Here is a 450667-nt window from a genome sequence, read left to right as displayed (position 1 = left end):
GGGCGGTCGTGGTGCGGGTGTCTGCGCGGCCGCCGCTCGATCTCGCGGTCCTCCGCCCCGAGCCGGCGGCGAGGCCGCCGCCGCTCCCGGTGATGGCGCCGCCGCCCCCGCCGCCGCGGCGGGCGGAGGGCCACGCGGATCTCGGCGCGGTGAGCGCGGCGCTCCGTCCGCCGCTCTCCCGCGCCGCCACCGCCGCCTCCATGTTGCGGCTGCTCCTCACCGACGGTGCGCGGGCTCACGACGAGCTCGACCGGCTCGAGGCGGCGCTCCGGGATCTCGAGGGGCGCGTCGGCGCGCTCGCCGCCGCGGGTGCGAGCGGCCCGGGCGCGACCCGGGTCCTCGATCTCGCCGCGCTGGTCCGCGAGCTCCTCGCCGCGCCCACCGGGCCGGTCCGGATCCGCGCGGCGCTCGTGCCGGCACGAGCGCTCGCGGACGAGGGTCGCCTCCGCGCGGCGCTCCGCGAGGTGCTGCGCGCCGCCGCCGAGGCGCTGCCCGCCGGCGGAGAGCTCGCGGTCTCGGTGCAGCCGCGGGGCGCGTCCGCCGTCCTGGAGCTCGCCTCCGCGGCGCTCGCGGCGGACGGCGGCGTGGCCGCGATCGCCCGCGCGCTGCTCGGCCCGGAGGGCGGGCGCGTGGAGGTGGAGTCGGTGCCGGGACGCGGCGCGCTCTGCCGGATCGCGCTCCCGTCCGCGCCGCGGGCCGCGCTGCGGCCCGCGTGATCGCGACACCTACATGCCGTGAGCTCGCGGCCGGATCCTTTGACGCCGGGGGGAGGGGCCGATAGCATCCTCGCCGGTCGCCCCAGGCGTCCGTCCGTCGCGGACGGGCGTTCGCGGGGCGCGCGCCCCGGGAGTCCGCGATCGTCCGCCTCGGCCACATCAGCGATCTCCACGTCTCGGATCGGTCCCGGTACCCGCGCAACGGGTTCACCGCGCGCGAGTGCGAGAAGCACTCCGCGCGGCTCGCGAAGGGGCTCCTCGACGCGCTTCGCGAGGTCGGCGTCGATCACCTCGTCGTCACGGGCGACGTGACCTTCTCCGGAGAGTCCCGCGAGTTCGAGCGCGTCGCGGATCTACTCCGGCCGTTCGCCGAGGCGGGGAAGCTCACGGTGGTCCCGGGCAACCACGACGTCTGGACCGAGGACGCCGTGGAGACGGCGCGCTTCCTCCGCGCGCTCGGCCCCGACGGCCGCGGGATGAAGAAGGCGGCCCCGTCCTATCCGCACGTCGTCCCGCTCGGCGCGGACGCGGTCCTGGTCGCGCTCGACAGCGCGCGCTACGGCGACGATCCCTGGACCACCCCGGGCCGGCTCGGCTCGGAGCAGCTCAAGGCGGCGCGCGAGCTCGCCCGCGAGCACGCGAAGCAGGGGCGGGCGGTGCTCCTCGCCTTCCACCACCACGTCGTCCTCCCGCCAGAGCGCGTCGACTCCGACGCGCACGTCGCGCGGATGCCGCTCGCGGACGCCGACCAGGTGGTCCGGCTCGTCGCCGAGCAGCCCATCGCGGCCGTGCTCCACGGCCATCGCCACACCGCTTTCCGCGTCGACCTGCCCGGCGCGGAGGGGCCGACCCCCGTCCTGTGCGCAGGCTCCGCCTCGCGGGTCGCCGACGAGCCGGTCCGTCGCGCCCGCGCCTACGTCTACGAGATCGACCGCTCCGGCGTGCGCAGCGTCGAGGCGCTCGTCGCGGGCCTGGAGTGATCGCATGAGAAAGCTGCTCGTCGTCGCGGTGCCCGCCGGGCTCGCGATCCTCGCCGCCGCCCTGGTGCTCTCGTCGTTCAGGAGCCGCGCCGACGCGGAGGCCTCCCGGCTCGAGCGCGCGCGGCTGAAGCGCGAGTTCGCGGAGCGGGCGGCGGTCCTGCGGGCGCTCCCGCCGGACCGTCCGGCCGAGTGGCAAGGCGAGGTCGTCGCCCTCACGCGCTGGTACCAGGACGAGCTGCAGGCGATCCGGAACCGCTACCCCGAGGTGTCCCCCGCGCCGGGCGCCCTCGCCGCCGCGGAGGAGGACAGGAAGGGGAAGATCGGCGAGAAGGAGCGCGCCGCGATCGCAGACTTCCAGAAGTACGCCGATGGCCGCGCGAAGCTGCTCCGCGAGGGCGCGTACGGCGCGGTGGGGTCGGCGGAGGCCGCCGGGCTCCGCCTCGATCTCGTCTCCGTGGAGTCGGGCGCCGGGCCGGAGGGCACGCCGGGGCTCCGCGTCGACTTCGCCCTCTGGGGCGCGCCGCGGTACCTGGAGCGCGAGCGGAGCGGGGACAAGACCGTCACTCGGACCGTGACGCCGGTCGCGTTCAAGAAGCTCGCGGTGCAGTTCCTCGACGCGAAGGGGAAGCCGTACGGCGAGATGAGCGGCGCCGGCGAGCCGTACCAGAAGCTCGCCGATCCGGAGCGGTTCGTGGAGGACTTCCCGCCGGGCGTGCTGTTCGGGACGTGGTGGCTCGAGCTCCTGCCGCGCGAGGCGGCGACGGCCCAGGTCTCGCTCGAGGTGGACGTGCGCGGCGCTTCGGGCGCCGTCCGCCCCGCGACGTTCGCGCTGTCCTTGCCGGTGCCCGAGGGCTGGAAGATCCCGCCCGGCGCGACGTACCAGGCCGAGGTCCGGGAGGCGGCGCCGCCGCGGCCGTAGCGTCCAGTGCCCAGGGCGAAGAAGAGCGCCGCGGACGCGGCCAGGAAGCCGCGCAAGGCCACCGCCCGCAGGGCGGCGAGGGCGACTGCGCCTGCGCTGCCGGATCCGTCGGGCGACGCGCCGCTCCACGAGCTCTCGCGCGACGCGCTGTCGGTGCTCCTGTACGTCGCGCTCCTCCCGGACGAGACCCGCGCGATCGTGAAGGAGCTGGGCGTCTCCGTGCCGGGGTTCCGGACCGAGGCGCTCTCCGACGTCGAGCGGTGCGACGTCCTCGCGGACGAGATCCGCGCCGCGCCTACCACACGCGCCCGCGTGCTCGACCCGCTCCGGCGCGCGTTCGGGCGCCCGCCGCTCGTCGCCGTCCCCGCGGACGGCGTGGTGGCGGACGATCTCCTCGCGGTCGGGTCCTCCGATCACGGGCTCACGCTCGCGCTCTGGCGGGTCCTCGCCGATCCCGATCCCGCGGTCCGCGCGCGCGCCGCGCCGGTGCTCGAGCAGCTCGTGAAGGAGTACTACGGGCCGGCGCCTGCGCCCGCCGGCGGCCGCGGTGCGCCCTCGCCGGCGCCCGCGGACGGCGCAGCGGCCGAGGCGCGCGTGATCGAGCTCGAGAAGGAGCTCGCGCGCGCGGAGGAGCGGATCGCGTCGGCGCGCAAGAAGGCGGAGGAGCAGCGGGAGAAGCTGCAGGAGTGGCTGAAGGAGGCGCGCGCGCGCGCGGCGCAGGCGGTCGACGAGGCCGCCCGGGCGCGCGAGGCCGCCGAGGCGGCGGCGCGCGCCCGGGACCGCGCCGAGGCCGCGCTCGCCGCGGCGCAGGCCACCGACGCCGCCGCCGAGGCGCAGCGCGCCCGCGCCGCGCTGCGCGACGCCGAGGGTCGCGCGCAGGCGCTCGAGGGGCGCGTGGCGCGGCTCCAGCAGCGGGTGGAGGAGCTCGAGGCCGAGCTGGCGACGGCGCGGACCGCCGCGGGTGCCGGCTCGGAGCGCGTCGCGCCCGTCGCGGCGGCCGCCGACGCCGACGAGCCGGAGGACGCGCCGGCATCCTGGCTGATGCCCGTCTACACGCGCGAATTCTACGACTCGCTCGAAGGGTGGGATCGGCGCATCCAGCGCGCCGCCTTCAAGCAGGCGAACCTGCTCGCGCAGGACCACCGGCACGGGAGCCTGCGCGCGCTGCCCCTCGAAGGCCTGCCCGGATACTACCGCGTGCGGGTCGCGACGGACGTCCGGCTCCTGTACCGTCGCGGCGACCGCCAGAACGCCATCGAGATCCTGTCGCTGATCGATCGCGAGGACCTCGACCGGTACGTCCGGCAGGCGAAGACGCGGCAGTGAGCGCCGGAGCGCCCGGGGAGCTCGATCGCCCCTCGCAGATGGAACGCGCCGGAATCGACGCCCGCGCGGGGCGCCGATCCGGCGCGAAGCCGAGGGGCTCGCAGCTACTCGAGCCCTTCGAGGTTGTCCGCGACTTCCTCGCTGCGAGGCGCGGCTTCCTCTCCTTGCGCCGCGGGGCGCCGCCCACGGCGGCTCCGCGGACGCGGCTCCTCCGCCGCGGAGAGCTCCTTCCCCGCTGCGAGCAGCTTCGCCCACGCTTCCGGCGTCGGACTCGCGCGCGCGGCCCCGAGCGCGTCGCGGTACGCCGTCCTGGCCGCTTCGAGTCGCGCGTTGACCTTCGCCATCTGCCCCCCTCCCTCGCAGGAACTTCGCCCGGTTTCCGCTCGAACCTCTGCGGAAGATAGGCGCAGTGCGGAGGCAAGGTAAGCCGAAGGCCTACCGGCCCTCATGGGCGAAGCCCGACCCGGGAAGCAGGCGTCCGAGGCGGCGACCGGTCTCAGCCGAGCTTGCGGTAGATGCCCACGACGACGCCGAGGATCATCGTGCTCCGGAAGTCCGACTCGCGCACGTAGATCGGCGCCATCCGCGGGTTCGAGGGCTGGAAGCGCACGCGATCGCCCTCGAAGTACACGCGCTTCACGGTCGCCTCCTCGTCGATCATCGCGACGACGATCTCGCCGTCCTCGGCGTGCAGCTGCTTCTTCACGAAGACGTAGTCGCCGGGGAGGATCCCGTCCCCGATCATCGAGTCGCCCTGCACGCGCAGCCCGTAGACCTTCTTGTTCGTCCCGAGGAGGAACGAGTCGACCTGGACGGTGTCCTCGATCCGCTCCTGCGCGAGGATCGGCTGCCCGGCCGCGACGCGGCCGATGATCGGGATCTCGACCATCCGCGCGCCGGGGCGGCCCGCAGCGCGCGTGATCGGGACCACGTTGCCGGCCGGCGCCCCGTCGCCGCCCAGCGCCTCGCGTGCCGCCGGGGTGGGGATGAGCGCGCGCGACTTCACGGGATCGCGCGTCAGGTAGCCCTTGCGCTCGAGCGCCTTGAGGTGATCGTTCACGCCGTTCGTCGAGCGGATGTCGAGCGCCTCGCCGATCTCGCGGATCGTGGGCGGGTACCCGCAGTCCTCGATCTGCCGGGCGATGAAGCGGAGCACCTCGAGCTGCCGGTCGGTGAGGCCGTCCATGTAGGGTCACCTCCTGAACATAGGTATCCTGTCACGGCGTTCAGCCGCTTTCAAGAAAACGTCGCCGCGGGCGGCAGGTGGTCGTTGCCGGGCGCGCGGCGGACCGCTACCGTCCCGCCGTGCCTCCCGCCCTCGGCGCCGCCATCGGCCTCGGCGTCCGCGCGCTCCTGCGCGAGGGGTGGCTCGTCGCCGCCGGGCTCGCGGTCGGCATCCTGCGGCGGCTGCTCGCGGTGCCCGCCCTCGCGTTCGCCTGGGGGCTCCTCCTCGAGGCGGCGGTGCTCGCGGCGCGATCGCGACCGCTCGATCTCCTCGCCCCGGTGGAGGGCGTGCTCGCGGCGGCGACCTCGCAGCGCTTCCTCGCGATCGCCGCCGGCCTCTGGCTCGCCGGCGTGCTCGCCGGCGCCGCGCTCCGGCTCGCGTTCCTCGCCGGAGCGGCGCCGGTCCTCGCCTCCGCCATGGCGAGGGCGCCCGTGGGCGCGGACGGGTTCGCGGCCGGCGTCGCCTGGGGCTTCCCGCGGGTCCTCGGGACCGCGCTCCTCGGCCTCGCCGCCGAGCTCGGGGGCGGCGGCTTCGCGGTCGTCCTCGCGCTCGGGGCCGCCCGGATCACGGCCGCCTCGGGCCACGCCTCGCCGCTGCTCGCGGCCCCGGTCGCGCTCGCGCTCACGCTCGCGGTCGCCGTCCCCATCGCGCTCTCCGCGGCGGTCGACGGCGCCGTGGCCCGCGCGGCCGTCACCGGCGAGGGGCCGCTCGTCGCGTTCGCGGCGGCGACGCGCCGGTTCGTGAACCGGCCCGGCGCCTTCGTCCTCGGCGCGATCACCTTCGCGGTCGTCGCGGGGCTCGCCACCGCGTCCGTCGAGGCGACCGGCAACGCGCTCACGGCGCTCGCGGACGGCGCGTCACCGCTGCTCCTCGCCGGGCCGGGGCTCCTGATCGCGGCGCTCGCGACCGCCGTCGGCGCCGCCGTGGACCTCGCCTGGCTCGGGACCGTCTCGGCGCTCGCCTGCGCGGAGGGATGATCTCCCGGGGCTGCGGCCCGGCGCGCTCGCCTCGCCCGCGCGCCTAGCGCTGCAGGAACCGCCGGACGGAGATCTTCCGGAGCCGCAGCGTCGCGACGTGGTAGAGCGCGGCCGCGCCCGAGAGCAGCGCTGCGACCGCGAGGGCGCCGATCCAGAGCACCGGGCGGCCCCCGGTCGCGAGCACCACGAACGCGCTCACGGTGAACCCTGCCGCGAGGAGGCCGAGGAAGATCATGACCCCGAGCGACCGGACGTGGCCGCCGAGCCGGTCGATCGCGTCCGAGTGGACGTTCACGCGGAACTTGCCGCCCTCGAGGTCCACCAGGATCTGCGAGAGCTGCGCCGGGACGTCCTCGGACAGCGCCTGCAGCTTGAGGAACGACTTCATGAGGACGCCCGAGGCGTCGCTCGGGTTGAACCGGGAGAGGAGGAGCTCCTTCGCGTAGGGCAGGCCGACGTCGAGGATGTCGAGCTTCGGGTAGAGCCGGCGGATGATGCCCTCGACCGCGATCGACGCCTTGGCGAGGACCGCGTACTCCTTCGGGATCCGGATGCGGTGCCGCACCGCGAGATCGAGGAGATCGCGCAGGAGCGTGGCGGTCCGGATCTCGTCGAGCTTGAGGCCGAGGTACCGGTCGAGGATGCCGCGGATGTCCTCGCGGAACTCCGCGATGGGCGTGTGGGAGTCGGGGACGCCGATCCGGTTCAGGATCCGGGCCACCGACTCCGGGTCGCGCAGCGCCACGGCCACGATGAGGGTGACCAGCGCCTCCTGCTGCGCGCGCGTGAGGCGGCCCACGAGGCCGAAGTCGAGGAGGGCGATCCGGTTCCCGGGCAGCACGAGGATGTTCCCGGGGTGCGGGTCGCCGTGGAACAGGCCGTCCTCGAACAGCTGCCGGAACGCGGCCTCGATGATGTTCCGGGCGACCTGCTCGAGGTCGAAGCCCGCCTCGGCGGTCACGTCGGAGACCTTCACGCCCTCCACGTAGTCGAGCGTGAGGATCGTCGACGACGAGAGCCCGGCATGCACTCGCGGGACGACGAGGAACTCGCGGCCCGTCGACTTCGCCGCCATGGCCTGCGCGTTCCGCGCCTCGTTGGTGAAGTCGAGCTCCTCGTGGACCGTGCGGTCGAACTCCTCGATGACGCCGGTCGGCGTGTAGACGCCGGTCTCCTCGACGACGGCCTCGAGCAACCGCGCGAGGTCGTAGAGCAGGGCGAGGTCCGACTCGACCTGCTCCCGGATCCGGGGCCGCTGCACCTTCACGACCACGGCCTCGCCGGCGTGGGTGACCGCCCGGTGCACCTGGGCGATGGACGCGCTCGCGAGCGGCACGGGATCGAGCTCCGCGAAGACGGCCTCGACCGACCTCCCGAGCCCCCGCTCGATCTCGCGCCGGACCTCGGAGATCGGCACCGGCGGACAGTCGTCCTGCAGCGCCTCGAGCTCCTCGATCCAGTGTGCGGGGAGGACGTCGGGCCGGGACGAGAGGAGCTGGCCGAGCTTGATGAAGGTGGGGCCGAGCTCCCCGAGCATCGTACGGAAGCGGGCGGCGGTCTTCCGGTCGGGCGGGGGGAGGGGCTCGCCGGGCGGCGGGGCGTCGCGGCCGAGCACGTCCCGGAGCCGCATCCGCTCGACGTACGCGCCGAAGCCATGGCGGACCATCGCCGAGGAGATCTGGCGCAGCCGGTTCAGATCCTGGAAGGCCCTCCCCAGCATCGGCCCGCGACTCTAACACCGCGATCCGGGGGTCGCCACGCGCACGTGCAGGGGGTGGGGGGCTCGGTGTAGAACCGTTCGCCCATGCCGGAGATCGCCCAGGCGCACACGCCGATGATGCGGCAGTACCTCGAGACGAAGGCGAGGTACCCCGACGCGCTCCTCTTCTTCCGCCTGGGCGACTTCTACGAGCTCTTCTTCGAGGACGCGCTCACCGCGTCCGAGGCGCTGCAGATCACGCTGACGGCGCGATCGAAGGGCGACGACAAGGTGCCGATGTGCGGCGTGCCGCACCACGCCGCCCGCGGCTACGTCGCGAAGCTCCTCGAGAAGGGCTTCAAGGTCGCGATCTGCGACCAGGTCGAGGAGCCGGGGAAGAACACGATCGTGAAGCGGGAGGTGACCCGCGTCGTCACGCCGGGCATGGTCCTCGACGATCAGGTGCTCGACCCGCGCGAGGCGAGCTGGCTCGGCGCGGTCGCGCTCGCGGAGGCGGGCGGTGGGCTCGCGCTCCTCGACGCGTCCACCGGGCAGCTCCAGTGCGGCGAGGTGAGGGACGACGGTCGGCTCGTGGACGAGCTGCGGCGCGCCGGCGTCCGGGAGCTGGTGTTCGCCCGCGGCGCCGACGCGGCGCGGGTGGACGCGATCGCCCGCGCGGTGGGCGTCCCGGCCGCGCGCCGCGACGACGCGGAGTTCGAGCGCGGCGAGGAGAAGCTCCGGCGCCACCTCCGCGTGGCGTCGCTCGACGGCTTCGGCGTCGGCGGGCTCGCGGCGGGGCTCGCCGCCGCGGCCGCCGCCCTGGCGTACCTCTCCGACACCCAGCGCGCCGCGCCGGCGCACGTGGACCGCATCGCGCGGCTCCGCACCGACGACGTGCTCCTCCTCGACGAGGCGACGCGCACGAACCTCGAGCTCGAGCGCACGCTCTCGGGCGGCCGGAAGAAGGGGACGTTGCTCGCGCTCCTCGACCGCACCGTCACCGCGCCCGGCGGCCGCCGCCTCGCGGAGTGGCTCAGGTACCCGCTCACCGATCTCGATCGCATCGGCGCGCGCCTCGACGCCGTGGAGGAGCTGGTCGGGTCGGCGGTCGCCCGCGAGGACCTCGCCGCCGCGCTCCGCCCCGTCGCCGATCTCGAGCGCCTCCTCTCGAGGCTCGTGCTGCGGCAGGGCAACGGTCGCGATCTCCGCGCGCTCTGCGGGGCGCTCCTCGCGCTCCCGGCGCTCGCGGACCTCCTCGCCGCGCGCGGCGCCGCGCTCCTGCGCGAGGCCGGCGCGCGGCTGCGCGGCCTCGAGGCGCTCGCGGCGCACCTCGACCGGGCCGTCGCGGAGGAGCCGCCCCCGACCCTCCGGGAGGGCGGCATCGTCCGGCGCGGGTTCTCCGCGGAGCTCGACGAGATCGTCGCGATCGCGGACGACGGCAAGGGCTACATCGCGTCGCTCGAGGCGCGCGAGAAGGAGCGGACCGGCATCGGGTCGCTGAAGGTCCGCTTCAACAAGGTCTTCGGGTACTACCTCGAGGTCACGAAGGCGAACCTCCACCTCGTGCCGAAGGAGTGGGAGCGGCGCCAGACGACCGTGGGCGGCGAGCGGTTCGTCACGCCCGAGCTCAAGTCGTTCGAGGAGAAGGTCCTCACCGCCGAGGAGCGGCGGTTCGCGCTCGAGGAGCGCATCTTCGAGGACCTGCGGGCCGCGGTCGCCGCCGAGGCGGCGCGGATCCGGACCGCGGCGGACGCCGTCGCGGAGGCGGACGCGGTCCTGTCGCTCGCCCGCGTCGCGGCGGAGCGGGGCTACGCGCGGCCGACGGTGGACGACTCGGAGGTGCTGGAGATCGTCGACGGGCGGCACCCCGTGGTCGAGGCGGTGCTGCCGGACGGGCCGGCCGGGTTCGTGCCGAACGACGTGCTCGTCGCCGCCCGCGGCGCGCCGGAGTGCGAGGGGCACGGCGCCGTGCTCGTCATCACCGGCCCCAACATGGCCGGCAAGAGCACGGTGATGCGCCAGGCGGCGCTCGTGACGCTGCTCGCGCAGATGGGCGGCTTCGTGCCCGCGCGCCGCGCGCGGGTCGGGCTCGTCGACCGGATCTTCACCCGCGTCGGCGCGTCCGACGACCTCGCCCGGGGCAGGTCGACGTTCATGGTGGAGATGACGGAGACCGCCGCGATCCTCCACAACGCGACGCGCCGCTCGCTCGTGGTGCTCGACGAGATCGGCCGCGGCACGTCGACGTTCGACGGGGTCTCGATCGCGTGGGCGGTCGCGGAGCACCTGCACGACGCGAAGGGCTGCCGGACGCTCTTCGCGACCCACTACCACGAGCTGCAGGACCTCGCCCGCGAGCGGCCGGCGGTGCGGAACCTCACCGTCGCGGTGCGGGAGGTCGGCGATCAGGTCGTCTTCCTCCGCAAGCTCGTGTCGGGCGGCGCGTCGCGCAGCTACGGCATCGAGGTGGCGAAGCTCGCGGGCCTCCCCGCCGAGGTGCTCGCCCGCGCCCGGGAGATCCTGAAGAACCTCGAGTCGATGGAGGTCGACGAGGGCGGGCACGCGGCGCTCGCGCGCGGGCGCCGGCGGAGGCCCGACCCGGCGAGCCAGCTCGGGCTCTTCGCCGCCCCGGCCGATCCCGCCGCGGGCGAGGTCGCGAAGGACCTCCGCGGCCTAGACCTCGACGCGCTCCGCCCCCTCGACGCGCTGAACCTGCTCGCCGCGTGGAAGAAGCGGCTCGGGTAGAAAAGAAGGAGGCGGCCCGCTCGCGCAGGCCGCCTCCGTCGCATTCCCAGGCTTCAGGCTGCTGCGATCACGCCTTCTTGTGGCACTCGGCGCACTTCGCGGGGCCCTTCGCCTCCTTCTTGTGGCACTCGACGCAGAGCTTGTGGGCCGCGTCCTTGCCGATCGGCTCCACCTTCTGCGGCACGGCCGGGTGGCAGGCCTCGCACTTCTGCGCGGCGTGCGACTTGTGGTTGAAGGTGACGTCCCCCTGCTTCGCCTTGAGCGTGAGGGCCTTCGCGGGCGCCTCAGCGGCCATCGCGGTGCCGACGGCGAGGACCGCCGCGACCACGAAAGAAAGCACGAGCTTCATGTTGTTTCCCCTCGGTCCAATGGTCGACGGGGGGATTCCCGTCGCGAGGCGCGGACTCTAGCGCGCTAGGGAGATCGGCCGCGTGTGGCAAAGCGTCCGGGGCGTGAGCGTGTACCGGGGCACGCGCACGCGTAAGACGATCACGTACACCAAAAGAAAACGGGGCCGGTCACCCGGCCCCGCTCTCTCGATGGCGACGATGCGACTGCGTTACGCCTTCTTGTGGCAGTCAGCGCACTTCGTCGGGCCCTTCGCCTCCTTCTTGTGGCACTCGACGCAGAGGGCGTGGGCCTTGTCCTTGCCGAAGCCCTCGATCTTGCCGCCGGCCGCCGTGGCGTGGCAGGTCTCGCACTTCAGGCCGCGCGCCTGGTGAGCCTTGTGCGGGAAGGTCACGTTGCCGGGCTTCGCCTGGAGCGTGATGGTTTCCGGGCCGGTGCCGGCCGCGAAGGCAGAGGTGGCGACGACGACAGCAGCGAACATCGCAGCGAAGTACTTGGTCACTTGAGGCGCTCCTCGGGTTCGGGGGCGGACCAGCCCGCCCGGAATACGGACGCGGGACTTTACTCGAAATTCAGGGAGCGCTCGGAAATTTTCGTCCGGATTGTCGCACCCCGCCCAGGCTGAGAACGCGTCTCAGGAGGCGAGTTCCAGGAGGGCAGAGACGAGCTTGTCGATGCCCGCGGCGACGGGGGCGATCCAGGGGCCGAGCATGTAGGCGGGCGTCGACACCACCTTCAGCCGCTCGTCCACCACGATCTCCTCGACGCGGCACTCCACGTGTCGCGCGCCCCAGGACTCGATCGCGGCAGCCGTCTCCGCGTCGTCTCCGATCGTGACCTTCACCTGCTCGCCGCCGAGGAGCTTCGCCGCGAGCACCGGCGCGATGCAGACGAAGCCCATCGGCTTCCGCGCCGCGCGCATCTCGCGGACGAGCCGCTCGACCTCGGGCAGGACCTTCATCTTCCGGCCGTCGATCGCGAACGAGCAGAGGTTCTTCGCGACGCCGAAGCCGCCGGGGAACACGAGCGCGTCGAGGCCCGAGGCGGAGACGTGCGCGAGGTCGGTGATCTTTCCGCGCACGATGCGCGCGGCCTCGGTGAGGACGCGGCGCGACTCGCCCTCCGCCGGCGCGCCGAGCAGGTGATCGACGACGTGGCGCTGCTCGATGTCGGGTGCTGCGGCCACGAGGGCCGTGCCGCGTCGGTCGAGGGAGAGGAGCGTGCACACCGCCTCCTGGATCTCCGCGCCGTCGAGGAACCCGCACCCCGAGAGCACGACACCGACCCGCTTCTGGGAAGCCATCGGACACCTCCGAAGGAGAGGACGGATCTTACGCCCGCCCGCGCGGAGGTTTCGCGCCCCGGTCCGGGGTCGCCCGAAAATTGGACGCCGATATCGACCTCGGTGACAGTCGGGCTCATGGGCCGCCGCCCGCTCGCCCTCGCGCTCCTCGTGCTCACGCTCGCCCCCGGGGTCGGGGGCGCCGCGCCGCGGCGCGCCGCGCGGACCCCGAACCGGCCGGCGGCGGCGGGGCGCAAGCCCGAGGCCCGGCCGGCGCCGGGCCCGCGCGCCATCGCCAAGGGCGCGGCCGGCTCGCCGCAGGCGCAGCGCCCCCCGACGCTCGCTGAGGCGCGCGCGGCGCTCGCCGCGCTCGTGCAGGACCGCACCCGGCGTCGCTTCCGCCACCACTGGGAGCGGGCCATCGCGGGCCTGCTCCGGGCGGCGCGCGGCCCGGACACCGCGCCCGCGCTGCTCGAGGCGGCGCGGGCGCGCTACGCGCTGTACCGCTGGTCGGCGATCGAGGCGGACCGCGAGGCGGCCATCGCTCTCGCGACGCGCGCGGCGCGTCACGGCGCGAAGGACGGCGCCGCGCTCGCCGCCGCGATCCGGCGGGAGGCGGGCGACGATCACCCCGCCCACGCCGCCGCGGTGAAGAGGCCGCCTTCGGCGCCGGTCCGGGCACCCGCGCCGAAGGCGTCGACCCGCGCCACGGGGGCGAGGCCAGCGACCGCCGCGGCGGCACCGGCTCCGGCCACCCCGGCTCCCGCAGCCCAAGCCTCGGCCGTCGCGGAGGAGGAGGAGGACGACACGGTCGAGTCGCCGCCCGATCCCGCCCTCGAGGCGGCGGTGCGCGAGCTCTCGGCTCCCGCGCACCCGCGGCCGCTCGGCGACTCCGGCGGGGCCGGCGCGGCGACGGTGAGCGACGTCCGCGCCTGGTCGAGCGGAGACTACACCCGCGTCGCGATCTACCTCTCTCACTGGGTCGGCTGGCAGAAGCAGGAGCTCCCGGCCGAGGGCGATCGCCCGCGCCGGCTCGCGGTGGATCTCCGGCCGGCGACGCTCTCCGGCAAGGCGGAGGCACGGCCGATCGCGGGCGATCAGGTCGATCGCGTGCGCACGGCGCAGAACGACTCGGAGACGGTCCGCGTCGTCCTCGACCTCGCCGGCAGCGACGCCGTGCAGCTCTTCGCGCTCGAGGATCCGCCGCGCCTCATCGTCGACGTCGGCGCGCATCCCCGCGGGCGTCCCGCGGTCGCGGAGGCGCCGCACGAGGCGCCCGCGTCCGGCGGCGCGCCGCGGCCGGCCGACGTGGCGGCGGCGGCCCAGCCCGTGCCCGCGCTCCTCGAGGAGGCGCCGCGCGGCCCGATCCGGCGCATCGTCGTGGACGCGGGCCACGGCGGCTACGACCCGGGCGCCATCGGCCCGTCGCGCGTGCGCGAGAAGGACGTCACGCTCGCGATCGCGCGGCGGCTCGCCAGGAAGCTCCGCGCAGACGGCTTCGAGGTGATCCTCACCCGCGACTCGGACCGGTACCTCGCCCTCGAGGAGCGGACCGCGCTCGCCAACACGGCGCGCGGCGATCTCTTCGTGTCGATTCACGCGAACGCGCACCCGCGCCGGAGCCTCACCGGCGTCGAGACCTACTTCCTGAACGTCACCGACGATCGCTACGCGGCGCGGCTCGCCGCCCGCGAGAACGGCATCGGCGGGGAGGGGCAGGGCGAGGTCGCGCGCATCCTCACCGACCTCGACGCGAAGGCGAGCGCGGGCGTGTCCCACCGGCTCGCGCAGCTCGTCCAGCGCGAGGTCTGCACCGGCGTCCGCGCCCGGGTCGGGGGGGTGCAGGACCTCGGCGTGAAGAGCGCGCTGTTCTACGTCCTCCTCGGCGCGCGGATGCCGGCGGTGCTCGTCGAGACCGCGTTCATCTCGAACCGCGACGAGGAGCGGCGGCTCGCCTCGCAGCGGTACCAGGACGAGGTCGCCGCCGGGGTCGCGCGCGCGGTCGTGGCGTTCTCCCGGACCGACGCGCGGGTCGCGGCCGCGCGCTGAGGGCGACGCTGCCCGGGGTCGGGGCGCCTGCCGGGAATCGGGGCAGCGCGGCCGCGGGTCACGCCGCGCCCGGGCATCGCGGTCGGCGGGCGGGCGGCGGAGCCGACGCTATACTGTTCCGTCCATGCCTCCTCCGCCTCCCGCCGACGCACTCACCAGCCTGCCGGCCGCCGCGCCCTTCGAGTTCGAGACCAAGGTCCAGGACCTCCCGCCGCTCACCGGCGACGTGAAGGCGGACTTCGCCGCGCAGCGGCGGTTCGTCGAGGAGGTCCACCGGGAGGGCGGGAGCGGCCACACCGTGGTGCGCCTGCAGAGCGCCGCGATGGACCGGATCGTGGGGGTCCTGTGGGACCGCGCGATCGCCGAGGCGGCGAAGGCGCAGCCGCGCTCGCCGGTGTCGCTCGTGGCGCTCGGCGGCTACGGCCGGCGCGACCTGGCGCCGTTCAGCGACGTCGACCTGCTCGTCCTGCACGGCGAGGGGAAGCCGGACGCCTTCGTGAAGACCACGGCCGAGCGCCTCGTGTACGCGCTCTGGGATCTCCGGCTCGAGGTGGGCTACGCGGTCCGGGATCTCAAGACCTGCGATCACATGGCCTCGGAGGACCACACGGCGCGCACCGCGCTGCTCGACCTGCGCTGGCTCGCCGGGGATCGCGACCTGTACCGCGAGCTGGAGCGCGAGGAGCTGCACGGCCTCTCGCTGGCGAAGGTGGAGAAGTTCCTGCAGGACAAGCTCGACGAGATGCGCAGCCGCCGCGAGAAGTTCGGCGACTCGCTGTACCTGCTCGAGCCGAACGTGAAGGAGTCCGAGGGCGGGCTCCGCGACCTGCAGTCGGCGCTGTGGCTCGCGCGCGTCCGGTTCAAGGTGGCGGGCATCACCGAGCTGCTCAACCGCGCGCTCCTGCCCGAGCGCGAGATCCGCGAGATGCGCCGGGCGCGCGACTTCATCTGGCGCGTCCGGAACGAGATGCACTACCTCGCCGGTCGCAAGTGGGATCAGCTGACCTTCGACGTCCAGCCGCAGGTGGCCCAGGCGATGGGCTACCGCGACGGCGAGAGCGGCACCGCCGTCGAGGAGTTCATGCGGCACTACTACCTCGCCGCGAAGACGGTGCTCGTGGCGTGCGACGCCATCGTGGATCGGTGCCTCGAGCCGGTCACCCAGATGGGCTGGCGGATGGTGCCGCCGCCGGCGGCCCAGATCGGCGCGGAGCGGCCGGTCCCGGTCCTCCGGGGCCAGCCGCCGCGCGCCGCGGATCGGTTCCTGCCCGGCGGCGAGCTGAAGGTGTTCCGCGGGCGCCTGACGGTCATCGACAAGGACGCCCTCCGCCGCTCGCCGGCGGCGCTCGTCCGCCTGTTCAGCGCCGCAGATCGCGAGCACCTCGACCTGTATCCGTACGCGCGCGATCTCGCGGCGCAGGCCGCGGCCGACCTCCCGCCGGAGGCGGCGAGCGACCCGGAGCTGAACCAGGAGCTGCTCGCGTGCTTCACGCGCCCGGGGACGCGCGGGCGCTTCCTCTCGCTGATGCACGAGATCGGCGTCCTGCCGCGCGTCCTGCCGGAGTTCGGGCGGATCACGGCGCGCCGGCAGATCGACGTCTACCACGTGTACACGGTCGACGTTCACACCATCTTCGCCGTGCGAAGGCTGTTCGCGCTCCGGTGCGGCGACGTGAAGGAGGAGGGGCTCACGGAGGTCATGCAGCGCCTCCAGCGGCCGCTCGGGCTGTACCTCGGGACGCTCTTCCACGACATCGGGAAGGGCGGCGGGAAGGACCACTCCGCCCGCGGCGCCGAGATCGCCGCCGAGGCCTGTGTCCGCATCGGGGTCGATCCGGCCGACGCCGCCGACATCGAGTGGCTCGTCGCGAAGCACCTCCGGATGAGCGCCATCGCCCAGCGGCGCGATCTCTCGGACCCGGAGCTCATCCACGCGTTCGCCGAGGAGGTCGGGACCATCGACCGCCTCGAGAAGCTCTACCTGCTCACGTACGCGGACATGGCCACGGTCGGCCCGCGCACCTGGACCGAGTGGAAGGCGCGGCTCCTCCGCGAGCTGTACCAGAAGACGCACGAGGTGCTCGCCCGGGGTGAGCGGCGGCCCGAGCCCGGCACCGCCGAGGCCGCGGGGCGCGAGCTCGTGTCCGCGGCGCTCGCCGAGCGCGCGCGGTGGTCCGCCGAGGATCGCGGCCGCTTCGTCCAGGCGATGCCCGCGCGCTACTTCCTGACCGTCTCGCCGGCCCAGGCGCCGCGGCACCTCAGGCTCCTCGAGCTCGGCCGGGAGGCGACCGCGGCCGCCTCGATCCGCCACCACCCGCTCCTCGGCTACTCCGAGATGGCGCTCACGGCGCGCGATCGCCCCGGGCTCCTCGCCACCATCGCAGGCGTCCTCGCGGCGCACCGGATCGACATCCAGCACGCCGAGGTCTTCTCGACGCCGGACGACCCGGCGCTCGGCTGGCTCGCCGGGCGGGCGCTCGACGTCTTCGAGCTCCGGGGCCCCGAGGAGTCCGCGGTCGAGCCCGTCCGCTGGCGCGCCGCCCGCGCCGATCTGGTGCGCGTCCTCTCGGGCGCGGAGGGGCTCGACGCGCTGCTCGCCCGCCGGCTCCGCGCCTCGGCGCTCCCCCAGAAGCCGCTGCCGCGCGTGCCGACCAAGATCGTGATCGACAACGACTCGGCGCGCGGCCATTCGGTCGTCGACGTCTTCACCGCGGACCGGGTGGGCCTGCTGCACACGCTCTCGCGAACGTTCTTCGACCTCGGCCTGTCCGTGGACCTCGCCCGCATCGCCACCGAGGGCCACCGGGCGGCCGACGCCTTCTACGTCCGGACGGCGGAAGGGCGCCGGCTCGAGGGCGAGCTCGCCGCGAAGGTGGTCGAGGCGCTCCAGGCGGCGCTCGCGCGCCCCGAGTAGCCGGCCCGCCAAGATCTTCTGCACCAGACGGGCGCTCTTCCCACCGGGGGTGGAAAGAGCGCTTGCGGGGACGCTCCGGAAAAGATCCGGGATGGCGCGCCCTTGTCCAGCCAGCCGGCCATGGACACCATGTTGCGCGGGCGGTCGGGGTAGGGGAAGGGAAGCAAGCCTCGCATGAAGCGCTTCATCCGGATCGGGGTCGTCACCGCCTGGCCCGACGACGACTGGCACTCGCAGCGGCTGCTGTCGGCCCTCGGAAGACGGGGCGAGGCGATCGCGATCGATCCGGCGGCGCTGGCGGCGGTCGTGGAGGGCGAGGACGTGGCGGTGACCGCAGCGGGGCGCGCGCTCGGGGAGGTGGACGCGTTCGTCCTCGCGCGCGGGCTCGGCCGCGCGGGCGACCCCGACGTGCAGTTCGAGATCTATCGCGCCCTGGAGGGCGCCGGGGCCATCGTCGTGAACCGGATCGAGCCGCTGCTCGCGGCACAGGACAAGTTCCGCACCTCGTGGCTGCTCGCGCGCGCGGGCGTGCCGACTCCTCCCGCCGCGGTCGTCCAGTCCGCCGAGGCGGCGGATCGGGCGCTGGCGACGCTCGGCGACGCGGTGATGAAGCCCGTCGCCGGCTCACTCGGGGACGACGTCGCGCGGGTCGGCCGCGACGCCGAGGGGCGCCGCGCGATCGCCGAGCGCGCCGCGCGCGACGGGGCGCTCTACCTTCAACAGTACGTGCCCCACCCCGGACGCGACCTCCGCGTCTTCGTGGTCGGGGGAGAGACCCGGGCGGCCATCACCCGTCACGCGCCGCCCGGGGAGTGGAGGACGAACGTGGCGGGCGGAGGCCGGGCGGAGTCCACCGACTGCCCGGACGCGGTGCGGCAGGTGGCGGAGGCGGCGGCGGCGGTGCTCGGCCTGGACTACGCCGGCGTGGACCTCGTGATCGGTGACGACGGGCCGACCGTGATCGAGGTGAACGGCAACCCCAGCTGGCGGGGGATCCTCGAGGCGACGGGCCTCGACATGGCGGACGCGATCGCCGAACACGTGCTCGGCCGGGCCCTGCGCGGCCGTATGACCAGCGACCACATTGTTCGTGAACCGACGGGGGCGACACATGGCTGAAGAGAAGAAGGGCGGCAGCAAGGGAGCGATGACGGTCTCCGAGGCCGGTCGCAAGGGGGGCGTCCGGGTCCGCGAGACGCGGGGCCGGAAGTTCTACGAGGAGATCGGCAAGAAGGGCGGAGAGACCGTGAAGGCCGAGCGCGGCCGGAAGTTCTACGAGGAGATCGGGAAGAAGGGCGGCGACACCGTGAAGGCGGAGCGTGGGCCGCGCTTCTACGAGGAGATCGGGAAGAAGGGCGGGGAGACCATCAAGGCGGAGCGGGGCACGCCCTTCTACGAGGAGATCGGCCGGAAAGGCGGGCACAAGGTCCGCGAGCTGATCGAGAAGGGCAAGGCGGGCGGCGAGGAAGAGACGGGCGCCGGCCATGGCGAGGGCGGCGAGCGGTAGTCGCCGAGACGGAGGGGGGACGGAATGGCGGACCAGGAAGAGAAGGGCGCGCGCCGGGCAGAGCCGGAGGAGGGTCGCCGCGGGATGACGGTCTCCGAGGCGGGACGCAAGGGCGGCATCGCCGTCCGGGACGAGCGCGGCCACGCGTTCTACGAGGAGATCGGGAAGAAGGGCGGCCAGAAGGTCCGGGAGCTCATCGAGCGCGGAAAGAATCGCGGGTAGGACCCGGGAACCGGCGGTGTGGACCTGCGCCCGTCCGGCGAGAGCCGGGCGGGCGCCCGCTTTCGCGCGGCAGCGCGCGCGTTGACCGTCCGCCCGGGCGCTTGCTAGCTTCTTCGGAACCCGGAAAGGTCGGTGCACCCGGATGCCGCAACCGGTCGAGCCGGAGGTCGCCCGGCCGCGCGTTCTCGCGATCGATGACGACGAGCCGCTGCTGGAGGTCATGAAGGAAGTCCTCCGCGCGAACGGCTTCGACGTGGAGACCGCCCGCCATGGGTTCCTCGCGGGCTACCTCGTCGGTCACTTCCGGCCCGACGCGGTCCTCCTCGACCTGATGATGCCGGGACTCGACGGGTTCGAGGTGCTTTCGCTCATGCGACGGCGCCCCGACGCGCGGACGATCCCGGTGATCGCCTGCACGTCGCTCCGGGGGACGGAGATCGAGGGGCGCATCGCGCTCGCCGGGTTCGAGGCGTACCTGCGCAAGCCGCTGGACTTCCGGGCGCTCGTGGAGCTCCTGCGCACGATCATCCCGGCGGCCCGCGACGCGCGGGGCGGTTGACGGGAGGGGCGGCTCGCGGAAACTTGGGGGCGCGCGTGAAAGCTGCTAGATCCGCGCCCTATGCCGGCCGCGCCCATCGTCGAGATCGACCCCCTGCACCCGCAGCCCCGCGTCGTCGAGCGCGCCGTCTCGGTCCTGTCCTCCGGCGGGCTGCTCGCGTACCCGACCGACACGTACTACGGCATCGGGTGCGATCTGTTCGACAAGCGCGCCATCGAGCGGATCTACCAGCTGAAGGGCATCCCGAAGACCCAGGAGCTGTCCTTCGTCTGCCAGGACCTCGCGGAGATCTCCCGGTACGCCATCGTCGACAACGCGGCGTATCGCGTGCTCCGGCGGAAGGTCCCCGGCCCCTACACCTTCATCCTCCCCGCGACGCGGCTCGTCCCCGACCTGGTGCTCAGGCGGCAGAAGACGGTCGGCATCCGCATCCCGGACAGCCCGATCGCGCTCGAGATCGTCCGCCGGCTCGGCCATCCGCTCATCTCCACCTCGGCGGCGACCCCGGGCGGCGACGTCCTCATCGACGCGAAGGACATCAAGGAGGAGCTCGGGCACGGGCTCGACCTGATCCTCGACGGCGGATACAAGCCGAACGAGCCGTCGTCGGTCATCGACCTCTCGGGGCCCGAGCCCGTCGTCCTCCGCGCCGGGAAGGGCGACGTCTCGGATCTCGTGGTGTAGCGCGCCGCGAACTGGACGGGGCGCCGCCTGGCGATATCGTCGCCGGTGATGTCGCCGCTCGAGCCAGCCCTCGATCTCTTCCTCGCCCACGTCCGGGTGGAGAAGGGGCTCGCGGAGAACAGCGTCGAGGCGTACGGGCGGGACCTCCGCCGCTACGTCGAGCACCTCGGGAAGATGGGGATCACCGCGTGGGAGAAGGTCTCCCGGACGGAGATCCAGGCGCACCTCGCGGAGCTCGTCCGGACCGGCCTCTCGCCGCGCTCCCAGGCCCGGGCGCTCTCGGCGATCCGGTCGCTCCACCGGCTCCTGTACGCCGAGAAGCTCACGCCCGCGGATCCGTCGGACGAGATCGACGCGCCGCGCCCCGGGCGGCGGCTCCCTTCGCTGCTCTCGCAGGACGAGGTCACGGCGCTCCTCGCCGGCCCCGACGTGCGCCGCGCCGCGGGACTGCGCGACCGGGCGATGCTCGAGATCCTCTACGCGACGGGGCTCCGCGTCTCGGAGCTCGTCGGCCTGCAGCTCAACGACGTGAACCTCGAGACGCGGGTCCTGCTCGCGCGCGGCAAGGGGAGCAAGGAGCGCCTCGTGCCGGTCGGCGCACCGGCCGCCGAGGCCGTGAAGGCCTACCTCGCCGTCGCCCGGGAGCGGCTGCTCAAGGGACGCCGCTCGAAGGACCTCTTCGTCACGCCGCGGGGGGCGAGGCTCACGCGGCAGGGCTTCGCGAAGCTCCTCGACCGCTACGCGCGGCAGGCAGGCATCCGGCGGAAGATCTCGCCCCACAAGCTCCGGCACTCCTTCGCCACCCACCTGCTCGCGGGTGGCGCCGACCTCCGGGCGGTCCAGGAAATGCTCGGGCACGCCGACGTCTCGACGACGCAGATCTACACCCACGTCGATCGGACCCACGCCCGGCGCCTGCACGAGCGCTTTCACCCGCGCGCGTGAGGTCTTGCGGGGGTGTCCGGGGGCCCGGGGTGGAAACCCGCGGCGCCGCGTGTTCTTCCGGTCGGCGACGCCGGTGCGCCGGCCGGGCGGGCGGCCGCCGACCGCGTTGACCGACCGGCCCCGCGCTGCTAAAGAACCGCTTTTCCTTTTCGAGGCTTACGTGTTCGGTCCGGACGTTCTCCTGCGCGCCGTGGCGCTGCTCATCCCGATGATCCTGTCGCTCACGGTGCACGAGTTCGCGCACGCGTGGAGCGCCCGGATGCTGGGCGACGACACGGCCGAGCGCATGGGCCGGCTCACGCTGAATCCCCTCCCGCACATCGATCCGTTCGGGACCGTCCTCCTGCCGCTCGTCGCCCTCATGAGCCCCGGGGTACCGTTCTTCGGGTGGGCGAAGCCCGTCCCGGTGAACCCGGCGCGCTTCCGCCAGGGTGTCAACATGGGCGCGGGGATGGCGCTCACGGCGATCGCGGGGCCGCTCTCGAACGTCGCGCTGGCCGTGTTCTGCGCCGTGCTCTACGGGCTCGGGTTCCGGTACGACTTCCTCGCCGGCCAGCCCGGGATCGCGTTCCTGCTCGACCGGATGATCTCGCTGAACATCGTCCTCGCGGTCTTCAACATGATCCCGATCCCACCGCTCGACGGGAGCCGCGTGATCGACTGGCTCGTGCCGTACCGCCACCGGCCGGTGTGGGAGACGGTCACCCGGTTCGCGCCGTTCCTGCTCGTCGCAATGTTCGTGTTCGCGCCGTACGTGCTCGCCGGCCCCGTGTCCGCGATGAACGCCCTCCTCGATCGGCTGCTCTTCGTCGTCGCCGGCCGCCCCGCCTGATCCCCATGACCACCCAGCCCACGCGCCCCACCATCGTCAGCGGCATGCGGCCCACGGGCCGCCTCCACCTCGGCCACCTCCACGGTGCGCTCGCGAACTGGGTGCGGCTGCAGGACGAGGCCGAGTGCTTCTTCTTCAGCGCCGACTGGCACGCGCTCACGACGAACTACCACGCGCCGGAGATCATCAAGCAGTCCGAGCGCGAGATGTTCGTCGACTTCATCGCGGCCGGCATCGATCCGCAGAAGGCGACGCTCTTCGTCCAGAGCCACGTGAAGGAGCACGCCGAGCTCTTCCTGCTCCTCGGCATGATCACGCCGGTCGGCTGGCTCGAGCGGTCGCCGACGTACAAGGAGATCCGCGAGAACATCACCGACCGCGATCTCGCGCTCTACGGGTTCCTCGGCTACCCGGTGCTCATGACCGCGGACATCATCCTCTACAAGGCGACGCGCGTGCCGGTGGGCGTGGACCAGGTCCCGCACCTCGAGCTGTCGCGCGAGATCGTCCGCAAGTTCAACTTCCACTACGGCGAGGTCTTCCCCGAGCCGCAGCCGATGCTCACCGCCGCGCCGAAGATCCTGGGCACGGACGGCCGGAAGATGTCGAAGAGCTACGGCAACACCATCGACCTCGGGGAGAGCGTCGAGTCCACGCAGAAGAAGATCATGGGCATGGTCACCGACCCGGCGCGGAAGCGGCGCCAGGACCCCGGGAACCCCGACGTCTGCGGGATCTTCTACCTGCACAAGGTGACGAGCGAGGCGGACACGATCACCTGGGTGGACCAGAACTGCCGGACGGCCGGCATCGGCTGCGTCGACTGCAAGAAGAAGCTCCTCGAGAAGCTGCTGCCCGAGCAGGAGCGCATGCGCGTGCGGCGCGACGCGCTCCTCGCGCGTCCGAAGGACCTGGACGACATCGTCCAGCTCGGGACCGAGAAGGCGCGCGCCGCCGCGGCGCGCACGATGGACCAGGTGCGGAAGGCGATGAAGCTCGAGTAGGACTGGACGGGGGCGGTCCGCCGGGATGGCCAGGCAGCACACCGAGGAAGCCGCCGAGAGCGGCGCGGAGGCCGCGGCCGCCCGGGCCGCCGCGGACGCGTTCCGCGTCACGCTCCCGCCGCTCAAGCCCGGCGAGCCGCCGTTCGAGGGGCCCCTCGACCTGATCCTCCACCTCGTCAAGGAGCACGAGGTCGATCTCTTCGACATCCCCATCGCGAAGATCACCGAGAGCTACCTCGCGACGCTCGAGGCGATGCGCGAGCTCGACATCGACATCGCCGGCGAGTTCCTCCACATGGCGGCGCAGCTCATGCTCACGAAGAGCAAGCTGCTCCTGCCCCGCACCGAGGTGGCCGAGGACGCGCCGAACGCGGACGACGCGGGCGTGGACCCGCGCGCGGAGCTGGTGAAGCGGCTCCTCGAGTACCAGAAGTACAAGGCCGCGGGCGAGGAGCTCGGGAGCCGGGACATCCTCGAGCGCACGGTCTTCACGCGGAAGGTGCGCGCGGAGCGGCCGGCGCTGCCGGAGGGCCCGGAGGGGCTCGCCGACGTCTCCGTCTTCAAGCTCATCGAGGCGCTCGACCGCGCGCTGAAGCTCGCCAAGCCGGAGCACACGCACGAGGTCGTGACCGACCGGCTCACGATCAGCGACGCCATCGCCCGCGTCGCGGACGTGCTCCGGCTGCAGCGCCGCGCGAGCTTCGAGGAGCTGCTCGCCGGCCCGGCGGAGCGGCGGAACACCAAGGCGAACGTGATCGCCACCTTCCTCGCCATCCTCGAGATGGCGAAGCTCAAGCTGGTCCGCATCTACCAGGCCGCGCTCGACGAGGCCGGTCCCGGGGCGGAGATCCTCGTCGAGGCGAAGGACACCCTCGGCGACGACGTGCCCTCGGGGCAGGAGGACTATCGATGACGGCGCATTCCGACGGCTCGCCCGGGCCGACCGCCGCGGCCGAGGAAGCGGCCGCGCAGCCGGCGGAGGCCGAGGCCGCCGCGGGCGTTCCGGCGACCGCGGCGCCCGATCCGGGCGACGGCGCGCCCGTCGCGGCGCCCGCCGCCCCGGCCGTCTCCGCCGACGAGCTGCAGGCGCTCCAGGCCGCCGAGGAGGCGAAGGCGGGCGACCCCGCGCTCGACGAGGTGGAGTCCGCGGACATCGACGTCGCGGACGACAAGGAGGAGCCGTTCGAGAAGCTCGCGGCGGCCGCGAAGCGGCTGTCGGCGGACCGCGTCCGGACGGTCGTCGAGACGCTGCTCTTCCTCGCGGAGAAGCCCCTCACGACCGAGGAGATCCGGCTCGCGTCGGGCGTCGAGGTGGAGCGCATCGAGAAGGCGCTCGACAAGCTCTCCGGCCACTACCGCGAGGGCCCGTGCGGCATCGTCCTGCACGAGGTCGCGGGCGGCTGGCAGCTCCGGACCTCGCCCGACAACGCCGACTTCGCGCGGCGCTTCCTCAAGGTGAAGCCGCAGCGGCTCACGCGCGCGGCGCTCGAGACGCTCGCGATCATCGCGTACCGACAGCCGGTGACGCGCCCCGAGATCGAGGAGATCCGCGGCGTGGACTGCGGTGCGGTGGTGAAGGCGCTCCTCGAGCGGCGGCTGATCAAGATCCTCGGCAAGAAGGAGGAGCCGGGCCGGCCCATGCTCTACGGCACCTCGAAGGAGTTCCTCGAGTTCTTCGCGCTCAAGGACCTCGCCTCGCTCCCGACGCTCCGCGAGTTCCACGAGCTCTCCCAGGAGCACCGGTCCATCGTCGAGAAGGACGCCCCGCAGGAGCCGATCCCCGCGGGCATCGCCGGCATCGTCGAGGACCTGCAGGATCCCACCGCGCGCGCCGCGCTCGAGGCGAAGCGCGCGGAGGCCGACGCGGCGCTCGACGAGCTCGAGCGCGCCATCGAGGCGGCGGACGAGAAGACGCGCGCGGCCCAGTCCGCGCTCGGGGACAAGAAAGAGGACGAGCCCGAGCCTCCGCCGGAGGCCCCGCCCGCGGCGGGGGGCTAGGGATGGCCGAAGAACGGCTCCAGAAGTTCCTCGCCGCCTCCGGGGTGACCTCGCGCCGGAAGGCGGAGGAGCTGATCCTCGCCGGCCGCGTGAAGGTGAACCAGCAGCGCGTCACGACCCTCGGGACCAAGGTCGATCCGGACCGGGACCTCGTGACCGTGGACGGCGCGCTCGTCTCGCGCCCCGAAGAGCACGCCTACTACCTCCTCTACAAGCCGTCCGGCTGCGTCACGACGGCGTCGGATCCCGAGGGACGCCCGACGGCGCTCGACTACCTCCGCGGCGTGCCCGGCCGCGTCTTCCCGGTCGGGCGGCTCGACTACGACGCCGAGGGCGCCGTCCTCCTCACCGACGACGGCGAGCTCGCGAACCGGCTCGCGCACCCGCGGTACGGCCACCGGCGGGTCTACCTCGTGAAGGTCCGCGGAGATCCCGAGGCGGAGGCGCTCGAGCGGATGAAGCGCGGCGTTCGGCTCGAGGACGGGCCGGCGCAGGCGCTCGAGGTCGCGGTGCACGAGCACGCGGAGAAGAACGTCTGGATCCGCGTCGTCGTGGGCGAGGGGCGCTACCATCTCGTGAAGCGCCTCTGCGAGGCCGTCGGGCTCCAGGTGCAGCGGCTCTTCCGGCCGGAGTTCGGCGGCGTGACCGTCGAGGGTCTGCGGCCGGGGACGTTCCGCCCGCTCTCCGCCGACGAGGTGCACGCGATGCGGCAGCGGGTCGGCCTCGAGACCGGCACGGCCGCGCCCGGGCCCTCGGTGGCGATGCTGCCGAAGGCGGCGCGCCGGCACGGTCATGGCCCGCCGGCGCCGCCCTCGGCTGCGCCCCCCCGGGGCGCGCGCGGCGACGATCGCGACACCTCCACCGCCCGCGCCGAACGCGACGACCCGCGGGGCGAGGGGCGCGGCGCGGCGCGGGGCGATCGGCGCGGAGACGCGCGGCCGGAGCGCCGCGGGGAGCCGAGGGGCGAGCGCGCCGAGGCGCGCCGGCGCGCGGGTGGCCCCGGCGCGCGCCCGCGGGCCGGCGGCGCACGTGGCGGCGGCGAGCGTGGCGGCGGCGAGCGGGGCCGCGGCGGCGGCCGCCGGCGCCCGAGCCGCTAGCGCTACGCGGGGTGGCCCGGCGCCGGCCTCGTCCGCGCCGCCGGCTTGCAGGTGCTCACGCCGACGAGCCGGTACAGCGGGCAGAACCCGACGAGCCCGGTCGCGAGCGGCACGAACCCGGCGAGCCCCCACATCGAGTGCGGGCCGAAGAACACGAGCGCGATGAGGGACAGACCGAGGACGATCCGGATGGTGCGGTCGAGGGTGCCTTCGTTCGTCATGGGTGTTTCCTCCTCGTCCATGGAGAGTCCCGGCGGCCCGGGGAGGATTCACGGCGCGCCGGGTGGACCCGCTCGGGACGGGGGCGCTTGCACGCGGAGGCCGGCGCGGCGACCATGGCGGGCCGACATGCCGACCCGGAACCTCCTCCTCGCCGCCCTCCTCGCCGCGCTCGTCGCGTGCGGTCGGCGCGGCGACCTCGACGCGGCGGATCCGGAGCGGCGCGCCGCGGCGGTCCGCGCGCTCGGAAGCGGCGACGCCGACCTCCGTCCGCTCCTCGTCGCGCAGCGGGACGCCAGCGCGCTCGTGCGGCGTGCCGCGGCCGAGGTGTTCGCGGCGCGCGGAGGGCCGGCGGCCGCGGACGCGCTCGGGAAGCTCCTCTCCGATCCGGACCCGGGAGTCGTGTCCATCGCGGCGCGCGGGCTCGCGGGGATGGCCACCGTGCCGCGGGCGAAGGCGGACCTCCTCGCGGCGTACGCGGGGGCGTCCCCCGCCGGGCGGGCGGCGATCGCCGATGCGCTCGAGGCGATCGGGACCTCCCTCCGCGAGGCGGTCGACACCGAGTCGCGGCTGCTGTGGGAGCGGAACCTCGCCGCGCTCGCCGCCGAGGGCGGCGCGGAGCGCGGCGGCGCCGCCGAGGAGCTCGGAGTGAGCGGGCGCGCCGAGGCGGTCACGCGGCTCCTTCCGCTCGTGGATCCGAACCGGAACCCCGATCGCGCGCTCGCCGCCGCGGCGGCCCGCGGCCTCGGCGAGGCCGGGGACTGGTCCGCGCGCGGCCACCTGGAGATGCTCCTGCGCGAGGGCGATGCGGGCCTCGCCGAGGCCGCCGCCGCGGCGCTGGGGCGCCTCGGCGATCCCGGCGCGGCCGACGCGCTCGCGCGCGCCGGCACGGGCGGCAGCGCCGGTGTGGCGGCCGCGGCCGTCGAGGCGCTCGTCCTCCTTCCGGAGGCGCCGGAGGTGGCGCTCGCGCTGTGCGAGGTCTCGTACCGGACCAGCGATCCCGCGGTCGCGGCCCGGGCGGCGCGCCACGCCCGGCTGCGCGAGGCGGAGTGCCCCGAGCGGCCGTTCCTCGCGCGGATCGGCACGCCCGGCGCGCCCGCGGCGCTCGCGGGGCTCGCGGAGCTCGGGCTCCCGCCCGCGGCCGCCGAGGCCGCCGCCGCGCGGCTCCTGCCGCTGCTCGATCCCGCACGCGGAGACGCCGCGACACGGATCGCCGCGGCGCGCGCGCTCGGGCGCCTCGGGGCGCCCTCCGCGGGGGCGCCGGTGAAGGAGCGGGCGGCGGCGCTCGCCGGGCGCATGCGCGACGCCCGCGCCCGCTGGATCGCCGCCCCGCTGCCGACGGCGCCGGCGCCGGGGTTCGAGCGCGGGGGCGAGCAGCGCCTCGCGGCGGTCCTCGCGCACGCCCCCGGTCCTCCGCAGGGCGCGGCGGGCGCGCTCGAGTTTCCGGAGTGGATGGACGCGGTCCCCCCGCAGGCCGCCGACGAGCTCGGTGCGCTCCTCGCGGCCGCCGGCCGGCTGCGAGCGCCGGGCGCCGAGGCGCTGCTTCGCGGCTTCGTGGAGGATCCGGCGGCGGCCGTCCGCGGGGGCGCCGTGGAGGGGCTCGCGGCGCTCGGGTCGGACGCCGCCATCGGCGCGGCCACGCGCGGGCTCGAGGACCGGGACCTCGCCGTCCGGACCTCGGCGGCGCGGGCCCTCGCCGCCCTCGGGCCGCGCGGCGCACCCCCGCTCGCGCGCGCCGCGGAGCGAGCCCGGGGCGCTGAGCCGGCGTGGCGCATCACGCTCGCGCGCGCCCTCTCCGACGCCGGCGCGGCCGAGGCGGTCCCCGCCCTGGCCGGGCTGCTCGAGGGCCCGTCCGCGCCCGCCGCCGCCATCGCGCTCGCCCGCCTCGGCGCCCCCGCGGCGCGGGAGCCGCTCGTCGCGCTGCTCGCGAGCGGCTCGGGCGCGGGCCAGGTCGAGGCGATCGAGGCGCTCGCCACCCTCGCCGCGCGCGACGCGGGGGACGCCATCGCCGCGCACCTCACGAGCGACCGCCCCGAGGTGCGCGCCGCGGCGGCCCGGGCCCTCGGGCGGATCCGGCACGAGCCGGCCTCGGCGCGCCTCGAGGCGCTCCGCAGCGACTACGCCGCCCGCGTCCGGCGCGCCGCGATCGAGGCGCTCGCGAAGCTCCCCGCCGGCGCGCCCCGCCCGCGGCGGTGACGTCTACGGCGCCGCCGGCGTGGGCGGCATCGGAGGCGGCACGGCGGTCGTGGGAAGGGCGCCGGGCGGCTGGCCGAAGCGCGACCGGATCACCGCGCCGAACGTGAGGAGCCACGCGGCGAACGAGGCCATGGCCCCGAGCACCGGGATCGACGTCAGCACGGCGTAGATCGCCGTCCCCACCGCGAGCTGGAGGACCATGGTCCGCCGCTGCTCGGGGAGGGGCAGCGCGCGGCCGACGTGGAACACGAGGGCGGTGAGCCCGAGCACGCCCGCGGCGATCACCGCGATGACCTGGACCGGGATGAGCAGGATCCCGACGATCGTCACCAGCAGGAGGACGACGAGGAGCAGCATCGCCAGCGTGCCGAGGAGGCCGGCGAAGACCGACTTCCACGGGCTCGTCACCATCGAGCCCGCCACCACGTCGATCCGGCGCGGGAACAGCGACACGCAGAGGAGCGCGAGCAGGAAGATCACGACGAACTTCACGAGCGTCTTGAGGACGAGCATGAGGAGCGAGCCGGGGCCGGCGAAGAGGTGGCCAGCGGTGAGGCTCACGACGGATGGCAAGCCCGGGAGCGAGATGGAATGGCTCGAGCCGCCCACCTCCGCCTCCGGATCGATCTTCACGCGCCCGCCCACGCTCACCGCGTCCTGCTCGACCTGCGCGCCCGGGCCGACCTCGACGTCGCCGCCGACCGCGACGACCTTGCGCGCCGACGCGCCGCCGTCGAGCCGGACGCTCCCGAGCACCGCCACGACGTCCCGGGCGGACGCGCCGCCCTCGAGGTGGACCGACCCCGAGACCGCCGAGACGTCGCGGGTCGACGAGCCGCCCTGGAGCAGCGCGCTGGCGCGGACGACGTTCACGTCCCGGACCGACTCGCCGGCGTGGACCACGACGTCCTGGCCGGTGCTCTGGCGGTCGCGGCCCGAGTCGCGATCCGGGCCGCCGCGGGCTTCCCGGTCCGCCCGCCGCATCTCGCGCTCCGCCTCGCGCATCGCCTGCTCGGCGATGCGGCGCGCGTCGCGGCCGAGGCCGGGCGGCAGGAACCCCAGGCCGCCGGGGTGGACCACCACGAGCGCCCCCTCCCGCTCGGCCCTGAGGCCTGCCTGGGCGAGGACGCCGCGCAGCGCGTCCTCGACGGGCACGTCGCGGAAGTGGGCGGAGATCGTGCCGTGGTCGCCCGGCGGGAGGACGATGGAGAGGCCCGCGGCGTCGGCGATCTTGCGGAGCGCGTCGTCGACCGGCGCGGCTGCGAAGTCGCCGGTGAACTTCTTGCCGGTGGGGCGCTCGAACCCCGACAGCACCTGCGGCGCCGCGCGGGGCGCCTCCTGCGCCTCTGCGACCACCACCGTGTTGCCGGTCTTGGTCGCGACGAGGCCGGTGCCGGCGAGGGAGGCGCGGAGCGCGTCCTCCACCGGCACGTCGCGGAGCTTCATCACGAGCAGCTTGTTTCCGGTCCGGCCGGTGTTCAGGACGACGTCCCAGCCGGCGGCGTCCGCGATCTCCTCGAGCGTGTCGTCGAGGGAGTTCGTGTCCTCGATCGTGACGCGCTTGCCGCTCGGCGCGCCCCAGTCGCCCTGGAGCGGGCCCGGCGCGGGAGCGGGCGGGGGAGGGGGGCGGGGGATCGCGCCGGGGGCCTCCGGCGCGGGCGGGGGACGTGGGGCGGGCCGCGGCGCCTTCGGCGCAGGCTTCGCGGGCGCCGCCGCCGGTGGCGGCGGTGGCGTGGCGGGGCCGGGGACGGCCGTCGGATCCTGGAGCGCGAGCGCGGCGACGATCAGCAGGGCGAGCATGGAGACTCCGTCAGGCGATCTCGGTCCGCGGCGAGGGCATCAGTCGGGAGAGAGCGAACAGCACGGGGAGGGCGGCCGCGGCGCACGCGGCGGCGATCGGGATCCGGAGCGCCGAGACGATCGGGCCGAGCACGTCCGACGAGAGGCGGAGCGCCCGCCCCGCGTCGCCGAGCCCCTCGACCAGGCGGCTCGCCTCCGGCGCCCAGGTGCCGGCGCCGAGCAGGACGACCGCGAGGACGATGCCCCCGAGCGCGGCGCCGAAGATGGCGGCGGCGGCGCGCCGATCGTGCGCGACGGCCCGCTCGCGCGTCTCGATGCGCTCGAGCACGCCCACGGTGAAGTCGGCGGGGAGCTCCGGGATCTCGAGCCCCTCGAGCGCGTCCCCGAGGAGGCGGTACGACTCGACCTCGGCCTGGCACGCGGCGCAGCCGGCCACGTGGGCCTCGACCTCGGCGGCCTCGGTCTCGAGGAGCACGCCGTCGACGAGCCGCTGGGCCTGCGCGTCGGTGAGGTGTCCGGTGAAGGTGGTCATGGCAGGGCCTCCGCGGCGCCGGAGAGCGACGCCTTGAGCTTCGCCCGCGCGCGATGGAGCCAGGTCATCACGGTTCCGATGGGGACGTCCATGGTGGCCGCGATCTCCTTGTAGGAGAGGTGCTCGACGTGAAAGAGCTGGATGACCTCGCGGTAGTTCGGCGGCAGCTCGCCCACGGCGCGCGCCAGGGCGGTCGCGGTCTCGCGGCGCTCGATGGTGTCGTCGCCGCGGACGGCCGCCGGATCCGCGAGGTCGCGCGGCGCGCCCTCCTCCGGGTCCGCGTCGAGCTCGACCTTCTGCGCGTCGGGGAGGCGGCGGCGGAGGACGTCGAGGCAGTGGTTGCGGGCGATGCGGAGGACCCACGGCGCGAACGGCTGGATGGGGTCGTAGGTGGCGAGGGCGGCGTACGCGCGCGCGAAGGCCTCCTGGGCGGCGTCGCGCGAATCCTCGTGCTCGCGCAGGAGGCGCAGGCAGAGCCCGAACACCGCCCGCTTGTGCAGGTCGACGAGCCTTGCGAACGCCTGCTTGTCACCCCGGGCCGCGGCGCGCGCCCAGGCCGCCTCGCCGGCGAGTGCGGTCTCCACCGCGCGCTCCTCCGTGGCGAGGGACAGTAGCGCGAAATCCAGATCCAGCGTCGCGACGCCCACCATGCAGAACCCTACGGTGAATCCGCGGGGTTATTTCGTTTACCGCCCGCCTGCACTCCCGGTGCCGCTCCAGACGGGGCGGGTCGCGCCCTCCGAGGCGTTTTGGCCCGTCGATCCGCGGTGTTGCGGGCGGAGGGCGAGGCGGTTCCCGGGACGTGGCCCTACAGGAGCCCGAGCCGCCGCTCGAGCAGGAGGAGCCCGAGCCCCGCGACGAGCGTCGCCGCCGTCACGGCGGCGCCGATCCGGAAGAAGCGCCAGAAGCCGATCCTTCCCCGCGACCCGGCGAGCTCGAGCACGATGATGTTCGCGACCGAGCCGACGACCGTCAGGTTGCCGGCGAGCGTCGCGGAGAGCGCCGTCGCGAGCCAGAGCAGGCGCGGATCGGCCAGCCGCGGGATCCAGTGGCCGGCCAGGATGACGAACGGGACGTTCGAGACGACCTGCGATGCGGCGACCGAGAAGGCGCCGAAGACCAGCGCCTGCCGCTCCGCCGTCCGGCCGAGCGCGGGCGCGACGGCATCGTACATGCGCCCGGCCACGCCCGCCTCGCCGACGCCGGCCACGACGACGAAAAGTCCGGCGAAGAACACGAGCAGCGGCCAGTCGACCCGCTGGAGCGCCTCGCGCGGCGCCCGCCCGGCGACGGCCATGCAGAGGGCGCCCGCGAAGAGGCTCGTCCACGAGAGCGCGAAGCCGAGGAGGAACCCGCCGAGCGCGATCCCGAGCGCCGCGAGCGCCTTCGCGAGGAGCCGGCGATCGAGCTCGGGCTCGGGGAGCGCCGTCGCGAGCGCGCGCCGCGGGAGGTGCCTGCGGAAGATCGCGTGCAGGATCGCCGCGACGAGGACGAGCGAGGCCGCCGCGGGGGCGACGAGCGCCGCCGCGAACCGGGCGTACGAGATCCCGGAGAGCGTGCCGATGATCATGTTCTGCGGGTTGCCGGTGAGCGTCGCGACGCTCCCGGCATTGGAGCCGAACGCCACCGCGAGCAGATACGGTATGGGCGGCAGCTCGGCGTCGTCGATGATCCGCAGGACGAGCGGCGTCATCATGAGGCACACCGTGTCGTTCACGAGCAGGGCGGAGAGACCACCTGCGGTGAACACCAGGCCCCAGAGCAGCGTCCGGGGCGTCCCCGCGGCACGGATGACCCGCCAGCTCGCCCAGCGGAAGAAGCCGGCCTCGCCGAGGTACGCGGTGAGGATCATCATCCCGAGGAGGAGCCCGAGCGTGTCGCCGTTCACGGCCGCGCCGGCCTGCGCGGGCGTGAGGACGCGGGCCGCGACCATCAGGACCGCGCCGAGGAGCGCCGCGGCCGGCCGGTCCACCGAGAGCAGCGGGAACCGCCCCGCCGCGACCGCGACGTAGGTGAGGGCGAACACGACGAGCGCAGCGGTCACGGCCCGCCTTCTAGCACGCCCCGCCGGGGGACGGTCGGGCGTCCCGTTCGGCCCGACCGCGACCTTAACGACGAGGAGGGACCGCACTACATTGGCCCGGTGCCCACCGACCTTCCGATCGTCCTGGACGGCAGCGAAGGAGAGGGGGGCGGGCAGATCCTGCGCACCGCGCTCGCGCTCTCCGCCATCACCGGCAAGCCATTCTCGATCGTGAACGTCCGGGCCAATCGGCTGAAGCCGGGGCTCCGGCCGCAGCACCGGGAGGCGGCGCGGGCGGTCGCGCGCCTCGTCGACGCGGCGCTCGCGGGCGACGAGGTCGGGTCGGACCGCCTCGAGTTCGCGCCGCGGCGCAGCGCGCACGCGGGCGAGTGGGCGTTCGACATCGGGACGGCCGGGTCCACGTCGCTCCTGCTCCAGACCGTCTGCTGGCCGCTCGCGCTCGCGGGCGCGCCGTCGTCCGTCACCATCCGAGGCGGCACGCACCAGGACCACGCGCCGAGCTTTCACTACCTCGCCCTCGTCTGGGCCCCGGCGGTTGCGCGGCTCGGCTTCCGCTTCGCGCTCGAGCTGCAGGCGGCGGGGTTCTACCCGGAGGGCGGCGGCGAGATGACCGCCCGGATCGAGCCGGCGCACGCGATGCCGCCGCTCGACCTCATGCACCGCGGCACGGTTCAGGACGTCGAGGTCGTCTCGATGGTCGCCGGGCTCGGGTTCGAGGTGGCGGAGCGGCAGGCGTCGCGCGCCCTCCGCGCGCTGCGCGACGCCGGCGTCTCGGCGGAGGCGGAGCGGGTGCCGGTGCCCGCCCGCGGCTCCCGCGGAGGGCACGTGCTGGTCGTGGCCGCGTTCGAGCGGACCCGCGCGGGGTTCGGCGCCGTGGCCGCGCGAGATCGGTCCCCGGAGGAGACGGCGGATCTCGCGGTGAACGCCTTCCGCGCCTACCTCGCGGTCGGCGCCGCGGTGGACCCGCACCTCGGCGATCAGCTGCTGCTCCCGGCCGCGCTCGTCGCCGCCGGGCTCGTGCCGCCGCCGCCGGGGGTCGTGCCGGCGACGCGGTACACGGTGAGCAAGATCACGAAGCACCTCTCCACGAACGCCGCGGTCGTGCGGCGATTCCTGGACGTGGACATCGCGGTCGTCGGGCGTGAGGACGGCGAGGGCGAGGTCCGCGTGCAGCCGCCGGACGGCGCCGCCGCCGAGATCCTCCCGCTCCCGCGCTGATCGCCGGCGCGCGGGCGGGCCGTCAGAGCCACCGCTTGTGGCGGAAGTACGCGAACAGCGCGACCGGGGTCACCAGCACCGACGCGAGCACCACGGGGACGGCGACGCCCGCGGGGAGGATCTGCAGGTTCATCCCGAAGAACCCCGCGACGAAGTTCAGGGGCAGGAAGATCGTCGAGATGAGCGTCAGGCGCGCCATGACCGCGGAGAGGCGGTTGTTCGTCTGCGACAGGTTCGCGTCCATCGCGGACGCGAGCAGGTCGCGGCCGGTGTCGATCTCCTCGGTGAGGCGGACCATGTGGTCCACGACGTCGCGGAAGTACACGGCGGACTGATCGCGCACGAGCGTCTGCCCCGGCCGCGAGAGGGCCGCGAACACCTCGCGCTGGGGCGAGAGGCGCTTCCGGAGCAGCCCATGCATCCGGCGCGCGTCGAGGATCCGCCCGAGCAGGTCCTCCTCGCCCTCGAAGCTCTCCCGCGAGACCGCCGCGTCGGCGATCTGCTCGACCTCGTCCGTGAGGGCGTCCACCAGCGCGAAGTGCGCGTCGGTCACCGCGTCGTAGACGCGATAGAGGGCGAACTCGGGGCCGCGCGAGAGGATCTCCGCGTCGGTCGCGCACGCCTGGAAGACCGCGTCCAGCTCGGCGTTCGGGACCGCGTGCACGGTGACGAGCGCGCCCGCCGCGAGGAAGGCGTCGAGCTCGTGCGAGAGCAGCTCCGAGTCGTCCGCGCTCGGGGCGATCCGGTGGACCACCATGAAGAGGCTCTCGGCGTACTGCTCGAACTTGACGCGCTGGTCCTCGTTCGCGCAGTCCTCGAGCGCGAGCGGGTGGAAGTGGAACGTCCGGCCGAGCCAGGCGAGGTCGTCGGGAGTCGGGGCGCAGTCGATCCACACCTGCCCGCCGGGGCGCACGAGCTCGCGCCCGCCCCGCAGCACCTTTCCGTCCTCCCACCTCAGCACCCGCATGCAGGCCCCCGACGCCCCACTGGCCCGCGCGAGCGTACCACCCTGCACCCGCGGGCCGGGAAGCGCACGGTGCCCGCCCACGCGTGGCGCGAGCGGCCGGGATGGTGTAAGCGGGTCGGCATGCGCCGCCGGCTCGCCTTCCTCGCCCCGCTGCTCGTCGTCGCGTCGGCCTGCGCCGGCGCCGGAGGGGCGGCCTCCGCCGGGGCGGCACCGCCGCGCGGCCTCGGTGTGGAGGACGCCCGCGTCGTCCTGTCACGGTTCGCCGTGGCGGTCGAGGCGGGGCGGTGGCCCGAGGCGTGGGCGCTGCTGTCCGTGCGCTGGCGGCAGGCGTACACGCCGTCGCGCCTGTCCGTCGACTACGCGGGGGGCGGCCCGGCCGCGCGGGAGGCCGCCAGCCGGGTGATCGCCCTGGTCGCCGGCGGGGCGCCGGTGCGCGTCGAGGGGGCCCTGGCCGTGCTCCCGGTCGGGACGGACCGGGCGGCCGTGCTCGTCGCCGAGGACGGGGGCTGGCGGGTCGATGCCCTGGAGTGAACGTCCGGGGACGCGCGCCTGGGCGCCGGGCGACCGCCGGCGCCGTTGAGAAGCCCCCGGCGGCCCGCTATAAAGGCCACCCACATGCCGCTCGACAATGCTGCCGCGCTCGAAGCCCTGAAGAAGGTGATGGATCCCGAGCTCCATCGGGACGTCGTGTCCCTCGGGATGGTGAAGGACCTCGCCGTCCAGGGCGACGCGGTGAAGCTCAAGGTCGAGCTCACCACGCCGGCGTGCCCGCTCAAGGACACGATCGCGAAGGACGTGGAGGCCGCGCTGCGCGGCGCCGGGTTCAAGCGCGTCGAGCTGTCGTGGGGCGCCCAGGTGCGTTCGGCGCCGGGCGTGTCGCAGGCGCAGCTCACGCCCGGGGTGAAGAACATCATCCTCGTCGGCGCGGGGAAGGGCGGCGTCGGGAAGAGTACGGTCTCGATCAACCTCGCCGTCTCGCTCGCGAAGCTCGGCGCGAAGGTCGGGATCCTCGACGCCGACATCTACGGACCGTCGATCCCGATCCTCACGGGCATCACGGACAAGCCGACCTCGTCCGATGGCAAGCGGCTCGACCCGCTCTCCGCGCATGGGCTGAAGGTGATGTCGATCGGTTTCCTGATCGACCCGGACCAGGCGCTGGTGTGGCGCGGCCCGATGGTCACCGGCGCCCTCGTGCAGCTGCTCCGGGACGTGAACTGGGGCGAGCTCGACTACCTCATCCTCGACCTGCCGCCGGGCACCGGCGACGTGCCGCTCACGCTCGCGCAGAACATCCGCGCGGCGGGCGTGGTCCTCGTCTCGACGCCGCAGGACGTCGCGCTCGCGGACGTGATCCGCGCGAAGCTCATGTTCGACAAGGTCTCGATCCCGGTGCTCGGGCTCGTCGAGAACATGTCGTCCTTCGTGTGCCCCCACTGCCGCCAGGAGACCGCGATCTTCGACAAGGGCGGCGCGCGGACCGCGGCGGAGAAGATGGGCATCCGCTTCCTCGGCGAGGTGCCCATCGACCTCGCGATCCGCGAGGGCGGCGACAGGGGCGTGCCGATCGTGGCCGGCGCGCCCGACAGCCCGCAGGCGCAGGCGTTCGTGACCGTGGCGCGGAACGTGGCGGGCGCCGTGAGCACGCAGGTCCTGAAGGCGCCGCGCCTGCCGGTCATCGGCGCGCAGCCGCGCGCGTAGCGAGAGAGGAGCCGGTCGTGGAGGGGCGACCGCCGTTCGACGACGACGACGTGCTGCCGCCCATCGAGCCGGATCCGATGGAGGCGGAGGCGGACGTCACGCCACCGCCCGGCGGCGCGCGGGGCCTCATCCCCGACGTCATGAAGAAGGCGCTCCTCGCCGGGGTCGGCGCGCTCTTCATGACGGAGGAGGGCGCGCGGAAGCTCGCGCGCGACTGGAAGCTGCCGAAGGAGGTCATCGGCTTCATCGGCCAGCAGGCCTCGGGCGCGAAGGAGGAGGTCCTCCGGGTCTTCTCGGACGAGGTGCGGCGCTTCCTCGAGTCGGAGGCCGTCCGGCGCGAGTTCTGGAAGGCGCTCTCCGCCATGGCGATCGAGGTGAAGGCGGAGATCCGGCTCGTGCCCGCGGCCGAGGGCGGCGCGCCGCGGCCCGAGGTGAAGGCGACCGTCCGGCCGCGCCGCGCCCGCGGGAAGGCCGCCAGGCGCCGCAAGAAGGCCGAGGAGTGAGGCGGCTCACCCGGCTGCTCGCCCTCGTCGGCGCGGTCGGGATCGGCGCCTTCCTGTTCCGGGCGGCGCCGCGCGACGTCGACCTCGTCTACGACCTGTCGAGCGTGCCCGGCGCGACCCGCGTCGAGGTCTGGCTCCGCAAGGGCGGCGAGCTCGTGCGGCGGACCGAGTTGTCCGTCCCCGCGGGGGCGATGCAGGTCCGGCACCGCGTCCAGCTGCCGGATGGGGTGTACGAGCTCGAGTTCCGGATCGAGAAGATCCCGGGCGGCGAGGTCACCGGCCGCCGCCCGCTCGAGGTCCGGGAGGGCGGCACGATCGTCCTCCCGCTCGGCCCCTGACCGGCGCCCCGGCCGGGCCCGCGACCGGGGCTCCGCCGTGCCGTGGCGGGCGCCGGGATGCAACGTACCATTCGTGATCGACCTGCACTTCGTCGCGCCCGGGCTCGCGGTGGGCGCTCACTTCCCGATGGACGCGGCTGCGCGCCTCTCCCGCGAGCACGGCATCTCGCGCGTGGTCGACGTCCGGATGGAGGCGTGCGACGACGAGGAGGTCCTGCGCGTCCACCGGATCCGGCTGCTCCACCTCCCCACGCACGACACGCGCGCGATCTCGCTGGAGAGCATCGATCACGGCGTCGCGTTCGCGTCCGAGGGGCTGGAGCGGGGCGAGTCCGTCCTCGTGCACTGCCAGTGGGGCATCGGGAGGAGCGCGCTCCTCGCAGTCTGCACCCTGGTGGCGCGCGGGCAGGCGCCGCTCGCCGCGCTCGAGCAGGCGAAGCGCGCCCGGCCGATCGTGAGCCCGAGCCCGGAGCAGCTCGAGGCGCTCGTCGCGTTCTCGGCCCGAGTGAAGGCGGCGCGCGGCGCGAGCTGGCCCGTGCCGACGCTCGACGAGCTCGGCGCCATCGCCTGGCGGCACCTACGGCACGAGCCGGATCGGGAGGCGGCGCGCGCGGCCTCGACCCGCGCGTCGTCGTAGGTGCGGTTCTTCGGCGACCACGTCCACGTCCTCGACACCGGCGCCGCGACCGCCGCGCTCGCCGCCGCCGCGTCCGACGCGGCCGCCGCGCCTCCGGGCCCCGAGCGGCACGGGGCCCTGGCCGGCGTGCTCGTCCGCGCCGGCGCGATCGCGCAGGGGGTCGCCGACGCGGAGCGCGCGGCGGCGGGCCTGGACGCCGACGACGCGGGGCCGGCCGCGCGCGCGACGCTCGACGCGACCGCGGAGGTGGCGGCAGCCCTGTGGGCGAGCTGGAGGGCCGGGGGGCGCTCACCTGTGCCGGAGCTCGGGCGTGTCGCAGCGCTCGTCTCGGCCGCCCTCCCGGAGCGCCTCGAGGTCCGACGCCCCGAGGGCTTCGCTTACTACGGCGCGTATCCCGAGGCGTGGGCCGCCGCCGCCGCGCGGGCGCTCGCGGGGCGGGACGCCGTCGTCCTCGGGATCCGCTCCATCGGGACGGCGCTCGCGGCGATGGTCGCGGCGGGGGCGGGGCTCGGCGCGCCGCTGGCCACGGTGCGGCCCGTCGGTCACCCGTTCCGGCGCGAGCTGCGGCTCGCCCCCGCGCTCGCGGCGAGGCTGGCCGCCGCCCTCCGCGATCGGCCCGCGGCGGTCGCCGACGAGGGCCCCGGGCTCTCCGGCAGCTCGTTCGCCGCAGTGCTCGACGCGCTGGAGGCCCTCGGCGCGCCGCCGGAGCGCGTGCTCCTCTTCCCTGGGCACGCGGGCGAGCCCGGACCCGAGGCGTCCCCGGAGACCCGCGCCCGCTACGCGCGCGCTCCGCGCCACGTGGAGCCGTTCGGCGCGCTGTTCCTCGGCGACCACCCGCTGGCGCTGGCCCGGCTCGCGGAGGACGTCGTCGGCTCCGCGGAGGAGCCGCCGCTGGACGTCTCCGCGGGCGCGTGGCGGCGTCACCTCGACGTTCCGCCCCGGGACTGGCCGCCGTCGCAGGGCTGGCGCGAGCGGCGCAAGTACCTGATCCGCGCGGGCGGCCGGACCTGGCTCGCGCGGTTCGCAGGTCTCGGAGACGACGGCGCGCGCGCGCTCGCCCGCGCGCGCGCGCTGGCGGACGCCGGACTGGCGCCGCCAGCGGTCACGCTCCGGCACGGGTTCCTGTTCTCGCCGTGGCTCGGGGACGCGCGCTTCGCCGGCGCGGCGGCCGTTCCGCGCGCGTTCCTCGTCGCGGCGCTCCGGCGCTACCTGTCCTTCGTGGCGGCGGCGTTCCCGGCGGATCCCCAGGACGGCGCCGCCCCCGCGGAGCTCCTCGACATGGCGCGCGTGAACGCGGTCGAGGCCCTGGGCGGCGACGCGCGCGCGGGCCTCGAGCGCGCCGCCTGGATGCTGCCCGAGGTCGCCGCGGCGGCGCGGCCGGTGGCGGTGGACGGAAAGGTCGACGCCTGGGAGTGGCTGGTCCTGCCGGACGGGCGCGTCGTGAAGGCAGACGCCCTGGACCACCACGGGGATCACGCGCTGCCTGGGTGCCAGGACGCGCTCTGGGACGTCGCCGGGTGCGAGCTCGCCTTCGATCTCGCGCCGGACGAGGCGCGCGCGCTCGCCGAGGCGGTGCGGGGCGCCGCGCCGGGCGCGCCGCCCCGGACGCTCCCGTTCTACCGGGTGTGCCGCGCCGCCTTCGAGGTCGCGCGGTGGACGCTCGCGAGCGGGGATCCGGGCCTCGAGCCGGACGAGGCCGGGCGGCGGCGAGCGGCCGCGGCGCGCGCGGTGCGCGGGCTCGAGCGGGCGCTCGCGGCGGCGTGACTCTCGTGGCGATACGCCGATCCTGCGAGGGCGTCCGGCCACGCCCGTCCGTGGCTCGACGGCTCACCACGAACGGCTCCGCCGTCAGCGCGCGGCGGAGCTGGCCGGCGGCGTCGCCGGACCCGCGTCCGACCGCGGCGTCGGGAGCGAGAAGCGAAAGGTCGTCCCGCGCCCCACGCGCGAGCGGACCGACACGGTACCGCCGTGCGCCTCGACGATGCTCTTCACGATGGCGAGGCCGATCCCGAGCGCGCCGCCCTTGTGCCGCGGCGCGCGGTCGTCGCGCACCTGATAGAGCCGGTCGAAGATGTTGTCGAGATGCTCGGGCGCGATGCCGGCGCCGCGGTCCGACACGGACACCTCGACCCGGCCCGGCGCGACCTCCGCCGCCGCGACGCGGATCGCCGAGCCGTCCGGGCTGTACCGCTCCGCGTTCCCGAGCAGGTTCACGAGCACCTGCAGGACCCGCTCGCGGTCCGCCCACACCGGCGGCGTCCCGCGCGCCACGCGCGCGCGGACCCTGAGCCCGCGCTCCGCGAACCGCGGCGCGAGCGCGAGGACCGCCTGCGTGATCACCTCGGACACGTGGCACGGCGCGAAGGCGAGGGCGTCGCGTGTGAGCTCGTGCCGCGAGAGCTCCAGCAGCTCCTCGATGAACGTCTTGAGGCGCCGGCCGCTCGAGGCGACCACCTGCAGCGCGGACCGCTGGCGCGGCGCGAGCTCGCCGAGCTTCTCGGTGAGCAGCAGGTCCGCGTAGCCGAGGACCGTCACGAGCGGCGTCCTGAGCTCGTGGGAGATGTTCGCGAGGAAGTTGTCCTTCCGGCGATCGGTCTCCTCGAGCGCCTCCACGGCCCGGCGCAGCTCCGCGGTGCGCCGCTCGACCTCCGTCTCGAGCCGGGCGCGCTCCTCGCGCAGCGCGCCGATGAGGCGCGCCTTCTCGAGCGCGATCGAGGCCTGGAGCGCGAACGCGTCGATCGCCTCGGGATCTCCCTTCCGGAGCTTCGCCGCGCCGACGACCAGGACGGCGACGGGGCGCCCCTCGCGCCGGAGTGGGGCGAGGATGAGGCGCCGGATCCCGACGAGCCGGCCGAGGCGCCGGAGCTGCAGCGGCGTCGCGCCGCCGAGCAGCCCCTGGACCGCGCCGCGGGCCGCGTCCGTGTGGATCGTCCGGCGCTCCACGAGGCAGCGGCGGACGAGGGAGACCTCCAGCGGATCGACCCGCGTCGCGTCGAGGGCCCGCCCGAGGACGCGGTCGAGCTGGCGCCGGACGGGGAGGGGGAAGGACAGGAACCGCCAGACGAGGCCGGAGCCGCCGTCGAGGGCCGGCGCGAGCACCCCGCAGTGGAAGCCGAGCCGCGAGAGCTCGCGGGCGAGGACGCCGTAGATGGCGGCCTCGTCGGTCTCGACGGTGAGGTGGGCGCCCGCGAGGTGGAGGGCGGCGAGCGTGTCCTTCGCCTGGCGCAGCTCGGCGAGGGCGCGCCGCTCGCGCGTCGCGTCCCGGGCGATCACGTGGAGGACCGGCTCCGCCTCGAGCTCGAAGCGGGTGGCCGTGATCGCCACCGGGACCGCCTCGCCGCGCCGGCGCCGGAGCCGCGCCTCGTCCTCGCGCACGACCCGGCCCGAGGCGAGACGGGCGAGGAGCGCCGCGCCGTCGAGGTACGGGTGCTCGAAGAGCTCCGCGAGGCTCCGCCGCCGGAGCTCCCGCCGGCCCAGCCCGGCGAGCGCCGAGAGCTTCTCGTTCACCTCGAGGACGCGACCCGTCCCCGCGTGCACGACGAGCATCGCGTCGCCCGCGCCCTCCTGGAACGTGCGGTAGGCAGCGTTCCAGCCGGCCATCTCGCGCCGGAAGCCCTCCGCCTCGACACGGCCGGTCGCGAGGCGGGCGGCGGCGTCCAGCATGCGGAGCGCCGCGCCGTGCGGGGCGGCCGGGAGCACGACCCGGAGGACGGTCGCGCTCCCGAGGCCAGAGGCGAGCCGCCAGGACACCGAGACGGGTGCGGCGGTGCGGAGGGCCGGTGAGAGGAGGGCGGCGAGCTCGGGCTCGCAGGGCGCGACGACGCGAGGAGGCGGGTCGTCCCCGAGCAGCGGGTCGGCGGCGAGGACGGGATCGCGCCCGAGGAGGCGCGTGAGCTCCGCGGCGCGCGCCGCAGGCAGCGGCGGCGCGGTGGCCGCGGCGAGGGTCTCGACCCGACGCTCCCCGGCGTGAGGTCGGATGACGAGGATCTGCGCGAGCGGCGCGCCGGTGATCCGGGCGACATCCCTCGCGATCTCACGGAGGATCCGTTGCATGGATGGCGCGCGCCCCGGATGAGGCGTCGCGTCCGCCACGGGACTGTCACACGCTCGAACGCTCGTGCTCGTTGACAAGCCCGGAACGGGCTTCTTACATGGCAGCGACCGACTCGACTACAGACAGGGGGGCGCACGCATGGGCATCGACCGGATGGCGGTGATCGGTGCGGGGCAGATGGGCTCGGGGATCGCGCAGGTCGCGGCCCAGGCGGGGCTGTCGGTGGTGGTCGCGGATGCATCCGCCGACCTCGCGCGCCGCTCCGTCGAGAAGCTCGGCGCGACCCTGGGGAAGCTGGTCGAGAAGGGCAAGCTCGGCGCCGCGGATCGCGAGGCCGTGCTCGGCCGGATCCGGCCGGCGGCTTCGCTCGACGACTGCGCCGGCGCGGATCTCGCCATCGAGGCGGTCGTCGAGAACGAGGGCGTGAAGAAGGAGATCTTCAGGAAGCTCGACGCGATCCTCCCCGCGCACGCGATCCTCGCCTCGAACACGAGCTCCATCTCGATCACCGCGCTCGCCGCGGCGACGAGGCGCCCGGCCCAGTTCGTCGGGATGCACTTCATGAACCCGCCGCCCGTGATGCAGCTCATCGAGATCATCCGCGGGCTGCAGACCTCGGACGCGACCTACGAGGCCGTCGTCGCGCTCGCGAAGCGCTTCGGGAAGACCACCGTCACCTCGAAGGACTCTCCCGGCTTCATCGTGAACCGGATCCTCATCCCGCTGCTCAACGAGGCCTGCTTCGCGCTGCAGGAGGGGCTCGCCTCGCCGGAGGACATCGACACGGCGGTGAAGCTCGGCCTGAACCACCCGATGGGCCCGCTCACCCTCGCCGACTTCGTGGGGCTCGACACCTGCCTGTACATCGCGGAGGTGCTCCACCGCGAGCTCGGCGACGACAAGTACCGGCCGGCGCCGCTGCTCCGGAACTACGTCGCGGCCGGGTGGTACGGCCGGAAGAGCGGGCGCGGGTTCTACACGTACGGGTGAGGAGGCGCCATGGGGTTCGAGAACCTGCTCGTCGACATCGCGGACGGGATCGCCACGGTCACGGTGAACCGGCCGAAGCAGCTCAACGCTCTCGATCAGAAGACGCTCGAGGAGCTCTCCGCGGCGTTCGAGCAGGCCGGGCGCGACAAGGGCGTCCGGGCGCTCGTCGTGACCGGTGCCGGCGACAAGGCGTTCGTGGCGGGCGCCGACATCGCCGCGATGTCGCGGCTCGGCCCTGCGGAGGCGCGCGAGTTCGCCGCGCTCGGGCATCGTGTCTTCGGGCTCCTCGAGGCGCTGCCGATCGTCACGGTGGCGGCGGTGAACGGCTTCGCCCTCGGCGGCGGGTGCGAGCTCACGCTCGCGTGCGATCTCGTCTACGCGAGCGAGCGGGCGCGGTTCGGGCAGCCCGAGGTGAACCTCGGGCTCGTACCCGGCTTCGGCGGCACGCAGCGGCTCACGCGCCGAGTCGGCCCGATGCGCGCGAAGGAGCTCGTCCTCACCGGCGACATGGTGGACGCCCCGACCGCGAAGGCGATGGGGCTCTGCCTGGACGTCGTCCCGCCGGAGAAGCTCCTCGAGCACGCGCGCGGCAAGGCGCGGACCGTCGCCTCGCGCGGGCCCGTGGCCGTCGCGACGGCGAAGCGGCTCATCCAGCAGGGCGCGGACCTCCCGCTCGGCGAGGCGAACGCGCTCGAGCGGCAGGGGTTCGCGGGGCTGTTCGGCGGCGAAGACGCGAAGGAGGGCATGCGCGCCTTCCTCGAGAAGCGGCCGGCGCAGTGGAAGGGAACCTGAGCACCAACGGGAGGATGCCAATGGACGTCCAGCTCACCGAGGAGCAGCGCCAGGTCCGGGATCTCTGCCGCCAGTTCGCCGAGTCGGAGCTCCGGCCGAACGCGCGCCGCTGGGACGCCGAGCACCACTTCCCCCGGGAGGCCGTCGCGAAGCTCGCCGAGATGGGGCTCCTCGGCGTGGCGGTGCCGGCCGAGTGGGGCGGCGCCGGCATGGACAACGTCTCGTACGCGGTGGCGATGGAGGAGATCAGCCGCGGCTGCGCCGGCACCGGCGTCATCATGAGCGTGAACAACTCGCTCTACTGCGACCCGGTGCTGAAGTTCGGCACGGACGCCCAGAGGAAGGAGTTCCTGACGCCGTTCGCGCGCGGCGAGAAGCTCGGCGCGTTCGCGCTCACCGAGCCGATGAGCGGCTCGGACGCCGCCGAGATGCGCACGACCGCGCGCCGGCGCGGCGACGTCTACGTGCTCGACGGTAGCAAGAACTACATCACGAACGGCCCGCAGGCCGACGTGATCCTCGTGTTCGCGATGACGGATCGCGAGAAGCGGCACCGCGGGATCAGCGCGTTCCTCGTGCCGACGGACGTGAAGGGCTTCACCCGCGGGAAGCCGGACGAGAAGGTCGGGATCCGCGCGTCCGGCTCGTGCACGGTGTTCTTCGAGGGCTGCGAGATCCCGGAGCGGTACCGGCTCGGCCAGGAAGGCGACGGGTTCAAGATCGCGATGGCCACCCTCGACGGCGGCCGGATCGGGATCGGAGCGCAGGCGCTCGGGATCGCCCGCGCCGCCCTCGAGGAGGCGGTGGCGTACTCGAAGGAGCGCAAGGCCTTCGGCCAGGCCATCGCGCAGTTCCAGGCGATCCAGTTCATGCTCGCGGACATGGCGACGGAGCTCGACGCCGCCCGGCTCCTGGTCCTCCGCGCCGCCGCGCTCAAGGACCAGGGGGTCCGCCACACCGCCGAGAGCGCGATGGCGAAGCTGTTCGCGTCCGAGATGTGCGAGCGCGTGACCTCGAAGGCGCTCCAGATCCACGGGGGCCTCGGCTACATGAAGGAGTGCGACGTCGAGCGGCACTGGCGCGACAGCCGCATCACCGAGATCTACGAGGGGACGAGCGAGATCCAGCGGATGGTCATCTCGGCGTCGGTCCTCAAGGACTAGCGCCGGCGCCTCCGACCTCGACACGACATGCGCCTCGACCTCACCGAGGACCAGCGCGCGATCCGGGACGTCGCGCGGGCGTTCGCCCGCGACCGGATCGTGCCGGTGGCAGCCGAGAACGACCGCCTGTGCAGGTTCCCCGCCGCCCTCGTCCGCGGCCTCGGCGAGCTCGGCCTGCTCGCCGTGAACGTCCCCGCCGCGCACGGCGGCTCCGAGGCTGGGGCGGTCGCGTACGCGATCGCGCTCATGGAGATCGCCGCCGCCGACTGCTCGACCGCGGTCACCATGGCGGTCACGAACATGGTCGGCGAGATCATCGCCCGGTTCGGGACCGAGGCCCAGCGCGGCCGGCACCTGCCGCGGCTCGCGTCCGGGGAGTACCTCGCCGGCGCGTTCGGGCTCTCCGAGCCGCAGGCGGGGAGCGACGCGGCTGCGATGCGCACGCGCGCGGTCCGCCGGGGCGACCGGTGGGTGCTCGAGGGCGAGAAGCAGTGGATCACGAGCGGCGACGTCGCGGGCGTGATCGTCGTCTGGGCGAAGACGGATCCCGCGGCGGGGAGCCGCGGGGTCACCGCGTTCCTCGTGGACGGCGGGACGCCCGGGCTCGTCGTCGGGCGCCACGAGCAGAAGATGGGGATCCGGGCGAGCTCGACCGTCTCGCTCGCCTTCGACGGCTGCGAGGTCCCGGACGCGGCGCGCCTCGGCGAGATCGGGGGCGGGTACCGGATCGCCCTCGCGGCTCTCGACGGCGGCCGGATCGGGATCGCCGCGCAGGCGACCGGCACGATGCGCGCGGCGCTCGACGCGAGCGCCCGGTACGCGAAGGATCGGCGGACCTTCGGCGTGCCCATCGCGGAGCACCAGGCCATCTCGTTCATGCTCGCGGACATGGCCACCGAGCACGACGCGGCGCGGCTGCTCGTGCTCCGCGCGGCGGCGCTCAAGGAGGCGGGGCTGCCGTTCACCCGCGAGGCGTCGATGGCGAAGCTCTTCGCCTCGGAGGCCGCGCAGCGCGCCGTCGGCCACGCCGTCCAGATCCACGGCGGCTACGGGTACACCGACGCGTTCCCCGTCGAGCGCTACTTCCGCGACGCGCGGGTCCAGACGATCTACGAGGGGACGAGCGAGATCCAGCGGCTCGTCATCGCGCGGGAGCTGCTGAAGGGCTGACGCGGCTACCCGGCCAGCGCCGAGTCGTCCTCGTCCAGCTCGATGAGGTGCCCGGTCCGCTCGCGCTTGACGCGGAGGTACTCGACGTTGAAAGGGTTCGCCGGGGAGGGGAGCTGGATCCGGCCCTTCACCGGCACGCCCGCGTCGACGAGCCCGCGGAGCTTCTCGGGGTTGTTGGTGATGAGCTCGACGGACCGGACGCCGAGGAGCCGCAGCATGTCCGCGGCCACGTCGTACCGGCGGAGGTCGTCGGGGAACCCCAGCAGCCGGTTCGCCTCGTACGTGTCGTGGCCTTGCGCCTGGAGCGCGTACGCGCGGATCTTGTTGCCGAGGCCGATCCCGCGGCCTTCCTGGCGGAGGTAGAGCAGCACGCCGCGGCCGCGCTCGGCGATGTAGTCGAGCGCGCGGTCGAGCTGGGCCCGGCAGTCGCACTTGAGCGACCCGAGCACCTCGCTCGTGAGGCACTCCGAGTGGATGCGCGCGGGGACCGCGTCTCCGGCCACGTCGCCCATGACCATCGCGACGTGCTCGGCCCCGGACTCCGGCTCCCGGAACACCACGGTGCGGAACAGGCCCCGCGCGGTCGGCAGCGGGGCCTCGCCGTACAGCTCGATGCGGCTCTTTCTGTGCGGCTGTCCCTTGCGCCCGGTCACCGCCACCACGTTGCTCATGCTCGGTTGCTCCTCGGCGTCGCCCGGAAACCCGGATGCGCCCGGTCCATTAATCGCCAGGTGTGATGCCGGTCAAGGCGTTCTGGTGGCAACACACGTGACGGAAAAGTGGGTGAGAGTGTGCGTTGACTCCGTCGATTCAGGCGGTTAGGTGACGGATGCGATGCGCGCCGACCTCTCGTCTGGGGACCTTGCCCGAGCGACGGGAAACACGGTCCGGACCATCCGGTTCTACGAGGAAGAGGGACTCCTCAAGCCGTCCGTCGTGAGCGAGGGCGGTCACCGCCGGTACACGGAAGAGGATCTCGAGCGCCTGCGGCTCATCTCCGACCTCCGCGAGCTGGGGCTGTCGCTCTGCGAGATCCGGTCGCTCCTCGACCTGCGGTCCGGCTGCTACAGCGCCGCGGAGTTCGCGCTGCGGTTCCAGGAGGTCCTCGCGGTCCACCTCGAGCAGGCGCAGCGGCGCCTCGAGCGGCTGAAGCGCGTGAAGCAGGAGCTGCTCGAGGGGCTCGCCGCGATCCAGGACCGGCTGTCGTCGTCCGGCGCCGAGCAGTGTCCGTGCGCCGTCGCCGACGCAGCCGGTGCGCCACGGATCGTGAAGGTGCTGGCGCGGCAGCAGGGCTGCTGCGGTCACGCCGAGCACCACGCCCACGGCGCGCGCGCGGGCGAGCTGGTCGACGCGCGCGACGACGGCGATGCGGTGGGCGGCGGCCGGGTCGCCGCGGCGGCGCCGGCGCGGAAGCCGCCCGAGGCCTGAGCGCGGTCCGGCCCCAGGGCCTCGAGCTCCATCGCTCGCGCCTCCACGCGACGGCCACGTCGCGGTCGTCCGTGCGCTGGGGCAGGGGCGTCCGGAATCGCGTCGCGGCGAGGACCTCGGCCGTCGCCGGAAGCACTGGGAACACGGCGGCCGGAACGGCGCGCTGGTTCGACCGGAGGACGCTGACCCGTCCGCGCGGTTAGTTTCCATAATCCATATTATCAGACGTCCAGTCAGGGTCTGAGGGGTTGCCTGATTCTCGTGTTCTGCGCTGTTTCCAGGGCTTCCGGGCGCGCTGCCGGATGCGGCTCCTCGTTGACCGACCTGTTGGGTTCGCGATGCGAGAGCCCCGTGCCCGGAGCTCCACCCAGGCCGAGGACCTCAGGAGCCTGGAGCGCCTTTACGTACACGTCGACGGCCGGAGATCGCGATGGCACCCGCGAGGATGCAGGCTGGCGAACGCCTGCCCTTGGACGCAACGTCCGTGACGAGCGATTGGCCTCCGCGAACCGGTCCGGTAACATTCAAACATGCGTTTGAAGCAGACCAGGCGGCGTGCCCAGCCCGTCCCCTGCGGTGATCTCTGCGACGTCCCCTGCTTCAAGGCGGAGCTGGTCGCGCGGGTGAAGCGCGACCTTCCCTCGGACGAGGCGCTCGAGGAGGCCCGAATCCTGTTCGCCGCGCTGGCCGACCGCACCCGCCTCCGGATCCTCCATGCGCTGCTCCTGGCAGACGAGCTATGCGTGTGCGACGTCGCGCACGTGCTCGGGATGAGCGTCGCGGCCGCATCGCATCACCTGCGCAAGCTCCGCCAGCTCGGCATCCTGAAGCTCCGGAACGACGGCAAGATGGCGTACTACGCGTTGCGCGATCGGTTCGCGGCCGACCTGGCCACGCACGCCGTCCGTCAGGCGGCGGCCTGAAGGTCGTTCAAGCATGGGCGAGAACGTGACCACCCGCCGCTCCGCAGCGCTCGTCATCGTCGCCGAGCAGCTCGGCGAGGCCACGGCGGCAACGAAGTGCCACGCCTGCGGGTGCTTCCAGGCGGCCGTCGCCGCGTTCGAGCAGACCGAGCCGGGCCGGACCGAGCTCGCGCCCGCGCTCGCGCGCTCCCGGGAGACGTTCGCGCCGAGAAAGTACGATTGCCTCGGCTGCGAGATCTGCTTCCCCGCGATCGCCGAGAACGCCTTCGCCGATGCCTTCCCCGGCGAGGCCCGCGCGCCGCTCTGCCCGACGGACGCGCCGGTCGAGCGCGGCGGCTGGCCGCCGCTTCCCGGCGACTACCGCGTGCTGAGATACGGGGCCTCGGTGGCGGTCTGCACGCTGAACAGCGCCTCCCTCACGAGCGACCTCGCCGCCCGCCGTCCGCCCGGCCTCGCCATCACGGGCACGCTCCACACCGAGAACCTCGGGATCGAGCGCATCGTGCGGAACGTCCTCGCGAACCCGAACGTCCGTTTCCTCGTCGTCTGTGGCGAGGACACTCGCCAGGCCATCGGGCACCTCCCCGGGCAGTCGCTCGCCGCGCTGTGCGCGGACGGGGCCGATGAGGACGGCCGCATCCGCGGCGCCCATGGCAAGCGGCCCGTGCTGAAGAACGTGACCCGCGAGCAGATCGAGGCGTTCCGGCGCCAGGTGGAGCTCGTCGCGCTCATCGGCCAGGTCGATGCCGACCTCGTCACCCAGCAGATCGAGGCCTGCGCGGCGCGCGCGCCCGGCCCGTTCGAGGGCGCTCCCGCGGCCACTGCCGTCCGCGTGATCGGCGCCCGCGAGCCGAAGCGCCTCGTGCTCGATCCCGCTGGCTTCCTCGTCGTCTACCCCGATCGGACGCGCGGCCTCGTCCTCGAGCACTACCGGAACGAGGGTGTCCTCGACGTCGTTATCGAAGGGCCGACCGCGAGCGCCGTCGCGGCCACCGCGGTCGAGCGCGGGGTTCTGTCCCGGCTCGATCATGCGGTCTACCTCGGCCGCGAGCTGGCGCGCGCCGAGGAGAGCCTGCGGACCGGTGCGCCGTACGTGCAGGACCGCGCTCCCGAGCCACATCCTTCCGAACGGACCGAGGAGAGCTGCTGTAGCGGCTCCACCTGAAGCCCCGCCTGACGACGCCGGTCGGCGTCCAAGCTGGAGCGAGCCCAATGAGCCCCAAGCCCTTCGCCGTCGCCGCGGTCGCCCTCGCCGCGGCCTCCATCGTCGGCGTGAAGATGATGCGCCAGCGCCCGGTCGAGGCCGCGGTGAGCGAGCGCGCCGCGTCGCCCTCGGTGGTCCTGATCGCGGACCCCCGCGAGGCCGACACCGAGTGCGGGTGCGGACAGATCATCCGGCGCGTCCGCGAGGCGAAGCGACGCGGCGTCGAGGTTCAGGAGCTCGCCCCGACCGACCCGGCCGTCTCCCGCTACGGCGTGGCGGTGAGTCCCACCGTCCTCCTGCTCGGTGCCGACGGACGCGTCCTCACGCGACGCGAGGGCGAGTCGAGCGAGACGGTGGCGGCGATCACGACGGATCTCGCCGCGCTCGAGAGGCAGAGGCGGTGACGGCGCTCATCGAGTCGCTGCGCGCGGCGGCTGCGTCCGGCGGCCTCGTCGCCGTTCCGCTCGCGCTCGCCGGGGGCGTCGTGGCGGGCCTGAACCCCTGCTGCTTCCCCCTCTACCCGGCGGCGGCGGCCACGTGCTGCGCCGGCCGCTGCGAGACGGCCGCCGCCGGCGTCCGGAACTCCGGCGCCTTCGTCGCCGGCGTCGCCACCGCCACGGCCCTGCTCGGCGTGGCCGCCGCGATCGCCGGGCGCGCGCTCTCCGGCCTCGGAGGCTGGGCTCCGTACGTCATCGCGGCCGTGCCGATCGCCATGGGGCTTCACCTCCTCGGGTGGCTCAGGATCCCGCTCCCTTCGTTCTCGGGAACCGTTCGCACCGGCGGGATCCTCGGCGCGTTTGCGACGGGTCTCCTGCTCTCCCTCGTCGTCGCGCCGTGCGGTACGCCGGTGCTCGCCTCCGTGCTCACGTTCGCGGCGTACAAGCAGAGCGTGGTCTACGGGGCCGCGCTTCTCTTCGCCTACGGGATCGGCGTGGGCCTCCCGATCCTGCTCCTCGGGACGGCTGCGAGCGAGCTCGCGCGCCGCCTCGACCGGCTCGGCTGGCGCGTGTGGGTGGATCGGCTTTCGGGCGCGGCCCTCGTCGCGCTCGGGTTCTACCCGCTGTGGGTGGCATGAAGGGCGGGCCGCGAGCCGCCGAGGACGAGGACATGCGAGCGGGTTCGCAGTCCACGTCCTCGACCGCGCGCAGTCCGGCGTGGACACCATCCGCGAGAATGCAGCGCGCATGGGCCTCGCGTCCTCCGTCCGTACCGGGCCCCAGGACGTTCGCCTTCCCTCCGGTTCGGACGGTGCGTTCGACGCCTGCCCAAACGCCTCACTCCAGTACGCACGGGCCGGCGTCAGTCGCGTGCGAGGGCCTCATTTCGGCTGCGGCACCAGCTTCCGAACGTCCTCCTTCAAGCTCTCGACCTGGTGCCGTAGGTCCGAGATCTCGCTGGAAGTGCGCTGGCGCCCACCCATGCACCCCAAGCCGAAGCTTCGGAAGCACACGAAGAACATGACGCTCATGAAGACCAGCCCGATCAGCGGCAGGACCCACCAGAAAGCGCTGCCGGTCGTTCCCCACAATCCGAACCATGGCATTTCAGTTACCTCCTCTATGGCTGCGTTTCCATTCGTCTCCCGTAGACGAACCGGGGATCTGAAACGATACGGCTTGGGAGTTCGCTCCGTGCGGGCGAGCGACGTGTAGAGACCGACCTCGGGTGCGCCGGCGAACGATCGCCGACCCGCGCCACCTCGCACGCGGTCGCGTTCTGCCTCGGCGGTGAGCGGCATCGGCCGTGGGCCGTGCCCCTGCTTCTCGATCCGCTGTCGAGCTGCTCCCCGGCGCCGATCACTTCACCGATTGCTGCAACGTGGCGATGATCTTGTCGGCCACTTGTCGCGCCACGGCCTTGAGCTCCTGTTCGGGCACATCGTCCATCGAGAACAGGTCGCTGTACTTCTTGTGCAAGGGCAGCGCATCGATCTCGACGAGCTTCTCTTCCCCGATCAGGTTCTTCAGGGCGCGCCCGTGGCACTTGAGGAAGCAGCCATCGATCATGATCGTCTTGTCGGCACTCTTGACCCAGGTCGCCATCGCCGAGTGCGGGACGAAGAATGCCTCTCCATGGCATGCGCGCGCGAGATACGGGACCTCCTTCGCGATCAGGTTGGCCGCGAGTCTCGCGATTTCCCCGCGGACGCATGGTCCCTCGCAGGAAAGAACAGGGAGCTTTCTTGCCGCGAGTTGCTGGGTCGCGTACGCCTCCCCGACCGGACAGAAGCCCGTCACTCCTTCCACGTCCAGCGAGAAGTCTGGAGTGTGCCCTTTCATGTGGTCCTCCTGCCCCGAGCGATCTCGGGGCGGATCGGTTCGCCTCCTCCGTAGACGAATCGAGGACCTGGAACGATACGGGTGACTCGTGCTCGGTAACGGCACCCGCCCGCGAACCCGTCGTGATGGGCTGCAGGACGTTCACCCGCCGGCGCGCTCGAGACGGAACGCCGTGTTCAGGGGGCGCTCGCGGGCTTCGACCACGACCCACCCCGCGGTCGCCGCCAGCCCCCGAATCTCCTCCAGGCAGCGAGGACGAACGGCCGCCCGGCTTCCGTGGTTCAGGAGCGCGCCGGCGCGGCCGGGCGAGTTCAGCGTGCCGCAGACCGCGGTCTCCGGTGGGCAGCGGGCCCGGATCGACCGGAGGTGCGTCGCGACGGCCGCATCGTCGGCGTAGTCAAACAGCCCGCCCTCCGACGCGATGGCGACCAGCGCCGATCCGGGGATCGTCGCCAGGATGCGGTCGAGGCTCTCCGGATCGCGCCAGTCGTAGGCTGCGCGCTCGAGCTCCACTCGGACGCCGTGCAGCGGACCGCCCGGAGCGCTCCACGCGGCCAGCGCCGTACGCCCGAAGTCCGTCATCCGGAGGTCGGGGTCCAGGATGAGCACCCGGACCCCCCGCGCCGCGATCGAGGCCGGGGCGATGCGCTGCAGCCGGGCCAGCGCGTTCAGGCTCTCCATCCCCGCGCCGCCCGCCAGCGACACCAGCCAGAGGGGCCGGTCCGGGGCCCTCGCGAGCCCCGTCGCCAGCGCCGCACCGAGCAGTTCGGCGACGTCCTGCAGCCGGAGCCTCAGGGAGAGCCCTGGGAAGCTCGCAGCGATGCGCCGATCCAGCTCGTTCGCCCAGGTGGCGTCGAGGTGATCCGGGCCGAGCTTCAACAGGTACGTGGTGAGGCCGTCGAGTGTCGCGCCCTGGGCGGCGAGCAGCCCGCGGCCGATGAGGGAGCGCCGGAGGAAGCGCGGGAGCACGAACCGGTCGAACAGGCGCCTCGGCCACGAGCCTCTCGCGCGCACCTGCTCCTCGACGAACGCCTCCCCCATGCGCTCCAGCGCGGCATCGTCGAGCGCGACACGAAACGCGGGATGGCCGATGTCGATGAGCGGCAGCCGGAGACCGTCCGGCCCCTCGGCGTACGAGACACCGCCCACCGGGGTCCCCGCCTCCGCCGACTCCTCGAGGTTCTCCCGCACGGGCTCGCTCCTGTGTGGCCCCGGACGCCAGGGCGTGACGGCCCGGTGTATTACCCGGGTGATATTGTCCTTGTCAATTCCACCCGGGTAAAAGCGAGGATGCTCAGGAGCGTCGTCCGTCAGCGGATTGCGCCCCTCCTCTCCCACGCCGACGCGAACGCGTGGACGAAGTCCTCCTGCCCCGGCGCGGTGGCCGCCAGCGGGCGCGCGTTGCGGACGATGCCGAGCGCGGTCCCCGGCTCCGCTCCGGACGCGACCAGGCAGCACGCGGCGATCGTCCCGCTCCGCCCGATCCCGCCGTGACAGTGCACCACGACGGATCCGCCCGAGGCGAGGCGATCGACGATCCGCTCCACGAGCCGAGCCGTGGCCTCCAGGTCCGAGGGCGCCGCCCCGTCCGGGATGGGGAACCACAGCGCCTCCAGCCCGGCACGACGCGCTTGCTCGAGGAGGCCTGCCAGACCGATCCGCGCCATCTCCTCCTCCTCGAGCAGGACGACCAGCGTCGTCGTCCCGAATGCGCGCAGCGAGGCCAGATCGTCGTCGAGCAGCCGCCCGCGCTCGAGCGTGACGTCCGCCCGCCATCGTCCGGGGGCCGGACAGAAGCCGAGTCGCCCCTCGAACGCGAGGGCCTGCTGCGGGACGAACGCGACCGGTAGGTCTGCCATGCGCTCTGCAGTCATGGCGTGTCCTCTACCGGAGTGCGGTCCCGGCCGCCGCGGTCCGTGCTCGATGCAGGCGGCCTCTCCGGGCGCGCCTTTCGCTTCCACGGTGCCCAGTTTGCGGCCGTGTCACCTCCTCGCGTCCTCCTCACCGGCCCACCGGGGTCGGGCAAGACGACCGCGATCCGGCGCACGATCGCGCTACTGCCGGGCCTCCCGATGGCGGGCTTCTACACGGAGGAGGTCCGCGGCCGGACCGGCAGGACGGGGTTCCGGATCGTGACGCTCGACGGACGTGTGGCGCGGCTCGCCACCGTGGGCGCTGCCGGCGGCCCGCGGGTCGGCCGCTACACCGTTCACGTCGCGGAGCTCGAGGCGGCGCTCTCGCAGCTCGAGCCGTCACCCCACGTCGGGCTCCTCGTCGTCGACGAGATCGGGAAGATGGAATGCCTCTCGCCCGCGTTCGTCGCCGCCGCGCGACGGGCGCTCGGCTCGGCCGTGCCCTTCCTCGGGACCGTGGCGCTCCTCGGCGGCGGCTTCATCGCGGAGGCGAAGCGGTTGCCGGGGGTCCTGGTGCTCCCCGTGTCGTCGGAGCGCCGGGACTCGCTCCCGGCGGAGCTCGCCGCCCGGTTTCGATCGCCGAGCACCTAGCCCGCGGTGCCCTCGCGCGTCGCGTCGGCATATTCCGGCGAGCGCGCCGGTCAGGACCCGATGCCGGTATCGACGAGATGCCGGGCGAGCGCTTCGGTGGGCCGCCAGGGCCGCGAACCCTCGAGGAGCGTCCCGTCCCCGATCATCGCGATGAGGTGTAGCAGCGACGCGCGGGCCCCCGAGAGCAGCGGGCCGTCGTGGCCGTGTGGCCACCTCGGGCGGCCCCCACGATCCGCCCCCGTCGCGCGATACCGAGCGCGCGCCGGCGCATCAGCTTCGTGAATGCCCCGCGACCGCGCTCGCCCGCCTGCGAGCCGGCTCCGCGCTCCGGGGCCCAAGGAGGCACGCATGACGTCACGCGCCCTGTCGTTCCCCGCCACGCTCGCCGCCGTCGCACTCTCGATGTCCGCCTGCGGCCCCGGATCGTCCCGCAGCAGCGCCGCGGCGCAGGCGGCCGCGCAGCAGCCGGCGACGGCAGACTCCACTGGTGGCCTCTACGTGCAGCGAAACCTGGTCTCGGACGGCGCGATCCCCGCCGAGCACGTCGATCAGAACCTCGTGAACGCCTGGGGCATCATTCACCGCGGGACGAGCCCGTGGTGGGTCTCGGACAACGGGGCGGGCGTCTCGACGCTCTACGACGGCGAGGGCGTGGCCCAGTTCGGCACCCCGCCGCTGGTCGTGAGCGTCACCGGCGCGGGCGGAGGCGCGGCCGCCCCCACCGGCGTCGTCGACAACACCGGCACGGGGTTCGTCGTGTCGGGCGGCGGGGCCCAGGAGCCGGCGTTCTTCATCTTCGCGAGCGAGGATGGGACGATCAGCGGCTGGAACCCGAACGTACCTCCGCCGACCCCGCCCGCCACGCGGTCCACGACCACCATCGTGAAGGTGGACGAGTCCTCCTCGGATCCCCTGGGCGGCGCCGTGTTCAAGGGGGTGACGATCGCCTCGACCTCCAGCGGCGACCGGCTCTTCGCCACGGACTTCCGCGGCGGGCGGGTCGCGGTCTTCGACGACACGTTCGCCCCCGTGTCCACCTCCGGCGGCTTCCATGACCCGAACCTCCCGGCCGGCTACGCGCCCTTCGGGATCCGGGCCATCGACGGGACGATCTACGTCACCTACGCCTTGCAGGACGCGCAGAAGCACGACGACGTCGCCGGAAAGCACCACGGGTTCGTGGACGCCTTCTCCACGGACGGCGTGCTGCTGCGGCGGGTCGCGTCGGGCGGGAAGCTCGATTCGCCGTGGGGCCTGGCGATGGCCCCAGCGGAAGGCTTCGGTCGGTTCGATGGCAAGCTCCTGGTCGGCAACTTCGGCGACGGACACATCGTCGGCTACCGCGCGCCGGGCGACGACGGGGACGGCGGCGCCTATCTCACCGGCAAGGGTGGCCGCATCACCATCGACGGCCTGTGGGGGCTCGGCTTCGGGAACGGCGCGGCTGCGGGCCCGACGAACGTGCTCTTCTTCGCCGCCGGGCCGAACGGCGAGGCCGACGGCCTCTTCGGCCGGATCGACTTCGTCCCGGGGAGGGACTGAGCCCGGGCCGCGGCGGCGGCCCGCCAGCACCCCGGGCCGCCGCCTGCCGGCACCTGGACCGGCGTGCGCGAGCCCGGCGCGGACCGCACCTTCCACGCGTCGCCCCGGTGCGGTCGGGCGCCGGGAGGCGGTCCACGCGAAAGGATTCCGCCATGGCCCTGCTCTCGAAGATCCCGCCGCTCGAGCGGCCGCGCCGCCAGGTCGCGCTCGCGCGGCTCGGCACCGCCCTCGCCGCGACGAGCCTCGCCGCGACGAGCCTCGGCGCCGTCGCGATCGGCGCGATGGCGGTCGGCGCGCTCGCGATCCGCTCGCTGGCGATCCGGACTGCGCGGATTCACCGGCTCGAGATCGACGAGCTCGTCGTCGGCGGACGGCCGTTCCAGCCCCCCGCCTGAGCCGCGGCGGATCGCCGTCGAGCAGCCCGGTCGAACGCGGAGCGCCGACGTGACGCGTCCACCCAGGTCGCGGGAGGCCGGCGCTCCCCTATCGCGTCGCGCGGCGCGCCGCGCGCACACCCCCCCGGGAAAGCCACCGCCGCCACCACTGCGGGCGCGGCCGCTGCATGATCATGAGGAGCGGCTGGGCGTAGTACTTTGCGAACAGCGCAGCGTACCGCTCCGTCGTGGGCGCGCGGAGGCACGCTGCGTGATCGCGTCGCGCGTCCTCGAGGTATGCCGCGACCGTGCCGCGAAGCTGCTCCGCCCGCGCCGCCGGTAGCGGCGACGCTCGGAGCTTCGCCTCGACGTCCGATTCGAGCCTCGAGAGCGCTTCCGCGTACCGGCTCATCTCCGGGACGGCGGCGTTCACCGCGTCCTCGCCATGGTACGGGCGCATCCTCAGGCCGGCTGCGCGCGCCATCGCCTCGTACTCGGAGTACGAGTGCCAGTGAAAGACCTCGTACTCGACCTTGCTGCGGTACGCGGCGCGGACCTCGGCCCAGAGCGCCGAGGCCACCTCGTACGGAAGCAGGATCAGGCCGGGCACGTCGTAGTGCGGCTCGCTGAGGACACTCCGCGGGTAGAACTTGTTGTAGAGCGACACGCACGCGAAGCTGCGCTCGGACGGCTCGAGGTGATCGCCGATGCGGCGGAGCAGCCGGTCCGGCTGCGGCACGTGCTCGAGGACGTCCGTGCAGAGGATCACGTCGAACGTCTCGCCGAGGTCCTCCTCGAGGATGTTCGCGTTCCTGAGCTCGATGGGCTTGTCGCGGCACATCTCTCGGCCGGCGACGATTCGGTGGTCGGCGACGTCGACCCCGACCACCCGGCGGGCGCCCGCGGCGACGCACGCGAGCGCGAGCCCGCCGTTGCCGCAGCCGACGTCGAGGCAGCTCTTCCCGCGCACCTCGAGGCCGGCCGCCACGAGCCAGCCGACGTACTCCGCCTGCCGTCGAGGCGCGCCGAGCTCCGACTCGACGTACACGGCGGCCTGCGGATTGTCGATGTGCTCCGCCTTGATGTGCTCGAGGTACGCGACGATGTACTCGAGCGCGACGAGCGGATACCGCTCGGCGTGGAGCTGGGTCGCGACACCGCGAACGTCCGCCCGGAGCCGGCGCCTCAGGTGGTCGTGGTCCGCGAAGAGCCGGTCCACCTCGGTACGCGCATCGGTCGCCGCTGCGGGGATGCCGTCCATCGCCGTTCGCCCCCCTTCGAACCCCCGGTCGGCCGCCGAGCGGCGGTCGAGCCGGCGAGACAGCGTAGGTCATCATGGACCGCGCCGGGAGCCGGCGCAGGACCGGAGGGGCCGCGCCGCGCCCGGGCGGCGCTCGCTGACCCGTTCGTGCTAGGCTCGGCTCCATGCCGAAGCCGCCGCGCGCTGCGTGCGCGCTCCTCGCCTCCGGCCTCCTCGCCGCCTGCTCGCCGGGGCCGGCCTCCGCGCCCGCGGCCGCCGTGACGCCGGAGACCGCGACGCCGCCCGCCGCCGAGCAGCCGCTCGCGCAGGCCACCCCGCAGCCCGGCGCCCTCGCGGCGCCTCCGCCGGGCGCGCCCGCGCCGTCCGGAACGCCCTCCGGTACGCCGGAGGCCGCCCCGCCGGAGACTGCCCCGCCGAGGCCGGAGCCTCCTCCCCCGCCACCGCCCTCCCCCGTGACCGCCGTCCTCCGCCAGGTCGCGGCGGTCGAGCCGGGCGGAGCCGCGACGGCCCTCGCCCGCACCGGCGAGACCGTCGTGGATCCATCGGTCTCGTTCCGCGTCGAGCTCGCCGTACCGACCACCGACGCGCGCCTCGTGCTGCTCGACGGGGCCGACGCGCTGGTCTCGGCGTCGGGGTCCCAGGAGGTCGGGGCGACGACGCGGCTCACGCTCTCGCCGGCTGCGCCGCTCACGCCCGGCGCGCGCTACACGCTCCGGGTCGACGGCGCCGTCACGCGCGAGCTGCACGACTCGAGCGGGAAGGCGTACGCGCCGGCCGCGCTGGCGCTGCGCGCCGCCGGGCAGCCGCCGCCGCCCGAGCCGAAGCAGAAGCCGAAGAAGCGCCGCTGAGCGCCGGGGCCCGCACCCGGCGGCCTCGCGGGACCGGCTCGCCGTGGGCCGCGCTCAGCCGTGGGCCGCGCTCAGCCGTGCCAGCTCCGGGAGCACCGCGCGGTCCGCCTCGAGGAAGTCGTACGACGCGAGCCCGTCGGCCGCCGCCCACGCGATCTCCGCCACGCCGATCGGCTCGGGCGCCGCGCCGTCCGGGAGGCGCCCCGCGTAGAAGGCGAGCTCGACCTCGAGGTCCGGGTACGCGTGCACGCGGCGGACGAGCAGCGGCCCGACCTCGATGCCGCAGCCGAGCTCCTCGACGATCTCCCGGCGCAGCGCCGCGGGCTCCGTCTCGCCCGCCTCGACCTTGCCGCCCGGAAACTCCCACTGCCCGGGGCGGCCGGGACGGTCCGGCCGGCGCGTCACGAGGATCACGTCCCCGCGCCGCACCACCGCCGCGACCACCCGGATCCGCGTCACGACAGGTCGAGCGCGAACAGCCCGCCGGCGTTGGACAGGACGTACATCCGGCTGCCGAGGACCCCGGGTGCGCTGGAGACGCCGCTGCCGGGATCGAACACCCTCAACGTCCGGCCGCTCGCGGGCTCGAGGAAGCGAAGCCCGCCGGTCCCAGCGGGGACGACGATCCAGGACCCGGCGAACAGCGGGGGCGCGGTGGGCGCGCCGTGGAGCGGAGTCGCCCACAGCCGGGCGCCGTTGTCGCGGGCGAGCCCCACGACCGAGCTCACCGTGACCGCGACGACGAGGCCGCCGCGGACCGCGACGCGCGCCGCGCCGGGCGTCCGGAACGTCCAGACGGTGTCGCCGGTCTTCGCGTCGAGCGCGAGCACCGCGCCGGAGTACGCGGCCACGAACACGCGACCGTCCTCGACCTGGAGGCCGTCCACGTCCAGGTAGTCGCCCTGGGGCGCGACCGGCTTCTCCCAGATCACGCGGCCGTTCGACGCGTCGACCGCGGCGACCCAGCCGTCGGAATAGCCCGCATACGCCACGCCGGCCCGCACCGCCGCGCCGGCCGCGCCGCGGATGCTGAAGCCCGCCCGCGGCTCCCGGCGGTGGTGCCACTTCCAGGCGCCGGTCCGCGCGTCCACGGCGAACAGCGTGTCCTGGAGGCTCATCACGAAGACGGTGCCCTCCACGATCGCGGGGCGGGTCGCGAGCTCCTCCTTCGCCTCGTAGCGCCACCGCTCCTTGCCGGTCGCGATCGCGATCGCGTACAGGCGCCCGTCGCTCGCGCCGGCGTACACCGTGTCGCCCTCGATGGCCGGCGGGCCGTTGAACGCGCCGTTGCCCCGGAGCTCCCAGGCGACCGTGCCGTCCTTGCGGAGCGCGTGCAGCCACCCGTCGCGCGTCCCGAAGACGACGATCCCGGTGGCCGGATCCACGACCGCGCCCCCCGCCTCGAGCGGGGCGGCCTCGAGCGGCTGGATGGGCGCGATCGGCCGCTCCCACGCGACGCTGTACAGGGCGAGCGGCGCGGGCGGCAGCCGCGCCGAGAGGCCCGTCGGCGCGGCGGCGAGCGCGAGGGCGAGCGCGGCGCCCGTCATCTACCCGCCACCGAGCTTGGCGAGCCGCTGCGCGGCCTCCGGGGCGAGGAGCGACTTCTCGTGGTTCTTCGCGAAGTCGGTGAGGATGGCCTTCGCCTCCGCGCCCTTCCCCGCCTGCTCCAGCACCCGGGCGCGCTCCAGGTCCGCGCGGTCCGCGAACGCCGGCGCATCCTTCGCCATCCGCTCGTACGCCTTCACGGCGCCGTCGAGGTCGCCCTTCGCCTCGGCGACGAGCCCCAGCCCCTCGAGCGCGCCGAAGCGGAGCGAGTCCTTGCCCGGCGCCGCGGCGAGGAACTTCTCGTATGCGTCCTTCGCCCCGTCCCACTCGCGGAGCTTGTAGTGCGCGTCGCCCTTCGAGAGGAGCGCGAGATCGCCCGGCCCGGTGCCGGCGTACTGCGCGATGACCTTGTCCGCCGCGGCGACGATCGCCCGCTGCTTCGCCTCCTCGGTCGGGAACGTCTGCGCGGCGGCGCCCGGCGTGGGCGCCTGCCCCACGGTCCCCGCCACCGCGGTGAGCAGCTCCGCCCCGGCGGCGCCCGCCTGGGCCTCGCGGCGGCCCTGGACGAGCGAGACGACGGCGACGAGCAGGACCACGACGACGGCGGCCCCGCCGGCCAGCATGACGTGCCGCTTCCGGGACGCGAGCCAGCTCGCCGCCTGCGTCGCGGCCTCCTGGAACTTGTCCGGCTCCTTCATGTCCTTGCGGCTGATGACCGTGCTCTTCGACATGGGACCTCTCCGGGGCGCGACGCTAGAAACCTGAGGAAAAACCGGGCCAATCTAGGCGGGTGCCCGGGGGCCGTCAAGCGAGAAGCCGGCGGGCGCGGGCTCGCCGCCGATCACTCGTGCTTCTTCGGCGGCGGCCTGCTCCGGCGCTTCCGCTCCCGGAACACGAGGCGCATCGGGACCTCGAGCCCGAACGCGTCGCGGAACCGGTTCTCCACGTATCGCCGGTAGTGGTCGGTCATCCCCTCGGGATGGTTCGACTGGATGACGAACGTCGGCGGCGCGTACGCCACCTGCGCCACGTAGTAGAGCTTCACGCGGTGCCCGCGGGAGATGGGCGCGGGGTGCTCGTCCTGGAGGTTCTCGAGCAGCTCGTTCAGCTGCGGCGTGGGGAAGCGCGCGCGGTACTGCTCGACGAGGCGGACCGCGCGGTCGAGCACCTTCGTCACCCCCCGCCCCTCCTTCGCCGACACGAAGACGAACGGCGCGAACGCGACGAACGGGAGCCGCTTCCCGAGCTCCTTCTCGTACCAGTCCTGCGTGGCGCCCTCGCGCTCGGCGATGTCCCACTTGTTCACGACGATGATGAGCGCCTTCCCCTTCTCGGCGACGAGCCCGAGGAGGCGCGCGTCCTGCTCGACGCCCGCCTCCGTCGCGTCGAGGAGGCACGCGACGACCTCGGCCTGGTCGATGGCCTTCATCGCGCGGACGACCGAGTAGGACTCGACCTTTTGCGCGATGGAGCGCTTGCGCCGGATCCCGGCGGTGTCCGTGACGACGAAGCGCTGACCCTTGTGCTGGACGATCGAGTCGATGGAGTCGCGCGTGGTGCCGGGCACGTCGGAGACGACGAAGCGCTCCTGCCCGAGCAGCGCGTTCACGAACGTGCTCTTCCCGACGTTCGGGCGGCCGACGATCGCGATCCGGACGTCGCCGCGGGGGCGGTCGGCCTCCTCGACCTCCTGCGGCTCCTCCTGCTCCTCCGGCGGCGGCGGCAGCTCCGGCAGCTCGAGCTTCTCGACGATCGCGTCCACCATCTCCGAGACGCCGCGGCCGTGCTCCGCCGAGAGCGCGTGCACGTCGCCGAACCCGAGCTCGTAGAAGTCCGCGAGCGGGATCTCGCCCTCGGTCCGCGCGGTGTCGACCTTGTTCACGGCGACGAAGAGCGGCTTCCCCGAGCGCCGCAGCATGCTCGCGACGGAGCGGTCGAGCGCGGTCAGCCCCTCGCGCCCGTCCACGACCAGGACGACCGCGGTCGCCTCGTCCACGGCGAGCTGGGCCTGCTGCCGGACCTGCGACATGAGGCGATCGCGCGACTCGGGCTCGAACCCGCCGGTGTCGACGACCGATAGCGTGCGGCCGTCCCAGATGAAGTCCGCGTAGTTGCGGTCGCGGGTGACGCCGGGGACGTCCTCGACGATCGCCGCGTGGCGGCCGGCGAGGCGGTTGAACAGCGTGGACTTGCCGACGTTCGGACGGCCGACGAGGGCGATGAGGGGTCTCATGTCTGCCTCGCCGGAGCGGCCTGGGGACCGCCCGCCCTGAGCGTAGGGCCGCCGGAGGCGGCCCGGAGTCGAAGGGTCACAGGCCGAGCCTCCGGAGCGTCGCGTCGCGCTCGCTCCAGCGCTCCTCGACCTTCACCACGAGCGACAGGAACACCTTGCAGCCGAGCAGCCGCTCGAGCCGCTTGCGGGCGGCGGTGCCGATCGTCTTGAGCATGGCGCCGCCCTTGCCGATCACGATCGCCTTCTGCGACTCGCGCTCGACGTAGATCAGGGCGGCGATGCGGACGAGCCCGCGGCCGTCGCGGCGCTCCGACTCGTCGAACTCCTCGATCTCCACCGCCACCGCGTAGGGGATCTCCTGGCGCGTCTGGAGCATCACCTGCTCCCGCACGTACTCCGCTGCGAGCTGACGCTCCGCCTGGTCGGTGAGGACGTCGGCGGGGAACAGCGGCGCCTCCGACTCCGGGAGGTGCTGGACGAGCACCTCGACGAGGTGATCGACGTTCTCGCCGGTGAGGCCGGAGAACGGCACGATCTCCGCCCACGCGTGCAGGTCCTTGTACGCGTCGATCACCGGGAGGAGGGTCTCGCGCGGCGCGCGATCCATCTTCGAGATCCCGAGGATCGCGGGCTTCCCGGAGCGCTTCACCTCCTCCGCTGCCCAGCGCGTCGCCTCGCCGATCTCGACGCGACCCTCCGGGCCGGTGCCGGCCTCGACGAGCATCAGGACCGCGTCGACCTCGGCGAGCGTCTGCAGCGCGGTCTCGACCATGCGCCGGTTGAGCGCGCCCTTCGCCCGGTGCAGGCCGGGCGTGTCGAAGAACGCGATCTGCGCGCCCGGCAGGTTGTGGACCCCGAGGATGCGGGTGCGTGTCGTCTGCGGCCGCGGCGAGACGATCGCCACGTGCTCCCCGAGGACGCGGTTCAGGAGCGTGGACTTGCCGACGTTCGGGCGCCCCACGATGGCGACGAAGCCGGCGCGGAGCGGGTGCTGCTTCTTCTTGCGGGTGGCCATGAGGTGATCGCGCCCGGATGCGGAGGTCCGCGTCCGGGCGCCTTGGGTTCGACGGAGCGCGGCCTGCCGGTCAGGCGGGCTGCGCGCCGCGGGTGATGACGACCTTCTCGAGCTTCACCTTCGAGTTGCCGGTGCGCGCGATCTTCGGGATGAGCTCACCGCCCTTCACGACCTCGCCGAAGATCGTGTGGCCGCGGTCGAGGTGCGGCGTCGGCACCTCGGTGATGAAGAACTGGGAGCCGTTGGTGTTCGGGCCGGCGTTCGCCATCGCGAGGAGACCGGGCCGGTTGAAGCGGTTGTCGGGGCCGATCTCGTCCTCGAACCGGTAACCAGGGCCGCCGGTGCCGGTGCCGAGCGGATCGCCGCCCTGGATCATGAAGTCCGGGATGACCCGGTGGAAGACGGTCCCGTCGTACAGCGGGGTCTTCACCTTCTGGCGCGTCCGCGGGTCCGTCCACTCGCGCGTGCCCTCCGCGAGCTCCACGAAGTTGGCCACCGTCTTCGGGGCCTTCTCCGAGAGGAGCTTCACCACGATGTCGCCCAGGGACGTCTTGAACGTCGCGTAGAGCTGCTCCGCCATCTCTGCCTCCGCCGGCCGCCCGCGGCCGTCCGTGGGCGGCGTGTCCCGCCCGTGATCGCCGTTCCTACTTGCAGGTCGGGGGCTCGCTCTGGATCGTCACCTTCTCGAGCCGCGTCTGGGAGTTCCCGGCGCGGGCGATCTGGCCGACGAGGTCGCAGCCGCAGACGCCCTGACCGAACCGCGTGTAGCCGCACACGCCCGACTTCGAGTCGCAGGCGCGCGGCTCCAGCTGCGGGACGCGGGCGCCGTAGCCCTCGGTGATGAAGAACTGCGAGCCGTTGGTGTTCGGGCCGGAGTTGGCCATCGCGAGCACGCACGGCTTCTCGAAGAGGGTCGTGCCCGGCTTCGGCAGCTCGTCGTCGAACTTGTAGCCGGGGCCGGAGACGCCGAACGGGAGCCCCTGCACGCCCGAGGTGCCGAACGCGGCGCTCTTCGTCGCCGGGTCGCCACCCTGGATCATGAACCCGGGGATGACGCGGTGGAAGAGCGTGCCGTCGAAGTACGGCCCCTTCTTCTGCTCGTTCGTGAAGGGATCCTTGTAGGTCTTCTTGCCGGTGGCGAGCTCGACGAAGTTCGCCACGGTGATCGGCGCCTCGCTCGGGAGGAGCTTCACGCCGATCTTGCCGCGGGACGTCTGGAACACCGCGTAGAGGTCCCTGGAGGCGGCCGCCTGCGCGGCGGGCTTGCCGGCCTTCGGCTCGTTCTGCGGCGCCTGGGCGCGCGCAGTCGTGGCGAATGCGAGCGCCGCGAGCGCGATCGCGGAGAGGGTCGGTCTCGTCATGCGGCGGGATGCTAGCCGCGGCCCCCCCCTGCGGCAAATGGAAAGCGTCTTCAGCGCTTGGGACGCGTCCCTTTGCGGGCCTTCGGCGCCGCCTTGCGGGGGGAGGTCCGCGCGCGGCCCGCGGCCGTCGCCGCCCGCGCGCGGGGCGGCTTCGCGGGCCGGGAGCGCTCGCGCCGCCGCCGCTCGGGGGCCGGCGCGGTCCCCGCCGGCTCCGCGGGCGGGCCCGCACTGGCGGGAGCGCCTGGGGGCTCGGACCGGGGCGGCGCCGTCGCGGCCGGCTCGGCGGGCGGCTCGGGGTGGGCTCCGGACGGCGCCACCTCGGCCTCCGGAGGCGGCGGCGACTCGATCGCGACCGCCATGGCCGCCAGCGGGACCGGGGCCGTCACCGCACGCGCGGTCGCCCCGTTTGGCCCGGCCGGCTCTCCGTACCGGCGCCCGAGCGCGTCGAGCGCGAGCTTCGCGGCCGCCTGCTCGGCGTCCTTCTTCGAGCGACCGGCACCCCGGCCGAGCACCTCGCCGCGCAGGTCGGTCTCGACCTCGAACGTCTTCGAGTGGTCGGGGCCGTGCTCCGCGACGACGCGGTAGCGCGGGGTGGCCCGGAGGCGGTTCTGCGTGAACTCCTGGAGCTGGGTCTTGAAGTCGCGATCGAGGGTGCCCGCGGTGGCGCGCGCGAACGCCTCCTGGAGGAACCGGTCCACGATCCCGAGCACCGGGAGGAGCCCGAGCTGCAGGAACACCGCCGCGACCACGGCCTCCATCGCGTCCGCGAGCAGTGACGCCTTCTTCCGTCCGCCGGTCAGCTCCTCCCCGCGGCCGAGCCGGAGCAGCTCGCCGAGCTCGAGCGCGCGTGCCATCTCCGAGAGCCCCTGCTCGTCCACGACGGCGGCGCGCATCTTCGAGAGCTCGCCCTCGCGCGCCCCCGGGAACCGCTCCATGAGCCGGTGCGACACCGCGAGGTCGATCACCGCGTCCCCGAGGAACTCGAGCCGCTCGTTGTCCTGTAGCCCGGTCTCGTCGCGGTGCTCGTTCACGTAGGACTTGTGCGTGATGGCCGCGAGCGCCAGCGCCCGGTCGCGGAAGGCGAGCCCGAGGCGCGCCTCCAGCGCCGCGACGGGATCCGCGGGCGCGCCGGGGGGCCTGCCGTCGTCGCTCACCGCGCCTCCCCGGGGGCCGCGAGGCGCGCCGCGAGCTCCTCGGCGAGCTGGTACGGGTCTGCCTCGCGGGCGGCGATCCGCGCCGCGACCGCGTCGAGCCGCCCCATCTCCGCCTCGAGCCGCGCGAGCGCGCCGGCGAGCAGCCGCTCCCGCAGCACCGTCACGAAGCCGGCCCGCGCCCGCGCGACCTCGCGGGTGCGCCGCTCGCCCGACGATTCGAGGTGCGCCCGGTGCCCCTCGATGGCTCGCACCAGCTCGTCGACGCCCTCGTCCTTCACGGCGACGGTCTTCACGATCGGCGGCTCCCACTCGCCGGACGGGACCGGCGCCGCGATCGGCGCGCCGTGGAACCGGTGGACCGCGTCGTGATCGAGCGGCCGGCCCAGCACCGTCCGCCGCAGCTCGAGCATGCCCTGCAGGTCCCGGACCGTGCGGTCCGCGCCCTCGCGGTCGGCCTTGTTCACGGCGAAGACGTCGGCGATCTCGAGGACGCCTGCCTTGATCGCCTGCACGTCGTCGCCGAGGCCCGGGACTGCCACCACCACGACGGTGTGGGCGAGCGAGGCGACCTCGATCTCGTCCTGCCCGACGCCGACGGTCTCGACGATCACGACGTCCTTGCCCATCGCGTCCATCACCTGGACGAGGTCGGAGGTGGAACGCGACAGCCCACCCAGGTGGCCGCGGGTGCCGAGCGACCGGATGAAGACGCCCTCGTCGAGCGCGTGGTCCTGCATCCGGATCCGGTCGCCGAGGATCGCGCCGCCGGTGAAGGGGCTCGTGGGATCGACCGCCACGACGCCCACGGTCTTGCCGGCGCGCCGGTAGTGGCCGATCAGCCGGTCGGTCAGCGACGACTTCCCCGCGCCGGGGGCGCCCGTGAGGCCGATGACGTACGCGCGGCCGGTCCTCGGGAAGAGCGCGCGGAGCGCCGTCTCCGCCTCGGGCAGGCGGTCGTCGAGGTCGCGCATCAGGCGCGCGGCGGACCGCACGTCGCCGGCGAGGACCCGGTCCGCGATGCCGTTGGCGCCCATCAGTACGCCGCCGCCTCGGGGACGAAGTTCGCGACCAGGATCGCGGCGGACATCTTCCGCGGCGCGCCCATGGGCTGCCGCTGTCGATCCAGCTGTCGGTAGATCACGTGGCCCTCCTGGACCTGATCGATCTGGATGAGGAGGCGCCATCCGCCGCGCTCCTGCGAGAAGACGGCCTCGAAGTCCGAGCGCTTGAGGACGCGCGCGGCGCCGTACGGCTTCCCGTCGATGTCGGTGCCGACGTACCGGACCTCGTCCTGCCCGGCTTCCTCCACCACCACGTTCATCACCCAGACCTCGCCGGCGTGGGGCATGAGGTGGCTCGGGACCTGCGCCCCCGCCCCGCCTCCGGCCGGCGGGGCGCCCTCCTCCGGCGCGGCCTCGACGTCCGGCGCGCCCAGCGCGAGCGCCACCACCTTCCGCGTCCCGGGGAAGTTCTCGAGCTCGAATCGGTCCGCCCAGACGTCGCCGTTCGGGCCGATGAGGCGGCCCTTGAACCGCGTCCCCACCTCGCGCGCGGCGACGAACCGGAGGCGCGTGTTGCCGTAGACGAACTCCTGGACGAGCTCGACCATCGCGTTCGGGGCGAGGATCGCGTCCTCGCCGAACACGCGCGCGAGCGCCGCGAGGGTGAGCGCGTTCCGCGGCGGCGGCGTCGCGACCACGGCGCCGGGCGGCGTCGCGGCGGCGCGGACCGGCGCGGGGGCCGCCTGCATCCGCGGGACGGCGTTCACGAGGTAGATCTCGAGGTCCGTCGGCGACGCATACTCGGACAGCTCGAGCGGCGGGAACCCCGGGGCAACCTCGAACGGCTGACCGCCGACCGGCGCGACGCGCGACACCCGCACCGCGTCGACGCCGCCGAGGATCTCGAACGCGTGGGTCGCGGTCTTCACCACCGCGCGCGCTGCGAGGCGTTCCGGATCGAGCGCCGCCTCGAGCCTGAGCGCCCGCATCCGGGCGGCGACGTCCTGCAGCGCCGCCGCATGGCGCGCCAGCGCCTGCGCGAGAGCCTGCTCGAGGGACGTGCTGCGCTCGTGCTCGTAGAAGTTCAGCTCGCCGACGCTCGCGAGAGGCGGGTCGACGAACCGGAGCTTGTCGTGGCCGACGACGACGAAGCGGCCACGCGCGAGCGGCTGGCCGGTGGCGGGGTGGACGACGCGTCCGGAGAAGGCGAGCTCGCCCTCGAGCGTCTCCCGGTCGGCGGCCAGCCGCACCGGGACCCCGAGCGCGGAGAGCTTGCGGGACGCGATCTGGTTCAGACGCTCCCGCGGGATCTTCCCGATGATGGTGTGTTCGCCTTCGGACATTGCGGCGCGACAGACTACCTCAGAATCTCGGAATCTCGCGCGAGATGACCATCCGCTGCACCTCGGTGGACCGGAGACTTCCGGTTCAGCTCCTATCCGGCTCATGACCCGGGCGCCGCATGCCGGCAGGGGCGCGAGCGCCGGCTCTCAGGCCCGATGGCGCCGTGCATGACCCCTGGTATCGACGGCGACTCGTCCGTGTCCGCCCGCAGGGACGTACGTTGCGTCCGCCGTCTGCGGGATTGCGCTGGCCCAACGCTTCGCCTCGCCGCGGGTCCTCCTGCTCGCTTCGCCGCCGGAGATCCCCTTACACCCGCTCCGTGGACGCGCCGAGAGCTCGCGCTCCGCCCCTCCTGCCACCATGGCCCGGGCCGCATCACACGCGCGCCTTCGGAGCACCAGCCGGCCTTAAACACATTGCGGAAACCCCAGTGACTTGCTGACTGATGCCGTCGCCGAGCATCGAATCACTCCAGCCGTCAATCACGGAAAGTGGAAGCCCCGGGGCCTCGAAACGGAGGCGCCGGGCGTCGGCTGGAAGGGAGCGAGCACTATGATTTCGCGCAAGTCGCCGTGCATCGAGCTGGCTCGTATCTGCTGTCTGGTACTCGTCTCGGGCTGCGGCAGCGAGCCAACGGCTCACGTACGCGCCGCCGCCTCGCCGCTCAGCGCAACGACCGGTGTCTGCTACACGGTCCAGGGTCTCGGACCGGTGTACTTCGAGGGCGTCGACCTGCAGACCCTGGGCCTTGGTCCCCAGGGAGCCGTCGTCGGAACACGGGGGTACGGCGACGAGCGCAGGGGATTCGTGTTCGAGAACGGGACGCCGTCGCCGGTCGGCGATCTGGGCGGCGGCCTGAGCGACGTGCGCGCCGTGAACGCGCGAGGCCTCGCCGTGGGCGGATCCAAGACCGCGGACGGGATGTACAGGGCGGCGTCGTTCTACAAGGGCGCCGCGGCCGAGCTCGGCGCGCTCGAGCCGGACGGGAGCAGCTGGTCCATGGACGTCAACGACCTCGGCCTGGCGGTCGGCACCGCCTCGAAGGGCGGCACGGCCCACGCGGTCGCGTTCCGGCGCGGCCAGGTCATCGACCTCGGGACCATCCCGACGGGCGGGGACACCTACGCGAACGGTGTGAACGACGCGGGCGACATCGTGGGCGTCGGATTGGTGGACGCCGACAACGGCGTCTGGCAGGCGTTCCTGATCCCCGCGGGACGGCCGATGCAGAAGATCGGGACCATCGACGGCGCAGGGACGAGCAGCCGGGCCTACAAGGTCAACAGCGCCGGGGTGGTCTGTGGCGCCGCCGACGCGCCCGGCGGGTATCACGGGTTCCTCTACCGGGACGGCACGATGACGGACCTGGGGGCGCTCGAGCCGCCCGAGGGCGAGTCGCCCTGGAGCATGTGCATGGACGTCAGCGACACCGGAATCGCGGTCGGGGTCACGCTGGGCAACGATTGGTGGTGGCACCCGTTCGTCTGGAGCAGCGCCGAAGGGATCATCGATCTGAACACGCGGATCCTGGACGCCAGCCCGGACCTGATCCTCTTCTACGCGTCGAACATCAACTCGGTCGGACAGATCACCGTGTACGGCGTCGACACGACGACGTGGGAGAACCAGGGCGTCCTGCTGTCGCCGGTCACATGCCCGTAGGCGCGATCCCTGCCTCGGCTGCGAGCCGAGGTCTCCCAGCAGGCAGAGCCCGAACGCAGTACGCCCCGCTCGCCTCCCGGTGGGCGGGGCTTCTCCTTGCGGGGGGTCGCTGGTCCTCGATCCTTCGGCGATCAGCTCAGGACCGAGCGGGCGATGACCATCCGCTGCACCTCGCTCGTCCCCTCGCCGATCTCGCAGAGCTTCGCGTCGCGGAAGTACCGCTCGACCGGGAAGTCCTTCGTGTAGCCGTAGCCCCCGTGGATCTGGATGGCCTTCGACGTGGCGCGCATCGCGGCCTCGCTCGCGAAGAGCTTCGCCATCGAGGCCTCCTTCCCGAAGGGTAGGCCCGCGTCGCACAGCGCGGCGGCGCGCTGCACCAGGAGCCGCGCCGCGGCGAGCTCCGTCGACATGTCCGCGAGCATGAACCCGATGGCCTGGAAGTCGGCGATGGGCCTCCCGAACGCCCGGCGCTCCTTCGCGTAGGCACGCGCCTCCTCGAGCGCTCCGCGGGCGAGCCCGACGGCGAGCGCCCCGATGGTGATCCGGCCGCGGTCGAGGATCTGCAGCGTGTTCAGGAAGCCCTCGCCGACGCCGCCGAGCCGCCGGTCGTCGGGGACCTCGACCTCGTCGAGGAACAGCTCGGCCGTGTCGGAGCTGCGCATCCCGAGCTTGCCGTGGATGGCGCGCTGCGTGAAACCGCGCATCCCGGGCTCGAGGACGAACGCGGTGATCCCGTGCTGCTTCCGCTCCGGATCGGTCCTGGCGAGGACGACGAAGGTCCCGCCGACGGTCCCCTGGGTGATGAAGGTCTTCGACCCGGACAGCACCCAGGCGTCGCCCCTGCGCACGGCCGTCGTCCGCATCCCCGCCGCGTCGGACCCGCTGCCCGGCTCCGTCAGCGCCCAAGCGGCGAGCTTCTCGCCCCGCGCGAGCCCCGGCAGCCACCGCCGGCGCTGCTCCTCGGTGCCGAAGCGGACGATGTGCCCGGTGCCGAGGCCGTTGTGGCTCGCGACGGTGAGCGCGAGCGAGCCGTCGAAGCGCGCGACCTCCTCGACGACCGTCGCCACCGCGAGCGCCCCGAGCCCGGCGCCGCCGTACTCCTCCGGCACCGCGATCCCCATGATGCCGAGCTCGCCGAGCCGGCCGACGAGGTCGCCCGGGAAGGTGCCCGCCTCGTCCCACGCGCGGGCGTGAGGCTTCACCTCCGCCTCGCAGAACGTGCGGACGGTGCGCTGGATCTCCTGCAGCTCCGCGGGAAGCTCGAAGTCCATCGGGGCGGTCTCCTAGACGGGGAGGACGCCGCGCTTGCGCTCGCGCGGCGGCTCATGGCTCTCGGCGTACAGGCGGAACCGGCGCGCGAGCTCGTGGCGCAGCTCCGCCCCGGGGACGACGGCGTCGACGACCAGCTCGCTCGCGAGCTTCACGAGATCGATGTCGCGCCGGTATTCGTCCCGGAGCGCGGCGACGTACCCCGCCCGCTCGCCCTCCGGCCGCTCCTGGATCTTGTTGAAGTAGACGGCGTTCACCGCCGCCTCCGGCCCCATCACCGCGATCATCGCCTGCGGCAACGCCAGGGTCGCCGACGGGCCGAAGCCCGGCCCGTCCATGGCGTAGAGCCCCGCGCCGTAAGCCTTGCGGACCACGACGCAGATCCGTGGGACGCTCGCCTCGGAGACGGCGCTGATCATCTTCGCGCCCGCCCGGATGATCCCGGCCCGCTCCACCTTCGTGCCGATCATGAACCCGGGCACGTCCGCGAGGTACAGCAGCGGCACGTTGAACGCGTCGCACAGCCAGATGAACCGCGCCGCCTTGTCGGCGGAGTCGACGAACAGCACGCCGCCCTTCACCTTCGGCTGGTTCGCGACGATCCCGACGACCCGCCCGTCGAGGCGCGCGAGGCCCGTGAGGAGCTCGCCCGCCCAGAGCTTCTTCACCTCGAGGAAGGAGCCCTCGTCGACGATCGCCTCGACGAGCTCGGCCATGTCGAACGGCCGGTTCTGGTCGCGCGGGATGATCTCGTCGAGGTGCCGCCCGCCGGCGCGGGGCCACCGTCCCGGCGCCTCCGGCGGGAGCCTCCGGTGGTTCTGCGGGAGGTACGAGAACCAGCGCCGCGCCAGCGCGATGGCCTCCTCCTCCGTCTTCACGAGGAAGTCCCCGCAGCCGGAGACGGCGCAGTGCATCCGCGCGCCGCCCAGCTCCTCGAGCGTGACCTTCTCGCCGATGACCATCTCGGCCATCCGCGGCGAGCCGAGGTACATCGACGCGTTCCCCTCGACCATGACGACGACGTCGCAGAACGCGGGGATGTACGCGCCCCCCGCCGCGGACGGGCCGAAGAGCAGGCAGATCTGCGGGACGACCCCGGAGAGGTGCACCTCGTTGTGGAAGATCCGGGCGGCGCCCCGGCGGCCCGGGAACATCTCCACCTGGTCGGTGATGCGCGCTCCCGCGGAGTCCACGAGGTAGAAGAGCGGGAGCTTGCGGTCGGCGGCGACCTCCTGGATGCGGAGGATCTTCTCCACGGTGCGCGCGCCCCAGCTCCCCGCCTTCACCGTCGAGTCGTTCGCCATGACGCACACGGCCCGGCCGTCGATGGTGCCGAGGCCGGTCACCACGCCGTCCGCCGGCAGCTCCGGGTCGAGCGCGTTCGCGAGCGCCCCGTCCTCCACGAACGAGCCCTCGTCCAGCAGGAGCCGGAGCCGGTCGCGGACGAAGAGCTTCCCCTGCTCGAGGTTCTTCCGGTGGTACTTCTCCGCGCCGCCCTGCTCCACGCGGGCGAGCTCGCGCGCGATCCGCTGGTCCGGCGTCTCCTCCGGCTGCACCGCGCCCCCTCCGGGCGTTCCCTCCGCGTCCATGTCGCCCTCTCGTGTGGCCATCGGGGTCACTCGCCGGTGAACACCGGCGGGCGCTTCTCCGCGAAGGCGCGGAGCGCCTCCACGCGGTCCTTCGTGCCGAGGCAGTCCTGGTACATCCGGTTCTCGAGCTCGAGGGCCTCCTCGAGCGGCAGATGAAACCCGCCGTCGATCGCCCGCTTCGCCTGTCGCAGCGAGACGGGCGCGTTTCGCGCGATCCGCTCCGCCAGCGCGAAGGCGTCCTCCCGGAGCCGCTGTGGCGGCGCGAGCTGGGAGACGAGCCCCATCGCGAGCGCCTCGGCGGCCCCGAACCGCCGCGCCGTCAGCACGAGGTCCTTCGCGCGGGCGACGCCGACGAGCCGCGCGAGCCGCTGCGTGCCGCCGCCGCCCGGGATGATGCCGAGCGACACCTCCGGCAAGCCGAGCTGCGCCGCGTCCGAGGCGATCCGGAGATCGCACGCGAGCGCGAGCTCGAGGCCGCCGCCGAGCGCCGCGCCGTTGATCGCCGCGACGAACGGCTGCGGCGCCTCCTCGATGCCGCGGAGGGCGCGCCGGAGCCCGTCGTGGAACGCGCGGACGTCCTCCGCGCTCATCCGGGCGCGTTCCTTCAGGTCGGCGCCCGCGCAGAACGCCTTGTCGCCGGCGCCGGTCACGATCACCACCCGCAGCCCGCGATCCGCCGCGGCGCGGGCGAGGTGCTCGCGCAGCTCCCGCAGCATCGCCATCGAGATCGCGTTCCGGCGGTCCTCGCCGTCGATCGTCCAGGCCTCGATCCCGCCCCTCCGCTCGATCCGGAACTCCATGGTCAACGAGCCTCCGCCCGCGCGAGCTCCGCCTGCAGCGCCTTCCCGGGCAGGCGGCGCCCGACGAGCCTCTCCGCGAGCGCGCCCGCGGCGATGAGCTTCGTCCAGTCGATCCCGGTCTCGTACCCCATCCCGTGCAGCATGTAGACGAGATCCTCGGTCGCGAGGTTGCCGGACGCGCCCGGCGCGTAGGGGCAGCCGCCCAGCCCGCCGATCGATGCGTCGAAGGTGGTGATCCCGGCGTCGAGCCCGGCGAGCACGTTCGCGAGGGCGGTCCCGCGGGTGTCGTGCATGTGGAGCGCGAGCTGGTCCGGCCGGGCCACCCGCAGCAGCCGCTCCAGGATCCGGCGGGTCTGTTCCGGGTTCCCGACGCCGATCGTGTCCCCGAGCGAGACCTGGTGGCACCCGAGCGCGAGGAGGCGCTCCACGATCGAGGCGGCGCGCGCCGGGTCCACCGCGCCCTCGTACGGGCAGCCCCACACCGTCGAGACGTAGCCGCGGACGTCGAGCCCCATCCCGCGCGCGGCGGGCACGAGCGACTCGAGGTCGCGGAGCGTCTCGTCCGGCGTCCGGTTGAGGTTCTTGCGGTTGTGCGTCTCGGAGGCGGAGAGGAACACCGCCGCGGCGACGGGCGGGTGACCCGCGCCCGCCCGCCCGAGCGCCTCCACGAGCCGGTCGAGACCCTTCGCGTTCGGGACGAGGACGACGTACGAGACGCCCGGCACCGAGGGCAGGCCCGCGACGACGTCGGCTCCATCGGCGAGCTGGGGGATCCATCGCGGCGACACGAAGCTCGTCGCCTCGATGCGGGACAGGCCGGCCCCGGCGAGGGCGGCCACGAGCGCGAGCTTGTCGCCCGTCGCGACCGCGGCCGCCTCGTTCTGGAGCCCGTCGCGCGGTCCGACCTCGTAGACCGTCACCCGCCGTCCCATGCGCCCGGATCCTAATCCCGATCGGCCTCTCGAACCGCCGCGGCGTGACGCTCCCGCGGATCCCGCGTGGGGCGAGCTCGCCGCCGGTGCGGCGCGGACCCCCCGGGATTACACGGAGGGAGGAGGTTCCATCGTGATCACGGTCCGCCTCGCTCGCCTCTCCGCCGCCCTCGGGGCCGCGGCGACCCTGTTTCTCGCTCCATCCGCGCGCGCCGGCGAGCCGTTCTTGCTCGCGTCGGTCGACGAGGTCGAGCGCCAGCTCGGGGCACCCGGGTTCCACGTCCTGGATGTGAACGGAAAGCCCGTGTACGACGCCGCGCACGTTCCCGGCGCGGTCCACGTGTCCTACAAGTCACTGTCGGAGAAGGACCTGCCCGCGGACCGCGGCGCGCGCCTCGTCTTCTACTGCAAGAACACGTATTGAACCGCGAGCCACCAGGCCGCCCGGCGGGCGGCCGAGCTCGGCTGGAAGAACGTGTTCGTGATGGAGGCGGGCATCGACGGGTGGGTCGCCGCCGGGAAGGCGGTGGAGAAGGGCGGCGGGTAGCGCCGGCCTCCGGCCGAGGCCGCCGGGCCCACGGAGGAGCCCGAAGGGCGCCCGCCGCCTACGGCACGACGCGAAGCGGACCGCTCGCGTCCGTGCCGTTGGCGCCCGCCGTCTCCGGGCAGGCCTCCTGCGCCGCCGCAGCCAGGTGGCCGTGGATCTTCATCGAGCAGAACTTGGGGCCGCACATCGAGCAGAACTCGGCGGACTTGAAGGCCTCGTGCGGGAGCGTCTCGTCGTGCTTCGCCCGCGCGGTGTCCGGGTCGAGCGAGAGCTCGAACTGCTTCTTCCAGTCGAACGCGTACCGCGCGCGGGAGAGCGCGTCGTCGCGATCGCGGGCGCCGGGCCGGTGGCGCGCGACGTCCGCGGCGTGCGCCGCGATCTTGTAGGCGACGATCCCCTCGCGCACGTCGTCGACGTCGGGCAGCCCGAGGTGCTCGGCGGGCGTCACGTAGCAGAGCATCGCCGCGCCGTGCTGGGCGGCGACCGTGGCGCCGATGGCGCTCGTGATGTGGTCGTAGCCCGGCGCGATGTCGGTGACGAGCGGCCCGAGGACGTAGAACGGCGCCTCGTCGCAGAGCTCGCGCTCCTTCTCCATGTTCATCGGGATCTGGTCGAGCGGCACGTGCCCGGGGCCCTCGACCATCACCTGGACGTCGTGCTTCCACGCCTTGCGCGTCAGCTCGCCGAGGACCGTCAGCTCCGCGAACTGCGCCTCGTCGGAGGCGTCGGCGAGGCAGCCGGGGCGGAGGCCGTCGCCGAGGGAGAAGGTCACGTCGTACTTCTTGAAGATCTCGCAGATCGCGTCGAAGTGCGTGTAGAGCGGGTTCTCCGCCTTGTTCGCGAGCATCCACTGCGCCATCAGGGCGCCGCCGCGCGAGACGATGCCGGTCGTACGCTTCGCGGCGAGCCGGATGAAGTCCCGGAGCAGGCCGGCGTGGATCGTCATGTAGTCGACGCCCTGCGCCGCCTGCGCCTCGATGATCTCGAGGAGCTGGGACGGCGTGAGATCGACCACGTCCTTCACGTGCTGCAGGCACTCGTAGATCGGGACCGTGCCGACGGGGAGCGGGCTCGCGCGGAGGATCGCCTCGCGGATCTGTGGGATGTCGCCGCCCGTCGAGAGGTCCATCACGGTGTCGGCGCCGTACTTGAGGCAGACGCGGAGCTTCGTCAGCTCCTCCTCGATGTTCGAGACCACCGCGCTGTTGCCGATGTTCGCGTTGATCTTGCAGGTCGCGGCGACGCCGATGCCGGTGGGCTCGAGCTCGGGGTGGCGGACGTTGGCGGGGATCACGAGCCGGCCGCGGGCGACCTCGGCGCGGACCAGCTCCGCTTCGAGCCGCTCCCGCGCCGCGACGAAGGCCATCTCCTCGGTGACCACGCCCTCCCGGGCGAGGTGCATCTGGCTCTGATTCGAACGGCCCCGCCGCTTCGCGATCCACTCCGCGCGCATGCAAACCTGCCTTGTCCGGCGATGTGAGAGAGCGCGAAAAGTAGCGGGCGGCTCCCGGCGTGTCAACGCGCCGCGCCCTCCGCGATCGCGCTCGGACGCGGAGAAATGCGGAGGGGGACGCACCCCAGGCGGCGCGTCCCCCCGGGAGGCGAGCGGAGCGCTCGCGCGGTGGCTTACCTGAGCGCCTTGAACGCGCTCCGGCCCGCGTACCGCGCCTGACTGCCGAGCTCCTCCTCGATCCGGAGGAGCTGGTTGTACTTCGCGATCCGGTCCGTCCGGGAGGCGGACCCGGTCTTGATCTGGCCGCAGTCGCAGGCGACCGACAGGTCGGCGATCGTGGTGTCCTCGGTCTCGCCCGAGCGGTGGCTCATCACGCTCGTGTAGCCCGCCCGATGCGCCATGCGGACCGCCTCGAGCGTCTCGGTGAGGGACCCGATCTGGTTCACCTTCACGAGGATCGAGTTCGCGACCCCGCCCGAGATGCCGCGGGAGAGCCGCGTGACGTTGGTGACGAACAGGTCGTCGCCGACGAGCTGGATCTTGCCGCCGAGCCGGTCGGTCAGGAGCTTCCAGGTAGCCCAGTCGTCCTCGTCGCAGCCGTCCTCGATGGAGACGATCGGGTACTTCTTGGCGAGCCCCTCGTAGAAGTCGACGAGCCCCTTGCCGTCGAAGGTCTTCCCCTCGCCCTCGAGGACGTACTTGCCGCTCGCCTTGTCGTAGAACTCCGAGGACGCGCAGTCGAGCGCGAGCGCGACCTGCTCGCCGGCCTTGAGGCCCGCGGCCTGGATCGCCTCCATGATGACGGCGAGCGCCTCCTCGTTGGAGGAGAGGCTCGGCGCGTAGCCGCCCTCGTCGCCGACGCCGGTCGCGGCGCCCTTGCCCTTCAGCACCTTCTTCAGCGCGTGGAAGATCTCGGCCCCGTACCGCAGCGCCTCGGCGAAGGACGGCGCGCCGAGCGGCACGACCATGAACTCCTGGATGTCGACGTTCGAGTCGGCGTGCGCCCCGCCGTTCAGGATGTTCATGAGCGGGACCGGCAGCGTCCGCGCGCCTGCGCCGCCGACGTACCGGTACAGCGGCAGGTCGTGGGCCTTCGCGGCGGCCTTCGCCGCGGCGAGCGAGACACCCAGGATCGCGTTCGCGCCGAGCTTGGACTTGGTAGGCGTCCCGTCGAGCTCGATCATGCGCTGGTCGAGCGCCGCCTGGTCGGACGCGTCCATCCCGACCACCGCCGGGCCGATCGCGTCCACCACGTTCGCGACCGCCTTCCGGACGCCCTTTCCGAGGTAGCGGCTCTTGTCGCCGTCCCGGAGCTCGAGCGCCTCGTGCTCGCCGGTCGACGCGCCGGACGGCACCGCCGCCCGCCCGACGTCGCCCGTGCCCACCGCCACCTCGACCTCTACCGTCGGATTGCCGCGGGAGTCGAGGATCTCGCGCGCGGTCACGTTGATGATCTCGGTCATCACTGGAACCCTCCTCCGGGCGGGGCGACGCGAGGGCGCGCCGCACGTCCGCCGAGGTCGGGCAATGTGCCCGCCGGCCCACTCCGACGTCAAACGATTTCGCGGACCGGGCGGCCCCTAAAGAAAACGAGCGCGAGACCTCGCGGCCCGCGCCCCGCCTGGCGCCGTTTCGCCCCTGGCGAACGGCGTCCTGCTACCCGGAGTAGTCGATGATGACGACGCCGCGGTCCCGATCCTCGTCGCGATCGTCGTCGTGGCGGTCCCGCGGCTCGGCGGGCGCGGACGGGACGGGCAGCTCGACGACCGGGCGGTCGTCGCGCTCCTTCTGGCGTTCGCGCCGCTTGATCTCCTCGATGACGTAGGCGTCCAGCATCGCTCTCTCCGTGCCACGTCTCGCCGGGTCTGCCCGAGTCACTTCGGCTGCAATCCGCGTTCCTCCGCGGGTGCCTTCCCTCCTCCGGTGCACGTGCCGCTACTCATAACGACTCCGCGGAGCGCTGCACGATTCAAGAGCCCCTGCCTGGGACCGCATATCTAGGAAACACCCGGTCCTCCAGGGGTGTCAAGACGACGCGCCGGTACGCCGTGCGCATGCACCGGTGGCGTGCGAGCGGGCATGCAAAGGTTGCTCAGGGGTTGCTCAAGCGGCGCTCAGGGCGTGACCGGCGCGAACGGGTGACGCTCTTGGACGACGGCGTCATCCCTCCTCGGCGCGTCGCTTGAACGCGTGCAGGGTGCGCGGGAGCTGGACCCTCGTGAGCTCGTCGCTGACGCGATCGATCACGGACTGGGGGACGAGCGGCGGCTTCGAGAGGTGCACCTCGACCGAGTACCGCGCGCGCGTGCGGGAGCCCTCCGGCGCGAGCTCCCATGAGCCGTTCGAGACCTTCATCAGCTCGCCGGACACGAGCGACCACGCCACGCGCGAGGGGCGCAGCTCCTCGTGCCGGAGCAGGTAGCGGATCCGCTTGATGCCGAGGTCGAGCTCGTACTCGACCTCGCGGATGCCCGCCCGCTCCTCGCGCGGACGGCACGCCTTGATGCCCGGCACGAACTCGGGGTACCGCGCGTAGTCGACGATGACGTCGTAGAACCGCTCGACCGGCACCTCGATGAGGATCTCCTCCGTGACCGCCGCCATGTCCGCTCCTCGCGCCCTGCCCGGGCGCCTCGGGTCTAACCCGGCCAGGCGCGCGCCGCGACCTGGCCTCGTCGCGCCCCGCCGCTACCACCCGTAGTTGGGGCTCCGCGTGAAGTGGTGGATCGTCTCGATGTACCGCACGGTCCCCGTCTTCGACCGCATGACCACCGAGTGGGTCCGGGCGCCGTCGCCGGTGAAGCGGACGCCCTTCAGGAAGTCGCCGTTCGTCACCCCGGTCGCCGCGAACATCACGTTGCCGCCCGCCAGCTCCTCCGCCGTCATCACGCGGTCGAGGTCCTTCATCCCGTACCGGCGGGCGCGCTCGCGCTCCTCGTCGTTCCGGAACTGGAGCCGGCCCTGCATGTCGCCGCCCAGGCAGCGGATCCCGGCGGCGGAGATGACGCCCTCCGGCGCGCCGCCGATTCCCATGAGGACGTCGACGCCCGTGTCCGGGAGGCACGTGTTGAGCGCGCCGGCGACGTCGCCGTCCCCGATGAGCTTGATGCGGGCACCCGCCGCGCGGATCTCGCGCACGAGCGCGTCGTGACGCGGGCGGTCGAGGACCACCACGGTGAGGTCCTCGACGTACTTGCCGAGCGCCGCGGCGACGCGGCGCAGGTTCTCGGTCGGGCTCCGCCGCAGGTCCACCGCGCCCCGCGCGCCGGGTCCCACGGCGATCTTCTCCATGTTGGTGTCGGGCGCGTGCAGGAGCCTGCCCTTCTCCCCCATGGCGATGACGCTGATCGCGTTCGGCGCGCCGGTGGCGCAGAGGTTCGTGCCCTCGAGCGGGTCCACCGCGATCTCGAGCTCCTGGTCGCCGTCGCGGCCGCGGCCGACCTTCTCGCCGATGTACAGCATCGGCGCCTCGTCCTGCTCGCCCTCGCCGATGACGACCTCGCCCTTGATGGCGATGTCGGCGAACGCCTGCCGCATCGCCTCGACCGCGGCCTGGTCGGCGCCGTTCTTGTCGCCGCGGCCCATGAGGCGCGCGGACGCGAGCGCGGCGGCCTCGGTGACGCGGACCACTTCCAGCGCGAGGTTGCGATCCATGCTCACTCCTTCGACACGGCGCCGGAGAGCGCCTCGCCCGACGAGAGCCGGTCGAGCAGCTCGCGCGGCAGCCGCTGGACACGGCCCTCGAGGTCGATGCACGCGTGGACGGTGAAGCCGGTGGCGAGGAGATCGTCGCCGCGCACGAGCCGGTAGCCGAAGCGCGCGGAGGCGCGCCGCGCCTCGACGAGCGAGGTCTCGACGGCGACGAGGTCGTCGTACCGGGCCGGGAGCTTGTAGCTCACGCCCACCTCGGCGACCGGGAGGCGGAGCCGGTAGCTCGCCTCGAAGTCGCGGTAGCGGAGCCCCTTGGCGCGGATGAACTCGTTCCGCCCGGCCTCGAAGTAGCGGAGGTAGTTCGCGTAGTAGACGACGCCCATCTGGTCGGTGTCGCCGTAGATGACGCGGAGCTCGGTCTTGACCACGGCAGGCTCTCCCGGCCGGCTCGGCGCCGGCGGCACGAGACGCGGCGTGCGCGTCCGCTATGCGCTCTCGATGCGGATGAGGCGCGTCGGCGCGAGCGTGGTCGGATCCCGATCGATGAGCGCGATGGCCGCCCTGAGATCCGCCTCGCGCGCGACGTGCGTGACGATGACGAGCGGCACCGGCTTGCCCTGATCGTTCTGCTCGCGCTGCTGCACCGCGGCGATGGAGATCTTGTGAGCGGCGAGCTGGGACGCGATCCGCGCGAGCACGCCCGGCGCGTCCTGCACCGAGAAGTGCAGGTAGTACGCGCAGCGCACCTCGTCGTGCGGCCGGAGCCCGACGAGCGGCTTCGCGGGCGGGAGCGGCACGCGGCCCGGGCTGCCGGCGAGGATGTTCCGGGTGAGATCGATGATGTCGGACACCACCGCGCTCCCGGTGGGCATCGCGCCCGCGCCCTGGCCGTAGAGCATCGACGGGCCGAGCGCCTCGGACTGGAGCACCACCGCGTTCATCGCGCCGCGGACGCCCGCGAGGAGCGAGCCGGCCGGGATGAACGCCGGGTGGACGCGCGCCTCGAGCTGGTCCGGGCCGCCGTTCGACGACGTGCGCCGCGCGACGGCGAGGAGCTTCAGGGCGTAGCCGAACTCGCGCGCCCACCGGAAGTCCTCCGGCTTGAGCGACATGATGCCCTCGGTGAGCACGTCCTGCGGGCGGATCCGGGCGCCGAAGGCGAGCTGGGCGAGCACGCAGAGCTTCTGCGCGGCGTCGCCGCCCGACACGTCCAGGGTCGGGTCCGCCTCGGCGTACCCGAGCCGCTGCGCCTCGGCGAGGGCGGTCTCGATGGGCTCGCCGCGCTCGGCCATCGCGGTGAGGATGAAGTTGGTCGTGCCGTTCACGATGCCGTGCAGCGCGTTGATCCGGTCGGACGCGAGCGCCTCGCGGAGCGTGCGGATGATCGGCACGCCGCCGCAGACGGCGGCTTCGTAGTAGACGTCCACGCCCTTCTCGCGGGCGAGCCGGAAGATCTCCTCGCCGCGCGCCGCGAGGAGCGCCTTGTTCGCCGTGACGACGTGCTTGCCGCGCTCGAGCGCGCTCCGGACGAGGTCGAAGGCCTGATCGACGCCGCCGATGAGCTCGACCACCACGGCGATCTCCGGATCCTCGACGAGGTCCTCGAGGCGCGTCGTGAGGAGCGCGCGGTCCACGTCGAGGGGCCGCCCCTTCTCCGGGTCTCGCAGCGCGATCCGGCGGACGACGATCCGGGCCCCGAGGCGCGCCTCGATGTCCCCCGCGTGCTTGCGGAGGATGGAGAGCACGCCCCCGCCGACCACGCCGAACCCGGCGATCCCGATCCCGACCTCGCGCATCGCTATCGCCCCCCGACCTGGTAAGCCTTGAGCACCGCCCGGACCTGCGGCGTGACCTCGCCCTTCACCACCGCGAACGTCTCGATCCGCACGGGGCCCACGCCCGGCGCGTACGTGATCTCGAGCACGTGATCCGTCTCCGCGCTCGCGCGGTTGTGCGCCCGCACGCGGACGCAGCCGTCGAACGTCCCGGCCGGCGTGGCGACGGTCTCACCGACGCCCGCGATCTCGAAGCGCTCGGTCGAGCTCACCGACACGACCGACGACCACGCGGCGCCCTTCTCGAGCGGCGCGCAGAGCAGCCGCCGCAGCCGATCGTGGACGCAGTCGCGATCCGCGCGGAGCTCGCCGCGCTCGTTGTCGCGGAAGTAGCCGTCAGCGGTGCGCTCGAGGATCCGGACGGTGCGGGTCTCGCCGCGGCTCCCTGGCGGGAGGGCGGGCGACTCGTCGACGTAGGTCCAGGCGTGGCCGACGGCGAGCGGGAAGTAGTCGGCGGGCGCCGGGCCGGCGGCGCCGGCGCGCGTCGCGGCGGGCGTCGCGGCCGACGGACCGTGGGCGCACGCGGCGGCGAGCGCGAGGAGCGGGAGCGCAGAGCGGAGCGTCATCACGGGGCGCATCTTAGCGGAAACCGGGAGCGCGGGGGCCGGACGGCGACACCCACTCGCGGGCGGCCGGGCGGGGGCCGCTCACCGCTCCGCGGCGACGCGCGCCGCCTCGCGGTCGCGCGCGCGCATCTCCTCGAGCGCCTCGCGCGCGGCGCGCTGGACGCGCGGGTCGGGGTGGCCGGCCTCGACCGTGAGCAGGTACCCGCGCGCCTCCGGGCCGCCGATGTCCCCGATGATCCGCGCCACGCGCGCCGCGAGCGCGTCGTCGCCCTTGCGGGAGACGTCGATGAGCGGCCCGACGGCGCGCGGATCGTGGATCTGGGCCAGCGCGCCGACCGTGCGGTGCACGACGTCGGGGTCGGGATCCGAGAGCCGCTGGACGAGCGCGGGGACGGCCGCCGGATCGCGCCGCTCGGCGAGCGCGCGCACCGCGTGGCCCCGGAGGCGCGAGTCCGGCGACGCCAGGTCGGCGATCACCTCGCGCATGGGCTTCACCGCCTCCGCCCGGGCGATCGCAAGCCCGCCCGCCGCCTCGCGGGCCGCCGCGGCGAGCGCTCGAGACCAGCCCTCGGCGGGAGCGGACCCGCCGAGCGGCGCCGCCCCGGTGCCGGACTCTCGCGCCGTGAAGCCGGAGGCGCCCTCGGCGGGCGCGAGCTCGAGCTCGACGGTCACCTCGGCCACGAGCCCGCCGCCCCCGTGCGCGGGCGTCACCTTCACCGTGAGCACGTCGACTCGGGCGCGGTGCGCCGTCCGCGGATCACCGCCGCGGAAGCCGGAGGCGCCGAGCGCGTCCCGCGCCGCGCGTTCGAGGGTGCCCTCGTCCAGGCCCGCTTCGCGCAGCGGATCCGCGAGCGCGCCCTGTGCGACCCGGATCGCGCCGACCTCGACGGCCGGGGTCCGGTGACAGCCGCTCGCGACGGCGACCAGCGCGGCCGCGAGCCAGACGGTGGCGTGGAGGGCGGGGCGCATCAGGCGGTCATCCCCCGTCGCTGCCCTCGCCCGGCAGCGGCGGCGGCAGCGGGGGTGGAGACACCTGAGCCTCGCCGGCGGGCGACTCGGCCGGCGGCGCCGGAGGCGCGTCCGCGCCCGGTCCGGCGGCCGCGCTCGCAGCGTCCCCCTCGGGACCCGGCGGCGTCCCGGCGGCCGGAGCGCCCGCCGCGGCGGCGGCTCCCTCGCGGCCCCGCCCGCGTCCACCGCGGCGGCGGCGGCGACGGCGGCGGCGGCGGCGCTCGCCCGCGGCGCCGGGCTCGGCGCCGGGGGCGGCCTGGGCGGCGACGCCGCCCTCGGCGGTTCCCTCCTCGCCCTCCCCCTCCTCGCCCTCGTCGCCCTCCGGACCCTCGTCGCCGTCCTCGTCGGACCCGGCGACCTCCGTCGCGACCACCGCGGGAGACTCCGCGGGCAGCTCGGCCGCGACGACGACGATGCTCGGTCCGGGCTCCGCCGCGGCGCCGGACTCGGCAGCCGCATCGGCCGTCAGGGACACCGTCTCCACGGTCCCCGGCGCGCGCTCCTCGCGGCGCTCGCGGCGCTCGCGCGGCTCGCGGTCCTCCCGGCGGTCGCGATCGCGCTCCTCGCGCCGCTCGCCGCCACCGCCCTCGCGCCGCTCCCGCTCGTCGCGCTCCTCGCGCCGGGCGCGCCGGGCCGCCTCCTCCTTCTCGGCGGCCTCCGCGGCGGTCTTGAAGAACGGCTCGTCGATCTCGGGGACGACCACCGGCACACACCCGACGCCGGCGTCCGCGAATGCCTCGGCGAGCGCCTCGCCGCAGAGGAGCAGCACGGGGAGCTGCCCGGCCGCGCTCGCGTCGCCGCGGGCGTCGCGCGCGGCGTCGCCCGCCGTGACGACGACGCCGATCTGCGCGCCGTAGTGGCCGAGGTCGCGGCGCAGGTCGGTGACGTCGCGCCGTCCGGCGTCCGCGCCGGTCCGCAGGATGCGGATGCCGTGGCGAACGTCCGCGAGCCCGAGCTTCCGGCGCCCCGTGTAGATGACGTGCTCGCGCCCGCGCTTCGCGACCTTGAGCTCGCGGAACCCGAGCTTCTCGAGCATCCGCGCGGCGACGTGCTCCACCGTGGGGCCGTCGCACTCGCGGAGCCGCTTCCGGAGCGCGGCGAGCGCGGCGCGGCGGAGGTCGCCGGGCGCTGCGGCGACCGCGCGCGCCGGCACGGCCACCGGCCGCTCGCCGGGCTCGGGCTGCGCGACGAGCGTCACCGTGTCGCCCTCGAGCTGGAACAGCGGGCGGCGGCCCGCCGACTCGCGGCGGCGGTTGTCCTCCGCGAGCGCGCTCGAGAGCGACGAGAGGTCGCGCACGAACGCGTCCGGCATGAGCGCGCGCTCGGCGCCCTGCGTCGCGATCTCGACGACCGAGAGCGGCCGCGCGGCGCCGGCGAGGATCTCGTAGGCGACCTCGGCCGGTGGCGGGAAGCGCTTCCGGCGCTCCTCGCCCTCCTCGCGGCGGCGGGCGCGGCCCTCGCCGCGCCCGGTGGCACGAGCGAGCTCGCGGGACGGGATCGGGTGTCGCTCGTTGCCCCGGTAGGGTAGCTCACCCTCCGGCGGGGGCTCGACCAGGCTGTCGAGCCCCTGCGGGTCCTCGTCGAGTCCCCACTCCGCGAGCGCGAAGGTGCCCTGCTGGACGGCCCAGAGCCGCCGGTCCGGATGGGGCAGGCGACAGTGCGCGGCGAGCTGATCCGCCATCGTCTCCTCGGGGATCTTGCCCACGTGGTCGAGCAGGTTCTCCCGGGCGGCGATCTCCGCGATCTTCTTGAAGTGGAGAGGCTTCCCCTCGCGCCGCAGCACCTCGATGGCGGCTTCGGTGAAGGTCATGTACGTCCCTGAGGTAGGAGGTCTTGCAAGGTGTCGGGGCCACGCGGGCGAACGAAGCGCCGCCCGGGGCCGCGCGGAAGCCGACATCTTCATGCCCACCTGGCGCCCTGTCAATGTTGAAAGTGCTCCTGATTCCGCGAAGATTCTAGAGATCTCATGATCCGGATCCGCACCGGCACTGCCTGGCGTCACGACCCGCGGCTCCCCGCGATGCTGGGGCGGGTGCGCACGGCCGGTCAGGCGACCGTCCGATCCATCGTGGACGCCCTCGCCATCGAGGTGGACGGGGTGGACCTCGCCGCCGGGCGCGCGGAGGGCCCGCTCCTGCCGTCGCTCGAGGCGCTCCTGCGCGCCGTCGCGCGCGTGATCGGCGGCGCGTCGCACGCGACCGTGGCGTTCCCGGACGGCGGGCTCGAGCTCTTCGTCCGGCGCCGCGGCGGCAGCGCGCTCCTCACGATCGTGTCGGTGGCGCGGCCGTCGCGCGTCCTCGCCCGGGACGTGGAGGTCGAGCTGGAGGCGCTCTCCGCGGCCGCTCTCGACGCGGCGGCGGACTTCTGCCGCGAGCTCGCCGAGGTGGCGCCGGACGCGACCGGGGGCGCCCGGCGGCTCCGGGCGGCCGCCCGCGACCTCCGCCGCGTCGAGGCGGCGCCCGCCCCGGCGCCTGCGCCGAGCGGCCGCGCCCCCCGGCCGCGCGCCGGCCGCGGCGGGCCGGTCGCCTGCCTGTTCGAGCTGCACGACGACGACGGCGTCCTGCGGGCGTATCCCGGCGGCCGGGCGGACCTCGGCTCGCTCCTCGCCCCCGGAACGGTCACGCTGCGCGCGGCGGACGGCACCGAGATCCTCACGATGCCGGGGTTCCCCTTCCTCGCCCTCCGCGATCTCACCGCGGTCGCGCGCGACGTGCTCCGGGCGCTCCAGCGCGGCGAGGCGCGGCACGTCGCGACGCTCGCCCGCCCCGGCCGTGGCGGCCCGCTGCCGGTGGCGCTCGACCTCGCGGGCGGCCGGGTCTCCGCCGGCGGTGTCGAGGCGCCCTGCCCGCCCCTCGACCTCGTGCGCGCCGTCGCCAGCGCCGCCCTCGAGCTCGGCCGGGCGGCCCGCGCGCTCAACCCGCGCCAGGCCGAGAACGCGTTCCTCGTCGAGCTCGAGGCCTCCGCCGCCGATCGGCTCGCGCTCGCCGAGGAGCTCGCGGGCGGCGATCGCACCGGCGCCGCCGTCACGTCCGCACGGTCCCCTGCGCCGCGAACACCCTCGCAGGAGCCGCTCGGTCCGGGCCGGCTCCGGCGGCTCGCGTTCCGCCGCCGGCTCGCGCTCGACGTCGGGCGGCCGGCGGGCGCGGGGCTCGTCGCGGTGGGGCGCCTCGTCGTGGCGGCGGGCGCGGACGGGCTCGCCGCGGTGGACCTCGCCGGCGGCACCGTCGCGTGGCGCGCCGACGGGTGCGACTTCGCCGCGGCGCTGCCCGGAGCGGTCCTCGTCGTGCGCGGCGACCGGCTCGCCGCGCACGCGCTGCGCGGCGGGCGGCTGCTCTGGTCGCGGCCGCTCCCCGGCGCCGCCCCGACCGCCGCGATCGCGCTGGCGCGCGGGCCCTGGGCGATCGCCGAGCGCGGCGCGCTCACGGGCGTCGACCCCGGCACAGGGCGGACGCTCTGGCGGTTCGCGCCGCCCGCGGCCGGCGCGCTCTCCGCGCGCGCCTTCGGCGGCATCGCCGCCGTGACGGCCGACACCGGCTTCCTCTACGGCGTGGACGCCGCCGGGCGGAACGCGTGGCGGGTGCGCGGACCGGGACCGTTCCTCGGCGGGGCCGCCGCGGCGGCCGGGGCCTGCCTGGCGCTGGCGGAGGCGGGCGCCGGATCCGCGCTCCTCGCCGTCGACCCTGCGTCCGGCGTGCGCCTCTGGGAAGCGCCGCTGGAGCTCCTGCCGGCGGGGCCGCCCGTCGCGTGGGGCCGGCGCGTGGCGGTGGGCGGCACGGTCGGCGGCGATCCGGCGGTCACCGTGCTCGAGCGGACCGGCGCCTCCGCGTGGACCGCCGCGCCGGACCTCGACGGCGCGCCAAGGCTCGCCCCGATCGGCGCCCTGCTCGCCGTCCGCGGCGCTTCCGGCGCGCTCGTGGCGCTCGGGCGCGACGGGAGCGCGTCGTGGTCGCGCCCCGCCGCGCCCGGCCCCCCACCGCCGGACGCGGCGGCGCCGGTCGCGGCGCGCGGGCTCCTCCTCGTCTCGGGCGAGGGCGTCGCTTGCCTCGACGCAGAGTCCGGCGAGTTGCTCGGCGCGATCCCCGGCGTCGCGCCGGTGCGGCTCTTCTCCGACGGCGCGCTCAGGCTCGCGGCGATGGACGCGGACGGCGTGGTGACGGTGCTCGGGCTCGCGACGCACCTCAGCGTCGTCGCGCCGTGACGCGCGCGGGGGCTACACGCCGAGGAACAGCCGCTTCCCGAAGTTCAGGGCGAGATCCGCGTCGAAGATCTTCTGCGCGGAGGTCTCGATGTCGTACGGCACCCGGTGGTACTCGACCGTGCGTGCCTCGCTGTCGTAGAGCACGTAGCACGCGCGGTTGTCGCAGTCGCGCGGCTGCCCGACGGAGCCCACCGAGACGACGTACTTGTGACCCCGGCGGAGCCCGAACTTCGCCGCGACGACCTCGTTCACCTCGCCCCCGGGCTGCAGCGCGAACGTCTTGCAGAGGTGCGAGTGCCCCACGAAGCTCACGTCGGCGAGGCGCGCGGCGTGCGGGAGGAGCTCCTTCGCCTGCTCCATCGCGAACACGTACTCGTACGCCTCGGGGTTCACCGGGTTCCCGTGGCTGAACGTGGCGCCGTCGAGCGCGTGGACGTACGAGAGCGTCCGCAGCCACTCCAGGTGATCGGGGTCGATGCGGGACGCCGTCCAGTCGAGCGCGTGCCGGGCGGCGTCATAGTAGAAGCTGTAGTCCATCCGCCCCGACACGGCCGCGTCGTGGTTCCCGAGCAGCGTGACCGCGGAGACCTTCCGCACCAGCGCGCAGCACTCGTTCACGCTCGCGCCGTAGCCGACGACGTCGCCCAGGCACACGATCCGGTCCGGACGGTGTCGCTCGAGCGCGGCGAGCGTCTCGGTCAGCGCCTCGAGGTTCGAGTGGATGTCGGAGATGATCCCGATGCGCATTCGCGGGCCCGGCGCGGCGGATGGTAGCCGCGGGGCCGAATGCGCGTCAACGGGGGGTTCCACTCCCGTTGAACAGGTCCGCCTCGAGCTCGTCGAAGTGGGCGAGCGTGCGCGCCTCGGCGTACCGGCTGCGGATCTCCTCCGGCGTGAGCGTGCGCAGCCGGTCGAGGGAGAACTGCTCGACGGTGAAGCTCGCGAGCACGCTCCCGAGCACGATGGCGCGGCGCATGGTCGCGTGATCGTGCCCGCCGCAGCGGGCGAGGTAGCCCATGAACCCACCCGCGAAGCTGTCACCGGCGCCGGTCGGGTCGAAGACGGACGCGAGCGGCACGGCGCAGGCCGCGAAGACCTCGTCGCCGGAGAAGAAGAGGGCCCCGTACTCGCCGCGCTTGATCACGATCGCGCGGGGGCCGAAGGACAGGATCTTCCGCGCCGCCTTCACGACGTTGTGCTCGCCCGCGAGCTGGCGCGCCTCGGCGTCGTTCACGAAGAGCATGTCGACGCGCTCGAGCGTCCGGAGCAGGCTCTCGCGCTTCGACGTGATCCAGTAGTTCATGGTGTCGCAGCCGACGAACCTCGGGCCCTTCACCTGGTCGAGGACCGCGCGCTGCAGGTCCGGGTCGATGTTCCCGAGGAACACGTACTCCGAGTCCCGGTAGTGCGCCGGAAGCTCGGGCTGGAACGTGGCGAACACGTTGAGCTGCGTGTCCAGGGTGTGCGCGGTGTTGAGGTCGAACTCGTAGCGACCCTTCCACCGGAACGTCCGGCCGGGGCGGCGGACCAGCCCGGCGAGGTCGATGCCGCGGGACCCGAGGAACCGGACGTGCTCCTCGGGGAAATCCTCCCCGACCACGGCGACCACGCGCGTCGGCCCGAAGAAGCTCGCGCACGTCGAGAAGTACGACGCGGAGCCGCCGAGCACGTCCTCCCGGCGGCCGAAGGGGGTCTCGAGGGAGTCGAGCGCGACGGAGCCGACGACGAGGAGGGACATGCGGGACCTTTCGGCGCGGGGGCGCCGCGGGAGCGTGGGAGCGGGCTCTTCCTAGCCCGCCGCCGGCGCGCGGGTCAACGGCTCGCCGTCCGGGGTGGCCCGCCGCCGCGGGTCGCCGGGGCCGCCCTCCGCCGCGAGCTGGCCGCAGGCGGCCGAGATGTCACGGCCGCGGTTCTTGCGGATGACCGCCGTGACGTTCCGCGCGACCAGCACCGCCTGGAACGCCTCGACCCGCTCCGGCGCGGGGGCGCCGAAGCCGAGCCCCGGGTTCTCGTTGTACGGGATGAGGTTCACCTTGGCCGGGATGCCGCGAAGGAGGCGCGCGAGCCGCTCCGCGTCCTCCGAGGCGTCGTTCACGCCGCCGAGGAGCACGTACTCGAACGTGATCCGCCTTCCCTGCTTCATCGGGAACTCGCGGCAGGCGCGGAGCAGCTCGGCGAGCGGGTACCGCCGGTTGATCGGCATCAGCGCGTCGCGCTGGGCGTCCGTCGTCGCGTTCAGCGACACCGCGAGCTTCACCTGCGTCTCCTCTCCCAGCCGGCGCATCACCGGGACGAGGCCGGAGGTGGAGACCGTCACGTGTCGATGGGAGAAGTTCGGGCCGTCCTCGGAGAGGAGGATGTCGAGCGCCGCCTTCAGGCTGCGGTAGTTCGCGAGCGGCTCGCCCATGCCCATGAACACGAGGTTCGTGAGAGGGCGCGGCCCCTCCCCCTCGCCGAGCTCCACGAGCCGCCGGTTCGCCCGGTGCACCTGGTCGACGATCTCCCCCGGGGTGAGGTTCCGGGCGAGCCCCATCGTCCCGGTGAGGCAGAACGTGCAGCCGACGGCGCAGCCGACCTGGGACGAGACGCAGAGCGTCTTCCGGTCGGACTCGGGCATGTAGACGGACTCGACCAGCTTCCCGTCGGCGGTGCGCCAGGTCCACTTGATGGTGCCGTCGACGGACCGCTGCTCGGTCGCGCGCTCGAGCGTCACCAGCTCGGTCCGCGCCGCCAGCGCGTCGCGGAGCGCGCGGGGGACGTCCGTTATCTCGTCGAGCGTCGCCGCGCCCTTCAGGTGGAGCCAGCGGTAGAGCTGCCGGGCCCGGAACGGCCGCTCGCCGAGCGCCGCGACGAGCGCCGCGAGGTGCTCGGGGGGGAGGGACCGGAGGTCGGGCCTCGCGAGGTCGGGGTGCTCCATCGCGTCCTCTCTTAAGCCCGGGCCGCGGGCTGCGCGACCTCGTGCGCCGCCCCCGGGGCGTCCGCGCGCCGGGCGATCTCGACGCGGGTGACCCGGCGCTCGTCGCCGGCGCGCACCGTGAAGGTGAGCCCGTCCCAGGTCAGGATCGCGCCGACGGCCGGGACGCGCCCGGCGGTGGCGGTCACGAACCCGCCCAGCGTCTCGTAGTCGCCTTCCTCGGGGAACCGGATCTCGGGCGGCCGCGCCCCCTCCTGCCCGGCCGGCGTCTCGCCCAGCCGCTCGTTCAGGAACGCCTCGAGGTCGTGCAGCGGCACCGCGGCGTCCGCGAGCCACACGCCGGCGGCGACGGCCTTCACCGGCGCCGCCTCGACGTCCGCCTCGTCCTGGATCTCGCCGACGATCTCCTCGATCACGTCCTCGAGGGTCACCAGGCCGCTCGTCCCGCCGAACTCGTCCACCACGACGGCGAGGTGCGTCCGGCGGCGCTGCATCTCTTTCAGGAGCCGCGAGATCTTCATCCCCTCCGGCACGAAGAACGCCGGCTTCAGGTACCGCTCGAGCGCGATCGTCTTCTGGGGATGCCGGACCTCCTGGATGATCTCGCGGACGAGGAGGATCCCGACGATGTTGTCGACGGAGCCCTCGTACACCGGCATGCGGCTGTACGGGTTCTCCGTCACGATCCGGACGAGGTCCTCGGGGGCGGCCTCCCGGTCGATGGCCACCATCCGCGTCCGCGGGACCATGATCTCCTTCGCGACGCGGTCGGCGAACTCGAGGACGCTGTTCAGCAGCTCCTCCTTCACCTCGTCGAGGACGCCCTCGCGCGTGCCCATCTCGATGAGGTACTCGATCTCCTCGCTCGTCACCGCCGGGCCGGCCGCGCCGGCCTTGCCGCCGCCGAACACCGCGAACAGCGCGCCCGTCGCGCGGGTCACGAAGGCGGAGACCGGCCAGAGCAGCACGGACAGGGTCCGTGCGAGCGGGATCGCGGCGAGCGAGAACCGCACCGGGTGCCGCTTCCCGAGCGTCTTCGGGATGATCTCCCCGAAGAAGAGGATGACGAGCGTCGTCACCGCGGTGGTCGCGGCGACGACGGTCGGAAGGTTCCAGCCGGTCCAGGCGGCGAGGTCCCCGGCGAGCGACGCCGCGAGCGCGCCGGCCCCGATGTTCACGAGGGTGTTGCCGATGAGGAGCGTGGAGAGGACCCGCTCCGGATGGTCGATCCAGATCCCGAGCAGGCGCGCGCGCCGGCCGCCGCCGTCCCGCAGCTGCCGCGCCCGCGCCTCGCCCAGCGCCGTGAGCGCCGTCTCGGTGCCGGAGCAGAACGCCGACCCGAGCAGGAAGACGACCGCGACGATCCACTTCCACGCCGGTACTGCTGACTCCAAAGACGCCTCTCCTTCGCTCCAGAAAACGACGAAGCCCGTCCCCGGAGAGGGACGGGCAACGTCATTCTAACCCGAAGCGGCAGAGCGAGCGGACTTCCGGTCGGGGGAACGTCCGCTCGTCCTCCGTGATCTCGCGGGGTTACGCCTACTTCTTCCACTCGTACGCGTGGATCTGCACCTCGGGGAAGAAGTACGAGACCTCGATCTTCGCGTTCTCGGGGCTGTCCGACCCGTGGACGGTGTTCTTCTCGATGTTCGTCGCGAAGTCCTTCCGGATGGTGCCGGGAGCCGCCTTCGCGGGGTCCGTCGCCCCCATGATCTCGCGGTTCTTCGCGACCGCGCCCTCGCCCTCGAGGACCATCAGGACCACCGGGCCGCTCGTCATGAACTTCACGAGGTCCGCGAAGAACGGGCGCGCCTTGTGGACCGCGTAGAAGCCCTCGGCCTCCGCCTTCGACAGCTGCGCGAGGCGGATCGCCACCGGCTTCAGCCCCTTCTCCTCGAACCGGGCGATGACCTTCCCGATGATGCCCTTCTCGACGCCGTCGGGCTTGATGATGGACAGCGTGCGCTCGATCGCCATGGACTGCTCCTCTGCTGGATGATCGGGTGTGGCGGCCCGGCTCACCGTGAGCCTGTCGGACGGCGGCTCACCGTGAGCCCGCCCGGACCGTCGCGCCCGAGGTTGATGTTCGTCGGCGAGCTAGTCGCGCTCGCCCTTCGCGGCCTTCTTGGTCGCCTTGCCGCCGCGCTGCGACGGCGCCGCGCTCCGGACCGCAGCGCCCTTCTTCGGCGGCGTCGCCGCCGCCGGGCGCTTCCCGGTCGTGACCGGGACCGGCTTCGGCTTCGCGCGCCGGCCGAGCGCGTCCTTCATCGCCCGCCCGAGCAGGTGGGGACTGTCGACGACCGTGATCCCCGCCTCCCGCATGGCGGCCATCTTCGCCTCGGCGGTGCCGGTGCCGCCCGAGATCACCGCGCCGGCGTGGCCCATCCGCTTCCCGGGCGGCGCCGTCCGGCCGGCGATGAAGCCCACCACCGGCTTGGTCATGTGGTCCCGGACGAACGCGGCGCCCTTCTCCTCCTCGCCGCCCCCGATCTCGCCGATCATGATGATCGCCTCGGTCTCGGGATCCGCCTCGAACGCGCGGAGGACGTCCACGAAGTCCGTGCCGTGCACCGGGTCGCCGCCGATGCCGACCGCCGTCGACTGGCCGAGCCCGAGATCCGTGAGCTGCTTCACCGCCTCGTAGGTCAGCGTGCCGGATCGCGAGACGACGCCGATGCGCCCCGGCCGGTGGATATGCCCGGGCATGATCCCGATCTTGCACTGCCCCGGCGTGATCACGCCCGGGCAGTTCGGCCCGACGAGGCGCGACTTCGGGCGGCTCTCCACGTACCGGCGCACCCGGACCATGTCGAGGATCGGGATGCCCTCGGTGATCGTGACGATGAGCGGGAGGTCCGACTCCGCCGCCTCGATGATCGCGTCCGCCGCGAACGGCGGCGGAACGAAGATCGCCGCGGCGTTCGCGCCGGTCTCTCGGACGGCGTCCGCGACGGTGTGGAAGATCGGGACGGTGCCCTGGAAGCGCGTCCCGCCGCGGTTCGGCGTGACGCCCGCCACCACGTTGGTCCCGTAGGCGAGCATCTGCTCGGTGTGGAAGCTGCCCGCGGACCCGGTGATGCCCTGGACGAGGACCCGCGTGTTGCGATCGACGAAGACGCTCAAGTGCTGCCTCCCGCTCCCTGGTCGACGTCCGAGCCCGTGTTTCTACGCGGCCCGCGCGGCGTTGACCACCTTCCGTGCGGCGTCTCCGAGGTCGTCGGCGGGGATGATCTTGAGCTCGCTCTGGGCCAGGATGTCCTTCCCGAGCTCGACGTTCGTCCCCTCGAGGCGCACGACGAGCGGGATCGAGAGCCCGACCTGCTTCGCCGCCGCGACGATGCCGTTCGCGATGACGTCGCACTTCATGATCCCGCCGAAGATGTTCACGAGCACGGCCTTCACGTGCGGATCGGAGAGGATGATCTTGAACGCGGCCGTCACCTTCTCCTCGTCGGCGCCGCCGCCCACGTCGAGGAAGTTCGCCGGCGCGCCCCCCGACAGCTTGATGACGTCCATCGTCGCCATCGCGAGGCCGGCCCCGTTCACCATGCAGCCGATGTCGCCGTCGAGGGCGATGTACGAGAGATCGTACTCCTTCGCCTGCGTCTCCTTGGGATCCTCCTCGTCGGGATCCCGCATCGCGGCGATGTCCGGGTGCCGGTACAGCGCGTTGTCGTCGAAGTTCATCTTCGCGTCGAGCGCGAGCACCTCGCCGCCCACGGTGATCACGAGCGGGTTGATCTCGGCGAGCGAGGCGTCCGTCGCGACGTAGGCGTTGTAGAGCCCGGTCGCGAAGCGGACGAATGCGGAGACCGAGTCCCCCTGCAGCCCGAGGCCGAACGCGAGGCGGCGCGCCTGGAACGGCATGAGGCCGGTGAGCGGCGAGATCCACTCGCGGAGGATCTTCTCCGGGTGCTTCGCCGCCACCTCCTCGATGTCGACGCCACCCTCCACCGACGCCATGACGGCGAGCCGGCCCATCTCCCGGTCGAGCGTCATCCCGAGGTAGAGCTCCCGCGCGATCCGGCAGCCCTCCTCGATGTACACCTTCCGGACCTCCTGCCCGTCCGGACCGGTCTGCGGCGTCTTCAGCATCATGCCGAGCATCGCCTCGGCGTGCTGCCGCGCCTCGTCGGGCGAGCGGGCGAGCTTGACCCCGCCCCCCTTCCCTCGCCCGCCCGCGTGGATCTGCGCCTTCACGGCGGAGATGCCGCCCCCGAGCTGGCGGGCGGCCCCCTCGGCCTCGAGCGGGGTCACGGCGAGGTAGCCGCGCGGGACGGCGACCCCGAACCTCCGCAGGATCTCCTTCGCCTGGTACTCGTGGATCTTCACCCGGCTGGTGCTCCTCGGGCCTGGCGTGCACCCGGTCCGTTGCGATGGCGCCGGCGATGCCGGCTCGCCGTTCCCACTACAGCCTGGTCTCGGCGACGGACTTCTTCACGCTCTCGATGGACTTCCCGAGCATCGCCTTCTCCTCCTCGTTGAGGTCGAGCTCGATCACGCGCTCGACGCCCTCGGCGCCGATCACGACCGGCACGCCGAGGAAGAGGCCCTTCACGCCGTACTGCCCCTCGAGGTAGGCGGAGCACGGGAACGACCGCTTCTGGTCGCGGAGGTAGCTCTCGGCCATGGCGACCGCGCTCGAGGCCGGGGCGTAGAACGCCGACCCGGTGCCGAGGAGGGCCACGATCTCGCCGCCGCCCTTGCGCGTGCGCTCGACGATCGCGTCGAGCTTCGACTTCTCCACGAGCTTCGTGAGCGGGGTCCCGTTCACGGAGCAGTAGCGGAGCACCGGCACCATGTCGTCGCCGTGCCCGCCGAGCACCATGGCGGTGACGTCCTGCGGCGACGCGCCCGCCGCGTCCGCGACGAAGAACTGGAAGCGCGCGGTGTCGAGGACCCCGGCCATGCCGACCACCCGGTTCTTCGGGAAGCCGGTGATCTTGTACATCGCGTAGACCATCGAATCGAGCGGGTTCGTCACCACGATGACGAAGGCGTTCGGCGCGTACTGCTTGATCCCCTGCGCCACCTTCGTGATCGCGTCGAGGTTCACCTTGAGGAGATCCTCCCGGCTCATGCCCGGCTTCCGGGGCACGCCGGCCGTGACGATGCAGACGTCGGCGTCCTTGATGATCGAGTAGTCGGTCGTGCCGCCGCCGGTGATGCTCACGTCGAACTTCAGGATGCTCCGCGTCTGCTGGAGGTCGAGCGCCTTCCCCTTGGCGACGCCCTCCATGATGTCGACGAGCACGACGTCGCCCAGGTTCCGCTGCCCGCAGAGCAGCGCCATGGTGCCGCCGATCTGCCCCGCGCCGATGAGCGCGATCTTCTTCCGAGAAGCCATGGGTCTCTCCCTTCGTGAAGAGGAAGCCGCAGCCTACATGTGCTTGATGATCTCGTCCCCGAACTCCGAGCACTTCACCTCGACCGTGTCCGACACCCCCTCCGCCTTCATGAGTCGGGCGAAGTCGTACGTGACCCGGTGCGCGGCGATGGCGCCGTCCATGCCCTTGATGATGAGGTCGGCCGCCTCGTTCCACCCGAGGTGTCGGAACATCATCTCGCCGGACAGGATCACCGAGCCCGGGTTCACCTTGTCGAGGTCGGCGTACTTCGGCGCGGTGCCGTGCGTCGCCTCGAAGATGGCGTGGCCCGTCATGTAGTTCGCGTTGCCGCCGGGGGCGATGCCGATGCCGCCCACCTGCGCGGCGAGGGCGTCGGAGAGGTAGTCGCCGTTCAGGTTGAGCGTCGCGACCACGTCGAACTCCTCGGGGCGCGTGAGCACCTGCTGGAGCGTGATGTCCGCGATGGCGTCCTTCACGAGCAGCTTGCCCGACCCGAGCGCGGCCTTCTGCTCGGCGTTGGCGGCCTCCTCGCCCTTCGACGCCTTCGTGCGCTCCCACTGTTCCCACGTGTAGACCCGGTCCCCGAACTCCTTCTCGGCGAGGGCGTAGCCCCAGTTCCGGAACGCGCCCTCGGTGAACTTCATGATGTTGCCCTTGTGCACGAAGGTCACGCTCTTCCGCTTGAGGCGGAGCGCGTACTCGATCGCCGCGCGGACGAGCCGCTCGGTGCCCTCGCGCGAGACGGCCTTGATGCCGATGCCGGCGGAGCCCGGGAAGCGGATCTTCTTGAACTCCTTCGGGAACTCCTTCTCCAGGAACGAGAGGATCTTCTTCACCTGCTCGGACCCGGCCTCCCACTCGATCCCGGCGTAGATGTCCTCCGTGTTCTCGCGGAAGATCACCATGTCGACCTTCTGCGGGTTCTTCACGGGCGACGGCACGCCCTTGAACCAGCGGACGGGCCTCAGGCAGACGTACAGATCGAGGAGCTGCCGCAGCGCGACGTTGAGGGACCGGATCCCGCCGCCGATCGGCGTGGTGAGCGGGCCCTTGATGCCGATGATGTACTCGCGGAAGGCCTCGACGGTCTCGTCGGGCAACCAGTTGTTGAACTTCGTGAACGCCTTCTCGCCGGCGTACACCTCGGTCCAGGCGATCTTCCGCTTCCCCTTGTAGGCCTTCTCGACCGCGGCATCGAGCACGCGGACGCTCGCGCGCCAGATGTCGCGACCGGTCCCGTCGCCCTCGATGAACGGGAGGATGGGCCGGTCCGGCACGTTCAGCTTCCCGTTGACGAGCGTGATCTTCGCGCCATCCTTCGGCACCACGGGCTTCGCGTCGGCCATGACAGGTGACCTCGTGTGAGAGGAGGGAAGATACGGGCTCTTATCGCGGTCGGCGTACGCTGTAAAGGCAGCAACCGGGGCCAACGGCCCGTAACGGCCCGGTTTTTGGATGACCGCGCCGGTCCGGGATCGGCGGGAGCCGGTCGCTTCACCCGGCAGGTGGCGCGCCCTCTCCGACGCGGCCCGCCGCCGCGGTCGGCTCAGCGGCGCTCGCGCGACATGAGCGCCCGCCCCACGAAGTCGCAGGCGAACTGGTAGGCGATCCGCCCGCTGCGGTCGCCCTTCCGCTGGGACCACAGGATCGCCTCGGTCTCCGCGTCCCGCGTCCACTCCACCGCGCCCCCCACCTTCCGGCCGAGCTTGTCCACCCAGCGCCGGACGACGTCGACGTACAGGTCCTGGCTGAACGGATGGAAGCCGACCCAGAGCCCGAACCGGCCGGACAGCGAGATCTTCTCCTCGACGGCCTCCCCGTGGTGGACCTCGCCGTTCACCAGCATCGCCCCGCGGTTGTCGCTCTCGTACTCCGGGACGAGGTGCCGGCGGTTCGAGGTGACGTAAATGAGGACGTTGTCGGGCAGCGCGTAGACCGAGCCGTCGAGCGCGCTCTTCAGGACCTTGTAGCTGGCGTCGCCGGTCTCGAAGGACAGGTCGTCGGAGAACACGATGAACCGGAACGGCTGCGCCTTCAGTTCGTCGACGATGGCGGGGAGGCTCACGAGATCGTCCTTGTCGACCTGGACGATACGCAGCCCCTTCGCGGCGTACGCGTGGAGCAGCGCGCGCACCAGGGACGACTTCCCGGTACCGCGCGTGCCCCAGAGGAGCGCGTTGTTCGCGGGCAGGCCCTCGAGGAACTGCCGCGTGTTCTCCTCCACGATGCGCTTCTGCGACTCGATGCCGAGGAGGTCGTCGAGATGCATCGCCTCGATGCTCGGGACGGGCTCCATCGTCCCGGAGTAGGTGCTGCGGTGCCAGTTGGCCGCGTGGCAGGTGGCCCAGTCGATCTTCTGGACCGGCTTCGGCAGGAGCGGCTCGAGCGACGAGAGCACGCGCTTCAGCTGAGCGGTGAGTTCCGGATCGAGGCTCACGGTCTCTCCAGTGAAGGGAAAAGGAAACGGGGCAGGGACGCGTTGCCCCTGCCCCGTCGCGGTCCGACGTGCTGCTCGAAGGTGGCTACTCCGCCTTCGCGGACTGCTCGAGGGCGCCGGCCTTCTCGAGGGCGAGCGCCTTCAGGAACTCCCGGTTCAGGCGAGCGATGAACTTCACGTCGATGCCCTTCGGGCAGGCCGCGGCGCACTCGTAGTGGTTCGAGCAGTTGCCGAACCCGTTCTCCGCCATCGCCGTGATCATCGCGGCGACGCGCTCCGGCGCCTCCACCTGGCCCTGGGGCAGCTCGGCGAGCTGCGAGAGCTTCGCGCCGGCGAAGAGCATCCCGGCGCCGTTCGGGCAGGCCGCCACGCAGGCGCCGCACCCGATGCACTCGGCCGCGTCCATCGCGTAGTCGGCCGCGCGCTTCGAGACGGGGATCGCGTTGCCGTCGGGCACGCCGCCCGTGTGGACGGAGACCCAGCCGGCGGCCTGGATGAGCCTGTCGAGGGCGCCCCGGTCGACGATCAGGTCCTTGATGACCGGGAACGCGCGCGCGCGCCACGGCTCGAGGTAGATCACGTCGCCGTCCTTGAACTTCCGCATGTGCAGCTGGCAGAGCGTGGTGCGCTTCTGCCCGCCGTGCGGAATGCCGTTCACGACGGCGGAGCACATGCCGCAGATGCCCTCGCGGCAGTCGTGATCGAAGGCGATCGGGTCCTTGCCCGCCTTGATGAGGTCCTCGTTCACCACGTCCAGCATCTCGAGGAACGAGTGGTGGGGCGTGATGTTCTTGGCCTCGTAGTGCTCGAACCGCCCGGGCTTGTCGGGACCGTCCTGGCGCCAGACGATCAGCTTGATGTTCATCGTCTTGTGATCGGAAGCGTGCGCGCTCATTACTTGTAGCTCCTGACCGCGAGGTGGACGTTCTCGAACTTCAGCGGCTCCTTGTGGAGCTCGGGCTCCTTGCCAACTCCCTTGAACTCCCACGCGCCGACGTAGCAGTAGTTCGCGTCGTCACGCTTCGCCTCGCCGTCCGGGTACTGGTGCTCGACCCGGAAGTGCCCGCCGCAGGACTCCTCGCGGTGGAGCGCGTCGCGGGTGAGCAGCTCGGCGAACTCGAGGAAGTCGGCGGTGCGGCCGGCGTTCTCGAGCTGCTGGTTGAGCTCCGCGCCCGTCCCGGAGACCTTCACGTTCTCCTGGAACTCGGCGCGGATGGCGGGGATCTTCTGCAGCGCGGCCTTGAGCGACTTCTCGCTCCGGGCCATGCCGACGTTCTCCCACATCGTCGTGCCGAGCTCGCGGATGAACTCGGTGACCGTCTTCTTGCCATTCACCCCGAGGAACCGCTCGGTGGACGCCTTCACGTCCGCGATCGACTTCGCGCACTCAGGGTGATCCGCCTTGATGCTGCCCGGCGACTTCACGCCCGCGAGGTAGCCCGCGATCGTGTACGGGATGACGAAGTAGCCGTCCGCGAGGCCCTGCATGAGCGCGCTCGCGCCCAGGCGGTTCGCGCCGTGGACCGAGAAGTTCGCCTCGCCGAGCACGAAGAGGCCCGGCACGTTGCTCATGAGGTTGTAGTCCACCCAGAGGCCGCCCATCGAGTAGTGCGGCGCCGGGTAGATGCGCATCGGCCGCTTGTAGGCGTTCTCGTCGGTGATCCGCTCGTACATCTCGAAGAGGTTGCCGTACCGCTCGCGGATCTTGTCCTCGCCCACGCGCTTGATGGACGTGGAGAAGTCGAGGTAGACGCCGCGGCCGCCGGGGCCGACGCCGCGGCCGTCGTCGCACTGCTCCTTCGCGGCGCGGGACGCGATGTCACGCGGGGCGAGGTTGCCGAACGACGGGTACTTCCGCTCGAGGTAGTAGTCGCGATCCTCCTCGGGGATCGAGTTCGGATCCTTGTTGCAGTCCTCCTTCTTCTTCGGCACCCAGCAGCGGCCGTCGTTGCGGAGCGACTCGGACATGAGCGTCAGCTTCGACTGGTAGTCGCCCGCCTGCGGGATGCACGTCGGGTGGATCTGCGTGTAGCAGGGGTTCGCGAGGTAGGCGCCCTTCTTGTGCGCCTTCCAGATCGCCGTGACGCTGCAGCCCATCGCGTTGGTCGACAGGTAGAAGACGTTCACGTACCCGCCGGTCGCGAGGACGACCGCGTCGCCCACGTGCGTGCGGACCTCGCCGGTCGTGAGATCGCGCACCGTGATGCCCTTCGCCTCGCCGTCGATGATGACGAGGTCGAGCATCTCCGTGCGCGCGAACATCTTCACCGTGCCGGCCTTGATCTGCCGGGACAGCGCCGAGTACGCGCCGAGGAGCAGCTGCTGGCCGGTCTGGCCGCGGGCGAAGAAGGTGCGGGAGACCTGGGCGCCGCCGAAGGACCGGTTGTCGAGGTAGCCGGCGTAGTCGCGGGCGAACGGCACGCCCTGCGCGACGCACTGGTCGATGATGTTGTTCGACACCTGCGCGAGCCGCCAGACGTCGGCCTCACGGGCGCGGAAGTCGCCGCCCTTGATGGTGTCGTAGAAGAGCCGGTAGATGCTGTCGCCGTCGTTCGGGTACGCCTTCGCGGCGTTGATGCCGCCCTGAGCGGCGATCGAGTGCGCGCGGCGGGGGCTGTCCTGGTAGCAGAACGCCTCCACGTTGTAGCCGAGCTCGCCGAGCGACGCGGCGGCGGACGCGCCGGCGAGGCCCGTCCCGACCACGAGGACCTTGTACTTTCGCTTGTTCGCCGGGTTCACCAGCTTCAGGCTGAAGCGGGCGTTGTCCCAGGAATCCTGGATTCTGCCGGTAGGTGCCTTTCCGTCGAGGATCACGGTGTTCCCCTTACTTGGTCAGGATGCCAACGAGAATGGCGACGGGGATCGCCCCGAAGCCGACCAGGAAGATGCCGGCCGCGACCTTCGCCGTGCCGCTGAACCGCGGCAGCCACCGCGGGTTCGCGAGGCCCAGCGTCTGGAACGCGCTCTGGATGCCGTGCGACAGGTGCAGGGCGAGCGAGACCATCGCCACCACGTAGACGAGAGCGACGAGCGTCCGGCCGAGGCCGGCGACCACCATCGCGAAGACGTCGGGACGGTTCAGCGCGTCGGCGCCGATGGTGAAGCCCGGGCGGAACGTGAACTGGACCAGATGGTAGCCGATGAAGATCGCCATGATGACGCCGGTCCAGATCATGGTCCGGCTGCCGATCGTGGCGCGCAGATAGTTCGCGCGCGCGTACTTCTCCGGCTTCGCAGCCGAGTTCTCCATCGTGATCTGGATGGAGAGGAACAGGTGGATGAGGACCGCGGCGCCCATCACGAGCCGCGTGCCCCACACGAGCGGCGCGAGTGAGTGGAGATGCTCCGCGTAGGAGTTGATGCCGTTCGGCCCGGCGAAGATGGTGAGGTTGCCGAGCAGGTGGCCGACGACGAACAGGACCATGAGCAGGCCCGTGACCGCCATCAGCACCTTTCTTCCGATCGAGTCCGAGAACAGTCGCATTGAGCCCTTCCTTCGTCGTGGATGAGAGGCCGCCGTCGAGGTCGCGACGAGTGCGCAACGGAGACGCGTGCGCGGGGCAGCACGATGCTGCGACCGGTGTGGGTATGTCAAGGTTGCCAGCGTAAATATTCGGCTTTTTGACGACCGCATCGGTCGACGATGACGCTGACGGTCAACCTCTCGGCGGCGCGCCGCGCGCGTGTGCCCACGCGTCCGCGTACCCGCAGAGCCGGATCCGGACGCGCTGCACGACTGCGCGCGCGCGCGCATCGCACAGGGCCCGCAACTCTTCCTCGCGCTCCACGCCGAAGCTCGTGCGCGCGTGCGAGGGCGCGTGGCCGGGGTGTGACATGATCTCGGTCACGCCCTCCCCGATCGTCGCGAGCACGGCGATCAGGCGCTCGGCCGTCCACGCCGGCCGGAGCGCCGCGTCGCCGAGGAACCGGTCCGGCGTCGCGACGCCGCGGGCCCGGAGCTCGGCCCGCATCCGGTCGTCGATCGCGCGCACCGGTAGCCCCCGGGCGGCGGCGACGGCGACGAAGGCGTCCAGCACCGCCCCGGACGCGTGTGCGTGCTTGTGGCTATCGAGGTGAGTGGGCGGCGCGCCGCGGAGCGCCTCGAAGCGCGCGAGCTGCCGCAGGAGCGCCGCCTCCGCCTCGGCCCGATCCGCGCGCGGATCGACGACGACGTGCAGCCCCACCCCGAGCGTCCCCGGCGCGGCGCGGAGCGCGTCCGCCGCGAACGGCGTCTCCACCATCGCCGTCGCGCTGGTCACGAGCCCGTGCGTGTGGGCCTCGAGGATGCCGCGATCGATCTCGGGGTCGTAGCCCAGGTCGTCGGCGTTGACGATGAGCCGCTTCACTGCGACCTCGCTTCCTTCGTTCGTGCTGCCTCTCCCCCGCGCGGCTTCATCGCGTGGGGAGGGCCGGGGCGTGGAGGCGCCGCGAGCGTGTCCTGCGCGGCGTCCGCGCGTCAAGCGGCGCTAGTGTACGGCCTCGGCCGGGTCGAGCGACGGAGGCGGCGCGGCAGGCGGCTCGCGCGGGAGCTCGACGGTGAACGTGGTGCCCGTCCCGGGAGCGCTCGAGACGGCGATGGTGCCGCCGTGCGCCTCCACGATCTGCCGCACGATGTAGAGCCCGAGGCCGAGGCCACCGAAGTTCTGCGCGGGGACCGCGCGCTCGAACCGCTCGAAGACGCGCGACTGGTGCTCGGGCGCGATCCCGATGCCCTCGTCCGTCACCTCGATGCGCGCGAGCTCACCCGCCGGGCGGACGCGGAGCGCGACGGGCTTCCCCTCCCCGAACTTCGCCGCGTTCACGAGCAGGTTCGTGAAGACCTGCTCCATCCGCATCCGGTCCCACTGCCCCGTCGTGGGCACGAGGTCCAGCGCCAGCGACGAGCCGGACCGCTCCACCTCCGGGCCGAGGTGCTCGGTCGCGTCGCGCGCGAGCTCGGCCAGATCCAGCGCCTCGAGGCGAAGCTGGAGCTTCCCGAGGCGCATCCGCGAGACGTCGAGGAGCTCGTTCACGAGCAGCGCGATCCGCCTCGTCTGCCGCTCGAGCGCCTCCACCTTGTCGCCGACGAGGCCGGGCAGCTCCGCCACCGACCGCTGCGCCGCGCGTTGCAGGAGCTGGAGCTGCAGCTGCAGCGCCGTGACCGGCGTCCGGAGCTCGTGCGAGGCGACGGAGAGGAACTCGTCCCGCTCGCGCACCTCCTCCTGCGCCTTCCGCCAGAGCCGGGCGCGGCCCTCGATCTTCTTCCGCTCGGTCACGTCCCGCACCGCGGCGATGATGCAGGTCTTCCCGTCCACGTGGATGGGGGAGAGGCTGATCTCCGCCGGGAACTCGGCGCCGTCGCGGCGGAGGCCGGAGAGGTCCAGGCCGAGCCCCATCGGCCGGGTGCGCGGCGCGGCCGTGTAGCCGCCGCGGTGGACCTGGTGCATCGCGCGGAACCGCGCGGGGAGCAGGACCTCGACGGGCTTGCCGACGAGCTCCGCCTTCGGATAGCCGAACAGCCGCTCGGCGTTCCCGTTGGCCCACATGATGACGCCGCCCTCGTCCGCGATGACCATCGCGTCCGGCACCGAGTCGAGGAGCGAGAAGTCCACGCCCTTACGAGATGCGGCACCGCCCGCCCCGAGGAAAGCCCTGCCTGGTGACGGTCCGGGCGGGCCGGCGGCGGGGTCGCCCCTCGTCGCGGTCCGGTGTGGCCGCGCCACGACCGTGCACCCCAGATTGTGGGGACGGGCGAGGCGCCACGGACGCGCCGTTGCCCGCCTCCATGACCCGGGTGCCCGCCAGCGGAACGCTCGCCCTGCCCCTCGCGGTGGCCGCGAGCGTCCTCGTGCTGGTGGTGGGGGCGGCGCAGGCGAGCCCGCCCCGTCCGGCGCGCGTCGAGCTGGAGGTCGCCGGGCTACTCCCGATGGCCGAGGGCACGTCCTCGATCCTGGTGCTCCGGGAGAAGGGCGCGAAGACGATCGTCCCGGTGCTCGTCTCGGGCGCCGCGGCGCGCGACCTGTCGCGGACGATCGCGGAGCACAAGCGCCACGGCGTGCTCGCCGACGCGATCGAGAAGCTCGGGGGCCGCGTCCGGGAGGTCGAGATCGCGGAGGCGGAGGAGACGCCCGACGGCGCTCTCATCCGGCTCGCGCAGGGAGGTCGGCAGCTGGAGGTGGCGGCGCGGCCGTCCGAGTCGGTCGCGCTCGCGGTGGCGGCGGGCGTTCCGATCGTCACGACGCGGAAGGTGATGGAGCAGTCGGGGCTCTCGCCCGACGACCTCGTGAAGGCGCGCGACCGGATCGCCGACGGATCGCACGGCCTCCGGCTCTAGCGCGGGCCGAGGGGCCTCAGGCCGCCGGGCGGCGTCATCGTCCGGGTGTCCGGCGAGAAGTCGTAGATGGCCTCGAGCCGAACGTTCCGGTAGCGCTCGAGCTTGAGCGCCATCCGGGAGAGGAGCGCGAGGAAGGCGGGGATGTCGGGCGTGCCGCCCTTGCCGGCCGCCTTCTTGAGCCGCTTCACCTCGGAGAGGATCGCCTTTCGCGCCTCGCGCGGGTGGTACAGGAACGCGCCGGAGAAGAACAGGGTCCCGTCGAAGGGCAGGAGCCGCGCCTCGAGCACGTCGCCCTTCTCGAGGCCGGCGACCTGCCGGCGCTCCGTCACGTCGTAGTCGCCGCCGCCGAAGACGTCGCGGACGCGGATCTGGCCTTCCTTGATCTTCCGGACCTCGAACAGCCCATGGACGTTCTTCGCGAGGTCCTGATACTGCGCGACGTCCTCCGCCGAGAGGCTCGGCCCCTCGGCCTCGAGGAACCGCTCGATCGACGTCTGCCCGCCGGGCGACCGCCACTCGTACAGGTAGAAGTCGAGCATGCCGTTGAGGCGGACCTCGTAGGTGCGGTCCTCCTCGTGCGGCTCGCCATAGCCGCCGAAGTGGGCATGCCGCGCGGCGAGGACGTCATCTTTCCGCGGCTCGGCGGTCGCCCACGAGAGGAGCCTCTCGTGGAGCTGCTGCAGCGTCATCGCGCGTGCTCCATCAGGGCGACGAACCGGCCGAACAGAGCGCGGGCGTCGTGGGGCCCGGGGGACGACTCGGGGTGGTACTGGACGCTGAACGCCGGCGCGTCGAGGACCTCGATGCCCTCCACCGTCCCGTCGTTCAGGTTCACGTGGGTGACCTTCGCCCGCTTCCCGAGGCTCGCGTCGTCCACTGCGAACCCGTGGTTCTGGGCGGTGATGTCGACCTTGCCGGTGGCGAGCTCCTTCACCGGCTGGTTCGCGCCGCGGTGCCCGAACTTGAGCTTGTAGGTCCGGGCGCCGATGGCGAGCGCGAGGATCTGGTGCCCGAGGCAGATCCCGAACACCGGGACCTTGCCGAGGAGCGCCGCCACCGTCTCGCGCGCGCCGACCACCGCGTCGGGATCGCCCGGGCCGTTGGTGAGGAACACCCCGTCGGGCTTCAGCGCGAGCGTCTCGGCGGCCGTCGTGCGGGACGGCACCACCGTCACGCGGCAGCCGGCCTCCGCGAGGAGCCTGAGCATGGCGCGCTTGAGCCCCCAGTCGTAGGCGACGACGTGGAAGCGAGGCTTCGTCTCCTCGGTGCGCTCGCCCGCCGTCCATGCGTCGGCGCCCTTCTCGCGCCACTCGTAGCGGGCCACCGTCGAGATCCGGGTCGCGAGATCCTGGCCCTCCATGCCCGGCAGAGCGCGCGCCCGCTCGACCAGCGCCTTCGCGCTGCCCTCCGTGGCGATGACGCCCATCTGTGCGCCGGCCGTCCGGATGTGCTTCGTGAGGCGGCGCGTGTCGATGCCGGAGATGCCGACGATCCCGTTCGCCTTCAGGTAGCCGTCCAGGCTCTGCTCGGCGCGGAAGCTCGAGGGCTCCTCGGCGAAATGGCGGACGATGAAGCCGGTGGCGTGCGGGCGCTCGGACTCCTCGTCGGCGCGGTTCACGCCGTAGTTCCCCTGCTCGGGGTACGTCATGCAGATCATCTGACCGACGTACGACGGATCGGTCAGGATCTCCTGGTACCCAGTCATGGACGTGTTGAAGACGACCTCGCCGGTCGTCTCGCCCGTCGCTCCGAGGGAGACGCCCTCGAACGTCGTACCGTCCGCCAGCGCCAGGATGGCCTGCTTCGTCATCGTTCCGACCTGCCCTCCTCGTGGACGATGCGACCGCCCACGATCGTGTGGGTGCAACGCCCGGCGAGCCGCTTTCCCTTCCACGGCGTGTTCCGGCTCTTCGAGTGGAGCCGGGCCGGGTCCACCACCCACTCCGCCGCGGGATCGAGGACCGCGAGGTCCGCGACCGCGCCGCGAGCGAGCGTGCCGCCGGGGAGGCCGAACGCCTTCGCCGGCGAGGTGGTGAGCGCCTCGACGAGGCGCCGCTCCGTGAGGAGCCCCTTCTTCACGAGCGCGAGGCAGACCGGGAAGGCGGTCTCGAGCCCGATGATCCCGTTCAGCGCCGCGTCGAACTCGAGGTCCTTCTCGACCGCGGAGTGCGGGGCGTGATCCGTCGCGATGGCGTCGATGGTGCCGTCGGCGAGCCCCTCCCGGCACGCCCGCACATCGTCGGCGGACCGGAGCGGCGGGTTCATCTTGTAGTCGGTCGAGTAGCCGGACGCCGCGACGTCCTCGTCCGTGAGGGCGAGGTGGTGCGGGGTGACCTCGGCGGTGACCGCGAGGCCGCGCCGCTTCGCCTCGCGGACCGCGCGGACGGCGCCCGCGGTGGAGACGTGCGCGAGGTGGAGCCGCCCGCCGGTGAGCTCGAGCAGGGCGAGGTCGCGGAGGACCATGACGTCCTCGGCCTGCCCCGGGATCCCCTTGAGCCCGAGCCGCGTCGCCACGGCACCCTCGTGCATGACGCCCTTGCCCACCAGCTGCAGATCCTCCTCGTGGACCGTGAGCGGCAGGCCGAACGCCTTGGCGTACTCGAGCGCGCGGCGCATCAGGCCCGCGTTCATCACCGGCCGCCCGTCGTCCGAGAGCGCCACGCAGCCGGCTGCCTTGAGCTCGCCGAACTCAGCGAGCTCCTCGCCGGCCGAGCCCTTCGAGATGGCACCCACCGGGTAGACGCGCGCGAGCCCGGCGGCGGCGGCGCGCGCGAGCACGAGCTCGGTCACGGACGCGTTGTCGTTCACCGGCTTCGTGTTCGGCATCGCGCACACGGCGGTGAAGCCGCCCGCGACGGCGGCGCGGGCGCCGGTCGCCACGGTCTCCTTGTACTCCTGGCCCGGCTCGCGCAGGTGCACGTGCAGGTCGATGAGGCCGGGCGTCACCCACCGGCCGCGCGCGTCGATGGCGCGGGCGTCGCGCGGACGCTCCACGCGCTCGGCGACGTCTGCGACCTTGCCGTCCCGGACGACGACCGTCCGTACGCCATCGACGCCGCTCGCGGGGTCGATGACGCGCCCGCCCTCGATGAAGATCACGTCGGTCATGCCTTGGCCTCCGACTCCGCGCCACCGCCCGCGAGCAGGTACAGGATCGCCATCCGGACCGCGACGCCGTTCTGCACCTGGTCCAGGATCACCGACCGCGGCCCGTCGGCGACCTCCGGAGAGAGCTCCACGCCGCGATTGATGGGGCCCGGGTGGAGGATCACGCAGGAGGGCTTCAGCCACTCCTCCGCCTTCTTCGCGTTGAGGCCCCAGTACTTCGAGTACTCGCGCGTGCCCGGGATGAGCGGGTCGCCGATGCGCTCGTGCTGGATGCGGAGCATGACGACCGCGTCGGCGTCCTGGACCGCCTCGCGCAGATCGTAGTGGACGGTCGCGCCGAGCGCCTCGACGCCGGCCGGGATCATCGTGGGCGGCCCGCACAGCCGGACCTTCGCGCCGAGCTTCGGCATGGAGTGGAGGTCGGACCGGGCCACGCGCGAGTGGCTGATGTCGCCGACGATGGCGACGGTCTTGCCCTCGAGCGTGCCGAGCTTCTCGCGGAGCGTGAAGCAGTCGAGGAGCCCCTGGCTCGGGTGCTCGTGCGCGCCATCGCCGGCCGACACGACCGAGCAGCCGACGCGCTCGGCGACGAGGCGCGGCGCGCCGCTCGCGGAGTGCCGGATGACGAGCACGTCCGGGCGCATCGCCTCCAGGTTCTTGGCGGTGTCGACGAGCGTCTCGCCCTTCGTCACCGACGACGCGCTCGCGGTCCAGTTGAGGGCGTCCGCCGAGAGGACCTTCGCGGCGATCTCGAAGGAGCTGCGCGTCCGCGTGGAGGCCTCGAAGAAGAGGTTCACGATGGACTTGCCGCGCAGCGACGGCACCTTCTTGATGGGCCGCTGCAGGACCTCCTTCATCGACACCGCGAGGTCCAGGACCTCGAGGATGTCGTCGCGGCCGTACTCGGCGAGCGCGATGCAGTGCTTGTGGCGTCCGATCACGACGGCCTCCCCTTCTTCACGACCACCGCGTCCTCGGGCGCGCCGCCCTCGACGAGCCGCACCTGCACGTCGTCGCCCTCGCCGCACTCGACGCGCGCGCCCACGAAGTCCGCCGCGATCGGGAGCTCCCGGCCGCCGCGGTCCACCAGGACCGCGAGCCAGACGCGCCGCGGCCGTCCGAAGTCCACGAGCTCGTCGAGCGCCGCCCGCACCGTGCGCCCGGTGTACAGCACGTCGTCCACGAGGACGATGGTCTTGCCCTGGATCGGGAAGCGGATGTCGGTGGGGCCGATGACCGGCGCCGCGCCCTTCTGCGCGAGGTCGTCGCGGTAGAGCGCGATGTCGAGCGTGCCGAGGGGTGCCTCTCCCCCGAGCGCCTGGGCGAGCTCGCGGCGGAGCCGCTGCGCGAGGAACACGCCGCCGCGCCGGATCCCGACGATCGCGAGGTCCTTCGCCGCGCCTGCGCCGCGGGCCCGGTCGGCGATCTCCTTCCCCATCCGCCGGACCAGCCGTTCGATCTCTGCCGCGTTCATGCCGCCCCCTATCGAGAAGGTCCCCAGTCCGGGATCGAGATGTCCTGGGTGAGGTCGATGGACACGAGCTTCTCGTCCTGCCGCTCGAGCCACGGGTACTCGACGCGCGCCGTGTAGTCGAACGCCACGTGGAGGGTGGGCGGCGTCGCGCGCGCGTCGCGCTCCCAGGTGATGTCGTTCGGGGTCACGTCCACCGCCGGTCGCGGCTTGCGCGTCCCGTCCTCGCCGGCGAGCTCCACCGTGCCGAGGGACCGGAGCTTGCGGACCATGTTCTCGACGAGCATCCGGTCGGCCCTGTTCTTGACCGCCTGGTTCATGAAGTCCCGGACGACCTGCTCCGCCTGGAACTTGTAGATGTAGACGGGAATCCAGACCCAGCCCATGTACCCGCCCCCTCCGACAGCGAGGATGAGGAAGACGGTGACCCAGGTGATCTGCCCGCGCGCGGCGCGGGGCCGGGACGGCAGAGGGCGGCGCATCGGGGGCAGTATGTAGCAGCTACTCGATGCGTTTGAAAAGCCGCTCGAGACGGACGCCGGCGCCGCGGCGGAACGACAGGCCGCCATCGCCCCAGCTCCAGAAGACGACCGCGGCGCGCCCGCGGATGTGGCCGAACGGCACCTGCCATCCGCCGGACCTGCGGCTGTCCGACGAGAGGTCGCGGTTGTCGCCCATCACGAACACGTGCCCGGGCTTCACCACCTCGAACGGCCCCTCGCGCGCGGAGAGGCGGACGTGCCGGCACTGGAGCACGTCGTAGCTGGCGACCCCCGCGGCCGCGGCCACCTGCCACGTCCAGCCGGCGTCGGCGCTCGCCATCGCGGGCAGCGCGCCCTTCGCGAGGGCCTCCCGGTACCGCCGGCACGACTCCGGGACCACGGTCCCCGTGTCCTCGTTCCGCTCGGAGTAGGCGAAGTCGCCCCGGGGCGTCCTGGGCTGCTGGACGCCGTTCACGTACAGCACCTCGTCCCGGAGCTCCACCACGTCGCCCGGGATGCCGATGACGCGCTTCACGTAGTTGCTCGAGGGCTCGCGGGGGCTCTGGAAGACGATCACGTCCCCGCGCCGCGGCGTGCCGGTGTCCACGACGCGAACGCTCGTGAACGGGATGCGCACCGCGTAGGCGGTCTTCGACACGAAGATGAAGTCGCCGGCGATCAGCGTCGGCGCCATGGACCCGGAGGGGATCCGGAAGGCGTCCAGCACGAACGCGCGGACGAGGAGCGCGAACACGACCGCGGCGAGGGTCGACTCCGCGTACTCGCGCCACGGCGACTTCACGCGCCGCGCGAGGTGGGCCTCCCAGAGCGCGTCGAGGTGCCGGAGCGCGGCCGACAGCCGATCGGCGTCGTCGGCGTCTGCGGCCGCGTCCACCTCGTCCGCGGCGGCGTCGACCGTCGTCCGATCGTCGCCGAGCGCGCGCGCGTGGCGCCGGGCCAGGCGTCGCGCCTCCCGCGCGAACCGGCGCGCGTCGGCGCGCGCCCGCTCGAGCCGGCGGACGGGATCGGCCACCCCGGGCTACCCCTCCACCTTCAGCACGGCGAGGAAGGCCTCCTGCGGGATCTCGACCGACCCCACCTGCTTCATCCGCTTCTTGCCCTCCTTCTGCTTCTCGAGGAGCTTCCGCTTGCGGCTGATGTCGCCGCCGTAGCACTTCGCGAGCACGTTCTTGCGGTAGGCCTTCACGGTCTCGCGCGAGATGATCTTCGCGCCGATCGCGGCCTGGATCGCGACCTCGTACATCTGCTTCGGGATGACCTCGCGGAGCTTCTGGCAGAGATCGCGGCCGCGCTGGTACGCGTGCTCGCGGTGGACGATCACGGAGAGCGCGTCCACCGGCTCGCCGTTGATGAGGATGTCGAGCTTCACGAGGTCGGCCTCCTCGTAGCCCTTGAGCTCGTAGTCGAGCGACGCGTAGCCGCGCGAGACGCTCTTCAGCTTGTCGAAGAAGTCGAACACGACCTCGGCGAGCGGGATGTCGTAGGTGATCTGGACCCGCTTCGTGCCGATGTACTTCATGTCGCGCTGGATGCCGCGCCGGTCCTGGCAGAGCTTGAGGATCGCGCCGACGTCCTCGGTGCGCGCGTGGATGTGGCAGGTGAGGTGCGGCTCCTCCATCTTCGCGATCTTCTGCACCGGCGGGAGCTTCGCGGGATTGTCGATCTCCTCGACCTTCCCCTGCGTGTCCGTGACCCGGTAGACGACCGACGGCGCCGTCGTGATGAGCGTGAGGTTGTACTCGCGCTCGAGCCGCTCCTGGACGATCTCCATGTGCAGGAGGCCGAGATAGCCGCAGCGGTACCCGAAGCCGAGCGCCTGCGAGGTCTCGGGCTCGTAGGTGAACGCGGAGTCGTTGAGCCGGAGCTTCTCGAGCGCGTCGCGGAGCTGCTCGTAGTCGGCGGCGTCGACCGGGAAGACGCCGCTGAACACCATCGGCTTCACGACCTTGAAGTCCGGGAAAGGCTCCGCCGTCGGGCGGCGCGCCTCGGTGATGGTGTCGCCCACCTTCGCGTCGTGGACGTCCTTCACGTTCGCGACGCAGATGCCGACCTCGCCCGCCTGGAGCTCCTGCACGGGCGTGGCGAACGGGGCGAAGTACCCGAGCTCCTGGACCTGGAACTCCTTGCCGTTGGACCAGAGCCGGATGTCCTGCTTCGGCCGGATCGTGCCCTCGAACACGCGCACGAGCATGACGACGCCGCGGTAGGAATCGTACCAGGAGTCGAACACGATCGCCTTGAGAGGCGCGTCGGGATCACCCTCGGGCGGCGGCACCTTCTTCACGATCTGCTCGAGGATGTCCCCGATGCCGATCCCCTCCTTCGCGGACGCCGGGACCGCTTCGGACGCGTCGAGGCCGATGACGTCCTCGATCTCGCGCCGCACCTCGTCCACGTTCGCGGAGGGCAGGTCGATCTTGTTGATGACCGGGATGATCTCGAGGTCGTGGTCGAGCGCCTGGTAGACGTTCGCGAGCGTCTGCGCCTCCACGCCCTGCGTCGCGTCCACGACGAGGATCGCGCCCTCGCACGCGGCGAGGGAGCGCGACACCTCGTACGCGAAGTCCACGTGACCCGGGGTGTCGATGAGGTTGAGCTCGTAGTCCTTTCCGTCCTTCGCGCGGTACTTCATGCGGACGGTCTGGGCCTTGATGGTGATCCCCCGCTCGCGCTCGAGGTCCATGTTGTCGAGGAACTGCGCCTGGGCCTCGCGCTTGGTCACCGTTCCGGTGTGCTCGAGGAGGCGGTCGGCGAGCGTCGACTTCCCATGATCGATGTGCGCGATGATGGAGAAGTTGCGGATGTGCGTGTTCTTTTCGGCCATCGGAGCGTGAGGCTTCTAACATGCGCCGCGCGGGGCGGCTACGCCGCGGGCCGCCGGCCGCGTGCCACCGGCGATACCGACCGGAATCGTCCCTGATGGGGTAAGGGGGTCGTGATCAAGCCCGATCACCCTAAAGACACCCCAGAATTATCCGTATGTTGTGTTGCCATACGTGTACGCCACAATATGTTGTGGTCACGCGTTGACACCAGGCACTCGGCTGGTAGAGTGCATCTTCGCGGCACGGCGACGTGCAGCGGGAGGTCGGGCGGGATGGGCGGGTCGGGCGAAAGGATCTCGGGGGATTTCAGGACTTTGCCGGCGTGGCAGGGGGGCGCCGGCCCAATGTCAGATCGATTCGGTAACACCTCCGGCAACTAACGCGAGCCGGCCGGGGGCACGTGCGAGCGGACGCGCGATATCGCGCGCCCGAAGGGGATGGTGTTTGCCACGGCGCGGCCAAGGGCCCACGGGGCGGAGGGTCGTTCGATGATGGAGCGTGAAGTCACGGGACAGAAGGCGCGCGCCGCGAAGGCGTCCAAGAAGCTCGCGAAGAAGGGCCTCGCGGTGGAGCGGTACTTCACCACCCGCGGTGTCGACCCGGCCGACGAGGTCGCCTGGGAGACCCGCACCGCCCAGATCACCGGCGAGGGTGGCGCGGTCATCTTCGAGCAGAAGGACGTCGAGGTCCCGAAGAGCTGGTCGCTCCTAGCGACCAACGTCGTCGCCTCCAAGTACTTCCGCGGTTCGCTCGGATCCCCCACCCGCGAGCGCTCCGTCCGCCAGCTCGTGTCGCGCGTCGTGAAGACCATCGCGCTCTGGGGACGGAAGGACGGCTACTTCGGGACGGAGGAGGACGCGCACGCCTTCGAGGCCGAGCTCGCGCACCTCGTCTACCGCCAGAAGATGAGCTTCAACTCCCCGGTGTGGTTCAACGTCGGGGTCGAGGAGCATCCGCAGTGCTCGGCGTGCTTCATCAACGCCGTCGGCGACTCGATGGACTCGATCCTGAAGCTCGCCCACACCGAGGGCATGCTCTTCAAGTACGGGTCGGGCGCGGGCTCGAACCTCTCGAAGATCCGCTCCTCGAAGGAGCGGCTCTCCGGCGGCGGAGAGGCCTCTGGCCCCGTCTCGTTCATGCGTGGGTTCGACGCGTTCGCCGGCGTCATCAAGTCCGGCGGGAAGACCCGCCGCGCCGCGAAGATGGTGATCCTCGACGCCGATCACCCCGACGTCGTCGAGTTCGTCTCCTGCAAGGCCGACGAGGAGAAGAAGGCCTGGGCGCTCATCGAGGCCGGCTACGACGGCGGCTTCAACGTCAAGGGCGGCGCGTACGACTCCGTCTTCTTCCAGAACGCGAACCACTCGATCCGGGTCACCGACGCGTTCATGCGTGCCGTGCTCGAGGACCGCGAGTGGCAGCTCACGGCGCGGACCGACGGGAAGGCGCTCGAGACCATCCGCGCCCGCGAGCTCATGAAGCGGATCACCGAGGCCGCCTGGACCTGCGGCGACCCGGGCATGCAGTTCGACACGACGATCAACGCCTGGCACACCTGCCCGAGCTCCGATCGCATCAACGCGTCGAACCCGTGCTCGGAGTACATGTTTCTCGACGACTCCGCCTGCAACCTCGCGTCGCTGAACCTGATGCACTTCCGGTCCATCGACGGTGGGTTCGACATCGACTCGTTCCGGCACGCGGTCGACCTCACCGTGCTCGCGCAGGAGATCCTCGTCTCCAACGCGAAGTACCCGACGCAGGCCATCGGCAAGAACAGCGAGGACTACCGGCCGCTCGGGCTCGGCTACGCGAACCTCGGCGCGCTCCTCATGGCGAGCGGGCTCCCGTACGACTCCGACGGCGGCCGGGCCGCCGCCGCCGCGATCACGGCGCTCATGACGGGCGAGGCGTACGCCATGAGCGCGCGCATCGCGGAGCGGATGGGGCCGTTCGCGGGGTACGAGCGGAACCGCGACCCGTTCCTCGGCGTGATCCGCAAGCACGCGCAGCACGTGGAGCGGATCGACCCGACCCTCGTCGAGGCCGATCTCCTCTCCGCCGCGCGCGACGCCTGGGGCGAGGCCCTGCACCAGGGCTCCGAGACCGGCTACCGGAACGCACAGGTCACCGTCCTCGCGCCGACCGGCACCATCGGCTTCATGATGGACTGCGACACGACCGGCATCGAGCCGGACATCGCGCTGGTCAAGTACAAGAAGCTGGTCGGCGGCGGCGTCCTCAAGATCGTGAACAACACGGTCCCGCTCGCGCTCCAGAAGCTCGGCTACTCCGCCGACGCGATCACCACCGCGCTCCAGTTCATCGACGAGATGGAGACCATCGAGGGCGCGCCGGCCGTGAAGGCCGAGCACCTCCCCGTCTTCGACTGTGCGTTCAAGGCCCGCAACGGCACCCGCTCCATCCACTACATGGGCCACATCCGCATGATGGGCGCGGTGCAGCCCTTCCTCTCGGGTGCGATCTCGAAGACCGTCAACATGCCGACGTCCGCGACGGCCGAGGACATCGAGACGGCCTACGTCGAGTCGTGGAAGCTCGGCCTGAAGGCCGTCGCCATCTACCGCGACGGCTGCAAGCGGAGCCAGCCGCTCAACACGAGCAAGGAGGAGGAGGCGAAGCTCGACCCGGAGACCGAGGCCCGCCTCGCCCGCCGCCGGCTGCCGGACGAGCGCCGCTCGATCACGCACAAGTTCTCGATCGGCGGCCACGAGGGCTACATGACCGTCGGCATGTACGACGACGGGACGCCCGGCGAGCTCTTCGTGACGATGGCGAAGGAGGGCTCGGTGGTGTCGGGCCTCATGGACAGCTTCGCGACCAGCGTCTCGATGGCGCTCCAGTACGGCGTGCCGCTCAAGATCCTCTGCGACAAGTTCAGCCACACCCGCTACGAGCCGTCCGGCTTCACCGGGAACCCGGACATCCCGATCGCCAAGTCGATCACGGACTACATCTTCCGCTGGCTCTCGCTCAAGTTCCTCCCGAGCGAGGATGGGACGAAGCAGCCCGCGCTCCTCAACCCGGGCGAGGCGCCGAACCAGCGCGCCACCGGGCAGGTCGTGCTGCCCCTCCCCCTCCCGGAGAAGTCGTCGAGCTCGACCTCGAACGGCGTGAACGGGACGCACGTGACCGACTCCGACGCGCCGCCCTGCCCGACCTGCGGGTCCATCACCGTCCGGAACGGGGCCTGCTACAAGTGCGTGAACTGCGGCTCGACGACGGGCTGCAGCTAGCGGGATGCCTCGGGCCGGCGAGCGCGCCGCGCCGGCTACGATCATCGTGAAGAGCGAACGCCCGGGACGGCTCGTCCCGGGCGTTCCCCTTTCCGGCGCCCCGCGCCCCGGGCGGGGCCGCCGCCTCTCCCGCGGCGTCGAGCGGGGGGGCCGGAGGCGCTGCCGCGAGGGCCCCGGGCGCGCGCCGCGCGTGGTCAGTGAAAGTCCCGTGCGCGGTTCCCGACGGCGGGCGCGAGCGCGAGCGGCGCCACCGAGTCCACCCGGACGTTCACGACCTTTCCGCTCCGCTCGACCCGCCCGCGCGCGAGCAGGAACGGCGAGCCGCGCACCACCGGCCGGAACCGCTCGTACACGTCCGGCATCACGACCAGGTTCGCGATCCCGGTCTCGTCCTCGAGCGAGACGAAGACGATCCCCGCGGCCGTCTCCGGCCGCTGCCGGACGATGACGAGCCCGGCCACCTCGACCGGCGACCGGTCCGGCAACCGCACGAGCTCGCGCGCCGTCCGGATGCGGCCGCTGCCGAGGCCGGGGCGCATGACCGCCATCGGATGGCCGCGCACCGAGAGGCCGGTCGTGGCGAAGTCCGCGGAGACCTCCTCCGCGGCAGTCGCGGCGGGGAGCACCGGCGGCGGCTCCGGAGGGGCCAGCCCGGCGAACAGGTCGCCGCCGTCAGCCTCGACGCCGAGGCTCCGCCAGATCGCGTCCCGGCGATCCGGGGCGAGGGCGCCGAGCGCGCCCGCCTCCGCGAGCCGGACGAGCCACGCGCGGGAGAGGCGCGCGCGGCGGACCAGATCGGCGAGCGACGCGAACGGCGCCGCCGCCCGCGCGGCGAGCACCGCGTCCCCGACCCCCCGCGGCAGCCCTCGGATGGCGTGCAGCCCGACCCGGAGCACCGGCGCCTCGCCCGGCGCGCAGGCCCGCCCCGGCGTGGGCCCCTCGAGCCCGCTCTCCCAGCCGCTCGCGCCGACGTCGACGCCGCGGACCTCGACGCCGTGCCGCTTCGCGTCCTCGACGAGCGTGTGCGGCGCGTAGAACCCCATCGGCTGGCTGTTCAGGAGGGCGCAGGCGAACGCGGCGGGGTGGTACCGCTTCAGCCAGGCCGAGGCGTAGACGAGGAGCGCGAACGACGCCGCGTGCGACTCCGGGAAGCCGTACCCGGCGAACCCGAGCAGCTGCTTGAAGATCTGCTCGGCATCGGCCCCGGAGATGCTCCGCTCGGCCATCCCGGCGACGAGCCGCGCCTTCATCGCGGCGAGCTTCTCGTGCGACCGGCGGTGCGTCATCACGCGGCGGAGCTCGTCGGCCTCGCCCGGAGTGAACCCCGCCGCGACGACCGCGAGCCGCATCGCCTGCTCCTGGAACAGCGGCACGCCCAGGGTCTTCGCGAGGACCGGCTCGAGCGGCGCGTACGGGTAGCGAACCTGCTCCTTGCCGTCGCGGCGACGGAGGTACGGGTGGACCATCCCGCCCTGGATCGGTCCGGGCCGGATGATGGCGACCGAGATCACGAGGTCGTAGAAGTTCCGGGGCTTGAGCCGCGGCGCGAGCGACATCTGCGCCCGCGACTCCACCTGGAAGACGCCGATCGAGTCCGCCTGGCAGAGCATGTCGTAGACGGCGGGGTCCTCCGCCGGGATGGTGGCGAGCGAGTCCGGGTGCGGCACCGCCGTCGGCGACGCGGGCGCGGGGCGGTGGCGCGCGAGGAGCGCGAGGTTCCGCGAGAGCGCGGTCAGCATGCCGAGGCCGAGGAGGTCGACCTTCAGGAGATCCAGCTCCGCGAGGTCGTCCTTGTCCCACTGCACGATGGTGCGCCCCGGCATCGCGGCGGGCTCGATGGGCACCGTCTCGCAGAGGGGCCGGCGCGTCACCACGAAGCCGCCCACGTGGATCGAGAGGTGGCGGGGGAAGCCTTGCAGCTCGCGGGCGAGCTCGAGCGTCAGCCGCACCCGCTCCGACGCGGCGCCGTCCAGGCCGGCGTGGGCGAGGATCTCCGGCCCGACCTGCGCGAGGTCCTCGTAGGCGCCCACGAGCTTCGCGAGCCGGTCCACCTGCGCGAGCGACAGCCCGAGCGCCTTCCCGACGTCGCGCAGCGCGGACTTCCCGCGGTACGTGATCACCTCGCACACCATGCCGGCGCGCTCCCGCCCGTACCGCTCGTAGACGTACTGGATCACCTCCTCGCGCCGCTCGTGCTCGAAGTCCACGTCGATGTCCGGCGGCTCGCCGCGCTCGGCGGAGATGAAGCGCTCGAAGAGGAGTCCCATCCGCACCGGGTCGATCGAGGTGATCCCGAGGACGTAGCAGACGGCCGAGTTCGCCGCGCTGCCGCGGCCCTGGCAGAGGATCCCGCGCGACCGGGCGAACCGGACGATGTCCCAGACGGTGAGGAAGTAGCTCGCGTACCCGAGCGCATCGACGAGGTCGAGCTCCTTCGCGAGCTGACGGCGCACGTCCTCCGGCGGCTCCCCGCCGTACCGCCACCGCGCCCCCTCCCGCACCAGCTCGCGGAGCAAGGCCATCCCGGTGACCGCCGTCTCGCTCGCCGTGGCGTCGGGGTGCGCCTCGCCCAGCTTCACCCCGTCCACCACCGCGTCCCTGGTCGACTCCGGGCCCACGGCCGCGCCCCCGGGCTCCTCCGTCGCCGCCGCGGGCGCGATCGTCGTCCGGAGCCGGTGGTTCGGGGTGGGCGCCGCCTCCCGCGCCGCCTGCGCCGGGCTCGACGTCGCGACGCCCGCGGTGGCGGCGAGCGCGCGCCGGTCCAGCACCACGGGGGGCAGCGGGTGCTCGCCGCGGATCTCCTCCATCCGGAAGCGGCACTGGTCCGCGATCTCGGCGGCGGCCTCCAGGCCCTCCGGGAAGTCGCTCCAGAGCCGCAGCATCTCTTCCGGCCCCTTCAGCGTCCGCTCCGCGTTCGGGAACAGCCGCCGGCCCGCCTTCTCCACGGTGGTCCCGTGGCGCACGCAGGTGAGGACGTCCTGCAGCACCTGCCGGCGGCGCTCGTGGGTGTGCACCTCGTTCGTGACCGCGACCGGGATTCCCAGCCGGCGGCCGGCCGCGCGCGCCGCGAGCACGCGCGCCTCCTCGCCGGCGACGCGGTGCCGGGACACCGCGAGCGCGACGCGGCGGCCGAACGCGTCCTTGAGCCGCCCCGCGGCGTCACCGTCCGCGCCGGGGTAGAGCGCGAAGAGCCCCCGGGACCGGTCCGCCAGGACCTCGAGCGGCACCTCCACGGCGTCCTTCTCGCGCCGGTCCGGTGCGCCGGTCCAGCCCTCGCCGCAGTGGGCGCGGGTGGTGAGGCGGCAGAGGCTCGCGTACCCCTCGCGGTCCAGCGCGAGCAGCACCAGCCGCGACGCCCGGCCGGGCACGAGCCCCGAGACGACGAGCTCGGCGCCGACGACCAGCGGCAGTCCCTGCCGCTTCGCCTCCGCGTGCGCGCGGACGATGCCGTACAACCCGTTCACGTCCGCGAGGGCGAGCGCCGAGAGGCCGAGCTCGGCGGCGCGGCCGACCAGCTCCTCCGGCTGGCTCGCGCCCTCGAGGAAGGAGAAGCAGGACTTCGCCCGGAGCTCGGCGTATCGCGCGGACGAGGCCATGGTCAGTCGAAGAACCCGTGCAGGTAGAGCCGCCCGTCGGCGCCGTCCCGGTACACCCAGCAGTCGCCGAGCCCGTCGAGCCGCACGCGGTAGTAGTCGCGGTCGAACGCGCCCGCCCACCACTCGCCCCGGAGGCGCTCCGGGCCGTCGAACGCGAGCACCGCCCGGTCGCGGCCGCCGACGCGCAGCGCCGTCAGCCGTCCGCCCTCCCCCTCCGCGACGACGAGCTGCGGCGCCGCGAGCAGCCGGGTCGGCCGGGTCGGCCGGGGCGCCGGCGCGGACGGCCCGGTGTCGTCGCGCGCGAGCCCATTCCCGCGCCGCTCCGCGGGGCGGAACGGCACGGCGCGGTAGGCGCCCTCCGGCCGGTACCGCTCGACCGGCTCCGCCGCGAACAGCGCCCCGTCCCCGAGCCGCACCGCGAGCCGCGTGAGGACGCCCTCGAGCGCGGCGACCGCCTCCGGCCGATCGCCGAACGCGAGCTGCTCCGCGGCCACGACCGCCACCTCGACCGCGACGAGGCGGAGCGCGATCACCGCCGCCGGCAGCCGCATCGCGAAGAGGTGCTCCTTCATCGGCACGAGCCACCGGCCGGCGGAGGCCGACGGCTGCGCGAGCGGGACGAGGATCCGCTCCTCGCCGCGCGGGTCGAGCTTCAGGACCAGCTTCAGCCGGCTCGCGCCGAGGCCGCGCCCGGCCAGGCGCGCCGCCACGCGATCCGCGAGCCGCTTCAGCGCGAACAGGAGCGGCTCCGCGGTCTCCGCCGGAGCCTCGAGCTCGACGCCCTCCTCCGGGAGCGTCGCGGGGACGTACGGGACGAGCGGCGAGTCGTCCTCGCCGCGCGCGAGGCGCGCCGCGGCCGTCCCCTCCGCGCCGAACCGGTGCGCGAGCGTCCCCGCCGGGAGCCGCGCGAGGGCGCCAGCGTCGGAGACCCCGAGGGCGGCGAGGCGCGCGGCGACCGCGGGTGGCAGGCCGAGCGCGGTCACCGGGAGGTGTGCCAGCGCCCGCGCCGTCGCCGCCTGCGGCACCCGGATCACCCGGCCCGCGCCCACCTCCGCGGTCGCGGCGGCGAGCGCCCGCGTCGGCCCGCGGCCGGTCGCGATCACCGCCCGCGCGGCGTAGCCCATGTCCGCCGCGACCACGACCGCTCGCTCCGCGAGCACCTGCTCGCCCGCCGCCGTGCCGTCCGCCTCGTCCATGCCGGCCTCGCCGCTCGCTCCGCGGGCGGTGCCCGGCGCTGCCGGGCGCGGCGCGAGGAGATGGGCGGCGCCGGCGTCGAGCAGCAGGACGTCCGGAGCGGAGACCTCGACCGCTGGAGCGAGCGCGAGGAGCGCCTCGGCGAGCGCCTGGAGCGCGCTCCGCTCAGCGGCCCGATCGCGCGCGACTCCCTCGATCCGACCGCACGCGGCGAGCGCCTCCGCGGCCGTCGCCCCGGGGCGAACGCCCGACGCGCGCGCGGCCGCGTCGCAGCAGACCACGCGGCCGTCCTCCATGATCGCGATCGGCCGATCGCCGGGTAGTGACTCCCGCGTCCGCTGCAGCCGCTGCAGCGGGAACTCCGGCAGGTGGAGCGCGAGGACGCGCGGAGCGGAGCGGTCACGCTGCATGCCCGCCCCCGCCCGCGCGGCGCACGAAGCGCTCCACGCCGTCCGCGGGCACGCCGAACGTCCGCGAGGCGACGATCCGCCCCGCGTCCGTCGAGAGCTCGAGCCTCAGCGCCGCCGGGATCCGTATCGCCGCCCCCGGGCCGGCGAGCCAGAGCCCGACCGCCCCGCCCTTCTCCGCCGCCCCCTGGAGCCGCCGCGCGACCGCGTCTGCCCCGCGCGCGAGCCGCCCCGCCGGCGCATCCACCGCCACGGCCGCGAACGCGCCAGACGCGAGGAGCGCCTCCGCCGCCCAGAGCACCGCGGCGAGGGATCGCTCCGGATCCGCCGCGGTCGGGCCTGCCGTCGGGCGGACGAGCAGGAGGCGGCCGAGATCGACGCCGAGCGCCGCGGCCGCCGGGGGATACAGCTCGCCGCGCGAGTCGATCCATGCGAACAGGTCCTCGGCACCGAGCGCCGAGAAGAGGGACAGCACGACGGCGGTCTTCCCGCTCGCCGGCCCGCCCGCGAGCTCGGTGAGCGCGCCCCTCGGGAAACCCCCTCCCGGCAAGACGCGGTCGATCTCCGGCCGGCCGCACGCGACGCATCCATCACGCCGCGACGGCCTCCGCTCGATCTTCCGGATCGCGTCGCGCAGCTCCGCGAGGACGACATGGCGCTCCCTGGATTCCATCCGCCGGCTCCGGCCTCACGATAACTGCTCGGCCGTTCAGGTAGCAAGCCGGTCTGACAACCGACCCGCCGAGCGAGCCCGTCGCGCGATGCCCCTCGCGCGAGGGCACGCCCCGCAGCGCGCGGAACCCTCGGGGGCCGCCACTGCCCTGGCGGGAGCGGGTCACTACCGTATTGAAGCCAACACGCACGAGCCGCGGCCTCGCAGCCGGGCTTCCAACGAAAACCGACGGACCGATTCAGGGGAGGATGGAATGAGGTATTTCGGATGGGGTACGGCGGCCAGCCTCGCGATGGCTGGGCTGCTCGTCGCGGCGCCGCCGGCGCACGCGCAATCGGGAACGGGGTCCTCGACATCGGGCCAGACGTCCACCGACAAGATGGGCGGCTCCGGCAGCAGCACCTCGACGTCTCCCGACGCGGGCTCCTCTTCGAGCTCGAAGTACGGCACCGGCGCCGGCTCGACCAGCCCGGACACGACCTCGCCGGGCTCGAGCAGCTCGACGAAGACGGACGACTCGAGCCGCGGATCGATGGGCTCGAGCAGCGGGACGATGGGTGGCACCGGCAGCGGCGCGGCGTCGAGCGACACGTCGACGGGCTCCGCCGCGGGGACGAGCGACAGCACCGGCGCGAAGACCGGTTCGATGGGCAAGACCGGCTCGAGCGACATGGGGACCGGCTCCTCCGGCGCGTCCGCCTCCAAGAGTGGTGAGATGGGCTCGAGCTCCGCGACGAGCCAGCAGCTCACCGGCACGGTCAAGAAGTTCGACAAGGACTCGAAGGAGCTGACGCTCTCCGACTCCGACAAGAAGCTCCGCGTCAGCGACGACACGCAGATCATGAAGGACGGGCAGCAGGGCTCGATCAGCGACATCAAGGAAGGCGACCAGGTCCGCGCGAGCTACTCGGGCACCGGAGACACGCTGCAGGTGAACCGGCTCGAGGTCATGTCCTCCGGCGCGACGGGAACCGAGAAGTCGACCGGCACCACCACCAAGAAGAAGGCGAAGAAGCACTCCACCTCCTCGGGCACGTCGGGGACGACGTCGGGCTCGAAGTCCGACACGACCGGCTCGTCGGCCGGCTCGACGGACACGACGATGGGCGGCAGCTCCGGCGCGGCCGGCAGCTCGACCGGAGGCTCGACGACGGACACCGGAACCAAGTAGGGGCGGCGCGCAACACGACCGCTGGAACGACGAAGGGCGGGCGGCGCGAGCCACCCGCCCTTCGCTCTTCTTCGCGCGCACTGCCTATGACGCCTCGGCGGTCTTCTCCTGCGCCGCGATGTCCGCCCGGACCTTGTCCATGTCGAGCGCGCGGACCTGGCGGATGAGATCCTCGAGCCCGGCCTCCGGCAGCGCGCCGGCCTGCGAGAAGAGCAGCACGCGATCGCGCAGGATCATCAGCGTCGGGATGGAGCGGATCTCGAACGAGCCCGCGAGGTCGGGCTCCGCCTCGGTGTTCACCTTCGCGAACGTGATGTCGGGGTGCTTCTTCGCGACCTTCTCGTACGTGGGAGCGAACATCCGGCAGGGGCCGCACCACGGCGCCCACCAGTCGATGAGGACGATCCCGTCCTTCTCCACGACCTGCTTGAAGTTCTGCGGGTTGATCTCGACCGTGGTCGTCGCTTCGCCCATGTCTCTCGTTCCCTCGAGGCGCCCGCCGTCCATCGGCGTGCCGCGCCCGGTTCACTTAGTCGAGACCCTCGCCCGGCGAAAAGGATTCGTCCCGCGCGGGGCGGAGCGGCGGAGGTGGAGATCTTCGGCGCCAACACGAGCACAGCCGGCCGCGCGGCGACCCCGGCGGGGGCGCGCGGCTGGCAGGCCGGCTGACGGAGCGGCGAGCGATCAGCGCGCCGGCGGGTACTTGTGGAGCTTGCGCTGCAGCGATCGACGGTGGATCCCGAGGCGGCGCGCCGCCTCCGAGATGTTCCCGCCGCAGTCCGTCAGCACCCGCTGGATGTGCTCCCACTCCGCCCGCGCGAGCGAGGGCGTCTCGATGCCCTTCTCCTTCGCGGTGTTCGTGCCGTTCAGCGCGGCGAGGATCTCGTCAGCGTCGGCGGGCTTCGGCAGGTAGCCGACCGCGCCCTCGCGGACCGCCTCGACCGCCGTCGAGATGCTCCCGTAGCCCGTCAGCATGAGCACGCGGGTGGACGGGTCCTGCTTGCGGAGCTCGCGCAGGATCTCGAGGCCCGAGCCGCCCGGCATGCGCAGGTCGAGCACCGCCATCTCGGGCGACTCGCGCGTCGCCTCGCGCATCGCCTCGTCGGCGCTGCCGGCCGTCCGCACCTCGTAGCCCCGCGCGCGGATCGCGGTAGCGAGGCGCTCGCGCAGCACCTCGTCATCGTCGACGAGCAGGATGCTCGGCAGGGTCTCGTGAGTCACTTCGGACGTCGTCGTCGTCATGCGGTCCTCCTGTCGCCAGCGGTGCTCGCCGGCAGGTCGATGCGTGCCTCCGTCCCCTCCCCCGGGGTGGAGGTGATGTGAAACTCGCCGCCGAGATTCTCGGCCAGCGCCCGGGTGAGGAAGAGGCCCAGCCCCATGCCCTCCCCCGGAACCTTCGTGGTGAAGAACGGCTCCCCGACGCGGGAGAGCACCTCCGGCGTCATCCCCCGACCGCGGTCCACCACCGCGAGCCGGATGTATTCGCCCGATGGGAACGCGCGGAAGTCCACCGTCTCGCCCGGCGAGGACGCCTGCAGCGCGTTCTTGAGCAATCCTCTGAGTGCATCCGCGAGCCCGCGCGGCGGACCGGACAGCACCGCTTCCCCGGCGTCGTCCGCGACCTGCACGTTCACGCGCTCGCGCCCGTTCAGCCCCTCGAGCGCGGCGCCGATCCAGTCCCGGACCGGCAGCATCGCGATGGGCTCGCCGACGTTCTCGCCGGCGTTGACGGACATGCGGTCCAGGATCTCCCGGCACCGCGCGACCTGCTCGCGCACGAGCGTGAGATCGTACCGGACCTCCTGGGACGCGTCCTCGGGCAGCGAGCGCTGGAGCTCCTTCGCGACGATCGCGATCGTCGCGAGCGGCGTCGAGAGCTCGTGCGCCGCGCCCGCCGCGAGCGTCGCGAGCGACGCGAGCTTCTCCCGGCGCTGGGCGCGGCCGCGCGCGGTCTGCAGCTCCCGCTCGCGATCCCCGAGCGCCCGCGTGACGCGCTGGACGAAGAAGACCACGAACACGGCGGCGAGCGCGAACGCGACCCACATGCCCCGCAGGTGCGCCGCCATCATCTGCGCGTGATCCATGGTCGAGCGGATGTGGTGGCTCGGCCCGAAGAACTTTTCGTGGACGAAGAGCGAGCCGAAGCCCGCGAGGCTCGCGCCCATGAGCAGCCACGACCAGCGCGGCGGGAGCAGCACGGCCGCGAGCGCGACGTTCACGAGGTAGAGCGTCGAGAACGGGTTGGAGGCGCCGCCGGTGAGATCGAGCAGGACCGTGAGGACCACCGCGTCGAGCAGCATGACGACCGCGATGGCGCCGTCCGTCACGTGCGCCCGCCTGGCCCATGCGCCGAGCGCCACGTTGCCTGCGACCTCCAGCCCGAGCAGGACGATCAGCGTGATCACGGGCAGGCCGATGTGCGTCCAGGCTGCCGCCCCCGTGATGATGACCCCCTGGCCGAGAATCGCCCACCAGTGAAGCTGGACGAGCCAGGAAAGGTTCAGGCGCCCGCGCTGCTCGCGGCCGATCGCGCGACCGGCTGATGCAGGCGTGTGGGCCTGTGCGGGTGACTCACCCGCGACCGTCGAGATGAAAGACACGAACGTCGCCCCCGGAACGGGAGAGACGTTAGCACAGCGCCGCACCCCGGCGGCAGGCGCGACCCGTTGTCGCAGTCGGTCTTGACGCGTGTGCCGGTGCCCCCTTAGGTTCCGCCGCCGATGAGAGGCCGCCGGAAGACCGCCGCCGCAGCGCTCGCCGAGATCCTCGGGCGGCGACCGGAGGCGCAGGCGCCGGCGCTCGCGGCCGCCTTCGCGGACGCCTGCGGGCCGCGGCTGGCGCGCGAGGCGTCCATGCGCGGCCTCATGCGCGACGGCCGCCTGCTGGTCCTCGTCCGGTCCGATGCCTGGGCCGCGCAGCTCGTCGCGAACGAGGCGATGGTGTGCGACCGGGTCAACGCCCGGCTCGGACGGAAGATCGCGCTCGGGCTCGACGTCCGCGTGGATCCGCCGCGGTGAGACCCGTGTCGCCCGCGGCTCGATCGCTCGCTGCAGCGATCGCGCTCTGCTGCGGGTGCGCGCGCGCTTCCGCTGCACGCGCCTCCGCCCCGGCGACGCCCGCCACCCTCGACGAGCGTTCCCCCGCAGCCCCTCCGGCCGCCGCCGCCCCCCGCTACGGAGAGGAGCCGACGGTCGCGCTCGCGCCGGTGGAGTCGGCGGCGCTCGACGCCGTCCGCGAGCGGCTCGCCGCGTCTGGTCGACCGCCCCGTCCGTCCGGGGCGCTCGCGCTCGCCGCGCGCGCGCTGGCCCGGCGCGCCGCGGAGGGCGTGGCCGAACCCATCGGACCCGCCGGGCGCCGCGCCGCGATGGCGGACGGCCTCGCCTACGACCCCGCGCCCGCCGCGTTCCTCGTGCGGGGACGGGCGGACGGGTTGCCGGCGGCGCTCGCCGACGCGGTCACCGGCGTGACCGCGAGCCACGTGGGGGTCGGCGCCGCGGAGGTGGACGGCTCGACCGTCCTCGTGCTGCTGGCCTCCGTCCGGAAGGCGCGGCTCTCGCCCTTCCCGCGGTCCGTCGCGCCGGGCGCGACGGTGACGCTGTCCGGCGCGCTCGAGGGCGGTCTGCGGCGCGCGCGCGTCTTCGCGACGCTCCCGTCGGGCGACGTCCGGGAGCTGGACGCGAGCGGCGACGCCGCGTTCCGGGCGCCCGTGACGTTCTCGGCCGCGGGCCGCTGGGTACTCGAGGTCGTCGCCGACGGGCGAGGCGGCCCGGAGGTCGCGGCGCTCCTCGCGGTGGACGCGGGAGCGACCGCGGCGGCCGGTCCGGCTCTGCGCGCTGCCGCGCCCGGGGAGGTCGCAGGGGACGCCGACGCGGAGGCGGCGGTGATCCGCGCGCTGAACGCCCTCCGGGCTGCGCACGGGCTTTCTCCGGTCCGGAGCGCGCCCGCGCTCGCCGCCGCGGCACGCCGGCACAGCGACCGCATGCGCGACGCCGGGCGCATCGCGCACGTGCTCCCCGGCTCGGGCGAGCTGTCGGACCGGCTCCGCGCCGCGTCCGTCCCGTACCGGCGCGCGTACGAGAACGTCGCGCGCGGCGGGACCGCGCTCGCGGCGCACGAGGCGGCCGAGGAGAGCCCCGCGCACCGCGGGAACATGCTGCAGCCCCGCGCGACGCGCGTCGGGGTGGGGATCGCGCGCGGGCAGCTGCCTTCGGGCGGTCCCGCGGTCTACCTCACGGAGATCCTGGTCGAGCCGCCGGACGACGGCGCGGACAGCCCGCTCCGCCCGGCGGCGCGCATTCGCGACGCGCTCTGGCGCGAGCGCGCTCGCCTCGGCCAGGCGCCGCTCACCGCGGACGACGCCCTCGACGCGCTCGCGGCGGCGGCGGCGGAGGACATGCGGGCGCGCGACGCGACGGACCCCGGCGATCTCGACGCGCGTGCGCTCGCGCTCCGCAGGACGCTCGCGGCGGTGGATGTCTTCGTGGCGAGCGCGCCGGAGGACGCGGTCCGCTCGGCGAACCTGAGGGATCGGCGGTTCCGGCGAGTAGGCGTCGGCGTGGCGACCGGCGACAGCCGCCGGTTCGGCCCCGGCCGGCTGTTCATCGCGGTGATCTACACGGACTGACGGGTGCGCGCGCGCGTCATACGAGGCGTCGCTGCGTCGCGTAGCTCTCGATCCCGCCCTCGACCTCCGGCTCGTCCGCGTGGAGCGGGCAACGCGTGCACGTCCAGCTGTTCCAGCCCTTCTTCACCGCCTCGTCGAGGCAGCTGTCGTAGAAGTTGCAGAACAGGTTGCGGTGTCCCTCGACACCGCGATCCGGGTTGATGGGCGCGGTGAGCTCCGTGGGACAAGGCTTGGCGAGCACGATGGACTCCTCCGGATGGCAGAGCCATCCAAAGCGGCGCGACGGTACGTCGTGGCCCCCTCCCGTCGTGACCCGGCCCCCTCTCCGAAGCCCGGCCAGCCGCCCAGCAATGTTGAGAATGCAAAAGCGTACGTCCGGCCGCCTGGACGGCTGGAGAACGCGGGCTATATCGCGCCCCCGAATGCACCGAGTCAAGGCCCCCACCCCCCTCGTTGGGTTACCCTCTCCCAAGCGCGTGGAAAGCTCCGTCCCAGCCCGGGTTTGTGTGCCGCGGCGCACCGTCGCGGCGGTCGCTGCGGTGCTCTGCGTGGCGGCATTGGCGCCGCGCGCGGCGCACGCAGCGTCGACCCCGCTCTGCGACTGGCTCTCGGGGATCGGCGACGCTGCCCAGAGCCTCGCCGCGGGTCGCGCGAGCGCGTCGGAGGCGGCCGCGCGGAGGGCGCTCGTCGCGCGTCCGCGCGGGGCCGCGGGCGCGCGCGCGTCCGCCGCGCTCGGGCTCGCGCTCGCCGCCCGCGGCGAGTCGGCAGAGGCCGCGGCGTCGCTCGAGGTCGCGCTCGCGCCGCCGACGGCGCCGGCGCGCGCACACCTCGCATACGCGCGCGGCGAGGCGCTCCTGGCGGCGGGCGACACGCCCGCGGCGGCGCGCCTCTTCGAGGAAGCAGCGCGCCCGACCGACCTCGCGCTCGCCGCCCGCGCGCGCCTCCGCGAGGCCCAGGCGCTGCTCGCGACCGGGCTCGCCGCGGAGGCGGTGCCCGTCCTCGACGCGCTGCTCCGGACCTCCACCTCGCCGGACGCGCCCACGGCGTCCGCGGCGCGGCTCGCCCTGGCGCGCGCGCGCCGCGCGGTGGGAGACGACGCCGGCGCGGTGGACACGTTCCGGGCCCTCTGGCTCGAGGCCGACCTTCCCGAGGCGCAGCCCGCCGGCGACGCGCTCGCGTCCTGGCGCTCGGCGGGTGGTCCCGTGCCTCAGCCGACGGCCTCCGACGAGCTCACCCGCGCCGATCGGCTCCTCGCCGCGGGGCGCCCCGAGGCGGCGCTCGCGGCGATCGCCGCCGCGGCGGACGCGGAGGTGGGCGAGGTCGCGCCGGTGCGGGGCCGGATCGAGGTCTTCCGCGCCGCCGCCCTCCTCGCGCTGGGCCGGTACGCCGACGCGGAGCAGCTCGCAGCGCCCTTCGCCGACGCCGACGACCTCTGCGTCCGGCGGACGTCGCGGTGGGTCCTCGCCAGGGTCGCCGCGCGCGCCGGCCGCCTCGACGAGGCGAGCCGGCGCTACGCGGAGGTGGCGGCGCTGTCCGCGCCCGTCGCGGGCCTTCCGGAGTGGAGGCAGCGCGACCTCTCCGACGAGTCCGCATTCCTCGCGGCCTGGCTGTACTACGACGCCGGCGCGTTCGAGCGGGCCGCGATCGCGCTCGAGGCGTTCGCGCGGGCGAACCGGCGATCGCGCCGCGCCGAGGACGCGCTCTGGTTCGCGGCGTGGTCGCGGTACCGCCTGGGCCACGCAGCGGAGGCGTCGCGCGCGCTCGCGAAGCTCGCGCGCGGCCCGCTCGGCGACGCGGCCGCGTACTGGCAGGCGCGGCTCGACCCGAGCCCGGCACGCCAGAAGGCGCTCTACCGCGTCGCGCTCGCACGCGCCGGTGACGGCTGGTACGGGCTGCTCGCCCGCGCCCGCCTGGCGGCGCTGGGGGCGCCCGCGCCGCGCCCGGCGCGCCCTCCGGCGCGGCCGCTGCCCGAGGCGGCCGATCCCGGCGCGTCCGTGAAGCTGTCCGTCGCGGTCGAGCTGCTCGGGCTCGGGCTCGAGGACGCCGCCCTCGAGGAGCTGCGGGACCTCGCCCGGTCCGCGGCGGTCCGGCCGGCGGCGCCGCTCGTGGCGCAGCTCGCGGCGTTCACCGGCGATGCCGAGCTGCCCTTCCGGATCGCGCGCGACCACCTCGCGCCGACGCGGCGCGCGCTCCGCTGGGGACACCCCGAGGCGCTCCCTTCCGTGCTGCCCGCCCGCGCCCGGGCGTTCGGGCTCGACGCGACGCTCCTCCTCGCGATCATGCGCCGCGAGTCGAGCTTCCGGCGCGAGGCCCGCAGCGGCGCCGGCGCCGAGGGGCTCCTGCAGCTCCGCCCCGCGACCGCCGAGCGGCTGGGCGCGATGCTCGGCGTCTCGTCCGGCGTCGGCTCCCGGCTCGCCGAGCCCGAGGTCAGCGTGGCCGTCGGGGCGCACTATCTCGCGCTGCTCCAGGAGCGGTTCCAGGACCCCGCGGTCGCGCTCGCCGCCTACAACGCCGGGCCGCGCGCGGCCGCGGAGTGGGCCAGCGCGCGCGCCGGGATGCCGCTCGACGCCTGGGTCGAGTCGATCCCGTACCGGGAGACCCGGCAGTACGTGAAGATCGTCCTGTCGGACTGGGACGTCTACCGCGCGCTCGCCGGCGAGCCCGCGGCCCCGGTGGACCCCCTCCACCCCGTCGCGGCGCCGCCCTTCGGCGTGGCGTTCTAGGCGTCCGGCGCGGCGCTCTTCACGGCTGCGAGGATCGCGTCGCCCATCCGGCGGAGCACGGAAGGCGTGAGGCCGGGGAAGCCCGTCAGCTCGTCGGCCGAGCGCGGGCGGCGGCGCGCGATGTCGATCATCGTCTGCTCGCCGAGCACCTTGAACGGAGGCCGATCGCTCGCGCGTGCGCGGTCCTCGCGCGCGAGGTAGAGGGCCTTCAGGACGTCCCGGCCCGCGGGATCGAGGTCGCGGGCCCCCCGGATGCGACGCCACCCCTCCGGATCGAACACGCGCTCGCGCGGCTCGACCGAGGCGATGCGGTCGAACTCGCGCCGCGCCTCGTCGGCTACGCCGCGCGCGTCGAGCTCGCCGGCGAGCAGATCGCGGAGCGGGAGGAGGTAGCGGGTGTCGAGCGAGGCGTACGCCAGCTGCTCGCGCGTCAGCGGGCGGCGGCCCCAGTCCGACTTCTGGAACGTCTTCGAGAGGCGAACCCCGAACTGGGCCTCGACGAGCGCCGAGAGGCCGAGCTGCTCGCGCCCGAGCCGCCGCGCGGCCGCGAACGTGTCGAAGAGGCGCGGCAGCCGCCACCCGTACTCGCGCTTCAGGCAGCGGACGTCATAGTCCGCTCCGTGCAGGACGGTCTCGCGTCCGTCGGAGAGCACCGGCCCGAGCGGGCGGACGTCGACGGCGAGCGGGTCGACGACGAAGTGCTGGGAGCGCGTCGAGAGCTGCACGAGGCAGACGCGTTCCCGGTACACGTGGAAGCTGTTCGATTCGGTGTCGACGGCGACCACCGGCTCGTCGCGCAGCGCCTCGAGGAGGCGGGCGAGGGCTTCGGGATCGGCGACGAAGATGGGAAGGGCGTCCGGCGGCGGCGTCATGCGGGAGGTGATTGTAGCGCAGGGGCGCCGCCGCGGGCCGCGGAGAGCGCCACGGCGACCTCTCCCGCGACGCCCGCGTTCCGCTCGAGCAGCGCCAGGTTCGCCTCCCGCGCCCGGCCGTGCGTCGCGCGGGCGACCGCCTCGAGCAGGAACGGGGTCACCGCCTTCCCCCGGACACCGCGCTCCCGCGCCTGGCCGAGCGCCGCGAGCACCGCCGTCTCGACCACCTCGCGAGGCACCGGATCCGGCGGGGGCACGAGGAGGAGCACGCCCTCGCCACGCCCGAGCGCGTCCCACTGGAGCCGCAGCACGCGCGCGGCGCCCGCGGCGTCCTCGACGCGGTGCTCGAGGGCGACGCCGCTCGCGTCCGCGTAGAAGGCCGGCAGCTCGCTCGTGCGGAACCCGAGCAGCGGGACGCCCAGCGTCTCGAGCGCCTCGGCGGTAGCCGGGAGATCGAGGATGGCCTTCGGGCCCGCCGAGACCACGCACACCCGCGCCCGCGCGATCTCGGCGAGATCGGCCGACACGTCCGCCGCGCCCGAGGGGGGCTCGGCAGGGTCCACCCGATGCACGCCTCCGATGCCGCCGGTCGCGAAGATGGCGATCCCGGCGCGCGTCGCGATGGCGGCGGTGGCGGAGACCGTGGTCCCCGCGTCCAGGCCGGCGGCGAGGAGCGCGGCGAGGTCCCGCGCGCCCGCCTTGGCCGGCCGCCGCCCGGGATCGGCGAGCCGCGCGAGCTCCGGCTCGGACGCGCCGACGACGATCTCGCCCCCGAGCACCGCCACCGCCGCCGGGACGGCGCCGGACCGCCGCACCGCGGCCGCGCACCGCATTGCAGCATCGAGGTTGTGAGGAGGCGGGAGGCCCTGCGCGACGACGCTGGTCTCGAGCGCGACGACGGGCCCGCCCCGTCCGAGCGCCTCCCGGACCTCGTCGGAGTACCGCAGCGGAGTCTTCATGGATCCCTTCCAGATGGGCGGGTCGCTGCCCTCCCCGTGCTATATACGACTCCAGCGGGGCGCATCGCTCCACCCATCGTCAAGGACCCCTTGCGCGCGCGGATCCGCGGCTACGCCGTCCTCCTCTACGGCGGCCTCACCATGGTGCTCTTCTTCCTGGTGAGCCTGCCCGTGATGATCGTCACGGGCTCCGGTGACTTCCCCATCTGGCTCGCGCGCTTCGCGTGGGCGCCGTCCGCCCTGTGGGTCGCCGGGACCCGCGTCGAGGAGCGCGACCGCCCCAACCTCCCGGACGGCCCGCTCATCTTCGCCTCGAACCACGAGAGCGCGCTCGACATCTGGGTGCTGCTCTCGATCGTTCCGCGCAGCATCCGGTTCGTCGCGAAGCAGGAGCTGTTCCGGATCCCCATCTTCGGAACGTACATGCGGCTCGGCGGGCACATCCCCGTCGACCGGGGGCACCACGCGCGCGCCGTGGCGTCGCTCCGGCGCGCGGGCGAGGCGGTGCGAGGCGGGATCTCCCTCATCGTCTTCCCGGAGGGGACGCGCTCGCTGGACGGGCGCGTCCAACCGTTCAAGAAGGGGCCGTTCGTCGTCGCGATGGAGGCCGGCGTGCCGGTCGTCCCGGTCGCGATCTCCGGGACCGGTCTCATCACGCCGAAGAAGGTCATCGCGGTGACGCCAGGCACGGCGCGCGTCGCGTTCGGCGAGCCGGTCGATCCGCGGACGTTCCCCGACAAGAATGCGCTGCTCACGGAGGTCCGCCGGCGCGTCATCGCGCTGCATCGCACGATGGGCGGCGCCGGAGGCGACGAGACGCGCGCCATCGCGGCGGCCGGCGTCGAGGGCGCGGGAGCATAGGGTGCGCGCGAAGCATCTCCGGTGCTTGTCGCGCCCGGCACCCGGGCGGTACGCTCTCGCGGCATGAAGGAGCCCGTCCGCCCCGACCCGCTCGCCGCGGCCCAGCGCGTGAAGGACCTCGCGCGCGATCTCGCGCGCGACCTCGCGCAGGACGTCGCCGACGGCTACCGGAAGTCGACCCGGTTCTTCCGCTTGCGGGCCGCCGTGGTCGGCACCTGGTTCTGTCTGTCTGCCCTCACCCTCTGGCTGGCGTGCCCCTCCAGCGGGAACGCGCTCGGTGCCGAGGTCACGGTCTCGTTCGAAGATCCTCTCCAGACCTACGTCCTCGTCGCGAACACGTCCGCGGACATCTGGACCGACGTGATCCTCACGCTCGACGGAGAGTGGAGCTACGAGAAGAAGACGGTGCGAGACGGCGAGCGCATCGTGGTCGCCACCGCGAAGTTCACGCGCGACGGCGCCGCGGCTGCCGGCGACATGAAGCCGAAGACCCTCACGATCCGCTGCGAGCAGGGCAAGGTGACGACCCGGCTCGCCACGAGGTGAAGCGTGGCGGGCGCGCGCGTGCTGCTCGTCGACGATGACGCCGACATCTGCCACTTCCTCGCGACGCTGCTCGAGCTCGAGGGCATGGAACCCGTGATCGCCGGGTCCGCCGAGGAGGCCCTGCCGGCGGTGGCCTCCGCCGCGGCGGTGCTGCTCGACGTGGCCATGCCACGGATCGACGGCCTCGAGCTCTGCCGCCGCATGCGCGCGAGCGGCTACACCGGCCCGATCCTCGTGGTCTCGGCGCGCCCGGGCGCGGAGCTCCCGGCGCGCGCGGCGGCGGCGGGGGCGAGCGGGTTCGTGAGGAAGCCGTTCGACAACGCCGAGCTCGTGGGGCGCCTGCAGGCGCTCATCGGCGCGACCGCGCCCGGCTAGGGCAGCGCGTCGCCCCCCGCCGCACGGTCGTCCTGGGCCGCCTCCTCCGCGCGCGCGCGGCACCTGCGCCGGGCCTCTTCCCACGCCGCGCGGCGCCGTTCGAGCAGCTCGACGGCGCGCTCCGCCGCGACGAAGGCGGCGCGCGCACGGGCCACGTCCGCGCCCGCGAGCGCGAGGCGCCGCTCCGCCTGATGGAGCTCGTCCTGGGCGCGCTGCTCCGCGACACGGAGCAGCGCGCCTCTTCGCCCCCGCGCCGCGAGCGCGCCCGCGGAGGCTCCGGGCTCGACGCGCCCGACCGCGGCCCGGGCCACCCGGCACTCGCCGAGCACGCTCGCGCGCGCGGCGCGCTCGACGGCCCGCGCCCGCTCCCGCTCGCACGCCGCGGCGAGCGCCGCGCCGGCCGCGTCCTCCTCCCGCACGCGCAGCGCGTGGAGCGCCTCGAGCGGCCACCTCGCGCTCACGCGACGAGCGCCTCGAGCCGGGCGACGGTCTCCTCGAGCGGCGTCGCCTCCCCGGCGCCCTGCCGCAGGAAGGCCTCGATGTGCGGGAGGCGCTCGAGGGCGGCGTCGGCCTCCGCGTCCCCGCCGGCGCGGTACGCGCCGAGCGCCACGAGATCCCGGACGCGCTCGTGCGCCGCGAGGAGCGCGCGGAGGCGCGCCGCCGCCGCGAGGTGTCCGGGAGCCGCCACGGCGGGCATCACGCGCGACACGCTCTGCAGCGGATCGACGGCGGGGAACCGCCCCGCCGCCGCGAGGCGGCGATCGAGCACGACGTGCCCGTCGAGGATCCCGCGCACCTCGTCGGCGATCGGCTCCTCCATGTCGCCGCCGGCGACGAGGACCGTGTACAGCGCGGTGATGCCCCCGCGCGCACGGTTCCCCGTCCGCTCGAGGAGGCGCGGCAACGCGGAGAACACCGACGCCGGGTAGCCCTGCCTGGCCGGTGGCTCACCGGCCGCGAGGCCGACCTCCCGGAGCGCGCGCGCGTAGCGCGTCACCGAGTCGAGCAGGAACAGCACGCTCCGCCCCTGGTCCGCGAGCCACTCCGCGACGGCCGTCGCGACGTGCGCCGCCCGGAGCCGCACCAGCGCCGGCGCGTCGCTCGTCGCGACCACCACCACGGACCGCGCGAGCCCCTCGGGGCCGAGCGCGCCCTCGACGAACTCCCGCACCTCGCGACCCCGCTCGCCGACGAGGCACACGACGCAGGCGTCGGCGCGCGCGCTCCGCGCGATCTGCGCGAGGAGCGACGACTTCCCGACTCCGGACCCCGCGAAGAGCCCGAGCCGCTGCCCCTCCCCCGCGGTGAGGAGCCCGTCGAGCACGCGGACCCCGAGGGACAGCGGCACCGCCACCGGGCGCCGCTCGAGCGGATCCGGCGCCGGCCGCTCCACGGGCCACTCCTCGAGGCCGGCGGGCAGCGGGCGGCCGTCGATGGGCCGCCCGAGGCCGTCCAGGATCCGCCCGAGGAGCGCCTCGCCGGCGCGGATCGCCAGGGGCGCGCCCGTGGGGACCACCTCGCTGTCGGAGCCCACGCCGACGGGCTCGCCGAGCGGCACGAGCACGGCGCGGTCCTCCCGGAGCCCGACCACCTCGGCGAGCAGCGGCGCGCGCCCGGGGCGCGCGATCTCCACCGCGTCGCCCGTCCGGACCCCGGCGACGGCCGCCTCGACGACCATCCCGGCGAGCCGCGTGACGCGACCCCTGAGCGGGAGCGGCTCGGCCGCAGCGAGCGCCGTTCGAAGCGGCCCGAGATCGAGCGTCACGATCCGACCTCCGCGAGCGCCCGCTCGAGCGCGGCGAGCTGGGCGGCGACGCGCCCGTCGAGCCGGCCGGCCTCGGTCTCGACCACGACGTCGCCCGGCGCGAGCGACGGATCCTCCCGCAGCGCGACCCCCGGCGCGCGAGCGAGCAGCGCGGAGAGGCGCGGCTCGGCCTCGCGCAGCCGCGGGACGTCCGCGGGGCTCGCCCGCAGCGTCACGACGGCGCGCTCGCGCGCGCCCTCGAGGGTTCGCGCCGCGACGTCGACGACGGCACCGGGCGCGGTCGCGAGCTCCCGGCCGAGGATGCGGCGCGCCACGTCGAGGGCGAGCGAGGCGACGTCCCGCGCGAGCGTCCCGAGCAGCCGGTCCCGCTCCGCCGCGGCCGCGGCGAGCAGCGCGGCCGCGCGCCCCCGCCCGGTCTCGTAGCCCTCCGTCTCCCCCGCGGCGCGCGCGCGTTCGCGCTCGACGGCGATCCCCTTCCGGATCTCGCTCGCCTCGTCCTGCGCGGCCTCGACGATCGCGCGCGCCCGAGCTGCCGCGTCCACGACGGCGCCGTCGATGCGCGCGGAATCCAGCGGGAGCCGCTGCTTCAGGATGATGGCCACGAGCCCTCCCCGATCGCCGGCGCGTCGCCGGCGGTCGCGGGGGTCTCCACTGCAAGAGCGCCGCCGGTCGTGGCGGGCGCCCGAACCACTCGAAAAGTCGGCGCTCCACGCGACGCCCGCGACCTCGCGATCCGCGCGAGCGACCGCGGATCGACCGGGTGCGGACGAAAGAAGGCCCGCCGCCGGAGGGCGACGGGCCTCGTTCCTGTCGGTGATGCCTCGACGCGCCCTAGGCGGCGTCGCGCTCCACCGGCTGCAGGTACCGGTGCAGGAACTGCTTCGTCTTGAGCTCGACCTGGCGGACGCGCTCGCGCGAGACGCCCCAGCGCTTCCCGATCTCCTCGAGCGTCCGAGGCTGATCCTGCTCGAGGCGGTTGTGCACGATGTCCCAGCCGAGCTCGCCGATGCGCTTGCGGACCTTGCCGAGCGCGTCCCGAACCTCACTGTCGCCCTCGCCGAGGAGGTAGGTATCCTCCGGGCCGGGGCCGTCGTCCTCGATGCGCTCGAGGTGGGTGGCGTCACCCTCCTCGTCGATGGCGCTGTCGAGCGAGAGGTCCGGCTGCGCGACGGTGCCGCTCTGCGGGCGCACCGTCGAGCGCGCCTCCTTCAAGTACTTCCCGATGTAGGCGCGGATCCACCACACCGCGTACGTCGAGAAGCGGGTTCCTGCGTGCGGGTCGAACTTCTCGACGGCGCGCATCAGGCCGACGTTGCCCTCCTGGATGAGGTCGTCCAGACGGACCGTGCCGCGGCGCTGCTTCCGCGCGATCGCCACCACGAACGCGAGATTGTGGCGAACGAGCTTCTGCTTCGCCCGGACCTCTCCCTTGCGAGCGCGGAGCGCGAGCGCGTGCTCGTCTTCGCGGCTGAGAGGTGGGAAGTCCCTGACCGCCTTCAGGTAGGGGGCCAGTTCCTCGAACTCCTTGCTGCTCCTCTGTGTGGTCGCAGTCCTCATTCCGATGCTCTCCACCTGATCTGCGTCACGACATCCCGGGTAGGTTACGTAACGTGAGTTTATAGAATACTGGACCCATCAAGTCAAGCATCGCACGGGAAGCACCGACCGACGAGAGTCTCCGGTACTAGCGGACCACCGAACCCAGCAAAGCGCCGAATGACGCCAATATGAACACGATGTTCCTCGCTGCAGTCCACGACCTGCCAGGCGCCAGCTTGCGCCCCGTCAAACCGCGAGATTTGCTGAACATCAAGCGCACGAACGCCCCATCGGGACTTGCCGCCGCACTGTGGCAGAACGCCCAAACAGCCGCTTACGCCTGTCAGATGCGAGCCCGCGGCAAAAAGTGAAAGGGCCCGGCCCCACCAGGGACCGGACCCTTCGTGAACGACCTGTTAACGGCGGGCTCGCCCGCTCGAGTCGCCCTACTCCTCGGCGCCGACCGCGAGGGCCTCCTCGGCCTCCTCCACGGCGTCGACCGGCGTCTCCACCTCGATGTCGAGGTGCTTGTAGTGCGGGAGGCCGGTGCCGGCGGGGATGAGCCGGCCCATGATGACGTTCTCCTTGAGGCCGCGGAGGTAGTCGACCTTGCCGCTGATGGCGGCCTCGGTGAGCACCTTCGTCGTCTCCTGGAACGAGGAAGCCGAGATGAAGGACTCGGTGGAGAGCGACGCCTTCGTGATGCCGAGGAGGAGCGGCTCACCCTGCGCCGGGCGGCCCCCGTCCTTCAGCACGCGCTCGTTCTCCTCCTCGAACACGAACTTCTCGACCTGCTCGTCCGCGAGGAAGTTGGTGTCGCCCACCTCGACGATCCGCACGCGCCGGAGCATCTGGCGGACGATCGTCTCGATGTGCTTGTCGTTGATCTTCACGCCCTGCAGCCGGTAGACCTCCTGCACCTCGTCCACCAGCCAGCGCGCGAGCTCCTTCTCCCCGAGCACGCGGAGGATGTCGTGCGGGTTGGCGGCGCCGTCCATCAGCGCCTCGCCCGCGCGCACCCGGTCGCCCGTGTGCACCGAGATGTGCTTGCCCTTGCCGATCAGGTACTCCTTCGCGAGATCCGGCCGGAGCTTGCCGTCCACCTCGGGGGTGATGACGACCTTGCGCTTGCCCTTCGTGTCCTTGCCGAAGGCGACCACGCCGTCGATCTCGGAGATGACCGCGTGCTCCTTGGGCTTGCGCGCCTCGAAGAGCTCGGCGACGCGGGGGAGACCACCGGTGATGTCCTTCGTCTTGGTGGTCTCTCGGGGCATCTTCGCGATGACGTCGCCGGCGTCGACCTCGTCGCCGTCGTTCACCACGAGGTTCGCGCCCTCGGGGAGCATGTAGCGGGCGTCCGCCTCGGAGTTGGCGAGCTTCCGCGTCTTGCCCTCGTCGTCCTTGATCGAGATGCGCGGGCGCGCGTCCGGATCCTTGGAGGCGATGACCGCCTTGCGGGCGAGGCCGGTGATCTCGTCGACCTGCTCGGAGATCGTCACGCCGTCGATGAGGTCGCCGTACTTCACGCGGCCGGCCACCTCGGTGATGATCGGCATCGAGTACGGATCCCACTCCGCGAGGAGGGCGTTCGTCTCGATCTTCTGGCCCTCGCGGACGAGGAGCTTGGCGCCGTACACCACGCCGTACCGCTCGCGCTCGCGCCCCTGCTCGTCGGTGACGATGACCTCGCCGTTCCGGTTCATGACGATGAGCGTGCCGTCCTTCTTCTTCGCCACGCTCACGTTGTGGAATTTCACGACGCCGGGGTTGCGGTTCTCGATCGTGGACTGCTCGGCGCGCCGGGACGCCGCGCCGCCGATGTGGAACGTCCGCATCGTGAGCTGCGTACCGGGCTCGCCGATCGACTGGGCGGCGATGACGCCGACCGCCTCGCCGATGTTCACCTTGCGGCCGCGCGCGAGATCGCGCCCGTAGCACTCGACGCAGATGCCGCGCCGCGCCTGGCAGGTGAGCACGGACCGGATCTTCACCTTGTCGATGCCGGCGTTCTCGATGAGCTTGACCTTGCTCTCATCGATCTCCTCGTTCGCCTTCACGAGCACGTTGCCCGAGAAGGTGTCGAGGATGTCGTCCAGCGCGACGCGGCCCAGGATGCGCTCGCCCATCGGCTCGATGATCTCGCCGCCCTCGACGAGCGCGCCGAGGGTGATGCCGTCCATCGCGCCGCAGTCGTACTCCGTGATGATGGCGTCCTGCGCCACGTCGACGAGGCGGCGGGTCAGGTAGCCGGAGTTCGCGGTCTTGAGCGCGGTGTCCGCGAGGCCCTTGCGGGCGCCGTGGGTCGAGATGAAGTACTGGAGGACGTTCAGACCCTCGCGGAAGTTCGCGGTGATCGGCGTCTCGATGATCTCGCCGGACGGCTTCGCCATGAGGCCGCGCATGCCGGCGAGCTGCCGGATCTGCTGCGCGGAGCCGCGGGCGCCCGAGTCGGCCATGATGTAGATCGGGTTGAACGACGGCTGCTTGCGCTCCTCGCGCTTGCCGTCCTTCCCGGGCCCGATCGCGGTCTCGGTCCCGATCTCCGCCATCATCTCCTGGGCGACCTCCTCGGTGACCTGCGCCCAGATGTCGATGACCTTGTTGTACCGCTCACCGATGGTGATGAGACCCTCGGTGTACTGGGTCTGGATGTCGTCGACCTCGCGGGTGGCGCGCTCGAGGAGCTCCTGCTTCTTCTTCGGGATCACCATGGCCTCGAGGGCGATGGAGATGCCGGCCTTGGTGGCGTTGCCGTACCCCATCGACCGCACGCGGTCGGCGAGGAGGACGGTCTCCTTCTCGCCGCAGAGGCGGTAGGTGAGGTCGATGAGGCCCTGGAGCTGCTTCTTGTCCATCACCTTGTTGACGGACTCGAACGAGAGCCGCTTCGGGACGATGTCGAAGAGCAGGACGCGGCCGACGGTGGTCTCGACCCGCTTGCCGTCCATGCGGACCCAGACCTTGGCCTGGAGCTCGACCTCGCCCTGGTCGTACGCCGCCCGGACCTCCTCCGGGCTCGCGAAGACCTTGCCCTCGCCGCGGGCGAACGCGCGCTCGCGGGTCATGTAGTAGATGCCGAGGACGATGTCCTGCGACGGCACGATGATCGGCTTGCCGTGCGCGGGGGACAGGATGTTGTTCGTGCTCATCATGAGCACGCGGGCCTCCATCTGAGCCTCGATGGAGAGCGGCACGTGGACCGCCATCTGGTCGCCGTCGAAGTCGGCGTTGAAGGCGGTGCAGACGAGCGGGTGGAGCTGGATCGCCTTGCCCTCGATGAGGACCGGCTCGAACGCCTGGATGCCGAGGCGGTGGAGCGTCGGGGCGCGGTTCAGGAGCACCGGGTGCTCGCGGATCACGTCGTCGAGGATGTCCCAGACCTCGGGACGCTCCTTCTCCACCATCTTCTTCGCGCTCTTGATGGTGGTGACGTACCCCTTCTCCTCGAGCTTGTTGTAGATGAACGGCTTGAAGAGCTCGAGCGCCATGATCTTCGGCAGGCCGCACTGGTGCAGCTTGAGCTCCGGGCCGACCACGATGACCGAGCGGCCCGAGTAGTCGACGCGCTTGCCGAGCAGGTTCTGGCGGAAGCGGCCCTGCTTGCCCTTCAGCATGTCGCTGAGGGACTTGAGCGGGCGCTTGTTGGGACCGGTGATGGTCTTGCCGCGGCGGCCGTTGTCGAACAGGGCGTCGACGGCCTCCTGCAGCATCCGCTTCTCGTTGCGGATGATGATGTCCGGGGCGTTCAGCTCCTGGAGCCGCTTCAGGCGGTTGTTGCGGTTGATGACGCGCCGGTAGAGGTCGTTCAGGTCGGACGTCGCGAACCGGCCGCCGTCGAGGGGCACGAGGGGGCGGAGGTCCGGCGGGATGACCGGGATGACCTCGAGCATCATCCAGTCCGGCTTGTTCCCGGACACGACGAACGCCTCGCACACCTTGAGGCGCTTCGCGATCTTCTTCCGCTTGGCGTCGCTCGTCGCCTCCTTCATCTCGGCGCGGAGCTCGTTCGCGAGGCCGTGGACGCCCTCGCCGTGCTTCTTGTCGACGGGCCCGACGCGCTTCAGGAGCTCGAGGACGGCCTCGCCGCCCATGCCGGCGGAGAACGCCTCGTCACCGAACTCGTCGAGCGCCTTCTGGTAGCGGTCCTCGGAGAGGAGCTCGCCCTTCTGGAAGGTGGTCTGCTTCGGGTCGATGACGATGTACGACTCGCAGTAGAGGACCTTCTCGAGGTCCTTGAGCGTGATGTCGAGCAGGTTGCCGATGCGGCTCGGCAGCGACTTCAGGAACCAGATGTGCGCGACGGGCGTCGCGAGGGTGATGTGGCCGAGCCGCTCGCGGCGGACCTTCGACTGGATCACCTCGACGCCGCACTTCTCGCAGACCACGCCCCGGTGCTTCATGCGCTTGTACTTGCCGCAGTTGCACTCGTAGTCCTTCACCGGGCCGAAGATCTTCGCGCAGAAGAGGCCGTCGCGCTCCGGCTTGAACGTCCGGTAGTTGATGGTCTCCGGCTTCTTCACCTCGCCGTGCGACCACTGGCGAATCTTGTCCGGGCTCGCGAGCGAGATCCGGATGGCCGAGAACGAGAGCGGGTCCTTCGGCTTCTCGAAGAAATTGAAGATGTCCTTCACGTCGACTCCCTGGCGAACTCTGGAAATGCTTTCGAAGACCAGGCGCCCTCCCCCGCCGCTTCACGCGGCGAGGGGGGCGCGACCGAGGCCGCTCCGCGGGGCTACGCGGTGTTCTTCTCCGCCGCCGCGCCGCGCGGCGCCCCGAGCGGGCCGCCCAGCTCGCCCTCCGACGCCTCGCGGGCCGCCTTGGCCTCCGGCGACTCGAGCAGCTCCACGTCGAGCGCGAGGCTCTGGAGCTCCTTGATGAGGACGTTGAACGACTCGGGGAGGCCGGACTCCAGCGTGTTCTCGCCCTTGACGATCGCCTCGTACATGCGGGTGCGGCCGACCACGTCGTCGGACTTCACCGTGAGGAACTCCTGGAGCGAGTAGGCGGCGCCGTACGCCTCCATCGCCCAGACCTCCATCTCTCCGAGCCGCTGCCCGCCGAACTGCGCCTTGCCGCCGAGGGGCTGCTGCGTGACGAGCGAGTACGGCCCGATGGAGCGGGCGTGGATCTTCTCGTCCACGAGGTGATGCAGCTTCAGCATGTACATGACGCCGACGGTGACGTCCTGGTCGAACGGCTCGCCCGTGCGGCCGTCGAAGAGGATCGACTGCATCGTCGCCGAGCCCTCGTCGAGGAGCTCCTTCATCTCGTTCTCGCGGGCGCCGTCGAAGACGGGCGTCGCGACGTGCATGCCGCGCTGGAGCTTCTGCGCGAGCTTCGGCAGCTCCTTCTCGGGCACGTCGTCGATGAGCTGGACGAGCTTCTCGTTGCCGCCCTGCCCGTCCTCGCCGCTGAAGACCGCCTTGAGCTTCTTCCGCAGCTGGTCGGGGCCGTAGTTCTTCTCGATCATCTCCTGCAGGCGGATGCCGACGTTCTTCGCGGCCCACCCGAGGTGCGTCTCGAGGATCTGCCCGACGTTCATGCGCGACGGGACGCCGAGCGGGTTCAGCACGATGTCCACCGGCGTGCCGTCCTCGAGGTAGGGCAGGTCCTCCTCGGGGAGCACGCGGGAGACGACGCCCTTGTTGCCGTGGCGGCCGGCCATCTTGTCGCCGACGGCGAGCTTGCGCTTGATGGCGACGTACACCTTCACCATCTTGATGACGCCCGGCGGCAGCTCGTCGCCCTTCTTCAGGCGGCCGATCTTCTCGCCGAAGAGGAGCTTCACGAGCTCCTTCTGCTCCTCGAAGTTCTCGACGATCTTCCGGACGAGGTCCTGCACGTCGCCGGTGACGGTGATCTCGCCCCAGTACCGCTGCGGAACCGTGTCGAGGAGCGCGTCGTCGAGGACGTCGCCCTTCTTGAGGAGCTGGTTGCCCTTGTCGTCGACGAGGCGGCCGGTGACCTCCTTGCCGACGAGCAGGCGGCGGATCTTCTCGAACGCCGAGTCCTGGATGATCTTGATCTCGTCGTTCTGATCCTTGAGGAGCTTGGCCTCCTCGGCCTCCTCGATCGCCTTCGCGCGCTCGTCCTTGTCGACGCCCTTGCGGCTGAAGACCTTGGCGTTGATCACGGTGCCGGAGACGCCCGGCGGGACGCGCAGCGAGCTGTCGCGGACGTCGCCCGCCTTCTCGCCGAAGATGGCGCGGAGGAGCTTCTCCTCGGGGGAGAGCTGGGTCTCGCCCTTCGGGGTGATCTTGCCGACGAGGATGTCGCCCGGCTTCACCTCGGCGCCGATCCGGATGATGCCCGACTCGTCGAGGTCCTTCAGGGCCTCCTCGCCGACGTTCGGGATGTCCCGGGTGATCTCCTCCTTGCCGAGCTTCGTGTCACGCGCGACGCACTCGAACTCCTCGATGTGCACCGACGTGAAGATGTCCTCCTTGAGGAAGCGCTCGGAGAGGAGGATCGAGTCCTCGAAGTTGTAGCCCTGCCACGGCATGAACGCGACGACGACGTTCTGGCCGAGCGCGAGCTCGCCCATCTCGGTCGCCGGCCCGTCGCCGATGACGTCGCCCTTCTTCACCCGCTCGCCCGGCTTCACGATGGGCTTCTGGTTGATGCAGGTGTTCTGGTTCGACCGCTGGTACTTGATGAGGTTGTAGATGTCGACCTCGTTGGCGACGTCGGTCGTCGAGGTCGCCACGTCGGCCTTCACCACGATGCGCGAGGCGTCCACGGACTGGACGACGCCGTCGCGCTTCGCCACCACCGTCACGCCGGAGTCGCGGGCGACGATGCCCTCGATGCCGGTGCCGACGAGCGGCGCCTGGGTGCGGAGGAGCGGCACCGCCTGGCGCTGCATGTTCGAGCCCATGAGGGCGCGGTTCGCGTCGTCGTTCTCGAGGAACGGCACGAGCGAGGCGGCCACGGACACGAGCTGGTTCGGGCTCACGTCCATGAGGTCGACCTCCTCGGGCTTCGCGAGGATGTACTCGCCCTCCTTGCGGCAGGAGACGTTCGTCCCGGTGAAGTTGCCCTTGCGGTCCACGGGCGCGTTCGCCTGCGCGATGATGTGCTTCTCCTCCTCGAGCGCGGAGTAGAAGCTCACCTCGTCGGTCACCCGGCCCTTCTCGACCTTCCGGTACGGCGTCTCGACGAAGCCGTACTCGTTGACGCGGGCGTAGGTCGAGAGCGACGCGATGAGGCCGATGTTCGGGCCTTCCGGCGTCTCGATCGGGCAGATGCGGCCGTAGTGCGTGGAGTGGACGTCGCGCACCTCGAAGCCGGCGCGCTCGCGGGTGAGGCCGCCCGGCCCGAGGGCCGAGAGGCGGCGCTTGTGGGTCACCTCGGACAGCGGGTTCGTCTGGTCCATGAACTGCGACAGCTGGCTGGACCCGAAGAACTCCTTGATGACCGCGGTGACCGGCTTCGCGTTGATGAGATCGTGCGGCATGAGCGTCTCGATCTCCTGGAGGCTCATGCGCTCCTTGATCGCGCGCTCCATGCGAACGAGGCCGATGCGGTACTGGTTCTCGAGCAGCTCGCCCACCGCGCGGACGCGGCGGTTGCCGAGGTGGTCGATGTCGTCGACGTCCTTGTTCGGCGAGCCGTTCTTGAGGTCGATGAGGAAGCGGACGACCTCGAGCACGTCGCGCTTGGTGAGCACGGTGTTCTCGAGCGGCTCCTCGATCCCGAACTTGTAGTTGAGCTTCAGCCGGCCGACCTTCGAGAGGTCGTAGCGCTCGGCGTTGAAGAACAGGTTGACGAACAGGTTCGTCGCGGTCTCCGGCGTCGGCGGATCACCGGGGCGGAGGCGGCGGTAGATCTCCATGATCGCCTCTTCGGGCGTGGAGATCTTGTCCTGCATGAGCGTGTCGCGGAGCGACGGCAGGACGTTCAGGTTGTCGATGAAGAGGACCCGGAACTCGTTGATGTTCCGCTTGCGGAGCTCCTCGATCTTCGCCTCGGTGACCTCCTCGTTGACCTCCAGGAGGACCTCGCCCGTCTCCTCGTCGACCACGTCCTCGGCGGAGATCTTGGTGTAGACCTCCTCCGGCTCGACGGGGAGCGACTTCATCTTCGCGGCGACGAGCTTCTTGATCGCGCTCTCGGTGTACTTCCGGTTCTTCTTGACGATGATCTCGTTCGACTTCGGATCCCGGATGTCGCGCGTCGCGCGCTGGCCCTTGAGGAGCTCGGGGTTCAGGTCCTTCTCGAACTTGCCCTTGCCCTCGACCCGGATCGTCTCCGTGTCGTAGTAGTACTTGAGGATCTCCTCGGCGGAGCCCTTGAAGTCCACCGGGTCCTTCTTCGCCGTGTCCGGCGTCGCGCCGAGCGCGCGCAGGAGCACCGTGGCCGGGAGCTTCCGCCGCCGGTCGATGCGGACGTAGAGGATGTCCTTGTGGTCGAACTCGAAGTCGATCCAGGACCCCCGGTACGGGATGATCCGGGCGTTGAAGAGCAGCTTGCCGGACGAGTGGCTCTTCCCCTTGTCGTGGTCGAAGAACGCGCCCGGGGAGCGGTGGAGCTGCGAGACGACGACGCGCTCCGTCCCGTTGATGATGAAGGTCCCGTTCTCCGTCATGAGCGGGATCTCGCCGAAGTAGACCTCCTGCTCCTTGACGTCGCGGATCGACTGCGCGCCGGTCTCCTCGTCCTTGTCCCAGACGACCAGGCGGACGACGACCTTGATCGGCGCGGAGTACGTCATCCCGCGCTGATGGCACTCGTCGACGTCGTACTTGGGCTTCTCGAGGTGGTAGCTGACGAACTCGAGGCTGGACGTCTCGTTGAAGTCCTTGATGGGGAAGACGGACTTGAAGACGCCCTGCAGGCCGGTGTCGTCCCGCTTCTCGGGCGGGACGTCGGCCTGCAGGAACTTGTCGTACGAGCTTTTCTGAATGGCGATGAGGTTGGGGATCTCGGCGATCTTGTTGATCTTCCCGAAGTTGCGCCGGATTCGGAAGTTGTTCTGGATCGTCGTCGCCATCTTGGTTCGGTCCTCTTTCCCCACGAGACCCGCACAAAAGGGTCTAGCCAGCCTGGCGGCCGGCTATCCAACGTCGCTCCGGCGAAGAGCCGGAATGCCCGGAATCAGTGAAGGGATGGGGGTTCTTAACCGCTTCCCCCTCGCCCGTCAAAGAATCCAACCTGGGATACGGCGGGGCGGCTTGCAACCCCGCCCCGCCGTGCCCAGACAGCGCCCTGGTTACTTGATCTCGACCTTGGCGCCCGCGCCCTCGAGCTTCTTCTTGAGCTCGTCGGCCTCCGCCTTGGCCACGCCCGCCTTGACCTCCTTGGGGGCGCCCTCGACGAGATCCTTGGCCTCCTTCAGGCCGAGGCCGGTGATCGCGCGGACCTCCTTGATCACGTTGATCTTGTTCGCGCCGGCGTCCGCGAGGACGACCGTGAACTCGGTCTTCTCCTCGGCGGGGGCGGCGGCGGCGGCGCCACCACCGGCGGCCATCATCACCGGCGCGGCGGCGGCGGAGACGCCCCACTTCTCCTCGAGCTTCTTCACGAGCTCGGCGGCCTCCATGACGCTGAGGCCCGACAGCTGATCGACGATCGTGTTGAGATCGGCCATGTCCTTCTTCCTTCTCTTTCTCGGGGGCGCCTCTCCGGCGCCCCACTAGCGTTCGAGCCCGCGCGGTCTCCCGCGCGGGCGGGTTTCACGTACCGTCTACTTCTGGGTCTCGAGCTGCTCGCGCCGCGCGCCGAGCACCCGGGCGAGCTGCTGCCCGGGGGTCCCGATCATGCGAACGAGCTTGGTCGCAGGCTGCGCGATCATCGCCGCGATCTGGCCGCGGAGCTCCTGGAGGCCCGGCAGCTTCGCGAGGGCCTGCACCCCCTTCGCGTCGATGACCTTGCCCTCCACCACCGCGGTGCGGATCGCGAAGTTCTCGCGGTCCTTCATGAAGTCCACGAGGAGCTTCGCCGGGGTGACCACGTCGTCGTAGGACATCACGATCGCCGTCGGCCCCACGAACTTCTCCGCGAGCGGCTCCAGCGTCGTGCCCTTGGCGGCGCGCGCTGCGAGGGTGTTCTTGACGACGCGGTACTCCACCTTCGAGTCGCGGAGCTTCTTGCGGAGCTCCGTGACCGTCGCGACGTCGAGGCCCTTGGGCTCCGCGACGATGGCCGCCTTCGCCTTCGCCATCTTCTCGTGGAGCTCGCCGATGACCTGCTCTTTTTCCGTCCGGTTCAAGTCGAATCACCGCCTTTCCGACCGCCGGCGCCGTGTTCCGCCGGCGGCGTGCTCGGGTCTCGGACCGGACGTCCGGTACGAAAACCCCCTGGCCAAGCAGGGGACGCTGCGCGAAGCGGCGTTCCCGTCTCGGCGGGTCGGGGCCTTCCGGCTCCGCTTGGCCACCCGTCGCTCCGAACTCCCCTCGCACCGGAGCGACCGGCGGGCCCGCTGTCTTGGACCAGAAACCCCGGCGGCGTCATTGCCGCCGGGAACCTTCCGAACCGTGCTTACGCGTGGTGCGCGGCGAGCTCGGCGAGGTCGACCTTGATGCCAGGCCCCATCGTCGTGCTCACGGTGACGTTCTTGACGTAGACGCCCTTCGCGGTCTGCGGCTTCGCCTTGTAGATGATCTCCATGATCGCGTTGAAGTTCGCCTTGAGCTTCTCCGGATCGAAGGAGGCCTTCCCGAACGGCACGTGGACGATGCCCGCCTTCTCGACGCGGAACTCGACCTTGCCGGCCTTCTGCTCCTTGATCGCCTTGGCGAGATCCATCGTGACCGTGCCGATCTTCGGGTTCGGCATGAGGCCGCGGGGGCCGAGGACCTTACCGAGGCGGCCGACGACGCCCATCATGTCGGGGGTCGCGATCACCTTGTCGAAGTCCATGAAGCCGCCCTGGATCTTCTCGGCGAGATCCTCCGCGCCGATGATGTCCGCGCCGGCGGCCTCGGCCTCCTTGGCCTTGTCGCCCTTCGCGAACACCGCGAGCTTCACGGCCTTGCCCATGCCGTGCGGCAGCACGACGGCGCCGCGCACCACCTGGTCGGCGTGCTTGGGGTCGACGCCGAGGTTGATCGCGGCGTCCACCGTCTCGTCGAACTTCTTCGTCGCGGTCTGCTTCACGAGGCCCATCGCCTCGTCGATCTTGTAGCGCTTGGCCCGATCGACCTTCGCCGCAGCCGCCTTGAACTTCTTCCCGATAGCCATGTTCGTTCTCCTCTGGCGGCGGCTAGCCGACGACGTCGATGCCCATGGACAGCGCGGTGCCCTCGATGGTCCGCATCGCGGCCTCGACGCTGCCCGCAGTCATGTCCTGCATCTTCATCTTCGCGATCTGCTCGACCTGCTTGCGCGTGACCTGCCCGACCTTCTCCTTGCCGGGCTTGTGCGCGCCGGAGCCCTTCTTCTTCTCCGTGTGGAGGCCGGCCGCCTTCTTCAGGAGGATCGCCGCAGGCGGGGTCTTGAGCTGGAAGGTGAAGGACCGGTCCTGATAGACGGTGATGATGACCGGGATGATGAGCGCTTCCTTCGCCTGAGCCTGCGTCGCGGCGTTGAACTGCTTGCAGAACTCCATGATGTTCACGCCGTGCTGGCCGAGCGCCGGGCCCACGGGCGGGGCCGGGTTCGCCTTGCCGGCGGGAAGCTGGAGCTTGATCTGTCCGGTGATCTTCTTCATCGCTGCTCCTCCGGTCGCGCCCGCCGGACTCCTTCGCCCGGCGCCCGCTCCCGCGTGGTTTCACGGACCGTTGACGCGGCCCTCCCACGTGTTGACTGCTACGTCTTCTCGACCTGCATGAAGTCGAGCTCGACCGGCGTGGCGCGGCCGAAGATCGACACGAGGACGCGGACCTTGCCCTTGTCGGGCTTGACCTCCTCCACCGTGCCGTTGAAGTTCGAGAACGGGCCGTCGATGACCCGCACCGCGTCCCCCTCCTCGAACTGGACCTTGGGCTTCGGCTTGAGCGAGCCCTCGGAGATCTGAGTCGTGAGGCGCTGCACCTCGGCGTCCGAGACGGCGGGCACCTGCTCCGGCGTCTTGGCGTTCCCGACGAAGCCGGTCACCTTGGGCGTCCCCTTCACGAGGTGCCAGGTGTCGAGCGTCATCTCCATGTTCACCAGGACGTAGCCGGGGAAGAACTTCCGCTTCGACGTCTTCTTCTCCCCCTTCACCATCTCCTGGACGACTTCCATCGGGATGAGGACCTCTCCGAACCGGTCCTCCAGCGCGTGCTGGCGCACCCGCTCCTCGAGCGACTTCTTCACCTTGTTCTCGAAGCCCGAGTAGGTGTGGACGACGTACCACTTCTTCGCCATGACTTCTCCGTTTCGTCGCCGCCGCACGCCTGCCGGAAAAACGCCGACGGAGCCGATCGGGCGGCCCCTCGCCGCCGCGGCTCCGCTCGCCGCCAAGACAGGGGCGGCTCAGTACAGCTGCGCGCTCAGCCAGCCCCAGACGACATCGAAGAGCCCCAGGACCAGGGCCGCGACCGCGGACGCGACGATGACGGCGACGGTCGCCGCCCTCGTCTCGCGCAGGCTCGGCCACGTGACGCGGCGGAGCTCGAGCGCGATCTCGAGCGACACCTGCTGCGTCTTCGGGATCCGCCAGACCACGATCGCGGTGATCGCCGCGATCCCGAAGCCGACGACCGTGGACACGTTCCAGTCGCTGAAGACGTTCCGGTCGTTCAGGCCCGCAGCGTTGAACACGAGCTGCAGGACGCGTTCGAGGAAGACTCCGAGCGCGATCGCGGCGAGCACGTAGAAGATCGCGACGATGCGCCTGGGCTGCTCTACCCCGCCGACGTTGTCCATGGTGGTGCCTTCGGCTTCGTGGTGAGGCGGGGTCGCCTCCGTCGACGACCCCGCCTCGTGGTTCTGGCAGGCCAGGAGGGATTCGAACCCCCAACCCGCGGTTTTGGAGACCGCTGCTCTAGCCGTTCGAGCTACTGGCCTATCTCGGCGCTCCCGCTACTTCGTCTCCTTGTGCTCCACGTGCTTGCGGCAGCGCGGGCAGTACTTGGAGAGCGTGAGCTTGTCCTGCGTCTTCTTCTTGTTCTTCGTCGTCGCGTAGTTCCGCTCTTTGCAGGTCTTGCACTCGAGCGTGATGATGCTGCGATTCCCGGCCATGACTTCCTTCCTTTACTGGATGACCTCGGCGACCACGCCGGCGCCCACCGTCCGCCCACCCTCGCGGATCGCGAACCGCAGCTCCTTCTCCATCGCGATCGGGGTGATGAGCTCGACCTCCATCGTGATGTTGTCGCCCGGCATCACCATCTCGACGCCAGCCGGCAGCTGCACGGAGCCCGTCACGTCCGTCGTGCGGAAGTAGAACTGCGGCCGGTACCCGTTGAAGAACGGAGTGTGACGACCACCCTCCTCCTTCGTGAGCACGTACACCTCGGCCTTGAACTTCGTGTGCGGCGTGATCGAGCCCGGCTTCGCGAGCACCTGGCCGCGCTCGACCTCCTCGCGCTTCAGGCCGCGGAGGAGCGCGCCGATGTTGTCGCCCGCCTGCCCCTCGTCGAGCAGCTTGCGGAACATCTCGACGCCCGTCACCACCGTCTTGACCGTCGGCTTCAGGCCGACGACCTCGATCTCCTCACCGACCTTCACGATGCCGCGCTCGACGCGACCCGTCGCGACCGTGCCGCGGCCGGAGATCGAGAACACGTCCTCGACCGGCATCAGGAACGGCTTGTCCGTCGCGCGCTTCGGCGTCGGGATGTAGCTGTCCACGGCGTCGAGCAGCTTCTGGATCGCCGGCTCGCCGAGCTCGCCCTTGTCGCCCTCGAGCGCCTTGAGCGCCGACCCCTTGACGATCGGGATCTCGTTGCCCGGGAAGTCGTACTCGGAGAGCAGCTCGCGGACCTCGAGCTCCACGAGGTCGAGCAGCTCCTTGTCGTCCACCATGTCGACCTTGTTCAGGAAGACCACGATGTACGGCACGCCGACCTGGCGGGCGAGGAGGATGTGCTCACGCGTCTGCGGCATCGGGCCGTCCGCCGCCGAGACCACCAGGATGGCGCCGTCCATCTGCGCCGCGCCGGTGATCATGTTCTTCACGTAGTCCGCGTGGCCGGGGCAGTCGACGTGCGCGTAGTGCCGCGCCGCCGTCTGGTACTCCACGTGGGCGGTCGCGATGGTGATGCCGCGCTCGCGCTCCTCGGGAGCCTTGTCGATCTGGTCGTAGGCCATGAACTGCGCCATGCCCTTCGAGGCGCAGTACTTCGTGATGGCGGCCGTGAGCGTGGTCTTCCCGTGGTCGACGTGCCCGATGGTCCCGACGTTCACGTGCGGCTTGTTACGCTCGAACTTCTCCTTGCCCATGGCAACGCTCCCTGCTGTTTGCGCGAGTCGCTCGTCCCGGCCCGACCCGCGTTGGAGTTACTGGAGCCCTCGTCCAGGATTGAACTGGAGACCTCGTCCTTACCAAGGACGCGCTCTACCAACTGAGCTACGAGGGCCTGTTCCTCGATCCGACCTCACTGGAGCGGGAAACGGGATTCGAACCCGCGACATTCAGCTTGGAAGGCTGACGCTCTACCAGCTGAGCTATTCCCGCAAGTTTTCCCGCGAACCTCTCTCTTCGACACCAGCGAGCTGAAACTCTGAGTGGAGGGGGGTGGATTCGAACCACCGAAGGCGTAAGCCGGCAGATTTACAGTCTGCTCCCTTTGGCCGCTCGGGAACCCCTCCGATGTCTTCGCGCTCTCCTCGACTTCGCGTGAACCCCAGCGCTCCTGGAGCTGGCGGTGGGATTCGAACCCGCGACCTGCTGCTTACAAGGCAGCTGCTCTACCAACTGAGCTACGCCAGCAAGATCTCTCCGGAAAACCGCCCTCGGTACCGCCTGCTCGACCCGGGGGCGTACTACTGCCGTCCAAAAGTGGAGCGCGGTCTTTAAAATGACCTGCCCCATGTTGTCAAGGACGGAATTCGACCGCCGAATCGGGCGGCTAGGTCCCGCGCTGCCGAGCGGCCTCGTAGAGGCCGATCGCGGCCGACGCGGAGACCGAAAGGCTGTCCAGCTCCCCTGACATGGGGATGCTGGCGGAGAGGTCGCAGGTCCGGCGGACCAGCGGGCGAATCCCTTCCCCCTCGCTGCCCAGGACGAGCGCCGTCGGGCCCTTCAGATCCACCTTCCCGAGCGGCCGGTCGCCGTCCATCGCGAGCGCGACCGACCACACCCCCGCCTGCTTCAGCTTCTCGATCGCCTGCGCCACGTTGGTCACCCGGGCGATCCGGGTGCGCTCCACCGCGCCGGCGGACGCCTTCGCCACCGCGGGCGTGACGCCGACCGCCCGGTCCTTCGGGATGACGATCCCGTGGGCGCCGAGCGCGTGCGCCGAGCGGATGATCGCGCCGAGGTTGTGGGGGTCCTCGACGCCGTCCAGCACCACCAGCAGCGGCGGGCGCCCGCTGGCCGCGGCGGCGGTCACGAGATCGTCGAGGTCCGCGTACGCGAAGTCGGCGACGACGGCGACGACGCCCTGGTGCCGATCGGTGCCGGCGAGCCGGTCCAGCTTCTGGCGCGGCGCCGTCCGGAGCTTCGCGCGAGAAGCGCGCCCGAGCCGCTCGAGCTCGGCGAAGGCGGCGCCGCGGCTCCCGCCCTCGGCGAGCCAGAGCTCCGCGATCCCCTCCCCGCCCGCGCGCAGCAGCTCGCGGACCGGGTTCATCCCGTAGACGATCCGCACGCGCGCCTACTTCGCCTTCACCAAGTACACGACCTGGCGATCCTGCGGCAGGCACACCTTCGTCTCGGTCGTCTTCGGGTCCTCGATGCACACCGCGAACTTCACCTGCGCTCGGATCTCGTGCTCGCCGGGGCTCACGACCTTGAGCGGCACCTCGAAGCGGATGCCCTTCCGGTCGAGCTGGGCGGCGTCGATCTTCGAGAGCGCGGACTTCCCCACGGACACGCCGCTCGCCGCCGTCAACGTCACCTTCACGGGGAACGCCGTCTCGAGGTGGGTCGGCGCGTCCTTCGTGCCGGTGGGCACGATCGCCAGCACGAGGCGGCCGTCCTTGCCGGGCGCGACCTGCGCGGTCGAGCCGGCGGTGTCGATTTTCGCGAGCTGCGCCGCGTCGGGGATCTCGGCGGCTCCCGCCTGGGCGACGACCGCGAGCAGCGCACCGACGACGAATCCTGGGCTCATCGGACCTCCGGGAAGGACCGGTCTCGTACCATGGACGGACCGGGCGGGCCACGCATTCAAGAGGCCCGGCCGCCGGCCGCCGCCGCGCCGTTCCGCGCCCGCCGCCGGGCCGCCGGGGCCCGGATCTCGGCCAGCGAGATCGCCCGGTCCACGATCCGGCCGGCGGCGTCGACCCCGCACGCCGTCTCCGCCTCCTTGATCGAGGGCGAGCTGTTCACCTCGAACACTCGCGGCACGCCCTTCACGTCCAGCATGTCGACGGCGCAGACCTCGAGCTGGAGCACGCGCGCCGCCTCGATCGCCGCCCGGGCGTAGGCCGGCGGCAGCTCGATCCGCTCGAACCGGGCGCCCCGGCGCAGGTTCCGCGAGAACCGTCCCAGCGGCGCGCTCCGGCGCATCGCCGCGACGACCTCGCCGCCGACGACGAGCACGCGCAGGTCCCGCCCCTTCGCGCCCTTCAGGTACTGCTGCACGACGATGTTCTGGCCGAGCCCGAGGATCGCCTCGAGCGCCGCCTCGAGCGACTGCAGGCTCTCGCAGATCATCACGCCGCTCTTCTCGCTCGTGGAGAGGAGCTTCACGAGCACGGGGACGCCCCCCACGAGCCGCACCATCTCCTTCAGGCCCGACGGGTCGCTCGCCATCACCGTGCGCGGTACCCGGATGCCGGCGGCGGAGAGCATCTGCAGGCTCCGCATCTTGTTGCGGCTCGCGGCGATCCCGTAGGCACCGTTCAGCACCGGGACGCCGATGAGCTCGAGCTGGTTCACGACGGCGAGGCCGTACTGGTGGATCGAGAGCCCGATCCGCGGAACCACCACGTCGGCGCGGGGGAAGCGGCGGCGGCGCCAGTAGACGGCCGGCGCGTCGTCCCCGAGGCCCATCTCCACCTCCAGCGGATCGACGACGCGGGCGACCAGTCCGCGCGCCTCCGCGGCCTCGACCAGGCGGCGGGTCGTGTAGATCTCGGAGGAGCGGGAGAGGACGGTCAGGTTCACGGCGCCGGGATGGTAAGGCGCGCTCCCCCGAAAAGCGAGGCGCGTTCGGATCGCGCCCCGCGTCCCCGCGCGGCGCCGCCCGAAGGAAAGAGGGCCGCCCGGGTGTCCGGACGGCCCTCCGATCCCTTCGCGAGGACGCGCGCTAGACCTGCTTGAACTCCGCGTCCACGACGTTCTCCTTCTTCTTCTCCTCGCCGCCGGGCGGGGGCTGGGCGGCGCCCGGCTGGCCCTCCGGCGCGGCGGTCCGGTAGAGCTCCTCCGCGGCCTTGTGGCTCGCCTTCTCCAGGCGTTCCATCGCGGCCTTCACCTCGGGGGCGCTGCCCTTCTCGCGCACCTTGTGGACCTCCGCCACCGCGTCCTCGATCTCCTTCGCGGTCGCGGCCTGGAGCTTCTCCCGGTTCTCCTTGAGGAGCTTCTCCATCTGGTAGGCGAGGTTCTCGGCCCGGTTCCGCTGCTCGACCTCCTCGCGCCGCTGCTTGTCCTCGGACTCGTGCGACTGGGCGTCGGCGACCATCTTCTCCACCTCGTCCTTCGCGAGGCCGGACGAGTGGCTGATGGTGATCTTCTGCTCCTTCCCGGTGCCCTTGTCCTTCGCCTGGACGTTCAGGATGCCGTTCGCGTCGATGTCGAACGTCACCTCGATCTGCGGCATGCCGCGGGGCGCCGGCGGGATGCCCTCCAGGTGGAAGCGCCCGAGGGTGCGGTTGTCCCGCGCCATCTCGCGCTCCCCCTGCAGGACGTGGATCTCCACCGACGTCTGGCTGTCGGACGCGGTCGAGAACGTCTCGGAGCGCTTCGCCGGGATCGTCGTGTTCCGCTCGATGAGCCGGGTCATCACGCCGCCGAGCGTCTCGACGCCGAGCGACAGCGGGGTCACGTCGAGGAGGAGGATGTCCTTCACCTCGCCGGAGAGGACGCCCGCCTGCACCGCGGCGCCGACTGCGACCACCTCGTCGGGGTTCACGGTGCGGTTCGGCTCCTTGCCGAAGAACTTCTTCACCGTGTCGATGATCTTCGGCATGCGCGTCTGGCCGCCGACGAGGACCACCTCGTCGATCTGCGACGGCTGGAGCTTCGCGTCGGCCAGGCACTTCCGCGTCGGCTCGATGGAGCGCTCGACGAGGTCCTCGACGAGCTGCTCGAGCTTCGCGCGGCTGAGCTTGATGGACAGGTGCTTCGGGCCGGTCTGGTCGGCGGTGAGGAACGGCAGGTTGATCTCGGTCTCCGTCACCGAGGAGAGCTCGATCTTCGCCTTCTCGGCCGCCTCCTTGAGGCGCTGCAGCACCATCTTGTCCTTCGAGACGTCGATGCCGGTGTCCTTCTTGAACTCGGCGATGAGCCAGTCGATGATCCGCTGGTCGATGTTGTCGCCGCCGAGGTGCGTGTCGCCGTTCGTCGCGAGCACCTCGACCACGTTCTCGCCCACCTCGAGGATCGAGATGTCGAACGTGCCGCCGCCGAAGTCGTAGACGGCGATCTTCTCGTTCTTCTTCTTGTCGAGGCCGTACGCGAGCGCCGCCGCGGTGGGCTCGTTGACGATGCGGCGGACGTTCAGGCCGGCGATCTCGCCGGCGTCCTTCGTCGCCTGCCGCTGCGAGTCGTTGAAGTAGGCGGGCACGGTGATCACCGCGTCCGTCACCTTCTCGCCGAGGTAGTTCTCCGCCGCCCGCTTCAGCTTGAGCAGGATCTGCGCGCTGATCTCGGGGGGCGAGTACTGCTTGCCGTCGATCTCGATCCGGGCGTCGCCGTTCGGGCCCTCGACGACGTGGTACGGGACCCGCTTCATCTCGTCCTGCACCTCCGAGAAGCGGCGGCCCATGAAGCGCTTGATGGAGTAGACGGTCTTCTCCGGGTTCGTGATCGCCTGGCGCTTCGCGACCTGCCCGACGAGCCGCTCCCCTTCCTTCGTGTAGGCGACGACGCTCGGGGTGATGCGAGACCCCTCCTCGTTCGTGATGACGACGGGGTCCTTCCCCTCCATCACCGCAACCACGGAGTTCGTGGTGCCGAGGTCGATGCCGATGATCTTGGCCATGGTTTGAAAGTCCTCCTGGACGGGGGCGAACGTAAGTCCGCGTCGCAGCCTGTCAAACCCGCCTCGCCCGCCGCCCCGCCGGCGGCCGGCTGCGCTGCGTAGCGCGCTACGCGCTGCCACCATCCCGACGCGTCGCACGCCCCTGTGCCCTCCGAGCGGGACGCGCGTAAGTCACTGAATCGACACGTGTGCGACACCCTGACGCGCCGTGGCACCGGCCTTGCTCAGCAACCGGGACATTCCCGTCACGGCCTCCAGAGGGGCTTCCATGCTTCGAATGGTCGTCAGCGCCGAGCGTCACAGCGAGCAGGCCCTCTTCGGGCCGCCCGCCGAGCTCGCCGTCCTCCTGAACGCCAACGCGAAGCAGGTGAACGCGAGCGTCCGCGAAGCGCTCTCGTCGCTGGTCCCGCACGAGCACCTGTTCCTGTCGCGGAGCCCGGACGAGGCGAACGCGATCGCCGAGGAGGTCGTCGCCCGTCGTTACCGGACGGTGTTCACGGGCGGCGGCGACGGGACGTTCGTCTCCTGGGTGAACCGGATCCTCGAGAGCGCCGATCGCCGCGCCGCGCGCCCGCCCCGGTTCGGCGTCCTCGCGCTCGGCACCGGGAACGCGGTCGCCGGAATGGTCGGCGCGACGCCCCGGCGCCACGTCCAGGACCTGACCCGCTACCTGCGGGGCGAGGTGGACCGCGTCCGGCGTCTCGACCTGCTCACCTGCGACGGGCGGCGGACACCGTTCGCCGGGGTCGGCGTCGATGCCGCGGTGCTGAACGACTACAACTGGGTGAAGGGCCGGCTCGCCGGGACGCCGCTGCGGTGCCTCGGGCTCGGCGGCTGCGGGTACGGGCTCGCCGTCGCCCTCCGGTCCGTGCCCCGCGCGATCCTCGAGCGGCGCCCCAGCTACTGCGAGATCGTGAACGTGGGCCGCCCGGCATGGCGCCTCGACGCGCGCGGCAACCGCATGGGCCGCCCGATCGGCCACGGCGAGCTCCTGTACGCCGGCCCGACCATGCTCGCCGCGGCGAGCACGGTCCCCTACTACGGCCTCGGTCTCAAGGCGTTCCCGTTCGCGGAGAAGGCGCCCGGGATGATGCAGCTCCGCGTCGGGACCGAGATCGGCGTCGCGACGCTGCTCATGAACCTCGGGCGCATCTGGTCCGGCGACTTCTCGCACGACGGGCTCCTCGACTTCCACGCCGAGCGCGTGGCGCTGCGCTTCGAGCGCCCGGTGCCGCTGCAGGTCGGCGGCGACGCCGAGGGCTGGCGCGACGAGGTGACGTTCGGCATGGCCGATCGCCCGGTCGAGGTCGTGGACTTCGGCGCGCGCGCGGCGGCGTGATCTCCCGCGCCCGCTCCGCTCACAGGTAGTACACGACGCGCTCGTCCTCCCAGAGCGCCTGGTACACCGCTCGCCGCTGGTCCTCCGACGTGAGCCGCACCGCGACGGAGACGGAGTGGTACTTCCCTCCGGAGCTCTGGCGCGTCACGACGTCCTCCGCCGGCGCGCTCCCGACGACGCGCGCCACGAGGCGCCGCGCGTGCTCGGCGAAGTCGTCCGCGGCGAGCCCCATGATCTTGAACGTGTAGCGGAGCGGGTAGTCGAGCGTGGGGTGCGCCGGCTGCCCGCTCGCAGGGAGGGCTCGGTTCGTCATGCACGGAACCTAGTGCCGCCGACGGGCCTGTCCAGCCCGGCCGGGGACGGCCGGCGCCTCGCGCGACGGCCGCCGCCTCGTCCCGGGTGGCGCCGGGGCTACAGCAGGTTGGCGGCCAGCTCGGCGAGCGGGCTCCGCTCGCCCTTCGACAGCGTCACGTGCCCCGCGAGCCGCTCGCTCTTGAACCGGTTCACGACGTGGATGAGGCCGTTGTTGGTCTGGTCCACGTAGGGATTGTCGATCTGGTACGGGTCGCCGGTGAGGACGATCTTCGTCCCGTCGCCGACGCGCGTGATGATGGTCTTCACCTCGTGCGGCGTGAGGTTCTGCGCCTCGTCCACGATGATGAACTGGTTCGGGATGGAGCGGCCGCGGATGTACGTGAGCGGCTCGATCTCGAGGATGCCGAGGTCGAGCAGCTCGTGGTAGCCGCGCCCGGCCTTCTTCTCGGAGCGCGACAGGTTCATGAGGTACTCGACGTTGTCGAAGATCGGCTGCATCCAGGGGTTCAGCTTCTCCTCGACCGAGCCGGGCAGGTACCCGATGTCGCGGCCGAGCGGGAAGATCGGGCGGGAGACGAGGAGCTTCTGGTAGACGCCCTCCTCCATCGTCTTCTGGAGGCCGGCGGCGATGGCGAGGAGCGTCTTCCCGGTGCCCGCCTTGCCGACGATGGTGACGAGGCGGACCTCGTCGTTGAGCAGCAGGTCGAGGGTGAAGGACTGCTCCTTGTTGCGCGGGCGGATGCCCCAGACGCCCTCCTTGGGCGTCTGGATGAGCTTCACGAACGCCTGCTTGGACGCGCTGTACTTGCCGACCGCGGAGTGCTGCGGGTTCGTCCGGTCGCGGAGGACGACGAACGCGTTCGGCGGGGGCGGCTCGAGCCCCTCGGGGCCGGGGATCGCGCCCGTCGAGTAGAAGTCGTTCACCTGCTCCGGCGTGACCTCCAGCTCGGAGATGCCGCTCCAGAGCTCGTCGAGGACGACGCCCTCCACGTCGTAGTCCTCGGCGTGCAGCCCGAGGGCGTCCGCGCGGATGCGGAGGTTCGTGTCCTTCGTCACGAACACCGACGGCGTGCCCTTCTCGCGCTCGGCGAGCTCGAGGGCGACCGCCAGGATCTTGTCGTCGGTCGAGTGGCCGTCGCCGCTGCCGTGGGGCAGCTTCCGCTCGGCCATGAGGACGCGGATCAGGCCGAGGTTCTCGCCGAGGGAGACCCCCTCGCGCAGCTTGCCCTGCGCGCGGAACTCGTCGAGGTAGCGGGAGACCTGGCGCGCGTTGCGGCCGAGCGTCGAGAGGTCTCGCTTGAAGTTGTCGATCTCCTCGATGACGTAGATCGGGATGACGACGTCGTTGTCGCCGAAACCGAACATGCTGCGCGGATCGTGGAGGAGGACGTTCGTGTCGAGGACGAAGTTCTTTCTCAAGCCGGTCCGGCTCCTCGCTGGAATCGCCGCGCGCGAGCCGCTGCGGCGCGAGGTCACTCTAGCAGGGGGCGGGGGCGAGCGGCCACCGCGACGAGCACGTGCGGCGCCTAGCCCGCGGCCCGGCGCGGCGCCCGCAGGCTCGCCGCCGAGACGCTCTGGTTCCGGCCGTGGCGCTTCGCGTGGTAGAGGCAGCCGTCCGCGCGCTCCACGAGCTCCGCCTTCTTCGTGCCGTCCTCGGGGAACGTGGCGACGCCCAGCGACATCGTGACCCGCAGGGGGCCCTGCTCCGTCTCGAAGACGAGCTTGCCGATGCGCTCGCGGATGCGCTCGGCAATGACCATCGCGCCGCCGGTGTCCGTCTCGGGCATGACGATCGCGAACTCCTCGCCGCCGTAGCGCGCCACCACGTCCGTGGTGCGCGCGTCCTTGCCGAGCGTCTTCGCCACGCCGCGCAGCACCTGGTCGCCGACGGGGTGGCCGTAGGTGTCGTTCACGGACTTGAAGTGGTCGATGTCGCAGAGGATGAGCGACATCTTCTTCCCGTAGCGCTGCGCCTGGGCGAGGTGGCCGTCGAGCCGCTCCTGGAAGGTGCGGTGGTTCACGAGGCCGGTGAGGCCGTCCGTCGTCGCGAGCCGCTCCGTCTTGTCGAAGAGGTGGGCGCGCTCGAGCGACTGCGCGGCGTGCATGGCCACGACGTTCAGCTGCCGCACCGGCTCCGGCGCGTAGGCGTTCCTGCGCTCGGCTCCGAGCACCAGCGCCCCGACGGGCCGCTCTCCGACCCGGAGCGGCAGGATCTTGAGCGACGTGAGCCCCTTCAGGCTCACGTCGCCGAAGACCGGCGTCTTCGCGGGATCCGGCGCGGCCACGGGCAGGATCATGTCCATCCGGATCGCGGAGCCGACGAGGCCCGAGTCCACCGTGAAGGCGTGGCCCTCGAGCGCACCCTTGCCGTGCTCTCCTCCGAACACCCGCACCACCCGCACCCGCGTCTCGTCGTTCTCCTCGCGGAGGACGATCGCCGCGAAGTCGACGGGCACCATCTCGCGCGCGACCTCGAAGAGCGCGTCGAAGACGTCGGCCGGCTTCTGCGTGCGGTTGAGCCGCTCGATGGAGCGGTAGAACCGGTCGGTCTCGGCGCGGCCCTGCTTCACGTCCTTGATGAGCCGCTCCGCGTCGATCGCCCGGAGGATCTCCGCCGCGAGCCTGGCGAGGAGCCGCTCGTCGTCGTCGCAGAACGGGACCGCCTCGAGGCGGTCGACGACGACGACGCCCCGCACGAACCCGCCGCGCGGCTCGAGGAGCGGTACGGCGAGGAGCGCCCTCGGCCGCATCCCGTCGCCGTAGTACGTCGCGCCCTTCACCTCGCCGTGAATGCGGATCGCCCGCCCCTGCCGGACGGCGGCGCCCAGGGCGCCCTCCCCGGCGGGGAACGGCTCCCGCGCGATCGCCTCGCTCGGCGAGCGGCAGTCGCGGAGCACCAGCTCCTTCTCGTCGTCGGACAGCCAGAAGAGCGCGCAGGTGTGACACCGGAGCGCCGCCTCGGCGACCTCGAGCGCGCCGCCGACGGCGGCCTCGATCTCGATGACCGCGCCCTCGAGCCAGCGCCGATCGCGCTCGTCGCGATCCTGCGCGTCGTCGGGCGCCGCGACGGTGAGCCGGTACGACCGGGCGAGCTGGTCGATCTCCTTCATCCGCCGGTCGATGGCGATCCGCTCGTCGCGCCGGCTGGCCGCCACCTGCGCGGCGAGGACCCCCCAGTACAGCACCGCGAACACGGTCACGAACCCGGAGTGGACGATGGCGTCGGGGAGCTCCCAGCCGCGCGCGCCGTGCGCCGCCCAGACCAGCAGCTCGAGCGCGACGGCGAGCCCCACGAGCGCCGCGCCGACGCCGGGGGCGAGGAACGCGACGAGGAACGCCATCACCAGGTAGACCACCGCCTGGAACGCGGACTCCCCGTGCCCCGCGGCGGCGCTCTGCGCGAGCACGTACGCCGCGACGACGAAGACCGAGCCGAGCTCCAGCTGCTCGCGATAGGTCGCCGCGTCGCCCGCGGCCGTGCGCGCGACGCGGCGCCACACGACCGCGCCGAGCGCGACCGCGAGGACCGCCATCGCCGAGATCTGCGGCCACCCGAACAGCGGCGCCTCGAACACGCGGAGCGGGACGAGGGCCCCGAGGCCGACGGCGGCGATCGCCGGGAGGCTCCGCGCGACGAAGCGCGCGCCGCGGCGGCGCGCGGGGGCGCCGAGGAGCCCCAGCTCCGAGAACACCGCGGCGTACAGGCGGACGAGCACCGGCCGCGGCCGCTGCAGCGCGAGCCGCCGGCGCACGCTCGGGGTCGCTCCGACCGGCGCGCGCGTCGGCGTGGCGGCCGACGTCACGGGGCCCCTCCCCGTTCGCCGAGCACGTAGACGCGCTCGCCTGGCCGGACGTACCGGAGCTCCTCCCGGACGGCGCGCTCGACGGCGGCGGGATCGCTGCGGAGGGCGTGGACCTCCCGCGCGAGGCGGGCGTTCTCGGCGGCGAGGTGCGCGTTCTCGCGCCGCATCGACTCGACGTCGCCGGAGAGCCGCTCGTACCGCCGGAGGCCGGACGGATCGAACGCCGACAGGGTCGCGAGCACCGCGACCCCGCCCACGTACACCCACCACCGCCGACCGCCGATCCCGGCCATGCTCAGGAGCCTCGCGGGACGACCGTAGCAGCCCGGCGGGGCGCGTCCAGAAATCGGCCGCGAGCGGTCGCTATCGCGTATGGACCGTCACGAACGCCGACAGGCCGGCGCGGAGCGGCAGGTCGGCGGGCGGGTTCACCCATGCGATCCGCACCGGCACGCGCTCGACCACCTTCACGAAGTTTCCGGACGCATTGTCGGGCGGCAGCAGCGCGAACCGCGCCCCCGTCCCGCCGGAGACGCTGTCCACCGTCCCCTCGATCTTCCGGCCACCGTAGGCGTCGATCTCGACGTCCACCTTCTGGCCGCGGTGGATCCCGCCGGTCTGCGTCTCCTTGAAGTTCGCGACGACGTAGGTCCGGTCGGGGACGAGCTGGCCGAGGTTCTGGCCGGGCTGGACGATCTGCCCTGCCCGCGCCCCGAGCCGGGAGACGACCCCCGCGGCGGGCGCCTTCACCACCGTGTAGGAGAGCTGGAGCTTCGCGGCGTCGACGGCGGCCTCCGCGGCCTTCACGCGCGCCCGCGCGAGCTCCGCGTTGGCGAGCGCCGCCGCGTACTGGGCCCGGTTCGCGCCGGCGCCGGCGCGGGCGGTCTCGCTGCCGATCCGGGTCGCGTCGAACCGCTCGGCCGCGATGGCGTCGCCCGCCTTGAGGGCCTCGGCGCGGCGCAGGTCCAGTCCGGCCTTCTCGGCCTCGGCCTCGGACTTCGTCACCGACGCGCGCGCCCCGGTCACCTGGGCGTCCGCGGCGGCGGTCTGCGCGCGCGCCGTCTCGAGCTCGGCCTGCGCCTGCCGGACGCGCACCTGGTAGTCGGCGTCGTCGAGGCGGAGGATGGGCTGCCCGAGCGTCACCGGTGCGTTGTCGGCGACGAGGACCTCGGAGATCGTGCCGGCGACGCGGGGCGCGATCGGCACGACGTCGGCCTCGACCTGCGCGTCGTCGGTGCTCACCTCGCCGCGCGTGAGGTATCCGTGCGCGCCGAACGCCGCGCCGGCGAGGAGCGCGACGACGCCGACGACGAGCAGGACCCGGCGCTTGCCGCGACGCGGCGGCGCGACCGGCTCTGCGCCCGGCTCGTTGACGACGGGAGCCTCGGTCGGCTCGGGGCGGACCTCGTGCAGCTGGGGATCTCGGGGGGGCGTCATTTCACATCTCCATCTCGACGTGGACCTTCTCTCCCGATCCACGACGGTTCACCTTCAGGAAGAAGAGCAGCGGGAGGACGCAGAGGAAGCAGATGCCCGTGAGCAGGAGCACCTGCTCGAAGGCGATGACCATGGACTGGCGGGTCACGATCCCGTCCAGCGCCCGGAGCGCCGCCTCGCGGGCGGACACGGGATCGAACCCGCGCTGGGCGAAGCCGGCGGCGAGCGCGGACAGCCGCTCCTGCACCTCGGGCCGGTCCGGCGAGAGGTGCGCGACGAGGCTCCCGCGGGCGTGCGAGCCCCAGCGCGAGAGCAGCGTCGCGAAGATGGCGAGCCCCATCGACGCGCCCACCTGCCGGAGCAGCGAGTTCAGGCCGGTCGCGTCGGCGAGCCGCGCGCGCGGCACGTTGGAGAGGGCGGCGGTCGTGAGCGGGACGAACAGGAAGCTGAAGCCGATCCCCTGCACCAGGATGGCGCGGGTGATGCCCTCCGACGAGGACGCGAGCGTGATGTGCGACACGTCGTAGGCGCCGTAGGCGACGAGGAGGACGCCGATCCCGATGAGCAGCCGCGCGGAGACCTTGCCGTAGAGCCGGCCGACGAGCGGCGTCACGAGCATCATCACCAGCACGCGCGGCATGAGCGCGAGCCCGGACTGCATCGCGGTGAACCCGAGCAGCTCCTGCATGAACAGCGGCAGGAGGAACATGCTCGCGAGCAGGATCGCGAACATCACCGCGCCGATCAGCGTGCCGGAGGTGAACACCGGGTCCTTGAAGAGCCGGAGGTTCACCGCGGGCACCTTGGCCGTCAGCTCGCGCCAGACGAACAGGGCGAGCGCGGCGACGGAGAGCAGCGCGCAGACGGTGATGAGGCTCGAGTCGAACCAGTCGTTCTGCTGCCCCTCCTCGAGGAAGAACTGCAGCGCGGCGAGACCGACGGCGAGGAGCGCGATCCCGAGCCAGTCCAGGTTGCCGCGCAGCTCCTTCGAGGCGGCCTGGTTCGCGGCGCGGATGTCCTCCGGCTCGTGCACGAACCGCCAGACCATGAACAGGCCGAGCACGCCGACCGGCAGGTTGATGAAGAAGATCCACGACCAGTGATAGTTGTCGACGATGTAGCCGCCGAGGGTCGGGCCGATGGCCGGTCCCACCATCACGGCCATGCCGAACAGGGCCATCGCCATGCCCTGCTCCTTGGGCGGGAAGGTCTGGCGCAGGATGGCCTGCTCCGTCGGCTGGAGCGCGCCGGCCCCGAACCCCTGGAGCGCGCGGAAGATGACGAGCTGCTCGAGGCTCGAGGCGACGCCGCAGAGCGCCGACCCGACGATGAAGATCGCGAGGCTCAGCATGTAGACGCGCTTCTGGCCGAAGAGCCGGCCGAGGAACGCGGTGAGCGGCATCACGATCACCGTCGCGATGGCGAACCCGGTGGTGATCCAGGTGATCTCCTGGACCGTGGCGCCGACCGCGCCCCGGATCTGCGGCAGGGCGACGTTCACGATCGACGAGTCGATGGCGCCCATGAGCGTGCCGAACGTCACCGACACCGTGACGAGCCACTTGTTCGTCGCGGGGCGCGCCGGGGCCGCCGCCATCGGGAGGGTCGCCGCGGTGCTCACGCGCGCGCTCCCCGGAGGAACAGCTCCACCACCGCGGGCGCGTAGGCGTCGAACGAGCCCCGGCCCTGGAGCGCGAGGAGGATGGACGCCCGCGCGATCCCGACGAGCCCCGCCGCGAACAGCCTCGCGCCGTCGTCACGCAGCTCGCCGGACGCGAGCCCGCGCTCGACGACGCGCTGCGCGCGCGCCTGCAGCTCGTCGAGGAGCGTCGACGAGGGCCGCATCCGGGCGGGCCCCTCCCCGGCCTGCACCAGCGCAGAGAGGAACCGGCCGTGGGCGCGGGCGTGCTCGACGAGCGCGTCGAGGAAGGCGCGGACCTGCTCCTCGATCGGGCGGCCGTCGGCGGCCGCGAGCGCGGCGTCGGCGCGGTCGAGCAGCGCCTCGCACCGCGTCCGGGAGAGCGCGCCGAGGAGCCCCTCCTTGTCCGAGAAGTGGTTGTAGACCGTGCCGACCGCCACGCCGGCCCGCGCCGCGATCTGCTCGACGCGCGCGGCGTGCAGGCCGTCCTCGGCGAACACCTCCTCGGCGGCGGCGAGGATCGCCTTCGCGGTCTCCTCGCGGAGCCGATCCCTGAGGCGGGTTACGCCGGCTGAAGCGGTCGTCATCTTGATGAATCTCCGTTCATCGATTGAACGGGATCTAGCCACTTGAACGAGCCGCGTCAACCTGACGCGCGACGGTGCGTCGTCCCGGGCGTGAACTCACTTGGAAATGCTGTGTTTTGAGCTTAAGGACCGGGCCGTGACGGCCGTCCTCGCCGCTCTGGCGCTCGCCGTGGGCCCGGTCGCCCTCGTGACGGAGACCCGTCCGGCCATGGGCTCGGTCGCGACGGTCACCATCGTGACGGCCGAGCCCTCCCGCGCCGCGCCGGGGATCGAGGCGGCGTTCGGCGTGTTCGCAAGGGTCGACGCGACGATGAACGAGTGGCGCCCCGACTCGCCCCTCTCCACCCTGAACGCGCGCGCGGGACGAGGCTGGGTCGCGCTCCCCGGCGAGCTCTGCGAGGCGCTCGCGCTCGCGAAGGCGGGCGCGGAGCGGACCGGCGGCCTCTTCGACCCGACCTGGGCGGCGCTCTCCGACCTGTGGCGCTTCGATGGGACGGCGGCGGCGCCGCCCCCCGACGCGCTGCTCCGCGCCCGCTGCCCGCTCGTCGATCACCGCGGTCTCGAGCTGCGGCCGCGCGCCGGCCGCGGCTGCGAGGCGAGGCTCGCGCGGGCCGGGATGCGCGTCGGCCTCGGCGGGCTCGCGAAGGGCTGGGCGCTCGACGCCGCCGCGCGGACGCTCCGGTTCCTGGGCTACCGGGACTTCCTGCTCCAGGCGGGCGGCGATCTCTACGCGGCGGGCCGGCGCGGGGAGGAGCCGTGGCACGTCGCGATCCGCGATCCGCGCGGCGGGCCGCTCGACGCGATGGCGGCGCTCGACGTCTCGGACCGCGCGTTCTCCACCACGGGAGACTACGAGCACGCGTTCGACGCCGGCGGGACGCGCTACCACCACGTCATCGACCCGCGCACCTGCCGGCCCGCGCCCGCGAGCCGCGCGGCGACCATCCTCGCCCGCACGGCGGTAGACGCGGAGATCCTCGGGAAGGCGGTGTTCATCGAGGGCGGCGCCGCCGGCATCGCTCGCGCCGAGGCGTGGGGCGCCGCCGCGGTCGTGGTGACTGGAGACGGCGGCGTGATCGCATCGGACGCCCTCCGCGCGCGGCTGCGGACCGCGCCGGACGCGGCGCGGTCAGGCGCGGCGCCCCGCTAGCTCGCGCGCCGCGCGTCCGGGACGTCGGCGCGCGCGACTCGCCGGAGCGCTCCGCGCGCGCTCGTCGCCTGCCGGACCGGCCCGAAGATCGCTGCGAGGAGGGCGGCCCAGCCGAGGAGCGCGAGCTCGAGCGCGACGAAGGCGCCGAGCTTCACCCACGCCATCCCCGGCGAGAAGAACCGCACGCCGAAGCCGGCGGCGACGCCGGCGAGCGCGCTGCCGAAGGAGAGCCCGACGAGCCAGGAGAACGCGCGGGGCGCGACGGCGCGCGCGAACCCGACGACGTGGCTCGCCGCGAACAGCACGAGCGGCAGCGCGACGAGGTGCGGCAGCGCGACCTCGAGGATCCCGCCGAGCGTCTTCGGGGCCGCGAAGCGCGCCTCGGACCCGAGGTAGAACTCGGCGACGCCCTGCGTCCGGGCGCCGAGCTTGAGCAGGAACAGGATCGCCCCGCTCGCGGCGGACACGAGCAGGTACAGCGCGAACGCGAGCGCGGGGCCGCGGTGAGGCGCGAGGCGCGGATCGGTCATGCCGGCCTCCGGTGCGCGTGCCGGTGGTGCCGGCCGCGCGCGGCTCGGGGCCTGCCGTACGCGACCCAGGCGACGGCGACGAGCGCGGCGACGCCGACCAGCGCGGCGACGGACGTGGCGACGCGCAGCCCGCCCGCGCCGTGCAGGCGCACCACCGCGAACGGGGCGAACAGGTCCGCGAGCGTCGCGGCGACGACCGCGGTGAAGCCCGGGCCTCGCACCCAGGCCGGCACCGGCGACACGGCGAGGAGCGAGCCGAGCACGAGGAGCACGAACCCGTAGAGGAACGCGCCGGTGTGGACCTCCTCCCAGAGCGCCGCGGCTGGCAGCGGGTCGCCGCCCGCGAGGTAGAACCCCTCGACGCCGGAGGCGGTGAGCCCGCCGTTCGCGATCCGCTGCACGGCGAGCCCCGCGAGCGCGAGGGCGGCGAAGACGAGGAAGGCGCGGACCGGCGGGCGCGCCCGCGCGAGCGCCTCCGGCGTGGGCTGCACGAGGAACCTCATGGCTTCACCTCGACCGCCTCCCGGAGGGCCTGGAGGAGCCAGCGCGACTCCTCCGCGATGCCGCGGGCCGTGAGCGTGGCGCCGCTGATCGGCGCGAGGTCGTCGCCGACGGCGAGCCGGTCCTTGGGGCCCTTCCCGTCGAACTGCCGGAGCCACCGCTCGCTCGGCTTGTACTCCTCGGGCTCGAGGAAGGAGAGGACCGTGATCTTCCGGATCCTCCCGTCCGGCTCGAACGCGATGGCGAAGGTCTCGCGCTTGGTGCGCACCACGTGGCTGTGGATGACCGCGTACCCGAGCGCCGCGGCGCCCTTCCTCGCCGTGTAGAAGGTGACGAGCCGCTCCTTCACGCGGGCGCGCGCGAGCGGCTCGATGCGCGCCACCATCGCGTCGGTGAGGATCACGTCCTTCGTCTCGATCCGCTCGGCGTCCGGGAAGAGCGATCGCACCACGGCCTCGTCCTTCCGCGGCGCCTCCGCGGCGGAGGCCGCCGTCGCGGCGACGAGCGCCACCCCGACGACGGCCCTGTGAACCGCCTTCCGCATCGCGTCCTCCTAGAAGACGAACCCCGCGCCGACGTTCACCTGGTCCGTCGTGTCGCCGGTCCGCGGGTCCTTGCGCTGCCAGTCCGTCTTCACGACCACCGTCGGGATCGGCTTGTAGGTGAGCCCCGCCGTGACGACCGTCCGGTCGACGGCGCCGTTCCGCACGTACCCCGCAGGCACCCGCGCGTTCAGGTCGTACCGCTCCACGCGCGCGAACGGCGACAGCGACGACTCGCCGCCGGGCGCGAAGAGCGAGAGGACGTCGTACGCGAGCTCGGCGTAGCCGCCCTGGACGCGCGAGCCCAGCCCCTCGTCCGGCGCGAGGCCGATACCGCCCGCCCCGTTCACCAGGTTCGCGTTCACGGCCGCCGCGTCTCCGAGCGTGCCCACCACGCCGAGGACCCGCGCCGTCGCACCGCGCCACGCGAGCTGGCCGTGCAGCTCCGCCATGCCGACCTCGGCCTTCACCCCCGGGATCCGGCGCTGGTCGGCGCGCCCGTAGTAGACCGCGCCGCCGACCGTCGCCGGTCCGGCCGCGTACTCGAGGGAGAGGACGCCCGCCGCGGTCGCGGCGCGCGACTCGGCGCCGCCGGTGCGGCTCTCGCGGAGCCACGACGCCGCCTCGACTGGCTCGTCGCCCGCGTCGCGGAAGACGTCGAGGCCGTTCAGGAGGAACGCCTTGTAGCGGAGGCCGGCGATCTCGCCGTGCACCCCGACGCCGTTCTCGCTCCAGGTCGTCGGGATCAGGTACTGCTCGACGTCGGGGCGGAAGACGCCGTTGAAGAACGGCGGCTCGTGCATCTGGTTCACGAAGCCGATGGGGACGAGCACGTTCCCCACCCGGAGGCGCAGCGCGTCCGTGAACAGGAAGTCGAGGTAGGCGAACTCGACCGAGACCTCGCGCCCGGCGTGCTCGAACTCGATCTCCGAGTTGAAGACGATCCGCTCGTTGAAGCGGTAGCCCGCGTAGAGGACGGCGCGGAGGAGGTCGGTCTGGTCGCTCGCCACGTCGTGGGTGAAGTTCCGGTACGTGACCTCCCCGTAGCCGCCGATGGAGAGCCCCTTCGGCGCGAAGTAGACCTTGGATGCGGCGGGCCCCATGCCGCCGAACGACTGGTACTCCACGTCGCGCAGCCCGATCTCGAGCTTCAGCCGCCGCAGCTCCTCGGCGAGCGTGCGGACCTCCTCCTTCGACGCGGCCTCCTCGGGCTTCTTCGCGGTCTCGTCCGGCTTCTTCGCGGTCTCGTCCGGCTTCTTCGCGGTCTCGTCCGGCTTCTTCGCGGTCTCGTCCGGCTTCTTCGCGGTCTCGTCCGGCTTCTTCGCGGTCTCGTCCGGCTTCGTCGCGGGCGTGGCCTCGTCCCCGGATGCCGGGGCCTGCTGGGCAAGGTCCCGCGCGAGCGCGGGCGCCGCGGTCGCGAGCAGGGCGGTGAGCAGCATGGTCTCGGTGATCTTGATTGTCATTCTCAACTTGGATCCGGACGGACCCACTCCTCGGCGCTCCCCCGGGTGCACGGCTTGGCCGACGCGACCCCGCGTCGACCGGATGTCGAGGCGCTATCTCGCCTCGACGGGCTTCACGTAGATCTCGCCCGCGATCTCGGGATCGAGGGCGATGGTGGTCTCGCCGACCTCGATGACGAACGAGGGCGAGCGCTGATGGAGGCGGATCGTGCTGCCCGGGATGACCCCGAGCGCCGCGAGCCGGTCCATGCGGTCGTGGAACTTGGGCGCGATGAACACGATGCGGCCGGTGGCGCCGAGCGTGAACGCCGGCAGCCCGGTGACGAGGGGCCGGAGCGTCTTCTGGTACGCGCCGCAGCACGGGCCGGGAGGGATCGGCTTCCCGTGCGGGCAGGTCGGAGGGTGGCCGAGTAGCGTGCAGACCGAGTCGGTCGCCTCGACCGAGAGGATGTGCTCGAGGGCGCAGGCCTGCTCCTCCATCACCCGCTCCCCCACGTCGAGGAGGTCACGGAAGAGCCGCTCGGTGAGCCGGTGACGGCGGACGATGTCCCGCGCACGCTTCTCACCGTCGGCGGTGAGCGCGACCCGACCGTCGGAGAGCGTCGCGAGCCCGTCCTTCGCGAGCGCCTCCAGGTCGACCGGCGCCGCGCCGGCGGTCAGCTCCCGGCTCGCCGCGAGGAGGACGTCACCGATCCCGTCCCGCCCCGCCTCCCGCTCGGTGAACACCGCCTCGAGGATCTCTTCCTTGCGCTGCGTGAGGTCGCTCACGGCGTGACTCCCCTCTCCTTCTTCATGCGATCGAAGAGCTGCCGCAGCCGTCCGGCGAGGCCGGTCTCCTGCGGGAAGCTGTAGCCGCACCCGGGACAGCACAGGACCTTGCAGCCCTTCGACATCGGGCAGCTCGGGCGGCAGCCCTGTCCCTCGGCGGAGAACTCGAGCCCGCAGAGCGGGCACCTCTCGTTGCGGTCGACGACGGCGGGCAAGGCGGCGCTCCTAGTGGGCGAGGCGCATCAGCTGGTTCACCGCCGCCCCGACGCCGAACGAGAACGGGAGGATGAACGCCGCGATGGCGACGCCCGTCTTCCAGCCGCGCTCCTTCAGGATCATGAAGAAGTTCGCGATGCACGGGATGAAGAGCGTGATCGTCACGAGCGCGACCACCACCTGGATCTCCATGTTCCAGGTCATCGTGCCCGCCTTCATGTACGGCTCGAAGTACCGGAACAGCCCGGCGGCGGCGTAGTCGCGGCGCAGGAAGCCGAGGATGAACGCGCTCGCGGCCTGCGGCGGCAGGTTCAGGAGCCCGACGACGACCGGGGACATCGCCCGCTCGAGCACGCCGAGGAGGTGGAACCGGTCGAGCACGTACAGGATGAGCGTGCCGAGGACGAAGAGCGGGAGCGCCTCGCGCAGGTACCACTCGATCCGCGCGGACGTCTTCACGGCGATGTTGCTCGCCTGCGGCACGCGGAGCGGCGGCAGCTCGAGGATGAAGTCCGAGCCCCGGCCGGGCAGCACCTTCGCCGAGAGCCAGCCCACGAGGAAGATGACGAGGAGCAGCGTCCCGAGGAACCAGAGGTTCGCGGTTCGCGACAGCCCGGACGTCATCGCGAGGATCACCGCCATCTGCGCCGAGCACGGCACGGCCAGGGCGAGCAGGAGCGTCACGATCACCCGCTCCTTGCGCGTCTCCATGATGCGGGCGGTCATCGTCGCCATGGTGTCGCAGCCCAGCCCGAGCACCATCGGCAGGACGGCCTTCCCGTTCAGGCCCATCCGCTTGAAGATCTTGTTCACCATCACCGCGAGCCGCGGCAGGTAGCCGGAGTCCTCGAGGATCGAGAACGCGATGAAGAACGTCGTGACGATCGGGAGCACGATGGCGACGGCGTACGACAGGCCCATCGATACGATCCCGTACCGGCCCACGAGGAAGCCGCCGTGGTCGGTGTACGGGACGCCCGGCGGACCGACGAGGAACTCCTGGACCGCGCCGGCGGGGGTGAGGTGACGCACGAGCGCGTCGGTCCACGGGACGAGGTAGTTCGCGAAGACCGTGTGCTCGAGGAAGTCCACCGCCTTGCCGGCCCCGAGCACGCCCACGAACTCGTAGGCGAACCACAGGACGACGGCGAGGATCGGGATGCCCCAGAGCGGGTGCGTGGACCAGGCCCCGAGCTTCCGCGCGAACCCGCTCGTGGCCGACGCGATGCCCCGCGTGACGACCGCGTCGTGGAGCCGGTCGACGGCCGCGAGGCGCTGGCGCGCGACCACGAAGCGGAGGGACTCCGGATACCGGGCCGCGAGCGTCCGGCGGACCGCGTCGAGGCGGGCGAGATCGGCCTCGGCGAGGTGGGCGGCGAGGTGCGTCCGGAGCGACTCGTCGCCCACGAGCGCCATGAGCGCGAGCGCCCGCGCGCCGATGCCGCCGACCGGCATGAGCGGCGCGATCTCGGCGAGGGCCGCCTCGATCGCCTCGTCGTAGCGCGGCCGCCACGGCGACGGCCGGGCGGAGCCGAGGCGCGCCTGCAGCGCCGCGAGCCCCTTCCGCTGCACCGCGACGGTCCGGACCACGTCGATCTGCAGCGTCTTCGCGAGCCGCCCCTCGTCGATGGCGATGCCGCGGCTCTCGGCCTCGTCCGCCATGTTGAGCGCGAGCGCGAAGGGGATCTCGGCCTCGGCGAGCTGCGCCGCGAGGAGCAGGCCGCGGCGCAGGTTCTTCGCGTCGCAGACCTGGAGGCAGACGTAGCCGCGCTCGGACAGGAGGATGTCGCGGGTGACCTGCTCGTCCTCCGACATCGGGAGCAGGTTGTTCGTGCCCGGCGTGTCCATCACGTGCCAGGACTGCCCCTCGATCGTCGCCGTCCCGCGCGTCACCTCGACCGTGGTGCCGGGGTAGTTCGAGACCGTGACGTACTTGCCGGTGAGCGCGCCGAACAGCACGCTCTTCCCCACGTTCGGGTTGCCGACGAGGATGACCGCTCGCTCCGCGGTCACGACCTGCTTCCGCTCGAGCTCCGGGTCCCGGCGCGCAGTGGCGCCGGCGGCGGGAGGGGGCGTCACGGCCGCACCTCCCGGGGGCGCGCCGCCTTGCACCGCGCGCATCGGCCGTAGAGCTCGAGCCGGTGGCTCTCGACCTCGAAGCCGTGGCGGCGGGCGACGAGCGCCTGGAGCGTCTCGATCCGCTCGTTCGCGAACTCGACGATCTCGCCGCAGCTCGTGCAGATGAGGTGATCGTGGTGGGCGCGACCGGCCGCGGGCTCGTACCGGGTCTGCCCGTCGCCGAACTGCCGCGCCGACGCGAGGCCGCACTCCGCGAGCAGCTTCATCGTGCGGTACACCGTCGCGACGGAGATGCGGGCGTCGTCGCGGCGGCAACGCACGACGAGCTGCTCCACCGTGACGTGGCCGCCCATGTCGAAGAAGGTCTGAGCGATCCGCTCTCGCTGGCGGGAGTGCTTGAGCCCGCGCTCCTCGATGTACGCGCCGAGCCGGGCGGACGGCGATGCCGTCTCGTCGTGCTCCGCGCCACCCCGCCCTGTCGCTGCCATCCTCGTCCTGTCCCGGTCCGCGTTCATGTTGATAGCGATTCTCAATATCAGACCGAGCGGGAAGGTGACAAGCCCCCGCGCGCCGAGGCGCCGGGGCGACGTGCGCCTGCCGAACCCCTAGGGTTGCGCCGTAGGAAGAACGCCCTGTTCGCGCCAGTACGCGCGCCAGCGATCCGCCGCACCGGGGCCCTCCCCGCCTGCGTCGCTCCCGGCGAGCGCGACCAGGGTCTCGCGCGCCTGGTCACGGACCGCCAGCTCGGGATCCGCGAGCAGATCCACGAGGCGGGGTACCTGGGGCAGCGCCGCCGCCCGCGGGCGGTGCCGCAGCAGCTCCGCCGCCATCGCGCGCACGTCCGCGTCGGACGACGTGAGCGCCCGGGCGAGATCGACGGGCGATGCGACCGGGGGGCGCCCGCGCTCGCGGGCGATCCCCGCCACGACGCCGAGGACGAGCAGCATGAGCCCGAGCTGCACGAACGCCTTGCCGGCCGGGTAGCGGCCGGCGCGCACGAGGACGAAGCGGTACGCGGCGTAGCCGACGATGAACACCGCGAGGAACGCGGGCGGCAGGGCGAGCGCCGCGGGCGGCCAGCGGCCGGCGGCGACCGCGCGCTGCAGCTCGGGAAGCCCGACGAGCGTCAGCGCCGCCGAGGCGGCCAGGATCCCGAACAGGACCCAGCGCAGGGTCCGCACGATCGGAGGTGACCGCACCGCACCGCCGCGCGTGGGGGGAGGCATGCGCCGCAGTGAAGCACGCACCGCAGGCACCGGCAACGTGAACCTTGACTCCGGACGCCCCGTCGGCAAGGTTCCGGCTCGCGATGGCCGAGCTGGATGCGGAGATCCTGGAGCGGGTGGCGCGCTGGTGCGCGGAGGCCGGTCGGCAGACCGGCGCGGCCGAGATCCGCGCCGCGCTCGGCGCCCTGGGCTGGGACGAGCTGCTCGCCGTCCGCGCGCTGCTCGCGGATCCCCCCCCCGCGCGGCCGCTCGGGCCGTTCGCCCTCGCGGATCTCGCGCGGGGAGCGCCGGCCGACGTCGCCGCGGAGCGCGAGCGCGCCGGCCGGTACCGCCGGGAGATCGAGCCCGAGGTCGCGCCCGAGGCGCCCGCGCCGGAGCGGGTCCGCGCACCCCGCAAGAAGGCGGGCCCGCGCGCCGCGGCCATCGTCGTGCGGAGAGCCCGCGACCGGGCTGCAACGCCACCGGACGCACCCCCTTCGCTGCCCGCGGTGAGCGCGCTCCTCGAGCCGGGCGGGCGCGCCGTGCTCGAGCGGCTCGTGCGCCGCCACGGCGCGCGGCGGGCCCTCATCCTCGCGGAGCTCGGGGCCGGCTGGCGCCGCGACGAGGGTGGCGCGCCGCGCGAGGAGGATCTCGCGGCTCTGCTCGAGGAGCACGGCCTCGCCCGCGCATTCGAGCGGCGCGAGCACGACGAGGTGCTGCACGCGTTCCGCGCGGCGGGCGGCGTGCGCGCGCGGGCGGCGGCGTCCCTCGGCGTCGAGACGGACGCCCTCGACGCGATCGTCGATCGGCTCGGCGCGCGCGCCGACGTGGATCGGATCCGCGACGAGCGGCGGGCGGACCTCCGCGGGCGCGCGACGCTCACCGATCGCGTCCACCTCCTGCTCGAAGATCCCGAGCGGCTCCTCGATCTCGGTCTCCTGGCAGAGATCGAGGCGGATCTGGCGGCTCGCCTCCCGGAGCACGTCCGCGCGCTGCGCGCCGGCGTCGAGCCGATCCGGTCTGCGTTCGGGCGGAGCCTCTCGCTGGCGCCGGAGACCGTCTCGACGCTCGAGGCGAAGTTCGGGCTGGCGCTCGGCCCCGCAGGGGATGTCCCCGCCGCGCGCGACGGCTCCGAGCCGGTCCGGCGCCCGCGCGCCTTCGAGCCGCGCTTCACGGCCGGGACGCGCGAGCGCCCCCGCGCCGAACGCCGCGACCGGGGCGGCGGCGCGCGCTCTCCCGGTGGACGCACCGAGACCAGGGATCGGCCGCGCGAGCGCGGGGCCCCCGACCGGACCGGGCCGCGGCGCTCCGAGCGTCCCCGGCCGGAGCGTCCGGAACGGCCGAGGTTCGAGAGGCGCGACGCCCCTCGGCGCGGCCCCGCAGCCAAGGGGGAGCGCCCTTCGTCCCCGCGCGACCGCACGCGCCCCGATCGCCGCCCGGGGGCTCCGGCGGACCGTCGCGAGCAGCCTCGCTCCGAGGGCGCCGCTCCCGTCCGCCGGCCCGGCGGGCCGCCGTCTCGGCCCGGCACCCCTCCGTCGCGCGGCACGCCCACGCCCCGCGGCGCCAAGAAGCCGCCCTCGCGCGGCGCCGATCGGACCGGGCGCCCCCGCGGCGCCGATCGGACCGGGCCCCCCCGCGGCGCCGATCGGACCGGGCCCCCCCGCGCCGCCGATCGGACCGGGCCCCCCCGCGCCGCCGATCGCAGCGACCGCCCGGGCCGGGGCGGGCCGCCGCGCGGAGGGCGCCCAAGGCCCGGCGGCGGCCGCCGCCCGCGGTAGCCTCGCGCGGCACGCCGGCACGCGACTAGAATCTGGACGTGCCCATCTACGAGTACGTCTGCGAGGAGTGCGGGAGGCTCACCGAGGTCATGCAGCGCATGACCGACCCCGCGCCGGAGAAGTGTCCGGAGTGCGGGGCACCGAGGCTCGCGCGGCTCGTGTCGCGGACTTCGTTCCAGCTCAAGGGCGGCGGCTGGTACTCGGATCTTTACGCATCGCCGAAGAAGAAGACGGAGGCCGGAAGCGGCTCCGCGCCCGCCTCGTCCTCGTCCGCGAGCGGCGGCGCCGCGCCGGGGGGCACCTCGACCGCGTCGCCGGGCGCCTCCGGGTCCGGCTCCGGCGGCGGCGGCGGCACGAAGACCTGACAGCGTCATCCGTTCGCCCCGAGCCTCGCGATGATTCGTTCTACCGCGCCCTCGGCGCGGGCTTGCCCTTCTCGAACACCGCGCCCTCGCCGTAGCGCGCCACGATCGCCCGCTTCGTGTCGAGGCCGGTCAGCTCGATGACGAACGTCGGGACGCGCCTGGCGCGCCGGTCCGCGGCCCAGCGGGTGAGGTCCCCGCGGAGGCCACCGCGCCGCGTCGCGACCGCGGCCCGGGCCAGCGTCCCGCGCTTCGCGAGCGCCGCCTCGAGGGCATCGCCGATCCGCGCCGCGGCCCGATCCGCGATGGCCCGGGCGATCTCCGCGGCGGCGCGTCCGGAGACGTCCGCGACCGCGTCCCGGAGCACGGCGTCGATCGACTCGGAAGCGGCGCGGCGAGCCATCGGCTCCTCGGGGCGAGGGGATTGCGCCGTTTTGCGAGCGGCGCAATCGGCATTGGTGCGCGTCAGTATAGGAATCGCGGCTCATGCGCGGGACGGGATTTTCTGGTAGCGTCCGTGCCCGCGCGGCCCTCTGGCGGAATGGTAGACGCGCTCGACTCAAAATCGAGTGGGGCGACCCCCCGTCCCGGTTCGAGTCCGGGGAGGGCCAAATCACTGGCTCCCGGCCCCCGCCGCTCCGGGGCTTTTCCCTTGCGGCGGGGCGCTGGGCGCGTGTATCCGTACGCCGCACCTGACCCGAGGACCTTCTCGAATGTGGAACCTGCTCATCAGCCTTGCGCTCGGCGTCGCGGTCGCCCTCGGCATCCGGTTCGGGACCGAGTTCGGCTGGGCCGCCGCCGTGTTCCCCGGGCTCATCGTCGCGCTCGCGGCCTACCTCGTCCTGGCGCGCCGGACCTGGAAGCGCCTCGAGGTGATCTTCGAGGGCATGCAGCGCGAGGTCCAGGCGCAGAAGTTCGACAAGGCGATCCAGACGCTGGAGGGTGGCTTCGCCCTCGCGCCCTGGCAGTTCCTCGTGGCCTCCCAGCTCCACTCGAACATCGGGATCCTCCAGTACATCCGGAAGGACTTCGACGCCGCCCTGCCCCACCTCGAGAAGAGCTTCTCGCGGAACTGGATCGCGCGGGGCATGCTCGCGGTCGCCCGCTACAAGAAGCGGGACCTCGCGGGCGCGAAGAAGGTGTTCGAGGACGCGGTGAAGACGAACAAGAAGGAAGGCGTGCTGTGGTCCTCGTACGCCTGGGTCCTCGAGAACGAGGGCGAGCACGAGGCCGCCATCTCCGTGCTCGGCCGGGCGGTCCAGGCGAACGGCTCGGACGAGAAGCTGAAGACCTCGCTCCAGGCCCTGCAGAACGGGAAGAAGCTCAAGCTCGGCAAGCTCTACGCCGAGCAGTGGTTCCAGTTCCACCTCGAGGCGCCGCCGCCGCAGTTCGTGGGCGGCCCGGGGTTCCGCGGCAATCGCCGGGCGCTGTACGGCCGCTGAGCCGGCCACGCGCTCCACACGGGAGCGCCGCTACACCCCTCAGGTGCCGCCGAAGCCGATCGAGACGCGACCCCGCTCGACGATGAGCGGAACGCGCCGATCGCCGCCAGACAGCTCGAGGAACCGGCGCATCGCCTCCGGGTCCTTCTTCACGTTGAAATAGGTCACGGCTACGCCTCGCGCGGCGTAGTCGTCGCGCGCGGCGCTGGTGTAGGGGCAAGTGTCCTTGCCGTAGATCGCGACATCACCGGCCATCTCTCGGTCTCCGGGCGCACATTATTCCGGGCGATCCCCGGTGGTGCATGGATTTTCTTCCGGTCGGCCAGCGGTGACGCCGAGCGCGCGCCCTGGTCGCGCGGTGATCCCGCACCTGCGTCACGGCACCGCGCTTGCTCACGGACCCCGGAGAGCGTGTTCACCCTCCGAGACGTCCGATGACCGCCCGCCGTCGCCGCATCGTGAAGATCGTCCTCGTGGCCCTCCTGGGGGTGCCGTGGATCCCGCTCGCCGTGGCGCTGTACGCTCTCACACGGTGATCCGTCCGGGGACGCCGTTTCGGCGCCCCCCGTTCGTTCGTTCGTGCGCTCGTCCCGGGGGGCGGCGGGCGAGCGAACGGTCCTCGTTTGCCGGTCCCTCTGGCGCCAGCGCACCCCCCGCCTAGATTTGGACGGAACCCCGGACCCCGGAAAATGGCCGGCGCGAACGAACACGACCAGACGCCGGCCCGTCCGGAGATCGCCCGCGGGGACCCGCTCGCGGAGCTCGTGGACGTGCTCGCCGACTCGGCGGGGGCCTCTCGCGCCGATCTCCTCCGCCGGATCGGAGAGCTCCTGCCGGCGACGGTCGGCGAGATCGCCGAGTCCAACCGGCGCCTCCGCGAGTCCGCGCACCGCCGGGAGTCCCTGGTCGGCGCCGCGGCCTCGGAGCTGCGCGCCGCGGCCGCCGTGCTCGAGGCCGTGGCGGATGGCACGTCGGAGCCGCTCGACGAGGCGGCGCGGCTGAGGCTCCTCGCGGACGACCTCGATCGCGCCATCCACCCGCCGCCGAGCGAGCCCCGGGCGGCAGGCCCGCGGCCCCGGGGCCCGCGCGCTCGCCTCGTGATCGCGGACGACGAGCCCGACGCGCGGGAGGCGCTCTCGCTCGTGCTCGGACCGGAGTACGAGGTGCTCACGGCGTCGGACGGTCTCGAGGCCGTCGACCTCGCGCGCGCCGAGCGTCCGGACGTCGTCCTGCTCGACGTGAACATGCCGCGGCTCGACGGGTTCCAGGCGCTCGAGCGCCTCCGCGGCGATCCGGCGACCGCGGAGATCCCGGTCATCTTCGTCTCGGCGCGGAGCGACGACGCCGTGAAGGTCCGCAGCCTCGATCTCGGCGCCGTCGATTACCTGCAGAAGCCCTTCTCGGAGCGCGAGCTGCGCGCGCGCGTCGAGCGGACCCTGCGCCTCGTGCGCAGCCAGACGGCGCTCCGGGAGCTCGCGCAGACGGACGCGCTCACCGGCCTCGCGAACCTCCGCGCCTTCCGGGCGCGACTCGACGAGGAGGTGAAGCGGGCCCGGCGCTACCGGACGCCGCTCACCTGCGTGATGGCGGACATGGACCAGCTGAAGCCGATCAACGACGAGCTCGGGCACGCCGCCGGCGACCGCGCCATCGCGGCGGTCGCGGCGGTCCTGCGCCACGAGCTCCGCGAGACCGACTTCGGCGCCCGCTACGGCGGCGACGAGTTCGTGCTGCTGCTGCCGCACACGACCGCGGAGGAGGGACGCGTCTTCGCCGAGCGCGCCTGCGCGCGGCTGCGGGAGACGCTGCTCGAGGTCGGGGGACGGCCCCTGACGCTCGGCGCGTCGTTCGGCGTCGCGTGCCTGGCGCCGGGCGCGGGCGACGACGCGCCGGAGGCGCTCGTCCACGCGGCGGACGCCGCGCTCTACGCGGCGAAGCGCGCCGGCCGCGGCCGCGTCGCCATCGCCGAGGCGCCCGCCGGCGACTCCGACGCCACCCCCGCGAGCGACGAGACCGCGCCCGAGCCGACCGCGCACGCGACCTGACCGCTCGGTCGCGAGGTCACGCCTTCACGCCAGCGCCGGCGGCGGGCTCCGGCTCGGGCTCGCCGCCCTCGCCCGCGCGGGTGCGGGCCTCGGCGGCGTACCGGTTCAGCTTGTTGTAGAGGGTCTTCTCGCTGATCCCGAGGATCTCCGCGGTGCGGGCCTTGTTGCCGCCGTTCCGCTGGAGGGAGGCGAGGATGTACTCCTTCTCGACCTTCTCGATGGGGATCCCGAGCGGGACGCGGAGCGTGGCCGCCTCGGGGCGCGAGGCCTGCATGTCGGGCGGCAGGTGCTCCTCCCCGATGACGTCGCCGTCGACGAGGATCATCGCGCGCTCGACGGTGTTCCGGAGCTCGCGGATGTTCCCCGGCCACGCGTATCCCTGCAGCACCGACATCGCGGGCGGCGAGACGCCCTGGACGTGCTTGCCGGTCTCGCCGTTGAACTTCTCGATGAAGTGGTGAACGAGGAGCGGGATGTCCTCGCGGCGCTCCTTGAGCGGCGGGAGCACGATCGTGAAGACGTGCAGGCGGAAGTAGAGGTCCTCGCGGAACCGGCCGCGCCGGATCTCCTCCTTCAGGTCGCGGTTCGTCGCGCAGATCACGCGGACGTCGATCTCGACCTCGGCGCGGCCGCCGAGGCGGCGGATCTTCCGCTCCTCGAGCACGCGGAGGAACTTCGCCTGCAGCTCGAGCGGCAGCTCCCCGATCTCGTCGAGGAACAGCGTGCCGTTGTGCGCGAGCTCGAAGTTGCCCAGCCGGCGCTGCTCCGCGCCGGTGAACGCGCCGCGCTCGTAGCCGAAGAGCTCGGACTCGATGAGCGTCGCCGGGATCGCGCCGCAGTTCAGGGCGACGAACGGCTTGTCCTTGCGCGGCGAGAGGTTGTGGATCGCGCGCGCCACCACCTCCTTGCCGGTGCCGCTCTCGCCGCTGATGACGACGCTCGCGGTGGACGGGGCGACCTTCTTCACGAGCTCGAACACCTTCTGCATGACCGGCGCCGTCCCGATCATGTCGGTGCCCGGCGCGAGGGCCGCGATCCGCCGCCGGAGCAGCTGTACCTCGCGCATCGTCTCCTTCTTCTCGAGCGCGCGCTCGAGGACGATGCGGAGCCGCGGCACCTCGAGCGGCTTCTCGATGAAGTCGAACGCGCCCTCCCGGATCGCCTGCACCGCGGTCTGGATCGTGCCCCGGCCCGTGAGCAGCACGACCGGGCAGTCCGGCAGCTCGGCGCGGAGCGCCCGAAGCAGCCACAGGCCGTCCATGTTCGGCATCACGAGGTCGGTGAGGATGACGTCCGGATGCCACTCGATCGCCCTGCGGAGCGCCTCGGTCCCGTCGCTCGCCGTCTGGACGTCGTAGCCCCACCGCTGCGTCAGCTCCGCGAGGGCGTCGCGGCTGTCCGCCTCGTCGTCGACGATCAGGACGCGGTATCTCATGACCGCTCGTTCCTCGGCAGCCGCAGGATCACGTGCACCGTGCCGCCCGTCCGTCCCCCGGTCACCTCGCCGCCGAGGGACTCGACCGCTGCTGCGATCACCTCGCTGTAATAGCCGGTCTCGGGGTCGGGATCACCCGCGACGTGCTCGATCCGGACGGTGGCGTGCTCGCCGAGCGTCTCGGCGCGGACGGACAGCCGGCCGCCTTCCGGAGTCTCCGTCATCGCCTGGGCCACGAGCCCGAGCACGATCCGCCCGACGCGGGCCGGATCGCAGCGCGTTCGCACGGTTCCCCGGGGCGCCTCGACGATCAGCTCGATCCGGCGGCGCCGGGCGTCGTGCCCGAAGAGGCTCGCGGTGTCCGCGAGGAGCGCCCCGAGGTCGGTGTACCCGAGCGGCGCGGAGGGATCGGTCACGTCGAGGAAGCGCCGGACCACCTCGTTGACACGGCCGATCTGCTCCCGGAGCGCGCCGAGGTGGCTCGCGGAGGCGGCGGTGGCGTCGCCCGCGGTGGAGAGCTTGTCGGTGAGCAGCGCGAGCTGCAGCGCCATGGCGTTCAGCGGGTTCTTGATGTCGTGCGCGAGGCCGGCCGCGAGCCGGGTCAGTCCCTGCGAGCGGATCGCGTGCTCCAGCCACTCGGCGCTGCGAGGGGAACGTGTGACGAGCAGCGCGCCCGCCCCCGCGGGCACCCGCTCGAGCTCCACCGGCTCACCGCCCGCGCCGGGGATCTGCGCGATGGTGCGGCCGTCCGACGAGAGGAGCGCGCGAAGCTCGGCGCTGGTCTCGGCGCGAGCGCGGAGCGCGCCGCTCAGGTCATCGGGGCGGAGCCCCAGGTCCGTGACGAAGCCCGGGTCCGCGGCCACGATCTCGCCCGACCGATCGATGAATGCTGCGCCACTCGTGAACGTGTGCATGCGCTCGCTGCCCTGGATGGCTCGCGCCTGAGATGCGTCCGTCGACCGGTTTTTTCAAGCCTTGAGCGAAGATAGCCATGCTGCGCCACGCCATGGGCCCGCCGTTCCGTTTCGCCGCAGCCGCACGAAGCCCCTGATATCCGGCGGATGGACGGGCGGCGGCGACGGGCACCCGGGCCCGGACGCGCCAGCCCCGCGCGAGTCCCGGCCGAGCGTCACTCGGTCCGAGGCGCCGTGACCTGACGGGGGGCGCCGGTGTCCGCCGGCTGGACGTCCGGCCGCGCGGGAACCTTCAGCTCGACGAGCTCGATCCCGAGGCGCTGCGCGAACTCGAAGATGCGCGCATCCCGGTAGAACTCGCCGAACACGATGCGCCGGCACCCGGTGTTCGCGATGAGCTTGAAGCACGGCCAGCAGGGCGAGGCGGTCGTGTAGATCGTCGCCCCCTCCACGGCGACGCCGTTCTTGGCGGCCTGGATGATCGCGTTCGCCTCCGCGTGAACGGTCGCGACGCAGTGCCCGTCCTCCATCATGTGGCCGGCCTCGGTGCAGTGCGGCAGGCCGCGGATGGAGCCGTTGTAGCCCGTGGACAGGATGGTCTTGTCGCGCACGAGGACGGCGCCGACGTGCTTCCGATCGCAGGTCGCGCGCGTCGCGACGACCCGCGCGATGTTCATGAAGTACTCGTCCCAGCTGACGCGTCCGTCCATGGCGCTCCCTGTCGTGGAGCGGTCATCCTACCCCAAGGGGCCCACGCCCCGGGGACGGCGACGGATAACATCCGGCCATGCACCGGATCCCGCTCGTGGTCGTCGCCGCCACCCTCCTGGTTCCGCCGATGGGGCGCGCGCAGGGGCCGGGCGACCCCCTGCCGCCCAAGCAGATCTCCCCCACCCCGGACGGCGCCGCGCCCCTCTCCACGATGCCTCGCCCGCCGAACGAGAAGTCGACCACGAAGGACGAGAACGCCGCGAAGAAGGCGGAGGCGAAGAAGGCGGAGGTGTCGAAGGCGCCGCTCCCGCGCGCGGCCGTCCTCGAGGACGTCGCCGGCACCGTGCACGCGATCGACCGGGTCGCACACCGGATCGAGATCGACACGCCCTCGGGGCCGGTCGGCCTGGCGCTCGATCGGAACACGCTCGTGTACGGGCCGAACGGCCTGGTGACGACGCTCGCGATCCAGCCGGGATCCCAGGTGCGCGCCGGCCGGAACGCGGACTTCGTGGCCTACTGGATCGCCGTCCGCGCGCCGCGCCCCGCGGCGCCGGCGTCGACGCCCGACCAGGGCACGGGACCCGGGGGAGGCTCCGGCGCGCCCGCCGAGCCGAACAGCGGCCCCGCAGGGACGACCAGCGTCCCGCCCTCCACGGTGGGGCCCGGGAGCGCGACGCCGGGCTCCTCCTCACCGCCGCCCGGCGGCCCGGAGCCGGGGCGCTGATCCGCCCGGAACCCTAGAACGACTTCCCGGGCGTCGCGACGGGACCCTGGGCGTTCGCCACGGACGCGCCCTGCGGCGCGAGCCGCCCGAGGCCGCGCTCCACGAGGAAGCGGCGGATCTTCGCGGCGGGCGCGACGAACGTCTCGCCCGGCATCGGCACGTCGAACGCGTACTGGTCCTCGTCCTTGCCGAACGCGACGCGCGCGGTCCTGTACCCCTCGACGAGGCCGATCAGCCGGCCGCCCGGCACGTCGAAGACGCCGCCGCCCGAGCTGCCGTAGCCGATGGCGGCGTCGGTCTTGAGCGCCTTCGCGGTCCGCGCCGCGGCCGCGTTCTCGGCGAGATCGTACTCGACCTGCGAGACGATCCCCGCGGCGACCGAGAGCCCCTTCCCGAACGGCGCGCCGATGACCACGAGGTCGTCCCCGAGCTCGAGGGCGTCGTCGGCGGCGAGCGGGGTCGTCGGCAGGCGGGCCGGGACCTCGAGCACGGCGAGGTCGACGTCCGGCACGCGCCCGCGGGCCAGCACCGTGGCCGCGAGCGGCGCCGAGCCGTCCGCGGGCAGCACGCGGAGGTCCACCTTCTCCGGCCAGCTCTTTGCCGGCTCGACGACGTGCGCGTTCGTGAGGACGTAGCTCCTGCCGCCCTCCTCCGCGAACACGATGCCGGAGGCGCTCCGGACGATCTCGCCCTTCGCCGAGATCTGGATCCGGACGGCGCTCGGGAAGACCTTGTGGACCGTCTCGGCGCGGGGGTTGCCCGCCTTCGCCGCCGACAGGCCGAGGATGGGAGACGCGAGGAAGAAGAGACCCGCCACGAGGGCCGCGCTGCCGAGGCTGGAGAGGAGTCGGAATCGGGGCACGAAGGTCGAACGAGCGCACCCGGATCGGAATTCCCCGCCGGCCTGGCCGACCTCCGCGCTCCGCGCCGAGGGCCGGGCGCCCGCCCCTCCGGCCGTCACCGCGCGTCCTCGTAGCGCCGGCGCATCAGGAAGAGGATCGCGTCCTGCGCGCAGTGCTCGCAGTAGCCGTACCGCTCGCGCATCGTCGCGAGGGTGGCCTCCACCTGCCGGCGCGCCTTCTCGTCGAGCGACGACCGCTCGTCGGAGAGGTAGCGGAGGACGTTCTCCTTCGAGCGCTGGAGCTGCCGCTTGCGCTCCTCGTAGTAGTGGTCGCGAAGCCGCCGGAACAGGTCGGGGAAGATCGCGACGTAGTCGATCTCGGCGGAGTCGGGGTGATCGAGCCGGAACGCGCCGACGGCGGCGATGAGGCCGCGGCGGAAGTTCCCGCGGTCGTCGCCGACCGGCATCACGATGCGCTCGAACTCGGCCATCCGGACCTCCTCCGGCGGCGCGTACTCGCCCGTGACGCGGTTGCGGACCTTCTCGCCCTTCACCCAGTGCGACACGAGGGTCACGTACCGCTCGAAGAGCTCGCGGTACTGGCCCTCCGACACCATCCCCATGGAGTCCCGGATCTCCTCGTCGAGGGTCTCGAGGTACTCCGCCTCGGCGACGCGGACGAACTCCTCGTGGTCGTGGTAGCCGTCGACGACCTCGGACTGGAGGAAGTCGTGCAGGGTCTTGTCGCGGCAGAGCGCGTCGAGCTCGTCGAGGACCGCCCGCGGCGTGAGGCAGCGCGCCCCCGGGGCCTGCGCGGCGTTGAGCAGGACCGTCTTGATCTCGCGCGCCGAGGCGCCGCTCCGGCCCTCGTAGTTCGGGTAGACGTCGGACTCGTGGTACAGGTCCACCGCGTGCTTCCGGAGCACCTTCGCCTGCGCGAGGGAGAGCCGGTCCGGCGCCTCACCCGAGTCGTAGAGCCGGAGCTTCTCGAGGGGCGCGAGGTCCTCCACGAGGTCGCGGAGCTCGCCCTCGTAGCGATCCGGGATCGGTCGCTTGAGGCGCGTCAGCACCGCCCAGAGCGCGGCCACCGACGTCGCGTGCGGCGCGACGTGCTTCCCGACCGCCGCGGCGGTGATCTGCCGATCGTAGATCTCGCGCTCCACCGAGTGGCGGCGGACGTAAGGCACGCGCACGAGCGCCAGCCGCCCCTTGAACGACGCGAAGTCGGCGGACTCCTTGAACGCCGAGAGCTGCTTCTCGTTCGCGCTCGCGACGAGCACGACGTCGAGCTGGAGCAGGAAGTGGTCGAGCGACACGCGCCCCGTCTCGCTCGTGCCGAGCAGGTACTTGAAGAGCTGCGGCTCGCGCTTCAGCAGGTCGGAGTACTCGATGATCCCGCGGTTCGCCGAGACGAGCGGGCCGAAGGGCTCGAGGAGCGTCACCGCGTGGAGCGCAGGCGGCAGGGCCCCGGCGCTGCGATCCACCGTGACCTGCCGGAACCCCGCGTCGACCGAGAGCTGCGGCTCGACCGTGACGGCCGCCTGCTGGTACCGCGACGAGACGTAGAACCGCTCCACCTGCACGTGCCGGAGCACCTTCAGCCAGTCGCCCCGGTATGCGCCGAGGAGCGCGTCGTGGACCTGCCGGCAGTACTGGCAGAGCTCGCCCTCGACGAGGTAGTCGGACAGGACGAAGTCGCCCTCCCCGGCCCCGTCGCGCGCGCTCGGCCGGCAGCGCTCCTCGAGCAGCTTGCGCCGCTCCTCGCGCGGCACGAGCAGGAGCGGATGGTCCTTCATCGGGCAGGAGAGGCGCGCGTCGAGCGCGTCGCCGTCGAGGTGCGCGAAGCTCCCGAGCGCGCCGAGCGCGCCCTCCCCGTCCCGCGGCCCGAAGCCGAGCCCGCCGGAGCGGAGCCGCCGCTCGCTCGGGAACACCCAGTGGAACCGGTACAGCGCACCGGCGGGCAACCGCGAGTACGCCTCCATGCCGCGCACGAGCGCCGCCACGATCGACGACTTCGCCGAGCCGTTCGGGCCGTGGAGGAGGACGAGCTTGTTCACCCGGCCGGAGCGGACGAAGGTCCCGACGTCGCGGTGGAGCGCAGCCTGGACCTCCTCCTGGCCGGCGATGCGCTGCACCCGCCCCTCGGGATCCCAGGGCAGGTCGAACAGCCGCCAGCGGCGCACCGTCCCGACCGGCGTCTCGCGGTCCTCGGCCCCGAAGTGCTCGAGGACGTCGTGGACGTACTGGGCGGAGGAGCGGGCCTGCCGCCGGGGCGCGTCGAGGAAGACCTGGAGGTATTCCTCGAAGGAGAGGAGCGAGCGGTTCTCCACGAACGCTCCCTTCACGCCCGTCCCGACGCTCGACAGCCAGCGCTGCGCATCCATGTGGGAGCCTCCGTCCGGTCTCTAACCCTCCCACGGAGAGGCCGCCGCTCCAACGGGCTGCCGGGCAGGCGCCTGCGGACCTCGGGGAGGGGCGAGAACTGCACCCGCGGGCCTCGCCGTAGTACCCTCCCGGAGCCATGCCCCTACCGCCGGACACGATCATCGGGATCGACCTCGGGACGACGAACTCCTGCGGCGCGATCGCCCACGGCGACGGGCAGGTCAAGCTCATCCCGTACAAGGGCGGCGACTACACGATCCCGTCCATCTACGCGATCGACGACAAGGGCCACGAGCTCATCGGCCACGAGGCGAAGCGCCAGTGGCAGCTCAACCCGAGGAACACCCTCTACGCGACGAAGCGGCTCATCGGGCGCGCCCCGAAGGACGACGTCGTCGAGTCCGTGCAGAAGTCGGTGCAGTACCGCGTCCACGCGGGGACGCAGAACGACGTCGCGCTCGACTGCCACGGCCGCACCTTCCACGTCCCGGAGATCAGCGCGAAGATCCTCGCCAAGATCCGCGACGTCGCCTCCGACCACCTCGGCTTCAAGGTCCAGCGTGCCGTCGTCACGGTCCCGGCGTACTTCACCGACCGGCAGCGGCAGGCGGTGAAGGAGGCCGGAACCCTCATCGACCTCGAGGTCGTACGGATCATCAACGAGCCCACGGCCGCGGCGCTCGCCTACGGCATCGGGAAGCGGCTCGACGAGCGCGTCCTCGTGTACGACCTCGGCGGCGGGACCTTCGACGTCTCGATCATCGAGATCCGCGAGCGCGTGTTCGAGGTGAAGGCGACCGGCGGCGACATCTTCCTCGGCGGGATCGACTTCGACAACGCGATCATCGAGCACGTGCTCGACGACTTCCGAAAGAAGCACGGCATCGACCTTTCGTCGGATCCCGTGGCGATGCAGCGGATCAAGGATCTCGCCGAGCGCACCAAGATCGACCTGTCGGCGCGGGGCGAGGCCCCGTTCTCGATCCCGTTCATCACCATGACGCCGCAGGGCCAGCCGCTCAACATGGACGTGAAGTTCGACCGCAAGCTCCTCGAGGCGCTCACGCAGCACCTCGTGGACCGCACGCTCAAGATCATGGGCGCGGTGATGGTCGACGCGGGCATCACCGCGAAGGACATCGACGAGGTGATGCTCGTCGGCGGGCAGACGCGGATGCCGATCATCCAGGACCGCCTCACGCGGTTCTTCGGGAAGCCGCCGTCGAAGGGCGTCCACCCCGACGAGGCGGTCGCCATCGGCGCCGCGCTCTACGGCTGGTCGCTCCAGGAGAGCTCGGATCTCAAGATCCAGCTCCTCGACGTCATCCCCATGGCGATCGGCATCGAGCAGGCCGGCGGGACGATGCACGTCGTCTTCCCCCGGAACGCCGCGATCCCGAACGCGAAGACGGTCGCGGCCACGAGCTCCGTCGACGGCCAGAAGGAGCTCGTCGTCCGCATCTTCCAGGGCGATCACCCCGAGACGGCGCGGAACGAGCTCCTCGGCGAGTTCACCTTCAGCGGCGTCCGCCCGTGCCGGGCCGGCGAGGTGCGCCTCGAGATCATGTTCGAGGTGAACATCGAGGGCATCCTCACGATGTCCGCGAAGGACCTCGACACTGGACGGAAGATGCAGACGACCGTCCGCGTCGCCTCCGCCTGACCGGCGTGAACCGAGCACGAGACGGCCGCGGCGATCGCTCGCCGCGGCCGTTCCACCCCTGCGTCTGGCCCGCTACCGGTGCTCGCGCTCGCGGCTCGGCGCGGCACGCCCGCCGCCGCCGTGCTGCGCGCCACCGCCGCCGCCACGGGGCGCGGGCACGTTCATGCGGGCTGGAGCGCTGCCGCGAGCGGGAGCGCCGGTGTACCCCCCGCCGACGGTCGGCTCCGTCCGGACCGGCGCCGCGCGGTCACCGCGGGTCGCGAACCCATCGCGACCGCCGGACGCCGGCGGCCCCCACGCGCCCTCGCGGCCGGGCGCTGCTCCCGGACGCCCGCGCTCGCCGCCACGGCTCGGCGGCGCGCTCTGGTCGGAGCCGCGCCCCGGCGCGGGCACGGTGGCAGGCCCGCGGCCCGGCGCCTCGCGGCCGCCCGGCGTGTAGCCACCCTGCCCGCCTCGTCCCGGCGCCGGCACGGCGGCACCGCTCGAGCGACCTGGCGCAGGCGCTGGCCCCGGCACGGCGGCACCGCTCGAGCGACCCGGCGCGGGCGCCGGCGCCGGCACGGCGGCACCGCTCGAGCGACCCGGCGCGGGCGCCGGCCCCGGACCGCGACCGCGGCCGATCTCGCCCGCCCGGCCCGGCGCCGGCCGCTCCGGCCTGTAGATCGAGACCTCGCCCGGGCCCACCGGGCGCGCGGCGCCCGGAGACGGAGCGGCGACGATCCGGACGGGCGTCACGGGTCTGCCGATGCGCTGCTCGATGATGCGCGGCGCGGGACCGCCCCACGCCGGCGACGGAACCGGCCGGCCGAGCCCACCGCGCGACGGGACCGGCCGCGGCGGCGCCGGCGCGGTCGCGTAGAAGTACTGGCGCGTGTAGGTCGGCGCATACGCGACGGAGTACACCGGCACGCCGACGAAGCGGACGGTCGGCACGAACGTCCACCAGTAGTCGACGAACGGATACGACGAGACGTAGACCGAGATCCCGGGGCCGAGCGGCGCCCATCCGACCACGTCGCCCGAGTAGCGCCAGGCGACCCAGGCCGGCGCCCACTGGTAGCCGGGCACCCAGACCCAGCCGTAGTAGCTGTCGTAGCTCCAGCGGCCGTAGTGGTAGGCGGCCCAGCCCCAGGGCTCGTCCGACGCCCAGAGCCAGCCCTCGTTCGTCCACTCCCACCGGCCGTAGTAGTACGGGCGCCAGCCCGCCGCGACCCGCGGCCGCCAGCAGCGGCCATACCCTCCAACGTCCACCCACTCGCCATAAGGCGAGAGCGCGCCCTGGAAGGTGTCGATCGAGACGGCACCCTGATCGTTCAGGTCGACCGAGGTCTCGTAATCGCCGCCGGGAGGTGGCGGCGCGTCGCCCCACTGATCCGTGTAGTCCTCCTCCCACTCGCGATCCTGAGCGAGCGCCCCGAACGGGAGCGCGATCGCGAGCAGCGCGAGGAGAGTGATGGTGCGGCGGAGCATGGCAGCCTCCATGGCGACTCCCGGTCCTCGTCTACTCGTCCGGACGCGAGAGCGCCCTTGGACCTTGGACCTTCGAACGCAAGTCGAGCAAGAACGATGCCTCGCGAATCGACCGCAATTCCGAGGAGTTCGCGAGGTCCACGCCGTCGACCCCGGCACAGTGTGCGGCGCCTTCACCCCGGCGACGCAACGAGACGGGGGCACCCCCAAGAAGGGAACGGGCCGGTGCCCGCTCTCGCGGGGACCGGCCCGTCGGAAGCAGGCTGCGCGGGCGACCGCTCAGGCGAGCTTCTTCTCCTTCTCGAAGGAGAGGAGCGGCGGCTCCTTGTTCAGGATGACGCCCTCCGTGATCTTGCACTCCTTCACGCCCTCCCGGTACGGGACGTCGTACATGATGTCGAGCATCGCCTGCTCGAGGATGGCGCGGAGGCCGCGGGCACCGCTCTTCCGCCGCATCGCCTCGCGGGCGGTGGCGCGGAGCGCCTCCTTCGTGAAGGACAGCTTCACCTTCTCGAGGTCGAACAGCTTCACGTACTGCTTCGTGAGCGCGTTCTTCGGCTGCGTGAGGATCGTGACCAGGTCGTCCTCGGAGAGGTCCGAGAGCGTCGCGATGATCGGGAGCCGGCCGACGAACTCCGGGATCATGCCGAAGCGAATGAGGTCGGAAGGCTCGATGCGCGCGAGGAGCTCGCCGAGCGACGCCTCCTCCTTCTTCTCGATCTTCGCACCGAACCCGAGCCCCTTCACGCCCACGCGGCGCCGGATCACCTGCTCCAGCCCGCAGAACGCTCCGCCGACGATGAAGAGGACGTTCGAGGTGTCGACCTGGATGTACTCCTGCTGGTTGTACTTCTTGCCGCCGCGCGGGGTGACGTTCGCGCGCGTGCCCTCGATGATCTTGAGGAGCGCCTGCTGCACGCCCTCGCCGCCGACGTCGCGGGTCGGCGACGGCGTGTCGCCCTTGCGCGCGATCTTGTCGATCTCGTCGATGTAGACGATGCCGCGCGCCGCCTTCTCGACGTCGTAGTCGGCGTTGTGGAGCAGGTTCTGGATGATGTTCTCGACGTCCTCGCCGACGTAGCCAGCCTCGGTGAGGCTCGTCGCGTCCGCGATGGTGAACGGGACGTTCAGGAACCGCGCGAGCGACTGCGCGAGGAGCGTCTTGCCGGACCCCGTGGGCCCGATGAGCAGGATGTTCGACTTCTGCAGCTCGACGTCTTCCTGCGCGGCGCGCGCCTGCCCCGGACGCGCCGGACGGGCCGGCTTCTTCGAGTAGACGCGCTTGTAATGGTTGTAGACGGCGACGGACAGGACCTTCTTTGCCTTGTCCTGGCCGACGACGTAGTCGTCGAGGAAGCTCTTGATCTCGGCCGGGGTCGGCAGGGAGACGGCCGGGCGCCCCTCATCGCGTTCTGCCTCTTCCGCGATGATGTCGTTACAGAGCCGGATGCACTCGTCGCAGATGTAGACCGTAGGCCCCGCGATGAGCTTGCGGACCTCCCGCTGTCCCTTCCCGCAGAAGGAACACGAGAGGTTTCCGTGGTGGTGCTCTTTCCGGCTCACAGGTCCCTCGTCCGCTCAGGATGTTACCACCAAACCTCGAGGCCCCGGAATCCGGAGACCCGTGCGTCGAATATAGCCAGGGCTCCGGCGCATCGCCCCACGAAACCCCTCGAGGCGCCGATTCACTTCTCCAGGAGCGCCTCGAGGTCCCTCGCGAGATCCGCGGCGCGCTGCGCCATGCCCCGCGGGACGGCGCCCTCCTCCTCGCACGCATCCGCGAGCCGGCGCGCCGCCCCGGCGAGCCGCGCGAGCCGCTCGCCCTTCTGCGGCGCGGGTGGCGCCGGCGGCGGCCCGAACTTTTCCGCGAGCTTGCGGTTCATCGCCGCGGGCGTGGGCGGCCGCTCGAGGACCTCGTCGCGCAGCTCGCGCCAGCCGGAGTCGGACAGGCGGCCGGCCGCCTCCGCGCGCGACAGCACCTCGATCACCTCGAACGGCGGAGCCTTCGCCTCCGCGTCGGGCGCGTGGACGAGTCTGGGCTCGTGCCGCTCCAGGAACGCGAAGCTCGCGGTCAGCTTGTCCGCGGTCGCGCTCCGGATGAAGAGCTCCTTGGAGCAGTACCGCTCGAAGCTCGGGTACCCCCACTCCCGCCACAGCTCCTTGCGCTTCACCTCTGCGAGGAGGCGTCCGAGCTCCACCCACGCGGACTTGAATCGCTGGGTGCCCTCGAGCACCTTCCGCCGGAAAGACCCCTCGGGCAGGTCCTCGGCGCGGGCGGCGAGCTTCTCGGCGGTGGCGGTCATCGGCCGATCCGGAAGGCGAGCTGGACGGTCGGGCGCTGGCCCGGGAACGAGGGGAAGCTCCAGGCCCGGAGCTGGGCGAGGATGCAGTCGCGGAGCGGCCCGTCCCTGAAGCGCGGCTCGTCGATCCACAGGGCTGCGACCCGGCCGTCGTTGCCGATCGCGAACTCGAGCGGCACGTCGCCGCGGAACTCCGGGGAGCGATCGGCCTCCGCGCGGAAGCACGGGGCGAGCGTCCGCTGCTCGCGCGCGACGACCTGCTGGATCTTCGCGACGTCGAACTGGGCCGCGACCAGCTCGCCGCCCTCGACGGCCCCGCTCGCGGGCCGCCGGCTCGCGACGGCCGGCGACTGCGCGGAGCGCGACCGCTCCCGGGCGGCGTCGGGCGCGCCCGGCGGCGTCGCCGCGCGCGCGTCGGCGTCCAGCGCGACCTCGACGTAGTCGTCGCCGGTCTGCCGCGCCCCCGAGCCGACGCCCACCTTCACCGCCGACGCGAGCGAGATGCCGGCGCCGAAGTCCTCGAGGAGCTCGCTGCGGGAGCCGCCCGCGCGAAGCTTCCAGAGCAGGAATCCGCCCCCGACGCCGCCGGCGACGAGCAGCATCGCGGCGGCGGCGACGAGCGCGGCGTGGCGCCGGTGCTTCCTCGCCTGCAGGAGGCGCGCGCCGGTGACCTCGCGCTCCACCCGGAGCGCCGCCTCCGCCTTCTTGGAGTGCACGACGAACGCGGAGACCTCGCCGACCGGCCGCCACGTGCCATCCCCCGGCGAGACGGGGGTCGTCGCGTCGATGTCGCCGCGGTAGAGCATCGCGGCCAGCGTGCGGGAATCGACCGGGCCGAACACCTCGCCGGCGCGGCGGAAGAGCCAGTCGCCGCCCTCGAGGGCGGGGTCGTCGATGTGGGGCGTCGTCGGAGGCGCCATGCGCGTGGGGTCGGTTTGGAGGGGGGAGGCGGATCGGCTCGCGCCGAGGGGCAGGTGCGGCGAAAATAGCACGCGTGGAAAGGCGGTTCTACGCTCTCCGGCTGCTCTACGACGGCGGCCACTTCCGCGGGTTCCAGCGCCAGCCCGGGCTGCCGACCGTCCAGGAGGCGCTCGAGGACGCTCTCGAGGGGATCGGCGTGTCGACCACGCTCCAGGTCGCGGCCCGGACCGACGCCGGGGTTCATGCCGTGGCGCAGGTGGTCGGCTTCGCGGCCCGTGTGGCGCTCGACCCAGACGCGCTGCGTCGCGCGCTCAACGCCGCGCTGCCACAGGGGATCCTCGTGCTCGACGCGTGGCGCGTCCCGCACACCTTCCACGCGCGCGCGAACGCCCTCACCCGCACCTACGTCTACCTCGTCGGCGCGCCGCCGCCGGAGCCGCTCCTTCCGTACGCGTGGCGGCTCCCGGACGCGCGTGCGTTCCCGGACCTCACGGACGTCGACCTCGACCCGGCGACGCTGCGGTCCTCGCTCGCGCACGCCGTCGGCGAGCACGACTTCGCGGGCTTCGCGCGACCCGGCGAGCAGCGCGGGACGGTGCGCACGCTCCTCTCCGCCGAGGTGATCTCGGCGGACTGGGCGCCGCTCCACGCCATCGTGCTCGAGGGGAAGGGCTTCCTGCGGGCGATGGTGCGGAACCTCGTCGGCTCCGCCGTGACCGCCGGCGTCGGGCGCGCGCCGCCCACGGTGATCCGCGATCTCCTCGCGGCCCGCGGACGCTACCGCGGCGTGCGCGCGCCCGGGTGGGGGCTCACGCTCGCAGCGGTGCGCTATCCACCCGGGCTCCTGGAGCGTCCGGCAGATCCACCGGGATCAGGAAGCCGCCCGGCCGGCGAATGAACGGCCTCCGGACCAGCCGGACGCGCGCGAGCGGACGGGAGCGCGGCGGAGGCAGAGGATGAGCGGGGGCCGCGCCGGCGGAGCGGACGGCGCCGATCACATCGTGCTCCGGTCCGACGGACGGTGGCCGTACTTCGCGAGCAGGTCGGCGACCGCCTCGCGCAGGTAGTCGGACTGCCGCACGCGGGTGCGGCGGGCCAGGTTGCGGAGCTCGGCGGCGAGCGGCCGCGGGAGCCGAACCAGCATCGGCTCGAGCCGGTTCGAGACGTCGGCGGGATTCAGCGCGGTGGCGGCATCGGTGGCGATATCGGCGGGGTGCATGTGCGCTCCTTGCGACATGTGATGACTTCCACCTACACGCTACCACTCGATACCCGGCCAGCAAGAAATCGTCTTTCGGGCGGTTTTCTTGACAGGGTCGTGCGCGGGCCTCGGGACGCCTCGCGTGCCGCAACCGAACCAGGGCCCGACGATGGTGGGAGCTACTCGAAGCGGAGCTGCGCCCCGATGGACGCGGAGAACGTCGCGATCCGCGCCTCGCCGAAGGCGGTGCCGAATCCGCCCGCCGCGTAGACTCCGGACGTGCGCGAGAAGTCGTACGCGATCCCGACGCCGATCATCGGGCCTGCGGCGAGGCGCGAACGGACCGGGACCCACACCCCGGCGTCGAAGAACGTCTTCAGCTCCTCGGTCCCGAAGTACGCGCGGTACCGCACGTCGAGCGCGAGGTTCACGTGCTCGCGGGCGGGATCGTCCCAGGACCGGAGCGCGCCCTGCACGCCGAGGATGAGCTCGTTCCCCTCCCCCGCCACGTCGAACCCGTACGCGAGCCGGAGCGCCGGCCGCCAGGAGGACGCCGTGGGCCGGCCCGAGATCGCCACGGTGTCGTAGGCGACGAGCGTCTCGAGGAACGGGCCGTGCTCGTCGCGGTGGTCGAAGCGGGGCTCGAGCGCGGACGCGGGACCGGCCGGGAGGCACGCGGCGCACAGCGCCGCGATGACCGCGAGCCGGCCCGTCGTCACCCGTGCACCACCGGGAGCGCGATCCCGGCGAGGGCGTTCATCCGCCCGGACCGGAACGGCTCGAGGTCGAGCACCGCGAGCTTGAAGCCCGCCCCCTTCACCGCCGCGGCGAGCTCGGCGCGCCGGGCGAAGGCGGCGTCGAGCTCCCCCTCGCCGACCTCGATCCGCCCGATGTCCCCGTGGTGGCGGACGCGGAAGTCCCGGAGGCCCAGCGCGCGGAGCGCGGCCTCGGCGCGCTCGACCTGGCCGAGCCGCTCCGGCGTCACGGCCGTGCCGTACGGGATGCGCGACGCGAGGCACGCCATCTGCGGCTTGTCCCAGGTGGGCAGGCCGTACGCCGCGCTCCAGGCGCGGACCTCGTCCTTCGAGAGCCCGGCCTCGGCGAGCGGGGAGCGGATCCGCCGCTCGACCGCGGCCTGATGGCCAGGGCGGTGGTCCTTGCGGTCGTCCGCGTTGAAGCCGTCGAGGATCGCGGCGATCCCCTGCGCGCGCGCGGTCTCGTCGCAGAGGCGGTACAGCTCGGACTTGCAGAAGTAGCAGCGGTCGCTGCCGTTCGCGACGTATCTGGGGTCCTCCTGCTCGCGGCTCGTGACCTCCACGTGCCGCACCCCGAGCCGGGCCGCGAGCGCGCGCGCCTCCTCGCGCTCCGCCTGCGGCACCGACGGCGAGTGCGCGGTGAGCGCGATCGCGCCCGCCCCGAGCACCTCGCGAGCCACCGCGAGGACGAAGGTCGAGTCCACGCCCGCCGAGAACGCGACCAGGGCGCTCCCGCAGGCGGCGATGTCCGTCTTCATGCGCGCGAGCTTGGCCTCCGACGCGCTGCGGAGGCCCTCGAGCTGGATGGGGCTCATGACGCCGGGTCTTTTACTCTCGCCCGGCGCGGGGCGCCAGGGCCGCCCGCTACCGGCGCGGCTTCGTCGGCTTCGGGCGACGGGCGGCGACCTTGCGCGGCGCCTTCCGGGCGGCCGCCTTCGCGTCGAGCTTGCGGCGGGCGCCGTTCCGGGCCGCCTTGCCGGCCTTGCCGCGGCGCGGGCGGAGCCCGCCCGTGAGCTTCCCGAACTCGGTGGGGCCGACGTACTTGCCGTCGACGAGCGCCTGGAACACGCGCGTCGCCGCCTCGTCGACGGAGAGCTGGTCGGTGTGGACGGTCACCTCGGGCCGCGTGGGCGGCTCGTAGGGCACGTCGACGCCGGGGATCTCCTTGATCTCGCCGGCCAGCGCCCTCTTGTAGATGCCCTGGGGATCGCGCTGCTGGAGCTTCTCCATCGAGCAGTCGACGAAGACCTCGACGAACCGGCGCGCCTCCTTCCGCAGCTGCTCGCGCGCGTCGCGGTACGGAGAGAGCGCGGCGCAGACCGCGACGCCGCCGGACCGCATCGCCGCCTTCGCGACGAACCCGAGCCGCGCAACCGCCCGGCCACGGTCGTCCTTGGACGAGCCGAGCCCCTCGAGGAGGAGGGCCGCGTCGCCGTCCTCGTCGAGCAGCTCGACCGGCCGCCCCGCCGCGGCGAGCCGCTCCGCCAGGTGCTCGGCGAGCGTGCTCTTGCCGGCGCGGTTCATGCCGGTGAGCCAGATCACGAATCCCGCGCCCTGCTGCGTCTCCATGCAGTCCTCCGGTCGCGCCCCCTCCGGCCGGGTCCGACGGTCCGTCACATCCGTCGGGCGGCTCGGTCGCGGCAGTATACCCCCGAGGAGCTCGACTGCAAAATCGGAGTCCATTTTTGCGCGAATTCGATTCGGCTCGGATTCCGGGAGATTGCGCAATCCCGCAGGGGGTCGCAGTTGCCGTTCCGTCAACTCGAGGCACTGCCCGCCGGCGCGTCGATCGGGCCCGGCAGCCACGCCGGCCAGAGGTCCGCTCGTCGACCGAAGGCGTGAGCCCGGCGGGGGCAGTGCCCGGTCAGGACTCTGCCGGCTGGGCGCCGGCGCAGGCGCAGCCCGCCAGCCGGGCGGTCGGCCGGGAGGTCGCCACGCCGCGTACGAGGTCGATGCGACGACCCGGGATGGCGGCCGGCGTGGCGATCAGCTGGACGAGCTCGAGCGCCGCGAGCGCCGCGAGGGCGGCGACGCCGGCCTGGGGTGGACGGCCGGCGCCGGAGGCGGACCGCGCACACGCGTAGCACGGCGCGCCCGGCGGGACGGAGATCACGGCGCCGCTGTCGCCGTCCGGCTCGACGACGACGTGCGGGATGCCCGCGCGGCGGGCCGCCTCGGCGGCGGCGAGCGCCTGGGCCACGGACGGAGCGCAGACGAGCGCGGCGCCGGGGACGCCGCCCATCGGGTACGCGTCCACCGAGATGAAGGCGGAGAGCGGCGCGAGGGCGGCGCGGGCGGCGTCCGTCCGCGGCGTGCCCACCGCCGACGGCGGGAACAGCCACCCGGCGAGATCGGCGGGCCCGACCGACTCGGGATCGTCGAGCCAGATCCGCCCGACGCCGGCCTGAACGAGCGCGACGAGCGCCGCCGAAGCGACCGCATCCACGCCCACCACCCGGACGCGCGCCGACAGGAGCCGTTCCTGCGCGCCCTCGCCGAAGCCCGGCACGATGAGCTGGCGCGACCACCGCGCCACGCGGTCGTCGCTCAGCGGCACGGATGACCTCCTCGCATGGAGCACCTCACGGCAAGGCGGCGGCGGGGGCCGCCCCCTTCTCGACGACGACCCGGTAGGACCCCGGCGGCTCCGCGGTCAGCGGCTCGACCGCGACGACGCGGTGCCCGTCCTCCTCCGCGCTCCGGGGGACGCTGTCCAGCGGCTCGCCCTCCCGGAGCCAGATCTCGAGCCGGGCTCCAGCGGGGAGGCGCTCGAGGGCGATCCGCGTCTTCACCCATGTCAGCGGACACGCGTACGCCCGGACGTCGAGCCGCACGGCGGGGACGGTCACGCGGCCCCCTGCGGCCGGCTGGAGGTGACCTCGCACGCGACCGCCGCGGTCTCCCCGAGCGGCTGCGTCCCGGCGCACGCGGGACACCCCTGGCGCTTGCGGACGAGCACGAGCCGCCCGCGCGCCCCGCGCGCCTCGTAGGTGAACAGCCGGCCCTCGTACGCGCCGCGCTCGCCCGCGAGCAGGCGGAGCGCCTCCGCCGCCATCAGCGCGCCGGCGAACGCCGCCACGGGTCCGAGGATGCCCGCGTCCGCGCACGACGGCACCGACCCGGCCGGCGGCGGCGCCTCGAACAGGCACCGGAGACACCCGCCGAGGCCCGCGGGCGCGACGGAGAGGATCTGCGCCGTCGTGCGGAGGACGCCGCCGTGCACGAGCGGCCGGCGCGCGCGGAGGGCCGCGTCGTTGGCGAGGAACTTCGTCGCGAAGTTGTCCGAGCCGTCCAGGACGAGGTGGGCGGCGCGGACGAGCTCGACGGCGTTGCCGGCGTCGAACCGCTCGTCGCGGGGCTCGACGGCGACGGACGGGAACAGCGCCCGGAGCCGGGCCGCCGCCACGCGGGCCTTCCGCTCGCCGACGTCGGCCTCCTTGAAGAGGGGCTGCCGGTTCAGGTTCGAGGTGTCGACCGCGTCGTCCTCGACGAGGACGAGGCGCCCCACGCCCGCCGCGGCGAGCGTGAGGAGCGCGGGGCCGCCGAGGCCGCCCGCCCCGATCACGAGGACGCTCTTGTCGGACAGGGACACGGGAGGCCCTATATCCCGCGGGCCGGGCGCGGGCAAGCGCGCCCCCGCGGCGCTCAGAGCGTCAGGCCGCGCCCGTCGCGCGCGGCGCGCCAGAGCGCGGGGAGCGTCTCGACGGCGTCGAGCGCGCCCTGGATGGCCTCGGGCTCGAACCCGGCGAGCCGGATCGCCGTGTCGCACGCGACGACCCGGAGGCCGAGCTCGCGGCGCGCCTCGTCGAGCGTCTCGCGGAGCGAGGCGACCCGCGCCGCGGCCGCCGATTCCGGCGCGCCCTCGTCGAACCGCCCCGCCACCCAGAGCCGGAGCGGCTCGAAGAAGAGCGCGAGCGTGACCGGCTCGCCGAACGCGGCCGCGGTGACGCCCAGCGTGACGGCCTGGTAGCGCTCCTCCCAGCCGCCTCGCTGCAGGAAGATGACCAGCGGACCGGGCGTCACGGGCGGGCTCCGTCGTCCCCGGCCGCCCTCGGATATCCGTGCGGCATCGCGCCCATTGTACCCGCCGCGGGCGTGGCGGGCACGGCGCGTCCCTGCCGCCGGTCGCCGCGCCCGAAAAGGCTCGCGACGGTCCTTGCCGCAAGGTGGCAGGTTCGAAACCTTTGGTGACGGGCCCGAGCGCCCGGGGAGATCTTCACGTGCGAAAGCCACCGTCGATCGCGCCGGCCCGGGGCCGGCTGGCCGTCCTGGTGCCCGGCCTCGGTGCCGTCGCCACCACGCTCATCGCGGGCGTGGAGGCGGTGCGTCGCGGGCTCGCGAAGCCGATCGGCTCGCTGACGCAGATGGGCACGGTGCGGCTCGGGAAGCGCACCGATCGGCGGGCGCCGCTCATCCGCGAGCTCGTGCCGCTGGCCGCGCTCGACGACGTGCGGTTCGGCGCCTGGGACGTCTTCCCGGACGACGCGTACGAGTCGGCGTGCCACGCGCACGTCCTCGAGCACGACCTGCTCGAGCAGCTCCGGACCCCGCTCTCGGCCATCCGGCCGATGCCGGCGGTCTTCTCGCCCGAGTACGTGAAGCGCCTCGACGGGCCGAACGTGAAGAAGGGCCGGACCAAGCTCGACCTCGGCGAGCAGCTCCGGGAGGACATCCGCCGGTTCCTGCGCGATCAGGAGTGCGACCGCGCCGTCATGGTCTGGTGCGCCTCCACCGAGACCTTCCTCGAGCGGTCCGCGGTTCACGGGGAGCTGGCCCGGCTCGAGAAGGCGATGGCGGCGAACGATCCCGCCGTCACGCCCTCCATGATCTACGCCTGGGCGGCGCTCAAGGAGGGCGTCCCGTTCGCGAACGGCGCGCCGAACCTCACGGTCGACGTCCCGGCGCTGCAGCAGCTCGCGAAGAAGCAGGGCGTCGCGATCGCCGGGAAGGACTTCAAGACCGGGCAGACGCTCATGAAGACGGTGCTCGCGCCGATGCTGAAGGCGCGGATGCTCGGGCTCGCGGGCTGGTTCTCGACCAACATCCTCGGGAACCGCGACGGCGAGGTGCTCGACGACCCGGGGAGCTTCAAGACGAAGGAGGTCTCGAAGCTCTCCGCGCTCGAGCACATCCTGCAGCCCGACCTCTACCCGGACCTCTACGGCAAGTTCGACCACAAGGTGCAGATCCACTACTACCGGCCGCGCGGGGACAACAAGGAGGGCTGGGACGCCATCGACATCGTGGGGTGGCTCGGCTACCCGATGCAGATCAAGGTGAACTTCCTCTGCCGGGACTCGATCCTCGCGGCGCCGGTCGCCCTGGACATCGCGCTGTTCCTCGATCTCGCGCAGCGCGCCGGGATGAGCGGGATCCAGGAGTGGATGTCCTTCTACTTCAAGAGCCCGATGGTCGCCGAGGGCCTCTACCCGGAGCACGACCTCTTCATCCAGCTCACGAAGCTCAAGAACACGCTCCGTCACCTGGCGGGCGAGGAGCTCATCACCCACCTCGGGCTCGACTACTACGAGAAGTAGATTAGGAACCCCGCGGAGGGCGCCATGGCCTACGTCGTCGCCGAGCCGTGCATCAGGTGCAAGTACACCGATTGTGTAGAGGTCTGCCCCGTCGACTGCTTCTACGAGGGGCCCAACTTCCTCGTCATCCATCCGGACGAGTGCATCGACTGCGGCGCCTGCGAGCCCGCCTGCCCGACCAAGGCCATCTTCCCGGAGGAGAGCCTCCCCGCGAAGTGGAACGAGTACGTCCAGCTGAACGCCGATCTCTGCAAGGTCTGGCCGAACATCACGGAGAAGAAGGACCCGCTCCCCGAGGCCGAACAGTGGAAGGACGTGGAGGCGAAGCGCGAGTACCTGGAGAAGTGAGCGGCGCCGCCGGCGAGCTTCCGGCGAGCGCCTGCTTTTCCGCTATTGCGCCCGGAACGGGCCTTTGCTAGAAACCCGTCCGCTTCGCCCAGGTGGTGGAACTGGTAGACACACCATCTTGAGGGGGTGGCGCCGTAAGGCGTGCGAGTTCGAATCTCGCCCTGGGCACTTCGAGGGGATCCGGCTTCGGCCGGGTCCCCTTTTCTTTTGACCGGCGCCCTTCGCCGCCGAAGACACGAAGGCCCGGAGCGTCGCCGCCCCGGGCCTCGGTCGAACGCTGCGGTGGACGCAGGCGCGCTAGTGCGACGGCGCGGTGCCGCCCTGCGCAGGCGCCGCCGGCGCCGGGGCCTGGCCGGCCGGCGCGGGGGCCGGAGCGCCGCCCGCCGGAGCCGGCGCGAAAGGCGCGCCGCCGCCGTGCCGCTCCACGACCGAGCTCGTCTTGGACGCCTGGTACGCGAGGGTGAGCGACGTGATCATGAAGATCGCCGCCGAGACGCTGGTCACCTTCCCGAGGAACGTCTGGGAGCCGCGGCCGCCGAAGACGGTCTGCGACGCGCCTCCGCCGAGCCCGGCCATGCCGCCGCCCTTACCGGCCTGGAGCAGGATCACGAGGATGAGGAAGACGCAGACGACGACGTGGAGGATGGTGACGAGGGTGATCAACGGAGTGCACCTTTCACGATGGCGATGAAGTCCTTCGCCTTGAGGCTGGCCCCGCCGACGAGCGCGCCGTCGACGTCGGGCTGGGACATGAGCTCCCGGGCGTTCTCGGGCTTCACCGAGCCGCCGTATTGAATCCGAATCTGGTCCGCGACGGAACCCCCGAGCTCGCGGAGGAGCTTCCGGATGGCCGCGTGGACCTCCTGCGCCTGCGCGGAGGTGGCGGTCTTGCCGGTGCCGATCGCCCACACCGGCTCGTAGGCCACGGTGATCCCCGCGAGCACCTCCGCCGACAGCCCGGCGAGGCCGCCGCGCACCTGGCGCTCGACGACCTCGAGCGTTCGGTTGGCTTCCCGCTCACCGAGCGTCTCGCCGACGCAGACGATGGGCCGGATGCCGGCGCCGAGGAGCGCGCCGACCTTCTTCCGGACCGTCTCGTCGGTCTCGCCGAAGAGCTGCCGGCGCTCGCTGTGACCCACGATGCCGTGGGTGCAGCCGGCGTCGGCGAGCATCGCGGCGGAGATCTCGCCCGTGAAGGCGCCCTGCGCTTCCCAGTGCACGTCCTGGGCGGCGAGCTCGATGCGCGTGCCGCCGATCGCCTGCTTGACCGCGTGGAGCGCGGTGAACGGCGGTGCGACGGCGACCTGCACCCTGCCCGCCGCCTCGCCGACGCCGTCCCGCAGCTCGTTCACGAGCGCGACCGCCTCGGCGGCCGTCTTGTGCATCTTCCAGTTGCCGCAGACGAACGGGATGCGCGCCACGGGCTAGTCCTCCAGCACCTGGATGCCGGGCAGGACCCGCCCCTCGATGAACTCGAGGCTCGCGCCGCCGCCCGTGGAGACGTGCTTCATCTTGTCGACGAGCCCCGCCTCCTCCACCGCCGCGGCGCTGTCGCCGCCGCCGACGACGGTGACGGCCGGGCTCTTCGCCATCGCCTGCGCGACGCCGAAGGTCCCCTCCGCCCAGGGCTTCTGCTCGAACAGGCCCATGGGGCCGTTCCAGAAGACCGTCTTCGCGTCGAGGATCCGCTGCCGGTACCGATCGAGCGTCTTCGGTCCGATGTCGAGGCCCATGAGGTTCGGCGGGATCGCGCGATCGTTCACGACGACGCGCTCGGCGGTCTCCTTCGGCTCCGCGCCGCACACGTGGTCGGTGGGCAGGAGCAGGTCGACGCCGCGGGCCTTCGCGCGCTCCAGGATCTGGCGCGCGAGCTCGAGCTTGTCCTTCTCGACGAGGCTCTTCCCGACCGGGACGCCCTGCGCCTCGAGGAAGGTGTAGGCCATCGCGCCGCCGATGAGCACGGCGTCGGCCTTCGCGATGAGGTTCTCGAGCACCTTGATCTTGTCGGAGACCTTGGCGCCGCCGACGATCGCGACGAACGGCCGGGCCGGGCTCCCGAGCGCCTTGCCGAGGTACTCGACCTCCTTCTGGATCAGGAAGCCGGCGGCCTTCTCCTTCACGAACTTCGCCATCCCCGCGGTCGACGCGTGGGCGCGGTGCGCCGTGCCGAACGCGTCGTTCACCCACACGTCGGCGATGCTCGCGAGCTCCTTGGCGAACTCCTCGTCGTTCTTCTCCTCCTCCGGGTGGAACCGGAGGTTCTCGAGGAGGAGGACCTGACCGTCCTTGAGGTCGCGAACGAGCTTCTTCACGCCGTCGCCCACGCAGTCGTCGGCGAGGATCACGTCCTGCTTCAGCAGCTCCGAGAGCCGCTCCGCGGCGGGCTCGAGCGTGAGCTTCTTGCGGTCCTCGGGCTTGCCCTTCGGCCGGCCGAGGTGGGATGCGAGGATCACCTTCGCCTTGTTCTTCAGGGCGAACTGGATGGTCGGCAGCGCCGCGCGGATGCGCGCGTCGTCGGTGACCTTCCCCTGGTCGTCGAGCGGGACGTTGAAGTCGACGCGAATGAAGACGCGCTTCCCCGCGAGGTTCAGCGAGTCGATGGTCTTGAGCGCCATGGCCCGCCGCCTACTTGGTGACGAGCTTCGCGACGTCGACCATCCGGTTCGAGAAGCCCCACTCGTTGTCGTACCAGGCGAAGACCTTCGCGAAGTTGCCGTCGATGACGAAGGTGCTCGTGGCGTCGAAGATCGACGAGTGCGGGTTGTGGTTGTAATCCACCGAGACGGTCGGGGCCTCGGAGTACTCGAGGACGCCCTTGAGCGGCCCACCGGCCGCGGCCTTGAACGCCGCGTTGATCTGCTCGGCGGAGGCCGGCTTCTCGAGCTCCACGGTGAGGTCGACGAGGGAGACGTTCGGCGTCGGGACGCGGACCGCCGTGCCGTGCAGCTTGCCCTTCAGCGCCGGGATGACCTCGGCGACCGCCTTGGCGGCCCCCGTCGTGGACGGGATCATGGAGAGCGCGGCGGCGCGGGCGCGGCGCAGGTCCTTGTGCGGCAGATCGAGGAGGTTCTGGTCGTTCGTGTAGCTGTGGATCGTGGTCATCAGGCCGCGCTTGATGCCGAAGCTCTCGAGGAGGACCTTCGCGACCGGCGTGAGGCAGTTCGTCGTGCAGGACGCGTTCGAGATGATCTTGTGCTTCGCCGGATCGAGCTGCTGGTGGTTGATGCCGTAGGCGATGGTGATGTCGGGGCCCTTCGCGGGCGCCGAGATGACGACGCGCGGGGCGCCGGCCTTGAGGTGGCCCTCCGCCTTCTCCCGCTCGGTGAACAGGCCGGTGCACTCGAGGACGAGGTCCACCTTGTTCGCGGCGTGCGGCAGGTCGGCCGGCGACTTGATCGCCGTGATCTGGATCTCCTTGCCGTTGACGACGATGCCCTTCTCCGTCGCCTTCACCTCGGCGTTCAGGACGCCGTGCACGGAGTCGTACTTGAGCAGGTGGGCGAGCGTCTTCGTGTCGGTGAGGTCGTTGATCGAGACGAACTCGAGGTCCTTCTCACCGCGCTCGAGCGCCGCGCGAACGATGCACCGCCCGATCCGCCCGAAGCCGTTGATTGCGATCCGCGCCATGTCCCGCCTCCAAGGGGTTGAAAAAAGGTGGCCTAACCTACTTTCCGAGCCTGGGGGTGTCAACGGAATGAAGGTGACATCGCACACGCGCCGCGAGCCCTCTCGCGCGCCGCCCTTGGAGCCGCCGCGCCGGTCGTCCGGGGCTCGATCGCGGCACGCGGGACTCGCGCGGTGCGGTGCCGTGCGCGTTCAGCGCACGAAAGCGTGCGGCGCCGGCATGGCGCCGGCGCCGCGGGTACGTTCGACGGTGGGTCCGGCCTGCCGTCCTACAGCGCGGCGCGCCAGCCCTCCTTCGCCTTGTCGTCGAGGACGGCGGGCGGCGGCGCGTCCTGCACCTCGCCCTCGTGGTCGCCCTTGAGATCCTGCGTGACGAGATCGATGAGCTCGGTCGAGAGGCTCAGGATCTGGTTCGTCGAGTAACCGTTGCCACGCAGCTCCTTGAAGAGCGACTTCGCGAGGATCTTCGTTCCCTTGACGTCGAGCATGCCTGGCACCATTGAGTTTCTCCCGTTACGGCCGTACCGGTCCGTGCGGTGGGGACGCCACCCCGTTCAGCAAGGGTCGCGCCAAGGGCGAATTGTCGGTGACGGGGCCAATGTTTTCATGTAGTTGTCCCCGTCGAGTCCCTGCTTGGAGCCTTCGCCGGGTGCGTAGGATCCTTCGCATCCCCTGCTCGCGTGCGGTGCACGCGCGTACGTCGCTTCGCGGTCCCGAGGAGCCGGTTGCGTTACCGTGTCTCGAACATCCCGCTCTGGCTCGACGAGGATGATGCGCTGCTCGTCCGCCGGGCGGCGGAGCGCCTCGGCGTCTCTGCCGCGAGCCTGTCCGACGTGCTCGTGGTCCGCCGTTCGCTCGACGCGCGCAAGAAGGGCCATCCGCGCTGGCTCGTGAACCTCGAGGTCTCGCTCGAGGGCACGCTGCGCGGCACGCCGGCCGACGTCGCGCCCGCGCCCACCCCGGAGCCCTCCGCCGGACCGGTGCGCCGTCCTGCCGCCGTCCCGGTGATCCTGGGCGCCGGTCCCGCCGGCCTGTTCTGCGCGTGGGGCCTGCTCGAGCGCGGCGTTCCCTCGATCGTGGTCGACCGCGGCAAGACGGTGAGCCCGCGACGGCGCGACGTCGCCGAGCTGATGCGCGCCGGCGCGCTCGACCCGGAGTCGAACATGAACTTCGGCGAGGGCGGCGCCGGCGCGTACACCGACGGGAAGCTCGGGACGCGGATCCACCACCCCGCGGTGCGCAAGGTCGTGGAGCTGTTCGCGCGGTTCGGCGGGGTGACGCGGATCCTCGCGGAGGGGAAGCCGCACGTGGGCTCGGACCTGCTCCCCGGCGCGATCTCCGCGATGCGCGAGGAGCTGGAGCGCGGCGGGTGCGAGTTCGTCTGGGGGGCGCGCGCCGTCGACCTCGAGGTCGCGGGCGGCGCGTTCCGGGGGCTGCGCCTCGCCGACGGCCGCACGATCGACTCGGACCGGCTCGTCCTCGCGCCCGGGAACAGCGCGCGCGAGCTCTTCGAGCTCTTCGCCCGGCGCGGCTGGCCCGTCGAGGCCAAGCCGTTCGCGGTCGGCTTCCGGGCGGAGCACCCGCAGCCGCTCATCGACCGGATCCAGTACGGGATGGAGCGCCGCCACCCGAAGCTGCCGCCGGCGGACTACAAGCTCGCGGACAACCCGCGCGTGGCCGGCGAGCCGCGCGGGGTGTTCTCGTTCTGCATGTGCCCGGGGGGCGTCGTGGTGCCGACGCCGACGGAGCCCGAGATGCAGTGCACGAACGGGATGTCGAACTCGCACCGCTCGTCGCCGCTCGCGAACGCCGGGATCGTCGTGGCCGTCTCCCCCGGGGACTTCGCGGCGGAGGGCTTCGAGGGGCCGCTCGCCGGCCTCGAGTGGCAGCGGAAGTGGGAGCGCGCCGCGTTCGTGCTGGGTGGCGGCGGCTACCGCGCGCCCGCGCAGCGCCTCTCGGCGTACCTCGCCGGCGTGCCGGGCGCACCGCCGGGCCGCACGTCCTACCGGCCCGGGGTCACCCCCGCCGATCTCTCGACGCTCTACCCCTCGGCGGTGCGCGACGCCCTCCGCGCCGGGCTGAGGAGCTTCGAGCGCCGCATGAGGGGGTTCGTGACGGACGAGGCGCTCCTCATCGGGGTGGAGACGCGGACGAGCGCGCCGTGCCGCATCGTTCGCGGGGAGGACCACCAGTCGCCCGGGATCCGCGGCCTGTACCCCGCCGGCGAGGGCGCCGGCTACGCGGGCGGGATCGTCTCGTCGGCGGTGGACGGCCTGCGCGTCGCGGAGGCGATCTGCGCGGAGCTCGGACCGGCATGACCCGCGCCGTGATGAGGTACCGCGTCAAGGATGCGAGCGGGCGCGAGCTCGTCGTGCCGTCGCTGCGAGACCTGCACCACCTGTACGCGCACGGGTTCCTGTCCGACGACGATCTCGTGCGGTCGGAGACGTCCGAGCGCTGGGTCCGGGTCGGCAGCATGCGCGCGCTGGACGGCGTGCGCGAGATCCGGTCGGAGCGGCCCGGCCGGATGATAGCCATCGTCGCGGCGCTCGTGACGCTCGCCGCGGCGATCGGTCTGCTGCTCGCGCGCTAGCCGCGATCCGTCCTCACGAACGGTGTACCCAGCCCCGGCGCGAACCGGCGTTCGCACCCCGCACGCGGGGTGCGAAGGAGCCGGCGCGCCTCGACCCGCCGGTCGGTCCGGGTGGGACGGCGATCTTCGGAATTTTCACCTGCCGTAGTCGTCCTGCACGCGGACGACGTCCTCGACCTCGGGCGTCGACACCTCGAGCACGTCCACGTCGGTGATCGCGCGCATCCGGTGAATCGTGCCGGGCCTCACGTGGTAGCTGTCGCCGGGCTTCATCGGGTGGTCGACCAGCCGATCGCCGTCCTTGAGCACGAGCACCATCTGCCCGCTCCACAGGTGGATCGTCTCGTCCTTCTTCACGTGGTACTGCAGCGAGAGCTGGTTTCCCGCCTTCACGTGCAGGAGCTTCCCGACGTACCGGTCGGTGTGCGCCCACCAGAGCTCGTGACCCCAGGGCTTCTCGACCCGCTTCGGCTTCTCGAACGCGCTCATGTCCCGACCTCGAATCTGCGGTCACCGGCTCTCGGCGACGTAGCCCTTCGCCCCGGTTTCCCGGACGGCGCTCTTGAGGTAACGCTCCGCGGCCGCGCGATCGGGGAAGCGACCGGCACGCACGCGGTAGACGCGGCCCTTGCCCGGCACTTCGGCGACCTCGACCCGCGGCGACAGCCGCGGGTACTTCGCCGCGAGGCGATCGGCGTCGGCGCGGCTCTGCGCCGCCGCGAGCTGGACCGTGTAGCCGCCGCCGCTCCCGGCCGGGCGGCCCGGCGATGCGGCGGCGCGCGCCGCCGCGGCCGGCTTGGCCGCCGGCGCGCTCGCGGCGGGCGGCTCGACCGCTTCCGGGCGGGGCTGCTCGGCGACGGCCGCGGTCACGGTCTCGCCGCCCGCGGGGGCGGCGTCCGCGACCGCGGCGGCCACCGACGGAGCGGCCGCAGGCGCCGGCGCGGCGGCCTGCGGCGCCGCGACGGGCGTCGCCTCGGGTGCGGCCTTCTGCGGCGGCGGCGGCGCGGGCGGCCTCCCCTTCGGGAGCTGATCGTAGAACGTGATCTTCGCCTGCGCGTCGGGCGCCGGGACCTGGTCGAGCGCCGCGAGATCCCCGCCCGGAGCGGCGGTGGCCTGACGGGTCGCGACCTGCCGGCCCACGTTGAAGCCGAGCACGAACACGACCGACAGGATCACGAGCGCGCCGACCACGATCGACGCGATCTGCCTCCCGTCGAGGGACAGCTCGAACTTCTCCCGGACCCGGACGTTCCCGTCGCGCATGAGACACCCGCTGCCACGGAGCGAGGAGAGCCGGCCCCCGCTCCGCGCGAGGGCCGGACCGCGGCAGCGCCGATTCTAGACCTCGGCCTCGATATCGCGAGTTTCCGGACTCTCCATCCGCTCGGGGGCGGAGACGCCCAGCACCGCGAGGCCGTTCGCGAGCACCTGCTTCAGCGCGCGGCAGAGGAAGAGCCGCGCGGCGGTCTTCCGGCCGTCCGGGCCGATGACGCGCTCTCCGCTCTTCTTCCCCTGGGTGTACCAAGAGTGGAACGCGGCGATCGTCTCCTGGAGGTAGAACGCCACCCGGTGCGGCTCGTACGCGAGCGCAGCGCCCGCGAGCATGTCGGGGAAGGCGGCGATCCGGCGGATGAGGTCCTGCTCCTCGGGCGAGCCCAGCGTCCGGAGCGCCTCGAGATCGAAGTCCGGGACGGCGTGGCCCGCCTCGCGCGCCTTCGCGAAGATCGCCGACAGCCGGGCGTGGCCGTACTGGACGTAGAAGACGGGGTTGTCGAGCGTCTGCTTCTTCGCGAGCTCGACGTCGAAGTCGAGCGGCGCGTCGGAGCGGCGGGTGAGGAAGATGAAGCGGGCGGCGTCCCGGCCCACCTCGTCCAGGACCTCGCGCAGCCAGACCACGTTCCCGGCGCGCTTCCCCATCTTCACGGCCTCGCCGCCGCGCGTGAGGTTCACCATCTGGATGAGGACGACGTGCAGATCCTTGCGGGACGCGCCGAGCGCCTCGAGGGCGGCCTCGAGGCGCGGCACGTAGCCGCCGTGGTCGGCGCCGAGGACGTCGACGAGGACGTCGGCGCGCTGCCGCTTCTCCCAGTGGTAGGCGATGTCCGCGCAGAAGTACGTCGGCGTGCCGTCTGCCTTCTTCACGGGCCGGTCCACCTCGTCGCCGTAGCTCGACGAGCGGAACAGCGTGAGATCCTCCGCCGGGCTCACCGCGTCGTCCGCGGCGTCGTGCGCGTCGCCGTCCTGCGGCGGCGGAGGCGGAGGCGGCGCGGCCTGGCCCTTCTTCGACTTCGGCGGCGGGAGCTTCCCGACGTAGACGAGGTCCTTCTCCTCGAGGAACCGGAGGAAGCGATCGACGGTGCCGGACTCGTAGAGCGCCTTCTCGGACGACCAGCGGTCGAACTCGATGTTGATCGCCGCGAGATCGCCCTTGATCATCCCGAGGACGTGCTGGACTGCACGGTCGCGGAAGAGCGCGAGCCACTCGGGCTCCGGCGCGTCGAGGAACCGATCGCCGAGCTCCGCCTTCAGCGCGGCGGCGATGTCCTTCACGTACTCGCCGGGATAGGCCTTCGGCGGGAAGGTGATCTGCCGGCCGTGGAGCTCCTGGTAGCGGAGGTGGACCGAGCGCGCGAGGGTCAGCACCTGCGCGCCGTAGTCGTTCACGTAGTACTCGCGCGTGACGTCGAACCCGGCCCAGCGCAGCAGGCTCTGCACGCCGTCGCCGGTCACGGCGTTCCGGCCGTGGCCGACGTGCATGGGACCGGTGGGGTTCGCCGACACGTACTCGACGATGACCTTCTTCCCCTTCCCCACCGCCGTCCGGCCGTAGTCGGCGCCCGCCGCGACGGCCCGCTCCAGCGCGCGCAGCCACACGTCCGGCGCGAGGCGGACGTTGATGAACCCGGGGCCCGCGATCTCGAGCGCCGCGATCTCCTGCTGCGCGTCCGCGGCGCGCACCGCCTCGAGGATCGCCTGCGCGAGGACGCGGGGCGGCTTCCCCGCGCCCTTCGCGAGCACCATGGCGGCATTGACGGCGAAGTCGCCGTGCTTCGGATCGCGGGGCGCCTCGACGGAGAAGCCGGCGTCGGCGGCGGGCCAGCGGCCCTGGGCGGCGCCCTCGGAGAGCGCCCGGCGGAAGATCTCGATGACGCGTTCGCGGACCATATCGGGAGGGGTCGATCTACCGGGCGCGGGCCGGGGAAGCAAGGTCGGCGGCGAGGCGGCGGGGGCCGCCGCCGCCGTCAGGCGTAGGCGTCGAACGCCCCGCAGCGGCGGCACCGCCAGGCCCGGGAGGGCGCGTCCGCGCCGCACCGCTGGCAACGGGGAGCGCGCGCCTTGAGAAGCAGCGCCTGCACGAGGACGTCGTGCCGCGCTGCGAGGTCCTCGGGGCCGGGCGCCGCGGCCTCGCGGAGCACCTCCCGCATCGCGAGCGTCACCTCGCCCGAGGCGTCGCGCTCGAGGGCGCGCCGAGCGGCGGCCACCGCCTCCGCCGCCCGGTCGGTCCGCTGCAGCGCGCGCGCGTGCAGCAGGTGCAGGCCCGCGTCTTGCGGGCGCGCCGTCGCCCGGGCCGCGACGAAGGCCTCGACCGCGGCGGCGTCCGCGACCGCGGCGAGGCCCGGCCAGGCGAGCGGCGCCGCGCGCGGGTCGGCGTCGAGCGCCCGTCCGATCGCGTCCAGCGCGGCCGCCGTCGCGCCGGCTGCACCCTCGGCCTCGGCGAGCGCGATGAACGCGTCCGCGCTGGACGGGTGCGCCGACAGCGCCTCGCGCGCGAGCGCGACGGCCGCGGCGGCGTCGCCCGGGAGCGCCGCGCGGGCGCGCGCCGCGAGGAGGTGCGCGAGGATCGGATCGGCCCCGGCGGTCCCGAGGCGCCGCTGCAGCGCGATCGCGCCGTCGAGATCTCCCTGCTCCACCTTGACGTCCCGGAGCCCCTCCGCGGCGGCGACGTCCCCCGGCACCAGCCGCGCGTACAGCTCCGCGGCCTCGGCGAGCATCCCGCTCCGCCGGTAGTCCTCCGCGAGCTCACGCTCCACCTCGGGGCGGCGCGCCGGGTCGAGCGCGCGGCCCATCAGCATGTTCCGGTGCAGGCGCACGGCGCGAGCGAGATCGCCCTCGCGGCGGAACAGCGCGCCGAGGGCGAGGTAGGTGTCGATGGCCTCCGGGGTTCCGAGCCGCGCGGCGTCGGACAGCGCCTCGATGGCGGCGTCGGGGTCGCCGGACACGATGGAGCGGACGCCCTTCAGGTACGCCTGCGCCTCGTCGCGGCGGCGCTTCAGCCGATCCGCGACGAGGATGCCCACCACCGCGACGAAGGACCCGAGCGCGACGGCGACCCAGACGTTCATGGCGCCCGGGCCCGCGTCAGCGGCCGGCGAACCCGGCCGAGAGCCGTCGCCAGGCCTCGTCGAGCGCCTCCACGACGACGCGCACGTCGGCCAGCACTGGCATGAAGTTGTTGTCGCCGCCCCAGCGTGGCACGACGTGCCAGTGCAGGTGATCGGCGATCCCCGCGCCCGCGACCTTGCCGAGGTTCATACCGACGTTGAGGCCCTCGGGTGCGTACACGGCCTTCACGACGTCCACGGCGCGGCGAAGCTCGTCCTGCAGCCCCGTCCACTCCGCCGCCCCGAGCGCGCCGAGGTCCGAGACGTGCGCGCGCGGGATCACCATCACGTGCCCCGAGTTGTACGGGAACTTGTTGAGGCAGGTGAACGCGTGCTCGCCGCGGTGCACGAGGAGGTTCTTCCGATCCTCGGACGGCGGCGCCGCCGGGAACTCGCAGAAGATGCACCCCGTCGGCTTCTCCGACCGGATGAACTCCATGCGCCACGGGGCCCAGAGCGGCTGCTGCACGCGAACCTCCGTTCGGGGCGCGGGCTACCGCGCGAGGAAGTAGACCCCGGGCTGCTGCGCCGCGGCGGCGCGCTGCTCGAGCCGCGTGGCGACCGCGTCCGCCGCCGCCGACGCCGCGCCGCCCATGAGCTGCTCGAGGAACCGCCCCTTCTCGTCGGGCGGGTAGACGAGGTTCGGCTCGCCGGAGCCGAGCTTCGCGTCCTGCCTCGCGAGCTCCACCGCGTCGTAGAAGTTCCCGAGCTGATCGACGAGCCCGGCGTCCTTGGCCTGCGCACCGGTCAGGGCGCGGCCGTCGGCGATGGCGCGGACCTTCGCCTCGTCCATCTTCCGGCCGTCGGCGACCGCCTTCACGAACTGGACGAGCGTGTTCTCCACGATCGCCTGCCAGTAGGCGCGGTCCTGCTCGGTCATCTCGCGGAAGGGGTTCCCCGCGTCCTTGTACGCGCCGGTCTTGATCGTCTCCACCCGGACGCCGACCTTGTCGGCGAGCGCCTTCACGTTCGGGAACATCGAGATCACGCCGATGGAGCCGGTGAGCGTCCCGGGCTCGGCGACGATCTTCGGGCACGCCATCGAGACGTACAGGCCGCCCGACGCCGCGAGCGTCCCCATGGAGCAGACGACGGTCTTCTTCGCCGCGAGCTTCCGCAGCTCGTCGTAGATCTCCTGGCTCGGGCCGACGGCCCCACCGGGCGAGTCGACCCGCACGACGACCGCCTTCAGCCCGTCGTCCTGGGCGAACTTCCGGATGTTCTTCATCACCCGGTCGGCGTCCACGCCCTGCGGCCCGGCGCCGATCTGCCCCTTCACCTCGATGATCCCGATCCGGGGCCCGCTCGAGAGCGCCGGCGCCTCGCCACGGACCGCGCTGTATGCGAGGAGCAGGAACCCGAAGAACACGAGGAACAGCCCGCCGAAGATGAAGGCGACGATCCCGAGGGCGAGCCGGTCGCGCCTCGGCGGGGGCGGCGGCGGCATCGCGGGCGGCTGCTGCCCCCACCCGCCCGGCGGCCCCCATGACGGCGGAGGCGGAGGCGGCGCGCCCCAGCGCGGCGCGTCCGGGGCGCCCGGAGGACCCGCCGGCGGCTGCGGCGTGGAGGGGCCGGAACCCACGGGCGTCGTGGGGAGGGGCTCGTTGGGGTCGGTCGGGTTCATGGCTGCCTCACGTAAGCACGCGGGGCGGAGCCCCGCAACACTTCGCTCGCGCGCGGGTCAGCGCGTCCGGCGGTGCGGCCCGGGTGCGCAGCCGCAGCGGGAAAGCAAACGGGCGGCCCGTCTCCGGGCCGCCCGCTTTCACTTCGAGTGCTGCCAGCGCGCTACTTCCGCCGGTTGAACTTCTCCATGAGGTCGCCGAGGCGGGCGCGGCCGTCGCCCTGGCGGCGCAGGTACTCGCGGTAGTCCTCCTCGCCGCCGTCACGGTTCAGCGCCTTGATCGACAGCGCGACCTTGCGGTCCTGCAGGTCCATGTCGATGACCTTGACGTCGATCTCCTGGTTCTCCTGCACGACGTCGCGCGGGTTCTCGACGCGCTCGTCCTTCATCTCGGAGACGTGGACCAGGCCCTCGATGCCGGGCTCGATCTCCACGAAGGCGCCGAAGTCGGTGACCTTCGTGACGCGGCCCTTCACGCGCGAGCCGACCGGGTGCCGCTCGGCGAGCGTCGTCCACGGATCCGCGTGGGCCTGCTTGATGCCGAGGCTGAAGCGCTCGTTCTCGACGTCGATGTTGAGCACCACCGCCTCGACCACGTCACCCTTCTTGAACTTCTCGCCCGGGTGCTTGATGCGCTCGGTCCAGGAGATGTCGGACACGTGCACGAGGCCGTCGATGCCCTCCTCGACGCCGACGAAGATGCCGAAGTCGGTGACGTTGCGGACCTCGCCGCGGATGACGGAGCCGATCGGGTACTTGTCCTCGAGGAGCGTCCACGGGTTCGCCTCGATCTGCTTCATGCCGAGGCTGATCCGCTTCGCCTTCGGGTCGATGTCGAGGACGACCGCCTCGACCTTGTCGCCCACGTTGACGAGCTTCGAGGGGTGCTTCACGCGCTTCGTCCAGCTCATCTCCGAGACGTGGACGAGGCCCTCGACGCCCTGCTCCAGCTCGATGAACGCGCCGTAGTCGGTGAGCGAGACCACCTTGCCGGCGACGCGCGTGCCGACCGGATACTTCTCGTCGGCGCGGTGCCACGGGTCCTCCTGGATCTGCTTGAGGCCCAGGCTGACGCGCTCGGAGGCGGGGTCGAACTTGAGGACGACGACGCGGACCTCCTGGCCGACCTCGAACATCTCCGACGGGTGGCCGATGCGGCCCCAGCTCATGTCGGTGACGTGCAGGAGGCCGTCGATGCCGCCGAGGTCGATGAAGGCGCCGTAGTCGGTGAGGTTCTTGACCACGCCCTTGAGGATCGCGCCCTCCTTCAGGTTCTTGAGGGTTTCCTTCTTCAGCTCCTCGCGCTCCTTCTCGAGGAGGACCCGGCGCGACAGGACGATGTTCCCGCGCTTCTTGTTGAACTTGATGACCTTGAACTTGAACTTCTCGCCGATGAGCTTGTCGAGGTTCCGCACCGGGCGGATGTCGACCTGCGAGCCGGGGAGGAACGCCTTCACGCCGATGTCGACGGAGAGGCCGCCCTTCACGCGACCGACGATGACGCCCTCGACGAGCTCGTCGCGTTCGCACGCGGCGGAGATCTCGTCCCAGATGCGCATCTTGTCGGCCTTCTCCTTGGAGAGGACGACCATCCCGGTGTCGTTCTCCCGGGATTCGACGAGCACCTCGACCTTGTCACCCACCTTGACCGCGGGCTCGCCGCCGGGGAGGGCGACGAACTCGGACATGGGCACCTGACCCTCGGACTTGTAGCCGATGTCGATGACCGCATAGTCCTTGGTCAGCTGGATGACGGTTCCGCTGACGACCTTGCCCTCTTCGATGGGACCGGCCTTCGCCTCGCTTGCGGCGAACAGGGTCGCGAAATCCTCGGTCTCGACTTCGGGCGTACGAGTAGTCTGGTTCTCCATTCGGTCAGGCCAACCTTTTTTCCGGGAAGCGTCGGGCGCGAGGCGGGAACCGGATGCGCCGACGTTGCCACTGCTGCCCCCTGGGTTTCGTTCCGCGCCGTGCTCCCGGGGATCGGGGAGGCGGCGCGCGCCGGGCGCACCCCGGCCTACAGTGTGTAACTACGAGGCGCGCACGCTACACGGCCGGATTTCCTGCGTCAAGGCGGGCGGATGTCACGGGAGAGCGCGGAGCCAGGCGGCCACGCCCTCGACCACCCAGTCGGGCGTCGAGGCGCCGGCCGACAGGCCGACGACCTTGCAGCCGGCGAACCAGGCCCGGTCGAGCTCGGCCTCGGTCTCGACGTGCCAGGTCCGCGGCTGGATCTCGCGGCAGATCTCCGCGAGGTGACGGGTGTTCGCGCTGCTCTTCCCGCCCACCACGACCACGGCGTCGACCTCCCGGGCGAGCGCGCGGGCGTCCGCCTGCCGCTCGTCGGTGTCGTTGCAGATCGTGTTCACCGCCCGGACCTCGCGGTGCCGGAGGGCCAGCGCGCCGACCACCCGCTCGAACTCCGCGCCGATGCAGGTGGTCTGGGCGATGACGGCGACCTTCCTCGCCTTGATCTCGGGGATCTCCCCGCCCGGCTTCACGACCGTGCAGGGCCCCTTCGAGTAGGAGACCACGCCCTTGATCTCGGCGTGGTTCGCGTCGCCGACGATGACGACGTGGTACCCCTCCTCGCTGAGCCGCTGCGCGATGGCCTGCGGGTACTTCACGTAGGGGCAGGTGCCGTCCACGACCTCGAGGCCGCGCGCCTTCGCGCGCTCGAGCTCGTCGCGGATCGCGCCGTGCGTGCGGACGACGACGGTCGTCCCGTCCGCGACCTCGCCGACGGCGTTGACGGTGCCGACGCCCTTGTCCCGGAAGCGGGCCACCGCCTGCGGGTTGTGGATGATGGGGCCGAGCGTGACGACCGGGCCGTCCGCCTGGCCGGCGACCTCCATGACCTTGTCCACCGTGCGGCGGACGCCCCAGCAGAACCCCGCGGTCCTCGCGATCTTCACGTCCATCGGCCGCCCTATATAGCGTCTGCCGGCGCGCCGGACCACCCTCCCCGCCCACCCGGGCGCCGGCCGTGCGGGGTGGACGCGGTCACGTCTTGTCGCCGACGAACCTGTCCCGCTCGTCCTTGAACAGGACGTTGAACGTGGTGAGCGAGCCGTAGCAGCGGGTGACATACTGCTGCATGTCCACCTTCTCCGCGTCCGTGAGCTTCTCGTGCGCGTTGATCTTCTGCTCGAGGACGCGGAGCCGGTCGCGGATCATCACGATCTTGTGGAAGAGGCTGTCGAGCGGGATCTCCTTCGGCTGCGTCTGTGCGTCCCCGGGCTTCAGGACGACGGTGCCGCCCTCCCAGCGCGGCGCGAGCCGGACGTGGGTCGTCTCCTCGCGCAGCGCCTCGCGGATGGCCTGGGCGAACTCCTCGCGGGTCATGTCGGTCAGCTCCTCCGGTAAGGGCGGCAAGGGCGCGCGGTCGGGCTCGGCGCGCTCGGGGGGCGTCGCGGGGATCGGCTCGGGCTCCGCCTCGCCGGCCCGGTGAACGACGACCATCGGCTTGAGCGTGCGCGAGCGGCGCCGCTCCGGGGCCGGCGGCGGCGCCGACGGGACCGCCGCGTCGCGGGACAGGTAGCGCTCGCAGCTCGGCGCGGTGCCGGGGAAGTTCCCGGTGCGCACCTGCAGGCGGCAGGGGCCGATGGGGCCGCGCGCGTCCTCGAGGATCGGGCGCCAGAGCCGGCAGCTCCCGCACTCCCTGGGCCCGTAGGTGCGCTCGCCGTCGCTCACCGCCGCGCCCCCCGCCGGCCGCGCCCCATGCGGACCTCGACCTCGCGCGCGAGCGTCTCGACCACGGCCTCGAGCGGCGCGCCGCTCGTGTCCACCACCACCGCGTCGTCGGCCGGCTTGAGCGGCGCGATCTCGCGCTCGCTGTCGTCCTTGTCGCGCTTGCGCTGATCGGCGAGGACCTCGTCGAAAGACGAAGGATCGCCCTTGGCCTGGAGCTCCGCGTGCCGCCGCCGCGCGCGCTCCTCGGCGGTGGCGACGAGGAAGAACTTCGCGTCCGCGTCCGGGAACACCACGGTGCCGATGTCGCGCCCCTCGAGCACCGCCCCGCGGTTGCCGGGGGCGGTCGCGAGCCGCCGCTGCAGGTCGAGGAGCCCGGCGCGGACCACCGGCCGCGCCGAGACCTTGCTCGCCCCGAGCGACATGGGCGGCGTCCGGATCTCGGCCGTGACCTCGTCGTCGCCGAGGAACACCCGCGCGACCCCGCCCGCCGCCGCGGGCGGCGCGAAGCGGAGGTCGAGGCGCGGCAGCAGCGCGCCGAGCGCCGGGTCGTCGTCCAGCGCGACCCCGCCCCGCGTCGCGGCGAGGGCGACGGTCCGGTAGATGGCCCCCGTGTCCACCATCGCGAACCCGAGGCGCGCCGCGAGCAGGCGGGACGCGGTGGACTTCCCGGCCCCGGCCGGCCCGTCGATCGCCACGATGAACGGGCGGGGCGAGCTCACTTGCCGAGCACCTTCTTCAGGGCCGCGAGGCACTTCTCGTTCTCGCGCCGGAGCCCGACGGTGATCCGCTGCGCGGTCGGGAAGCCGTACCCGACCATCGGCCGGACGATCACGCCCTCGCGGAGCAGATCCTCGAAGAGCTGCTTGCCGGGGCGCCCCGGGAAGTCGGCGAGCACGAAGTTGCCCTGCGACGGCACGACCGTCGCGCCGACCGCGGCGAGCCCGGCGGCGAGGAACGGCCGCTCCGCGAGGACGAGCGCCCGGCTCTTCGCCACGTGCTCGTCGTCGCGGAGAGCGGCCACGCCGGCCGCCTGGGCGACGTGGTTCACGTTGAAGGGCGCGCGCACGCGATCGATGTACTCCACCACGTCGGGCCGCGCGACGCCGTAGCCGAGCCGGAGGCCGGCGAGCCCGTGGATCTTCGAGAAGGTCCGGAGCACGACGACGTTCGGATACTTCCTCCGGAGCGCGAGCCCGTCCTGGTACCCGGGCAGGTCGACGAACTCCAGATAGGCCTCGTCGAGGACGACCAGGGTCTCGCGGGGCGCGGCGTCGAGGAAGGGCAGCAGCTCCCGCTCCGGGAAGCACGTTCCCGTCGGATTGTCCGGGTTCGCGATGAAGACGACCTTCGTCTTTCGCGAGAGCAGCTTCTTCATCGCGTCGAGGTCGTAGTGGAAGCGCCCCTTCATCGGCGCCTCGACGAGCGTCCGGCCTTGCGCGCTCGCGGCGAGCTTGTACGCGACGAAGCTCTGGGCCGAGGTGAGGACCTCCTCGTTCTCGAGCACGAAGGTCCGGACCATGAGCTCGATGAGCTCGTTCGAGCCGTTCCCGACGAACACCTCCGCGGGCGTGACGCCGAGCTTCGCGGCGAGCGCGTTCCGCAGGTAGTAGGCGGAGCCGTCCGGGTAGAGGTTCACCCCGTCGAGCGCGTCGCGCGCGGCCGCGACGGCCTTCGGCGAGGGACCGAGCGCGTTCTCGTTCGACGCGAGCTTGGCCACGTCCGATACGCCGTACTCCCGCTCCACCTCCTCGATGGGCTTCCCGGGGACGTAGGGCGTGAGCGACGCGACGTGGGGCGGGACCAGGGCCATAGGGGCGTGAGTTATACCGCAGGACCCCGGAGCGCGGGGCCCCCCGCCGCCGCCGTCGCGCTGCCTCGACGCGGCGCGGGTCGCGCCGGGCCGGAGCGCGATCGGGCTCGCGCCGCTCGCCCCCCTGGTCGCCGGGCGGCCGGGCGTCGCGCGGGATCGCGACGCGCGCTTCCGCCGGCGCGCGGGGCGCGGCTACTCCTCGGACGTGAACACGCCCATCGCCCGGAACTTCTTGTAACGATCGGTGACGAGCCCCTCGGGCGAGAGCTTCCTGAGATCGGCCAGGTGGCGGCGGAGCGCGTCGCCGACGTTCTTCGCGGTGAGCGCGGGATCGCGGTGAGCACCGCCCGGAGCCTCGGAGATGAGCTCGTCCGTGATCCCGAAGCCCGCGAGGTCGCGCGCCGTGAGCTTGAGGGCGTCGGCCGACTTCTGGGCCTTGGTCGGATCGCGATAGAGGATCGCGCTGCAGCTCTCCGGGGAGATGACGGAGTAGATCGAGTACTGGAGCATCAGCACGCGGTTCGCCACGCCGAGCGCGAGCGCGCCGCCCGAGCCACCCTCGCCGATGACCACCGCGATCACCGGCACCTCGAGCGAGGCCATCACCTCGAGGTTCACCGCGATCGCCTCGGCCTGGCCGCGCTCCTCGGCGCCGATGCCGGGGTACGCCCCGGGCGTGTCGATGAAGGTGATGATGGGCCGGCGGAACCGGTTCGCGAGATCGAAGAGGCGGCGCGCCTTGCGGTATCCCTCCGGCCGCGGCATGCCGAAGTTCCGGAGCATGTTCTCCTTCGTGCTCCGGCCCTTCTGGTGCCCGATGACGACGACCGGCTCGCCGTCGAACTTGGCGAACCCGGAGACGATGGCCCGGTCCGCAGCGAAGCGCCGATCGCCCTCGATCTCGAAGAAGTCGGTGAAGAGCGCCTTCAGGTAGTCGTGCGTGTACGGCCGCTGCGGATGGCGCGCGAGCTGGACCGTCTGCCACCGATCGAGGTCGCTGAAGATCTCGGCCTGGAGCTTCTTGGCCTTCTTCTCGAGCTTGACGATCTCCTCGCTGAAGTCGACCTTGGCGCCGCCGGACAGCTCCTTCAGCTCGGCGATCTTGGACTCGAGCGCGAGGAGGGGGCGCTCGAACTCGAGGGCATAGGCTGGCTTGGACACGGACGCGCTTATAGCACGGCCTTCCGTGAACGCACGCGCGGAAGCCCTCGGGCTCAGCGCTTCTCGACGCGCCGCGCCAAGGCGTCCACGTCGTACGGCGGGGCGATCCACTCGACGCCGCGCTCCTTCCGCAGCCAGACCACCTGCCTGCGCGCGTACCTCCTGTGCGCGACCTGCACGCGCCGGATCGCCTCCTCGAGCGGGAGCGAACCGTCGAGCGCCGCCGCCGCCTCGGCGTACCCGATGGGGAGCTTCGGGGGGATCGCTCCTCCGAAGCGCGCCAGGAGCGCGCGCGCCTCGTCGAGGAGGCCGCCCGCGAACATCGCGCGGACCCGCGCGTCGATCCGCGCGTGGAGCTCCGCGCGCGGCGGATCGAGAGCGAGGAGCGTGGCCGCGTACCGGTCCGGCTGGAACGCGTGCTCGGCGTGGAGCTCGCTCGGGCGGCGTCCGCCGGCCGCGATCTCGAGCGCGCGCACGATCCGCACCAGGTCGTTCTCGCGGATGCGCGCGGCCGCCGCGGGATCCAGGGCCGCGAGGCGCGCGTGGAGCGCCGGGCGCCCGAGCGCCGCCGCCTCGGCCTCGAGCCGTGCCCGGAGCGCCGGGTCGCGGCCCGGCGCCGCCACCACGCCGTGGAGGAGCGCGCGGACGTACAGGCCCGTCCCGCCCGCGACGATGGGGAGCCGCCCCCGCGCGGCGATCTCCGCGATGGCGGCGTCGGCGAGGGCCGTGAAGCGCGCCGCGTCCATGCCCTCCCCCGGCTCGGCGACGTCGAGCAGGTGGTGCGGGGCCGCGGCGCGCTCCTCCGCGGTGGGCTTCGCAGTGCCGACGTCGAGCCCGCGGTACACCTGCTGCGAGTCCGCGTTCACGATCTCGCCGCCGAGGCGACGCGCGAGCGCGACGGCGAGCGCGGTCTTGCCCGACGCGGTCGGGCCGGCGACGACGAGGACGCGGATCACCGGCGCCCGCGCCTACCCGCCGACGCGCGCCGCGAGGTCCGCGAGCGCGATCGGCGTCTCCTCGCGCGTCTGGAGGTCCTTCAGCTTCGCCTGGCCCGTCTGGACCTCGTTGCCGCCGAGCACCACCGCGTACCGCGCGCCGACCCGCTCCGCCTGCTTGAACTGCGCCTTCATCTTGCCGCCGCGGGGGTCGAGGTCGCAGGCGATGCCGGCACGGCGCAGGTCCGCCGCGCGCCGGAGCGCCTCCATCGCGCCGGTCGCGTCCGCGGTGACGAAGAACACCGCGGGCCTCCGCTCCGGCGCCGCGCGCCCGAGCTTCTCGAGGATCATCGCGAGCCGCTCCTCGCCGAGCGCGAAGCCGATGCCCGGCGTGGGCGGTCCGCCCAGGGTCTCGACCAGCCGGTCGTAGCGGCCGCCGCCGGCGACCGCCGACTGCGAGCCGAGCGCGTCGCTCGTGAACTCGTAGGCCGTGCGGACGTAGTAGTCGAGGCCGCGCACGAGCCGCGTGTCGACGGTGTACGCGACGCCGAGCGCGTCGAGGCCCGCCTTCACGAGGTCGAAGTGCTCCCGGCAGCCGTCACAGAGCTTCTCGACGAGCCGCGGGGCTCGCTCCAGCACCGGCTGGCAGCTCTCGACCTTGCAGTCGAGGACGCGGAGCGGGTTCCGCTCGATCCGGTCCCGGCAGTCGGCGCAGAGCGCGCCCTGGTTCGCGGTCAGGTACTGCTTCAGGTCCGCGAGGTACGCCGGCCGGCAATTCTGGTCGCCGACGGAGTTCAGCTTCAGCGTCGCCGTCACGCCGAGCCGCCCGAAGTAGCCGGCGAGCAGCGCGATCTGCTCGGCGTCGATGAAGGGCTCGGCGATCCCGAACGCCTCGCAGCCGATCTGGTGGAACTGGCGGTAGCGGCCCTTCTGCGGCCGCTCGCGGCGGAACATCGGGCCCATGTAAAACCACTTCTGCGGGCCCTCGACGTACGCGCCGTGCTCGATGAAGGCGCGGACCGTCCCGGCGGTGCCCTCGGGGCGGAGGGCGAGCAGCTCCTCGCCCTTGTCCTCGAAGACGTACATCTCCTTGTTCACGATGTCGGTCGCCTCGCCGACGCCCCGCGCGAACAGCTGCGCGTGCTCGACGGCGGGGGTCCGCACCTCGCGGTACCCGTAGAGCGCGAACACCTCTCGCGCGACCGCCTCCATCTCGTGCCAGCGCCCGACGTCCGCGGGGAGGACGTCGTTCATGCCCTTCACGCCTGCGATCTTCATGGCCGCGGGTTTCTACCAGAGACCCGCCAGGCGTGCACGGGTGCGGTTCAGGCGCGGGCGAGCCGCACGGTGCGCGGCGCCACGAACCAGCCCGAGAGCAGGCCGCCGTCCCCGAAGTCGAGCACCGCCGCTCCCGTGACGCGGGCGCCGTCGATCGCCTCGATCTCGATCCAGCCGGAGGCCGGTGCGATCGCCGGCCCGGGGCCGCCGGGGTCGACGAGCAGCGCCGCGGCGTCCAGGCCGGCGGCCGGCGCCTCGCCCGCCCGGACGTCGTACCGGCCGGCGGCGATGGCCGCGGCGCGGGCGCCGGGGCGGGAGGACAGCGACAGCACGACGTGAGCGCCGCCCCCGCCTCCGCCCTCCGCCGGGCAGGCGTGCGCCCGGAGCACGATCACGAGCGCGCCCGCGGTCGACCCCTCCCGCGCGCGCGGCGCGGTCGGGAAGAGGAGCGCCCGCGCCTCGGCGGCGGTGAAGCGCGTGCCGCGCACCGTGCCGGCGAACGGCTCGGGCGTCGGATCGTCGAAGACGGACACCGGGGCGCGGGGACCGCGATCCATGGCTCCTCCGGAGCGTGTTCCCTCCGATGGTGTCCGCGCCGCCGGCGGATGTGACGGGGATCCGGCGTGCCGCCACGGAGCGACACGCCGGCGCGGGACACGCGACCTCGGGACGTGACCCGCCGCGCGCGAGGTGCGGCGGCCCGCCCTACCCGGCCGCGCCGATGAGCTCCCCCACGCGCACCCGGGCCCCGGAGACCAGCCGCGGATCCAGCCGGACCTTTCCCGGCTCGAACATCAGGATCACCGTCGAGCCCATCTCGAAGGCGCCGAGCTCCTGGCCCTTCTCGACGGGGATCGGGCGCTCGTAGTCGCGCAGCGTGAACGGGGCGCCCGCGTTCGTGAACGGCACCGTCGGGTCGTAGTAGGCGCGCACCCGGCCGACGACGGTCGCGCCCACCGCCACGATCGCGCACGCGCCGACCGGCGTCTCGGTGACCGTGACGAGCCGCTCGTTCACGCTGAACAGGCCGGGCACGGTGCGGACCGATGCCGGGTTCACCGGCCAGAGCTTCCCCGGGACGTAGCGGTACCCGGTGACGCGGCCGCCGAGCGGGAAGTGGATCCGGTGGTAGTCCTTCGGCGAGAGATAGATCGTCGCGTACGCGCCGCCCGCCAGCCGCCGCGCCAGCGCCGCGTCGCCGAGGAGCGCGGCTGCGGTGTAGTCGATCCCCTTCGCCTGGACGAGCCTGCCGCCCGTCGCGAGCCCCGCCTCGGAGACGACGCCGTCGACGGGCGACACCGGTGCGGCGTCGCCCGGGGCGACCGGGCGGAGCCCGGGCCGGAGCGGGCGCGCGAAGAACTCGCCGAACGTGCGGTAGACGTCGAGGTCCGGACACTCCGAGAGATCGATCCCGTAGCGCCGCGCGAACGCCCGCATCGCCGCGAGCCGGACGGGCGCGGGCGCCCGCCACCGCGTGAGCGCGCCGGCGAGGCGGGAGAGGCCGTTCTTCGGGATGAGGGCCAGCGCGGAGATGAAGAGGCGGTCGTTCATGAGGCGCGCGGAGTGTAGCAGCGAGGCCCGGCGGGGGCCCCGTTTTTCGCGGTGCGGGCGGACGGCCGGCGCGTCAGTGTTCCCCCGGAGGAAAGGGCATGGACGCGATCCGTGCGCCGCGCGGCACCGCCCGGTCGTGCCGGGGGTGGGTGCAGGAGGCGGCGCTCCGCATGCTGATGAACAACCTCGATCCCGAGGTCGCGGAGCGGCCGGAGGACCTCGTCGTCTACGGGGGGACGGGCAAGGCGGCGCGAGACTGGGAGAGCTACCGGCGGATCGTCGCCGCCCTCCGCGCGCTCGGCGACGACGAGACGCTCCTCGTGCAGAGCGGGAAGCCCGTGGGCGTCGTCGGCACGCACCCCGACGCGCCCCGCGTGCTCATCGCGAACTCGAACCTCGTCCCGCGCTTCGCGACGTGGGAGACGTTCCGCGACCTCGAGGCGCGCGGGCTCATCATGTACGGCCAGATGACCGCCGGGTCGTGGATCTACATCGGCACGCAGGGGATCCTGCAGGGCACCTACGAGACGTTCGCGCAGGCGGGCCGGACCCACTTCGGCTCCGACGATCTCTCCGGCCGGCTCGTCCTCTCCGGCGGGCTCGGCGGCATGGGCGGCGCCCAGCCGCTCGCGGCGACGATGCTCGGCGCGGCCTTCCTCGGAGTCGACGTGGATCCGGCGCGCATCGAGAAGCGGCTCGCGACCGGCTACCTCGACGCGCGCGCCGACGACCTCGACGACGCCCTCCGGCGCCTCGACGAGGCCCGGGCGGCGCGCCGGCCGCTGTCCATCGGTCTCCTGGGGAACGCCGCGGACGTCTTCCCCGAGCTCGCGCGGCGCGGGATCGCCCCCGATCTCGTGACCGACCAGACGAGCGCGCACGACCCGCTCGACGGCTACGTCCCGGCGGACGTCCCGCTCGCGGACCTCCCGGCGCTCCGCCGGCGCGATCCCGAGGGCGTGGTGCGGCGCGCCAAGGCGTCGATGGCGCAGCAGGTGGAGGCGATGCTCGCGATGCGCCGGCTCGGGTCGCACGTCTTCGACTACGGGAACAACCTGCGGGCGGGCGCGCTCGAGGCGGGCGTCCGGGACGCCTTCGCGTACCCGGGCTTCGTCCCGGCCTACATCCGGCCGATGTTCTGCGAGGGCAAGGGGCCGTTCCGCTGGGTCGCCCTCTCCGGCGAGCCGTCCGACATCGCCCGAACCGACCGGGCGGTGGCGGACCTGTTCCCGGAGAACGCCGGGCTCCGGCGCTGGCTCGACCTCGCGGCGCGCAGGGTCCGGTTCCAGGGGCTCCCGGCCCGGATCTGCTGGCTCGGCTACGGCGAGCGGGACCGGGCGGGGCTCGCGTTCAACGACCTCGTCGCGCGCGGCGAGGTGAAGGCGCCCATCGTCATCGGGCGCGACCACCTCGACTGCGGCTCGGTGGCGTCGCCGAACCGCGAGACCGAGGCGATGCGGGACGGCTCGGACGCCATCGCCGACTGGCCGGTGCTGAACGCGCTCGTGAACGCCGTGAACGGCGCGTCGTGGGTGAGCTACCACCACGGCGGTGGCGTCGGGATCGGCTGGTCGCTCCACGCCGGGCAGGTGATCGTCGCGGACGGGACGGAGGCCGCCGCGCGCCGGCTCGCGCGCGTGCTCCGGGGCGATCCGGCGACCGGCGTCCTCCGCCACGTCGACGCGGGCTATCCGGAGGCCGAGCGCGTCGCGCGGGAACGCGGTATCAAGATCCCCCGAGACTGACCCCCAACCCACCCCGGACCCGTGCCCGCGCCCACCTCGCTCCGCCCGAACGTCACCCTCGTCGTCCGCAACGCGGTCGTCGCCACGTGCGATCGCGGCCCCTCCGACGTCGGCCTCCTCTACGGCGCAGCCGTCGCCGTCGCGGACCGCCACGTCGCCTGGATCGGCCGGGACCGCGACGTCGAGGACGCCGTGGACCTCGACGGCGCTCGCGTGCTCGACGCGCGGGGCGGCCTCGTCACGCCGGGACTCGTCGACTCGCACACGCACCTCGTCTTCGCCGGCGAGCGCGCCGGCGAGTTCGCGCTCCGCGTCACCGGCCGGAGCTACCTCGAGGTCGCGCTCTCCGGCGGCGGCATCGCGGTCACGACGCGCGCGACGAACGCCGCCCCGGACGAGACGCTGTTCGAGGACGCCGCCGCCCGGGCGCGGCGGCTCCTCCAGCAGGGCGTCACCACCATCGAGGTGAAGAGCGGGTACGGCCTCACCGTCGAGGCCGAGCTCCGGCTCCTCCGGATCATCCAGCGGCTCGGGCAGGCGCTGTTCGGGCAGGTCACGATCGTCCCCACGCTCCTCCTCCACGCGGTCCCGCCGCAGTGGGGCGGCGACCGGGCCGGCTTCGTCTCCCGGATCTGCGAGGAGCTCGTGCCGGCCGTCGCGAAGGAGAAGCTCGCCGCGTTCTGCGACGTCTTCATCGAGGAGGGCGCGTTCCGGCTCGACGAGGCGCGCCGGATCCTCGACGCGGCCCGGGCCCGCGGTCTCGTCCCCCGCGTGCACGCCGATCAGCTCACCTCGGGTGGCGGTGCCCAGCTCGCAGCGGACCTCGGGGCGGCGAGCGCCGACCACCTCGAGGAGGTCGACGACGCGGGCGTCGCCGCCCTCGCCGGGGCCGGCGTCGTCGCCGGGCTCCTGCCGCTCTCCACGCTGTTCCTCGGGTCCGAGCGGTGGGCCCCCGCCCGCCGTCTCCTCGACGCCGGCGTCCCCGTGTCGCTCGCGACCAACCTCAACCCGGGGAGCGCCATGAGCGAGAACGTCGGGCTCGCGCTGTCGCTCGCGTGCCTGAAGCTCCGGCTCTCGCCGGCGGAGGCGCTCGTCGCCTTCACCGCGGGCGGCGCGCGCGCCCTCCGGCGGCCCGATCTCGGCCGCCTCGCGCCGGGGGCGGAGGCGGACCTGGTCCTCTGGGGCTGCGGCTCGGCCGAGCACCTCGCCTGGCACATGGCGGTGAACCACGCCCTGACGGTGGTGAAGCGCGGGCGCGTCGTGCACGAGGGCACGCCGACGAGCGCCGTCGACTGCAGGTGAGCCGTGACGCTCGGCCTCGTCTCCGACACGCACGGTCTCGTGGACGCGAAGCTCCTCCCCCTGTTCCGCGGCTGCGCTCGCGTGGTGCACGCCGGCGACGTCGTGAAGCCGGACATCCTCGACCTCCTCGCCGACGTCGCGCCGCTCACCGTCGTGCGCGGCAACAACGACCACGGCCCCGCGTTCGCCCACCTGCCGGAGACGGCCCTCGTCGAGGCCGGCGCCCTCCGGATCCTCGTGGTCCACGACCTCGGCCCGCGCGAGCGCCCGAAGCCGCCCGCGCGCGCCCTGCTCCCGCGGGAGCGCCCCGAGATCGTGATCCACGGCCACTCGCACCACCCCGGCGCCGCCGTCGTGGATGGTCGCCTCTACGTGAACCCCGGCAGCGCCGGACCCCGGCGGTTCAGGCTCCCGCGCTGCGCCGCGCTGCTGTCGATCCGCGGCCGCCGCGCGGAGGTGACCTTCTACGACCTCGAGGGCGACGCGGCGCACCGGCACGGCGACCCGTTCGTCGCGACCCTGTGACCTCCCTGCCGCCGCCCGGCCGGACGCTCCGCGCCATCGGCTTCGACGACGCGCCGTTCGAGCGCGGCCGCCGCGGCCGGGTCGGGCTCGCCGGCGTCGTCTGCGCCGGGACGCGGTTCGAGGGGCTGGTCTGGGGCACCGTGCGCCAGGACGGCTGGGATGCGACGGCCGTCATCGTTCGCCTGCTCACGGCCGGGAAGTTCCTCCCGCAGCTCCACCTCGTGCTCCTCGACGGCCTCGGCTTCGGGGGCTTCAACCTCGTCGACCTCCCGGCGCTGGCCGCGGCGCTCGACCGGCCGTGCGTCGCCGTGATGCGCCGCCCACCCGATCTCGAGGCGGTCGAGGCCGCGCTCGTCCGCCTCCCGCGCCCCGGGCGCCGGCTCGCGCTCCTCCGCGCCGCAGGCCCGGTGCACCGGCTGGGCGGGTTCTGCTTCCAGGTCCAGGGCGCCGCTCCCGAGGCGGTCGCCGCGGCGCTCCCGCGACTCACGGACCGCGGCGCGGTCCCGGAGCCGCTCCGCCTCGCGCACCTCGTGGGCACGGCGATCCGGACCGGGGAGAGCGGGCGGCGCGCGTGAGGCGCGGCGCCGCGGCTTGGCCCCGGCGCCGCGCGGCTGTTACATTCTTCGCCGCCGATGTGCCGCCTCTTCGGCCAGCACGCCCACGCGGGCTTCGACACCTGCGAGCCCCTCTGCAGCGCAGAGAACGCGCTCCGGTTCCAGTCCCACAGGCACCCCCACGGCTGGGGCATCGGCTGGTACGTGGAGGGCGCGCCGCACGTCCGCCGCGGCATCCTCCCCGCGCACGCCGACGAGAGCTTCGTCACGGCGGGGCGCGCGATCCGGTCGAGCGTCGTCGTCGCCCACGTGCGTGACGCCAGCATCGGTCCCGTCCAGCACGAGAACACCCATCCGTTCCTGCACGACCGGTGGCTCTTCGCCCACAACGGGACGGTCGCGCGGTACCGGGACGACCCCGGCGTGCGCGCAGCGCTGGCCGCCGAGATCGATCCCGATCTGCGCGGGCGCATCCGCGGGGACACGGACAGCGAGCGGCTGTTCTACCTGTTCCTCACGCGGCTCCGCGCCCGCGGAGGGCTCGCGTCCCCGTCCCTCGAGGACGTCCGGCGCGGCCTCGCCGAGGTCACCGCGCTCGTGCTGCGCGTGGCGGACGCGGTGCCCTCGCCGAAGCCGTCGTCGCTGAACCTCGTCGTGACCGACGGCCGGCTCCTCGCGGCCACCCGCCGCGGCCGAACGCTGCACGTCGCCGCCGACACGGCCCCGCGGCACGCGTTCGTCGTTGCGAGCGAACGGATCGGGCGCGGTCGCTGGGAGGACGTGCCCGAGGACGTCTTCGTCGGGACCGAGGACGGGATCCGCATCGTCCGCCGGCCTATGCATGCGGCGTGAGCGGCGGCGCCCTCGTCCGCGCCGCCGCCCGCCGGTCGCACCTAGTCCAGCCCCGCGACCGGGAACCCGCAGGGCGCCCTCACCTCGTAGCGCAGCTCGACGACGCGCTCCTCGCGCGGCGCGAGCGTGAGCTCGTGGATGCGCACGCCCGGGCGCTCGGGGTCCTCGCGCGTTGGCGCGGTCGTGCCATCCAGGATCTTCACCGCGATCTTCTCCTCGCGGCTCACCGGCACCAGGTCCAGGAGCTTCACCGCGACGGGCGTCGCGTACCGGTTCTTGAGGCTCACGCGCACCCGGTAGCGGTACAGGTCGTCCTTCGAGACCAGGCCGGCGGTCTCGTGCTTGCGCTCGAGCACCTTCCGGTCGACCTCGACGCGCGCGTCCTGCCCGAACGCGAGCTCGAGCTCCCCGCCCGCGGGCGTGAACGGCAGCGGCGCCCGTCCGGCGAAGTCCTCGCCCACGTACACGCCCGCGTCGCCCGCGAGGAGCGGGAACCCGGTCTCGTTCACCGCCTTCGCCGTGAGGAACGCCGCCGCCTCGGCGCGCGGGGCCGCGGTGCGCACGAGCGTCGCCTTGAGCGGGAAGCGCGCCAGCGGCACCTTCCGCGGCTGTCCGGCCCCGTCCACCGACTCGCGCCGCGGGGCGGTGAAGGTCGCGGCGAGGAGGCCCTCCTGCACCGCGGCCTGCGGCGTCTCCAGCTCCTGCGCCGGCTCCTCCTGCCGAGCCACGGACTTGTCGGCGGCCATCGCCGGCGGCGGCGAGCCGGCGGACCGCGGGGACATCGGCACGAGGCGCGACGGCGGGCGAGGCGCGACCTTCGTCAGGTACACCGGGTCGAGCCGCGGCACGTACAGCCCGCGCGACGGCTGCGCGGTGGAGACCGAGAGGCGGACGTCGCTCCAGTCCTCGCCGGACGCCTGCCAGACGGACCCGAGGAAGGACAGCTCCACGATCGAGGTCTCCGGGGCGAGGCGCGCGTCCCAGATCGGCCGCCACCCCGCGGCGGCGACCGTGTACGAGACCACCAGCTCGAACGCGCCGCCGCGCTCCGCCTCGAGCTCGACCGCGACGGCCTTGGTCGTCACCGCGCGCTTCGCCTGCACCTTGTCCAGGTCGGCGCGCGCCTGCGTCACCTTGCGCGCGAGCTCCCGCCGCGCACGCTCCGCGGCGCGCTGCTCCGTGGCGGCGCGGGCCAGCTCCGCGTCCACGAACGAGACGAGCTCGGCCCATTCCTTCGCCGAGACGCCGCGGACCGCGAGGTTCTTCGCGCGCTCCTCGGAGTAGCTCGACCGGAGCGACTCCACGAACCTGGCGCGCGCCTTCGCCGCCGCGATCCGATCGTCGAGCGCGCGGTCCTCGTCGCCCAGCCGCTCCAGCTCCGACTCCGCCGCGCGCGCCTCGGCCGCCATCGCGCCCTCCCCCGTGACGCGCTCCACGGTCACGCCGAAGAGCCGGGCCTTCGCGGCGCCCTCCCCGCGCACGCGGATCGAGTCGTCGTCGAGCCCGTCGGGGAGCCCCTGCAGCACCACCCGCGCGGCGCCCGTGGGCAGCTCCAGGCGCGCGACCCGCTCGACGCGGGCGCTCGAGGCGTAGACGGTCACCGCGTCGATGCGGGATGGCGGCTTCACGACGGCCGGGGAGGCTGCGGCGAGGACGGGCACGAGCGCGGCGAGCGCGACGGCGAGGCGCATGCGGAGATCTCCTTTTGCACCGGGTAACGCCCGGCGCCCGGAAAGGATCTACCGCACCCGTGGGGATGCGCGCAGAGCCGCCACGGTCATGGCAGCGGGTCGCCGAGGACCTGGGCCTGGAACTCGAGCTGCGCGCCGCCACGCACGGAGCGCGCGTGTCGCACGCGCGAGGTGGCACTCGGACGTGGCGTTGACGGAGTCGAGGGTCGGTGGCCCTGATGGTGCGTACTCGACCAATGGAGGTACCGTGTCCGTCCGCTTCTGCCTCGCCCTCCCCATCGCCGCCACGGAGCCGACGGGATTCGTCGGCCTGCGCTTCATCGATGGGGCGACGGTGGTCGGCGAGCTCCGGGGTCCCTTCACCGCGACGCCGTGCGCGGCCTCGTTCGACCCGTGCGTCGCGGAGCCGGATGCGTGCAACGGCGCGCCGACGCGCCAGTGAAGGCATCGTGATCCCTGCGACGTGCCTCGCGGCGGCGCTCGCCGCCGCTGCGATCGGCGCCCCGCCTGCGGTCGCGCTCGGGGACGAGCCGCGGCCCAGCTTCGGCCTCGGCGACGGGACGCGCTACGACGACCGGAACGTCATCGCGCGCGTCCTGCTCGACGTCGTGGCGATCCCCGCCGACGTGCCGCGGTGGTCCGCCGAGGACGCGATCCCGCTCGCGCTCGTCCTCGACACCAGCGTCGCGCTCATGGTCGACGACCCGTCGGCGGACGTGCGGCTCGATCGCTGGATCAGCTCCGAGGTGGACCCGCACCTCCCCCTCGTCTGGAACGACGTCATGCAGCCCGTGCTCTGGGCCGGCATCGCCGTGGGCGGGTTCGGGACCTGGTGGTGGGCGGCGACGCACGACCGCGCCTACGTCGCGCAGGGCATGTCGCTCATGGGCGAGGCCGTGGCCGTGTCGCAAGTCTATCATCTCGCGGTGAAGTTCGCGGTCGGCCGCGAGGGGCCGCGGGACGGCGACCGGACGGGCCGGGTCCACGGGCCCGCCACGGCCTTCCGCGTCTACCCGGCCGGCACGCCGTCCGGGCACGCCGCGACGCTGTACGCGCTCCTCTCCGCGGGGACGGCCTACTTCGAGCCGCCCATGTGGGCCCAGGTCGGGCTGCACACGCTCGTCGGCGGTGTCGTCGTCTTCCACGTGATCGACCACCGGCACTTCCTCTCCGAGTCGCTCCTCGGATCGACGCTCGGGTGGTCGGTCGGGCGGTGGGTGGTGCTGCACCGCGCCTCGCCGGCGCGAGACCGGCGGGGACCGTCGCTCGGCGTGGCGCCCCTCCCCGTGGCGGGCGCGACCGGGGTCTCGCTGGTCGGCCGCTTCTAGCGCGAACGGCCGGCGGGGACGGCCCGCGCCGCGAGCGCGCGCGCGAGGGCCGCGTGGCGCGCGCCGATCCCCTCGAGCTCCACGTGGCGGACCGACGGCTTCACCGGATCGTGCGCGAGCCGGATCGTGAGCCGCTCCCGGGGGAGCGCGCCGGGGATCCGATCGGCCCACTCGACGAGCAGCGCGCCGTCCGCCCCGACGAGATCGCCGAAGCCGGTCCCGTACAGCTCGTCCTCGTCCGCGATCCGGTAGAGATCGGCGTGATGGACCGGGAGCCGGCCGCGGTACGTCGCGACGATGGCGAAGCTCGGGCTCGACACCTCGTCCGCGGGGACCTCGGCGCCCTCGCAGGCGCCGCGGACGAGCTGCGTCTTTCCGGCGCCGAGGTCCCCCTCGAGCGCCACGACGTCGCCCGGCTCGAGCAGCGCGCCGAGGCGCGCGCCGAGGGCGCGCGTCGCGGCGGCGGACCGGGTCGTCCGCGCCGCCGTGAACCGCTCCGGGGTCACCGCCGCCACTCCGCCCACACCGCGCCGATCGCCTCGCCGAGATCGCCGGCGAGGAGGCCGCGCTGGCCGAGCCGAGCCGCGGCGAGGTCGCCCGCGCGCCCATGCACCCACGCCGCGGCGCGAGCGGCCGCCGCCGGCGCGAGCCCGCCGGCGAGGAGCGCGCCGACGAGTCCGGCGAGCACGTCGCCGGTGCCGCCCGTCGCGAGCCCGGGGTTTCCGGTCGGGATCACCGCGGGCGGCCCCTCCGGGTCCGCGACGACGGTCCGCGCCCCCTTGAGCACGACGGTCGCATTCCACGCGCGCGCCCTCGCCCGCGCGAGGCCGATGCGGTCCGACTGGACCGCCTCGATGGAGATCCCGCACAGCCGCGCCATCTCGCCGGGGTGCGGCGTCACGACGACGGGCACGTCGCGGGCGCCGGGCGGCAGCCCAGCCTCCGCGAACGCATTGAGGGCGTCGGCGTCGAGCACGGTCGGCAACCCCGCGCGCTCGAGCAGCGCGGCGAGCAGCTCCGCCGTCTCCGGGCCCCGCGGGATGCCCGGCCCGATGGCGAGCGCGTCGACGCCGTCCGCCGCCGCGAGCAGCGCCTGCAGGTCGGCCCGCGCGAGCGGCCCCGCGCCGGGGAGCGCCACGCTCATCGCCTCCGGCCGGCCGGCGAGCGCGACGGGCAGCACCTCGGCGCGCGCGGCGAGCGTCACGAGGCCGGCGCCGCCGCGGAGCGCGCCGGTGAGCGCGAGGTGCGCCGCGCCGGTCTTCCCCGGCGAGCCGGCGATCACGAGGAGGCGCCCGGCGTCGCCCTTGTGCGCGTCCGGCGCGCGCGGCGGCACGAGCAGGCGCGCCTCCGCCTCCGTGAGCAGCTCGGCGGCCACCGGGACGCGGCGGGCGGCCTCCGGCGGGATGCCGATGTCCGCGACGGTCACCTCGCCCGCCCAGGCCGGGCCGGGGTGGAGCACCAGGCCGCGCTTCTGGAACGCGAAGGTGACGGTCCGATCGGCGCGCACGCACGGCCCGAGGGGACGCCCGGTGTCGGCCGACAGGCCGGACGGGACGTCCACGGCGACGACGCGCGCGCCCGCGACCCGCGCCGCCTCGATGCGAGCGATGGCCTCGGCGAAGGCGCCCTCCGGCGCGCGTGAGAGCCCGGTCCCGAAGATCGCGTCGACCACGACGTCGCCGACCCCCGCGTCGATGGGCGCGAGCTCGCCGCCGTCGTCGATCGGCACGCCGGCCCGCTCCGCCTGCTCGCGCACGGCGCGGGCGTCCCCCGAGAGCCTGCCGGCCGGCACGAGCGCCACGACGCGGGCGTCGCGGCCCGCGGACCGCAGCACCCGCGCGACGACGTAGCCGTCGCCGCCGTTGTTGCCGCCGCCCGCGACCACGACGAAGCGGCCGCGCGGGCCGGCGACGGCGGTGGCGGCCTCCGCGACGGCGCGGCCGGCGCGGTCCATCAGCGTGAGCGAGGGGATCCCCAGCTCCGCGATGGCGATCCGATCGATCTCCCGCATCTCGGCGGAACCCACGAGCCTCATCGCTGAGCGCCCTCCAGGATGACGGCGGCCGCGGCGACGCCCGCGTCATGGGTGATGGTGAGGAAGACGCGCGCGACGCCGAGCCGGGCGCCCGCCGCGGCGGCTGCGCCCGCGAGGGTCAGCGACGGCGCCCCCTCGGCGCGGATCACCTCGAGCTCGGACCAGCGGACGCCCGCGGGCGCGCCGAGCGCCTTGACCGCGGCCTCCTTCGCGGCGAAGCGCGCCGCGTACCGCCCGGCGCGATCCTGCCGCGCGTCGCAGTAGGCACGCTCCGCGGGCGTGAACACGCGCGCGAGGAACCGCTCGGCCCGCGCGGGCGGGCCCGCCAGGATCCGCGCCATCCGGGCGATCTCGACCACGTCCATGCCGAAGCCGAGGATCACGCCCCCCCCCCCGGCGGCCGCGCTACGGCCGCGCCTCCCGGAGCAGCGCCTTCATCTCGCGCACGGCGCGCTCGAACCCGACGAGCACCGCGCGGGCGACGATCGAATGCCCGATGTTGAGCTCCTCGATCTCGGGGATCGCCGCGACCGGGATGACGTTCGAGTAGTTGAGGCCGTGCCCCGCCGCGACGGCGAGCCCCAGCTTCGAGGCGGCCTTGCACGCGTCGATGATCCGGGACAGCTCCTTCCGCCGGTCGCTCGCGAGCCGCGCGTCACAGTAGCGGCCGGTGTGGAGCTCGATCGTCTGCGCCTCGGCGCGGTGGGCCGCCTTCACCTGGTCGAGGTCTGGGTCGATGAACAGCGACACCTCGATCTCCGCGTCCCGGAGCGTCTTCACGACCTTCCGGACGCTCTCGCGCCCGCCGACCACGTCGAGGCCCCCCTCCGTCGTGAGCTCCTCGCGGCGCTCGGGCACGAGCGTCGCGACGTCCGGCTTCACCTCGTAGGCGATCTTCACCATGTCCTGCGTCGCGGCCATCTCGAGGTTGAGGCGCGTCGAGACGGTCTTCCGCATCACCTGGAGATCGCGCTCCTGGATGTGCCGGCGGTCCTCCCGGAGGTGGATCGTGATCTGGTCCGCCCCGCCCATCTCGGCGAGGACCGCGGCGGCGACGGGATCGGGGTACTGGGTGCGGCGCGACTGTCGGAGCGTCGCGACGTGATCGACGTTGACGCCGAGGCGAGCGGGCATGGCGCGAATGTAACCCGAATCCCGGCCGCGCGCGCGGCCCGCGCGCGCCGCCGTCGCGGCGCCTCCGCCGTCCCCGCCCTACGCGAGCGCCTTCTTCAGCTCCTCCGCGATGCCGTCCCCCAGGGCGCGGATCCGCTTCGCGTCCGGCCCCTCCACGAGCACCCGGACCTTGTTCTCCGTCCCCGAGAAGCGGACGAGCACGCGGCCCTCCGACCCGAGCGCCTTCTCCGCGGCCGCGATCGCCTTCCCCACCTCCGGCAGCTCGGCGATGGGCCGCTTCTCGCGGACGACCACGTTCACGAGCGCCTGCGGGAACGCGACGAAGCAGCGGGCGAGGGCGGAGAGCGGCTGCTGCTCGCGCCGCATCACCGCGAGCACGTTCAGCGCCGCGGCGACGCCGTCGCCCGTCGTCACGTGATCGAGGAAGATGAGGTGCCCGGACTGCTCGCCGCCGAAGTTGTAGCCGCTCCGGCGCATCTCCTCGACGACGTAGCGGTCTCCAACGGCGGTGCGGACGACCTTGCCCCCGACCTCCGCGAGCGACCGCTCGAGGCCGAGGTTCGACATCACGGTGGCGACGACGGTCTTCTTCGCGAGCGTCCGCTGCCGGATGAGGTCGCGCCCGACGAGCGCCATGATGGCGTCGCCGTCCACGATCTTCCCGGTCTCGTCCGCGAGGATCACCCGGTCGGCGTCGCCGTCGAGCGCGAGCCCGAGATCCGCCCCGTGGCGCTGGATCACCTTCGCCATGCCCTCCGGGTGGACCGCGCCGCAGCTCTCGTTGATGTTCTTGCCGTCGGGCTTCACGTTCAGCGCGATGACCTTCGCGCCGAGCTCCTCGAACACCGCCGGCGCCGTGTGGTACGCGGCGCCGTGCGCGCAGTCGACGACGATCGTCAGGCCGTCCAGCGTGAGGTCCTTCGGGAAGATCGTCTTGAGGAACTGCGCGTACCGGCCGATGGCGTCGTCGATCCGCTTCGCCTTGCCGATGCGGGTCGCGGTCGGGCGGAGCGCGCGGAAGTCCTCGGCGCCGTCGCCGTCGGCGCCGTCGAGCAGCAGCTGCTCGATCCGGAGCTCCATCTCGTCCGGCAGCTTGAAGCCGTCCCGCGAGAAGAACTTGATGCCGTTGTCCTGGTACGGGTTGTGGCTCGCGCTGATCACCACGCCGGCGTCCGCGCGCATCGACTGGGTGATGAAGGCGATGCCCGGCGTGGGCAGCGGGCCGCAGAGCATCACGTCGACGCCCATGGAGCAGATCCCGGAGGCGATCGCCTGCTCGAGCATGTAGCCCGAGAGCCGGGTGTCCTTCCCGATGACGATGCGGTGGCGGTGCGGCCCGTTCCGGACGAGGTAGGCGAGGGCGCGCCCGAGCTGGAGCGCCATCTCCGCCGTCATCGGGTGGACGTTCGCGACGCCGCGCACGCCGTCGGTGCCGAACAGGCGGCGCTCGACGACCGCGGGGCGCGCTGCCGGCGACGGCGTCCGCGCCGGTGCCACCTTCACCCCGTTCCGGGCGCCGTCCGGGCGCACGCGGGGGCTCCCGTTCGCGGGGGTCCGGAGCTTCGTCGTGTCACGGGTCGTCATCGCTGCAACCTATGGGTGTGCGTGGAGTGCTTCAACGGAACTCCCCGCGGCGGAGCTCGATCGAGCCCTGGGCGGGATGGATGGTCTCGACGCGGACGCCCCGCGGAAGCCGGAGCGCCTCGGGTCGGACGTACCACGTGTGGAGCCCCGAAGTCTCCTGCGTGAGGTCCACGTGGATCGGGCCGAGCGCGGCCGGGTCCACCCCCCGCAGGCGGGCCCACGGGCCGGAGAGGGCGACGCTCACCTCGGCGGGCGGGGCGGCGTCCACGGTGGCGCCAGGCGGGAGCTCGGTGACGAGCGGGACGGTGTAGTTCGCCGTGACGCGACGGTCGCCGGAGACGAGCAGGAAGAGCCCCAGCGCGATCGCCAGCGCGAGGGCGCGGAGGGCGAGATCAGAGCGCCGCACGCGACCCCTCCCGGCCGGTGCGCGTCGCCGAGCCGGCCCTCCCGCCCGCCGCGGCGCTCGCGTCGGCCCGGCCGCCGGTCACGAACAGCGCGTGCAGCAGCGTCCGGAGCCCCTTCTCGTCGAGCGCCCGGTGGAGCCTCCCGTCGAGCGCGACGGAGATCTCGCCCCGCTCCTCGGAGACGACCACGACCGCGGCGTCGACCTCCTCGGCGAGCCCGAGCGCCGCGCGGTGGCGCGTCCCCAGCTCCTGCGGCGTGCTCGCCGCCGACAGCGGCAGCAGGCACCCGGCGGCGGCGAGGCGGGCGTTCTGCACCACCGCGGCCCCGTCGTGGAGCGGGCTCGGCGGCTGGAACACGGACACGAGCAGCTCCGGGGAGATCGCGGCGTCGAGGCGGAGGCCGGTGTCCACCACGTCGGAGAGATCCGCGGTCCGCTCCAGGACGACGAGCGCGCCGACGCGCCGGCGCGCCAGCTCGACCGCGCCCTTCACGACCGCGTCGACCGCGCCGAGCTGCGCTGCGCGCTCGTCGCTTGCGAACGCGGCGAGGAGGCGCGAGCCGCGCCCGAGCTCGGCGAGGGCGCGCCGGATGTCCGACTGGAACAGGACGATCACGCCGAAGATGAACGAGTAGCTGAGGAAGTGGCCCAGCAGCCACGAGAGGGTCTCCAGGCCGATGGAGCGCGCGACGACGTAGGCGAGCCCGACGAGGCAGAGGCCGAACAGGATCGGCACCGCGCGCGTCCCGCGGATGAGCCGCAGGAGCCGGTACACGAGGAACGAGACGACACCCACGTCCACCACGGCGAGGACCGCGTCGGCGAGGGTCGCATCGGGACCGAGGAGGTAGACGAGGGCGCGATGCAACGAGAGCCTCTCTGCCGCGCAGTCTAGCGCGCCCGCGGCGCCGCGGCCGCATCCCGGATCGCGGCCGCGACCAGGGCGGCCTGACGGGCTGCCGCGACGTCGTGTACGCGCACCCACTCGACCCCGGCGAGCACGCAGGCGGTCACCGCAGCGAGCGTCCCCGGCACGCGATCCTCGACCGCGGCGCCCGTGATCTTTCCGATGAAACTCTTCCGGGACGGCCCGACGAGGAGCGGCCGCCCCAGGGCCCGCAGCTCCGCGACGCGGGCGAGCAGCTCCACGCCCTGCTCCGCCGTCTTCGCGAAGCCGAGCCCCGGGTCGAGGATGACGCGCTCGCGGGGGACCCCCGCCGCCTCCGCGCGCGCGAGGGCGTCCTGGAGCTCCCGCGCGACGTCCCGGACGACGTCCCCGTACACGGCCCGAGACGCCATGTCGGCCGGCGTCCCGCGCGTGTGCATGAGCACGACCGGGACACCCGCCCGCGCGACGAGGCGCGCGAGCGCGGCGTCGGCGAGGCCGGCGACGTCGTTCACGAGGTCGGCGCCCGCATCGAGCGCGGCGCGGGCCACCTCCGCCTTGGTCGTGTCGACGGAGATCGGCAGCCGGAACCCTCGCGCGCGCAGCCCGGCGATCACCGGGACGACGCGGCCGGTCTCCTCGTCCGCCGCGACCGCCGGCGCGCCGGGGCGCGTGGACTCTCCGCCCACGTCGACGATGTCGGCTCCCTCGTCGGCGAGCCGGAGCGCGTGAGCGATCGCGGCGGCCGGGTCGAGGAAGCGCCCGCCGTCCGAGAACGAGTCGGGGGTCGCGTTCACGATCCCCATGAGGAAAGGGCCAGGCCCGTCGAAGAGCCTGGCCCCGATCTGCATCTTCATCACGGCTCCAGCCGGCGCGCGACGCGCCGGCGCGGACGCTACGCCTTGCCCGCCGCGGGGACGCCGCCCACCGCGTCGAGCAGCCCGCCCCGCTTGCCCTTGTCGGCCGCCGCGGCGGCGATGGGCTTCGGCGGCGGCGGCCGGTTGAGCGTGCCGCCCGCCATGAGGACGTCGATGTCCGCGGCGTCGAGCGTCTCGTACTCGATGAGCGCGTCGGCGATCTTGTTGAGGAGCCCCTGGTTGTCGAGGAGGACCTTCTTCGCCCGCTCGTACTGGTCGGTGACGATCCGGCGGACCTCGGCGTCGATGTCGCGGGCCGTCTGCTCGGAGTAGGTCTGGACGGAGCCCATCTCGCGGCCGAGGAAGACCTCGCCCTCCTTCTTGCCGAAGGCGAGCGGGCCCATCTTCTCGCTCATGCCCCACTCGCAGACCATGCTGCGGGCGAGGTTGGTCGCGACCTCGATGTCGTTCCCGGCGCCGGTCGTCTTCTGCGCGAAGGTGATCTCCTCGGCGAGGCGGCCCCCCATCAGGATCGAGATCTGGTTGAGCGCGAACTCCTGGTTGATGTTGAGCCGGTCCTCCTGGGGCAGCTGCTGGGTGAGGCCCAGCGCGCGGCCGCGGGGGATGATCGTGACCTTGTGCACCGGGTCGGTGCCCGGGAGGATCTTCGCGACGAGCGCGTGGCCGGCCTCGTGGACGGCGGTGGTCCGCTTCTCCTTCTCGGAGATCAGCATCGAGCGGCGCTCGGTGCCCATGAGGACCTTGTCCTTCGCGTACTCGAAGTCGTCGATCGAGACCTTCTCCTTGTTCCGGCGCGCGGCGTAGAGCGCGGCCTCGTTCACGAGGTTCTCGATGTCGGCGCCGGAGAAGCCGGGCGTCCCGCGGGCGATCTGGGTGAGATCGACGGTCGGGTCGAGCGGGGTCTTCTTCGTGTGGACCTTGAAGATGCCCAGGCGGCCGTTCAGGTCCGGGCGCGGGACGACGATCCGCCGGTCGAACCGACCGGGCCGCTGGAGCGCCGGATCGAGGACGTCGGGCCGGTTCGTCGCCGCGATGAGGATCACGCCCTCGTTCGACTCGAAGCCGTCCATCTCGACGAGGAGCTGGTTCAGCGTCTGCTCGCGCTCGTCGTGCCCGCCGCCGAGGCCGGCGCCGCGGTGGCGCCCGACGGCGTCGATCTCGTCGATGAAGATGATGCAGGGGGCGTTCTTCTTGCCCTGCTCGAAGAGATCCCGGACGCGGGACGCACCGACGCCGACGAACATCTCGACGAAGTCCGACCCCGAGATGGAGAAGAACGGCACGCCCGCCTCGCCGGCGACGGCGCGCGCGAGGAGCGTCTTCCCGGTGCCGGGCGGGCCCATGAGCAGCACGCCCTTCGGGATCCGGCCGCCGAGGCGGGTGAACTTCTTCGGATCCTTCAGGAAGGAGATGATCTCCTCGAGCTCGTCCTTGGACTCGTCGATGCCCGCGACGTCCGCGAAGGTGACCTTGTTGTGGTGCTCGGTCATCAGCTTCGCGCGCGACTTCCCGAAGCTCATCGCCTTCCCGCCGCCGGACTGCAGCTGGCGCATGAAGAAGAAGATGAGGAGGAAGACGAACACGAGCGGCAGGTACTGGAGCAGGACCGTCACCCAGAGCGAGTTCTGCTCCGGCTTCTCGAACTGGACGTTCACGCCCTGCTGCAGGAGCTTGTCGGCGTTCGCGCCGTTCAGGTCGATCGGCCCGACGACGCGGAACGCGCCGCCGTCGCGGAGCTTGCCGGAGTACTCCTGGTCCTTGATGGTGACGTTCAGGACCTCGCCGGCGTCGACCCTTTTCCGGAAGTTGGTCCAGTCGAGGACCTTCTCGTCGCGTGCCTTCTGCTCGAACAGCTTCCAGAGCGCGATGAACATCACGATCAGGAAGACCCAGAGGAGGGCGGTCTTGTAGGACTGGCGCAAGGCTCTCTTTCCCCTTCGGTGGTGCGTCGTTGGACCGGAACCGACGGCGCGGTCAGACTGTTCCTGACCTCACGCTGGCGCCCGGCCGAGCGGACGCCCGAGCCGAGTGGCCGTTATAACAGCCCCGAGCACCCATTGCAGTACGAGGATCTGGCAGGCAGGCGCCGGTCCCTACAGGGCCGCTCCGACCCTCACTACGAGGCCTGCGCCGGCGGGGCCCAGCCCCTCGGCGACCGCGCCGAGGTCGGCGATCGCGACCACGTCGCGCCCGCGCGCGAGCAGGAGCAGGCCATCCCGGGCCTCCCGCGGGACCTTCCGGTCGATCAGCCAGCCCTTGAGCTTCTTCGCGCCGCAGCCGCCATCGGGGCGGAAGCGATCGCCCGGCCGCCGGGTGCGGAGCGCGAGCGGCCAGCTCACCGCGTCCGCGCGCGCCGCGACCACCTCCACCGCGATGCCGCGCTCCGGCACGGCGTAGCGCCCGGGCCCGGGCACCTCGATCTCCGCCACGTCCGCGTCCGGCGGCGCGCCCCGGACGATCTCGAGACGGCCGTACCGGCAGCGCGCCTCGAGGCCGCCGCGGAGGGTCGCGCGCCCGGGCCGGCCGCGCCGCAGCAGGGCCAGGACCGCGTCGACGCGCTCCCGGCCGAGCGCGCGGCCGCCGCCGGCGTTCCGCCAGAGCCGCCGCACGATGCGCCGGCGGACGGCGTCCGGCTGCGACGCCAGGGCGGCCACCGTGATCCCGGTCTCGTCTCCGGCGCGGACCCTCGCGCGCGCCTCCAGCGCGCGATCGTCGCTGCGGGCCAGATCCGCGGCGCGGGCGAGGCTCCGCTCGGCGGCGGGCGCGACGGCGCGCAGCGCCGGCAGCACCTCGTGACGGATGCGGTTCCGGGTGAACCGGGGCGACGCGTTGGTCGGATCGTCCCGCCAGCGCAGGCGCCGCGCGTCGAGGTAGGCGAGCCCCTCCTCCCGTGCCCGGTCGATGAGCGGCCGCACGACGATCCCACGCCGAGGTGGGATGCCGCCGAGCCCGCGCGCCCCCGCGCCGCGCAGCAGCCGAAAGAGGACCGTCTCCGCCTGGTCGCTCCGGGTGTGTCCGGTCGCGATGCGGGTCGCCCCGACGCGCGTCGCCTCGGCCCGGAGGGCCGCGTAGCGCGCGCGCCGGGCCGCGGCCTGGACGTTCCCGGCCCCGACGACGACGCGCACGCTGGCGAAGGCGACGCCGAGCCGCTCGCACGCCTCCGCAGCGGCGGCCGCGTCCGCGTCCACCTCGGGCCGGAGCCCGTGATCGACGTGCAGGGCGGAAACCGCCCGGAGGTGGCCGGTATCACGCAGCGCGGCGAGCGCCGCGACGAGCGCCGTCGAGTCCGGCCCCGCCGAGAGCGCCACGAGGGCGTGGTCCTCCGGGCCGAGCAGGCGTCGGCGGCGCAGGGTCGCGAGGACCCGGGCCTCGTAAGGATGGAGCCGTTTCTTGCGCATCGAGCGAGCGTGAAAACGCCCAGTTCTCTATACTACGCGGCAGGCCGCATCCGACCGGCGGATCACGCCGGGAATGGAGACCGCGGGCCGCAGGTTCAGGGATGCGAAGCGCGAGGGAGGTCGCAGCCCGGTCGGTTCCGCCCGTAGGTTGCAAATGACGAGCGGGAATGAGATGTTGGGGCCTGCCGTTGACTGCGGCGCGAAGTGAGACAAGTTTGTGGCGCTGGGCCTAGGGGTCCCCCCCCTCCCCCTCTGGGCCCACGGAGAGCCGGCAGCAATGCCGGCTCTCCTCTTTTTTTCTTTTGCGCACGGATCGCGCGAGAAGCGGGTGCACGCGACGCGCACACTGTGCGTGAGAATGGGTCACGGCGGCCCCACCATCCTCGCCGACCGCTCGCTCGCAGCGTTCAGGAGACGGGCGCCGTATTGACGGACGGTATATGCCGTTCGTAACCCTTCGAGGTCGATGTTCGCTTGACCGACGAAAGCGGCCAGCGTACAAAGCCGTCGACTGTCCCACAGCATGGAGCAGTGATGCCCGGCACCGACAAGCGTAAGCAGTCGCTGTACTTCCCCGAGGACATGCTGAACGAGATCCAGGCGGAGGCGAACCGGCAGGATCGGTCGCTGTCCTGGATCGTGCAGCAGGCCTGGCGCATCGCGCGCGGCGAGATCATGCGCTTCCCGTCCGTGAACGACGTGCTGTCCGGCGTCGCCCGCGAGGACGAGCGCGAAGAGAAGAACGGCTAGCTCGCCGCCGCTGCGTCCCACCCGAAGTCTTCCACGCGCCTGCGCCGGCTCGACCGGTGCGGGCGTGTCGTTTTTTGACGCAGCCAGTCCCGGGGAAGTACCCTCGCAGGGACGCGCACGGCGCGCCCCCCTCCGATGCCCAAGCCCCCGATCGCTCCCGACGAGCTCCCCGAGCCGACCGATCCTTCGCTGGACGGCGGCTCACCGGACACTTCCTACGATCTTCCGCCCGAGCTGGACGACGACGCGCCGAAGCGCCGTCGCGGCGGCGCGGCGAAGGGCGCCCCCGCGGACGCGGAGCTCGAGACGCTGGACGACGCCGAGTTCACGGCCGTCTCCCGCCCGCGAGCGCCGGCCCTCAAGGTCGGCATCGCGGTGGCCGCGGTGCTCGCGATCGGCGGCGGCCTCCTCTGGTACCGGTCGGCGCACCGCGCTCGCACGGTGAGACAGGCGCTCGTCGAGGCCGAGACGCTGATGCGGCTCGACACCGCCGCCGCCTACCGGGCCGCGGCCGACAAGCTCGACGCCCCGGCGCAGATGGATCCGGTCGCCGCCGGCAGCGCGCGCGCGTTCGCGCTCGCGATGCTCGCCTGCGACTACAGAGATGCCGCGGCGGACGCCGCCGCGGACGAGCTGCTCGTCGCGCCCGAGCGCGCGGAGACGGTGCCGGACCAGGCGTACCTCGCCCGCGCCGCGCTCGCGCTCGGCAAGCGAGCGATGGGGGACGCGAGCAACGCGGCGAGCCGTGCACAGGGCCGGAACGTCTGGGCAGACGCCCTGCAGGCCCGGATCGCGATGGCGGCCGACCGGCTATCGGCAGCCGTGGAGCCGTCCGCCGCGGCCGCGGCGGACGGAGCCTTCGCCGCCGGCCTCGCGGTCCAGGGCGACGTCGCGCGCCGGGCCCGCCGGGATCCGGCGGCGGCGCGCGCCGCCTACACCGCCGCGCTCGCGGCCGCCGGCGATCTCGGCGCGAGCCCCCGCGCGACCTTCGGCCTCGCGAAGCTCGCGCTCGCGGGCCAGATGCCTCCGGCCGAGGCGATGACGGGCCTCGAGCGACTCCTCCAGGATGGCCGCGTCCCTGCGCCGGAGCGCGGGCGCGCCGCCCTCCACCTGGCCGCGCTGCGGCTCCGCGCCGGCGACGGCGGCGGCGCCCAGGCCGCGCTCGACCTCGCCGGCCTCGACCCCGACGCGCGCGCCTGGGCGGAGCGGGCGGCGCGCGTCGCCGCGGCGCGGCGGGGCGTCTACCGCGCGCCGGTCGACGCGCCAGCCTCCCTCCAGAGCCGCACGGACGACGATCCGCCGGAGGCCGAGCCGCCGCCCCCTCCCCCTCCCCCAGAGCCCAGGCCGGTGGCGAGGCCGGCGAAGGCCCTCGCGAAGGCGTCCGCGAAGGCACCCGCCAAGGCGTCCGCCAAGCCCGCCGCGAAGAAGGCGGCCGCTGCGCACGGGGGGAAGTCCACCGCCGCGAAGAAGGCCGCGAAGAAGAAGGCGACGGAGCGGTAGCGCTTCGTCGCGTCCCTTCACCTCCGCGGTCCTTCGACTCCGCGGCGCGTCGAGCGCTACGGGGGTGCTCGTCTCGCGGGCGGACGGGGGCTGCTCGTCAGCGCCTCACAGCCCGCGGCCGCCCAGCTCGCGCAGCAGCTCGAGGTAGAAGGCGGTCGCGTCGAAGTGACGCGACCACCCGATCTGCGCCCAGTGATCGGCGTCGACGGTGCGCAGGAGATCTCCCCAGCGCTGCGAGGCGGCGGGGACCACGCCGTCGCTCTCGCCGGCGCGGTCGAGGAGCCACAGATACGTCGGCAGGAGCAGCGGGTTGACGTCGCGCCGGCGCGTCGCCGCGCCCACGACGCTCGCGTAGTGGACGCCGCGGACGTCCGGCACCGCGTGGTTGAACGCGGCCATCCGCTCCGTCGTGAGGTCCCGGAAGGCCGAGACGTCCACGCCGAGCCGGCCGAGGGCGGCGAACAGCCTGGCGCGCTCGCCGAGGGCAGCCCCCACGTCGGCGATGGGCGTCCCGAGGTGCGGCGTCCCGATGGTCGTCACCGACGCGACCTTCCGGCCGAGCCCGAGCCTCGCCACGGCGAAGCGCGCGTCGAGCCCGCCCATCGAGTGCCCGACGACGTTCACGCGCCGCGCGGGCAAGGACTCGACGAAGGCGGCGAAATCGGCGGCGCGCGCGGCGACGGACGCGGTCTTCCCCACGCGCGGGCAGTGCACCACGAGGCCCTCGCGCTCGAGCCGCTCCCGGACGCCGCGGAAGTAGCCGTGCCGCCGCGCTCCGACGCGGATCTCGTCGAAGCCGAAGAGCCCGTGCGCGAGCACGACGGGGTGGCGGGGGTGGGCGCGCCGCCGGCGGCGGCTCCGGCGGACCCTCTCCGCGAGCGCGCGCCGGAGCCGGGCGAGCGCGATCGCGGCGGCGAGCGCGAGGAGCACCGCGCCGGCCACCAGCCCGATCCACCCCGTGGCGGCACCCCGCGCGGCGCCCGCGGCAGCGAGGAGGAGCGTCACGGCCGGAAGGATAGCCGCCCGGCAGCCGGGCGGACAGGAGCCTGGTCCCCGGGCAGCGTCCGCATCGCGCGGTGGCGCTGCCCGCCGTCGCGGCAGCAGCCTGCTCCCGGCGCGGGCACGCGCCCCGCAGCGGCCAGCCGAACGGCGCGAAAAGCCCGGAGATCCGGATGCAGCTGCCCGGCACGGGGGCTGCAAACCGGCCGGGCACGCTCCGCGCGCCACGCGCGGCGCCCTCCGGAGGACGCGTGAAAAAGATCCTGTTCGCCCTGCTGGCCGCCGCGCCCGTGCTCGCCCGCGCGGACGACCTCAACACGGGCGACACCGCGCTCGTGCTCGTGAGCGCTGGGCTCGTGATGCTGATGACGCCCGGCCTCGCGTTCTTCTACGGCGGCCTCGTCCGCTCGAAGAACGTCGTGCACACGATGAACATGTCGATCGTCTGCATGGCGATCGTCGGCGTCCTCTGGGCGCTCGTCGGATACAGCCTCGCGTTCTCGCCCGGCGCCGGCGCGCTCGACAAGATCCTCGGCGGCCTGTCGTGGGTCGGCCTCTCCGGCGTCGGCGACGCGCCCGAGCCGTCGCTCGCCGCGACGATCCCCCACTCCGCCTTCATGCTCTTCCAGGCGATGTTCGCCGTGATCACGCCTGCGCTCATCTCCGGCGCCATCGTCGAGCGCGTCCGCATCAAGGCGTACGTGCTCTTCGTCACGCTCTGGAGCCTCGTCGTCTACGCGCCCGTCGCGCACTGGGTGTGGGCACCGGGCGGCTGGCTCCGGAACCTCGGCGTGCTCGACTTCGCCGGCGGGACGGTCGTGCACATCAACGCCGCCGCCGCGGCGCTCGTCGCCGCGATCGTCCTCGGCAAGCGCCGCGGGCTCCGCTCACCGACCGTCCTCCCGCACAACGTGCCCTTCGCGATCCTCGGTATGGGGCTGCTCTGGTTCGGGTGGCTCGGGTTCAACGGCGGCAGCGCGCTCGCCGCGAGCGGGCTCGCCAGCACCGGCTTCGTGAACACGTTCTTCGCGCCCGCCGCTGCAGCGGCGGCGTGGGGCCTCGCCGAGCTCGTGATGCACGGCAAGATCTCCGGCGTCGGCCTCGCCTCCGGCGCGGTCGCCGGCATGGTCGCCATCACGCCGGCGGCCGGGTTCGTGAGGCCCGTCGCCGGCCTGCTCCTCGGCGCGATCGCCGCGCTCGCGTCCTTCACCGCGGTCCGGTTCCGGCCCCGGCTCGGCCTCGACGACTCGCTCGACGTCTTCGCCGTCCACGGCGTCGGCGCGACCGTGGGCGCGCTGCTCACCGGCGTGCTCGCCTCCAAGGCCGTGAACGCGGCCGGCGCCGACGGGAGCGCCCTCCTGCTCGGGAAGCAGGCGCTCGGCGTCGTCGTCACGATGATCTTCTCGGGCGCGGTCTCCTTCGGCCTCCTGAAGCTCGTCGGCGCGATCACGCCGCTCCGGGTGGACGAGCAGGACGAGTGGGGCGGCCTCGATCAGTCCGAGGCCGGCGAGCGCGGCTACATCACCGCCGACGAGGCCACGTTCGGGACGACCGCGCCCTCGCACGACCACGTGCCGGCGGCGACGGCGCAGGCGCGTCACTCGGCGGCGTAGCGCACGGCACGCCGCCGTCTGGAGGCCCGCCCCGGGAGCCCCGGGGCGGGCCTTCTCTCGTCCGGAGCACGGCCCGCGGCGCGTGCTGCACGGCCCCCGGGCACGCGCTTGCACGGGCGCGGCGCACGCGAAGTGCCTTCCGCGCGCGCGACGAACCGTAAAGCCGCGTCCAGGCCCTTTCCGGGCGTGGGCACGCTCGCTGCAAACGGGCGGTGCACACGCAGTCCACCCGAGTTCCGGAGGAACACTCGAATGACGAAGGCTCTCAAGGCGGCGCTCGCCGCGGCAGCGCTCGTGACCGCGTCGGCCGCCTGGGCGACCCCGTCCACCACGTTCTGGACGCCCGCGACGACCTACACGCAGCCGTACCTCATCCCGCACCTCACCTACGACACGTACGTCGCCGAGAAGGGCATCCTCCAGAACACCTACGGCGTGACGATGGGCGTCCTCCCGTTCGAGAAGCTCCAGGGCGAGGTCGGCGTCGACGCGTTCTACCCGACCATCTCGCTCCGCACGAACGACTTCGTCCAGGTGAACGGCAAGCTCACGCTGCCGGAGAACGCGTTCGCCGACTGGCAGCCGGGCGTCTCCTTCGGCATCGCCAACGTGGGGTTCAAGAAGGACGTCTCCGACTACGATCTCCTCCACCTCACCGTGGCGAAGACCTTCCCCGTGATCGGGAACATCGGCGTGGGCGGCTACTACGGCGCCGGCAGCAAGGTGCTGTGGACCGGCAGCGACGCCAAGGTGAACCGGTCCGGGTTCATGGCGAGCTGGACGAGCGCGGACATCAAGATCGGCAAGCCCGGCCTCGACAAGATCATCTTCCTCGCCGACGTCGCGACGGGGAAGAACTGGTTCGGCGCGGTCGGCGGCGGCATCGGGCTCTACTTCACGCCTTCGATCGACGTCCTCACCGGGCCCGTCTACCTGCTCGACGAGAACCTCTACAAGGCGAACTCGATGGCGAACACGAACTTCATGTGGACGGTCCAGCTGGACGTCGACATGGACTTCGCGGCGCCGAAGAAGTAGCGGCCCGACCGCGGAGACCACGGGGCGCCGGTCGCGAGGCCGGCGCCCTGCTTCTTTCCAGGCGGAGCGGAGCGGGCCCGAAGCGCCGGGAGGCGCGCAGGCGACCGGCGCGAGTCAGCCGACGAGCTGGCTCAGGACGGTGTCGAAGACGAAGGTCTCGAGGCGGTCCCGGTCCTTCTGCTCCACGCCCTCGAACTGGAACGAGACGCGCACGTTGCCGGCGAGCGCCTTCACGTCCGCCACGCGGCACTTCCCGACGAGCGGATCCGACGCGGGGATCCGGAGCGTGAACTTGAGCTCGTCGCCCGGCGGCGGCGCCTTCGCGAGCAGGCAGGAGAAGCCGCCGACGGAGAGATCGATCGTGATCGCGCGGGCGCTCGACGTCACGAGATCGAGGTCGACCTGCAGCGCGCGAGCGACCCGGAGCGCCTGCCGCGGCGTCTCGCCGGGCTTGAGCGTGAGCCGCTGCGCCGCCAGGAGCGCGCGGGCGAGCTCGTCACGGCCGCCGCGGTACGTCTCGATCTCGCGCGGGGCGAGCTGACCGCGCCGGGCCCGCTCGTGGAGGTCGCGGAAGGTCTGGAGCCACTCGGCGAGGCTCATGCGGCGACACCCTTCCTCACAGCGCCTTCTTCAGCTCCGGCGCGGGCTTGAAGCCGACCGTCTTCGTCGGCGCGATCTGGATCTCGGCGCCCGTCTGCGGGTTCCGCCCGACGCGACCGGCGCGGCGCTTCACCACGAACGTGCCGAAGCCCGGCATCGAGAAGCGCTTGTCCTTGCGGATGCCCTTCGCGAGGTTGTCGAACACGGCGTCGACCACCAGCGCCACCTGCCGCTTCGACAGCGCGGTGTGCTCCGCCTGCACCTTCTCGATCAGATCCGCCTTGGTCATCGATGCGGGCCCCCGGAGAAGGCGCGAACCTACCCGGTCCCGTCCGAGACGGTCAAGCCAGTGGAAGCCGGGACAGCCTGCGTCGTTCCGCCTCGCGCTCAGGTGATCCCGAGGAGGCGGCGCGCCTCGTCGGGGGTCGCCGGGATGCGGCCGGCGCGGCCCGCCAGCTCCACCGCGAGTGACACCAGCTCGTCCGAGCCTCGCGCGAGGACGCCCTTCGAGACGAACAGGTTGTCCTCGAGGCCGACGCGCACGTGGCCCCCGAGCCGCAGCGCGAGCTCGGCCATCGGGAGCTGGAACCGACCGACGCCGGCCACCGACCAGTGGGTCGGCTCCGGGAGGCCCTCGAGCAGGAACCGGAGGTTGCGCTCGCTCGCGGACATGCCGCCCGGCACGCCGAGGACGAACTGCACGTGGTACGGCTGCGCGAGGTGCCGCTTCTCCAGGAGCCAGCGCAGCGTGTCGAGCATGCCCGCGTCGTACACCTCGCACTCGGGCACGAGCCGCTGCTCCCGGAGGCGCCCGGCCACCCTCACGAGGTCGGGGCGGGTGTTCACGAACACCTCGTCGCCGAAGTTCATGGTGCCGAGGTTGAGCGTGCCCATCTCCGCGCCCGGGACGAGCGAGCCGAGCCGCTCGTCGATGGACATCCCCACCGCGCCGCCGGTCGAGCACTGGACGACGACGCCGCACCCCGCGTCGCGGATCCGATCGATGATCTCCCGGAAGTGCGCGCCCTCCTGCGACGGTCGCCCGTCGGGCCAGCGCGCGTGCAGGTGGACCACGGCGGCGCCGGCGCGGGCGGCATCGACGGCGGCGCGCGCGATCTCCTCCGGCGTGTACGGGACGGCCGGGCTCTGCGCGCGCGTGACCTCCGCGCCCACCACCGCCGCCGTGACGATCACCTTCTCGCCCATGCCGGCCTCCGCTAGCGCGCCAGCCGCTGCTTCTCCCGCGGGACCACGCACGTACCCGTCGCCCGGCAGACCACCACCGGCGTCGCGAGCACCTCCGCCGCCGAGTCGGACACGTCGGGGCGCGGCGCGATCACCTTCCGCGCCTCGAACCGCATGGCCCGCGACGTGGCGCCGACCTTCACGATCTCGCCCTCCGCCTCGACGTAGTCCCCGGCGTGCACCGGGGCGAGGAACTCCACGGCGTCGTAGGCGCGGAAGAGCCCCTCGTCGCCGTCGTGGCGGACGAGCAGCTCGGTGGCGAGATCGCCGAAGAGCGCGAGCAGCCGCGCGCCGTCGACGAGGTTCCCGCCGTAGTGCGCGTCGGCCTGGGACATCCGCACCCGCAGCTTCGCCTGGATCGGCACCATCAGTGCATCTCCTTCCCCATCCGCTGGAGAACCGCGGCGACGATGAAGTTCGCGACGTCCGACGGGCGCGTGCCCGGCCCGAAGCCGGCGTCGTAGCCTAGCTCGATCGCGAGGCGGTGGTCGATCCGGGGGCCCCCGAGGATCGCCGTCACCTGGCCGCGGACGCCGAGCCGCTCCAGCTCCTCGAGGAGCTGGCGGGCGTTCTCCTTGTGGACGTCGCGCTGGGTGACGACCTGCGAGACCAGGACGGCGTCCGCGCGGCGCTCGGCGCAGAGCCGCGCCAGCGTCGCGTTCTCCACCTGCGCGCCGAGGTTCCGCGCGTCGAAGCAGGCGTATCGCTCGAGCCCGTAGTCGCCGGCGAACCCCTTCATGTTCATGATCGCGTCGATCCCGACGGCGTGCGCGTCCGAGCCGGTGCACGCGCCGAGCACGACGATGCGCCGCCCGACCTCGCGCAGCGCGAGCTCGTTCAGCTCGTCGAAGCCCTTCTTCCGGACGACGACCTCCGGCACCTGGATCCGGCCGTAGTCGACCGCGGCGGAGGTGTGCCCGTACACGACGAAGAACGTGTACCGGTCCGCCGCGGGCTCCATGGCGGCGACGTGGACCTGCTCCATCCCCATCTTCCGCGCGACCTCCGCCGCGGCCTCCCGCGCCCGCTCGCCCGGGGGGACGGGCAGGACGAAGGAGACCTGCACGACGCCGTCGTCGCGCCGGTCGCCGTACGGCCGGATCACCTGCCCCGGCTCCCACTCGCGAAGCGTCACACCTCGCCTCCGATCCGCGCCGTCGAGGTCAGCGTCCGGTAGGCCTCGATGACCGGCGCCGGCGCCGGGGTCTGCGCGGTGAAGAACACCTGGTACTGGGTGCCGCCGTCGCACGCGGCCCAGGCCCAGACGTGCCAGCCGCCGGAGTCGCCCTCGAGCGTGAGGGCACGCGCCCCGCCGAAGGTCGTCTCGTGGCGCCGGACGCGCTCCAGGCTGCTCGCCTTCGCGAGCACCTCCTCGGCCGCCGCGAGGCAGGCCTTCTGGTCCGCGTACGTCGTCTCCGGGGTCGAGACCTCGAGCCGCGCGGTGGCGCCCGGGTTCTCGAGCTTCAGGTGGCGCGCCGAGCCGGTGGGCTGCCACGCCGCGGGCGCCTCGAACCGGAGCGCGCCCACCCCGTACACGAGCCACCCCTCGCGGCCGGACGGCTTTCCCTGCGGCGGGGGCGAGAGCGCCTCGCGGATGCCGGCGCACCCGGAGAGCACGGCGACCGCCAGCGCGGCGGCGAGGAGCGCGGTCCTCTTCATCGGGCCTCCATGATCTCGAGGAAAGGGTTGAAGTAGGCAGGGGCGCGCGCGACGACGCCGGCGAGGCCCTTCCCGCCGTCCTCCGTCCTCGCGATGTCGCCGAACCGCGCCTTGCCGATCGCCTTCATGAGCCCGTCCTCCGCGACCTCCTCGAGGAGCGCGAGCGCCTTCCCGAGCGTCTCGTCGGCGCGGCGCTCGACGAGGCCGCCCGGCCGGAACCCGATCTCGGCGCCCATGGACCTCCAGGCCCGGTAGACGTACTCCGAGCTCTTCAGGGCGACGTACCGGTCCATGAGGAAGGGATTGTGCATCGCCTCGGTCATCATGCCGAGGAGCTGGATCCCCTGCCCCGTCACGCAGGACACCACGTCCGCCATCACGTCGTAGGCGTGGCTGAAGAAGATGTCGCCCTGCTTGTGCTTGGTCGGGGGCATGTACTTGATAGGCGCCTCGGGGAAGAGCGTCCGGACGAGGAGCGCCTGGGCGAGCTCCCGGGCGATGGTGTCCTCGCGGGCCGGATCGATCTCGAAGCTGTGCCCGAGGCCGACGAGCCGATCCGGGAGCCCGGCGCGGTGGGCGAAGCTCTCGTTCACGAACTGCGAGGCGATGACGGTGTGGGCGGCCTCGTCCGCGTCGGCGGTGGTGATGTAGTTGTCCTCGCCGGTGTTGATCACGATGTCCGCGAGGGCGCAGATGCGCCGCGAGAAGTGCTGGTCGCAGAGCGTCCGCTTCATGTTGATGTCGCGGAACAGGATCCCGTACATCGCGTCGTTGAGGAGCATGTCCAGCCGCTCCCACGCGGCCGCGAACGCGATCTCCGGCATGCACAGGCCCGACGAGTAGTTCGTGAGGTGGACGTAGCGCCGGATCCTCCGCGACTCGTCGTCGAGCGCCTCCCGCATGATCCGGAAGTTCTCCTGGGTCGCGTAGGTGCCGCCGTAGCCCTCGGTCGTCGCCCCGTGGGGCACGTAGTCGAGCAGGGACTGCGCGGTGGAGCGGATCACGGCGATCACGTCGGCCCCGGCCTGGGCGGCCGCCCGCGCCTGCTCGACGTCGTCGTGGATGTTCCCCGTCGCCACGATGACGTACCGGTGCGGCCGGGGACCGACGCCGAGCTCGTCCCGGAGCGCGTTCCGGCGCCCCACCCGCCCCGCCAGCTCGTCCACGTTCGCGCGCGCCTCGCGGCGCATCTCCGCGAGCATGGCCCGCTCCTCCGACTCCGGCAGCGGCTCGGGGTGCCGCGGCAGGGAGGCCATCCGGTCGACGACGGCGAGCGGATCCGTCGCGCCGCGGCGCACCACGTACCCCATCCAGTAGGCGGCGCCCCGGTCGAGGAGCCCGCGCTCGTGGAGCGCGTCGACGGCGAGGTTCACGAGCGGGACGCCCCGCGGGCCCGCGTCGTGGAGCCCGTACAGGCGCAGCACGGTGCGCTCGATGGAGACGGTCGTGTGGCGCCGGACGAGCTCGAGCACCTGCGCGGTGACCTGATCGGCCAGGGCGCGGCAGCGATCGACCTTGGCGCGATCCAGGTGGAGGTCGGGGACGTGGCGCCCGTCGGAGAGCTGCATGGCGGGACAATGGGTAGGCCCATGGGCCCGGAAGGGCAAGCTTCCGGCGGGGCCTAGGGAGGCAGACGGGACGTGAAGGCGCCCGCCCGGACCCCGAAGCACTCGGTCCGGTCGCTCGCCTCGATGCGCACGCGCGCGACGTCGCCGCGCCGCTCGGCGGCGGCTGGCCAGCGGACCGTCACGTACTGGCGGGACGTGCCGCGGGCGAGGCCGCCCTCGACCCGCTCGACGACGACCTCGAGCTCGCGCCCGGCCTGGCCCGCGACGAACGCCCGCCACTTGCGGTCGGAGAGCGCGAGCAGCTCGCGGGCGCGATCCCGCTGCACGGCACGCGGGACCCGGTCCTTCATGCCTGCGGCGGGGGTCCCGAGGCGCGGCGAGAACGGGAAGACGTGCAGGTACGCGAGCGGCAACGCCTCGAGGAGCTCGACGGTGGCGCGGTGATCGGCGTCCGTCTCCCCGGGGAACCCCACCATGACGTCGGTGCCGAGGCACGCGCCCGGCACCAGCGCGGCGAGATCGCGCACCGTCCGGTCGAACTGCTCGGGGCGGTAGGGCCGCCGCATCGCGTGGAGCACCCGGGGCGAGCCGCTCTGGACGGGCAGGTGGAAGTGCTCGCAGAGGGCCCGGCCCGCCACCGGGTCGAGGACGAGCTCCACCGGGAACTCGAGCGGCTCGACCGACGAGAGCCGCAGGCGCGCGCCGACGCCCCGCGCGACGGCCTCCCGGACGAGCTCGGCGAGGGAGCGCCGCGGCGCGAGATCGCGGCCGTAAGCTCCCAGGTGCACGCCGGTGAGGACGACCTCGCGGTGCCGGGTCCCGAGCGCCATGAGGCGCGCGACCGCCTCGTCGAACGCCAGCGACCGGGATCCGCCGCGCGCGAGCGGCACGACGCAGTAGCTGCACCGGGCGTCGCAGCCGTCCTGGACCTTGAGGAACGGCCGCGTGTGGCGCGGCAGGTCGAGCGGCGCGGGGCCCCACCCCGGTGCGCGGCGCACGGCGGCGGCCAGCGCGTCCTTCCCCCGCGCGCCCGCCTCGAGCCGGACCAGCACCTCGCCGAGCACCGCCTGGGAGCGGACTCCCACCACCGCCTCGACGCCGGGCAGCGAAGAGAGCGCCTCGGGGCAGAGCTCCGCGTAGCATCCCGCGGCGACGATCCGCGCCCCGGGGTGCTCCCGCGCGGCCCGCCGGATCGCCTGGCGGGCGACGGAGTCCGCGTCGCTCGTGATCGTGCAGGTGTTCACGACGACGAAGTCCGCCGGTGCGCCGTCGGCGGCGACCTCGAACCCGTCCGGCAGGCCGGCGGCGAGCGCGTCGAGGTCGGCGCGGTTCACGCGGCACCCGAGCGCCACGAGCGCCACGCGCGCGGCGGGCCGCGCCCGCCCCCCCGCGGGGCCGTCCGGGCCAGCGCCCGGGGACGCGCCGTCAGACGATCCGTCCGCCACCCAGCACCTCGTCCCCCGCGTAGAACACCGCCGCCTGCCCGGGCGCGACGCCGCGCACGGGCCGCTCGAGCGCCACGGCCGCCCCGCCGCCACCGGCGGGCGTGACCGTGGCCGGCTCGCCGTCGTGCCGGTGACGGACCTTCACCCTCACCTCGACCGGCCCGGGCGGCGGCGCGCCGGCGACCCACGACACCTCCCGGACCTCGAAGACGTCGCGGGAGGCCTCCGCCGACGTGCCCACGACCACCCGCGCCGCCTCCGGCTCGAGCCGCACGACGTACCGCGGCTCCGGCCCGGGCAGCCCGAGGCCGCGGCGCTGCCCGACCGTGAACCGGTGCACGCCGTCGTGCCGGCCGAGGAACCGGCCGTCGGTCCCGACGATCTCGCCGGGGCGGACTCGCGCGGGGGCGCGGAGCGCGACGAACGCGCCCACGTCGCCGTCCTGCACGAAGCAGATCTCCTGCGAGTCGGGCTTCGCGGCGTTCGGGAGGCCGGCGTCCGTCGCGGCGGCGCGCACCGCGGGCTTGTCGAGGCCGCCCACGGGGAAGAGCACGTCGCGGAGCGCGTCCTGGCCGAGGCCGTAGAGGAAGTAGCTCTGGTCCTTCGCGCGGTCCGCCGCGGCTCGCAGCACGAGGCGGCCGCCGCTGCGGGCCTCCACGCGCGCGTAGTGCCCCGTCGCGAGCTTCGCGCCGAGCGCGCGGGCGCGCGCGAGGAGCCAGTCGAACTTCACCTCGGTGTTGCACGCGACGCACGGGTTCGGCGTGCGGCCCGCGACGTAATCGTCCACGAACCGGTCCACGACGCGCTCGCGGAAGCGGGCCTCGACGTTCGCGACGTAGAACGGGATCCCGAGCCGGCGAGCGGCGGCGCGCGCGTCGTCGACGTCCTCGGGCGCGCAGCAGGTCCGGCCGCGCGCCGCGTCGGAGTAGTCCCAGACGCGCATCGTGACGCCGACGACCTCGTGGCCCGCGGCGGCGAGGAGCGCGGCGGCGGTCGAGCTGTCCACCCCGCCCGACATGGCGACGAGCACCCGCATCGGCGTGACCGGTGTACCGCCTCCGCCGGAGTGGATCAACCGATCGACGCCGTCGAGCGAGCGCCCTCGCCGGCGGTGGGCTGATCGGCGGGGCGCACCGGGATCTCGAGGACGAACTTCGCGCCGCTGTAGTGGCGCGCGGCGTGCGCGGGCTGGGTCCGCGGCGGGCTCTCGACCCACACGCGGCCGCCGTGCGCCTCGGCGATGCGGCGCGCGACCGGCAATCCGAGGCCGCTCCCGGGCGGGCGCGCGTCCTCGCCGGCCCGCACCTGCGCGTGGTGGAGCGGCTCGAAGATCTGTTCCGCCTCACCGTCGCGGATCCCCGGTCCCTGGTCGTAGATCGCGAACCGCAGCTTGCCCGCGTCGCGGGTCACCTCGACGAGCACCTCGCCGCCGTGCGGCGAGAACTTCACCGCGTTGGACACGAGGTTCGAGAGCGCCTGCCGGAGCTTGCGGGGATCGGCGATCACCGGCCCCCCGCCCGCGGGGGCGACGGCCACGTGCAGGCGGGCGTCCTTGATCGCGGAGCGCTGCTCCGCCACGACGTCCTCGGCGAGCCGATCCGGCTCGACGGGCCCCTCGAAGATCGGCGCCTGGCCGACCTGGAGGCTCGCGAAGTCGGACAGATTGTCGATGATGCGCGTGAGGCGGCCGACGGACTGGACCATCGAGTCGACGATCCGCTTCTGCTGCGGCGTGAGGGCGCCGAGCTTGTCCGACTGGAGGATCCGGAGATAGCCGGCGAGCGGCGTGAGCGGCGTGGACAGCTCGTGCGAGAGGTTGTGCATGAACGCGCTCTTCAGCCGGTCGGTCTGGACGAGCTTCGCGTTCGCGCGCTGCTGGCCGGCGAGCGCCGTCTCGAGGCGCGCAGCCATGTTGCCGGAGAGCGCGCGCAGGCTATCGCGCTCGCCGCTCTCCGTGAGCCGCTCGCGCTTCCCCGCGAGGAACGCGCGCACCTCGTCGGGCAGCTGGCCGTCCTCCAGCCCGCGGCCGATGAACCCGTCGGCGCCCGCGGCGAGGGCGACGTCGTGCTCCTCCTGGGAGTCGCCGACGGCGACGATCGGCACCTGCTCCAGCGCCTTCTCCCTCCTGAGGCGCGCCGCGAGCTCGTAGCCCTCCATGTCCGGCAGGTGGACGTCCGCGACGATCAGGTCCGGGGGGAGCGTGAGGGCCCGCTCGATGCCCTCGAGCCCCGTCGCGGTCGTGTCGACGGCGAACCCGGCGGACTCGAGGAGCGCCCTCACGCGCGCCCGGAGCGCCTCGTTCCCCTCGATGCAGAGCACGCGCTGCGACATTCGCGACCTCGGGTCAATTATAAGCGCGCCGTCCGCTCGGCCCACCACCGTCGCAGCTCCGCCTCGAGCGCGCCCGCCGTGTTCGCCGCGGGATCCTCCAGCACCCTGTCGAGCAGGTGCCGGAGCGCCTCGCCGACGTGCGGTCCAGGGTCGACTCCGAGGAGCGCGACGACGGCCCTGCCGTCGAGCGCGAGCGCCTGGGTCGAGAGCGGCGGCGACTCCGCGAGCATTCCGCGCGCCGCCGCTTGCAGTTTCTTCACCTCGCGCTCGGCAGCCGCGCGGCGGCGGGCCGGGAGCGCCCGCGCCTCCGCCCACAGGAGCTGCAGCTGCGCGTCCACCCGCGGCGGGGTCACCCGCGAGAGCCAGCGGCGCAGCTCGGCGGCGCCGCCGGCCGGGAAGGCGCCCGCCGCGTCCCCCTCGCGGCAGGCGTGGTTCCGCAGCAGCGCGCCCACCTCGTCCGAGAGGCGGCGCGGGTAGCGGAGCTCCACGAGCAGCCGCTGGGCCGGGTCGGCGCCGAGCCCGTGGAAGAGCGCCGCGAACCGGAGCACTGCGTCCGCCGGCAGGCGCCGGAGGAGGGCTTCCGCGTGCCGGACGGAGGCGGCGGACAGCGCCGCGAGGGACGGCACGACCACCGCCAAAAGACCAGTGGAGCGGAGGAGCGCGACGCCGCGGGCGGCATCCGGCGCGACGACCAGCTTCTCGAGCTCCGTCGCGATCCGCTCGACGGCGACCTTGCGGACGACGTCCAGCGCCGCGGGGATCGCGGCGCGCGTGCCCGGGTCGAGGTCGTACCCGAGCTGCGCGGCGAACCGGACGGCGCGCATCGGGCGGAGCCCGTCCTCGCCGAAGCGCTCCTCCGGGACTCCCACCGCCCGCACGCGACCGCGGCGCATGTCCTCGCGACCCCCGAACGGATCCCGGAAGTCCCGTGCGAGGGGATCGAACGCCATGGCGTTCATGGTGAAGTCGCGCCTCGCGAGGTCCGCCTCGAGATCGGTGTGGAAGGTGACCGACGCCGGGCGGCGGCCGTCCAGGTAGACACCCTCGCCGCGGAAGGTGGTCACCTCGATCTTCTCGTCCCCGACGAGGACGGTCACGGTGCCGTGGGCGATGCCGGTCGGGACGACGCGCCGGAACAGCGCGATCACCTGCTCGGGGGTCGCGGGCGTCGCGACGTCGTAGTCGGCGGCGTCGCGCGCGCGGTGCAGCAGGAGGTCCCGGACCGCGCCGCCGACGAGCCACGAGCGGTGCCCCGCCTCGCCGAGGCGGCGGAGGACGTCGAGGATCGGCGCCGGGAACGCCGCCCGGGCGAGCGCGGCGGGCGCGGCCATGGGTGGCTAGTGCCTCTCCCCCTCGCCGCCGACGCGGTCGAGGAGCCCGAAGTAGAGCCGGATGAGCGCACGCCGGTCACCAGGGGGGAGCGCGTCCACGGTGGCGCGCGCCACGTCGAGCGGCTCCTGGCAGATCGCGAGGAGCGCGTCCTCCACGCGGTCCGCCTCGTCGCGCCCTAGGACCTCCTCTGGCGTCTCGAACGCGGAGCGGATCTCGGCGGGCGCGAAGAGCGGGTGATGTCCGCGGGCCCCCTCGGCGAGGAGCCAGGAGAGGCGGCCGGGGGCGGCGAGGCTCGCGAGCTTCTCGATCATCGTCTCCCCTCTCCTCTCCGGTCGTGAAGGACGTCGCCGCCGACCGTCCACGACCGGTCTTTAGCACGACGCCGCGCCGGCTCCCGCGAAATCTCCGGCCACCGCCGGGAGCAGCACGCGAAAGGCGCTCCCCCGCCCGACCGCGGTCTCGACCCGGATCTCGCCCCCGAACGCCTTCACGATGCCGTGGCAGATCGAGAGCCCGAGCCCGGTCCCCTCCCGCACGCCCTTGGTCGTGAAGAAGGGATCGAAGATCCGCGGCAGCACGTCGGGCGCGATCCCGGTCCCGGTGTCGCGGACCTCGAGGACGACGCGGCCGCCGTCCGCTCGCGCGGTCGACACCGCGATCTCGTGCGCGGCCGCGGGTCCGCCGGGGATCGCCTGCGCGGCGTTCACGACCAGGTTCAGGACGACCTGCCCGAGGCGCGCCTCGTTCGCCAGGACGAGCGGGACGTCCCCGAGGCGCCGCACCACCCGCGCGCGGCCCGCCGTCACGCTCGCCGACATCTTGAGGCACGCCTCGACGACCCGGTTCAGGTCGACCGGCGCGACCCGTTCGCCGTCCGCCCGCGAGAAGGTCTTCAGGTCCCGGACGATGTGCCGGACGGACTCGGCGCCCGAGAGCGCCTCCTGCAGCGCGGCGGCGGCCTCGCGGAGCGACGCGCCCTCCGGACGCGCCGACCACCCGGCCTCGGTGGCGCGGAGCTGCTCCACGGCGAAGCCGACGTTGCTGAGCACGTACGTGAGGGGGTTGTTCACCTCGTGCGCGACGCCGGCGGCGAGCGTGCCGAGCGAGGCCATCCGCTCGGCCTCCTGCATCCGCGCCTCGAGCTCCCGCCGCTGCGCCTCCTCGCTCGCGAGCGCGCGGACCGCGGCGTCCCGGCGCCGCCAGGCGCGCACGGCCGACGACGCGGCGACCGCGGTGAGCACCACGAACAGCACCAAGAAGCCGAGCGCGCCCGCCAGCTCCTGCCACCACTCGCCGAGGTAGTCGTCGAACGCGAGGCCGACGATGACGAACAGCGGGTACCGCGCGAGCCTCCGGAACGTGAACGTGCGCTCGATCCCGTCCACCGCCACGCCCGCGTAGGTCGCCTCGGTGCGCCGCTCGCGGACGAACCGCTGGAGCTCCGGCGAGACGGTCCGGTCGCCGATCGCGATCCGGGTGCCCTCCGCCGCCTGCCGGACCACGAGCCCGAGCTGCTCGTCCCTGAGCACGACCACGCCCCGGCGGCCGAGGTCGAGCGTCGAGAACGTCCGCCCGATCCCGTCGACCGCGACGACCGCCGTCGCGACGCCCGCGAAGCTCCCGTCCGGGCGCGTGATCCTCCGGGCGAAGACGATCTCCGGCTTCCCCTTCAGCCGGCCGATGACCGGCTCCGAGACCAGGAGGCCCGCGCCGGTCTCGTCCCGGAGGCGCGTGAAGAACGCCCGGTCGGCCACGTTCGCGCGAGCGCCCGGGCGGACGTCGTCTCCGTGATCGATGTCGCCGCGGGCGTCCACCGTGCGGATCGCGTCGACCTCGAGGAGCCGCCGCCGCTGGCGCGCGAGGTAGGCGTCCAGCGCCGCGCCGTCCACGCCTCCGCTCGCGAGCTCGCGCTCGTACTCGTCGACGATCGCGACCAGCGACAGATCGATCTTGTCGACGAGGCCGCCGAGGTACTGCTCGAGGGCGGCGCTGAGATTCCGCGTCGCGACGACCGCACGATCGCGATGGTGCGCCCGGCTCTGGCGGAGAGCGTGGCCGACGAGACCGCAGACGAGCAGGTCCACGACGAAGACCGCCACGACGAGCGCGCGCGCGATCGTCCCCGCTGACCACGCCGGCACCGTCGGCCTGTGCACGTGGCCCGTCCCCTCCACGCCGCGGCACGATCGCCGCGACGACCGGCGCGGAGAGTACCCCATCGGGCTCCCGAACGCGCGTCCGGGCTCGGCGGAGCCGACCGGTGCCGTCCGGGGGTTGCGTTGAACTCGGACGCTCGAACCGAGGCTCCCCGATCGGATGGCCCCACCCGTCGACGGAGCGGAGCGCGCAGCGGGACACGGGCGGCGGACGCGAGGCACGGGAACGCAGCGCGCTCCGGCGCGGCCCCAAGCGAAGGGATGCTCACCGTCGCGCGCAGCGTAGCATGGTGCAGTCGTCGACCTGGACGCGGAGTGAACGCATGTCCGGCACGCGCACCGTCCTTCACCTCACGGCGATGCAGAGAACCCGGTCCGGCTCGCTCGAGCGCGCGGGAGGCTCGCGTGGCTAGCCCCTCGCCCACGCGCGTCCTGTTCCTGGCCCCGTTCCCGAGGGCCGGGCGCTTCCCGGGCGGGATCACCGCGGTCGCGAACGGCGTCCGGAGCCACCTCGACCTGGCGGCGCGCAGGGGCTGCGAGTTCGACTTCTTCAACACCGAGCCGGGCGAGCGGAGCCCCGCGGACGCGGGCAAGCTGACGGCCGGCAACCTCGTGAACGCGCTCCGGATGGCCGCGCGGCTCAGGGCCGAGCAGCGGGGGAAGCGGTTCGACGTCGTCTACGTCTCGTCGTCCGTCCGGTGGGCTCTGCTCAAGGACCTGCTCGCGATCCAGCTCATCGGACGGCGCCCGCGGTGCCGGGTCGTCCTGCACGTCCACTTCGCAGAGGCGACGAAGATCCTCTTCGACGTCCCGCTCCTCGATCGGCTCGTGGTGGAGGCGATGAGGCGCAGCGTGGATGACGTCGTCTTCCTCTCCGGGCGCACCCGCGACGAGTTCGTCCGGATCGGGCTCCCGGGCGCCCGCACCCACGTCGTCCACAACTTCCACGAGGTCCGCTTCGGGCCGGACGCGCTCCGGCGGAAAGTCGCGCGCGCGCGGGCGAAGGACCGGCTCGAGCTCCTCTTCATGGGGTCGCTCGATCGGCGAAAGGGCATCCTGGACCTCCTCGCCGCGCTCGTCCGGCTCGGCGACGCGCCCGTGAAGCTGCACGTCTGCGGGAGGCCGAACGAGGCGGGGATCGACGAGGCCCTGGCGTCACCCCTGGCGGCGCTCGGTGACCGCGTGGCGATGCACGGCTACGTGTCTGGCGCGGCCAAGGCAGAGCTCCTCGAGAACGCGGACGTCCTCGTCCTGCCGTCGTACGGCGAGGGGCTCCCGATGGTGCTGCTCGAGGCGATGGCGACCGGGTGCGCGGTGGTGACGACGCCCGTCGGCGCCATCCCGGAGCTCGTCGTGGACGGCGACGGGGGGCTCCTCGTCGCGCCCGGCGACCCGGCGCGCCTCGCGGCGGCGATCCGGACGCTCGTCGACGACCGGGAGAAGCTCGCGGCGATGATGGAGACCAACCATGCAGCGGCCGCGCGCTTCACGAGTGAGCGCTTCATGGAGGCCATCTGCACCGTGTGCCGCGGCCCGGGCGCGCCGGCCGTCGGCGCGCGCGCCGTGCCGCTGGCGGCGACCCGCGCCCGGTGACGATCGGCGGGCCGACGCCTCCGACGCGCCTCAGGGGCGCGCGCCCTGCGACTCCTTCACGCACTCCGGCCAGTCCTGCTCGGCGAGCGGGCGCCGGCCCTGCAGGTGGAAGCGCACGACGCCCTCGGCCTTCGAGAGCACGGTGCTGGAGGGACGACGCTGCCGGAGGCTGTGCAGGATCGCGAGCGTGACCGGGTTCGCCGCGCCGGCGAGCCACGGATGGAACACCACCCGCTGCCGCACGAGCCTGGGACGGTACCCCATCCGCAGCTTGAACTCGTCGACGCTGGCGGGGGCGTCGAGCGACTGCAGCGTGTAGAAGATCGAGCGAATCTCGGGCCTGTCGAGGATGGACCGCGTCGCGACGAAGGCGAGCGCGTTGTTCACGCGTGCCTTCACGAACTCCGTGAGGCACTGCTGCGAGAGGAGCTCGCAGCAGTCGTCCACCGTGAACGCGAGGATCGAGGCCGCGAGGCGTCCGTCCACCAGCGCCCCCCACGCCTCGAACCCCGGCAGATCGGCCGCCGCGAGATACCGGCGTCGCCAGGCTTCCGCGTCGAACGTACCCTCTCGCCCCTGCCGTCCGATCGTGTCCCGCTCCAGCGCCCACCCCTCCTCCGCCAGCCGTTCGAGCGGGATCCGCTCGACCCGGCACTTCGCCAGGCCCAGGCGGACGTTCTGCCGGGACTGCTTGCCGATCGAGTCCAGGCCGTAACCGCGGTCGTCGCAGACCAGGTGATAGCTGATGCACCCCTCCGGCGCGTCCGCCGTCGTCGAGTAGCGCAGCGCGATCGCGCCGTTGTCCCTGAGGAACCGCCGGAGCTCGTCCTCCGGCGGCGTGATGAGCCAGTGATACGGGAAGGCCTGGTACACTCGCGGTCCGGCGTCGTACCAGTAGCTGCTGGCGGTCCGAACGACGCGGTGGCCCTGGCGACGCAGCCACTCTGCGTACATGTCTGGATTCATCGGTGCCTCGCTCCGGATTGGCGATGCCAGGCGGCGCCGGACGCTCGCAGCTCCGTCCGACGCTCCGTGGCGTTCGGCGGGCGGCGCGCGCGGCCTGCGCTGCTCCTCGAGCTACCTGCTGACGTGTCGGTCCCCCCGACTTCCGGACGACCGCGCGACCGTAGCAGACGGAGCGAAGGCGGACCGGGGGCCAAGCGGGTGGCGGCCGAAACGCCCACGCGAAGGAGGCAACACGCGAACGAGATCACCGTCGCGCGGCCGTCGTCGAGCCCCGTCCGCACCCAGGCTCGACGGCGGCGCTTCTTGTACAGTGGGCCGGCGCCGCGGAGCCCGCGAGGTCGCCTCGCGCCGCGCCGTGCGCTCGGGGCGGAGAGATGCGCGAAACCAGCAGTCCGCGGCGGCTCCGGCTCGACGGGAGCATGCGCCGGGTGCCGCTGCTCGGCGTCCTCCCGGCCCTGGCGGCGTCGCTCATGTGCGGCGGCATGACGGTGCACCCGCAGCCCGAGGCCCCCCCTCCGGAACACGAGGCCCTCGCGCCCGCAGTGTGGACCGCGTCCGCGATGGAGCGTGTCTTCCGTCGAGACCCGCCGCGGCCGCTCCGCGGCGCGACGCTGTTCGCCGCCCGCGGCGAGTACGAGGCCTTCCAGATCGTCGTGCACGCCCCCGGCGGCGCCCTCACCGGCGTCGAGGTGTCCGCGTCCGACCTCGTCGCCCCCACCGGGCAGAGCCTCCCGGCGGCGACCTTCTCGGTGTTCCGCGAGCAGTACGTGGACGTGCCGAGGTCGAGCCACGCTCCGACGCGAGGAAATCATCCGGAGCCGCCCGGCGCCTATCCGGACGCCCTCGTCCCCATGGCCGCGGCGGGGACACCGCGGCTCGGCGTACCGGCCGGCGAGAACCAGCCGTTCTGGATCGACGTCCGCGTGCCGAGAGGAGTCGCTCCCGGCCTGCACACCGGCACGGTCACCGTGACCACGGACCAGGGACGCGTGTCCGTCCCCGTCTCGCTCACCATCTGGGACTTCGACCTGCCTGCCGTCCCGTCGCTCCGCTCCAGCTTCGGGCTGACCGGTCCCCGGCTCCGAGACGAGGCGTATCAGCGGCTCCTCCTGGAGCACAAGGTGATGCCGACGCACGTGAGCGCCGCGGCGGCACGGACGCTGCGGGCGCGGGGGCTGAACGTCGCGGGCCTGGAGTACTGGTCCGATCAGGACGGCTGCGCCATGAAGCCTCCGCCGAGCGGCGACGCGCTCCGGAAGGCGGTGGCCGCCTACCCCTCCGGCCTCGATCTCTACGTCTACGTCGCCGACGAGCCGCTCGCGAAGTGCGACGACCCCGCTCGCATCACGCCCAAGATCGCTGCGTGGGCGAGAAGCGCCCACGCCGCGCGCGCGAAGGCCCTCGTCACCATCCCGCCGCGACCGGAGCTCCTCGACGACGGGACCGGGCGCTCCAGCGTGGACGTCTGGGTGATGCTGCCGAACCAGCTCGACGCGGCGGACCCTGCCCAGGTGGAGGCACGGCGCCACGGAGACGAGCTCTGGTGGTACACCGCCCTCGCTCAGGACGCGTACTCGCCGAAGTGGCTGCTCGACTACGCACCGATCAACTACCGGATCGGCACGGGCTTCATCGCCCAGTCGCTCGGCCTCGCCGGCGTGCTGTACTGGGCCGTCGATCACTGGAGCGGCGACCCGTGGGCGGACGTCTACTACCGCGAGGGCTCCGCGAGCTGGGCGGGAGAGGGCCTGCTGGTCTACCCGGGAGAGCCCGCCGGCGCCGACGGCCCGGTTCCGTCGATGCGCCTCAAGTGGATCCGCGAGGGCGTCGAGGACTTCGAGTACGTCGAGCTGCTGAAGCGGCGGGGCCGGGGCGCATTCGCGCTGGAGGTCGCGCGGAGCGTCGGGGCCGACTGGCGGAGCTGGACGAAGGATCCCGGCGCGCTCGAGCAGGCGCGCATGCGCCTCGGGCAGGAGCTGGATCGCCTCGGGACGCGCCCGGATGGCGCCCGGATCGAGCCGACGTCGGTGCGCGCGGTGGACGCACCACCGGAACGAGCGACCCGGAAGGACACATCCGGGACCGCCCGGCGTGTGCGCGGTCAATGAAGAAAGGCCGTGCAGCCGCGATGCTCGGAGCGGTCGCTCCTCGCGTGGACGCCATGGCTCCCTCCGTCGCAGCAACGTCGCGTGCCGGCAGTCGCACGGAGCCCGAGCGCGCGTCGGCGAACGTGGGCTGGATGCTCGTCGGGACGATCGCGTACTCCGCCGTTCAGTGGATCTACTTCGTCATCCTCGCCCGCTGGGGTGGGACGACCGCCGTCGGGACGTACGCGTACGCGCTCGCGCTCACCGCGCCGTTCATGACGTTCGCGGCGCTGCAGCTGCCGGCGCTCCTCGCGACGGACGTGCAGGGCCGCTACGCATTCGCGGACTACCGGACGCTCAGCGCGTGGACGAGCGCGGGCGGGGTGGTCGGGATCGTGCTCCTCGTCAGCATCACGGGCACCGCGGCGAGCAGCTGGAGCGTCCTCGCCCCGGTGTGCGCGATGCGAGTCGCCGACCTGCTCGCGGACGTCTACTACGGAGCGTGGCAGCGGGACGAGCGGATGCGCGTCATCGGCGTGAGCCGCCTCGTGCGGGCGGTGAGCTCGGCCGTGCTCATGACCGCGGCGATGCTGCTCGGGGGTGGCCTCGCGGGAGCGGCGGTCGGCGCGGCGATCGGGTCGACGGCGGCCCTCGCGTACGCGCACGCCCGGACGTACGGCGACGGCGAGATGCGTCGGCGGGTCGCGGAGCGCACGGGGCCGCCGTCCACGCGCAAGCTCCTCGCCCTCGCCGCGGAGGCCTTCCCGCTCGGCGTGATCCTGCTCCTCGTCGCGCTCCAGGCCAATGCGCCGAGGTACTTCGTCGACCTCCACGCCGGCCGGGACGCGCTCGGGATCTTCGCAGCGGCGAGCCAGCTCACCGGCGCCGGGGTGCCGCTCATCACCGCGATCGGGTCCGCCGCCGTCCCGCGGTTCGCCTCGCTGCGCGCCGCGGGGGACACGAAGGCGTTCGACGCGCTCGTGCGCAAGCTCGTGCTGCTTGGAGCGGGGCTGGGCGCGGCGGGGGTGGCGGTGTCGGCGACGGTCGGGCGCACGGTGCTCGCCGTCGTCTATCGCCCCGAGTTCACCACGGGGGCAGGCGTGCTCGTGATCCTCAGCGTGGCAGCGGCCGCGGGGTTCGTCGCGGCCTTCCTCGGGTACGCGATGACCGCGGCGCGGATCATCGTGGTGCAGCCCTTCATCCTCGCCGTCGCGCTGGCGGTGCTCGTCGCAGCCTGCGCCGTGCTCGTCCCGCGCCACGGGGCCGCGGGCGCGGCCTGGGGCCTGGTGGCGGCGTCCGCGTTCCAGTGTCTCGCGAGCTGGGCGGCGCTGCGCCGGTCGCGCGCCGTCGCGCGGGGAGCGGTCGCGTGACGGCGCTCGATGCTGGCGCGCGGAGGCTCCGGGTCCTCCAGATCATCCCGAACCTCGGCGTGGGCGGCGCGCAGCGCATGCTGGCCCACCTCGCGACGCACCTCGACCGCACCGCGTGCGAGGTCTCCGTCCTCAGCCTCTACGATCCGTCCGGCACGGCGATCGCGCGGGAGCTGACGGCTCGCGGGATCGCGGTCGAGCACCTCGGGAAGCGGCCCGGGCTCGATCCTCGCGTGTGGCCCCGGCTCTCGCGCGCGCTCCGACGCATCCAGCCGGACGTGCTCCACACGCACCTCCCCGTGCTTCACTACACGTTGCCCTGGGGGCTCGGGCCGTTCCGCGGGCGCTTCGTCCACACCGTGCACACCGTCGCGGAGCAGGACGCCGCCTGGATGCCCGGCAGGGCGGCGCACGCGCTCGCCTTCCGCGCCGGGGTGGCGCCGGTCGCGATCTGCGAGTTCGTGGCGTCGACGATCGCCCGGGTCTACGGCGTGCGCCCGCGAGCCGTCATTCCCAACGGGATCCCGGTGCGGACGTTCGCGACTCCGACGGTCTCGCGAGAGCGGTGGCGTGCCGCGAACAGGGTTCCAGCGGACGCCATCGCGTTCGCGTGCGTCGCGCGGCTCGCTCCTCCGAAGAACACCGAAGGCCTGCTCGAGGCCTTCGCCGCCCTGGACGCGCGCGACGCGGTGCTGCTCCTCGCGGGGGATGGCCCGCTGGAGGCCGAGCTCCGGGCCCGGGCGCGACGGTCGGGCGTCGAGGACCGCGTGCACTTCCTGGGCGCGCGCGCCGACGTGCCCGACCTCCTCGCTGCGTCCGACGTCTTCGTGCTGCCCTCGTCGTGGGAGGGGCATCCGCTCTCCGTGATGGAGGCGATGGCCGCCGGGGCGGCCGTCGTGGCGACCGCCGTCGGAGGTGTCCCCGAGCTGGTGCGGCACGGCGAGACCGGGCTCCTCGTCCCCCCCGCGGACGGTCCGGCGCTCGCGAGCGCGCTGCGGCAGCTCTACGCGGACTCCGCGCAGCGCGCACGGCTCGGACGCGCCGCGAGGCAGGTCGCCGCGGAGCGCTTCGACGCGTCGCTCATGGCGGCTCGTTACGCGGACCTGTACCGGGAGCTGATGACCGCGCGCGCAGCCTGGCCCTCTATCGCGAGGTGATCACCGCGCGCGGCGGGCTCGCCCCTGACCTCGCGCTCCGCGACGATCGCGGCGGCGACGGGGCTCACGCCGCTCGCGCCATCCCGCCGACCGCCTCGTCTCGACGCGGCACTGCGCTCACGGCGGCGCAGAGCAGCAGCACGAACCAGGTCACCTTCCCGAGCTCCCAGGTCAGCGACGCGGCGCCGATGAGCCACGTCCCGATCACCGTCGCGACGAGGGTCCTGTCGCGCGCGGCGATGTGCAGGGCGGCGCGGACCACGCAGACGACGGCCGCCAGGAACAGGACGGCGCCGACCACGCCGAGCTCGACGGCGACGGAGAGGAGCGCGTTGTGGGCGACGGTCCGCTGCCCCAGGGGCGACGCCACGGCGTCCGAGAATCCGCCCAGGCCGACGCCGGCGAGCGGGTGGCGGCCGAATGCGGCGATCCCCGCCTTCCAGATGGGCAGGCGTTCTCCCATCGTCCCGTGCGTCACGCTCTCCTGGAGCGTGAAGATGCGCTCCCACGTCTCCTTCGGCACGACGCTCCACGCCACGGCGCCGCCGATCGTTGCGAACGCGACACCCGCCGCGAGCGCCCAGGGACTCCGCCAGCTGGTCAACGCGAGCGTGCCGACGGTCGCGAGCGCCGCGGCCAGGAACGCGCTGCGCGAGCCGCCCAGCCCGATCGCGACGAACGCGATCGGCACGTACGCGAGCCAGGCGAGCCGACGCCGGCGCTCCCCGGTCCGCGCGAGATACATCGCGATCGGAATCCCGATCGCGAGCGTGATCCCGAGCTCGTTGGGATCGAACCCGGGGGCGGAGTAGCGGATCTCGTACTCCTCGAGGATCTCCCCGGCCGTGAACGCACGCCACACTCCGAACGAGGCGACCACGCACCCGGCGACGAACCCCGCCGCCATCGCCCGGACGTCCCGGCGCGCCAGCGCGATCTGCCAGGCCACCCAGGCGAAGACGAGCAGCTGCACGCCCGTCTGGGCGCGAAGGACGCCGAGGTTCTGATCGCGCACCCACAACATGCTCGCGAGAGACCACGCGACGAGCGCGGTGAGCACGACGAGCAGCGACGTCGCCCGCCGGACGCGCCCCGTGCGCAGGACCTGCCAGGCACCGCCCAGCACCAGCAGGACGCCGATCGCGAACGTCGCGCTCGCGGTCCCCGTGAGCGGCAGCTTGTCCAGCGGGACGCCGAAGGCGAAGAGGACGAGCGCCGCGCGTGCCAGGCTCGTCGCGCCCGGAGGGACGTCGTCGAAGTCTGGAGCCGCGCCGCTCGTGCGTTCCCTCCCTGCCGGGCTCGCGACCGCCCGCCGGAAGCTCTTCCATGAACTCTAGCGCAACGGACCTCGCGCTCGAAGGCGTCCGCCCGGGGCTGCGCGGATCCGAGGCCCAGGACGAGCGCGTCAGCCGGCCTTCGCTCGCGGCGCCCCCGCCCCGTGCGCAGCGATGCCGGCGCGATACCGCCGCGCCGCGTCGGCCACGTGCCGGACCTGCTCGTCGGACAGGGTTGGATACGAGGGCAACCCGAGCACCGTCGCGGCTGCCGCGCGGGACACCGGGCAGCCCTGGACGCCGTAGCTGTCCGCGCACGAGTAGCGGTACGTCCACGTGACGTCGACGCCCTCACGCTGCATGTGGCGGTAGAAGCCCGCCTTGTCGCGCGCCCGAACGGGGAACTGGATCCACGACGGCTCGAACACCTCCGGGATCGAGAGCGGCGCGAGCCCGGGAACGCCCGCGACGGCGGCCTCGTACCGCCTGGCGATGCTCCGGCGCCGTTCGAGGTTGGCCGGCAGGCGATCGATCTGACGCAGCACGAGCGCACTCGACAGCCGCGAGCACCCGGCGAGGTAGCCGGGCGGCATCTCGGAGTGCGGCTCGACCACCTCGAACATGGCCTCGCTTCCGATCGCGCGGTACGCGAGGTGCGTCGCCGGATACACCAGCGGCGAGGTCGCGAGCTTGCGCGCGAGCGAGGTCGCGAGCTCCCGCGCACCGGCGCGGGGTGGCCGCGCCGGGCGGAGCACCTCGCGGATGCGCTCGGCGAGGTCGTCGCGGTCGGTGAGGAGAGCGCCTCCCGTCTCTCCCGCGATCACCTTGGTCGCCTGGAAGCTGATGACCGCGGCGTCGCCGAAGCTCCCGACGATCCTGCCCCGGACGCGCGCGCCGAGCGCCGCGGCGGCGTCCTCCACGAGGAGGACGTCGCGCCCGCGCACCGCGTCGCGGATCCCCTCCACGTCGCACGGGATGCCGAGCGCGTGCGTCGCGAAGACCGCGGACACGTCCGGCGCGAGCGCCTCCCGGACCGCCGCGGGCGTCATGGAGAGCGAGCCTTCGTCGACGTCGACGAACCGCGGGTCATGGCCGGCGAACCGGATCGCCTCGGGCACCACGATGCAGTCGTACGCAGGGAGCACGACCCGCCCCGGCCGCCCCCAGGCCCGGAGCGCCGCGTAGAGGCCGACACGCGCGCTCTCCACGAGGAACACGTGGCGCATCCCGTGGAGCTCGGCGAGGCGCGCGCGCAGCCGCTCGCCCGCGTCTTCGCGGCGAGCGATCTCGACCGCGGCGACCAGGTCGGCGTACGTGTACGTCGGCGCGTAGCGCGGGATCACGACGCGGCCACCTTCGCGAGGCCGCGGATGAGCTCGAGGTAGCTCCTCGACGCGACCTGCCTCGAGTAGTTCTCGACCACGAACGCGCGGCCACGCGCGCCCATGTCGGCCCGCAGCGCGTCGTCGCGCTCGAGACGCAGGATCGCGTCGGCGAGCGCCCGCGCGTCGCCGGGATCGACGCAGAGTCCGCACCGGGCCTGCTCGAGGAGGCTCCCGACCTCCGTCCTGGGATCCACGGTGGCGACGATGGGCCGGCCGCTCGCCATGATCGTGTACGTCTTCGACGGCACGGACTCGGTGACGATCTCGCGCTTGAGCGAGACGAGCGCGACATCCGCCGTCGCGTAGAGGAGCGGCACGCGCTCGCGGGGCAGGAACGGCGAGAAGCGGACGTTCCCGAGACCGTCGGCGCGCACCCGCGCCTCGAGCTCCGCCTTCCTCGGCCCCTCCCCGACGAGCACGAACACGACGCGCGGATCGCCCGCGAGCAGGCGCGCCGCGTCCAGGAGCGTGTCGAGGTCCTGCGACATCCCGATGTTCCCGGCGTACAGGACCACGAAGCGCCCCTCGAGCCCCATCTCGCGTCGGACCTCGTTGTCGGCCGGGAGCGGCCGGACGAAGTCGACGTCCACGCACGCGGGGATGACGGCGATCTTGTCGGGCGGCACGCGCTTCCGCACCAGGTTCTCCTTGAACCCGGGGGTGAGCACCGACACCTTGGCGCTCCGCGCGTAGAAGAACCGCTCGACGCGATCGATGGCGCTCGCGAGCACGCCGTCGCGGACGACGCCCAGCCGGATCAGCACGTCGGGGTAGATGTCGTGGACCGTGTAGATGAAGGGGACCCGGGGAAAGATGGCGTGGACGAACAGCGGAAGGCCGCTCCAGAGGCTCGGCGCGTCCGCCAGGACGACGTCGGGCTTCGTCGCGCGCAGCGCGGCGATGGTCGCGAACACGTTGAAGGACGCGTGGTAGAGCAGTCGGCCCCAGGTGGAGCTCCTGGGGACGCGGTACACGTAGCTCCGCGTGACCTTCACCCCGTTCTGCTCGCGCGAGACGAACAGGCCGCGGGGGCCCTCCCAGCGGCGCTCGGCGCCCGCGTAGTGCGGAAACGCCGTCGCGACCGTCACGTCGCAGCCCATCGCGTGCAGGTCCTCGCACAGCGCCGTGTAGATGGGCGCGCTCGGCCCGAAGTCCGGAGCGTACTGCGGCGTGACGACGAGGACCCGGGTCGGACGCATCGGCGATCTCACGGTGAGGGACGGATGGCGCGGAGCCTAGCAGGTCGCGCCGCAGCGGCGGCGCGGAGCCGCCCGTCGCTGACGGGTGCGGCGCGCACGCGCCCCATGCTCTCGGCTATGCTCGGGGGGAGAACGCTTGCCGGGGGGCGAGGCCATGCTGTCCGTCGGGGACTGGGTCGAGGTGCTGCCTGCGAAGGAGATCCTGGCGACCCTCGACGAGGACGGTGCGGTCGAGCACCTCCCGTTCATGCCGGAGATGCTGTCCCACTGCGGGCGGAGATACCGCGTGTCCATCCGCGCGGAGCGGACCTGCGTGCGCGGCGCTCCGCCCGGCGCGCATCCCATCCGCCGGCTCGATGATGCCGTCGTGCTGGATGGGCTCCGGTGCGACGGACGGTCTCACGGCGGATGTCAGCTCGGGTGCAGCTTCTACTGGAAGGAGCGCTGGCTCCGGCGCGTCGAAGGACCGGCGGACGAAGAGCCACGCGACGCCGCGTCGGCACCCGAGCTCCCGATCCACCCGCGATCGGATCCGACCGCCTTCGTCTGCCAGGGCACCGAGCTCGCGCGAGCGACCCGGCCCGCGGAGCCGCTGTGGAGCCCCGGCCAGTACGTCCGCATGCTCCGGGTCCGCACGCTGACGCTGCCGCAGCTCGTCTCCATGTACGCCGGCATCGCCGCCGCGCGCCTCGAGCGCGAGCTCGCGTCGCGACGCCCGCCGCGGCCGACGCCCCCGCACGGCCCCGACGAGGTGCTGGGGCTGAAGCCCGGAGAGTGGGTCCAGGTGAAGAGCAAGGCCGAGATCCTGGAGACCCTGGACGCGCGCGGGACGCACCGTGGGCTCAGCTTCATGAACCACTACGAGGTGTACTGCGGAAAGACGCTCCGCGTGCAGGCGCGCGTCGAGCGCATCATCGTCGAGGAGACCGGGAAGCTCCGCGCCGTCCGCGACACGGTCATCCTCGAGGGTTCCGTCTGCCCGCGCTACCACGGCTGCGCACGCGGAATGCCGCCGCTGTGGCGCGAGGCGTGGTTGAGGCGCGCCACCGCTCCGGGCACGTGACCGGGCTCCGCCGCTCCTCGCGCGCGGCGCCGGCGCCCACGGCGTAGCCGCGGTCGCACGACCTGGGCGTTACCTCCCCCGATCGCTTTCCACCATGCGAACGTCCGCCGATGGGGCGTCCGGGCCGAGGAGCGTCCGCTCGTCCGGTCGCCGAGTAGAATCTCCTTCGAAGAAGCGCTCGGAGCCGGGGGGCATCGGGTGGCGAGGGGTTACCGCTTCGTCAAGCGAGCGATGGACGTCGTTGCGTCCGCGTCCGCGCTGGTCGTGCTGGCGCCCGTGATGGGCGCGCTCGCTCTCGCGGTGAAGCTGGACTCCGCGGGGCCGGTGCTGTTCCGGCAGCGGCGGGCGGGCCTCGGAAACCGCCCGTTCACGATCCTCAAGTTCAGATCGATGCGGAACGGCGCGAGCGGGCCGTCCGTCACCGCGTCGCTGGACGGCCGGGTGACGCGCGTCGGCCGCTTCCTGCGGCGCCACAAGCTCGATGAGCTGCCGCAGCTCTGGAACGTGCTCGTCGGCGACATGAGCCTCGTCGGCCCGCGGCCGGAGGTCGAGCGCTACGTCCGACTCTTCCCCGAGGCGTACGCGCGGATCTTGACCGTCCGTCCCGGGCTCACCGACTTCGCCGCGCTCGAGTACCGCGACGAGGAGGCGGCGCTGGGCGCGTCGCCGGACCCGGAGGCGGCGTACACGGCCGTCGTGCTGCCCACGAAGATCGCGCTGTACCACCGCTACCTGGACGAGATGTCCCTCGGGACGGACGTCGTGCTGGTCCTGAGGACGCTCGCTGTGCTGCTCCGATGACCTCCCCCGCCTTCATCCCGTTCGCGCTGCCGGACCTCACGAGCGCCGAGCTCGACGCCGTCACGGACGTCCTGCGATCGCGGTGGATCACGACCGGCCCACGCGCGAAGGAGTTCGAGGCGCGGTTCGGGGCCGCCGTGGAGGCCGCGCACTGCGTCGCGGTGAGCTCGTGCACGGCGGCGCTCCACCTCGCGCTCGAGGCCGCCCGCGTCCGGCCGGCGGACGAGGTCATCGTCCCCACGATGACGTTCGCCGCGACCGCGGAGGTGGTGCGCTACCTCGGCGCCGTCCCGGTGCTCGTCGACGTGCGCGCCTCGGACCACAACGTCGACGTGGCGGCGATCGAGCGCGCGATCACGCCGCGCACGCGGGCCATCGTACCCGTCCACTTCGGCGGCGTGCCGGCCGACATGGACGAGATCGTCGCGCTCGCGCGCTCGCGCGACCTCCCCGTCGTCGCCGACGCCGCGCACGCGTTTCCGTGCCGCTACAAGGGGCGGAACGTCGGGACGCTGGCGGACGTGACCTGCTTCTCCTTCTACGCCACGAAGACCATCACGACCGGCGAGGGCGGCGCCGTGGTGACGGGGAGTGCCGGCTGGGCGGAGCGCATGCGGCTCATGTCGCTCCACGGCATCTCGCACGATGCGTGGAAGCGCTACACGGCGGAGGGCAGCTGGTACTACGAGATCGTCGCACCAGGGTTCAAGTACAACCTCGGCGACATCGCCGCGGCGCTCGGGCTCGCCCAGCTCGCGCGCGCGGAGGCGATGTGCGCGCGCCGGGAGGCGATCGCGAGGCGCTATGACGACGCGTTCCGCGAGGACGAGGCCATCGAGCTGCTCACGTGTCCCGCGGACCGCACGAACGCCCATCACCTCTACGTGATCAAGCTCGTCCCGCCGGTGGACCGCAACCGCTTCATCGAGGAGCTGAGGGCTCGCGGGATCGGCGCATCCGTCCACTTCATCCCGCTGCACGAGCACCCGTACTACCGCGACACCTACGGGTACCTGCCCGAGAGCTTCCCCGTCGCGCACGACGCGTACACACGGTCGATCTCGCTCCCGATCTACTCGGCGATGACGGATGCGCAGGTGGACCGGGTGATCGACACGGTGCTCGAGCTCTCCGGAGCTCAGCGTCGCCGTGCTTCGTTCGGCCGTTCCGACGAGGCGCGCGCTCCCGAGGTTCGAGCGTCGGGCGCTGTTCGCGACGCCGCCGGGGCTGCCGTGCCCGTGTTGCGGCGGTAGGGGCATCGGAGGCGATCGGCGCGCAGGGCACGTCCCGCCGGAGACGGCTCCACGCGCTCGTCGCATCCCCGTCCCGGGATCCGTGGCGAGCCGATCGCCCCCTTCTGCAAGGACGCGGACCGAGCGAGCGAGCATGCGGGCCATCCAGTCGGGTCGCCATCTCGGGGAACGGCCGCGACGACGTTCGTCGCCGCGCAGCGGGCGCATACTGGACACGGTCTCGAGGCAGGAGGTGCACCATGATCCGTCCTGGAATCGAGCCGCAAGGCCAGAAGCTACGCTGGACCGCCGAGGATCTCTGCGAGAGCTACGACGAGCTCGCCGAGCTCGAGCCGCTCGCGGCGGGAGCGGCGGAGGACGTGACGGCGCCCGAGGTCGACGACCTCGAGCTCGTCGCCACGCTCGAGGCGCGCCGAGACGAGGAGTCCGCGCCCGAGGGCGACGAGATGGGCGCGGAGCCCGCGCCGGAAGTGGCCCCCGCGGACGCGGAGACGTACGTCGTGTTGCCGGAGATCGACCTGCTCTCCGGGATCGTGGAGGCCGTTCGCGCCGAGGCGGCGCCGGACGACACCAGCGAGGAGGCCGCTCCGGAGGCGGAGGCCGTCGTCGCGTGAGCGGCGCCCGCGACGGTCACCGTCGGCGCCCGTTCAGGGTGGCGCCGGGCCTGGGCGGGCTCCGGATCTCGTGACCGGGAGCCCGCCTCGGACGCGACGCCGGCTCGTGGCCGGCGCCTGCCCCGTCGCCGCTCAGTTCGACAGGTCGCGTCTCACCGACGCGTTCAGCACGGCGGTGACGAAGCTCGGGTTGTGGAGGCCCTTGCTCGCGTCGCCGTGCACCAGGAAGTAGTTCCACCCCGCCCGGACGAAGTTCCCGGTCAGCCCGTACAGCACCGCCGGCGTGGCCTGGCCGTCCTTCAACGCGCCGAGCTGGACGCCGAACGTCGACATGGTCTTCGAGCCCGCCGGCTGGCCGGAGGCGTCGACGAACGGGATGGTCACCGGGGTCGTGAGGGTGACGACCAGGCCGACCTGACCGTGGATCTCCTCGACGCCGACGGAGGAGACCGGGTTCGCGACCACGTCGACCGCGACGTTGCTCGCCGACGTGCTCGAGTACAGGTCGGTCGCCCCGTCCCACGCGCGGACGCGGATCACGCCGCCCGCGATCGCGTTCATCCTCGCCTTCGCCGCCGCGCCGAGCGCCGCGGCCAGGGAGTCGAGCTGCGCCTCGACCTGCGCCTGGATCCCCTCGCCGTCGACGTTCGAGCCGTGGCAACCGGAGCAGAGCGCCGCCCGGTCCTGGTCGAGGATCCGGAAGAGATGGCCGCTCCGCGCCGGCGCACCGTGCGCGAGATAGCCCTCCGGCTGGAGCTCCATGTGACACCCGACGCAGGTGTCCTGGACGGCGGCGTGCCGCGACGTCATCGGCAGGCTCGCGCCGAGGAAGTACGCGTTGCGGCCGGCGAAGACGTCGCCCTGACAGGCCTGGTGCGGGGCGCTGTAGCCGGTGGGGTTGCCCGCGTTGTACGGCTCGCCGTCCTCGTGGAGGTACGTGAGCGCGTCGCTGCCGGTCTGCACGCCGTTGCGGCTGTTGTGACAGCTGACGCACACCGCTCCCTTCCCGAGGCCGTGGCCCGCGAACCCCGACGGCAGGAGCGGCGTGTCGCCGTACAGCCGGAGCTGGTTCGGGTTGGTCGCATCATGCGGGTCGTGGCAGGCTGAGCAGGTGACCGGCTCCGCGTTCGCGGCGGTCACCTGGGCGAGCACCGAGGCAGGGACCGAGTTCAGCGCGACCTTGCCCTGCAGCAGCAGCCCGACGTAGAGGCCGTAGCCCTGCGCGGTGTGGCAGCGGCCGCAGCTCGCGTTGAGCCCGGTGGGCCCGGAGCCGATCGTGGTCGCGGCGGTCCGGTTCGAGTGACCCATGGCGACGCCGCTCGCGTCCGGGGCGGCGGGCGTGGCCCACTCCGAGTAGATGTGGTGCGCGCCCGAGCCGTGGCACGGCGCGCACGCCTCGGCGGCGTAGGAGACGCGCGGCGAGAGGAACGGGGTGCTGACGCCGTTCACCCACGTGAGCGTGTGGGCCACCGAGTTCTGCGGTCCATGGCAGCTCTCGCACTGGACGTTCGCGAGCCGCGCCACCGTCGGCGCCGTCGCGAGCATCTCCTCCCAGTTGGTCGAGAGGAGCGCGGTCGGGAAGGTCCAGCCCGCGGCGGTCGCCGCGTCGTCGAACCCGCCGTTGAACGCGCCGGTGTCGTAGCCGACCGAGTGGCACTCGACGCAGCTCGCCGAGTAGGACGCGCCGAGCTTGCCGTCGATGCCGCGGGTGAGCTGGGTCGCGTGGCCGGTCGAGCGCCATGGCGTGAAGACGTCGGGGGCGATGGTGCCCTGGTGGCACAGCGTGCAGTCGGACTCGACGGCGACGGTGTCCCCGCTTCCCCCGGCGATCATGCCCCGCCAGCTGCCGGCCCGGAGGATCAGCGCGCCGGCCGACTCGGAGAGGTCGTACTCGCCGGCGACGTCCGCCACGAACGACGGCGTGCGGCTGGTCGCGTCGTCGAGCGCCGCGCTCGATCCGCCGGGGACCGCCGTGAGGGACCATGCGTTGCCCGCGTCGTGGCCGCTGTTCAGGTAGACGCGCGTGCCGACCGCAACGTCGCGGAGGCCGGGTGAGACGCTCGCGGCGCTGAGCGTCAGCGACGCGCTCGCGCTCTGGCCGCGGCCGTCGAGGACGGTCACGGTCGCGATCACCTGCCCGCGCGCGTCGCCGGTGATCGGGAGCACGCCGAGCCGGTCCTCGAGCCGGTACCCGGAGACGAACTGGCCGGGGTTGCCCGGGTCCGCCCGGAAGGCGAAGGCCTCCGCGAGCGTCGGCATCGCGACCGAGCCCGTCGCGCCGGCGCCGCTCACCGCGCCGAGCGCCGGCGAGGTCGCGTTGGACCACGCGTAGGTGAGCGCGTCGCCGTTGGGATCGCTCGCCGTCGCGGTCAGCTGGACGGTCGCGCCGTACCCCACGTCGTTCCCGGGCGCGGCAATGCTGACGCTCGGGCGTCCGCTCCCGGATTCGCTCAACGTGACGGCGAGCGCGAGCGTACGCCCCGCGATGACGCCGACGGGCAGCGGGCTCGGGGAGGTGTGGAACGGTTCCTGGAACGAGACCTCCATCGGGCCCGCGACGACGGTCAGGGCGAAGCGCCCGTCGGCGCCGGTGGTGGCGGTCCCGAGGACCGCGCCCGCAGAGTCGGCCGCGGTGACCACGACGCCGCTCAGCGGGTCCCCGGCCACGCTGTCCGTGACGCTTCCCGCGAGGATCCCGGTCGTCGACGCCGGAGCGCCCGGAGCACCCGGAGCGCCCGGCTGACCCGGATCGCCCTTCGGGCCCGCGGGGCCCTTCTCGCCGGCGCAGCTCGCCAGCACGCACGCAAGCATCGCCCCGCCCCACGTCGCTCGATGGCGCTTCATGGCACCCCAGGTCCGTCCGTGTCCGTTGCGCGGGCCCGCCCCACCGGCCGCCTGGAGCTCGTGCCCCTCCCCGCTCCCGGTCACCATGCCACGCGCCAACAGGGGTGCGGCAGCCCGTCACGACGGGACGACGGCTGCAGCGCGTCCCGCATCCCTCCTGGCGCCCCCGGGTCCCCTGTTGGGGGAATCCAGGCGCGAGGCGGCACCCGATGGGGTGGATTGATCCCCTACAACAAGCCTTTTTTCCCGACCTCGCCCTGTGGTCTGAGCTTACCCGCCTGTCCCCTGATCAAGGGGCAGCGAACCAAGTCAGCCTGCAGGGGGCCGAGATACCTGAAAGGGTAGGTGTAATGAATACAGCAAAGGTTGGGATCGCAGTGCTCGCGGCCATCGCCTTCGCCTGTGGCCCTGCGGACGTCGACGAGACCAATCCCGGGACGGCCGGAGGCGCGCAGACGGTTGCCGTCTCCGTCGCGCCGGTCACGGCATCCGTCCAGCCAGACCGCCCGCTCGCACTGACCGCGTCCGTCTCGGGGACGGCCAACACCACGGTGAGCTGGTCGATCATCCAGGGAGCGGCGGGCGGCTCCGTGACCGCCGCGGGTCTCTACACGGCGCCCGGTTCGGCGGGCACGTACCAGGTCGTCGCGACGAGCAACGCGGACACGACGAAGACCGCCACGGCCACGATCACCGTGACCGCGCCGACCCCGACCCCGACTCCGACTCCGACTCCGACCCCGACTCCGACTCCGACTCCGACCCCGGGGATCCCGCCGGATGCAGTGGACATCAAGGCGTACGGCGCGAAGGGCGACGGCGTCACCGACGATACCGCGGCCATCCAGGCGGCCGCCAACACCCGGAAGCCGCTCCTCGTCACGGCCCCCGCCGTCCGCTATCGCATCACGAACGGCATCAAGATCTTCAACTCCGTGTTCGGCGACGGGTCGATGCCCGAGATCCAGCTGGAGAATCCGAGCGGTGACTGGGGCGACTCCCAGCTCCAGATCGTGAACTACACGGGCACGTCGACACTCACCGTGCGGGGGCTTCACCTGGACGGCGGGTGGACGGGCGTGGACAGCGCCGAGCACACGTCGGGTGTCCACATCGCCGGGTCGCAGAACGTCGTGGTGGAGAACAACCTGATCGAGAACCAGCGGGGCGACGGCGTCTACGTGGGCGGCGGCGCGTTCACCACCGCGCAGAGCAAGAACATCACCGTCCGCAACAACGACATCAGGAACCCGCGCCGCTGCGCCGTGGCGGTCATCCACGTGAACGGCCTGTCGATCACGGGAAACACGATGCAGAAGTCGAACTCGTACGTGACGACCATCGACGTCGAGCCGAATCCGAACGGCATCGACAATGTCTGGAACGTGACGATCGATCACAACACGTTCAACTCACCCAGCGCGGTCGCGGTGATGCTGTATCACGCCTCCGGGTGGCAGTTTCCGCCGGGCGGTCTGGGGGGCAACATCCAGATCTCGAACAACACCGGAGACGCCTCCCAGGGCGTGAGCATCACCAACAGCGGCTGGGTGAACGTGACGCAGACGAACAACACCTGGCGCTGATCGGCGCGGAGCGCTCCGCGAAGGCACCGGGCATCCCAGCGGCCGCCCGGCGATCCCACGAGGAATCGCCGGGCGGCCCTTCCTTTCCAGCACCTCCGACGCCGCCCTGATCGTGCTGCGCGTCGCCCGAGATCGACCGCGCTTCTTCGAGCACGATCGGTCTCGTGGAGCGCCACGCGTCGAGGTGCCAGCCGATCACCGTGTCGCTGTACGACCGTTCCCGACGAACGAGCTACTTCACCGTCGATGAACAGTGGGGCACGCGCTTCATCGTGGTGTGCGCCCACCTCGCGACGTCAGGCTCGCCCTTGGACGCCGCCACGTCGCCGAGGTCCGCGAGGAATCGGCACGCGCGGTCAGGACCGATCACGTACGACCTGGGTACCTGCCCCTCGAACCAGGAGATCTCGAATGCGGTATCGCTCCCGTCGCTCCTCGTGGCGTCGAACTCCGCTGCTCGCGACCTCGCGAAGCTCACGAGCGCGTCGAAGGCTTCGGGCGAGATGAAGATCTCCCACCACCAGAAGGGACCTTGGTAATCGAAGCGCACGGGCGAGCGGGTCCCGGCGCAGGCCCTGAGGTCGGCGACAGGCTTGTCTCGATTCAGCGCGACGTCGAAGACGCGCAGGCAAGCGTCCGGGGGATGCTGTGCGGGATCGTACCGGATGACGAGCGTGCCAGCGGTCAGTGGATGCTGTGCGGGAGTGTACTGGGCGACGAGCGTGCCAGCGAGGACGAGCGGTAGGAGGCTCATACGGTGCGTCGTGCGAGCTTAGCGCGGCACGCGAGCTTCTGGATGTTCTCGCCCCAGGTTGGACCGCTGATGGCTCACCCCGGGCGAAGCGGTGAGCGGCGGGCCGGCGGCGGGGCCGGCTGGGCTGCGGAGGCGCCCGCGACGGAATCGCCTCGCGGGGCCTGCCGGTGATCGGCTACCAATGCACTCGCGGCGAACCGTGAGCCTCGGGCCGCTCCGGCGCCACGGTGGCTCCTCGCAAGGGAGGGAACGTGCCCGATCGACGTCTCGTGCTCCTGCTGCTCCTGACGGCGGCCCTCGCCGCGCTCGCGGTGACGATGGCACGCGACGCCGATCCGTACGCGGACGAGCCCCGCCCGCCGGCTCCCCGGTCTGCGGCGAGGGTCGCGAACGCCGCTCCGCCGGCGGCTCCGGCTCCGGTCGCCGCGCCCCCAGCGCCGGCCGGACCGCCGCCTCCCGCCCCGGCGCCGGCCGGCGGCGACGCCGCCGAGCCCGGGGACGTCGAGGCGGCGGTGCTCTGGCCCGTCGAGCTGCGCCTCCCGGACGGCCGGCCGCGACCGGTTCCACCGGGTACCCTCGTCGCCGTCGTCGAGCGGCAGGAGGGTCGCTCCTCGGTCCGGCTCGCCGACGGCACGGAGGGCGCCCTCGCGACGTGCGCGCTCACCTACGACGCATCGGAGCGCGCCGTCGCCCGCGCCCTGGCCGGATCCCGCGCCGAGCGGGACGAGGCGAGGCGGAACCATGCGGCTGTCCTCCTCGCCCCGATGCTCGACGGGAGGCCGCCGGCGGAGCCCTCCTGCGGGCCGCCTCCGGCCGCGGCGCGCGACACGCCGTCGCCCATCGGCGCCGGTGCGACCCCCGCCCTCGTGAGCCTCGGCCTGTCGCAGCCCGGGTATCGCGACGTCGAGGCTCCACCGTCCCACGACTGGAAGGCCCTCGCGCGGAGCATCGGCGGGATCCCGGACGACGCGCCATTGCCGCCGGCGGCCCGCGCGAAGGTGCGCCGGATGGTCGAGCGCGAGGTGCTGGCGATGAACGAGGAGGTGATGTTCGTCCCGCGCCCCGCCGTCAGCTTCGACGTCCCTGCCGGCGAGCGGCGCGGCGCGTACTACGCCTTCACCACCGCGCGCCGTCCTCCAGGTGACCGAGGTCCGCCTCGAGGGCGTCGTGTACCCCACCGTCGACTGCCAGGGTTGCGACACGGCTCCTCGCCGCTACTCCGGCCGGGCGGTGGTCTCGCTGCCGGACTCGACGGGGCCCGCGATCGTCGCGTGGCTCCCGCAGCCCGCCCGGTTCGACCCGCCTTGCGCGTTGCCCAAGCGCGCGTGGACGGTGGACGGCGAGCGGATCACGATCCGGATCCCGGACGCAGGCGGAGGCACGCAGGAGGTGTCCCTCGATCGCGAGCTGGATTGGGGCAGCGGGGCGCCCATCGCGATCCGCGCGGCGTACCTGACGGCCTTCCCGGACCTCGCGCTGCGCCTCCTCGTGGTGGAGACGAATGGGAACTCGGCGTGCGAGCGCGGGCTGTTCCTCTTCCAGCTCCACGACGGCGCCGTCCGCCGCTTGGGCGGCACGGACTTCGACTGCGACGTGTGAGATCCGTACCGGCGGGCCCGGGCTGGAGCACGCCCCGGCGGGACGCCTCCCCGGGTCGAGTCGCCTCGGACGGGCCGTGGGCCGCGGGCGATCGGCCACTGGGCCCATCTTCACCGGAGTTGGCCCATGGCCGGCCGGCCGAGGCACCGGACGACGAGCGGGTACACGGCGGCGACGAGGGCGAGCTGCACTGACCTCGAGATCCGCCGGGTCCGGCCCGGGCGACCGCGCCAGGCGCGGTCGCCCGGCATCCTGCGAGAGGGAGTGAGTGGCCCCGACGTGACTCGAACACGTGGCCTACGGTTTAGGAAACCGCCGCTCTATCCACCTGAGCTACGGGGCCAGGCGGTCGCGGATATACCACGGCGACCGGCCGCAGCAGCGAAAACGCGGCGACCGGGAGCGGCGAGCGCCCCTCCCCTCACCCGGGCCGGACCGTCCCGAGCGCTTCCAGCTCCTCGCGCGCCATCCGGACGAGACGCCAGAACGGCGGCGGGTAGCCGGCCGCCGCCCGGTGCTGGTCGGCGCGGCGCTCCAGGCGCGCGCGCAGCTCCGCGTGGCGCGCCGCGTACCACGAGCTCCGGAGGCCGGCCGCCGCGCTCATCCCCTTCGGCACCGGCCCCACGGCGCCGAGGGCGTTCAGGAGGACGCTGTATCCCTTCACGACGCGGGCGAACGGGAGCTTCCACCGGTCGTACCGGAGGGGCGCGCCCGCCACGGCCGCGTCGAGCATCGCCTGCGTGACCGCGCTGTCGTAGTGGTCCTTCCGGAGGGTGTCCGGGTCGCGCCACTCCGCGACGATCCGGAGCTGGGGGTCGTACTCGAGGTCCGACGGCTCGAGCGTCTCGAAGTGGCGCACGCCGAGCGCGGCCAGCCAGCGCTGCAGGCCGGGCGAGGAGATGTGCGAGAGCCCCATCCACAGGGCGACGCCACGGCGGCGGTACCCGTCCGCAGCGACCTCCGAGCAGAACAGCCGGGTCGCGTCCTCCCGGTCCATCGCGAAGTCGTACGGGATGCGACGCGTCCGCGCGTTCTCCAGCGCCGCGGTGGCGGCGCGGTGCGGGAGCATGGGATCCGCGGCGATCGCCGGGAGGTCTGCGCGCAGCCGGAGGACCATGATCCGGAGCTTCGTGTCCCGGAGGTAGTCCTCCGGCGTCGACACGGTGACGCCGCGCTCGATGTGCGACTCCACGATGCTCACGACGCCCGTCGCCGCGTCCACGTGGACGAGCGCGATGTGGGAGAAGTTCCCCGGGAAGTCGTTCCCGCGCGCGATCAGCGCCGAGATCGGGGCGCCGCCGCGCGAGACGAGGATGTCCCCGCTGTGGACCTTCACGCCGAGGATGGAGGCGGCGGGCGTCGCCGAGGGCTCGTCGGTACCCGGCGTGAGCGCGGGTGGCGCGGCGCCGGGCGGGACCTGGAGGATCACCTCCTCGACGGCGGCCCGGCCGCCGTACAGCAGCCGGTACAGCGCCTCCCGCGTGGCGCGGTCGGCCATGCTCCAGCGCTCCGACTGCCGCTTCACCGCGTCGCGGAGCCGGACGACGGCGTCGAGGTACTCGGGGAGGCGCTCTGGGCAGGCACCGACGCGCGGACCGAGCTCGAACACCGCCTGCTCCGCCTCGGCGAGGATCGGCGCGTCGGCCGCGAAGGCGCCGCTCCGCAGGCGATCGATGCGGACCTCGAGCTCCCGGAGCCCGGCGCTCACGCCGGGCGCGACCGCCCCGCAACCCGCCCGGCGCGCGTGCGCCCAGCGCTCCTCGAGCCGATCCCAGGACGCGTCCTGGTTCCAGGCGAACGCGCGCACCGCCGGGTCCTGCGCGGGCGGGGGCGGCGGCGGCTCCGGGTCCGGCAGGAGCAGCACCCCGTAGGCCGCCGCGAGCGCGGCGAAGACCCCGCCCGCGATCCGCAGCGGTCGCCTCCCGGTCCTCGATCCCATCCGCCCCTCCCTCCCTGCGGCGGACCTTGTCACGCCGGGTGCACAGCCGGCAAGCGCTCCGTCGCGGCTCGCCCGCAGGCTCGCCGAACAGCAGGGAGGTCCGCTCCCGTACTATGTTCGTCGCCTTCCCCTCTGCTGGGCAGGAGCCATGACGACCTCCGGACCACCGACCGCCGCGCCGCGCACCCTCGTCGAGCTCCGCACGCTCATCGACGCCATCGACGAGCGGATCCTCGCGCTCCTCAACGAGCGTGCCCGCATCGCCGCGGAGGTCGGCGAGCACAAGCGCGCCGCGCAGCCCTCCGCTCCGTTCCACGTGCCCGCGCGCGAGCGGGAGATCCTGGCGCGCCTGGAGGCGCTCGCCGCCGGTCCCTTCCCGCGCGAGGCGATCCGCCCCGTCTTCCAGGAGATCATGAGCGCGTGCCTCAGCCTGGAGCGGCCGCTCCGGGTCGCGTTCCTCGGGCCCGAGGGCGCGTTCTCCCAGCAGGCGGTGAAGTACCAGTTCGGCCTCTCCGCGCACGCGCTCCCGCAGCGCTCCATCGCAGCCGTGTTCCACGCCGTCGAGGGCGGCCAGACCGACTACGGCGTCGTCCCCGTGGAGAGCGCGACGCAGGGCGTGGTGGACCCGACGCTCGACGCGTTCCTCGAGAGCGAGCTGCGGGTCGTCGCGGAGATCCTGCTCCCCCTCGAGCTCGCGCTCCTCGTCCACCACGACGTCGATCGCGCCGCCGTGAGGCGCGTCTACGCGCAGCCGGAGCTGCTCCGGCAGTGCGAGCGCTGGCTCTCGGCGAACCTGCCGCAGGCGACGCCGCTCGTGGCGTCGAGCGCGACCGAGGCCGCCCGCCTCGCGCGCGAGGACCCCGAGGGCGCGGCGATCGCGCCCGACGTCGCGGCGCGGCTGTTCGATCTGCGCATCGCCGCGGAAGGCGTGCAGGACGCCGGCGGGGACGCGACGCGCTTCTGGGTCCTCGGGCGCAAGCCGTCCACGCGCAGCGGGAAGGATCGGACCAGCCTCGTCGTCAGCGTGAAGGACGGCCCAGGCGTGCTGCTCCGGGTCCTCGAGCCGCTCGCCCGGCGCGGCGTGAACCTCACCCGCATCGAGAGCCGTCCCACCGGGCGACGGGCCTGGGAGTACGCCTTCTTCCTCGACCTCGAGGGACACGAAACCGACGAGGCGGTCGCCGCGGCGCTCGCCGACCTCCGGGCCGTGAGCGCGGGCGTGAAGCTCCTCGGGAGCTATCCCCGTGCGGAGCCCCTCGCGCGGTGAGCCCGGACCTCCGGACGGCGTTCGATCGCGTCGCTTGAATTTTCTTCAACCGTCGCCCGTTCAGTACATGTCATGAAAAGGGAGACGATGAAGTCGGAGATGGGAGCGCTGGCGCCGGCGCTCGCGGCGGCGCGTGCACGGCCGCCTCTCTCGCGGGAGGCCGAGCGGGCGCTCGCAGCGCGTGCGCGGGACGGAGACATCGCGGCGCGAGACGAGCTCGTGGCCCGGCACCTGCCGCTCGTGGTGTCGTTCGTGCGGAAGCAGGCGCGGGGGACGATCCCCCTCGACGAGCTCGTGCAGGAGGGCAACCTGGGGCTCGTTCGCGCCATCGAGAAGTTCGACCCGGACGCCGGGACGCGCTTCTCGACCTACGCCGTCTGGTGGATCCGCGCGTACGTCTGGCGGTACCTCAAGCAGGCGCGCTCGGCGGTGCGGCCTCGGAGCGGGACCGTCGCCCTCGCGGACCTCTCGCTCGACAGCCCGCTCGGCGAGGACGGGGACGTCTCGTACCTCGATCGGATCGAGGACGAGGGGCCCGGCCCGGCCGACGTGTACGCGGCCGCGGAAGGCGACCGCCAGGTCCGCGGCGCACTCGACAGGGTTCGCGGGCGCATCGGCGAGCTCGGCTGGGACATCATCCACACGCGCCTGCAGCAGGATCCGCCCGACACGCTCGAGAGGATCGGGCAGCGGTGGGGCGTGTCGCGCGAGCGGGTGCGCCAGGTCGAGACCCAGACGAAGCGGTTCCTCCGCGGCTATCTCCAGCCCGAGGCGGAGCGGCGCGCCGCCTAGGCGCGGAGGGCGATCACCTCTTCGCGATCACCTCTTCCGCCCCGGGAGCGAGCCGTGGACCCATCCGACACCGCCCGTTGTCCGCGCTGCGGGACCGGCGACCTGGACCACACGACGGAGACGCTCAACTTCCAGCTTCCGGGCTCGGCCGTGATCGCGTCCGCGGCGGTCCCCGCCCGTCGCTGCGGCCGGTGCGACGGCGTGCACGTGGACGAGGCGACCGCCGCGCGGTTTCGCCTCGCGGCGTGCTGCGCGCTCGCCGACGCCGGGGTCCGCGGCGGAGAGGCGCTCCGCGCGATGCGCAAGGCGCTCCGGCTCCGGGCCTCCGACCTCGCCCGCCTCCTCGACGTCACCCCGGAGACCATGTCGCACTGGGAGACCGGCAAGGTCCCCCCGAACCGCGCGGCGTTCGTCGCGGTCTGCGCGATGGTGCAGGACGCGGTGGACGGGAGGACGACGACGCGCGACCGGCTCGCGGTGCTGGCGGACGGACGCGTGCCACCCGGCGTCGTCCGCGTCGACCTCGGCTGACGGCGCGGCGCCCCGCCGACCTCCCGCGCGCAGCGTCTCCTCACGCCCCGACCGCGCGGACGAACCCCTCCCACCGCTCCCCGAGCCCGTCCTGCCGCGCTCGCGCCGCCACGAGCACGCGGAGCAGCTCGTCCACGGCCCCTTGCTCGGGGAGGTGGAAGCGTGCGGAGGAGGCCGGCGTGTCGCCCACGCGGATCGCGATCCGCACCGCGTCGCACCGGAACGCGTCCTCGTCGCTGCGGTCGTCGCCGACGTACACGGCGAGGCGGGTCCCCTGGCGATCGCACAGCGCGCAGATCGCGTCGCCCTTGGTCGGCGCGCCGGCGGGCACGACGTTCACCACGTCGCGCCCCGCGAACACGCGCGCGCCCTCGAGCCGCGACGTCGCGCGGAGGATGTGGCGGAGCGCGATGGGCCCGAACGGCGCCGCGCGGTGGTGGAGCGCCACGCTGAGGCGCTTGTCCTCGAGGACGACGCCGGGCTCGCTCGCGAGCGCCGCGCGGAGCGCCGGGATCCAGGCCGCGACCCGATCGGCGAGCCGCCGGTCGATGGGCCCGAAGCCTGGATCCGCACCGTGGTTTCCCACCACGGCGACGAGCGGGATGCCGCTCACGCGGGCGGCCACGTCGGCGCGGGCGCGCCCGGACACGACGGCACACGGGTAGAGCAGCGCCGTCGTACGGAGGAGCGCGCGCGTCGCCGGCGGGAGCTGCGCGTCCTCGGGGCGGGGGACGTAGGGCGCGAGCGTCCCGTCGAAGTCGAACGCGAGCATCGTGCGGTCGCGGGCGAGCGCGTCGACGACGCCGCGGGCGTCCGGGCTCAGGATCGGGATCATCGGCGCCCCCTCGCCGGCGTCACGCCGGCCGTTCCGTTCACTGCGGCGCGCCGTCCACGGCGCGCAGGCCCATCGAGAGCCGCTGCGAGAGCCGGCCGCGCTGCCGGACGCGCGCCGCGTCGGCGAGCATGTGGCCCGCCCACCGGTACACGTTCAGCTCGGCGACGACGGCGCGCATGGCGTGCATCCGCTCCGCCTGCTCCGCCGCGGTCATGCCGAGCGCGGTCGCGAGGGCCGCGCTCGCCTCCTCGAGGTCGTAGGGGTTCACGAGGAGCGCCTCGGTGAGCTCGCGCGCCGCCCCCGTGAAGCGGCTCAGGACGAGGACGCCGCGCTCGTCCTGGCGCGCTGCCACGAACTCCTTCGCGACGAGGTTCATCCCGTCGTGGAGGCTGCTCACGTAGCAGACGTCCGCGGCGCGCAGGTACCTGAACACCGCCGCGGGCTCGTGGTGCGCCCGCTCGAGCACGATCGGCCGGTACGACCCGGAGCCGAACCGCGCATTGATGCGCGCGGCGAGCCGCTCGACGCCCTCGTTCAGCGCCCGGTACTTCGCGATGAGCGTCCGGCTGGGCGCCGCGAGCTGGGCGAAGGTGAACCTGCCGGCGAGGTGCGGGAAGCGCTCGAGCGTCCGCTCCACCGCGAGGAGCCGCTCCTCGATGCCCTTGGTGTAGTCGAGCCGGTCGACGCCCACGCCGAGGAGCGCGTCGGGCCCGAGCCCCAGCTCCTGGAAGACGGCGCGCCGGCACTCCGCTGGCGGCGGCGCCGCCTCCGCCCAGCGGTTCGGCCACTCGATGGAGATCGGGTAGCTGCGGACCAGGCACTCCCGGCCGCCCTGCACGACCGCCTGCCGCTCGCGGTCGATGCGGGCCTCGAGGTAGTGGTCCACCGCGTCGATGAAGTTGTTGCAGTGCTGCTGGGTGTGGAACCCGAGGATGCTGCTCCCGAGGAGCCCCTGGAGGAGGTCGCGCTCCCAGGGGCAGATCCCGAACCGCTCCGCGTTCGGCCAGGGGATGTGCCAGAAGGTGATGATCGTGGAGCGCGGGAGCCGCTCTCGGATCATCCGGGGCGCGAGCGCGAAGTGGTAGTCCTGCACGAGCACGATCGGATCGGGCCCGGTCACCTCTTCGGCGACCGCGTCGGCGAAGCGCCGGTTCACGCGCGCGTACTGGCGGAAGTCGGCCACGCGGAACTCGGGCCGGGTGTCGGCGATGTGGCAGAGCGGCCAGAGCCCTTCGTTGGAGAAGCCGTAGTAGTAGCCGCGCTCCTCCTCGCGGGAGAGCCACACCCGGCGCAGCGCGTACGACTCCTCGCCGGGCGGGACGCGGATCCGGTCGTCGCGGTCCACCGTCTCCCGGTCCGCCGGGCCGCTGCCGTGCGCGACCCACGTGCCGGAGCACGCGCGCATGACCGGCTCGAGCGCCGTCACGAGGCCGCTCGCCGGGTGCTGCACGCGGACCGCGCCGTCCTCGCCGCGCTCGTGGATGTACGGCTCGCGGTTCGCGAGGATCACGACGCGATCGCCGTGCAGCGTCTCGCGCAGGACGCGCTGCAGCCGCTCCCGCGACCAGGGCCCTCGCTCCGCCGAGGAGCGTTCCCCCGCCACCTCCGCGAGGAGCGCGCGGAGATCCGCCAGGATCGGGCTGAACGCGCCCGGCGGCGCCTTGGCCGGCGTCGCGCCCGGGAAGCGCGCGACCGAGAGCAGGCGGCGGAGCTCGTCGGTCCAGCTCCGCCACGACGCGCGGCGCACCACGACCGTGAACACGGACGCGAGCAGCCCGAACACCGCGAATGCACCGAAGGTGAACCGGTTCATCGCGCGCTCGCGGCGCGCGAGGTAGCTCATGTCGTGCACGAGGACGAGCGTCCCGCGCACGGCGCCGTCCGCCTCGATGGCGTGCATGCTGACGTGCACCGGTCCGCCCTCGCCCGCCGCCGCGAGGTCGAGATCCACGAGCGGCGCCGTCGCCGGCGGCCGCGCCGCGCCGAGGACCTCGCAGGACCAGCGCTCGGGGAAGCCGGTCGTGCTGGCGATGGCCGAGAACGTCGGCGAGCACACCGCGGCGGCCAGGATCCGCTCGTCCCGCGCGAGGGCGTCGAGCAGGGTCGCGATCTTGCCCTGCTCGCCCGCGACGAGGTGCGCGGCGAGCGCCTGCTGGGCCCCGGCGGACGCGAGCCGCGCGCGCAGCGTCACGTCGCGGAGGAACCACGACCGCGCCGTCGTGTTCACGACCAGCGCGGCACCCCAGGCGAGGAGTGCCAGTCCCGCGAGCAACGGCAGGGTGACGCGCAGGAAGGTCCGCACTCCGGCATGTAGGCCACGTCGCCGCTGCGTCGCAACGGCCACACTCCCCGTCCGACCTCCCTGGGATCCGCGCCGCGGCGCGCGCGCCCTTTCGCGGGGCTGGACGCCCGACCCTCGCGCGATGCGGCCGCGGCGTCGTGGCGTCGATCTGCCGCAGTCGGCGGACCGCCCTCTGGTCACGCGGCTCGCGGCAACACGACCACGAACGTGGTGCCCTTGCCCGGCGCCGTCGCGACCCGGATCCGGCCGCCGTGTGCCTCGACCAGGCGCCGCACCGTGGCGAGCCCGATCCCGAGTCCGCCCGGAACGCTCGTCGCGCGGTAGAACGGCTCGAAGATGTGGGGCACGACCTCCGGCGCGATCCCCGGCCCGGTGTCCCGGACCTCGAGGCGCACCGAGAGGCCCTCCGACGCGACGTGTACCTCGACCCGCCGTTCGCGGCTCTCGCCGAGGTACCGCAGGGCGTTCTCGATGAGGTTGGAGGCGATGGCGCGAACGGCGCCCGGGCTCGCCGCCACCGACAGCCCCGGCTCGGCCAGGATCCGCAGCTCCGCGCCCGAGGCACGCGCCCTCGGCTCGATCTCCTCGCGGAGCTCCTCGAGGACCACGTGCACCGGCGTCGCGGCGCCGGCCTCGGGCACCGTCGCGGCGCGCGAGAACACGAGCAGGTCGTCGATGAGCCCCTGCAGCCGCTCCACGTTCCGCCGCCCGCGTTCGCAGGCCGCCGAGGCGACCGGCGCGCTCCGCGCGATGGTCGCGAACGAGAGGAGCACCGCCTGGAGCGGCGTCCGCAGGTCGTGGGCGACGCGGGACGCGAACGCCTCGAGGTCGGACGCGCGCTGCTCGTTCGCGACGGCCCAGCGACGGAGCGCGACGTGGGCGAGGAGGAACATCGCGAGCGCCGCGCCGCCGCCCACCAGCGCGAGGAGGACGCCGACGACCGCGAAGCGGCGCAGCGAGGCCTCGATCTCGGTGGCCGCGCGCGTGGCACGGAGCGCGTTCACGTCCTCGAGCCGCTCGAGGGCACGATCCGCGCTCTCCGCGTCGAGCAGGAAGGCGGTGAGCGCGACGTCGAAGTAAGGATCGCGCTGGACCCCCGCGACGACGGCGGCCGCGTCGCGCGCGAGCTGTGGCAGCCGCTCCTGACCGAGCGGCTGCCACAGGTGCGCCTCCTCCGGCCCGACGAGCGGGACGTACCGGTGCTCGAGAGCTCCGAGCGCGTCCACGGCGGCGGCGATCGTCGCCTCCGCCGTGCTGGCGCGGCCGTTGCGACCGGGGCCGGGCGCGTGCACCAGCGCGATCGCACCGCGCATCTGGGAGATCTGGCCTCGCATCGCAGCGAGCAGGTCGACGGCGCGCACGTACCGCTCGGAGATCTCCCGCGCCATCCGGACCTGCGGCACGAGCGAGAGCGCGACGACGAGGTTGGCGACCCCTAGGGCCGTCGCGATCGTCGCGAACGCCAGGCCCATCCAGAGGCGCAGCGAGCGCTGGCTCGGAGCGCGGTGCACCGTCCCCCTCCCCCGGCCGCCCGCCAGCCGCGACGACCCCGACGGCGAGTCTAGCTTCGCGCGTGGCCGGGCCGGGGCTTCCGGCGGGGTTCGGGCGCGCGGATGCGGCCCGGCCGCGCGGCGGCGGGCGATCGAGACGCCGGAGCACGGGTGGCCCCAGCGGGCGCGAGCCTCCGCGCCGGGCTCAGCGCAGCGAGCCGCCGACGGCGAGGACGACTGCGACGCCGTGGTACCAGTCGCCGCGCCAGGCGAACGGCGCGTAGCGCACGCCCAGATCGAGCACGGTCCCCTCCGAGACGCGCAGCGACACGCCGGCGGTCGCCTCCGGGCCGATCGCCAGCGCGAGCGGAGTCGCGCCTCCGCCTCCGGGGCCCTCGTTCGGCACCTCCGTCTGACCGCCGCCCGCGGCGGGCTGGAACAGCGGCAACCCCGCCTGCCCGCGCCCGAGCGCCTCGTCCGTGATGTTGTACGCGCCGACCTGGACGCCGGCGGAGAGGAACGGCGACAGGAGGTGGTCGCCTCCGACCGGCCGGACCACGACCTCGGGGAGAGCGAAGAAGCCGCCCCACCCGACGCGCACCACCGCGCCGCCGGTGAGGCGCAGCCCGAGCCGCGACGCCAGGAACAGGTCGACCCCGACCTCGAGCGTGGGCGCGACGCCCTCCACGCCCCCGACGCTCACGCCGCCGCCGGCCACGCGGAACACGCCGTCGAGCCGACGGTCGCCCATGTCGAGCGGATCGGATGCGGTGACGAGCGAGAGCACGACGGCGAGCGCGATCACGTGGGACCTCCCCGGGAGTCGCGCCCTTCTACTGTCAGTGCATTCGCTCCGTCAAGTGCGCCGCGTCTCCCGCGACGCCGTGTCCTTCGGCCGTCCCGCGCGCACGGGACCGGGCGGCGTGGTCACACTCGCGGTCCTCGTGGATCGGCGCCGAGCGGGTCAGGGCGCCGGCGCCGGCGGAGGCCGCGCGGCGGTCGACACCGGGACGGTCGCGCCGGGCGTCGTCGCGCCGGTGGAGATGGGCACGGCCGCGCCGGCGCCCGGGCCCACCGCCGCGCCGGACCGTTCCGGAACGGCGGGCGACGGCGTCGCCGGGAGCGGTGGGGCGAGCACGTCCGCGAGCGAGACGCCGACGTCCGCGTCGCCGGGCGCGAGGCGCTCGACGAGATCGAGCGCGGTCTGCGCGAGGTCCGCCCGGGCGGTCGCGAGGCGCGCGACGCCACGCTCGAGGCGCGACACCTCCTCGAACTGCTCCCGCGTCGCGACGCCCGCCGACGCGTGCTCGTCGAGCACGCGCGAGAGGAGCGCGTCGCGCCGCAGGGCGTCGAGCACCCGCGCGAGCTGGGCCTGGGTGTCGGCGTCGAGGCCCGCGCGGTCCACCGGCCGGAGCCCGCGGCCGTTCCCCGCCCAGATCCGGCCGGGCCGCCCGAACTCGGCCCCGTCGCCGAGCAGGTCCTCGAGCACGAGGACCGGCTGCGTGCGGACCGGGAACTCCCGCGCCATCACCTGGAACAGGAGCGCGCCGTCGGGCCGGATCCGGACGGCGGCCGCGAGGGGGCCGAACGGATAGAACGGCTCCGCCCACGCGTGGAGCGAGGCCGCGAGCCGCTCCCGCGCCGCGGCGTCGAGCACGACGGCTCCGGGCTCGCGGGGCCGCGGCGGCGGCCGCTTCAGCGTGTCGAGGAGTGGCCGGAGCTGGTCGACGCTGACGACCACGTTGAGCGCGCTGCCGGGCAGGTACGCCGCGTGGTAGATGCCGACCAGCTCGAACTCGCCGGTCCGGCAGGAGACGGCGAACACCGGCGAGCCGGAGTTGCCGGGCGAGAGGAGCGCGTCGACGACGAAGTCGTCGTGATCCCACTCGCGCTCGTCGTCGTGCTCGTACGCCGACGTGACCTTGCCTCCGGTGGTCGCGCGGAGCACGCCGAGCGGGAACCCCCGCACCGCCACCGCGTTCCGCTCGCGGAGCGCCGCGCTCCGGCCGATCCGCCACGGCATCACCGGGAGCGCCGTCTTCGCCCGGAGCACCGCCACGTCCAGCGCCGGATCCGCGACGACCCGCGCGAGCGGCACGTCGTCCCGCTCGTACGCGTCGGCCTCGTCGTCCACGATCCGGAGCTGGTCGGAGAGACGCCGGCACCCCGCCGGCACGCCCTCGACCGGATGGTCCGCGTCCGTGACGGCCGGCCACTCCGCGACGTGCTCGTTCGTGACGACGAGGGTGTCGCCACCGTCGCGGCGGTAGCCGAACCCCGTCCCGTGCGCGACGACCCGCGTGCGCGTCCGCCTGAGCGAGCCGTCGCTCGCGTAGTACGGGCACTCGTACACCGCCGACGTCCGGATGCAGTAAGTGTAGGGCGGCTGCGCCTGCTCGAACTCGCGCGCCCGGGGCGCCAGCGCCGCGAGGTCGTCGGCGTACTCGCCGCTGCAGAACGGCCCCGCCGGCGGAGGCGCCTCCGGCCCGGCAGCCGCCGCGGGCGTGGAGCGCGGATCATCCGCGCGAGCCCCGAGCGCGGCGGAGAGCGCGGCGCAGGCGGCGAGCGCGACGGCCACGGCCGGGGCAGTTGCCGGGCGCCGCCGGACCGCTCGGCGCGAGGCGAGAGGCGGGGTCACCGGGGGAAGTTGGATCCGGCGCGCCGCGGGGGAAGGCGGCCGCCCGCCCGGGCGTCCTTGCAGGGCGTGCCGAGCAGCGCCGCGAGGCCGGCGTCCGAGTCGAGGCGGGGCAGGCACAGGCAGTCGATGGACCCGTCGCGGCCGACGAGGGCCGCGGTGTGGGTGTCGCCCAGCATCGCGTATTGCTCGAGCGGGAGCGCCATCGACCGAAGGATGCGGTCGCGCGGCGCCGGCGCCCTTCGAGGCGCCGGCGCGCTCCGGACGCGACCGGACGAGCCCGCGGTCAGCGCGCGACGGCGATGGCCGGCGCGTCGGGCGACGGCGACGGTGCGGTGACGGGCGGACGCGCCTCGATCTTCTCGCCGCTCGCGAGCATCTTGAGCGACAGCCCGAGGAGCTGCGAGATGAGCTCGCCGGAGCCCGGCACGTCCAGCTTCCGGTAGATGCGCTTCCGGCGCGCCCGGATCGTCTCGGGAGAGACGTTCGCGGCGGCCGCGGAGTCCTTGCACGCGAAGCCCTGAGCCAGCCGGAGCACCTCGGCGCGCTCGGCGGGCGTCAGGTTCGTGCCCTCCAGGAACTTTGCGGCGAATGGAGCAAGGATCTCGATCTCGATATGGGGCATGGTTCTACTGGTCCTTTCGTACGGCGGGTCTCCGGTCCCCTCGGCGGAGCCTTGCTCCTCCGGTCGTCCACCGTGCGACCCACGTTAGGCACGGCCCGTCCGTGCGCCACCCCCCCCACCGGCGATTGGCCGCCTGCACCGGATGGGGTTTCCGCCTATATGGCCGGTATGTCGAAAGAAAACCCGAAGATCAGCCACGCTGTCGTTCACCGTCCGAACGACTTCGGAGTCGACCTCCCCGCCGGAAAGGACGCCGACGAGCTCGACCGCAGCGACTACCGCGTCGTCGAGATCGAGGATCCGGAGCCCGCGCGCGACGATCCCGCGCAGGCGCCGGCGCGCTGACCGGGCGGCGCGCCACGATCGCGCGCGACAGTCAGTCACACGCTCCCGGGCGGCCCTGGAGGCGTTCCGGCGTGCGCCGGTCGAGCCGCGCCAGGCTGAACCGAAGCGCGGGAGGCGTCACGAGCGTCGTCACGACCACGACGATGACGATGGCCGAGTACGCGTCCGCGCCGAGCAGGGGTCGCCCACCGAGCTTCAGCGAGAGGCCCATGTTCGCGAAGATGAGGCCGACCTCGCCGCGCGGGATCATGCCGAGCCCCACCGTCAGCCGATCGATGCCGCGACCGACCACGCCGGCGCCGCAGGCCTGCTTCCCCACGATCGCCGCGACCGTGAGCGCGCCCGCGAGCCCGAGCACCCTCGGGTCGCCGAACGCGCGCAGGTCGGTCTTCATCCCCATCAGGACGAAGAAGATCGGGACGAGGAAGGAGCCGATCGGGCGGATCAGGTCCTCGAGGCCATGCTCGCCGCGATCCACGAAGTCCTTGTAGTGCACGTCCTCGAGGACCAGCCCGGCCGCGAACGCGCCGACGATCGGCGCGAGCCCGATCGCGCCGGAGAGCCAGCTCAGCGTGAAGCAGAACGCGAGGCCGACGGCGAGGAGCACGCCCCGGGTCTGGAGGCGCGACGCCACGCGGAACATGCGCGGGGAGAGCTTCACCCCGAGGACGAGGGCGCCGACGAGGAAGAGGCTCGCCTTCGCGACGATGGCGATCACGGCCCCGGTCGAGACGGATCGCCCCGCGTCCGCGGCGACGACGGCGCCGCTGACGACCGCGAGGATCACGAGCCCGAGCACGTCGTCGATGACCGCCGCTCCGAGGATGACGCGCGCCTCCGGCCCGCGCGATCGCCCGAGATCCTGCAGCACGCGCGCGGTGATGCCGACGGAGGTGGCGGACAGCGTCGCCCCGAGGAACGCGTGGACGTACGGCCCCGCGCCGGGGATCAGGACCGCGCCCGCGCCCCAGCCGAGCCCGAACGGCACGAGCACGCCGATGACCGCGACGAGCAGCGACGAGAGGCCGACCCGGAGCATGTCCCGGACCGTGGACTCGAGCCCGACCTCGAACAGGAGCAGGAGCACGCCGAGCTTCGCGAGCACGTCCACGGCGGGATCGGCCTGGATGCCCTCGAGCGCGCCGATCCCCGCGAGGTCGAGGTTCCCGAGCACCACCCCGGCGAGCAGCTCGCCCAGGACGGGCGGCTGGCGCGCTCGCGTCGCGAGCTCGCCGCCGAGCTTCGCCGCCACGAGCACGACGGCGAGCTCGAGGACGATCCGCCCGATGGGATCCTCGTGTCCGCCCGCCTCCGCGGCGAGCGCGGGCGCGGCGAGCAGGACGGTCACGATCGCGGCGGCCGGACGGAGGCGGAGCATGCCTCCCATCTTACGGGCGGGAGCGCGCCGCCGGCGGGAATCCGGCGCGGCGCGCGAGCGCGGGCGGCGCCCTCACGACGACTCCGGGTCCGCCCAGCGCCTCCCGTCCCGCGCCAGCAGCTCCTGCGCGCCGGACGGCCCCCACGTGCCCGCGGCGTAGTTGGGGAAGTCCCGCGCCGGCAGGGTCGCCCAGACGTCGAGCACCGGCGTCACGATGCGCCAGCTCGACTCCACCATGTCCGCCCGGTGGAACAGGGTGCTGTCGCCGATCATCACGTCGTGCAGCAGCCGCTCGTACCCGGTGGCGGGCGGCACGCTGCCGAAGTCCTTGTACGAGAAGTCGAGCTTCACCGGCACGAGCTGGATCGCGGCTCCCGGCCGCTTCGCCTTGATCGAGAGGCAGATCGCCTCCTCCGGCTGGATGAGGATGTCGAGCCGGTTCGGGTCGATGCTCTCGAGGCCCGCGTCCTGGAAGAGGAGGAGCGGCGGGCGGCGGAACTGGATCGTGATCTGCGTGTCACGGCGGGCGAGGCGCTTCCCGGCGCGGACGTAGAACGGCACCCCCGCCCAGCGCCAGTTCTCGACGAGGAGCTTCCCGGCCGCGAACGTCTCCGTCTGGGAGGTGGGCGAGACCTTCGGCTCCTGCCGGTAGCCAGGGACCTTCTTCCCGCCGATGTACCCCTCGCCGTACTGGCCGCGGACCGCGTCACGCAGGACGTCCTCGGGGGACATCGTGCGGATCGCGTCGAGGACCTTCACCTTCTCGTTGCGGACCGCCTCGGCGGCGAGGGTCGACGGCGGCTCCATCGCGACGAGCGTGAGCAGCTGGAAGATGTGGTTCTGGACGATGTCGCGGAGCGCGCCGGCGGACTCGTAGTAGTCGCCCCGCCCCTCGACGCCGATGTCCTCCGCGACGGTGATCTGCACGTGGTCCACGTAGCGCCGGTTCCAGATCGGCTCGAACACGCCGTTCGCGAACCGGAACACGAGGATGTTCTGGACCGTCTCCTTCCCCAGGTAGTGGTCGATCCGGTAGACCTGCTCCTCCCGCAGGATCGACACGAGCTCGCGGTTCAGCGCCTGGGCCGACTCGAGGTCGCGCCCGAACGGCTTCTCGATGACCACGCGGCGCCAGCCGCCGTCCTCGCGGGCGAGCCCGCTCGCGCCGAGGCCGCGCACGGTGCTACCGAACTCGTCCGGAGGGACGGCGAGGTAGAAGATCGCGTTGCCGGCGGTCCCGTGCTTCTCGCGCGCGTGAGCGAGCGCCGCGCCCAGCCGCTCGAACGTCCCCGGGTCCTCGAGGTCGCCCTTCACGTAATGGATCCGCTCCACGTACTCGGCCCAGAGGGCGTCCTCCACCGGGCGGGTCGCGAACTCGCGGAGCGAGCGGGTCGCCCACTCCCGGTACGCGGCGTCGTCGAGGTCCCGGCGCGCGACGCAGATGATGGCGAAGTCCCGGGGCAGGAGCCCGTTCGCGCGCAGGTTGTAGAGGGACGGGAGGAGCTTCCGCTTCGTGAGGTCGCCCATCCCGCCGAAGACGACGAACGCGCACGGATCCCCGGGCCGCTCGCGGAAGGTGGGGCTCATCGGTCTCCTCCTCCGCTGCGCGCCGCCTCGCGGTGGCCGCCGAACTGCCGGCGCATCGCGGAGAGCAGCTTCTCGCCGAACGTGCTCGCCTGGCGGGAGCGGAACCGCGTGAACAGCGCCGCGGCGAGGACGTTCGCCGTCACCCCCTCCTCGACCGCGGCCTGCACCGTCCAGCGCCCCTCGCCCGAGTCGTCCACGGCGCCGGTGAAGCCCTCGAGGCGCGGATCGCCGGCGAGCGCCGCCGCGGAGAGGTCGAGTAGCCACGAGGCGACCACGCTGCCGCGCCGCCACAGCTCGGCGATCTCGGCCAGATCGAGCTCGTAGCGGAGCTCGTCGGGAACGCCGGGGCCGGCGGCGCCGCGCAGCACGTCGAAGCCCTCCGCGTACGCCTGCATGAGCCCGTACTCGATCCCGTTGTGGATCATCTTCACGAAGTGCCCCGCGCCGTGCGGGCCGCAGTACAGGTACCCGTCCTCAGCGCCGCCGGCGCGGGTGCGGCCCGGGGTGGGCGGCGCGGCGCCGCGGCCGGGCGCGAGGGCCCGGAAGATCGGCTCGAGCAGATCGAACGCGCTCCGGTCGCCCCCGACCATCAGGCAATAGCCGCGCTCGAGCCCCCACACCCCACCGCTCGTCCCCGCGTCGAGGTGGAGGACGCCGCGCGCCGCGAGCAGCCGCGCGCGGCGCACGTCGTCCTTGAAGTACGAGTTCCCGCCGTCGATCACGACGTCGCCCGGCGCGAGCCGTTCCGCGAGCGAGGCGACGACCTCCTCCGTTGGAGCGCCGGCCGGCACCATCACCCACACCGCGCGCGGCGGCTTCAGCCGGGCCACGAGGTCCTCGATCGACTCCGCCGCGATCACGCCCTCCGCGGCCACGGCGCGCACGACCTCCGGGTGGCGCGCCCAGCCCACGACGCGGTGCCCCGCGCGCGAGATCCGGCGCGCCATGTTCCCGCCCATCCGCCCGAGGCCGATCATCCCGAGGTCCATGCCCGATCCTCTCCTTCAGCCGTCCCGGCCCCACCGCGCCTCGAGGGCCCTGAGCTTCTCGACGCGCCGGAGGTGGCGCGCGACGCCGTCGAACCGCGCCCCGAGAAACGCCTCCGCGATCTCGAGCGCGAGCGCCTCGCCGACGACGCGCGCGCCGAGCGCGAGGACGTTCATCTGGTCGTGCTCCACGCCCTGGTGCGCCGAGTACGTGTCGTGGCACATGCCGGCGATCACGCCTGGCAGCTTGTTCGCCGCCGCGGCCACGCCCACGCCCGAGCCGCACACCACGATCCCGCGCTCGGCGGCCCCGGCCGAGAGCACCCGGGCGACCGCCACCGCGAAGTCCGGGTAGTCGCTCGGCGTCGCGTCGAACGCGCCCAGGTCCTGGACGTCGTGCCCGCGTGCGCGGAGCGCCGCCACGAGCACCTGCTTCAGCGAGAACCCGGCGTGGTCGGCCGCGACTGCGACGCGCATCCTCTCCCCTTCCGATGATGGGGCGACCGATCACGTAAGGCGGCGCCGCCGGGCGCGCCGCCGCCGGGCACGCGGCTCCCCCCGGGGGCGCGGGAGGGCGCGGACCGGACCGGGCCCCGCCCGCCGCCTCGCGGTGCGGGCGCCGCGGGCGCCGCGCTGCTCGGGCAGCGGCTGCTCGCCCCGCCGCCGCCGCGTCCGCCCGGATGGGCCGCCGCCAAGGGATGGCCCAGCGCTCCGCGTCGACGGCACTCCGGACCGTGGGAAGCTCCGCGGCGACGGGCGCCCGGAGGCCTCTCCGCATCATCGCGCGCGCTCGTCGACATGAGCGTACATCCGTGGTTTGTTCTGGGGTCACATGTTCCAGGTCAAGCAGGAGTCCCCCTTCCCACGCCTCGCGGCGCGCTGGACCGAGAAGCCGGTCGCCGACGCCGAGACGCTGGAGCTGACGCACGACGCGCTTGCCGCCGTCCGGCCGGACGACCTGCCGGAGGTGGCTCCGCTCGCGGAGCTCCTGCTCGCGCGGCTCGAGGGCCCCGACCGCGCGCACGCGCGCCGCGCGCTGTTCGCGCTGCTCGACGGGGTGCGCCGGCGGTTCTTCACCAGCCTGCTCCGGCCGGAGGACGTCGACGCCTGGCTGAAGATCCTCCTGCCGGCGATCGCCCGCGCGGACTACACGCTCGGCGAGGTGCTCCGGTCGCGGGAGGAGAGCGATCCGAAGACGGTCGCGCTCCGCGTGGTCGGGCAGGACGCCTGCGAGCTCACCGTCGCGGACCTGTCCCGGCGCTCCCGCGCCATCGCCCGCGGCGTCCTCGCCCTGGTGGACGGCGACCCGGAGGCGAAGGTCGCGATCCTCTCCGAGAACTGCCTCGAGGCGGCGCTCTGCGACCTCGCCTGCCTCTCGAACGGCATCGTCGACTTCCCGCTCCCTGCCAACGCCGTCGCCGAGCAGATCGTCTTCATGCTGAAGCACTCCGGGGCGCGCGTGCTGCTCGCCTCGGACGAGGAGCAGGTCGCGAAGGTGCTGCCGTCCCTCCCCGCGCTGCCGGAGCTCCGCGAGATCGTGGTGTTCTCGCGGTCCGCGGCGGACCGGAACGGGCTCCTCTCGCTGGACCAGATGGTGGGCCAGGGGGCCGACTTCGACGACGCGACGCGCGAGGCGCGCGCGGCGGCGGTGAAGGCGAGCGACGTCGCCACGGTGATGTACACCTCGGGCACCACCGGGAAGCCCAAGGGCATCGTCTTCACGCACGAGAACGTCGTCTCGAAGCGCCTCGCGCGCGGGTTCGCGCTGCGGGAGATCGGCGAGGGCGACGTCTTCCTCTGCTACCTGCCGCTGTACCACACGTTCGGCCGGTGGCTCGAGCTCACCGGATCGCTGTGGTGGGGCGCGACCTACGTCTTCGCGCGCTCGACCGCGCAGGCGTCGCTCCTCGAGGACTTCAAGCGGGTGAAGCCGACGGTCTTCATCTCCGTCCCGAAGAAGTGGATGGAGCTGCACGAGGCGGCGGTCTGGGAGGCGGCGTCCGACGATCCCGACGACCTCGCGGCGCACCTCCGCGTCATCACGGGCGGGCGGCTCCGCTACGGCCTTTCCGCCGCGGGCTACCTCGACCCCGTCGTCTTCCGGGCGTTCCACCGCGCCGGGACGGAGCTCTGCTCGGGCTACGGCATGACGGAGGCGACCGGCGGCATCACGATGACGCCGCCCGGCGAGTACGTGGACGGGTCGATCGGCAAGCCGCTCCCCGGCATCACCTGCCGCCGCGCCGACGACGGCGAGCTGCTCATCCGCGGCCCGTACGTGTCGCCGGGCTACTACAACCCGACGCCGGACGACCAGGCGGCGCACGAGGACGGCTGGTTCCACACGGGCGACCTCGTCTCCCTGGATGCCGACGGCCACTACCGGATCACCGGGCGGAAGAAGGAGATCTACAAGAACCGCCAGGGGCAGACGATCGCCCCGCAGCGCGTGGAGAACCTCTTCCGCGACTTCGAGGCGGTCTCCCAGGCGTTCCTGGTCGGCGATCACCGCGAGTACAACACCCTGCTCGTCTGGCCGAACCACGAGTCAGCGGCGGTGAAGGGCCGGCCGCCGGAGGAGCTCCGGGAGCTGCTCTCTTCGCTCGTCGCGAGCGCGAACCGGTTCCTCGCCCCGTTCGAGCGCGTCGTGGCGTTCCAGGTCCTCCCGCGCGCGCTGGACCTCGAGCACGGCGAGCTCACGCACAAGCTGAGCTTCAAGCGCGAGGTCGTCGAGAAGGTCTGGAAGGACGTCATCGACAAGATGTACGAGCAGAAGCACCTCGCGCTCGCCATCGACGGTTCCTTCCTCCGGATCCCGAACTGGGTGCTGCGGGAGATCGGCGTCCTCCAGCACGAGGTGTCGCTGTCCGGCGGCCTCCTCCGCGCCGGCGACCGGACGCTGCCGGTCGGGCTCGAGCCCGCGGCCCCCGGCGCGCTCCGCATCGGCGACCTCGCCTACGCGACCGAGGGCACCGTCATCGATCTCGGCGCCCTCCTCGCCCGCCCCGCGCTCTGGCTGGGAAACGAGGCCCTGCGCCGCTTCCTCGGCGACGAGGCCTTCCTCGCCCTGGTCGGCCGGCGCCGGAAGGGCGGCGGAGACCTCCGCATCGACGCGCGCGTCTGGCCGCCGCCGCCGGAGGAGCGCCTCAAGGAGATGCTCGAGACGGTCGACCGCGGCGAGGTGAGCTTCCACTCGATCCACGTGGCCGGCGAGCTGCTCCGCGCTGAGCGCCCCGAGGCGCGCCGCGCCATCAGCCACCTCCACATCGGCCTCGCCGCCGCCCAGAGCGAGCACGCCGCGCTGTGCCGCGCGCTGCTCCGGCGCGCGGCCGACGCGCAGGACGAGGACGTCCGCCGCCGCGCGTTCCGCGTGCTCCTGCCGAACGAGGACGCCGCCGAGACGCTCCCGACGCTGCGGCTCTTCGTGGACCGGATGGGCGCCATGGCGCTCCGGGACGAGGACCTGGCCGACCTCGGCGAGCGCGGCCTGACCGACGCGCAGGTCCAGGTCCTCCTCGCCCACCTCGCGTCCGACAAGGCGAACGCGCCGCCCGCCGACGCCTCCGACCGCCGCCTCCTCGTGGGCGCGATGCGCCTCCTCACCGCGACCGCGATCGCGCATCCGGTCTACTTCGCCCGCGTCCGCGTGCCCCTCGCGCGGCTCACGCTGCACGACGACGCGGAGATCTCCGCCCGCGCCGGAGAGGAGCTGGACCGCCTCCGCCGCGGGTTCTCCAACTGGATCGGCCCGAACCTCCGCCTCGCCATCGACCCGCAGACCGGCGTCGAGTACGGCTGGCGCGACGTGCTCGTCTTCGAGGACTCGGTCCCGCCGGACGGCCGCAACCACCTGCTCCAGGCCCTCGAGGACACCACCGTCGTCCGCGCCTCGGTGTTCCTCCTCGGCCGCGGCGTCCTCCTGTCGCTGGCCGACATTCCGCCGGGCGGCGCCACCGTGTCGCTCCTCGGCCGGCAGCACGGGAAGAGCGTCTACCGGCTCTCGATCCACACGCGCTCGCGCGAGGTCTTCGACGTCGCGATCAACGTCGCCGAGGACATGAACTTCGCCGAGCTGCGCCAGGAGGTGTCCTGGCTCCTCGCGGCCGGCGCGCCGCCGCCCCTGGTCGAGCAGTTCGCCGGCTACTTCGCCGAGTGGGGCATCTTCACCGAGGAGTTCATCCCCGGCGACGACGTCGAGCGGCAGGTCGCGCGGCTCGTCCGCCAGGGCGAGGCGAAGCGCCTGAAGCTGCTCTGGCCATTCCTGGTCTGGACCGCGCTCGAGGGGCACGTCCGGTTCTGGGACCGCACCGGCCGCCGCCTCGCGCTCCGCGAGCCCACCCCCGGCGCGTTCATCGTCCCGTCGCACGACTACCAGACCGGCGCGCGGCTCGTCTCGATCTCCGATCGCTCGCCCTGCAGCGCCTTCGACGAGCTCCTCGACCGGTTCCACGACGCGTTCGTCCGCCGGATCGAGGGGATGCGCCCCGAGCTCCGGGGCGAGATCGACGACGCCATCGAGCTGTCCGCCGTCGTCGAGGCGCTCGGGTACGAGCGCGGCGTGGCCCTCCTCGAGGACGTCTCGCAGACGTCGAAGCGCGCGGTCGCCATCGAGACGTTCCTCGAGCGGCTGCGCGACGGCGGCTTCACCCCGCAGCGGGTCTGGTTCGCGGCACGCCGGTACCGGCGCTGGCTCGACGTGAACCCCCAGGCCACCGTCGAGGCGCAGGGGAAGATGCTCGCGGAGCTGTGGGGCACCTACCGGATGAACGAGCTCGAGGCGGCCTGGCCGGACACGCGGGTCCGCTTCTTCCGCCGGACCGTCTTCGACGGCGCGCGCCCCGAGCTCGCGGCGGCGCTCGACCGGATCATGAACCGGGCGCGCGTCCTGCCGGCGGGAGGGCTCGACCTCGAGGAGCAGGTCGCCGCGGTGCGCTCCGCGGCGCGCCCCACGACGGAGGAGGACTACTTCCTCGCGCGCATGACGTACCGCTACCTCGCGCCGACCGACGAGGTGGCGCTCATCTCGATGCCCTCGGGCGGCCACTACGTGACCGAGGTCGTGGTGGCGCTCACCGACGAGGCCGGCGACCGGTACACCGTGCGCGGGCCGGTCTCGCCGCGCGAGGTGGCCCGCCTCCTGCACATGTTCCACGAGTCGAACCTGCAGGTGACGTTCACCACGGAGCACGAGTTCCTGCTGTGCCTCGACCCCAAGGAGACCGTCATCGGCGGCCTGTTCTACAGGCAGGTGTCGCCGGATCGCGTGCACATGGAGAAGCTCGTGGTCGGCCGCAAGCACCGCGGCAAGGGGGTCTCGGACGGCCTCGTGCGCGAGTTCGTGCGGCGCCTCAGGGCCCGCGGCGTCCGCCGGGTCGAGACCGGCTACTTCCAGCCCGAGTACCTCCGGCGCTTCGCCTTCCGGACGGATCCCACCTCCGGTGGCCTCGTGCGTGATCTCGAGGCGGACTCCTTCCCGCTCTGGCAGCCATGACCAAGTCCACCTGGAAGCTCATCGACACCACGCTGCGCGAGGGAGAGCAGTTCGCGAAGGCCTCCTTCCGCACCGAGGACAAGCTCGAGATCGCCCGCGCGCTCGACACCTTCGGCGTCGAGTACGTCGAGGTGACGAGCCCGGCCGCGTCCCCGCAGTCGCAGCGCGACGCCGTCCAGCTCGTGAAGCTCGGCCTCGGCGCCCGCGTCATCACCCACTCGCGCTGCGTGCTCGACGACGTGCGCGCCGCGGTCGACACCGGCGTCCGCGGCATCGGCCTCCTCTTCGCGACGAGCCGCATCCTCCGCGACTCGTCCCACGGCAAGTCCACGCAGCAGATCATCGACGCGATGGGGCCGCCCATCGAGCTCGCGCTCAGGGCCGGCCTCGAGGTCCGCTTCTCCGCCGAGGACGCGTTCCGGAGCGAGACCGCCGACCTGCTCGCCGTCTACCAGGCCGCGGAGCGGATGGGGGTGCACCGGGTCGGGCTCGCGGACACGGTCGGCATCGCGACGCCGCGCCAGGTGTTCGTGCTGGTGCGCGAGATCCGCCGTGCCGTCCGGTGCGACATCGGCTTCCACGGCCACAACGACACCGGCTGCGCCATCGCCAACGCGTACGAGGCCATCAGCGCGGGCGCGACGCACGTCGACGTCTCCGTGCTCGGGATCGGGGAGCGGGTCGGGATCACGCCGCTCGGCGGGTTCATCGCGCGGATGTTCGCCGTGGAGCCCCACGCCGTCGCGGAGCGGTACCGGCTCGGGCAGCTCCGCGAGCTGGAGCGGCTCGTCTCGCGGGTGACCGGGGTGGAGATCCCCTTCAACAACTACGTCACCGGCGAGACCGCCTACTCGCACAAGGCCGGGATGCACCTCAAGGCGATGATGTCGAACCCGGGCTCGTACGAGATCATCCCGCCGGAGGCGTTCGGCCTCACGCGGCGGCTCATCCTGGGCAGCCGGCTGACCGGGCGGCACGCGATCGCCTACCGCGCGCGGGAGATGGGGATCACCTTCGGCGAGTCCGAGCTCAAGGCCATCACCCGCCGGATCAAGGAGATGGCGGACGCGGGCGAGCTCTCGGAGGAGCAGATCGACAAGGTGCTCCGGGACTGGGTCACGGCCTGACCGCCCGATCCGGCGCGGGGTGCTAGACTCCGCGCCCCGATGCTGCGCGCCCGCCTCCTCCTCCTCGCCGCCGCGGCCCTCTGGTCCACCGCCGGTGCGGCCATCAAGCTGTGCGGCCTGTCCGGGTGGCAGATCGCCGGCGCGCGCTCGCTCGTCGCGGGCGTGTTCCTGCTCTTCCTCGTCCCCGAGACGCGCCGGCTGCCGTCGCCGCGCGTCCTCCTCGTGTCCGTCGCGTACGCGTTCACCGTCGTGCTGTTCGTCGTCGCGACGAAGCTCACGACGGCGGCGAACGCGATCTTCATCCAGGACACCGCGCCGCTCTGGGTCCTCGTGCTCTCGCCGTGGCTGCTCCGCGAGCACCCGACGCGCGGCGAGCTGCTCGCCATCCCGGTCTACGGCCTCGGCCTCGGCCTGTTCTTCCTGGACGAGCTGTCGGCGGGCCAGGTCGCCGGCAACCTGGTGGCCCTCGCCTCGGGCGTCGCCTTCGCGCTCTCGATCGTCGGGCTGCGCCGGCTCCGCCACGAGGGTCCGTCGGCGCTCGTGTGGGGGAACCTCGTGGCGGCCGCCATCGCCCTGCCGCTCTGGCCCGCCGGGCCCGCGCCGCGCGCGCTCGACCTCGCGCTCGTCGCGTACCTCGGGGTGTTCCAGCTCGGGCTCGCCTACTACTGCTTCTCCCGCGGCCTCGAGCGCACGCCCGCGGTCGAGGCGTCGCTCCTCGTCCTCCTCGAGCCGGTCCTGAACCCGATCTGGACCTTCCTGCTCGCGGGCGAGCGGCCCGGGCCATGGGCGATCGCGGGCGGCGCGGTGGTGCTCGCCGCGACGGCGTGGCGGACGGTGGTGCCGGTGCTCCTCCCGCAGCGCGCCGCGGAGCCGTGAGGTGAGCGCTCAGCTCACCGCGGACGCCCGGCCGCGCCGCTCGGCGCGGCGCGCGCCGTCGCCGAAGAAGAACTCCTCGACCTCGGCGCGTCGGCCGATCGTGTCCTGGTACCCGAGGTCCATCACGCGCTGCACGTAGATGGGCTCGAAGGCGAGGTACGACAGCAGGTCCTCGCCGGCGTGCCCCGTCGCGCCGATGCCCTTCAGCAGGTACCGGAGCATCGACGGGAAGCGGTGGTACTCGTCGGCCGCGAGCTTGCCGAGATCCGCCGACGGGCGGAGCACGAGCGCCGGGATCGGGCGCAGGTCGAGGTCGCTCTTGCCGAGCTTCTCGTGCGGGATGAGCGCGAGCCCCTTGTTCACGCGCTCGAGCCGCTCGACGTCGGAGTCGAGCGAGTCGAGGAACACCGCGTTCAGGAGGACGCCCGCGATCTCGGAGAGCGGCAGGACGTCCGTCTTCTCCACGATCTCGTCCCGCGCCGTCTCCGCGGGGTTGCGCAGGTGGCGCACGCTGATGGCCACGATGCGATCGGCGCCGAGGTGGATGGCCGGGCTCATCGGGTAGATCATCCGCACGCAGCCGTCGCCGTAGAACGTCCGCTCGAGCCGGACCGGCGGGAAGAAGACCGGGATGGCCGCCGACGCCATCACGTGGTCGAGCGTGATCCGCGCCCGCACGCCGATCCGCGTGGACCGCATCCAGGGCTCGATCTCGGGCGCGCCCTCGAAGAACGTGACCCCGGCGCCGGTGTGATAGTTGGTCGCCGACAGCGCGATCCCGCGCAACCGGCCGGAGCGAAGGTGGCGGCGCATCCGGCCGAAGGGGATCTCCTTCTCGAGCATGCTCCGGAGCGGCGCCGGATCGAGGAGGAAGTTGATCCCGGGCTTCCCGATCAGGCCGCCCGCGGACAGGTCGCGGATCCACCGCGAGCCGATGGTGGCGAGCCGGAGCGCGCCCGTCTTGTAGATCCGGTCGGGCGTGAGGGTGGCCCACGTCGCGCGGAGCCGCTCGGAGGAGCGAGGGAAGTCCTCCGCGCCGGTCGCGAGCGCAAGGCCGTTGATCGCGCCGGCGCTGATCCCGGCGATGACGTCGAACGGCAGGGCGCCCGGGCCGACGATCTCGGCGAGGGCGCGGATCGCGCCCACCTGGTACGCCGCCCGGGCTCCGCCGCCCGTCAGTACGAGGCCCGTGTGGCCCACGTCTCGAACCTAGCCTCTGCGCCGCATCGCGGCACGCTGCTGCTCGTCACCGCAGCACTCGGAGCGCCGCCTTCACGTCCGGGACGGCCAGGTACAGATTCACCTTGGAGGCGCTCTTCGCGGTGCCGACGTAGGCGTACGCGACGTTGACGCCCGCGGCGCCGAGCCGGTCGGCGACGTTTCCGAGCGCGCCGGGCCGGTCCGCGATCGTCACCTCGACGACCTCGTCCTCGGTGGTCTTCCAGCCGTGCTTCGCGAAGATCCGCTTGGCCGCCGCGGGCTTGTCCACGACGACGCGGACGAACCCGCGCCCGTCCATCGCGGTCGCCATGAACGCGCGGATGCTGATGCCCTTCTCGCCGAGCGCGTCGGCCACCTGGCCGAGCATGCCCGGGCGATCCTCCACCCACGCCGAGATCTGCTTCGCCCTGGGCACGGTGACCCCTCCTTGGTGGCACGCGCACTGCTCCCGGCGGGGGAGCTGACGAACGCGTGAACGGCTTTTCCTCCCATAGGGGCCCCGGGGGCGGGCGCGCCACCGAGACGTGCAGCCGGTGTCGCCGCTCCGTCCACTACGCGAGCGCCGCGGCGAACGGGAACAGCCCGAAGGCCCCGCCGGTGTGGAGGAACACGACCCGCCGCCCCGGGAGCCCGCCCGCCTCCGCGGCGCGCGCGGCGAGCCCGAGCATTGCCTTCCCGGTGTAGACGGGATCGAGCAGCACGCCGTCCTCGCGCGCGGCCCGGCGGATGATCTCGAGGCCGGCCGCGGTCGCCTGCGCGTAGCCGGGGCCGATGAACCGGTCGTCGACGGCGATCTCCTCCGTCCGGACCTCGGGCAGCGCCGGCCAGCGGCGGCGGGCGTCGGCGCAGATGCCGGCGATGGTCGCCCGGAAATACGCCTCGTCGTTGCAGACCGCGAACCCGAGCGGATGGGCCCCGCGCCACCCGAGGAGCCGCACGCCCAGCTCGATCCCGGCCCCGGTCCCGCCGGAGCCGGCGGCGTACGCGATCGTGAGCGACCCGTCGCGCCACGCCGCCGGCAGCTGGGCCCGCAGCTCCGCCATCGCGAGGACGTACCCCAGGCTGCCGAGGGCCGACGAGCCGCCCTCGGGGATCACGTACGGCCGCCGCCCGGCGGCGCGCGCCTCGTCCGCCACGCGGGCGAGGACCTCGGTCCGGCGCCGGTACTCCTCGTGGGAGACCCAGCGGATCTCGGCCCCCGCGAGCCGGTCGAGGAGCACGTTCGCCTCGGGGGCGGGTGGATGCGCGGGGTCCACGACCCGGAGCAGCACGATCGCGCGGAGGCCGCGCTTCGCCGCCGCGAAGGCCGTCGCGCGGCAGTGGTTCGACTGGACGCCGCCGCAGGTGACGAGCGTGTCCGCCCCCTCCGCCTCCGCGGCGGCCACGAGGTACTCGAGCTTGCGCGCCTTGTTGCCGGACAGCTCGAGGCCGGTGAGGTCGTCGCGCTTGTACAGGAGCTCGAGGCCGAGCGCGGCACCCAGCCGCGGCGACGCCTCGACGGGCGTGGGGAGCCGCGCGAGCGAGACGCGTGCCGGCAGGTTCACCGCGGGGAGATCCATGCGCACCTCGGACGGTCGGACGTGATCTGGCTGCTCAGCGGTGCGCCGCGCCGGCCCGGCGAGCGGCGTCCGCGAGCACCTCGTACCGCTGGCAGCCGACGACGCGGATCGGCTCGCGGCCCGCGAGCGGGACGAAGTCGAAGGTGGGTACGCCCGTGACGCCGGCCGCGATCGCCTCCCGCCGCGCGGCCGCGACGTCGGCGAGCCGCGCGGGGTCCGAGGCCGCCGCGAGCGCCGCCTGCGGGTCGACCCCCGCCTCGCGGGCGATCCAGCGGAGGTCCTCGTCGCTCTCGATGCCCCAGCCGCGCCGCCAGTATGCATCGAAGGCGACGACGCGGAGGGAGTCGAGGCGGCCGACCTCGCGCGCGAGCCGCGCGACGGCGAGGACGCGGCGCGTCGGCGCGAGCCGGGTGGGTGGGGCGAGGTCCGGGATGCCGAACCCCTCCGCGAACGTCTTCACGTACCCGAGCATCGCGTCCGCGTTGGGCAGCCACGACGCGAGCGGGACGCCGCCCGCGGGCGTCTCGGGGTGGAGCTCGTAGCCCACCCACGTCAGCTCGAGATCGAACTCCTCCTGCAGCCTGACCAGGCTGCTGCGCTCCGCGACGAAGCAGAACGGTCAGACGAAGTCGGAGAAGAGTCGCAGCGCGGTGCTCATCGGTCCCTCTGGTAACCGGACGCGCGGGCCCGCACCACCCCTCGTCGGTCGGGACCGGTCGCTTCCGCCGCCGGTCGCGCCGCGCGCCCCCGCACAGGCCGGTGCGGCGCTCCGCCCGGAGGCGTGCTAGATCCGCACCTCCGTGCAGGCCTCCCCCTCCCGCTGCGAGCGCTGCCGCTTTCCGCCCGAGCTCTGCCTCTGCCCGCTCGTGCCGCGGCTCGACGCGCCCTGCCGCTTCCTCGTGCTGCGGCACGCGAGCGAACGGGAGCGGCTCACGAACACCGCGCGGTGGGCCGCGCTCGCGCTGCCCGGGACCGAGATCGTCGACCACGGCCTGCCCGAGGCCCCGCCCGACCTGTCCCACCTCTCCGCACCGGGTACGTTCGTCCTCTTCCCCGCCCCGGCCCCGGCGCCGCCCCCGACGGTCCCCCCGCGCCTCGTGGTCGTCCCCGACGGCACCTGGAGCCAGGCGCGCCGGATGGTGCAGCGGGTCCCCGTGCTCCGGACGCTGCCGCGCCTCGCCCTGGCCGGACCGCCGCCGGGGCAGCGCCTCCGCCGTCCGCACCGCGGCGACGGGATGTCGACCCTGGAGGCGATGGCGGGCGCCCTCGCGGTCCTCGGCGCCGGCGAGGCGGCCGAGCGCCTGCTCGCCCTCCACGCGACCGCCGTCGAGCGCGTCCTCCGGCTCAAGGGGATGCCCGACGGCATTTCGCCCGAGGCCGTCCACGCCGAGCGTTGATCGACCATGTCCTTCCGCTTCCACCCCGGCCCCCGAGATCCCGGCACCCGCGCCCGCCGCGGCGCCTTCGTGACGCGCCACGGACGCGTCGAGACGCCCGCGTTCATGCCGGTGGGCACGCGCGCCAGCGTCACCGGCCTCACGCCCGAGGACGTCGTCGCGCTCGGCGGGGAGATCATCCTCGCGAACACGTACCACCTGCTGCTCCGGCCCGGCCCGGAGGCGATGCGCCACTTCGGCGGCGTCCACCGGTTCATGGGGTGGGACGGGCCGGTCCTCACCGACTCGGGAGGCTTCCAGATCTTCTCGCTCGCGCGGGACCGGACGGTCACCGAGCAGGGCGCCCGCTTCAAGAGCTACGTCGATTCCCGGATCCACGTGCTCACGCCGGAGTCGTCCATCGCGATGCAGACCGCGATCGGCTCCGACGTGATGATGGTCCTCGACGTCTGCCTCCCGTCCACCGCGCCGGCCGCGGAGATCCGCGAGGCGATGGACCGGACCCACCGGTGGGCGCTCCGGAGCCTCGCCGCACGCGAGGACCCGGAGCAGGCGCTGTTCGCCATCGTCCAGGGCGGCCTCGACCCGGCGCTCCGCGCGGAGTCGGCCGCCTTCCTCGTGCAGCACCCGTTCGACGGGTTCGCCATCGGCGGGCTCGCGGTGGGCGACACGCGCGAGGAGCGCGGCGACGTGATGGAGCGCACGGCGGACCTCCTGCCTCCGGATCGCCCGCGCTACCTCATGGGCGTCGGGACGCCCGCGGACATCCTCGAGGCGATCGGGCGCGGCGTCGACATGTTCGACTGCGTGCTGCCCACCACGATGGCCTGGCAAGGCACCGCGTTCACGGGGACGGGCCGCGTCCGCGTCACGCGCTCGGAGTATCGCCTCTCCGACGCGCCGCTCGACCCGGCGTGCGGGTGCGCGACCTGCCGCCGCCACAGCCGCGGGTACCTGTACCACCTGCTCAAGTGCCGCGAGCCGCTCGGCCCTCGGCTCCTCTCGGTGCACAACGTCCACCACTACCTCGAGCTCATGCGGCAGGCGCGGGCCGCCATCGAGGTGGGGCGCTACGGCGCGTTCGCGCAGGAGAAGCTCGAGGCGATCGACCGGCACGAGCACGACGCGAGCGGAAGGCCTCCGGGGCGGCGGCGGGTGCCGGAGGGGATCCCGTCGGCGAGCGCCTTCGTCCCGGGCGACGGGACTGCCCCGACCCCGGACCCGGACGCGAACCCGGCTTCTCCCGTCCCCGGGTCCCCGGTCCCATGGCCCGTGGACCCTGGCCCGGGTCCAGGATCCTCGGCCACGGGCCACGGGCCACGGGAGGCGGGTCACGGGCACGAGAGCCCGGTCACGGTCACGGGCACGGGCACGGGGGAGAGCACGTCGCGCTTCCACCTGGTGCTCACCTCCCTCGGAGCCCCCGCCGTCCGCGACGCGCTCTCCGGCGAGGTCATGCACCCCGTCATCGGCCCGGCGGTCGAGTCGGAGCGCCTGTACGTGGCGCAGTCCCGCCTCCGCGATCGCCTCGCGGAGCCCGGGCCGCCGCTCGTGCTCCTCGACGTCGGCCTCGGCGCGGGATCGAACGCGCTCGCCGCGCTGCGGGCGGCGTGGGGCGCGCCGCCGGGCGGCCGCGGGCTCGAGGTCGTGAGCTTCGAGCAGGACACCGGCGCGCTCGCGCTCGCCGCGACCGACGACGGCGCGGAGCGGCTGGCGCTCGAGCAGTTCGCGCGCGACGCGGCCCGGACGCTGCTCGCGACCGGCTGTCACGAGGGGCCGCGCACGCGCTGGCGGCTCGTCCGGGGAGACGTCCTCGAGACGCTGCCCCGCGAGAAGGTCCGCGCCGACCTCGTGTTCTGGGACCCTTTCAGCCCGAAGGCGAACCCGGAGCTCTGGACGGCAGCGGCGTTCGCCGCCGCCTTCGCGCGCTCCGGGCCTCGCGCGGCGCTGTTCACCTACAGCACCGCGACGGCGACCCGCGCCGCGCTGCTCCTCGCCGGCTTCTGGGTCGGCGCCGGCGACGCGAGCGGGCCGAAGGAGCAGACCACCGCCGCGGCGACGGCCCCGGACCTCGTCGCGCGCCCGCTCGACCGGCGCTGGCTCGAGCGCCTCGAGCGCTCGAGCGCGCCGTTCCCGCCGGACGCGCCCGCGGACGCGCTCGACCGGATCCGCGCGCACCCGCAGTTCCGCTGACGGCACGCCATGGACTACGCGCCCGCGCGCTGGCTCCCCGGCGCCCACGCGATGACGGTGTTCGCGAGCGTCGCGCGCCTCGGCCCGCGTCCGCGGGCGCGGCGCGAGCGCTGGGAGCTGCCCGACGGCGACTTCCTCGACGTCGACTTCCTCGGCGCGCCGCCGCCGGACGCGCCTGCGCTCGTCATCCTGCACGGGCTCGAGGGCTCGTCGCGCGCGCCGTACGTGCGCGGCCTCGCCGGCCTCGCGCTCCGGGCCGGGCTGGCGCCGATCGCGGTGAACTTCCGCGGGTGCTCGGGGACACCGAACCGGCTCCCGCGGTTCTACCACTCGGGCGAGACCGGGGACCTCGACCACGTCGTCCGGCGCCTCGCGGCGGCGCGCCCCGGCCGCCCGATCGTCATCGGCGGCTTCTCCCTGGGCGGGAACGTCGTGGTGAAGTACCTCGGTGAGCGCGGCGACGACCTCCCGGCCGAGGTCCGCGGCGGCGCCGGCATCTCCGTCCCCTTCGACCTCGCCCGCGCGGCGCGGGCGCTCGACGCCCCGGGCTTCTGGAACCTCGTCTACCGGGAGCGGTTCCTCCGCAGGCTCCGGGCGAAGGCCCTCGCGAAGGCGCGGCGGTTCCCGGAGAGCCTCGACCCGGCGGCGATCCTCGGCGCCCGCACGTTCGCGGCCTACGACGCGGTCGTGACCGCGCGGCTGCACGGGTTCGCCTCCGCCGAGGACTACTGGACGCGCTGCTCGTCCGGGCAGTTCGTGCGCGGCGTGCGCCGCCCCCTCCTGCTCGTTGCCGCCATCGACGATCCCATCGTCCCGGGCGACAGCGTGCCGGTCGAGGCGGCGGGAGCGAATCCGGCCGTCACGCTCGTCGCGACGGAGGTCGGTGGCCACGTGGCGTTCGTCGCGGGCTCGCCGTTCTGGCCGAGCTTCTGGGCGGAGGCCCGCGCGGCGGCGTTCCTCGCGGACGCGGCGCGGCGCTGAGGCCGGGCAGCGGCGCTACCCGCCCGCGGGCGGCGCGAGCGCCGGCGACCGGACGCGGCGGAGGAGCGCGCCCGCCCCGCGCCGCGCGGCGACGATCCCGTGGTGGACGGCGAAGCTCGCGGCGAGGACCGCGAGCGCCACGGCGACGGCGTGGCCGAACGAGAGCCTCGGCCCGATCCGCCCCGCGAGCCCCGCGTGCGTCGACCAGCCGTACACGACCGGCAGGTGGAGGGCGTAGACGCCGAGCGAGGCGCGCCCGAGCGGCGCGACGCGCGCTGCCGCCGCGGCGGGCACGAGCGACAGCGCCGCGAGGAGCACGAGGATCACGCCGACCCGGAAGAGGACGAGGCGCGGGTCCGCGGGCGGCATCGCGCCGACGCCGGTCCAGAAGGTCGCGACGACGAGCGCCGCGCCCACCGCCGCCATCGCTCCGGCGCGCCGGCCCCCGCCCCCGCCGGCGAGCAGCGCGAGCGCGCCCCCCGCGAAGAAGTACGCGGCCCATGGGAAGAGCGGGAACGGCGACGTGCCGCCCGCCGCCTGTTGCAGCGCGAGCCCGAGCCCCGGCGCATGCATCGCCGACGGCGCCGGCGCGAGCGGCGCCGGCGCGCGCATCCCGAGCGACACCGCGAGCACCGCGACGAGCACGAACGCGAGGACCCGCTCGCGGCGGTCCCAGGGCAGCGCGAGCAGGCAGGCGGCCCCGAGGAGCGAGAGCGCGATCGTGTGGAGCGCGTCGAACGCGAGGAGGTGCGTCCAGGGCGCAGGCGCGCGCGCGAGGAGCCCGGGGACGTCCCACCCCGGCCAGCGAAGCGCGGCGCCGACGGCGAGGAGGAGCAGCACGCGCGGGAGGCGGCCGCGCGGGATGGCGAGCCCGGCGGCGCGGCCGCGACCGATCGCGACCGTCACCGCCCAGCCGGACACCATGAGGAAGAGCGGCGCCGTGAGGCCGCGCGCCTTCCAGTACGCCGCGACCGCCGGCGAGGCACGGACGTCCGCGGCGAGGAGCGCGTCGAGCGTGTGCCCCACCACCATCGCGAGGACGCCCAGCGCGCGGGCGGCGTCGAGCGCCGCGATGCGCGGCGCGCGGGCGAGCGCGGGCCCGGGCGGGTCGACCGCGGCGAGGTGGGAGATCGCGCCGGGAGACGAGACCGCGGCGGCGGAGCTGGGCTGCGGAGGCGACAACGCGCCGGGGTATAGCACGGCGCGGCCGCGGCGGCTGCCTCGCGAAGCCCGAGGCGGCCGCCGGGCCGCGGGTCCCACCCCGTACTACTTGAGGCCGCCCTTCACGTACTTCGCGAGCGACTCGATCTGGGCGTCCGTGAGCTTGCCCTTGAACGCGGGCATCTTGCCCTGGCCGTTCGAGATGTCCTTCACGAGGTCCTCGTGCGAGAGCTTCAAGGCCGTGAGGTCCTTCGCGCCCATCTTCTGGCCGGCGGGGGTCCCCTTCCCGTCCTTGCCGTGGCAGACGGCGCACTTCTGCGAGAAGAGCGCCGGGGCCTCGTCGGCGCGGGCGACGGCGGCGGTGGCGAGCAGGGCGAGAGCGAGGGCGAGGCGCTTCATGGTGATCTCCAGTCGAGGTGCGAGTGGACCTACGGGGACGGAGCCCCGGCGACCGCCGCCGGGGGCGCAGCGTGGGCGCGCTCGGGCGCCCGGAACGTTCCGACGAGGATCGGCACCGCGATCTTCACGAGCAACGTGAACACGAGGAACCCGATCCCGAACACGCCGAGGGCGATGGCCCACTCGGTGCCGGTCGGCGTGTACTCGTAGATCTGCCCCAGCGTGGACGGCGTGAAGCCCGGGATGATGAGGCCCATCCCCTTCTCGATGTAGACGCCCGCCCAGATGAGGAGGCAGCCGAGGTTCAGGGTCCGGTAGTCCTTCCGCGTGCGCGGCACGAGGAACAGCCCGAACGCCGCGACGCTGCAGACGAGCGAGATCCAGGCGTAGCGCACGAGCGCCGTGTGCGGCGCGCCCGTCACGTCGTGGAGCCCGCCCCAGAGGTACTGCGTGTAGGCGAGGTGCTCGGTGGCGGAGTAGTACTCCTTGAACAGCTCCGCGCCGAGCAGGAACAGGTTCAGGAACATCGCGTAGCTCATGAGCTCCGCGATCTTCCAGATCGCCTCGTCCTTGATCGGGAAGTCGTTCGTCCGGCGGAGGATCTGGAACAGGATGATCATCACCGCCGGCCCGGAGCAGAACGCGGAAGCGATGAAGCGCGGCGCGAGGATCGACGCGTTCCAGTACGGGCGCGCGGCCATGCCGTTGTAGAGGAACGCCGTGACCGTGTGCGTGGAGATCGAGATCGGGATCGAGAGCAGGACCAGCGGGAGGAAGATCTTCTTCGCATACGACTCGCCCCGGTAGGTCTTGTAGAGCAGGTACAGGACGAGGGCGAGGTTCACGAAGAGATACGTGTGGAGCACGAGCGCGTCCCACGTCAGCATCGACCTGGGGAAGTTCGGCGTCCCGAAGAACGGCATGATGTGGAGGAACCGGTCCGGGCGCCCCATGTCCACAAGGATGAAGAGGAGGCACATGGTGAGCGCGCTGATCGCGAGCAGCTCGCCGAGGACCACGACCTCCTTGAGCGGCTTCCACCCGTAGACGTACGCAGGGATGACGAGCAGCACCGCGGCGGCCGCGACGCCCACGAGGAACGTGAAGTTCCCGATGTAGAAGGCCCACGACACGTCGTCGCGCATGTTGGTCGCGATGAGGCCGGTCGCGGCCTGCCGGACGTAGGCGACCCCGCCGACCCCGATCGCCAGGAGCAGGAACACGATCCACGCCTTGTACGCGCGACCGCCGATGAGCACCTGGCGGATGCAGCCTCTCCCGAACTCGACGATCCCGGACATCGGCGCCTCGCTAGGTCGCGTAGAAGTAGTAGAACTGCGGGTGCGTGGCGAGCTCCTCCTTGAAGACGAAGACGCGCTTCGTCTCCATCACCCTGCGGATCTCGCTCTCCGGGTCGAGCAGGTTCCCGAACTTCCGGGCGCCGACGGGGCAGACCTCGACGCACGCCGGGTAGCGCCCGGCCCGCGTCCGCTGGATGCAGAAGGTGCACTTCTCGACGACGCCCTTCGGCCGGGGGCGGTTCCCGAGGTAGTGCTGCTCGGGGTTCAGCTCCTCCGGCGGCAGGTTCGGCTGCGCCCAGTTGAAGTGCCGCGCGCCGTAGGGGCACGCCGACATGCAGCAGCGGCACCCGATGCACCAGTCGTAGTCGACGACGACGATGCCGTCCTTCTCCTTCCACGTCGCCTGGGTCGGGCAGGCCTTCACGCAGGGCGGGTTCCGGCACTGCTGGCACTGCACCGGGAAGTAGAACTTCCCCGGCCGCGGCACCGCGTCGGCCTCGTAGTAGAGGTTCGCGTGCGCGAGGTCCACGCCGCGGTCCTTCTCCATCTCGAGCACCTGGATCCAGTGGATCTGCGGGTTCTTCCGCGACTGGTTGTTCTCCTTCACGCACGCGTACACGCACCGGCGGCAGCCGACGCAGCGCGAGATGTCGAGGCCGTACCCGAACTCGACGCCGGGGCGCGGCCCCTCCGCGGAGACGTGCGTCCCCTTCCCGAACCGCTGCTGGTTCCGCTTCTCGACCTTCGCGAGCACCTTCTTCAGCTCGTCCGGCGACAGCTCGCGGAAGTGCTTGCGGAGGAAGTCCTCCATGTCCGGCGCGCCGCTGCACGCGAGCGCGGAGACCGCGACGCCGGCCGCCGCCGTCCGGAGGAAGGCGCGGCGGGCGGGGTCGATCGGGCCGTCGCCGACGGCGGCCTCTGCCGCCGGCCGGGGATCGACGTCGCCGGTGGATGCGCCGAGCACGGGCAGGCTCCTCTTCGGGCTCATCGGCGCTGCTCCTCCGGCCGGACCGGCCGCGGTTCGGGCTTGATGAACGTGAGCGTCGGGGCGACGGTCTTCTTCCCGTCCGCGACCACCTCCTGCACGCCCTTGAAGCGGGGCGAGTGCGGGTTGTGGCAGTTCACGCACAGGAAGTACGTCTTCTGGCCGTCCCAGTGGCCGATCCTCTTGCCGTGGATGCCGGCGCGCCAGTCGCGGTACTTGTCCCCGTGGCACTGCCCGCAGAGCCGGTAGGACTCGGTGAAGGGCACGGTGGCGCCGCTCGCGAGGCGGAGGACGTCGCGGTTCTGCAGGTCGTGGCAATCGAGGCACCAGCGGTCCGGGGTGCCGTGCGCGAAGACCGACTGCTGCTCGTCGTGGAACCCGAGCTCGCGCCGGGTCGCGTTCTTCTCCATGCTCTCGTGGCACGCGGAGCACGGGTAGATGCCCTCCGAGAACGGGGGAGCCTCCGCCTCGACCAGGGCCTCCGGCTTCCGCTCCGGCCTCGCGTCAGCCTTCATGGCCGGCGGCCCTTTCGGCGCCTCCGCGCGGGCGGCTGCGGCGACGACGAGGACTGCGAGCGCGGCGGCCGTCGACCAGGGCATCCAGCGATGGAGCATTCGCGGCTCCCTCCTATGGCCGCGAAGCTACGCCGGGCTTGACCGAGGTCAGTTGACGCAAATCAACCCTTACAGGGACTCACTTGGGTCGCCCTTGCCCGCCGAGAACCCCAGGCGCTGCTGCCGTTTCCACTGTCCGTGGGCGCGGCCGCGCGACGCGAGCCGATCGAGGAGCGCGCCGGTCTCCGGATCGATCCGTCCCGGCCCGGCTGCCTCCCAGGGGGTCCCCGGAAGCGGCATGAAGGCGTGCGCGTGGACGCGGGCTCCGCCGTCCGCGAGCTCGCGGAGGAGCGCGCGGGTGTCGGCCCGGTCGTCGCCGGTCTCGCCGGGGAGCCCGAACACGAAGTCGACGCTGACGGTGAAGCCCGCGTCGCGCGCGAGCGCGACCGCGCGCCGGACGTCCTCGACGCCGTGCCCGCGGCCCATCTCTGCGAGGAGCCGCTCCGAGCCGGACTGCGCGCCGACGATGACCGCGTCGTTGTCGCAGTAGCGCCGCACGAGCGCGAGCGCGCGCTCCGACACGTGCTCGGGCCTGAGCTCGGACGGGAAGCTGCCGAAGAAGAGGCGCCGCGCCGGCCCCGCCTCCTCGCGCGCCGTCGCGAGCAGCGCCTCGATGGCCTCGAGATCGCACCCCGCGCCCGGCGATCCCCAGGACAGCGCCGACGGCGTGAGGAAGCGGACGTCCCGGGCGTCGAGCCGGGCGTGGAAGCGGACCCAGCGGCGGACGCTCTCGAGCGAGCGGTGGCGGAACCGCGCGCGGAAGAGGAACGGTGTCTGGCAGAAGCGGCAGGCCCAAACGCAGCCGCGGGTGATCTCGAGGGGGCCGATGCGCCCTGCGCGAGGCGCGCACGGCGGGACGGCGTCGAGGTCCACCGGCGCGGCGCGCCCGCTGGTCCGGACGCGGTCGCCCTCGCGCCAGGCGAGCCCGGGGACCGTCCCGGGCGCGCGACCCTCGGCCACCGCGGCGAGCAGCGCCGGGAGCGTCGCCTCCCCTTCCCCGATCGCGGCGAGGTCGAATCCGGCCGCGAGCGTGCCCTCCGGATCGGCGCTCGCGTGGGGGCCGCCGGCGACGTGCAGCGCGTCGAGCCCGGCGGTCCCGGCCCGGACCCGGGCCAGCTCCGCGGCGACCTCCGGGAAGCTCGCGCTGTAGAAGGACCACCCGACGACCGGTCTCCGCCCCGTGGCCGCGTGCCGGCGGATGACGGCGACGAGCGCGTCCGGGCCCTCCGCCCGCTCGACGGGGACGTGCGCCGTCGCCGGGTCGGTCTCGACGGCGCCGAGCAGCACGTCGAGCGCGAGCCGGGCGATCCTGCGGTAGTGGAGGACGAGGGAGACCACGAGCCGGGAGCGTAGACGCGAGCGCGGGCGGGCCGCAAACCGGCGCCGTCGTCGAGCCCGCAGCGCCGGCGGGGCGGTCGAGAGGAGCTACGTCGGCTCGCCGGAGAGGATCTCCCGCGCGACCCGCTCCGGGTCCTCGGAGCCGAGCCCGAGCGCCGCGAGCTGGCCGTCGAGCAGCAGGCCCGACAGGCCGTGGACGATCGCCCACGCGGCGGCCGCCCTGCGACGGACGGCAGCCTCGTCGAGCCCCGGTGCGCTCGCGCGCACGCCGTCGAGGAGGACCCCGAGCGCTCGATCGCTCGCCGCGCCGAGTGCGTCGTCGGCACGCCGGCCCCGGGCCACCTCCGCTCCGAACATGAGCCGGAACAGCGCGGGGTGCTCGGCGGCGAACCGCACGTACGCGACGCCGACCTCGAGGAAGCCGCGCTCGGGGGGCGCCCGCTGCCCCGCCGACGCCAGCGCCGCCGCGAAGCGGTCGAACCCGCGCGCCGCGAGCGCCCGCAGGAGCGCCTCCCGATCGTCGAAGTGATGGTAGGCCGCCGTGTGGGTCACGTGCGCGGCGCGGGCGATCGCCCGGAGCGCGAGCGCGCCTGCGCCCTTGCGCTCGAGGAGGCGCTCGGCGGCGTCGAGGAGCGCGTCGCGCAGGTTCCCGTGGTGGTAGGGCCGCGGATGGGTCGGCATCGGGCGGAGCATGCCACTCGATCTTGCCAACGGCAACATCGCGCGCTAGCCTCATCTTGCCATCGGTAAGATTGGAGGTCACATGGACCGGACGGCCGAGACGTTCGACGCGATCGTGGTGGGCTCGGGCATCGGAGGCCTCGCCGCGGCGACGCTCCTCGCCCGCGTCGGCGGGAAGCGCGTGCTCGTCCTCGAGCGGCACTTCAAGCCGGGCGGGTTCACGCACACGTTCCGCCGCCGCGCGTGGGCCTGGGACGTCGGCGTCCACTACGTGGGCGGCATGGGCGAGGGCGAGCCGGCGCGGCGGCTGTTCGATCTCGCGTCGGGCGGCGCGCTCGGGTGGCAGCGGATGCCGTCGCCGTTCGAGCGGTTCGAGTACCCCGGGTTCGCGCTGGACGTCCCGGACGGCGAGGACGAGTACCGCCGCGCGCTCCAGGACGCATTCCCCGCCGAGCGCGACGCGATCGATCGGTGGTTCCGGGAGCTGCGGCGGGCGGCGGCGTGGGCGGGGCGGTACTTCCTCGGGCGCGCCCTGCCCCGTCCGGCGTCGGCGCTCCTCGCCCTGCCCGGGCGCGCCGCGGCGCTCCGCACCACCGGCGAGGTCGTGGCGCAGACGTTCCGCGATCCGCTGCTCCGGGCCGTCGTCGCGTCGCAGTGGGCCGACTACGGCCTCCCGCCGTCCCGCAGCGCGTTCGCGATGCACGCCGTCGTCGCGACGCACTACCTCGGCGGCGCCTGGTACCCGGCGGGCGGCGCGGGCTCGATGGCGCGCACCCTCCTCGCCGGCGTCGAGGCCGCGGGCGGGAGCTGCCGCGTGAACCACGAGGTCGTGTCGATCGAGGTCGAGGGCGGGCGGGTCGCGGGCGTGTCCGCGCTCGCCACCGAGGGCGGGCGGCAGCGTGAGGTGACCTTCCGCGCGCCGGTCGTGATCTCGGACGCGGGCATCGCGGCGACCTACGGGCGCCTCCTCGCGCGCGGGGGCCCGCGGAGCGCCGCCGGCGGCGGCACGTCGTCCGTCACGCTCTACCTCGGGCTGAAGGAGAGCCCGGCACGGCTCGGCTTCCGGGGCGAGAACCACTGGATGTTCGAGGTCGCGGATCACGACGCGATCTGGGACGCGCGCGACGAGCTCCTCCGCGGCCGCGCGACCGCGGCGTACCTCTCGTTCCCCTCCCTCAAGGACCCGCTCGCGCGAGCGCACACCGCCGAGGTGCTGGCGATGGTGGACGGGAGCGCGTTCGCGCGGTGGCGCGACCGGCCGTGGCTGCACCGCGGCGAGGAGTACGAGGCGCTGAAGGCGCGCATGGCGACGGCGCTGCTCGACCTCGTGGAGCGGCGGCACCCCGGCTTCCGGGACCTGGTCGCCTACCAGGAGGTCTCGACCCCCGTCACCGTCGAGCACTTCACCGGTCACGCGGGCGGCCGGATCTACGGCGCCCCCGCCACGCCCGAGCGCTTCCGGGACCCGGCTCACGGCGTCCGGACGCCGGTGCGAGGCCTGTTCCTCGCGGGCGCGGACGCGGCGTCGCTCGGCGTCGTCGGCGCGTTCATGGGCGGCGCGCTCGCGGCGGGCGCCGCGATGGGCCCGCTCGGCGTGGGGCGGATCTTCTCGGCCGCGTCGCGGGTGGCAACGGCCGAGCCGGAGCGGGCGCGTGCCGCGGCGTAGGTCGGGGCGGGCCGGGGGGCGCGGCGAGGTGCGCCCGCCGCTCCCGCCGGGGGGAGCGCCCGGCTCCGCGGGACCGCTGCGGGTGCTCGGCGGGGTCGTGGCGGCGCGCGTGGACGCCCCGCGCGCCGCGTCTCACCCGCGGCGCCGGAGCCAGATGCTCCCGCGGGTGTTCTCGAGGCAGAGCGGCAGGTGCTGCTCGAAGTAGGCCGGGGTGGAAGCGCGGTCCGTCTCGGCCGCGCCGGCCACGACGTCCAGCGCGAGCCGGGCGATCTTGCGGTAGTTGCCGCAAACCGGTCCTTTGAAGCGCGAGGGAGTTCATGGGCGCCTGGGGCGGCCGCCCGGCGGAGCGCAGGACCTCGAGGACGCGGCGTCGTGCGGCCGGCAGCGCCGTCCCGAACTCGCGGGACGTGCCGCCGGCGAGACCGGTTGGCGAGGCAACCACCTCCGCGCGGAAACCGAGGCGCGCACGCGACCCGCGACGCACCCGCGACCCGGGGACAACTCCCAGCCCGAGGACGTGGGATGGCCGGGAGGACGGCGTCGGGAGACGATGCGCCCCTCCACGCTGCTCGCCGTCCAGGCCCGTCGCGATCCGCGCGGATCCGGGAGCAGCGCGGATCGTGGTGTCCCAACGAAGTCCCGGCGCGCCGCCCGGCGGCCGCCGGCTCACCGCCGGTTCGTGGATGGCGTCACCCTGCGCGCCCGGGCCTCCGGCGACGCGGGATCGAGGGGGAGATGATCCACCGGAAGAGCTGGGGCGCCCTCGCGCTCCTCGCGATCACGGCGGCGTGCAGCAAGACGGGCGTCTCGGGCGACGGCGCGCGCAAGGGCGTCTCCGAGGGAACGTTCCGGGTGCTGGTCCAGAACGGCCAGACCAGCGCCGCGCTCCAGATCCAGGGCGGCCGCGTCTACACGGACGACGGGCAGCTCGACTGCGGCGTCGACGATGCCGGGAACCGGCTCGGCCTGTGCGCCGCCGAGTTCCCCTCGCCCGCGACCGTCGTCCTGCACGCCGCGCCGAGCGGCGCGGACTCGAGCCTCAGCCCCGCGAGGCCGTTCACGTTCCTGGGCTGGGCGGGCGACTGCAGCGGCGAGGGCGACTGCACGCTGTCGGGCCGCGCCGACCGGTACGTGGTCGCGACCTTCGGCGCGGTGCGCTCCGGCCATCCGAACTTCACCGATCCGGCGGTGCACGGCCCGGCGTGGACCGCGTACGCGGAGCGCGCGCCGGGCGCGCTGGACTGCCGGAGCTGCCACGGCGCGCATCTCCAGGGCCAGGGGATCGCCGGGGCCTGCACGAGCTGTCACCCGTGGCCGCTCGCGTCGAGCGGTGCCCTGTCGTGGGACCAGGGCCGGTGGGACGAGCTGAGCTGGCGATAGCGGACGCGACTTTCGACCGACCGGCCGAACCGTTTCAGGGCGGGTGACCCGGCGAGGGCGGACGACGTCAACGCCAACTTCGACTACCTGGCGGACCAGATCACGACCGGGCGCCTCGTGTGGCGCGGGACGTGGAACTCGACGACGACGTACTCGATGAACGACGTCATCGAGTACAACGGCTCGACGTACGTCTCGGTGAGCAGCAACACCAACACGCCGCCGCAGGGGAGCCCGGCGTGGAACCTGCTCGTCCAGCGCGGCGCGACCGGCCCGGCCGGCGCCGACGGCGCGGAAGGGCCGGCCGGCCCGGCCGGTGCGACGGGCCCGCAGGGTCCGAAGGGCGACGCGGGTCCCGCCGGTCCGACGGGTCCCACGGGTCCGCAGGGCTCCGCCGGCGCCAAGGGCGACCCGGGCCCGGTCGGCCCGCAAGGTTTCGTCGGCCCGCAGGGACCTCAGGGGTTGCAGGGCGCGAAGGGGGACACCGGCGCGACCGGTCCGCAGGGGCCCGCCGGCGCCAAGGGCGACCCGGGCCCGGTCGGCCCGCAAGGTCCCGTCGGTCCGCAGGGACCTCAGGGGTTGCAGGGCGCGAAGGGGGACACCGGCGCGACCGGTCCGCAGGGGCCCGCCGGCGCCAAGGGCGACCCGGGCCCGGTCGGCCCGCAAGGTCCCGTCGGTCCGCAGGGATCTCAGGGGTTGCAGGGCGCGAAGGGCGACACCGGCGCGACCGGTCCGCAGGGCCCTCAGGGTGCGCCCGGTGCCGCCGGTCCGCAGGGGCCGGTCGGCGCCACGGGTCCGCAAGGGCCGACGGGTACGCTCGGCGCGCCGCTCTCGATGACGACGACCGCGTCGTGCACGGAGTCCCTCGTCGCATACGGCGTCAGCGGCTGCGCTTCGGGCAACCCGTCCGTCTCGCTGCCCTCGACGAGCACGAGCACGCGGGTCCTCGTCATCGTGACCGCGCACCTGACCGTGAACGGCAGCAGCACGACCGGGTTCGCGAGCGTGTCGGTCGACGGGGCCACGGCGCTCGACGAGCGCGGCGTCGCCGGCGGCGTCACCGCGAACGGCGGCTCGCCGACCGAGATCCAGCAGGCGAGCACGGTGACGCCGATGACGATCTCGCCGGGCGCTCACACCTTCACGATGCAGTACAAAGTCAGCGCGAACTCCTGCACCTACAAGAACAGGACGATCGCCGTCGTCCCGCTGGATTGATCGCCCGATCGGCGCCTCAGAACGTTCCCCGTGCCAGCAGATCCCGCATCGAGATCGTCCCCAGCAACCGCTTCTCCCCATCGACGACCGGCAGCCGCTCCAGGTCCCCGACCCCGAACCTCGCCGCCACCTCGGCGACCGTCATCGAGGTCGTGACCGGCTCGACCTCGCGGTCGACGACGTCCGCCGCGACGATCATCCCGAGGTCCGCCTGGTCCGAGATGGTGCCCTTCAGCGCGTCGAGCTGGATGACGCCGAGCAGCCTGCCCTCGTCGTCGGTGACGTACAGGTCGTGCCCGGGCGCGAGGCTGAGGAGCTTCTTCACGAGGGCCTCGAACGGCATGGCGGGCGGCACCCGCTCCGCGTCCGGGTGGACGAGCGCCGTCACCGACATGGCCCGGAGCCACCCCGGCCGCGGCAGCTCGGGGAGCGCCGTGCCGCGCCGCCGGAGCGGTGCGGTGTAGAGCGAGTCCGGCTCGATGGCGCGGCTCGTGCCGGCCGCGACCGCGGCGCAGAGCATGAGCGGGAGGATCACGCCGTAGTCGCCGGTCATCTCGAACAGGATCAGCACCGAGGAGACCGCGGCGTGCGTCGTCCCGGCGAGCACGCCCGCCATCCCGACGAGCGCGAGGGCGCCGGGCGGGGCGAGCCCGGGGAAGAAGTGCGAGAGCAGCTGGCCCGCGGCGCCGCCGATCGCCGCGCCGAAGAAGAGCGAGGGCGTGAAGAGCCCGCCCGGCACGCCCGTCCCGGCGCACAGCGCGGTCGCGCCGAGCTTCAGCAGCGGCAGCACGAGGAGCAGCTCGAGCGGCACCGCGCCGAGGAGCATCTGGTGGACGGTGTCGAAGCCGTTCCCGAGCAGCTCCGGGAACCGGATCGCGAGGGTGCCCACCGTGGCGAGCCCCAGCACCGGCAGGAACGGCTGCGTCCACCGCGGCAGCCGCTCGAACCGGACCTCCACCCAGCCCATGACGCGGACGTAGATCGCCGAGGACAGCCCCAGCACCGGCGCGAGCGCGAGCCCGAGGAACAGCTCGCGGACGTCGAGGAGCGCGTACTCAGGGATCACGTAAGCGGTGTGCGCGAGGGGGAGCGTGCGCGCGGTGGCCGTGGCGACCACGCACGCGACGACGATGGGCCCGAGCAGCTCGAGCGCGAAGCTGCCGAGCAGCACCTCGAGCCCGAAGAGCGCGCCGCCGATGGGCACGTCGTAGGCCGCGGCGATCCCGGACGCCGCCCCGCAGGCGACGAGCACGCGGGTCTGCCGCTCCGTCAGCCGCAGGCGCTCCGCGAGCCACGAGCCCGCCGCCGCGCCGGTCTGGACGAGGGCGCCCTCGCGGCCGAGCGACGCGCCCGAGCCCACGGACACGATGGACAGGAAGCCGCGGAGCAGCGTCCGCCCGAGCAGCAAGCCCCGCCCGCGATGCCAGATCGCCTCGATGATCCGCGCCGTCCCGTGCCCGCCGCGCAGCTGCGGCCAGAGCAGCATCGAGAGCGAGACGAGGACACCCGCGCCCGCCGGGACGAGGACGCGCCGGAGCGGGGAGGCCATGGCGACCGCTCCCACGAACCGCTCGGCGGGCGGCCAGGCGACCCGCTGCACGACCGAGAGGAGCCACAGGAGGACGCCGGAGCCGAGCCCCGAGAGGAAGCCGGTGGCGATGACCAGGAACCAGAACCGCTGCGCCGCGGCCGGGAGGACGCGCAGGAAGTCGCGGAGCGACCCGAAGAACAGCGGCGGCGAGGTGCCGCCGTCGAGGGGGCCTCGCTCGATCTGGGGCTCCGCTCCGTTCACGCCGCGCGCGCTCCCAGACGGAGGCGTCCCGCGCCGCCTCCCTCCGGCGTGCGGGCGCCCGGCGGGGCGTACGGTCGAGCGAGCGCGACCCGCGCGGCGGCCTCCCTCGGCAAGGTGGGAACGGCCGCGGACCGGCGCACCGGGCCGGCGCGGGGCGGCGCGCGCCTACCCCGGGGCGACGCCCTCGGCTGCGGCACGCCGGCCGCCACGGACGAGGAACACCATCGCAAGGAGGAAGGCGATGCCGGCGAACGTGAGCACCGCGTCGGTGAGGAGGACGCCGCGCGCGGGCTCGACCGCGAGCCACCGCGCGACACGCGACCCGACGGACCCGTCGAGCTGGGTCACGTAGCTGATGGCGAGGTTCGCCGACGCGTTGAAGAGCGCGTACTTCGTCGCGGTGGCGGCCGACAGCCCCACCATCTCGAGCACCATCCCGGCCCACGTCGCGAACGCGATGCCGCCCGCGAAGAGGTAGGTGAACGTCCCCCACAGGTACGTCCACGGGGTCATCGGCGCGAAGGCCATCGCGACCGCGCACAGGGCGGTGATCCCGCCGGAGAGCGCGTAGGCGAGCCGCCGGCTCATCCGGTCGGCGAGGACGCCCCCGAGGAGCGCGCCGACGGCGGACGCGATGCCGCCGCCGAGGCCGTTCGCGAGCGACACCATGTCCGCGTCCGCGTGGTACTGCGTCGCGATCCCGGTGAAGAGGTTCGACATCGCCTGACAGCCCACCGGCGCGAGGCAGATGAGCAGCCCGGTGAAGCCCTCGCGGCTCGTGATGGTGGCCCACAGGTCCTTCAGCATCGCGCGGAGGTGCAGCGCGGTCGCGCGGCCGAGGCTCCCGGCGCGGCGCACGGCCTCGTCCACGAGCCGCGGCTCGACGATGCGCAGCGCCACGCCGGCGCTCGCGACGACGATCACCGCCATCGTGAGGCTCGCGGCCCGCGGCGACACCCGATCCGCCACGAGGATCGCGAGGGCGCCGAGGAGCCCGGTCGAGCCGACGTTCGAGGCCATGGCGAAGCCGCCCACCTTCCCCTTGTCCGAGAGGCGCGTCGTGGTCGCCATGAGCGCGTTGTTGGCGGCGTGCCCGGTCGTCGCGACCGCCTGGAGGACGGTGAGGAGGACCGCGAACGCGGGCAGCGTAGCGAGCGGATCCGGCATCAGGGCGATCGCCACGAACAGCGCCGCGTTCAGCCCCGCCATCGCGAGATACCAGAGCTTCCGGTACGACCCGAGGTCCAGGATCGGGATCCAGGCGAGCTTCGCGGCGTGCGCGAGGTTCGCCCCGGCGGACACCGTCGCGATCGCGTCGATGGCGTAGCCGCGCCGCTCCATCCAGAACGGCACGGTGATCGACAGGAACCCGACCGCCGCGCCGAACGGGAGGTCGAGGAAGAGGAAGATCCAGGGCGGCGTCGGCTTGGCGGGATCCGGGGTGCGGTCGTCCATGGGCGCGGGCATTCTAGGCGGGCGCCCGCCGCGCGGCTATGCCTTGGCCGCCAGCCACCCGCCCACGGGCGCCTGCGTCCGCTCCCGGAGCTCCACGTCCTGCCGGAGCCGCTCCAGCGTCTGCGCGATCGCCTGCCGCGCCTCGTCCACCGGGTGCTCCGCGAGGAAGGTCTGCGCCTCCTCGAGGTGGCGGCGCTCCACCAGGGCGCCCATCGCCTCGACCACGCGGCGGAGGAGCATGGGGGCGCCCCGCACCTTCTCGAGGAGCGGCGCCCACTCGGCGCGGAGGCGGATCCAGAACGGATCCCGCGCCGTGCGGTTCCCGAGGAGCGCGCCGACGAACGACGCGGAGTCCTGCAGCGGCACGTCCCCGGAGAAGCAGAGGTCGATGCCGCGGTGCGCGAGCCCGGCGTCCTCGAAGGACGCGAGCGCGAGGAGGTACCGGCGCCGGAACGCCGGGTCGGTCTCCTTCCCGAACAGGCTCCGGAACGCCTCGAACCGCGCCGCGTCGCCGGCGCGCGCCACGATGGCCACGGCGGCGTCGTGCAGGTTCGCCTCGAGGGCGGCCCGATCGCCGGCGAGCCAGCGGTCGAGGCGCGCGCGCGCCTCCACCGCCACCTCGCGGTCGCGCGCGACGAGGCCGAGCGCCCGCACCGCCGCGGCCCGGCGCAGCCGCACCGCGTCCGGCTCGCCCGCGGCGGCGTCCCAGCCCACCGCCGCGAGCTGCGGCCGGAACAGCCGCGCCACGAAGGCCTGGAGCGCGGGCCGGTCCTTCTCCTCGACGAGCCGGTGCTCGATCGTCGCGAGGCGCGCGACGAGCTCGTCGAGCACGGCGTGGTCTTCCTCGCCGGCGAACGCCTCGCAGAGGTCCAGGAACGCGCCGATCTCGCGCTCGCCGGCGCGCACGAGCGCCCACTCGTCCTGCACGAGCGCGATGCGCTCCGCGGGCCCGAGCGCGCCGAGATGGCTCCGGAGCGCGGCGAGGAGCCCCGCGTCGTACGCCACCCGGTAGAAGCCGGTGGCCCCCGCGTTGCCGCACAGGACCTCCGGCTCGCCCTCGAGCACCACCTCGGTGCTCGCCTCGCGGAGCAGCACCCGCTGCTCGACGTCGCGGCCGCCCGTCCGGTAGCGGATCACCATCGGGACGGGCCAGAGCGCTAGCGTCGCACCGGTGGCCGACGCGGGATCCGAGAAGAACCGCCGCTGCTCGAGCCGCAGCGCGCGGCCGTTCCGCGCGACCCGGACGAGCGGGAAGCCGGGCTCGCCGATCCACGCGTTCGCGAGCTCGACCACGGGCTGCTGCGACGCCTCCGCCAGCGCGCTCCAGAGGTCGTCCGCGACGGCGTTCGCCTTCGCGTGGCGGCGCATGTACCGGCGGATCCCGTCGCGGAACCGCTCCGCACCGAGATACCCCTCGATCATCCGGAGGACCGCCCCACCCTTCTCGTACGTGATGAGGTCGAACGCCTCGCCGGCGTCGGCGACGTCCTTCACCTCCGCGCGGATCGGATGGGTCGAGCGGAGCGCGTCGAGCTGCATCGCCGCCGCCTTGCCCTGGTCGAAGTCGAGCCAGACCCGCCAGCCGGGGTTCCACTGGTCGACGATCTTGTAGGCCATCCACGTGGCGAACGCCTCGTTCAGCCAGAGATCGTCCCACCACGTCATCGTGACCCAGTTGCCGAACCACTGGTGCGCGAGCTCGTGCGTCACGACCTCGGCCACCCGCTTCTTCTGCGCGAGGGACGCGGTCGAGGGATCGAGGAGGAGCGCGACCTCGCGGAACGTCACGAGGCCGGCGTTCTCCATGGCGCCCGCCTCGAACTCCGGCAGGCCCACCTGATCCAGCTTCCCGAACGCGTACGGGACGGCGAAGTAGTCCTCGAGCCGCGGCAGCACCTCGACGGCGACGTCCTGGCCGAACCCGGTGAGCGGGACCTTCTCCGGGCTCGCCCAGGTCCGGACGGGGACGCTCCGGACCGTGACGGGCGGCAGGGCGTCGACGCGTCCGACGACGAGGGCGACGAGGTACGTCGGCAGGGGCGGCGTCTCGGAGAAGGACACGCGCCGCGTCGCCCCGCGGTCCTCCTCCCGCACCGGCGTCCCGTTCGACAGCACGACGGCGCCCTTCGGCGCCTCCACCGCGAGGCGCCACGTCGCCTTGAACCCGGGCTCGTCGAAGCACGGGAAGACGCGCCGCGCGTCGGCCGCCTCGAACTGGGTGGCGGCGAGGCCGCTCCCGGCCAGGTACAGACCGCGGAGCCCGGGCGTCATCGCGCCCGAGAAGGACAGGTCGAGCGTCGCGGGGCCGGCGGGCGCAGCGGCAGCCAGGCGGAGGATCAGCGTCTCGCTCGCCTTCGCCGTCCTGACCTCGGCGACGGGCACCTGCCGGCCGGACGCGTGCAGCACCGCGCGGTCGAGCGCCAGGTCGGCCGCGTGCAGGACGATCTCCTCCGCCGGCGCGGAGAGCGCGAGCTCGATCCGGACGGTCCCCGAGAAGCGCCGCCCGTCCAGGTCGACGGAGAGGGCGGCGTCATAGGCGCTCGGGCGAACCCCGGTGGGCAGCCGGTAGGTCCGGACGTCGGTGGCGTGAGGCATCTCGGGGGGCTCCGGGGATGGCACGAACTGGCCCGTGAGCATGAGGCCGTAGACGGCCGCGGGGCAACGACAAGTTGCGTCCCTCCCCGCCCCGACGGCCAATGGCCGGCGGGCGCGACGCCGCCGTCGGTCGCCTCGGTGCACGTCGCCCGGCGTTTCCGAGCGCCCGGCGGGCAGCCCCCTCTCGGGGCCCGGCAGTTGGCAAGCCGCAGCGCGTTAGTTTGATTAGAGAATCGACACGTCGCCGCACCCGGTGGGCGGCGGACGAACCGAGGGCGCTCGATGACCACGAACATGAAGGAACAGGACGAGATCCGCCGCTCCCGTGACGTCGCAGAGGCATCGCGCGAGTCGGAGTGGCAGGGGGCCGGGTTCCTGAGGGAGCTGTTCCTCGGGCGATTCCGGCTGAACCTCATCCACCCATACCCGCTCGCCGAGTCCGACCGGCCGGAGTTCAAGCGCTGGTACGCCGAGTTCGAGGCATTCCTCCGCGACGAGGTCGATCCCGTCGAGATCGACGAGACCGGCGAGTACCCGCCAGCGGTCGTGGACGGGCTCCGGAAGCTCGGCGCCTTCGGCATGAAGATCCCGGCGCACTACGGCGGCCTCGGCTTCAACCAGGTCGAGTACGGAAAGGTGATGGCGCTCCTCGGCAGCTACGACGCCAACCTCACCGCCCTCCTCTCCGCCCACCAGTCCATCGGCGTCCCGCAGCCGCTCAAGCTGTTCGGCTCCGAGGAGCTGAAGCAGAAGTACCTGCCGCGGATCGCGAAGGGCGCGATCAGCGCGTTCGCCCTCACCGAGGCGAACGTCGGGTCCGATCCGGCGCGCCTCGCCACCACCGCCGAGAAGACGCCGGACGGGAAGTTCTACGTCCTCAACGGCTCGAAGCTCTGGTGCACCAACGGCACCATCGCCGAGCTGCTCGTCGTCATGGCGCGCGATCCCAGGACCGAGGCGATCAGCGCCTTCGTGGTCGAGACGAGCTGGCCGGGGGTCGAGATCACCCACCGTTGCCGGTTCATGGGCCTCCGCGCGCTCGCGAACGCGGCGATCCGGTTCACCGACGTGCGGATCCCTGCCGAGAACCTCATCGGCAAGGAGGGCCGCGGCCTCAAGATCGCCCTCACCACCCTCAACACGGGCCGGCTCTCGCTGCCGGCGGCCGTGACCGGCGGCTCGAAGAACATGCTCGAGCTGTGCCGCAAGTGGTCGTCGGCGCGCGTGCAGTGGGGCCAGGAGATCGGCAAGCACGAGGCGATCACGCACAAGCTCGCCGAGATGGCGTCCAGCGTGTACGCGATGGAGGCGGTCTCGGATCTCGCCCAGTCGCTCGCCGACAAGAAGGGCTACGACATCCGGCTCGAGGCCGCGGCGGCGAAGGAGTGGAACACCGTCAAGGCATGGCGGATCATCGACGACACGATGCAGATCCGCGGCGGGCGCGGGTACGAGAAGGAGACGTCGCTCGCCGCGCGCGGCGAGGTGCCGGTCGGCGTCGAGCGCGCCATGCGCGACCTCCGCATCAACCTCATCTTCGAGGGCTCCTCGGAGATCATGCACCTCTTCATGGCGCGCGAGGCGGTCGACAAGCACCTGCAGATCGCCGGGGCGCTCATCGATCCCAAGGTCCCGGCCGGGAAGAAGCTCGCGACGCTGCCGAAGGTGGGCGCGTTCTACGCCTCGTGGTACCTCGGCCTGTGGGTGCGCGGGATCTTCGCTCCCCGCTACGGCGAGTTCGGGAAGCTCGCGCGGCACCTCCGCTTCGTCGAGCGCGCGTCCCGGAAGCTCGCCCGCGAGATCTTCCACTCCATGGTCGTCTTCCGCGCCGCCGCGGAGCGGAAGCAGGGGTTCCTCTTCCGGCTGGTCGACATCGCGAACGAGCTCCTCGCCATGAGCGCGAGCGTCGCGCGGGCCGACGCGCTGCGCCGCGCGGGGCGGCCCGAGGCGGCCCAGGCCGAGCGGCTCGCGGACCACTTCTGCCTCACCACGCGCCGGAAGGTGCGCGGCCTGTTCGCCGCGCTCTGGAAGAACGACGACGACCGCGCGTACGCGCTCGGGCGGGAGGTGCTCGCCGGAAAGCACGCGTGGCTGGAGGAGGGCGGCATCGGCCTCGGCGTCACCGTCGAGGAGCTCCGCCCGAAGGAGCAGCCGGCGCTGCGCCCGGCCCAGCCCGGGGAGCGGCCCGCGGCGGTCGTCCACCCGCCCGCCACCGTCGCCTGACGGTCCGCGCCGTACCGCGCGGGGCGGTGGACGGCGGCCGCCGCCTCCGAAGCGTCGTCCCCGGCGGACGGGAGTGCGCGCGCCGGGAGGGCCAGGTTAGACTGCCGCCCGGATGATCGCCGCAGCGTTCTCGCTCATCGCCGCGGCGGTGGCGGCCTACGTCGCGCTCCTGTCAGCGCGGTTCGCGCGCGCGCCCTCCTTCCCGGACCAGGGCTGGTTCGCGCGCGTCGCCCTCACTGCCGCCGCGTTCACGGCCTGCAACGTGGTGACGACCGCGCCGGGTGCGCCCGACGACCTCGTCGTCCTCTTCGCCCGGTTCCAGATCTTCATCGGGACGCTGCATGCGGCGTCGTGGCTGCACTACTCGAGCGTCCACCTGCGGACGCCCTCGCGGCTCGACCGGCCGCTCTCGATCGCGCTCGTCGCGCTCGGAGCGCTGGTGCTCGTGCCGTACGCCGGCTTCACCGGGACCGTGACGCGGACGACGTTCGCAGCGCTCGGGATCCACTACAACAACGCGGAGCCGACCGCGGTCGCGGACGGGGTCCTGGCGGTCGCCTACGCGGCCCTGCTCCTCGTGACCGCCCGGTTCTGGCGCGCTGCGCGCCGCGGGGTGCCCCACGCGGCGCTCCACGCCGCGTCCCTCGTCGTGCTCCTCGCGATGGCGGTGAACGACGGGCTCGTCCTCGCGGGCGTCCTCTCGACGCCGTACCTCCTCGATCTCGGCTTCGTCTTCCCGGTGGCCGCGGTCGCCTACGCGCTCGGCGCGCGGGTGGTGGACGACGCGCGCGCGCTCGCGCAGCTCCGGCACGCCCTCGAGCAGCAGGTGGAGGAGCGCACCGGTGAGCTGGCGCTGAGCGAGTCGGCGCGGGTCCGGGCGGAGAAGCTCGCCGCCCTCGGCCAGCTCTCGGCCGGCGTGGCCCACGAGGTGAACAACCCCGCCGCGATCCTCTCCGCGAACCTGCGGTACCTCTCCGACGCCGCGGACCGCGGGCGGGCGCTGCCGGCGGAGGCGGCGGAGGTGCTGCGGGAGTCGCGGCAGGCGGTGGACCGGATCGCGCGGATCGTGCGGCAGCTCCTCGACACGAGCCGCCTCGCGGCCGAGGCGGGCCGTCCCGGCGCCCCCGTGGACCTCGCCGTCGCCGCGGCGGACGCGGTGCGGCTCGCGCGGCCCCGCACGGGCGCCGTCCGCATCGACGTCGACGTGCCGGCGGAGCTCTGGGCGACGGCGCAGGACGAGCTCGTCGTGCAGGTGATCGCCAACCTCGTCGTGAACGGGGCGCAGGCCATCCCGCCGGGGCGCCAGGGGCACGTGACGGTGCGCGGTGCGCGGGCCGGGGACCGGGTGCGGCTCCTCGTCGAGGACGACGGCGCCGGCATGGACGTGGAGACGCTGCGACGGGTGTTCGAGCCATTCTTCAGCACGAAGCCCTTCGGCGCGGGGACCGGGCTCGGGCTCGCCGTCTCCCGCGGGCTCGTCTCGAGCATGGGCGGGGACCTCCGGCTCGAGAGCGCCCTCGGCGTCGGCACCCGAGCCGTCGTGGAGCTCCCCGCGGGCTCGGCGCCCGCGACCGCGGGCGCTCCCCAGCCGGCGCCGCACGCCGAGGCGCCGGAGCGCCGCCGCTCGGTCCTGCTCGTCGACGACGACCCCGCGGTGCGCGCCTCGCTCGCGCGCCTGCTCTCGGTCGACTACGCCGTCACGGTCGCCGGCGGGCCCGGCGACGCCATCCCGCTCGCCCGGTCCGGTCGCTTCGACGTGATCCTCTGCGACGTGATGATGCCGGACGGCGGCGCGGAGCGGCTCGCCGCCGCCCTCGACCGGGAGGCCCCCGCCGTCGCGGCGCGCCTGGTGTTCCTGACCGGCGGGGCGTCGACGCTCGCCGCCCGGGCGTTCCTCGCGGACGATCCCCGGCCGGTGCTCGAGAAGCCGCTGGACCTCGACGCGTTCGCGCGCACCGTGCGCCCGCTGGAGGAGGCTCGCCGCACGCCGGCGGCGTGAGGTCGCGACGGCGGCTCAGCTCGCGCGGCCGTACAGGCGCACCGAGAACCAGGCGCGCTCGTCGGTCCAGGTCCGGTCGAGCCGCCACCCGGCGATCGCCGCGAGCGCGTCGAACGCGCGCGGCTCCCACTTGTAGGAGCTCTCGGTGTGGATGGTCTCGCCCGCGCGGAACGCGAACGGCGCGCCGGCGACGTGGACGAGCTGCGCCTCGTGGCTCTCGAGGTGCATCTCGATGCGCGAGAGCCGGGCGTCCCACGCCGCGCGGTGGCGGAAGCGCGAGAGCATGAAGTCGCCCGCGAGCTCGCGGTTGATCCGCGCGAGCAGGTTCAGGTCGAACGCGGCGGTGACGCCGTGGGCGTCGTCGTACGCCCGCAGGAGCGTGCCCTCGTCCTTCGGCAGGTCCACGCCGACGAGGAGCGCGCCGCCCGGGCCCGCCTCGCGCGCCATGCGCCGCAGCAGCGAGACCGCCTCCGGCGGATCGAAGTTCCCGATGGTGGAGCCCGGGAAGAACGCGAGCCGCCGCGCGCACGGCAGGTCCAGATCCGGGAGCGCGACGCCGACCGTGAAGTCCGCCACGACCGGGCGGACGACGAGCCGCGGGAACCGGCGAGACAGCGCCTGCGCCGTCTGCGCGAGCGCGTCCGGCGAGATGTCCACCGGCAGGTACGCGGCGGGCCGCCGGAGCGCGGCGAGGAGCCTGACGGTCTTCCGTCCCGATCCGGCGCCGTACTCGAACACGAGGGCGTCCGGGCCGACCGCCTCCGCGATCTCGTCCGCGTGGAGGTCGAGGAGCGCGAGCTCGGTCCGGGTCGGGTAGTACTCCGGTTGCTGGCAGATGAGCTCGTACAGCGCCGAGCCGCGCGCGTCGTACAGCCACTTCGGCGAGAGCGCCTTGCGCGGCGCGCCCAGGCCGTCCAGCACCTCGGCGAGGAAGCGGGCCGACTCTCCCCGCGCCTCGAGCTCCACCCCTCCGGCACCGATCACGGATCCCTCGCGAGCCGGACGCCGCTGAACTGCCAGCGCGCGCCCGGATGGAAGAAGTTGCGATAGCTCGGCCGCGCGTGCCGCCTCGGCGTCGCGCAGGAGCCGCCGCGCAGCACGAGCTGGCTCACCATGAACTTCCCGTTGTACTCGCCGAGCGCGCCCGCCGCGGGCCGATACCCCGGGTAAGGCTCGTACGCGCTGCGGGTCCACTCCCAGACGTCGCCGAGCAGCTGGCGCGGCCCCTGCCCCGGCGAGGCCGCCGCGGGGTGGAACCGGCCGTCCTCCGCGAACGTGCCGGTCGCGCCGGGCGCCGCGTCCGCCGCCGCCTCCCACTCCGCCTCGGTGGGGAGCCGCGCGCCGGCCCAGCGGGCGTACGCGTCCGCCTCGTACCAGGACACGTGCGCGACCGGCTCCGCGTCGTCGAGCGGGCGGACGCCGCCGAGCGTGAACTGCGACCAGCCCCCGTCCGGCCCGGCGAGCCAGTACAGGGGCGCCGTCCACCCGTGCGCGCGGACCGCGTCCCAGCCGTCGCTCATCCACAGCTCGGGGCGCCGGTATCCTCCGTCGGCGACGAAGGCCCGCCACTCGCCGCAGGTGACCGGGCGCGACGCGAGCGCGTGGGGCGCGAGCAGCTCCCGGTGACGCGGCCGCTCGTTGTCGAACGCGAAGCCGTCGTCGGGCGCGCCGAGCTCGACGACCCCCTCCTCCCGCGCCAGCCATCCGAGCGCCGGCGCGGGTCGGGCGGAGGGCGGCGGCGGCGCGGGCGCGTACGCCGGGCGGAGCGGGTTCACCGAGAACGCATGCTTCAGGTCCGTGAGGAGCAGCTCCTGGTGCTGCTCCTCGTGGTTCACCCCGAGCTCCGCGACGGCCGCGAGCGCGGCGGGCACGCCCGCCTCGAGCAGCTCGGCGATCTGGGCGTCGACGGCGGCGCGGTACCTGAGCACGTCCGCGAGCGAGGGCCGCGAGAGCAGGCCGCGCTCGGGTCGCGGCTGCCGCGGACCCGCCGCCTCGTAGTAGGAGTTGAAGACGTACGCGTACGAGGGATGGAACGGCCGCAGCCCGGGACGGGCCCGCGCGAGGACGAACGTCTCGAAGAACCAGGTGGTGTGCCCGAGGTGCCACTTCGCCGGGCTCGCGTCCGGCATCGACTGCACCATCGCGTCCTCGGGCGTGAGCGGCGCAGCCAGCGCCGCCGTCGCGCGGCGTGTCTCCAGGAACCGCGCGAGGAGCGACGCCGTCGGGGTTCGCGCCGTGCGCGCCCCGTCGGATCGCTGTGGCGGTCGGAAAGGGTCGACGCCCGGCACGCCTGGAAACCTCTCCACGGGGCGAGGGCGACGCAACGCAATCGTCGGCGGCGGCCCGGGCGGGGTCGCACGGTCCCGTGCGGGGCGCGTTTTCCGCTCGCGGCGCGCCGGAGGCGCGCTAGCCTCTCGCGCCGTGACGCTCGAACCCCACGCCGAGCTGGCCCGCCGCCTCGATGACCGCCGCGCCCGCGTCGCGCGCCTCGACCGCGCCGACGCGTGGGTCGCCCGCGGCCGGCTCGCCGTCTTCCTCGCCGCCCTGGCGGTCGCGGCCCTGGCGTGGGGCGCGCGCGCCCTGTCCGCGTGGTGGCTCCTCGCGCCGGCGGTCGCGTTCGCCGTCCTCGCCGTCCGGCACGATCGCGTGTTCCGCGCCCGGGAGCAGGCGCGGCGCGCAGTGGCGTTCCACGAGGCGGCGCTCGCGCGCATCGACGGACGCTTCGCGGGGCGCGGCGTCTCCGGCGAGCGCTTCGCGGACCCGGGACACCCGTACGCGGCCGACCTCGACCTGTTCGGCGCGGGCGGCCTGTTCGAGCTGCTCTGCGCGGCGCGGACCGGCCCCGGCGAGGAGCGGCTCGCCGCGTGGCTCCTCGCGCCCGCCGCCGCGGACGTGGTCCGGGCCCGCCAGCGGGCGGTGGCGGCGCTCGCGCCGAGGCTCGATCTCCGCGAGGACCTCGCGGTGCTCGGGGACGACGTCCGCGCCGGCGTCGACGCGGCGACGCTCGCGGCCTGGGGCACCGGCCGGGGCGGGCTGCCGCCGCACGTGGTCCCGATCGCGCTCGTCCTCGCGGGCGCGGGCGTCGCCGCGCTCTGGGGCTGGCTCGCGGGGCACGGTGCGCTGCCGCTCGTCGCGGTCCTGCTGCTCGCGTGGGGGTTCCGCCGCACCGTGCAAGCGCCAGTCGCGCGCGTCCTCGGCGCCCTCGGCCGGCCCGCCGCGGAGCTGCAGGTCCTCGCCCTCCTCCTCGCCCGGCTCGAGCGCGAGCCGCTGGACGAGCCGCGCCTGGCGGAGCTGCAGGCACGGCTCCGCGCTCCGGCGCCCGCCTCCACGCGCATCGCGACCCTCGTCCGCATCGCGATGCGCATCGAGTGGGCGCACAACCAGCTCTTCGCGCCGGTGGCGTTCCTGCTGCAGTGGACGCCCCTCCACGCCGCGCTCGTCGAGCGGTGGCGCTCCGCGAACGGCGCCGCCGTGGCGGGCTGGCTCGACGCCGTGGCCGAGCTCGAGGCGCTGTCGTCGCTCGCGGGGCACGCCTACGAGCAGGCCGGCACGACGTTCCCGGAGGTCCTCGACCTCGGCCCGGACCGCGGCGCCTCCATCGCCGGCGAGGCGCTCCGGCACCCGCTCCTGCGGGCCGCCGTCCCGAACGACGTGACCCTGGGCGGCGCGGGGCCGCGAGTGCTGCTCGTGTCCGGCTCGAACATGTCCGGGAAGAGCACCTACCTCCGCACGATCGGCGTGAACGTCGTGCTCGCGCTGGCCGGCGCGAAGGTCCACGCGGCGCGCCTCGCGCTCACGCCGGTCCACGCCGGCGCGACGCTCCGCATCCAGGACTCGCTCCAGGCGGGGAAGTCCCGCTTCTACGCCGAGATCACCCGGCTGAAGGAGCTCGCCGACCTCGCCGCCGGCCCCTTCCCGCTGCTGTTCCTGCTCGACGAGATCCTGCACGGCACGAACAGCCACGACCGGCGCATCGGCGCGGAGGCGATCGTGCGCGGCCTGCTCGATCGCGGCGCCATCGGCCTCGTCACGACGCACGACCTCGCGCTCACCGAGCTCGCGGGAGCGGGCGCGGTGCTCGCGAACGCGCACTTCGAGGATCAGGTCCGCGACGGCGAGATCGCCTTCGACTACCGCCTGCGCCCGGGCGTGGTGCAGCACTCGAACGCGCTGGCGCTGATGAGAGCCGTCGGGCTGCGGGTCTGAGGACACACCCGAACCGAACCCCGACCCGAACGCGGACCCGGCGCCCGTCCCGTGACCCGCGCCCCTGGCCCGTGGGCCCTGGCCCGAGGCCCGTGCCCCGGCGCCCCTACTCCACCGTCAGCACCTCGGCCCCGTCCGCCTTCACGACGATCGTGTGCTCGAACTGGGCCGAGCGCTTCCCGTCGGCGGTGACCGCGGTCCAGCCATCGTCCCAGAGCAGATCTTCCCAGGTGCCCTCGGTGATCATGGGCTCGATGGTGAACGTCAGGCCGGGCTCCATCACCCGCTTCATCGACGGGTCGTAGTGGTGCGGGATCTGGAGCTGGGTGTGGAACGTCTCGCCGATGCCGTGGCCGCAGTACGACCGCACGACGCCGTACCCGCTTCGCGACGCGTGGGCCTCGATGACGCGCCCGATGTCGGAGATCGGCCGCCCGGGCTTCACGGCGGAGATGCCCTTCTCCAGGCACTCGCGGGCGACCTGCACGAGCTTGCGGCCGGCGGGGTCGACCTCGCCGACGAGGAACGTCGCGGAGCAGTCCCCGTGCATGCCGTCGAGGAAGACGGTGATGTCGAGATTCACGATGTCGCCGCCCTCGAGCGGGCGGCTGTCGGGGATCCCGTGGCAGATGACCTCGTTCACCGACGTGCAGATCGACTTCGGGAAGCCCCGGTAGTTGAGCGGGCTCGGGTAGCCGCCGAGCCGGATGGTCTCGGCGTGCGCGATCTCGTCGAGCGCGTCGGTCGTGATCCCCGGCCGGACGGCCTCCCCGGACACGCGGAGCACGCGAGCGGCGGCGCGGCAAGCCCGGCGGAGCCGCTCGAGCTGCTCCGGGGTCTTCACGTCCTGCCCCTGGCCGCGCGGGCGCCCGTTCCCCGCGTAGTCGGGCCGCGGGACCGACGGTGGGACGCCGCGGCGCGGGGAGACGATGCCGGGCGCCAGCGGACGCCGGCTCGCCCGGACGGGCGAGGCCTGCAGGGCGCCCCGGCTGTCCGCGTCGAGGTGGCACTTCTTGTACTTCTGGCCGCTGCCGCACCAGCAGGGGTCGTTCCGCCCCGGGCGCGTGTTCGTCGCGACGTCCGGCCCGCTCACCGCAGGGCCTCCGAAGTCGCTCTGGGACCGGCGAAGATCATGCCGGACGGTTTTAAGGAAATCGCCGCCGGCGGGCAACCGCCGGAACGATCTCCAGTTCCGCTGTTCGTACTCCTCCCTCTCCGCGGCGCCCGTACTCCCTCTCCCCCACGCGGCCTCATCGCGTGGGGGAGAGGGCCGGGGTGAGGGGGCGCCTCCCGCACGCGACCACCGCGGCGACGCAGCGACGTCGCCCGTAGGTCACGGGGGCGTCGCGCTCCTCAGATCTGCGACGGTGCGTCGGTCTCGCCCGGGATGGAGGCGGACGCGTCACCCTCCTCCTCCAGCTGCTCGGCCATCTGCTCCATCCGGCTCCCGAGGTCCTCGAGCTCGTCCTTCGAGCAGTTCTTCTGCACCTTCGGGAAGAGCTGCTGCTCCTCCTCCCCGACGTGGTGCTCGATCTGCTCCTTCAGCACCGTGCAGCGCGCGTCGAACTGCTCGTCCTCGGGCCCGGTCTCGAGCAGGTCGGCGATGACCCGCTTCACCGACAGGTGCTCCTCGACGGCCTCCCGGAGCAGCTCCTCCGTGTTCTCGGCCTTGGACTCTGGATAGAAGAGCTTCTCCTCGATCTGCGCGTGGATCGCCATCGCGTCGGCGATCTGCTTGAAGAGCCGCTCCTTCGTCTTCTTCGCGCCCTCTCCCGCACCCTCCAGCTCCTCGAAGAGATCCTTCACCTCACGGTGCTGCTGCTTCAGCATCTCGATGGCGTTCACGGTCCGCTCCTCCTCTCCGGGAACGCTAGACACCGGGGACAAAAACGGCCGGGAGCCGGTCCGACGGATCGGACCCGCACCCGGCCGGTCGGGAGGGAGCTGCGGGTGCGCCCGTCAGGCCGCCTTCCGCACCACCTCGCTCGCGGCGCGCGGCTCGGCGCGCCGGAGCTTCACGTCCACCGCGATGGCGCGGACGACGAAGACGAGGAGCGCGAGCGCGCCGGCGTCGAACACGAGGTCCGGGACGAGCCGCGCCCAGGTCGCCGCGTGGATGAACGCGCTCCCGGTCACCGCGGGGCTCCGCGCATACCAGAGCCCCTCCTTGATCCCGATGGCGAACTGGTAGATGCCGGCCGGGAGCAGGGAGAAGACGATCATGCCCGCCAGGCCGCCGTTCAGACCCCAGAACGCCACCTTCAGGAGCCGGTCGCTCCAGGCGGCGGTCCGGACGATGTTCCGCATGGAGAAGAGCATCAGCGCGATGGCGAGGAAGCCGTACACGCCGAACAGCGCGCCGTGGGAGTGGATCGGCGTCGTGTTGAGCCCCTGCCCGTAGTACAGGACGATCGGCGGGTTGATGAGGAAGCCGAGGACGCCGGCACCCACCGCGTTCCAGAACGCGACCGCGACGAAGAAGTAGAGCGGCCACCGCCACGGCGTGGCGTTCCCGCCGGACCGCGCCAGCTTCAGGTTCTCGTACACCTCGAACCCGAGGAGCGTGAGCGGGACGATCTCGAGGGCCGAGAAGGTCGCGCCGAGCGCCGTGATCATGAGGGGCGTGCCGGTGAAGTACAGATGGTGGAAGGTGCCGATGATCCCCGAGCCCAGGTACAGCAGGATGGAGAAGTAGGTCGCGCGCTGCGCGGACTTCTCGCCCACCGCGCCGATCTTCGACAGGATGAAGGCGAGCGCCACGGTGGCGAACACCTCGAAGAAGTTCTCGACCCAGAGGTGGACCACCCACCACCGCCAGTAGTCGGCGACCGCGATGTGCGTGCCCGGCGTGTAGAAGAGGCCGACCGAGTAGAAGAGCGGGATCGTCACCGACGCGTAGAGGAGGAGGTGCGTGAGGCCGCCCTTGTCCTTCTCCGCCGCGAGCGCCGGCTTGATGGCGCGGTAGACGAGCGCGAGCCAGAGCAGCATGCCGAGGATGAGCGCGACCTGCCAGACGCGGCCGAGCTCGATGTACTCGTAGCCCTGGTGGCCGACGAGCCAGCCGTTCGGGCCGGAGAGCTTGCCCGCGACGCCGAGGTACGTGCCCGTCAGCGCGCCGACGACGACCACGACGAGGGCGCCGAGCAGCGTCCACACGAGTGCCTTCTGGCCCTTCGGCTCGTGGCCACCGGTGACGAGCGGCCCGATGAAGAGGCCCGTCGCGAGCCAGCAGGTCGCGATCCAGAAGACGGCGAGCTGGAGGTGCCAGCCGCGGGTCGCCGCGTACGGAAGCAGCCCGCCGATCTGGATCCCGAAGAGCTTGTTGCCCTCGACGGCGTAGTGACCGGTGACGGACCCGAGCGCCGCCTGGAGGATGAAGAGCACGATGGCGATGGCGAAGTACGGCAGGACGGCGCGCTGGCTCGCGGTCGGCTTCGGCTCCCGGAGGGGCGCGAGCGTCACCGGCTGGTGACCGTCCCGCTCGCGGAGCTTGAGGTACGCGAAGATCGCGGCGGCGATGCCGAGGATGAGGAGGACGACGGACGCGATGGACCAGACGAGCGCGGACGGGAGCGGCACGTTCCCGACGAGCGGGTCGTGCGGGAAGTTGGCCGTGTACGAGTACGCCTCGCCGGGGCGGTTCGTCCCGGCGGCCCAGGCGGTCCAGAAGAAGAACGCCGTCATCGCCTTCGCGTCGGACGGATCGGCGACGAAGCCCGGCGGGATGGACATCGCGTCCGAGCCGTCGCGGAACAGCTGCGTGTAGTACGCGACGAGCGCGGGGTACGCCGCCGCCTGGCCCGGGGAGAGCGTCAACGTGTCCGTCGCCGGATCGTACCGGTTCTGACGCAGCTCCTCGGCCACCTCGGCCTGGACGCGGCCGCGCTCGCCGGCCGGGAGCGCCTGGAGGTCCCCCTGCGTGAACGCCGCGGCGGCGGCAGGGGCGAGGCCGCGCCGGACGCCGGCGGTGGCGAGGCCGGTCCGGTGCAGCGCGTCCGCGGACCAGTCGGGCGCGAGGTACGCGCCGTGGCCCCAGATGGACCCGGTCTGCTGGCCGCCGCGCGACAGGTACTGGCGCTGGCCGAGCTGGATGTCCTCGCGGGTGAGGACGACCTCGCCCGTCGGCGCGACGACGCGGCCGGGGATGGGCGGCTTGTGCGCGGAGATCTGCGCGCCGCCGAAGATGAGGACGCTGAAGCAGGCGACGATGACGAACAGCAGGACTGCGCGACCCTTGTGGCTCATGTGGTGTGGTCCCTCGGTTGGAAGGGGCTAGCCGCAGCAGCCGAAGCGCGGCGTGGCGCCCGGCGTGGCATCGGGATGCACGGCGTGGGCGTGGCTGGAGACGAGGGCGTCCGCGAGCGCGAGCAGGCGCTCCCCGGCGGCGGCCTTCTGCGCGTCGAGCTCGCCGCAGCGGGCCGACACGTCCTCGAGCGCGTCCTCGGGGAGGCGCTGCACCGCCATCGGATAGAGGATCGCGTCCTCCTTGTGGATGTGTCCCCGCAGGAGGTCCGAGAAGGCCCGGGCGTGTTCGGCGACGTCCCGGCGATCGCCGGCGGTCCACTCGCCGTCCTGCCCGGCCCGCGTCGCGAGGACCGAGACGAGCGCGCGGCCGTCGTCGTGCTCGTGCAGCATCACCGCCACCGGGCCGCCCTGGGCCGGGAACCCGTGCGCGATCATCGACGGGAACAGGACGCCCTCTTCCTTCGCGTGATGGGACGCGTCGGCGTACTCGCGGAGGAAGGTCACGAAGCGCGACAGCTCCTCCTTCTCGGTGGTCCCCTTCCGCACGGTCTCGTCCGCGAACCCGACGAGCGCGTCGAGCACGCGCTCTATGGTCCGGTGCTCGTTCATCAGCGTCTCGATGGCGTCCATTCGAACCTTTCGCCGGCGGCACCGCCGGTGCTGTGTCAACCCGCGCGAGGCCATGAGCAAGAGGCCGGCCAACGCGCACGTCGCCGCCGTTACTGGTGTTTTTCATTTTCCATCCCTCCTGGCCACCCATCTCAGGTTGCATCGGCCACCGATATTTCGGTAGACACCGAGGCATGGTTGAACACGGCACCCGCCCCGGCCCCCGAAGCCTGCCCGTCGTCGGCGGCCCGGTGAACTTCGGCCCCGCCCCCACCGACGACGTCCACCGGAAGATCGTCGAGGAGGCGATCGAGGCGGTCCTCTCGACCGTGGACCTCCGGGCGGTCCTCGATCGCACCGGTCAGCTCCTCCGGCGCCACTTCGGCGAGACGCGGGTGGCGATCCACCGCGTGTCGGCCGAGGACGCGACGCGCGCCGAGGTCGTCCTCGTCTCGGATCCGCGGCAGCCGTCGCCGGAGCTCGGCACCACCTTTCCGCTCGCGGGCTCCGCGGCGGGCAAGGCGATCCAGGACCGGCGCCCGTGCGTGATCGATCCGCTCCAGCCGAAGGCGCCGCGCTATCGCGACGAGCCGCTCCTCGCCGCGTACGGCTACGGGTCGCTCGTGTCGTTCCCGCTCGTCTTCGAGAACGAGATCCTCGGCACGCTCGACATCGCCCACCCGCCCGCGGAGGGGCTCCTCGACTGCTGCTTCGAGGTGGCGCGACAGGTGGCGCACCTCGTCGCGATCGCGCTGCACAACAGCCTCATGGTCGAGGAGGTGCAGCGCCTGAACCGGCTCCTCGGCAAGGAGAACGCGCTCCTCAAGGAGGAGATCCGCCAGATCAAGCGGGACTCGCGGTACGTGGCGGAGAGCGAGGCGATGCGCGCCGTCGTGGAGCGCGTGCGGCTCGTGGCCCCGTCGGGCAGCACCGTCCTCGTGCGGGGCGAGACCGGCACGGGGAAGGAGGGGCTCGCGCGGATGGTCCACGAGTTCAGCCCGCGCTTCAACGCACCGTTCGTGCCCGTGAACCTCGGCGCGATCCCCGAGGGCCTCATCGAGAGCGAGCTGTTCGGCCACGAGAAGGGCGCCTTCACCGGCGCGAGCCGGCGCCGCGCCGGGCGGTTCGAGCAGGCCGACGGCGGGACGCTGTTCCTCGACGAGGTGGGCGACGCGCCGCCGTCGGTCCAGGTGCGGCTCCTCCGCGTGCTGCAGGAGCGCGTGGTCGAACGGGTCGGCGGGACCGAGCCGGTGAAGGTCGACGTGCGCGTGGTCGCGGCGACGAACCGCAACCTCGAGGAGATGGTCGCCCGCGGCACCTTCCGCGCGGACCTCTACTACCGCCTGGCCGTGTTCCCCATCGAGCTGCCGCCGCTCCGCGAGCGCCGCGACGAGCTCCGGCCGCTGGCGACCTACTTCCTCACGCGCCAGGCGGCGCTGATGCACCGCCGCCCCCCGCGCGTCGGCGAGGACGTCTGGCGCGCGCTCGAGGCGTACGACTGGCCCGGTAACGTCCGCGAGCTCGAGAACTTCCTCCAGCGGGCGCTGATCCTCTCGCCGGGGCCGGAGCTGGCGATGCCCGAGCTGCCCGCGAGCGCGCTCCGTGCGGCGCTCCCCGCGGCGGCGACGCCCGCGAGCGAGCCGCCCGGGCCGTTCGAGGACGAGGTCCGCCACCTCATCGAGCGCGCCCTCTCGCACTGCGGCGGCCGCGTGTACGGTCCGTCGGGCGCCGCGGCGCTGCTCGGGCTCCGCCCGACGACGCTGCAGGGGAAGATGAAGAAGTACGGCATCGCCCCCGGCCCGCGCAGCGCCTGATTCCGTACATCGACGGAGCGCGCCGTCGCCCGCGCGCGCCTTCGCTCGTAGTACCATCCCGCCTCCACCCCTCTCCGACCCGGAGGCCCAGGATGCCCAGGCTCGCCGTCGCCGCGCTCGCCCTCGTAGCCCTCGCCGGCTGCGTCTCGCAGGATGCCTTCCGCAAGAAGGAGGCGGAGGCCGAGCAGCTCCGCAAGGACTGGCGCGAGGAGCAGGTTCGCCGCGCGAAGCTCCAGGAGAGCTTCGATCAGCTGAAGGCGCAGCTCGACGCCATGCTCCTCGACGTGAACTCGCTGCGCGAGAAGATCCGCGCCGACGAGGCGACGCTCGCGCAGAAGGAGGCCGAGCTCCGCGCCGCCCAGGGGCAGACCGCCGACCTCCAGGCGCTCGTGGACGAGCTCTCCAAGTCCAAGAAGAAGCTCGAGGCCGCCAAGGCGGAGCTCGAGCGGAAGAGCGCCGAGTACGAGCAGCTCGCCTCCGCCCTCCGGACCGAGATCGACGCGGGCCGGATCGAGCTCACCGAGCTCCGCGGACGGACCACCGTCAAGATGAAGGACAAGATCCTCTTCGGCTCCGGCTCCGCGACGATCGGCAAGGACGGCCGAGAGGCGCTCCGCGCGGTCGCCGACGCGCTCCGGAACGTCCGCGGGAAGACCATCCGCGTCGAGGGGCACACGGACAACGTCCCCACCTCCGGCACCACGTTCCCGTCCAACTGGGACCTGTCGAGCGCCCGCGCGATCGCGGTCGTCCGGTTCCTCCAGGAGGCGGGCGTCGATCCGACCCGCGTCGCCGCGGCGGGCTACGGCGAGTGGCAGCCCGTCGCCGCGAACGACACGCCCGAGGGGCGGAGCCTGAACCGCCGCATCGAGATCATCCTGGTCCCGGTGGAGGGCGCCGCGCCGGCCGTCGCGGCGCCGCCGGCGCAGGCGGCCGTGAAGGTCCCCGCTGCGAAGCAGTAGCCGTCACCGGGCGCCGCGCCCGGCGGGGATCCGGAAGATCTCCGCCAGCACGCCGCCCGCGGTGTTCGCGCCGCCGACCCCCGCGCCCTGCACCACCAGCGGGCGGTCGGCGTGCCGCGACGTCGTGAACGCCACGTAGGCCTCGACGCCGCTGAGCCTCGCCGCGGGCGCCAGCGCGTCGACCGCCTCCGGCCCCACGCGCACCTCGACAGCGCCGCCGTCCGCGACCGCGATGCGCGCGAGGTACCGGAGCACCTTCCCTTCCCGCCGGAGCCCGTCGACGCGCGCGGCCATCGCCTCGTCGTGCGTCCGCAGCCCCGCGATGAGCGCCTCCGGGGTGCCCGGCGCGAGGAGCGCGGCCGGGACGAACGGCTCGACCACGACGTCCTCGAGGGCGAGCGTCGCGCCGATCTCGCGGGCGAGGATGAGCGCCTTCCGCGCCGAGTCCAGCCCGGACAGATCGTCCCGGGCGTCCGCCTCGCAGTAGCCGAGCCCCATCGCCCAGCGCGTCGCGAGCGAGAGCGGCACGCCGCGCGACAGCTCCGTGCAGAGGTACCCGAGGGTGCCGGACAGCGAGCCCTCGACGCGGCGGACGCGATCGCCGCCACGGACGAGCCGGCGGAGCGTCCCGATCACGGGCAGGCTCGCGCCGACCGCGGTGTCGTAGTGCCAGTGCCGGTGGTGCTGCCGGCGCGCCTGCCGGAGCAGATCCTCGCGTCGCGGCGCCACCGCGAGCGGCCGCTTGTTCGACGAGACCACGTCGATACCGCGCCGGAACGCCTGCTCGTAGACCTCCTCCATGCCGTCGGCGGCGGTGAGGTCGACGAGCACCGGCCGCGGCAGCCGGGCGAGGCGGTCGAGGAGCGCCGGCGCGGTGCGCGCGTCCACCGGGCCCGTCGCGGGCGCGGCGGCGAGGAGCGCCTCCCAGCGGCCGAGATCGACGCCGGTGTCCTCCACGACGGCACCGCGGGTGTCGGCGACCCCGACGACGCGCAGCAGGACGTCGTAGTCGCGCTCGAGCTCGCGGCGCTGCACGCGGATCTGCTCGAGCAGCTCCCGCCCGACCTTCCCCTTCCCCAGGACGAGGAGCGAGACGCCGCGCTCGGCGAAGGCCTTCTCGACGACGCGGCTCGGCGGCACCGGCGCCACGGGGCGGCCGCGGAAGTCGGCCACCATGTCCGACACCCGGTCCACCGCGATGAGGAAGGCGTCGTGCCCGTCCGGCGAGTCGAGCACGTCGAGGCGCGCGTTCGGGACGAGCCGGGCGACCTCGCGCTGCTCCCACGGCCAGTAGAGGACGTCGGAGTCGATGGAGACGACGAGCGTCGGCTGCCGGATCGACCGGAGCACGTCGTCGAAGTCGCCGCGGCCGCGCGACACGTCGTGCGTGTCCATGGCGCGCGTCAGGGTCACGTACGTGGCGGGGTCGAACCGCTCGACGAGCTGCTGCCCCTGGTAGCGGAGGTAGCTCTCGACCGAGAACAGGTCCTCGGTCTGCGGCCGCCGCCCGAAGCGCTCCTCGAACGACGGCTGGCTCCGGTAGGAGAGCATCGCCATCATCCGCGCCGCGGCGAGCCCGGCGCTCGGCGGGTCGTCGGGATCGTAGCGGCCGTCCATCCAGCGCGGATCGGCGTAGATCGCCTGCCGCTGCGCCTCCGAGAGGCCGATGCACCAGGCCGAGTGGCGCGCCGTCGAGGCGATGAAGACGACGGAGTCGACGAGGTCCGGGTAGAGCAGCGCCCACTCCAGCACCTGCATCCCGCCGAGCGAGCCGCCGATGACCATCCGGACGCGGCGGACGCCGAGCGCCGTCACGAGCGCGTGCTGCGCCCGCACCATGTCCCGGATCGTGATCGCCGGGAAGGTGCCGAGGTACGGCGTGCCCGTCGCGGGGTCGAGCGACGTCGGCCCCGTCGTCCCGTAGCAGCTCCCGAGGATGTTCGAGCAGACGATGAAGTCCTTCTCGGGGTCGAACGCGCGCCCGGGGCCGAACATCCGCGTCCACCAGCGATCCGCGTCGGCGGAGCCGGTGAGGGCGTGGCAACAGACCACGGCGTTGCCGCCGTCGCGGTCGAGGGTCCCCCACGTGCGGTAGGCGACCTGGACCTCCGCGAGGCGTCCGCCGAGCTCGAGCGCGAGGGGTCCAGGGAGGACGAACGTCCGCGTCTCGGGAGCGACGAACGCCGCCCTTCCGGCCGCCGCCGCCGCTGCCGCGCTGCCCGGTTCCGTCGCCATGGGTCGCGGAGGGTATCGGCGGCGGATCCGGGGTGTCAAGAAGCGCACATCGTCCCCTGCCCCGCGCCAAATCCGCGAAACCCGGGCCGGTTCACGTGGCGCTTGAAGCGCACAGGGACCCGGTGCTGTGCTCGACCTCGCTTCCGGGACGGCTGACGTCCAGGCGACCGCCCGGTTCGAGAGGCTTCCCCGCCGCGCGGCACGGCGCCGCCGGTGAACGGGGAAGAGACGAGATGCTCGCTTCCCACGACGACCCAGACGAACGACGCGCCCGCCTTCCGGGGCGGGCGTCCTTCCGGATCGCGGCGCTCGCGCCCGACGATCCGGATCTGCTGGCCACCCTCCGCGAGTGGGACTGGGTGACCCGCTCCCTCCTCACCCGCGGCGCGGTCTCGGCCGCGACCCGCCCCCGGCTCGAGGACTCGCGCCGGATCGTGGGCGAGCTCCACCGCGTCCTCGCCGGCGACGAGCCGGGCGAGGGGGTCGCGGAGGAGCGGCAGGTCTTCGCGGTCCGCGCCGGCGGCCGCGTCCAGGCGGTGGTGGCGCTGTTCGCCTGCCCCCGCGCGGTGTTCGTGGAGCTCCTCGCGACCGCGCCCTGGAACCTCCTCGGGCCCGGCGATCCCGCCGACGCGCGCACGGTGCGCGGTGCGGGCTCCGCCCTCGTGACGCACGCCTCGGCGCTCGCGCGCCGGCTCGGTCGCGGCGGGCGCGTCGCGCTGCAGGCGGAGAACCCGCGGGCGCTCGCGGTCTACGAGCGGCTCGGGTTCCAGCGGATGCAGCCGTCGGACGCGCCGCTCGCCCTCGTGCCCCGCGGCGAGGACGGCTGGTCGCCGGCGGTGCTGCGGCTCGCCCAGAAGAAGGCGTCGCGAGAGGACGCGGAGAGCCCGTGGATGCTCCTCGACCCCGACCGGCCGCCGCCGCTCGTCGCGGTGCCGGCGCTCCGCCGGCGGGCGGCGCCGATGCGCGCAAGCCACGCGGGACGGCCCCGCTCCGCGCCGCCGCTCTCGGCGGCGCCCACCGGCCCCTGACGTCGGTACCTCGCCCTGCCCCTTCCCCTGTCGAAAGGCCGGGGGAGGGGCGACGCGCGCCCGTTCGCGGCTCGACGGGCTCACCTCGAACGCATCCCGTCCGGCCCTCGGCGTCAGGCCCGGGCGACGAGGATGCCGGCGAGGTTCACGAACGACTTCACCTCGAACGGCTTCCGCACGAAGACGGCGTAGCCGTCCTCGAGGCGCGACCGGCCGTCCGAGGAGAGGAGGATCAGCGGCAGCCGCTCCCAGGCGCGGTGGCTCCGGATCGCGGCGACGAGCGGATCGACGGCGGCGCCCAGCGGATCGCAGTCGATGATGGCGAGGCCCCGCGGCTCGGCGGAGAGCGCCTCGATGAAGGCGTCGGGTTCGGCGGTCGCCTGGACCGAGACGTCCCACGGCCCCTTCTCGCGGCCGAACCGCCCCAGCGCCGCCACCAGCGCCTGCCGGAGCACCGGGTTCGGCTGGAGCATCGCCACCGAGAGCGGCGGGACCGCCTCCGGGACGGCCTGCCGCTGGACGGCGCCGGGCGCGAGCGCGGCCGCCGCGGCCGCCGCGATCGGGGCGGGGGGCGGCACCGCGCGCTCCGGTGCGGGTCCCGCGGAGCGAACGCCGAAGACGAGGTCGAGCTGCACGCCGTCGCGATGCGATGCCGGGACGAGCGCGATGCCGGCGAGCGCGCCGTTCACGAGCGGCGTCACCCAGCGGATCTCGCCGGTCGCCTGGATCGCGATCCGCTCCTTCTCGAGCTCGATCGTGACGGGCGTCCGATCGCCGACGGCGAGCCGGAGCTTCGTGCGGACGAGGACGCCGTGGCGCTCGTCGGCGAGGCGATCGCGACGGACGTCCGTCGCGGATGCGTACTTGAGCCCGATCCCCGGCGCACAACCGACCAGAATCTCCGGCATCTCTCCCCCCGCGCTTCGGCGCGCACCCAGCGTTACCGGTTAGAGCGCGGCGGCGGCAGTCCCGTGACACGGGGATGCGGCAGCGGTCCCGTGAGGCGGGGACGAGGAAAGCACCTGCGCGGCGCGCCCGGGTCGGGAGACCCGGCGCGCACCGTCGGATCGCGACCCCGCGGACCGCTCAGTGTGCGAGCGACGCCTGCGGCCCCTGCGGCCCCGGCCGGACGGCCCCGAGCGCGTCGGCGAAGAAGGCCGCCGTGAGCTGCCAGCGGCGTGCCTGCGTGAGCGGATCGGGGGTCATGTGGGTGGCGCCCGCGATCGGCACGAGCTGGAACGGGCGGCCGGCGCGGAAGAGCGCGTCGGCGAGCGCGAGCGAGTGGGAGAGGTACACGTTGTCGTCGGCGGTGCCGTGCAGGAGGAGCAGCGGCCGGGAGAGCCCCGGCGCCAGCGGGAGCAGCCCGCTGTGCTCGTAAGCCGCGGCGTCCGCCGGCGGGATCCCGAGGTAGCGCTCGGTGTAGTGCGTGTCGTACTCGCGCCAGTCGACCACCGGCGCGCCCGCGGCCGCGGCGCGGAACACGTCCGGCCGCGCGAGCACCGCGAGCGCCGACAGGTACCCGCCGAACGACCACCCGGTGATGCCGACGCGCGAGAGATCGAGCGCCGGCAGCTCCGCCGCGAGCGCCTGGAGCGCGGCGACCTGGTCCGCGAGCGGCGCGCCGGAGAAGTCGCCCCGGATCGCGCGCTCGAAGGCGCGGCCCCGCCGGGGCGTACCGCGCCCGTCCACGAGCACGACGAGGAAGCCCTGGTCCGCGAGCCACTGCTCGGCGAGGAGCGGCCGCGGCTGCACCATCAGGTGGCCGGGGCCGCCGTACACCTCGACCACGACCGGCAGCTTCTCGACCGCACCGAGGGCGCGCGGCCGGAGCACCGCCGTCCAGAGCCCATCCCCCGGCCCCACCTTCCGGAGCTCCGTGGTCGGCACGGCGTACGGCTCCTCGGCGACCGACGGCAGGTCGGCGAGCTTCTGGCCGCGCGCGTCGTACACCGCCGTCCGCGGCAGGCGGCGGAGCGACGTCGTCGTGTCGGCGACGACGCCGCCGCCCCGCTCCGGGAGGACGAGCGCGTGGAGCGCCGGCGCGCCGTCGCCCAGCGCGAGCCGCTCCGGCGCCTCGCCGGGCCGGACGCGCCAGACCTCCTCGCGCGTCGGATCGGGCGCCGCGACGAACACGAGCGCGTCGCCGTCGAGGCCGCCGGCGTCCGCATACCCGGTCTCTCGCGGCACCGCCGTCTCGAGGCGCGCACCGTCCCGGCCCCGCAGCTCGACCTCCGGCCCGCCGTTCCGCTCCGTCACCCACCAGAACCGGCCGTCCTTCAGGAACCGGGGCATCCCCGCCCAGAGGTTCAGCCACGCGAGATCGCGCTCTTCGAGGAGCAGCCGCGTCTCGCCGGTGCGCGGGTCCGCCGCGAGGAGCTGCTCGACGTGCTGAGCGCGCTCCTGGACCAGGACGGCGAGGGGTCCGCCGTCGTCCCATCGAACCGCCGCGACGTACGGGAACCGCGCCGCGTCCCACCGGACCTGCACCGGCTTCCCGCCCGCCGCGGGGACCACGAAGAGGCGCACCACCGCGTTCGGCGTCCCGGCTCGCGGGTAAGCGAGCGTGGGGCACGGCCGGGCCGGAAACGCCGGATCGCAGAGCGTCCGCTTCTCGACCGGCGCCTCGTCGACCTCGGCGTAGGCGAGGAGCCGGCCGTCGGGCGACCACCAGTATCCCGCGTCGCGGCCCATCTCCTCCTGCGCCACGAACTCCGCGAGGCCGTTCGAGATCTCGGGGGTCCGCGCCTGCGTGAGGCGCCGCGCCTTCCCGGACGCGAGGTCGAGGACGTGGAGATCGCGATCCTTCACGAACGCGATCGCCTTCCCGTCGGGCGAGAAGCGCGGGTCGAGGGCGCCCGCGGCCTCCGCGAGCACCGCGTCCTTGCCGCCGGCGCGCTCGAGGACGTGCAGCTGGCCGCCCAGCACGTACAGGACCCGCGCGCCGTCGGGCGAGAGCCGGAAGTGCGTGATGCCGCGCGCCTGGATCCGCTCGCGCTCGAGCCGCGCCGCCTCGTCGGGCGAGGGCGCCGAGCCCTCGCCGCCGGCGAGCTCCCGCGTGGCGCCCGTCGCGAGGTCGGTCTCGTGGAGCGCCTGCACGCGCCCCCGCGGCCCCGAGCGGAGGAAGAGCGCCGCACGGCCGTCCGGTGTGAGCTGCACCGCGGAGGGCCGGCCCGCGCGGTACCCGCGGGTCTCGGCCCACGCCACGAGGAAGGGATCGAGCGGCGCGCCGGGAGCCGTGACCGCCGGGGCCGAGGCCGCGGCGAGGAGCGCGAGGAGCGGGAGCGGCATACGGGGCGTTCTACCACGCCCCCGCCGCACCCGCCCCGCGCCCGGCCGCTGGCGCGGCTACCGCGACGTCGAGCGGCGCGACGAGCGCCGCGCGCCGGAGCGAGCCCCGCCGCGGCGGGTCGACCGCGATCCCGACCGTGCGCCGGTGGACCGCGAACCGCTGGAGCGCGGCCGCTTCGCGGACGCGCCGCGGCTCTTCCCGCCCTTCCTGCCGATCTCCGAGTAGAACTCCGGGCCGCGCGTCCGGAGCGTCGCGGTCCCGCCCTTGCGGCCAGCCGCGCTGCGGGATCCCGTGCGGCTCCCGCGGCGGCTGACACGCGCGCCGCTCGCCTTGCCGGTCCGACGGTTCGTCGTCTTCGCCATGTCCGATCGTCTCCCGAGCGCGATCGTGCGCTCGCTTCCCTCCGCGGGAACGCTGCTCACGGGCGGTGTCACCCGCAAGCGCGACGGCCCCCGTCGTGGAGTTGCGATCCCGAACCGGGCGCAGAGGAGCTCCGCGAGCGGCGCCACGTCGTCGGCGCCGAAGGTGGGGAGCGGGCGCGGGGGTGGCGCGTCCGTGACGACGGCGAACACGCGCCGGTCGGTCGCGCAGAGGAACGCCCGCGCGACCCGCGCGCGGTGCACCTCCACCCGCGGCAGCGGCTCGCGCTTCCAGCCCTCCGCGAGCACGAGGTCGACCGGCGGCAGCATCCGCGCGAGGGCGCGGGCGCCGCCCAGCGCGGGACCGAAGTACGCCATCTCGGAGGGTCCCTCGATCGCCGCGGCGACCGCGCCGGCGCGCCGGAGCACGTCGGTGTCCTTGCCGGGCGCGTCGAGCGCGTGCGGGTGTCCGGTGTGCTTCAGGATCCCGACCCGGACACCGCGCGCCGCGAGGTGGGCGACGAGGCGCGCCAGCAGGCGCGTCTTCCCGACGCCGCTCGGGCCGGAAACCGCGACGATGGGGGCTAGCCCGCGTCGTCGTCGAGCAGCCACGTCGTCACCTCCGCGCCCTCCGGCAGGTCGCCCGCGCCGGACGGCAGGCACACGAGCGCGTCGGCGAGGGCGGGCCCCCGCACCTGGGCCGCGTCCCGCCCCACCGGGCGGACGCGCCCGTCCGGCTCCACCGCCGCCCACAGGAGCCGCGCCCGCCCCGGCTTCCCCGCCGTGGCCTCGGCGAGCCGCAGCGGCACGGCGCGGCGGCCCGTGCGCGCGGCGCCCGCGAGCGCGAGCAGCGCCGGCCGCGCGAACACCTCGAACGCGACGAGGCACGCGGATGGGCTCCCGGGGAGCCCCAGCACCGGCCGCTCCGCGGCGCGCGCGAACAGGAACGGCTTGCCGGGCTTCATCGGCACGCCGTGGACGCGGACGTCGGCGCCGAGCCGCTCGAGGGCGGCGGGGACGAGGTCCCGGACCCCGATCGACACGCCGCCGATGGTCAGCACCGCGTCCGACTCGCGGAGGGCCGCGGCGATCGCCGCCTCGACGGCCTCGAGCCGATCTCCCGCGCTCCGGCGCAACGGCTCGCCGCCGAGCGCAGACACGAGCGCGGCGATGGCCGGGCCGTTCGAGTCCGGCGTGCGACCCGACACGACCTCGTCGCCGGTGGAGATCACCGCGACCCGCGGCCGCGCTCGCACCGACACCGCGGTGACGCCCACCGCGGCGAGCAGCGCCGCCTGGCGCGCGCCCACCCGCACCCCGGCGGGGAGCGCGACACCGCCCGCCTCGACGTCCTCGCCGGCCCTGCGGACGTTCTCGCCCGGGCGGGCCGCGTCGCGGAACTGGACCCGCCCGTGCTCCTCCCGCGTGACCTCCTCCCGGACGACGGCATCTGCGCCGGCCGGGAGCGTCGCGCCGGTGAAGATCCGCGCCGCCTCGCCCGCCGCGAGCGGCTCGGCCGGGACGTCCCCGGCGTAGACGGTCTGCCGGACCGGGAGGATGGCCGCGCCGGTGACGTCGGCTGCGCGGACCGCGTAGCCGTCCATGGCCGCGCAGGTGTGGGGTGGGGACGCGACGCGGGCGAGGGCGGCGGCGGCGAGCCATCGGCCCCGGGCCGCGCCGGCGGTGACCTGTTCGGCGGGAAGCGGCTGGATCGTGGCGAGGATTTCGGCGCGGATGCGCAGGAGCCGGTCCATCGCACGCACTATGCCATGCAGCCTCGAGCGCCGCCCGCGAACCGCAAAACCTGCGCAGCTTACGGATTGATCGAGGCCAAAGCGCAAGGGATGCAGGCGGGATGCCGTAAACCCCCGCATCTCCGCGGGCCTAGCTCCTGCAAACAGACGCCGATCAAGCTGCTCCACTCGTGGAGGACGTGTGCTCTCGAACGCGCCGGTGACGGACTGCAACGCATGCTCCCTCGGCCTCGCGTCGCAGGGCCGCTGCCGCCTCACCCCGACGAGCCGGGAATCCGGGGCGACCATCTGCGCCCAGGGTGAGCGCCCCCGGACCGTCTACTTCATCAAGGAAGGCTTCGTCGCGCTCTCGGCCGTGTCGCCGCGCGGCTCCGAGCTGCTCCTGTCGCTCCGCGGCCCCTCCTGCCTGCTCTGCACCGAGGCGCTCCAGACGGAGCCGTCGCCCTTCGAGGTCCGGGCGCTCTCCCGCGTGAAGATCTGCGGGATCAGCGGTGACGCCCTCTCCCAGTGGGTAGGCCCGGAGAAGAGCGCCGCCCGCGTGGTGCTGGATCTCCTCCTCACGGAGAGCCGGCAGCAGCGCGACGAGGTGAACTGGCGACAGGGGGACTGCCTGTCCCGCGTCGCGCGCTTCGCGCTCGCCCACGCCCGCTTCCTCGCCGATCGGCCGAACGCGGTCCGGAAGCAGGTGGTCGCCCGACTTCTCGGGATGCGCCCCGAAACGCTGTCGCGCTGCCTGACCAAGCTCGAGAAGGACGGTGTCGTGGACGCTTCGCGCGGCGTGCGCGTGCTGGATCACCGGCGTCTTGCCGCCATCGCCATGGAAGACAACGCGGCCTGATTCTTGTTATGTGAAGGCCGCTCGAGTCTTCGAGCAGAAGGAAAGGACACTATGCCCAGGCTCGGCATGCCAGAGCTGATCATCATCCTCCTCATCGTCGTCGTGCTGTTCGGGGCGAACAAGCTTCCGCAGCTCGGCGCCGGCCTCGGTCAGGGGATCCGCAGCTTCAAGAAGGCGATGGGCGACAGCGCGGACGAGGACAAGGCCGCGAGCGCCAAGACGTCGACGACGGACAGCTCGAAGCAGGCCTGATCCGGGGGGCGCGTCCGCGCCCTCCCCTCCTTCCCCGCAGCGCTTGCAGCTCGCCGCGCGGCATGCCGCAGCCGGTGCGAGCTTGCTCCCTCGACACGCGTCGTCATCCGTTGCCATCCGTGGGCCCGAGCGCCTGTGCCGCCGGAGGCTTGCACGCGCCCCGCGCCCCGCATGAGTGAGTAGCCCTTACCGGGCACGATTTTTCTATTTCCTCCGGTAAACACCGGCCGGAGGGCGCGGATGGGCATCGAGATCGCAGGGCCCGCGTTCGATCATGGCGTGGGGCGGCTCGTCATCGAGCTCGGCCCGACGTTCCGGGCGGAGGACGCCCGTCGACTGCACGAGCTCATCGAGAGCTCGGAGCCCGGCACGGAGGTGGAGATCGACTTCCACGCCGTCCGGGACTGCCACGCGGCGGCGCTCGGCCAGCTCGCGCGTGACCTGGTCCACGCGGGGTGTCGGATCGCGCTGCACGGCGTCCGGTGGCACGAGAAGCGGCTGCTCGGGTATCTCGGGGTCCCGATGGACGCGCGCGAGGGGCATGCCTGATCGGCGGCCGTCGACCGACGGCCGGGCCGGCTGCCATTCACCGTACGTGGATTCATTCCACGATCTCCGGCGCGGTTCGTGCGCCGCGTCTCCCACTTCCGCCCGGACCCGCGCACGCCTCCCCCGGTCGCGCCACGCAGCGCGGCACGGCGGCATGCCTCGTACTCATGCGAGAACACGGCATTTCCGGGAATCCGCCGCTGTACGACCCTTACCGGCAACCGCCGCCGCCGTGGTTGGCCCACGCCATGCTCCTCCTCGAGCCAGGGATGCGTCTCGTTCGATCGGGACGCTCGCTCGAGCCCCGCCCGGGAGGGCGCAGTGCCGGAGCGGCCCCGCGGTCTCGCGACTCGCCCTGGCGGCTGGCCCGGGCGAGTCTGGAGACGCGGGACGGCGGGGGCGGGTGAAGAGGCCAGGGCTCGCGCGCAGCCTGGTCGCACGAACGCGTCCCGCCAGCTTGCTTCGCGCGCGCCGGCGCGCTGACCGGCCCGGCGCGCGCGGGGGGGGACTCACATGAAGCGTATCCTCGTGGCGGTCGACGGCTCCGAGTCCGCGCTGAAGGCCGCGCGGATGGCCGTGGACATCGCCGTGCGGTTCGGCGCCAAGCTCACGCTCGTGCACGTCGTCCCGCGGCTGCTCCTTCCTCCGGACGTCTACGGGCTCACCATCGCCGAGGTCGAGAAGGAGCACCGCGCGTATGCCGACGCGCTCCTCGACAAGGCGGTCACGGCGCTGCAGAAGCCGGAGCTGGAGATCGGGCGGACCGTCCTCTACGGGTCTCCGGCCGAGGCCATCGCCGAGGAGGCCGCCTCCGGAGACGTGGGGATGGTCGTGATCGGGTCGCGCGGGCACGGCGCGGTGGCGCGCATGTTCCTCGGCAGCGTCTCCGACCGGCTCGTCCACATCAGCCCGAAGCCGGTCCTCGTCGTCCACTGACGGTCGCCCGCGGCGCGCGATCGGCGGTGTAGAATCGGGTCGACCGCTTCCCGACCGGGGGCCGCGCGGGAGGGCTCGATGATCGCCGTCGCCGACTTCATGACCAAGGACCTCGTGACCGTCCGCGAGAGCGACGACGTCGCGCTCGCGGAGTCGCTGCTCCGGCTCGGCGGGATCCGGCACCTCCCCGTGGTGCGCGACGGGCGCGTGGTCGGCCTCCTCACGCACCGTGACGTCCTCCGCTCCAGCCAGTCCGCCAAGACGGCGGCGCGCGATCTGCCGGTCCGCGACGTGATGACGCCGGATCCCGTCTGCGTGCGCGCGACCTCGAGCCTGGCCCATGCCGCGCGGCTCATGCTCGAGCGGAAGTACGGCTGCCTCCCCGTCGCCGACGACGAGGGGAAGCTCGTCGGGATCGTCACCGAGGCCGACTTCGTCCGGTTCGCCGCGGACGTGGTGCGCGACCTCGATCTCGTGGCCGAGGCGGTGCGCGTCCGGGAGCGGCAGGGCGACGCCTGAGGTGCAGCGAGCGGCCCCCTGCCTCATCGTGCGTTGACCGGGCGGGAGCGCCCCCCTAGATCCGGGGACGCATGCCGGAGACCGTGTTCGACGAGCTCAAGCGATACGTGCGGTTCGACGCGGTCGACGAGCAGGCGCTCCACGCCCTGCACGTCCATGCCCGCCGGGACCTCGACCGGATCTCGGAGGTCTTCTACGACCGGATCCTCTCCCACGACGAGGCGCGGAAGGCGCTCGTCGGCGGCGAGAGCCGCGTCGGGCACCTCAAGGTGACGCTCGTCGCGTGGATGGACAGCCTCCTCTCCGGCCCGTGGGACGAGGCCTACTGGGCGAACCGCTTCCGGATCGGCCGCGTCCACGTCCGGATCGGGCTTCCGCAGCACTACATGTTCGGCGCGATGAACGTGATCCGGACCGAGCTGATGCGCGTCGCCTGGGAGGGCTTCCACGCGGACCCGCCCGCGCTCGAGCGCGTCCGGAACGCCCTCGGCAAGATCCTCGACCTCGAGCTCGCGATCATGCTCCACACCTACCGGGAGGACCTGCTCGCGCAGGCGGCGCGCGCGGAGCGGCTCTCGACGTTCGGCCAGCTCGTCGCGTCGATCGGGCACGACCTGCGGAACCCGCTCGGCGTCATCGAGACGTCGCTCTACATCCTGCGCGGCCGGATCGGCGACGACGAGCGCGCGAGGAAGCACGTGGACCGCATCGGCGAGCAGCTCAACGTCGCGAACGGGATCATCAGCAACCTGCTCGACATGATCCGCAACCGCCCGCTCGCGAAGGAGCCGGTGTCGCTCTCCGAGGTGGTGACCGGCGCCGCCGACGCGGTGAGCCGCCCGCCCGCCGTCGCCGTGTCGCTCGAGGGGCTGGAGGCGCTCCCGGCCGTGGACGGCGACCCCGTCCAGCTCCGCCAGGTGTTCGTGAACCTGATCGAGAACGCCGTCTTCGCGGCGTCCCCGGAGGGCGCGGTCACCGTCCGCGGCCGCCGCGCGGACGGCACCGTCGAGGTCGACGTCGACGACACCGGACCGGGCGTCGACGCGGCGACGCGCCTCCGCCTCTTCGAGCCCCTCATCACCACCAAGGACAAGGGGGTCGGGCTCGGGCTCGCCCTCGTGAAGCGCATCGCCGAGCGCCACGGCGGGACGGTCGATTACTCCGACCGGCCGGGCGGCGGCGCCCGCTTCACGGTCCGCCTCCCCGCGTGAAGAGACCCGTCATGCGCCGCTACCTGATCGTGGACGACAACGTGGAGTTCGCCGAGAACCTCGCCGAGATCCTGAGCGACGGAGGCGACCAGGTCGCCATCGCCGCGAACGGCGAGGAAGCCCTCGCCCTCGCCCGCACGACGACCTTCGACGCGGTCCTCACCGACATGCGCATGCCGCTCATGGGCGGCGCGGAGCTCGTCCACGAGATCCGGCGGGTCGACCCGGGCGCCGCGGCGATGGTGATCACCGCCCACGTCGGCGACGACGCGCTCGAGGCGGCGCGGCGGGAGGGGCTCCTCGCGGTCCTGCAGAAGCCGGTCGCGGCCGGGCGCATCCTCGAGCTGCTCTCGGCGGCCCGCCGCGACGGCCTCGTCGTCGTCGTCGAGGACGACGATCGCCTCTCGGACAATCTGTGCGAGGCGCTCCGCACGAAGGGCTTCGCCGCCGTGACCGCCGCGTCCGTGCTCCAGACCGAGCGGCTCGGCCCCGTCCGGCCCTTCTGCGCGCTCGTCGATCTCCGGGTCCCGGGCGGTCCCGACGGCGAGGCGATGCGCAGGCTCGCCCTGAAGTATCCTGGCCTGCCGATGATCGTCGTCACCGCGTACCACGAGGTCCCGCCGCTGCCGCACGAGGCCTACTTCTCGAAGCCGTTCGACACGCCGTCGCTGCTCGCGGCCGTGGAGCGGCTGCACGCGTCGCAGCCCGGGGCCGCCGCCGGGGCCTCGGCATGAAGGACACCGCGAAGCGCCCGCGCGTGCTCGTCGTCGACGACAACGCGAGCCTCGTCGAGAACCTGTCGGAGATCCTGGAGGCCGCCGGGTACGCGGTCGGCGGCGCGGGCTCGTGCGAGGCCGCCCTGCGCCTCGCGGCGGGCGGGTTCGACGTGGCGCTCGTGGACCTGAAGCTCCCGGACGGCGACGGCACCGCCCTCGCGCCGCGCCTCAAGGAGCTGTCGCCCGACGGCGAGGTGGTCCTCCTCACCGGCTTCGCGACGCTCGAGTCCGCCGTCGCCGCCGTCCGCGCCGGCGCGTGCGCGTACCTCGTGAAGCCGTGCGCGACGCAGGAGCTGCTCGTCACGGTCGAGCAGGCGATGCGCCAGGTGCGGCTCCACGGCGAGAAGCGGGAGCTCGCGCGGCGCGCCCAGATGGTCGAGAAGCTCGCCGCGGTCGGCACGATGACGGCCGGCCTCTCCCACGAGATCCGGAACCCCCTGAACGCCGCCGCGCTCCAGCTGACCGTCCTCGAGCGCCGCATCCAGAAGCTCGCCGGCGCGAGCCAGCCGGCGCTCCTCGAGCCGCTCACGCTGGTGAAGGACGAGATCCGCCGGCTCGATCACATCCTCGAGGATTTCCTCCAGTTCGCCCGCCCGCGCGAGTTCGTGCCGAAGGCCATCGAGGTCGTGCCGGTGGTCGCGAAGGTGCTCGACCTCCTCGGCGGCGAGGCGGAGCGCCGGAGCGTCGCGCTCGAGCGCGACCTCGAGCCGGTCGCGCCCATCGCCGGCGACGAGGAGCGGCTGCGCCAGGTGCTCGTGAACCTGTGCCTGAACGCGCTCGAGGCGGTGCCCGAGGGCGGCCTCGTGCGCGTGTCCTGCCGCGCCGTGCCGCCCGACGCCGATCGCCCCGAGGCGCCCCCGATGGTGGACATCGTGGTCGACGACGACGGGCCGGGCGTGCCGGCGGACGCGCGCGACCGGATCTTCGAGCCGTTCTTCACCACGAAGGCGAAGGGGTCGGGGCTCGGGCTGTCGATCGTGCACGCGATCGTGACCCAGCACGGGGGAACGATCACGGCAGAGGAGAGCCCGGAGGGCGGAGGGCGGTTCGTGCTGAGGTTGCCGAGGGTGAGGTAGGGATCCGCGCTCGGATCTCGCCGCCATTCCCCCCTCCCCTCTCCCCGCGCGGACACCGACGTGACGCACGCCAACGTGTGCGGTAAGTACGACCGCTCCTCCTCCTCCTCCTCCTCCTCCTCCTCCTCCTCCGCGTGAACGCGAGGCGAGCAGGTTCGAGTGACTCTCAGTGCGCGGCGAGAGGGAACGCGGGCGCCGACGAGCGCTGCACCGCTCGAAATGGAGAGTCCCCATGAGAATCGTTGCCCGGCTTGATCACCCTCGGCCTGATGATACCCTGCGTGAAGCCACGAATCGTGCGCCAGGAGGCTCGATGGCCCACAGGACCGTCATCATCACCCTCTACGTGGTCGCCTTCGCCGCATGCATCGGGCTCAACGTTGTCACACGCGAGCTCGCGGCAGGCGCTGACCCGCACGCGGGACTCGCGTCCGGGTGGCTTCCGCTCACGCGCAGCGACCTCGTGGACGGTTTCGCCGGGACGGCGATCGTCTGCTGGCTCGTCGCCGCGGGGTCATCGTGGCGCGCCCATCGCGATCAGCGGGTTCGGCGGACGTGAGTCGGAGGGAAGCCGCCTCGCGCCCGAGCGGACTCGGTCGGCGGACGCGAGGAGGGCTGAGATGTGATGAATCATTGGCCCAGCCCTCTCTCTTCGCTTCGCTGCGCCGTCGACGCGAAACTCTCACTCGGGCGCGTCGCCTCCGTCCTCGGCCGCGGGCCACGGCCATTTCTCGAGCACCGCCTGCACCGCCGCATCGATCCGCTCCGGCGCGTAGCTCTCGGGCGGCATGCCGAGGTGCTCTCCGAGCCACTCGAGGATGTCGGGGACGCCCCGGCCGTGCGCCGACAGGCCGTGATCGTCGCCAGGGTAGGTCTGCAACTTCACCGTTCGTCCCACCGCTCGCATCGCCGCCGCGAGCCGCCGCGACTGTTCCACGGAGACTCGCCAGTCCTCCTCGCCGTGCAGGAGCAGCAAGGGCGCCTGCATCTCGCCGCCCCATCGGACGGCGGAGCGCGCCACGTAGGCATCCCGACACTCGGACGGCAGGCACCCGATGAGCGCCTGATACACGGGGCGCATGTCGGGGCGCTCGTCGAGGTCGTCCAGATCGGCGAGCCCCCCGACCGTCGCCGCCACGCGGATGTCTCTCGGAGCACGCCGGGCGTCCTCGCGAAGCGCCCGGTAGGTCATCATCCCGCCGCGCGAGTAGCCCACCATCCCGATCCGCGTGGCGTCGACCCCCGGGAACTGCTTCAGCAGTGTCACCAGGTTGAGGACGTCCTCGACGTCGTCGCCGCCGAAGGCTTCCCGGCCCTCGCTCCCCATGTTGCCGCGGTACTGCGAACCCACCGCGACGTAGCCCGCCTCGACGTAGGCGACCAGCTCGCGCGGGTCCATCGCGCCGAAGTTCCGGTTCCCGCCTCGGTTCCAGACGACGGCCGGGTGCCGTACGGTCCGGTCCCGCGGGCACCCCAGGAACCCGTTCACCCGCAGCCCGGAGCTCCAGTAGGTGAGCGCGTAATACTCCGACCGGTCCGTGATCAGGATCGGCCGCAGGGAGAGGATCGCGCCGTCGGGCTTGCGGTCCGGGGGTGCCGCCTGCCGGGCGGCCGGAGCGACGGCGTGGCTCGCCGAGCAAGAGGCGGCGAGGAGCAGCGCGAGCGCTCCCGCCAATCGGCGCCGAGCGGGCACTACGCCCCGCCCCTACACCTCTCCCGCCTTCTCCGGCGCGTCCACGTCCTCCATCCCCTCGCGGCCGCGCTCGCCGCCGGCGGCGTACTCCTTCAGCCGGTACTGGATCTTCCGGACGCTGATCCCGAGGATCTCGGCGGCGCGCGACGTCGAGCCGCCCACCATCTCGAGCGTGCGGAGGATCGCCTCGCGCTCGATCTCGTACAGCGTCGCGCCGGGGATGAGGGCGCCGGGGGCGCGCTCGCGGGGGCGCGGCCCGCGGAGCGTCGGCGGGAGATCGTCGGCGGTGAGCTCGGTCGCCTTGCAGAGGACGACGGCGCGCTCGACCACGTTCTCGAGCTCGCGGACGTTGCCGGGCCAGTCGTGCGAGAGGAGCGCGTTCAGCGTACCGGGCGCGAGGCCGCGGATCTCCTTGCCGTAGGCCTTCGAGTACTTGTCGATGAAGTGCGAGACGAGCGCCGGGATGTCGCCCTTGCGCTGGCGCAGCGGCGGCAGCGTCACCGCCACGACGTTCAGGCGGTAGTAGAGGTCCTCGCGGAACTTCCCCCCCTTCACCTCGGCGGCGAGGTCGCGGTTCGTCGCCGCGACGAGGCGCACGTCCACCTTGATGGTCTGCGTGCCGCCGACGCGCTCGAACTCCTTCTGCTGGAGCACGCGGAGCAGCTTGATCTGGAGCGCCGGCGAGATGTCGCCGATCTCGTCGAGGAAGAGCGTGCCGCCGTCGGCGAGCTCGAACCGGCCCTCCTTGCGGCCCACGGCGCCGGTGAACGCGCCCTTCTCGTGACCGAAGAGCTCGGACTCGAGGAGCGTCTCGGACAGCGCGGCGCAGTTCACCTTGATGAACGGCTTGTCGGCGCGCGGGGACTCCTCGTGCAGCGCCTGCGCGATGAGCTCCTTGCCCGTGCCGGACTCGCCGAGGATGAGCACCGTCGCCCGCGTCGGCGCGGCGCGCTTCACCACCTCGTAGACCGCCTGCAGCTCCGGCGCGTCGCCGACGATGTTGTGGAACCGGTACCGCTCGCGCACGCGCTCGCGGAGGTTCGCCGTGTCGCGCTGGAGCCGGAGCTTCTCGAGGGCCTTCTCGAGGATCACCAGCACCGCGTTCACGTCGAGCGGCTTCACGAGGTAGTTCTCGGCGCCGGCCCGCATCGCCTCGACGGCCGCCTCGACGCTCGCGAACGCGGTCATCATGCAGAAGACCGCGTCGGACCCCTGCTCGCGCGCCCGCTTGAGGAGCGTGATGCCGTCCATCCGGGGCATGCGGACGTCCGCGAGCACGACCGCCGGCGCGAAGCCCGGGATCAGCGCGAGCGCCTCCTCGCCGTCGGCGGCCTCGGCCACCTCGTACCCTTCCTCCGTGAGGATGGTGCGGAGCGCGACGCGAGCGTTCTGCTCGTCGTCGACGACCAGGATCCGTTCCTTGCCCGTCCGGGCACCCGAATTCGGAATGGTCATTCTTCTCCTGGAGAGCGCAAAGCCTGCGGGGACCCGCAGGTTATGCATGATTCCGGCCCGAAGATCCAGAGGCAACGACGGGCCCAAGTCCTCGGGTGCACGAAGAAAACTTCGCCGCGCCCGCACGCAAGCTTCACTTACCCGCCGGCCACCCGTTGAGCATCGTGACCACGCCCCAGCCGGTCGTATGGCCGCCAGCGAAAACGCGCGCCCAACCCCTCGACGACGGAGCGGCAGTCGGCTTCGGAGACCCCCGGAAGGGCGACGGCGCTCGCGGCCACGTCCGGGAGACACCGGACCGCGCTCCGGATGAACGACTTCACCGCCTCGTACGCGCTCGCGCCGAACCGGCTCGGGCAGACGCGCGCGTAAGTCTCCGCGTCCGCGGCGTTCAGCGAGACCGACACCGCGTCGACTCCCGCCGCTGCGAGCAGCGGAGGGACGTCCCGCCCCTCCCGCAGGCTCGCGAGCCCGTCGGTGTCGACGCGGACGCGCCGGACGCCCGCCGCCTTGAGCCGGCGCGTGAGCTCGAGCAGGACGTCGAGCCGGCGCGTCGGTTCCCCGAAGCCGGTGAACACGACCTCGGAGCGACCGTCGAGGCCGGCGGACGTCGCCGCGGCCCAGACCGCGTCCACGTCCGGGTTCCGCTCGAGCCGGAGATCGTACGCGCCGAGGACGAAGCTGCCGTCGCGGATCTTCGGGCAGAACACGCACGCCAGCGTGCACGCACTCGTGATGTTCAGGTAGAGCGCGTCGCCGAGCGGATAGGCGAGCACGGGCTCGGTGGGCTTGTTCTCGGCGGTCCGCAAGTGCGCCCGGGTGAATAGCAGGAGGCCGTCGCGAGTGCCAGCATGGCCACCGTCGACGCGCCTCGTTCCCCGGGAGAACGCGCGAGCGCGCGCGCAGTTTCCCGAGCCGCGCGGGCTACTCGCCGTGATGCAGGTTCCCGCTGCAGGCGACGCAGTAGCGCGCCTCCGGGAGCGCGCGGAGGCGCTGGAGTCCCATCGGGCCGCCGCAGTTCAGGCAGTTTCCGTAACGACCTTCCTGGATGCGGGCGAGAGCTGCGTCGATCTCGGCGAGCTCGCGACGGACGCCGTCCGAGATCGGGTCCGGGAGGCCCTCGTAATCGGACCACCGGGCCGCGGGATCCGCGGGCGGGGCGAACGCCTGGGACTGGCTCAACGAGCGGCGGCGCCGCAGCAACACCTCGCGGGCTTCCGCCTCGATGCGACTCATGCCGGGATCGCTTTTCACGAGCCGTGCCCGCGCCCGAAACTCCGGCACATCCCTGGGTTTTTCCGGTCCGGCGCCGCCAGAGTTGCGTGCGAGGGATCAGCCGACGCATGGCTTGCGCAAGACCCAGACCGCCGGTCGCGGAGTTCAGCCGACCCGCTCCGGGTTCGTGGCGCGCCGGCCGTTGCGGCGCCTGACGAGGCCGCTCAGGGCCCGCAGCGCATCGACCGTGGTGAACAGCCCGACGACCTGCCCCCGATCCACGACCACCGCCGAGCCGAGCTTCCGCTGCGCCATCGTCCCGGCGACCTCGTCGAGCGCGGCGTCCGGCGCGACGACGTAAGGCTCCGGCGTCATCGCCTCGCGGACGGGCTCCGAGGCAGGGTCGACGCCCTTCAGCGTCTCGCAGAGGTACAGGTCCCGCTGGGAGAGCATGCCGACGAGCCGCCCGCCGTCCACCACCGGCAGATGGCGGATGCTCCGCTCGCGCATCACCCGGTGCGCCTCCGCGAGCGGCCGATCGCTGCCGATGACCACCGGTCCGAGCGTCATGAAGTTCTGGACAGTCAGCCGCCGCATGCCCTCCCCCCCCGGCCGGGCAGACTAGCAAGGGGGAGGCCACGGGGTGGCGACAGATCGCACCATCAGTGCAAGTGCGGCACCTCGCCGCCGTCGTGACACGGCCGGTGCGCCGGCTCGTCGAGCCCTGCGCGCCGGAGCTCGGCGCCGGTGACGGTGCCGAGGACGAGCCCGCCGAGCGCGACCGGCACGCACCCGAGCCCGCAGTCACACATCGTGAGGGCGACCTCCTCGAGCGTCGCGTCCGGCCGGACGGTCATGACCGGCACGGCCATCCGATCCGCGACGCGTTCGTCGCCCTCCGCGTTCGCGTTCCGCACGTCGCAGCGGCAGAGGATGCCGACCAGGTTGCCCTCGTCCATCACGAGGAGGTGCGCCGCGCCGGACGACGCGAGCAGCGCCGCCGCCTCCGAGAGGCGGGCTTCCGGCCGGATGGCCACGGGGTTCCGGTCCATCGCATCCGAGACGAAGGTCATGGGTCACCTCCTGCCGCGGAGGCGCCGCCGCCCGGGGCCGCGGGGGGAACGGCCTAGAGCGGAACGGTGTCCCGCGGCGTCTTGGTCGGCACCCGGATCGTCAGCACGGGACACGCGGAGCGGCGGAGGACGGCCTCGGCGACGCTCCCGATGAGCAGGCGCGAGAGTCCGGTGCGCCCGTGCGTCCCCATCACGATGAGGTCCGTGCCGCCGTCCCGCGCGATCCGCAGGATCGTGTCGGACGGCTCGCCGGACTCGACGCGCACCGAGAGCGATCTCGGTCGCGCGGCCGCGCGGATCAGCTGGTGCTCGACCTCGCGTTGCACCTCGATCCGCGTCTGCTCCCACCCGGGCTGGCCGGAGCCGACCGGCAGGAGCGCGAGCGCGTCGGGGCCGACGTAGCCCGGCGGCTCCCAGACGTGCAGCACCTCGACCTCGGCAGTGAACTTCCCCGCGAGGAAGGTCCCGTATTCGAGCGCCGCCCGCGCTGACGGCGAGAAGTCGATCGGGACCAGGATCCGGTTGATCGCGGCGGGCAAGCGCACCTCCACGGTGAGACCGCGTGCCCGCATCGTAGCACTGAAAGCGCCGTGCCGAGGTGAGGCGCCGGCGCGGTCCCGGGTGGAGCGCGCCGCGCCGGAGGCGCCCCGTTCCCGCCGACGGCACCCGTCCCAGTGACTCCCGCGGCCCGGCCTCCGGGCTGCTTCACCGCCTTCGCAGGACTCGCGACGCGAGCGCGTACCCGGCGCCGAGGGCACCGACCGCCGGCAGGAGCCACAGGCCTCGGCCGAGCCGGTGCTCGAGCACGTCCACCCGGTCCGCCGCGAGGAGCAGCACCCACCGGGTCGCTCGCTGCTCCGGGATGCGGTACGCGAGCCGCCGCAGCGCGCCCGACGCGAGGCGCGCCGGCTGTGCCGTCCCGAACACCGGCGTCAGGCGCCGGACGCCCGACGCGTCGAGCGCCGCGGTGTCCGGCTGCTGCGCGGGCACCTCCCAGTGCGCCCCCGGGTCCCGCTGCAGCGACCGCTCGCGCGGCACGCCGGGGCGCGCCGCCGGGGCGCTGTCCGGCGCCTGGCCCGGCGCGCGCTCGACGCGGCTCTCCCAGCCCTCGTCCATGCTCCGTCCCTCCCCTAGTGCACCGCGCCGCTCGGCACGAGCACGCACTTCACGCACCCGTCCGCCTTCGCCTCGAACAGCTGGTACGCGTGCGCCGCGTGCTCCAGGGGGAAGCGGTGCGTGATGAGCGCCTTGCCGTCGAGGCGCCCGGCGCGGACGTGCTGCAGCAGGTGCGGCATGTAGCGCTTCACGTTCGCCTGGCCCATCCGCAGCGTGAGCCCCTTGTTCATCGCGGCGCCGATGGGGACGAGGTTCGCGGGCGGACCGTACACCCCGACGATCGAGATCGTCCCGCCCTTGCGCACGGAGTGGATCGCCCAGTCCAGCACGACCGACGACCCCGGCGCGAGCTTGAGCTTGCGGCCGAGGAGCGTCTGCCACGGCGAGCCGGACGCCTCGAGCCCCACCGCGTCGATGCAGACGTCGGGACCGCGGCCGCCGTTCAGCTCGCGGAGGACCGCGATCGGATCCTTCACCTGGCCGAGGTCGACGATCTCCGCGCCTGCCCAGCGGCGCGCGAACTCGAGCCGCTCCGGCACGCGGTCGACCGCGACGACGCGCCCGGCCCCGAGGAGCCAGGCCGACCGCGCGGCGACGAGGCCGACGGGCCCGCAGCCGAACACGGCGATGGTGTCACCGTCCGTGATCCCCCCCATCTCCGCGGCCTGGTAGCCGGTGGGGAGGACGTCGGAGAGGAGCAGCACGTCCTCCTCGGTCATGTCCTCCGGGATCTTCATCGGCCCGACGTCGGCGAACGGGACGCGGACGTACTCCGCCTGGCCGCCGTCGTACCCGCCGGTCATGTGCGAGTAGCCGTACACGCCCGACGCGAGATCGCTCATCGGGTTCGAGGCCTCGCAGTCGCCGTACAGGCCGCGCTGGCAGTAGAAGCAGGTGCCGCACGAGATGTTGAACGGCACCACCACGCGGTCGCCGCGCACCAGGCTCCGGACGCCGGGCCCGATCTCCTCGACGACCCCGGTGAACTCGTGCCCGAACGTGGAGCCGACGCGCGTGTCGGGCACGAACCCGTGGTACAGGTGCAGGTCGGAGCCGCAGATCGCGGCGCGCGTCACGCGGAGGATCACGTCGTCCGGGTGCTCGACGCGGGGATCCGGCTTGTCCCGGACCTTCACGTGGTACGGCCCCTCGTACGTCAGCGCGCGCATGCTCCCCCCGATGCCTGCAAGGTTCGGCGGCGGCGGCGGGCCCGCAACGCCTGGCGGGCGCTGCGTCCGCCAGGCGGCCGTACCGGGCGCCGCCCGCTGGACGGAGGTAGACTCGAGGGCGTGTGCGGCCGGTTCACGCTGACGACGGAGGACGTCGCGGTCCTCGCCCGGGCCTGGGGCGCCGAGGTCGACGACGCGGTCCGCGCCGCGTGGCGCCCGCGCTTCAACGTGGCGCCCGGGGACGCGCACCTCGTGCTGCGGGCCGCGGACGGGGGCCGGCGCCTCGCCCGGGCGTCGTTCGGGCTCGCCGGCGCCGGCGGGAAGCTGCTCCTCAACGCGCGGATCGAGACCGCCGCGGGGACGCCGAGCTTCCGCGAAGCGTGGCGGCTCCGGCGCGGCGCGGTGCCGGCCGACGGCTTCTTCGAGTGGGACGGCCCGGGCGCGGCGCGCCGGCCGACGTGGTTCCACCGCCCCGACCGCGGGCCGCTGCTCCTCGCCGCGCTCTGGGGCGGCTCGCCGGGCGGGGGCATCGGGTTCGCGATCCTCACGACGGAGGCGGACGCGATCGTCCGGCCGGTCCACGACCGCATGCCGGTGATCGTCCCCTCGGGGCGGCTCGACGCGTGGCTCGCCGGTGCGCCGGGCGCCCTGCCCTGCCCGGACGTCCCGGCGCTCGTCGCCACGCGCGTCTCGCAGCGCGTGAACTCCGTCGCGAACGACGACGCGGCCTGTCTCGCGCCGGCCCCGCCGGACGCGCAGCGCACGCTGCTCTAGACGTCGAGCTCCGCGCTCGTCGCGATCCGGGCCCCCACCCCCGCGAGCAGCGCGTCCACCCCCGCGCCACGCTCCGGGAACACGGCGCGCGTCAGATCGTCGAGGACGACCACCTCGAAGCCCTCCGCCGCGGCGTCCACCGCGCTGGCCCGCACGCAGAAGTCGCGGGCGAGCCCCGCCAGGAACACGCGCCGCACGCCGCGCGCGGCGAGCCAGGCGCCGAGGCCGGTGGTCGGACGCCGCCCGTCCGGTCCGACGTTCTCGCGGAACGCGCTGTACGAGTCCACCTCGGGCCGGGTCCCCTTCCGCAGCAGGAGCGTCACCGCGGCGTCCGGGAAGCCGTCGTGGAGCGCCGCGCCGCGCGAGCCCTGCACGCAGTGGTCCGGCCAGAGCTCCTGCGGGCCCTCCGGCCGCGCGAGCGTCTCGAACGGCTTCCGGCCGGCGTGCGACGACGCGAACGACACGTGGCCGCGCGGGTGCCAGTCCTGGGTCGCGACGACCGTCGTGAACGCCGGCGCGAGCCGGGCGATGGGCGCGATGATCGCGTCTCCATCCGCGACGCCGAGCGCGCCGCCGGGCAGGAAGTCGTGCTGCAGGTCGACGACGAGGAGCGCGTCCTTCTCTCGATCGAGGCGCATGACCACCCATTTCTAACGCGCGTTCGTGCCGCGTGGACGCGCGTTCGCCGGCCGCCCGCCGCGCCCCCGGGCGGGGAGCCGACGCGCTGCGCCGGAAGCCCGTAGATCCGCGTTTCTGGGCGGAAATCCGATTGTCTCCGCCCGGTCCTTGAGCTAGCTTGCGCGCACCATGGACAAGATCTGGGTCAAGGACGTCAAGGAGGGAGAGCGCGCGAAGAGCGTCTTCCTCGTCGCCCGCAAGGCCGTCCCGACCGCGAAGAGCGGGAAGACGTACCTCTCGGTCACGTTCCAGGACAAGACCGGCGAGCTCGAGGCCCGCGCGTTCGAGAAGATCGAGGAGCTCGGAGCCTCGTTCGACGAGAAGGACTACGTCGAGGTCGAGGGGCCGATCGGCGCGTTCCAGGGCAAGCCGCAGCTCCGGATCGAGACCGTGGCGAAGGTCGATCCCGCGACGCTCGACGCCGCGGAATTCGTGTGGGTGCCGCCGCCGGAGCCGAAGAAGCCGGAGAAGACCGGTCCGTCCGAGGTCGAGGAGACGCTCTGGAAGGAGCTGCTCGGGCTCGTCGACGTGATCGCCGATCCGCACGTGAAGGATCTCGTGAAGGCGTTCCTCGACGACGACGACGTCGCGAGCCGCCTCCGCCGCGCGCCCGCCGCGAAGACCGTCCACCACGCCTACCCGGGCGGCCTGCTCGAGCACACGGTCTCGTGCCTGAAGCTCGCCCACCGGCTCGCCGACCACTTCCCGCAGGTCGATCGCGATCTGCTCGTCGCGGGCGCGTTCTTCCACGACCTCGGCAAGATCCGCGAGCTGTCGGGCGAGCGGAGCACCGAGTACACCGACGAGGGCCGACTGGTCGGCCACCTCGTCATGACGGCGCAGTGGATCCACGACAAGGCCCGCCGGGTCGGCGCGTCGCGAGACCTCGAGCACCACATCGTCCACATGGTCCTCGCGCACCACGGGCGCATCGAGTACGGCTCGCCCAAGGTCCCGATGACGCTCGAGGCCCTCCTCACGCACACCATCGACGAGCTCGACAGCCGCGTGAACTCCTGGCTCAACCTGATGGGCCGCGAGGGCGGGAACCGGCGCTGGACCGACTCGAACAACGTCTACGAGCAGACGATCTGGCGCGGCAACCTCCCGACCGTCCAGGTCGAGAAGAAGGGCCCGCCGGCCGAGCTCATGACGCCGGTGATCTACGTGCCGCGCGAGCCCGGCCAGGGCGGCGGCGCGCCCAAGAACAAGAAGCCGAAGGAGAAGCGCCGCCCGGAGCCCCGTCCCCAGCAGCAGGCGGCGGCGGCGGGCGAGGCGAGGCCGGCGGAGGCCGGCGCCGCCGCGGAGGCGCGGCCCGAGGGCGCGCCGGCGCCGGCGCCACGCCCGGAGCGGCCCGAGCGCTCGGAGCGGCCGGACCGGGGCCCCCGCGAGCACCGCGGCTTCGGCGGCGGCGGCTTCGGCGACAAGAAGCGCGGCTACACCGGCCCGCGGCTGCCCGGCGACAAGGGCCCGCAGCACCGGCCCGCGGAGAAGAAGCTGACGCACAATCCGTTCGCCGCCCTCGCGCAGAAGCTCGAGGAGACGGGGAAGCCGAAGGCCGAGGAGGCGCCCGCCCCGGCGGAGGCTGCCGCTCCTGCCGAGGCGCCGGCCCCGCCGCCTGCCCCCGAGCAGGCGCAGGCCCCCGCGGAGACGCCCACGCCCGAGGCCAAGACCGGCGAGTAGTCGTAGAATCGCCCCTCGCCCTCCGACGGGCCCGGGCGCGCGCGAGCGCGCCGCCGGGCGCGGGGGGGCGGGAGGCGCACCCGGCATGGTCCCGTTCGGCCGCATCGCGGCGATCTTCGACGTCGACGACTCGCTCCTCGACGGGAACGCCGGTACCATCTTCACCTGGTACCTCTACAGCGAGAAGGTGATGCGCCCGGAGATGCGCTCCCGCGTCCCGCGCATCATCTACGAGTACGCGCGCAACCGGCTGACCGAGCAGGACATGGTCGAGGTCGGGTCGCGGTGCCAGCAGGGCCTCTACGCGGACGTCGTGAAGGCGCACGCGCACGCCTGCTTCGAGAAGCACCTGCGGAAGCGGATCACCTCCGGCGCGATCCGGCAGATCCGGAAGCACCTCCTCTCCGGCCACTTCGTCGTCATCGCGTCGGGCTCGTCGCAGTACATCATCGACGAGGTGGGGAGCCACCTCCGCGTCCACGCCGCGATCGGGACCCGCACCAAGATCGTGGACGGGAAGATCACCGACCAGATCATCCCGCCCGTCGTGTTCCGGGACGGGAAGCGCGACGCGGTGGAGCGGGTCGCGGAGAAGTGGGACCTCGATCTCTCGAAGAGCTTCCTCTACTCCGACTCCGCGGCCGACGCGCCGCTGTTCGAGGCGGTGGGAACGCCGGTCGTGGTGAACCCGAAGGCGCCGTTCCGCACCCTCGCGGAGCGGCGCGGCTGGGAGATCGTGCACTGGAAGGAGCGGAACAAGCCCGGGGCCGAGCCGGACCTGGCCGACGAGTGGGGCAGCTGGGAGGGGTGACGCGCTTCCGGCGCCGGGCGGCCGGGTCAGGCGAGCCGGAACAGCCGCCGCGTGTTCTCCGTCGTGAGCTCGCCGACCTCCTCGACGGAGACCCCCCAGATCTCGGCGACCTTCCTCGCCGTCTCCGCCACGTACGCGGGCTCGTTCCGCTTGCCGCGGTGCGGGATCGGCGCGAGGAACGGGCAGTCGGTCTCGATCAGCAGGCGGTCGCGCGGGACGATGCGGACGGCCTCGCGGATCGCCTCGGCCGTCTTGAACGTGACGACGCCCGCGACGGAGATGAACAGCCCGAGGTCGAGGTAGGCGCGCGCGGCGGTCGCGTCGCCGGTGAAGCAGTGGATGACGCCGCCAGCGCCGGGGACGCCCTCGCTCCGGAGCACGTTCGCGCAGACGGCGTCCGCTTCCCGGACGTGCACCACGAGCGGCTTCGCCGCCGCCCGGGCGATCCGGACCGAGCGCCGGAAGGCGCCCTCCTGCACGTCACGCGGCGAGTGATCGTAGTGGAAGTCGAGCCCGGTCTCGCCGACCGCCACGACGCGCGGATCGCGCGCGGCGGCCTCGCAGGCGAGCCAGTCGGGCTCCGGGACGCGGGCGGCCTCGTGCGGGTGGATGCCGACCGTCGCCGCGAAGAGCGCGGGATCGCGCGCGGCGAGCTCGAGCGCGTTGCCGAAGTCTCCGGGCTTCCGCCAGAGCCCGACGCAGACGATCCGCTCGACGCCCGCGGCCCGGGCGCGCGCGATCACCGCGTCGAGGTCGCCGGCGTAGTCGTCGAAGTCGAGGTGGGCGTGGGAATCGATGAGGCGCATGCGAGCACTCCCTGGCGCCCCACGACTCCGGGCCGTGGCGCGGCCCTACGCTCGGGGCGAACGGGACCTGGACGGGCCGGCGACACGCGCCCTCACTTCACCCGCGTCCCCGGCGCGATGGAGTCCCCCACCGTGACGACGGACAGGTTCGGCGCCTCGCCGGCGGCGAGGAGCATCCCGTGCGAGGTGATGCCGCGGAGCGGCCGCGGCGCGAGGTTCGCGACCACGATGATCCGCCGGCCGACGAGCGCCTGCGGATCCGGGTACGCCTGCGCGATCCCGGCGACGATGGTCCGCGCCTCGGGCTCGCCGACGTCCACCGAGAGCTTCAGGAGCTTGTCCGCCTTCTCGACCTTCTCGGCCGCCTTCACCAGGCCGACGCGCAGCTCCACCTTCGCGAAGTCGTCGTAGAGGATCACCCCGGGCGGCGGGGGCGGCGCCGCCTTCGCGGTCGATCGGGTCGCCGTCTCGGCGGGGCTCGCCGCCTTCGCGACCCTGGGCGGCTCCTTCGCCTCGGCGGGCGCGACGATGAGCTTCTCCACCTGCTTCGGGTCGACCGGCAGGATCGCCGGCGGCTTCGCGGCGAACCGGACGGGCGCGCCGTCGAAGGGCGTGAACCCCTCGGGCCAGGCGAGGGGGACGCCCCCGAGCGCCTCGGCCAGACCCGCGGCGAACCGCGGCATGACCGGCCCGAGCATCACCGCGATCGCGTGGAGCGCCTTCGTGAGGTCGTACAGGAGCGCCTGCGTCGCGGGCGCGTCCGGCGTCTCCCACGGCTTGTTGTCCTGCAGCGCCTTGTTCGCGACGTCCGCGAGGTCGTTCACGGCGCGGAGCGCGGCCCGGTACTCGAGGTCGCGGTACGCGGCGCGGCTCGCCGTCAGCGCGGCCGCGACCTGCGCCCGGTCGAACCGCGGCGTGCCGCCCGAGGCGGAGACGCCGCCGAGCTTCGCGACCGGCGCGTGGAGGCGCGACGCGAGGTTCGCGATCCTCTTCTGGAGGTCGGCGTTGACGCGGTTCCTGAACTCCTCGAGGGAGAGGTCGATGTCGAAGATGCCCGGCGAGAGGTTCGACGCGTAGAAGTACCGGAGCAGCTCGGGGTCGAGCCCGGAGTCGAGGTACGTCTTGCCCGTGATGAACGTGCCGCGGGACTTCGACATCTTCTCGCCGTTCACGGTGAGGTGGCCGTGCACCGGCATCCGGTCCGGGCGCTTGAGGCCGGTGGCCCAGAGCATCGCCGGCCAGAACACCGCGTGGAAGCGGAGGATGTCCTTCCCGATGAAGTGCTCCATCCGGCTCGGCGTGCCCACGGCGAGGTAGCGCTTCTCGAACTCCGCCGGAGCGAGGCGCTGCCCGGCCGGCGCCTCGTCCTTGAAGTAGTGCTCGGCGGACGAGAGGTAGCCGATGGGCGCGTCGACCCAGACGTAGAGATACTTGCCCGCGAACTCCGGGTCGTTCACGGGGAACCCGAAGTACGGCTCGTCGCGCGTGATGCACCAGTCCTGGAGGTCGGCGAGCCAGCCCTTCACCTGCTCGCGCACGGACGGGACGAGGTGCCCCTCCGCGTTCACCCATCCGTCGATGACGGCGAAGACCTCGGGCTTGCGGAGGTTCACGTACGCGTGATCGCTCGTCCGGACGATCGGCGGATTCCCGCAGATCGCGCAGTACGGGGCCTTGAGATCGCGCGGGTCGTAGGTCGTCCCGCAGGACTCGCAGACGTCGCCGTACTGGTCCGGCGTCTTGCAGACCGGGCACGTGCCCTTCACGAACCGGTCCGGCAGGAAGCGCCGGTCGGTCTCGCAGTAGAGCTGCTCGACGGACTTCTTGTAGATGAGCCCCTTCGCCTTGAGCGCGTCGTAGACGCGGTACGCCCAGCGCCGGTTCTCCTCGGAGTCCGTCGTGTAGTACGTCGAGAACTCGACCCCGAAGCGCGCGAAGTCCGCGTGCTGCTCGGCGCGGTACTTCTCGACGAACGCCTTCGGCGTGACCCCGGCCTTCGCGGCGTTCACTTCGATGGGCGTGCCGTGCGAGTCGGCGGCGCAGACGTAGGTCACGTCGTCGCCGCAGGCGCGGCGGAACCGGACGTAGACGTCCGTCTGGATGTACTCGACGAGGTGCCCGAGGTGGATCGAGCCGTTCGCGTACGGCAGCGCGCTCGTGACGAGGATTCGCTCGCTCAAGCACTGCTCCTTTCCCGTGTCTCGGCGGCGAGGAGGCCGACGAGGACCCGCTCGAGGCGGATCCGGCCGTCCTGGCCGCTCTTCATGGCGACGTCGGCCTCGGCGAGGCCGGCGAGGGCGTCGAGCAGCTCTCCCCTCGAGAACCGCAGCGACGCCTGGTACTTCATCCAGAACCCGTAGGGCTTCTTCCCCTTGGCCTCGTCGTCGGGGACGGTGGGGAACACCTCGGCCTCCCACTCGCGGGCGGAGCGGATGGGCCGGTCGCCGGCGACGCGGCGGGCCCGCTCCCGCTCGACGAGCATGCGGCGCACGGTCGACGCCAGCGAGCCGAGCAGCATGAACGGGCTCGCGCCGTCGGCGATGGACCGGTCGAGGACGCCCATCGCGGCCGCGAGGTCGCGCGCCTCGACCGCGTTCCCGAGGGCGAAGAACGGGTCCGCCGCGACGCGGGTCACGACCTGATCCACGTCCGCCGCCCCGATCACCTTCCGGTCGCCCACGTAGGCGGCGAGCTTCTGCACCTCCGAGGCGAGGACCCGCGCGTCGTCGCCGACCAGCTCGGCGAGGCGCGCCTCCCCCCGCCCGTCCACGCGCTTGCCCGTGCCGGCGAGGAGCGACTCGAGCACCGGCCCGAGCACGAGGCGCTGGGCGTCCCACTGCCCCTCCTTCTCGACCTGGGTCGTGACGCGGCGCCCGGCGGCGGCGAGCTTCTTCACGACGGGGAGCCGCCCGTCCACCTTGCCCGCGGCGATGACGAGCACGTGGCCGGGCGGGAAGCCCTTCGCGAGCGCGGCGTCGAGCGCGCCGGAGTCGTCGCCCTTCGCGACCTTGAGCTCGCGCTCCTGCGCGTAACGCGCGGCCTCGTCGACGAAGCGCGACGCGGCGGCGTCGAGCGCGACGCCGAGCTCCGAGGCGAGCGCCTCCTTCGTCTCGTGGGCGACCGCCCCGTCCGGACCCGGCGCGAGCGCCTTCGCCCCGACGCCGGCCTTCCCGGCGAGGGCGAGCAGGCGCCGCGCCGCGTCCCGCTGCCGCCCGTCGAACCAGGCCTTCTGCGCGGCGGCGAACGCCTCCGCCGCGTCCTCCTTCGACGCGAGGAACGCCGGCTCCTGGACGAGGACCACCTTGCCGCCGCCGAAGAGGCCGCCGGTGGCGAGCTCCGCCGCGACCTCGGCCGGCGACGCGGCGGCGTCCAGCTCGACGAGGTTCAGCGCGCGCGACGCCGCCGGCACGAGGGCGCCCGCGAGCTCGCGCGCCGCGCGGAGCGCGAGGAACGCGTCGCCGTCGAACAGGTACACCGGCTGCGGCCTCCCGGCCTTCGCGTCGGCGAGGCAGACCTCGAGCGTCGCACCCGCCGCGGCCCGGCCGCCCCCGCCCCTAGGCCCGGCCATGGAACCACCCGATGAGGAGCCGCTCGAGGGCGAGCACGGGAGACGCATTCTGCCGGAGCGCCGCGGCGGTGCGCTGGACCTCCGCCCGCCGCCGGACGACCTCCGCGGGCGCGAGCGCGCCGGCCGCGCGCCGCGTCGCGGCCTCCAGCTCCGCGAGCGCGAGCCGGTCACCGCCCGCCCGCGCCGCGAGGACGTCCCGGAGCCAGAGCGCGAGGAGCTCGCAGAGCTCCGCGGCTTGCTGCCGGTCCTCGCCGTGCGCCTTCGCGAACGCGAGCCACGCGCCGGCGTCGCCGGGATCGAGCGCCACCGCGGCGAGCACCGAGTCGCGCAGCGCGCCGAGCTCCTCGGGATCGAGCGCGAGGGCGCGGCCGAGCGAACCCCCGGCGAGCGCCGCCGCGAGCCGGGCCTCCTCCGGCGCGCGCCCGTCGGCCCGGAGCCGCGCCTCCACGATCTCCGCCGGGATCGGCCCGAACGGCACCCGCAGGCACCGGGAGCGGATCGTCGGCAGGAGCCGGTCCGGGCTCGCCGCGACGAGCACCAGCGTCGTGTCGTCCGGCGGCTCCTCCAGTGTCTTGAGGAGCGCGTTCTGCGCCTGCGGGTTCATCGCGTCCGCGGGATCGACGATGACGAACCGGCGCCGGCCCTCGAACCGCTTCATCGCGAGCCGGTGGTCGACGAGATCGCGGACCTGGTCGACCACGACGTCCCGCGAGGGCGTGCGGCCGCCCTTCGGCTCCCACCGGCCCTCCTTGGCCATCGTGCGCTCGTCGCGGAGCACGAAGACGTCGGGGTGCAGGCCGCGCCCGATCTTCCGGCACGGGCCGCAGGTGCCGCACGCGTCGTCGCGGAAGCCCGCCGGACCGCCCTCCCCGGCTTCGCAGTTCGCCGCCTGCGCGAGCACCCGGGCGACGATGGCCTTCCCGGTGCCCTCCGGGCCACCGAAGAGGTAGGCGTGGTGGAGCGCGCCGCGCCGGAGCGCGGACCGGAGGGAGGCGAGCGCGCGATCCTGCGCGATGATCTCCGCGAACGGCATGGGCGGCGCGGAAGATAGCATAAGGGGCCGGCAGGTCAGGCGCTTCCGGCGCAGCCCCGGCGGTCACCGCGCTGCGGGTCCGGCACGGCGGCGTGCGCCGCGGCGGCCTCGCGCCCGGGCGGGCACAGCTAGGACAGCCGGCCCGCGAGCCGGGCGATGGCGGCCGTGAGCGCGGACGGCTCGACCGGCTTCGCGAGGTAGAGCTGGTACCCGGCCTCCAGCGCGCGGCGCCGCTCGTCGCCCTGCGTGTACGCCGTGAGCGCCGCGGCAGGGACGTCCCCGCCGCGGGCCGCCTCGAGCGCGCGGATCCGTGCGATGAGCGCGTAGCCGTCCTCGCCGGGCATGCCGAGGTCGGAGAGCACCACGTCGGGCGGCCGGGCGGCGAACGCCTCGATCGCCTCTCGCGCGGAGGCCGCGGCCACGACCTGCGCCCCGGCCTGCTCGAGCACCTGCCGGACGACCTCCACGGTGTCGGGATCGTCGTCGACCACGAGGACGCGCACGCGGGCGAGCGCCGCGAGCGGGGCCGCGGCGTCCACGACGGGCAGCGAGCCGGCGACGTCGCGGGCGCGGTGGGGCTTCGGCACGAGCAGCGGGAGGCGCACCGTGAACGTGGCGCCGCGGCCCGGACCGTCGCTCGCTGCTGCGACGGTCCCCCCGTGCGCCTCCACGAGGTGCCGGACGATGGCGAGGCCGAGGCCGAGGCCGCCGTGCGCGCGCGTGGAGGAGGAGTCCGCCTGCCGGAACCGCTCGAACACGTGCGGAAGGAAGGCGGAGTCGATCCCGGCGCCAGTGTCCTTCACCCGGATCGCCACCGCGTCACCCTCCTGGTCGAGCCGGACCTCCACGCGGCCGCCGCGCTTCGTGAACTTGATGCCGTTCGCGAGCAGGTTCCAGACGACCTGCTGGAGGCGCCCGGGATCTCCGGCGACGGGGCCGGCGCGCGGCATCAGCACCGCTGCGATCCCGATCTCGCGCGCGACCGCGGCCGGCCGCACCGCGTCGATCGCCGCCTCGATCACGGGCACGAGGTCCACCGGCCGCACGTCGAGCCGGAGCTGGCCGCGCACGATGCGCGAGACGTCGAGCAGGTCGTCCACGATCTGGGCCTGAGCCGAGGCGCTCCGCTCGATGGTCTCGACGGCGCGCGCGGTCGCCGTGGCGTCGAGCTTGCCCAGGCGCAGCAGGCGGGCCCACCCGAGAACCGCGTTGAGCGGCGTCCGGAGCTCGTGCGAGACCGTGGCGACGAACTCGTCCTTCGCGCGATCCGCACGCTCCGCGGCGTCGCGCGCCTGGCGCTCGGCCTCGACCAGCAGCTGCCGCTCGCCCTCGGCGCTCCGGCGCGTCGCCTCGAGCTCCTCCCGGAGCGCCGCGAGGGTCGCCACCTCTCGCCGCCGCCGCGCCCGGGACGGGATCCAGCCGCCGAGGAACCCGATCCCGGCCGCGCCGGCGAGCGCGACGCCGGCGGCGAGCGCGCGCCCGTCCCCCACGAGCAGGATGGCGAGCCCGGCGACGGCGAGCAGCCCCGCGAGCGCCGCGACCGCCTTCGCCGCGGGAAGCGCGAGCGCGAACGACCGCCCGGAGTGTGCTGGCCCAGGATGCATGGCGCGCGACGGCTCCCTCCCTACATAAGGGCGCGCCGCCGCGACACCCGACCTCGTGGGGGGTCGGGTGTGCGCCGCTGTGGGCGGGTGAAATGGACTCCCGCGGCCGGGCCGGTATCATGGCCCCCTCGGAGCGCCCATGAACATCACGCCCCTCGACATCACGCAGAAGCAGTTCAAGACGGCCTTCCGTGGCCTCGACCGCGAGGAGGTGGAGGGCTTCCTCGCCCTCGTCGCCGCCGAGTTCGAGGCGCTCGTGAAGGAGAACCTCGCCCTCCGCGAGGACAACCGACGGAAGGCCGAGGACATCGTAGAGTACAAGGGCCGCGAGCGGGCGCTGCAGGAGACGCTCGTCACCGCCCAGAAGGCGTCCGAGGAGATCCGCGAGTCCGCGCGCAAGGAGGCGGAGATCACCATCTCCGACGCCGAGCTGCAGGCGGAGAAGATCGTCCAGGGCGCCCACTCGCGCTTCCTGCGCATCGTGGACGACATCAACGAGCTGAAGCGCCAGCGCGTCCAGTTCGAGGCGAACGTGCGGACGCTCGTCGAGAGCCACCTGAAGCTCATCGAGGCCTTCCGCGAGCCCTCCCGCGAGGAGGCGGTGCAGTTCATGCCCGCCGCGCGGAAGCGCGTGGCCGACGAGTAGAGCTTCGGGAGTTCCGACGGCGTGAGCCGCCGGCTTCAGTGCGCCTCGGCCCAGCTCCGGCCGTGCCCCAGCTCGACCTCGAGCGGCACGTCGAGCTTCGCCGCGCCCACCATCTCGCGTCGCACGAGCGCCTCGACGGGCTCGACCTCGCGCTCCGGGACCTCGAGCACGAGCTCGTCGTGGACCTGCAGGAGGAGGCGCGCCTCGAGGCGCTCCCGGGCGAGCGCCTCGTGCACCCGGACCATCGCGACCTTCACGATGTCGGCTGCCGTGCCCTGGATCGGCGTGTTGATCGCCGTCCGCTCCGCCGCGTTCCGCAGGGCCGGGTTCCGCGACCCGATCTCCGGCATCGCCCGCACGCGGCCGTACAGCGTGCGCGACTCGCCGTTCTTCCGCGCGTCCTCGATCGCCTGCTCGATGTAGCGGCGGACGCCGGCGTAGCGGGTGAAGTACCGGTCGATGATCCCCTGCGCCTCGGACGCCGGGAGGTCCAGCCGCTGCGAGAGCCCGAACGCCGAGAGCCCGTACGCGATCCCGAAGTTCAGCACCTTGGCGATGCGACGCATGTCCGGGGTCACCGCGTCGGGCGCGACGCCGAACGTCTCCGCGGCGGTGCGGGTGTGCACGTCCTCGCGGTTCTCGAACGCCGCGACGAGCGCCGGGTCCTTCGAGTAGTGCGCGAGGATCCTGAGCTCGATCTGCGAGTAGTCCGCGGAGACGAGCCACCGGCCCTCGGGCGCGACGAACGCCCGGCGGATCCGGCGCGAGAGCTCGGTCCGGATCGGGATGTTCTGGAGGTTGGGGTCGGTCGACGAGAGCCGGCCCGTCGCCGCGCCTGCCTGGTGGAACGTGGTGTGGATGCGGCCGTCGGCGGGGTCGACGAGCAACGGGAGCGCGTCGACGTAGGTGCCCTTGAGCTTCGCGAGGGCCCGGTGCTCGAGCACGAGCCGGGGCAGCGGGTGCTGCTCGGCGAGCTTCTCCAGCACGTCCACGTCGGTGGACGGGCCGGTCTTGAGCCGCTTCACGACGGGGAGCTCGAGCTCGGTGAAGAGCACCTGCGCGAGCTCGCGGGTCGACGCGACGTTGAACGGGTGGCCGGCGGCCGCGTGGATCCGCGCCTCCAGGTCCTCCATGGCCTTGCCGAACTCCGCGCTCATGCCCTCCATGGCGCCGCGGTCGACCGCGATCCCGGCGCGCTCCATCTCGAAGATCACCGCGACCAGCGGCCGCTCCACCTCGCGGTAGAGCACGCCGAGCCGCTCCTCCTCGAGCGCGCGCTCGAGGACCGCCGCCAGGTCCGGCAGCACCGCCGCGCACGGCGCCGCCCACTCCGCGACCCGCTCCACCTCGACCCCCTCGACCGCGGTGCGCTCCGACTTCCGCGCGGCGTCGCCGCCGCTCGGATCGCGCGGCAGCTCGCAGGAGATCCGCTCGCGCGCGACGTCGGCGAGCGCGTGCTCGCGGCGGGTCGGGAGGAGCAGCCGGCTCGCGAGCTCGGTGTCGAGCCCGGGGCCGCGCCAGGCGAGCCCGAGCCCCGCGAACGCGTGGAGCGCGGCCTTGACGTCGTGCGCGTCCTTCACGACGTCCTCGGCCTCGACGAGCGCCCGGAGCCCCTCGCGCGCTTCCTCGCGGGAGAGCCCCGCCGGCGCGCCGAGGTACCGGTGACCGAGCGGGAGGTAGTACGCACGGCCGCCGCCGCCGAGCGCGACGCCGACGAGCGGGTCGGTCCGCGGCGCCGGCCCGCCGAGGATCGGGCGGATCCCGGCGCGGCCCGCGGCGCGGAGCGCGGCGACGGCGGCGTCCAGGGCGGCGCGGTCGCGGAGCACCTCCGGCCTCTCGGCGCGCGCGGTCGGCGGAGGCGCCGGCAGGTCCTTGAGGAGCCGCGAGAACTCCAGCTCGGAGAAGAGCGCGCGCACCTTCGGGTCGTCCGGCGGCTGCCGCCCGAAGGCGTCGGGCGCGAACGGCAGCGCGAGGTCGCACCGGAGCGCCACCAGCTGCTTGTTCATCCGGATCCGATCCTCCGCCGCGACGATCTTCTCCTTCAGCTTCTCGCCGCCGCGGGAGACCGCCTGCGGGATCTCGTCCGGACGCGCGAGCATCGCCTCGATGGTCCCGAACCGCTTCACCAGCGCCGCGGCGGTGACCTCCCCCACCCCCGGGATGCCGGGCACGTCGTCGATCTTGTCGCCGAGGATCGCCATGTAGTCGACGACCTGCTCCGGCTTGATCCCGAGCTTCTTCTCGACCTCCGCGGGGCCGGTCCACCCGCCCCGCCCGCTCGCCTCGGCCATCGGGTCGTAGAGCGTGACCTTCCCGTCGACGAGCTGGGCGAAGTCCTTGTCGCCGGTGACCACGACGACGTCCCACCCCTGCTCCCGGGCGCGGCACGCGAGCGTGCCGATGACGTCGTCGGCCTCGACGTGCGGCTCCTCGATCACCGGGACGCGGAGGGCGCGGGCGACGTCGCGCACGAGCGGGAACTGCGACCGGAGATCGTCCGGCGCCTCCGGCCGGCTCGCCTTGTAGCCGGGGTCGATCTCGTGCCGGAAGGTGGTCCGCGCCGCGTCGAACACGAGCGCCACGTGGGTCGGCGCCCGCTCGCGGAGCGCCTTGAGGAGCATGGTCGTGAAGCCGTAGACCGCGTTCGTCGGCTGGCCCCGGGTCGTCGTGAGCGGCGGGAGCGCGTGGTAGGCGCGGAAGATGAACCCGGAGCCGTCGATGAGGGTCAAGGTCGGCATGCGGGGACGACATTAGCCCCGCCCGCCCGGGGCGGCACGCGAGAAAGCGCGGCCCCGTGGACGCGGCTAGCGGACGCGCACCGACCAGGTGGTCCGCGCGCCGGCGCCGTCCACGAGGACGAGCGCGGCGGAGCCCGGGGAGACGCCCACCACCACCGCGGCCCCGGCCTCCGCCGTCACCCTGGCGATCCCGTTCTCCTCGAGGAGCGCGCGCGCGAGGCCCGGCACCGCGACCCGCCGCGCCTCGCCCACCGCGAGCTCGAGCACGGCGGGCGCGGCGGCGAGGGCCGCGGGCCGCTGCGCCGCCTCCACCGTCACGTCGTACGCGACGATGGCGCCGTCGGCGAACGCGACCTCCACCGAGGCGCGCCCGGCGCGGAGCCCGGTCATCCGCACGCGCGCGCCGGACGGCTCGAGCGCGAGCAGGTCGGGATCCGTCGTCGCGAGCCGGGCGACGGGCCGGTCGAACTCGAGCGTCGCGACCTGTCGCTCCGCGAGCATCAGCGGGACGCCGCCGGCGGCCGCCGCGGGGCCGAGGAGCGCGGCGAGCGCGAGGAGCCGCCTCACCGGAGCGCGCACCGGATCCGCTCCGAGCAGATGAAGTACTCGTCCCCGTCCTCGATCCGCCGGCGCTGCACCTTCGCGCGGTCGTGCCAGGTGCCGTTCGCCGACCCGAGGTCCTCGATCCACCACTCGGCGCCCTCGCGCAGGATCGCGGCGTGCTCGCGGGACACCTTCCCGCTGTCCACCACGAGATCGCAGTGCCGGCCGCGCCCGATGACGAATCGATCCTTCGCGACGGCGATCTCCGCGCCATCGTCGCGCAGCAGCACGAGCGCCCCCGTCGCGTCGCCCTCGCGCGGCGCCGCCGCGCGCGTGATCGGCGGCGGCCGGTCGTGGATGGCGCGCTCCAGGCGCGCCGCCGTCTCGAGCACCTGCTCGGCGACGGCGAGCCGCTCGGCGCTCGGAGGCTCGGGCGTCGGGCGCGGGGGCGGCGCGGCGACGGTGCCGGGGACGAGGTAGCCGTTCAGGCGCGCGAAGACGTGCAGCGCCTGGTTCACGAGGGCATCGCGGTCCGTGCCCATCTCGGCCGCCATCCGCTCGAGGGCGTCCCAGAGGTGATCCGCGATGGCGATCTGCCGGACGGTCTTCACGCGAGCGCCTCCACCGCCGGTCACGGTAGCAGAAGCGCCCCCCGGGGTCGAACGCGCGGCGCGCGCCCGCCTAGCGGACCGTGATCGGCTGGTTCGGCGCCTGGCTCGGGCTGAAGTCGAGGACGAAGCCGGACGCGTAGGACGCGTAGAAGCGGTAGCCGTCGTTCTCCTTGCCCGCGTAGACGCTCCGGTCGAACGTCGCTGCGCCGGTGGGGAGGATCTGAGCGGCGTTGGTGACGGTCGGCCCGCGGGAGGACGGCGAGAGCCCGCTGCGCGTCTTGATGGTGATCGACAGCTCGCGCGGGATCGGGTCGTTCGCCTTGGCCGGGTCGGGATCCTTCCGCACGCCGAGCTTGAACGCGAGGACCGGCCCGTTCGCCTTCGGGAACGGGTACAGGTTGTTCGGCCAGTTCACCGAGCAGTCCGTCGTGTTGCACGCGTCGGACGGGTAGTAGATGCGCCGCGCCTTCCGCGCCAGCACGAGCCGCTCGCACTGCGCGCGGCAGGCGTCGTCGCGGCAGTCCACCGCCGTCGGATCGGCCGGCCACGGCACGAGCGGGCACGAGAGCACGTCCTCGTTCTCGTAGAGGAGCCGGTACCCGTCGTACGCCGGATCGTTGGGATCGGTGACCGAGCTGGGGCTCGTGAGGACCTCGGCCCGGCCCACGTACCCCGCCGTCGTCCCCTGGACGACGAAGCCGCTCGCGCGCATGCCGACGTCGACCCCCGTGACCGGCGCGGCGAGGGTCGAGAGCCGCTTCGTGATGCAGCTCGTCCACTCCGGGTGACTCGGATCCGCGGGATCCTCGAGGAGGAGCGCGCCGCCCGGGTGCGTCGCGTCGGGGACGACGAACTCGGCGACGCGGGCCTCGATGATGGCCTCGTTGCCGGTCGTCGCCGGATTGTCCACCGGGCAGTCCCCGCCGGTGTCCCCGAGCTTCGTCGTGTCCACGAGGGCGATGTCCCCGCGGTGCACGCCGAGCTCCGGGCTGTAGAGGCGCACGACCTGGGTGAACCCGCCCGCGGCCGCGATCTGCATCGACATCGAGAAACGGCCGCCGGCGGCGCCGGCGAGCTCGGCCTTCCGGAGCGAGAGCCCCGGCAGGAAGCCCTGGTACGCGGCGAGAAAGCCGTCGGTGCGGGTGAAGCCGGGCGTGATCTTCACGGCGGGCTCCGCCGTGAGCCCGTTGAACACCAGCTTGGGCGTGAAGGCGCCCGTCGTCGGATCGGGCACGAGCGACTTCGGATCCCACAGGCCGACGGCCTGGTTGATGCCGCTCACGATGAAGGACGTGACGTCCGTCACCCGGGTCCGGGTGCTGTCGGTGCGGAGCATCGACGTGTCGTTCGGGATCGACCAGCGGCCCAGGTCCGCGTAGTACACCTTGCCGTCGGACGCGAGCACGGCGGCGACCGCGGTCGTCGTGCGCTGCCCCGTGCCCGGCGCGATGCGCATGTACGGGGCCTTGTAGCTGTCGCCGTTCGCGACGTCCGTCGGTCCGACCTGCGGCGGCGGGGAGACCACGACGCCGAGCGCGACCGCGGGGACGTTGATGGGCGCGAGGTACGGCATGCCGGTCACGTGGCCCGACGCGTCCGTCGTGCTCGCCGGGTCGGCCGGGATCCCCCCGGTCACCGGATCGAGGACCGCGATGCCGCAGTCGATGCGGAACCCGGCGCCGCACGAGCTCGAGTCGAGGACGGCGTAGACGCGGTCGACCGCCGTCGGCTCGAACGCGGTCTTGTCGTCGCCCGTCGAGTCGGCCTGCCGCTCCTGGAGGTGCCACGCCGCGACGGCCGTCGTGGGCGCGCGCGCATCGAGGCCACGCCAGGTCCACGTGCCCGGCGCGCCGGACATGTCGATCTCGGCGACGCCGAGCACCGACGCGCCGCCGGCCACCGGGATCGGATCGAGGGAGGCTGCGTAGACGAGCTGAGGCTTCGCGGGGTTGACCGCGAGCGCGACCGCCTCGAACCGGTCGCCGCCGATCGCGAGGTCCTGCGGCGGCGCGAGCGGCGTCACCACCTCGATGCCGGGACCGTCGGCCACGCGCTTGTATTCGACGACGGCGATCCGCTGGCCCGAGAGCGCCGCCACGATCCGGACGCGCCCCTTCGCGGCGCTGAAGGTCCCGTCGCCGTTGTCGACGGGCACGGGCGCGGCGACGAGCGCGAGCACGTCGGCGCCGTCGGTGCCGGCGAGATCGACGTCGAGGTCGCGCATGACGCGCGGATCCGGCGACCCGTCCGCCTTCCCCCAGGTGTTCACGACCTGGAGCACGGACGAGCCTGCCGACACCGCGACCAGCAGGTCGGCCATGGGCTTGCCGTTGGCGTCGACGTCGCCCAGCGACGCGGACACGAGGCGCGCCGGCCGCGGCGCCGTGACGGGGATCGACAGGGCGCGGACCACCACCGGCGCGATCACCGGCTGGTCGTCCAGGGCGTCGACGAGGACGAGCTCGTCCTTTCCGCCGTTCGCGATGGCGACGTACGGGTGCAGGTCCGGGTTCTTCGACGTGAGCCCGTTGAAGACGGCGACCGCCGCCGGCGCGGAGAGGCCGAGGCCCGGGCGCCCGGTGGAGGTATTGCAGGCGAGCCCGGCGGCGAGCGCGAGGGCGGCGATGAGGCGGTGGTTCAAGGCGTCACCTGTCCGATGCGCTGCGGCGGCGCCGACGGCCCCGTGCCCGCGCGCACGAAGTCGGCGGGGGCGGAGCCGGAGAGCGGCACGTCGACGGCGGTCACGAAGTCGTCGAGGAAGGACCCGACGTAGACGCGCGCGTTGCCGTCGCCCGTCCCGGGCGTCGCCCGGAGGTCCTGCACGGCGAGGCCGAACGGCGAGCGGCCGAGGCCGGGCTGGCCGGTCTGCGGGTCCCGTCCGAACACGTCGCGCATGGTCCCCGTCTCGTCGTCGTAGATCCAGAAGAGGCCGTCCTCCGAGGCCGTGATCGCCACGAGGTCGCGCTGCGGGCACCCGTTCGGAACCGACACCCCGCTGGCGTCGTTGCACGGCAGGTTCGGCCGGCGCGGCAGCACCTTCACCTCGGCCGCGCCGAGCCCGACGTACAGGGTCTTGACGAGCTTCACCTCGAGGTTGCCCGTGGCGTTCTCCGCCAGCTCGAGGACCATGAGCTCCCCGGTGACGTCGAACCCCGGGCGGGTGCCGAGGGTCGCCGCGAGGTCGGCGTCGTACACCTTCGTGGCGACGTACACCCGCCGCCGCTGCCCGGGCACGGGGTTCGAGAGGTCCAGCCCGGAGAGCTCGGCGCCGCGCAGGAAGCCCCAGAGGTCGGCGGCGCGCACCACGCACCCGCCCGCGTTCTCCGGCAGGGTCGGATCGCAGCCGGAGGCGAGCTCGATCCAGCTGAGCGGAGCCGCGAGCTGCGTGTCGACGCTCGTGAAGAAGAGCCGCTCCGTGTCCGCGTCGTACGCGAAGCTGCGGACCTGTCCGGCGCCGACGCTCAGCACCTGCCGCGCGCCGGTCGTGAGGTCGATGGTGGCGATGAACGCCTCCCGCAGCGGCGTGCGGAGGAACCCGACCCAGGCGCGGGGCGTCCCGCCGGCCGGGCAGGTCACGCCGATCCCGTAGGGGTCGCCGAGCCGTTTGTCGTCGTCGAACCGGATCTCGCAGGCAGCGCCGCAGGTGAGCGCGTTGCCGTCGAGCCCGATCCGGTACAGGCGGCCCTGGAGCCGCGAGGTGACGAGCGCCTCGGTGCCCCCCAGGGCGGGGCAGCGCGCCGGGTCGACGACGGTGAGCTCACCGCCGAAGCTCCCGATGCGCAACCCTCCCGGCTGGATCGCCGGCGCGGCGCCGAGGGCGACCCGCAGCAGCGAGCCGCCGTCCGCGCTCGCGTACTGGAGGTCGAAGTTGGAGGAGACGACGAGGAGGTCCTGGCCATGGACCGCGATGCCGGTCGGGAACGTGAACCGGTCGAGCGGCGCCGGGTCGTTGCGCTGTTCGGCACCGCAGCCGATCGCGACGACCATCGCGACGAGGCCCAGCGTTCTCAGGGGAGCTTGCACGGGAGGGGGCGAACGGTAGCGCCGGGCTCGGGACACCGTCAAGGACATCCCCTACCCCGCGCCCTTGGTCGACTGGGGGAGCTCGGCCTGGATCTTCCGGAAGTCCGCGACGTCCGAGAAGAGCGCGCCGACGCGGCGCATGAGCCCGAGCCGGTTCGCGCGGAGCGCCGCGTCGTCGGCCATGACGAGCACGTCGTCGAAGAACCGCGCCACCGCGGGCTCCAGGGTCGCCACGTTGCGGAGGACCGCCGGGTAGTCGCGGGCGGCGCGCCGGGCACCCACCTCCTGCTCGACGCGCTCCACCTCCGCGAGCAGCTGCCGCTCGGCCTCGTCGCGGAGCAGCTCGACGCTCACGGTCGCGGCGGCGCCGCCCCCCGCCTTCTCCTGGATGTTCGCGACCCGCTTGAACGCGACGGCGAGCGGCGTGAAGTCCGGGCGCGCCTTCACCTCCGAGAGCGCCTCGAGGCGACGGTTCGCGTCCACCACGTCGTCGAACCCCGCCGCGAGCACCGCCTCGACCAGGTCCGCGTCGTGGCGCTCGCTCCAGAGCGCCTTCAGCCGCCCGCGCACGAAGTCGAGCACCTGCTCCGCCACGACGGCGCGATCGGCCGCCAGCTTCACGCCCGAGAGCTGATCGAGCGTCTGCTCCACCGCCGTCGCGAGCGACACGTGGTAGCCGCGGTCGAGGAGGATCCGGAGGATGCCGATCGTGGCGCGGCGGAGCCCGAAGGGATCGGCCGCCCCCGTCGCCTTCTCGCCGACGCCGATGATCCCGACGAGCGAGTGAAACCGGTCGGCGAGCGCGACGAGCGCGCCCACGTCGTTCCGCGGCATCTCCTCGGCGGCGCCGATGGGCCTGTAGTGATCCTCGATCGCGTCGGCGACGTCGGGCTTGATGCCCTCGATCCGGGCGTAGTGCGCGCCCATGATCCCCTGCAGCTCCGGGAACTCGCCGACCATGCCGGTGTTCAAGTCCACCTTCGCGAGCCGCGCCGCCTCGAGGACGTCGCCGACGAGCGCCTCCTTCCCCACGGCGCGCGCGAGGGCCGCCGCGACCGCGCCGAGGCGATCCGCCCGCTGGAGCTCGGTGCCGAGCTTCGCCTGGAACGTGCGGCGGCCGAGGTCCGCGATCCGGTCGTGCAGGCGGCGCTTCTTGTCCTCCTCGAAGAAGAAGCGCGCGTCGGCGAGCCGCGCGCGAAGCACGCGCTCGTAGCCGTGGCGCGCGACCTTCGGATCCTTCACCCGCGTGCCGGAGACGGCGACGAACCGGTTCGTGAGCCTCCCCTTCCCGTCGATCACCGCGAAGTAGCGCTGGTGGTTCCGCATCTCCGAGATCACCACCTCCGGCGGGAGCTCGAGGTTCGACTCCTCGAACGCGCCGGCGATCGCCGTGGGCTCCTCCACGAGGTGGAGCACCTGGTCGACGAGGGCTGCGTCCTCGCGGATCCGTCCGCCGGCGGCCTTCGCGGCGCGGGCCAGCTCCTTCTCGAGGGCGGCGCGCCGCTCCGCCGGATCGGCGAGGACGTGGGCGGCGCGGAGCTTCGCGAGGTAGTCCTCCGGCGTGCCCCGGAGCGCGATGGCCTTCGGGGCGAGGAAGCGGTGGCCGAACGTCACCTTGCCCGAGACGACCTCGCCGTGGCGCACCTTCAGCGGGCGGCCGCCGTACAGCGCGACCATCCACCGGACCGGGCGCGCGAACGTCGCGTCGTCCCACCGCGACCGCATCGCCTTCCGGAAGCGCAGCCCGCCGACGAGCCGCTCCAGGAGCCCCGGGAGGACCTGGTCCGCCCGGCGGCCCTTCTCCACCCTGGTCACCGCGACCCGCTCGCCCTTCGGCGTCTGCGCCCGCTGGAGCGCGCCGACCTCCACGCCCTGGCTCCGCGCGAACCCGAGCGCCGCCTGGGTCGGGTTGCCCTGCGCATCGAACGCCTGCGCGACCGGCGGGCCGAACGCCTCGGTCCTCGCGTCCGCCTGCTTCGCAGCGACGTCGCGAGCCCAGACGGCGAGCCTCCGCGGGCTGCCCACCGCCTTCACCTCGCCGTGCCCGAGGCGCGCGTCCGCGAGCGCCTTCGCGAGGTCCTCCTCGAGCTGCCTGAGCGCCGGGGGCACGAAGCCCGCAGGGATCTCCTCCGCGCCGATCTCGAACAGAAGGTCCGCCATGTCGTCTCTCTCGTCCGCCGGTGTGGAGGGCTACCGCGCCTCGCGGGCCTCGCGCGCCGCCCGCGCCGCCTCGACGGCCTTCTTCCGCTCCGCGGCGGGGAGCATCGGGAACCCGAGCGCCTCGCGCGACTCGAGGTAGCCCTTCGCGCACTCGTGGGCGAGGGCGCGGACGCGGCCGATGTACGCCGCCCGCTCGGTGACGCTGATCGCGCCGCGGGCGTCGAGGTTGTTGAACGTGTGGGAGCACTTGAGGCAGTAGTCGTACGCGGGGAGCGGCAGCTTCTCCGCGATGAGCCGCTTGCACTCCGCCTCGTACGTGTCGAAGAGCCCGAACAGCATCTTCGGGTCGGACTTCTGGAACGAGTAGGTGCTCATCTCCACCTCGTTCCGGTGGAAGACCTCCCGGTACTTCACGCCCTTCACCCACTCGACGTCGAACACGTTCTCCACGTCCTGCAGGTACATCGCGATGCGCTCGAGGCCGTAGGTGAGCTCGGCCGCGACCGGCTTCACCTCGAACCCGCCCGCCTGCTGGAAGTACGTGTACTGGGTGATCTCCATCCCGTCGCACCAGACCTCCCAGCCGAGGCCCCAGGCGCCCAGGGTCGGGCTCTCCCAGTCGTCCTCCACGAACCGGATGTCGTGCGCGCGCGGATCGATCCCGATGGCCTTCAGCGACCCGAGGTAGAGCTCCTGCACGTCGGGCGGGTTGGGCTTCAGGATCACCTGGAACTGGTGGTGCTGGTACAGGCGGTTCGGGTTCTCGCCGTAGCGGCCGTCGGCGGGGCGGCGAGAGGGCTCCACGTACGCGACGTTCCACGGCTCGGGGCCGAGCACGCGCAGGAAGGTGGCGGGGTTCATCGTCCCGGCCCCGACCTCCTGGTCGTAGCCCTGGACGAGGATGCAGTTGCGCCCCGCCCAGTACGTCTGGAGCTTCAAGATGAGGTCCTGGAAGTACACGCGCGTCCTCTCCTCGCGATGGTCCCGCCGCGCCCCGGGGCACCCTCCGGCTGCGCGGTGCGGGCGGTGCCGGCGCGCGTCGCCGCGCGGCGGACGCGCCGCCGGGAGCGCGCCACCGTAGGGCCGTAAGGGCGCGGTGTCAAATGGAAATCTCGGCGGCGCGGGGCAGCCCCGCGACGGCGCCGAGGCGGGTGCAGACCCGGCCGGCGACGCGGTTCGCGAGACGGAGCGCCGCCGCGAGGGTCTCCGTCGGGAGGAGCGCTGGCGGCGCGCCGGCGCGGGAGAGGACCGAGAGCAGCCCCGCCACGAAGCCGTCGCCGGCGCCGGTCGTGTCCACGACCTCGACCGGCTCCGCCGGCGCGTGGAGGACGTCCGCTCCCCGCCGGAGCAGCGCGCCTCGCGGCCCGAGCGTGACGCACGCGACGCCGACGCCGAGGTCCACGAGCCGCGCCGCGGCGCGCTCCGGGTCGCGCTCGCCGAGGAGCAGCTCCGCCTCCTCGTCCGAGAGCTTCGCGACGTCGGCCGCGGCCAGCACGTCGGCGCACAGCGCGCGGAGCGGGGCGAGATCGTCCCAGAGGTGCACGCGCACGTTCGGATCGAACGACACGCGGACGCCAGCGGCGCGCGCCGCCGCGAGGGCGGCCCGGAGCGCGGCGCGGCCGTCCGGGAGGACGTGCGCCGACGATCCCACGTGGAGGAAGCGCGCCCGCGCCAGGGCCGCCGGATCGACGTCGCCGGGCGCGACGAGCTTGTCCGCCGAGAACCGGGCGTTCGGCGAGAAGAAGGTCCGCTCGCCGCGCGCGTCGAGCGCGACGAACCACATGCCCGTCGGCCGCTCCCGCGCGAGCCGGAGGGTGCACGCGATCCCCTCGGCCGCGAGCTTCCGGGCGAGGAGGCGCCCGAACGCGTCGTCGCCGACGACGCCGCGGAACCCGGTGCGGACCCCGAGCCGGGCGAGGCCGGTCGCGACGTTCGCGGGGGCGCCGCCCGAGCAGGCCTCGAACCGCTCGCAGTCCTCGAGCCGGCCGCGGCGATCCGGGAGGAGATCGACGAGCGCCTCCCCGAAGCACAGCACGTCGAGTTCCACGGGGGCTGCGCCCCCGCCCCGCCGGCGGAGCCGTCGGGGCCCCACCCCGCTCGCGGGGGCCCGTGCGCCGCCGCGCGCGGCTTTCGCCGCTTCCGCGGCGGCGCCCCCGCGCGCTCGCTTCGCTCGCGTGTTCCGTTTCGGGCTCACGATCAGTCCCCCAGCAGCGGCCCGATCTCGTCCAGGAACCGCCGCGCGGCGAGGCGGCGGCCGAGGTGGTGCTCGACGAACGCGGAGAGCGCCGCGCGCGCCTCGCGGCCGACGGCGGGCGCGAGGGGCTCGGCGGCCGCGGCGAGGCCGCCCTCCTGCAGGCGGAGGAGCGCGCGCAGCGCGTCCGGCGACAGCGCCGGCGCCCCGGGGCTGGCCGCCGGGCCGCACGCGGCGCACAGGACGCCCCCGTGGCCCGGATCGAACCGGACCGGCCGGGCCCCGTCGACGTCCGCGCCGCACCGCGCGCACCCGTCGAGGCGCGGCATGAGGCCCGCGATGCGGAGCGAGGCGAGCTCGAAGGCCCGGAGCGCAGCGGGCACCGCCGCGGCGACGTCGAGCGCCCCGAGGTACTCGACGACGAGCTCGAACAGGTCCTCGTGCGGCTCGTGGTCCCGGACCAGCTCGCGCGCGAGCTCCGCGGCATAGCCCGCGCACGCGATCCGGGCGAGGTCGCCCCGGATGGCGCCGAACCCGCGGCGGACGGTCACCGACTCGAGCGTGAGAAGGTCCGAGCCCGGGCGCGTGCGGAGCTCCGCCGCGAGCAGCGTGAACGGCTCGAGGGCACCGCCGAACCGCCGCCGCGACGCGCGCGCGCCCCGCGCGAAGGCCGACACCTTGCCCCGCTCGCGGGAGAGCAGCGTGACCACGCGGTCCGACTCGCCGTAGTCCACGGCGCGGAGGACGACCGCGGTCAGCTTCAGCTGCTCCATGCGCGTCCGGCACGGTAACCGCTCCGGCGGGGCCGCGCCACCGCGGGGGCCCCGTCAGCTCCAGGAGGCGCGGTACCGCGCGAGGCCGGGCTGCTCGGCGACGACGGTGACCGCCGGCTCCTTCGCGTTCGCCATCTGGAGCGCCGCCGTGAACGCCTCGCCGTACACCCGGAGGATGGTCGGATCGAACAGTCCGCGCGGGTACCGGAGCGACGCCATGACGCCGTCGTCCGCGATCCCCTCCACCTCGAGCGTCGTCCCGCGGTGCCAGTTCGTCCAGCGCGCGCCGGCGAACCGGAGGAGCTGCGCGGGCGACATCACGGCCATGAGGATCCGGTACGCGGGGCTCGAGAAGAGCCTCAGGTTGCGCGCGCGCGTCCAGGAGAGGAGCTCCGCGTCGGTGAGCCCGCGCGCGTCGGCCACGGCGAGGACGAGCGCGTCGAAGTGCGCCTCCGGGATCCACTCGCTTCCCACCGGCGGCTCGGTCGCGAGGCGGCGCAGCGGCTCCGGGAGCGCCGGGAGGATCTCGGGCAGAGGCTCGTCCTCGAGGAGGTTCCGCACGAGAGCGCCCTTCGCGAGCGCGGACGGGAACGCGTCGAGGCCACCGGCGAGCCCCGCCACGAAGCGCTCGAGGCGCGGGAGTGTTCGCTGCGGCACCGCTTCCCCCGATCCAGCCGCGCCGGGAGGAACCCGGCTGCCGGCCATTCTAACCTGGGGTAGGACGCCGCGCGCCAGCCTCCGCGCGCGCCGATCAGCGGAGGAAGGCCCACACCGTCGCCGCGATCGCGGCGACCACCGCGACCGCGATGCCGACGGTCCGCGGCTGGGGCGCGTGTCGGCCCTTCCCGCGGGCGTCCGTCAGCGGCCCGGCGGCCTCCTCGTACCGGAGCACGACCTCGTCCGGGTCGAGGCCGACCGCCGCGGCGTACGCACGGAGGTAGCCGACCACGTACGCGCGGGGCGGCATGCGGGCCTCGTCGCCGGACTCGAGCGCCTCCACGACGCCTGGCGCGAGCTTGGTGGCGCGGCCGACCTCGTCGCGCGAGAGACCGCGCAGCTCCCGCTCTCGCGCGAGCCAGCGGCCGAAGCCGTGGAGGGTCTCATCGGGTTCGGGCAGTCCGGACACGGTTCACTCGACGAGGAGAGCGAGGCTCCGCCGGCACTCCTCGCCGGCCGACGTGCCGTCCCCGAGCTCCTTGCAGCGCTCGAACGCGGCGCGGGCACCCGCGATGTCGCCGGCCTTCATCCGCGCGAGGCCGAGCTGGAGATGCGAGTCCGGCCGCCGCTCGCAGGTCCGCGCGTAGGCGTCGAGCTCGGTCACGGCGTCCTTCACCTTCCCGTCCCCGAGGAGGGTGCGCCCGAGCTCGCGACGTCCGTCGCAGTACGCCGGCGCGGCCTGCAGGCACGCGCGCATCTCGGCGAGCCCCTCGGCGCGGCTGCCCATGCGGTAGAGCGCCTGCCCCTTGTTGCACCGCGCCACCCACGGCTCCTTGTAGAGCATGTTCTCGAGGGCGGCGTCGAACTCCTTCAGGGCGTCGTCCCATCGGCCGGTCTTCGCGAGGAGCTGGCCGAGGTCGTTGTGCGCCTCCGAGTAGCCCGGGAGCAGCTCGATGGCGCTTCGATACTCCTTCTCCGCCTCCTCCAGCTTCCCGAACCCGAGCTCGAGGACGAGGCCGCGTCCGAGGTGGGCCTCGGGGAACCGCGGATCGCTCTCGAGCGCCTCGTCGAACTCCTTGATCGCCTCGGGCGCGCGACCCGCGCGGAGCGCCTCGACGCCGAGGTCGTGGTGGATCTCGGCCGAGCGGCGCTCCTTCGGCGAGGGGCCGTGGACGCAGGCGAGGAGCGCGGCGGAGACGGTGGCGGCGGTTCGGAGTGATCGCATGGGTCAGAACGAGGCGAGGAGGCGCGCGACACGGGCCGGATCCGCGCTGGCGGGGCCGGGCGCGGCCGCCGCCGCCGCGGCCGGGCGCGGCGGCGAGAAGAGCGGGATCCGCGCGAGCGTCTCGTCCTGCGCGGCGGGCGAGAGGTTCCGGAAGTTCAGGTTGTCGAGCATGAACCCCATCGACTCGAGGAACTGGAGCCCCTCGATCTCGACCTGCCGGTACTCCTCCGCCGTCGTGAGCTGGCGGCGCTCGTGCAGGTAGATCACGTTCTCGCCGCTCTTGGGCAGGTGCAGGCCGACGAAGATCGAGAAGCTGCCGCTGCCATTCCGGATCCCGCAGAGGTGGCCGGAGACGCCCTGCGACGGCTTCCCGGGGATCGAGACCTGCGGCTGGTTGATGCTCTCGACGATCGCGACGACCTGCTCCCGCAGGGCGGGCACGTGCGTCAGGCTCGGCTCGGGCGTGAACATCGCGGCCCTCCCGGCGCGGCTAGCGCGCCTCGAGAACGAACTCTTCGGTGCGATCGTCGATCTCGGCGGCCGTCCGGGTCATCTCGACGAGCGGATCGTCGATCATGACGTGACCGCCCCCGACGTTCCCCTCGCCGAGGACGACGTGCAGCTTGACGCCGGGCGAGTACGACGCGCGATCACCCTCGATCTTCTTCGTGGCCGCGAGGACCACCTTGTTCGGACCGGTCCGGAGGTACTTCGTGATCTCCATGACCACCTGGCCCTCGCCCTGCTTCACCTCGCGGATCCACTGTGCGTTGATGAAGATGGCGAGGTCGAACTGGGTCCCGGGCTGATCGTGCTCGGCGACGAGGAAGTACCGGCGGGACGGCTTCCCGCCCGGCGCGGGCCGCGCGTCGCCCGCGGCGCGGATCGCGCCCGCGGTCCCCGGGCCCGCGGGGGCGGCCCCCCCGGCCTCGGCGGTCTTCACCGCGTAGCCCTTCGCCTCGATGTGGACGTCGCCCCGCTCGTCGATGACGACGGTCGCGTTCTCGAAGCGCTGCCCGGTCACGCCGTCGATGCCGACGCCGTTGAGCGTGATGGACGGGCCCGCCGCCGCGGGGCCGGCGAGGGCCGCGAGCGCCGCCGCGAGCGGGATGACGACCGTGCGCATCGGTTCGACTCCTAGCCCCCCGCGCCGGGGCGCGTCAAGAATGCGGCCGGCGAGGCGCCTTCTCGCCGCGTGCGCGCCCGTGAGCGACGCGCGAGGCGGCCTCCGTATTCCAGGGAAAGCGTCAGACGCCGTGCACGTCCGCGCCCCAGATCACCTTGTGGATCTGCAGGGAGAGGCGCGCGTCGAGGCCGCTCTCGAGGATCCACCGCGCGAGGTCCTTCGGGTCCACCCGCCCCCACACCGGCGAGAAGAGGACGTGCACCCGGCCCTCGAGGCGGTGCCGCCGCACGACGTCGCGCGACCAGCCGAAGTCGTCCTCGGAGCAGACCACGAACTTCACCTCGTCGTGCCGGGCGAGCGCGTCGAGGTAGCCGAAGTCGGTGGTCGGCTCGCCCGAGCCGGGCGTCTTCACGTCGACGATCCGCACCACCTCGCGCGGGAGCGCGTCGAGCGGCCGCTGCCCGTGCGTCTCGATGGTCACCTCGAGCCCGCGGTCGAGCAGCTCGCGAGCCAGGGCCGGCAGCTCCTTCTGGAGCAGCGGCTCGCCGCCCGTGAGGAGGACCAGCTTGCACGGATGGCGCGCGACCGCCGCGAGGATCTCCTCGCGCGTCATGTCGGTCCCGCCGTGGAACGCGTACGCGGTGTCGCAGTAGTTGCAGCGCAGGTCGCAGCCGGTGAAGCGGACGAACACGCACGGGAGGCCGGCGCGCGTCCCCTCGCCCTGGATGCTGAAGAAGATCTCGGTGACGCGCATGCGGCTCCGCGGCCCGTCCGTCGGGCCGTCACCCTCACGGTGTAACCGGAGAGCGCCTCGGAGCGCTACTCGGCCACCACCGGCGCGCGGCGCGCGTCCGCCAGCGCCGGCGCGGGCGCCTGGCCGAGGCTGCGCCGGAGGCGCCGCAGCTCGGCGCGGACGCGGCGCGGGTAGACCTGGAGGATCTCGGGCAGCTCGCCCTTCTGCAGGTGGTACAGCACGAGGTTCGGGCCAGCGTTGTACGCCATGAGCCCCACGTCCTCGCGCGTGAACGAGTCGAGGCAGCGCCGGAGGTAGCGCACGCCCGCCTGGACGTTCAGCACGGGGTCGTGCGGGTCGCCCGGCGTGAGGCCGGAGCGCTCGATCTCGCGCTGCATCGTCGCGTCCTGGAGCTGCATGAGCCCCCGCGCCCCCGCCCCCGAGAGCGCGCGGGGGTCGAAGGACGACTCGACCTCGATGACGGCGAGGACGAGCAGCGGATCGAGCCGCGCCAGCTCCGCCTCGGCGACGACGGTGCGCGCGAGGAGCCGCCGGTCGTCGTCGTCGAGCGACGGCATCCGGGCACCGAGCTGATCGTCGATCCGGTCGACGAGGCCTGGCGGCCCCGGCTCGACCTCGACGCGGGCCGGCCGCGGATCGCGGGCGAGGGACCTGGGGAGCATCGCCACCGTCGCGCAGACGACGACGGCGACCGTGGCCCCGAGGAGCCCGCTGAGCCGCGGCGCCCGCACTAGGCGCTCTTCTCCCTCGCGAGCGCCTCGACCTTCTCCGCGATGGCGTCGAGCCGCTTCTGGAGCGCGTCGAGGTCGTCCTTGCTCGGGATGCGGAACCGGTTCGCGGTCCGGCGCACGGCGTCGTCGATGGTGCGCTCGAGCTCGCGGCGCTGGACGGTGAGCCGCTCCCCGAACTCGCGTGCGTGGCGCCGGACGTCCTCCGGGGAGAACCCGGCGGCGTCCGCGATGCGGTTCAGCACCTTCTCCGCCTCCTGCTCGGCGGCGTTCACGCCGGCGAGGGCGTTCGACCAGGCTTCCTTGAACATCTGCTGGATGTCGGGCATCGCGCGTCCTCTACACCTCGGCGGACGGCTTCGGCGTCCGCTTCACCTTCCGGGGCTTCTCCGCCTTGTCGAGCCGCCGCGCCAGCCGGTCGAGCTCCTTCGACAGCTCCTCGACCTGATCCCGCGTCGCAACGCCGAGGAACGAGACGGCGCGGGTCTGCAGCTCCACCACCCGCTCGAGCGCCTCGGACCGGAACGTCTCGGCCTTCCCCTTCCACTCCGCAGCGCGCTCCGCGCCCTGCTCGCGGAGCTTCTCGAGGCGCTGCTTCATGTCGGTCCAGTCCTGCTTGGACAGCCGGTGCACGATCTGCTCGATATCCTTCCTGCTCGCACGTCCCCTGACCATGAGGTCCTTGAGGACACGCTGCGCCTCCTCCTCGAACTGCCCGAGCCGCTGCTGCGCCGCCTCGAGCGGTTCCCGCAGGAACTCCGGGACCTTCTTCGAGCGGCCGTTCTCGATCTTGTGGACTTCTGCCATGGGGGACCTCCGGTGGAAACGGTGGGAACGGGCGGCTCCCGCCCCGCACACCGACCGTAACGCGTCGCGTCAGGCACGTCAAACGGGCAACGCGGTGCGTCAGCGAGGAACCCCCACATCCTCGGCGCCGGAGGGAGGGACCGCAATCCCCCCTAGAGGGTCGGCGCCACCCCGGTGCGCGGCTCGGAGCGGACGTCGCCCCGGTGGTCCGCGCCGACCGCTTCCGCGACGGTCGCGAACCCGTCCCGCGCGAGGAGCCGGGCGAGACCTGCATTCGTCGCCGCGACGAACCCCGGACCGCCGTAGATGAGCCCCGTGTAGACCTGCACCAGCGACGCGCCCGCGCGGATCTTCGCGTACGCGTCCTCCGCACCCATGACGCCTCCGACGCCCACGATCGGGACCCGGCCCGCCGCGCGGCGGTAGCAGCGCCGGACGACGTCGGTCGAGAGCCGCTCGAGGGGCGCGCCGGAGAGGCCGCCCGCCTCCTTCGCGCGCGGGTGGCGCTCCACGCCGGCGCGCGAAAGCGTCGTGTTCGTCGCGACGATGCCGGCGACGCCCGCCGCGATCGCGACGTCCACCGCCTCGTCGAGGGCCTCCGGCGGGAGGTCCGGCGCGAGCTTCACGAGCAGCGGCTTCCCGGGCGCGCGCTCCGCGAGACGCGCCACGCAGGCGCGGAGCAGGCGGTCGAGCTGGTCCTTCTCCTGGAGCTGCCGGAGCCCGGGCGTGTTCGGCGACGAGATGTTCACGACCAGGTAATCGGCGAACGGGTGGAGGCGATCGATGCACGCGAGGTAGTCCTGCGCGGCCTCCTCGTTCGGCGTCACCTTGTTCTTCCCGACGTTCACGCCGATGGGCCCGAGCCGCGCCGCCGCCGGGAGCCGCTCGAGGCGCTGCGCGCAGACCTCCATCCCCTCGTTGTTGAACCCCATCCGGTTCACGATCGCGCGGTGCTCGGGCAGCCGGAACAGGCGCGGGCGATCGTTCCCCGCCTGCGGCCGCGGCGTGATGGTCCCGATCTCGACGTGCGAGAAGCCGAGCGCGAAGAGGCCGGGGAGCGAGACGTCGCCCTTGTCGAAGCCGGCGGCGAGGCCCACGGGCCCGTCGAAGTCGAGCCCGAGGCAGCGGACCGCGAGGGAGGGGATCGGGGCCGGGCGCCGCGCGCGCGCCGCCGACGGGCCGACGCGCTTCAGCAGCCAGTGGGCGAGGTGGTGGACGCGCTCCGGATCGAAGCGGAACAGGAACGAGCGGAAGGTCGGCCAGAGCATGAGGGAGGCCTCCTTACACCAGCGCGGCGCCGGAACGGAAGCCTCACAGATCCAGGACCATCACGATCGCGTCCTCGCCCTCGTCCGCGTAGTAGTTCGGCCGGACGCCCACCTGGCGGTATCCGAGATCGAGGTAGAGCGCGATCGCCGGTGCGTTCGACCTCCGCACCTCGAGGGTCGCGAGGGTGGCGCCGCGGCGCCGCCCGGCGTCCGCGGCGGCGTCCATCAGCGCTCGGCCGATCCCGCGCCGCCGCGCCTCGAGCGCCGTCGCGATGTTCAGGACGTGCACCTCGTCGTGCACGAGCCAGAACACGATGAACCCGAGCACCCCCTCTCCGCCGCCCGCGGCCTCCTCGGTGGCGAGGAGGATCGTCGACCACGCGTGCGCCAGCTCCCGCTCGAGCAGGTCGCGCGACCAGGGATGGCGGAAGCCGTCCTTCTCGATCTCGACGACGCGGTCGAGGTCCTCCGGGCGCATCCGGCGGAACCGGACGTTCGGGGGCGGCGCGAGGGTGTCGGCGGGCTCGCGCACGTCAGCGCCCCTCCGCGGCGACGGGCGGGTGCGCCCCGGCGGCCCCGGCCGCGGCGGCCGGGCGCAGCGCCGGGTCGACGACGCGGATGTCCGCGCGCGCGCGGAGCTCGGCGACCAGGGCGCGCGCCTGCGCGGCGGCCCGGTCGTCGGCGATGCGCCCCCGGACCGCCTCGCGCGCCTCCGCCGTGCGCGCCGAGAGCCCGCGCGCCGCGAGGTACGCGTCCACCTCGTCCTCCGCCACCACGGCCGCCCGCCCCACCCGGCTCTCGACGAAGCGGCGCGCGCGCAGCGACCGCGCGAGCACCGCCTGGACGTCCTCCTCCGCCAGCGCGGTCTCCTCGAGGAAGCGCGCGTACTCGCCCGCGTCGCGGAACGCCGCGCGGAAGGTGCGGAGCTGCGCCGCGAGGGCGGCGGGCTCGGGGTCGTGCAGCTTCAGCCGGGCCGCCTCGTCGGCCACGACCGTCTCGTCGAGGAGCCACGCGAGCCCTGCCCGGAGCGCCTCCCGGTCGAGCGGCCGGAACGCCGCCGCGACCGCGCCGCGCGCGACGAGCGCGACGCGCGCCTCCGCGTCGAGGCGCGTGAGCGTCACGACCCGCGGGGCGGCTCCGGGCGGGTTGCGGACGACCGCGACCACCTCCTCGACGACGCGCCCCTCCGGCGCGGCGGGGGACGCCGCGGAGAGGAGGACGACGAGCGGGAAGATCATGGACCCCATTGTAGTCACCGGATCTTTCGCCGCGGCGGCCCGCGTGCGCATCCCCTTCGAGGCGGCACGTGATTGACGCGTCGGCCCGGAGCGTTACGTTTCCCCGCGTGCCCGAGCGCGACCTCTACGAGATCCTCGGCGTTTCCCGGACCGCGACCGCGGAGGAGCTGAAGCGCGCCTACCGCAAGCTGGCGAAGAAGTACCACCCCGACGTGAACCCGGGAAACAAGGCCGCGGAGGAGAAGTTCAAGGAGGTCACCGCGGCGTTCGAGGTGCTCTCCGACGAGAAGCGCCGGAAGCTCTACGACGAGTTCGGCGCCGACTCGCTCCGGTCGGGCTTCGACGAGAAGCGCGCCGCCGAGTACCGGCAGTGGCGCCGGCAGGGCGCGCCGCCCGGCGGCATGCCCTTCGACTTCGGCGACTTCTCCACGGTGAACGTCGGCGACTACGGCGCGTTCGACTTCGGATCCATCTTCGGGGAGATCTTCGGTGGCGGCCGCGGCGCGCGCGCCCGGCGCAGCCCCATCCCGGCGCAGGGCGTCCACACGGAGGCGGAGATCACGGTCGACCTCCGCGACGCGGTGGTCGGGGGCGAGCGCGACGTCCGGATCGACGGGCGGACGCTGCGGGTGAAGATCCCGGCGGGCGTGGACGACGGGTCCCAGATCCGCCTCGCGGGCCAGGGCGGACGCGGGCAGCACGGCGGCCCCGCGGGTGACCTGTACCTCACGGTCCGCCTCCGGGAGCACCCGAACGTCCGTCGCGAGGGCCGGGACCTGTACCTCGACCTGCCCGTCACCGTGCCCGAGGCCGTGCACGGCGCGGAGGTCCGGCTCCCGACGTTCGAGGGGCCCGTGGCGCTCCGCGTCCCCGCCGGCGCGCAGAGTGGGATGAAGCTCCGCCTCCGCGCCAAGGGGCTTCCCGACCTGAAGGGCGGCGCGCGGGGCGACCTGTACGCCGTCGTGCAGGTGGTGCTCCCACCCGCGAGCGCGTCCCTCGAGAAGGCCGTGAAGCCGCTCTCGGACCTGTACAAGGGCGATCCGCGGGCCGGGATCTCGTTGTAGAAAGCCCCCACCGGCCGGCGCCGGAGAGGAGCGGAGGGCGGGATGGGACTGTTCGGTCTGTTCGGGTCGAAGGACGAGCGCGAGAAGAACCACCTCCGCAAGCTCGCGAAGAAGGTCACCGAGAAGTACGGTCCGCCCGAGAACCGCCAGAAGGTGATCGAGCAGCTGGGGGACATGGGGACGCCCGCGGCGCTCTCCACCCTGTGCCTGCGGTTCACCGTCCGCACCGAGCCCGGCATCACCGACGACGAGGAGAAGGAGACCGCGCGCCGCCTCCTCGTCGAGGCGGGCGAGGACGCCGTCGTGCCCGTCGAGGGGTTCATCCGGGAGCAGGAGAGCGGGATCGCGTGGGGACTCCGCGCGCTGGCGGACGTCGCGCCGGCCGAGAAGGTCGTCGAGATCGTGACGCGCGAGCTCGCGCGCCTCGGCCGCGCGTACACCCGGGACCCGGAGAAGAAGCTGGTCCTGCTCACGTGGCTGCAGGAGCACCACCCGGACGCGCGCTCCACCGAGATCGAGGGCGCCCTCCTCCCGCTGCTGGAGGACTTCTCGGACGACATCCGGATCGGCGCGGCGCGCACCCTGGCCGGGCTCGCGCCCACGGAGGCGGGCCGCGAGGCGCTCATCCAGCTCCTGCTCCGGGATCGCGACAACGCGCGGGTCCGCGGTGAGGTCCTCGAGGCGCTGGTCCGCCTCGGCGCGGACGTGAAGGGGTACCGCCCCAGCGTCGAGGCGCTCCTCGTGGAGCCGTACTACCTGGACCGCGAAGGCCACGTGAAGAAGCGCGCCTAGCGTCCACGGCGGTCGCCCGCGCCCGGTGGCGCCGCGCTAGACTCCCGTCGTGACCGGCACCTCGGACTCGCGCCCGCCGCAGGAACCGACCTCCGCCCGCCCCGACGCCGACCGGAAGGGCGGCCTGCTCGGCCGCTGGTTCGAGCCGGTGAGGGTCCCGCGGGACGCCGGTCCCACGCTGCACGAGCTCGCCGCGCGCGGGAGCCTCGTGTTCGTGATGCGGTCGCCGGGGCTCCTGAACTTCCTCTACCTGCGCTGGTTCCTCCGCCGGAGCGGGCTCCCGCCCCTCCGCGCCGCCCAGGGCTTCTCCGGGTTCCTCGGCCGGCTCGCGCGCGTCCGCCGGACCCGCCGCGCGTTCGAGGACGCGGTCGGTACGGGGCACTCGACGCTGGTGTTCCTCGGCCGCGGGCCCGCCGAGAAGGATCCGTTCGCGGCCCTCGTGCGCCTGCAGCGGGACCTCTTCCAGCCCATCTTCCTCGTGCCGGTGCTGCTCGTCTGGAGCCGCCGCGCCCAGAAGCTGAAGCCGTCGCTGTGGGACGTTCTGTACGGATCGCCCGAGGCGCCGAGCGCCCTCGCGAACGGGATCGCGTTCCTGCGGAACTTCCGGCGGGCGTTCTTCAACGTGGGTCGCGCGGCGGATCTCAAGTCGTTCCTCGTCGACCGCGCCGCCGAGGCGGACGCGGCCATCGCCCGGAAGATCCGCGGCGCGCTCCACCAGCACCTCGCCCGGGAGTTCCGCACCGCCGTGGGCCCGCCGCTCCAGGGGCCGTCGCGCGTGCGGGAGAAGGTGCTCCGGGATCGCACGCTCCGCGCGACCGTGGAGCAGGTCGCGCGCGAGGACGGCCGGCCCGCCGCCGCGGCGCTCGCCGAGGCCGAGAAGGACCTGAAGGAGATCGCGAGCCGGTACGACCCGGCGCTCATCCAGGTCCTCAGGCCGGTGCTCGCCTGGCTCTTCGGCCGGCTCTACACGAGCGTCGAGGTGGACGAGGAGGGGCTCGCGCGGGTGAAGCGGGTGGCGGGCGACGCGCCCATCGTGCTCTGCCCGAGCCACAAGAGCCACGTCGACTACCTCGTCCTCTCGTGGCTGCTCTACGAGAACGGGATGACCCCGCCGCACGTCGCGGCCGGGATCAACCTGGCGTTCTGGCCGTTCGGGGCCATCGCCCGCCGCGGCGGCGCGTTCTTCATCCGCCGCAAGGTGAAGGGCGACCGCATCTACACCGCGGTGCTGCGCGCGTACGTGAAGCACCTCCTCCGCGAGCGGTTCCCGCAGGAGTTCTACGTCGAGGGCGGCCGGAGCCGGACGGGGAAGCTGCTGTTCCCCAAGACGGGGCTCGTCTCGATGGAGGTGGACGCGTGGCTCGACGGCGCGGCGGACGACGTCGTCTTCGTCCCCATCTCCATCGACTACGAGAAGCTCATCGAGGCCTCGAGCTACGCGAAGGAGCTCGCGGGCGGCGAGAAGGAGAAGGAGAGCCTGAAGGGGCTCCTCGGCGCCGCCAAGGTGCTGTTCCGCCGGTACGAGCGCCTCTACGTGCAGTTCGAGGAGCCGATCTCGCTCGATCGCGTGGCGCACGAGCGGCTCGGGGCACGCGCCGCCTCGCTCTCGGTGGACGACGCGTGGGGCGGCGAGGCGGAACGCTCCTCCACGGCGGTGCTCGCACCGGGCGCGCGCGACGCACCCGCCGAGGCGAAGCGCCAGCTCGTGCAGGCCCTCGCGAACCGCGTCGCGTACGGGATCAGCCGGGCGGTGACGATCACGCCGGTCGGGCTCGTCGGCGCCGCCCTCCTCTCCCACGTCCGGCGCGGCCTCGCCTCCGCGGAGGTCGCGCGCCGCGTCGAGCTGCTCCGCTACGTCGCCGCCGAGGGCGGCGCCCGGTTCGCGCGCGACCTCGCGGGCGCGCCGTCGGATCCCCGCCAGCCGGGGCCCATCGCGGACGCGGTGCGCCGGCTCGAGCGCGGCGGCCTCGTGCGCGTCGAGGTCGCGGCGGGCGACACGATCTACCAGGTCGTGGACGAGAAGCGCCCCGTGCTCGACTATCACCGCAACGCGGTGATCCACCGCTACGTCGCACCCGCCCTCGTCGCCGCCGCCGTGCGCGCGGGCGGCGCTGCGGGATCGCCCGAGGACGAGGTGCGCGCCCGCGCGAAGTGGCTCTCGCGGCTGTTCAAGCTCGAGTTCATGTACCGGGTCGGCGCGAGCTTCGACGACATCTTCGACCAGAACGTCGCGTTCCTCGTCCGCGTCGGCGCGGTGTCGCGCGACGGCGAGCGCCTCCGCCCGGGCGCCGAGGCCGAGCTGCTCGCGTTCCTCGGCGAGTTCATGCGCGCGTACCTCGAGGCGTACCGGCTCGCCGCGACGACGGCGGCGGCGCTCCTCGGGCCCGACGCGCCGCGCCACGGCGGCGTCGATCGGCGGGCGCTCGTGAAGGAGGCGCTCGAGCGCGGTCGCGGAGCCTTCCTTTCGGGGCAGGTCGCGCTGCGCGAGTCGCTCTCCAAGGCGACGCTGGAGAACGCCGTGGAATGGATGATCGGCCAGGGATTGTTGGCGGAAGACGGTGGCAAGCTCCGGCTTCCGCGCGAGGGCGATGTCACGGAACTCCGCGGCATCATGGACGGAATCGCTCCGCATCTCGCCGTGTGAGATGCGTCACGCCCCTTCCACACGCCCCCTCGCCCGCGCTAATCTCCGCCTCCCGCGCAGCACGTTTCTGAAGAACTCGGAGTCGTACCCGCGCTTTCCGTCTAAGCAGGACGAAATCTACGGAGGCTGAACGCATGTCGAACCGGATTCTCCACAAGGGCCTCAAGTCGAAGGTGATGTCCGCCGAAGAAGCGGCCGCGATGATCCCGAACGGCGCCATCCTCGGCATGTCGGGCTTCACCGGCGCCGGCTACCCGAAGGCGGTTCCGATCGCGCTCGCCAAGCGCGCGATCGAGGAGCGCATGAAGGGCAAGCCTTTCAAGGTGACCGCGCTCACCGGCGCGTCCACCGGCCCCGAGCTCGATCAGGCGATGGGCCTCACGGAGGCGATCTCCTTCCGCTTCCCGTACAACGGTGACGCGGTGATGCGCGAGAAGTTCAACGCGGGCGTCATCGAGTACCAGGACATGCACCTGAGCCACGCCGGCTCGCTCGTCCGGTACGGCTACTACGGCCGCAAGGACAACAAGCTCGACTTCGCCGTCATCGAGGTCACGAAGATCAAGGAGGACGGCACGATCGTCCCCTCGTCGTCGGTCGGCGCGAACACCGCGTACTTCGACGTCGCCGAGAAGTACATCCTCGAGGTCAACGAGTGGCAGGACGAGCGCCTCGAGGGGATGCACGACATCTACACCGTCTCCGGCAAGCACGGTGAGCGCGGGCCGATCCCGGTGATGAAGGCCGACGACCGCGTCGGCACGCCGACGTACACGATCGACCTCTCGAAGGTCGCGGCGGTGGTGGTCACGAACAACCCCGACCGCAACGCGCCCTTCAAGGCCCCCGAGGACGTCCACAAGAAGATCGCCCAGCACATCCTCGACTTCTTCGACGGCGAGGTGAAGGCGGGCCGGATGCCGAAGAACCTGCTCCCGCTGCAGTCCGGCGTGGGCAACATCGCGAACGCGGTGCTCGTCGGCCTCAACGAGGGCCACTTCGAGGGCATGACGAGCTACACCGAGGTGATCCAGGACGGCATGCTGGACCTCCTCGACTCCGGCAAGCTCAAGGTCGCCTCGGCGACGGCGTTCTCCGTCTCCCCCGACGGCCAGGTCCGGTTCAACAAGAACATCGACCGGTACCGGAAGCAGATCATCCTCCGGCCCCAGGACGTGTCGAACCACCCGGAGGTCATCCGCCGCATCGCCTGCATCGCGATGAACGGGTTCGTCGAGGCCGACATCTACGGCCACGTGAACTCGACGCACATCGCGGGCAAGGGCATCGAGAACGGCATCGGCGGGTCGGGTGACTTCGCCCGCAATTCCGCGTACACGATCTTCATGTCCCCGGCGACCGCCAAGGACGGGAAGATCTCCGCCATCGTCCCGTTCGCGTCGCACATCGACCACACCGAGCACGACACGATGGGCATCGTGACCGAGTTCGGCTTCGCCGATCTCCGCGGCAAGAGCCCGAAGCAGCGCGCCAAGGAGATCATCGAGAAGGCCGCCGCGCCGGAGTTCCGCCCCATCCTGTGGGACTACTTCAAGCGCTCGATGGCGAACCCGAGCGCCGGCCGCCACACGCCGCACATGTTCGAGGAGGCGTTCTCGTTCCACACCCGGTTCCTCAAGACCGGCGACATGAAGCCGAAGAAGTAACCGCTTCAGGTCTCGCGCAGTCAGGCATCGAGACGGCCGCCCGCGAGGGCGGCCGTCTTGTTTTCAGCGGAGCGTGCCGCCCGCGCTCGCTTATGCTCCCCGCCATGCCCGACCTCGATCTCCTGAAGGCGATGGACACCGCCCGCCGCGCCGCCGAGTCCGCCACCGCGGCGAGCCTCGCCCACTTCCGGCGCGGCGTCCGCGTCGAGGTGAAGCCCGACCGGACGCCGGTCACGCAGGCCGATCGGGACGCCGAGGCGGCCGTCCACGCGGTGATCCGCGAGGCCTTCCCCGACCACGGCTTCCTCGGCGAGGAGACCGGCGCGCACGCGGGCGGCGCCGCGAGCCGGACGCGCTGGATCGTCGACCCGATCGACGGCACGAAGGGGTTCACCCGCGGCCGCGCCTTCTGGGGACCGCTGGTCGCCTGCGAGCACGAGGGGCGGATCGTCGCCGGCGCCATGGCGCTGCCCGTGCTCGGGGAGGTGTACTGGGCGGCGCGCGGGCTCGGCTGCTGGCTCCGGACGGGCGACGCCGCGCCGCTGCGTTGCCAGGTGTCGGGGATCGCCGCCTGGGAGGATGCGACGCTCTCGCTCGGCGAGCCGCACGTGCTGTTCCGCAAGCCCATGCTGGAGCGCGTCGCCGCGCTGGCGATCGGCGCCCAGACGGCGCGCTGCTACGGCGACCTCGCCGGCTGCGCGCTGGTGCTCAGGGGCCAGGCGGAGGCGTGGGTCGAGGCTGGCGTCCAGCTCTGGGACCTCGGACCGATCCCGGTCCTCGTCGAGGAGGCGGGCGGAACCTTCACCGACCTCGACGGGAAGCCGACGCTCGAGTCCGGGAGCTGCGTGGCGTCGAACGGGAAGGTCCACGCCCACGTGCTGCGGGCGCTCCGCGGCTGACCTCGCCGCCGGCGCGCCCATCCCGCCGCGCGCCGACGACTAGCGCCCCCCCGACCGGACGACCTTCAGCGCCCAGTCCCGGCGCAGGCGCGGATCGAGCTGCGGCGCGCACGGCAACGGGTTCGCCCAGCACTGGTCTCCCGCGACCGGCACCGTGACCTCGTAGCCGGACTCGGCGACCTTCCGCGTCGCGACCGCGGTCGGCAGATCCGGCCAGGCCGCGACCGGCAGCTGCCACGTGCGGTTCACCGCGCGGTCGTAGACGCCCGTCGTCTGGAGCGCGTACACCCCGCACCAGACCAGGGCGACGCACAGCGCACCGCGCGTCGCGGCGTCGGAGAGGATCGGCCCCCGGCTGAGCGCGAACGCGAGAGGCAGCAGCGCGACGGAGAAGAGGAACCCGAACGCGAACCTGGCGTCCGGGGCCGAGAGGAACCAGAACGCGACGCCGCCGAGCGCGATCCCGAACGTCACGACGAAGGCGCGCGACGCCCAGCGGGCGCTCGCCACCGCCGTCGCGAGCCCCAGCGCGATCAGGACGGCGAGGGCACGATGATCGGGTCTCTCGAGGACCCTCGCGGTCCACGGCTCGACCCATGCCCAGTTGCCCAGGACCTGGTCCGGCGAGAGGCCGGGCCGCCGCGCCCACGAGTAGATCCACCGCGCCAGCGTCCGGACGTCGGACCGGCGCACCGCCCACGGAAGCGCGTCGACGCAGGTCGCGGCCACGGGGTAGACGGCGCAACCGGAGAGGAGGAAGGAGCGGACGATCCAGGGCACCACCGCGACCCCGATCGCCGCGCCCATGCCGGCCAGCCACCGCCGCCCGACGGAGGCGCGGCGCGCGAGGACGATCAGCGCGCCGCCGACCACGAGCGGCGCGGCGGAGATCTTGATCGTCGCGGCGAAGATCGACAGCAGCGCCGCCGGATACGCCTCCGCCGCGAACTCCCGCGCCGGCTCGAGCGCCCGCGCCCACAGCGCGAGCGCCAGGGGGATGAAGATCGTGAGGGCGTGGTCGGACGCCTGGGCGCCGAGCCCTTCCGTCGCGTGGGCGATCGGGATCACGAGCGCGGCGAGGACGAGGTTCGCGAAGGTCCGATCGCCGTCGACGAGGCGCTGCATCGCGACCACCGCGCCGGCGCTCGCGAACGCGATCGGCAGGATGGTCACGAAGAACGCGCTCCGACCGGCCGCGAGCGGGTGCTCGAGCATCGCGCTCAGCACGAACCACGTGCCGTTGAACGCGAGACGCCCGTGGAGGTTTGCGAGCCCGATCTCGATCCGGCGCTCGCCGATCCACTTCACCGTCTGGAGCCAGTACAGGCCCGCGTCGTAGTGACGGGTCGGGGACTGCATCAGCAGCAAGCACGCCAGGACGGCCGCGACGGTGCCGAGGAGCTCGACGCGCGAGAGCCCCTCGAGCAGCCACGCACGCCGCCACCAGAAGAGCGAGAGCCCGAGCACCCACGCGCAGGCGGAGACGACGGGCGCCAGCGGGACCACGAAGTGGAGCAGGATCCCGAGCGCGGCGAGGACGCCCAGCCCGAGCACGCCGGACACGCTCCGCCGCAGGCCTGCGTCGCCGCAGCGGAGCAGCGCCCCGTACCCGAGGACCGAGGGGATCCAGGCGAGGACCGTCAGGAGGATGCAGATCATCTGGCGCGGCCCACTCTAGCGTCGACGCCGGGGACGGGCGAGCGGCTTTCGCACGATCGGCCGCGTCGGGCTCCGGCGCGCCACCTCCGTGAACCCCTCCGCCGCGAACGGCGCCGGCGCGCCGGTGTACATGAAGGCGTCGCCGAGCGCCTTCCGCGCGTCGACCGGGTAGGCCTCGAGGAGCGTCCCGCCACTCGCGCGTGCGTGGTCGGCGGCGGCGGCGATGAGCGTCCGGGTGAGGCCCCGGCCCCGGTGCGAGCGCGCCACGAAGAAGCAGGTGATCGACCAGACCGGCGCGTCGTCGACGGGGGCGAGGTTCCGCGAGCGCGCGAGCCGCGGGTAGGCCGTCCGCGGCTCGAGCGCGACCCATGCGACGGGCACGTCGCCGTCGTAGGCGAGGAGACCGGGCACGTTCCCGGCACGGACGTACGCCCGGAGCGCGCGCCGGTTCCCCTCCCCCTTCCCGGCGTTCCACTCGGGGCGCGGCACGCGCCACCACATGCACCAGCAGCCCGCGCAGGCGCCGCGCGGCCCGAAGAGCCGCTCCAGATCCGGCCAGCGGTCGGGCGTGAGAGGGTGGACGGCGACGCCGGGTGGCGCGGCCGGGCGGCGGCGACGGGTCGGCATGCGCCGGTTCTAGCGCGCCCGGCGGCACGGCGCGAAGGGAACGAAAGCGGAAGGTTGACGGAAGGAGCACGCCGGCGTCTCATCGAGCCGTGCCCCCAGCCGGCCTCCGCCCCGACGCGTTCGAGCCGCGCTCCGAGCGCGGCGGGACGAGACGGCTCTCGGTCGTCGTCGGGACCGGGGTCGCCGTCGCGGTCACCGCCGGCGGGACGTTCGTGCTCGCGGAGCCGTACCTCGGGTTCGTCCCCTGGGGACTCCTCGCAGCCCTCGTCTTTCTCGGGTCGCTGGCCGTGGCCGGCGCCTGGATGCTCTGGAGGATGTACACGGAGCGGAACGAGCCGGGCTCCGTCACGCTGCGCGACTTCGCGCCCGAGGTCGCGCTCGCCGGCGCCGGCGTGATCGTGCGCTCCCTGTGGCCCTTCGCGCCGGACTGGGCCCGCATCTTCTCGACCGTGCTTCTCGGGCATCTCGCCCTCGTCGTCCTCCGGCACGTCTTCGCGCGCGGGGAAGACTTCACGTCGCCAGGAGCGCCACGAGCGCCAGCGCCGCGACGAGCAGGCTCGAGGAGAACCAGAACGCGACCGTGAGCACCGCCAGCTTCTGGCCGGTGGCGGCGCCAGCCCTCGCCGCCGGCGCGCCGGATGGCGAGCGCAGTCCAGGCGAACGCGGCGACGATGCCGCACAGGACGAGCGACCCCTCGCGCTCACCCCTGCGCGCGCCGGAACAGGTCGACGACCGCGCCCGGCCGGCCGGCGACCCGCGCGCGGCCGCGGGACCACTCGCGGAGGCCCTTGATCTGCTCCTCGTACGTCTTGAAGAGCGGCACCACGTCCTGCGCGATGCGGCGGAGGTCGGCCGTCTCGAGCTCGCGCCCCTGGGCGTACGCGCGGTGCAGCGCGCCGATGACGACCTGCTCCAGCTCCGCGCCGGAGTAGTCCGGGCACAGCTCGGCGATGGACGGGACGTCCACCGCACCGGGATCCCGGCCGCGGCGGCGCAGGTGCAGCTCGAGGATCTCGCGGCGCGCCTCGAGGTCCGGGAGGTCCACGAAGAAGAGCTCGTCGAAGCGGCCGCGGCGGAGCAGCTCGGGCGGTAGCCGCGAGACGTCGTTGGCGGTGGCGACGACGAACACCGGGCCGCGCCGCTCCTGGAGCCAGGTCGAGAAGGCGCCCAGCACCCGGGCCGCGCGCGGGTCGCCGCCCTCCCCGGGGGCGCTCCCGGCGAAGCCCTTCTCGATCTCGTCCACCCAGAGCGCGACCGGAGCGAGCGCCTCGGCGGCCTCGAGCGCGCGGGCGAGCCCCTCCTCCGCCCCGGCGCGCGCCCCGAGGACGCGCGGCAGGTCGAGACGCAGGATGGGGACGCCGAGCCGCGCCGCCGCCGCCTTCGCCGCGAGGGACTTCCCGCAGCCCTGCACGCCGACGAGGAGCACGCCGCGCGGCGGCGGGAGCCCGAAGCGCGACGCGTCCGGATCGAACGCGAGCGCGCGCTCCTCCATCCACGCCTTGAAGGTGGCGAGCCCGCCCAGGTCCTCCGGCCGATCCGGTGCCTCGACGAGCTCGAGCCCCAGGTCGGCCGCGAGCAGCCGCTTCTTCTCGGCGGCGATGGCGGCGATGGCGTCCGGCCCGAGGACCGCGTCCCGCCGGAGCGCACGGGTGAACGCCCGGCGCGCCTGCACCTCCGAGAGGCCGCGCGCAGCGACGAGGGCCCGGTGGCGGACCTCGGCGGAGAGCGGCGACGGGGCGGCACCGTGGGTCAGCCCTGCGTGAACCACCTCGAGGAGCGCCGAGAGCTCCGCGTCGTCGGGGAGCGGCAAGCGGACCACCGCGACGTCGCCCTGCAGGCCGTCCGGGATCGCGACCCGCGGCGCGACGATGGCGAGGCAGCGGCCCTCCGCGGTGAGGCGCGGGACCAGATCGCGGAGCCTGCGGGCGACCGCGGGTGCCTCGAGGGCCAGGTGGAAGTCGAGCGCGACGGCGAGGAACGGCGCCGACGCCTTCGCCAGCGCGTCGAGGAGCGCCGCGGGATCCCGCGCCCCGGGCGCCTGCGGTTCGAGGCCGCGCTGCGACGACCAGACGCCGGTCCGGGCGTCGAACGCCGCGGCCGCGGCCTCGCACGCTGCGACGGCGCGGTCCTCCTCCGGCGTGACGAGGTAGACGACGGGTGTCCCGGCCGACCAGAGCTCGGCGATCTCGGCGGCCACGCTCACGGGTTCGCCTCCATGTCCGCGGTCGCCCGCATCGCGTCATTCTCCGCGGGGCGTGCCGCCCCGCCCCGCCGGCAAAGCCGTCGGGGCCCCACCCCGGCTGCGCGGGGCCCGTGTTCGCGCGCGCCGGCATTCGCCGGTGCGCGCGCGAACCCCGCGTCGAGGGGCTTCGCCCCTCCCCCGCTGCGCGGGGCCCCCTCCCGGCTCACGGGTTCGCCTCCATGTCCGCCGTCGCCCGCATCGCTTCCTCGAAGGACGTCACACCGGATGCGACCTTGCGGACCGCGTGCTCGCGGAGGGAGCGGAGCCCATCCTGGCGCGCGGTGCGCTGCAGGACCTCCGGCGTCGCGCCCTCGGCGACGAGGTGGCGGAGGCGCGCGTTGACCGGGAGGATCTCGAAGATCCCGCTCCGGCCCCAGTACCCGGTGTAGCGGCACTTGGCGCAGCCCTGCCCGCGGCGCGCGAGGAGCTTGCCGGCGTGGTCCTCCGGGTGCGGGACGCCGAGCGCGTGCACCTCGTCGGCGGTGAGCGGGACGTCGCCCGCGCACGACGGGCAGACCTGGCGGACGAGCCGCTGCGCGACGACGCCGGTGAGCGTCGCGGCCACGAGGAAGCTCGGCACCCCGAGGTCGCGGAGCCGGGCGACGGCGCTCACGGTGTCGCTCGTGTGCAGCGTCGTCAGCACCATGTGCCCGGTCAGCGCCGCCTGGACCGCCTGCGTCGCGGTCTCGGCGTCCCGGATCTCGCCGACCATGATGACGTCGGGATCCTGCCGGAGCACGTGGCGGAGCGCCTCGGCGAAGCTCGTCCCCGTCTTGGGGTTCGCCGCGATCTGGTTGAACTCCTCGTGCACCATCTCGATGGGGTCCTCGATGGTGACGACGTTCACCTCGGGCGAGGTGAGCGCCTGGAGCGCCGAGTAGAGCGTGGTCGTCTTGCCGGACCCGGTCGGGCCGGTCACCACCACGAGGCCGTGCGGGCGCAGGAGCCAGCGCTCGAACACGTCGCGCTCGTCGGAGAGGAACCCGAGCTCCGACAGGTCGCGGACGAGGACGGTGGGGTCTAGGACGCGGACCACGACCTTGTCGCCGAACGTGGTCGGGATCGTCGAGACGCGGAGCTCCATCTCGGCGTCGCCCCGCGCCGTGCGGATGCGCCCGTCCTGCGGGCGCTTCAGCGCGATGTCGAGCCGGCTCATGATCTTGAACCGGTTCGCGATGGCGCCGTGGACGGTCTTCGGGATGCGATGGACCGGGTGGAGGACGCCGTCGATCCGCATGCGGATGATCGACTCCTCGCGCCGCGGTTCGATGTGGATGTCGCTCGCACGCTGCTCGAACGCGTAGTGCAGCAGGTACTCCACCGCGGCGATGACCGGCTCCGAGGACGCCTCGAGCGCGTCGATCCCGGAGAGGTTCACGAACTGCTCGAGGTTCGTGACGTCCGGCGCGCCGGGCCCGCCCTCGAGCTGGACCTTCGCGTCCGAGATCTGCTGGCGGAAGCCGTAGACCTCCGCGATCGCCCGGTGGATGTCCGACGGCGACGCGAGCACCGGCTCGATGTCCGCGCCGGTCAGCCCGCGGAGGTTCTCGAACAGCTCGCGGTCGAACGGGTTCGCCGCCGCGACGATCAGCGCCCCGTTCCGGCGCTCCAGCGGGAGCACGGCGTGCTTGCGCGCGAACGGCCGCGACAGCGTCCGGGTGATGAGCGCCGCGTCGAGCTTCAGCGGGTCGATCTTCCGGTAGCCGAGGCCGACCGCGGTCGCGACCGCCGCCGTGACCTTGTCCTCGTCGACGAGCTCGGAGTCGCGGCGCGCGTCCGGGAACTCGAAAGAGGCGAGCACCTCGACGGGCGAGAGCTCGGCCCTTCGCAGCGCGCGGCCGCCGCCGCGCGCGGTCGAGTCGCGGAGGAGCCGGGCCCGCTGGACGTTCTCGCGGGCGAAGGCGGTCCGCTTCGCGTCGTCGGTGAGGATCCCCTCGCGGGCGAGGAGGTCGGCGACGAACTCGAGGGTGTAGTCGGTGGCGCGGTAGGTGCGTGGCACGGCGCGGGGAGTCTAACCCGGCGCCGCCGGGGCCAGAAGATCGTGGCCGCCGGACCACGGCCCTCATCCCCTTACATCGGATCTGCTCGCCCGACCGGGCGAGGGCTTCAGATCCCTCAACCCACCGGGCCGCAGCGCGGCGGCGGCCCGCCGGCACCGCTCGCGGCGCCGGTCCGGGTGGCGGCCGGCCGCGACATGCGCCGGGAGACCTGGCGGCTCCGGCACGCAGGGCACGCGACCTCGGCCTCGTCGGCCCGGCGCACGATGAGCTCCTCGAAGTCCTTCCCGCACCCCTCGCACGCGTACTCGTAGATGGGCATCGCCGCGTGAGAGCCGACCCGCGGCCGAACGGTTCGGGGCCGGGCGTGCGCGGGCGGGATCAGCGCCCGTGGGCGGCGGCCGGCTCGTTCCCGGGCGTCTCGGCCGGGGGGCGTCCCGTCGCGTCCGCCAGGATCTCGGCCGCCTCCGACTGGATCGTGTTCCGCGCCAGCGTCACCGACGCGATCACCAGCACCGACATCGCCGCGAGCATCGCGACGCCGAGGCCGAAGGTGGCGAGCGGGATCTCCGAGGGGACGGCCCAGTATGCCTGCCCGAGCCACAGGAGCGACGTCACCACGAAGGCGAACAGCGCGCCGTAGTTGAGCAGGAGCGCCCGCGAGTAGAGGCCGTGCCGGCGGTCCAGCACCGCGATCTGCCTGCGGACGGTCGCGCGCCGCGGGGACGCCGCCGGCAGCTCGCGCCACTCGCGGGCGAGCTCCCGGAGCCTCATCGCCATCCGGGCGGTCTGGTTGTCGAGGCCGAGGGCGACGAGGCCGCACGCGGAGACCATCACGGCGGGCGTGACCGCGGCGCCGATCTGCTGGAGCGCGTTCATCGGCGGGGATCTAAGGGGACCCGCCCTCCCCCGCCCCGTGCCCGTCGCCTGCCGCCGGCCGATCGGACGCACGGCCCCCAGGCCTGCCGGGAGGCCTCCGCAGCCCCCCCGCGCTGCGGCGCCCAGATCGCGTTCCTCGCGATCAGCGGTGCTTGCGCGCCTTGCCTTCCGCGGCACGGCGCGCCGCCGGCCGTGCGCGCGCGGGGACCGTGATCCTCGCGCCCGGCGGAGGCCCGCGGAGCCGGTCGCGCTCGCGGTCGTACAGCTTGATCGCGTCCCGCAGCACCTGGAGCGCCTCGGAGCGCCCCTGCGGCTCGGAGACGAGCACCTTCTTGTTCTCCAGGGTCTTGTAGTCCTGGAAGAACCGCTGCAGCTCGCGCAGCCGGTGCGGAGCGATCTCGGCGACGTCCGAGTAGTCGGCGTAGCTCGGATCGTCGGCGTGGACGGCGATGAGCTTGTCGTCCTCGCCCTTGTCGTCGCGCATCTTCATCACGCCGATCACCTTCGCCTGCATGATGGCGAGCGGCTGGATGACCTCCGAGCAGAGGACGAGGATGTCGAGCGGGTCCCCGTCGTCGCAGTACGTGCGCGGCACGAATCCGTAGTTCGCCGGATAGTGAACGGCGGAGAAGAGGATCCGGTCGACGAGGAGGAGCCCGGACTTCTTGTCCAGCTCGTACTTGACCTTGGAGCCGGTCGGGATCTCGATGATCGCCGGGATGGGATCCTCGATGTACCGGGGCAGCTCGACGTCGTGCCAGGGGTGCGTGGCCACTTCGTGCCGTTCCTTTCGTGGCCGCGGCGGCGGCCGCTCTCGCTAGATGCCCGCGCCGAAGGCGAACCGCTGCTCGCTGGCCTCGGCCTGGGTGACGCGGCTGCCCGGGGGCACGCTCTTCATCAGCCAGACGTTGCCGCCGATGGAGGAGCCCTTCCCGATGGTGATCCGGCCGAGGATCGTGGCGCCGGCGTAGATCACCACGTCGTCCTCGACGATGGGGTGCCGGTCGATGCCCTTGATCGGGTTGCCGTGCTCGTCGAGCGGGAAGCTCTTCGCGCCCAGCGTGACGCCCTGGTAGATGCGGACGTTCTTGCCGATGATCGACGTCTCGCCGACGACGACCCCGGTGCCGTGGTCGATGAAGAGCTTCTCCCCGATCCGCGCGCCCGGGTGGATGTCGATCCCGGTGAGCGTGTGCGCGTACTCCGTGATGATGCGCGGGATGAGCGGCACGCCGAGGACGTGCAGCGCGTGGGCGAGCCGCTGGTTCGTGACCGCGAACATGCCCGGGTACGCGAAGATCGCCTCGTCCCGGCTCCTCAGCGCCGGGTCGCCCTCGTAGGCGGCCTCGACGTCGGAGTGGACGAGGCGCCGGATCTCCGGGAGGAGCCCCAGGAACGACTTCGTCACCGCCTGCGCGGCCTCGAAGCAGTGCGAGCAGGTGTCGACGTCGTGACGTTCCGTGAATGCGACGCCGCGGCGGATCTGCTCCTCGAGGGACCGCATCGCGCGGGCCAGCGTCGCGCCCACGAAGTAGTGCAGGCTCTCGTCGTGCAGGTCGCTCGTCCCGAAGTAGCCGGGGAAGAGCACCGCGCGGAGGTCCTCGACAATCTTGATCACCGCCTCGCGCGACGGGAGCGTGACGCGGCCGCCGGGCGTGGAGGTCGTGCCGGAGGCGCCCCGGCACAGGTCGTCGACCACGGGCGCGAGGGTGATCTGGTCGACCGCCGGCGCCTTCTTCGAGTCGCTCACTTCTGGTCCTCCCAGAGCCAGGTGGAGAGGTACCGCTCGCCGGTGTCTGGCATCACCGCCACGATGAGCTTCCCCTCGTTCTCCGGGCGCCGCGCGATCTCCCGCGCCGCCCAGATCACGCCGCCGTCCGAGATGCCCGCGAGGATGCCCTCCTCGCGGCACAGCCGCTTCGCCATCTCGCCGGCGTCCTCGTGCCTCACCTTCACGATCTCGTCGATGACCTTCTGATCGAGCACCTTCGGGACGAACCCGGCGCCCCAGCCCTGGATCTTGTGCGGCCCGGGCTTGCCGCCCGAGAGCACCGGCGAGTCCGCCGGCTCACCCGCCACGATCTTGAGCCCCGGCTTCCGCGGCTTCAGGACCTGGCCGACGCCGGTCACGGTGCCGCCGGTGCCGGTCGCGCAGACGACGATGTCGACCTTGCCGTCCGTGTCCCGCCAGATCTCCTCGGCGGTGGTCTTGCGGTGGATCTCCGGGTTGGCCGGATTCTCGAACTGCTGCAGGAGGAGGTACCGCTTGTCCTCGGCGGCCATGTCCTCCGCCCGCTTGATGGCGCCCTTCATGCCCTCGGCGCCCGGGGTGAGGATGAGCTGGGCGCCGAAGGCGGCGAGGAGCTTCCGCCGCTCGATGCTCATGGTCTCCGGCATGAGCAGCACGAGCTTGTAGCCCTTGGCGGCGGCGGCGAACGCCAGGCCGATGCCGGTGTTCCCGGAGGTCGGCTCGAGGAGGATCGTGTCCTTCTTGATCCGCCCCTCGCGCTCGGCGGCCTCGATCATCGACACGCCGATCCGGTCCTTCACGCTGCCGGCGGGGTTCAGGCTCTCGAGCTTCGCCACGACGGTCGCCTTGGCTCCGTCGAGCACGCGGTTGAGCCGCACGAGGGGGGTGTTTCCGATGAGCTTGGTGATGTCTTCCGCGATCCGCATGAGGTCTCCGGGGAGCCAGAGGTTATCAGATAAGAGGACCGATCCGGTCCACGGAGATAGCGGTGCTACGTGGAGTTCGCATCATCCTCCGCCAGCGCGGCGTCGATCTCCTCCTCGGTCGCGGTCGCGCCTGCCGCCTCGGCGGCATCCACCCCGGGCGGGACGTCCGCCGTCGCCTCCACGACGTCAGGCGCGTCCGGCCGGTGGAAGAAGTCGAACACGGCGCCGGCCTGCTTCGGACCGAAGCCCTCGACCTCGGCGATCTCGTCGAGGGTCGCCTCCTTCACCCGCTTCAGCGCGCCGAAGTGACGCAGGAGCGCCTTCTTGCGGCCGGCGCCGATGCCCGGGATCTCCTCGAGGACGCTCTGGAAGTTCCGCTCGCGGCGGAGCTTCCGGTGGAAGGTGATCGCGAACCGGTGCGCCTCGTCCCGGAGCCGCGCGAGGAGGAACAGCTCGGCCGAGTTCTGCCGCAGCACGATCGGATCCTTCCGGCCGGGAAGGAACACCCGCTCCGGGCTCCGGGCGAGCTCGGAGACGTACCCCTTCTCCGCGGCCTCCGCCGCGTCGGCGAGCTCCGCTGCCGCGCCGCCGTGCACCGCCGGCGCCCCGCGCCGCGCGCGCCGGCCGACGACGCGCGCCGTCCCGAGCGCGGCCGCGTCGAGGAGGCGGCTCTTGGCGAGGCCGCACAGCTCCACGAACGGCGCCCCCTCGTTCCCGGGAGAGGGCTTCGTGGGGACGCCGAGATCCTTCGCGGCCGCGAGCGCGGCGTTGAGCTGCCCCTTACCGCCGTCGATGACGATGAGGTCCGGGAAGGCGCCCTCCGCGAGCCCGCGCCGCAGCCGCCGCGTGATGACCTCGTACAGCATCGCGAAGTCGTCCTGCCCCGCGACCCCCTTGACCTTGTACCGGCGGTAGTTCGCCTTGTCGGGCTCGCCGTCCTTCATCGAGACTCCGGAGCCCACCGCGAGCGCGCCCTGGAACGTCGAGATGTCGTAGCACTCCATCCAGCGCGGCGGCCGGGCGAGGTGCAGCGACCGGACGAGCGCGGCCATTGCCTGCTCGCGCCGCTCGTCCTTCTCGTGCCACGACCGGAAGCTCTGCTCCGCGTTCCGCGCGGCGACCTCGAGCAGGTCGGCCTTGGCGCCCCGCTGCGGGGTGAGGAGCCGCACGCGCCGGCCGCGCCGCTCCGCGAGCACGTCCGCGAGCGCGTCCGCCTCGGTCGGCTCGATCGGCACCAGCACCTCGTCCGGCGCGGGGTTCTGCTCGTAGTAGAGCGAGAGGAACGAGGAGAGGATCTCCGCGTCGGGGAACTCCTGCTCGTGGAACGGGTAGCTGCGGGAGTCCTGGAGCTTGCCCCCGCGCATCGCGAGCACCTGGACCACGAGATCGGGGCCCTCGCGGTAGAGCCCCACCACGTCGCGGTCCGCCCGGTCGCTCATCAGGACCCGTTGCTTCTCGAGGCTCCGCTCCACCGCCTGGAGCTGGTCGCGCAGCCGCGCCGCGTCCTCGAACCGGAGCGCCGCCGCGGCCTCGTCCATCCGCGCGCGGAGCCGGACGACCAGCTCGCTCTCGCGGCCCTCGAGGAACTCCACCGCGTCCTCGACGGAGCGCTGGTACTCGTCGGCGGGGACGTCGTACACGCACGGCGCCGGGCACCGGTGGATCTGGTAGAGGATGCACGGCCGCTTCCGGTGATCGAACACGTGGTCCGAGCAGGTCCGGAGCTGGAAGTGGCGGTTGACCACCCGGAGCGTCTCGCGGATGGACGACGCCGAGGAGTACGGGCCGAAGTAGCGTGCGTCGGGCCGGCGCGGCTCGCGCGCGCGGCGCACCTCGAGGCGCGGGTACGGGTGGTGGCCGTCGAGGCGGAGGACGATGAAGTCCTTGTCGTCCCGCAGCCGCACGTTGAAGCGCGGCTTGTGCTTCTTGATGAGCTCGTTCTCGAGGAGGACGGCCTCCTTCTCCGAGCGCGTGACGATCACCTCGATGTCGCCGAGGAGATCGTCGAGGAGCGCGACGAACGCGCGGTCGTCCCCCCGGCCGCTGTCGAAGTACGAGCGCACCCGTGAGCGCAGGCTCGAGGCCTTGCCGACGTAGACCACCTCGCCGGCCCGGTCCTTCATCAGGTAGCAGCCGGGCTCCGGCGGGAGCGCGTCGAGCTTCTGGCGGAGCGTGTCGTTCATCCGGGCTCCAGCAATTAGCCCGAAACGGGCGGCGGATCACCTGGGGCGACGACTGCGGCGACGACCTCAGCGCCGGCGCCGCCGCTGCTGCGGGCGGCGCGCGCCGCCCCGCAGCGTCCCCATCGCCGCCGCGCTCGCCACCGCCCCGCTCCCGAGCACGCCCTTCATGCCGGCCGCCTTCGCGGGCAGCCCGAGCTGCAGGTCCTTGAGGGCGAGGATCCGGTCGCGCAGCTCCGCCGCCTTCTCGAAGTCGAGCGCCTGCGCGGCCTCCTTCATCTCGACCTCGAGCGCGCCGACGATCTCCGGGATCTGCTCCGGCTTGTACTCGGCGCCCTCCTCGGCGGCCATCGGCACCGTGAGGTAGTCCGCCTCGACCACCGCCATGTGGAGGTCGGTGATGTTCCGCTTCACCGTCTGCGGCGTGATCCCGTGCTCCGCGTTGTACCGCCTCTGGATCTCGCGGCGGCGATCGGTCTCCTCGAGCGCCTGCCGCATCGAGTCGGTCACGCGGTCCGCGTACAGGATCACCCGCCCGTTCACGTTCCGCGCGGCGCGCCCGATGGTCTGGATGAGCGACACCGCCGAGCGGAGGAAGCCCTCCTTGTCCGCGTCGAGCACCGCGACGAGCGACACCTCGGGGATGTCGAGCCCCTCGCGGAGCAGGTTGATGCCGATGAGGACGTCGAACTCGCCCTTCCTGAGGTCGCGGATCAGCGCGCTCCGCTCCAGCGTGTCGATGTCGGAGTGGAGGTAGCGGCAGCGGACGCCCACGTCGGTGAAGTACTCGGTGAGGTCCTCCGCCATCCGCTTCGTGAGCGTCGTGACCAGGACGCGCTCGTTCGCCTCGGCGCGCTTGCGGACCTCGCCGAGGAGGTCGTCGACCTGCGAGCCGACGGGCCTCGTCTCGACCTCCGGGTCGGTGAGCCCCGTCGGCCGGATGATCTGCTCGACCACCACGCCCTGCGCCTTCTGCAGCTCGTACTCGGAGGGCGTCGCCGAGACGTAGATCGCCTGCCTCGGGATGCGCTCGAACTCCTCGAACTTGAGGGGCCTGTTGTCGAGCGCCGACGGGAGGCGAAACCCGTACTCGACCAGCGTCTCCTTGCGCGAGCGGTCGCCGCGGTACATCGCGCCGATCTGCGGGACGGTCTGGTGCGACTCGTCGATGACGAGGAGGAAGTCCTTCGGGAAGTAGTCGAGGAGGCACGGCGGCGGGTCGCCCGCCTTCCGCCCGGAGAGCCACCGCGAGTAGTTCTCGATGCCCGGACAGACGCCCATCTGCTCGAGCATCTCGAGGTCGAACATCGTCCGCTGCTCGAGGCGCTGGGCCTCGAGGAGCTTGTTCGCGCCGCGGAGCTCCTGGAGGCGCTCGCGGAGCTCCTCGCGGATGCCGCTCATCGCGCGGGCGCGCGTCTCCGGCGCCGAGACGTAGTGGCTGTTCGGGAAGATCGCGACCTTGTCGATCTCGGCGAGGGTGACGCCGCGGAGCGGATCGAACTCGTGGATCGACTCCACGGTGTCGCCGAAGAACTCGATGCGGACGGCGCGGTCCTCCTCGTACGGCGGGAACACCTCGATGGTGTCGCCGCGGACGCGGAAGGTCCCGCGGTGGAAGTCGAGGTCGTTCCGCTCGTACTGGATGTCGATGAGCGACCGGATGAACCGGTCGCGGAGGAACTCCTGCCCGCGCTCGATCTGCTGCAGGAGGCCGTAGTACGCCTCCGCGGTGCCGAGGCCGTAGATGCAGGAGACGGAGGCCACGATGAGCACGTCGTTCCGGGTGAGCAGCGCGTGCGTCGCCGCGTGCCGCATCCGGTCGATCTCGTCGTTGATGGACGAGTCCTTCTCGATGTAGGTGTCCGTGGACGGGACGTACGCCTCGGGCTGGTAGTAGTCGTAGTAGCTGACGAAGTAGTGGACGGCGGCCGTCGGGAAGAGCTCCTTGAATTCCCCGTAGAGCTGCGCGGCGAGCGTCTTGTTGTGAGCGATGACGAGCGTCGGCCGCTTGACCTGCGACACGACGTTCGCGACCGTGAAGGTCTTCCCGGAGCCGGTGACGCCGAGGAGCACCTGGTGCGCGTCCCCGCGGCGGAGCCCGCCGGTCAGTTCCTGGATCGCGCGCGGCTGGTCACCCGTGGGCTGGAAGACGCTCTGGATGTCGAAGGGCACCGCGGCATTCTAACGGGGTGTCCCGCTCCGTTCAGCGGCGCGACGCCACGCTCCGTCCCCCGCGTGGCGCGCCCCCACTCGACCGCCCGCCGGCGTAAGATTCCGGCCCGGAGGCCCGCCATGCACCGCTCGTCCCAGCCCCGGTCCTGCCTCGCCGCCGTCGCGCTCGCGCTCTCCCTCGCCGCCTGCCACGACGGCGGCACGAAGTGCCCCGCCGGCCAGACGGACTGCAGGGGCGCCTGCGTGGACCTCCAGACGAGCCCGATCTCGTGCGGTGCTTGCCTCAGGGTCTGCGCCACCGGCGCGACCTGCGTCCAGGGTAACTGCACGTGCCCTGCGGGCCAGAGCGAGTGCAACGGCACGTGCGTCGACCTTCAGACCGATGCGCTCCATTGCGGCGCGTGCGACGTCGCGTGCGGCCTCGGGACGTGTTCCGGCGGCGCGTGCGCGTGCGACGCCGGCACGTCCACCTGCGACGGCCCCGGCATCCGGTGCGTCGATCTCCTCACCGACACCGCGAACTGCGGCACCTGCCGCACGTCGTGCATCTCCAGCGAGACCTGCGAGGGCGGCGCGTGTCTGTGTCCGGCGCCCCGGCTCGCGTGCCCGCCCCCCCCGGCGACGGCCAACGCGTGCGTCGACCCGCAGACGGACGCGAGGAACTGCGGCGCGTGTGGCACCGTCTGCGCGAGCGGCGAGACGTGCAAGGACGCGTCGTGTCAGTGCGTCGCGCCTCGCCTCACCTGCCCGGCGGGCTGCGTCGATCCACGGACGGATCCGTCGAACTGTGGCTCGTGTGATACGCACTGCGCCACCGGCGCGACCTGCTCGAGCGGCACGTGCGCCTGCCCCACGGGCCAGACCGCCTGCGGCGGCGCGTGCGTGAACACGAAGACCGACGCGGCGAACTGCGGGACCTGCGGGAAGGCGTGTCCGACAGGCGGGACGTGCTCGAACGGGGTGTGCGGCTGCCCTGCGGGTGTCGCCTGCGGGGCGACGGTTCCTGGCATCTGCTGCGCGGGCAACGGCTGCTGTGACAGCGGGAGCACCTGCCAGACGGCGCACTCCAACGGTCTCGGGCAGAACTACTTCGACTGTGGCTCCCTCGATCAGCACACGGTGGACCAGGCCCGGCTCGCCGCCGCCGCCTGGGCGCCGACGGGGCAGACCACCGAGGTCGGGCTGCAGTGCGCCAACTGCCTCTGCCGGACGAACGGGCCCGCCATCGGCGCGACCCAGGCAGCGATCTGGTGCTACTCCGGCTCGACCATGACGGGGCTCGTCCTCGTCTCCAACGTGTCCGCGTGCGTCGCGGCCACCTGCCCGTTCACCAGCGGCTCGGCCTGGCACTAGCCCCTCGAAACGCTCTCGACTTTCAAGCCTCGCCCGACTACTTTATCGCCCGTCCCGCCTAAGGAATGGCAGGACCGGCGGGACAGCTCGTCCCGAACGATCACGAAAAAGGTGTGCAGATGGCGAGTGGTACCGTGAAGTGGTTCAATGACGCGAAGGGCTTTGGGTTCATCTCTCAGGACGGCGGCGGGGAGGACGTGTTCGTCCACCACACCGCGATCCAGTCCGAGGGCTTCCGCAGCCTCCAGGAAGGCCAGCGGGTCGAGTTCGAGGTGAAGAAGGGCCCGAAGGGCCTCCAGGCGGCGAACGTCCGCGCGGTGTAACGCGACACCTTCTCTGCGTCGTTCGGGCCCGGCCGCAAGGCCGGGCCTTTGCGTTCAGAGACCCTGAACCCTCACCGGAGGAATCATGGCTTTCAATCCCGGAGCGACGAAGCGGCAGAAGGAAGCGGCCCGCCGCGAGTACCAGCAGAAGAAGGACGAGAAGAAGGAGCAGCGGAAGCGCGAGAAGGCGGAGCGCGCCAAGAACCCGCTCTCCCCCGGCGAGGATCCGGACATCGCCGGCATCATCCCCGGACCGCAGCCGAAGCTCGAGGAGTGACGGCCGCAGGCGCCGGCCCCTCGCCACTTTGCGAGCGGGCCGCGCGCCGCGCGCTACTCCACCTTCCAGCTCGTCCCCTGCGGCCCGTCCATCAGCGCGACGCCGAGGGCGAGCAGCTCGTCCCGGATCCCGTCCGATCGCGCGAAGTCCTTGGCCGCCCGCGCGGCCGCCCGCTCGCGGATCCGCGCCTCCACCATCGCCGGATCGATCCCGCGCCGCGCGGCCGCCCTGCCGCGGATCGCGAGCAGCGCCTCCTCCGGATGCCGCTGCAGGATGCCCAGCGTGCGCCCGATCTCGCGGACGTCGCGGCCGAAGGCCGCGAGCTCGGCCCGGTCCTCCGGCGTCTTCTTGCCCTTCCGGTCGGCGATGGCGTTCGCCGCCGTGAACGCCTCGGCGAGCTGGCCGAGCACCTGCGGCGTGTTGATGTCGTCGTCGAGGGCCGCGCGCGCCCGGTCGACGACGGCGCCGCCGCGCCCGGCGGGCGACGCCCCGGCGCCGAGCTTGTCGGCCTTGTCGAGCGTCTCGTAGAGCGAGCCGAGGCGCTTCTCGGCCTCGGCCAGGATCGCGTCGGAGAAGTTGAAGTCCCGGCGGTAGTGCGTCCCGAGGAGGAAGAACCGGAGCGCCTCGCCGTCGAACCTCGCGAGGACGTCGCGCACGGTGAAGAAGTTGCCGAGCGACTTCGACATCTTCTCGTCGTCGATCTGCACGAAGCCGTTGTGCATCCAGTACCGCGAGAACGCGTCGGCGTGGACGCCGTCGCCGGTCGCGGCGACCGACTGCGCGATCTCGTTCGTGTGGTGCGGGAAGACGAGGTCCTTGCCGCCCGTGTGCAGGTCGATGGTGGGCCCGAGGTGCTTCAGCGTCATCGCCGAGCACTCGATGTGCCAGCCCGGACGCCCCTTCCCCCACGGCGAGTTCCACGCGGGCTCGCCCGGCTTCGCGGCCTTCCAGAGCGCGAAGTCGAGCGGGTCCGCCTTGGACTCGCCCGGCTCGACGCGCGCGCCGGAGATGAGGTCGTCGAGGTTCCGCTTCGACAGCCGCCCGTACTCCGGGAACTTCCGGACGGAGTAGTAGACGTCGCCGTTCCCCGGCGCGTACGCGAACCCCTTCGCGACGAGCGTCTCGATGAGCGCGACGATCTCCGGGATGTGCGCCGAGACCCGGGGCTCCACGTCGGGCCGCAGGTTGCCGAGCGCGTCCATGTCCTCGTGGAACGCGTCGGCGAACCGTGCCGCGAGGGCGATGGGATCCTCCCGGCGCTCGTTGGCCCGCTTGATGATCTTGTCGTCCACGTCGGTGAAGTTCCGGACGAAGGTCACCTCGAGCCCGCGCGCGCGGAGGTGCCGCACCACGACGTCCCAGACGACGTAGCAGCGCGCGTGCCCGAGGTGCGCGAAGTCGTAGACGGTCGGGCCGCAGACGTAGAGGCGCACCTTCCCCGGCTCGAGCGGGACCAGCTCGCGCTTGCCGTTCGTGAGGGTGTCGTGGATCTGGATGCTCATGCTTCGCCTCGCGTGGAGTTGGAGCTTCAGCGGGTGAGGAGGCGCCGCAGCAACGCGCGTCCGTTCACTGCGACGACGACGAGGAGGATCGCCGCTCCGGCCACCGGAGGCCACCTCTTTCGCGGCCGCTCGCCGTCGCGGAGGACGAGGAACCGGTCCCCGACCTGGCCGCCGCGGCTCCGCATCGCGGCGACGACCTCGCCGTAGTCGGCGCGCGCCGCGGCCGGGAGGAGCCGCCCCTCGAAGACCGGCGGCCCGCCGCGTCCGGGACGGTCGACGATCAGGTTCGTCCCCGCGAGGCGCCCCACCGTGCGCGCCGCGCCGCTGCGGGTCTCCGTGACGGGCACCGCGTCGAGCAGCTCTCCGCGGATCTGCGCGAGGCGGTTCTCGCGGGCGGCGTCGAGCCGGTAGGCACCGGGGCCGCCGAGGTCGATGGGATCGCCGGGCGAGAGGAAGTACGCGACGTCCGGCCAGAGCATCGCGAGGAGCCAGCCCGAGACCGCGAGCGCGACCGCCGCCAGCAGCGGCGACCTGCGGAGCAGCGGCGACTCGCGGCGCGGGGGCGGCGGGAGCGGCGCCGCCCGCGGCTCCGTCACCGCGCCGGAGAAGAAGGCGTCCTCGCCCCGGTCGCGACCCGCGGTCACCGGGCCGCCCTCACGAGGAGCGCGATCGCGTGCGCGGCGATGCCCTCCTCGCGCCCCACGAAGCCCATCCCCTCGCCCGTCGTCGCCTTCACGTTCACCTGCGCCGGAGAGACGCCGAGCGCCTCGGCGAGCCGCGCGCGCATCTCCTCCGCGCGCGGGGCGATCTTCGGGCGCCGCGCCGCGAGCGTGACGTCCGCGTTGCCGACCCGCCAGCCCCGCTCCGCGGCCTTCCGCGCGATCTCGCGGAGGAGCACGAGCGACGAGACGCCCTTCCATGCCGGATCGGAGTCGGGGAAGTGGCGGCCCAGATCCCCCAGCCCGGCGGCCCCGAGGATCGCGTCGCCGATCGCGTGGGCGCAGACGTCGGCGTCGGAGTGACCGAGGAGACCGTCGCCCTCGAACTCGACGCCGCCGAGGACGAGTCGCCGCCCCGGCGCGAACCGGTGGGTGTCGTAGCCGACGCCGGTCGCCACCGGCGCCTCGAGGATCGCCCGCGCGCGCTCGACGTCCTCCGGCGCGGTGATCTTGAAGTTCCCCGCCTCGCCGGGCACGAGCGTCACCGGCGCGCCCATGCGCTCGACGAGCGCGCACTCGTCCGTCACGGCGCTCGCGCCGGCACCCGCGGCCTCGTACGCCGCGAGCAGCAGCGCCCGCCGGAAGCCCTGGGGCGTCTGCGCCAGCCACAGCGTCCGCCGGTCGAGCGTCTCCGCGACCCGGGGCGGCTCGGCGCCGGCCGCGCGCTTCACGGTGTCGGTGACGGGGACCGCCGCGAGCGCGGCCCCGTCGCGCGCCGCGGCCTCCGCGACGCGGCCCGCGAGCGCGGGCGACGCGAACGGCCGGGCGGCGTCGTGCACGAGCACCACGCCCGCCTCCTCCGCCGCGGCGAGCCCGTTCCGGACGGAGTCCGCCCGCGCGGCGCCGCCTGCGACGACGCGGCCGGGCTTCCCGAGGCCGGCGAGCTCGCGCTCCGCGCGGCCCTCCTCGCCCGCGGGCACGACCGCCACGAGCGCGTCGACCGCCTCGCTCGCCGCGAGCGCCCGCGCCGCGCGCCGCAGGACCGTCTCGCCGCCCAGGACGAGCCACTGTTTCGCCACCCCTGCCCGCTGGCCCGATCCGCCCGCCGCAACGATCGCGACCACGCGCTCGCCGCCGATCATGCGCCGCTCCTTTCCGGCGTCCGGGCCTCGCCCGGTCCGCCGTGAACCGCCGGCTGGCATCGCGCCTGCTAGCGGCTCGTCCGTGCCCGCCGAGCTCTCGCCCCGTGCTGCGCCGCTCGCCCCGAGACGCGACCGCCGCGCGGACTCTCGTCCGTGCGGCGGTCCATGCTCGGTCGCCCCGGCGCGCGGCCGGGGCGCTCGATCAACAGTTGAAGATCTTCTTGAGGTCGTCCTCGACCACCTGCTCGTCGCACTCCTTCGCGATCGCGAGCTCCTTGATGAGGAGCGACCGCGCGGTGTCGAGCATCTTCCGCTCGCCGAACGAGAGGTCCTTGTCCGACCGGAGCAGGTAGAGGTCGCGCAGCACCTCGGCGATCTCGAAGACGCTGCCGGTCTTGATCTTGTCCATGTACTCCCGGTACCGGCGGTTCCAGGTCGTCGAGTCGACCGAGACCTCCTTCTCCCGGAGGATGCCGTAGACCTTGCGGACGTCCTTCTCGCCGATGATCTCCCTGAGGCCGACGGAGCCGACCTTGTTCATCGGGATCATGATCTTCATCCCGTTCTCGAGGATGCGGAGCACGTAGAAGGACTGGCGCTGGCCAGCCACCTCCTTGTGCTCGATCCCCATGACCTCCCCGACCCCCTGACCGGGATAGACCGCCTTGTCTCCGACCTTGAAATTCGGAGCCGTCTGAGTAGCCTGCGTTGCGGGCATTCCTTCCTCCGCTCCACCGCTGGACCCGAAAGGCGACCGGCTCGGTCGACGTCGGGGCGGGAGCTTAGTCGCGGGAGGCTATCACAGCCCCCCGGCACGGTCAATAACCCTCGGAAAATCGCGTTTCTTCGCGATGACCCAACAGGGTCGCCCCGGGGTTGCCGATGAGGGCCCGCCCGCTCCTCGGCCCTGCGCTCGGCCTGGCGCTCGGCACCGCGATCGGGCTCGGCGGCACGCCGTTCCCGCGCCCCGTCGCCGCGGCGTTTCTCCTCGCGCTCTCGCCCCCGCTCGCGCCGGTTGCGTTCGCGGCGGCGGGCTGGCTCGCGGCGGACGTCACGCGCGCAGGTCCGCCCCGGCCTCCGGCCGGTCCCGCCGTCCTGAGCGGGCGCATCGCGTCGCCGCCCGACCGCACCGGCGACCGGGTGCGGTTCCTGCTCCGCCCCACCGAGGGCGACCTCCTCGAGGTCTTCGCCGACCCGACGGCGTGGCCGCTCGCGCTCTGGGATCGCGTCCGCGTCCGGGTCGAGCTCCGAGTCCCGCCCGGCCCGCGCAACCCCGGCGGGCGCGACCCCGCGGGACGGCTCCGCGCCGCAGGGGTCGCGCTCCAGGCGTCGGCCGTGGGCCCCGTGGTTCGCGAGGCCTCGCCCAGCCCGGCGGCGTTCCTCGAGCGCGCGCGAGAGCGGCTCGCGGACGCCGCAGCTCGCTCCCTGCCGACTCGTGAGGCGGCGGTCGTGCGCGCGATCGGGACGGGCGATCGGGCCGCCCTCGATCCCGACACCACCGCGGCGTTCGCCCGGAGCGGGCTCGCGCACGTCCTCGCCGTGTCCGGGCTCCACCTCGTCGTGGTCGTGCTCGGCTTCGAGCGTGCGCTCCGCGCGGCGCTGCTCCGCTGCGACCGCCTCGCCGCACGCGCCGATCCGCGGCGGGTCGCGGCGGCCGTCGCCCTGCCCCTCTCCGGCGTGTACGCGCTCGCGACCGGCGCCGGCGCGCCGGTGCTCCGCGCGGCGGTCGCCGCCGCGGCGGTCCTCGGCGGGACGCTGCTCGACCGCGAGGTCGACGCGTTGAACGGGCTCGCCCTCGCCGCGCTCGTCCTCCTCGCCGGAGCGCCGGCGTCGGCGCTCGATCCCGGCTTCCAGCTGTCGTTCGCGGCGGTCGCGGGGCTCGTCCTCTGGGCCCGCCCCATCCGGCGGCGCCTCCCGGTGCCGACTCCTCCCGCCGGCACCTGGCGCGCGCGGCTCCTCGAGCCACTCCTGGAGGGCACGTGCGCCACGCTCGCCGCGTCCGTCGCGACCGCGCCCATCCTCGCCTACCACTTCCGCCAGCTCCCGCTCCTCGGGCTCCTCGCCAACGTCGCAGCGATCCCCGTGGGCTCGGCGCTCACGGCCCTCGCCGCGCTCGGCGCCATCGGCGCCGCGACCGCCCCGGCGCTCGCGACGCCGTTCCTGCTCCTCGCGCGGCCGCTCGCGTGGGCGCTCCTCGCGCTCGCAGACGGCGCGGCGGCGCCGGCGTGGGGCGGCCTCGGTGTCGGCTCGCCCGGCGTCGCCGGCGTGCTCGGTGCGTTCGCGCTCGCCCTCCTCGCCGGGCGCGCCCGCGGGCTGCTCCGCGGAGCCGCATGGCTCGGGGCGGCAGCGGCACTCCTCCTCCCCGCGCCGCTCCGGGCGCTCGCCGCGCGCGCCCGCGGCGGCCTCGAGGTGACCTTCGTCTCGGTCGGCCAGGGCGACGCGGCGCTGCTGCGCCTCCCCGACGGCAGCGCCGTGCTCGTCGACGCCGGCGGCGCCCCCGACGGCGGAGCCGATCCCGGCGCGCGCGACGTGGTCCCCTTCCTCAGGGACCTCGGCGTCCGGCGCCTCGCCGCCGTGTTCGTCTCGCACCCGCACCCGGATCACGTGCTCGGCCTCGTCGCGGTGGCCCGCGCCTTCGCCATCGAGCGCGTCTTCTCGAACGATGACGCGGGCGGCGGCGACGCGGCGCGCGTGCTCGCCTCGCTGTCGCCGTCGCCGCTGCCACCCGGCGCGCGGTGGGCGCGAGCGGGCGTGGTGTTCGAGGCGCTCGGCGGCGATCGCGCCGCCCTGTCGGGGAACGACGCGTCCCTCGTGCTGCGGGTCTCGTACGGCTCGACGGCGTTCCTGTTCCCCGGCGACGTCGAGGCCGAGGGCGAGGCCACCGCGGTGGCGCGCGGCGGGCTCGCGGCGGACGTGGTGAAGATCCCGCACCACGGCAGCCGCCGGTCGTCCACGCCGGCCTTCGTCGCCGCGACGCGCCCGCGGCTCGCGGTCGTGAGCCTCGCGACCGGAAACCGGTACGGCTTCCCGCACGCGGAGGCGCTCGCGCGCTGGCAGGCGGCCGGAGCGACCGTGCTCCGGACGGACGAGGGCGCGGTGAGGCTCCTGTCGGACGGCCAGGCGGTCCGTCGCGTCCCCGCCGGAACCGCCCTCGATCCCCTGGCGACGTTGCGCGAGCGCCCCTAGTTTCCGGGCATGAGCATCGAGGAGTTCGACCTCTCGGACCTCGCGGAGCGGATCAAGCGCCACATCCCGCCCACCGAGCCGCCGGTCGGATACCTCCGCGGCCGCAGCTACTTCCGCGACGTCATCGTGCACGAGATCGGCTGCTCCGAGCTGGAGGCGGAGGAGCTCGTCGACTCGCTCGAAATGAACGGCTACCTGCGCTTCGAGGGCGATCCGTCCGAGCGGTCCCGGGCCGAGAGCCGCTGGGCCGTGCGCCCGAACGAGTGAGCCGCGCGGCCCCGGCGTCCGCGCCGCGGCCTCGCAGCCGGGGGCGAGCCCTCGACGCCGGGCCGTGCGCACGTGGCACGTCCGTTGAACCTGCCAGCGGCGTGTTCCGATCCGTCGCCGTCCACCTGCCCGGGCGCTCGCCCGAGAGCGTTCCCCTCCGGGGGCCGTCCACCGCCGGCGGCTCGCGCGCGGACGGCGTGATCCTTCTCGGCGTACCGCCCGCGGCGCTCCGGCTCGCGCCGTGCGCGGACGGCATCGTCGTGGAGGCGCTCGTCGCGGGCGTGCGAGCCGCGGGGAGCGCCCTCGCGCCGGGTGGACGCCGGCTGCTCCGCGCCGGGGAGCGGGTCGACGTCGCGGGCGCAGGCATCGAGGTCCCCCCGGGACCGGATCCCGAGGCCGCGAGCACGCGCGTGGAGGCGGCGGCGCTCCTCCGCGCGGCCGCGGCGGGCGAGCCGGTCGTCGCGGGCCCTCATCTCGTCGTGCTCACCGGCGCCCGCGCGGGTGCGCGAGTGCCGCTCGCTGCGGACCAGATCATCGGGCGCGCGCGAGGATCCGGCGTGCGGCTCGCGGATCCGCTCGCGTCGCGCCGTCACGCGCGCCTCACGCTCGAGCCCGGCGGCGCCGCGCTCGAGGACCTCGGCGCGAAGAACGGCGTTTCCGTGAACGGCGTCCGCCTGGAGCGCCGGCGCGCGCGGCTCGCGGCGGGCGACGAGATCGCGATCGGCGAGACGCTCCTCGCCCTCGTCCTCCCCGGCGCAGCGCGCCGCGCGGCAACCGGCGCCCCCGGCGAGCCGGGACGCGCGGACGCCGTTTCCGCCAAGCGTACGGCACGGCGCCGCGCCGGGGCTGCCGCGCCGATCGGCGCAGCGGCGCTCCTCGCGCTGTCGGCCGCCGCGCTCGCCCTCGCGTCCTGGTGAGGGCGAGCGCCCGGGCCGGCCGCGCAAGCGCCGGGAGGACGCTCCGCGCGGTGGGACGGCCGTCGCTCCCGAACAGTCAGCCCACCGTCGTGGAGCGCGGCGTGAGCTGCGCGCGCTCGAGGAGGAGCTCGAAGAGCTCCCGGTGGTGGGCGAAGAGGCTCGTGAACTGCACCGTCCCACGCCGGGTGAACACCGCGTACACGCGGCCGGCGAGCCCGTCCTGCACGACGATCTCGACGATGTCCTCGAACCGCACCGGCCGGATCCGGAATGGCGTCGCCGCGACGATGCCCTCGGGGAGCACCGCGATCCAGGTCCGCCCGTACACGAAGCTGAACGCGAGGAAGAAGGCGACGAACCCCGCCGCGCCGAGGACGGTCTGGGGTTCGGCCCCCGGGAGCCCGACCACGAGGCCGAGGACGCCCGCCCAGAGCGCGGCCGCGGCGCCGACCGCGAGCCGGAGGAGCAGGCGGGTCCGGAAGGTCCGCGCCGACGCCATGCCTGAAGTCTACGGCGGCGCGCGGGCGACGGCCATACGAGGGGAGTGGTCGCCCCGATGGAGCGCGGCAACCCCGCGCGCCTCCAGGCAGGACGGGGGCTGCGTCAGCGCGCCTCGAGCTCGACGGCGCGCCGCGCGGCGACGGCGCGAAGATCCTCGCGGACGTCGCTTCCCCGGCTCTCCGCGTACCGGCGGTACATCTCGGCCGCGCGCGGGTCGCCGAGCATCCGGTAGCACTCGGCGAGGCCGTACAGCGGCGTTCCGAGCTCCGGCTGCATCCGGAGCGCCGAGGCGTAATCATCGGCGGCGTCGCGGTGCCGCCCGAGCCCGAACCGCGCGCTCGCGCGCGCGGCGTACGCGACGCCCAGCCCGGGCTCGCGCGCGATCGCCTCGTCGAGCTGCGAGATGGCCTTCGCGTACTCGCGGCGCGCGATGAGCTCGAGGGCGGCCCGGTACAGCTGCGCGGCGGTCGGGCGCGGCGCGGGGGCGGCTTCCGCGGAGGCGACCGGCTGGGCGTCGATCACGGTCGCCTCGACGCTCGCCGGCGCCCTGGCCTCGACCGCGACCGGCGCGGCGCGCGGGGGCGCTGCGGCGGGCTCCGCGTCCGGGAGCCGGTAGACGCGTGCCGCGTGCGGGGCCGCGGCGGGCGCTGGGGTCGCCGTGCTCGCCGGGGCGGCGGCGATCGCGGGCGTCGCCGACGGGCGCGGCGGCGGATTCCGGCAGTCCTCGAGGAGGCGGCGCGCGTCGGCGTTCGCCGGCTCGGAGGCGAGGACCTGCTCCGCCTGAGCCTGCGCCTGGGCCGGATACCGGAGCGCGAGGTACGCGCGGCCGAGCTTCACGCGCGCGACGGCGTTCGCGGGCTGGAGGTACACGGCGTCCTGGTACGCGAACAGCGCGCCGCGGTGATCGCCGGAGGCGAACGCCCGGTCGCCCTGCTCGAGCTTGGCGAGGACCGCGGGGGTGGCCGCAACCACGACCGCCGACGGCGACGCCGTCGTGCCCGTGACCGTGCCCGTGAGCGTACCCGGCTTCTCCGTGCCCGTGACCCCGGTCCCGTGGCCCGTGGGCCCTGGCCCGCTCTCCGTGCCCGCCGTCGTCCCCGTCACCGTCGCGCTCCCAGGCGCAATCGCGGTCGGGTTCGCGGTCGGCGTCGCGGTCGGCGTCGCGGTCGGCGTCGCGGTGGAGGACGAGGCCGCGGTCGCGGTCGCGTTCGGGCCCGGGGCCACGGGCCCCGGGTCGGGGGACGCGGGAACGGGGAGCGGGCTCGCGTTCGGATTCGGCTCTGCGCTCGCGCTCGCGCGCCCTCCCGCGATCGCCACGGCCGGGATCGCCTGGGGCGCCGGATTCGATGCGGCCTGAGCCCCCAGCTCCTCGATCGCGGCGCGCGCGCGGGCGACCCAGGGCGCCTGGGCCGGCGTGGCCTGGGCCATCGCCACGAACGCCTCGTACTCGCGGATCGCCGCGCTCCGGTCGCCGAGGCTGCGCAGGGTCTCGGCGAGGCCGAACCGGCCGTCGGCATCGCCCGGGCGGAGCGCGACGTATCGCTCGTAGGCGGATCGCGCGCGGCCGAGGTCGCCGGCGCGGCGGGCGGAGAGGCCGAAGTTGTACCAGCCGGTGGCGAAGCCGGGATCGATCTCGACCGCACGGCCGTAGGAGAGCTCGGCCTCGGCGTACGCGCCGGAGGCGTACTGGATCCGGCCGATGGCCGCGTACGCGTCGGAGTAGGCGGGCTGCTCCCTCAGCGCGGCCCGGTACGCCTCGAGGGCGGCGGCGACGTCGCCCGCCTTCGCCCGCGCGTCGCCCTGCTCCTTCAGCGCGCGCGCCTGCGGCGGCGGGGGCTCCGCGGCGGCGGGGACGGCGAGGAGGAGCACGAGGAGTGGAAGCACGCGCATCCGCGCATGATACGACAGCGGCGCGCCCACCCGGGGCGCGCCGCGCTGTCCCACCTTTCGTGCCGGACGGCTACTTCTTGCCGACGCGGAACGGGTTCTCGACGAGGATCGTCTCGCCGCGATCCGCTCCGACGGAGCAGCCGATCACCTTCACCCCGACGAGCTCCTCGACGCGCTTCACGTACGCGCGCGCGCGGGGCGGGAGGTCGTCCCACGTCCGGAGGTGCTCGAGCTTCTCGGACCAGCCCGGCAGCTCCTCGTACACCGGCTCGCACCGCTCGATGAGCTCGGGGTCGCTCGGCATCTCGTCGAGGACCTTTCCCCCGACGCGGTAGCCGACGGCGATCTTCACGGTGTCGAAGCCGGTGAGGACGTCGAGCTTCGTCATGGCGATCCCGGAGAGCCCGTTCACGCGCGCGGCGTAGCGGAGCGCGAGCGCGTCGAGCCAGCCGGTCCGGCGCGGGCGGCCGGTCGTGGCGCCGTACTCGCCGCCGATCTTCCGGAGCCGCTCGCCGGTCTCGTCCTTCAGCTCCGTCGGGTATGGGCCGCCGCCGACGCGCGTCGAGTACGCCTTGGAGATGCCGAGCACGTAGTCGACGGCGGTCGGGCCGAGGCCGCAGCCGACGACCGCGTTCCCGGCGACCGTGTTCGAGCTCGTGACGAACGGGTACGTCCCGTGGTCCACGTCGAGCATCGTGCCCTGCGCGCCCTCGAACAGGAGCTGCTTCCCGTTCTGCAGCGCGCGGTGCAGCCAGATCGAGACGTCGGTCGCGTACGCGGCGATGCGGCGGCCGAGCTCGGCGAACTTCTTGACGATGGCCGCGTCGTCGAGGTCGGGCGTAGCGCCGAGGCGCGCGAGCTCCTCGCGCGCGAGCGCGGCGCGGTCCTTCACCTTCCGCGCGAGCCGTGCCTCGTCGAGCAGGTCGCGGATCCGGACGCCGCGGCGCGCGACCTTGTCCTCGTACGTCGGGCCGATGCCGCGCCCGGTCGTGCCGATCTTGCCCTCGCCCATCGCCTTCTCGCGCGCGATGTCGATGGCCTTGTGCCACGGCATGATGACGTGGGCGTCGAGCGAGACGACGAGCTGGCCGTCGTCCTTCAGGAAGCCCTTCGCCTTGAGCCGGTCGATCTCGGTGACGAGCACCTCCGGATCGCAGACGACCCCGTTCCCGATCACGCACGACTTGCCGGGGTGGAGGATGCCGGACGGGATGAGATGGAGGACGGTCTTCTCGCCGTCGACCACGAGCGTGTGCCCGGCGTTGTTCCCGCCCTGGAAGCGGACGACCACGTCCGCGTACTGCGTGAGCAGATCGACGATCTTGCCCTTGCCCTCGTCGCCCCACTGGGCTCCGACGACGACCACGTTCGGCATGTTCAGGCTCCCTGGTGCCGTTCCGCCGCGCGCGCCCGGGAACGGGCGCGGGCGGGGCGCGCAGGTGGCACACCCTACCAAACCCCCCGGGGATCGGCCAGCGCGGTCTAGCGCCGCCGCGCGGTCCGGCCGCGACGTGCCGCAGCCCGCGCAGGGCGGGCGTGTGCGCGGGCGTTCCCGCGACCGTTCGCCCGCTCGAGGGCCTGGGTGGCGAACTCGAGGTCGACCGCGAAGCCGATGGCGGGGCCGGGCCGCCCGAAGCGCGCGAGGAGCGCGTCGTACCGCCCGCCCTGCGCGACCCAGCTCCCCGCGCCGGGCGCGTAGCCCGCGAACGTGAGGCCGGTGTAGTACCCGAGGCCGCGCGTCTCGCCGAGATCCACCGCGACGTCGCGCACGCCGCGGCGACGCGCGATCCGGAGCGCCGACTCGACCTCCTCGAGCGCACCCGCCGCCTCGGGGACCGCCTTCGCGAGCGACCGCCCCCGGTCCAGCGCCCCGTCGCCGTAGAGCGCCGCGAGGGCGGGGAGCGCGGCGCGCGCCTTCTCCGGGCCGCGCGCCTTCACGGCGAGCGCGCCGAGCGCCGCCTCGTCCTTGCGCGAGAGCGCGTCCCACGCCGGGCCGCGCGCCTTCTCCGGCAGCTTCGCGGCGTCCATGACCGCCTGCGCGAACCGGGCGTGGCCGACCTCGACGACCGCGCCGCGCAGGCCGACGCGCTCGAGCGCGCGCGCGAGCAGCACGAGCATCTCGGCGTCGGCGTCCGGGCCTCCGGCTCCGAGGAGCTCGACGCCGGCCTGGTAGACCTCGCGCGGACGCCCGGCGCGGGCCTCGCGCGCGCGGAGGACCGGGCCGTCGTAGCAGAGTCGCGCCGGGGACGGCAGCGCGTCCGGTCGGGCCGCGTACAGGCGCGCGATCTGAGGCGTGATGTCCGGCCGGATCGCGACCACCTCCCCCGACCCGGGCTCGACGAACTTCATGACGTCGGCGAGCGCCGCCGCGGAGAGGCCGCGCTCGACGACGTCGAGCCGCTCGAGGGTCGGCAGGAAGACGCGCCGGTACCCCAGGCGCGAGAAGACCTCCTGGAGGCGGGCCGAGAGCTCGGCAAGGTGCGCCGAGTGGTCCGGCAGGAGGTCGCGCAGGCCGGACGGGAGCGAGAGATCGAGCATCGCGCGCGACTCTAGTCGCTCCCGGCCGGCTTGCGAAGAGGATCGCCGCCCGGGCGAATCAGTGGTGGTACGGGTCCGGCGGCTGCGACGTGGGCGTCTCGGTGCGCGTCACCTCGCGGGTCGTCTCCATCGAGCCCCGCTCCGGCGCCGACGGCTGGTACGTCCGCTGCTCGCCGTAGCGGCGCTCCTCCTCGATCGGGCGGGTCGCGACGGCGTGACCGTCTCCGCGCCGCACCTGGCCGGTTCGGACGATCTTGAACCCGCCGAGCCCCATGCCCAGGCCCTTGCCCTCCCGGCTGCTGCGCGCGATGCCCGCGCCGACGAAGGCGCCGAGCAGCCCGGCGAGGGCCGCCATCGCGGCGCCGCCCATGGTGGCCGCTGCGGCCTTCCCGGCCTGCTCCGCCTGCGCCTGGCCGCGCGGCCCGCGCATGTCCGACGGCGTCGTGCCGCCGAGCCCCTGCATCATCCCGGCGTTCCCGCTCGCCGCGGCGCCGGCGGTCATCGCGCCCGACGCGAGCGTGCCCGTGAGGAATATCGCGCCGGCGATGAGGCCGATGCACCACACCATGACGCCGTGCAGGTTCGAGCCGGCGGTGTCCCACTCCGACGCCATCCGGCACGCGAGCCACGCGCCGAGGAGCGTCGCGACGAACGGCGTGACGAGCGCCCAGATCGCGGCGGCGGCGCCGACGCCGCGCGAGTCCGCGGGCGCCGCGGCGAAGCCGAGCGCCGCGCCGACGAGGCCGAGCACGATGTGAGCCGCGATCGCGAGCAGGACGCCCGCGATGACGGCGCCCCACGAGAGGCGCGGGAGCGCCCTGTGTCCCAGCGTATCCGTACCGACGGATGCCATGACTTCCCTCCCCGGTGGGCAGACCCACCTGCGTCCGAAGATGGGGACGGTCCGGTGGGGGCACAAGGAGGAGCGGCGCGTTCGGGCGCGCGAGCCTCGTGACTAAAGGTGAATCGCGCGGACCACCCGGACGTGCGGCAGCCTGCGGAGCCGCTCGAGGACCTCCGGGCCGGGCGCCGAGTCCACGTTCAGGAAGGCGAACGCCCGGGAGCGGTCCTCCTGCCGGGAGAGCGAGATGCGCGCGATGTTCACGCCGGCGTCGCCGAGCGCCGTGCCGAGGTTCCCGAAGACGCCCGGCGCGTCGTCGTTCTCGCAGACGATCACGTGTCCCTCCGGCACCGCCTCGAGGCGGAAGCCGTCCACCCGGACGATGCGCGCCTCCCGCTTGCCGTACACGGTGCCGGCGACCTGCGCCTCCCCGCCCTGCCCGCGCACCGTCACGGTGACGACGCTCGCGTAGTCGTGGGACTCGGCGGAGCGCACCTCCCGCACCGCCATCCCGCGGTCCTTCGCGATCGCCGGCGCGTTCACGTCGTTGAGGGGCGTCTCCAGGAAGTGGCGGAGGAGGCCCACGAGGGCGCGCGCCGAGAGGGGCCGCATCGGCACGGCCGCGAGCTCGCCGGCGACCTCGACCGTCACCTCGGTCGGTCCGGCGGGCGCGAGCTGCGCCGCGAGAGACCCGAGCTTCTCGACCAGCGGCAGGTACGGCGCGAGCTGATCCATCACCTCCCGCGGGAGCCCCGGCACGTTCACGGCGTTCTTCACGACGCCCTTCTGGAGGTACGCGGCGAGCTGCTCGGCGATGGCGACGGCGACGGCAGACTGCGCCTCCTCCGTCGACGCGCCGATGTGCGGCGTGCAGACGAAGCTCTCGACGGCGAACAGCGGATGATCAGGCGGCGGCGGCTCCTTCTCGAAGACGTCGAGCGCCGCGCCGCCGAGGTGGCCGGACGCGAGCGCGTCCGCGAGCGCGCGCTCGTCCACGATCCCGCCGCGCGCGCAGTTCACGAGGAGCGCGCCGCGCTTCATGCGCGCGAGGACGCCGGCGTTCACCAGGTTGCGCGTCTGCTCCGTGAGCGGCACGTGCAGCGAGATCGCGTCCGCCTCGGCCCAGAGCTGGTCGAGCTCGACGAGCGTCACGCCGAGCTTCGCCGCCGCCTCGGGCGAGATGAACGGGTCGTACGCGATCACCCGCATCTTCATCGCGACCGCCCGGTCCACCAGCACCGAGCCGATGTTCCCGATGCCGACCACGCCGAGGGTCTTGCCCGAGAGCTCGTGCCCCTGGAACTTCTTCTTCTCCCACTTGCCCGCCTTCACGCTGGCCGTCGCGGCGGGCACGTGGCGGTAGAGCCCGAGGATCATCGCGAGCGCGAGCTCGGCGACGGTGACGGACGATCCGCCCGGCGTGTTCATCACCACGACCCCGCGCCGGGTCGCTGCGTCGAGGTCGACGTTGTCGACGCCCACTCCAGCGCGGCCGATCACCTTGAGGCGCGTGGCCCGCTCGAGGAGCTTCGCCGTCACCTTGGTCGCGCTGCGGACGGCGAGCGCGTCGTAGCCGCCGATGATGGCCTCGAGCGCGTCGGGCTTGAGGCCCACCTTCACGTCCACCTCGAGGCCGGCCTCCTCGAGCACCTTCACCGCCTCGGGAGACAGATCGTCGGAGACGAGGACGCGGGCTGACATGGTCACCTCCCGGGCGGCCGCGGACGGGCGGCGCCGGAGCGCGGGGTCGAACGGGGACGAGGGACCTAGCGGCGGCCCACGCCCCCGTCAACGCGTGTTGCCCCGCGCGGCACGCTCCCGGCGGGATGGCGCGGCGCGGCGAGGCGACAGTGAGGTTTCAGGCGCGCGTGGCGCGGAGGGAAGGGCCGGGAGGGGTCGCCCCCGCCGGCGCCGGCGTCACGCCCGGAGCCCGACGAGGGCGAGACCGACGACCTGGTTCTTCACCCGGTCGATCTCCTCCTCGGTGCTCGCCGGAACGAGCCCGACGACCATGCCGGAGACCGCGAGCTCGAGGCCGCCGAGGATCGTCGCCGCGGCGACGATCGGGTCCGCGTCCGCGCGCAGCTCGCCGCGCGCCTGCCCCTGCCGGACGACGTCGGCGACGAGGCCCACCGCCTTCTCGAACGTCTCGCGCGTGGAGCCGGCGCGGAGGCCCTGCGGCGTGCGCGTGACCTCGAGGATGAGCACCCGCACCGCGGACGGCGCGGTCTTGTAGACGTCGAAGACGAACCCGAAGATGCCCGCGATCTTGTCGCCGGCCGTGCCCTGGCCCGCGTCGATGGCGGCGAGCGCGTTGATGAAGATCGTCCACTGCTCGGCGAAGACGCTCTCGAGCAGCTCGTCCTTGTTGCGGAAGTAGTGGTAGACGAGGCCGTAGGCGACGTTCGCGGCGCGCGCGACGTCGGCGATGCGGCAGCCGTGGTAGCCCTTTTCCGCGAACACGCGGACGGCGGCGTGGAGGATCGCCCGGCGCTTCTCGGGCTCGAACTCTTCGTTCCCGGCGCCCTTCGGCGCCGTGCGGCTCTGGCGCGCGCGGCTCACGAGCGATGTCTCCGTTCCTGTTCACCCACCGGAAAACCGGATGGGACCCGATCGGGTCGGCCGCCACGTCGGCGGACCGTCCTGATGACTTAGCAGAACGGAGGCGGGCTGCGGAAGGGAACGCTCAACGGAACTGCACGCCTTCGGCGAGGCGAGAGAGGTCGAGCGACGCGGCGTAGTGCAACCCACCGCAGTCGTTCACGGTCACAGCGAGGCGGGCGAGGAAGCAGTGGCAGGGGGAGTCCCAGACGAAACTGCCTGTGTGCTGCTGGATCTGCCACGGCGCGACCCGGCGCGTAGCTCCTCCCCCCGAGCATTGTTGAACGTCCTGGGCGCGGGCCGGCAGGAGCGCGTCGTATCCGACGGTCCCGGCGCCCAGGACGACCCGGGCGCCGAACGTCCCCGAGGCGATGGCGTCTATCGGCGCGGTTCGGAGATCGAAGAGCGGATCGACGCCCGCCATGAGCGGGCCCGAGCCGCCCGCTCCCACGGCGAGCAGCCCGGCGCGGAGGACGTCCCCGCGTGGGTTCCCGACGGAGATCCCCGCGCGGAGCTCCGTGAACGCATCGAGCCAGGAGGTGTACTTGGGAGTAGGCGACGTCTCCGGCCGCCCCTGGATGGCGAGGAAACGGCCCGAGATGTCGCCCGTGACGGGGCCGGCGAGCACGCCGGCCGAGAAGAAGGTCTCCGCGAAGCGCCCGGCGCGGACGTCGAGGTCCTGGCCGACCTCGAGGCGGAGCCGGTCGACCCCGCCGAACCGCAGCCGGTTGTCGACGGAGAGCCGGGCCTGCGAGAACGCGTCCTGGGGGGCGGCCTGCAGCCGGTAGGAGGAGTTGACGACCGTGGGGCCCGCCGCGAGGTTCAGGGTCTGCGGGCCTGGCTGCACGAAGCGGTCCCACACGTCGTACGCGGGGAGCGCGAGCGAGGCGCCGCCGCCCGCGGCCGCGGTCCCGGCCCGGAGCTCGAACCGGGGCAGGATCCGGTGCTCGACCTTGCCGTAGCGGCGCGCGAGCTCCGTGGAGACCGCCGCGCCGGCGGCCGCCCACTCGACGGCGGTCGGGTCCCTGCCCGCGTCGAACGCGTAGCCGAGCGCGGCGCCGCGGACGTACGGCGCCACGGTCACCGCGCCCGCGACGAGGACGGGCGCCGAGACCTCCAGATGCGCGTCGAGCCGGGTCGCCGCGTCGCGAGCGCCGACGCCGGCGTAGTTCACCGGCTCGCCGCCGACGGAGAGCGTTCGGACCGCTGCGCCCGGGTCGCCCGGCCCGGGCCCGCCCTGCGCGTCGCCGGACGCCGTCGCGAAGCGCGCCACGCCGGCGCGCCCCGAGAGCTCGATCGGACCGAGCGCGGCCGGGACCAGGGTCGCCGCGAACGATGGCCAGGGGTGGAGGACCGGGATGTCCGAGCCGAAGACGCCGTACGCCGGCCGCGGCGCGCCGGGTCCGGCGATCTGCGGCGCGACCCACGCGGCCGGCGTGAGCGGCAGGAGATAAGCCGCGGCGCCCTCGAGCACCACGGCGTCGCTCCGGTGCGAGAGCAGAACGTCCGAGCGCCGGTAGAAGGCTGAACGGAGGAGGACGTCGGGGGTGTAGTCGCGCCACAGCACCGGATCGCTCGCCAGCGCGAGATCGAGCCGCAGGTGGGTGTCCGGGCCGAGCCGCTGCTGGTGCGCGCCGGTGATGGAGAGCCGATCCCCGCTGCCGCCGCCCGCCTCGCGCGCGAAGTCGTGGACCCAGGCGAGCTCCACCCTCCCGTCCGCGTCCACCGCCGGCGCCCAGCGCAGCTCGAGGCGGGCGCCCGGACCGCGAACTTCGCTGCCCTTGCTCGCGGGAGCGAAGAACGTTCCGGGCCCGAAGGAATACTCGGGCGTGACGGTCGCGTCGGCGCTGCGGCCGAGCGTCACGAACACGGGCTGGGAGATCGTGAACCCCGTCGTGCTCGTCGACTCGATCATCGGGATCAGGAGCCCCGTCTGCCGATCGCTGAGCGGCATCATCAGCCAGGGCACGATCAGCACCGGCACCGGCCGCTGGATGAACAGGAACCGCGGCGTCACGTACAGCACCGGCCAGGACAGGATCGCGCGCTTCCCCGGGATCACGTCCGCGCTGCGGGCCCGGAACTCCCACGACGGCGCGCCGCCCCCGCAGTCGCATAGCGAGAGCCGCGCGTCCGTGAGCGCGAGCCGGCCCGAGCGCTCCCCCTCGAGCCGCGCGCCGGAGAAGCTGAGCCGGTTCCGGCCGTTCCGCCGGGCCTGCTCGAGGCTGGTGGCAGAGCCGAGGTCGACCGCGCCCTCCTTCACGAAGGCCGTGACGTGCTCCGCCTCGAACGGGCCGCCGAGCAGCGCGTGGACGCCGTCGGCGGCGATGGCGCGGGTCGCGTCGGTGAGGAGGACGTCGCCGACCGCGTCGATCTCGCCGGTCGCGGGGTCGACGCGCGCGCTCCGCGCCCGGAGCGTCACGAGCCCGCGCCGGACCACGACGTTCCCCTCGAGGTGGACCCGACCGTCCGGATCGCGCGTGACCGTGTCCGCGTCCGCGGACACGTCGCCCGTGCCGCCGGGCAGCGCAGCCGGAGACCGCGAGGCCTGGCCCGCGAGGAGCCCGGCCAGGGCCAGGACGGCGACGACGTTCACGGTGGATCGGAGCCGGCGCCTCTACTGGCCCGGCTCGACCTCGGGCTCGGACTCGGACGCCGCCGGCGCGGCCGCGGGCGCGTCCGTCGGCTCCGCGGCCGCAGGGGCCTCCTGGGCCGACGCGGACGCGGGGCGCTCGAAGTCGATGGCGAGCAGGTCGCCCTCGATCTTCTGCTGGTACGGCACCTTCTGCCGGAGCTTGATGTCGAGCACGTAGCTCGAGCCCTGTCGCGCGGGCGTGATCATCGCCACCGCGGAGGAGAAGAAGGACGTGTCCATGAAGCGGAGGTCGTTCCGGCGCTCCGCGCGCGTGTTCTCGAGCTCGATCCGGATCGTGTCGTTCCCGACGTCCTGGATGGTGAAGCGGGGCGTGACCGACGTCCGCACGTAGACGCGCGACACGCCGGCGATCTGCTTGAAGCCGACCTCGCGGAGACGGGCGGCGGGCGCGGCGAGGCCGAGCCGCTCGGGGGCGGGCGCCACCGCTGCGGCCGCCGGCTCCGGGCGGGCCTCCGCCTTCGGGGCGAGCTCGGGCTCCGGCTCGGGCGCCTTCTCCTCCGCCGGCGGCGCCGCCGCCGGAGCAGCGCTCGCGACCGCGACCGCCTTCTGCTGCTCGGCGTCCTCGCGAGCCTTCCGGGCCGCGTCGTCGCGCGCGCGCGCCTCCGCGTCCGCCCTGGCCTGCGCGTCGGCGTCCGCCTTGGCCTGGGCCTCCGCCTTCGCCTGCGCCTCGCGCTCCGCCGCCGCGCGCGCCTCCTGCTCCGCGCGGGCGCTGGCCGCGGCCGCCGCGCTCGCCTGGGCATCGGCCTGGGCCCGGGCCTCCGCCTTCGCCCGCTCCTCGGCCTTCGCCTGCGCTTCCGACTGGGCCTTGGCCTCGGCCTGCACCTTGGCCTCGGCGGACTCGCGGGCGCGCTGGTCGGCCTCGACCCGCGCGCGCGCCTCCTCGTCCTCGCGCGCGCGCCGGTCGGCGTCGGCCTTCGCCTGCGCCTCCTGATCGGCGCGCGCCTTCGCGGCGGCCTCGTCCTGCTCGCGGCGCGACGCCACGGCGGCGGCGGCCGCAGCGGCGGGCTTCGCGATCCGGACCACCAGCGTCTCGCCGGCGTCGGTCACGTCCGGCGGGCCGACCTCGACGGCGAACGCGATCATCACGCGCGCGATGGAGGTCGCGTCGGAGCCGTAGGACAGGTTCTTCACCACGTTGATGACGCCGTCCTGGACCGTGAGCGTCTCCGCGACGCCCTCGAACCTCGACTCGGAGAAGTCGATGACGAACCGCGGCGGCTCGGCCATCGCGAACGTGGTGAAGCTCGGCTTCTTCGATCCCTTCACCGAGAGGACCAGGGTCGAGCCCTCGTCCTTGACCTCGACGGCCGTGATGACGTTCAGGTCCGCCGCGCGCGCCGCGGGCACGGCGAGGGCGGCGAGGGTGAGCGCGGCGAGGTGGCGAAGGCGCATCGGAGGGCTCCGCGGAAGGGAAAATCGGGCGGAACGATAGCACGGGGGGCGGAACCCCGAAAAATTCCCGAGGACCTTCGTGCCGATATCTGACTACAGGTCGCGCGCGAGCAGCCCGCGCGCCTCGCCCACGAGATAGAGCGATCCCGCGACGCAGACCACGCCATCCGGGCCGGCGGCGGCGCGCGCGCACGCGAGCGCGGCGGGCAGATCGGCGTGCACGTCGGCGGCGACGCCGCGGGCCGCCGCGAGAGCCTGGAGCTCGGCCGCGGGGCGCGCCCGCGGGCTCGCCGGCGCGACGAGGTGCAGCCGGCGCACCGCGGGCGCGAGCGCGCCGAGCATGCCCGCGTGGTCCTTGTCGGCGAGGACGCCGAAGACGAGCTCGACCGGGCGGCCGGGCCGGAGCGCGGGGAGCGCCGCCGCGAGCGCGGCCGCGCCCTGCGGGTTGTGCGCGCCGTCGAGCAGCACCCCGCCGAGCTCCTCGAGGCGCCCCGGCCAGCGCGCGCCGGCGATGCCGGCCGCGATGGCGTCCTCGCCGACCTCGACGCCGGCGGCGCCGAGCGCCCGGAGCGCCGCGGCCGCGAGCGCCGCGTTCGCGCGCTGGTGCGCACCGGCGAGCGCGATGCGGCCGTCGTAGCCCGCGGGCGCGACCGTGAACGGCGCGCCGCGGCGGGCGGCCTCGCTGCGCAGCACCTCGAGCGCGCCGGGCGGCTGGACGGCGTGGACGACCGCCGGCACGCCCGGCTTGAAGATGCCGGCCTTCTCGAAGGCGACCTGCTCGACGGTGTCGCCGAGCAGCTGCGTGTGGTCGAGGCCGATGCGCGCGACGGCCGTGACGCGGGGCACGACCGCGCTGGTCGCGTCGAACCGGCCGCCGAGCCCGACCTCGACGACGGCGACGGAGACCCCCGCCTCGGCGAGGTGGAGGAGCGCGGCGAGCGTCGCGAACTCGAAGTAGGTGAGGCGCTCGCCCTCCCCGCCCGCCTCGTGCCACGGGCAGGCCCGGCGGATCGCCTCGACGCGCGCGGCGAGCGCCGCGTCGTCGATCTCGACCCCGTCCACCTGGATGCGCTCGTTGAACCGGACCAGGTGCGGCGAGGTGTAGAGCCCGACGCGGTGCCCGGCCGCCCGGAGCGCGGCCGCCGCCATGGCGCACGTCGAGCCCTTCCCGTTGGTGCCTCCGACGTGGAGGATCGGGTAGGCGCGCTCCGGGTGGCCGAGCGCGTCGAGGGCGCGCTCCACGCGCTCGAGGCCGAAGCGCATCGCGAGCGGCTGGAGGCCGTCGAGATAGCGGTGGACGTCGTCCATCGGGGGAGGTCGTAACCGGCCGCGGGACGGCGCGCCGGGCGGGCGAGGCCGGCCCGGCGGCGCCGCGTCCGGAGGCTACGCCGTGAGCGCGAGGATCTGGACCAGCCGCTCGCGCAGCTCGAGGCGCGGGACGATCGCGTCGATCATGCCGTGCTCGAGGAGGAACTCCGAGCGCTGGAAGCCGGGGGGCAGCTTCTCGCGGATCGTCTGCTCGATGACGCGCGGGCCGGCGAAGCCGATGAGCGCCTTCGGCTCCGCGATCACGAAGTCGCCGAGCCAGGCGAAGCTCGCCGCGACGCCGCCGGTGGTCGGGTGCAGCATCACCGAGACGTACGGCTTGCGGACGGAGCGGAAGCGGTGGAGGGCGGCCGAGGTCTTCGCCATCTGCATGAGGGAGAAGATGCCCTCCTGCATGCGGGCGCCGCCGGTGGACGAGAACACGATGGCGGGGATCCGGCGTTCGTACGCGCGGTCGAACACCCGGGCGACCTTCTCGCCGACGACCGAGCCCATGGATCCGCCCATGAACTCGAACGCGAAGGACCCGATGGAGACCTGCTGCCCGCCGATGGCCCCGACCCCCGAGACGAACGCGTCGCGGAGCCCGCTCGACTTGAAGGTGCTCTTGAGGCGGTCCCGGTACTTCTTCGCGTCCGTGAACCCCAGCGGGTCCTGCGGCGTCAGATCGGCGTCGAGCTCCTGGAACGAGCCCTTGTCGAGGACCAGCTCGAACCGGCGCTTCACCGGGAGCGCGTCATGGGCGCCGCACGACGGGCAGACGTTCCAGTTCCGCTCGTACTCGGCGCGCGGCACGACCTCGTCGCAGCCCTCGCACTTGTACCAGATGCCCTCGCCCTTCGCGGCGGGTGCCGGCGGCGCGCTCGGGGTCGCCTCCTTGGACTTCAGCTTCTTCTGCTTCGAGAACCAGGGCATCGCGCCTTCCCGTTGAAAAGTGGCCCGGTCCTTAGCTGACCTCGCCGAGGGCTGTCAACGAAAGCCCCGGCGCCGACGCGGCGCGGCATGGCGCCGCCGACGCGCGACGCCGTGCGGCATCTCACGGGTGGGTTCGCACTTCGTTCGGCCTTGCGCCGCTCCGCGACGGCCCTCACGAACGACCGCACCGAACACCCGAGCCGCCCCGGGCGCCGCCCGGCCAGCGCGGAGGCCCCATGCCGTCGATCTCCCTCACGCTGAACGGGAAGCGCGTCACGGCCGAGGTGGAGGCCCGCACGCTCCTCGTCGAGCTCCTGCGCGAGCGCCTCGGCCTCACCGGCACCCACGTCGGGTGCGATACGAGCCAGTGCGGCGCGTGCGTCGTGCACGTCGACGGCCGGTCCGTGAAGAGCTGCACGATGTTCGCGCTCGAGACGGAGGGGCGTTCGGTGACCACCATCGAGGGGCTCGCCACGAACGGCACGCTCCACCCGATGCAGGCCGCCTTCCACGAGAACCACGCGCTCCAGTGCGGCTTCTGCACGCCGGGGATGGTGATGAGCGCGGTCGAGCTCGTGCGCCGGAATCCCGGCGCGACGGACGAGCAGATCCGGAGCTGGCTCGAGGGGAACCTCTGCCGGTGCACCGGCTACCACAACATCGTGAAGGCGGTCCGCGCGGCCGCCGCGAGCGCGAGGTGAACGCCATGGCCAAGGACGGCATCGGCGCGGCGGTGCTCCGGAAGGAAGACCGGCGGTTCCTCACCGGCGCAGGGACGTACACGGACGACCTGACCCGGCCTCGGCAGACGTTCGCCCACTTCGTGCGCTCCCCGCACGCGCACGCCCGGATCGGGGCGATCCGGGCCGACGCCGCCCGGGCCGCCCCCGGCGTGCTCGCGGTGCTCACCGGCGCGGACCTCGCCGCGGACAGGACGGGGAACATCCCGACCGGCTGGCTCATCCACAGCAAGGACGGCTCCCCGATGGCGGAGCCGCCCCACCCCGCCCTCGCGCAGGAGCGGGTCCGGCACGTCGGCGATCCGGTGGCGATGATCGTCGCCGAGACGAAGGACCAGGCCCGCGAGGCGGCGGCGCTCCTCGAGGTGGACTACGAGGAGCTGCCGGCCGTGGCGACGCTCGCGCAGGCGATGGCGCCGGGCGCGCCGCTCGTGTGGGAGCAGGCGAAGGGGAACGTCTGCTTCGACTTCCAGCTCGGCGACGCCGCCGCGACCGACGCCGCGTTCGCGAAGGCGTTCAAGGTCGTCTCCCTCGATCTCGTGAACAACCGGCTCGTGCCGAACGCCATCGAGCCGCGCGCCGCCATCGGGGAGTACGACCGCGCCACCGGCGACTTCACCCTCTGGACGACCAGCCAGAACCCGCACCTCACGCGCCTCCTGCTCGGCGCGTTCACCTTCGGCGTCCCCGAGCACAAGCTGCGGGTCGTCGCCCCGGACGTGGGCGGCGGCTTCGGCTCGAAGATCCCCCACTACGCCGAGGAGATGCTGGTGCTGTGGGCGGCGCGGAAGATCGGCCGGCCGGTGAGGTGGACGGCGCTCCGCTCCGAGTCGTTCATGTCCGACGCGCACGGGCGCGACCACCTCACCCACGCCGAGCTGGCGGTGGACCGCGACGGGACGTTCCTCGGGCTCCGCGTGAGGACCGCCGCGAACATGGGCGCGTACCTCTCCACGTTCGCGCCGGCGATCCCCACCTACCTCCACGCGACGCTGCTCGCCGGCTGCTACCGGACGCCGGCGATCCACGCGGAGGTGAAGGCGATCTTCACGAACACCGTGCCGGTGGACGCGTACCGCGGCGCGGGCCGCCCCGAGGCCGCGTTCGTCGTCGAGCGGCTCGCGGACCTCGCGGCGCGGGAGCTGGGCGTGGATCGGGTGGAGATCCGGCGGCGGAACTTCATCGACCGGTTCCCGTACCAGACGCCGGTCGCGCTCCAGTACGACGCGGGCAACTACTTCGCGACGCTCGACACCGCGCTCGATCGGTCCCGCTGGCAGACGTTCGAGGAGCGCCGCGCGGAGGCGCGGACGCGCGGGAAGCTCCGCGGCATCGGGATCTCGACCTACGTCGAGGCGTGCGGGATCGCGCCGTCCGCCCTGGTGGGCGCCCTCGGCGCGCGGGCGGGGCTCTACGAGTCGGCCGGCGTCCGCGTCCACCCGACCGGCAGCGTCACCGTGTTCACCGGCACGCACAGCCACGGCCAGGGCCACGAGACGACCTTCGCGCAGATCGTCGCCGACCAGCTCGGGATCCCGGTGGACAGCGTCGAGGTGGTCCACGGGGACACGTCGAGGATCCCCTTCGGGATGGGCACCTACGGCTCCCGCTCGCTCGCGGTGGGCGGCTCCGCCCTCGTGAAGGCGACCGAGAAGATCGTCGCGAAGGCGAGGAAGATCGCGGCGCACCTCCTCGAGGCGAGCGAGGGCGACGTCGAGCTCCGCGACGGGAGGTTCGTGGTCGCTGGGACCGACCGCGCGAAGACGTTCGGCGAGGTCGCGCTCGCGGCCTACGTCCCGCACAAGTACCCCGCCGGCCTGGAGCCCGGGCTGGAGGAGACCGCGTTCTACGACCCGAAGAACTTCACGTTCCCGGCGGGCTGTCACGTGTGCGAGGTCGAGATCGACCCCGACACCGGCCAGGTCCAGGTCGTCGCGTTCACCGTCGTCGACGACGTGGGGAACGTCGTGAATCCGATGATCGTCGACGGCCAGATCCACGGCGGCGTCACGCAGGGCATCGGCCAGGCGCTGCTCGAGGGCTGTCTCTACGACGACGCGGGCCAGCTCCTCTCCGGATCGTTGCTCGCCTACACGATGCCGCGCGCCTCGGACCTGCCGTCTTACGACGTCGGGACGCACGTCACGGCCTGCACGCACAACCCGCTCGGCGCGAAGGGCGTCGGCGAGGTGGGCGCCATCGGCGCGCCGGCCGCGGTGATCGGCGCGGTCGTCGACGCCCTCGCCGACCTCGGCGTCCGGCACGTGGACATGCCGGCGACGCCGGAGCGGGTCTGGCGGATCATCCGCGACGCGCAGGCGAAGTCGAAGGTCTAGGGGAGGCGCGCCATGCAAGACTTCACGTTCCACAGGGCGGAGAGCGTCGCAGACGCCGTCGCGAAGCTCCGGGCGCGGCCGGAGGGCAAGCTCCTCGGCGGCGGGCAGAGCCTCATCCCGGTGATGAAGCTCGGCCTCGCGGCCCCGACGGACGTCGTCTCCCTCGCGGGCCTCGCCGAGCTGCGCGGCGTCCGCGTCGAGGGGAAGGAGCTCGTGATCGGGGCAGCCACCACCCACGCCGACGTGGCGGACTCCGCCGAGGTGCGCGGGGCCATCCCGGCCCTCGCCGACCTCGCGGCGCACATCGGCGATCCCCAGGTCCGCAACCGCGGCACCCTGGGCGGCTCGCTCGCGCACAACGATCCGGCCGCCGACTACCCCGCGGCCGTGCTCGCCCTCGGCGCGACGATCGTCACGGACCGCCGGCGGATCCCGGCCGACGCCTGGTTCCAGGGGCTCTTCGCAACGGCGCTCGAGCCGGACGAGGTCATCGTCGCGGTGCGCTTCCCGATCCCGGAGAAGGCCGCCTACGCGAAGCTCCCGCACCCCGCGTCGAAGTTCGCGCTCGTGGGGGTGATGGTCGCGAAGGGACCGGCGGGCGTCCGCGTCGCCGTGACCGGAGCGGGGGCGGGCGTGTTCCGCGCGGAGGCGCTCGAGAGGGCGCTCGCGGCGCGCTTCGCGCCCGACGCGCTCGCCGGCAGCGCGGTCCCCGCGGACGGGCTCACGAGCGATCCCTTCGGCAGCGCGGAGTACCGCGCCCACCTCGTGGGCGTCCTCGCCCGGCGCGCCGTCGCGGCCTGCGGCCAGGGCGGAGGCGGACCCTGACCGGCTCCCGGCCCCTGCCCGCCTCCGTCGGAGACGTGCTGGCGCTGCTCGCCGAGGGCGAGTACGTCGCCGACCGCGGGCTCGCCACGGCGATCTACCTCGCGCTCCGGCT

The 450667-nt window shown here is 73.4% G+C and carries 412 protein-coding genes, 8 tRNA genes and 1 pseudogene (2 of these 421 only partly in view); 136 read left to right on the top strand and 285 right to left on the bottom strand.

The window, feature by feature from the left end; translation table 11 throughout:
• The 4 genes from AMOR_RS28040 to AMOR_RS28025 all read left to right on the top strand — a co-directional run.
• On the top strand, positions 1–716 hold the 3' portion of the coding sequence (locus AMOR_RS28040; RefSeq protein WP_248356905.1) for an ATP-binding protein. It extends 343 nt beyond the left edge of the window; 716 of the gene's 1059 nt are visible here — the last part of the coding sequence; its start codon lies beyond the left edge, outside the window; its stop codon occupies positions 714–716.
• A 140-nt stretch (positions 717–856) separates the two neighbouring features.
• Positions 857–1696: a metallophosphoesterase family protein gene (locus AMOR_RS28035; protein WP_318653879.1), complete on the top strand. Its 840-nt coding sequence runs from the start codon at positions 857–859 to the stop codon at positions 1694–1696.
• Positions 1697–1700: 4 nt separating this feature from the next.
• The gene (locus AMOR_RS28030; protein WP_248356904.1) at positions 1701–2615 is read left to right on the top strand and encodes a hypothetical protein; all 915 of its coding nucleotides are present in this window, start codon (positions 1701–1703) and stop codon (positions 2613–2615) included.
• 6 nt (positions 2616–2621) lie between these two features.
• Positions 2622–3941, top strand: coding sequence for a hypothetical protein (locus tag AMOR_RS28025; protein WP_248356903.1), 1320 nt, complete (start codon positions 2622–2624; stop codon positions 3939–3941).
• 496 nt (positions 3942–4437) lie between these two features.
• Here AMOR_RS28025 and lexA read toward each other — a convergent pair whose 3' ends face one another.
• On the bottom strand, positions 4438–5127 hold the full coding sequence (gene lexA, locus AMOR_RS28020; RefSeq protein ID WP_248356901.1) for a transcriptional repressor LexA: 690 nt from the start codon (positions 5125–5127) through the stop codon (positions 4438–4440).
• Positions 5128–5246: 119 nt separating this feature from the next.
• Between lexA and AMOR_RS28015 the strand changes: the two genes are divergently transcribed.
• Positions 5247–6143: a hypothetical protein gene (locus AMOR_RS28015; protein WP_248356894.1), complete on the top strand. Its 897-nt coding sequence runs from the start codon at positions 5247–5249 to the stop codon at positions 6141–6143.
• Between the two features lie 43 nt (positions 6144–6186).
• Here the strand turns inward: AMOR_RS28015 and AMOR_RS28010 are convergent, their stop codons facing one another.
• On the bottom strand, positions 6187–7863 hold the full coding sequence (locus tag AMOR_RS28010) for an ABC1 kinase family protein (RefSeq protein ID WP_248356893.1): 1677 nt from the start codon (positions 7861–7863) through the stop codon (positions 6187–6189).
• An 84-nt stretch (positions 7864–7947) separates the two neighbouring features.
• Here AMOR_RS28010 and mutS point away from each other — a divergent pair, with 84 nt between their 5' ends.
• Positions 7948–10587, top strand: a complete 2640-nt coding sequence (gene mutS, locus AMOR_RS28005) for a DNA mismatch repair protein MutS (RefSeq protein ID WP_248356886.1) — start codon at positions 7948–7950, stop codon at positions 10585–10587.
• 67 nt (positions 10588–10654) lie between these two features.
• On the opposite strand, the gene AMOR_RS28000 is transcribed toward mutS, so the two are convergent.
• From AMOR_RS28000 to elbB, 3 genes are all read right to left on the bottom strand, one after another.
• Positions 10655–10936, bottom strand: coding sequence for a cytochrome c3 family protein (locus AMOR_RS28000; RefSeq protein ID WP_248356884.1), 282 nt, complete (start codon positions 10934–10936; stop codon positions 10655–10657).
• A 210-nt stretch (positions 10937–11146) separates the two neighbouring features.
• Positions 11147–11437, bottom strand: coding sequence for a cytochrome c3 family protein (locus AMOR_RS27995; protein ID WP_248356882.1), 291 nt, complete (start codon positions 11435–11437; stop codon positions 11147–11149).
• Positions 11438–11569: 132 nt separating this feature from the next.
• Positions 11570–12238, bottom strand: a complete 669-nt coding sequence (elbB, locus tag AMOR_RS27990) for an isoprenoid biosynthesis glyoxalase ElbB (protein WP_248356880.1) — start codon at positions 12236–12238, stop codon at positions 11570–11572.
• Between the two features lie 117 nt (positions 12239–12355).
• On the opposite strand from elbB, the gene AMOR_RS27985 reads away from it, so the two are divergent.
• The 13 genes from AMOR_RS27985 to AMOR_RS27925 all read left to right on the top strand — a co-directional run bounded on the left by AMOR_RS27985 (position 12356) and on the right by AMOR_RS27925 (position 26028).
• Positions 12356–14266: an N-acetylmuramoyl-L-alanine amidase gene (locus AMOR_RS27985; RefSeq protein WP_318653840.1), complete on the top strand. Its 1911-nt coding sequence runs from the start codon at positions 12356–12358 to the stop codon at positions 14264–14266.
• A gap of 124 nt (positions 14267–14390) precedes the next feature.
• Positions 14391–17180 carry a [protein-PII] uridylyltransferase gene (glnD, locus tag AMOR_RS27980; protein WP_248356878.1) on the top strand — a complete coding sequence of 930 codons (2790 nt, stop codon included), beginning with the start codon at positions 14391–14393 and terminating at the stop codon, positions 17178–17180.
• 174 nt (positions 17181–17354) lie between these two features.
• On the top strand, positions 17355–18299 hold the full coding sequence (locus AMOR_RS27975) for a RimK family alpha-L-glutamate ligase (RefSeq protein WP_248356877.1): 945 nt from the start codon (positions 17355–17357) through the stop codon (positions 18297–18299).
• Entirely contained in the window at positions 18292–18687 is a 396-nt protein-coding gene (locus AMOR_RS27970; protein WP_248356872.1) for a general stress protein B, read from the top strand. Before AMOR_RS27975 ends, AMOR_RS27970 begins: the two co-directional genes overlap by 8 nt.
• A gap of 24 nt (positions 18688–18711) precedes the next feature.
• The gene (locus AMOR_RS27965) at positions 18712–18909 is read left to right on the top strand and encodes a hypothetical protein (RefSeq protein WP_248356870.1); all 198 of its coding nucleotides are present in this window, start codon (positions 18712–18714) and stop codon (positions 18907–18909) included.
• Between the two features lie 142 nt (positions 18910–19051).
• Positions 19052–19468, top strand: coding sequence for a response regulator (locus tag AMOR_RS27960; RefSeq protein WP_248356868.1), 417 nt, complete (start codon positions 19052–19054; stop codon positions 19466–19468).
• 60 nt (positions 19469–19528) lie between these two features.
• A complete protein-coding gene (locus tag AMOR_RS27955; RefSeq protein ID WP_248356866.1) occupies positions 19529–20152 on the top strand; it encodes an L-threonylcarbamoyladenylate synthase in 624 nt (207 codons plus the stop codon).
• Positions 20153–20200: 48 nt separating this feature from the next.
• Entirely contained in the window at positions 20201–21097 is an 897-nt protein-coding gene (gene xerD / locus AMOR_RS27950; protein ID WP_248356864.1) for a site-specific tyrosine recombinase XerD, read from the top strand.
• A gap of 190 nt (positions 21098–21287) precedes the next feature.
• Positions 21288–21929: a site-2 protease family protein gene (locus AMOR_RS27945; protein WP_248356862.1), complete on the top strand. Its 642-nt coding sequence runs from the start codon at positions 21288–21290 to the stop codon at positions 21927–21929.
• Positions 21930–21934: 5 nt separating this feature from the next.
• On the top strand, positions 21935–22933 hold the full coding sequence (gene trpS / locus AMOR_RS27940) for a tryptophan--tRNA ligase (protein ID WP_248356860.1): 999 nt from the start codon (positions 21935–21937) through the stop codon (positions 22931–22933).
• Positions 22934–22958: 25 nt separating this feature from the next.
• The gene (locus tag AMOR_RS27935) at positions 22959–23846 is read left to right on the top strand and encodes a segregation and condensation protein A (RefSeq protein ID WP_248356858.1); all 888 of its coding nucleotides are present in this window, start codon (positions 22959–22961) and stop codon (positions 23844–23846) included.
• Positions 23843–24931, top strand: coding sequence for an SMC-Scp complex subunit ScpB (gene scpB, locus AMOR_RS27930; protein ID WP_248356847.1), 1089 nt, complete (start codon positions 23843–23845; stop codon positions 24929–24931). The genes AMOR_RS27935 and scpB overlap by 4 nt, the downstream gene beginning before the upstream one ends.
• Before the next feature lie 2 nt (positions 24932–24933).
• Positions 24934–26028 (top strand): pseudouridine synthase, encoded by a 1095-nt coding sequence (locus AMOR_RS27925; protein WP_248356831.1) that lies wholly within the window; start codon positions 24934–24936, stop codon positions 26026–26028.
• Between the two features lie 2 nt (positions 26029–26030).
• On the opposite strand, the gene AMOR_RS27920 is transcribed toward AMOR_RS27925, so the two are convergent.
• Entirely contained in the window at positions 26031–26249 is a 219-nt protein-coding gene (locus AMOR_RS27920; protein ID WP_248356829.1) for a YgaP family membrane protein, read from the bottom strand.
• Between the two features lie 127 nt (positions 26250–26376).
• Between AMOR_RS27920 and AMOR_RS27915 the strand changes: the two genes are divergently transcribed.
• A complete protein-coding gene (locus AMOR_RS27915; RefSeq protein ID WP_248356827.1) occupies positions 26377–28443 on the top strand; it encodes a HEAT repeat domain-containing protein in 2067 nt (688 codons plus the stop codon).
• Between the two features lie 3 nt (positions 28444–28446).
• On the opposite strand, the gene AMOR_RS27910 is transcribed toward AMOR_RS27915, so the two are convergent.
• The 4 genes from AMOR_RS27910 to AMOR_RS27895 all read right to left on the bottom strand — a co-directional run bounded on the left by AMOR_RS27910 (position 28447) and on the right by AMOR_RS27895 (position 32819).
• Positions 28447–30243 carry an STN domain-containing protein gene (locus AMOR_RS27910; protein ID WP_248356814.1) on the bottom strand — a complete coding sequence of 599 codons (1797 nt, stop codon included), beginning with the start codon at positions 30241–30243 and terminating at the stop codon, positions 28447–28449.
• Between the two features lie 10 nt (positions 30244–30253).
• A complete protein-coding gene (locus tag AMOR_RS27905; protein WP_248356811.1) occupies positions 30254–30775 on the bottom strand; it encodes an anti-sigma factor family protein in 522 nt (173 codons plus the stop codon).
• Positions 30772–31359 carry an RNA polymerase sigma factor gene (locus tag AMOR_RS27900; protein ID WP_248356808.1) on the bottom strand — a complete coding sequence of 196 codons (588 nt, stop codon included), beginning with the start codon at positions 31357–31359 and terminating at the stop codon, positions 30772–30774. Before AMOR_RS27900 ends, AMOR_RS27905 begins: the two co-directional genes overlap by 4 nt.
• Positions 31360–31583: 224 nt before the next feature.
• Complete coding sequence (locus AMOR_RS27895) at positions 31584–32819, bottom strand: ArsB/NhaD family transporter (protein ID WP_248356805.1); 1236 nt, start codon at positions 32817–32819, stop codon at positions 31584–31586.
• Between the two features lie 99 nt (positions 32820–32918).
• Between AMOR_RS27895 and rtcA the strand changes: the two genes are divergently transcribed.
• Complete coding sequence (gene rtcA, locus AMOR_RS27890) at positions 32919–34037, top strand: RNA 3'-terminal phosphate cyclase (RefSeq protein ID WP_248356802.1); 1119 nt, start codon at positions 32919–32921, stop codon at positions 34035–34037.
• A gap of 22 nt (positions 34038–34059) precedes the next feature.
• Here the strand turns inward: rtcA and AMOR_RS27885 are convergent, their stop codons facing one another.
• The gene (locus AMOR_RS27885; protein ID WP_248356799.1) at positions 34060–35004 is read right to left on the bottom strand and encodes a magnesium transporter CorA family protein; all 945 of its coding nucleotides are present in this window, start codon (positions 35002–35004) and stop codon (positions 34060–34062) included.
• Positions 35005–35124: 120 nt separating this feature from the next.
• On the opposite strand from AMOR_RS27885, the gene AMOR_RS27880 reads away from it, so the two are divergent.
• The 6 genes from AMOR_RS27880 (at position 35125) to AMOR_RS27855 (ending at position 39947) form a co-directional block, all read left to right on the top strand.
• Positions 35125–35535, top strand: coding sequence for a hypothetical protein (locus AMOR_RS27880; protein WP_248356797.1), 411 nt, complete (start codon positions 35125–35127; stop codon positions 35533–35535).
• Positions 35536–35619: 84 nt separating this feature from the next.
• Positions 35620–36705, top strand: a complete 1086-nt coding sequence (locus AMOR_RS27875) for an Mrp/NBP35 family ATP-binding protein (RefSeq protein WP_248356794.1) — start codon at positions 35620–35622, stop codon at positions 36703–36705.
• Positions 36706–36722: 17 nt separating this feature from the next.
• Positions 36723–37208 (top strand): hypothetical protein, encoded by a 486-nt coding sequence (locus tag AMOR_RS27870; protein WP_248356791.1) that lies wholly within the window; start codon positions 36723–36725, stop codon positions 37206–37208.
• Complete coding sequence (locus AMOR_RS27865; protein ID WP_248356788.1) at positions 37205–37546, top strand: hypothetical protein; 342 nt, start codon at positions 37205–37207, stop codon at positions 37544–37546. The genes AMOR_RS27870 and AMOR_RS27865 overlap by 4 nt, the downstream gene beginning before the upstream one ends.
• 73 nt (positions 37547–37619) lie before the next feature.
• Complete coding sequence (locus AMOR_RS27860; protein ID WP_248356785.1) at positions 37620–38183, top strand: protein-tyrosine phosphatase family protein; 564 nt, start codon at positions 37620–37622, stop codon at positions 38181–38183.
• Positions 38184–39947: a hypothetical protein gene (locus AMOR_RS27855; RefSeq protein ID WP_248356782.1), complete on the top strand. Its 1764-nt coding sequence runs from the start codon at positions 38184–38186 to the stop codon at positions 39945–39947.
• An 84-nt stretch (positions 39948–40031) separates the two neighbouring features.
• Here the strand turns inward: AMOR_RS27855 and AMOR_RS27850 are convergent, their stop codons facing one another.
• Positions 40032–42236, bottom strand: coding sequence for an ATP-binding protein (locus AMOR_RS27850; protein ID WP_248356780.1), 2205 nt, complete (start codon positions 42234–42236; stop codon positions 40032–40034).
• Positions 42237–42375: 139 nt separating this feature from the next.
• Here AMOR_RS27850 and AMOR_RS27845 point away from each other — a divergent pair, with 139 nt between their 5' ends.
• From AMOR_RS27845 to AMOR_RS27830, 4 genes are read left to right on the top strand one after another with little or no spacing between them, the layout of a single operon-like run.
• Positions 42376–43227 carry a 3-hydroxybutyryl-CoA dehydrogenase gene (locus AMOR_RS27845; RefSeq protein ID WP_248356778.1) on the top strand — a complete coding sequence of 284 codons (852 nt, stop codon included), beginning with the start codon at positions 42376–42378 and terminating at the stop codon, positions 43225–43227.
• A gap of 9 nt (positions 43228–43236) precedes the next feature.
• Positions 43237–44019 carry an enoyl-CoA hydratase/isomerase family protein gene (locus tag AMOR_RS27840; protein ID WP_248356776.1) on the top strand — a complete coding sequence of 261 codons (783 nt, stop codon included), beginning with the start codon at positions 43237–43239 and terminating at the stop codon, positions 44017–44019.
• A 20-nt stretch (positions 44020–44039) separates the two neighbouring features.
• Complete coding sequence (locus AMOR_RS27835; RefSeq protein WP_248356774.1) at positions 44040–45182, top strand: acyl-CoA dehydrogenase; 1143 nt, start codon at positions 44040–44042, stop codon at positions 45180–45182.
• 27 nt (positions 45183–45209) lie between these two features.
• A complete protein-coding gene (locus tag AMOR_RS27830) occupies positions 45210–46352 on the top strand; it encodes an acyl-CoA dehydrogenase family protein (protein ID WP_248356771.1) in 1143 nt (380 codons plus the stop codon).
• 5 nt (positions 46353–46357) lie between these two features.
• Here AMOR_RS27830 and ribA read toward each other — a convergent pair whose 3' ends face one another.
• Entirely contained in the window at positions 46358–47023 is a 666-nt protein-coding gene (gene ribA, locus AMOR_RS27825) for a GTP cyclohydrolase II (protein WP_248356768.1), read from the bottom strand.
• A gap of 151 nt (positions 47024–47174) precedes the next feature.
• On the opposite strand from ribA, the gene AMOR_RS27820 reads away from it, so the two are divergent.
• The 5 genes from AMOR_RS27820 to AMOR_RS27800 all read left to right on the top strand — a co-directional run bounded on the left by AMOR_RS27820 (position 47175) and on the right by AMOR_RS27800 (position 50982).
• Positions 47175–47780, top strand: a complete 606-nt coding sequence (locus AMOR_RS27820) for a MerR family transcriptional regulator (RefSeq protein ID WP_248356765.1) — start codon at positions 47175–47177, stop codon at positions 47778–47780.
• 530 nt (positions 47781–48310) lie between these two features.
• Complete coding sequence (locus AMOR_RS27815; RefSeq protein ID WP_248356762.1) at positions 48311–48703, top strand: ArsR/SmtB family transcription factor; 393 nt, start codon at positions 48311–48313, stop codon at positions 48701–48703.
• Between the two features lie 13 nt (positions 48704–48716).
• Positions 48717–49868, top strand: coding sequence for a DUF4346 domain-containing protein (locus AMOR_RS27810; protein ID WP_248356748.1), 1152 nt, complete (start codon positions 48717–48719; stop codon positions 49866–49868).
• Positions 49869–49915: 47 nt separating this feature from the next.
• Positions 49916–50311 (top strand): hypothetical protein, encoded by a 396-nt coding sequence (locus AMOR_RS27805; RefSeq protein ID WP_248356744.1) that lies wholly within the window; start codon positions 49916–49918, stop codon positions 50309–50311.
• On the top strand, positions 50308–50982 hold the full coding sequence (locus AMOR_RS27800) for a cytochrome c biogenesis CcdA family protein (RefSeq protein ID WP_248356741.1): 675 nt from the start codon (positions 50308–50310) through the stop codon (positions 50980–50982). Before AMOR_RS27805 ends, AMOR_RS27800 begins: the two co-directional genes overlap by 4 nt.
• Before the next feature lie 243 nt (positions 50983–51225).
• On the opposite strand, the gene AMOR_RS27795 is transcribed toward AMOR_RS27800, so the two are convergent.
• From AMOR_RS27795 to AMOR_RS27780, 4 genes are all read right to left on the bottom strand, one after another.
• A complete protein-coding gene (locus AMOR_RS27795) occupies positions 51226–51645 on the bottom strand; it encodes a hypothetical protein (protein WP_248356738.1) in 420 nt (139 codons plus the stop codon).
• A 58-nt stretch (positions 51646–51703) separates the two neighbouring features.
• On the bottom strand, positions 51704–52186 hold the full coding sequence (locus tag AMOR_RS27790; RefSeq protein ID WP_248356735.1) for a putative zinc-binding protein: 483 nt from the start codon (positions 52184–52186) through the stop codon (positions 51704–51706).
• A gap of 141 nt (positions 52187–52327) precedes the next feature.
• On the bottom strand, positions 52328–53377 hold the full coding sequence (locus tag AMOR_RS27785; RefSeq protein WP_248356731.1) for a hypothetical protein: 1050 nt from the start codon (positions 53375–53377) through the stop codon (positions 52328–52330).
• A gap of 119 nt (positions 53378–53496) precedes the next feature.
• Positions 53497–54060 (bottom strand): cyclin-dependent kinase inhibitor 3 family protein, encoded by a 564-nt coding sequence (locus tag AMOR_RS27780; protein ID WP_248356729.1) that lies wholly within the window; start codon positions 54058–54060, stop codon positions 53497–53499.
• A gap of 105 nt (positions 54061–54165) precedes the next feature.
• Between AMOR_RS27780 and AMOR_RS27775 the strand changes: the two genes are divergently transcribed.
• The 3 genes from AMOR_RS27775 to AMOR_RS27765 all read left to right on the top strand — a co-directional run bounded on the left by AMOR_RS27775 (position 54166) and on the right by AMOR_RS27765 (position 56627).
• Positions 54166–54690, top strand: coding sequence for a nucleoside-triphosphatase (locus AMOR_RS27775; RefSeq protein ID WP_248356725.1), 525 nt, complete (start codon positions 54166–54168; stop codon positions 54688–54690).
• A gap of 348 nt (positions 54691–55038) precedes the next feature.
• On the top strand, positions 55039–56232 hold the full coding sequence (locus AMOR_RS27770; protein WP_248356722.1) for a TIGR03118 family protein: 1194 nt from the start codon (positions 55039–55041) through the stop codon (positions 56230–56232).
• Positions 56233–56384: 152 nt separating this feature from the next.
• Positions 56385–56627 (top strand): hypothetical protein, encoded by a 243-nt coding sequence (locus AMOR_RS27765; protein ID WP_248356719.1) that lies wholly within the window; start codon positions 56385–56387, stop codon positions 56625–56627.
• 88 nt (positions 56628–56715) lie between these two features.
• On the opposite strand, the gene AMOR_RS27760 is transcribed toward AMOR_RS27765, so the two are convergent.
• The gene (locus AMOR_RS27760; protein ID WP_248356716.1) at positions 56716–57867 is read right to left on the bottom strand and encodes a class I SAM-dependent methyltransferase; all 1152 of its coding nucleotides are present in this window, start codon (positions 57865–57867) and stop codon (positions 56716–56718) included.
• Between the two features lie 164 nt (positions 57868–58031).
• Here AMOR_RS27760 and AMOR_RS27755 point away from each other — a divergent pair, with 164 nt between their 5' ends.
• Positions 58032–58715, top strand: coding sequence for a hypothetical protein (locus AMOR_RS27755; RefSeq protein ID WP_248356714.1), 684 nt, complete (start codon positions 58032–58034; stop codon positions 58713–58715).
• A 54-nt stretch (positions 58716–58769) separates the two neighbouring features.
• Here the strand turns inward: AMOR_RS27755 and AMOR_RS27750 are convergent, their stop codons facing one another.
• The 10 genes and pseudogenes from AMOR_RS27750 to AMOR_RS27705 form a co-directional block, all read right to left on the bottom strand.
• A complete protein-coding gene (locus AMOR_RS27750) occupies positions 58770–59174 on the bottom strand; it encodes a (deoxy)nucleoside triphosphate pyrophosphohydrolase (protein WP_248356711.1) in 405 nt (134 codons plus the stop codon).
• On the bottom strand, positions 59171–60262 hold the full coding sequence (locus AMOR_RS27745; RefSeq protein ID WP_248356709.1) for an outer membrane protein assembly factor BamB family protein: 1092 nt from the start codon (positions 60260–60262) through the stop codon (positions 59171–59173). Before AMOR_RS27745 ends, AMOR_RS27750 begins: the two co-directional genes overlap by 4 nt.
• On the bottom strand, positions 60263–60991 hold the full coding sequence (locus AMOR_RS27740) for a tetratricopeptide repeat protein (protein WP_248356700.1): 729 nt from the start codon (positions 60989–60991) through the stop codon (positions 60263–60265).
• A gap of 110 nt (positions 60992–61101) precedes the next feature.
• Positions 61102–62493, bottom strand: a complete 1392-nt coding sequence (gene der / locus AMOR_RS27735) for a ribosome biogenesis GTPase Der (protein WP_248356698.1) — start codon at positions 62491–62493, stop codon at positions 61102–61104.
• 76 nt (positions 62494–62569) lie between these two features.
• The gene (era, locus tag AMOR_RS27730) at positions 62570–63508 is read right to left on the bottom strand and encodes a GTPase Era (RefSeq protein ID WP_248356683.1); all 939 of its coding nucleotides are present in this window, start codon (positions 63506–63508) and stop codon (positions 62570–62572) included.
• A gap of 70 nt (positions 63509–63578) precedes the next feature.
• Positions 63579–64088: a peptidylprolyl isomerase gene (locus AMOR_RS27725; RefSeq protein ID WP_248356682.1), complete on the bottom strand. Its 510-nt coding sequence runs from the start codon at positions 64086–64088 to the stop codon at positions 63579–63581.
• 64 nt (positions 64089–64152) lie between these two features.
• Positions 64153–64869, bottom strand: coding sequence for a peptidylprolyl isomerase (locus AMOR_RS27720; protein ID WP_248356680.1), 717 nt, complete (start codon positions 64867–64869; stop codon positions 64153–64155).
• Positions 64870–65258: 389 nt separating this feature from the next.
• Positions 65259–66023, bottom strand: a pseudogene (gene rnc, locus AMOR_RS27715) (ribonuclease III); the annotation flags it as partial.
• On the bottom strand, positions 66020–67057 hold the full coding sequence (gene meaB, locus AMOR_RS27710) for a methylmalonyl Co-A mutase-associated GTPase MeaB (RefSeq protein ID WP_248356663.1): 1038 nt from the start codon (positions 67055–67057) through the stop codon (positions 66020–66022). The gene meaB and the pseudogene rnc, both read right to left, overlap by 4 nt.
• Complete coding sequence (locus tag AMOR_RS27705) at positions 67057–68367, bottom strand: hypothetical protein (RefSeq protein ID WP_248356653.1); 1311 nt, start codon at positions 68365–68367, stop codon at positions 67057–67059. Before AMOR_RS27705 ends, meaB begins: the two co-directional genes overlap by 1 nt.
• A gap of 436 nt (positions 68368–68803) precedes the next feature.
• On the opposite strand from AMOR_RS27705, the gene AMOR_RS27700 reads away from it, so the two are divergent.
• Positions 68804–70030 carry a hypothetical protein gene (locus tag AMOR_RS27700; RefSeq protein ID WP_248356651.1) on the top strand — a complete coding sequence of 409 codons (1227 nt, stop codon included), beginning with the start codon at positions 68804–68806 and terminating at the stop codon, positions 70028–70030.
• A 131-nt stretch (positions 70031–70161) separates the two neighbouring features.
• Here the strand turns inward: AMOR_RS27700 and AMOR_RS27695 are convergent, their stop codons facing one another.
• Genes AMOR_RS27695 through AMOR_RS27680 form a run of 4 tightly spaced genes read right to left on the bottom strand, consistent with a single transcriptional unit; the run spans position 70162 to position 74620 of the window.
• On the bottom strand, positions 70162–71301 hold the full coding sequence (locus AMOR_RS27695; protein WP_248356645.1) for an acyl-CoA dehydrogenase family protein: 1140 nt from the start codon (positions 71299–71301) through the stop codon (positions 70162–70164).
• 12 nt (positions 71302–71313) lie between these two features.
• Positions 71314–72888, bottom strand: a complete 1575-nt coding sequence (locus AMOR_RS27690; protein WP_248356643.1) for an acyl-CoA carboxylase subunit beta — start codon at positions 72886–72888, stop codon at positions 71314–71316.
• Between the two features lie 26 nt (positions 72889–72914).
• Complete coding sequence (locus tag AMOR_RS27685; RefSeq protein ID WP_248356641.1) at positions 72915–73688, bottom strand: enoyl-CoA hydratase-related protein; 774 nt, start codon at positions 73686–73688, stop codon at positions 72915–72917.
• A gap of 2 nt (positions 73689–73690) precedes the next feature.
• Positions 73691–74620 carry a hydroxymethylglutaryl-CoA lyase gene (locus AMOR_RS27680; protein WP_248356639.1) on the bottom strand — a complete coding sequence of 310 codons (930 nt, stop codon included), beginning with the start codon at positions 74618–74620 and terminating at the stop codon, positions 73691–73693.
• 133 nt (positions 74621–74753) lie between these two features.
• Here AMOR_RS27680 and AMOR_RS27675 point away from each other — a divergent pair, with 133 nt between their 5' ends.
• The gene (locus tag AMOR_RS27675; protein WP_248356638.1) at positions 74754–75044 is read left to right on the top strand and encodes a rhodanese-like domain-containing protein; all 291 of its coding nucleotides are present in this window, start codon (positions 74754–74756) and stop codon (positions 75042–75044) included.
• A gap of 181 nt (positions 75045–75225) precedes the next feature.
• Here the strand turns inward: AMOR_RS27675 and thiC are convergent, their stop codons facing one another.
• From thiC to AMOR_RS27625, 10 genes are all read right to left on the bottom strand, one after another.
• Entirely contained in the window at positions 75226–76620 is a 1395-nt protein-coding gene (thiC, locus tag AMOR_RS27670) for a phosphomethylpyrimidine synthase ThiC (protein ID WP_248356629.1), read from the bottom strand.
• 173 nt (positions 76621–76793) lie between these two features.
• Positions 76794–78083, bottom strand: coding sequence for a phosphopyruvate hydratase (eno, locus tag AMOR_RS27665; RefSeq protein WP_248356620.1), 1290 nt, complete (start codon positions 78081–78083; stop codon positions 76794–76796).
• Positions 78084–78276: 193 nt separating this feature from the next.
• A complete protein-coding gene (locus AMOR_RS27660) occupies positions 78277–78456 on the bottom strand; it encodes a hypothetical protein (protein WP_248356611.1) in 180 nt (59 codons plus the stop codon).
• Between the two features lie 324 nt (positions 78457–78780).
• Complete coding sequence (locus tag AMOR_RS27655) at positions 78781–79224, bottom strand: type II toxin-antitoxin system RatA family toxin (protein ID WP_248356609.1); 444 nt, start codon at positions 79222–79224, stop codon at positions 78781–78783.
• An 84-nt stretch (positions 79225–79308) separates the two neighbouring features.
• On the bottom strand, positions 79309–80274 hold the full coding sequence (glpX, locus tag AMOR_RS27650) for a class II fructose-bisphosphatase (RefSeq protein WP_248356599.1): 966 nt from the start codon (positions 80272–80274) through the stop codon (positions 79309–79311).
• Between the two features lie 2 nt (positions 80275–80276).
• Positions 80277–80699, bottom strand: coding sequence for an acyl-CoA thioesterase (locus AMOR_RS27645; RefSeq protein ID WP_248356574.1), 423 nt, complete (start codon positions 80697–80699; stop codon positions 80277–80279).
• Between the two features lie 57 nt (positions 80700–80756).
• The gene (locus AMOR_RS27640) at positions 80757–82067 is read right to left on the bottom strand and encodes a homoserine dehydrogenase (protein WP_248356572.1); all 1311 of its coding nucleotides are present in this window, start codon (positions 82065–82067) and stop codon (positions 80757–80759) included.
• A gap of 2 nt (positions 82068–82069) precedes the next feature.
• On the bottom strand, positions 82070–82672 hold the full coding sequence (locus AMOR_RS27635) for a hypothetical protein (protein WP_248356570.1): 603 nt from the start codon (positions 82670–82672) through the stop codon (positions 82070–82072).
• 81 nt (positions 82673–82753) lie between these two features.
• Complete coding sequence (locus AMOR_RS27630) at positions 82754–83641, bottom strand: HEAT repeat domain-containing protein (protein WP_248356569.1); 888 nt, start codon at positions 83639–83641, stop codon at positions 82754–82756.
• Positions 83642–83648: 7 nt separating this feature from the next.
• Positions 83649–85490 carry an HTH domain-containing protein gene (locus tag AMOR_RS27625; protein ID WP_248356567.1) on the bottom strand — a complete coding sequence of 614 codons (1842 nt, stop codon included), beginning with the start codon at positions 85488–85490 and terminating at the stop codon, positions 83649–83651.
• A 156-nt stretch (positions 85491–85646) separates the two neighbouring features.
• Here AMOR_RS27625 and AMOR_RS27620 point away from each other — a divergent pair, with 156 nt between their 5' ends.
• The gene (locus AMOR_RS27620) at positions 85647–87878 is read left to right on the top strand and encodes an outer membrane protein assembly factor BamB family protein (protein ID WP_248356558.1); all 2232 of its coding nucleotides are present in this window, start codon (positions 85647–85649) and stop codon (positions 87876–87878) included.
• 12 nt (positions 87879–87890) lie between these two features.
• Here the strand turns inward: AMOR_RS27620 and AMOR_RS27615 are convergent, their stop codons facing one another.
• From AMOR_RS27615 to AMOR_RS27545, 15 genes are all read right to left on the bottom strand, one after another.
• On the bottom strand, positions 87891–88625 hold the full coding sequence (locus AMOR_RS27615) for a metallophosphoesterase family protein (protein WP_248356556.1): 735 nt from the start codon (positions 88623–88625) through the stop codon (positions 87891–87893).
• Between the two features lie 46 nt (positions 88626–88671).
• Complete coding sequence (locus AMOR_RS27610) at positions 88672–89616, bottom strand: PfkB family carbohydrate kinase (RefSeq protein WP_248356554.1); 945 nt, start codon at positions 89614–89616, stop codon at positions 88672–88674.
• A 51-nt stretch (positions 89617–89667) separates the two neighbouring features.
• Positions 89668–90795: a 23S rRNA (adenine(2503)-C(2))-methyltransferase RlmN gene (gene rlmN / locus AMOR_RS27605; RefSeq protein ID WP_248356552.1), complete on the bottom strand. Its 1128-nt coding sequence runs from the start codon at positions 90793–90795 to the stop codon at positions 89668–89670.
• A gap of 11 nt (positions 90796–90806) precedes the next feature.
• Complete coding sequence (locus tag AMOR_RS27600; protein WP_248356534.1) at positions 90807–92186, bottom strand: hemolysin family protein; 1380 nt, start codon at positions 92184–92186, stop codon at positions 90807–90809.
• 145 nt (positions 92187–92331) lie between these two features.
• Entirely contained in the window at positions 92332–92769 is a 438-nt protein-coding gene (ndk, locus tag AMOR_RS27595; RefSeq protein WP_248356532.1) for a nucleoside-diphosphate kinase, read from the bottom strand.
• A gap of 120 nt (positions 92770–92889) precedes the next feature.
• Complete coding sequence (sucD, locus tag AMOR_RS27590) at positions 92890–93915, bottom strand: succinate--CoA ligase subunit alpha (RefSeq protein ID WP_248356530.1); 1026 nt, start codon at positions 93913–93915, stop codon at positions 92890–92892.
• Between the two features lie 42 nt (positions 93916–93957).
• On the bottom strand, positions 93958–95124 hold the full coding sequence (gene sucC, locus AMOR_RS27585; RefSeq protein ID WP_248356528.1) for an ADP-forming succinate--CoA ligase subunit beta: 1167 nt from the start codon (positions 95122–95124) through the stop codon (positions 93958–93960).
• A gap of 76 nt (positions 95125–95200) precedes the next feature.
• Positions 95201–96139: a malate dehydrogenase gene (mdh, locus tag AMOR_RS27580; protein ID WP_248356519.1), complete on the bottom strand. Its 939-nt coding sequence runs from the start codon at positions 96137–96139 to the stop codon at positions 95201–95203.
• A 33-nt stretch (positions 96140–96172) separates the two neighbouring features.
• On the bottom strand, positions 96173–97486 hold the full coding sequence (gene icd, locus AMOR_RS27575) for an NADP-dependent isocitrate dehydrogenase (RefSeq protein ID WP_248356517.1): 1314 nt from the start codon (positions 97484–97486) through the stop codon (positions 96173–96175).
• Between the two features lie 200 nt (positions 97487–97686).
• Positions 97687–98577, bottom strand: a complete 891-nt coding sequence (locus tag AMOR_RS27570; protein ID WP_248356515.1) for an ATP-binding protein — start codon at positions 98575–98577, stop codon at positions 97687–97689.
• Between the two features lie 85 nt (positions 98578–98662).
• A complete protein-coding gene (locus AMOR_RS27565; protein ID WP_248356513.1) occupies positions 98663–99472 on the bottom strand; it encodes a succinate dehydrogenase/fumarate reductase iron-sulfur subunit in 810 nt (269 codons plus the stop codon).
• Positions 99472–101391: a fumarate reductase/succinate dehydrogenase flavoprotein subunit gene (locus AMOR_RS27560; protein ID WP_248356511.1), complete on the bottom strand. Its 1920-nt coding sequence runs from the start codon at positions 101389–101391 to the stop codon at positions 99472–99474. The genes AMOR_RS27565 and AMOR_RS27560 overlap by 1 nt, the downstream gene beginning before the upstream one ends.
• 10 nt (positions 101392–101401) lie before the next feature.
• Positions 101402–102061, bottom strand: coding sequence for a succinate dehydrogenase cytochrome b subunit (locus tag AMOR_RS27555; protein WP_248356509.1), 660 nt, complete (start codon positions 102059–102061; stop codon positions 101402–101404).
• A 172-nt stretch (positions 102062–102233) separates the two neighbouring features.
• The gene (locus AMOR_RS27550; RefSeq protein ID WP_248356492.1) at positions 102234–102923 is read right to left on the bottom strand and encodes a carbohydrate deacetylase; all 690 of its coding nucleotides are present in this window, start codon (positions 102921–102923) and stop codon (positions 102234–102236) included.
• Between the two features lie 120 nt (positions 102924–103043).
• Positions 103044–104168: a PAS domain-containing sensor histidine kinase gene (locus AMOR_RS27545; RefSeq protein WP_248356490.1), complete on the bottom strand. Its 1125-nt coding sequence runs from the start codon at positions 104166–104168 to the stop codon at positions 103044–103046.
• A gap of 173 nt (positions 104169–104341) precedes the next feature.
• Here AMOR_RS27545 and AMOR_RS27540 point away from each other — a divergent pair, with 173 nt between their 5' ends.
• Entirely contained in the window at positions 104342–104890 is a 549-nt protein-coding gene (locus AMOR_RS27540; protein WP_248356488.1) for a bifunctional nuclease family protein, read from the top strand.
• On the opposite strand, the gene AMOR_RS27535 is transcribed toward AMOR_RS27540, so the two are convergent.
• Genes AMOR_RS27535 through lepA form a run of 8 tightly spaced genes read right to left on the bottom strand, consistent with a single transcriptional unit; the run spans position 104887 to position 112796 of the window.
• Complete coding sequence (locus AMOR_RS27535) at positions 104887–105579, bottom strand: hypothetical protein (RefSeq protein ID WP_248356486.1); 693 nt, start codon at positions 105577–105579, stop codon at positions 104887–104889. The genes AMOR_RS27540 and AMOR_RS27535 overlap by 4 nt on opposite strands.
• Positions 105576–106700 carry a glutamine-hydrolyzing carbamoyl-phosphate synthase small subunit gene (gene carA / locus AMOR_RS27530; protein ID WP_248356483.1) on the bottom strand — a complete coding sequence of 375 codons (1125 nt, stop codon included), beginning with the start codon at positions 106698–106700 and terminating at the stop codon, positions 105576–105578. Before carA ends, AMOR_RS27535 begins: the two co-directional genes overlap by 4 nt.
• Positions 106697–107998 carry a dihydroorotase gene (locus AMOR_RS27525; RefSeq protein ID WP_248356471.1) on the bottom strand — a complete coding sequence of 434 codons (1302 nt, stop codon included), beginning with the start codon at positions 107996–107998 and terminating at the stop codon, positions 106697–106699. Before AMOR_RS27525 ends, carA begins: the two co-directional genes overlap by 4 nt.
• Positions 107995–108939 (bottom strand): aspartate carbamoyltransferase catalytic subunit, encoded by a 945-nt coding sequence (locus tag AMOR_RS27520; protein WP_248356469.1) that lies wholly within the window; start codon positions 108937–108939, stop codon positions 107995–107997. The genes AMOR_RS27525 and AMOR_RS27520 overlap by 4 nt, the downstream gene beginning before the upstream one ends.
• Positions 108936–109472 (bottom strand): bifunctional pyr operon transcriptional regulator/uracil phosphoribosyltransferase PyrR, encoded by a 537-nt coding sequence (gene pyrR / locus AMOR_RS27515; protein ID WP_248356467.1) that lies wholly within the window; start codon positions 109470–109472, stop codon positions 108936–108938. The genes AMOR_RS27520 and pyrR overlap by 4 nt, the downstream gene beginning before the upstream one ends.
• 8 nt (positions 109473–109480) lie before the next feature.
• Positions 109481–109951, bottom strand: coding sequence for a hypothetical protein (locus tag AMOR_RS27510; protein WP_248356465.1), 471 nt, complete (start codon positions 109949–109951; stop codon positions 109481–109483).
• A gap of 19 nt (positions 109952–109970) precedes the next feature.
• Positions 109971–110984 (bottom strand): signal peptidase I, encoded by a 1014-nt coding sequence (lepB, locus tag AMOR_RS27505; protein ID WP_248356463.1) that lies wholly within the window; start codon positions 110982–110984, stop codon positions 109971–109973.
• Positions 110985–110990: 6 nt separating this feature from the next.
• Complete coding sequence (lepA, locus tag AMOR_RS27500; RefSeq protein ID WP_248356462.1) at positions 110991–112796, bottom strand: translation elongation factor 4; 1806 nt, start codon at positions 112794–112796, stop codon at positions 110991–110993.
• Positions 112797–113285: 489 nt separating this feature from the next.
• Here lepA and AMOR_RS27495 point away from each other — a divergent pair, with 489 nt between their 5' ends.
• Complete coding sequence (locus AMOR_RS27495) at positions 113286–116054, top strand: vitamin B12-dependent ribonucleotide reductase (protein WP_248356452.1); 2769 nt, start codon at positions 113286–113288, stop codon at positions 116052–116054.
• A 194-nt stretch (positions 116055–116248) separates the two neighbouring features.
• Here the strand turns inward: AMOR_RS27495 and AMOR_RS27490 are convergent, their stop codons facing one another.
• The 4 genes from AMOR_RS27490 to AMOR_RS27475 form a co-directional block, all read right to left on the bottom strand.
• A complete protein-coding gene (locus tag AMOR_RS27490; RefSeq protein WP_248356442.1) occupies positions 116249–119650 on the bottom strand; it encodes an error-prone DNA polymerase in 3402 nt (1133 codons plus the stop codon).
• A gap of 2 nt (positions 119651–119652) precedes the next feature.
• Positions 119653–121254, bottom strand: a complete 1602-nt coding sequence (locus tag AMOR_RS27485; RefSeq protein WP_248356440.1) for a Y-family DNA polymerase — start codon at positions 121252–121254, stop codon at positions 119653–119655.
• Positions 121244–121924, bottom strand: coding sequence for an ImuA family protein (locus tag AMOR_RS27480; RefSeq protein ID WP_248356438.1), 681 nt, complete (start codon positions 121922–121924; stop codon positions 121244–121246). The genes AMOR_RS27485 and AMOR_RS27480 overlap by 11 nt, the downstream gene beginning before the upstream one ends.
• 165 nt (positions 121925–122089) lie before the next feature.
• Complete coding sequence (locus AMOR_RS27475; protein ID WP_248356436.1) at positions 122090–122596, bottom strand: hypothetical protein; 507 nt, start codon at positions 122594–122596, stop codon at positions 122090–122092.
• A gap of 43 nt (positions 122597–122639) precedes the next feature.
• On the opposite strand from AMOR_RS27475, the gene AMOR_RS27470 reads away from it, so the two are divergent.
• Positions 122640–123095, top strand: coding sequence for a hypothetical protein (locus tag AMOR_RS27470; RefSeq protein ID WP_248356434.1), 456 nt, complete (start codon positions 122640–122642; stop codon positions 123093–123095).
• Positions 123096–123179: 84 nt separating this feature from the next.
• Here the strand turns inward: AMOR_RS27470 and trxA are convergent, their stop codons facing one another.
• The 3 genes from trxA to AMOR_RS27455 form a co-directional block, all read right to left on the bottom strand.
• Positions 123180–123569, bottom strand: coding sequence for a thioredoxin (trxA, locus tag AMOR_RS27465; RefSeq protein ID WP_248356432.1), 390 nt, complete (start codon positions 123567–123569; stop codon positions 123180–123182).
• Between the two features lie 210 nt (positions 123570–123779).
• Positions 123780–124337 carry a response regulator transcription factor gene (locus AMOR_RS27460; RefSeq protein ID WP_248356423.1) on the bottom strand — a complete coding sequence of 186 codons (558 nt, stop codon included), beginning with the start codon at positions 124335–124337 and terminating at the stop codon, positions 123780–123782.
• Positions 124334–125695 (bottom strand): ATP-binding protein, encoded by a 1362-nt coding sequence (locus tag AMOR_RS27455; RefSeq protein WP_404800923.1) that lies wholly within the window; start codon positions 125693–125695, stop codon positions 124334–124336. Before AMOR_RS27455 ends, AMOR_RS27460 begins: the two co-directional genes overlap by 4 nt.
• 120 nt (positions 125696–125815) lie before the next feature.
• Between AMOR_RS27455 and AMOR_RS27450 the strand changes: the two genes are divergently transcribed.
• Together AMOR_RS27450 and AMOR_RS27445 are read left to right on the top strand one after the other, a co-directional pair.
• Complete coding sequence (locus AMOR_RS27450) at positions 125816–126112, top strand: DciA family protein (protein WP_248356421.1); 297 nt, start codon at positions 125816–125818, stop codon at positions 126110–126112.
• Positions 126113–126117: 5 nt separating this feature from the next.
• On the top strand, positions 126118–127719 hold the full coding sequence (locus tag AMOR_RS27445) for a CAP domain-containing protein (protein ID WP_248356419.1): 1602 nt from the start codon (positions 126118–126120) through the stop codon (positions 127717–127719).
• A gap of 16 nt (positions 127720–127735) precedes the next feature.
• Here the strand turns inward: AMOR_RS27445 and AMOR_RS27440 are convergent, their stop codons facing one another.
• On the bottom strand, positions 127736–127960 hold the full coding sequence (locus AMOR_RS27440) for a hypothetical protein (protein ID WP_248356417.1): 225 nt from the start codon (positions 127958–127960) through the stop codon (positions 127736–127738).
• A gap of 265 nt (positions 127961–128225) precedes the next feature.
• Here AMOR_RS27440 and AMOR_RS27435 point away from each other — a divergent pair, with 265 nt between their 5' ends.
• Complete coding sequence (locus AMOR_RS27435) at positions 128226–130442, top strand: lytic transglycosylase domain-containing protein (RefSeq protein ID WP_248356416.1); 2217 nt, start codon at positions 128226–128228, stop codon at positions 130440–130442.
• Here the strand turns inward: AMOR_RS27435 and AMOR_RS27430 are convergent.
• Positions 130439–131314, bottom strand: coding sequence for a ribonuclease D (locus AMOR_RS27430; protein WP_248356409.1), 876 nt, complete (start codon positions 131312–131314; stop codon positions 130439–130441). The two genes, AMOR_RS27435 and AMOR_RS27430, sit on opposite strands and share 4 nt — an antisense overlap.
• The gene (locus tag AMOR_RS27425; protein ID WP_248356401.1) at positions 131311–132273 is read right to left on the bottom strand and encodes a pseudouridine-5'-phosphate glycosidase; all 963 of its coding nucleotides are present in this window, start codon (positions 132271–132273) and stop codon (positions 131311–131313) included. The genes AMOR_RS27430 and AMOR_RS27425 overlap by 4 nt, the downstream gene beginning before the upstream one ends.
• Before the next feature lie 90 nt (positions 132274–132363).
• On the opposite strand from AMOR_RS27425, the gene AMOR_RS27420 reads away from it, so the two are divergent.
• The 3 genes from AMOR_RS27420 to AMOR_RS27410 all read left to right on the top strand — a co-directional run bounded on the left by AMOR_RS27420 (position 132364) and on the right by AMOR_RS27410 (position 134055).
• The gene (locus AMOR_RS27420; RefSeq protein WP_248356399.1) at positions 132364–133134 is read left to right on the top strand and encodes a lysophospholipid acyltransferase family protein; all 771 of its coding nucleotides are present in this window, start codon (positions 132364–132366) and stop codon (positions 133132–133134) included.
• Positions 133135–133197: 63 nt separating this feature from the next.
• Positions 133198–133680, top strand: a complete 483-nt coding sequence (locus AMOR_RS27415) for a hypothetical protein (RefSeq protein WP_248356397.1) — start codon at positions 133198–133200, stop codon at positions 133678–133680.
• Positions 133681–133683: 3 nt separating this feature from the next.
• Entirely contained in the window at positions 133684–134055 is a 372-nt protein-coding gene (locus AMOR_RS27410; RefSeq protein ID WP_248356395.1) for a response regulator transcription factor, read from the top strand.
• Here the strand turns inward: AMOR_RS27410 and AMOR_RS27405 are convergent.
• The 23 genes from AMOR_RS27405 to dnaK all read right to left on the bottom strand — a co-directional run bounded on the left by AMOR_RS27405 (position 134052) and on the right by dnaK (position 156528).
• A complete protein-coding gene (locus AMOR_RS27405) occupies positions 134052–134516 on the bottom strand; it encodes a hypothetical protein (RefSeq protein ID WP_248356393.1) in 465 nt (154 codons plus the stop codon). The two genes, AMOR_RS27410 and AMOR_RS27405, sit on opposite strands and share 4 nt — an antisense overlap.
• Complete coding sequence (locus AMOR_RS27400; protein ID WP_318653839.1) at positions 134513–135820, bottom strand: FliI/YscN family ATPase; 1308 nt, start codon at positions 135818–135820, stop codon at positions 134513–134515. The genes AMOR_RS27405 and AMOR_RS27400 overlap by 4 nt, the downstream gene beginning before the upstream one ends.
• Positions 135817–136422 (bottom strand): FliH/SctL family protein, encoded by a 606-nt coding sequence (locus AMOR_RS27395; RefSeq protein WP_248356391.1) that lies wholly within the window; start codon positions 136420–136422, stop codon positions 135817–135819. Before AMOR_RS27395 ends, AMOR_RS27400 begins: the two co-directional genes overlap by 4 nt.
• Before the next feature lie 229 nt (positions 136423–136651).
• Positions 136652–137377 (bottom strand): sigma-70 family RNA polymerase sigma factor, encoded by a 726-nt coding sequence (locus AMOR_RS27390; protein ID WP_248356389.1) that lies wholly within the window; start codon positions 137375–137377, stop codon positions 136652–136654.
• Positions 137378–137805: 428 nt separating this feature from the next.
• A complete protein-coding gene (gene rpoC / locus AMOR_RS27385; RefSeq protein ID WP_248356383.1) occupies positions 137806–141990 on the bottom strand; it encodes a DNA-directed RNA polymerase subunit beta' in 4185 nt (1394 codons plus the stop codon).
• A gap of 101 nt (positions 141991–142091) precedes the next feature.
• Positions 142092–146351 carry a DNA-directed RNA polymerase subunit beta gene (gene rpoB, locus AMOR_RS27380; protein ID WP_248356381.1) on the bottom strand — a complete coding sequence of 1420 codons (4260 nt, stop codon included), beginning with the start codon at positions 146349–146351 and terminating at the stop codon, positions 142092–142094.
• A 219-nt stretch (positions 146352–146570) separates the two neighbouring features.
• Positions 146571–146948, bottom strand: a complete 378-nt coding sequence (gene rplL / locus AMOR_RS27375) for a 50S ribosomal protein L7/L12 (RefSeq protein ID WP_248356379.1) — start codon at positions 146946–146948, stop codon at positions 146571–146573.
• A gap of 96 nt (positions 146949–147044) precedes the next feature.
• Positions 147045–147569 carry a 50S ribosomal protein L10 gene (gene rplJ, locus AMOR_RS27370; RefSeq protein ID WP_248356377.1) on the bottom strand — a complete coding sequence of 175 codons (525 nt, stop codon included), beginning with the start codon at positions 147567–147569 and terminating at the stop codon, positions 147045–147047.
• A gap of 269 nt (positions 147570–147838) precedes the next feature.
• The gene (rplA, locus tag AMOR_RS27365) at positions 147839–148540 is read right to left on the bottom strand and encodes a 50S ribosomal protein L1 (RefSeq protein ID WP_248356368.1); all 702 of its coding nucleotides are present in this window, start codon (positions 148538–148540) and stop codon (positions 147839–147841) included.
• Between the two features lie 22 nt (positions 148541–148562).
• A complete protein-coding gene (gene rplK, locus AMOR_RS27360) occupies positions 148563–149009 on the bottom strand; it encodes a 50S ribosomal protein L11 (RefSeq protein ID WP_248356366.1) in 447 nt (148 codons plus the stop codon).
• 98 nt (positions 149010–149107) lie between these two features.
• On the bottom strand, positions 149108–149647 hold the full coding sequence (gene nusG, locus AMOR_RS27355) for a transcription termination/antitermination protein NusG (protein WP_248356346.1): 540 nt from the start codon (positions 149645–149647) through the stop codon (positions 149108–149110).
• 108 nt (positions 149648–149755) lie between these two features.
• Positions 149756–150148, bottom strand: a complete 393-nt coding sequence (gene secE, locus AMOR_RS27350; protein ID WP_248356344.1) for a preprotein translocase subunit SecE — start codon at positions 150146–150148, stop codon at positions 149756–149758.
• A gap of 64 nt (positions 150149–150212) precedes the next feature.
• Positions 150213–150289, bottom strand: a tRNA-Trp gene (locus AMOR_RS27345).
• Between the two features lie 15 nt (positions 150290–150304).
• Positions 150305–150463 (bottom strand): 50S ribosomal protein L33, encoded by a 159-nt coding sequence (gene rpmG / locus AMOR_RS27340; protein ID WP_248356331.1) that lies wholly within the window; start codon positions 150461–150463, stop codon positions 150305–150307.
• Positions 150464–150475: 12 nt separating this feature from the next.
• A complete protein-coding gene (tuf, locus tag AMOR_RS27335) occupies positions 150476–151666 on the bottom strand; it encodes an elongation factor Tu (protein ID WP_248356329.1) in 1191 nt (396 codons plus the stop codon).
• Between the two features lie 61 nt (positions 151667–151727).
• Positions 151728–151803: transfer RNA gene (locus AMOR_RS27330), tRNA-Thr, on the bottom strand.
• A gap of 22 nt (positions 151804–151825) precedes the next feature.
• A tRNA-Gly gene (locus AMOR_RS27325) sits at positions 151826–151901 on the bottom strand.
• A 51-nt stretch (positions 151902–151952) separates the two neighbouring features.
• Positions 151953–152035 (bottom strand) — tRNA-Tyr (locus AMOR_RS27320).
• Between the two features lie 45 nt (positions 152036–152080).
• Positions 152081–152156: transfer RNA gene (locus AMOR_RS27315), tRNA-Thr, on the bottom strand.
• A gap of 139 nt (positions 152157–152295) precedes the next feature.
• A complete protein-coding gene (gene rlmB / locus AMOR_RS27310; protein WP_248356327.1) occupies positions 152296–153033 on the bottom strand; it encodes a 23S rRNA (guanosine(2251)-2'-O)-methyltransferase RlmB in 738 nt (245 codons plus the stop codon).
• Positions 153034–153039: 6 nt separating this feature from the next.
• Positions 153040–153495, bottom strand: coding sequence for a hypothetical protein (locus tag AMOR_RS27305; protein WP_248356325.1), 456 nt, complete (start codon positions 153493–153495; stop codon positions 153040–153042).
• Between the two features lie 56 nt (positions 153496–153551).
• Positions 153552–154493, bottom strand: a complete 942-nt coding sequence (locus AMOR_RS27300) for an ATP-grasp domain-containing protein (RefSeq protein WP_248356323.1) — start codon at positions 154491–154493, stop codon at positions 153552–153554.
• A 142-nt stretch (positions 154494–154635) separates the two neighbouring features.
• Positions 154636–156528, bottom strand: a complete 1893-nt coding sequence (gene dnaK / locus AMOR_RS27295; protein WP_248356315.1) for a molecular chaperone DnaK — start codon at positions 156526–156528, stop codon at positions 154636–154638.
• A gap of 277 nt (positions 156529–156805) precedes the next feature.
• Here dnaK and AMOR_RS27290 point away from each other — a divergent pair, with 277 nt between their 5' ends.
• On the top strand, positions 156806–157867 hold the full coding sequence (locus AMOR_RS27290) for a diacylglycerol/lipid kinase family protein (RefSeq protein WP_248356267.1): 1062 nt from the start codon (positions 156806–156808) through the stop codon (positions 157865–157867).
• A gap of 19 nt (positions 157868–157886) precedes the next feature.
• On the opposite strand, the gene AMOR_RS27285 is transcribed toward AMOR_RS27290, so the two are convergent.
• The 7 genes from AMOR_RS27285 to AMOR_RS27255 form a co-directional block, all read right to left on the bottom strand.
• Positions 157887–158180, bottom strand: coding sequence for an HP0495 family protein (locus tag AMOR_RS27285; RefSeq protein WP_248356265.1), 294 nt, complete (start codon positions 158178–158180; stop codon positions 157887–157889).
• A gap of 98 nt (positions 158181–158278) precedes the next feature.
• Positions 158279–159601 carry a PhoH family protein gene (locus AMOR_RS27280; RefSeq protein ID WP_248356263.1) on the bottom strand — a complete coding sequence of 441 codons (1323 nt, stop codon included), beginning with the start codon at positions 159599–159601 and terminating at the stop codon, positions 158279–158281.
• Between the two features lie 107 nt (positions 159602–159708).
• Positions 159709–161985, bottom strand: coding sequence for a diguanylate cyclase (locus tag AMOR_RS27275; RefSeq protein ID WP_248356261.1), 2277 nt, complete (start codon positions 161983–161985; stop codon positions 159709–159711).
• A complete protein-coding gene (locus tag AMOR_RS27270; RefSeq protein WP_248356259.1) occupies positions 161982–162278 on the bottom strand; it encodes an FtsB family cell division protein in 297 nt (98 codons plus the stop codon). Before AMOR_RS27270 ends, AMOR_RS27275 begins: the two co-directional genes overlap by 4 nt.
• A gap of 70 nt (positions 162279–162348) precedes the next feature.
• Positions 162349–163422: an HlyD family secretion protein gene (locus AMOR_RS27265; RefSeq protein WP_248356257.1), complete on the bottom strand. Its 1074-nt coding sequence runs from the start codon at positions 163420–163422 to the stop codon at positions 162349–162351.
• 1 nt (position 163423) lies between these two features.
• The gene (locus tag AMOR_RS27260; protein ID WP_248356248.1) at positions 163424–165043 is read right to left on the bottom strand and encodes a DHA2 family efflux MFS transporter permease subunit; all 1620 of its coding nucleotides are present in this window, start codon (positions 165041–165043) and stop codon (positions 163424–163426) included.
• On the bottom strand, positions 165040–165648 hold the full coding sequence (locus AMOR_RS27255) for a TetR/AcrR family transcriptional regulator (protein ID WP_248356238.1): 609 nt from the start codon (positions 165646–165648) through the stop codon (positions 165040–165042). Before AMOR_RS27255 ends, AMOR_RS27260 begins: the two co-directional genes overlap by 4 nt.
• Positions 165649–165784: 136 nt before the next feature.
• Here AMOR_RS27255 and AMOR_RS27250 point away from each other — a divergent pair, with 136 nt between their 5' ends.
• The gene (locus AMOR_RS27250) at positions 165785–166798 is read left to right on the top strand and encodes an FAD:protein FMN transferase (protein ID WP_248356236.1); all 1014 of its coding nucleotides are present in this window, start codon (positions 165785–165787) and stop codon (positions 166796–166798) included.
• Here AMOR_RS27250 and AMOR_RS27245 read toward each other — a convergent pair.
• From AMOR_RS27245 to AMOR_RS27205, 9 genes are all read right to left on the bottom strand, one after another.
• Positions 166795–167328 (bottom strand): hypothetical protein, encoded by a 534-nt coding sequence (locus AMOR_RS27245; RefSeq protein ID WP_248356228.1) that lies wholly within the window; start codon positions 167326–167328, stop codon positions 166795–166797. The two genes, AMOR_RS27250 and AMOR_RS27245, sit on opposite strands and share 4 nt — an antisense overlap.
• Entirely contained in the window at positions 167325–167831 is a 507-nt protein-coding gene (locus AMOR_RS27240; RefSeq protein WP_248356227.1) for a hypothetical protein, read from the bottom strand. The genes AMOR_RS27245 and AMOR_RS27240 overlap by 4 nt, the downstream gene beginning before the upstream one ends.
• Positions 167828–168373, bottom strand: a complete 546-nt coding sequence (locus AMOR_RS27235) for an FMN-binding protein (RefSeq protein WP_248356225.1) — start codon at positions 168371–168373, stop codon at positions 167828–167830. Before AMOR_RS27235 ends, AMOR_RS27240 begins: the two co-directional genes overlap by 4 nt.
• A gap of 9 nt (positions 168374–168382) precedes the next feature.
• Positions 168383–169834 (bottom strand): hypothetical protein, encoded by a 1452-nt coding sequence (locus AMOR_RS27230; protein WP_248356217.1) that lies wholly within the window; start codon positions 169832–169834, stop codon positions 168383–168385.
• A 93-nt stretch (positions 169835–169927) separates the two neighbouring features.
• Entirely contained in the window at positions 169928–170602 is a 675-nt protein-coding gene (locus AMOR_RS27225; RefSeq protein ID WP_248356215.1) for a metal-dependent transcriptional regulator, read from the bottom strand.
• Complete coding sequence (locus tag AMOR_RS27220) at positions 170599–170817, bottom strand: hypothetical protein (protein WP_248356213.1); 219 nt, start codon at positions 170815–170817, stop codon at positions 170599–170601. Before AMOR_RS27220 ends, AMOR_RS27225 begins: the two co-directional genes overlap by 4 nt.
• A 10-nt stretch (positions 170818–170827) precedes the next feature.
• Positions 170828–172897: a ferrous iron transport protein B gene (gene feoB, locus AMOR_RS27215; protein ID WP_248356211.1), complete on the bottom strand. Its 2070-nt coding sequence runs from the start codon at positions 172895–172897 to the stop codon at positions 170828–170830.
• Positions 172894–173385, bottom strand: a complete 492-nt coding sequence (locus AMOR_RS27210) for a Fur family transcriptional regulator (protein ID WP_248362622.1) — start codon at positions 173383–173385, stop codon at positions 172894–172896. Before AMOR_RS27210 ends, feoB begins: the two co-directional genes overlap by 4 nt.
• Before the next feature lie 117 nt (positions 173386–173502).
• Complete coding sequence (locus AMOR_RS27205) at positions 173503–174078, bottom strand: HEAT repeat domain-containing protein (protein WP_248356209.1); 576 nt, start codon at positions 174076–174078, stop codon at positions 173503–173505.
• A 128-nt stretch (positions 174079–174206) separates the two neighbouring features.
• On the opposite strand from AMOR_RS27205, the gene AMOR_RS27200 reads away from it, so the two are divergent.
• Together AMOR_RS27200 and AMOR_RS27195 are read left to right on the top strand one after the other, a co-directional pair.
• Positions 174207–175880 (top strand): Fis family transcriptional regulator, encoded by a 1674-nt coding sequence (locus AMOR_RS27200; protein ID WP_248356207.1) that lies wholly within the window; start codon positions 174207–174209, stop codon positions 175878–175880.
• 38 nt (positions 175881–175918) lie between these two features.
• Positions 175919–176245 (top strand): FmdB family zinc ribbon protein, encoded by a 327-nt coding sequence (locus AMOR_RS27195; RefSeq protein ID WP_248356198.1) that lies wholly within the window; start codon positions 175919–175921, stop codon positions 176243–176245.
• A 40-nt stretch (positions 176246–176285) separates the two neighbouring features.
• Here the strand turns inward: AMOR_RS27195 and AMOR_RS27190 are convergent, their stop codons facing one another.
• Complete coding sequence (locus tag AMOR_RS27190) at positions 176286–176645, bottom strand: hypothetical protein (RefSeq protein ID WP_248356196.1); 360 nt, start codon at positions 176643–176645, stop codon at positions 176286–176288.
• A 124-nt stretch (positions 176646–176769) separates the two neighbouring features.
• Here AMOR_RS27190 and AMOR_RS27185 point away from each other — a divergent pair.
• Both AMOR_RS27185 and AMOR_RS27180 read left to right on the top strand, forming a co-directional pair.
• Positions 176770–176853, top strand: a tRNA-Leu gene (locus tag AMOR_RS27185).
• A gap of 102 nt (positions 176854–176955) precedes the next feature.
• Positions 176956–177684 carry a tetratricopeptide repeat protein gene (locus tag AMOR_RS27180; protein WP_248356194.1) on the top strand — a complete coding sequence of 243 codons (729 nt, stop codon included), beginning with the start codon at positions 176956–176958 and terminating at the stop codon, positions 177682–177684.
• Positions 177685–177723: 39 nt separating this feature from the next.
• Here AMOR_RS27180 and uxx1 read toward each other — a convergent pair whose 3' ends face one another.
• Complete coding sequence (gene uxx1, locus AMOR_RS27175) at positions 177724–177939, bottom strand: UXX-star selenoprotein family 1 (RefSeq protein WP_248356192.1); 216 nt, start codon at positions 177937–177939, stop codon at positions 177724–177726.
• A 434-nt stretch (positions 177940–178373) separates the two neighbouring features.
• Between uxx1 and AMOR_RS27170 the strand changes: the two genes are divergently transcribed.
• Entirely contained in the window at positions 178374–179729 is a 1356-nt protein-coding gene (locus tag AMOR_RS27170) for a GGDEF domain-containing protein (RefSeq protein WP_248356190.1), read from the top strand.
• 16 nt (positions 179730–179745) lie between these two features.
• On the opposite strand, the gene AMOR_RS27165 is transcribed toward AMOR_RS27170, so the two are convergent.
• The 3 genes from AMOR_RS27165 to AMOR_RS27155 form a co-directional block, all read right to left on the bottom strand.
• On the bottom strand, positions 179746–181164 hold the full coding sequence (locus AMOR_RS27165) for a sigma-54-dependent transcriptional regulator (protein ID WP_248356181.1): 1419 nt from the start codon (positions 181162–181164) through the stop codon (positions 179746–179748).
• The gene (locus AMOR_RS27160; RefSeq protein ID WP_248356179.1) at positions 181161–182078 is read right to left on the bottom strand and encodes a sensor histidine kinase; all 918 of its coding nucleotides are present in this window, start codon (positions 182076–182078) and stop codon (positions 181161–181163) included. Before AMOR_RS27160 ends, AMOR_RS27165 begins: the two co-directional genes overlap by 4 nt.
• A gap of 215 nt (positions 182079–182293) precedes the next feature.
• Positions 182294–182788: a deoxycytidylate deaminase gene (locus tag AMOR_RS27155; RefSeq protein ID WP_248356177.1), complete on the bottom strand. Its 495-nt coding sequence runs from the start codon at positions 182786–182788 to the stop codon at positions 182294–182296.
• 77 nt (positions 182789–182865) lie between these two features.
• Between AMOR_RS27155 and AMOR_RS27150 the strand changes: the two genes are divergently transcribed.
• The gene (locus tag AMOR_RS27150; protein ID WP_248356175.1) at positions 182866–183516 is read left to right on the top strand and encodes a hypothetical protein; all 651 of its coding nucleotides are present in this window, start codon (positions 182866–182868) and stop codon (positions 183514–183516) included.
• 13 nt (positions 183517–183529) lie between these two features.
• Here AMOR_RS27150 and AMOR_RS27145 read toward each other — a convergent pair whose 3' ends face one another.
• Both AMOR_RS27145 and AMOR_RS27140 read right to left on the bottom strand, forming a co-directional pair.
• Positions 183530–184378: a S1C family serine protease gene (locus tag AMOR_RS27145; RefSeq protein WP_248356173.1), complete on the bottom strand. Its 849-nt coding sequence runs from the start codon at positions 184376–184378 to the stop codon at positions 183530–183532.
• A 95-nt stretch (positions 184379–184473) separates the two neighbouring features.
• Positions 184474–186741, bottom strand: coding sequence for a PrkA family serine protein kinase (locus AMOR_RS27140; RefSeq protein ID WP_248356172.1), 2268 nt, complete (start codon positions 186739–186741; stop codon positions 184474–184476).
• 137 nt (positions 186742–186878) lie between these two features.
• Here AMOR_RS27140 and AMOR_RS27135 point away from each other — a divergent pair, with 137 nt between their 5' ends.
• Positions 186879–188405 (top strand): Hsp70 family protein, encoded by a 1527-nt coding sequence (locus AMOR_RS27135; protein ID WP_248356170.1) that lies wholly within the window; start codon positions 186879–186881, stop codon positions 188403–188405.
• 72 nt (positions 188406–188477) lie between these two features.
• Here AMOR_RS27135 and AMOR_RS27130 read toward each other — a convergent pair whose 3' ends face one another.
• The 4 genes from AMOR_RS27130 to AMOR_RS27115 all read right to left on the bottom strand — a co-directional run bounded on the left by AMOR_RS27130 (position 188478) and on the right by AMOR_RS27115 (position 193095).
• Positions 188478–189875 (bottom strand): DUF6600 domain-containing protein, encoded by a 1398-nt coding sequence (locus tag AMOR_RS27130; protein ID WP_248356162.1) that lies wholly within the window; start codon positions 189873–189875, stop codon positions 188478–188480.
• 279 nt (positions 189876–190154) lie between these two features.
• Positions 190155–191438: an ATP-dependent Clp protease ATP-binding subunit ClpX gene (clpX, locus tag AMOR_RS27125; protein ID WP_248356160.1), complete on the bottom strand. Its 1284-nt coding sequence runs from the start codon at positions 191436–191438 to the stop codon at positions 190155–190157.
• Positions 191439–191560: 122 nt separating this feature from the next.
• Entirely contained in the window at positions 191561–192178 is a 618-nt protein-coding gene (locus AMOR_RS27120; RefSeq protein WP_248356151.1) for a hypothetical protein, read from the bottom strand.
• Positions 192175–193095 carry an AgmX/PglI C-terminal domain-containing protein gene (locus AMOR_RS27115; RefSeq protein WP_248356149.1) on the bottom strand — a complete coding sequence of 307 codons (921 nt, stop codon included), beginning with the start codon at positions 193093–193095 and terminating at the stop codon, positions 192175–192177. Before AMOR_RS27115 ends, AMOR_RS27120 begins: the two co-directional genes overlap by 4 nt.
• Before the next feature lie 74 nt (positions 193096–193169).
• Here AMOR_RS27115 and truA point away from each other — a divergent pair, with 74 nt between their 5' ends.
• On the top strand, positions 193170–193994 hold the full coding sequence (gene truA, locus AMOR_RS27110; protein WP_248356133.1) for a tRNA pseudouridine(38-40) synthase TruA: 825 nt from the start codon (positions 193170–193172) through the stop codon (positions 193992–193994).
• 96 nt (positions 193995–194090) lie between these two features.
• Here the strand turns inward: truA and AMOR_RS27105 are convergent, their stop codons facing one another.
• From AMOR_RS27105 to AMOR_RS27070, 8 genes are all read right to left on the bottom strand, one after another.
• Complete coding sequence (locus AMOR_RS27105) at positions 194091–194315, bottom strand: ribbon-helix-helix domain-containing protein (RefSeq protein WP_248356092.1); 225 nt, start codon at positions 194313–194315, stop codon at positions 194091–194093.
• Positions 194316–194476: 161 nt separating this feature from the next.
• Entirely contained in the window at positions 194477–195016 is a 540-nt protein-coding gene (locus AMOR_RS27100) for a hypothetical protein (protein WP_248356089.1), read from the bottom strand.
• Positions 195013–195867, bottom strand: a complete 855-nt coding sequence (larE, locus tag AMOR_RS27095; RefSeq protein WP_248356078.1) for an ATP-dependent sacrificial sulfur transferase LarE — start codon at positions 195865–195867, stop codon at positions 195013–195015. Before larE ends, AMOR_RS27100 begins: the two co-directional genes overlap by 4 nt.
• A 49-nt stretch (positions 195868–195916) precedes the next feature.
• Positions 195917–196621 (bottom strand): adenylyl-sulfate kinase, encoded by a 705-nt coding sequence (gene cysC / locus AMOR_RS27090; RefSeq protein ID WP_248356067.1) that lies wholly within the window; start codon positions 196619–196621, stop codon positions 195917–195919.
• A 295-nt stretch (positions 196622–196916) separates the two neighbouring features.
• Entirely contained in the window at positions 196917–197609 is a 693-nt protein-coding gene (locus tag AMOR_RS27085) for a ThiF family adenylyltransferase (protein ID WP_248356066.1), read from the bottom strand.
• Positions 197610–197634: 25 nt separating this feature from the next.
• Positions 197635–197901, bottom strand: coding sequence for a sulfurtransferase TusA family protein (locus tag AMOR_RS27080; RefSeq protein WP_248356064.1), 267 nt, complete (start codon positions 197899–197901; stop codon positions 197635–197637).
• Positions 197898–198644 (bottom strand): HesA/MoeB/ThiF family protein, encoded by a 747-nt coding sequence (locus tag AMOR_RS27075; RefSeq protein WP_248356062.1) that lies wholly within the window; start codon positions 198642–198644, stop codon positions 197898–197900. The genes AMOR_RS27080 and AMOR_RS27075 overlap by 4 nt, the downstream gene beginning before the upstream one ends.
• Before the next feature lie 53 nt (positions 198645–198697).
• Positions 198698–199075: a hypothetical protein gene (locus AMOR_RS27070; RefSeq protein WP_248356060.1), complete on the bottom strand. Its 378-nt coding sequence runs from the start codon at positions 199073–199075 to the stop codon at positions 198698–198700.
• 197 nt (positions 199076–199272) lie between these two features.
• Here AMOR_RS27070 and AMOR_RS27065 point away from each other — a divergent pair, with 197 nt between their 5' ends.
• The 3 genes from AMOR_RS27065 to AMOR_RS27055 all read left to right on the top strand — a co-directional run bounded on the left by AMOR_RS27065 (position 199273) and on the right by AMOR_RS27055 (position 201105).
• Positions 199273–200589, top strand: a complete 1317-nt coding sequence (locus AMOR_RS27065; protein WP_248356058.1) for an inositol-3-phosphate synthase — start codon at positions 199273–199275, stop codon at positions 200587–200589.
• 24 nt (positions 200590–200613) lie between these two features.
• The gene (fdxA, locus tag AMOR_RS27060; protein WP_248356057.1) at positions 200614–200937 is read left to right on the top strand and encodes a ferredoxin FdxA; all 324 of its coding nucleotides are present in this window, start codon (positions 200614–200616) and stop codon (positions 200935–200937) included.
• Between the two features lie 86 nt (positions 200938–201023).
• Positions 201024–201105, top strand: a tRNA-Leu gene (locus AMOR_RS27055).
• A 129-nt stretch (positions 201106–201234) separates the two neighbouring features.
• On the opposite strand, the gene secG is transcribed toward AMOR_RS27055, so the two are convergent.
• The 5 genes from secG to AMOR_RS27030 all read right to left on the bottom strand — a co-directional run bounded on the left by secG (position 201235) and on the right by AMOR_RS27030 (position 205049).
• Positions 201235–201600 carry a preprotein translocase subunit SecG gene (secG, locus tag AMOR_RS27050; protein WP_248356055.1) on the bottom strand — a complete coding sequence of 122 codons (366 nt, stop codon included), beginning with the start codon at positions 201598–201600 and terminating at the stop codon, positions 201235–201237.
• Positions 201597–202358, bottom strand: coding sequence for a triose-phosphate isomerase (gene tpiA / locus AMOR_RS27045; RefSeq protein ID WP_248356049.1), 762 nt, complete (start codon positions 202356–202358; stop codon positions 201597–201599). The genes secG and tpiA overlap by 4 nt, the downstream gene beginning before the upstream one ends.
• A gap of 3 nt (positions 202359–202361) precedes the next feature.
• Positions 202362–203552 (bottom strand): phosphoglycerate kinase, encoded by a 1191-nt coding sequence (locus AMOR_RS27040; RefSeq protein ID WP_248356048.1) that lies wholly within the window; start codon positions 203550–203552, stop codon positions 202362–202364.
• A gap of 10 nt (positions 203553–203562) precedes the next feature.
• Positions 203563–204564, bottom strand: a complete 1002-nt coding sequence (gap, locus tag AMOR_RS27035; RefSeq protein ID WP_248356046.1) for a type I glyceraldehyde-3-phosphate dehydrogenase — start codon at positions 204562–204564, stop codon at positions 203563–203565.
• A 266-nt stretch (positions 204565–204830) separates the two neighbouring features.
• Positions 204831–205049 carry a hypothetical protein gene (locus AMOR_RS27030; RefSeq protein WP_248356033.1) on the bottom strand — a complete coding sequence of 73 codons (219 nt, stop codon included), beginning with the start codon at positions 205047–205049 and terminating at the stop codon, positions 204831–204833.
• A 237-nt stretch (positions 205050–205286) separates the two neighbouring features.
• On the opposite strand from AMOR_RS27030, the gene AMOR_RS27025 reads away from it, so the two are divergent.
• Positions 205287–206879: an NAD(P)/FAD-dependent oxidoreductase gene (locus AMOR_RS27025; RefSeq protein WP_248356031.1), complete on the top strand. Its 1593-nt coding sequence runs from the start codon at positions 205287–205289 to the stop codon at positions 206877–206879.
• Positions 206876–207154 (top strand): hypothetical protein, encoded by a 279-nt coding sequence (locus tag AMOR_RS27020; protein WP_248356029.1) that lies wholly within the window; start codon positions 206876–206878, stop codon positions 207152–207154. Before AMOR_RS27025 ends, AMOR_RS27020 begins: the two co-directional genes overlap by 4 nt.
• 135 nt (positions 207155–207289) lie before the next feature.
• On the opposite strand, the gene AMOR_RS27015 is transcribed toward AMOR_RS27020, so the two are convergent.
• The 16 genes from AMOR_RS27015 to asd all read right to left on the bottom strand — a co-directional run bounded on the left by AMOR_RS27015 (position 207290) and on the right by asd (position 223585).
• A complete protein-coding gene (locus AMOR_RS27015; RefSeq protein WP_248356027.1) occupies positions 207290–207643 on the bottom strand; it encodes a cupin domain-containing protein in 354 nt (117 codons plus the stop codon).
• A 21-nt stretch (positions 207644–207664) separates the two neighbouring features.
• Entirely contained in the window at positions 207665–208417 is a 753-nt protein-coding gene (locus AMOR_RS27010) for an SPOR domain-containing protein (protein ID WP_248356020.1), read from the bottom strand.
• Between the two features lie 75 nt (positions 208418–208492).
• The gene (locus AMOR_RS27005; RefSeq protein ID WP_248356018.1) at positions 208493–210319 is read right to left on the bottom strand and encodes an arginine--tRNA ligase; all 1827 of its coding nucleotides are present in this window, start codon (positions 210317–210319) and stop codon (positions 208493–208495) included.
• 77 nt (positions 210320–210396) lie between these two features.
• Positions 210397–211497 (bottom strand): hypothetical protein, encoded by a 1101-nt coding sequence (locus AMOR_RS27000; protein WP_248356016.1) that lies wholly within the window; start codon positions 211495–211497, stop codon positions 210397–210399.
• Between the two features lie 16 nt (positions 211498–211513).
• A complete protein-coding gene (locus tag AMOR_RS26995; RefSeq protein ID WP_248356003.1) occupies positions 211514–212005 on the bottom strand; it encodes an HIT family protein in 492 nt (163 codons plus the stop codon).
• Positions 212006–212029: 24 nt separating this feature from the next.
• Positions 212030–213160, bottom strand: a complete 1131-nt coding sequence (sppA, locus tag AMOR_RS26990) for a signal peptide peptidase SppA (protein WP_248356001.1) — start codon at positions 213158–213160, stop codon at positions 212030–212032.
• A gap of 161 nt (positions 213161–213321) precedes the next feature.
• A complete protein-coding gene (locus AMOR_RS26985) occupies positions 213322–215028 on the bottom strand; it encodes a 30S ribosomal protein S1 (protein WP_248355999.1) in 1707 nt (568 codons plus the stop codon).
• A 213-nt stretch (positions 215029–215241) separates the two neighbouring features.
• Positions 215242–216078: a 4-hydroxy-3-methylbut-2-enyl diphosphate reductase gene (gene ispH / locus AMOR_RS26980; protein ID WP_248355997.1), complete on the bottom strand. Its 837-nt coding sequence runs from the start codon at positions 216076–216078 to the stop codon at positions 215242–215244.
• Between the two features lie 82 nt (positions 216079–216160).
• On the bottom strand, positions 216161–216850 hold the full coding sequence (locus AMOR_RS26975) for a hypothetical protein (protein ID WP_248355969.1): 690 nt from the start codon (positions 216848–216850) through the stop codon (positions 216161–216163).
• Positions 216847–217569, bottom strand: coding sequence for a (d)CMP kinase (gene cmk, locus AMOR_RS26970; protein ID WP_248355967.1), 723 nt, complete (start codon positions 217567–217569; stop codon positions 216847–216849). The genes AMOR_RS26975 and cmk overlap by 4 nt, the downstream gene beginning before the upstream one ends.
• The gene (gene hisC / locus AMOR_RS26965) at positions 217566–218660 is read right to left on the bottom strand and encodes a histidinol-phosphate transaminase (protein WP_248355961.1); all 1095 of its coding nucleotides are present in this window, start codon (positions 218658–218660) and stop codon (positions 217566–217568) included. Before hisC ends, cmk begins: the two co-directional genes overlap by 4 nt.
• Positions 218661–218852: 192 nt before the next feature.
• Positions 218853–219821, bottom strand: coding sequence for an acetyl-CoA carboxylase carboxyltransferase subunit alpha (locus tag AMOR_RS26960; protein WP_248355954.1), 969 nt, complete (start codon positions 219819–219821; stop codon positions 218853–218855).
• A 53-nt stretch (positions 219822–219874) separates the two neighbouring features.
• Positions 219875–220774 (bottom strand): tRNA (adenosine(37)-N6)-dimethylallyltransferase MiaA, encoded by a 900-nt coding sequence (gene miaA, locus AMOR_RS26955; RefSeq protein WP_248362620.1) that lies wholly within the window; start codon positions 220772–220774, stop codon positions 219875–219877.
• A gap of 15 nt (positions 220775–220789) precedes the next feature.
• Positions 220790–222034: a histidine--tRNA ligase gene (hisS, locus tag AMOR_RS26950; RefSeq protein ID WP_248355946.1), complete on the bottom strand. Its 1245-nt coding sequence runs from the start codon at positions 222032–222034 to the stop codon at positions 220790–220792.
• A 47-nt stretch (positions 222035–222081) separates the two neighbouring features.
• A complete protein-coding gene (locus tag AMOR_RS26945; protein WP_248355929.1) occupies positions 222082–222591 on the bottom strand; it encodes a hypothetical protein in 510 nt (169 codons plus the stop codon).
• A 148-nt stretch (positions 222592–222739) separates the two neighbouring features.
• The gene (gene asd / locus AMOR_RS26940; protein ID WP_248355922.1) at positions 222740–223585 is read right to left on the bottom strand and encodes an archaetidylserine decarboxylase; all 846 of its coding nucleotides are present in this window, start codon (positions 223583–223585) and stop codon (positions 222740–222742) included.
• A 98-nt stretch (positions 223586–223683) separates the two neighbouring features.
• On the opposite strand from asd, the gene hutU reads away from it, so the two are divergent.
• The 5 genes from hutU to AMOR_RS26915 are packed head-to-tail and all read left to right on the top strand — an operon-like array spanning position 223684 to position 228563.
• Complete coding sequence (gene hutU, locus AMOR_RS26935) at positions 223684–225330, top strand: urocanate hydratase (protein ID WP_248355921.1); 1647 nt, start codon at positions 223684–223686, stop codon at positions 225328–225330.
• A gap of 21 nt (positions 225331–225351) precedes the next feature.
• Entirely contained in the window at positions 225352–226632 is a 1281-nt protein-coding gene (hutI, locus tag AMOR_RS26930) for an imidazolonepropionase (protein WP_248355920.1), read from the top strand.
• A gap of 3 nt (positions 226633–226635) precedes the next feature.
• Positions 226636–227157: a metallophosphoesterase family protein gene (locus tag AMOR_RS26925; protein WP_248355918.1), complete on the top strand. Its 522-nt coding sequence runs from the start codon at positions 226636–226638 to the stop codon at positions 227155–227157.
• Entirely contained in the window at positions 227154–227732 is a 579-nt protein-coding gene (locus AMOR_RS26920; protein ID WP_248355916.1) for an endonuclease dU, read from the top strand. The genes AMOR_RS26925 and AMOR_RS26920 overlap by 4 nt, the downstream gene beginning before the upstream one ends.
• A gap of 57 nt (positions 227733–227789) precedes the next feature.
• The gene (locus AMOR_RS26915) at positions 227790–228563 is read left to right on the top strand and encodes a class II glutamine amidotransferase (protein ID WP_248355914.1); all 774 of its coding nucleotides are present in this window, start codon (positions 227790–227792) and stop codon (positions 228561–228563) included.
• A 41-nt stretch (positions 228564–228604) separates the two neighbouring features.
• Here the strand turns inward: AMOR_RS26915 and AMOR_RS26910 are convergent, their stop codons facing one another.
• Positions 228605–230254 (bottom strand): mucoidy inhibitor MuiA family protein, encoded by a 1650-nt coding sequence (locus AMOR_RS26910; RefSeq protein ID WP_248355912.1) that lies wholly within the window; start codon positions 230252–230254, stop codon positions 228605–228607.
• Between the two features lie 247 nt (positions 230255–230501).
• On the opposite strand from AMOR_RS26910, the gene AMOR_RS26905 reads away from it, so the two are divergent.
• Positions 230502–230696 carry a hypothetical protein gene (locus AMOR_RS26905; RefSeq protein WP_248355905.1) on the top strand — a complete coding sequence of 65 codons (195 nt, stop codon included), beginning with the start codon at positions 230502–230504 and terminating at the stop codon, positions 230694–230696.
• A gap of 7 nt (positions 230697–230703) precedes the next feature.
• Positions 230704–231582 carry a phosphatase PAP2 family protein gene (locus tag AMOR_RS26900; protein WP_248355904.1) on the top strand — a complete coding sequence of 293 codons (879 nt, stop codon included), beginning with the start codon at positions 230704–230706 and terminating at the stop codon, positions 231580–231582.
• Here the strand turns inward: AMOR_RS26900 and tsaE are convergent.
• From tsaE to tilS, 10 genes are all read right to left on the bottom strand, one after another.
• Positions 231579–232088, bottom strand: coding sequence for a tRNA (adenosine(37)-N6)-threonylcarbamoyltransferase complex ATPase subunit type 1 TsaE (tsaE, locus tag AMOR_RS26895; RefSeq protein WP_404800922.1), 510 nt, complete (start codon positions 232086–232088; stop codon positions 231579–231581). The genes AMOR_RS26900 and tsaE overlap by 4 nt on opposite strands.
• Positions 232085–233617, bottom strand: a complete 1533-nt coding sequence (locus AMOR_RS26890) for an NAD(P)H-hydrate dehydratase (RefSeq protein ID WP_248355889.1) — start codon at positions 233615–233617, stop codon at positions 232085–232087. The genes tsaE and AMOR_RS26890 overlap by 4 nt, the downstream gene beginning before the upstream one ends.
• A complete protein-coding gene (locus AMOR_RS26885) occupies positions 233614–234000 on the bottom strand; it encodes a holo-ACP synthase (protein WP_248355882.1) in 387 nt (128 codons plus the stop codon). Before AMOR_RS26885 ends, AMOR_RS26890 begins: the two co-directional genes overlap by 4 nt.
• 22 nt (positions 234001–234022) lie before the next feature.
• Positions 234023–234751: a pyridoxine 5'-phosphate synthase gene (locus AMOR_RS26880; protein ID WP_248355881.1), complete on the bottom strand. Its 729-nt coding sequence runs from the start codon at positions 234749–234751 to the stop codon at positions 234023–234025.
• Positions 234752–234829: 78 nt separating this feature from the next.
• Positions 234830–236146 (bottom strand): phosphoglucosamine mutase, encoded by a 1317-nt coding sequence (gene glmM, locus AMOR_RS26875; protein WP_248362618.1) that lies wholly within the window; start codon positions 236144–236146, stop codon positions 234830–234832.
• Between the two features lie 220 nt (positions 236147–236366).
• Entirely contained in the window at positions 236367–236741 is a 375-nt protein-coding gene (locus AMOR_RS26870; protein WP_248355880.1) for a hypothetical protein, read from the bottom strand.
• On the bottom strand, positions 236728–237606 hold the full coding sequence (gene cdaA / locus AMOR_RS26865; protein ID WP_248355878.1) for a diadenylate cyclase CdaA: 879 nt from the start codon (positions 237604–237606) through the stop codon (positions 236728–236730). Before cdaA ends, AMOR_RS26870 begins: the two co-directional genes overlap by 14 nt.
• 23 nt (positions 237607–237629) lie before the next feature.
• Positions 237630–238481 (bottom strand): dihydropteroate synthase, encoded by an 852-nt coding sequence (folP, locus tag AMOR_RS26860; RefSeq protein ID WP_248355876.1) that lies wholly within the window; start codon positions 238479–238481, stop codon positions 237630–237632.
• A gap of 38 nt (positions 238482–238519) precedes the next feature.
• Entirely contained in the window at positions 238520–240424 is a 1905-nt protein-coding gene (gene ftsH / locus AMOR_RS26855; RefSeq protein WP_248355874.1) for an ATP-dependent zinc metalloprotease FtsH, read from the bottom strand.
• Between the two features lie 171 nt (positions 240425–240595).
• Positions 240596–241900: a tRNA lysidine(34) synthetase TilS gene (gene tilS / locus AMOR_RS26850; protein WP_248355864.1), complete on the bottom strand. Its 1305-nt coding sequence runs from the start codon at positions 241898–241900 to the stop codon at positions 240596–240598.
• Between the two features lie 534 nt (positions 241901–242434).
• Here tilS and AMOR_RS26845 point away from each other — a divergent pair.
• Together AMOR_RS26845 and AMOR_RS26840 are read left to right on the top strand one after the other, a co-directional pair.
• Positions 242435–242650 (top strand): TIGR04563 family protein, encoded by a 216-nt coding sequence (locus AMOR_RS26845; protein WP_242393075.1) that lies wholly within the window; start codon positions 242435–242437, stop codon positions 242648–242650.
• 135 nt (positions 242651–242785) lie between these two features.
• Entirely contained in the window at positions 242786–244150 is a 1365-nt protein-coding gene (locus AMOR_RS26840; protein WP_248355852.1) for a hypothetical protein, read from the top strand.
• A gap of 105 nt (positions 244151–244255) precedes the next feature.
• Here the strand turns inward: AMOR_RS26840 and AMOR_RS26835 are convergent, their stop codons facing one another.
• Positions 244256–245155: an esterase/lipase family protein gene (locus AMOR_RS26835; RefSeq protein ID WP_248355850.1), complete on the bottom strand. Its 900-nt coding sequence runs from the start codon at positions 245153–245155 to the stop codon at positions 244256–244258.
• Positions 245156–245400: 245 nt separating this feature from the next.
• On the opposite strand from AMOR_RS26835, the gene AMOR_RS26830 reads away from it, so the two are divergent.
• The gene (locus AMOR_RS26830) at positions 245401–246762 is read left to right on the top strand and encodes an ammonium transporter (protein ID WP_248355849.1); all 1362 of its coding nucleotides are present in this window, start codon (positions 245401–245403) and stop codon (positions 246760–246762) included.
• A 252-nt stretch (positions 246763–247014) separates the two neighbouring features.
• Positions 247015–247800 (top strand): hypothetical protein, encoded by a 786-nt coding sequence (locus AMOR_RS26825; protein ID WP_248355842.1) that lies wholly within the window; start codon positions 247015–247017, stop codon positions 247798–247800.
• A gap of 114 nt (positions 247801–247914) precedes the next feature.
• On the opposite strand, the gene AMOR_RS26820 is transcribed toward AMOR_RS26825, so the two are convergent.
• The 13 genes from AMOR_RS26820 to AMOR_RS26760 all read right to left on the bottom strand — a co-directional run bounded on the left by AMOR_RS26820 (position 247915) and on the right by AMOR_RS26760 (position 260136).
• A complete protein-coding gene (locus AMOR_RS26820; protein ID WP_248355836.1) occupies positions 247915–248400 on the bottom strand; it encodes a PilZ domain-containing protein in 486 nt (161 codons plus the stop codon).
• Positions 248401–248416: 16 nt separating this feature from the next.
• Positions 248417–248689: an HU family DNA-binding protein gene (locus AMOR_RS26815; protein WP_248355834.1), complete on the bottom strand. Its 273-nt coding sequence runs from the start codon at positions 248687–248689 to the stop codon at positions 248417–248419.
• 98 nt (positions 248690–248787) lie between these two features.
• A complete protein-coding gene (locus tag AMOR_RS26810) occupies positions 248788–249606 on the bottom strand; it encodes a BKACE family enzyme (RefSeq protein ID WP_248355832.1) in 819 nt (272 codons plus the stop codon).
• An 11-nt stretch (positions 249607–249617) separates the two neighbouring features.
• Positions 249618–250013 carry a 3-aminobutyryl-CoA ammonia lyase gene (kal, locus tag AMOR_RS26805; RefSeq protein ID WP_248355830.1) on the bottom strand — a complete coding sequence of 132 codons (396 nt, stop codon included), beginning with the start codon at positions 250011–250013 and terminating at the stop codon, positions 249618–249620.
• A complete protein-coding gene (gene kamE / locus AMOR_RS26800) occupies positions 250013–250780 on the bottom strand; it encodes a lysine 5,6-aminomutase subunit beta (RefSeq protein WP_248355827.1) in 768 nt (255 codons plus the stop codon). Before kamE ends, kal begins: the two co-directional genes overlap by 1 nt.
• A complete protein-coding gene (locus AMOR_RS26795; RefSeq protein ID WP_248355819.1) occupies positions 250777–251304 on the bottom strand; it encodes a hypothetical protein in 528 nt (175 codons plus the stop codon). The genes kamE and AMOR_RS26795 overlap by 4 nt, the downstream gene beginning before the upstream one ends.
• Positions 251301–252872 (bottom strand): lysine 5,6-aminomutase subunit alpha, encoded by a 1572-nt coding sequence (gene kamD, locus AMOR_RS26790; RefSeq protein WP_248355818.1) that lies wholly within the window; start codon positions 252870–252872, stop codon positions 251301–251303. Before kamD ends, AMOR_RS26795 begins: the two co-directional genes overlap by 4 nt.
• A 53-nt stretch (positions 252873–252925) precedes the next feature.
• Positions 252926–254317, bottom strand: coding sequence for a MiaB/RimO family radical SAM methylthiotransferase (locus AMOR_RS26785; RefSeq protein ID WP_248355812.1), 1392 nt, complete (start codon positions 254315–254317; stop codon positions 252926–252928).
• The gene (gene mnmA, locus AMOR_RS26780; RefSeq protein WP_248355797.1) at positions 254298–255353 is read right to left on the bottom strand and encodes a tRNA 2-thiouridine(34) synthase MnmA; all 1056 of its coding nucleotides are present in this window, start codon (positions 255351–255353) and stop codon (positions 254298–254300) included. The genes AMOR_RS26785 and mnmA overlap by 20 nt, the downstream gene beginning before the upstream one ends.
• Before the next feature lie 35 nt (positions 255354–255388).
• A complete protein-coding gene (locus AMOR_RS26775) occupies positions 255389–256648 on the bottom strand; it encodes an ATP-binding response regulator (RefSeq protein WP_248355795.1) in 1260 nt (419 codons plus the stop codon).
• 17 nt (positions 256649–256665) lie between these two features.
• Positions 256666–257979, bottom strand: a complete 1314-nt coding sequence (locus AMOR_RS26770; RefSeq protein ID WP_248355793.1) for a CCA tRNA nucleotidyltransferase — start codon at positions 257977–257979, stop codon at positions 256666–256668.
• Between the two features lie 6 nt (positions 257980–257985).
• Positions 257986–258291, bottom strand: a complete 306-nt coding sequence (locus AMOR_RS26765) for a hypothetical protein (protein ID WP_248355786.1) — start codon at positions 258289–258291, stop codon at positions 257986–257988.
• A 60-nt stretch (positions 258292–258351) separates the two neighbouring features.
• Positions 258352–260136 (bottom strand): ATP-binding protein, encoded by a 1785-nt coding sequence (locus tag AMOR_RS26760; protein WP_248355781.1) that lies wholly within the window; start codon positions 260134–260136, stop codon positions 258352–258354.
• Between the two features lie 405 nt (positions 260137–260541).
• Here AMOR_RS26760 and AMOR_RS26755 point away from each other — a divergent pair, with 405 nt between their 5' ends.
• Positions 260542–261729 (top strand): glycosyltransferase family 4 protein, encoded by a 1188-nt coding sequence (locus tag AMOR_RS26755; protein ID WP_248355779.1) that lies wholly within the window; start codon positions 260542–260544, stop codon positions 261727–261729.
• A gap of 30 nt (positions 261730–261759) precedes the next feature.
• Here the strand turns inward: AMOR_RS26755 and AMOR_RS26750 are convergent, their stop codons facing one another.
• Positions 261760–262695 carry a hypothetical protein gene (locus tag AMOR_RS26750; protein ID WP_248355770.1) on the bottom strand — a complete coding sequence of 312 codons (936 nt, stop codon included), beginning with the start codon at positions 262693–262695 and terminating at the stop codon, positions 261760–261762.
• Positions 262696–263069: 374 nt separating this feature from the next.
• Between AMOR_RS26750 and AMOR_RS26745 the strand changes: the two genes are divergently transcribed.
• The 3 genes from AMOR_RS26745 to AMOR_RS26735 all read left to right on the top strand — a co-directional run bounded on the left by AMOR_RS26745 (position 263070) and on the right by AMOR_RS26735 (position 267309).
• Positions 263070–264803: a DUF4091 domain-containing protein gene (locus tag AMOR_RS26745; RefSeq protein WP_248355768.1), complete on the top strand. Its 1734-nt coding sequence runs from the start codon at positions 263070–263072 to the stop codon at positions 264801–264803.
• A gap of 131 nt (positions 264804–264934) precedes the next feature.
• On the top strand, positions 264935–266152 hold the full coding sequence (locus AMOR_RS26740) for a lipopolysaccharide biosynthesis protein (protein ID WP_248355767.1): 1218 nt from the start codon (positions 264935–264937) through the stop codon (positions 266150–266152).
• Positions 266149–267309 (top strand): glycosyltransferase, encoded by a 1161-nt coding sequence (locus AMOR_RS26735; protein ID WP_248355766.1) that lies wholly within the window; start codon positions 266149–266151, stop codon positions 267307–267309. Before AMOR_RS26740 ends, AMOR_RS26735 begins: the two co-directional genes overlap by 4 nt.
• Before the next feature lie 64 nt (positions 267310–267373).
• On the opposite strand, the gene AMOR_RS26730 is transcribed toward AMOR_RS26735, so the two are convergent.
• The 3 genes from AMOR_RS26730 to AMOR_RS26720 all read right to left on the bottom strand — a co-directional run bounded on the left by AMOR_RS26730 (position 267374) and on the right by AMOR_RS26720 (position 271167).
• Positions 267374–268435 carry an O-antigen ligase family protein gene (locus AMOR_RS26730; protein WP_248355765.1) on the bottom strand — a complete coding sequence of 354 codons (1062 nt, stop codon included), beginning with the start codon at positions 268433–268435 and terminating at the stop codon, positions 267374–267376.
• Between the two features lie 279 nt (positions 268436–268714).
• Positions 268715–269926 (bottom strand): DegT/DnrJ/EryC1/StrS family aminotransferase, encoded by a 1212-nt coding sequence (locus AMOR_RS26725; protein ID WP_248355764.1) that lies wholly within the window; start codon positions 269924–269926, stop codon positions 268715–268717.
• Positions 269923–271167, bottom strand: a complete 1245-nt coding sequence (locus AMOR_RS26720; protein WP_248355763.1) for a glycosyltransferase family 4 protein — start codon at positions 271165–271167, stop codon at positions 269923–269925. The genes AMOR_RS26725 and AMOR_RS26720 overlap by 4 nt, the downstream gene beginning before the upstream one ends.
• A 154-nt stretch (positions 271168–271321) precedes the next feature.
• On the opposite strand from AMOR_RS26720, the gene AMOR_RS26715 reads away from it, so the two are divergent.
• The 4 genes from AMOR_RS26715 to AMOR_RS26700 all read left to right on the top strand — a co-directional run bounded on the left by AMOR_RS26715 (position 271322) and on the right by AMOR_RS26700 (position 274898).
• Positions 271322–272230 carry a hypothetical protein gene (locus tag AMOR_RS26715; RefSeq protein ID WP_248355762.1) on the top strand — a complete coding sequence of 303 codons (909 nt, stop codon included), beginning with the start codon at positions 271322–271324 and terminating at the stop codon, positions 272228–272230.
• A gap of 231 nt (positions 272231–272461) precedes the next feature.
• Entirely contained in the window at positions 272462–273031 is a 570-nt protein-coding gene (locus AMOR_RS26710; protein WP_248355761.1) for a sugar transferase, read from the top strand.
• Positions 273028–274284 (top strand): DegT/DnrJ/EryC1/StrS family aminotransferase, encoded by a 1257-nt coding sequence (locus AMOR_RS26705; RefSeq protein ID WP_248355760.1) that lies wholly within the window; start codon positions 273028–273030, stop codon positions 274282–274284. Before AMOR_RS26710 ends, AMOR_RS26705 begins: the two co-directional genes overlap by 4 nt.
• Positions 274285–274523: 239 nt before the next feature.
• On the top strand, positions 274524–274898 hold the full coding sequence (locus AMOR_RS26700) for a hypothetical protein (RefSeq protein ID WP_248355759.1): 375 nt from the start codon (positions 274524–274526) through the stop codon (positions 274896–274898).
• Positions 274899–275030: 132 nt separating this feature from the next.
• Here the strand turns inward: AMOR_RS26700 and AMOR_RS26695 are convergent, their stop codons facing one another.
• A complete protein-coding gene (locus AMOR_RS26695) occupies positions 275031–277742 on the bottom strand; it encodes a carboxypeptidase regulatory-like domain-containing protein (protein ID WP_248355758.1) in 2712 nt (903 codons plus the stop codon).
• A 350-nt stretch (positions 277743–278092) separates the two neighbouring features.
• Here AMOR_RS26695 and AMOR_RS26690 point away from each other — a divergent pair, with 350 nt between their 5' ends.
• The gene (locus AMOR_RS26690; protein WP_248355757.1) at positions 278093–279328 is read left to right on the top strand and encodes a right-handed parallel beta-helix repeat-containing protein; all 1236 of its coding nucleotides are present in this window, start codon (positions 278093–278095) and stop codon (positions 279326–279328) included.
• A gap of 232 nt (positions 279329–279560) precedes the next feature.
• Here the strand turns inward: AMOR_RS26690 and AMOR_RS26685 are convergent, their stop codons facing one another.
• Positions 279561–280082 (bottom strand): hypothetical protein, encoded by a 522-nt coding sequence (locus AMOR_RS26685; RefSeq protein ID WP_248355756.1) that lies wholly within the window; start codon positions 280080–280082, stop codon positions 279561–279563.
• 1140 nt (positions 280083–281222) lie between these two features.
• On the opposite strand from AMOR_RS26685, the gene AMOR_RS26680 reads away from it, so the two are divergent.
• Positions 281223–281681 (top strand): hypothetical protein, encoded by a 459-nt coding sequence (locus AMOR_RS26680; RefSeq protein ID WP_248355755.1) that lies wholly within the window; start codon positions 281223–281225, stop codon positions 281679–281681.
• Between the two features lie 269 nt (positions 281682–281950).
• On the opposite strand, the gene AMOR_RS26675 is transcribed toward AMOR_RS26680, so the two are convergent.
• Positions 281951–282024, bottom strand: a tRNA-Arg gene (locus tag AMOR_RS26675).
• Positions 282025–282102: 78 nt separating this feature from the next.
• Positions 282103–283620, bottom strand: coding sequence for a YiiX/YebB-like N1pC/P60 family cysteine hydrolase (locus AMOR_RS26670; RefSeq protein ID WP_248355754.1), 1518 nt, complete (start codon positions 283618–283620; stop codon positions 282103–282105).
• Between the two features lie 148 nt (positions 283621–283768).
• Between AMOR_RS26670 and pheA the strand changes: the two genes are divergently transcribed.
• From pheA to AMOR_RS26655, 3 genes are all read left to right on the top strand, one after another.
• On the top strand, positions 283769–284887 hold the full coding sequence (gene pheA, locus AMOR_RS26665) for a prephenate dehydratase (RefSeq protein ID WP_248355753.1): 1119 nt from the start codon (positions 283769–283771) through the stop codon (positions 284885–284887).
• Positions 284888–284959: 72 nt separating this feature from the next.
• On the top strand, positions 284960–285679 hold the full coding sequence (locus tag AMOR_RS26660; protein ID WP_248355752.1) for a sigma-70 family RNA polymerase sigma factor: 720 nt from the start codon (positions 284960–284962) through the stop codon (positions 285677–285679).
• Positions 285680–285733: 54 nt separating this feature from the next.
• Positions 285734–286210: a type II TA system antitoxin MqsA family protein gene (locus AMOR_RS26655; protein WP_248355751.1), complete on the top strand. Its 477-nt coding sequence runs from the start codon at positions 285734–285736 to the stop codon at positions 286208–286210.
• Positions 286211–286250: 40 nt separating this feature from the next.
• On the opposite strand, the gene otsB is transcribed toward AMOR_RS26655, so the two are convergent.
• From otsB to AMOR_RS26620, 7 genes are all read right to left on the bottom strand, one after another.
• Positions 286251–287045 (bottom strand): trehalose-phosphatase, encoded by a 795-nt coding sequence (gene otsB / locus AMOR_RS26650; protein ID WP_248355750.1) that lies wholly within the window; start codon positions 287043–287045, stop codon positions 286251–286253.
• A gap of 37 nt (positions 287046–287082) precedes the next feature.
• Positions 287083–289347, bottom strand: a complete 2265-nt coding sequence (locus AMOR_RS26645; RefSeq protein WP_248355749.1) for an alpha,alpha-trehalose-phosphate synthase (UDP-forming) — start codon at positions 289345–289347, stop codon at positions 287083–287085.
• A gap of 176 nt (positions 289348–289523) precedes the next feature.
• Positions 289524–290858: a sensor histidine kinase gene (locus tag AMOR_RS26640; protein ID WP_248355748.1), complete on the bottom strand. Its 1335-nt coding sequence runs from the start codon at positions 290856–290858 to the stop codon at positions 289524–289526.
• Positions 290859–291042: 184 nt separating this feature from the next.
• On the bottom strand, positions 291043–291642 hold the full coding sequence (locus AMOR_RS26635) for a hypothetical protein (protein WP_248355747.1): 600 nt from the start codon (positions 291640–291642) through the stop codon (positions 291043–291045).
• 159 nt (positions 291643–291801) lie between these two features.
• Complete coding sequence (locus AMOR_RS26630; RefSeq protein WP_248355746.1) at positions 291802–293415, bottom strand: S1 family peptidase; 1614 nt, start codon at positions 293413–293415, stop codon at positions 291802–291804.
• A 56-nt stretch (positions 293416–293471) separates the two neighbouring features.
• Entirely contained in the window at positions 293472–293678 is a 207-nt protein-coding gene (locus AMOR_RS26625) for a trehalase-like domain-containing protein (RefSeq protein WP_404800919.1), read from the bottom strand.
• Positions 293679–293758: 80 nt separating this feature from the next.
• Entirely contained in the window at positions 293759–294097 is a 339-nt protein-coding gene (locus AMOR_RS26620) for a helix-turn-helix transcriptional regulator (RefSeq protein WP_248355745.1), read from the bottom strand.
• 168 nt (positions 294098–294265) lie between these two features.
• Between AMOR_RS26620 and AMOR_RS26615 the strand changes: the two genes are divergently transcribed.
• Positions 294266–294442, top strand: a complete 177-nt coding sequence (locus AMOR_RS26615; RefSeq protein ID WP_248355744.1) for a hypothetical protein — start codon at positions 294266–294268, stop codon at positions 294440–294442.
• Between the two features lie 31 nt (positions 294443–294473).
• On the opposite strand, the gene AMOR_RS26610 is transcribed toward AMOR_RS26615, so the two are convergent.
• The 4 genes from AMOR_RS26610 to rpiB all read right to left on the bottom strand — a co-directional run bounded on the left by AMOR_RS26610 (position 294474) and on the right by rpiB (position 298870).
• Positions 294474–295820 carry a cation:proton antiporter gene (locus AMOR_RS26610; protein WP_248355743.1) on the bottom strand — a complete coding sequence of 449 codons (1347 nt, stop codon included), beginning with the start codon at positions 295818–295820 and terminating at the stop codon, positions 294474–294476.
• A gap of 72 nt (positions 295821–295892) precedes the next feature.
• A complete protein-coding gene (gene zwf / locus AMOR_RS26605) occupies positions 295893–297407 on the bottom strand; it encodes a glucose-6-phosphate dehydrogenase (protein WP_248355742.1) in 1515 nt (504 codons plus the stop codon).
• Complete coding sequence (gene gnd, locus AMOR_RS26600) at positions 297404–298396, bottom strand: phosphogluconate dehydrogenase (NAD(+)-dependent, decarboxylating) (RefSeq protein ID WP_248355741.1); 993 nt, start codon at positions 298394–298396, stop codon at positions 297404–297406. The genes zwf and gnd overlap by 4 nt, the downstream gene beginning before the upstream one ends.
• Before the next feature lie 15 nt (positions 298397–298411).
• Entirely contained in the window at positions 298412–298870 is a 459-nt protein-coding gene (rpiB, locus tag AMOR_RS26595) for a ribose 5-phosphate isomerase B (RefSeq protein ID WP_248355740.1), read from the bottom strand.
• Between the two features lie 355 nt (positions 298871–299225).
• Here rpiB and AMOR_RS26590 point away from each other — a divergent pair, with 355 nt between their 5' ends.
• Genes AMOR_RS26590 through AMOR_RS26580 form a run of 3 tightly spaced genes read left to right on the top strand, consistent with a single transcriptional unit; the run spans position 299226 to position 305887 of the window.
• Positions 299226–303884, top strand: a complete 4659-nt coding sequence (locus tag AMOR_RS26590) for an AMP-dependent synthetase/ligase (protein ID WP_248355739.1) — start codon at positions 299226–299228, stop codon at positions 303882–303884.
• Positions 303881–305011, top strand: a complete 1131-nt coding sequence (gene lysS, locus AMOR_RS26585; RefSeq protein ID WP_248355738.1) for a homocitrate synthase — start codon at positions 303881–303883, stop codon at positions 305009–305011. Before AMOR_RS26590 ends, lysS begins: the two co-directional genes overlap by 4 nt.
• Before the next feature lie 39 nt (positions 305012–305050).
• Positions 305051–305887: a DMT family transporter gene (locus AMOR_RS26580; RefSeq protein WP_248355737.1), complete on the top strand. Its 837-nt coding sequence runs from the start codon at positions 305051–305053 to the stop codon at positions 305885–305887.
• A gap of 9 nt (positions 305888–305896) precedes the next feature.
• On the opposite strand, the gene AMOR_RS26575 is transcribed toward AMOR_RS26580, so the two are convergent.
• The 4 genes from AMOR_RS26575 to AMOR_RS26560 form a co-directional block, all read right to left on the bottom strand.
• Entirely contained in the window at positions 305897–307087 is a 1191-nt protein-coding gene (locus AMOR_RS26575; RefSeq protein ID WP_248355736.1) for a patatin-like phospholipase family protein, read from the bottom strand.
• Between the two features lie 46 nt (positions 307088–307133).
• Positions 307134–307523 carry an ACT domain-containing protein gene (locus AMOR_RS26570; protein ID WP_248355735.1) on the bottom strand — a complete coding sequence of 130 codons (390 nt, stop codon included), beginning with the start codon at positions 307521–307523 and terminating at the stop codon, positions 307134–307136.
• A 136-nt stretch (positions 307524–307659) separates the two neighbouring features.
• Complete coding sequence (locus tag AMOR_RS26565; RefSeq protein ID WP_248355734.1) at positions 307660–308667, bottom strand: D-cysteine desulfhydrase family protein; 1008 nt, start codon at positions 308665–308667, stop codon at positions 307660–307662.
• A 34-nt stretch (positions 308668–308701) separates the two neighbouring features.
• The gene (locus AMOR_RS26560) at positions 308702–309247 is read right to left on the bottom strand and encodes a DsbA family oxidoreductase (RefSeq protein ID WP_318653878.1); all 546 of its coding nucleotides are present in this window, start codon (positions 309245–309247) and stop codon (positions 308702–308704) included.
• A 220-nt stretch (positions 309248–309467) separates the two neighbouring features.
• Here AMOR_RS26560 and AMOR_RS26555 point away from each other — a divergent pair, with 220 nt between their 5' ends.
• From AMOR_RS26555 to AMOR_RS26545, 3 genes are read left to right on the top strand one after another with little or no spacing between them, the layout of a single operon-like run.
• Complete coding sequence (locus tag AMOR_RS26555; protein WP_248355733.1) at positions 309468–310064, top strand: tRNA-uridine aminocarboxypropyltransferase; 597 nt, start codon at positions 309468–309470, stop codon at positions 310062–310064.
• 6 nt (positions 310065–310070) lie between these two features.
• Entirely contained in the window at positions 310071–312257 is a 2187-nt protein-coding gene (gene tgt, locus AMOR_RS26550; protein ID WP_248355732.1) for a tRNA guanosine(34) transglycosylase Tgt, read from the top strand.
• Positions 312258–312266: 9 nt separating this feature from the next.
• On the top strand, positions 312267–313238 hold the full coding sequence (locus AMOR_RS26545; RefSeq protein ID WP_248355731.1) for a YheT family hydrolase: 972 nt from the start codon (positions 312267–312269) through the stop codon (positions 313236–313238).
• A gap of 15 nt (positions 313239–313253) precedes the next feature.
• On the opposite strand, the gene AMOR_RS26540 is transcribed toward AMOR_RS26545, so the two are convergent.
• From AMOR_RS26540 to AMOR_RS26510, 7 genes are all read right to left on the bottom strand, one after another.
• Positions 313254–314420, bottom strand: a complete 1167-nt coding sequence (locus AMOR_RS26540; protein WP_248355730.1) for an acyltransferase family protein — start codon at positions 314418–314420, stop codon at positions 313254–313256.
• 84 nt (positions 314421–314504) lie between these two features.
• Positions 314505–314798: a c-type cytochrome gene (locus AMOR_RS26535; RefSeq protein WP_248355729.1), complete on the bottom strand. Its 294-nt coding sequence runs from the start codon at positions 314796–314798 to the stop codon at positions 314505–314507.
• A gap of 29 nt (positions 314799–314827) precedes the next feature.
• Complete coding sequence (gene dsrP / locus AMOR_RS26530; RefSeq protein WP_248355728.1) at positions 314828–316099, bottom strand: sulfate reduction electron transfer complex DsrMKJOP subunit DsrP; 1272 nt, start codon at positions 316097–316099, stop codon at positions 314828–314830.
• Between the two features lie 10 nt (positions 316100–316109).
• Entirely contained in the window at positions 316110–317087 is a 978-nt protein-coding gene (locus tag AMOR_RS26525) for a 4Fe-4S dicluster domain-containing protein (protein ID WP_248355727.1), read from the bottom strand.
• Positions 317084–317698: a hypothetical protein gene (locus AMOR_RS26520; protein ID WP_248355726.1), complete on the bottom strand. Its 615-nt coding sequence runs from the start codon at positions 317696–317698 to the stop codon at positions 317084–317086. The genes AMOR_RS26525 and AMOR_RS26520 overlap by 4 nt, the downstream gene beginning before the upstream one ends.
• A 69-nt stretch (positions 317699–317767) precedes the next feature.
• On the bottom strand, positions 317768–319036 hold the full coding sequence (locus AMOR_RS26515) for a TIGR04013 family B12-binding domain/radical SAM domain-containing protein (protein ID WP_248355725.1): 1269 nt from the start codon (positions 319034–319036) through the stop codon (positions 317768–317770).
• Positions 319037–319123: 87 nt separating this feature from the next.
• A complete protein-coding gene (locus AMOR_RS26510; protein ID WP_248355724.1) occupies positions 319124–319717 on the bottom strand; it encodes a TetR/AcrR family transcriptional regulator in 594 nt (197 codons plus the stop codon).
• Positions 319718–319799: 82 nt separating this feature from the next.
• Between AMOR_RS26510 and AMOR_RS26505 the strand changes: the two genes are divergently transcribed.
• The 3 genes from AMOR_RS26505 (at position 319800) to AMOR_RS29755 (ending at position 323981) form a co-directional block, all read left to right on the top strand.
• Positions 319800–321383, top strand: coding sequence for a phytoene desaturase family protein (locus tag AMOR_RS26505; protein WP_248355723.1), 1584 nt, complete (start codon positions 319800–319802; stop codon positions 321381–321383).
• 735 nt (positions 321384–322118) lie between these two features.
• A complete protein-coding gene (locus AMOR_RS26500; RefSeq protein WP_248355722.1) occupies positions 322119–322763 on the top strand; it encodes a hypothetical protein in 645 nt (214 codons plus the stop codon).
• 117 nt (positions 322764–322880) lie between these two features.
• A complete protein-coding gene (locus AMOR_RS29755; RefSeq protein WP_318653838.1) occupies positions 322881–323981 on the top strand; it encodes a collagen-like domain-containing protein in 1101 nt (366 codons plus the stop codon).
• 16 nt (positions 323982–323997) lie between these two features.
• On the opposite strand, the gene AMOR_RS26490 is transcribed toward AMOR_RS29755, so the two are convergent.
• From AMOR_RS26490 to AMOR_RS26480, 3 genes are all read right to left on the bottom strand, one after another.
• A complete protein-coding gene (locus AMOR_RS26490) occupies positions 323998–325773 on the bottom strand; it encodes a chloride channel protein (RefSeq protein WP_248355721.1) in 1776 nt (591 codons plus the stop codon).
• Between the two features lie 165 nt (positions 325774–325938).
• Positions 325939–327228, bottom strand: coding sequence for an MFS transporter (locus AMOR_RS26485; protein WP_248355720.1), 1290 nt, complete (start codon positions 327226–327228; stop codon positions 325939–325941).
• Positions 327229–327264: 36 nt separating this feature from the next.
• Entirely contained in the window at positions 327265–329823 is a 2559-nt protein-coding gene (locus AMOR_RS26480) for a M1 family metallopeptidase (protein WP_248355719.1), read from the bottom strand.
• Between the two features lie 282 nt (positions 329824–330105).
• Between AMOR_RS26480 and AMOR_RS26475 the strand changes: the two genes are divergently transcribed.
• A complete protein-coding gene (locus tag AMOR_RS26475) occupies positions 330106–332046 on the top strand; it encodes an acyl-CoA dehydrogenase family protein (protein WP_248355718.1) in 1941 nt (646 codons plus the stop codon).
• A gap of 112 nt (positions 332047–332158) precedes the next feature.
• Complete coding sequence (locus AMOR_RS26470) at positions 332159–334045, top strand: ATP-binding protein (RefSeq protein ID WP_248355717.1); 1887 nt, start codon at positions 332159–332161, stop codon at positions 334043–334045.
• Positions 334046–334060: 15 nt separating this feature from the next.
• On the opposite strand, the gene egtD is transcribed toward AMOR_RS26470, so the two are convergent.
• Both egtD and egtB read right to left on the bottom strand, forming a co-directional pair.
• A complete protein-coding gene (gene egtD, locus AMOR_RS26465; RefSeq protein WP_248355716.1) occupies positions 334061–335029 on the bottom strand; it encodes an L-histidine N(alpha)-methyltransferase in 969 nt (322 codons plus the stop codon).
• Positions 335026–336333 (bottom strand): ergothioneine biosynthesis protein EgtB, encoded by a 1308-nt coding sequence (egtB, locus tag AMOR_RS26460; RefSeq protein WP_318653837.1) that lies wholly within the window; start codon positions 336331–336333, stop codon positions 335026–335028. The genes egtD and egtB overlap by 4 nt, the downstream gene beginning before the upstream one ends.
• Positions 336334–336466: 133 nt before the next feature.
• On the opposite strand from egtB, the gene AMOR_RS26455 reads away from it, so the two are divergent.
• Positions 336467–338251, top strand: a complete 1785-nt coding sequence (locus tag AMOR_RS26455) for a MutS-related protein (protein ID WP_248355715.1) — start codon at positions 336467–336469, stop codon at positions 338249–338251.
• A 106-nt stretch (positions 338252–338357) separates the two neighbouring features.
• On the opposite strand, the gene map is transcribed toward AMOR_RS26455, so the two are convergent.
• The 4 genes from map to AMOR_RS26435 form a co-directional block, all read right to left on the bottom strand.
• A complete protein-coding gene (gene map, locus AMOR_RS26450) occupies positions 338358–339344 on the bottom strand; it encodes a type I methionyl aminopeptidase (RefSeq protein ID WP_248355714.1) in 987 nt (328 codons plus the stop codon).
• 260 nt (positions 339345–339604) lie between these two features.
• On the bottom strand, positions 339605–340096 hold the full coding sequence (locus AMOR_RS26445) for a hemerythrin domain-containing protein (RefSeq protein WP_248355713.1): 492 nt from the start codon (positions 340094–340096) through the stop codon (positions 339605–339607).
• Positions 340097–340210: 114 nt separating this feature from the next.
• Complete coding sequence (locus tag AMOR_RS26440) at positions 340211–342496, bottom strand: nitric-oxide reductase large subunit (protein ID WP_248355712.1); 2286 nt, start codon at positions 342494–342496, stop codon at positions 340211–340213.
• Between the two features lie 27 nt (positions 342497–342523).
• Positions 342524–343126 (bottom strand): hemerythrin domain-containing protein, encoded by a 603-nt coding sequence (locus tag AMOR_RS26435; protein ID WP_248355711.1) that lies wholly within the window; start codon positions 343124–343126, stop codon positions 342524–342526.
• A 173-nt stretch (positions 343127–343299) separates the two neighbouring features.
• Here AMOR_RS26435 and AMOR_RS26430 point away from each other — a divergent pair, with 173 nt between their 5' ends.
• Complete coding sequence (locus tag AMOR_RS26430) at positions 343300–344919, top strand: sigma 54-interacting transcriptional regulator (RefSeq protein ID WP_248355710.1); 1620 nt, start codon at positions 343300–343302, stop codon at positions 344917–344919.
• A 92-nt stretch (positions 344920–345011) separates the two neighbouring features.
• Entirely contained in the window at positions 345012–345881 is an 870-nt protein-coding gene (locus AMOR_RS26425) for an OmpA/MotB family protein (protein WP_248355703.1), read from the top strand.
• A 3-nt stretch (positions 345882–345884) separates the two neighbouring features.
• Here the strand turns inward: AMOR_RS26425 and metX are convergent, their stop codons facing one another.
• On the bottom strand, positions 345885–348116 hold the full coding sequence (gene metX, locus AMOR_RS26420) for a homoserine O-acetyltransferase MetX (protein WP_248355701.1): 2232 nt from the start codon (positions 348114–348116) through the stop codon (positions 345885–345887).
• A gap of 233 nt (positions 348117–348349) precedes the next feature.
• On the opposite strand from metX, the gene AMOR_RS26415 reads away from it, so the two are divergent.
• Positions 348350–349144 carry a GNAT family N-acetyltransferase gene (locus AMOR_RS26415; protein ID WP_248355699.1) on the top strand — a complete coding sequence of 265 codons (795 nt, stop codon included), beginning with the start codon at positions 348350–348352 and terminating at the stop codon, positions 349142–349144.
• Between the two features lie 113 nt (positions 349145–349257).
• On the opposite strand, the gene AMOR_RS26410 is transcribed toward AMOR_RS26415, so the two are convergent.
• The 4 genes from AMOR_RS26410 to AMOR_RS26395 all read right to left on the bottom strand — a co-directional run bounded on the left by AMOR_RS26410 (position 349258) and on the right by AMOR_RS26395 (position 354546).
• Positions 349258–350052 (bottom strand): PilZ domain-containing protein, encoded by a 795-nt coding sequence (locus AMOR_RS26410; RefSeq protein WP_248355697.1) that lies wholly within the window; start codon positions 350050–350052, stop codon positions 349258–349260.
• A gap of 178 nt (positions 350053–350230) precedes the next feature.
• A complete protein-coding gene (locus AMOR_RS26405; protein WP_248355694.1) occupies positions 350231–352432 on the bottom strand; it encodes a S9 family peptidase in 2202 nt (733 codons plus the stop codon).
• 57 nt (positions 352433–352489) lie between these two features.
• Entirely contained in the window at positions 352490–353404 is a 915-nt protein-coding gene (mobB, locus tag AMOR_RS26400) for a molybdopterin-guanine dinucleotide biosynthesis protein B (protein ID WP_248355677.1), read from the bottom strand.
• Positions 353377–354546: a molybdopterin molybdotransferase MoeA gene (locus AMOR_RS26395; RefSeq protein ID WP_248355676.1), complete on the bottom strand. Its 1170-nt coding sequence runs from the start codon at positions 354544–354546 to the stop codon at positions 353377–353379. The genes mobB and AMOR_RS26395 overlap by 28 nt, the downstream gene beginning before the upstream one ends.
• Before the next feature lie 181 nt (positions 354547–354727).
• Here AMOR_RS26395 and AMOR_RS26390 point away from each other — a divergent pair, with 181 nt between their 5' ends.
• The 9 genes from AMOR_RS26390 to AMOR_RS26350 all read left to right on the top strand — a co-directional run bounded on the left by AMOR_RS26390 (position 354728) and on the right by AMOR_RS26350 (position 361262).
• Entirely contained in the window at positions 354728–355384 is a 657-nt protein-coding gene (locus tag AMOR_RS26390; protein ID WP_248355674.1) for a Crp/Fnr family transcriptional regulator, read from the top strand.
• A 51-nt stretch (positions 355385–355435) separates the two neighbouring features.
• Positions 355436–355636, top strand: a complete 201-nt coding sequence (tatA, locus tag AMOR_RS26385) for a twin-arginine translocase TatA/TatE family subunit (protein ID WP_248355673.1) — start codon at positions 355436–355438, stop codon at positions 355634–355636.
• Positions 355637–355876: 240 nt separating this feature from the next.
• Positions 355877–356185, top strand: coding sequence for an STAS domain-containing protein (locus AMOR_RS26380; RefSeq protein WP_248355672.1), 309 nt, complete (start codon positions 355877–355879; stop codon positions 356183–356185).
• A gap of 513 nt (positions 356186–356698) precedes the next feature.
• A complete protein-coding gene (locus AMOR_RS26375) occupies positions 356699–357121 on the top strand; it encodes a universal stress protein (RefSeq protein WP_248355670.1) in 423 nt (140 codons plus the stop codon).
• Positions 357122–357199: 78 nt separating this feature from the next.
• Positions 357200–357640, top strand: a complete 441-nt coding sequence (locus AMOR_RS26370) for a CBS domain-containing protein (protein WP_248355668.1) — start codon at positions 357200–357202, stop codon at positions 357638–357640.
• A gap of 71 nt (positions 357641–357711) precedes the next feature.
• Positions 357712–358851 (top strand): sensor histidine kinase, encoded by a 1140-nt coding sequence (locus tag AMOR_RS26365; protein ID WP_248355666.1) that lies wholly within the window; start codon positions 357712–357714, stop codon positions 358849–358851.
• Between the two features lie 11 nt (positions 358852–358862).
• Positions 358863–359585: a response regulator gene (locus tag AMOR_RS26360; RefSeq protein ID WP_248355665.1), complete on the top strand. Its 723-nt coding sequence runs from the start codon at positions 358863–358865 to the stop codon at positions 359583–359585.
• A complete protein-coding gene (locus AMOR_RS26355) occupies positions 359582–360703 on the top strand; it encodes a hybrid sensor histidine kinase/response regulator (RefSeq protein WP_248355663.1) in 1122 nt (373 codons plus the stop codon). Before AMOR_RS26360 ends, AMOR_RS26355 begins: the two co-directional genes overlap by 4 nt.
• 313 nt (positions 360704–361016) lie before the next feature.
• Positions 361017–361262 (top strand): hypothetical protein, encoded by a 246-nt coding sequence (locus AMOR_RS26350; protein WP_248355662.1) that lies wholly within the window; start codon positions 361017–361019, stop codon positions 361260–361262.
• A gap of 123 nt (positions 361263–361385) precedes the next feature.
• Here AMOR_RS26350 and AMOR_RS26345 read toward each other — a convergent pair whose 3' ends face one another.
• From AMOR_RS26345 to AMOR_RS26305, 9 genes are all read right to left on the bottom strand, one after another.
• Positions 361386–362378, bottom strand: a complete 993-nt coding sequence (locus tag AMOR_RS26345; RefSeq protein ID WP_248355660.1) for an alpha/beta hydrolase family protein — start codon at positions 362376–362378, stop codon at positions 361386–361388.
• A gap of 30 nt (positions 362379–362408) precedes the next feature.
• Positions 362409–363851, bottom strand: coding sequence for a sigma-54-dependent transcriptional regulator (locus AMOR_RS26340; RefSeq protein ID WP_248355658.1), 1443 nt, complete (start codon positions 363849–363851; stop codon positions 362409–362411).
• A 137-nt stretch (positions 363852–363988) separates the two neighbouring features.
• Positions 363989–364660, bottom strand: coding sequence for a TatD family nuclease-associated radical SAM protein (locus tag AMOR_RS26335; protein WP_248355656.1), 672 nt, complete (start codon positions 364658–364660; stop codon positions 363989–363991).
• Positions 364661–364775: 115 nt separating this feature from the next.
• Positions 364776–365087 carry a TraR/DksA family transcriptional regulator gene (locus AMOR_RS26330; RefSeq protein ID WP_248355654.1) on the bottom strand — a complete coding sequence of 104 codons (312 nt, stop codon included), beginning with the start codon at positions 365085–365087 and terminating at the stop codon, positions 364776–364778.
• A gap of 144 nt (positions 365088–365231) precedes the next feature.
• Positions 365232–365663, bottom strand: coding sequence for a CBS domain-containing protein (locus AMOR_RS26325; RefSeq protein ID WP_248355651.1), 432 nt, complete (start codon positions 365661–365663; stop codon positions 365232–365234).
• A 65-nt stretch (positions 365664–365728) separates the two neighbouring features.
• Positions 365729–366139 carry a CBS domain-containing protein gene (locus AMOR_RS26320; RefSeq protein ID WP_248355649.1) on the bottom strand — a complete coding sequence of 137 codons (411 nt, stop codon included), beginning with the start codon at positions 366137–366139 and terminating at the stop codon, positions 365729–365731.
• Between the two features lie 53 nt (positions 366140–366192).
• Positions 366193–366684, bottom strand: a complete 492-nt coding sequence (locus AMOR_RS26315) for a universal stress protein (protein ID WP_248362614.1) — start codon at positions 366682–366684, stop codon at positions 366193–366195.
• A gap of 160 nt (positions 366685–366844) precedes the next feature.
• Positions 366845–367255, bottom strand: coding sequence for a hypothetical protein (locus AMOR_RS26310; protein WP_248355647.1), 411 nt, complete (start codon positions 367253–367255; stop codon positions 366845–366847).
• Between the two features lie 14 nt (positions 367256–367269).
• Positions 367270–368424 (bottom strand): zinc-dependent alcohol dehydrogenase, encoded by a 1155-nt coding sequence (locus AMOR_RS26305; RefSeq protein ID WP_248355645.1) that lies wholly within the window; start codon positions 368422–368424, stop codon positions 367270–367272.
• Between the two features lie 120 nt (positions 368425–368544).
• Between AMOR_RS26305 and AMOR_RS26300 the strand changes: the two genes are divergently transcribed.
• A complete protein-coding gene (locus AMOR_RS26300) occupies positions 368545–369198 on the top strand; it encodes an SOS response-associated peptidase (RefSeq protein ID WP_248355643.1) in 654 nt (217 codons plus the stop codon).
• On the opposite strand, the gene AMOR_RS26295 is transcribed toward AMOR_RS26300, so the two are convergent.
• The gene (locus AMOR_RS26295) at positions 369195–369836 is read right to left on the bottom strand and encodes a nicotinamidase (protein WP_248355641.1); all 642 of its coding nucleotides are present in this window, start codon (positions 369834–369836) and stop codon (positions 369195–369197) included. The genes AMOR_RS26300 and AMOR_RS26295 overlap by 4 nt on opposite strands.
• Before the next feature lie 169 nt (positions 369837–370005).
• On the opposite strand from AMOR_RS26295, the gene AMOR_RS26290 reads away from it, so the two are divergent.
• A complete protein-coding gene (locus tag AMOR_RS26290; protein WP_248355639.1) occupies positions 370006–371559 on the top strand; it encodes a 3'-5' exoribonuclease YhaM family protein in 1554 nt (517 codons plus the stop codon).
• Between the two features lie 85 nt (positions 371560–371644).
• Positions 371645–372370 carry an HAD family hydrolase gene (locus tag AMOR_RS26285; RefSeq protein ID WP_248355638.1) on the top strand — a complete coding sequence of 242 codons (726 nt, stop codon included), beginning with the start codon at positions 371645–371647 and terminating at the stop codon, positions 372368–372370.
• 26 nt (positions 372371–372396) lie between these two features.
• Here AMOR_RS26285 and AMOR_RS26280 read toward each other — a convergent pair whose 3' ends face one another.
• From AMOR_RS26280 to AMOR_RS26260, 5 genes are all read right to left on the bottom strand, one after another.
• Entirely contained in the window at positions 372397–373176 is a 780-nt protein-coding gene (locus AMOR_RS26280) for a TatD family hydrolase (protein WP_248355636.1), read from the bottom strand.
• A 92-nt stretch (positions 373177–373268) separates the two neighbouring features.
• Positions 373269–375356, bottom strand: coding sequence for a methionine--tRNA ligase (gene metG / locus AMOR_RS26275; protein ID WP_248355635.1), 2088 nt, complete (start codon positions 375354–375356; stop codon positions 373269–373271).
• Positions 375353–376744, bottom strand: coding sequence for a DNA polymerase III subunit delta (locus tag AMOR_RS26270; RefSeq protein ID WP_248355633.1), 1392 nt, complete (start codon positions 376742–376744; stop codon positions 375353–375355). Before AMOR_RS26270 ends, metG begins: the two co-directional genes overlap by 4 nt.
• The gene (gene holB, locus AMOR_RS26265) at positions 376731–377777 is read right to left on the bottom strand and encodes a DNA polymerase III subunit delta' (RefSeq protein WP_248355631.1); all 1047 of its coding nucleotides are present in this window, start codon (positions 377775–377777) and stop codon (positions 376731–376733) included. The genes AMOR_RS26270 and holB overlap by 14 nt, the downstream gene beginning before the upstream one ends.
• Positions 377778–377905: 128 nt before the next feature.
• Positions 377906–379381 carry an ATP-binding response regulator gene (locus AMOR_RS26260; protein ID WP_248355629.1) on the bottom strand — a complete coding sequence of 492 codons (1476 nt, stop codon included), beginning with the start codon at positions 379379–379381 and terminating at the stop codon, positions 377906–377908.
• 139 nt (positions 379382–379520) lie between these two features.
• On the opposite strand from AMOR_RS26260, the gene AMOR_RS26255 reads away from it, so the two are divergent.
• A complete protein-coding gene (locus AMOR_RS26255; protein WP_248355628.1) occupies positions 379521–380027 on the top strand; it encodes a DivIVA domain-containing protein in 507 nt (168 codons plus the stop codon).
• Positions 380028–380062: 35 nt separating this feature from the next.
• On the opposite strand, the gene polA is transcribed toward AMOR_RS26255, so the two are convergent.
• The 21 genes from polA to AMOR_RS26150 form a co-directional block, all read right to left on the bottom strand.
• Entirely contained in the window at positions 380063–382765 is a 2703-nt protein-coding gene (polA, locus tag AMOR_RS26250; protein WP_248355626.1) for a DNA polymerase I, read from the bottom strand.
• A 66-nt stretch (positions 382766–382831) separates the two neighbouring features.
• Positions 382832–383344, bottom strand: coding sequence for a pilus assembly protein N-terminal domain-containing protein (locus AMOR_RS26245; RefSeq protein ID WP_248355624.1), 513 nt, complete (start codon positions 383342–383344; stop codon positions 382832–382834).
• On the bottom strand, positions 383329–383919 hold the full coding sequence (locus tag AMOR_RS26240; RefSeq protein ID WP_248355622.1) for an FHA domain-containing protein: 591 nt from the start codon (positions 383917–383919) through the stop codon (positions 383329–383331). The genes AMOR_RS26245 and AMOR_RS26240 overlap by 16 nt, the downstream gene beginning before the upstream one ends.
• Before the next feature lie 70 nt (positions 383920–383989).
• Positions 383990–386560: a hypothetical protein gene (locus AMOR_RS26235; RefSeq protein WP_248355620.1), complete on the bottom strand. Its 2571-nt coding sequence runs from the start codon at positions 386558–386560 to the stop codon at positions 383990–383992.
• A complete protein-coding gene (locus AMOR_RS26230) occupies positions 386557–387942 on the bottom strand; it encodes a hypothetical protein (RefSeq protein ID WP_248355618.1) in 1386 nt (461 codons plus the stop codon). The genes AMOR_RS26235 and AMOR_RS26230 overlap by 4 nt, the downstream gene beginning before the upstream one ends.
• 51 nt (positions 387943–387993) lie before the next feature.
• The gene (gene glyS, locus AMOR_RS26225) at positions 387994–390102 is read right to left on the bottom strand and encodes a glycine--tRNA ligase subunit beta (RefSeq protein WP_248355616.1); all 2109 of its coding nucleotides are present in this window, start codon (positions 390100–390102) and stop codon (positions 387994–387996) included.
• Positions 390103–390132: 30 nt separating this feature from the next.
• The gene (locus tag AMOR_RS26220) at positions 390133–391062 is read right to left on the bottom strand and encodes a glycine--tRNA ligase subunit alpha (RefSeq protein WP_248355614.1); all 930 of its coding nucleotides are present in this window, start codon (positions 391060–391062) and stop codon (positions 390133–390135) included.
• Between the two features lie 139 nt (positions 391063–391201).
• The gene (locus tag AMOR_RS26215) at positions 391202–392149 is read right to left on the bottom strand and encodes a carbohydrate kinase family protein (RefSeq protein WP_248355612.1); all 948 of its coding nucleotides are present in this window, start codon (positions 392147–392149) and stop codon (positions 391202–391204) included.
• Between the two features lie 149 nt (positions 392150–392298).
• Entirely contained in the window at positions 392299–393066 is a 768-nt protein-coding gene (recO, locus tag AMOR_RS26210) for a DNA repair protein RecO (RefSeq protein WP_248355610.1), read from the bottom strand.
• A 54-nt stretch (positions 393067–393120) separates the two neighbouring features.
• The gene (locus AMOR_RS26205; RefSeq protein WP_248355608.1) at positions 393121–393723 is read right to left on the bottom strand and encodes a hypothetical protein; all 603 of its coding nucleotides are present in this window, start codon (positions 393721–393723) and stop codon (positions 393121–393123) included.
• Positions 393724–393817: 94 nt separating this feature from the next.
• Positions 393818–394192, bottom strand: coding sequence for a helix-turn-helix domain-containing protein (locus AMOR_RS26200; RefSeq protein WP_248355606.1), 375 nt, complete (start codon positions 394190–394192; stop codon positions 393818–393820).
• Between the two features lie 3 nt (positions 394193–394195).
• On the bottom strand, positions 394196–394948 hold the full coding sequence (locus AMOR_RS26195) for a tetratricopeptide repeat protein (RefSeq protein WP_248355604.1): 753 nt from the start codon (positions 394946–394948) through the stop codon (positions 394196–394198).
• A gap of 3 nt (positions 394949–394951) precedes the next feature.
• On the bottom strand, positions 394952–395419 hold the full coding sequence (locus tag AMOR_RS26190) for a hypothetical protein (RefSeq protein ID WP_248355602.1): 468 nt from the start codon (positions 395417–395419) through the stop codon (positions 394952–394954).
• A 19-nt stretch (positions 395420–395438) separates the two neighbouring features.
• Entirely contained in the window at positions 395439–396074 is a 636-nt protein-coding gene (locus AMOR_RS26185; RefSeq protein ID WP_248355600.1) for a hypothetical protein, read from the bottom strand.
• A gap of 121 nt (positions 396075–396195) precedes the next feature.
• A complete protein-coding gene (locus tag AMOR_RS26180; RefSeq protein WP_248355598.1) occupies positions 396196–396828 on the bottom strand; it encodes a radical SAM protein in 633 nt (210 codons plus the stop codon).
• 65 nt (positions 396829–396893) lie between these two features.
• Positions 396894–397559, bottom strand: a complete 666-nt coding sequence (locus AMOR_RS26175) for a lytic transglycosylase domain-containing protein (protein ID WP_248355596.1) — start codon at positions 397557–397559, stop codon at positions 396894–396896.
• The gene (locus AMOR_RS26170; RefSeq protein ID WP_248355594.1) at positions 397559–397885 is read right to left on the bottom strand and encodes a phasin family protein; all 327 of its coding nucleotides are present in this window, start codon (positions 397883–397885) and stop codon (positions 397559–397561) included. Before AMOR_RS26170 ends, AMOR_RS26175 begins: the two co-directional genes overlap by 1 nt.
• 10 nt (positions 397886–397895) lie before the next feature.
• Positions 397896–398363, bottom strand: coding sequence for a DUF4419 domain-containing protein (locus AMOR_RS26165; RefSeq protein ID WP_248355592.1), 468 nt, complete (start codon positions 398361–398363; stop codon positions 397896–397898).
• 152 nt (positions 398364–398515) lie between these two features.
• Positions 398516–399631: a quinone-dependent dihydroorotate dehydrogenase gene (locus tag AMOR_RS26160; RefSeq protein ID WP_248355590.1), complete on the bottom strand. Its 1116-nt coding sequence runs from the start codon at positions 399629–399631 to the stop codon at positions 398516–398518.
• 43 nt (positions 399632–399674) lie between these two features.
• Entirely contained in the window at positions 399675–400163 is a 489-nt protein-coding gene (rimI, locus tag AMOR_RS26155) for a ribosomal protein S18-alanine N-acetyltransferase (protein ID WP_404800918.1), read from the bottom strand.
• A gap of 1 nt (position 400164) precedes the next feature.
• Positions 400165–400869: a hypothetical protein gene (locus tag AMOR_RS26150; protein ID WP_248355588.1), complete on the bottom strand. Its 705-nt coding sequence runs from the start codon at positions 400867–400869 to the stop codon at positions 400165–400167.
• 107 nt (positions 400870–400976) lie between these two features.
• On the opposite strand from AMOR_RS26150, the gene AMOR_RS26145 reads away from it, so the two are divergent.
• The 5 genes from AMOR_RS26145 (at position 400977) to AMOR_RS26125 (ending at position 407935) form a co-directional block, all read left to right on the top strand.
• Positions 400977–401933, top strand: coding sequence for a DnaJ C-terminal domain-containing protein (locus AMOR_RS26145; protein WP_248355586.1), 957 nt, complete (start codon positions 400977–400979; stop codon positions 401931–401933).
• A gap of 42 nt (positions 401934–401975) precedes the next feature.
• Positions 401976–402725, top strand: a complete 750-nt coding sequence (locus AMOR_RS26140) for a HEAT repeat domain-containing protein (protein ID WP_248355584.1) — start codon at positions 401976–401978, stop codon at positions 402723–402725.
• Positions 402726–402774: 49 nt separating this feature from the next.
• Positions 402775–405369: a 1-acyl-sn-glycerol-3-phosphate acyltransferase gene (locus AMOR_RS26135; RefSeq protein ID WP_248355582.1), complete on the top strand. Its 2595-nt coding sequence runs from the start codon at positions 402775–402777 to the stop codon at positions 405367–405369.
• Between the two features lie 134 nt (positions 405370–405503).
• The gene (locus AMOR_RS26130) at positions 405504–407036 is read left to right on the top strand and encodes an acetyl-CoA hydrolase/transferase family protein (protein WP_248355580.1); all 1533 of its coding nucleotides are present in this window, start codon (positions 405504–405506) and stop codon (positions 407034–407036) included.
• Between the two features lie 104 nt (positions 407037–407140).
• A complete protein-coding gene (locus AMOR_RS26125; RefSeq protein ID WP_248355578.1) occupies positions 407141–407935 on the top strand; it encodes an inositol monophosphatase family protein in 795 nt (264 codons plus the stop codon).
• Positions 407936–407974: 39 nt separating this feature from the next.
• Here AMOR_RS26125 and AMOR_RS26120 read toward each other — a convergent pair whose 3' ends face one another.
• On the bottom strand, positions 407975–409594 hold the full coding sequence (locus AMOR_RS26120) for an LIC_10190 family membrane protein (protein WP_248355577.1): 1620 nt from the start codon (positions 409592–409594) through the stop codon (positions 407975–407977).
• A 15-nt stretch (positions 409595–409609) separates the two neighbouring features.
• A complete protein-coding gene (locus AMOR_RS26115; RefSeq protein WP_248355575.1) occupies positions 409610–410221 on the bottom strand; it encodes a GNAT family N-acetyltransferase in 612 nt (203 codons plus the stop codon).
• 89 nt (positions 410222–410310) lie between these two features.
• Between AMOR_RS26115 and AMOR_RS26110 the strand changes: the two genes are divergently transcribed.
• Complete coding sequence (locus AMOR_RS26110) at positions 410311–410805, top strand: hypothetical protein (RefSeq protein WP_248355573.1); 495 nt, start codon at positions 410311–410313, stop codon at positions 410803–410805.
• Positions 410806–410922: 117 nt separating this feature from the next.
• Here AMOR_RS26110 and AMOR_RS26105 read toward each other — a convergent pair whose 3' ends face one another.
• From AMOR_RS26105 to uvrB, 9 genes are all read right to left on the bottom strand, one after another.
• Positions 410923–412425, bottom strand: coding sequence for an AAA family ATPase (locus tag AMOR_RS26105; RefSeq protein WP_248355571.1), 1503 nt, complete (start codon positions 412423–412425; stop codon positions 410923–410925).
• A gap of 202 nt (positions 412426–412627) precedes the next feature.
• Positions 412628–414463 carry a GspE/PulE family protein gene (locus AMOR_RS26100; RefSeq protein ID WP_248355569.1) on the bottom strand — a complete coding sequence of 612 codons (1836 nt, stop codon included), beginning with the start codon at positions 414461–414463 and terminating at the stop codon, positions 412628–412630.
• Positions 414464–414579: 116 nt separating this feature from the next.
• Complete coding sequence (locus AMOR_RS26095; protein WP_248355567.1) at positions 414580–414783, bottom strand: FmdB family zinc ribbon protein; 204 nt, start codon at positions 414781–414783, stop codon at positions 414580–414582.
• A gap of 59 nt (positions 414784–414842) precedes the next feature.
• Positions 414843–415340, bottom strand: a complete 498-nt coding sequence (locus AMOR_RS26090; RefSeq protein ID WP_248355565.1) for a DUF2721 domain-containing protein — start codon at positions 415338–415340, stop codon at positions 414843–414845.
• A 142-nt stretch (positions 415341–415482) separates the two neighbouring features.
• Positions 415483–416115, bottom strand: a complete 633-nt coding sequence (locus tag AMOR_RS26085; protein WP_248355563.1) for an inorganic diphosphatase — start codon at positions 416113–416115, stop codon at positions 415483–415485.
• Positions 416116–416157: 42 nt separating this feature from the next.
• On the bottom strand, positions 416158–417090 hold the full coding sequence (gene epsC, locus AMOR_RS26080) for a serine O-acetyltransferase EpsC (protein ID WP_248355561.1): 933 nt from the start codon (positions 417088–417090) through the stop codon (positions 416158–416160).
• Positions 417087–418016, bottom strand: a complete 930-nt coding sequence (cysK, locus tag AMOR_RS26075; protein WP_248355559.1) for a cysteine synthase A — start codon at positions 418014–418016, stop codon at positions 417087–417089. Before cysK ends, epsC begins: the two co-directional genes overlap by 4 nt.
• A 65-nt stretch (positions 418017–418081) precedes the next feature.
• Positions 418082–420199 (bottom strand): excinuclease ABC subunit UvrC, encoded by a 2118-nt coding sequence (gene uvrC, locus AMOR_RS26070; protein WP_248355557.1) that lies wholly within the window; start codon positions 420197–420199, stop codon positions 418082–418084.
• A 66-nt stretch (positions 420200–420265) separates the two neighbouring features.
• A complete protein-coding gene (gene uvrB / locus AMOR_RS26065) occupies positions 420266–422368 on the bottom strand; it encodes an excinuclease ABC subunit UvrB (RefSeq protein ID WP_248355555.1) in 2103 nt (700 codons plus the stop codon).
• Between the two features lie 120 nt (positions 422369–422488).
• Here uvrB and AMOR_RS26060 point away from each other — a divergent pair, with 120 nt between their 5' ends.
• The 3 genes from AMOR_RS26060 (at position 422489) to AMOR_RS26050 (ending at position 424321) form a co-directional block, all read left to right on the top strand.
• Complete coding sequence (locus AMOR_RS26060) at positions 422489–423721, top strand: MXAN_6577-like cysteine-rich protein (protein ID WP_248355553.1); 1233 nt, start codon at positions 422489–422491, stop codon at positions 423719–423721.
• Between the two features lie 119 nt (positions 423722–423840).
• Positions 423841–424044, top strand: coding sequence for a cold-shock protein (locus AMOR_RS26055; protein ID WP_248355551.1), 204 nt, complete (start codon positions 423841–423843; stop codon positions 424042–424044).
• 85 nt (positions 424045–424129) lie between these two features.
• A complete protein-coding gene (locus tag AMOR_RS26050) occupies positions 424130–424321 on the top strand; it encodes a hypothetical protein (protein WP_248355550.1) in 192 nt (63 codons plus the stop codon).
• Between the two features lie 53 nt (positions 424322–424374).
• Here the strand turns inward: AMOR_RS26050 and cysS are convergent, their stop codons facing one another.
• The 4 genes from cysS to AMOR_RS26030 all read right to left on the bottom strand — a co-directional run bounded on the left by cysS (position 424375) and on the right by AMOR_RS26030 (position 428342).
• Positions 424375–425823 (bottom strand): cysteine--tRNA ligase, encoded by a 1449-nt coding sequence (gene cysS, locus AMOR_RS26045; RefSeq protein ID WP_248355548.1) that lies wholly within the window; start codon positions 425821–425823, stop codon positions 424375–424377.
• Between the two features lie 26 nt (positions 425824–425849).
• Positions 425850–426467, bottom strand: coding sequence for a hypothetical protein (locus AMOR_RS26040; protein ID WP_248355546.1), 618 nt, complete (start codon positions 426465–426467; stop codon positions 425850–425852).
• Positions 426464–427624 (bottom strand): 2-C-methyl-D-erythritol 4-phosphate cytidylyltransferase, encoded by a 1161-nt coding sequence (gene ispD / locus AMOR_RS26035; protein WP_248355544.1) that lies wholly within the window; start codon positions 427622–427624, stop codon positions 426464–426466. The genes AMOR_RS26040 and ispD overlap by 4 nt, the downstream gene beginning before the upstream one ends.
• A gap of 202 nt (positions 427625–427826) precedes the next feature.
• On the bottom strand, positions 427827–428342 hold the full coding sequence (locus tag AMOR_RS26030) for a CarD family transcriptional regulator (RefSeq protein WP_248355542.1): 516 nt from the start codon (positions 428340–428342) through the stop codon (positions 427827–427829).
• A gap of 164 nt (positions 428343–428506) precedes the next feature.
• Here AMOR_RS26030 and AMOR_RS26025 point away from each other — a divergent pair, with 164 nt between their 5' ends.
• The 3 genes from AMOR_RS26025 to AMOR_RS26015 all read left to right on the top strand — a co-directional run bounded on the left by AMOR_RS26025 (position 428507) and on the right by AMOR_RS26015 (position 431994).
• Positions 428507–430810, top strand: a complete 2304-nt coding sequence (locus tag AMOR_RS26025) for a DNA internalization-related competence protein ComEC/Rec2 (RefSeq protein WP_248355540.1) — start codon at positions 428507–428509, stop codon at positions 430808–430810.
• A gap of 9 nt (positions 430811–430819) precedes the next feature.
• Positions 430820–431077, top strand: a complete 258-nt coding sequence (locus tag AMOR_RS26020; RefSeq protein ID WP_248355538.1) for a hypothetical protein — start codon at positions 430820–430822, stop codon at positions 431075–431077.
• 101 nt (positions 431078–431178) lie between these two features.
• Positions 431179–431994 carry an FHA domain-containing protein gene (locus tag AMOR_RS26015; protein WP_248355537.1) on the top strand — a complete coding sequence of 272 codons (816 nt, stop codon included), beginning with the start codon at positions 431179–431181 and terminating at the stop codon, positions 431992–431994.
• A 76-nt stretch (positions 431995–432070) separates the two neighbouring features.
• Here the strand turns inward: AMOR_RS26015 and AMOR_RS26010 are convergent, their stop codons facing one another.
• The 11 genes from AMOR_RS26010 to accD form a co-directional block, all read right to left on the bottom strand.
• Positions 432071–432493, bottom strand: a complete 423-nt coding sequence (locus AMOR_RS26010) for a hypothetical protein (RefSeq protein WP_248355535.1) — start codon at positions 432491–432493, stop codon at positions 432071–432073.
• A 104-nt stretch (positions 432494–432597) separates the two neighbouring features.
• A complete protein-coding gene (locus AMOR_RS26005; protein ID WP_248355533.1) occupies positions 432598–434385 on the bottom strand; it encodes a tetratricopeptide repeat protein in 1788 nt (595 codons plus the stop codon).
• Positions 434386–434455: 70 nt separating this feature from the next.
• A complete protein-coding gene (locus AMOR_RS26000; protein ID WP_248355531.1) occupies positions 434456–435760 on the bottom strand; it encodes an adenylosuccinate synthase in 1305 nt (434 codons plus the stop codon).
• Between the two features lie 107 nt (positions 435761–435867).
• The gene (gene hisZ, locus AMOR_RS25995) at positions 435868–436923 is read right to left on the bottom strand and encodes an ATP phosphoribosyltransferase regulatory subunit (protein ID WP_248355529.1); all 1056 of its coding nucleotides are present in this window, start codon (positions 436921–436923) and stop codon (positions 435868–435870) included.
• Positions 436924–436981: 58 nt separating this feature from the next.
• Positions 436982–437776: a hypothetical protein gene (locus AMOR_RS25990; protein WP_248355527.1), complete on the bottom strand. Its 795-nt coding sequence runs from the start codon at positions 437774–437776 to the stop codon at positions 436982–436984.
• 102 nt (positions 437777–437878) lie between these two features.
• Positions 437879–439465, bottom strand: a complete 1587-nt coding sequence (gene serA / locus AMOR_RS25985) for a phosphoglycerate dehydrogenase (RefSeq protein ID WP_248355525.1) — start codon at positions 439463–439465, stop codon at positions 437879–437881.
• A gap of 216 nt (positions 439466–439681) precedes the next feature.
• Positions 439682–440326, bottom strand: a complete 645-nt coding sequence (locus AMOR_RS25980) for a TetR/AcrR family transcriptional regulator (protein ID WP_248355524.1) — start codon at positions 440324–440326, stop codon at positions 439682–439684.
• A 124-nt stretch (positions 440327–440450) separates the two neighbouring features.
• Positions 440451–442961: an LPS-assembly protein LptD gene (locus AMOR_RS25975; RefSeq protein WP_248355522.1), complete on the bottom strand. Its 2511-nt coding sequence runs from the start codon at positions 442959–442961 to the stop codon at positions 440451–440453.
• A gap of 21 nt (positions 442962–442982) precedes the next feature.
• The gene (locus tag AMOR_RS25970; protein ID WP_248355520.1) at positions 442983–444413 is read right to left on the bottom strand and encodes an AMIN domain-containing protein; all 1431 of its coding nucleotides are present in this window, start codon (positions 444411–444413) and stop codon (positions 442983–442985) included.
• A 93-nt stretch (positions 444414–444506) separates the two neighbouring features.
• Positions 444507–445721 (bottom strand): bifunctional folylpolyglutamate synthase/dihydrofolate synthase, encoded by a 1215-nt coding sequence (locus AMOR_RS25965; protein WP_248355518.1) that lies wholly within the window; start codon positions 445719–445721, stop codon positions 444507–444509.
• A 75-nt stretch (positions 445722–445796) separates the two neighbouring features.
• On the bottom strand, positions 445797–446654 hold the full coding sequence (gene accD / locus AMOR_RS25960) for an acetyl-CoA carboxylase, carboxyltransferase subunit beta (protein ID WP_248355516.1): 858 nt from the start codon (positions 446652–446654) through the stop codon (positions 445797–445799).
• A gap of 236 nt (positions 446655–446890) precedes the next feature.
• On the opposite strand from accD, the gene AMOR_RS25955 reads away from it, so the two are divergent.
• The 4 genes in view from AMOR_RS25955 to AMOR_RS25940 are tightly spaced (at most 35 nt apart) and all read left to right on the top strand, a layout consistent with a single transcriptional unit that may run on beyond the window.
• Complete coding sequence (locus AMOR_RS25955) at positions 446891–447355, top strand: (2Fe-2S)-binding protein (RefSeq protein ID WP_248355515.1); 465 nt, start codon at positions 446891–446893, stop codon at positions 447353–447355.
• A 5-nt stretch (positions 447356–447360) separates the two neighbouring features.
• A complete protein-coding gene (locus AMOR_RS25950) occupies positions 447361–449730 on the top strand; it encodes a xanthine dehydrogenase family protein molybdopterin-binding subunit (protein WP_248355513.1) in 2370 nt (789 codons plus the stop codon).
• Between the two features lie 12 nt (positions 449731–449742).
• Positions 449743–450555: an FAD binding domain-containing protein gene (locus AMOR_RS25945; RefSeq protein ID WP_248355512.1), complete on the top strand. Its 813-nt coding sequence runs from the start codon at positions 449743–449745 to the stop codon at positions 450553–450555.
• Positions 450556–450590: 35 nt separating this feature from the next.
• On the top strand, positions 450591–450667 hold the 5' end (the start) of the coding sequence (locus AMOR_RS25940) for an AAA family ATPase (protein WP_248355510.1). Its footprint extends 802 nt past the window's final position; 77 of the gene's 879 nt are visible here — the first part of the coding sequence; its start codon is at positions 450591–450593; its stop codon lies off the right edge, out of view.

This window comes from Anaeromyxobacter oryzae, from assembly GCF_023169945.1.
In the GTDB taxonomy this organism is placed as follows: Bacteria; Myxococcota; Myxococcia; order Myxococcales; family Anaeromyxobacteraceae; genus Anaeromyxobacter; species Anaeromyxobacter oryzae.
Note: the sequence above shows the minus strand (reverse complement) of the source record. Positions and strands in the feature narration are given on the sequence as shown.

Excerpts from the sequence above, each read along its gene's own strand:
- AMOR_RS28030 (WP_248356904.1), top strand. The coding sequence starts at position 1,701 with ATGAGAAAGCTGCTCGTCGTCGCGGTGCCCGCCGGGCTCGCGATCCTC.
- lexA (WP_248356901.1), bottom strand. The coding sequence starts at position 5,127 with ATGGACGGCCTCACCGACCGGCAGCTCGAGGTGCTCCGCTTCATCGCC.
- AMOR_RS28010 (WP_248356893.1), bottom strand. The coding sequence starts at position 7,863 with ATGCTGGGGAGGGCCTTCCAGGATCTGAACCGGCTGCGCCAGATCTCC.
- mutS (WP_248356886.1), top strand. The coding sequence starts at position 7,948 with ATGCCGGAGATCGCCCAGGCGCACACGCCGATGATGCGGCAGTACCTC.
- AMOR_RS28000 (WP_248356884.1), bottom strand. The coding sequence starts at position 10,936 with ATGAAGCTCGTGCTTTCTTTCGTGGTCGCGGCGGTCCTCGCCGTCGGC.
- elbB (WP_248356880.1), bottom strand. The coding sequence starts at position 12,238 with ATGGCTTCCCAGAAGCGGGTCGGTGTCGTGCTCTCGGGGTGCGGGTTC.
- AMOR_RS27985 (WP_318653840.1), top strand. The coding sequence starts at position 12,356 with ATGGGCCGCCGCCCGCTCGCCCTCGCGCTCCTCGTGCTCACGCTCGCC.
- glnD (WP_248356878.1), top strand. The coding sequence starts at position 14,391 with ATGCCTCCTCCGCCTCCCGCCGACGCACTCACCAGCCTGCCGGCCGCC.
- AMOR_RS27975 (WP_248356877.1), top strand. The coding sequence starts at position 17,355 with ATGAAGCGCTTCATCCGGATCGGGGTCGTCACCGCCTGGCCCGACGAC.
- AMOR_RS27970 (WP_248356872.1), top strand. The coding sequence starts at position 18,292 with ATGGCTGAAGAGAAGAAGGGCGGCAGCAAGGGAGCGATGACGGTCTCC.
- AMOR_RS27965 (WP_248356870.1), top strand. The coding sequence starts at position 18,712 with ATGGCGGACCAGGAAGAGAAGGGCGCGCGCCGGGCAGAGCCGGAGGAG.
- AMOR_RS27960 (WP_248356868.1), top strand. The coding sequence starts at position 19,052 with ATGCCGCAACCGGTCGAGCCGGAGGTCGCCCGGCCGCGCGTTCTCGCG.
- AMOR_RS27955 (WP_248356866.1), top strand. The coding sequence starts at position 19,529 with ATGCCGGCCGCGCCCATCGTCGAGATCGACCCCCTGCACCCGCAGCCC.
- xerD (WP_248356864.1), top strand. The coding sequence starts at position 20,201 with ATGTCGCCGCTCGAGCCAGCCCTCGATCTCTTCCTCGCCCACGTCCGG.
- trpS (WP_248356860.1), top strand. The coding sequence starts at position 21,935 with ATGACCACCCAGCCCACGCGCCCCACCATCGTCAGCGGCATGCGGCCC.
- AMOR_RS27935 (WP_248356858.1), top strand. The coding sequence starts at position 22,959 with ATGGCCAGGCAGCACACCGAGGAAGCCGCCGAGAGCGGCGCGGAGGCC.
- scpB (WP_248356847.1), top strand. The coding sequence starts at position 23,843 with ATGACGGCGCATTCCGACGGCTCGCCCGGGCCGACCGCCGCGGCCGAG.
- AMOR_RS27925 (WP_248356831.1), top strand. The coding sequence starts at position 24,934 with ATGGCCGAAGAACGGCTCCAGAAGTTCCTCGCCGCCTCCGGGGTGACC.
- AMOR_RS27920 (WP_248356829.1), bottom strand. The coding sequence starts at position 26,249 with ATGACGAACGAAGGCACCCTCGACCGCACCATCCGGATCGTCCTCGGT.
- AMOR_RS27915 (WP_248356827.1), top strand. The coding sequence starts at position 26,377 with ATGCCGACCCGGAACCTCCTCCTCGCCGCCCTCCTCGCCGCGCTCGTC.
- AMOR_RS27910 (WP_248356814.1), bottom strand. The coding sequence starts at position 30,243 with ATGCTCGCCCTGCTGATCGTCGCCGCGCTCGCGCTCCAGGATCCGACG.
- AMOR_RS27905 (WP_248356811.1), bottom strand. The coding sequence starts at position 30,775 with ATGACCACCTTCACCGGACACCTCACCGACGCGCAGGCCCAGCGGCTC.
- AMOR_RS27885 (WP_248356799.1), bottom strand. The coding sequence starts at position 35,004 with ATGCGGGTGCTGAGGTGGGAGGACGGAAAGGTGCTGCGGGGCGGGCGC.
- AMOR_RS27880 (WP_248356797.1), top strand. The coding sequence starts at position 35,125 with ATGCGCCGCCGGCTCGCCTTCCTCGCCCCGCTGCTCGTCGTCGCGTCG.
- AMOR_RS27875 (WP_248356794.1), top strand. The coding sequence starts at position 35,620 with ATGCCGCTCGACAATGCTGCCGCGCTCGAAGCCCTGAAGAAGGTGATG.
- AMOR_RS27850 (WP_248356780.1), bottom strand. The coding sequence starts at position 42,236 with ATGCAACGGATCCTCCGTGAGATCGCGAGGGATGTCGCCCGGATCACC.
- AMOR_RS27845 (WP_248356778.1), top strand. The coding sequence starts at position 42,376 with ATGGGCATCGACCGGATGGCGGTGATCGGTGCGGGGCAGATGGGCTCG.
- AMOR_RS27840 (WP_248356776.1), top strand. The coding sequence starts at position 43,237 with ATGGGGTTCGAGAACCTGCTCGTCGACATCGCGGACGGGATCGCCACG.
- AMOR_RS27835 (WP_248356774.1), top strand. The coding sequence starts at position 44,040 with ATGGACGTCCAGCTCACCGAGGAGCAGCGCCAGGTCCGGGATCTCTGC.
- AMOR_RS27830 (WP_248356771.1), top strand. The coding sequence starts at position 45,210 with ATGCGCCTCGACCTCACCGAGGACCAGCGCGCGATCCGGGACGTCGCG.
- ribA (WP_248356768.1), bottom strand. The coding sequence starts at position 47,023 with ATGAGCAACGTGGTGGCGGTGACCGGGCGCAAGGGACAGCCGCACAGA.
- AMOR_RS27815 (WP_248356762.1), top strand. The coding sequence starts at position 48,311 with ATGCGTTTGAAGCAGACCAGGCGGCGTGCCCAGCCCGTCCCCTGCGGT.
- AMOR_RS27810 (WP_248356748.1), top strand. The coding sequence starts at position 48,717 with ATGGGCGAGAACGTGACCACCCGCCGCTCCGCAGCGCTCGTCATCGTC.
- AMOR_RS27805 (WP_248356744.1), top strand. The coding sequence starts at position 49,916 with ATGAGCCCCAAGCCCTTCGCCGTCGCCGCGGTCGCCCTCGCCGCGGCC.
- AMOR_RS27795 (WP_248356738.1), bottom strand. The coding sequence starts at position 51,645 with ATGCCGCTCACCGCCGAGGCAGAACGCGACCGCGTGCGAGGTGGCGCG.
- AMOR_RS27790 (WP_248356735.1), bottom strand. The coding sequence starts at position 52,186 with ATGAAAGGGCACACTCCAGACTTCTCGCTGGACGTGGAAGGAGTGACG.
- AMOR_RS27780 (WP_248356729.1), bottom strand. The coding sequence starts at position 54,060 with ATGACTGCAGAGCGCATGGCAGACCTACCGGTCGCGTTCGTCCCGCAG.
- AMOR_RS27770 (WP_248356722.1), top strand. The coding sequence starts at position 55,039 with ATGACGTCACGCGCCCTGTCGTTCCCCGCCACGCTCGCCGCCGTCGCA.
- AMOR_RS27765 (WP_248356719.1), top strand. The coding sequence starts at position 56,385 with ATGGCCCTGCTCTCGAAGATCCCGCCGCTCGAGCGGCCGCGCCGCCAG.
- AMOR_RS27760 (WP_248356716.1), bottom strand. The coding sequence starts at position 57,867 with ATGGACGGCATCCCCGCAGCGGCGACCGATGCGCGTACCGAGGTGGAC.
- AMOR_RS27755 (WP_248356714.1), top strand. The coding sequence starts at position 58,032 with ATGCCGAAGCCGCCGCGCGCTGCGTGCGCGCTCCTCGCCTCCGGCCTC.
- AMOR_RS27745 (WP_248356709.1), bottom strand. The coding sequence starts at position 60,262 with ATGACGGGCGCCGCGCTCGCCCTCGCGCTCGCCGCCGCGCCGACGGGC.
- AMOR_RS27740 (WP_248356700.1), bottom strand. The coding sequence starts at position 60,991 with ATGTCGAAGAGCACGGTCATCAGCCGCAAGGACATGAAGGAGCCGGAC.
- der (WP_248356698.1), bottom strand. The coding sequence starts at position 62,493 with ATGAGACCCCTCATCGCCCTCGTCGGCCGTCCGAACGTCGGCAAGTCC.
- era (WP_248356683.1), bottom strand. The coding sequence starts at position 63,508 with ATGGCCACCCGCAAGAAGAAGCAGCACCCGCTCCGCGCCGGCTTCGTC.
- AMOR_RS27725 (WP_248356682.1), bottom strand. The coding sequence starts at position 64,088 with ATGGCGGAGCAGCTCTACGCGACGTTCAAGACGTCCCTGGGCGACATC.
- AMOR_RS27720 (WP_248356680.1), bottom strand. The coding sequence starts at position 64,869 with ATGACGAGACCGACCCTCTCCGCGATCGCGCTCGCGGCGCTCGCATTC.
- meaB (WP_248356663.1), bottom strand. The coding sequence starts at position 67,057 with ATGGGCGCCAACGGCATCGCGGACCGGGTCCTCGCCGGCGACGTGCGG.
- AMOR_RS27705 (WP_248356653.1), bottom strand. The coding sequence starts at position 68,367 with ATGTCCGAAGGCGAACACACCATCATCGGGAAGATCCCGCGGGAGCGT.
- AMOR_RS27695 (WP_248356645.1), bottom strand. The coding sequence starts at position 71,301 with ATGGACTTCGAGCTTCCCGCGGAGCTGCAGGAGATCCAGCGCACCGTC.
- AMOR_RS27690 (WP_248356643.1), bottom strand. The coding sequence starts at position 72,888 with ATGGACGCGGAGGGAACGCCCGGAGGGGGCGCGGTGCAGCCGGAGGAG.
- AMOR_RS27685 (WP_248356641.1), bottom strand. The coding sequence starts at position 73,688 with ATGGAGTTCCGGATCGAGCGGAGGGGCGGGATCGAGGCCTGGACGATC.
- AMOR_RS27680 (WP_248356639.1), bottom strand. The coding sequence starts at position 74,620 with ATGGGACGGCGGGTGACGGTCTACGAGGTCGGACCGCGCGACGGGCTC.
- thiC (WP_248356629.1), bottom strand. The coding sequence starts at position 76,620 with ATGCGCGCGGAGTGGATCGCGAAGCGGCGGGGCCGTTCGAATCAGAGC.
- eno (WP_248356620.1), bottom strand. The coding sequence starts at position 78,083 with ATGACCGAGATCATCAACGTGACCGCGCGCGAGATCCTCGACTCCCGC.
- AMOR_RS27660 (WP_248356611.1), bottom strand. The coding sequence starts at position 78,456 with ATGCTGGACGCCTACGTCATCGAGGAGATCAAGCGGCGCGAACGCCAG.
- AMOR_RS27655 (WP_248356609.1), bottom strand. The coding sequence starts at position 79,224 with ATGGCGGCGGTCACGGAGGAGATCCTCATCGAGGTGCCGGTCGAGCGG.
- glpX (WP_248356599.1), bottom strand. The coding sequence starts at position 80,274 with ATGGATCGCAACCTCGCGCTGGAAGTGGTCCGCGTCACCGAGGCCGCC.
- AMOR_RS27640 (WP_248356572.1), bottom strand. The coding sequence starts at position 82,067 with ATGCGCGAGGTCGGGATCGGGATCGCCGGGTTCGGCGTGGTCGGCGGG.
- AMOR_RS27635 (WP_248356570.1), bottom strand. The coding sequence starts at position 82,672 with ATGACGCTCCGCTCTGCGCTCCCGCTCCTCGCGCTCGCCGCCGCGTGC.
- AMOR_RS27630 (WP_248356569.1), bottom strand. The coding sequence starts at position 83,641 with ATGCGCCCCGCCCTCCACGCCACCGTCTGGCTCGCGGCCGCGCTGGTC.
- AMOR_RS27625 (WP_248356567.1), bottom strand. The coding sequence starts at position 85,490 with ATGACCTTCACCGAAGCCGCCATCGAGGTGCTGCGGCGCGAGGGGAAG.
- AMOR_RS27620 (WP_248356558.1), top strand. The coding sequence starts at position 85,647 with ATGATCCGGATCCGCACCGGCACTGCCTGGCGTCACGACCCGCGGCTC.
- AMOR_RS27615 (WP_248356556.1), bottom strand. The coding sequence starts at position 88,625 with ATGCGCATCGGGATCATCTCCGACATCCACTCGAACCTCGAGGCGCTG.
- AMOR_RS27610 (WP_248356554.1), bottom strand. The coding sequence starts at position 89,616 with ATGTCCCTCCTCGTCGTCGGCTCCGTCGCGCTCGACTCCCTCGAGACC.
- rlmN (WP_248356552.1), bottom strand. The coding sequence starts at position 90,795 with ATGGAGCACCCCGACCTCGCGAGGCCCGACCTCCGGTCCCTCCCCCCC.
- ndk (WP_248356532.1), bottom strand. The coding sequence starts at position 92,769 with ATGGCGATCGAGCGCACGCTGTCCATCATCAAGCCCGACGGCGTCGAG.
- mdh (WP_248356519.1), bottom strand. The coding sequence starts at position 96,139 with ATGGCTTCTCGGAAGAAGATCGCGCTCATCGGCGCGGGGCAGATCGGC.
- icd (WP_248356517.1), bottom strand. The coding sequence starts at position 97,486 with ATGGCCGACGCGAAGCCCGTGGTGCCGAAGGATGGCGCGAAGATCACG.
- AMOR_RS27565 (WP_248356513.1), bottom strand. The coding sequence starts at position 99,472 with ATGAGCGCGCACGCTTCCGATCACAAGACGATGAACATCAAGCTGATC.
- AMOR_RS27555 (WP_248356509.1), bottom strand. The coding sequence starts at position 102,061 with ATGCGACTGTTCTCGGACTCGATCGGAAGAAAGGTGCTGATGGCGGTC.
- AMOR_RS27540 (WP_248356488.1), top strand. The coding sequence starts at position 104,342 with ATGACCCGGGTGCCCGCCAGCGGAACGCTCGCCCTGCCCCTCGCGGTG.
- AMOR_RS27535 (WP_248356486.1), bottom strand. The coding sequence starts at position 105,579 with ATGACGCTGCAGCAGCTCCACGAGAGGCTCCTCTCGTGGGCGACCGCC.
- carA (WP_248356483.1), bottom strand. The coding sequence starts at position 106,700 with ATGACGAAGCAGGCCATCCTGGCGCTGGCGGACGGTACGACGTTCGAG.
- AMOR_RS27525 (WP_248356471.1), bottom strand. The coding sequence starts at position 107,998 with ATGACCGACGTGATCTTCATCGAGGGCGGGCGCGTCATCGACCCCGCG.
- pyrR (WP_248356467.1), bottom strand. The coding sequence starts at position 109,472 with ATGAACGCGGCAGAGATCGAACGGCTGGTCCGGCGGATGGGGAAGGAG.
- AMOR_RS27510 (WP_248356465.1), bottom strand. The coding sequence starts at position 109,951 with ATGCGCCGCCCTCTGCCGTCCCGGCCCCGCGCCGCGCGCGGGCAGATC.
- lepA (WP_248356462.1), bottom strand. The coding sequence starts at position 112,796 with ATGGCCGAAAAGAACACGCACATCCGCAACTTCTCCATCATCGCGCAC.
- AMOR_RS27495 (WP_248356452.1), top strand. The coding sequence starts at position 113,286 with ATGATGGAGCGTGAAGTCACGGGACAGAAGGCGCGCGCCGCGAAGGCG.
- AMOR_RS27490 (WP_248356442.1), bottom strand. The coding sequence starts at position 119,650 with ATGGCCTCGTCCGCGCGATACGCCGAGCTCCGGGCGAAGTCCTGCTTC.
- AMOR_RS27485 (WP_248356440.1), bottom strand. The coding sequence starts at position 121,254 with ATGCAGCGTGACCGCTCCGCTCCGCGCGTCCTCGCGCTCCACCTGCCG.
- AMOR_RS27480 (WP_248356438.1), bottom strand. The coding sequence starts at position 121,924 with ATGGAATCCAGGGAGCGCCATGTCGTCCTCGCGGAGCTGCGCGACGCG.
- AMOR_RS27475 (WP_248356436.1), bottom strand. The coding sequence starts at position 122,596 with ATGTCGCTCGAGCCGGTCTTGCCCATCGAACCGGTCTTCGCGCCGGTG.
- AMOR_RS27470 (WP_248356434.1), top strand. The coding sequence starts at position 122,640 with ATGGGCTCGAGCTCCGCGACGAGCCAGCAGCTCACCGGCACGGTCAAG.
- trxA (WP_248356432.1), bottom strand. The coding sequence starts at position 123,569 with ATGGGCGAAGCGACGACCACGGTCGAGATCAACCCGCAGAACTTCAAG.
- AMOR_RS27460 (WP_248356423.1), bottom strand. The coding sequence starts at position 124,337 with ATGACGACGACGACGTCCGAAGTGACTCACGAGACCCTGCCGAGCATC.
- AMOR_RS27450 (WP_248356421.1), top strand. The coding sequence starts at position 125,816 with ATGAGAGGCCGCCGGAAGACCGCCGCCGCAGCGCTCGCCGAGATCCTC.
- AMOR_RS27430 (WP_248356409.1), bottom strand. The coding sequence starts at position 131,314 with ATGACGCCGCCGCCGGACGCCCTTCCCATCTTCGTCGCCGATCCCGAA.
- AMOR_RS27425 (WP_248356401.1), bottom strand. The coding sequence starts at position 132,273 with ATGAAGACTCCGCTGCGGTACTCCGACGAGGTCCGGGAGGCGCTCGGA.
- AMOR_RS27415 (WP_248356397.1), top strand. The coding sequence starts at position 133,198 with ATGAAGGAGCCCGTCCGCCCCGACCCGCTCGCCGCGGCCCAGCGCGTG.
- AMOR_RS27390 (WP_248356389.1), bottom strand. The coding sequence starts at position 137,377 with ATGAGGACTGCGACCACACAGAGGAGCAGCAAGGAGTTCGAGGAACTG.
- rpoB (WP_248356381.1), bottom strand. The coding sequence starts at position 146,351 with ATGGCGACGACGATCCAGAACAACTTCCGAATCCGGCGCAACTTCGGG.
- rplL (WP_248356379.1), bottom strand. The coding sequence starts at position 146,948 with ATGGCCGATCTCAACACGATCGTCGATCAGCTGTCGGGCCTCAGCGTC.
- rplA (WP_248356368.1), bottom strand. The coding sequence starts at position 148,540 with ATGGCTATCGGGAAGAAGTTCAAGGCGGCTGCGGCGAAGGTCGATCGG.
- rplK (WP_248356366.1), bottom strand. The coding sequence starts at position 149,009 with ATGAAGAAGATCACCGGACAGATCAAGCTCCAGCTTCCCGCCGGCAAG.
- nusG (WP_248356346.1), bottom strand. The coding sequence starts at position 149,647 with ATGGCGAAGAAGTGGTACGTCGTCCACACCTACTCGGGCTTCGAGAAC.
- secE (WP_248356344.1), bottom strand. The coding sequence starts at position 150,148 with ATGGACAACGTCGGCGGGGTAGAGCAGCCCAGGCGCATCGTCGCGATC.
- rpmG (WP_248356331.1), bottom strand. The coding sequence starts at position 150,463 with ATGGCCGGGAATCGCAGCATCATCACGCTCGAGTGCAAGACCTGCAAA.
- tuf (WP_248356329.1), bottom strand. The coding sequence starts at position 151,666 with ATGGGCAAGGAGAAGTTCGAGCGTAACAAGCCGCACGTGAACGTCGGG.
- AMOR_RS27305 (WP_248356325.1), bottom strand. The coding sequence starts at position 153,495 with ATGAGCCCAGGATTCGTCGTCGGTGCGCTGCTCGCGGTCGTCGCCCAG.
- dnaK (WP_248356315.1), bottom strand. The coding sequence starts at position 156,528 with ATGGCCAAGATCATCGGCATCGACCTCGGCACCACGAACTCCGTGGTT.
- AMOR_RS27290 (WP_248356267.1), top strand. The coding sequence starts at position 156,806 with ATGGTCGTCAGCGCCGAGCGTCACAGCGAGCAGGCCCTCTTCGGGCCG.
- AMOR_RS27285 (WP_248356265.1), bottom strand. The coding sequence starts at position 158,180 with ATGACGAACCGAGCCCTCCCTGCGAGCGGGCAGCCGGCGCACCCCACG.
- AMOR_RS27270 (WP_248356259.1), bottom strand. The coding sequence starts at position 162,278 with ATGGCCGGGATCGGCGGTCGGCGGTGGTGGGTGTACGTGGGCGGGGTC.
- AMOR_RS27265 (WP_248356257.1), bottom strand. The coding sequence starts at position 163,422 with ATGACGCCCCCCCGAGATCCCCAGCTGCACGAGGTCCGCCCCGAGCCG.
- AMOR_RS27255 (WP_248356238.1), bottom strand. The coding sequence starts at position 165,648 with ATGACGACCGCTTCAGCCGGCGTAACCCGCCTCAGGGATCGGCTCCGC.
- AMOR_RS27245 (WP_248356228.1), bottom strand. The coding sequence starts at position 167,328 with ATGACCGATCCGCGCCTCGCGCCTCACCGCGGCCCCGCGCTCGCGTTC.
- AMOR_RS27240 (WP_248356227.1), bottom strand. The coding sequence starts at position 167,831 with ATGAGGTTCCTCGTGCAGCCCACGCCGGAGGCGCTCGCGCGGGCGCGC.
- AMOR_RS27235 (WP_248356225.1), bottom strand. The coding sequence starts at position 168,373 with ATGCGGAAGGCGGTTCACAGGGCCGTCGTCGGGGTGGCGCTCGTCGCC.
- AMOR_RS27230 (WP_248356217.1), bottom strand. The coding sequence starts at position 169,834 with ATGACAATCAAGATCACCGAGACCATGCTGCTCACCGCCCTGCTCGCG.
- AMOR_RS27210 (WP_248362622.1), bottom strand. The coding sequence starts at position 173,385 with ATGGCAGCGACAGGGCGGGGTGGCGCGGAGCACGACGAGACGGCATCG.
- AMOR_RS27200 (WP_248356207.1), top strand. The coding sequence starts at position 174,207 with ATGGCCGAGCTGGATGCGGAGATCCTGGAGCGGGTGGCGCGCTGGTGC.
- AMOR_RS27190 (WP_248356196.1), bottom strand. The coding sequence starts at position 176,645 with ATGGCTCGCCGCGCCGCTTCCGAGTCGATCGACGCCGTGCTCCGGGAC.
- AMOR_RS27180 (WP_248356194.1), top strand. The coding sequence starts at position 176,956 with ATGTGGAACCTGCTCATCAGCCTTGCGCTCGGCGTCGCGGTCGCCCTC.
- uxx1 (WP_248356192.1), bottom strand. The coding sequence starts at position 177,939 with ATGGCCGGTGATGTCGCGATCTACGGCAAGGACACTTGCCCCTACACC.
- AMOR_RS27170 (WP_248356190.1), top strand. The coding sequence starts at position 178,374 with ATGGCCGGCGCGAACGAACACGACCAGACGCCGGCCCGTCCGGAGATC.
- AMOR_RS27165 (WP_248356181.1), bottom strand. The coding sequence starts at position 181,164 with ATGAGATACCGCGTCCTGATCGTCGACGACGAGGCGGACAGCCGCGAC.
- AMOR_RS27160 (WP_248356179.1), bottom strand. The coding sequence starts at position 182,078 with ATGCACACGTTCACGAGTGGCGCAGCATTCATCGATCGGTCGGGCGAG.
- AMOR_RS27155 (WP_248356177.1), bottom strand. The coding sequence starts at position 182,788 with ATGGACGGACGCGTCAGCTGGGACGAGTACTTCATGAACATCGCGCGG.
- AMOR_RS27150 (WP_248356175.1), top strand. The coding sequence starts at position 182,866 with ATGCACCGGATCCCGCTCGTGGTCGTCGCCGCCACCCTCCTGGTTCCG.
- AMOR_RS27140 (WP_248356172.1), bottom strand. The coding sequence starts at position 186,741 with ATGGATGCGCAGCGCTGGCTGTCGAGCGTCGGGACGGGCGTGAAGGGA.
- AMOR_RS27135 (WP_248356170.1), top strand. The coding sequence starts at position 186,879 with ATGCCCCTACCGCCGGACACGATCATCGGGATCGACCTCGGGACGACG.
- AMOR_RS27130 (WP_248356162.1), bottom strand. The coding sequence starts at position 189,875 with ATGCTCCGCCGCACCATCACTCTCCTCGCGCTGCTCGCGATCGCGCTC.
- AMOR_RS27120 (WP_248356151.1), bottom strand. The coding sequence starts at position 192,178 with ATGACCGCCACCGCCGAGAAGCTCGCCGCCCGCGCCGAGGACCTGCCC.
- AMOR_RS27115 (WP_248356149.1), bottom strand. The coding sequence starts at position 193,095 with ATGGCGCCTCCGACGACGCCCCACATCGACGACCCCGCCCTCGAGGGC.
- AMOR_RS27105 (WP_248356092.1), bottom strand. The coding sequence starts at position 194,315 with ATGCACCCCGCCGATATCGCCACCGATGCCGCCACCGCGCTGAATCCC.
- larE (WP_248356078.1), bottom strand. The coding sequence starts at position 195,867 with ATGAGCCCCATCCAGCTCGAGGGCCTCCGCAGCGCGTCGGAGGCCAAG.
- cysC (WP_248356067.1), bottom strand. The coding sequence starts at position 196,621 with ATGGAGACGCAGCAGGGCGCGGGATTCGTGATCTGGCTCACCGGCATG.
- fdxA (WP_248356057.1), top strand. The coding sequence starts at position 200,614 with ATGGCCTACGTCGTCGCCGAGCCGTGCATCAGGTGCAAGTACACCGAT.
- AMOR_RS27040 (WP_248356048.1), bottom strand. The coding sequence starts at position 203,552 with ATGGCGCTCAAGACCATCGACTCGCTGAACCTCGCGGGGAAGCGCGTC.
- gap (WP_248356046.1), bottom strand. The coding sequence starts at position 204,564 with ATGGCGCGGATCGCAATCAACGGCTTCGGGCGGATCGGGCGGTGCATC.
- AMOR_RS27030 (WP_248356033.1), bottom strand. The coding sequence starts at position 205,049 with ATGCTCGACGTCAAGGGAACGAAGATCCTCGCGAAGTCGCTCTTCAAG.
- AMOR_RS27020 (WP_248356029.1), top strand. The coding sequence starts at position 206,876 with ATGACCCGCGCCGTGATGAGGTACCGCGTCAAGGATGCGAGCGGGCGC.
- AMOR_RS27015 (WP_248356027.1), bottom strand. The coding sequence starts at position 207,643 with ATGAGCGCGTTCGAGAAGCCGAAGCGGGTCGAGAAGCCCTGGGGTCAC.
- AMOR_RS27010 (WP_248356020.1), bottom strand. The coding sequence starts at position 208,417 with ATGCGCGACGGGAACGTCCGGGTCCGGGAGAAGTTCGAGCTGTCCCTC.
- AMOR_RS27005 (WP_248356018.1), bottom strand. The coding sequence starts at position 210,319 with ATGGTCCGCGAACGCGTCATCGAGATCTTCCGCCGGGCGCTCTCCGAG.
- AMOR_RS27000 (WP_248356016.1), bottom strand. The coding sequence starts at position 211,497 with ATGAACGTCTGGGTCGCCGTCGCGCTCGGGTCCTTCGTCGCGGTGGTG.
- sppA (WP_248356001.1), bottom strand. The coding sequence starts at position 213,160 with ATGAACCCGACCGACCCCAACGAGCCCCTCCCCACGACGCCCGTGGGT.
- AMOR_RS26985 (WP_248355999.1), bottom strand. The coding sequence starts at position 215,028 with ATGGAGAACCAGACTACTCGTACGCCCGAAGTCGAGACCGAGGATTTC.
- ispH (WP_248355997.1), bottom strand. The coding sequence starts at position 216,078 with ATGGACGTGAAGATCGCGAGGACCGCGGGGTTCTGCTGGGGCGTCCGC.
- hisC (WP_248355961.1), bottom strand. The coding sequence starts at position 218,660 with ATGGCCCTGGTCCCGCCCCACGTCGCGTCGCTCACGCCCTACGTCCCC.
- hisS (WP_248355946.1), bottom strand. The coding sequence starts at position 222,034 with ATGAAGATCGCAGGCGTGAAGGGCATGAACGACGTCCTCCCCGCGGAC.
- AMOR_RS26945 (WP_248355929.1), bottom strand. The coding sequence starts at position 222,591 with ATGGATCGCGGTCCCCGCGCCCCGGTGTCCGTCTTCGACGATCCGACG.
- asd (WP_248355922.1), bottom strand. The coding sequence starts at position 223,585 with ATGAACGACCGCCTCTTCATCTCCGCGCTGGCCCTCATCCCGAAGAAC.
- hutU (WP_248355921.1), top strand. The coding sequence starts at position 223,684 with ATGGACGCGATCCGTGCGCCGCGCGGCACCGCCCGGTCGTGCCGGGGG.
- AMOR_RS26915 (WP_248355914.1), top strand. The coding sequence starts at position 227,790 with ATGTGCCGCCTCTTCGGCCAGCACGCCCACGCGGGCTTCGACACCTGC.
- AMOR_RS26910 (WP_248355912.1), bottom strand. The coding sequence starts at position 230,254 with ATGCGCCTCGCCGTCGCGCTCGCCGCGCTCGTGCCCGTCCTCGCCGCA.
- AMOR_RS26890 (WP_248355889.1), bottom strand. The coding sequence starts at position 233,617 with ATGAGGCTCGTGGGTTCCGCCGAGATGCGGGAGATCGATCGGATCGCC.
- AMOR_RS26880 (WP_248355881.1), bottom strand. The coding sequence starts at position 234,751 with ATGCCCGCTCGCCTCGGCGTCAACGTCGATCACGTCGCGACGCTCCGA.
- glmM (WP_248362618.1), bottom strand. The coding sequence starts at position 236,146 with ATGACGGCGGAGATGGCGCTCCAGCTCGGGCGCGCCCTCGCCTACCTC.
- folP (WP_248355876.1), bottom strand. The coding sequence starts at position 238,481 with ATGAAGATGCAGATCGGGGCCAGGCTCTTCGACGGGCCTGGCCCTTTC.
- tilS (WP_248355864.1), bottom strand. The coding sequence starts at position 241,900 with ATGCGCAAGAAACGGCTCCATCCTTACGAGGCCCGGGTCCTCGCGACC.
- AMOR_RS26845 (WP_242393075.1), top strand. The coding sequence starts at position 242,435 with ATGCCCGGCACCGACAAGCGTAAGCAGTCGCTGTACTTCCCCGAGGAC.
- AMOR_RS26840 (WP_248355852.1), top strand. The coding sequence starts at position 242,786 with ATGCCCAAGCCCCCGATCGCTCCCGACGAGCTCCCCGAGCCGACCGAT.
- AMOR_RS26825 (WP_248355842.1), top strand. The coding sequence starts at position 247,015 with ATGACGAAGGCTCTCAAGGCGGCGCTCGCCGCGGCAGCGCTCGTGACC.
- AMOR_RS26820 (WP_248355836.1), bottom strand. The coding sequence starts at position 248,400 with ATGAGCCTCGCCGAGTGGCTCCAGACCTTCCGCGACCTCCACGAGCGG.
- AMOR_RS26815 (WP_248355834.1), bottom strand. The coding sequence starts at position 248,689 with ATGACCAAGGCGGATCTGATCGAGAAGGTGCAGGCGGAGCACACCGCG.
- AMOR_RS26810 (WP_248355832.1), bottom strand. The coding sequence starts at position 249,606 with ATGGGCGAGAAGGTGATCGTCACGGCGGCGGTGGTGGGCGCGGAGGTC.
- kal (WP_248355830.1), bottom strand. The coding sequence starts at position 250,013 with ATGGTGCCGATCCAGGCGAAGCTGCGGGTGCGGATGTCCCAGGCCGAC.
- AMOR_RS26795 (WP_248355819.1), bottom strand. The coding sequence starts at position 251,304 with ATGAAGAGGACCGCGCTCCTCGCCGCCGCGCTGGCGGTCGCCGTGCTC.
- kamD (WP_248355818.1), bottom strand. The coding sequence starts at position 252,872 with ATGCAGCTCTCCGACGGGCGCCACGTCCCCGACCTCCACCTGGATCGC.
- mnmA (WP_248355797.1), bottom strand. The coding sequence starts at position 255,353 with ATGCGGGTGCTCGTCGCCATGTCGGGCGGGGTGGACAGCTCGACCGCC.
- AMOR_RS26775 (WP_248355795.1), bottom strand. The coding sequence starts at position 256,648 with ATGTCGCAGCGCGTGCTCTGCATCGAGGGGAACGAGGCGCTCCGGGCG.
- AMOR_RS26770 (WP_248355793.1), bottom strand. The coding sequence starts at position 257,979 with ATGGCCGCGCCCGCCGCGCTCGCCCGGGCGGCGTTCCCGGCGCCGATC.
- AMOR_RS26765 (WP_248355786.1), bottom strand. The coding sequence starts at position 258,291 with ATGATCGAGAAGCTCGCGAGCCTCGCCGCCCCCGGCCGCCTCTCCTGG.
- AMOR_RS26750 (WP_248355770.1), bottom strand. The coding sequence starts at position 262,695 with ATGAATCCAGACATGTACGCAGAGTGGCTGCGTCGCCAGGGCCACCGC.
- AMOR_RS26745 (WP_248355768.1), top strand. The coding sequence starts at position 263,070 with ATGCGCGAAACCAGCAGTCCGCGGCGGCTCCGGCTCGACGGGAGCATG.
- AMOR_RS26740 (WP_248355767.1), top strand. The coding sequence starts at position 264,935 with ATGCTCGTCGGGACGATCGCGTACTCCGCCGTTCAGTGGATCTACTTC.
- AMOR_RS26720 (WP_248355763.1), bottom strand. The coding sequence starts at position 271,167 with ATGCGTCCGACCCGGGTCCTCGTCGTCACGCCGCAGTACGCTCCGGAC.
- AMOR_RS26715 (WP_248355762.1), top strand. The coding sequence starts at position 271,322 with ATGCTGTCCGTCGGGGACTGGGTCGAGGTGCTGCCTGCGAAGGAGATC.
- AMOR_RS26710 (WP_248355761.1), top strand. The coding sequence starts at position 272,462 with ATGGACGTCGTTGCGTCCGCGTCCGCGCTGGTCGTGCTGGCGCCCGTG.
- AMOR_RS26705 (WP_248355760.1), top strand. The coding sequence starts at position 273,028 with ATGACCTCCCCCGCCTTCATCCCGTTCGCGCTGCCGGACCTCACGAGC.
- AMOR_RS26700 (WP_248355759.1), top strand. The coding sequence starts at position 274,524 with ATGATCCGTCCTGGAATCGAGCCGCAAGGCCAGAAGCTACGCTGGACC.
- AMOR_RS26695 (WP_248355758.1), bottom strand. The coding sequence starts at position 277,742 with ATGAAGCGCCATCGAGCGACGTGGGGCGGGGCGATGCTTGCGTGCGTG.
- AMOR_RS26690 (WP_248355757.1), top strand. The coding sequence starts at position 278,093 with ATGAATACAGCAAAGGTTGGGATCGCAGTGCTCGCGGCCATCGCCTTC.
- AMOR_RS26685 (WP_248355756.1), bottom strand. The coding sequence starts at position 280,082 with ATGAGCCTCCTACCGCTCGTCCTCGCTGGCACGCTCGTCGCCCAGTAC.
- AMOR_RS26670 (WP_248355754.1), bottom strand. The coding sequence starts at position 283,620 with ATGGGATCGAGGACCGGGAGGCGACCGCTGCGGATCGCGGGCGGGGTC.
- pheA (WP_248355753.1), top strand. The coding sequence starts at position 283,769 with ATGACGACCTCCGGACCACCGACCGCCGCGCCGCGCACCCTCGTCGAG.
- AMOR_RS26660 (WP_248355752.1), top strand. The coding sequence starts at position 284,960 with ATGAAAAGGGAGACGATGAAGTCGGAGATGGGAGCGCTGGCGCCGGCG.
- otsB (WP_248355750.1), bottom strand. The coding sequence starts at position 287,045 with ATGATCCCGATCCTGAGCCCGGACGCCCGCGGCGTCGTCGACGCGCTC.
- AMOR_RS26625 (WP_404800919.1), bottom strand. The coding sequence starts at position 293,678 with ATGGCGCTCCCGCTCGAGCAATACGCGATGCTGGGCGACACCCACACC.
- AMOR_RS26620 (WP_248355745.1), bottom strand. The coding sequence starts at position 294,097 with ATGCCCCATATCGAGATCGAGATCCTTGCTCCATTCGCCGCAAAGTTC.
- AMOR_RS26615 (WP_248355744.1), top strand. The coding sequence starts at position 294,266 with ATGTCGAAAGAAAACCCGAAGATCAGCCACGCTGTCGTTCACCGTCCG.
- AMOR_RS26610 (WP_248355743.1), bottom strand. The coding sequence starts at position 295,820 with ATGCTCCGCCTCCGTCCGGCCGCCGCGATCGTGACCGTCCTGCTCGCC.
- zwf (WP_248355742.1), bottom strand. The coding sequence starts at position 297,407 with ATGAGCCCCACCTTCCGCGAGCGGCCCGGGGATCCGTGCGCGTTCGTC.
- gnd (WP_248355741.1), bottom strand. The coding sequence starts at position 298,396 with ATGGACCTCGGGATGATCGGCCTCGGGCGGATGGGCGGGAACATGGCG.
- rpiB (WP_248355740.1), bottom strand. The coding sequence starts at position 298,870 with ATGCGCGTCGCAGTCGCGGCCGACCACGCCGGGTTCTCGCTGAAGCAG.
- AMOR_RS26590 (WP_248355739.1), top strand. The coding sequence starts at position 299,226 with ATGTTCCAGGTCAAGCAGGAGTCCCCCTTCCCACGCCTCGCGGCGCGC.
- lysS (WP_248355738.1), top strand. The coding sequence starts at position 303,881 with ATGACCAAGTCCACCTGGAAGCTCATCGACACCACGCTGCGCGAGGGA.
- AMOR_RS26580 (WP_248355737.1), top strand. The coding sequence starts at position 305,051 with ATGCTGCGCGCCCGCCTCCTCCTCCTCGCCGCCGCGGCCCTCTGGTCC.
- AMOR_RS26565 (WP_248355734.1), bottom strand. The coding sequence starts at position 308,667 with ATGGATCTCCCCGCGGTGAACCTGCCGGCACGCGTCTCGCTCGCGCGG.
- tgt (WP_248355732.1), top strand. The coding sequence starts at position 310,071 with ATGTCCTTCCGCTTCCACCCCGGCCCCCGAGATCCCGGCACCCGCGCC.
- AMOR_RS26545 (WP_248355731.1), top strand. The coding sequence starts at position 312,267 with ATGGACTACGCGCCCGCGCGCTGGCTCCCCGGCGCCCACGCGATGACG.
- AMOR_RS26535 (WP_248355729.1), bottom strand. The coding sequence starts at position 314,798 with ATGAAGCGCCTCGCCCTCGCTCTCGCCCTGCTCGCCACCGCCGCCGTC.
- dsrP (WP_248355728.1), bottom strand. The coding sequence starts at position 316,099 with ATGTCCGGGATCGTCGAGTTCGGGAGAGGCTGCATCCGCCAGGTGCTC.
- AMOR_RS26525 (WP_248355727.1), bottom strand. The coding sequence starts at position 317,087 with ATGAGCCCGAAGAGGAGCCTGCCCGTGCTCGGCGCATCCACCGGCGAC.
- AMOR_RS26520 (WP_248355726.1), bottom strand. The coding sequence starts at position 317,698 with ATGCTCCATCGCTGGATGCCCTGGTCGACGGCCGCCGCGCTCGCAGTC.
- AMOR_RS26510 (WP_248355724.1), bottom strand. The coding sequence starts at position 319,717 with ATGCCGACCCATCCGCGGCCCTACCACCACGGGAACCTGCGCGACGCG.
- AMOR_RS26505 (WP_248355723.1), top strand. The coding sequence starts at position 319,800 with ATGGACCGGACGGCCGAGACGTTCGACGCGATCGTGGTGGGCTCGGGC.
- AMOR_RS26500 (WP_248355722.1), top strand. The coding sequence starts at position 322,119 with ATGATCCACCGGAAGAGCTGGGGCGCCCTCGCGCTCCTCGCGATCACG.
- AMOR_RS26485 (WP_248355720.1), bottom strand. The coding sequence starts at position 327,228 with ATGGACGACCGCACCCCGGATCCCGCCAAGCCGACGCCGCCCTGGATC.
- AMOR_RS26480 (WP_248355719.1), bottom strand. The coding sequence starts at position 329,823 with ATGCCTCACGCCACCGACGTCCGGACCTACCGGCTGCCCACCGGGGTT.
- AMOR_RS26475 (WP_248355718.1), top strand. The coding sequence starts at position 330,106 with ATGACCACGAACATGAAGGAACAGGACGAGATCCGCCGCTCCCGTGAC.
- AMOR_RS26470 (WP_248355717.1), top strand. The coding sequence starts at position 332,159 with ATGATCGCCGCAGCGTTCTCGCTCATCGCCGCGGCGGTGGCGGCCTAC.
- AMOR_RS26440 (WP_248355712.1), bottom strand. The coding sequence starts at position 342,496 with ATGAGCCACAAGGGTCGCGCAGTCCTGCTGTTCGTCATCGTCGCCTGC.
- AMOR_RS26435 (WP_248355711.1), bottom strand. The coding sequence starts at position 343,126 with ATGGACGCCATCGAGACGCTGATGAACGAGCACCGGACCATAGAGCGC.
- AMOR_RS26430 (WP_248355710.1), top strand. The coding sequence starts at position 343,300 with ATGGTTGAACACGGCACCCGCCCCGGCCCCCGAAGCCTGCCCGTCGTC.
- AMOR_RS26425 (WP_248355703.1), top strand. The coding sequence starts at position 345,012 with ATGCCCAGGCTCGCCGTCGCCGCGCTCGCCCTCGTAGCCCTCGCCGGC.
- metX (WP_248355701.1), bottom strand. The coding sequence starts at position 348,116 with ATGGCGACGGAACCGGGCAGCGCGGCAGCGGCGGCGGCGGCCGGAAGG.
- AMOR_RS26415 (WP_248355699.1), top strand. The coding sequence starts at position 348,350 with ATGCTCGCTTCCCACGACGACCCAGACGAACGACGCGCCCGCCTTCCG.
- AMOR_RS26410 (WP_248355697.1), bottom strand. The coding sequence starts at position 350,052 with ATGCCGGAGATTCTGGTCGGTTGTGCGCCGGGGATCGGGCTCAAGTAC.
- AMOR_RS26405 (WP_248355694.1), bottom strand. The coding sequence starts at position 352,432 with ATGCCGCTCCCGCTCCTCGCGCTCCTCGCCGCGGCCTCGGCCCCGGCG.
- AMOR_RS26395 (WP_248355676.1), bottom strand. The coding sequence starts at position 354,546 with ATGGACCGGCTCCTGCGCATCCGCGCCGAAATCCTCGCCACGATCCAG.
- tatA (WP_248355673.1), top strand. The coding sequence starts at position 355,436 with ATGCCCAGGCTCGGCATGCCAGAGCTGATCATCATCCTCCTCATCGTC.
- AMOR_RS26380 (WP_248355672.1), top strand. The coding sequence starts at position 355,877 with ATGGGCATCGAGATCGCAGGGCCCGCGTTCGATCATGGCGTGGGGCGG.
- AMOR_RS26375 (WP_248355670.1), top strand. The coding sequence starts at position 356,699 with ATGAAGCGTATCCTCGTGGCGGTCGACGGCTCCGAGTCCGCGCTGAAG.
- AMOR_RS26370 (WP_248355668.1), top strand. The coding sequence starts at position 357,200 with ATGATCGCCGTCGCCGACTTCATGACCAAGGACCTCGTGACCGTCCGC.
- AMOR_RS26365 (WP_248355666.1), top strand. The coding sequence starts at position 357,712 with ATGCCGGAGACCGTGTTCGACGAGCTCAAGCGATACGTGCGGTTCGAC.
- AMOR_RS26360 (WP_248355665.1), top strand. The coding sequence starts at position 358,863 with ATGCGCCGCTACCTGATCGTGGACGACAACGTGGAGTTCGCCGAGAAC.
- AMOR_RS26355 (WP_248355663.1), top strand. The coding sequence starts at position 359,582 with ATGAAGGACACCGCGAAGCGCCCGCGCGTGCTCGTCGTCGACGACAAC.
- AMOR_RS26350 (WP_248355662.1), top strand. The coding sequence starts at position 361,017 with ATGGCCCACAGGACCGTCATCATCACCCTCTACGTGGTCGCCTTCGCC.
- AMOR_RS26340 (WP_248355658.1), bottom strand. The coding sequence starts at position 363,851 with ATGACCATTCCGAATTCGGGTGCCCGGACGGGCAAGGAACGGATCCTG.
- AMOR_RS26330 (WP_248355654.1), bottom strand. The coding sequence starts at position 365,087 with ATGAGTCGCATCGAGGCGGAAGCCCGCGAGGTGTTGCTGCGGCGCCGC.
- AMOR_RS26325 (WP_248355651.1), bottom strand. The coding sequence starts at position 365,663 with ATGCGGCGGCTGACTGTCCAGAACTTCATGACGCTCGGACCGGTGGTC.
- AMOR_RS26320 (WP_248355649.1), bottom strand. The coding sequence starts at position 366,139 with ATGACCTTCGTCTCGGATGCGATGGACCGGAACCCCGTGGCCATCCGG.
- AMOR_RS26310 (WP_248355647.1), bottom strand. The coding sequence starts at position 367,255 with ATGGACGAGGGCTGGGAGAGCCGCGTCGAGCGCGCGCCGGGCCAGGCG.
- AMOR_RS26305 (WP_248355645.1), bottom strand. The coding sequence starts at position 368,424 with ATGCGCGCGCTGACGTACGAGGGGCCGTACCACGTGAAGGTCCGGGAC.
- AMOR_RS26295 (WP_248355641.1), bottom strand. The coding sequence starts at position 369,836 with ATGCGCCTCGATCGAGAGAAGGACGCGCTCCTCGTCGTCGACCTGCAG.
- AMOR_RS26290 (WP_248355639.1), top strand. The coding sequence starts at position 370,006 with ATGGACAAGATCTGGGTCAAGGACGTCAAGGAGGGAGAGCGCGCGAAG.
- AMOR_RS26285 (WP_248355638.1), top strand. The coding sequence starts at position 371,645 with ATGGTCCCGTTCGGCCGCATCGCGGCGATCTTCGACGTCGACGACTCG.
- AMOR_RS26280 (WP_248355636.1), bottom strand. The coding sequence starts at position 373,176 with ATGCGCCTCATCGATTCCCACGCCCACCTCGACTTCGACGACTACGCC.
- AMOR_RS26270 (WP_248355633.1), bottom strand. The coding sequence starts at position 376,744 with ATGGCCGGGCCTAGGGGCGGGGGCGGCCGGGCCGCGGCGGGTGCGACG.
- holB (WP_248355631.1), bottom strand. The coding sequence starts at position 377,777 with ATGCCGTTCGCGGAGATCATCGCGCAGGATCGCGCGCTCGCCTCCCTC.
- AMOR_RS26260 (WP_248355629.1), bottom strand. The coding sequence starts at position 379,381 with ATGCATCCTGGGCCAGCACACTCCGGGCGGTCGTTCGCGCTCGCGCTT.
- AMOR_RS26255 (WP_248355628.1), top strand. The coding sequence starts at position 379,521 with ATGAACATCACGCCCCTCGACATCACGCAGAAGCAGTTCAAGACGGCC.
- polA (WP_248355626.1), bottom strand. The coding sequence starts at position 382,765 with ATGCCGACCTTGACCCTCATCGACGGCTCCGGGTTCATCTTCCGCGCC.
- glyS (WP_248355616.1), bottom strand. The coding sequence starts at position 390,102 with ATGGCGGACCTTCTGTTCGAGATCGGCGCGGAGGAGATCCCTGCGGGC.
- recO (WP_248355610.1), bottom strand. The coding sequence starts at position 393,066 with ATGGAGCAGCTGAAGCTGACCGCGGTCGTCCTCCGCGCCGTGGACTAC.
- AMOR_RS26195 (WP_248355604.1), bottom strand. The coding sequence starts at position 394,948 with ATGCGATCACTCCGAACCGCCGCCACCGTCTCCGCCGCGCTCCTCGCC.
- AMOR_RS26190 (WP_248355602.1), bottom strand. The coding sequence starts at position 395,419 with ATGTTCACGCCCGAGCCGAGCCTGACGCACGTGCCCGCCCTGCGGGAG.
- AMOR_RS26185 (WP_248355600.1), bottom strand. The coding sequence starts at position 396,074 with ATGCGCACGGTCGTCATCCCGCTCGCGGCGGCGCTCGCGGCCCTCGCC.
- AMOR_RS26180 (WP_248355598.1), bottom strand. The coding sequence starts at position 396,828 with ATGCGCGTCACCGAGATCTTCTTCAGCATCCAGGGCGAGGGGACGCGC.
- AMOR_RS26170 (WP_248355594.1), bottom strand. The coding sequence starts at position 397,885 with ATGCCCGACATCCAGCAGATGTTCAAGGAAGCCTGGTCGAACGCCCTC.
- AMOR_RS26165 (WP_248355592.1), bottom strand. The coding sequence starts at position 398,363 with ATGGCAGAAGTCCACAAGATCGAGAACGGCCGCTCGAAGAAGGTCCCG.
- AMOR_RS26160 (WP_248355590.1), bottom strand. The coding sequence starts at position 399,631 with ATGCTCTGGCCGACCTTCCGCTCGTTCCTGTTCCGCTTCGATCCGGAG.
- AMOR_RS26150 (WP_248355588.1), bottom strand. The coding sequence starts at position 400,869 with ATGATCTTCCCGCTCGTCGTCCTCCTCTCCGCGGCGTCCCCCGCCGCG.
- AMOR_RS26140 (WP_248355584.1), top strand. The coding sequence starts at position 401,976 with ATGGGACTGTTCGGTCTGTTCGGGTCGAAGGACGAGCGCGAGAAGAAC.
- AMOR_RS26130 (WP_248355580.1), top strand. The coding sequence starts at position 405,504 with ATGTCGAACCGGATTCTCCACAAGGGCCTCAAGTCGAAGGTGATGTCC.
- AMOR_RS26125 (WP_248355578.1), top strand. The coding sequence starts at position 407,141 with ATGCCCGACCTCGATCTCCTGAAGGCGATGGACACCGCCCGCCGCGCC.
- AMOR_RS26120 (WP_248355577.1), bottom strand. The coding sequence starts at position 409,594 with ATGATCTGCATCCTCCTGACGGTCCTCGCCTGGATCCCCTCGGTCCTC.
- AMOR_RS26115 (WP_248355575.1), bottom strand. The coding sequence starts at position 410,221 with ATGCCGACCCGTCGCCGCCGCCCGGCCGCGCCACCCGGCGTCGCCGTC.
- AMOR_RS26095 (WP_248355567.1), bottom strand. The coding sequence starts at position 414,783 with ATGCCCATCTACGAGTACGCGTGCGAGGGGTGCGGGAAGGACTTCGAG.
- AMOR_RS26090 (WP_248355565.1), bottom strand. The coding sequence starts at position 415,340 with ATGAACGCGCTCCAGCAGATCGGCGCCGCGGTCACGCCCGCCGTGATG.
- cysK (WP_248355559.1), bottom strand. The coding sequence starts at position 418,016 with ATGCGGATCGCGGAAGACATCACCAAGCTCATCGGAAACACCCCCCTC.
- uvrC (WP_248355557.1), bottom strand. The coding sequence starts at position 420,199 with ATGAACGACACGCTCCGCCAGAAGCTCGACGCGCTCCCGCCGGAGCCC.
- AMOR_RS26060 (WP_248355553.1), top strand. The coding sequence starts at position 422,489 with ATGCACCGCTCGTCCCAGCCCCGGTCCTGCCTCGCCGCCGTCGCGCTC.
- AMOR_RS26055 (WP_248355551.1), top strand. The coding sequence starts at position 423,841 with ATGGCGAGTGGTACCGTGAAGTGGTTCAATGACGCGAAGGGCTTTGGG.
- AMOR_RS26050 (WP_248355550.1), top strand. The coding sequence starts at position 424,130 with ATGGCTTTCAATCCCGGAGCGACGAAGCGGCAGAAGGAAGCGGCCCGC.
- cysS (WP_248355548.1), bottom strand. The coding sequence starts at position 425,823 with ATGAGCATCCAGATCCACGACACCCTCACGAACGGCAAGCGCGAGCTG.
- ispD (WP_248355544.1), bottom strand. The coding sequence starts at position 427,624 with ATGATCGGCGGCGAGCGCGTGGTCGCGATCGTTGCGGCGGGCGGATCG.
- AMOR_RS26030 (WP_248355542.1), bottom strand. The coding sequence starts at position 428,342 with ATGCCCGCAACGCAGGCTACTCAGACGGCTCCGAATTTCAAGGTCGGA.
- AMOR_RS26025 (WP_248355540.1), top strand. The coding sequence starts at position 428,507 with ATGAGGGCCCGCCCGCTCCTCGGCCCTGCGCTCGGCCTGGCGCTCGGC.
- AMOR_RS26020 (WP_248355538.1), top strand. The coding sequence starts at position 430,820 with ATGAGCATCGAGGAGTTCGACCTCTCGGACCTCGCGGAGCGGATCAAG.
- AMOR_RS26010 (WP_248355535.1), bottom strand. The coding sequence starts at position 432,493 with ATGGCGTCGGCGCGGACCTTCCGGACCCGCCTGCTCCTCCGGCTCGCG.
- AMOR_RS26005 (WP_248355533.1), bottom strand. The coding sequence starts at position 434,385 with ATGCGCGTGCTTCCACTCCTCGTGCTCCTCCTCGCCGTCCCCGCCGCC.
- AMOR_RS26000 (WP_248355531.1), bottom strand. The coding sequence starts at position 435,760 with ATGCCGAACGTGGTCGTCGTCGGAGCCCAGTGGGGCGACGAGGGCAAG.
- hisZ (WP_248355529.1), bottom strand. The coding sequence starts at position 436,923 with ATGCTCGATCTCTCGCTCCCGTCCGGCCTGCGCGACCTCCTGCCGGAC.
- AMOR_RS25990 (WP_248355527.1), bottom strand. The coding sequence starts at position 437,776 with ATGGCATCCGTCGGTACGGATACGCTGGGACACAGGGCGCTCCCGCGC.
- serA (WP_248355525.1), bottom strand. The coding sequence starts at position 439,465 with ATGTCAGCCCGCGTCCTCGTCTCCGACGATCTGTCTCCCGAGGCGGTG.
- AMOR_RS25970 (WP_248355520.1), bottom strand. The coding sequence starts at position 444,413 with ATGCGCCTTCGCCACCTCGCCGCGCTCACCCTCGCCGCCCTCGCCGTG.
- AMOR_RS25965 (WP_248355518.1), bottom strand. The coding sequence starts at position 445,721 with ATGGACGACGTCCACCGCTATCTCGACGGCCTCCAGCCGCTCGCGATG.
- accD (WP_248355516.1), bottom strand. The coding sequence starts at position 446,654 with ATGCCCTGGTTCTCGAAGCAGAAGAAGCTGAAGTCCAAGGAGGCGACC.
- AMOR_RS25955 (WP_248355515.1), top strand. The coding sequence starts at position 446,891 with ATGCCGTCGATCTCCCTCACGCTGAACGGGAAGCGCGTCACGGCCGAG.
- AMOR_RS25950 (WP_248355513.1), top strand. The coding sequence starts at position 447,361 with ATGGCCAAGGACGGCATCGGCGCGGCGGTGCTCCGGAAGGAAGACCGG.
- AMOR_RS25945 (WP_248355512.1), top strand. The coding sequence starts at position 449,743 with ATGCAAGACTTCACGTTCCACAGGGCGGAGAGCGTCGCAGACGCCGTC.